The organism is Streptomyces sp. CNT372 (assembly GCF_000377145.1).
On the sequence record NZ_KB897782.1, the window covers coordinates 2,152 to 438,847 of the forward strand.

370 protein-coding genes, 3 tRNA genes, 7 pseudogenes, 1 CRISPR repeat array and 2 riboswitches are annotated in these 436,696 nt (G+C 73.3%); of the genes and pseudogenes, 157 read left to right on the forward strand and 223 right to left on the reverse strand.

From position 1 onward, the window contains the following. From C593_RS29765 to C593_RS29770, 5 genes are all read left to right on the forward strand, one after another. Nucleotides 1–1,883, forward strand: a 1,883-nt coding sequence (locus tag C593_RS29765; RefSeq protein WP_486591136.1) for a condensation domain-containing protein, incomplete at its 5' end; no start/stop codon positions are given. 20 nt (nt 1,884–1,903) lie between these two features. Beyond that, entirely contained in the window at nt 1,904–9,088 is a 7,185-nt protein-coding gene (locus C593_RS0115150; RefSeq protein WP_020610318.1) for a non-ribosomal peptide synthetase, read from the forward strand. Between the two features lie 190 nt (nt 9,089–9,278). Continuing rightward, nucleotides 9,279–10,484: an isochorismate synthase gene (locus tag C593_RS0115155; protein WP_018848148.1), complete on the forward strand. Its 1,206-nt coding sequence runs from the start codon at nt 9,279–9,281 to the stop codon at nt 10,482–10,484. Between the two features lie 74 nt (nt 10,485–10,558). Further along, nucleotides 10,559–11,182, forward strand: coding sequence for an isochorismatase family protein (locus tag C593_RS0115160; protein WP_018848149.1), 624 nt, complete (start codon nt 10,559–10,561; stop codon nt 11,180–11,182). Next, the gene (locus tag C593_RS29770; RefSeq protein ID WP_018848150.1) at nt 11,182–11,958 is read left to right on the forward strand and encodes a 4'-phosphopantetheinyl transferase superfamily protein; all 777 of its coding nucleotides are present in this window, start codon (nt 11,182–11,184) and stop codon (nt 11,956–11,958) included. The genes C593_RS0115160 and C593_RS29770 overlap by 1 nt, the downstream gene beginning before the upstream one ends. On the opposite strand, the gene cobF is transcribed toward C593_RS29770, so the two are convergent. The 6 genes from cobF to C593_RS0115195 form a co-directional block, all read right to left on the reverse strand. Then, nucleotides 11,907–12,734 (reverse strand): precorrin-6A synthase (deacetylating), encoded by an 828-nt coding sequence (gene cobF / locus C593_RS0115170; protein ID WP_018848151.1) that lies wholly within the window; start codon nt 12,732–12,734, stop codon nt 11,907–11,909. The genes C593_RS29770 and cobF overlap by 52 nt on opposite strands. Before the next feature lie 113 nt (nt 12,735–12,847). Beyond that, nucleotides 12,848–13,669 carry an enoyl-CoA hydratase gene (locus C593_RS0115175; RefSeq protein WP_018848152.1) on the reverse strand — a complete coding sequence of 274 codons (822 nt, stop codon included), beginning with the start codon at nt 13,667–13,669 and terminating at the stop codon, nt 12,848–12,850. After that, on the reverse strand, nt 13,666–14,598 hold the full coding sequence (gene mmsB / locus C593_RS0115180) for a 3-hydroxyisobutyrate dehydrogenase (RefSeq protein WP_026277712.1): 933 nt from the start codon (nt 14,596–14,598) through the stop codon (nt 13,666–13,668). Before mmsB ends, C593_RS0115175 begins: the two co-directional genes overlap by 4 nt. After that, the gene (locus C593_RS0115185; protein WP_018848154.1) at nt 14,592–15,746 is read right to left on the reverse strand and encodes an enoyl-CoA hydratase/isomerase family protein; all 1,155 of its coding nucleotides are present in this window, start codon (nt 15,744–15,746) and stop codon (nt 14,592–14,594) included. Before C593_RS0115185 ends, mmsB begins: the two co-directional genes overlap by 7 nt. After that, nucleotides 15,743–16,891, reverse strand: a complete 1,149-nt coding sequence (locus tag C593_RS0115190) for an acyl-CoA dehydrogenase family protein (protein WP_018848155.1) — start codon at nt 16,889–16,891, stop codon at nt 15,743–15,745. The genes C593_RS0115185 and C593_RS0115190 overlap by 4 nt, the downstream gene beginning before the upstream one ends. A gap of 7 nt (nt 16,892–16,898) precedes the next feature. Continuing rightward, nucleotides 16,899–18,398 (reverse strand): CoA-acylating methylmalonate-semialdehyde dehydrogenase, encoded by a 1,500-nt coding sequence (locus C593_RS0115195; protein WP_018848156.1) that lies wholly within the window; start codon nt 18,396–18,398, stop codon nt 16,899–16,901. Between the two features lie 213 nt (nt 18,399–18,611). Next, nucleotides 18,612–18,789, reverse strand: a riboswitch (cobalamin riboswitch). A 205-nt stretch (nt 18,790–18,994) separates the two neighbouring features. On the opposite strand from C593_RS0115195, the gene C593_RS33780 reads away from it, so the two are divergent. The 4 genes from C593_RS33780 (at nt 18,995) to C593_RS0115215 (ending at nt 22,811) form a co-directional block, all read left to right on the forward strand. Continuing rightward, nucleotides 18,995–19,135, forward strand: coding sequence for a DUF4430 domain-containing protein (locus C593_RS33780; RefSeq protein WP_018848157.1), 141 nt, complete (start codon nt 18,995–18,997; stop codon nt 19,133–19,135). Between the two features lie 270 nt (nt 19,136–19,405). Then, nucleotides 19,406–20,632, forward strand: a complete 1,227-nt coding sequence (locus tag C593_RS0115205; protein WP_018848158.1) for a SpoIIE family protein phosphatase — start codon at nt 19,406–19,408, stop codon at nt 20,630–20,632. Beyond that, complete coding sequence (locus C593_RS29780) at nt 20,629–22,371, forward strand: sensor histidine kinase (protein ID WP_018848159.1); 1,743 nt, start codon at nt 20,629–20,631, stop codon at nt 22,369–22,371. The genes C593_RS0115205 and C593_RS29780 overlap by 4 nt, the downstream gene beginning before the upstream one ends. Then, complete coding sequence (locus C593_RS0115215) at nt 22,368–22,811, forward strand: response regulator (RefSeq protein ID WP_018848160.1); 444 nt, start codon at nt 22,368–22,370, stop codon at nt 22,809–22,811. The genes C593_RS29780 and C593_RS0115215 overlap by 4 nt, the downstream gene beginning before the upstream one ends. 41 nt (nt 22,812–22,852) lie before the next feature. Here the strand turns inward: C593_RS0115215 and C593_RS0115220 are convergent, their stop codons facing one another. The 6 genes and pseudogenes from C593_RS0115220 to C593_RS0115230 form a co-directional block, all read right to left on the reverse strand. Continuing rightward, a complete protein-coding gene (locus C593_RS0115220) occupies nt 22,853–23,302 on the reverse strand; it encodes an ATP-binding protein (RefSeq protein WP_078521611.1) in 450 nt (149 codons plus the stop codon). Between the two features lie 204 nt (nt 23,303–23,506). Further along, nucleotides 23,507–23,761: pseudogene (locus tag C593_RS33785) on the reverse strand (DUF2071 domain-containing protein); the annotation flags it as partial. 673 nt (nt 23,762–24,434) lie between these two features. Beyond that, nucleotides 24,435–25,025: pseudogene (locus tag C593_RS33790) on the reverse strand (methyltransferase domain-containing protein); the annotation flags it as partial. Nucleotides 25,026–25,028: 3 nt separating this feature from the next. Next, nucleotides 25,029–25,163 carry a hypothetical protein gene (locus C593_RS33795; protein ID WP_018848162.1) on the reverse strand — a complete coding sequence of 45 codons (135 nt, stop codon included), beginning with the start codon at nt 25,161–25,163 and terminating at the stop codon, nt 25,029–25,031. A 106-nt stretch (nt 25,164–25,269) separates the two neighbouring features. Beyond that, nucleotides 25,270–25,743, reverse strand: coding sequence for a DUF7848 domain-containing protein (locus C593_RS33800; RefSeq protein WP_486591137.1), 474 nt, complete (start codon nt 25,741–25,743; stop codon nt 25,270–25,272). Then, nucleotides 25,704–25,973, reverse strand: a complete 270-nt coding sequence (locus tag C593_RS0115230; protein ID WP_018848163.1) for a hypothetical protein — start codon at nt 25,971–25,973, stop codon at nt 25,704–25,706. Before C593_RS0115230 ends, C593_RS33800 begins: the two co-directional genes overlap by 40 nt. A 153-nt stretch (nt 25,974–26,126) precedes the next feature. On the opposite strand from C593_RS0115230, the gene C593_RS31765 reads away from it, so the two are divergent. Beyond that, the gene (locus C593_RS31765) at nt 26,127–27,320 is read left to right on the forward strand and encodes a helix-turn-helix transcriptional regulator (RefSeq protein ID WP_486591138.1); all 1,194 of its coding nucleotides are present in this window, start codon (nt 26,127–26,129) and stop codon (nt 27,318–27,320) included. A gap of 334 nt (nt 27,321–27,654) precedes the next feature. Here the strand turns inward: C593_RS31765 and C593_RS0115235 are convergent, their stop codons facing one another. Then, nucleotides 27,655–28,284, reverse strand: a complete 630-nt coding sequence (locus tag C593_RS0115235) for a TMEM175 family protein (RefSeq protein WP_037745954.1) — start codon at nt 28,282–28,284, stop codon at nt 27,655–27,657. A 73-nt stretch (nt 28,285–28,357) separates the two neighbouring features. Beyond that, nucleotides 28,358–29,248 carry a GntR family transcriptional regulator gene (locus C593_RS0115240; RefSeq protein ID WP_018848165.1) on the reverse strand — a complete coding sequence of 297 codons (891 nt, stop codon included), beginning with the start codon at nt 29,246–29,248 and terminating at the stop codon, nt 28,358–28,360. A 236-nt stretch (nt 29,249–29,484) separates the two neighbouring features. Between C593_RS0115240 and C593_RS0115245 the strand changes: the two genes are divergently transcribed. Further along, nucleotides 29,485–30,984 carry a cellulose binding domain-containing protein gene (locus C593_RS0115245; protein WP_018848166.1) on the forward strand — a complete coding sequence of 500 codons (1,500 nt, stop codon included), beginning with the start codon at nt 29,485–29,487 and terminating at the stop codon, nt 30,982–30,984. 80 nt (nt 30,985–31,064) lie between these two features. Here the strand turns inward: C593_RS0115245 and C593_RS0115250 are convergent, their stop codons facing one another. Then, nucleotides 31,065–32,030 (reverse strand): hypothetical protein, encoded by a 966-nt coding sequence (locus tag C593_RS0115250; RefSeq protein WP_158686850.1) that lies wholly within the window; start codon nt 32,028–32,030, stop codon nt 31,065–31,067. A 216-nt stretch (nt 32,031–32,246) separates the two neighbouring features. Here C593_RS0115250 and C593_RS29785 point away from each other — a divergent pair, with 216 nt between their 5' ends. Continuing rightward, on the forward strand, nt 32,247–32,675 hold the full coding sequence (locus C593_RS29785; RefSeq protein ID WP_018848168.1) for a hypothetical protein: 429 nt from the start codon (nt 32,247–32,249) through the stop codon (nt 32,673–32,675). A gap of 105 nt (nt 32,676–32,780) precedes the next feature. Here the strand turns inward: C593_RS29785 and C593_RS0115260 are convergent, their stop codons facing one another. The 3 genes from C593_RS0115260 to C593_RS33345 are packed head-to-tail and all read right to left on the reverse strand — an operon-like array spanning nt 32,781 to nt 34,053. After that, nucleotides 32,781–33,437 carry an HAD family hydrolase gene (locus C593_RS0115260; RefSeq protein WP_018848169.1) on the reverse strand — a complete coding sequence of 219 codons (657 nt, stop codon included), beginning with the start codon at nt 33,435–33,437 and terminating at the stop codon, nt 32,781–32,783. Beyond that, nucleotides 33,434–33,850, reverse strand: coding sequence for a hypothetical protein (locus C593_RS33035; RefSeq protein WP_026277715.1), 417 nt, complete (start codon nt 33,848–33,850; stop codon nt 33,434–33,436). The genes C593_RS0115260 and C593_RS33035 overlap by 4 nt, the downstream gene beginning before the upstream one ends. 29 nt (nt 33,851–33,879) lie before the next feature. After that, the gene (locus tag C593_RS33345; RefSeq protein ID WP_018848170.1) at nt 33,880–34,053 is read right to left on the reverse strand and encodes a hypothetical protein; all 174 of its coding nucleotides are present in this window, start codon (nt 34,051–34,053) and stop codon (nt 33,880–33,882) included. Nucleotides 34,054–34,221: 168 nt separating this feature from the next. Between C593_RS33345 and C593_RS0115275 the strand changes: the two genes are divergently transcribed. The 5 genes from C593_RS0115275 (at nt 34,222) to C593_RS0115295 (ending at nt 38,959) form a co-directional block, all read left to right on the forward strand. Next, nucleotides 34,222–35,106: an alpha/beta fold hydrolase gene (locus tag C593_RS0115275; RefSeq protein ID WP_018848171.1), complete on the forward strand. Its 885-nt coding sequence runs from the start codon at nt 34,222–34,224 to the stop codon at nt 35,104–35,106. 260 nt (nt 35,107–35,366) lie between these two features. After that, nucleotides 35,367–35,882, forward strand: coding sequence for a hypothetical protein (locus C593_RS0115280; RefSeq protein ID WP_018848172.1), 516 nt, complete (start codon nt 35,367–35,369; stop codon nt 35,880–35,882). Between the two features lie 469 nt (nt 35,883–36,351). Then, a complete protein-coding gene (locus C593_RS0115285) occupies nt 36,352–36,939 on the forward strand; it encodes a DinB family protein (RefSeq protein WP_018848173.1) in 588 nt (195 codons plus the stop codon). A 183-nt stretch (nt 36,940–37,122) separates the two neighbouring features. Continuing rightward, a complete protein-coding gene (locus tag C593_RS0115290; protein WP_018848174.1) occupies nt 37,123–38,217 on the forward strand; it encodes a winged helix DNA-binding domain-containing protein in 1,095 nt (364 codons plus the stop codon). 169 nt (nt 38,218–38,386) lie between these two features. Further along, complete coding sequence (locus C593_RS0115295) at nt 38,387–38,959, forward strand: GNAT family N-acetyltransferase (protein WP_018848175.1); 573 nt, start codon at nt 38,387–38,389, stop codon at nt 38,957–38,959. Here C593_RS0115295 and C593_RS31770 read toward each other — a convergent pair. Then, nucleotides 38,937–39,106: pseudogene (locus C593_RS31770) on the reverse strand (transposase); the annotation flags it as partial. The gene C593_RS0115295 and the pseudogene C593_RS31770 overlap by 23 nt on opposite strands. A 350-nt stretch (nt 39,107–39,456) precedes the next feature. Next, nucleotides 39,457–39,852: a CRISPR direct-repeat array (repeat unit 29 nt; unit sequence GTGGTCCCCGCGCAGGCGGGGGTGTTCCG). An 864-nt stretch (nt 39,853–40,716) separates the two neighbouring features. On the opposite strand from C593_RS31770, the gene C593_RS33805 reads away from it, so the two are divergent. Continuing rightward, on the forward strand, nt 40,717–40,920 hold the full coding sequence (locus C593_RS33805) for a hypothetical protein (RefSeq protein ID WP_158686851.1): 204 nt from the start codon (nt 40,717–40,719) through the stop codon (nt 40,918–40,920). A 317-nt stretch (nt 40,921–41,237) separates the two neighbouring features. On the opposite strand, the gene tgmC is transcribed toward C593_RS33805, so the two are convergent. The 3 genes from tgmC to tgmA are packed head-to-tail and all read right to left on the reverse strand — an operon-like array spanning nt 41,238 to nt 43,611. Beyond that, complete coding sequence (tgmC, locus tag C593_RS0115320) at nt 41,238–42,380, reverse strand: ATP-grasp peptide maturase system methyltransferase (protein WP_018848180.1); 1,143 nt, start codon at nt 42,378–42,380, stop codon at nt 41,238–41,240. Then, nucleotides 42,377–43,339 (reverse strand): ATP-grasp ribosomal peptide maturase, encoded by a 963-nt coding sequence (gene tgmB / locus C593_RS0115325; protein ID WP_018848181.1) that lies wholly within the window; start codon nt 43,337–43,339, stop codon nt 42,377–42,379. The genes tgmC and tgmB overlap by 4 nt, the downstream gene beginning before the upstream one ends. After that, the gene (gene tgmA / locus C593_RS0115330; protein ID WP_018848182.1) at nt 43,339–43,611 is read right to left on the reverse strand and encodes a putative ATP-grasp-modified RiPP; all 273 of its coding nucleotides are present in this window, start codon (nt 43,609–43,611) and stop codon (nt 43,339–43,341) included. The genes tgmB and tgmA overlap by 1 nt, the downstream gene beginning before the upstream one ends. Before the next feature lie 689 nt (nt 43,612–44,300). Here tgmA and C593_RS31775 point away from each other — a divergent pair. Further along, nucleotides 44,301–45,524, forward strand: coding sequence for a helix-turn-helix domain-containing protein (locus C593_RS31775; RefSeq protein ID WP_078521564.1), 1,224 nt, complete (start codon nt 44,301–44,303; stop codon nt 45,522–45,524). Nucleotides 45,525–45,629: 105 nt separating this feature from the next. Here C593_RS31775 and C593_RS31035 read toward each other — a convergent pair whose 3' ends face one another. Beyond that, nucleotides 45,630–45,875 carry a hypothetical protein gene (locus C593_RS31035; RefSeq protein ID WP_018848184.1) on the reverse strand — a complete coding sequence of 82 codons (246 nt, stop codon included), beginning with the start codon at nt 45,873–45,875 and terminating at the stop codon, nt 45,630–45,632. 280 nt (nt 45,876–46,155) lie between these two features. Then, nucleotides 46,156–47,601 (reverse strand): DUF2254 family protein, encoded by a 1,446-nt coding sequence (locus tag C593_RS31040; protein ID WP_158686852.1) that lies wholly within the window; start codon nt 47,599–47,601, stop codon nt 46,156–46,158. A gap of 233 nt (nt 47,602–47,834) precedes the next feature. On the opposite strand from C593_RS31040, the gene C593_RS0115350 reads away from it, so the two are divergent. The 3 genes and pseudogenes from C593_RS0115350 to C593_RS0115365 all read left to right on the forward strand — a co-directional run bounded on the left by C593_RS0115350 (nt 47,835) and on the right by C593_RS0115365 (nt 51,122). Continuing rightward, nucleotides 47,835–49,055, forward strand: a complete 1,221-nt coding sequence (locus tag C593_RS0115350) for a cation:proton antiporter (RefSeq protein WP_018848186.1) — start codon at nt 47,835–47,837, stop codon at nt 49,053–49,055. A gap of 47 nt (nt 49,056–49,102) precedes the next feature. Beyond that, a pseudogene (locus C593_RS31780) lies at nt 49,103–49,821 on the forward strand (AMP-binding protein); the annotation flags it as partial. A 413-nt stretch (nt 49,822–50,234) separates the two neighbouring features. Next, complete coding sequence (locus C593_RS0115365) at nt 50,235–51,122, forward strand: bile acid:sodium symporter family protein (RefSeq protein WP_018848187.1); 888 nt, start codon at nt 50,235–50,237, stop codon at nt 51,120–51,122. 105 nt (nt 51,123–51,227) lie between these two features. On the opposite strand, the gene C593_RS0115370 is transcribed toward C593_RS0115365, so the two are convergent. Then, nucleotides 51,228–52,301 (reverse strand): membrane protein, encoded by a 1,074-nt coding sequence (locus C593_RS0115370; protein WP_018848188.1) that lies wholly within the window; start codon nt 52,299–52,301, stop codon nt 51,228–51,230. Nucleotides 52,302–52,445: 144 nt separating this feature from the next. Next, on the reverse strand, nt 52,446–52,871 hold the full coding sequence (locus C593_RS0115375) for an arsenate reductase ArsC (RefSeq protein WP_018848189.1): 426 nt from the start codon (nt 52,869–52,871) through the stop codon (nt 52,446–52,448). Nucleotides 52,872–52,976: 105 nt separating this feature from the next. On the opposite strand from C593_RS0115375, the gene C593_RS0115380 reads away from it, so the two are divergent. Together C593_RS0115380 and arsB are read left to right on the forward strand one after the other, a co-directional pair. Continuing rightward, entirely contained in the window at nt 52,977–53,282 is a 306-nt protein-coding gene (locus tag C593_RS0115380) for a metalloregulator ArsR/SmtB family transcription factor (RefSeq protein WP_026277719.1), read from the forward strand. Beyond that, nucleotides 53,279–54,364, forward strand: a complete 1,086-nt coding sequence (gene arsB / locus C593_RS0115385) for an ACR3 family arsenite efflux transporter (protein WP_018848191.1) — start codon at nt 53,279–53,281, stop codon at nt 54,362–54,364. The genes C593_RS0115380 and arsB overlap by 4 nt, the downstream gene beginning before the upstream one ends. Nucleotides 54,365–54,396: 32 nt before the next feature. Here arsB and C593_RS0115390 read toward each other — a convergent pair whose 3' ends face one another. Together C593_RS0115390 and C593_RS0115395 are read right to left on the reverse strand one after the other, a co-directional pair. Continuing rightward, nucleotides 54,397–54,900 carry a GNAT family N-acetyltransferase gene (locus tag C593_RS0115390; protein WP_018848192.1) on the reverse strand — a complete coding sequence of 168 codons (504 nt, stop codon included), beginning with the start codon at nt 54,898–54,900 and terminating at the stop codon, nt 54,397–54,399. After that, nucleotides 54,897–55,259 carry a metalloregulator ArsR/SmtB family transcription factor gene (locus C593_RS0115395; RefSeq protein WP_018848193.1) on the reverse strand — a complete coding sequence of 121 codons (363 nt, stop codon included), beginning with the start codon at nt 55,257–55,259 and terminating at the stop codon, nt 54,897–54,899. The genes C593_RS0115390 and C593_RS0115395 overlap by 4 nt, the downstream gene beginning before the upstream one ends. A 120-nt stretch (nt 55,260–55,379) precedes the next feature. Between C593_RS0115395 and C593_RS0115400 the strand changes: the two genes are divergently transcribed. The 3 genes from C593_RS0115400 to C593_RS29805 all read left to right on the forward strand — a co-directional run bounded on the left by C593_RS0115400 (nt 55,380) and on the right by C593_RS29805 (nt 58,000). Next, on the forward strand, nt 55,380–56,798 hold the full coding sequence (locus tag C593_RS0115400) for an NAD(P)-binding domain-containing protein (protein WP_018848194.1): 1,419 nt from the start codon (nt 55,380–55,382) through the stop codon (nt 56,796–56,798). 78 nt (nt 56,799–56,876) lie between these two features. Then, complete coding sequence (locus tag C593_RS0115405) at nt 56,877–57,230, forward strand: metalloregulator ArsR/SmtB family transcription factor (RefSeq protein ID WP_018848195.1); 354 nt, start codon at nt 56,877–56,879, stop codon at nt 57,228–57,230. After that, a complete protein-coding gene (locus C593_RS29805) occupies nt 57,230–58,000 on the forward strand; it encodes a cation efflux transmembrane domain-containing protein (protein ID WP_018848196.1) in 771 nt (256 codons plus the stop codon). The genes C593_RS0115405 and C593_RS29805 overlap by 1 nt, the downstream gene beginning before the upstream one ends. A gap of 8 nt (nt 58,001–58,008) precedes the next feature. Here the strand turns inward: C593_RS29805 and C593_RS0115415 are convergent, their stop codons facing one another. Continuing rightward, entirely contained in the window at nt 58,009–58,584 is a 576-nt protein-coding gene (locus C593_RS0115415) for a DUF6328 family protein (protein WP_018848197.1), read from the reverse strand. Between the two features lie 174 nt (nt 58,585–58,758). On the opposite strand from C593_RS0115415, the gene C593_RS0115420 reads away from it, so the two are divergent. From C593_RS0115420 to C593_RS0115435, 4 genes are all read left to right on the forward strand, one after another. Beyond that, a complete protein-coding gene (locus tag C593_RS0115420) occupies nt 58,759–59,304 on the forward strand; it encodes a cysteine hydrolase family protein (RefSeq protein WP_018848198.1) in 546 nt (181 codons plus the stop codon). 206 nt (nt 59,305–59,510) lie between these two features. Next, the gene (locus tag C593_RS29810; RefSeq protein ID WP_018848199.1) at nt 59,511–59,705 is read left to right on the forward strand and encodes a hypothetical protein; all 195 of its coding nucleotides are present in this window, start codon (nt 59,511–59,513) and stop codon (nt 59,703–59,705) included. Between the two features lie 123 nt (nt 59,706–59,828). Then, nucleotides 59,829–60,002, forward strand: a complete 174-nt coding sequence (locus C593_RS33355; protein ID WP_018848200.1) for a hypothetical protein — start codon at nt 59,829–59,831, stop codon at nt 60,000–60,002. A 324-nt stretch (nt 60,003–60,326) separates the two neighbouring features. Further along, entirely contained in the window at nt 60,327–61,451 is a 1,125-nt protein-coding gene (locus C593_RS0115435; RefSeq protein WP_018848201.1) for a glutamate--cysteine ligase 2, read from the forward strand. 37 nt (nt 61,452–61,488) lie between these two features. On the opposite strand, the gene C593_RS0115440 is transcribed toward C593_RS0115435, so the two are convergent. Beyond that, complete coding sequence (locus tag C593_RS0115440) at nt 61,489–62,454, reverse strand: pirin family protein (RefSeq protein WP_018848202.1); 966 nt, start codon at nt 62,452–62,454, stop codon at nt 61,489–61,491. Nucleotides 62,455–62,689: 235 nt separating this feature from the next. Here C593_RS0115440 and C593_RS0115445 point away from each other — a divergent pair, with 235 nt between their 5' ends. Then, nucleotides 62,690–63,037 (forward strand): tetratricopeptide repeat protein, encoded by a 348-nt coding sequence (locus tag C593_RS0115445; protein ID WP_018848203.1) that lies wholly within the window; start codon nt 62,690–62,692, stop codon nt 63,035–63,037. A 62-nt stretch (nt 63,038–63,099) separates the two neighbouring features. Here the strand turns inward: C593_RS0115445 and C593_RS0115450 are convergent, their stop codons facing one another. Next, complete coding sequence (locus tag C593_RS0115450) at nt 63,100–64,533, reverse strand: dihydrolipoyl dehydrogenase family protein (RefSeq protein WP_199790038.1); 1,434 nt, start codon at nt 64,531–64,533, stop codon at nt 63,100–63,102. A gap of 129 nt (nt 64,534–64,662) precedes the next feature. Between C593_RS0115450 and trxA the strand changes: the two genes are divergently transcribed. Continuing rightward, a complete protein-coding gene (trxA, locus tag C593_RS0115455; protein ID WP_018848205.1) occupies nt 64,663–65,070 on the forward strand; it encodes a thioredoxin in 408 nt (135 codons plus the stop codon). Between the two features lie 286 nt (nt 65,071–65,356). On the opposite strand, the gene C593_RS0115460 is transcribed toward trxA, so the two are convergent. From C593_RS0115460 to C593_RS0115475, 4 genes are all read right to left on the reverse strand, one after another. Then, nucleotides 65,357–66,541: a thiolase family protein gene (locus tag C593_RS0115460; protein ID WP_018848206.1), complete on the reverse strand. Its 1,185-nt coding sequence runs from the start codon at nt 66,539–66,541 to the stop codon at nt 65,357–65,359. A gap of 238 nt (nt 66,542–66,779) precedes the next feature. After that, entirely contained in the window at nt 66,780–67,049 is a 270-nt protein-coding gene (locus C593_RS0115465) for a hypothetical protein (protein WP_018848207.1), read from the reverse strand. Nucleotides 67,050–67,120: 71 nt separating this feature from the next. Then, on the reverse strand, nt 67,121–68,197 hold the full coding sequence (locus tag C593_RS0115470) for a LacI family DNA-binding transcriptional regulator (protein WP_026277721.1): 1,077 nt from the start codon (nt 68,195–68,197) through the stop codon (nt 67,121–67,123). A gap of 406 nt (nt 68,198–68,603) precedes the next feature. Continuing rightward, nucleotides 68,604–69,455, reverse strand: a complete 852-nt coding sequence (locus tag C593_RS0115475; protein ID WP_018848209.1) for a TIGR02452 family protein — start codon at nt 69,453–69,455, stop codon at nt 68,604–68,606. A gap of 196 nt (nt 69,456–69,651) precedes the next feature. Between C593_RS0115475 and egtA the strand changes: the two genes are divergently transcribed. From egtA to egtD, 4 genes are read left to right on the forward strand one after another with little or no spacing between them, the layout of a single operon-like run. Next, nucleotides 69,652–70,926: an ergothioneine biosynthesis glutamate--cysteine ligase EgtA gene (egtA, locus tag C593_RS0115480; protein ID WP_026277722.1), complete on the forward strand. Its 1,275-nt coding sequence runs from the start codon at nt 69,652–69,654 to the stop codon at nt 70,924–70,926. Next, nucleotides 70,923–72,281, forward strand: a complete 1,359-nt coding sequence (egtB, locus tag C593_RS0115485; protein WP_018848211.1) for an ergothioneine biosynthesis protein EgtB — start codon at nt 70,923–70,925, stop codon at nt 72,279–72,281. The genes egtA and egtB overlap by 4 nt, the downstream gene beginning before the upstream one ends. Beyond that, nucleotides 72,281–73,036 carry an ergothioneine biosynthesis protein EgtC gene (gene egtC / locus C593_RS0115490; RefSeq protein WP_018848212.1) on the forward strand — a complete coding sequence of 252 codons (756 nt, stop codon included), beginning with the start codon at nt 72,281–72,283 and terminating at the stop codon, nt 73,034–73,036. The genes egtB and egtC overlap by 1 nt, the downstream gene beginning before the upstream one ends. Next, nucleotides 73,033–73,995: an L-histidine N(alpha)-methyltransferase gene (egtD, locus tag C593_RS0115495; RefSeq protein WP_018848213.1), complete on the forward strand. Its 963-nt coding sequence runs from the start codon at nt 73,033–73,035 to the stop codon at nt 73,993–73,995. The genes egtC and egtD overlap by 4 nt, the downstream gene beginning before the upstream one ends. Here the strand turns inward: egtD and C593_RS29815 are convergent. The 3 genes from C593_RS29815 to C593_RS0115510 form a co-directional block, all read right to left on the reverse strand. Then, on the reverse strand, nt 73,890–74,756 hold the full coding sequence (locus C593_RS29815; RefSeq protein ID WP_018848214.1) for a lysophospholipid acyltransferase family protein: 867 nt from the start codon (nt 74,754–74,756) through the stop codon (nt 73,890–73,892). The two genes, egtD and C593_RS29815, sit on opposite strands and share 106 nt — an antisense overlap. Nucleotides 74,757–74,827: 71 nt before the next feature. Next, nucleotides 74,828–75,667 carry a GNAT family N-acyltransferase gene (locus C593_RS0115505; RefSeq protein WP_018848215.1) on the reverse strand — a complete coding sequence of 280 codons (840 nt, stop codon included), beginning with the start codon at nt 75,665–75,667 and terminating at the stop codon, nt 74,828–74,830. 172 nt (nt 75,668–75,839) lie between these two features. Further along, the gene (locus C593_RS0115510; RefSeq protein WP_018848216.1) at nt 75,840–77,087 is read right to left on the reverse strand and encodes an extracellular solute-binding protein; all 1,248 of its coding nucleotides are present in this window, start codon (nt 77,085–77,087) and stop codon (nt 75,840–75,842) included. Nucleotides 77,088–77,396: 309 nt separating this feature from the next. On the opposite strand from C593_RS0115510, the gene C593_RS0115515 reads away from it, so the two are divergent. Further along, nucleotides 77,397–77,612, forward strand: a complete 216-nt coding sequence (locus C593_RS0115515; protein WP_018848217.1) for a dodecin — start codon at nt 77,397–77,399, stop codon at nt 77,610–77,612. A gap of 76 nt (nt 77,613–77,688) precedes the next feature. Here the strand turns inward: C593_RS0115515 and C593_RS0115520 are convergent, their stop codons facing one another. Continuing rightward, complete coding sequence (locus C593_RS0115520) at nt 77,689–78,183, reverse strand: phosphatase domain-containing protein (protein WP_018848218.1); 495 nt, start codon at nt 78,181–78,183, stop codon at nt 77,689–77,691. A gap of 339 nt (nt 78,184–78,522) precedes the next feature. On the opposite strand from C593_RS0115520, the gene C593_RS0115525 reads away from it, so the two are divergent. Together C593_RS0115525 and C593_RS0115530 are read left to right on the forward strand one after the other, a co-directional pair. Further along, nucleotides 78,523–79,566 carry an MsnO8 family LLM class oxidoreductase gene (locus tag C593_RS0115525; protein ID WP_018848219.1) on the forward strand — a complete coding sequence of 348 codons (1,044 nt, stop codon included), beginning with the start codon at nt 78,523–78,525 and terminating at the stop codon, nt 79,564–79,566. An 11-nt stretch (nt 79,567–79,577) separates the two neighbouring features. Beyond that, nucleotides 79,578–81,989 (forward strand): excinuclease ABC subunit UvrA, encoded by a 2,412-nt coding sequence (locus C593_RS0115530; RefSeq protein WP_018848220.1) that lies wholly within the window; start codon nt 79,578–79,580, stop codon nt 81,987–81,989. On the opposite strand, the gene melC2 is transcribed toward C593_RS0115530, so the two are convergent. The 5 genes from melC2 to C593_RS0115555 form a co-directional block, all read right to left on the reverse strand. Continuing rightward, on the reverse strand, nt 81,971–82,798 hold the full coding sequence (gene melC2, locus C593_RS0115535) for a tyrosinase MelC2 (protein WP_018848221.1): 828 nt from the start codon (nt 82,796–82,798) through the stop codon (nt 81,971–81,973). The genes C593_RS0115530 and melC2 overlap by 19 nt on opposite strands. 19 nt (nt 82,799–82,817) lie before the next feature. Further along, on the reverse strand, nt 82,818–83,243 hold the full coding sequence (gene melC1, locus C593_RS0115540; RefSeq protein WP_018848222.1) for an apotyrosinase chaperone MelC1: 426 nt from the start codon (nt 83,241–83,243) through the stop codon (nt 82,818–82,820). 324 nt (nt 83,244–83,567) lie between these two features. Further along, complete coding sequence (locus C593_RS0115545; RefSeq protein ID WP_018848223.1) at nt 83,568–84,314, reverse strand: succinate dehydrogenase/fumarate reductase iron-sulfur subunit; 747 nt, start codon at nt 84,312–84,314, stop codon at nt 83,568–83,570. Continuing rightward, a complete protein-coding gene (locus C593_RS0115550) occupies nt 84,311–86,254 on the reverse strand; it encodes a fumarate reductase/succinate dehydrogenase flavoprotein subunit (protein ID WP_018848224.1) in 1,944 nt (647 codons plus the stop codon). The genes C593_RS0115545 and C593_RS0115550 overlap by 4 nt, the downstream gene beginning before the upstream one ends. 1 nt (nt 86,255) lies before the next feature. Next, nucleotides 86,256–87,017 (reverse strand): succinate dehydrogenase, encoded by a 762-nt coding sequence (locus tag C593_RS0115555; RefSeq protein ID WP_078521568.1) that lies wholly within the window; start codon nt 87,015–87,017, stop codon nt 86,256–86,258. 86 nt (nt 87,018–87,103) lie between these two features. Here C593_RS0115555 and C593_RS29820 point away from each other — a divergent pair, with 86 nt between their 5' ends. Next, nucleotides 87,104–88,015 carry a LysR substrate-binding domain-containing protein gene (locus C593_RS29820; protein ID WP_051093711.1) on the forward strand — a complete coding sequence of 304 codons (912 nt, stop codon included), beginning with the start codon at nt 87,104–87,106 and terminating at the stop codon, nt 88,013–88,015. Between the two features lie 38 nt (nt 88,016–88,053). Here C593_RS29820 and C593_RS0115565 read toward each other — a convergent pair whose 3' ends face one another. From C593_RS0115565 to pip, 4 genes are all read right to left on the reverse strand, one after another. Further along, entirely contained in the window at nt 88,054–90,219 is a 2,166-nt protein-coding gene (locus C593_RS0115565; RefSeq protein ID WP_026277723.1) for an EAL domain-containing protein, read from the reverse strand. Beyond that, the gene (locus C593_RS0115570) at nt 90,216–91,028 is read right to left on the reverse strand and encodes an SAM-dependent methyltransferase (protein ID WP_018848228.1); all 813 of its coding nucleotides are present in this window, start codon (nt 91,026–91,028) and stop codon (nt 90,216–90,218) included. Before C593_RS0115570 ends, C593_RS0115565 begins: the two co-directional genes overlap by 4 nt. A 299-nt stretch (nt 91,029–91,327) precedes the next feature. Continuing rightward, nucleotides 91,328–92,293: an SCO0930 family lipoprotein gene (locus C593_RS0115575; protein WP_018848229.1), complete on the reverse strand. Its 966-nt coding sequence runs from the start codon at nt 92,291–92,293 to the stop codon at nt 91,328–91,330. Nucleotides 92,294–92,573: 280 nt separating this feature from the next. Then, on the reverse strand, nt 92,574–93,533 hold the full coding sequence (pip, locus tag C593_RS0115580; RefSeq protein ID WP_018848230.1) for a prolyl aminopeptidase: 960 nt from the start codon (nt 93,531–93,533) through the stop codon (nt 92,574–92,576). Nucleotides 93,534–93,824: 291 nt separating this feature from the next. Between pip and C593_RS0115585 the strand changes: the two genes are divergently transcribed. Next, nucleotides 93,825–94,346, forward strand: coding sequence for a hypothetical protein (locus C593_RS0115585; protein ID WP_018848231.1), 522 nt, complete (start codon nt 93,825–93,827; stop codon nt 94,344–94,346). A gap of 129 nt (nt 94,347–94,475) precedes the next feature. Here C593_RS0115585 and C593_RS0115590 read toward each other — a convergent pair whose 3' ends face one another. After that, the gene (locus tag C593_RS0115590; protein ID WP_026277724.1) at nt 94,476–94,967 is read right to left on the reverse strand and encodes a hypothetical protein; all 492 of its coding nucleotides are present in this window, start codon (nt 94,965–94,967) and stop codon (nt 94,476–94,478) included. Between the two features lie 285 nt (nt 94,968–95,252). Here C593_RS0115590 and C593_RS0115595 point away from each other — a divergent pair, with 285 nt between their 5' ends. Continuing rightward, the gene (locus tag C593_RS0115595) at nt 95,253–95,921 is read left to right on the forward strand and encodes a class F sortase (protein ID WP_051093705.1); all 669 of its coding nucleotides are present in this window, start codon (nt 95,253–95,255) and stop codon (nt 95,919–95,921) included. Between the two features lie 52 nt (nt 95,922–95,973). Here the strand turns inward: C593_RS0115595 and C593_RS0115600 are convergent, their stop codons facing one another. Next, nucleotides 95,974–96,834 carry a polysaccharide deacetylase family protein gene (locus tag C593_RS0115600; protein WP_037746044.1) on the reverse strand — a complete coding sequence of 287 codons (861 nt, stop codon included), beginning with the start codon at nt 96,832–96,834 and terminating at the stop codon, nt 95,974–95,976. A gap of 167 nt (nt 96,835–97,001) precedes the next feature. Between C593_RS0115600 and C593_RS0115605 the strand changes: the two genes are divergently transcribed. Further along, the gene (locus tag C593_RS0115605; RefSeq protein WP_018848235.1) at nt 97,002–97,463 is read left to right on the forward strand and encodes a universal stress protein; all 462 of its coding nucleotides are present in this window, start codon (nt 97,002–97,004) and stop codon (nt 97,461–97,463) included. A gap of 72 nt (nt 97,464–97,535) precedes the next feature. Here C593_RS0115605 and C593_RS0115610 read toward each other — a convergent pair whose 3' ends face one another. After that, on the reverse strand, nt 97,536–98,750 hold the full coding sequence (locus C593_RS0115610; RefSeq protein WP_018848236.1) for a CapA family protein: 1,215 nt from the start codon (nt 98,748–98,750) through the stop codon (nt 97,536–97,538). 288 nt (nt 98,751–99,038) lie between these two features. On the opposite strand from C593_RS0115610, the gene C593_RS0115615 reads away from it, so the two are divergent. Beyond that, the gene (locus C593_RS0115615) at nt 99,039–99,656 is read left to right on the forward strand and encodes a sigma-70 family RNA polymerase sigma factor (protein WP_018848237.1); all 618 of its coding nucleotides are present in this window, start codon (nt 99,039–99,041) and stop codon (nt 99,654–99,656) included. 139 nt (nt 99,657–99,795) lie between these two features. After that, a complete protein-coding gene (locus C593_RS0115620) occupies nt 99,796–100,326 on the forward strand; it encodes a hypothetical protein (protein WP_018848238.1) in 531 nt (176 codons plus the stop codon). A 118-nt stretch (nt 100,327–100,444) separates the two neighbouring features. Here C593_RS0115620 and C593_RS0115625 read toward each other — a convergent pair whose 3' ends face one another. The 4 genes from C593_RS0115625 to C593_RS0115640 all read right to left on the reverse strand — a co-directional run bounded on the left by C593_RS0115625 (nt 100,445) and on the right by C593_RS0115640 (nt 105,032). Further along, nucleotides 100,445–101,665, reverse strand: coding sequence for a histidine kinase (locus C593_RS0115625; protein ID WP_026277725.1), 1,221 nt, complete (start codon nt 101,663–101,665; stop codon nt 100,445–100,447). Next, complete coding sequence (locus tag C593_RS0115630) at nt 101,662–103,461, reverse strand: sodium/solute symporter (RefSeq protein ID WP_018848240.1); 1,800 nt, start codon at nt 103,459–103,461, stop codon at nt 101,662–101,664. Before C593_RS0115630 ends, C593_RS0115625 begins: the two co-directional genes overlap by 4 nt. Nucleotides 103,462–103,463: 2 nt before the next feature. Continuing rightward, nucleotides 103,464–103,844 carry a DUF485 domain-containing protein gene (locus C593_RS0115635; RefSeq protein ID WP_020610319.1) on the reverse strand — a complete coding sequence of 127 codons (381 nt, stop codon included), beginning with the start codon at nt 103,842–103,844 and terminating at the stop codon, nt 103,464–103,466. A gap of 336 nt (nt 103,845–104,180) precedes the next feature. Continuing rightward, the gene (locus C593_RS0115640) at nt 104,181–105,032 is read right to left on the reverse strand and encodes a LytR/AlgR family response regulator transcription factor (protein WP_018848242.1); all 852 of its coding nucleotides are present in this window, start codon (nt 105,030–105,032) and stop codon (nt 104,181–104,183) included. A 147-nt stretch (nt 105,033–105,179) separates the two neighbouring features. On the opposite strand from C593_RS0115640, the gene C593_RS0115645 reads away from it, so the two are divergent. Continuing rightward, nucleotides 105,180–105,851 (forward strand): hypothetical protein, encoded by a 672-nt coding sequence (locus C593_RS0115645; protein WP_018848243.1) that lies wholly within the window; start codon nt 105,180–105,182, stop codon nt 105,849–105,851. A gap of 27 nt (nt 105,852–105,878) precedes the next feature. Here C593_RS0115645 and C593_RS0115650 read toward each other — a convergent pair whose 3' ends face one another. The 4 genes from C593_RS0115650 to C593_RS33045 form a co-directional block, all read right to left on the reverse strand. Continuing rightward, nucleotides 105,879–106,739, reverse strand: coding sequence for a DNA-formamidopyrimidine glycosylase family protein (locus tag C593_RS0115650; RefSeq protein WP_018848244.1), 861 nt, complete (start codon nt 106,737–106,739; stop codon nt 105,879–105,881). A 214-nt stretch (nt 106,740–106,953) separates the two neighbouring features. Continuing rightward, nucleotides 106,954–108,378 carry a wax ester/triacylglycerol synthase family O-acyltransferase gene (locus tag C593_RS0115655; RefSeq protein WP_018848245.1) on the reverse strand — a complete coding sequence of 475 codons (1,425 nt, stop codon included), beginning with the start codon at nt 108,376–108,378 and terminating at the stop codon, nt 106,954–106,956. Nucleotides 108,379–108,595: 217 nt separating this feature from the next. Beyond that, entirely contained in the window at nt 108,596–110,668 is a 2,073-nt protein-coding gene (locus tag C593_RS0115660) for a SpoIIE family protein phosphatase (protein ID WP_026277726.1), read from the reverse strand. Between the two features lie 46 nt (nt 110,669–110,714). Next, nucleotides 110,715–111,839 (reverse strand): DUF6777 domain-containing protein, encoded by a 1,125-nt coding sequence (locus tag C593_RS33045; protein ID WP_018848247.1) that lies wholly within the window; start codon nt 111,837–111,839, stop codon nt 110,715–110,717. Nucleotides 111,840–112,150: 311 nt separating this feature from the next. Between C593_RS33045 and C593_RS0115670 the strand changes: the two genes are divergently transcribed. The 3 genes from C593_RS0115670 to C593_RS0115680 all read left to right on the forward strand — a co-directional run bounded on the left by C593_RS0115670 (nt 112,151) and on the right by C593_RS0115680 (nt 115,069). Beyond that, the gene (locus C593_RS0115670; RefSeq protein WP_018848248.1) at nt 112,151–112,972 is read left to right on the forward strand and encodes a YndJ family protein; all 822 of its coding nucleotides are present in this window, start codon (nt 112,151–112,153) and stop codon (nt 112,970–112,972) included. Then, on the forward strand, nt 112,969–113,565 hold the full coding sequence (locus C593_RS0115675) for a DUF1990 domain-containing protein (protein ID WP_018848249.1): 597 nt from the start codon (nt 112,969–112,971) through the stop codon (nt 113,563–113,565). The genes C593_RS0115670 and C593_RS0115675 overlap by 4 nt, the downstream gene beginning before the upstream one ends. A 97-nt stretch (nt 113,566–113,662) precedes the next feature. Continuing rightward, entirely contained in the window at nt 113,663–115,069 is a 1,407-nt protein-coding gene (locus C593_RS0115680; RefSeq protein ID WP_018848250.1) for a lipase maturation factor family protein, read from the forward strand. Nucleotides 115,070–115,192: 123 nt separating this feature from the next. Here C593_RS0115680 and C593_RS33360 read toward each other — a convergent pair whose 3' ends face one another. The 3 genes from C593_RS33360 to C593_RS0115695 form a co-directional block, all read right to left on the reverse strand. Next, the gene (locus tag C593_RS33360) at nt 115,193–115,363 is read right to left on the reverse strand and encodes a hypothetical protein (RefSeq protein WP_018848251.1); all 171 of its coding nucleotides are present in this window, start codon (nt 115,361–115,363) and stop codon (nt 115,193–115,195) included. 337 nt (nt 115,364–115,700) lie between these two features. Continuing rightward, the gene (locus C593_RS0115690) at nt 115,701–117,167 is read right to left on the reverse strand and encodes an SDR family oxidoreductase (protein ID WP_018848252.1); all 1,467 of its coding nucleotides are present in this window, start codon (nt 117,165–117,167) and stop codon (nt 115,701–115,703) included. A 720-nt stretch (nt 117,168–117,887) separates the two neighbouring features. After that, complete coding sequence (locus C593_RS0115695; RefSeq protein WP_018848253.1) at nt 117,888–118,649, reverse strand: (2Fe-2S)-binding protein; 762 nt, start codon at nt 118,647–118,649, stop codon at nt 117,888–117,890. 390 nt (nt 118,650–119,039) lie between these two features. Between C593_RS0115695 and C593_RS33050 the strand changes: the two genes are divergently transcribed. Beyond that, nucleotides 119,040–120,464 (forward strand): DMT family transporter, encoded by a 1,425-nt coding sequence (locus C593_RS33050; RefSeq protein ID WP_158686853.1) that lies wholly within the window; start codon nt 119,040–119,042, stop codon nt 120,462–120,464. Here the strand turns inward: C593_RS33050 and C593_RS0115705 are convergent. After that, on the reverse strand, nt 120,345–121,646 hold the full coding sequence (locus tag C593_RS0115705; protein ID WP_026277728.1) for a transglycosylase family protein: 1,302 nt from the start codon (nt 121,644–121,646) through the stop codon (nt 120,345–120,347). The genes C593_RS33050 and C593_RS0115705 overlap by 120 nt on opposite strands. A gap of 384 nt (nt 121,647–122,030) precedes the next feature. On the opposite strand from C593_RS0115705, the gene gndA reads away from it, so the two are divergent. Next, a complete protein-coding gene (gene gndA, locus C593_RS0115710; RefSeq protein ID WP_018848256.1) occupies nt 122,031–123,473 on the forward strand; it encodes an NADP-dependent phosphogluconate dehydrogenase in 1,443 nt (480 codons plus the stop codon). A gap of 446 nt (nt 123,474–123,919) precedes the next feature. Here the strand turns inward: gndA and C593_RS0115715 are convergent, their stop codons facing one another. The 15 genes and pseudogenes from C593_RS0115715 to C593_RS0115780 all read right to left on the reverse strand — a co-directional run bounded on the left by C593_RS0115715 (nt 123,920) and on the right by C593_RS0115780 (nt 146,287). Beyond that, complete coding sequence (locus C593_RS0115715; protein WP_018848257.1) at nt 123,920–124,561, reverse strand: aspartate/glutamate racemase family protein; 642 nt, start codon at nt 124,559–124,561, stop codon at nt 123,920–123,922. A gap of 70 nt (nt 124,562–124,631) precedes the next feature. Further along, nucleotides 124,632–125,048, reverse strand: a complete 417-nt coding sequence (panD, locus tag C593_RS0115720; RefSeq protein ID WP_018848258.1) for an aspartate 1-decarboxylase — start codon at nt 125,046–125,048, stop codon at nt 124,632–124,634. A gap of 175 nt (nt 125,049–125,223) precedes the next feature. Further along, nucleotides 125,224–125,579: pseudogene (locus tag C593_RS29830) on the reverse strand (hypothetical protein); the annotation flags it as partial. Nucleotides 125,580–126,454: 875 nt separating this feature from the next. Then, nucleotides 126,455–127,004, reverse strand: a pseudogene (locus tag C593_RS33810) (hypothetical protein); the annotation flags it as partial. A gap of 319 nt (nt 127,005–127,323) precedes the next feature. Next, entirely contained in the window at nt 127,324–128,517 is a 1,194-nt protein-coding gene (locus C593_RS0115730) for a hydroxymethylglutaryl-CoA synthase (protein ID WP_026277729.1), read from the reverse strand. Next, nucleotides 128,507–129,625, reverse strand: coding sequence for a hydroxymethylglutaryl-CoA reductase (locus C593_RS0115735; RefSeq protein WP_158686854.1), 1,119 nt, complete (start codon nt 129,623–129,625; stop codon nt 128,507–128,509). The genes C593_RS0115730 and C593_RS0115735 overlap by 11 nt, the downstream gene beginning before the upstream one ends. Continuing rightward, entirely contained in the window at nt 129,625–130,713 is a 1,089-nt protein-coding gene (fni, locus tag C593_RS0115740; protein WP_026277731.1) for a type 2 isopentenyl-diphosphate Delta-isomerase, read from the reverse strand. Before fni ends, C593_RS0115735 begins: the two co-directional genes overlap by 1 nt. A gap of 2 nt (nt 130,714–130,715) precedes the next feature. Continuing rightward, complete coding sequence (locus tag C593_RS29835; RefSeq protein WP_018848262.1) at nt 130,716–131,912, reverse strand: phosphomevalonate kinase; 1,197 nt, start codon at nt 131,910–131,912, stop codon at nt 130,716–130,718. Continuing rightward, nucleotides 131,909–132,694, reverse strand: a complete 786-nt coding sequence (gene mvaD / locus C593_RS29840; RefSeq protein WP_018848263.1) for a diphosphomevalonate decarboxylase — start codon at nt 132,692–132,694, stop codon at nt 131,909–131,911. The genes C593_RS29835 and mvaD overlap by 4 nt, the downstream gene beginning before the upstream one ends. Nucleotides 132,695–132,707: 13 nt before the next feature. Next, the gene (locus C593_RS33815) at nt 132,708–132,920 is read right to left on the reverse strand and encodes a hypothetical protein (RefSeq protein ID WP_486591139.1); all 213 of its coding nucleotides are present in this window, start codon (nt 132,918–132,920) and stop codon (nt 132,708–132,710) included. Next, a complete protein-coding gene (mvk, locus tag C593_RS0115755) occupies nt 132,917–133,855 on the reverse strand; it encodes a mevalonate kinase (protein WP_037746058.1) in 939 nt (312 codons plus the stop codon). Before mvk ends, C593_RS33815 begins: the two co-directional genes overlap by 4 nt. 397 nt (nt 133,856–134,252) lie before the next feature. After that, a complete protein-coding gene (locus C593_RS29845; protein ID WP_078521575.1) occupies nt 134,253–135,545 on the reverse strand; it encodes a beta-ketoacyl-ACP synthase 3 in 1,293 nt (430 codons plus the stop codon). Nucleotides 135,546–135,940: 395 nt separating this feature from the next. Continuing rightward, complete coding sequence (locus C593_RS29850) at nt 135,941–143,485, reverse strand: type I polyketide synthase (RefSeq protein ID WP_078521577.1); 7,545 nt, start codon at nt 143,483–143,485, stop codon at nt 135,941–135,943. Between the two features lie 4 nt (nt 143,486–143,489). After that, nucleotides 143,490–144,521, reverse strand: coding sequence for an acyltransferase domain-containing protein (locus C593_RS0115775; RefSeq protein ID WP_158686856.1), 1,032 nt, complete (start codon nt 144,519–144,521; stop codon nt 143,490–143,492). A gap of 428 nt (nt 144,522–144,949) precedes the next feature. Beyond that, the gene (locus C593_RS0115780; RefSeq protein WP_037746063.1) at nt 144,950–146,287 is read right to left on the reverse strand and encodes an NsdA family TPR-like regulatory protein; all 1,338 of its coding nucleotides are present in this window, start codon (nt 146,285–146,287) and stop codon (nt 144,950–144,952) included. 810 nt (nt 146,288–147,097) lie between these two features. On the opposite strand from C593_RS0115780, the gene uppS reads away from it, so the two are divergent. Together uppS and C593_RS0115790 are read left to right on the forward strand one after the other, a co-directional pair. Continuing rightward, complete coding sequence (gene uppS, locus C593_RS0115785; protein ID WP_026277735.1) at nt 147,098–147,829, forward strand: polyprenyl diphosphate synthase; 732 nt, start codon at nt 147,098–147,100, stop codon at nt 147,827–147,829. 135 nt (nt 147,830–147,964) lie between these two features. Further along, nucleotides 147,965–148,984, forward strand: a complete 1,020-nt coding sequence (locus C593_RS0115790; RefSeq protein ID WP_018848270.1) for a terpene synthase family protein — start codon at nt 147,965–147,967, stop codon at nt 148,982–148,984. Nucleotides 148,985–149,355: 371 nt separating this feature from the next. Here C593_RS0115790 and C593_RS0115795 read toward each other — a convergent pair whose 3' ends face one another. The 7 genes from C593_RS0115795 to C593_RS0115825 form a co-directional block, all read right to left on the reverse strand. Continuing rightward, nucleotides 149,356–151,350, reverse strand: coding sequence for an ABC transporter permease (locus C593_RS0115795; RefSeq protein ID WP_026277736.1), 1,995 nt, complete (start codon nt 151,348–151,350; stop codon nt 149,356–149,358). Between the two features lie 94 nt (nt 151,351–151,444). After that, complete coding sequence (gene modA / locus C593_RS0115800) at nt 151,445–152,269, reverse strand: molybdate ABC transporter substrate-binding protein (protein WP_018848272.1); 825 nt, start codon at nt 152,267–152,269, stop codon at nt 151,445–151,447. 158 nt (nt 152,270–152,427) lie between these two features. Beyond that, the gene (locus C593_RS0115805) at nt 152,428–152,820 is read right to left on the reverse strand and encodes a helix-turn-helix transcriptional regulator (RefSeq protein WP_018848273.1); all 393 of its coding nucleotides are present in this window, start codon (nt 152,818–152,820) and stop codon (nt 152,428–152,430) included. Between the two features lie 275 nt (nt 152,821–153,095). After that, nucleotides 153,096–154,151 carry a helix-turn-helix domain-containing protein gene (locus tag C593_RS0115810; protein WP_051093713.1) on the reverse strand — a complete coding sequence of 352 codons (1,056 nt, stop codon included), beginning with the start codon at nt 154,149–154,151 and terminating at the stop codon, nt 153,096–153,098. Between the two features lie 284 nt (nt 154,152–154,435). After that, a complete protein-coding gene (locus tag C593_RS0115815) occupies nt 154,436–154,825 on the reverse strand; it encodes a VOC family protein (RefSeq protein ID WP_018848275.1) in 390 nt (129 codons plus the stop codon). After that, nucleotides 154,822–155,115, reverse strand: coding sequence for a metalloregulator ArsR/SmtB family transcription factor (locus tag C593_RS0115820; protein WP_018848276.1), 294 nt, complete (start codon nt 155,113–155,115; stop codon nt 154,822–154,824). Before C593_RS0115820 ends, C593_RS0115815 begins: the two co-directional genes overlap by 4 nt. A gap of 128 nt (nt 155,116–155,243) precedes the next feature. Beyond that, nucleotides 155,244–155,852, reverse strand: a complete 609-nt coding sequence (locus tag C593_RS0115825; RefSeq protein WP_018848277.1) for a WHG domain-containing protein — start codon at nt 155,850–155,852, stop codon at nt 155,244–155,246. An 87-nt stretch (nt 155,853–155,939) separates the two neighbouring features. On the opposite strand from C593_RS0115825, the gene C593_RS0115830 reads away from it, so the two are divergent. Beyond that, nucleotides 155,940–156,728: an SDR family NAD(P)-dependent oxidoreductase gene (locus C593_RS0115830; RefSeq protein ID WP_018848278.1), complete on the forward strand. Its 789-nt coding sequence runs from the start codon at nt 155,940–155,942 to the stop codon at nt 156,726–156,728. 256 nt (nt 156,729–156,984) lie between these two features. Here the strand turns inward: C593_RS0115830 and C593_RS0115835 are convergent, their stop codons facing one another. Beyond that, nucleotides 156,985–158,457, reverse strand: a complete 1,473-nt coding sequence (locus C593_RS0115835) for a SulP family inorganic anion transporter (protein ID WP_018848279.1) — start codon at nt 158,455–158,457, stop codon at nt 156,985–156,987. Nucleotides 158,458–158,465: 8 nt separating this feature from the next. Then, a complete protein-coding gene (locus C593_RS0115840; protein WP_018848280.1) occupies nt 158,466–159,044 on the reverse strand; it encodes a carbonic anhydrase in 579 nt (192 codons plus the stop codon). Nucleotides 159,045–159,626: 582 nt separating this feature from the next. Here C593_RS0115840 and C593_RS0115845 point away from each other — a divergent pair. The 3 genes from C593_RS0115845 to C593_RS0115855 all read left to right on the forward strand — a co-directional run bounded on the left by C593_RS0115845 (nt 159,627) and on the right by C593_RS0115855 (nt 162,971). Beyond that, the gene (locus C593_RS0115845) at nt 159,627–160,544 is read left to right on the forward strand and encodes an AurF N-oxygenase family protein (protein WP_018848281.1); all 918 of its coding nucleotides are present in this window, start codon (nt 159,627–159,629) and stop codon (nt 160,542–160,544) included. Between the two features lie 12 nt (nt 160,545–160,556). Then, nucleotides 160,557–162,308 carry an FAD-dependent oxidoreductase gene (locus tag C593_RS0115850; protein WP_018848282.1) on the forward strand — a complete coding sequence of 584 codons (1,752 nt, stop codon included), beginning with the start codon at nt 160,557–160,559 and terminating at the stop codon, nt 162,306–162,308. 231 nt (nt 162,309–162,539) lie between these two features. Beyond that, nucleotides 162,540–162,971, forward strand: a complete 432-nt coding sequence (locus C593_RS0115855) for a pyridoxamine 5'-phosphate oxidase family protein (protein WP_018848283.1) — start codon at nt 162,540–162,542, stop codon at nt 162,969–162,971. An 86-nt stretch (nt 162,972–163,057) separates the two neighbouring features. Here C593_RS0115855 and C593_RS0115860 read toward each other — a convergent pair whose 3' ends face one another. Beyond that, nucleotides 163,058–163,759, reverse strand: coding sequence for an alpha/beta hydrolase (locus C593_RS0115860; protein WP_018848284.1), 702 nt, complete (start codon nt 163,757–163,759; stop codon nt 163,058–163,060). 566 nt (nt 163,760–164,325) lie between these two features. Between C593_RS0115860 and C593_RS0115870 the strand changes: the two genes are divergently transcribed. After that, nucleotides 164,326–166,026: a S8 family peptidase gene (locus tag C593_RS0115870; RefSeq protein ID WP_026277737.1), complete on the forward strand. Its 1,701-nt coding sequence runs from the start codon at nt 164,326–164,328 to the stop codon at nt 166,024–166,026. 188 nt (nt 166,027–166,214) lie between these two features. Next, a complete protein-coding gene (locus C593_RS0115875; protein WP_018848287.1) occupies nt 166,215–169,160 on the forward strand; it encodes a LuxR family transcriptional regulator in 2,946 nt (981 codons plus the stop codon). Between the two features lie 134 nt (nt 169,161–169,294). Here C593_RS0115875 and C593_RS0115880 read toward each other — a convergent pair. After that, nucleotides 169,295–169,368: transfer RNA gene (locus C593_RS0115880), tRNA-Pro, on the reverse strand. A gap of 133 nt (nt 169,369–169,501) precedes the next feature. Here C593_RS0115880 and C593_RS0115885 point away from each other — a divergent pair. Continuing rightward, nucleotides 169,502–170,023 carry a DUF309 domain-containing protein gene (locus C593_RS0115885; RefSeq protein ID WP_158686857.1) on the forward strand — a complete coding sequence of 174 codons (522 nt, stop codon included), beginning with the start codon at nt 169,502–169,504 and terminating at the stop codon, nt 170,021–170,023. Between the two features lie 65 nt (nt 170,024–170,088). Here the strand turns inward: C593_RS0115885 and C593_RS0115890 are convergent, their stop codons facing one another. Together C593_RS0115890 and C593_RS0115895 are read right to left on the reverse strand one after the other, a co-directional pair. Next, on the reverse strand, nt 170,089–170,472 hold the full coding sequence (locus C593_RS0115890; RefSeq protein WP_018848289.1) for a DUF488 family protein, N3 subclade: 384 nt from the start codon (nt 170,470–170,472) through the stop codon (nt 170,089–170,091). A gap of 10 nt (nt 170,473–170,482) precedes the next feature. Further along, nucleotides 170,483–171,118, reverse strand: a complete 636-nt coding sequence (locus tag C593_RS0115895) for a TetR/AcrR family transcriptional regulator (RefSeq protein ID WP_018848290.1) — start codon at nt 171,116–171,118, stop codon at nt 170,483–170,485. 317 nt (nt 171,119–171,435) lie between these two features. Between C593_RS0115895 and C593_RS29860 the strand changes: the two genes are divergently transcribed. Together C593_RS29860 and C593_RS29865 are read left to right on the forward strand one after the other, a co-directional pair. After that, nucleotides 171,436–172,305, forward strand: a complete 870-nt coding sequence (locus C593_RS29860; protein ID WP_051093706.1) for a phosphatase PAP2 family protein — start codon at nt 171,436–171,438, stop codon at nt 172,303–172,305. Next, a complete protein-coding gene (locus C593_RS29865; RefSeq protein ID WP_018848292.1) occupies nt 172,302–173,306 on the forward strand; it encodes a DMT family transporter in 1,005 nt (334 codons plus the stop codon). Before C593_RS29860 ends, C593_RS29865 begins: the two co-directional genes overlap by 4 nt. Before the next feature lie 56 nt (nt 173,307–173,362). Here C593_RS29865 and C593_RS0115910 read toward each other — a convergent pair whose 3' ends face one another. Continuing rightward, nucleotides 173,363–174,160: a DeoR/GlpR family DNA-binding transcription regulator gene (locus tag C593_RS0115910; RefSeq protein WP_018848293.1), complete on the reverse strand. Its 798-nt coding sequence runs from the start codon at nt 174,158–174,160 to the stop codon at nt 173,363–173,365. Nucleotides 174,161–174,338: 178 nt separating this feature from the next. Between C593_RS0115910 and C593_RS0115915 the strand changes: the two genes are divergently transcribed. The 3 genes from C593_RS0115915 to C593_RS0115925 all read left to right on the forward strand — a co-directional run bounded on the left by C593_RS0115915 (nt 174,339) and on the right by C593_RS0115925 (nt 178,993). Beyond that, nucleotides 174,339–175,331, forward strand: coding sequence for an SIS domain-containing protein (locus tag C593_RS0115915; RefSeq protein WP_018848294.1), 993 nt, complete (start codon nt 174,339–174,341; stop codon nt 175,329–175,331). Nucleotides 175,332–175,384: 53 nt separating this feature from the next. Further along, nucleotides 175,385–176,239 (forward strand): class II fructose-bisphosphate aldolase, encoded by an 855-nt coding sequence (locus C593_RS0115920; RefSeq protein WP_018848295.1) that lies wholly within the window; start codon nt 175,385–175,387, stop codon nt 176,237–176,239. 330 nt (nt 176,240–176,569) lie between these two features. Then, nucleotides 176,570–178,993 carry a SpoIIE family protein phosphatase gene (locus C593_RS0115925; protein WP_018848296.1) on the forward strand — a complete coding sequence of 808 codons (2,424 nt, stop codon included), beginning with the start codon at nt 176,570–176,572 and terminating at the stop codon, nt 178,991–178,993. Between the two features lie 105 nt (nt 178,994–179,098). Here the strand turns inward: C593_RS0115925 and C593_RS0115930 are convergent, their stop codons facing one another. The 3 genes from C593_RS0115930 to C593_RS0115940 all read right to left on the reverse strand — a co-directional run bounded on the left by C593_RS0115930 (nt 179,099) and on the right by C593_RS0115940 (nt 183,001). After that, nucleotides 179,099–179,938 carry a class I SAM-dependent methyltransferase gene (locus C593_RS0115930; protein WP_018848297.1) on the reverse strand — a complete coding sequence of 280 codons (840 nt, stop codon included), beginning with the start codon at nt 179,936–179,938 and terminating at the stop codon, nt 179,099–179,101. A 116-nt stretch (nt 179,939–180,054) separates the two neighbouring features. Then, complete coding sequence (pntB, locus tag C593_RS0115935) at nt 180,055–181,473, reverse strand: Re/Si-specific NAD(P)(+) transhydrogenase subunit beta (protein WP_018848298.1); 1,419 nt, start codon at nt 181,471–181,473, stop codon at nt 180,055–180,057. Nucleotide 181,474: 1 nt separating this feature from the next. Further along, nucleotides 181,475–183,001, reverse strand: a complete 1,527-nt coding sequence (locus tag C593_RS0115940) for a Re/Si-specific NAD(P)(+) transhydrogenase subunit alpha (protein ID WP_018848299.1) — start codon at nt 182,999–183,001, stop codon at nt 181,475–181,477. A 343-nt stretch (nt 183,002–183,344) separates the two neighbouring features. On the opposite strand from C593_RS0115940, the gene C593_RS29870 reads away from it, so the two are divergent. Continuing rightward, entirely contained in the window at nt 183,345–185,960 is a 2,616-nt protein-coding gene (locus C593_RS29870) for a SpoIIE family protein phosphatase/ATP-binding protein (protein WP_018848300.1), read from the forward strand. Between the two features lie 64 nt (nt 185,961–186,024). Here the strand turns inward: C593_RS29870 and C593_RS0115950 are convergent. Next, nucleotides 186,025–186,098 (reverse strand) — tRNA-Pro (locus C593_RS0115950). A gap of 155 nt (nt 186,099–186,253) precedes the next feature. On the opposite strand from C593_RS0115950, the gene C593_RS0115955 reads away from it, so the two are divergent. The 3 genes from C593_RS0115955 to C593_RS0115965 all read left to right on the forward strand — a co-directional run bounded on the left by C593_RS0115955 (nt 186,254) and on the right by C593_RS0115965 (nt 188,344). After that, on the forward strand, nt 186,254–186,967 hold the full coding sequence (locus tag C593_RS0115955; protein WP_026277739.1) for a transketolase: 714 nt from the start codon (nt 186,254–186,256) through the stop codon (nt 186,965–186,967). A 61-nt stretch (nt 186,968–187,028) separates the two neighbouring features. Then, nucleotides 187,029–187,955: a transketolase C-terminal domain-containing protein gene (locus C593_RS0115960; protein WP_018848302.1), complete on the forward strand. Its 927-nt coding sequence runs from the start codon at nt 187,029–187,031 to the stop codon at nt 187,953–187,955. Nucleotides 187,956–188,050: 95 nt separating this feature from the next. Next, a complete protein-coding gene (locus C593_RS0115965; protein ID WP_018848303.1) occupies nt 188,051–188,344 on the forward strand; it encodes a hypothetical protein in 294 nt (97 codons plus the stop codon). Between the two features lie 39 nt (nt 188,345–188,383). Here C593_RS0115965 and C593_RS0115970 read toward each other — a convergent pair whose 3' ends face one another. Further along, nucleotides 188,384–188,752, reverse strand: a complete 369-nt coding sequence (locus C593_RS0115970; protein ID WP_018848304.1) for an MmcQ/YjbR family DNA-binding protein — start codon at nt 188,750–188,752, stop codon at nt 188,384–188,386. Between the two features lie 250 nt (nt 188,753–189,002). Further along, entirely contained in the window at nt 189,003–189,269 is a 267-nt protein-coding gene (locus tag C593_RS0115975; RefSeq protein WP_018848305.1) for a hypothetical protein, read from the reverse strand. A gap of 570 nt (nt 189,270–189,839) precedes the next feature. Between C593_RS0115975 and C593_RS0115980 the strand changes: the two genes are divergently transcribed. After that, nucleotides 189,840–191,036 (forward strand): acyl-CoA dehydrogenase family protein, encoded by a 1,197-nt coding sequence (locus tag C593_RS0115980; protein ID WP_018848306.1) that lies wholly within the window; start codon nt 189,840–189,842, stop codon nt 191,034–191,036. Nucleotides 191,037–191,097: 61 nt separating this feature from the next. On the opposite strand, the gene C593_RS0115985 is transcribed toward C593_RS0115980, so the two are convergent. From C593_RS0115985 to C593_RS0116005, 5 genes are read right to left on the reverse strand one after another with little or no spacing between them, the layout of a single operon-like run. Then, nucleotides 191,098–191,661 (reverse strand): GAF domain-containing protein, encoded by a 564-nt coding sequence (locus C593_RS0115985; RefSeq protein WP_018848307.1) that lies wholly within the window; start codon nt 191,659–191,661, stop codon nt 191,098–191,100. Next, nucleotides 191,658–192,302: an ATP/GTP-binding protein gene (locus C593_RS0115990; RefSeq protein ID WP_018848308.1), complete on the reverse strand. Its 645-nt coding sequence runs from the start codon at nt 192,300–192,302 to the stop codon at nt 191,658–191,660. The genes C593_RS0115985 and C593_RS0115990 overlap by 4 nt, the downstream gene beginning before the upstream one ends. Beyond that, on the reverse strand, nt 192,280–192,651 hold the full coding sequence (locus C593_RS0115995; protein ID WP_026277740.1) for a DUF742 domain-containing protein: 372 nt from the start codon (nt 192,649–192,651) through the stop codon (nt 192,280–192,282). The genes C593_RS0115990 and C593_RS0115995 overlap by 23 nt, the downstream gene beginning before the upstream one ends. Before the next feature lie 2 nt (nt 192,652–192,653). Next, the gene (locus tag C593_RS0116000; protein WP_018848310.1) at nt 192,654–193,088 is read right to left on the reverse strand and encodes a roadblock/LC7 domain-containing protein; all 435 of its coding nucleotides are present in this window, start codon (nt 193,086–193,088) and stop codon (nt 192,654–192,656) included. Nucleotides 193,089–193,095: 7 nt separating this feature from the next. Next, nucleotides 193,096–195,141: an ATP-binding protein gene (locus tag C593_RS0116005; protein WP_078521581.1), complete on the reverse strand. Its 2,046-nt coding sequence runs from the start codon at nt 195,139–195,141 to the stop codon at nt 193,096–193,098. 308 nt (nt 195,142–195,449) lie between these two features. On the opposite strand from C593_RS0116005, the gene C593_RS33820 reads away from it, so the two are divergent. Together C593_RS33820 and C593_RS0116015 are read left to right on the forward strand one after the other, a co-directional pair. Beyond that, nucleotides 195,450–196,862 carry a hypothetical protein gene (locus C593_RS33820; RefSeq protein WP_018848312.1) on the forward strand — a complete coding sequence of 471 codons (1,413 nt, stop codon included), beginning with the start codon at nt 195,450–195,452 and terminating at the stop codon, nt 196,860–196,862. A 260-nt stretch (nt 196,863–197,122) separates the two neighbouring features. Further along, nucleotides 197,123–197,797 carry a hypothetical protein gene (locus C593_RS0116015; protein ID WP_158686858.1) on the forward strand — a complete coding sequence of 225 codons (675 nt, stop codon included), beginning with the start codon at nt 197,123–197,125 and terminating at the stop codon, nt 197,795–197,797. Nucleotides 197,798–198,100: 303 nt separating this feature from the next. Here the strand turns inward: C593_RS0116015 and C593_RS0116020 are convergent, their stop codons facing one another. The 4 genes from C593_RS0116020 to C593_RS0116035 all read right to left on the reverse strand — a co-directional run bounded on the left by C593_RS0116020 (nt 198,101) and on the right by C593_RS0116035 (nt 202,359). Beyond that, a complete protein-coding gene (locus C593_RS0116020) occupies nt 198,101–198,694 on the reverse strand; it encodes a TetR/AcrR family transcriptional regulator (RefSeq protein WP_018848314.1) in 594 nt (197 codons plus the stop codon). Beyond that, nucleotides 198,691–199,797 carry a saccharopine dehydrogenase gene (locus tag C593_RS0116025; protein ID WP_026277741.1) on the reverse strand — a complete coding sequence of 369 codons (1,107 nt, stop codon included), beginning with the start codon at nt 199,795–199,797 and terminating at the stop codon, nt 198,691–198,693. The genes C593_RS0116020 and C593_RS0116025 overlap by 4 nt, the downstream gene beginning before the upstream one ends. A gap of 208 nt (nt 199,798–200,005) precedes the next feature. Further along, nucleotides 200,006–200,797: a methyltransferase domain-containing protein gene (locus C593_RS0116030; RefSeq protein WP_018848316.1), complete on the reverse strand. Its 792-nt coding sequence runs from the start codon at nt 200,795–200,797 to the stop codon at nt 200,006–200,008. After that, entirely contained in the window at nt 200,794–202,359 is a 1,566-nt protein-coding gene (locus C593_RS0116035; RefSeq protein WP_018848317.1) for a radical SAM protein, read from the reverse strand. The genes C593_RS0116030 and C593_RS0116035 overlap by 4 nt, the downstream gene beginning before the upstream one ends. A gap of 573 nt (nt 202,360–202,932) precedes the next feature. On the opposite strand from C593_RS0116035, the gene C593_RS0116045 reads away from it, so the two are divergent. Next, on the forward strand, nt 202,933–204,117 hold the full coding sequence (locus C593_RS0116045; protein ID WP_018848319.1) for a VanZ family protein: 1,185 nt from the start codon (nt 202,933–202,935) through the stop codon (nt 204,115–204,117). 77 nt (nt 204,118–204,194) lie between these two features. Here the strand turns inward: C593_RS0116045 and C593_RS0116050 are convergent, their stop codons facing one another. Together C593_RS0116050 and C593_RS0116055 are read right to left on the reverse strand one after the other, a co-directional pair. Further along, nucleotides 204,195–204,764, reverse strand: a complete 570-nt coding sequence (locus tag C593_RS0116050) for an SRPBCC family protein (RefSeq protein WP_018848320.1) — start codon at nt 204,762–204,764, stop codon at nt 204,195–204,197. A 178-nt stretch (nt 204,765–204,942) separates the two neighbouring features. Beyond that, the gene (locus C593_RS0116055; protein WP_018848321.1) at nt 204,943–206,145 is read right to left on the reverse strand and encodes an MBL fold metallo-hydrolase; all 1,203 of its coding nucleotides are present in this window, start codon (nt 206,143–206,145) and stop codon (nt 204,943–204,945) included. Nucleotides 206,146–206,455: 310 nt separating this feature from the next. Here C593_RS0116055 and C593_RS0116060 point away from each other — a divergent pair, with 310 nt between their 5' ends. Further along, nucleotides 206,456–207,076, forward strand: coding sequence for a TetR/AcrR family transcriptional regulator (locus tag C593_RS0116060; RefSeq protein ID WP_018848322.1), 621 nt, complete (start codon nt 206,456–206,458; stop codon nt 207,074–207,076). A gap of 475 nt (nt 207,077–207,551) precedes the next feature. Here C593_RS0116060 and C593_RS0116065 read toward each other — a convergent pair whose 3' ends face one another. Together C593_RS0116065 and C593_RS0116070 are read right to left on the reverse strand one after the other, a co-directional pair. After that, entirely contained in the window at nt 207,552–208,349 is a 798-nt protein-coding gene (locus C593_RS0116065) for an SGNH/GDSL hydrolase family protein (protein WP_026277742.1), read from the reverse strand. A gap of 200 nt (nt 208,350–208,549) precedes the next feature. After that, nucleotides 208,550–209,518, reverse strand: a complete 969-nt coding sequence (locus C593_RS0116070) for a M23 family metallopeptidase (RefSeq protein ID WP_018848324.1) — start codon at nt 209,516–209,518, stop codon at nt 208,550–208,552. Nucleotides 209,519–209,520: 2 nt separating this feature from the next. Continuing rightward, nucleotides 209,521–209,680, reverse strand: a riboswitch (cyclic di-AMP (ydaO/yuaA leader). Nucleotides 209,681–210,170: 490 nt separating this feature from the next. Between C593_RS0116070 and C593_RS0116075 the strand changes: the two genes are divergently transcribed. Beyond that, nucleotides 210,171–210,995, forward strand: coding sequence for a tyrosine-protein phosphatase (locus C593_RS0116075; protein WP_018848325.1), 825 nt, complete (start codon nt 210,171–210,173; stop codon nt 210,993–210,995). A 25-nt stretch (nt 210,996–211,020) separates the two neighbouring features. On the opposite strand, the gene C593_RS33370 is transcribed toward C593_RS0116075, so the two are convergent. The 17 genes from C593_RS33370 to C593_RS0116160 form a co-directional block, all read right to left on the reverse strand. After that, nucleotides 211,021–211,182 carry a DUF6126 family protein gene (locus tag C593_RS33370; RefSeq protein ID WP_018848326.1) on the reverse strand — a complete coding sequence of 54 codons (162 nt, stop codon included), beginning with the start codon at nt 211,180–211,182 and terminating at the stop codon, nt 211,021–211,023. 7 nt (nt 211,183–211,189) lie between these two features. Next, nucleotides 211,190–211,798, reverse strand: coding sequence for a helix-turn-helix domain-containing protein (locus C593_RS0116085; RefSeq protein WP_018848327.1), 609 nt, complete (start codon nt 211,796–211,798; stop codon nt 211,190–211,192). A gap of 79 nt (nt 211,799–211,877) precedes the next feature. Continuing rightward, nucleotides 211,878–213,272, reverse strand: coding sequence for a class-III pyridoxal-phosphate-dependent aminotransferase (locus C593_RS0116090; protein WP_018848328.1), 1,395 nt, complete (start codon nt 213,270–213,272; stop codon nt 211,878–211,880). A gap of 97 nt (nt 213,273–213,369) precedes the next feature. Further along, entirely contained in the window at nt 213,370–214,386 is a 1,017-nt protein-coding gene (gene hpnH, locus C593_RS0116095) for an adenosyl-hopene transferase HpnH (protein ID WP_018848329.1), read from the reverse strand. Nucleotides 214,387–214,391: 5 nt separating this feature from the next. Continuing rightward, a complete protein-coding gene (locus C593_RS0116100) occupies nt 214,392–215,144 on the reverse strand; it encodes a phosphorylase family protein (RefSeq protein ID WP_018848330.1) in 753 nt (250 codons plus the stop codon). Then, nucleotides 215,144–217,189: a squalene--hopene cyclase gene (shc, locus tag C593_RS0116105; RefSeq protein ID WP_018848331.1), complete on the reverse strand. Its 2,046-nt coding sequence runs from the start codon at nt 217,187–217,189 to the stop codon at nt 215,144–215,146. Before shc ends, C593_RS0116100 begins: the two co-directional genes overlap by 1 nt. 157 nt (nt 217,190–217,346) lie before the next feature. Then, on the reverse strand, nt 217,347–218,441 hold the full coding sequence (locus C593_RS0116110; RefSeq protein WP_018848332.1) for a polyprenyl synthetase family protein: 1,095 nt from the start codon (nt 218,439–218,441) through the stop codon (nt 217,347–217,349). Between the two features lie 38 nt (nt 218,442–218,479). Then, nucleotides 218,480–219,874 carry a hydroxysqualene dehydroxylase HpnE gene (gene hpnE, locus C593_RS0116115; RefSeq protein ID WP_018848333.1) on the reverse strand — a complete coding sequence of 465 codons (1,395 nt, stop codon included), beginning with the start codon at nt 219,872–219,874 and terminating at the stop codon, nt 218,480–218,482. Beyond that, nucleotides 219,871–220,809, reverse strand: coding sequence for a presqualene diphosphate synthase HpnD (gene hpnD / locus C593_RS0116120; RefSeq protein WP_018848334.1), 939 nt, complete (start codon nt 220,807–220,809; stop codon nt 219,871–219,873). The genes hpnE and hpnD overlap by 4 nt, the downstream gene beginning before the upstream one ends. An 8-nt stretch (nt 220,810–220,817) precedes the next feature. Beyond that, a complete protein-coding gene (gene hpnC, locus C593_RS0116125; protein WP_018848335.1) occupies nt 220,818–221,732 on the reverse strand; it encodes a squalene synthase HpnC in 915 nt (304 codons plus the stop codon). A 337-nt stretch (nt 221,733–222,069) separates the two neighbouring features. After that, nucleotides 222,070–222,894 carry an ATP-binding cassette domain-containing protein gene (locus C593_RS0116130; protein ID WP_018848336.1) on the reverse strand — a complete coding sequence of 275 codons (825 nt, stop codon included), beginning with the start codon at nt 222,892–222,894 and terminating at the stop codon, nt 222,070–222,072. Then, a complete protein-coding gene (locus C593_RS0116135; RefSeq protein WP_018848337.1) occupies nt 222,887–223,816 on the reverse strand; it encodes an ABC transporter permease in 930 nt (309 codons plus the stop codon). Before C593_RS0116135 ends, C593_RS0116130 begins: the two co-directional genes overlap by 8 nt. A 114-nt stretch (nt 223,817–223,930) precedes the next feature. Beyond that, a complete protein-coding gene (locus C593_RS0116140) occupies nt 223,931–224,776 on the reverse strand; it encodes a glycosyltransferase (RefSeq protein WP_051093715.1) in 846 nt (281 codons plus the stop codon). 62 nt (nt 224,777–224,838) lie between these two features. Then, nucleotides 224,839–225,618 carry a CDP-alcohol phosphatidyltransferase family protein gene (locus C593_RS0116145; RefSeq protein ID WP_078521583.1) on the reverse strand — a complete coding sequence of 260 codons (780 nt, stop codon included), beginning with the start codon at nt 225,616–225,618 and terminating at the stop codon, nt 224,839–224,841. Continuing rightward, nucleotides 225,596–226,657, reverse strand: coding sequence for an iron-containing alcohol dehydrogenase family protein (locus tag C593_RS0116150; RefSeq protein ID WP_018848340.1), 1,062 nt, complete (start codon nt 226,655–226,657; stop codon nt 225,596–225,598). The genes C593_RS0116145 and C593_RS0116150 overlap by 23 nt, the downstream gene beginning before the upstream one ends. After that, the gene (locus C593_RS0116155) at nt 226,645–227,394 is read right to left on the reverse strand and encodes a phosphocholine cytidylyltransferase family protein (protein WP_018848341.1); all 750 of its coding nucleotides are present in this window, start codon (nt 227,392–227,394) and stop codon (nt 226,645–226,647) included. The genes C593_RS0116150 and C593_RS0116155 overlap by 13 nt, the downstream gene beginning before the upstream one ends. Beyond that, complete coding sequence (locus C593_RS0116160; RefSeq protein WP_026277746.1) at nt 227,391–229,211, reverse strand: CDP-alcohol phosphatidyltransferase family protein; 1,821 nt, start codon at nt 229,209–229,211, stop codon at nt 227,391–227,393. The genes C593_RS0116155 and C593_RS0116160 overlap by 4 nt, the downstream gene beginning before the upstream one ends. A 328-nt stretch (nt 229,212–229,539) precedes the next feature. Here C593_RS0116160 and galE point away from each other — a divergent pair, with 328 nt between their 5' ends. From galE to idi, 4 genes are all read left to right on the forward strand, one after another. Next, a complete protein-coding gene (gene galE, locus C593_RS0116165) occupies nt 229,540–230,523 on the forward strand; it encodes a UDP-glucose 4-epimerase GalE (protein ID WP_018848343.1) in 984 nt (327 codons plus the stop codon). Between the two features lie 189 nt (nt 230,524–230,712). After that, on the forward strand, nt 230,713–231,648 hold the full coding sequence (locus C593_RS0116170; RefSeq protein ID WP_018848344.1) for a cation diffusion facilitator family transporter: 936 nt from the start codon (nt 230,713–230,715) through the stop codon (nt 231,646–231,648). Between the two features lie 261 nt (nt 231,649–231,909). Beyond that, nucleotides 231,910–233,202 (forward strand): GNAT family N-acetyltransferase, encoded by a 1,293-nt coding sequence (locus C593_RS0116175; RefSeq protein WP_018848345.1) that lies wholly within the window; start codon nt 231,910–231,912, stop codon nt 233,200–233,202. Nucleotides 233,203–233,335: 133 nt separating this feature from the next. Further along, complete coding sequence (gene idi, locus C593_RS0116180) at nt 233,336–233,929, forward strand: isopentenyl-diphosphate Delta-isomerase (protein WP_018848346.1); 594 nt, start codon at nt 233,336–233,338, stop codon at nt 233,927–233,929. A 49-nt stretch (nt 233,930–233,978) separates the two neighbouring features. Here the strand turns inward: idi and C593_RS0116185 are convergent, their stop codons facing one another. Then, on the reverse strand, nt 233,979–234,455 hold the full coding sequence (locus C593_RS0116185; protein WP_018848347.1) for an ATP-binding protein: 477 nt from the start codon (nt 234,453–234,455) through the stop codon (nt 233,979–233,981). Nucleotides 234,456–234,773: 318 nt separating this feature from the next. On the opposite strand from C593_RS0116185, the gene C593_RS0116190 reads away from it, so the two are divergent. The 4 genes from C593_RS0116190 to C593_RS0116205 all read left to right on the forward strand — a co-directional run bounded on the left by C593_RS0116190 (nt 234,774) and on the right by C593_RS0116205 (nt 239,483). Continuing rightward, nucleotides 234,774–235,538 carry an enoyl-CoA hydratase/isomerase family protein gene (locus C593_RS0116190; RefSeq protein WP_018848348.1) on the forward strand — a complete coding sequence of 255 codons (765 nt, stop codon included), beginning with the start codon at nt 234,774–234,776 and terminating at the stop codon, nt 235,536–235,538. Nucleotides 235,539–235,698: 160 nt separating this feature from the next. After that, on the forward strand, nt 235,699–236,562 hold the full coding sequence (locus C593_RS0116195; protein ID WP_018848349.1) for an SCO6745 family protein: 864 nt from the start codon (nt 235,699–235,701) through the stop codon (nt 236,560–236,562). 248 nt (nt 236,563–236,810) lie between these two features. Further along, the gene (locus C593_RS33825; RefSeq protein WP_018848350.1) at nt 236,811–236,945 is read left to right on the forward strand and encodes an LPFR motif small protein; all 135 of its coding nucleotides are present in this window, start codon (nt 236,811–236,813) and stop codon (nt 236,943–236,945) included. 129 nt (nt 236,946–237,074) lie between these two features. After that, entirely contained in the window at nt 237,075–239,483 is a 2,409-nt protein-coding gene (locus C593_RS0116205; RefSeq protein ID WP_018848351.1) for a Tex family protein, read from the forward strand. A gap of 67 nt (nt 239,484–239,550) precedes the next feature. Here C593_RS0116205 and C593_RS0116210 read toward each other — a convergent pair whose 3' ends face one another. The 7 genes from C593_RS0116210 to C593_RS0116240 form a co-directional block, all read right to left on the reverse strand. Further along, nucleotides 239,551–239,844 carry a hypothetical protein gene (locus tag C593_RS0116210; protein ID WP_018848352.1) on the reverse strand — a complete coding sequence of 98 codons (294 nt, stop codon included), beginning with the start codon at nt 239,842–239,844 and terminating at the stop codon, nt 239,551–239,553. A 59-nt stretch (nt 239,845–239,903) separates the two neighbouring features. After that, nucleotides 239,904–241,052: a helix-turn-helix domain-containing protein gene (locus C593_RS0116215; protein WP_018848353.1), complete on the reverse strand. Its 1,149-nt coding sequence runs from the start codon at nt 241,050–241,052 to the stop codon at nt 239,904–239,906. A 250-nt stretch (nt 241,053–241,302) separates the two neighbouring features. Continuing rightward, entirely contained in the window at nt 241,303–242,943 is a 1,641-nt protein-coding gene (locus tag C593_RS0116220) for an ABC-F family ATP-binding cassette domain-containing protein (protein ID WP_018848354.1), read from the reverse strand. 213 nt (nt 242,944–243,156) lie between these two features. Then, nucleotides 243,157–244,872 (reverse strand): BCCT family transporter, encoded by a 1,716-nt coding sequence (locus tag C593_RS0116225; RefSeq protein ID WP_051093708.1) that lies wholly within the window; start codon nt 244,870–244,872, stop codon nt 243,157–243,159. Between the two features lie 125 nt (nt 244,873–244,997). Further along, nucleotides 244,998–246,332: a M14 family metallopeptidase gene (locus C593_RS0116230; protein ID WP_018848356.1), complete on the reverse strand. Its 1,335-nt coding sequence runs from the start codon at nt 246,330–246,332 to the stop codon at nt 244,998–245,000. Further along, nucleotides 246,329–248,410 (reverse strand): Xaa-Pro dipeptidyl-peptidase, encoded by a 2,082-nt coding sequence (locus tag C593_RS0116235; protein ID WP_026277747.1) that lies wholly within the window; start codon nt 248,408–248,410, stop codon nt 246,329–246,331. Before C593_RS0116235 ends, C593_RS0116230 begins: the two co-directional genes overlap by 4 nt. Nucleotides 248,411–248,583: 173 nt before the next feature. Beyond that, the gene (locus C593_RS0116240) at nt 248,584–249,045 is read right to left on the reverse strand and encodes a WapI family immunity protein (protein ID WP_026277748.1); all 462 of its coding nucleotides are present in this window, start codon (nt 249,043–249,045) and stop codon (nt 248,584–248,586) included. Between the two features lie 122 nt (nt 249,046–249,167). Here C593_RS0116240 and C593_RS0116245 point away from each other — a divergent pair, with 122 nt between their 5' ends. From C593_RS0116245 to C593_RS0116255, 3 genes are all read left to right on the forward strand, one after another. Continuing rightward, complete coding sequence (locus C593_RS0116245) at nt 249,168–249,755, forward strand: sugar O-acetyltransferase (RefSeq protein WP_018848359.1); 588 nt, start codon at nt 249,168–249,170, stop codon at nt 249,753–249,755. Continuing rightward, a complete protein-coding gene (locus tag C593_RS0116250) occupies nt 249,755–250,300 on the forward strand; it encodes a TetR family transcriptional regulator (RefSeq protein WP_018848360.1) in 546 nt (181 codons plus the stop codon). Before C593_RS0116245 ends, C593_RS0116250 begins: the two co-directional genes overlap by 1 nt. A 258-nt stretch (nt 250,301–250,558) precedes the next feature. After that, entirely contained in the window at nt 250,559–251,584 is a 1,026-nt protein-coding gene (locus tag C593_RS0116255; RefSeq protein WP_018848361.1) for a LacI family DNA-binding transcriptional regulator, read from the forward strand. Nucleotides 251,585–251,711: 127 nt separating this feature from the next. Here C593_RS0116255 and C593_RS0116260 read toward each other — a convergent pair whose 3' ends face one another. Next, entirely contained in the window at nt 251,712–254,525 is a 2,814-nt protein-coding gene (locus C593_RS0116260; protein WP_018848362.1) for a glycosyl hydrolase, read from the reverse strand. A gap of 293 nt (nt 254,526–254,818) precedes the next feature. On the opposite strand from C593_RS0116260, the gene C593_RS0116265 reads away from it, so the two are divergent. The 4 genes from C593_RS0116265 to C593_RS0116280 all read left to right on the forward strand — a co-directional run bounded on the left by C593_RS0116265 (nt 254,819) and on the right by C593_RS0116280 (nt 259,863). After that, the gene (locus tag C593_RS0116265; RefSeq protein ID WP_018848363.1) at nt 254,819–256,120 is read left to right on the forward strand and encodes an extracellular solute-binding protein; all 1,302 of its coding nucleotides are present in this window, start codon (nt 254,819–254,821) and stop codon (nt 256,118–256,120) included. A gap of 344 nt (nt 256,121–256,464) precedes the next feature. After that, nucleotides 256,465–257,427 carry a carbohydrate ABC transporter permease gene (locus C593_RS0116270; RefSeq protein WP_018848364.1) on the forward strand — a complete coding sequence of 321 codons (963 nt, stop codon included), beginning with the start codon at nt 256,465–256,467 and terminating at the stop codon, nt 257,425–257,427. Further along, entirely contained in the window at nt 257,424–258,329 is a 906-nt protein-coding gene (locus C593_RS0116275) for a carbohydrate ABC transporter permease (protein WP_018848365.1), read from the forward strand. The genes C593_RS0116270 and C593_RS0116275 overlap by 4 nt, the downstream gene beginning before the upstream one ends. 130 nt (nt 258,330–258,459) lie before the next feature. Beyond that, complete coding sequence (locus tag C593_RS0116280) at nt 258,460–259,863, forward strand: GH1 family beta-glucosidase (protein ID WP_018848366.1); 1,404 nt, start codon at nt 258,460–258,462, stop codon at nt 259,861–259,863. A gap of 91 nt (nt 259,864–259,954) precedes the next feature. Here C593_RS0116280 and C593_RS0116285 read toward each other — a convergent pair whose 3' ends face one another. Further along, nucleotides 259,955–260,842, reverse strand: coding sequence for an oxygenase MpaB family protein (locus C593_RS0116285; protein WP_037745975.1), 888 nt, complete (start codon nt 260,840–260,842; stop codon nt 259,955–259,957). Between the two features lie 275 nt (nt 260,843–261,117). Here C593_RS0116285 and sph point away from each other — a divergent pair, with 275 nt between their 5' ends. The 5 genes from sph (at nt 261,118) to C593_RS29875 (ending at nt 267,063) form a co-directional block, all read left to right on the forward strand. Then, nucleotides 261,118–262,110, forward strand: a complete 993-nt coding sequence (gene sph, locus C593_RS0116290; protein ID WP_018848368.1) for a sphingomyelin phosphodiesterase — start codon at nt 261,118–261,120, stop codon at nt 262,108–262,110. 195 nt (nt 262,111–262,305) lie between these two features. Next, nucleotides 262,306–263,385, forward strand: a complete 1,080-nt coding sequence (locus C593_RS0116295) for an alpha-lytic protease prodomain-containing protein (RefSeq protein WP_018848369.1) — start codon at nt 262,306–262,308, stop codon at nt 263,383–263,385. 212 nt (nt 263,386–263,597) lie between these two features. Next, a complete protein-coding gene (locus C593_RS0116300) occupies nt 263,598–264,905 on the forward strand; it encodes a serine hydrolase domain-containing protein (protein WP_018848370.1) in 1,308 nt (435 codons plus the stop codon). Nucleotides 264,906–265,155: 250 nt separating this feature from the next. Continuing rightward, entirely contained in the window at nt 265,156–265,980 is an 825-nt protein-coding gene (locus C593_RS0116305) for a helix-turn-helix domain-containing protein (protein WP_018848371.1), read from the forward strand. 258 nt (nt 265,981–266,238) lie between these two features. Continuing rightward, on the forward strand, nt 266,239–267,063 hold the full coding sequence (locus C593_RS29875) for a hypothetical protein (RefSeq protein ID WP_037745977.1): 825 nt from the start codon (nt 266,239–266,241) through the stop codon (nt 267,061–267,063). Here C593_RS29875 and C593_RS0116315 read toward each other — a convergent pair. From C593_RS0116315 to C593_RS0116330, 4 genes are all read right to left on the reverse strand, one after another. Then, nucleotides 267,047–269,224: a 3-hydroxyacyl-CoA dehydrogenase NAD-binding domain-containing protein gene (locus tag C593_RS0116315; protein ID WP_018848372.1), complete on the reverse strand. Its 2,178-nt coding sequence runs from the start codon at nt 269,222–269,224 to the stop codon at nt 267,047–267,049. The two genes, C593_RS29875 and C593_RS0116315, sit on opposite strands and share 17 nt — an antisense overlap. Before the next feature lie 43 nt (nt 269,225–269,267). Next, complete coding sequence (locus tag C593_RS0116320; protein ID WP_020610323.1) at nt 269,268–270,482, reverse strand: acetyl-CoA C-acetyltransferase; 1,215 nt, start codon at nt 270,480–270,482, stop codon at nt 269,268–269,270. Between the two features lie 104 nt (nt 270,483–270,586). Beyond that, nucleotides 270,587–271,729, reverse strand: coding sequence for an acyl-CoA dehydrogenase family protein (locus C593_RS0116325; protein WP_018848374.1), 1,143 nt, complete (start codon nt 271,727–271,729; stop codon nt 270,587–270,589). Beyond that, nucleotides 271,726–272,949 carry a CaiB/BaiF CoA transferase family protein gene (locus C593_RS0116330; RefSeq protein WP_078521589.1) on the reverse strand — a complete coding sequence of 408 codons (1,224 nt, stop codon included), beginning with the start codon at nt 272,947–272,949 and terminating at the stop codon, nt 271,726–271,728. Before C593_RS0116330 ends, C593_RS0116325 begins: the two co-directional genes overlap by 4 nt. A gap of 260 nt (nt 272,950–273,209) precedes the next feature. Between C593_RS0116330 and C593_RS0116335 the strand changes: the two genes are divergently transcribed. Next, complete coding sequence (locus tag C593_RS0116335; RefSeq protein WP_018848376.1) at nt 273,210–274,409, forward strand: saccharopine dehydrogenase NADP-binding domain-containing protein; 1,200 nt, start codon at nt 273,210–273,212, stop codon at nt 274,407–274,409. Between the two features lie 55 nt (nt 274,410–274,464). Here C593_RS0116335 and C593_RS0116340 read toward each other — a convergent pair whose 3' ends face one another. Then, the gene (locus C593_RS0116340) at nt 274,465–274,941 is read right to left on the reverse strand and encodes a DUF6194 family protein (protein WP_018848377.1); all 477 of its coding nucleotides are present in this window, start codon (nt 274,939–274,941) and stop codon (nt 274,465–274,467) included. A 50-nt stretch (nt 274,942–274,991) separates the two neighbouring features. On the opposite strand from C593_RS0116340, the gene C593_RS0116345 reads away from it, so the two are divergent. Next, nucleotides 274,992–275,777: a MerR family transcriptional regulator gene (locus C593_RS0116345; RefSeq protein WP_018848378.1), complete on the forward strand. Its 786-nt coding sequence runs from the start codon at nt 274,992–274,994 to the stop codon at nt 275,775–275,777. A gap of 40 nt (nt 275,778–275,817) precedes the next feature. On the opposite strand, the gene C593_RS0116350 is transcribed toward C593_RS0116345, so the two are convergent. Further along, nucleotides 275,818–276,525, reverse strand: coding sequence for an endonuclease V (locus tag C593_RS0116350; RefSeq protein WP_026277751.1), 708 nt, complete (start codon nt 276,523–276,525; stop codon nt 275,818–275,820). Between the two features lie 58 nt (nt 276,526–276,583). Between C593_RS0116350 and C593_RS0116355 the strand changes: the two genes are divergently transcribed. Further along, nucleotides 276,584–276,883 (forward strand): YciI family protein, encoded by a 300-nt coding sequence (locus tag C593_RS0116355; RefSeq protein ID WP_018848380.1) that lies wholly within the window; start codon nt 276,584–276,586, stop codon nt 276,881–276,883. A 56-nt stretch (nt 276,884–276,939) separates the two neighbouring features. Here the strand turns inward: C593_RS0116355 and C593_RS0116360 are convergent, their stop codons facing one another. Further along, nucleotides 276,940–278,106, reverse strand: a complete 1,167-nt coding sequence (locus C593_RS0116360; RefSeq protein ID WP_199790041.1) for an oxidoreductase — start codon at nt 278,104–278,106, stop codon at nt 276,940–276,942. A 186-nt stretch (nt 278,107–278,292) separates the two neighbouring features. Here C593_RS0116360 and ssgD point away from each other — a divergent pair, with 186 nt between their 5' ends. Then, nucleotides 278,293–278,706: a spore wall synthesis regulator SsgD gene (gene ssgD / locus C593_RS0116365; RefSeq protein ID WP_026277752.1), complete on the forward strand. Its 414-nt coding sequence runs from the start codon at nt 278,293–278,295 to the stop codon at nt 278,704–278,706. Nucleotides 278,707–278,973: 267 nt separating this feature from the next. Here the strand turns inward: ssgD and C593_RS29880 are convergent, their stop codons facing one another. Continuing rightward, a complete protein-coding gene (locus C593_RS29880) occupies nt 278,974–279,723 on the reverse strand; it encodes a TetR/AcrR family transcriptional regulator (protein WP_018848383.1) in 750 nt (249 codons plus the stop codon). A 92-nt stretch (nt 279,724–279,815) separates the two neighbouring features. On the opposite strand from C593_RS29880, the gene C593_RS0116375 reads away from it, so the two are divergent. Then, nucleotides 279,816–281,459 carry an FAD-binding oxidoreductase gene (locus C593_RS0116375; protein ID WP_018848384.1) on the forward strand — a complete coding sequence of 548 codons (1,644 nt, stop codon included), beginning with the start codon at nt 279,816–279,818 and terminating at the stop codon, nt 281,457–281,459. Between the two features lie 22 nt (nt 281,460–281,481). Here the strand turns inward: C593_RS0116375 and C593_RS0116380 are convergent, their stop codons facing one another. Continuing rightward, the gene (locus C593_RS0116380) at nt 281,482–283,758 is read right to left on the reverse strand and encodes an FUSC family protein (protein WP_018848385.1); all 2,277 of its coding nucleotides are present in this window, start codon (nt 283,756–283,758) and stop codon (nt 281,482–281,484) included. Between the two features lie 479 nt (nt 283,759–284,237). On the opposite strand from C593_RS0116380, the gene C593_RS0116385 reads away from it, so the two are divergent. Further along, entirely contained in the window at nt 284,238–285,887 is a 1,650-nt protein-coding gene (locus C593_RS0116385; RefSeq protein ID WP_018848386.1) for an ATP-binding cassette domain-containing protein, read from the forward strand. A gap of 237 nt (nt 285,888–286,124) precedes the next feature. Further along, a complete protein-coding gene (locus tag C593_RS0116390; protein ID WP_018848387.1) occupies nt 286,125–287,099 on the forward strand; it encodes an acyl-ACP desaturase in 975 nt (324 codons plus the stop codon). A 46-nt stretch (nt 287,100–287,145) separates the two neighbouring features. Here C593_RS0116390 and C593_RS0116395 read toward each other — a convergent pair whose 3' ends face one another. The 9 genes from C593_RS0116395 to C593_RS0116435 form a co-directional block, all read right to left on the reverse strand. Then, nucleotides 287,146–287,394 carry a WhiB family transcriptional regulator gene (locus C593_RS0116395; RefSeq protein WP_018848388.1) on the reverse strand — a complete coding sequence of 83 codons (249 nt, stop codon included), beginning with the start codon at nt 287,392–287,394 and terminating at the stop codon, nt 287,146–287,148. 183 nt (nt 287,395–287,577) lie between these two features. Further along, on the reverse strand, nt 287,578–288,414 hold the full coding sequence (locus C593_RS0116400) for a hypothetical protein (RefSeq protein WP_018848389.1): 837 nt from the start codon (nt 288,412–288,414) through the stop codon (nt 287,578–287,580). A gap of 79 nt (nt 288,415–288,493) precedes the next feature. Beyond that, nucleotides 288,494–289,801, reverse strand: a complete 1,308-nt coding sequence (locus tag C593_RS29885; RefSeq protein ID WP_026277753.1) for a DUF6596 domain-containing protein — start codon at nt 289,799–289,801, stop codon at nt 288,494–288,496. Nucleotides 289,802–289,856: 55 nt separating this feature from the next. Continuing rightward, a complete protein-coding gene (locus tag C593_RS0116410) occupies nt 289,857–290,264 on the reverse strand; it encodes a YciI family protein (protein WP_018848391.1) in 408 nt (135 codons plus the stop codon). A 448-nt stretch (nt 290,265–290,712) separates the two neighbouring features. After that, the gene (locus tag C593_RS0116415) at nt 290,713–291,234 is read right to left on the reverse strand and encodes a hypothetical protein (RefSeq protein ID WP_018848392.1); all 522 of its coding nucleotides are present in this window, start codon (nt 291,232–291,234) and stop codon (nt 290,713–290,715) included. 42 nt (nt 291,235–291,276) lie between these two features. Then, nucleotides 291,277–291,501 carry a hypothetical protein gene (locus C593_RS0116420; RefSeq protein WP_018848393.1) on the reverse strand — a complete coding sequence of 75 codons (225 nt, stop codon included), beginning with the start codon at nt 291,499–291,501 and terminating at the stop codon, nt 291,277–291,279. 242 nt (nt 291,502–291,743) lie between these two features. Beyond that, entirely contained in the window at nt 291,744–292,730 is a 987-nt protein-coding gene (locus C593_RS31045) for a winged helix-turn-helix domain-containing protein (protein ID WP_018848394.1), read from the reverse strand. Between the two features lie 327 nt (nt 292,731–293,057). Continuing rightward, nucleotides 293,058–293,651 (reverse strand): hypothetical protein, encoded by a 594-nt coding sequence (locus C593_RS0116430; protein ID WP_018848395.1) that lies wholly within the window; start codon nt 293,649–293,651, stop codon nt 293,058–293,060. Nucleotides 293,652–293,931: 280 nt separating this feature from the next. Continuing rightward, nucleotides 293,932–294,978, reverse strand: coding sequence for a multicopper oxidase domain-containing protein (locus C593_RS0116435; protein ID WP_037745982.1), 1,047 nt, complete (start codon nt 294,976–294,978; stop codon nt 293,932–293,934). A gap of 236 nt (nt 294,979–295,214) precedes the next feature. On the opposite strand from C593_RS0116435, the gene C593_RS0116440 reads away from it, so the two are divergent. Together C593_RS0116440 and C593_RS0116445 are read left to right on the forward strand one after the other, a co-directional pair. Next, a complete protein-coding gene (locus tag C593_RS0116440; RefSeq protein WP_078521615.1) occupies nt 295,215–297,722 on the forward strand; it encodes a ThuA domain-containing protein in 2,508 nt (835 codons plus the stop codon). Between the two features lie 110 nt (nt 297,723–297,832). Further along, on the forward strand, nt 297,833–299,989 hold the full coding sequence (locus C593_RS0116445; RefSeq protein ID WP_018848398.1) for an OmpL47-type beta-barrel domain-containing protein: 2,157 nt from the start codon (nt 297,833–297,835) through the stop codon (nt 299,987–299,989). Between the two features lie 111 nt (nt 299,990–300,100). Here the strand turns inward: C593_RS0116445 and ligD are convergent, their stop codons facing one another. Then, nucleotides 300,101–301,129 carry a non-homologous end-joining DNA ligase gene (gene ligD / locus C593_RS0116450; protein ID WP_018848399.1) on the reverse strand — a complete coding sequence of 343 codons (1,029 nt, stop codon included), beginning with the start codon at nt 301,127–301,129 and terminating at the stop codon, nt 300,101–300,103. 51 nt (nt 301,130–301,180) lie between these two features. Here ligD and C593_RS0116455 point away from each other — a divergent pair, with 51 nt between their 5' ends. Together C593_RS0116455 and C593_RS0116465 are read left to right on the forward strand one after the other, a co-directional pair. Further along, on the forward strand, nt 301,181–302,251 hold the full coding sequence (locus C593_RS0116455; protein ID WP_018848400.1) for an ATP-dependent DNA ligase: 1,071 nt from the start codon (nt 301,181–301,183) through the stop codon (nt 302,249–302,251). 284 nt (nt 302,252–302,535) lie between these two features. Then, nucleotides 302,536–302,793, forward strand: coding sequence for a hypothetical protein (locus C593_RS0116465; protein ID WP_018848401.1), 258 nt, complete (start codon nt 302,536–302,538; stop codon nt 302,791–302,793). Nucleotides 302,794–302,924: 131 nt separating this feature from the next. Here C593_RS0116465 and C593_RS0116470 read toward each other — a convergent pair whose 3' ends face one another. Further along, complete coding sequence (locus tag C593_RS0116470; RefSeq protein WP_018848402.1) at nt 302,925–303,359, reverse strand: YchJ family protein; 435 nt, start codon at nt 303,357–303,359, stop codon at nt 302,925–302,927. Nucleotides 303,360–303,411: 52 nt separating this feature from the next. Between C593_RS0116470 and C593_RS0116475 the strand changes: the two genes are divergently transcribed. Continuing rightward, a complete protein-coding gene (locus C593_RS0116475; protein WP_018848403.1) occupies nt 303,412–304,758 on the forward strand; it encodes a 6-phospho-beta-glucosidase in 1,347 nt (448 codons plus the stop codon). A gap of 274 nt (nt 304,759–305,032) precedes the next feature. On the opposite strand, the gene C593_RS0116480 is transcribed toward C593_RS0116475, so the two are convergent. Both C593_RS0116480 and C593_RS0116485 read right to left on the reverse strand, forming a co-directional pair. Further along, entirely contained in the window at nt 305,033–305,269 is a 237-nt protein-coding gene (locus tag C593_RS0116480; RefSeq protein WP_026277755.1) for a DUF397 domain-containing protein, read from the reverse strand. Beyond that, nucleotides 305,270–306,130 (reverse strand): Scr1 family TA system antitoxin-like transcriptional regulator, encoded by an 861-nt coding sequence (locus C593_RS0116485; RefSeq protein WP_018848405.1) that lies wholly within the window; start codon nt 306,128–306,130, stop codon nt 305,270–305,272. A gap of 127 nt (nt 306,131–306,257) precedes the next feature. Here C593_RS0116485 and C593_RS29895 point away from each other — a divergent pair, with 127 nt between their 5' ends. The 3 genes from C593_RS29895 to C593_RS0116500 all read left to right on the forward strand — a co-directional run bounded on the left by C593_RS29895 (nt 306,258) and on the right by C593_RS0116500 (nt 307,717). Next, nucleotides 306,258–306,752 (forward strand): ATP-binding protein, encoded by a 495-nt coding sequence (locus tag C593_RS29895; RefSeq protein ID WP_018848406.1) that lies wholly within the window; start codon nt 306,258–306,260, stop codon nt 306,750–306,752. 95 nt (nt 306,753–306,847) lie between these two features. Continuing rightward, nucleotides 306,848–307,234 (forward strand): hypothetical protein, encoded by a 387-nt coding sequence (locus C593_RS29900; RefSeq protein WP_037746118.1) that lies wholly within the window; start codon nt 306,848–306,850, stop codon nt 307,232–307,234. Between the two features lie 189 nt (nt 307,235–307,423). Beyond that, nucleotides 307,424–307,717: a hypothetical protein gene (locus C593_RS0116500; RefSeq protein WP_026277756.1), complete on the forward strand. Its 294-nt coding sequence runs from the start codon at nt 307,424–307,426 to the stop codon at nt 307,715–307,717. 481 nt (nt 307,718–308,198) lie between these two features. Here C593_RS0116500 and C593_RS0116510 read toward each other — a convergent pair whose 3' ends face one another. Continuing rightward, a complete protein-coding gene (locus C593_RS0116510) occupies nt 308,199–309,116 on the reverse strand; it encodes an MmyB family transcriptional regulator (RefSeq protein ID WP_018848410.1) in 918 nt (305 codons plus the stop codon). A 255-nt stretch (nt 309,117–309,371) separates the two neighbouring features. Between C593_RS0116510 and C593_RS0116515 the strand changes: the two genes are divergently transcribed. From C593_RS0116515 to C593_RS0116535, 5 genes are all read left to right on the forward strand, one after another. After that, nucleotides 309,372–310,004, forward strand: a complete 633-nt coding sequence (locus C593_RS0116515) for a helix-turn-helix domain-containing protein (RefSeq protein WP_018848411.1) — start codon at nt 309,372–309,374, stop codon at nt 310,002–310,004. Nucleotides 310,005–310,081: 77 nt separating this feature from the next. Further along, entirely contained in the window at nt 310,082–310,612 is a 531-nt protein-coding gene (locus tag C593_RS0116520; RefSeq protein WP_026277757.1) for a hypothetical protein, read from the forward strand. Between the two features lie 3 nt (nt 310,613–310,615). Next, nucleotides 310,616–311,803 carry an MAB_1171c family putative transporter gene (locus C593_RS0116525; protein WP_018848413.1) on the forward strand — a complete coding sequence of 396 codons (1,188 nt, stop codon included), beginning with the start codon at nt 310,616–310,618 and terminating at the stop codon, nt 311,801–311,803. After that, a complete protein-coding gene (locus tag C593_RS29905; RefSeq protein ID WP_486591140.1) occupies nt 311,800–313,368 on the forward strand; it encodes an FAD-dependent oxidoreductase in 1,569 nt (522 codons plus the stop codon). Before C593_RS0116525 ends, C593_RS29905 begins: the two co-directional genes overlap by 4 nt. A 32-nt stretch (nt 313,369–313,400) precedes the next feature. Next, a complete protein-coding gene (locus C593_RS0116535) occupies nt 313,401–314,678 on the forward strand; it encodes an ROK family protein (protein WP_018848415.1) in 1,278 nt (425 codons plus the stop codon). Nucleotides 314,679–315,112: 434 nt separating this feature from the next. Here the strand turns inward: C593_RS0116535 and xylA are convergent, their stop codons facing one another. Beyond that, nucleotides 315,113–316,285: a xylose isomerase gene (xylA, locus tag C593_RS0116540; RefSeq protein WP_018848416.1), complete on the reverse strand. Its 1,173-nt coding sequence runs from the start codon at nt 316,283–316,285 to the stop codon at nt 315,113–315,115. Nucleotides 316,286–316,465: 180 nt separating this feature from the next. Here xylA and xylB point away from each other — a divergent pair, with 180 nt between their 5' ends. Next, complete coding sequence (gene xylB / locus C593_RS0116545; RefSeq protein WP_018848417.1) at nt 316,466–317,968, forward strand: xylulokinase; 1,503 nt, start codon at nt 316,466–316,468, stop codon at nt 317,966–317,968. A gap of 402 nt (nt 317,969–318,370) precedes the next feature. Here the strand turns inward: xylB and C593_RS33830 are convergent, their stop codons facing one another. After that, on the reverse strand, nt 318,371–319,105 hold the full coding sequence (locus C593_RS33830; protein ID WP_486591141.1) for an ATP-binding protein: 735 nt from the start codon (nt 319,103–319,105) through the stop codon (nt 318,371–318,373). A 269-nt stretch (nt 319,106–319,374) separates the two neighbouring features. On the opposite strand from C593_RS33830, the gene C593_RS29915 reads away from it, so the two are divergent. Next, nucleotides 319,375–322,608 carry a LuxR C-terminal-related transcriptional regulator gene (locus C593_RS29915; protein ID WP_051093709.1) on the forward strand — a complete coding sequence of 1,078 codons (3,234 nt, stop codon included), beginning with the start codon at nt 319,375–319,377 and terminating at the stop codon, nt 322,606–322,608. A 472-nt stretch (nt 322,609–323,080) separates the two neighbouring features. Here C593_RS29915 and C593_RS33055 read toward each other — a convergent pair whose 3' ends face one another. The 5 genes from C593_RS33055 to C593_RS0116580 all read right to left on the reverse strand — a co-directional run bounded on the left by C593_RS33055 (nt 323,081) and on the right by C593_RS0116580 (nt 327,068). Continuing rightward, nucleotides 323,081–323,275, reverse strand: a complete 195-nt coding sequence (locus C593_RS33055) for a hypothetical protein (protein ID WP_158686860.1) — start codon at nt 323,273–323,275, stop codon at nt 323,081–323,083. A gap of 119 nt (nt 323,276–323,394) precedes the next feature. Next, entirely contained in the window at nt 323,395–324,465 is a 1,071-nt protein-coding gene (locus tag C593_RS0116565) for a putative sulfate exporter family transporter (protein WP_018848419.1), read from the reverse strand. Further along, nucleotides 324,465–325,037, reverse strand: coding sequence for a cysteine dioxygenase (locus tag C593_RS0116570; protein WP_018848420.1), 573 nt, complete (start codon nt 325,035–325,037; stop codon nt 324,465–324,467). Before C593_RS0116570 ends, C593_RS0116565 begins: the two co-directional genes overlap by 1 nt. A 166-nt stretch (nt 325,038–325,203) precedes the next feature. Then, entirely contained in the window at nt 325,204–326,109 is a 906-nt protein-coding gene (locus C593_RS0116575) for a LysR family transcriptional regulator (RefSeq protein WP_026277759.1), read from the reverse strand. Between the two features lie 143 nt (nt 326,110–326,252). Next, a complete protein-coding gene (locus tag C593_RS0116580; protein WP_018848422.1) occupies nt 326,253–327,068 on the reverse strand; it encodes an SAM-dependent methyltransferase in 816 nt (271 codons plus the stop codon). A 161-nt stretch (nt 327,069–327,229) separates the two neighbouring features. Between C593_RS0116580 and C593_RS0116585 the strand changes: the two genes are divergently transcribed. Continuing rightward, nucleotides 327,230–328,489, forward strand: coding sequence for an SGNH/GDSL hydrolase family protein (locus C593_RS0116585; protein WP_018848423.1), 1,260 nt, complete (start codon nt 327,230–327,232; stop codon nt 328,487–328,489). A 14-nt stretch (nt 328,490–328,503) separates the two neighbouring features. After that, on the forward strand, nt 328,504–328,890 hold the full coding sequence (locus C593_RS0116590) for a hypothetical protein (protein WP_486591142.1): 387 nt from the start codon (nt 328,504–328,506) through the stop codon (nt 328,888–328,890). 102 nt (nt 328,891–328,992) lie between these two features. On the opposite strand, the gene C593_RS31805 is transcribed toward C593_RS0116590, so the two are convergent. Next, the gene (locus C593_RS31805; protein ID WP_018848425.1) at nt 328,993–329,472 is read right to left on the reverse strand and encodes an ATP-binding protein; all 480 of its coding nucleotides are present in this window, start codon (nt 329,470–329,472) and stop codon (nt 328,993–328,995) included. A 241-nt stretch (nt 329,473–329,713) separates the two neighbouring features. Here C593_RS31805 and C593_RS0116600 point away from each other — a divergent pair, with 241 nt between their 5' ends. Continuing rightward, nucleotides 329,714–330,571, forward strand: coding sequence for a Scr1 family TA system antitoxin-like transcriptional regulator (locus C593_RS0116600; protein WP_018848426.1), 858 nt, complete (start codon nt 329,714–329,716; stop codon nt 330,569–330,571). Then, entirely contained in the window at nt 330,568–330,771 is a 204-nt protein-coding gene (locus tag C593_RS0116605) for a DUF397 domain-containing protein (protein WP_018848427.1), read from the forward strand. Before C593_RS0116600 ends, C593_RS0116605 begins: the two co-directional genes overlap by 4 nt. Here C593_RS0116605 and C593_RS0116610 read toward each other — a convergent pair whose 3' ends face one another. The 5 genes from C593_RS0116610 to C593_RS0116630 form a co-directional block, all read right to left on the reverse strand. Further along, on the reverse strand, nt 330,772–332,403 hold the full coding sequence (locus tag C593_RS0116610) for an alpha-amylase family glycosyl hydrolase (RefSeq protein ID WP_018848428.1): 1,632 nt from the start codon (nt 332,401–332,403) through the stop codon (nt 330,772–330,774). It abuts the gene before it with no gap. Between the two features lie 290 nt (nt 332,404–332,693). Then, nucleotides 332,694–332,882 carry a hypothetical protein gene (locus C593_RS0116615; RefSeq protein ID WP_018848429.1) on the reverse strand — a complete coding sequence of 63 codons (189 nt, stop codon included), beginning with the start codon at nt 332,880–332,882 and terminating at the stop codon, nt 332,694–332,696. A gap of 173 nt (nt 332,883–333,055) precedes the next feature. Further along, the gene (locus tag C593_RS0116620) at nt 333,056–334,660 is read right to left on the reverse strand and encodes an ABC-F family ATP-binding cassette domain-containing protein (RefSeq protein WP_026277761.1); all 1,605 of its coding nucleotides are present in this window, start codon (nt 334,658–334,660) and stop codon (nt 333,056–333,058) included. A gap of 221 nt (nt 334,661–334,881) precedes the next feature. Beyond that, the gene (locus C593_RS0116625) at nt 334,882–335,574 is read right to left on the reverse strand and encodes a DUF4352 domain-containing protein (protein ID WP_486591143.1); all 693 of its coding nucleotides are present in this window, start codon (nt 335,572–335,574) and stop codon (nt 334,882–334,884) included. A gap of 65 nt (nt 335,575–335,639) precedes the next feature. Beyond that, nucleotides 335,640–336,314: a cysteine hydrolase family protein gene (locus C593_RS0116630; protein ID WP_018848432.1), complete on the reverse strand. Its 675-nt coding sequence runs from the start codon at nt 336,312–336,314 to the stop codon at nt 335,640–335,642. 115 nt (nt 336,315–336,429) lie between these two features. On the opposite strand from C593_RS0116630, the gene C593_RS0116635 reads away from it, so the two are divergent. The 3 genes from C593_RS0116635 to C593_RS0116645 all read left to right on the forward strand — a co-directional run bounded on the left by C593_RS0116635 (nt 336,430) and on the right by C593_RS0116645 (nt 339,995). Next, nucleotides 336,430–337,236: an N-formylglutamate amidohydrolase gene (locus tag C593_RS0116635; RefSeq protein WP_018848433.1), complete on the forward strand. Its 807-nt coding sequence runs from the start codon at nt 336,430–336,432 to the stop codon at nt 337,234–337,236. Nucleotides 337,237–337,418: 182 nt separating this feature from the next. Beyond that, nucleotides 337,419–339,266 carry a S8 family serine peptidase gene (locus tag C593_RS0116640; RefSeq protein ID WP_018848434.1) on the forward strand — a complete coding sequence of 616 codons (1,848 nt, stop codon included), beginning with the start codon at nt 337,419–337,421 and terminating at the stop codon, nt 339,264–339,266. 204 nt (nt 339,267–339,470) lie between these two features. Then, a complete protein-coding gene (locus C593_RS0116645) occupies nt 339,471–339,995 on the forward strand; it encodes an NUDIX domain-containing protein (RefSeq protein ID WP_018848435.1) in 525 nt (174 codons plus the stop codon). A 36-nt stretch (nt 339,996–340,031) separates the two neighbouring features. On the opposite strand, the gene C593_RS0116650 is transcribed toward C593_RS0116645, so the two are convergent. The 3 genes from C593_RS0116650 to C593_RS0116660 are packed head-to-tail and all read right to left on the reverse strand — an operon-like array spanning nt 340,032 to nt 343,943. Beyond that, nucleotides 340,032–342,098 carry an iron ABC transporter permease gene (locus C593_RS0116650; RefSeq protein ID WP_018848436.1) on the reverse strand — a complete coding sequence of 689 codons (2,067 nt, stop codon included), beginning with the start codon at nt 342,096–342,098 and terminating at the stop codon, nt 340,032–340,034. Nucleotides 342,099–342,102: 4 nt separating this feature from the next. Next, nucleotides 342,103–343,083 carry an iron-siderophore ABC transporter substrate-binding protein gene (locus C593_RS0116655; RefSeq protein ID WP_020610327.1) on the reverse strand — a complete coding sequence of 327 codons (981 nt, stop codon included), beginning with the start codon at nt 343,081–343,083 and terminating at the stop codon, nt 342,103–342,105. Then, nucleotides 343,080–343,943, reverse strand: a complete 864-nt coding sequence (locus C593_RS0116660) for an ABC transporter ATP-binding protein (RefSeq protein WP_026277764.1) — start codon at nt 343,941–343,943, stop codon at nt 343,080–343,082. The genes C593_RS0116655 and C593_RS0116660 overlap by 4 nt, the downstream gene beginning before the upstream one ends. 587 nt (nt 343,944–344,530) lie before the next feature. On the opposite strand from C593_RS0116660, the pseudogene C593_RS33835 reads away from it, so the two are divergent. The 5 genes and pseudogenes from C593_RS33835 to C593_RS0116690 all read left to right on the forward strand — a co-directional run. Next, nucleotides 344,531–344,743, forward strand: a pseudogene (locus tag C593_RS33835) (DUF6879 family protein); the annotation flags it as partial. A 26-nt stretch (nt 344,744–344,769) separates the two neighbouring features. Next, a complete protein-coding gene (locus C593_RS0116670; protein WP_026277765.1) occupies nt 344,770–345,618 on the forward strand; it encodes a Scr1 family TA system antitoxin-like transcriptional regulator in 849 nt (282 codons plus the stop codon). A gap of 292 nt (nt 345,619–345,910) precedes the next feature. After that, complete coding sequence (locus tag C593_RS0116680; protein WP_018848442.1) at nt 345,911–346,135, forward strand: hypothetical protein; 225 nt, start codon at nt 345,911–345,913, stop codon at nt 346,133–346,135. Between the two features lie 58 nt (nt 346,136–346,193). Further along, on the forward strand, nt 346,194–346,418 hold the full coding sequence (locus C593_RS0116685; RefSeq protein WP_018848443.1) for a DUF397 domain-containing protein: 225 nt from the start codon (nt 346,194–346,196) through the stop codon (nt 346,416–346,418). A 79-nt stretch (nt 346,419–346,497) separates the two neighbouring features. Beyond that, nucleotides 346,498–346,980 carry a hypothetical protein gene (locus C593_RS0116690; protein ID WP_026277767.1) on the forward strand — a complete coding sequence of 161 codons (483 nt, stop codon included), beginning with the start codon at nt 346,498–346,500 and terminating at the stop codon, nt 346,978–346,980. Between the two features lie 394 nt (nt 346,981–347,374). Here the strand turns inward: C593_RS0116690 and C593_RS0116695 are convergent. Then, nucleotides 347,375–347,462: transfer RNA gene (locus C593_RS0116695), tRNA-Leu, on the reverse strand. A 165-nt stretch (nt 347,463–347,627) separates the two neighbouring features. Here C593_RS0116695 and C593_RS0116705 point away from each other — a divergent pair. Then, a complete protein-coding gene (locus C593_RS0116705) occupies nt 347,628–348,938 on the forward strand; it encodes a DUF2254 domain-containing protein (protein ID WP_018848445.1) in 1,311 nt (436 codons plus the stop codon). Between the two features lie 96 nt (nt 348,939–349,034). On the opposite strand, the gene C593_RS0116710 is transcribed toward C593_RS0116705, so the two are convergent. The 16 genes from C593_RS0116710 to C593_RS0116785 form a co-directional block, all read right to left on the reverse strand. Continuing rightward, nucleotides 349,035–349,676 carry an HAD family acid phosphatase gene (locus C593_RS0116710; RefSeq protein ID WP_026277768.1) on the reverse strand — a complete coding sequence of 214 codons (642 nt, stop codon included), beginning with the start codon at nt 349,674–349,676 and terminating at the stop codon, nt 349,035–349,037. Nucleotides 349,677–350,015: 339 nt separating this feature from the next. Next, complete coding sequence (locus C593_RS0116715) at nt 350,016–351,053, reverse strand: sugar phosphate isomerase/epimerase family protein (protein ID WP_018848447.1); 1,038 nt, start codon at nt 351,051–351,053, stop codon at nt 350,016–350,018. Nucleotides 351,054–351,087: 34 nt separating this feature from the next. After that, a complete protein-coding gene (locus tag C593_RS0116720; RefSeq protein ID WP_018848448.1) occupies nt 351,088–352,476 on the reverse strand; it encodes an alkaline phosphatase family protein in 1,389 nt (462 codons plus the stop codon). Further along, nucleotides 352,473–353,675: a metabolite traffic protein EboE gene (eboE, locus tag C593_RS0116725; protein WP_018848449.1), complete on the reverse strand. Its 1,203-nt coding sequence runs from the start codon at nt 353,673–353,675 to the stop codon at nt 352,473–352,475. Before eboE ends, C593_RS0116720 begins: the two co-directional genes overlap by 4 nt. A 12-nt stretch (nt 353,676–353,687) precedes the next feature. Continuing rightward, the gene (locus tag C593_RS0116730) at nt 353,688–354,536 is read right to left on the reverse strand and encodes a TatD family hydrolase (protein WP_018848450.1); all 849 of its coding nucleotides are present in this window, start codon (nt 354,534–354,536) and stop codon (nt 353,688–353,690) included. After that, on the reverse strand, nt 354,537–355,193 hold the full coding sequence (locus C593_RS0116735; RefSeq protein WP_018848451.1) for an EboA domain-containing protein: 657 nt from the start codon (nt 355,191–355,193) through the stop codon (nt 354,537–354,539). It abuts the gene before it with no gap. Continuing rightward, nucleotides 355,190–356,071, reverse strand: coding sequence for a sugar phosphate isomerase/epimerase family protein (locus C593_RS0116740; protein ID WP_018848452.1), 882 nt, complete (start codon nt 356,069–356,071; stop codon nt 355,190–355,192). The genes C593_RS0116735 and C593_RS0116740 overlap by 4 nt, the downstream gene beginning before the upstream one ends. Continuing rightward, complete coding sequence (locus C593_RS0116745; RefSeq protein WP_018848453.1) at nt 356,068–357,600, reverse strand: UbiA family prenyltransferase; 1,533 nt, start codon at nt 357,598–357,600, stop codon at nt 356,068–356,070. Before C593_RS0116745 ends, C593_RS0116740 begins: the two co-directional genes overlap by 4 nt. Before the next feature lie 110 nt (nt 357,601–357,710). Further along, the gene (locus C593_RS0116750; RefSeq protein WP_018848454.1) at nt 357,711–358,850 is read right to left on the reverse strand and encodes an inositol-3-phosphate synthase; all 1,140 of its coding nucleotides are present in this window, start codon (nt 358,848–358,850) and stop codon (nt 357,711–357,713) included. A 278-nt stretch (nt 358,851–359,128) separates the two neighbouring features. Further along, complete coding sequence (locus C593_RS0116755; RefSeq protein WP_018848455.1) at nt 359,129–362,824, reverse strand: ThuA domain-containing protein; 3,696 nt, start codon at nt 362,822–362,824, stop codon at nt 359,129–359,131. A gap of 329 nt (nt 362,825–363,153) precedes the next feature. Further along, on the reverse strand, nt 363,154–364,161 hold the full coding sequence (locus tag C593_RS0116760) for a sugar phosphate isomerase/epimerase family protein (RefSeq protein ID WP_018848456.1): 1,008 nt from the start codon (nt 364,159–364,161) through the stop codon (nt 363,154–363,156). Nucleotides 364,162–364,173: 12 nt separating this feature from the next. Then, nucleotides 364,174–365,418, reverse strand: a complete 1,245-nt coding sequence (locus C593_RS0116765) for a Gfo/Idh/MocA family protein (RefSeq protein WP_018848457.1) — start codon at nt 365,416–365,418, stop codon at nt 364,174–364,176. A 101-nt stretch (nt 365,419–365,519) separates the two neighbouring features. Next, entirely contained in the window at nt 365,520–366,566 is a 1,047-nt protein-coding gene (locus tag C593_RS0116770; RefSeq protein WP_018848458.1) for a substrate-binding domain-containing protein, read from the reverse strand. A gap of 91 nt (nt 366,567–366,657) precedes the next feature. Next, nucleotides 366,658–367,692 (reverse strand): ABC transporter permease, encoded by a 1,035-nt coding sequence (locus C593_RS0116775; RefSeq protein WP_018848459.1) that lies wholly within the window; start codon nt 367,690–367,692, stop codon nt 366,658–366,660. Next, entirely contained in the window at nt 367,689–369,215 is a 1,527-nt protein-coding gene (locus C593_RS0116780; RefSeq protein ID WP_026277771.1) for a sugar ABC transporter ATP-binding protein, read from the reverse strand. The genes C593_RS0116775 and C593_RS0116780 overlap by 4 nt, the downstream gene beginning before the upstream one ends. Before the next feature lie 368 nt (nt 369,216–369,583). Then, a complete protein-coding gene (locus C593_RS0116785; RefSeq protein ID WP_018848461.1) occupies nt 369,584–370,765 on the reverse strand; it encodes an ROK family transcriptional regulator in 1,182 nt (393 codons plus the stop codon). A 349-nt stretch (nt 370,766–371,114) separates the two neighbouring features. Here C593_RS0116785 and C593_RS0116790 point away from each other — a divergent pair, with 349 nt between their 5' ends. Beyond that, entirely contained in the window at nt 371,115–371,999 is an 885-nt protein-coding gene (locus tag C593_RS0116790; RefSeq protein ID WP_018848462.1) for an AraC family transcriptional regulator, read from the forward strand. 21 nt (nt 372,000–372,020) lie between these two features. Here the strand turns inward: C593_RS0116790 and C593_RS0116795 are convergent, their stop codons facing one another. Beyond that, on the reverse strand, nt 372,021–372,491 hold the full coding sequence (locus C593_RS0116795) for an NUDIX domain-containing protein (RefSeq protein WP_020610328.1): 471 nt from the start codon (nt 372,489–372,491) through the stop codon (nt 372,021–372,023). 121 nt (nt 372,492–372,612) lie between these two features. Continuing rightward, nucleotides 372,613–373,560, reverse strand: coding sequence for a beta-ketoacyl-ACP synthase III (locus C593_RS0116800; protein WP_018848464.1), 948 nt, complete (start codon nt 373,558–373,560; stop codon nt 372,613–372,615). 254 nt (nt 373,561–373,814) lie between these two features. Between C593_RS0116800 and fdhD the strand changes: the two genes are divergently transcribed. Further along, nucleotides 373,815–374,654, forward strand: a complete 840-nt coding sequence (gene fdhD, locus C593_RS0116805; RefSeq protein WP_026277772.1) for a formate dehydrogenase accessory sulfurtransferase FdhD — start codon at nt 373,815–373,817, stop codon at nt 374,652–374,654. Between the two features lie 90 nt (nt 374,655–374,744). Here fdhD and C593_RS0116810 read toward each other — a convergent pair whose 3' ends face one another. Beyond that, nucleotides 374,745–375,149, reverse strand: coding sequence for a (2Fe-2S) ferredoxin domain-containing protein (locus C593_RS0116810; protein ID WP_018848466.1), 405 nt, complete (start codon nt 375,147–375,149; stop codon nt 374,745–374,747). 12 nt (nt 375,150–375,161) lie between these two features. Further along, nucleotides 375,162–376,337, reverse strand: coding sequence for a bile acid:sodium symporter family protein (locus C593_RS0116815; protein WP_018848467.1), 1,176 nt, complete (start codon nt 376,335–376,337; stop codon nt 375,162–375,164). Between the two features lie 107 nt (nt 376,338–376,444). On the opposite strand from C593_RS0116815, the gene C593_RS0116820 reads away from it, so the two are divergent. From C593_RS0116820 to C593_RS0116830, 3 genes are all read left to right on the forward strand, one after another. Further along, on the forward strand, nt 376,445–377,302 hold the full coding sequence (locus C593_RS0116820) for a LysR substrate-binding domain-containing protein (protein WP_018848468.1): 858 nt from the start codon (nt 376,445–376,447) through the stop codon (nt 377,300–377,302). 310 nt (nt 377,303–377,612) lie between these two features. Next, on the forward strand, nt 377,613–379,412 hold the full coding sequence (locus C593_RS0116825; protein ID WP_018848469.1) for a long-chain fatty acid--CoA ligase: 1,800 nt from the start codon (nt 377,613–377,615) through the stop codon (nt 379,410–379,412). 132 nt (nt 379,413–379,544) lie between these two features. After that, entirely contained in the window at nt 379,545–380,378 is an 834-nt protein-coding gene (locus C593_RS0116830) for an aldo/keto reductase (protein ID WP_018848470.1), read from the forward strand. Nucleotides 380,379–380,485: 107 nt separating this feature from the next. On the opposite strand, the gene C593_RS0116835 is transcribed toward C593_RS0116830, so the two are convergent. Next, nucleotides 380,486–380,788, reverse strand: coding sequence for a 4a-hydroxytetrahydrobiopterin dehydratase (locus tag C593_RS0116835; RefSeq protein WP_018848471.1), 303 nt, complete (start codon nt 380,786–380,788; stop codon nt 380,486–380,488). A 158-nt stretch (nt 380,789–380,946) separates the two neighbouring features. Then, nucleotides 380,947–382,488: an ATP-dependent DNA ligase gene (locus C593_RS0116840; protein ID WP_018848472.1), complete on the reverse strand. Its 1,542-nt coding sequence runs from the start codon at nt 382,486–382,488 to the stop codon at nt 380,947–380,949. Nucleotides 382,489–382,683: 195 nt separating this feature from the next. Here C593_RS0116840 and C593_RS0116845 point away from each other — a divergent pair, with 195 nt between their 5' ends. The 3 genes from C593_RS0116845 (at nt 382,684) to C593_RS0116855 (ending at nt 385,529) form a co-directional block, all read left to right on the forward strand. Next, nucleotides 382,684–383,745, forward strand: coding sequence for a phosphatidylinositol-specific phospholipase C domain-containing protein (locus C593_RS0116845; protein WP_018848473.1), 1,062 nt, complete (start codon nt 382,684–382,686; stop codon nt 383,743–383,745). 462 nt (nt 383,746–384,207) lie between these two features. Beyond that, entirely contained in the window at nt 384,208–384,639 is a 432-nt protein-coding gene (locus tag C593_RS0116850; RefSeq protein WP_018848474.1) for an SsgA family sporulation/cell division regulator, read from the forward strand. 65 nt (nt 384,640–384,704) lie between these two features. Beyond that, nucleotides 384,705–385,529 (forward strand): helix-turn-helix transcriptional regulator, encoded by an 825-nt coding sequence (locus tag C593_RS0116855; protein WP_026277773.1) that lies wholly within the window; start codon nt 384,705–384,707, stop codon nt 385,527–385,529. Here C593_RS0116855 and C593_RS0116860 read toward each other — a convergent pair. Both C593_RS0116860 and C593_RS0116865 read right to left on the reverse strand, forming a co-directional pair. Next, complete coding sequence (locus C593_RS0116860) at nt 385,519–385,944, reverse strand: hypothetical protein (RefSeq protein WP_018848476.1); 426 nt, start codon at nt 385,942–385,944, stop codon at nt 385,519–385,521. The two genes, C593_RS0116855 and C593_RS0116860, sit on opposite strands and share 11 nt — an antisense overlap. Nucleotides 385,945–386,152: 208 nt before the next feature. Beyond that, a complete protein-coding gene (locus tag C593_RS0116865; protein ID WP_018848477.1) occupies nt 386,153–388,276 on the reverse strand; it encodes a phage holin family protein in 2,124 nt (707 codons plus the stop codon). A gap of 260 nt (nt 388,277–388,536) precedes the next feature. Here C593_RS0116865 and C593_RS0116870 point away from each other — a divergent pair, with 260 nt between their 5' ends. Continuing rightward, a complete protein-coding gene (locus tag C593_RS0116870; RefSeq protein WP_018848478.1) occupies nt 388,537–389,319 on the forward strand; it encodes an MBL fold metallo-hydrolase in 783 nt (260 codons plus the stop codon). Continuing rightward, nucleotides 389,316–389,972 carry a VTT domain-containing protein gene (locus C593_RS0116875; protein WP_018848479.1) on the forward strand — a complete coding sequence of 219 codons (657 nt, stop codon included), beginning with the start codon at nt 389,316–389,318 and terminating at the stop codon, nt 389,970–389,972. The genes C593_RS0116870 and C593_RS0116875 overlap by 4 nt, the downstream gene beginning before the upstream one ends. Nucleotides 389,973–390,110: 138 nt before the next feature. Here the strand turns inward: C593_RS0116875 and C593_RS0116880 are convergent, their stop codons facing one another. Beyond that, nucleotides 390,111–391,379, reverse strand: coding sequence for an aminotransferase class I/II-fold pyridoxal phosphate-dependent enzyme (locus C593_RS0116880; RefSeq protein ID WP_018848480.1), 1,269 nt, complete (start codon nt 391,377–391,379; stop codon nt 390,111–390,113). Between the two features lie 499 nt (nt 391,380–391,878). On the opposite strand from C593_RS0116880, the gene C593_RS0116885 reads away from it, so the two are divergent. Further along, entirely contained in the window at nt 391,879–393,387 is a 1,509-nt protein-coding gene (locus C593_RS0116885; RefSeq protein WP_051093710.1) for a bifunctional phosphatase PAP2/diacylglycerol kinase family protein, read from the forward strand. A gap of 224 nt (nt 393,388–393,611) precedes the next feature. On the opposite strand, the gene C593_RS0116890 is transcribed toward C593_RS0116885, so the two are convergent. Further along, on the reverse strand, nt 393,612–394,079 hold the full coding sequence (locus C593_RS0116890) for a phosphatase domain-containing protein (protein ID WP_018848482.1): 468 nt from the start codon (nt 394,077–394,079) through the stop codon (nt 393,612–393,614). Between the two features lie 122 nt (nt 394,080–394,201). On the opposite strand from C593_RS0116890, the gene C593_RS0116895 reads away from it, so the two are divergent. The 4 genes from C593_RS0116895 (at nt 394,202) to C593_RS29925 (ending at nt 397,149) form a co-directional block, all read left to right on the forward strand. Beyond that, nucleotides 394,202–395,035 carry a methyltransferase domain-containing protein gene (locus tag C593_RS0116895; RefSeq protein WP_037745993.1) on the forward strand — a complete coding sequence of 278 codons (834 nt, stop codon included), beginning with the start codon at nt 394,202–394,204 and terminating at the stop codon, nt 395,033–395,035. 124 nt (nt 395,036–395,159) lie between these two features. Next, on the forward strand, nt 395,160–395,615 hold the full coding sequence (locus tag C593_RS33060) for a hypothetical protein (RefSeq protein ID WP_158686861.1): 456 nt from the start codon (nt 395,160–395,162) through the stop codon (nt 395,613–395,615). Nucleotides 395,616–395,742: 127 nt separating this feature from the next. After that, on the forward strand, nt 395,743–396,093 hold the full coding sequence (locus C593_RS0116905) for a VOC family protein (protein ID WP_018848484.1): 351 nt from the start codon (nt 395,743–395,745) through the stop codon (nt 396,091–396,093). 465 nt (nt 396,094–396,558) lie between these two features. Continuing rightward, entirely contained in the window at nt 396,559–397,149 is a 591-nt protein-coding gene (locus tag C593_RS29925; RefSeq protein ID WP_486591144.1) for a hypothetical protein, read from the forward strand. Between the two features lie 143 nt (nt 397,150–397,292). Here C593_RS29925 and C593_RS0116915 read toward each other — a convergent pair whose 3' ends face one another. The 14 genes from C593_RS0116915 to C593_RS0116980 form a co-directional block, all read right to left on the reverse strand. Next, the gene (locus C593_RS0116915; RefSeq protein WP_486591145.1) at nt 397,293–398,444 is read right to left on the reverse strand and encodes an ISAs1 family transposase; all 1,152 of its coding nucleotides are present in this window, start codon (nt 398,442–398,444) and stop codon (nt 397,293–397,295) included. Nucleotides 398,445–399,046: 602 nt separating this feature from the next. Continuing rightward, nucleotides 399,047–405,505, reverse strand: a complete 6,459-nt coding sequence (locus C593_RS0116920) for an RHS repeat-associated core domain-containing protein (protein ID WP_020610331.1) — start codon at nt 405,503–405,505, stop codon at nt 399,047–399,049. A 200-nt stretch (nt 405,506–405,705) separates the two neighbouring features. Beyond that, the gene (locus C593_RS0116925; RefSeq protein WP_018848487.1) at nt 405,706–409,287 is read right to left on the reverse strand and encodes a LamG domain-containing protein; all 3,582 of its coding nucleotides are present in this window, start codon (nt 409,285–409,287) and stop codon (nt 405,706–405,708) included. A gap of 452 nt (nt 409,288–409,739) precedes the next feature. After that, entirely contained in the window at nt 409,740–410,285 is a 546-nt protein-coding gene (locus C593_RS0116930; protein WP_018848488.1) for a GNAT family N-acetyltransferase, read from the reverse strand. After that, nucleotides 410,282–410,494, reverse strand: a complete 213-nt coding sequence (locus C593_RS0116935) for a DUF397 domain-containing protein (RefSeq protein ID WP_018848489.1) — start codon at nt 410,492–410,494, stop codon at nt 410,282–410,284. Before C593_RS0116935 ends, C593_RS0116930 begins: the two co-directional genes overlap by 4 nt. Further along, the gene (locus C593_RS0116940; protein ID WP_018848490.1) at nt 410,491–411,333 is read right to left on the reverse strand and encodes a Scr1 family TA system antitoxin-like transcriptional regulator; all 843 of its coding nucleotides are present in this window, start codon (nt 411,331–411,333) and stop codon (nt 410,491–410,493) included. The genes C593_RS0116935 and C593_RS0116940 overlap by 4 nt, the downstream gene beginning before the upstream one ends. 157 nt (nt 411,334–411,490) lie before the next feature. Continuing rightward, nucleotides 411,491–412,474, reverse strand: a complete 984-nt coding sequence (locus C593_RS0116945; RefSeq protein ID WP_018848491.1) for an LD-carboxypeptidase — start codon at nt 412,472–412,474, stop codon at nt 411,491–411,493. Continuing rightward, complete coding sequence (locus tag C593_RS0116950) at nt 412,471–414,468, reverse strand: prolyl oligopeptidase family serine peptidase (RefSeq protein WP_018848492.1); 1,998 nt, start codon at nt 414,466–414,468, stop codon at nt 412,471–412,473. Before C593_RS0116950 ends, C593_RS0116945 begins: the two co-directional genes overlap by 4 nt. A gap of 8 nt (nt 414,469–414,476) precedes the next feature. Next, nucleotides 414,477–415,829, reverse strand: coding sequence for a M20/M25/M40 family metallo-hydrolase (locus tag C593_RS0116955; protein WP_018848493.1), 1,353 nt, complete (start codon nt 415,827–415,829; stop codon nt 414,477–414,479). Then, complete coding sequence (locus C593_RS0116960; RefSeq protein ID WP_018848494.1) at nt 415,822–416,658, reverse strand: M55 family metallopeptidase; 837 nt, start codon at nt 416,656–416,658, stop codon at nt 415,822–415,824. Before C593_RS0116960 ends, C593_RS0116955 begins: the two co-directional genes overlap by 8 nt. 143 nt (nt 416,659–416,801) lie before the next feature. Continuing rightward, the gene (gene rocD, locus C593_RS0116965; RefSeq protein WP_018848495.1) at nt 416,802–418,025 is read right to left on the reverse strand and encodes an ornithine--oxo-acid transaminase; all 1,224 of its coding nucleotides are present in this window, start codon (nt 418,023–418,025) and stop codon (nt 416,802–416,804) included. After that, nucleotides 418,022–418,852, reverse strand: a complete 831-nt coding sequence (gene ddaH / locus C593_RS0116970; RefSeq protein ID WP_026277778.1) for a dimethylargininase — start codon at nt 418,850–418,852, stop codon at nt 418,022–418,024. Before ddaH ends, rocD begins: the two co-directional genes overlap by 4 nt. Nucleotides 418,853–419,015: 163 nt before the next feature. Continuing rightward, a complete protein-coding gene (locus tag C593_RS0116975; protein ID WP_018848497.1) occupies nt 419,016–419,537 on the reverse strand; it encodes an Lrp/AsnC family transcriptional regulator in 522 nt (173 codons plus the stop codon). A 301-nt stretch (nt 419,538–419,838) separates the two neighbouring features. Next, complete coding sequence (locus C593_RS0116980) at nt 419,839–420,285, reverse strand: SRPBCC family protein (protein WP_018848498.1); 447 nt, start codon at nt 420,283–420,285, stop codon at nt 419,839–419,841. Between the two features lie 342 nt (nt 420,286–420,627). On the opposite strand from C593_RS0116980, the gene C593_RS0116985 reads away from it, so the two are divergent. Beyond that, complete coding sequence (locus C593_RS0116985; protein ID WP_018848499.1) at nt 420,628–421,665, forward strand: hypothetical protein; 1,038 nt, start codon at nt 420,628–420,630, stop codon at nt 421,663–421,665. A gap of 52 nt (nt 421,666–421,717) precedes the next feature. Here C593_RS0116985 and C593_RS0116990 read toward each other — a convergent pair whose 3' ends face one another. From C593_RS0116990 to C593_RS33375, 4 genes are all read right to left on the reverse strand, one after another. Further along, the gene (locus C593_RS0116990) at nt 421,718–422,137 is read right to left on the reverse strand and encodes a PRC-barrel domain-containing protein (protein ID WP_018848500.1); all 420 of its coding nucleotides are present in this window, start codon (nt 422,135–422,137) and stop codon (nt 421,718–421,720) included. Nucleotides 422,138–422,289: 152 nt separating this feature from the next. Continuing rightward, nucleotides 422,290–422,730, reverse strand: a complete 441-nt coding sequence (locus C593_RS0116995) for a PRC-barrel domain containing protein (RefSeq protein WP_018848501.1) — start codon at nt 422,728–422,730, stop codon at nt 422,290–422,292. 3 nt (nt 422,731–422,733) lie between these two features. Next, a complete protein-coding gene (locus C593_RS0117000; protein ID WP_018848502.1) occupies nt 422,734–423,303 on the reverse strand; it encodes a PRC-barrel domain-containing protein in 570 nt (189 codons plus the stop codon). After that, on the reverse strand, nt 423,300–423,446 hold the full coding sequence (locus tag C593_RS33375; protein WP_018848503.1) for a hypothetical protein: 147 nt from the start codon (nt 423,444–423,446) through the stop codon (nt 423,300–423,302). Before C593_RS33375 ends, C593_RS0117000 begins: the two co-directional genes overlap by 4 nt. A 340-nt stretch (nt 423,447–423,786) precedes the next feature. Between C593_RS33375 and C593_RS0117010 the strand changes: the two genes are divergently transcribed. After that, a complete protein-coding gene (locus tag C593_RS0117010) occupies nt 423,787–424,302 on the forward strand; it encodes a GNAT family N-acetyltransferase (protein ID WP_018848504.1) in 516 nt (171 codons plus the stop codon). A gap of 59 nt (nt 424,303–424,361) precedes the next feature. Here C593_RS0117010 and C593_RS0117015 read toward each other — a convergent pair whose 3' ends face one another. Continuing rightward, nucleotides 424,362–424,943: an adenylosuccinate lyase gene (locus C593_RS0117015; protein ID WP_026277779.1), complete on the reverse strand. Its 582-nt coding sequence runs from the start codon at nt 424,941–424,943 to the stop codon at nt 424,362–424,364. A gap of 337 nt (nt 424,944–425,280) precedes the next feature. On the opposite strand from C593_RS0117015, the gene C593_RS0117020 reads away from it, so the two are divergent. From C593_RS0117020 to pssA, 9 genes are all read left to right on the forward strand, one after another. Beyond that, nucleotides 425,281–427,065, forward strand: coding sequence for a 3-hydroxyacyl-CoA dehydrogenase family protein (locus C593_RS0117020; RefSeq protein ID WP_018848506.1), 1,785 nt, complete (start codon nt 425,281–425,283; stop codon nt 427,063–427,065). 97 nt (nt 427,066–427,162) lie between these two features. After that, nucleotides 427,163–428,029: a TetR family transcriptional regulator gene (locus tag C593_RS0117025; protein WP_199790043.1), complete on the forward strand. Its 867-nt coding sequence runs from the start codon at nt 427,163–427,165 to the stop codon at nt 428,027–428,029. A 452-nt stretch (nt 428,030–428,481) separates the two neighbouring features. Next, nucleotides 428,482–429,819 carry a crotonyl-CoA carboxylase/reductase gene (ccrA, locus tag C593_RS0117030; RefSeq protein ID WP_018848508.1) on the forward strand — a complete coding sequence of 446 codons (1,338 nt, stop codon included), beginning with the start codon at nt 428,482–428,484 and terminating at the stop codon, nt 429,817–429,819. 9 nt (nt 429,820–429,828) lie between these two features. After that, nucleotides 429,829–431,850, forward strand: coding sequence for a protein meaA (locus C593_RS0117035; protein WP_018848509.1), 2,022 nt, complete (start codon nt 429,829–429,831; stop codon nt 431,848–431,850). Further along, a complete protein-coding gene (locus C593_RS0117040; RefSeq protein WP_018848510.1) occupies nt 431,847–432,821 on the forward strand; it encodes an HpcH/HpaI aldolase/citrate lyase family protein in 975 nt (324 codons plus the stop codon). Before C593_RS0117035 ends, C593_RS0117040 begins: the two co-directional genes overlap by 4 nt. A gap of 3 nt (nt 432,822–432,824) precedes the next feature. After that, nucleotides 432,825–433,349, forward strand: a complete 525-nt coding sequence (locus C593_RS0117045) for a MaoC family dehydratase (protein WP_018848511.1) — start codon at nt 432,825–432,827, stop codon at nt 433,347–433,349. 2 nt (nt 433,350–433,351) lie between these two features. Further along, nucleotides 433,352–434,557, forward strand: coding sequence for an acyl-CoA dehydrogenase family protein (locus C593_RS0117050; protein WP_018848512.1), 1,206 nt, complete (start codon nt 433,352–433,354; stop codon nt 434,555–434,557). Between the two features lie 170 nt (nt 434,558–434,727). Continuing rightward, entirely contained in the window at nt 434,728–435,384 is a 657-nt protein-coding gene (locus C593_RS0117055; RefSeq protein ID WP_026277780.1) for a phosphatidylserine decarboxylase, read from the forward strand. Next, a complete protein-coding gene (gene pssA / locus C593_RS0117060; protein WP_020610332.1) occupies nt 435,377–436,225 on the forward strand; it encodes a CDP-diacylglycerol--serine O-phosphatidyltransferase in 849 nt (282 codons plus the stop codon). Before C593_RS0117055 ends, pssA begins: the two co-directional genes overlap by 8 nt. Nucleotides 436,226–436,696 lie beyond the last annotated feature (471 nt).

The window sequence follows — 436,696 nt, forward strand, 5'->3', positions numbered from 1 at the left end:
CCCGCCTGCCCGAGTACATGATCCCCGCCACCTTCGTCGCCCTGGACACCGTCCCCCTCTCCCCCAACGGCAAGCTCGACCGCCGCGCCCTCCCCGCACCGCCCGCTCCGGCGAGCCGTGCGGGCGGCGGCCGGCGCGAGCCGGTGGCGGGGGCGAGCCCGGCCGAGGTGCTGGCCGGGCTGATGGCCGAGGTGCTGGGTCTGCCCGAGGTGGACACCGAGGACAACTTCTTCGAGCTGGGCGGCGACAGCATCGTGTCGATCCGGCTGGTGAGCCAGGCGCGGAAGGCCGGGCTCACCATCACGGCCCGTCAGGTGTTCACCCACCCGACGCCCGCCGGGCTGGCCTCGGTCGCCGCCCCGGAGGCGAAGACGGCAGCGCCCCGCACGGCGGAGGTCCCGACCGGGCCGCTCGTACTGCCGCCCGTCGCGCACTGGTTCGCCGCGCGCGGTGGCCCGTTCCGCCGGTTCTGCCAGGCGCGCCTGGTGCTGCTGCCCGCCGGGGCGCGCCGGGAGGAGCTGGTCGCCGCCCTCCAGGCGGTGCTGGACCGGCACGACGGCCTCCGCCAGGTGCTGACCGTGGCCCGGCCGGGGGTGTGGAGCGCGCAGGTGCGGCCCGCCGGGTCGCTCACCGCCGCGTCGGTGCTGCGCACGGTGGACGCCGCAGGTCTGGCGGACGGAGCGCTGCGCGAGCTGGTGGCCGCCGAGTCGGACCGGGCGGCGGGCGGACTGGACCCGGAGTCCGGGGCGACCGTGCGGGCGGTGCACTTCGACGCGGGTCCCGGCGCGCCGGGCCGGCTGCTGCTGGCGGCCCACCATCTGGTCGTCGACGAGGTGTCCTGGCAGATCCTGCTGCCCGATCTGCGGGCCGCCTGGGAGGCGGCCGCCGCGGGCCGGACGCCGGGGCTGGACCCGGTGCCGACCTCGCTGCGGACGTGGACGGCCGGGCTGCTTGCGGAGGCGCAGAGCGAGCGCCGGCTGGCCGAGCTGGACCGCTGGCTGGATGCGGCCCCCGGGGCGCGGCTGCTGACGGACCGTCCGCTGGACGCGGCGCGGGACACGGCGGCCACCGCCCGCCGGCTGACCGTGCGGCTCTCCGCCGAGCGGACCGGGCCCCTGCTGTCGGCCGTCCCGCAGGCGTTCCACGGCACCGTCAACGACACCCTGCTCACCGCGCTGGCCCTCTCCGTCGGCGACTGGGCCGCGCGGACGGGCCGTCCGGCGGCGGAGCTGACGGTGGACCTGGAGGGCCACGGGCGGGAGCAGGACCTCGTCCCGGGCGCGGACCTGACCCGTACGGTCGGCTGGCTGACCAGCGTGTACCCGCTGAAGCTGGGGGCGCGGTCCTACGACCCGGCGGCGGTGGCGGCCGGTTCCGAGGACGCGGGCGCCGCGCTGAAGGAGGTCAAGGAACTGCTGCGGGGCGTCCCGGACGGCGGTGTCGGCGCGGGGCTGCTGCGGTACGCGAACGCGGCCACGGCCGGTCTGTTCGACCGGTCGGCACGGCCGGAGATCCTGTGGAACTACCTGGGCCGGCAGACGGCGCCGGCCGCGTCCGCGTGGGGTCCGGCGGCGGAGTCCGAGGCGCTGGCGGTGCGGCCCGACCCGGGGATGCCGCTGTCGCACGCCCTGGAGATCAACGCGGAGGTCGGGAACGGCCCGGAGGGGCCCGAGTTGACCGCGGCCTTCATCTGGGCGGGCGAGGCCCTGTCCCAGGACACGGTGAGCGCCATCGCGGACGGCTGGCTGGCCGCCCTGGGCGCGCTGACCGCGTGGGCGGACTGCGGGACGACCGCCGGGCACACGCCCTCCGACCTCGACCTGCTCGACCTCGACCAGGACCAGATCACCATGCTCGAAGAAATGTGGAGGGCCCAGCAGTGACGCAGGCTCGTATCGAGGACATGCTCCCGCTGTCCCCCTTGCAGCAGGGCATGCTGTTCCATTCGGTCTACGACCGCGAGGCAGCCGACGTCTACACCGTGCAGGTGACGGTGGCACTGGCCGGCGCGGTGGACGCGGACCGCCTGGAGCTGGCGGCGGGCGCGCTGCTGCGCCGCCACCCGAACCTGCGGGCCGGGTTCTGGCACGAGGGAGTCCCGCAGCCGGTGCAGTTCGTGCCGGCGGAGGTGCGGATCGCCGTCGAGCGGGTGGACCTGTCCGCTGCCCCGGCGGGTGAGGTGGCGCTGCGCGAGCTGCGGCGGGCGGAGCTGGCGCGCCGGTTCGAGCTGCACAGGCCGCCGCTGCTGCGGCTGGTGCTGGCCCGCGTGGGCGAGGACGACCACCGGCTGGTGATCACCGTGCACCACATCCTGGTGGACGGCTGGTCGATGCCGCTGCTGGTCGGTGATCTGCTCGCGCTGTACGGGAGCGACGGGGACGCGTCCGGGCTGCCGGCCGTCCGCCCGTACCGCGACTATCTGAAGTGGCTGAAGCAGCAGGACACCCCGGCGGCGGAGGCCGCCTGGCGGACCGCGCTCGCCGGGCTGGACGAGGCGTCGTTCGTCGCCGCCCCGGACCCCTCGCGGCCCTCGGTGCGGCCCGGGGTGCACGCCCTGGACCTGTCGGAGGCGGCGACCGCGCGGCTGACGGCGGCGGCGCGCAGGCTGGGGACCACGCCGAGCACCCTGATCCAGTGCGCCTGGGGCCTGACCGTCGGCGCGCTGACGGGTCGCCAGGACGTGGTGTTCGGGCTGACGGTGTCCGGCCGGCCGGACGAGATACCGGGCGTGGAGTCGATGCTCGGCCTGTTCATCACCACGGTCCCCGTCCGGCTCACCGTCCGCCCGGCGGAGACCGTGGAGGGGCTGCTGCGGCGGTTCCGGGACGAGCAGAACGCGCTGCTGGCCCACCACCACCTGGGGCTGCGGCTGATCCAGAAGCAGGCGGGCGGCGGGGAGCTGTTCGACACGCTGGTGGTCGTCGAGAACTACCCGGTGGACGAGGACGCCCGCCCGGCGCTCGGCGACGGCCCCCGGGTCGCGGGCATCGAGGCGGAGGACGCCACGCACTACCCGCTGACCCTGGCGGTGGCGCTGGACGAACGCGCCCGGCTCCAGGTCGAGTACCGGCCGGACGTGTTCGACGCGCGGCGGGCGGCCCTGGTCGCGGACCGGCTGGCGCATGTGCTGGACCGGATCGCCGAGGCGCCGGGCACGGCGGTAGGCGCGCTGGACGTGCTGCCGGCGGCCGAGCTGGCGCGGGTGCGGGAGAGCTGGGCGGGCGCGGTGCGGGACGTGCCGGCGGGGACGGTCGCGGACCGCTTCGCCGAGCAGGCGGCCCGCACCCCGGAGGCGACCGCGGTCGTGGCCGGGGAGGTGTCGCTGAGCTTCGCCGAGCTGGACGAGCGGGCGGCGCGGCTGGCGGGTCTGCTGGCGGCGCGCGGGGTCGGGCCGGAGTCGGTGGTGGCGCTGGCGGTGCCGCGTTCCGCGGATTCGGTGGTCGCGATCCTGGCGGTCCTCAAGACGGGTGGCGCGTATCTGCCGCTGGACCTGGACTATCCGGCGGACCGGCTAAGGCTGATGATCGAGGACGCCGCGCCGGTGTGCGTGGTGACCACGGAGCAGGCCGCCGCGCTGCTGCCCGACGCCGGGACGGGCGCGCCGCGCCTGGTGCTGGACGCCGCGTGGACGGCCGCCGAACTCGCCGCCGCCCCGGCCGCGTTCACCTCTCCGGCGACCGTGGACGGGCACCCGTCGTACGTCATCTACACCTCCGGTTCCACCGGCCGCCCGAAGGGTGTGGTGCTCACCCACGGCGGTCTGTCCAACCTGTATGCCAACCACATCGCCGAGGTGTTCGGGCCGGTCGTGGACGCGTCCGGCGGGCGGACCCTGCGCGCCCTGCACACCGCCTCATTCAGCTTCGACACCTCCTGGGAGCAGCTGTTCTGGCTGATCGCGGGCCATGAGCTGCACGTCCTGGACGAAGTGGGCCGCCGGGACGCCGAGTTCGTCGTCGGCTATGTGCGCCGGCACCGGATCGACGCGATGGACGTCACCCCCACCTATGCGAGCCGGCTCCTGGAGTGGGGCCTGCTGGACGCGGCGGAGCACCGTCCGGCGCTGCTGCTGCTGGGCGGCGAGGCGGTGCCGGAGGCCCTGTGGTCCGAGGTGCGGGCCGCGAGCGGGGTCAGGTCGGTGAACCTGTACGGGCCGACCGAGTACACGGTGGACGCGCTGGGTGCGGACCTCGCGGACAGCGCCACGCCGGTGGTGGGCCGCCCGATCGGGAACACCCGCGCCTATGTCCTGGACGCGGCGCTGCGCCCGGTGCCGGCCGGCACCCCCGGTGAGCTGTATCTCGCGGGCCACGGCACCGCGCGCGGCTATCTGGGCCGCCCGGCGCTGACGGCGGAGCGTTTCGTCGCCGACCCGTACGGGCCCGCGGGCTCCCGGATGTACCGGACCGGCGACCTGGCGCGGCTGCGCGCGGACGGGGAGCTGGAGTACCTGGGCCGCGCCGACGACCAGGTGAAGATCCGGGGCTTCCGGATCGAGCCGGGCGAGGTGGAGTCCGCTCTGGCGTCCGTCGCCGGAGTCGTCTCGGCGGCCGTGGTGGTGCGCGAGGACGTGCCCGGGGTGAAGCGGCTGGTCGGCTATGTGACGGGCACGGCCGATCCGGTGGCGGTCCGCGAGGAGCTGGCCCGGTCGCTGCCGGACTACCTGGTCCCGGCCGCCGTGGTGGTGCTGGACGCGCTGCCCTTCAACGTCAACGGCAAGCTGGACCGGGCCGCCCTGCCCGCGCCGGTGCTCGGCGCGGCGGAGTCCTCGCGGGCGCCGAGCGGCGCCCGCGAGGAGGCGCTGGCCCGGGTGTTCACCGAGGTGCTGGGCCTGTCCTCGGCGGGCGCGGACGACGACTTCTTCGCCCTCGGCGGCGACAGCATCGTCTCCATCCAGCTGGTGACCCGGGCCCGCAAGGAGGGCCTGGTCCTCACCCCGCGCGATGTGTTCGAGCAGCGCACGGTCGCCGGTCTGGCGGCGGTGGCCCGCACCCCCGAGGACGAGGCGCGGGGCTCCGTCCCGGCGTCGGACGCGCCGCTGGTCGAGCTGGACGAGGCCGGACGGGCCGTGCTGGAGCGGGTGTTCCCGGGTGCCGAGGAGGTCCTGCCGCTGGCGCCGCTCCAGGAAGGCCTGTACTTCCACGCGGTGTACGACGACCGCGCGCTCGACGTGTATCTGATGCAGAACTTCGTGGAGCTGCGGCACGCCGTGGACACGGCCGCGCTCCGGGCCGCGTTCGACGGGATGCTGCGCCGGCATCCGAACCTGCGCTCGGCGTTCTGGCACGAGGGCCTGGCCGGTCCGGTGCAGGTGGTGCCCAAGGCGTGGGAGCTGCCGTTCGAGGTGCGCGATCTGACGGGGCTGGACCGGGCGGCTCAGGACGAGGCGCAGCGCGAGTTCTCCCTGCGGGACGCGGAGACCCGGTTCGACCTGTCCGCGCCGCCGCTGATGCGGGTGACCCTGCTGAAGTTCGCCGAGGACCGGTGGATGCTGTGCGTGACGCAGCACCACATCCTGACCGACGGCTGGTCGGAGTCGCTGTTCTTCGAGGAGCTGTTCGCGCTGTACGGGCGCGGCGGCCGGACCGAGGGCCTGCCGCCGGTCACGCCGTACCGCGAGTACCTGCGCTGGCTCGCGGGCACGGACGCGGACGCGGCCCTGGACGCCTGGCGCAGGCATCTGTCGGGTCTGGACCAGGCGACCCTGGTCGCCCCGGCCGACCCGGCGCGGCAGCCGGTGACCGCCGAGGTGGTGGACATCGCGCTGGGCGCGGAGACCAGCGACCGGCTGCGGGCCTTCGCCCGGGGCTGCGGCGTCACCCTGAACACGGTCCTGTCGGCCGCGTGGGCGCTGTCCCTGTCCGGGATGACCGGGCGGGACGACGTGGTGTTCGGCGCGACGGTCTCGGGCCGCCCGGCGGACATCGCGGGCGTGGACCAGATGATCGGCATGTTCATGAACACGCTGCCGTTCCGGGTCACGCTGCGCCCCGGGGAGCCGCTGCGGGACCTGCTGGTGCGGATGCAGCGCGAGCACGCGGAGCTGCTGCCCCACCACTACCTGGGTCTGGGCCGGATCCAGCAGACCACGGGCATCGGCCGGCTCTTCGACACCCTGTACGTGTTCCGTAACACGCCGCTGGACGACGCGGCCCGTGAGGAGGCCGTCGAGCGGCACCAGATCGGCTGGACGCACAGCGTCGACGGCACCCACTACCCGCTGACCCTGGCGGTCACCCCGGAACGCTCCCTGGAGCTGAGCCTCGCCTACCGGCCGGACCTGTACGAGCGGGAGACGGCGGAGCTGCTGGCGGGCCGGCTGCGGCTGCTGGTGGAGCAGTTCGCCGACGGGGGCGCCACCCCGGTCGGCCGGCTGCACACCCTGCACCCCGCCGACCGCGCCGAACTCCTCGCCGTGGGCGACGACATGGGCCACGGCATCCCGGACACCCCGCTGGTGGACCTGTTCGCCCGGCAGGCGGCTGCCACCCCGGAAGCCACCGCGCTGGTCTTCGAGGACGAGCGGCTGACCTACGCCGAGCTGGACGAGCGGGCCAACCGGCTCGCCCGGGCCCTCATCGCGCGCGGCGCGGGCCCGGAGCGCACGGTCGCCCTCGGGCTGCCCCGGTCGGCGGACTTCGTGGTCTCGCTCTTCGCGGTGCTGAAGACCGGCGCCGCCTATCTGCCGCTGGACCTGGACCACCCGGTGGACCGGCTGGCCGCGATGGTCGAGGACGCGGGCCCGCTCTGCCTGGTCACCTCCTCGGCGGTGGCCGGGCGGGTACCGGAGGTCGCGGGCGTGCCGCCGCTGGTGCTGGACGCGGCGGCGACCGCCGCCGAACTGGCCGCGCTGCCCGGCGGAGCCGTCGGGGAGGCGGAGCTGACGGCTCCGCGCGACGGGCGGCACCCGGCGTACCTGATCTACACCTCCGGTTCCACCGGACGCCCCAAGGGTGTGGTGGTGCCCGGGTCCGGTCTGGTGAACATGCTGCTCAACCACCGGGAGCGGATCTTCGAACCGGCGGTGAAGCTGGGCGGCGGGCGCCGGATGAAGGTGGCGCACACGGTGTCCTTCGCCTTCGACATGTCCTGGGAGGAGTTCTTCTGGCTGGTCGACGGGCACGAGGTGCACGTCATCGGCGAGGAACTGCGCCTGGACCCGGCGGCGCTGACCGCGCACTACGACCGGGTGGGCATCGACGTCGTCAACGTCACGCCCTCCTACGGGCAGCAGCTGGTGGACGCGGGCCTGCTGGACGCGGACCGGCACCGGCCGGCGCTGGTGCTGCTCGGCGGCGAGGCGGTGCCCGACTCCCTGTGGTCCCTGCTGGAGGAGACCGAGGGGACCATGGGCTACAACCTGTACGGGCCCACCGAGTACACGATCAACGCGCTGGGCGCGGACGTGGCCGACAGCGCCTCCTCCTGCGTCGGCCGCCCGATCCACAACACCCGCGCCTATGTCCTGGACAGCGCGCTGCGGCCGGTGCCGCAGGGGGTGCCGGGCGAGCTGTACCTCGCGGGGGCGGGCCTGGCCCGCGGCTACTTCGCGCAGCCGGCGCTGACGGCGGAGCGTTTCGTCGCCGACCCGTTCGGGGAGCCGGGCACGCTGATGTACCGGACCGGCGACCTGGTGCGATGGCGCACGGACGACCAGATCGACTATCTGGGCCGGGCCGACCACCAGGTGAAGATCCGCGGTTTCCGCATCGAGCTGGGCGAGATCGAGTCGGCGCTCGCCGCCGCACCCGGGGTGGCCGCGGCCGCGGTCGTCGTGCACACCGGCCCGAACGGCGTGAAGCGGCTGGTCGCGTACACCGTGCCGGCCTCGGACGCGGTCCGGGTCGACGGCGACGCCCGGGCGGCGGCGCTGCGGGCGCGGCTGTCCGGGACCCTGCCCGAGTTCATGGTCCCCTCGGCCTTCGTCGAACTGCCCGCGCTGCCGCTGACGGTGAACGGCAAGGTCGACCGGACCGCGCTGCCCGCGCCGGTGTTCGCGGACGCGGGCGGCGGGCGGGCCCCGAAGGACGCCCACGAGGAGCTGCTGTGCGGTGTCTTCGCGGAGGTGCTGGGCCTGGAACGGGTCGGGGTGGAGGACAACTTCTTCGAGCTGGGCGGGCATTCGCTGCTCGCGATGCGGCTCGTGGGCCGTATCCGCGACGAGCTGGGCGTGCCCGTCCAGGTGGGCACGGTCATGTCGGCGCCCACGGTGGCGGACGTGGCGGCCCGCATCGGGACGGACTCCCGCCGGGACGCGCTGCGGGTGCTGCTGCCGCTGCGGGAACGGGGCGGCCGGGAGCCGCTGTTCTGCTTCCATCCGGCCTCCGGCTTCAGCTGGCAGTACACCGGCCTGCTGCGTCATCTCGACCCGGACCGGCCGGTGTACGGCGTCCAGTCGCCGGGCCTCGCGGGCGAACTGCCCGACGCGGCCGACGTGGCGGAGCTGTGCGAGCGCTACCTCGCGGAGATCCGCGCGGTCCAGCCCGAGGGGCCGTACCACTTCGCCGGGTACTCCTTCGGCGGGACCGTGGCGCACACCCTGGCCGCCCTCCTCCAGGAGCGGGGCGAGGAGGTCGCCTTCCTGGCCCTGCTGGACGCCTACCCGCCGGAGCGGGACGACTGGTCGTACATCGACGCGCCGGACTGGCGGGAGCGGCTGGAACGCGAGGAGAGCGGCTTCCTGCTCTCCGTGGCCGGACTGGGCGGCATGCCCGGTGCGGACGGAACGGACGGCGGGCAGGCGGGCGCCGAGGTCTCCCGGGAGGAGGCCGTCGCGGCGATCCGGGACAGCCACGGCCTGCTGGCCGGGTTCGACGACGGGCTGCTGCACTCCGTCGTCGACACCAACGTTCACTGCGTCCGGCTGCTGTCCCGCAGCACCACCCGCCACTACCGGGGCGACGTGCTGTTCTTCACCGCCGCGAAGAGCACCCCGGCCGAGGACGCGCCGCTCGCGGTGTGGCCCGCGTATGTGGACGGCGCCGTCACCGAGCACGTCCTGGACTGTTCGCACGACGAACTGATGGCGCCCGAGCACCTGGACCGGATCGGCCCGGTCCTGGACGCGGCGCTGCGCGGGGCGTCCTGAGGCGCCCGACCCGGGCGGGCCGGGGCCGCAAGCCCCGGCCGACCGGCCGACCGGCGGCCGCACCGGCGCCGACACCGGCCACCGCACAACACCGCACCGCACCGCACTCACGCGGCACCAGCACCAGCACCCCGCGCCAACACCCGCACCCGCACCCCCACCCGTACGGACAACACCCCGAGGAGTCATCGTGTCGACGGTCCACCAGGTCGCCGAGCACAGACAGGACACCGCCCCCGCCCACCCCGCGGTCGGCGCGGCCACGAGCATGCTGGACGCCTACCGCGCCGGCGACCGCTTCCTCGCCACGCCCAGCCGCACCCTCCTGGCCCACGGTGTGCACCGCGAGGTGCCGCACGGGTCCGGCCCGCTCGCCGAGAGGGTCGCCGGGACACTGCGCGCCGCGGCGGCCGAACGCCACCCCTCGCCCGTGGCCGTCGGCGCCGTTCCCTTCGACCAGTCGGTGCCGGCCGCCCTCGTCGTCCCCGAGGTCCTGCGCGCGGGACCGGCCCTCGCCTCCGACCCGCTGGTCGGCCTGCCGCCGGCCCCGACCCCCGGCACCGCCTGGTCCGTCCGGCCGGAGCCCGACCCGGAGGTGTACGGCAAGGGCGTGGCCGCCGCCGTCGCCCGGATGTGGAAGGGCGAGTTCAGCAAGGTGGTGCTCGCCCGGACCCTGGAACTGACCGGCCCCGACGCCCTCGACATCCCCGCCATGGTCCAGCGCCTCGCCCGCCGGGACCCCTCGGGCCACACCTTCGCCCTGCCCACCGGCCCCGGCCGCACCCTCCTCGGCGCAAGCCCCGAACTGCTGGTCTCCCGCCGCGGAAACCGGCTGGTCTCCAACCCGCTCGCCGGGTCCACCCCGCGCAGCCCGGACCTCGCCGAGGACGTGCGGCGCGCGGCGGCCCTGCTGGAGTCGGCGAAGGACCTGCACGAGCACGCGGTCGTGGTCGACGCGGTGCACCAGCACATGGCCCGGTTCTGCTCGCGGACGGTGGTCCCGCCGCGGCCCACCCTCATCCGCACGGCGACCATGTGGCACCTGTCCACCACGGTTACCGGCGAACTCGCCGACCCGGCCGTCTCCGCACTGGAGGTCGCCTCCGCGCTCCACCCGACCCCGGCCGTCTGCGGCACGCCGACCGCGCTCGCCCGTACCGTCATCCGCGAGACCGAGTCCTTCGACCGGGGCTTCTTCACGGGCATGGTCGGCTGGGGGAACGCGGACGGCGACGGCGAATGGGTCGTCACCATCCGCTGCGCCGAGGCCGAGGGGCGCACGCTGCGCCTGTACGCGGGGGCGGGGGTCGTCGCCGGTTCGGAGCCGGAGGCCGAGACCGCCGAGACCGCGGCCAAGTTCCGCACCTTCCTCGACGCCGTCGGCGCCGAACTCTGACCCGTCCCGCCCCGCTCCGTCCTCTCTGCCCCTCTGTTCCCACCTCTGTTCCACCCAGCACCCCGGAGACCCTCATGGCCCTGCCCGCCGTGGCGCCCTACCCCATGCCCCGCGCCGCCGACCTGCCCGCCAACCGGGTGGACTGGCGCGTCGACCCGGACCGCGCCGTGCTGCTCGTGCACGACCTCCAGAACTACTTCCTGTCCGCCTTCGACGCCGAGGCCGAGCCGGTCACCGCGCTCCTCGGCAATGTCGCCCGGCTCCGCAAGGAGGCCGCGCGCCTGGGCGTCCCCGTCATCTACACGGCGCAGCCCGGCGGGCAGACGCCCGAGGAACGCGGTCTCCAGCAGGACTTCTGGGGGCCGGGCGTCCCGGCCGAGGAGCACGCGACCGCGATCGCCGCGGCCGTCGCCCCGGAGGCCGGGGACACCGTGCTGACGAAGTGGAAGTACAGCGCCTTCGTCCGCACGGACCTGCTGGAGCGGCTGCGCGAGCAGGGCCGGGACCAGATCGTGGTCACCGGTGTGTACGCGCACATCGGAGTGCTGATGACCGCGTGCGACGCGTGGATGCAGGACATCCAGGCCTTCGTGGTCGCCGACGCGGTGGCCGACTTCTCCGAGCGCGAGCACCGTTTCGCGCTGGAGTGGGCCGCCGGGCGCTGCGCCCATGTCACCACCGCCGACCGCGTGTTCTGATGCCCGACGTGCACCACGACGAGGCCCCGCTCCGGCCGGTCCCGGCCCCCGCGGCCCGGGCGGGTCCGATGCTGGACCACTGTGTCCTGCCCGGGCACCCCGGTGTGTTCGCGGCCCGGGTGGCGCCGAACACGGCGGCGGCCCGGGCCGGGCTGGGGCTGCTCGACGCGCGGGAGCGGGAGCGGGCCGCGGGGTTCCGCTTCCAGCGGGACGCCGACCGCTATCTCGTGGCGCACGTCCTGCTGCGGCAGACCCTCGCGGGGCTGGTCGGCGAGCGGCCCGAGCGGCTGGTGTTCGCCCGGCTGCCCTGCGCGGGCTGCGGCGGACCGCACGGCAAGCCCCGGCTCGCCCACCACGCCCTGCACTTCTCGCTCGCGCACGCCGGTGACCACGTCCTGGTGGCGACGGCCCCGGTGCCCGTCGGGGTGGACGTGGAGGCCGTGCCGGCCACCCGGATCGTCGAGGACGTGGTCCCCGCGCTGCACCGGGTGGAACGCGCGGAACTGGCCGCGCTGGCACCGCCGGAGCGGACGGCCGCGTTCACCCAGTGCTGGGTGCGCAAGGAGGCCGTGCTGAAGGCGACCGGGGTGGCCCTCACCCATGGCCCGGCCGACCCCCTGGCCGGGACCGGGCCGGTGCCCGCCGAGGTGCACGGTGTGCGGATCACCGACCTGCCGGCGGCCGCCGGGCACGCGGCGGCCCTGGCCGTGGTCCCGGACGGCCGTCAGGGTCCCGGGTCCTCCCCGTCGTCCCCCTCGACGATGCGCAGCAGATAGGTGTCCATGATCCAGCCATGGCGCTCCCGGGCCTCGGCGCGGAGTTCGCTGATGCGGTCGGCGACCTGCGGCAGGGGTCCGGAGAGGAGGAGTTCGTCCGGGGTGCCGATGTAGGCGCCCCAGTAGATCCACACGTCGTCGCCGGTGACCCGCCGGTACGCCTCCTGGGCGTCGAGCATCACCACCACGTCGCCGTCGCCCGCGAGGCAGGCGTCCGCGAGCCGCCGGCCCGGGGTGATGTGAACGGGCCGGCCGACCTGGTTCAGGGTGATCCGGTGGCGGGCCGCGAGGGCGGAGACGCTGCTGATGCCGGGCACGACTTCCACGTCGAAGGCGACGGTGCCGCCCGCGGCGATCCCGTTCAGAATGCCGAGGGTGCTGTCGTAGAGGGCGGGGTCGCCCCAGACGAGGAACGCGCCGGTCTGCCCGGGGGCCAGTTCGTCGCGGACCAGGCGTTCGTAGACCTCGGCGCGGCGGCGGCGCCAGTCGTGGACCGCGGTGGTGTAGCCGGCGCCGTCCTCCCGGGTCCGGTCCCGCCAGGGGTCGTCGACCTCGACGACGCGGTGGGGCCCGGTGGCGTGCTCCGCCAGGACGCGGCGCCGCAGATCGGTCAGGGCGGCCTTCCCGGGGCCCTTGCCGATGAGGAAGAAGACGTCCGTACGGCGGACGGCCTTGACCGCGGCGAGCGTCAGATGGTCGATGTCGCCGGCTCCGATGCCGATGGCGAGGAGGTGGCGCCGGTCCGTTGGCTGGTCCGTGGGCTGGTCCGTGCTCATGGTGGGCCTCGGGGGAACGGGGTCTCGGTGGAAGAAGACGGAGCGGCTCCGGGTGCGGTGGGGGCCCGGAGCCGGACCCCCGTCGCGCCCGGAGCCGGGCGGCGGCGCGGCCGTCAGCCGTGGGTGAACCGCGGCGGCCGCTTGTCGGTGAACGCCGCCATGCCCTCCTTCTGGTCGGCGGTGGCGAACACCGCGTGGAACAGGCGCCGTTCGAAGCGAACGCCCTCCGCGAGGGTGGTCTCGAAGGCCCGGTTGACGGACTCCTTGGCCATCATCGCGACCGGCGCGGACATCCCGGCGACCGTCTCCGCGACGGCGAGCGCCTCGCCGACCAGGTCGTCCGCCGGGACGATCCGGGAGACCAGGCCGGCGCGTTCCGCCTCGGCCGCGTCCATGGTGCGCCCGGTGAGGCAGAGTTCCATCGCCTTGGCCTTCCCCACCGCGCGGGTCAGCCGCTGGGAGCCGCCGATGCCGGGGATGACGCCGAGGCGGATCTCCGGCTGCCCGAAGACCGCGGTGTCGGCGGCGAGCAGGATGTCGCACATCATGGCCAGCTCGCAGCCGCCGCCGAGGGCGTACCCGGCGACCGCCGCGACGGTCGGCGTGCGCACCTGGGCGAAGCGGTCCCAGGCGGCGAACCAGTCGTCGACGTACATGTCCGGGTAGCCGCGCGGCTGCATCTCCTTGATGTCGGCCCCGGCGGCGAACGCCTTCGCGGAGCCGGTCAGGACGATGCAGCCGATCTCCGGGTCCCGGTCGAGGCGCGCGGTCGCGGTGACGACCTCGTCCATCAGGCGCAGGGAGAGGGCGTTGAGCGCCCTGGGCCGGTCGAGGGTGACCAGGGCGGTGCGGCCCCTGCGCTCGACGCGGATGGTCTCGAACGCGTCCGGGCCGGTGCCGCCGTCGGCGGCCGTGCCCGTGTCCGTGCCGGTCATGCGGTCCTCTCCTCGGTGGTGCCGGTGTGGTGCGCGCGCAGGGCGCCGTCCCGGATGGCGCGGACGATTCCTGAGAAGTCCTGGTCCGCTCCCGGTCCTTCGGCGAAGGCCGCGTACGCCTCGGCCGCGCGCAGCCCGAGGGCCGCGTCCACGCCTCCCGCGCGGATCGCGTTCGCCGCGAGGCCGAGGTCCTTGGCCATCAGCGGTGCGGCGAACCCGGGCCGGTAGTCCCGGTTGGCGGGGCTGCCCGGGACGGGCCCGGGGACCGGGCAGTTGACGGTGAGCGCCCAGCACTGACCGGACGCTGCGGAGGCCACGTCGAACAGCGCCTCGTGGGAGAGCCCGAGGCTCTCGCCGAGGACGAACGCCTCGCTCACGGCGATCATCGAGATGCCCAGGATCATGTTGTTGCAGATCTTCGCCGCCTGCCCGGCGCCCGCCGCGCCGCAGTGCACGGCCTTGCGGCCCATGGCAGCGAGCACCGGTTCCGCCTCGGCGAAGTCGGCCTCCCCGCCGCCCGCCATGAAGGTGAGGGTGGCCGCCTCGGCGCCCACCACTCCCCCGGACACGGGTGCGTCCAGGGCCCGGTGGCCCGCGGCGGCGGCCGCCTCGTGGAGGGTGCGGGCGTCGGCGACGTCGATGGTCGAGCAGTCGACGAACAGGGTGCCGGGCCGGGCGACGGCGAGCAGCCCCTCCTCCCGGTGGAGGGCGAGGACATGGCGGCCGGCGGGCAGCATGGTGATCACCAGGTCCGCGGCCCCGGCGGCGGCCGGGGCCGAGGCGGCGGGTTCCACGCCGTGCGCGACGGCGGCGGCGAGCGCGTCCGCGTCGAGGTCGTGGCCGAGGACGCGGTGGCCGGCCTTGACGAGATTGGCGGCCATCGGGCCGCCCATCCTGCCGAGGCCGATGAAGGCGATGACGCTCACCAGGGCACCTCCTGGGGCGATCCGGGCCCGGCGAGGCGCAGTTCGCGCTCGCCGAGCGGGGCGAAGAAGCGGTCCACGTCGGCGGCGGTGACCTCGGCGAGGCTCCCGGGCGACCAGCGCGGGTCGCGGTCCTTGTCGATGATCTGGGCGCGGATGCCCTCCACCAGGTCGGGGTGGGCGAGGGCGGCGCAGGAGACGCGGTACTCCTGTTCCAGGACCCGCTCCAGCGGCCCGAGTCCACGGGCCCGGCGCAGGGACGCCAGGGTGACCTTGAGCGCGGTCGGGGACTTGGCCGCCAGGGTCTCGGCCGCCTCCTTGGCCGCCGGGTCGCCGTGGGCGCGCAGCCGGTCCGCGATCTCCTCGACGCTGTCGGCGGAGTAGCAGGCGTCGATCCACTCCCGGGCGGCGGCGAGCCGTCCGGGCGGGGCGGGCCGGACGTGCTCGGTGAGGACCTCGTGCACGGGTGCGCGGGCGAGGTCCGCGAGGAGGGCCCGTAGGGCGGCGGAGGGGACGTGGTGGTCGGCGAGCCCGCACAGCAGGGCGTCGGCCGCGCCGACGGGGGTCCCGGTCAGGGCCAGATGGGTGCCGAGTTCACCGGGCGCGAGGCCCAGCAGATAGGTGCCTCCGACATCGGGGACGAAGCCGATCCCGGTCTCGGGCATGGCAACCCGGGAGCGTTCCGTGACGAGGCGTACGCTGCCGTGGGCGGAGACGCCGACGCCGCCGCCCATCACGATGCCGTCCATCACGGCGACGTACGGGGTGCGCAGCCGGGCGATCCGGGCGTTCAGCCGGTACTCGTCCCGCCAGAACGCCGCGGCGGCCCCGGGCCCGGCCTCGTCCGGGACGCCGGCCCCTGCCCCGGTCCCGTCCGGAACGTGCCCCGGACCGGGGTGTGTGCCACCCGCGCCCGCCCGCGCCGAGTCGTGGATCGCGCGGATGTCGCCGCCCGCGCACAGTCCCCGCTCCCCCGCGCCGGTGAGGACGACGACCTCCACCGAGGGGTCGTCCTCCCAGGCGTCCAGGGCCTCGGCGATCGTCCGCACCATCGTGTGGGTGAGGGCGTTGATCGCCCGCGGCCGGTTCAGGGTGAGGTACGCCGCCCGCCCCTCGGTGCGCAGCAGCACCGGCGCCTCTGCGGACGCCGTCACCGGGTCGCCTCCGTCAGCGCGCGGGCGACGATGACCTGCATGATCTCGTTGGTTCCTTCCAGGATCCGGTGGACCCGCAGGTCCCGGACGATCTTCTCGATACCGTAGTCGCCCAGATAGCCGTAGCCGCCGTGGAGTTGGAGGGCCCGGTCGGCGACCGAGTAGCCGGTGTCGGTGGCGAAGCGCTTGGCCATCGCACACAGGTGGGGTGCGCCGGGGTCGCCCCGGTCGAGGGCGTCGGCGGCCTGGCGGACCAGGGCGCGGGCGGCGGCGAGTTCGGTGGCCATGTCGGCCAGCGCGAACTGGAGTCCCTGCGCCCGGATGAGGGGTGCCCCGAAGGCCTCCCGGTCGGCGAGGTGGGTGAGGCTGCGGTCGAGGGCGCTCTGCGCGCCGCCGAGGGAGCAGGCCGCGATGCCGAGGCGGCCGCCGTTGAGGCCGTGCATGGCGATGCGGAAGCCGTCGCCCTCCGCGCCGAGGCGCCGGTCGGCGGGGACGCGGACGCCGTCGAGAACCACCTGCCGGGTGGGCTGGGCGTTCCAGCCCATCTTGACCTCGTTGGCGCCGAAGGAGAGGCCGGGGTCGTCGCGTTCGACGACGAAGGCGCTGATGCCGCCGGGGCCGTCGCCGCCGGTGCGGGCCATGACGACGTAGACCCCGGAGGCGCCCGCTCCGGAGACGAACTGCTTGACGCCGGTGAGGACGTAGTGGTCGCCGTCCCGTTCCGCGTGGGTGCGCAGGGCGGCGGCGTCCGAGCCGGCGCCGGGTTCGGTGAGGCAGTAGCTGCCGAGGGTGGTGGCCGCGCAGAGGCCGGGCAGCCAGCGGGCGCGCTGGGTCTCGTCGCCGTAGGCGTCGATCATCCAGGCGACCATGTTGTGGATGGAGAGGTAGCCGGCGATGGACGGGCAGCCGGTGGCGAGGACCTCGAAGACGAGGACGCCGTCGGCGCGGCCGAGCCCCGAACCGCCGTGCTCCTCGCGGACGTAGACGCCGCCGAGGCCGAGTCCGGCGGCCGCGCGCAGCACGTCGACGGGGAAGTGCTTGTCCCGGTCCCAGGCGACGGCGGAGGGGGCCAGGCGCTCCTGCGCGAAGTCGAGGGTCACCTCGGCGAGGGCGAGCTGGTCCTTGGTGAGGGTGGTGGTGGTCATGGCCTGCTCACCCCATCGTCGGGATGGTGAAGCTCGCGCCTTCCTTGACCCCGGAGGGCCAGCGCGAGGTGACGGTCTTGGTGCGGGTGAAGAAGCGGATCGAGTCGGTGCCGTGCTGGCCCAGGTCGCCGAAGGCGGACCGCTTCCAGCCGCCGAAGGAGTGGTAGGCGACGGGCACCGGGATGGGCACGTTGACGCCGACCATGCCGGTGTTCACCCGGCGGGTGAAGTCGCGGGCGGTGTCGCCGTCGCGGGTGAACAGGGCGACGCCGTTGCCGAAGGGGTGCTCGCTGGGCAGCCGCAGGGCCTCCTCGTAGTCGGCGGCGCGGACCACCGAGAGCACCGGGCCGAAGATCTCCTCGCGGTAGATCCGCATCGAGGGGGTGACCCGGTCGAAGAGGGAGGCGCCGGCGAAGAAGCCGTTCTCGTGGCCGGGGAGGACGAAGTCCCGTCCGTCGACGACGAGTTCGGCGCCCTCGGTGACGCCGATGTCGACGTAGCGGCGGACCCGGTCCAGGGCGTCGCGGCCGACCAGCGGCCCGAAGTCGGCCCCGGGGTCGTCGGAGCGGCCGATGCGCAGGGTGCCGACGCGTTCCCGCAGGGCGGCCACCAGGGCGTCGGCGGTCTCCTCGCCCACCGGGACGGCGACGGAGACGGCCATGCAGCGTTCACCGGCGGAGCCGTAGCCGGCGCCGACGAGGGCGTCCACGGCCTGGTCCAGGTCGGCGTCCGGCATGACGATCATGTGGTTCTTGGCGCCGCCGAAGCACTGGGCGCGCTTGCCGTGCCGGGCGGCGGTCTCGTAGACGTGCTGGGCGACGGGGGTGGAGCCGACGAAGCCGACGGCGTCCACGCGGGGGTCCTCCAGCAGCGTGTCCACGGCCTCCTTCGCGCCGTTGACGACGTTCAGCACACCGGGCGGAAGGCCCGCCTCCACGAAGAGTTCGGCGAGCCGCAGCGGCACGGAGGGGTCGCGTTCGGAGGGCTTGAGGACGAAGGCGTTCCCGCAGGCGAGCGCGGGGGCGGCCTTCCAGAGCGGGATCATCGCCGGGAAGTTGAACGGGGTGATGCCGGCGACCACGCCGAGGGGGCTGCGCAGGGAGTGCACGTCGATGCCGGTGCCGGCGTTGTCGGTGAACTCGCCCTTGAGCAGGTGCGGGATGCCCGCGGCGAACTCGACGACCTCCAGGCCGCGCTGGAGGTCGCCGTGCGCGTCGGGGACGGTCTTGCCGTGCTCGGCGGAGAGCAGGCGGGCGAGTTCGTCCCGTTCGTCCTCGACGAGCTGGAGGAAGCGCATCAGAACGCGGGCGCGGCGCTGCGGGTTCCACGCGGCCCATTCGGGCTGCTCGGCCGCCGCGTCGGCGATCGCGGCGCGGGTCTCCTCGGCCCCGGCGAGCGGGACGTGCGCCTGGACGGCACCGGTGTTGGGGTCGTGGACGTCGGCGAAGAGCCCGGAGGTGCCGGGCGTGCGCTTTCCGCCGACGAAATGTGTCAGTTCACGGACCATGGAAGCCTGCTCTCGTCAGGTGAGATCCGGGGATGGCACGGCGGGCCGGCGCGGCGCACCGGTCGGGTGCGGGCGCGCGGAACCACCGTGGGACGCGGAGGCCGGAGGGCCGCCGAGGGCTACACGTGCGCGGGAACGCGGGTGTGCCTCGCCGGATCACCAGGGTCACGGGTACGGACCGGTGCCATGCGTGTCTGCTCCATCCTCGTGGACAACACGGAACATCCCGCGGCCGGTATCCTGACTCCCGGATCAGCGCACGCCCTCCGGCCTTCCCGGCGGATCTCTCCGCCGGTGGCCTTCCTCGCTGGAGGACGCACTCCCCGGTCACAGTGGCGGGACCGCGCCGGATTCACACCGGCTTCCCTGCACCGCGGGCCTTCGGTCGCGAAGATATAGTTGGACGTCCTACTAAGTCCACCCCTGCCGCGCCCTGGTCACCGCCACGGCGCTGGGTCTCGCCCTGACCACCGCGCCCGCCGCCGCCCAGGCCGTGCCGGCCCCGCACCCGCGCCCGCCGCCGCCCACCCGGCGGCGCACACGAACACGGCTTCACCTGGGACGGGACCTGGTACGCCTCCTTCGACGACTTCTCGGTGGACACCGTGAAGGGGGTCTCCGGCGGCGGCTCCGCGTACTGGAACATCTCGGTCAACGGGACGCCCACACCGGTCGGCGGCTGCCAGTTCCGGCTGAACGCGGGCGACCGGGTGGCGTTCACCCGGACCTCGTTCTGACGCACCCGGCCCGCGTGACGGGGCACCGGGGGCGGGCGCGTCCCCGGTGACGGGGCGCCGGGCGCGCGGAGGAGACACTTCGCACACCCGGTGCCCCGGGCACAGGCGCGACACCCCTGGCAAGCCGCAGAACGAAATCCCTCCGCGCGGCGACTGCGGCCATCGGACGGCGAGGCCCACCGGGCGCGATCACTCGGCGCGGGCACGACCCCGCCACCAGTATTGTTCTCGCGACGCATCGGGGGCCGATGGCGTGACGAGGAGGCTGGGGTGGAGCTGCCCGCGCTGGGAAGGGCGCTGGTGCCGTCGCAGGGAGGTGATCTCCCCGCGACGGATCAGGAGGTGTCCCTTCTCCTGATCGAGGACGACGCGGGGGACGCGCTGCTGTTCGAGGAGGTACTGGCCGACGCGGAGCTGCCCGCCCGGCTGACCTGGTGCAAGAGCCTGGCCGAGGCCGAGGCCGTCACCGAGGAGCGGGGCACCGGCCTGTGTGTGCTCCTCGATCTGCACCTGCCGGACGCCCAGGGCCTCGCGGCCGTGCGCCGGACGCTGACCTTCGCGCCGGAGGCGGCGGTGGTCGTGCTCACCGGCCTCGCCGACGGGCCCACCGGTCTCGCGGCCGTGGCCGAGGGCGCCGAGGACTACCTGTCCAAGGCCCAGCTGACCTCGGAGGGGCTGAGCCGCGCCGTGCGCTACGCCCTCCAGCGCAAGCAGGTCCAGCGCGCCACCGCCGCCCTCCAGGCGGTCCGGCTGCGCGCCCAGGAGAACACCCGGCTGGAGCGCGGTCTGCTTCCCGTCCCGCTGCTGCGCGGGGACGACTTCTCGGTCGTGGCCCGGTACGAGGCCGGCCGCGCCCACGGCGTCCTCGGCGGCGACTTCTACGACGTCGTCCAGACCGAGGACGGCTCGGTGCACGCAGTGGTCGGCGACGTCTCCGGGCACGGCCCGGCCGAGGCGGCCCTCGGCGTCTGCCTGCGGGTCGCCTGGCGCGCGGCCGTGATGAGCGGGCGCACCGGCCCCGACCAGCTGCGTCTCCTGGAGGAGATCCTCGCCGCCGAACGGGGCGAGGACCAGCTCTTCGCCACCCTCGTCTCCTGCGTCTTCCCCCCGGACCGGTCCTGCGTCCGGGTGGTGCGCGCCGGGCACCCCGGCATGATGCTGCGTTCCGGCGGCCGCGTCTCCTGGTACGAGCCGCCGGGCGGGATGGCGCTCGGTTTCCTGCCGGGCCAGGCCCGCTGGAGCGAGCACACCCTGCCCATCACCCCGGACACCAGCCTGGTCGCCTTCACCGACGGCCTTTTCGAGGGCAGGACCGGGCCGGGCGGTCAGCGGCTCGGCGAGGACGGACTCCTCGCCGCCGCCCAGCGGCACGCCCACCTGCCCCCGCAGGAGTTCGTGGACACCGTGGTGGACGAGGTCTCGGCCGCCGCCGCACCGTACGGGGGGCTGTCGGACGACATCGCCGTCCTGCACATGAATTGGGAGCACAGCGCATGAGCAGCACCACCAACGGGGCCGAAGGCCCCGCCGAAGGCCCCCGGCCCCGCAGGAGCGGGAGTTTCACCGTCCAGGGGTGGTTCCTCCTGGTCCTCGGGCTGATGGCGCTCGTGGTGGTCGCCTCGGCGGTCGTCGGCGGAGCGATGGTGAACCGCGCGGAGGAGCGGCAGGACGAACTGGTGGACGTGATCCAGCCGGGCCGTTCCGTCTCACTGCAGCTCCAGAAGTCGCTGCTCGACCAGGAGACCAGCGTGCGCGGCTACGCCCTCAGCGGGCGGGACGAGTTCCTCGAGCCCTACCGGCAGGGGCAGCGGGACCAGCGGGAATACACGGACCACCTGCGAAAGCTGGTGTCCGCGTACCCGAAGCTGGCGGCCGATCTTCGCCAGGTGGAGCGCGCCGCCGCGACCTGGCGGACCGAGCAGGCCGAGCCGCTGATCGCGAACGTGCGCGACGGCGACGGCGCGGCCGTCACCCCGGAGCGGGTCGAGCGCAGCAAGCAGGGCTTCGACGCACTGCGCACGGTCTTCGCCCTCCAGGAGACCCACTTCACCGAGGAGCGCACCCGGGCCCGGGACGAGGCCGCCGACGCCCGGACCCAGCGCAACCTCGCCTTCGGCGTGCTGCTTGCCTCCATCGTGGCGGCCTGCGCCCTGCTGACGGTGATCGTGCACCGGATCGTCGGCCGGCCGCTGCGGCGGCTGGAGGCGGCCTCCCGGCGGGTGCGCGACGAGTCCTTCGAGCAGGAGATCCGGATCGAGGGCCCGGCCGACCTGCGGGCGGTGGGCACGGCGGTCGAGGAGATGCGCCGCCGGCTGGTGGACGCCCTGGGGGAGGCCAAGGGCCGCGAACGGCTGCTGGAGGAGCAGACCGAGGAGCTGCGGCGGTCCAACGCCGAGCTGGAGCAGTTCGCCTACGTCGCCTCGCACGACCTCCAGGAGCCGCTGCGGAAGGTCGCGTCCTTCTGCCAGCTGCTGGAGAAGCGCTACGGCACCGAGCTCGACGACCGGGGCCGCCAGTACATCGACTTCGCGGTGGACGGCGCCAAGCGGATGCAGGTCCTGATCAACGACCTGCTGACGTTCTCCCGGGTGGGGCGGCTGGACGAGGAGCGCTCCAGCGTCGCGCTGGACGCCCCGCTGGAGCGGGCACTGAACAGCCTCTCGGTGGCCGTCGGGGAGTCCGGCGCCGAGATCGTGCGCCCGGACCGGCTGCCGACCCTCACCTGCGACCCGACCCTGATGACCATGCTCTGGCAGAACCTCGTCGGCAACGCGCTCAAGTTCCGCCACCCCGACCGGACGTGCCGGGTGGAGATCGCCTGCGAACGGACCGGCGACGACTGGACGTTCATGGTCCGGGACAACGGCATCGGCATCCCGGCCGAGTTCGCCGAGAAGGTCTTCGTGGTCTTCCAGCGGCTGCACGGCCGCGACGAGTACGGGGGCACGGGCATCGGCCTGGCCCTGTGCCGCAAGATCGTGGAGCACCATCGCGGCGCCATCGCCGTGCACGAGCCCGGACAGCGGGAGGGGACGGAGATCCGCTTCACCCTTCCCGCGGACCCCGCGGACCCCGCGGACCCGGCGGATACCTCGGACGCGGCGGCCGGTGTGCCGGACGCGTCCGGCGCGGCCCCCGAGGACCGGGCCACCGAGGAGACCCCGGCGGCCACCGTCCCGGCACCCGCCGGCGAGACCGCCCCGAACGCCCCGACCACCACCAGGAGCACCGCATGAAGGCCCCCGTCGAACCGATCGAGGTCCTGCTCGTCGAGGACGATCCCGGCGACGAGCTGATGACCCGGGAGGCGTTCGAGGACAACAAGATCCAGAACACCCTGCACGTGGTCCGGGACGGCCAGGAGGCGCTGGACTTCCTGTTCCGGCGGGGCGCGTACCCCGACGCGCCGCGTCCGGACCTGATCCTGCTCGACCTCAACCTGCCCCGCTACGACGGCCGTCAGGTGCTGGAACGCATCAAGTCGGACGACGACCTGGCGCTGATCCCGGTGGTCGTGCTGACCACCTCCTCGGCCGAGGAGGACATCCTGCGCAGCTACAAGCTGCACGCCAACGCCTATGTCACCAAGCCGGTCGATCTGGACCAGTTCATCGCGGCGGTCCGGCAGATCGACGACTTCTTCGTGAGTGTGGTGCGCCTGCCGCGGCGGCGCTGACCGGGCGCCGGTCCGGCGCGCGGCCGGGCCGGCACGGGGGCTCAGGCCGCCCGCGCGGGCAGCCGGACGGTGATCCGCTTGCCCACCGGCTCCCGCCGCACGGCGAAGCCCTCGCACAGGGCCAGCACGATCTCCAGTCCGTGCTGCCCGATCCGCCCGGGGTCGGCGGGGTGCACGGTCGGAAGGGCGGTGCCGCTGTCCCACACGGCGACGGTGACACCCGAGTCGTCGAGCCCGACGTCGACCAGGCAGGGGCCGGGCGCGTACTTCACCGCGTTGGTGACCAGTTCGCTCACCACGAGCTGGACGTCGCCGACGAGGGTGTCGGGCAGCGGTGCGCGCCGGGCCATGGCCATCACGGCGAGCGCCCCGGTCACCGCGTCACGGGCCGAGGCCACACAGTCCTGCTGGCCGTCGAAGGCGGCGCTCGCGCGCTGCGCCGCCGAGTCCACCGCGAGGGCGATGTCCGTGCCCAGTGTCGTCTCCGTCATTGCCCACCCCGTGTCCCGACCGTGCTGCGCCCGGTCATGTGCGATCGGCCTCCGTCTACCCAGGAAACGGCCGCGCTCACCTCCCCCGGGGAACCTTTTCCGCCACACCCCGGCCCGCCCGCCCGGGGCCGGGCGGGCGCGCCGGAAGTGCTCCAGCCCGCTGGGCTCGGCCACGGTCTCCCCCTTGCGGACGACGAGCGGGCAGCGCGCACCGCGCGGCCCGGGCCAGCGGCGGACGCTGGTGTAGGTGACGACGGGCCCCTCCTCGCGGACCGACATACGGGACCAGGCGTACGGCAGCCGGAACCCGGCGCGCCCGGCGAGGACGGGCACCGGCCGCGCCGCGTCGAGCGACCGGAAGACCACTGCGCGCCGGCCCCGCCCGTCGTCGGAGTCCGTGCTGTGCCTCCCCTGTGTTCCGGCGCCACGGTGGGAGCCGGCCCCGACACTTCTCACCACCGGTTCTGAGCCCAGCGGGCACAACAGAAACCCGCCCGCACGCCAGTTGAGCAGCGTACGGACGGGGCGGGGTTGGTCGGCGGTCAGGTGGTGCGGACCACGGGGTGTTCCGGGGTGTCGAGCCAGACCGTGTGTGTGTGGCGTCGGCCGACACGGTGAGCCCGAAGCGTTCGAAGCCGGGGCGGCCCTGGTGATCCCACCACCGCCAGGCGGTTTCGAGTTCGTCCCACAGGTCGCGGGGACCGTACTGCCTCACGGGATAGGCATCGCTGCCCTTGCCATAATCCGTTGCGGCCCAGCTCGTCACGCCGGTGTCGTGCAGCCAGAGCCGGTAGTCACCGGCGCCAAGCGGTTCTACCCGGCAGAAGAGATCCGGCACTTGGACGCCGATGGCGAACATGTGAATCCAGTCGCCCACCTCATCCGGCGAGAGCGTGGTCGTGCTCGGCGCGCCGTCTGCGGGCCATTGCCGGTCACCGGTGTAGGCGCTGCGGGGCGGCAGGCTCTTGCGCTGTTCCCGCAGCCGCATGAAGGCGGACGATCCGACGAACGGGCCGGACGCCGTTCCGTCCGCGCCGACCGTGAGCCGTGCGACGCCTTCCCCGCCGTAGACCGGTCCCCACGGGGCCACGATGATTCCGCCGGGCCTGGTCTGGGCGATCCACGATTCCGGGACACGGCCGATCGAGCACGTGGCGATCAAGCGATCGTAGGGCGCCCCTTCCGGGTACCCCTTGGCCCCGTCCGCCACCACGGTTTCCGGGGCATACCCCGCGGCGTGCAGACGTTCCCCCGCGTCGCGGGAAAGCTGTTCGTCCACCTCGACCGTCACGACGTGTTCCGAGCCGAGCCGTTCGCAGAGTAGCGCGGCGTTCCAGCCCGTCCCGGTCCCGATCTCCAGAACTCGCTGGCCGTCGGCCACGTTCAGCGCGTCCAGCATCGAGAACACCATGGTGGGCATGGAGTTCGAGCACGAGGGCGTCCGGCCTCTACCCGGTCCGGTGTACGTTCCGTCGTCCCATTGGGTCGTGAGCGGCGCGTCGCGGTATACCGCTTCCCACCACACGGCAGGTTCCTCCGCGCGGATCACCCGGTCATCCTGCCGGTTCATCCCGGCGCGCCCGGGCCAGATCACATCCGGCACGAACAGATGCCGGGGAACCGCCTGGTAGGAGGGAAGCCACGCGCGGGTGAGGGCGCCCTTGTCGATGAGCGCGGAGGCCAACCGCTGACGAGCGGCCTCCGCTTCGTGCTGCTCGCTCATCCGTCAGCGACCGTCCGCCGGACCCTGGCCGTCGTTGGTGTTGCCGCCTTCGTCGGACCCGCCGCCCCCGTGCTTGTTCCCGCTGTCGCTGTCATCCTGCGGGTTACCAGTCGCGTTCATGACCCACCACTGAATCATGCTGAACCTCCTTGGTTGATGGTGCCGGATGGACACCGCGCCGAGCCAGGCCACGCAAGCCCAACCGGTGCGGAGCTGGATACAGTTGTGCGCCCGGGTGGCGCTCTCACCGCACGGGTGTGCGGCACCCCGGTGAAAGGGCGAACCGCCCGTGTCGGTCGCCTTGGGTGGTACTGGTGCCTGCCTCCCGCCGGAGTGCCGCGAGGCTGTGACTACCTCCGGCAGGAAGCGGGAGTTCATGCCGTCGCCCAGCAACGGCGAGCGTGAAGCCCATGCCGAAGCCGACGGCGAGGATGAACAGCGGACCGGCACACGCGTATACGCGGTGCTGTGAGCGGCGGATCAGGCGTCGGGCCGCCAAGCCCGTAGCGGATGAACGGCAATCGCCCGGTACGTATGGTGGCTGGGGTTGTCCCCCGGCGTGCCGGAACACCCAGTCGCGCGCGTCCTCCGGAACGTCTTCCCTGGGCGAACGCGCCAGGCACACGACACACTCCGCCGCGTAGGCGTCCGGTTCACGGTCCGGCTCGGTGTCGGGGCCTACCGTCCACCGCTCATGCCGGATGATCGCCCGGCGCACAGCCTCGCCCCCGTGCTCCGCTCGTTGGCCGCCCGTACCTTCGGCGACAGTGCCTCGCGGGTCGTGGCGGGCCGCAGGTCTTCCGGGTGCGCGTCCCACTCCTTGCCCCCGCCTTCCGGACGAAGCTGCACGTAGGGGCCGGTCTTCCCCATCACAACCCCCACCCGGTCCCGCTTGGTGTCCACCGCCAGCGTTCCCGTATCGAGGATGCGGGGCGTAGTCTCTGCCATGGCTGCCTGCTTCCTTCAGGTGGTCCATGCCCCCGGGCCGCTACGACGGTCGCGGGGGTTCTTCCTGGCATCCTGACCCTGCCGTCTCGGAACGCAGTCGCATAGCGGCCCGCTGTAGGCCAACTGTCGGCCACAACGGAGGGCATGAGTGGGATGGGGGCGAGCATCAAGCGCCTACGCGAAGATCGCGGATGGAGTCAGGGGCGCCTTGCGCGCGAGGTGTGTCGCCTGGCTGGGGTCAGCGGAGAGCCGATCGGACGGCAGGAGATCAGCCGCTACGAAACGGGGAAGCGGACACCCCGTGAGTGGCTGCCGTTCCTGGCCCAGGCTCTTGGTGTGGAGGTGGAAGACCTAAAGACGCCCCAGGAAGCTCCCGAACCACCGATGCCAACACTCGCCGACTTCTTGCCGACCGGTAACCCGCTGGCGCCGCTCCGCGCCCGCACAGGTCGCCGGATCGGTGCTGACACAGTGGCAGACCTCGGCCGGCGCGTACACGGCTTGAGGCTCGCAGACGACGTAATCGCCGGACGTGATCTGATCCGGCCCGCACTGCGGGAACTCCGTGTCGCGGTCAAGCTGTACCGGGAAGCGAGCTACAGCCAAGAGGTTGGCCGCGAACTGCTCATTCAGATTGGCGAGTTGGCGCAGATCGCTGGATGGATCGCCTCCGACGCGGGACAACACGAAGAGGCAGAAAAGATCTACAAAATAGGGATTAGCGCGGCAAGGCAAGCAGAGGACTACACGCTTGCTGGAAACCTTGCTGGATCACTTGCATATCAGTACAGCAACACCGGCCGGGAAGATGAGGGTATCGTGCTGGCTCAAGCTGCTGTTCACGATGCCGGGAGCAAGGCACCTGCGAAAGCACGTGCTCTCTATCACGATCGTGTGGCATGGGCACACACGAAGCGCGGTGAAGCACAATTGGCCATGCGAGCACTTGGCGAGGCTGCCGAAGCTCTGGAGGAAGACAGCGCCGGCAATGCATCACCAAGCTATCTCTACTGGGTGGACGTTGGAGAACTTCGCGTAATGGAATCTCGTGTCTACACGGAGCTGCACCGGCCATTACGAGCTGTCCCATTGCTCCGTGATGTCCTTAGCCGCTACGAAGCAACATACACACGAGAGCTAGCACTCTACCTGTCCTGGCTCGCTGTTGCTCTCGCCGACGCAAACGAACCGGAGGAAGCAGCACACACCGCCGAGCGCGTTATTGACCACTCCTCAGCGGTGGCGTCCGAACGGACAGCGGAACGCGTGCGGGTAGTGCTCAACCGATTGGAGGAGTTCTCGGACACGCCCGAAGTCAGCTCAGTGCTGACTCGGCATAAGGCGTGAGCACGAACAGCACGCCACCCACGGTGCCGCTCGATGTCCTCGAACGAGCGGAAGGCGACTCCGCTGAAACGGCCTGATGGGCCATCGGAGCTTTTTCCCTCCCTGCCGCAGCCGCAGCACCGCGGGTAGGGGGTCCCCGCCCGGCCCCTATGTCCAGCTGCGGCTCGAATCCGAATGCGAAGCGTTCTCCGCCACCCAACCGGATCTTCGACCCCCGCTGTTTCAGCGCACGGGGGGCTGCGGCCAACGGTCAGCGACACGGGCGGTACCGCCCCACAGCACACACCAGGGAACGGCCGGGCGTCCGCCGCCCCGGATACCCGCCCCCTGCGCGTCAGTCCTCCGCCTCGTTCGCCCGCCGCCGTTCCCGGTTGCCCAGCACGATCTTCGCGGGGAACAGCGCCAGCCAGATCCACATGGCCGCCTGCGGGAAGAAGAAGGCGATGGGCACCGAGGCGCCGAAGACGAGGACGGTCGCGCCCAGGTCCGCGGCGGTGTCCCGCCATTCGCCGATCTCACGGACGCCGTGCCGGCCCCGCAGGGTGGCGAACATGGCCAGTTGGAGCAGGTCGATGAGGCAGATCGTGGCCGCGTAGGAGGCGACGGCGAGGGGTTCGCGGGCGCCGTACTCGGCGAGGAGGGAGGTGGGGAACGGCACGATGGCGATGACGCCGAGGACGGCGAGGGCCAAGTGCTGCGGGATGCCGCCGACTCTGGCGGACATCACCAGGATCTGGCGTTGGTCGCGCCAGAAGACGGCGAGGATGAGGAAGCTGAGCGCGTAGGCGGCGAGATCGGGCACGGACTCGCGCAGCGCCTCGTGGAAGCGTTCGGAGTCCAGTCCCGGCGGCACGCGGACGTCCAGGGCGAGAAGCGTCATGGCGATCGCGAAAATGCCGTCGGACAGGGCGATCAGCCGGTCGGGGCTCGCCGCTGAGGGGTTTCCGGTGCTCACCCGGACCACCCTGGGCGGCCGGCCGCGCGGCGGCCCCGGATTGCTCCGACAGCGGGCATGCCGCCGGGGCGGGCGGGACGTGTCAGGGCCGGTCCTGCACCACTCCGCGGGTGGAGTACGGCACCGGGTCGCCGAGGGTGAAATCCCCCGGCGGGATGCCCGGATGGTGACCGGGGGGACGGCTCGACGTCGCGCCCGCGGGGCGTCCGCGGCGGTGGTGGCCGGCGGCGCCGGGCGGCTGCCCGGGAGGTGGACCGAGAAAGAGCCGGGAGACGATCCGGTAGCGGTCGCCGCGGTAGAGGGAGTGCACGTACTCCACCGGGCGGCCCGCCGTGTCGGAGGTGAGGCGTTCGAAGAGCAGGGCGGGCGACAGTTCCGGCACGTCGAGCAGTCCGGCCTCGGCGCGGGTCGTCACGGTGGGTTCGATGGACTGGACGGCCTCGCTGACCTCGACGCCGTGGTGTTCGCGCAGGTGCTGGTAGAGGTCGCCGGTCTCCAGTTCGGCCCGGGTCAGTCCGAGGTCGGCGCGGATGTGCAGGTACTCGATGGCGACGGGTGCGCCGTCGACCAGGCGCAGCCGGGCGACGTAGCGGATCTCCGCGGCCGGTGAGATCCGCAGCCGGCGCCCGACCCGCGCGCCGGCGGGCAGGGTGCTGAACTCCAGCAGCCGGCTCGTCCAGACACCCGCGGCCTGCGGCAGGACGAATCCCTGCGGGTCGGAGACGAGTTCCTGGGTGATCTTCTCGGCGGCGACGAACATGCCCCGGCCGTGCTCGCGCACCAGCAGCCCGGCGACCACGAGTTCGTCGACCGCGGCTCGCAGGGTCGGCCGGGACACCCCGAGCCGGGCGCAGAGGACGCGCTCGGAGGGGATGGCGTCCCCGGGGCGGCGTTCCTCGATGAGTTCGAGGACCGCGTCGCGGACGCGTTCGCGTTTGAGCACCGCGCCGGACGCGGCGGCGTCGATCTCCATGCGGGCTCCCTGCGGGGCTTCGTCCACTGGTCAGGTCGATGGTAGCCCCGAGGTCTCCGCAAGATCCACCCGTACGGGCGTTATGGGCACACAACTTCCCTTGCCGCGCGCGGGGTTGACGGCCTCATTGGTCTATGCCACCTTCATGCGGCATCGACTGGTCAAGCACTGGTAAGCCGAACTGGTCAGATCCTCACCGTTCGCCCCCTCACCGGATCCCCTCCGAAAGGAACGAGATGAGCGCTCCTCCCCCCGGCACCCGTCTCCCCGGCACGCGTGCCCACGGCACCGCGGGAACCGGCCGCCGCCGCACCCGTGCCGCGCTCGCCGTCGCCGCCCTGCTCGGCAGCACCGTCCTCGCCACCCTCCCCGCCTCCCCGGCCGCCGCGGCCGCCGACGGCGTGGCCGTCCAGTACCGCACCGGTGCGGGCGGGGCCACCGCCGACCAGAGCGAACCGTGGCTCAAGGTCCGCAACACCGGCTCCTCACCCGTGCAGCTCAGCCAGGTGAAGATCCGTTACTACTTCACGGCCGACTCCCCCGCCGCCGCCTACCGCTTCGCCTGTTCCTGGGCGGTGAAGGGCTGCTCCGTGGTCACCGGTACCTTCGGGACCCTGGCCCACCCGACCCCGACGGCCGACCGCTACCTGGAGATCGGCTTCACTCCGGCCGCCGGGACACTGGCGCCCGGCGCCGACACCGGGGACATGCAACTGCGCTTCCACCGCGCCGACTGGGGGACCCTGCGCCAGAGCGACGACTTCTCCTTCGGCGCGGCGCAGACCTCCTACGCCGACTGGAACAAGGTCACCGCGCAGCTCTCGGGGACGACGGTCTGGGGCACGGCCCCCGAGGGCAACGACCCCACCGACCCGACCGATCCCCCGGACCCGACCGATCCCCCGGACCCGACCGACCCGCCGGGCGGCGGCCAGGCACTGTTCGACGACTTCGCCTACACCTCGCACACGGACCCGGCCCTGTCCGCCCACGGCTGGAACGTACGCGCCAACGCGGGCGGACCGGGGGTGCCCGGCGCCACCTGGGCCCCGGAGAACGTCACCTTCGCGAACGAGGGCGGCACCAGCATCATGAACCTGGCCACCTCCTCGGCCGGCACACCGGAGTCGACGCGCCAGACCGAGATTCTCACCAAGGACATGAAGTTCAGGAACGGCACCTACGCGGCCCGGGTCCGCTTCTCCGACGCGCCGAACAGCGGCCCGGACGGGGACCGCATCGTGCAGACCTTCTTCACCATCAACGACCTGACGGCACCGATGGCGGACGACTACGCCGAGTACGACTTCGAGTACCTGCCCAACGGCGGCTGGGGCGAGCCCGCGAACATCCTCTACACGACCTCCTGGGAGACCTACAATCCCGACCCGTGGCAGGCGGTCAACCAGCACTCCGAAGTCCGGGCGAGCTACGCCGGCTGGCACGATCTGGTCGTCACCATCGACGACAGCGCCATCACGTACTACGTGGACGGGCAGCACTTCGGCACCCATGACGCCCGGTACCTGCCGGAGCGGCCCATGTCGATCAACTTCAACCAGTGGCTGATCGACCTCCAGGGCCAGACGTCCACCACCCCGCGCACCTACGACCAGAAGGTGGACTACGTCCTGCATGTGAAGGACCAGGTGCTGACCCCGGCTCAGGTCGCGGCCAGGGTCGCCGCGTACCGCGCCGCCGGCACCTCGTTCACGGACGAGGTGCCGGCCTCCTGAGCCGCGCCCCCGACCGGTCACCGAATGGCCCTGCCGCCGTCGGCCGACGGCGGCGGGGCCCTCGGCGCGGACCGCCCGGCTCAGCCGATGGGTTCGCGCAGTTCCGTGCGGACCCGGACGGTGACCTCGGCGACCGCCGCGAGGTCGATCTCCGACGCCTCCTTGGTCGCCGAGTCCGCGGTCACCAGGGCGACGGAGGCATTGGTGTTGTCGTCGGCCCACGCGCACATGGGCAGCGGCGTGCTGGTTCCGTCGGTCTGCTCGGCGGTGATCACCTGGCAGGCGACCGTCACCTCGCTGCCGGCGGGGGTGAAGTCCCTGGCCGGGACGGACAGCACGGCGCCGTCGGCCTCGGCCGCCCCGTTCAGGATGCTTTCCCGTGCCTGATCGGGGTTCTTGATCCGGCCGGAGAGTCCCGAGACGACGAGCACCCCGGCCTCCGAGGCCGAGGTGTACTGGGCGACGGTGGCGCGCGGGTCGCGGATGTTGGACTCGCTGACGTTGCCGGTGAGTTCGGCCTGCCGCTTCCGCGACTGGTCGTCCGCCAGGCGGTAGTCGCCGTCGAGAAGGGTGGGCGCCGCCCGCAGGCGGTACTCGGCGGCGGGGAACGCGGCGGAGCCCCCGGCCGGGCCGCCCTTGAGCGAGCTGTCGCTCGGGGGGTTGCCGTACCAGACGAGCCCCGCGAGCAGCCCGGCCCCGGCGGCGACACAGCCGAGGACCGGCCAGACCCCGACGCTCCGCGGGGGCTTGGGCGGCCCGCCCGGACCGGTCGGGTACGGGACGTACCCGTGGGCGGGCGGCTGCTGCCCGGGCCCGGGCGCGCCGGGGTAGGGCCCCGTCGCGGTGGGGTGGGGGGCGCCCGCGTAGGGGCCTCCCGCATACGGCCCGCCCCCGTGGGGCCCGCCCGCGTACGGGGGTCGGCCGGGCGCCGGTTGGCCGTACGGGCCCTGGCCGTACGGGGGTTGGGGCGCCTGCTGCCCCGGCTGCCCGGTCGGGGGCTGCTGGGGCGGCCCGGCGTACGGGGACTGCGGAGGCGGCATGGTCATGATCGCCACGCTACACGGAGGGGCCCCGCCGCCCGCTGCCCGGTCCGTGCGGTCAGCGGGCGGTGCAACCGCCGTTGACGAACAGCGTCCGGCCGTCGGCCCACCAGCCGTCGGTGAGCAGCATCCGCACCCGTGGGCCCGGGGGCGTGCACGGCGCGTGACGGCGCGCAGCCCCGGACGCCCGGGTTTCGGCCGGTGACCTGATAGGTGTGGGCCATGGCCGATTCACTCATCACCGCCTCACCGACCCCGACGCCGTCCCCTTCCGACGCCGGGCAGCCGGTCCTCAACCGGCGTCTGCGCAACGGCGCATGGGTCGTCACGGTCGGCGGACCGCTCGGCTGCCCGCAGTTGCCGCCGCTGCGTCACGCCCTCCAGGAGTGCCTGGCGGAAAACCGTCGCTCCCTCGTCCTCGACCTCTCCGCCACCCACTCCGCGGACCACCCCGAACTCCTGGCCCTGCTCGGGGAGTTCGAGTCCCAGACGGCGGTGTACGCGGCCGGCGCGCCGACCGCCCTGCGGTCCCTGCTGGAGGGCGCGGCGGCCGGGACCGGGGTGCGGGTGACGGGGTCGCTCGGCGAGGCACTGGACGCGGCGGGACCGGCGGGGCCGGGGGCACCGGCGGCACCGGGGGCGTGCCCCTGACGGGCGGTCCCGGCCGCGGGTCCCGCAAGGTCGCCGGGCTCGGCAGGGTCGCGGGCTCGGCAGGGTCGCGGGCTCGGCAGGGTCGCGGACTCGGCGCCGCCGGATTCAGCCGAGCGGGCTGGTGTCGAGGCCGCTGAGCAGGTGGTCCGGGTCGGCGTAGACCGCGCGGGCGCCCGCCCGCTCCAGGTCGGCGCGCGGGATGCCCCCGCACAGCAGCCCCACGGCGGGCACGCCCGCCCGGGCGGCGGCCCGCATGTCCCAGACGGTGTCGCCGACGAACACGGCCGAGCGCGGTTCGGCCCCGGCCAGTTCCAGGCCCTGGAGCACGGGTTCCGGCGCGGGCTTCCCGGCGGAGACGTCGTCGGAGCTGGTCGTCCCGTGCACGGCGTCGTCCGCGTCGAGGGCCCGGCGCAGCGCGTCCAGCTCGGGCCCGCTCGCCGAGGTCACCAGGACCACCCGCCAGTCCCGGGCGGCGAGGGTGCGCAGGAGCTGTCCGGCGGAGGCGAGGGCGGGCAGCCGGTCGAGCCACTGCCCGTAGACGGTCTTGTGGGCGGCGGCGATCACCGCGTCCTGGTCCGTGTCCCGGTCCTCGCCCAGCAGATGGGCGACGAGATCCGTGGAGCCGAGGCCGACCGCCCGGTGCACGGCGTGCATGGGGATCCGGTGCCCGGCCTGGCGGAACGCCTCCCACCAGGCGACGACATGCAGATGGTTGGTGTCGGCGAGGGTGCCGTCCACGTCGAACAGCGCCGCACGGGTCATGGACCGCCTCCTGGTTCATCGGCCCGGGGCGCGGGGCCGCCCCGGGATCCGGGCCCACCTTCCAGGGTGCGGCACGGGCGGCTCCCGCGCGCCCGGTCCCGGCCGCGGTCACCCGCCCGGTCCCGCTCACGGCCGCGGTCACGTTCGCGGCCGCGGTCACCCGTTCGGTCCCGCTCACGGCCGTGCTCACCCTCGCGGGACCTGCGGAAGGCCCGGAGGGCGAGCAGCGGGAAGCAGACCAGGCCGACCAGGGTCGGCAGCAGGGCCGAGCGGCCGACGTCCGCGCCCCACGGCCCGGCCAGCAGCTGCGCCGCCGCGAGGAGCGCCAGTCCGGCGTAGACCCAGGCCGTCCACGCCTCGGCCCCGGCGTCTCGGTGGGCGCCGGGGGCCGGGGAGACACGGGTTCGTCCCATGCGGACGCGTCTACCCCCTCACGCGGGCTTCAGCGGCGGCGGCCGGCGCGCAGGGAGTTGCCGACCCCGGCGACGTGCAGGGCGAGGAGCATCAGACCGAGGAGCATCACATTGGTCGAGGAGAAGACGTCGTTGGTGCCGATGTCGGCGGCGTTGATCAGGAAGGCGATGAAGAAGAGTACGGCGGCGGCTATGCCCAGCATGGAACAACTCCCTGTTTCCGGAAGGGGGACGGTCTCGGTGCAACCGCTCGTGTGCCCCCGGATCCCGTGCGCAGACACGTGCGAGCGCCTTCGGGGCCGCGGACCGATGAGTTTCGGGGCCCGCGGCGGTCAGTACGCGTAGTGGTTCACCCCTGTGAGGAGACGGACATGCCCGAGACCGGCACCGACACGCGCGCCCTGGAGGCACCGGGTGCGACGCTGCACTACGACCTACGGCGGCCCGGGGGCGGTGACAGCGGCGGGCGGCCGCTGATGCTGGTCGGCTCCCCGATGGACGCGGCCGGGTTCGTCACCCTCGCCTCGCACTTCCCGGACCGGACGGTCGTCACCTACGACCCCCGGGGCTCGGGGCGGAGTGAGCGCACCGACGGCGCCACGCAGACCACCCCGGAGGAGCACGCCGACGATCTGCGCCGGGTGATCGAAGCGGTCGGCGCCGGGCCGGTCGACCTGTTCGCGAGCAGCGGCGGCGCGGTGAACGCGCTGGCCCTGGTCGCACGGCACGGGGAGCTGGTGGCCACCCTCGTCGCGCACGAGCCGCCGACGGCCCAGGTGCTGCCCGACCGCGAGGCGGTGCTCGGGGTGTGCGAGGACATCCACACGACCTATCTGCGGCAGGGGACGGGTCCTGCGATGGCGAAGTTCATCGCGGCGGCCGGCCGGCAGGGCCCCTTCCCGGACGACTGGCGGAACGAGCCGGCGCCCGACCCGGCCGCGTTCGGCCTGCCGGCCGAGGACGACGGCTCCCGCGACGATCCCCTGCTGGGCCAGAACATGCTCGGCTGCACGGGCTTCCGGCCCGACACGGAGGCGCTGCGATCGGCCCCGACCCGGATCGTCGTCGCGGCCGGCGAGGAGTCGGAGGGCGAGTTCCCGGCCCGGGCGGCGGCGGAGGTCGCCCGGCTGCTGGGCACGCCGCTGACGGTGTTCCCGAGCCACCACGCGGGCTTCCTCGGCGGCGAGTACGGCCGGCAGGGCGCGCCGGCGCAGTTCGCGGAGACCCTGCGGGAGGTCCTCACGGGGACGGCCTAGACCCCGGGCGGGGGCCGGCTGCGGGGGTGGCGGCCCCGCAGGGCGTCCGACCGGCCGCCGCCTCCCCGGCGGGCGGGGTTTCACCCGCGCGGAGCAGCATGAGGCCCCGGGGCGGGGGCATGCGCCCGGTGCCGGAACGTCCCTGCCAGGGGCGTCCGGGCTCCGTGGCGGTGGCTGCCGGTCCCGAGCCGGCGGCCACCAGAAGCCTCCACGGGGGGCGGGCGCGGGGCGGGGAGTCGCACTCGGCATACTGACCGGCCATGGACACCCGTGCCGTGACCCGCGTGTACGCGCTGATCGCCGCCGTGCTGTCGCTCACCGCCGCCCTCGTCGCCGCGGGCGGCGCGTTCGCACTCGGCGGCCCGGTACCCGCGCTCCTCTCGGGCCCGTTCACCGGCGCGGCCGCCTGGTGCGGGACGCTCGTCATCCGCCGCCGCGTCTTCACCGGTCTGGAGAGCGCGGCGGCACAGGCGTCCGAGCACGGCTACGGCGAGGGCCTGTCGGCGGCGGCCCTGCGCGGCGTCACCGCGTACGAGTCCGCCGCCTTCCCCCTCACCGGCCCGGACGGCGTCACCCCTGCGGAGCGCACGGCCCGCCGGATGATCGCCTACCGCATCTGCGCCGACGAGGGCCTCCCGCACCCCGTCCGCACGGCCGCGGCGGCGGCCCTGGAAGCAATCGACGACGGCCGCGACCCCGACCGCGCCCGCGCGGCGGTCCGCACGCTCGCCCTGGCGGTCGGCGGCACGCCGACCGGGTCGCGGCGCCCCGGCTGACGGGGCGGGCGTGGCCGGGCCCCGGGGCGGACCGCGCCGGGGCGGACCGGGACCGTGGGCCGCCGGGCGGAAGCGGCCGTACCTGCGCGACGATTCGCGGCGCGCGGGCGGGTGGCCGGGGCCCACAAAGGACCGGCCGGGTCCGTCGCGGGTCCGAGCCGCGCCAGGGGGTACGCCCGGCGTGAGCGCTCACGCGCGACTGACGGCCGGGCCCGCGGTCCCTGACCGGAGCAAGCCCGGCCGGGCACGTGCCGGACCGGTGCCGTGCCGGACCGGTGCCGTGCCGGACCGGTGCCGTGGCTCCGCCGAGGCGGAGCGGCGCCGGTCGCGCCGGGGCGTGGCGCACGGGCCCTGGGGCGGCTTCCGAGACACGCCGGACAGCGGACAGTACCTGTCCTCGATGGCTGTCACGGTGGGTCCAGTGCCGCACCAGGGCACGACGAGGACGCCCCGGAAGGATCCGATCACCATGTCCGCATCCACGCCCACTTCCCCGGCCACCACCGCCCTGGACGGGGAGCGCGCCGACCTGCTCGGCGCGCTCGCCACCGCGCGGGCGGCCCTGCTCACCACCGTGCGCGGGCTGGACGACGAGCAGGCCCGCCGGTCCCCCACGGCCGGCACCCTCTGTCTCGGCGGCCTGGTCAAGCACGTCACGGCGATGGAGGAGCGCTGGACGCGCTTCGCCGTGGAGGGCTCCGAGGTGCTGCGCTTCGACCTCCCGGAGGGCGTCACCTGGGAGAACCTCGCGGCCGGCACCGCGCGGGAGGTCCCCCAGTGGGCGATCGAGCACGAGGCCGGCTTCCGCATGGAGCCCGGCGAGACGCTGGCGGGGCTGCTGGAACGCTACGAGGAGGTCGCGGCCCGGACGGCGGAGCTGGTGGCCTCGGCACCGGACCTGTCGGCAACCCATCCGCTGCCGGAGGCGCCCTGGCAGAAGCCCGGTGAGGTGCGCAGCGTCCGGGGCGTGCTGCTGCACATCATCACGGAGACCGCCCAGCACGCCGGGCACGCGGACATCGTGCGCGAGACGCTCGACGGGCAGACGTCCACCTGAGCGCGCCCGTGCCGCGACACCCGCAGGACCACTGCCGCACCGCCCGCCCCGCCGCCCGAAGCACTGATGACGACCGCGACACCGCGGACCACCGTGACCCACGGTGAACCACCGCCCGACGGAAGGAACGCCCACCGCCATGCACCCGCACCACCGGCCGCCCGGCCACCGGGACGTGGGCCCGTGACCGTCGCCGTCCTCGACCGGCGGGCGCTCAACCGCGCCGCGCTCGCCCGGCAGTTGCTGCTCGACCGCGCCGGACTCCCCGTGCTGGACGCCGTCCGCCACCTGTGCGGACTCCAGGCACAGGAACCGCAGGAGCCGTTCACCGGGCTGTGGTCCCGGCTGCGCGACTTCGACCCGGCGTCCCTGTCGGAGCTGCTGACCGGGCGGCGCGTGGTGCGCACCCATCTGATGCGCCGCACCGTCCACCTCCTCACCGCCGAGGACACCCTCGCCTGGCGGACCCGGCACGACGCGATGCTCCTCCAGCGCGTCGTCGGGGTCTACCGCGACCGGCTCGCCGGCGTCGATCCCGCCGAACTCGCCGCGGCGGGGCGGGAACTGACGGCGGACGGCGAGCCGCGCCCGGTCGGCGAACTGGGCAGGGCCCTCGCCGGGCGCTGGCCGGACGCGGGCCCCCGGCCGCTGGGCGAGATGCTGCTCGCCGTCCTCCCGATGGTGCAGTGCCCGCCGCGCGGGGTGTGGCGCGCCAGGGCGGCCGGGGCGCGGCACACCGCCCTGTCCTCCTGGCTGGGCCGCGACGCGGCCCCGGCCCCGGACGATCCGTCCGATCCCGTGGGCCAGGACCTGGTCCGGCGCTATCTGGCCGCGTACGGTCCCGCCGCCTCGGCGGACCTGCGCGCCTGGTGCGGGCTCTCGGGGCTGCCCGCCGCGGTGGCGGCGGTCCGCGAGGAGCTGGTCACCTTCCGGGACGAGCGCGGCCGGGAGCTGCTCGACCTCCCGGACGCGCCCCGCCCGGACCCCGGCACCCCGGCCCCGGTGCGCTTCCTGCCCGCCTTCGACAACGCGATCCTCGGCTACCACGACCGCGGCCGGATCATCGACGACGAGCACCGGGGCCTCTCCGTCGCCGGGGAACGCGTCGTCCTGGTCGACGGCCGCGTCGCCGCGACCTGGACCGTCCGCGAGGACACGGTCACGGTCACCCCGCTCCACCGCCTCACCCCCACCGCCCGCGACGCGGTCGCCGAGGAGGGACGCGCGCTGGCGTCCTTCCTCTCGGAGGGGGAGAGCGAGCAGGTGCGGGTGGAGTGAGGCGGCCCGGGCCGGGGGAGTCAGTGCCGGTATGCGGATACCGCGTCGCGGAGGACGTCCGTGGCCTCCCTGATCCGGTTGGCGTCCCCCAGGCCCGGTCCCGGGGGCTGCGGGAGCGGGATCGGATATTCGGTGTTCTGCCCGCCCCTTGGGCCACAGGATGGTGCGCATGACTCTGGCCACCCCCGTGCTGCACACCGCCCGCCTGCGACTGCGGCCCTTCACCGACGCCGATGCGCACCACCTCTTCGCGCTGCACAGCCGCACCCGTGTGATGCGTTACTGGGACTCCCCGCCGTGGACCGAACAGGCCCGCGCCGACCGGTTCATCGCGGTGTGCCGGAAGATCGCGGACGAAGGCACCGGGGCACGGGTGGCCATCGACCGTGCTTCTGACGGGGCCTTCGTCGGCTGGTGCGGGCTCACCGGCTGGAACCCGGACTACCGCAGTGCGTCGCTGGGCTACTGCCTCGACGACGCGATGTGGGGCCAGGGCTACGCGACCGAAGCCACGCACGCCTTGCTGCGATGGGCATTCGACACACTGGCCCTGAACCGGGTCCAGGCCGAGGCGGATACACGTAACGAGGCTTCCGCCCGGGTACTGGAAAAGGTCGGATTCATGCGCGAAGGGACGCTGCGGGAAGACTGCGTCGTGAACGGCGAGGTCTCCGACTCGTGGGTGTTCGGTCTGCTCAGGCGGGAATGGCGACCGTCGGCCGTGCCGACTCCGGCCCGCTGAGCGCCGGGCCACTCGTCCGGCGTTCGGGGGCGCGGGCCGGCGTAGGAGGCGAAGTTGGCGGCGGTGGGGGAAGCTGGTGCCGTCTCCAACGGCAACCAGGAGAACTGCGGCGGTCCTGACGCCGACGCCGGGCAGCGACGTCAGGACCTGGAAACCTAACGGGGGCCGGAGGTGGAGGGGCACGGGGCATCCAACCGCGGGCGTCCCGGCCGGGGGCGCATGGAGCACCGGGCGGACTCCGCGGCAGTGGCGGGGTGCATGCGTCCCTGCCGAGCGGACGAGCACTTCAGACGGGGCATCGGGCACACGAGGCCCACGGCAGCTCGGCCCCCGGTGCCCAACGAACGCGCCGACGGCGAACCATCCGGCATCAGCCCGGCGTCTTCGACGGACCAGCCGCCGCGCCGCGGCCGCTCTGCGAGGATGAACCTCATGGAGCAGCGCCCAAGCAAGGCAAAGAAAGCGCAAAGTCCTCCTGAAGAAGCAGCTCAGCAAGTGTGGTCCCCGCGCAGGCGGGGGTGTTCCGTCCGCGATCGGCCCCGATGTCATCAACTACTCGTGGTCCCCGCGCAGGCGGGGGTGTTCCGCCGTACGGAACAGGGCATAGTGCGCCGGATCGGTGGTCCCCGCGCAGGCGGGGGTGTTCCGCGGCCGGGCCCGGTCGCCGATCCGCTGCCCGGGTGGTCCCCGCGCAGGCGGGGGTGTTCCGCGGCAGAAGGCCGCCCAGACCTGACCTAGGAGGTGGTCCCCGCGCAGGCGGGGGTGTTCCGATGGAGCGTCGCGGAATGCGCGTCGACCATGAGTGGTCCCCGCGCAGGCGGGGGGTGTTCCGCGTGGAGCTCCTCCGTGGTGGCGTCCTCGACGGCGGTCCCCGTGCAGGCGGGGGTGTTCCGGGGACCATCACCGCCGCACCCTCCCCCGCTTCCTACCGACTGGTAACCTCAGGCAGCAGCGCCTGGCCGACCTCGTGCTCAGTCCCGAACGCGCGGCTGCGCCCGCTGCGGTCGACCCCGATCACCAAGGACGGCCTGGCCACCAGGCGACTCCGGCGACTGCGATCCCGCCAACACCGAGGCCCCGGCCTGACCCGCCTACGACCAGGAGCTGACGATGCAGTGGGAGAAGCACGCAACGACCCTCGCCGAGCAGGCGACGGACCCCGGGTCGCGGTAGCGGCCTCTCGTCGCCGCCGTGCCCCGCCACCGGTTCATGCCCCGCTGGTGGCATCGCCGCGCCGACGCCTGGGCGCTGCGCGACGGCCCGTCGGACGAGAACGCCTGGGCGCAGCACGCCTCGCGGACCGGTCCGTGATCACCCGTGTCAGGCCCCACCACGCGGACCTGGCCGAGTACGGAGGCGCCCCGGCCGAGCTGCCCACCTCGATCCGCGACCCTCCCGAGCCTGGTCGTCCGCATGTTCCAGCACGCCCGCATCGCCGGCGGCGCTGCGGCTGGGGGAGCACCGGGTCACCAGTATCGACGTCGACGAGTACTTGGTGAACGCCGCCCGGCACCGCCTGGACCGGATCGGACTGCGCCCGCGACTTGAGGTGCTGGACGGCACCGGCGTACTGCCGGGAGAGTACGACCGGATCGTGGCCACCGTCGCCGTGCGCCAGGCCGCCCTCGTGGCCCGCCGCGCTGCGCCCGGGCGGACGCCTGGTCACGACGATCAGCGACACCACGCTGATCGTCACCGCGGAAAAGCGGGAGGACGGCACAGCCGTCGGCCAAGTGGATTGGGACAGGGCCGGCTTCATGCAGGCCCGCGCAGGGGCCGACTACCAGGACACTCCGTCCGCCGCCCTGCGGGACGCCGCCCGGAACCGGGACGGGGACTCCGTCACCAGGAGCGACTTTCCGGCCCTCGACATCCAGGAGGCCTGGGACGTGGCCGCCATGCTCTCGATCGAGGCGCCGGGGACCTGTACGGCTTCGACGAGACCGAGGGCCACCGGGTGACGTGGCTCGCGCACCCGGACGGCTCGTGGGCACGGGCGTCGTCGAACGGCACCGGGCCGACCATCGTGCACCAGAGCGGTCCGCGCCGCCTCTGGGAGGACCTGGACGGCACTCGCGGCTACTGGCTCACCCACGGCGAACTCCCGGTCCGCGGAGCCCGTGCCCTCATCACGCCGGACGGCCGGACCCGGCTGGCACGCGCCGGCTGGCGGGCCACGTTGGGAACGCGGGTCCCCCGCACGGCCCTTGGCCGCACGGGCCGCTTGCTGTCTGTGCGCCCGCCAGGGGGGTGATGTTGACCGCCGGGCCCGCGTCTTTCAGATCGGCAGATCCCACCCGGGGCCGTCCTCGGTGCCGAGCCACACACGCTGACCGGCGGCCGAGAGCGTGAACCCGAACTTCTCCTGGTGAGGCTCGTTGGCGGCCTGCCAGCGCTCCACGGCCCGTTCCACCCGATCCCACAGGCGAACGGGACCGCGCTGAACAACGGTCCACGCGCCGTCAGGGTGTCGCGCCGTCCGGGCCTGCGAACCGGTGGACACGTCCCAGAGGATCTGTTCCGCCCCCGCCCCCATGCGTTCGGCCGAGGGGGCCGCGAGTTGCGCGACCCAACCGCCGGTCCAGTTGTCGAGCTTCGCGGGGTCGATCCGGCTCGGACGCTCATCCCCGGGCAGCAGGGCCAGCGTCGGGCGGGGTGGCCGGTCGTGCGGCCGGGCGATCATGAAACTGGTGTAGCCGGGGAGGAACCGGCCCGTGGCCTCCCCGGGGCCGGTCACGTCGAGCAGCGCCAGGGCGTTGGCGTAGCTCCACCCGGAGAGGGTGGCCAGAATCTTCCCGCCGGGTTTCACCTGGTGCAGCCAGGGCAGAGGGATGTACCGGACCGAACAGGTGGCGATGAGCCGGTCGTACTGCCCGCCCTGCGGGTCGCCGCGCAGCCCGTCACCGATGATCAGCCGGGGCGCGAACCCGGCCGCCTTGAGCGCCGTGGCAGCAGCGCTGCCGACCACCGGGTCGTACTCGATGCTGGTCAGGTTGGCGTCCCCGAGGCGGTGCGCGCCGAGGGCGGTCGAGTACCCGGTTCCGGTACCGATCTCCAGCACCCGCTGACCGGACTCCGTGCCAAGCTGCTGCCACATCCATAGCACCAGGGACGGCAGGGTGGACGACGACGAGGGGGAGCCGGTAACGGCGTCCTCGGCCACGTCGTCGGGCCTGATCAGGCCGTCCAGTTGGGTGATCAGCGTCTCGTCGGAGTAGACGCCCTCCAGCCACCCGGGGTCGCCCTCGCGCACGGGCCGGTAGCTGGTGGGGACGCTGCCCGCCACCGGCAGGAAGTAGGACCCCGTGAACAGCTCGCGCGGAACCGTGGTGGCCGCGCTGCGCCACTCGGGTTGGGTCAGGGTGCCGTCCTCGGCAAGTCTGTCCGCCAGGGCGCTGCGAAGCTGAGCCGATGTGCTCACGTGCCGGGGCCTTTCTCCAGTTGGTCGGTAAGGGCTTGGGCGATAGCGGCGGTGGTCTGCGCCGGCTGCCACGCCCACTGGCCGTTCGGGTTGCACTCAAGGAAGTACCAGTCGCCTGCGGTCGTCACGGCGAAGTCGAACGCGCCGTAATGCAACCGGAGTTCGGCTAGATAAGCCGTGACCGGACGGGCGACCGACGCGGGTACCTCGATCGGTGTGCACGTCATCAGGTCCTGACGGCAGCGCCAGTCGAGGTCGGGGCTGTCGATCCGGACCCCGAACAGTCGGCCGCCCACGGCTGTTACCCGCACGTCGAACACCTTGTCCACCTTGGCTTGGAACATGTGGGGGCAGACGGACACGGCGTCCGTGATCTCGGCCGCGTACACCTCCCGGACCCACACGCTGTGCGGCTGATCGTCCACGCGGTAGGGGGTGTTCCACACGGGTTTGTAGACCACTCCGCCGGGCTGCTGGGCTGCGAACGTCCGCGCCTGTTGAGGGTCGTCGGTGATCACCGTGCTGGGCACCAGGAACCCGCAGCGCTGCGCGGTCGAGAGCTGCGCGGGCTTGAACTCGGCGGCCCGGTTGTTCCAGGGGTGATTCACGTAGTGTGCGCCGGGCAGTGACGCGAGGATGCCGCCTGCGCCCCACAGGGCCTGTTCTGCGGCGAACCGGCGGTCTTGGTCGCTCAACTCCGGCGGTCCCGCGTAGAGCGAGGGCCTGCGTACCCACACGGACCGAATCCGCGTGGTGTCGATCTCCCGGCTTGCCGTGCGCAGGGTGCCCCGCTGGTCGCCCGCGCGGTACGTGGCGGTCAGCGAGGCACCCGTGTGCAGGTCGGTGCCGGGGTCGAGACGGACCGAGGGAACCCGACGCTCGGCAAGGAGCCTGAGCACCACATCCGCTGTCACGTCGTAGGGGTTGGTCAGCACCAGTACCGGCCTGCTGTCACGCATCAGCCGGAACTCTGGTCCTGGTCGTACGACTCGGTGCTGTCCGCGTCGGTCGCACCACCAGGGCCGGACCCGTCGCCCGGGGTGGTCGTGGTAGGAGTCAGGCCGCTCGTGCTGGTGCCATGGTTGCCCAGTTCGACCGTCCGGCCGTGCTCGTCCACGATGACGGCGATCTGGGTTTCGGGGTCGATCACAGGCGTGTACTGCGGAACCGTTGTGGTGACCGCGTACGGCCCCATTCGCTGCGTGCCCCACGGGGCGGGCGTCTGCGTCATCTGTTCTGCGCCGCCGTTTCCTGGTGGTGCTGACACTTCATTAGCTCGGGCCAGATGGCCCAAGCTGTCAATCCCGCCCCGCCCGCTCGACCTGTCCACAGTTCTCCCTACCGGGGCGGGGGTCTCGACCCACCCGCGATGACTCGACCGTCCAATGAGGAATCACCGTGGGCGGGAGTTGAGACCGCCCCACTCAGGGACCTGGGCGACCAGCAAGGGGAGAGCTGTGCGGCCCGTGAGGATCGTCCACGAGGCTGACCAGCTTCGCGGGAGCCGGAGAGGCTGAACCAGAGGCCTCTGCGGGCGCTCTGCGGGCTCAGTCACCCGTGAGCGTCCGCGAGGTGGCGACTCATCCTGACGTTGCAGTCACTCTGCTTGCTTCCGTCGCCGTTCGCCCGTGCCCGGTCGCGCTCCAAGGCGACGTTGTCGCAGTGCGCGCATCCCGGTACCGGCTGCAGGTCACCCTCCAACCTCACCGGGAGGTCTACGGGGTTCTCCTGAGTAGTCTGCGTCCTGGGCGCCATGGTCACCGTCCCGCTTGTTCCGTCACGTCCGCTACTGCGTGTTGGCCAAGACAAGCGTGGTGAGGGTGCGCACACCACAGCAGAAAAGCCGCAACCCTGCCGCACCATGGCCGCACTGGCTACGCTGACCAGGGAAGACGCTTTCCCGAGAGGAGACCGGCCACGATGACCAGCAGGCGGCGGAGGTTGGCGGAGCGCCGGAAAGCGTGCGGGTTCAATCAGGAGGAATTCGCGGAAGCGGTCGGCGCTGATCGCTCAACGGTCCAACGCTGGGAGAACGGCAAGAACGACCCCCAACCCTGGCAGCGTCCGAAGATCGCAAAGGCGTTGTCGATCACATCGAGGGAACTGGACGCGCTCCTGATTCCCGACGCCTATGCCCCGCCGCAGTCACGTTCCGGTTGGCTCACTGCCGCACCCACCGATAGTTACGACGAGGTCGACGCGCTCGAATTGGCCCGGCGGGTTTCCGCTAGCGACGTGGGGAAGGAGACATTGAATCGCCTCGAAGTTGCGTTCGATGAACTGGCCATGAAATACCCCGTGTGTCCACCGCAAGACTTGCTCGAAAGAGTACGCAAGCATTCCGCTTATGTAACTCACCTCTTGGATGCCCGCATGACACTTGCGGAACAGCGCCGCCTTTATGTGGTCGGAGGCTGGTTCCAACTTTTCGGGGCCACGTTGCATATCGACCTGAACCAAGAGCACGCCGCGACGGCCCGGTTGCAGACGGCGGCCACTCTCGCTCAGCACGCAGAGCATCGCGAAATTGAGGCGTGGTGTTACGAGACGGACGCTTGGCGAGTGCTCACGGATGGCGACTACGCCCGCGCGCTGGAACTCTCGCTGATCGCACAGGAATTGGCACCGGCCGGAAGCTCGGCTGCAATCCAGGCGGCAGCGCAAGAGGGACGGGCGAGAGCGCGACTCGGAGAGGGGCCCGAAACGTACGCGGCCATAGACCGAGTTCAGCGAATGTCGTCTGCGATGTCCCCGCGCAAGGGCACTGAACATCACTACCAATACGACCCCGGTAAAGCATTGGCCTATACGGCAACGACCCTCGCGTGGATTGGAGATTCCGCGGCGGAGGACTACGCCCGCCAGGTAATCGCCAGACTGGCACCCGTAGACGACGTCGAGAAATGGCCACGTCGTTTGGCTTCTGCGAATATTGACTTGGCGCTGGCTTTGCTTGGCGGTGACCGACTGGACGAGGCGTGCAATGCAGCACAGCGAGCCATACTTTCCGGCCGTATCGTTCCGTCGAATCACTGGCGCGCACTTGAAGTCGTTAGGGTCGTGGAGCGGCGACAGCTTCCGGAAGCGTCCGATCTGCGGGAGGCATATCAGGGGTTAAAGGCCCTTCCGCGGGCGACGGAGTGAACCGCGTACACCCGAGAACGCGGGCACCCCGTTATCCCGTCACCTGGCACGGGTGACGGGTACAGGGGGCCAACTCCCGAATCCAACGTGATAGTTGAGTGCGTACTACCCCGCGATCGTCGCAGCCCCACTCTTCACGGTGCCTCGCTCGACGGTCACGATCAGTCCGCGCTCGGAGGTCCCGCTCTGCCAGGTCGATCCGGTATCGGTCAGTTCCTGGTCGAACTCGGCACCGAGTTCGACAGCCTTTCGGTCAGCATGCGACACCATGCCTTCCCACAGCTTCGCGTCATACCAGCACTGTTCGGGAATGGTCTGCACCTCACCCAAAGCCGTCTGCGCGCGCTGCACCCCGGTCAGTACGTGCCCACGCCTGAGGCGGGCTGCCCGGTATTCGGCGTATGCCGCGACCGGACCGAGGGATTCTTGCGTTCTCGATTCCCCATGCCCCCGGTAGGGACCAGAGGGGTCCCGGAACCACTCTTGACCAGCACCGACGTTCTCATGGCAACACTCCAGAACCACTGGTTCCGTGTGGGGGGAGGTCCGGGGAACAACGAACGTTGCATCCTGGGTTGATCCGGCCCGCCGCCCGTACCGTTCCGGGCCACGTCACCGTTCCCGCGGCGCGTTACCGCACCGGGCCGCCCAGTCCCTGCGGGTCCGCCAGCGAGGCCACGTCCGTCAGGAGGGGGTCGCACAGGGCGGCGGCCGCGAGGCGTTCCAGTGCCCGGCGGCGCACCGTGAGCGCGGGCACCCGGTCGGCCGGCGCGCTCGCGGTCAGGCGGTCGAACAGGGACCGGAGCCTGCGCACGGTCTGCACATTGCCCGAGCCGTAGTCGAGGGTCTCGTCCAGGGCGACGGCGACCAGGTCCTCCCACCTCGGGGCCGGGCGCGTCAGGCGCACCACGCCGTCGCCGTCGGTGACCCGGACCGTGCCGAGGGGCTGGTCGGCGAGGCTCGTGAGCACGTCCTCGATCTGGTCGAGCGCCTGTACCGCGGTGGTGGGGTCGTTGATGGCCGGGGACAGGGCCCGGATCGCGATGTCGGCGAGGAGCCGCAGGCCGTACGCGGGGTCGTCCTCGATGGTACGGCCCGCCCCGAGGCGTACACCGGCGGCGATGCGGGCGGCCGTACGCGCGGGGAGCCCGCGCGGCGGGGAGCACCCGGTGCGGACCCGGGCGATCACCGCGCCGGACCGCACGAAGTCGCCCACCGCGCAGGCCATGTCGATCCGCAGGTCATGGCGCCGGGCCAGCCGGACGAGGCGCTTCTCGTGGAACGCGGCGACGGTGGCGGGCGGACCCTCGTGCCGTACCTCCGCCGGCCCGGGTACGGGCCGGGTGCGCTCCCGGCGACCGGTGAGATCCCGTGTCGTGGCGCGGAGCCGGTCGCCCACGGCCCGGGCGAGCCCGCCGGCGGTCACCGCGTGGCGCAGGGAGGCGAACATCCTGAGCACGGCGACGGTGTCGAGGAGGACGAGGCCGATCGCGAAGGTCACGCTGAACCGGGGCACGGCCTCACCCTGCACCTGGCTCAGCCCCACCAGGGCGTAGACGGCCGTGCCGACCAGGAGCCCGAAGACGACCAGGTAGCGGGGGAAGTGGCCGAGCGCGCCGACGAGGCGGGGCGACATCCCGAGCACGGTCTGGACGACCAGGGTGATCGCGGTGACCACGAAGCCCGCCAGTGTGATCATGCTGCCGGCGATCGCGGCGAGAGTCGCCTGGGCGGTCGCGGCGTCGAAGCTGAGCCCCTGGGCGGGCAGATGCCGTTCCCAGAGCGGGAGGACCCACCCCAGCAGGGCGCCGGCCGCGACCAGGAGCAGGGCGGCCGCCTGGCTGCGGGCGCCGTGGGCGTGCGCGCTGCTCCTGACGGGGCGCGGCGGGCGCGCCGGCGCGTTGTCGTCTGTCCCGGCAGGTCCGCGAGCGTGCGCGAGGTCGTCGTCCCCGACCCGTGCGGCGGACGGATCGCGGTGGGGTTCGGCGGACGGCTCGCGCGCCGGTTCGGATTCCGGTCCGCGGCCTGGTCCTCGGTCCGGTTCGGGGGACGGTTCGCGCGCCGGTTCGCGGGTCACGGCGGCCAGCCTCCCCCGGACGGTGCCGGGGCGCCATCGGGTGCGGGCCGTCGGGGTGAGGGAAGGGGTGCGCCCCGACCGGGCGGCAGCCGCCGCGTCGAGGCGGGCGCGCCCGTCGGCGGCACCCGCCCGGTCGCAGCGGGCACGGGCGATGGCGGCAGCCGCCGGGGCGGGGCGCACGCGGGGCGGCGCGTCGCGGCCGGGACGCCGGCGCGACCAGGTATGAGACCTGCATGTCCCAACCCGGCACCCTCGTCCTGATCATGGCCGCCGCCGTGCTCGCGCCCCTGCTCGCCGACCTGGCGGGCCGTCGGATGCGCGTGCCGATGGTGGTCTTCGAGATCGCGCTCGGCGTCCTCCTCGGCCCGCAGGTCCTCGGCTGGGCGCACGGCGGCCAGGTCACCGACACCCTGGCCGACCTCGGACTCTGCATGCTGATCTTCCTCGCGGGATACGAGATCGACTTCGCGGCCGTCCGGGGCCGGACCCTCAACCGGGCGCTGATGGCCTGGCCGGTCTCCCTCGCGGCGGCCATCGGGATCGCCTTCCTCTTCGCCGACGAGCACGGCCTGTCCGGCGTGTTCGTGATCGGCACCGCGCTGACCAGCACCGCGCTGGGCACCGTGCTGCCGATTCTGCGGGACGGCGGCGACCTCGACACGCCCTTCGGCCGGACGGTCTCGGCCTTCGGAGCCGTGGGCGAGTTCGGGCCGGTGGTCGCCGTCGCCCTGCTGCTCAGCGGCCGGAAGCCCGGCGAGTCCGCCGTGCTGCTGGTCCTGTTCGCGGTCATCACGGCGGCGGCCGTCTTCTGGGCACTGCGGCCGAGGCCGCCCTGGTTCTCCCGACTGGTCGACGAAACCCTGCACAGCAGCGCCCAGTTCGCCGTCCGCTTCGTGATGCTGCTGCTCGCCTCGATGCTCGGCCTCGCCACGGTGTTCGGCCTGGACATGCTGCTGGGCGCGTTCGCCGCGGGCGTGGTGACCCGGCTGGTCCTCCAGAGCGCGGCCCCGGAGAGCGGCCGGGAGGTCATGAGCAAGGTGGAGGCCATGGGGTTCGGCTTCCTCGTCCCCCTCTTCTATGTGGTGACCGGCATCGAGTTCGACCTCGACGCCCTGCTCGCCGACGTCGGCGCGCTGCTGCTGGTCCCGGTGTTCCTGCTGCTGTTCGTCCTGGTCCGGGGCGGTGCCGTGTACGCCTTCGCGCCATCGGAGTCCGGCCGCGCCGGCCGGACGGCCCTGGCGCTGTTCTGCTCGACCTGTCTGCCCCTGGTGGTGGCGATCACGACCATCGGCACGGACCAGAAAATCCTCGGCACGGACACGGCGGCGGCCCTGGTCGGCGCGGCGATGATCTCCGTCCTGGTGCTGCCCCTCGTCGCCGCGAGGATCAGGCACGGCGGCGCGACGGGCCGCCGGGACGGGGCGTGTCCGGCGGAGGGGACGGAGGCGTGGTGAGGTCGCGACGGAGGCGTGGCGAGGTGTGGTGCGGCGCGCCCGGCGCGGCCGGGCTGGACCCGTCGGCCGTACGCCTGCTGCTGGTGGGGGCCGAGCCCATCGCACCGGCCGGTGTGGCGGGACTTCGCCCGCAGGACGCGTCCGGCGGGGGTGGACCCGGCGGCGGCCCAGCCGGCCTGTCGGAGGCGACCCTCGCGGTGACGTTCCCGCCACCAGGGGTGGTCGCCCGGCCGCTGGCCCCGGACCGTGCGGCGCTGAGCCTGGGTGAGGCCGTGGACGCGGCGCCGGGCGACGCGGCGGCCGTCGAGCTGATGGACGTCGGCTCCCCGGTCGCGGGCTGCGCGATGCGGATCACGGACGACGCGGGGGCGGATCTCGGGACCGGCGGGTCGGTCACATCCTGGTGCGCGGGCCCCAGTTGGCACGCGGCTACCACGGACTGCCGAAGGTGAGCGCCGAGTTCTTCGCCGACGGGTGGCTGCGCACCGGCGATCTGGGCTTCCTGCGGGACGGACGGCTCTGTGTGACCGGGCGGCACAAGGACGTGCTGTTCCTCAACGGGCGTACGCTCCACGCCCCGGACATGGAGGAGGTCGCCGCGGCGACCCCTGGGCTGCCGCACGGGACCTGCGCGGTGGTCGGGTCCACCGACCCGTCGACGGGAGCCGAGCGCGTCGTGGTGTTCGTTGCCTGGGCCCGGCCGCCGCGCGAGGCGGCCGAGGTCCTCGGACGGGTCGCCGCCAGGGTCCGCGAGGCGCTGCTCCACGCCTCGGGTGCGGGCGTACCGCTGGTGCGCGGCACGGTCGACGCTCCTACCGGACTGGCCTACTGGGCGGCGGCGGAGGCGGCCGGCACCCGGGCCGCGCCCCTGCGTCTGGGGACCCGTGCCGTCGACCCGGCGGCGCTCGGCTCGTTCCCCGGGACCGGGGGCGCCCGGCGGTGCCGGGGCGTTCAGCAGTGACCGGGGCCGGTGACGGGTGGCGGCGACGGGGTGGACCGGCACTACCGGCGCCTGCGCCGCCCGTGACCAGTGTTGACCGTGCTCACTCACGCGCTTAGTGTGCGCGGACGATCGGCGCCCGGGCGGGCCGGACGCCCGGCTCGCCGCCGGTCCCTCCTCTCCTCGCCCGCCCCGCACCGTGCTCCGCGCCACCCTCGCCCCTGGAGACGAAGCCGCGCATGGACACTCCCCTCGCCACCGTGTTCCTCCCGCTCGCCCTCGCCGTCATCATGTTCGGCCTCGGCCTGTCCCTCACCGTCGACGACTTCCGCCGGGTGCGACGCCATCCGCGGGCCGTCCTCGTGGCGATGGCCTGCCAGCTCCTGCTCCTGCCCGCCGTCTGCTTCGGCCTGGTCGTCGCCTTCGGCCTCCCGCCCCTGCTCGCGGTCGGCATGATGCTGCTGGCCGCCTCACCTGGCGGGACGACGGCGAACCTCTTCAGCCATCTCTTCGGCGGCGACGTGGCGCTCAACGTCACTCTCACGGCGGTGAACGCGGTACTGGCCGTCGTGACCCTGCCGGTCGTCACCAATCTCGCCCTGGGGTACTTCGAGCCGGACATAGGACAGGACGGCCTGGGGCTGCAGTTCGGCAAGGTCCTCCAGGTGTTCGCCCTGGTCCTCGTCCCGGTGGCGATCGGGCTGGTCGTGCGCCGCCGCTCGGCGGCGTTCGCGCTGCGCATGGACCGCCCGGTGCGGCTGCTGTCGGTCGTCGTCCTCGTCGCCGTCATCGTCGGCGCGCTCGTCGCCGAGCGGGGCAACATCGCCGGCTACCTGGTGGACGCGGGACCGGCGGCGCTGGTCTTCTGCGTGCTCAGCCTCACCACGGGGTACGCCGTGCCGCGGCTGGTGCGGCTCGGCAAGCGGCAGTCGGTCGCTTGCTCCATGGAGATCGGCGTGCACAACAGCGCCGTGGCCATGACTCTGGCGATCAGCGTCCTCGGCAGCGTCGGCCTGGCTGTTCCGGCCGCCGTCTACGGGGTGCTCATGTACCCCGTGGCGGCTCTCGCGGGGCTGCTGATGACCCGGGGTTCCCGGCCCGCGGAGGATCCGGCGCCGGCCGTCTGAGCACCACGGGCCGGGGCCCCGGCCGGGGGCCCCGCGGGCGGCGGCCCGGCCCCCGGCGTACATGCGCGGGGGCCTCGACGCTTCCTCGGCCGCGCCGCGCGACGATCACGGGCCACCGCTCACCACCGGCCCCTGCCCCGGCCCCGGCTCCGTCTGCGCCCCCCGCCCCGCTTCCGGGGACCGGCGCTGCCGCAGCACCGCGGCGGCCATCGTGACCAGGACGCCGGCGACCGCCCACGCCGAGAGCACCAGCAGGGCCGAGGTCATGTTGTTGCCGTCGAAGTAGGAGATCGAACGGGCCGCCCAGGTGCCCGCGCCCGGTGGCAGGGCGGGGCCGATCGCCTCCCAGAAGGGCGGCAGCATCGGCGCCGGGAAGGCACCGCCCGCGCTCGGGTTGCCCGCGATCACGATGATCAGGATCGCCAGGCCGATACCCACGATGCCGAAGAGCCCCTGGAGGGCGAGCGTTGCGGCACCGACCGCGAAGATGATCAGCGCGCCCAGGCCCCACAGCGCCCACACCCCGCCCGGCAGGGCGCCCAGGACCGGCCCGACGATGACCGCGCCGCCGAGTCCGCCGACGAGCGAGACCAGGGCCATCGTGCCCAGCCGGGTCGCCGCGCGGACCGGGTTGGCCGGGCGGGCCCCCGCGCTGACCGCCAGGATCGACGCGCACAGATAGGCGCCGACACACCAGCCGATGACCAGGTAGAACGAGGACAGGCTGTTGAAGTCGCCGCTGGATACGGGGGTCACATCGACCGTGCGGGCGGTACGGCCCTGGGCCTTCTCCACGTCCGCGACGAGTGTGCCGAGCGCCAGGGAGAGGGCCCGGCCGCCGCCGGACGCGACGAGCAGGGTGTCCCTGGTGCCGGCCGGGTCCACCACGAGCGCGCCGTCGATGTCCCGGTTCATGAGCTGTTCCCGGGCCGTCCGCTCGTCGGGGAGGGCGCGGGCGTCCAGCGGCGTGCCGGGCAGCTCGTTCAGCCGGGTCACCGTCTGCCCGGCGGCGGCTCCCGGTGCCACGACACCGAAGGGCACGTCCTTGAGCCGGGGTTCGTGCAGGGCGCCGACATAGGAGGCGACGAACAGCAGTTGCAGGACGATCACTCCGATGACCAGCAGGGTGGCCCGGGGGGTGACCGCGTCCTTCACCTCGGACAGGGTGCTCTGTTTCATGGTGTCCACGGTCGTGGAGGCCGGGTGCGCGCGCTGGCCCGGGGCACCCGAACGGCTGGCGCGGGAGGCGCTCCTCGCCGCCGCGCCCGCGATGTCGGGCCGGAACGCCGAGCCGTCCCTGGCCGGTCCCGGCCGGGCGGCCGGTCAGGAGGTTCGCGTGCCCCGCCCGGCGTCGATCTCGGCGACGAGTGCCTCGACCAGGCCCCTGATCTCGTCGCGGATGGGGCGGACGGCCTCGACGCCCTGCCCGGCCGGGTCGTCGAGGCTCCAGTCGAGGTAGGTCCTGCCGGGGAAGTACGGGCAGGCGTCCCCGCAGCCCATGGTGATGATGTAGTCCGACGCCCGGGCCGCCTCGGGGGTGAGGACCTTGGGCTGCTGACCGGAGATGTCGATGCCCACCTCGGCCATGGCGGCGACGGCGGAGGGGTTGATCCGGTCGCCCGGGAGGGAGCCGGCGGAGCGGACCTCGACGCGGTCACCGGCCAGGTGCCGGAGGAAGCCCGCGGCCATCTGGGAGCGGCCGGCGTTGTGGACGCAGACGAAGAGCACGGAGGCGAGCGGAGCGGTCATCTGTTCTTCCTCAGGGGGCAGGGTCGCGGGGGTTCGGGAGGTTCGGGAGGTTCGGGAGTCCCGCCTCGGTAGCATCAGCGGAAGCTGATGTGACAGTATCAGCCCATGATGACGTCAGTCGACACTGATCTGATGCGGGTGCTGAGCGATCCCCTCCGGCTCCGGATCGTGACCCTGCTCGCCCGCGAGACGCTGTGCACCACCCACCTGGTGGAGGAGACCGGCGCCCGGCAGACCAATCTCTCCAACCACCTGAGAGTCCTGCGCGAGGCCGGGGTCGTGGACACCGAACCCTGCGGCCGGTTCACCTACTACCGGCTCGCCCCCGAGGTCATCGAGACGCTCGCCGGCCAGTTCACCGCCCTCGCCGCCACCGCCCGTGCCAACGCCGGCTCCAGGAGGCCCTGTTGACACCCACCGAAGCGCCCGCACCGGCCGGGGACGCCCCGGTCGCCGCGCGGCTGTCGACGCTGGACCGCTTCCTCGCCGTCTGGATCCTGATCGCCATGGCCCTGGGCCTCGGGGTGGGTCGCCTGGTCCCCGGACTGGACGACGCCCTGGCGGAGGTCGAGATCGGAGGGATCTCCCTGCCGATCGCCGCGGGTCTGCTGATCATGATGTATCCGGTCCTGGCGAAGGTCCGTTACGACCGGCTCGACGCCGTCACCGGTGACCGGAAGCTGCTGGTCGCCTCACTGGTCGTCAACTGGGTCCTCGGCCCGGCGGTGATGTTCGCGCTGGCGTGGGTCTTCCTGCCGGACCTGCCCGAGTACCGCACGGGCCTGATCGTCGTCGGCCTCGCCCGCTGCATCGCCATGGTCATCATCTGGAACGACCTGGCCTGCGGCGACCGCGAGGCCGCCGCCGTCCTGGTCGCCCTCAACAGCGTCTTCCAGGTGCTCGCGTTCGGTCTGCTGGGCTGGTTCTACCTCGACCTCCTGCCCGGTCTGCTCGGCCTGGGCGAGGGCGAGGGCCTGGACATCTCCGCGTGGGAGATCGCACTGAACGTCGTCGTCTTCCTCGGCGTCCCGCTGCTGGCCGGGTTCCTCACCCGCCGCGTCGGCGTGCGGAGACTCGGCCGCGAGACCTACGAGTCCGCGTTCCTGCCGCGGATCGGCCCCTGGGCCCTGTACGGACTGCTGTTCACGATCGTCGTCCTCTTCGCCCTCCAGGGCCGGACCATCACCTCGCAGCCACTGGACGTCGCCCGGATCGCGCTGCCGCTGCTGGTGTACTTCGCGGTGATGTGGTTCGGCACCTTCGTGCTCGGCAAGGCCATCGGCCTGAACTACGGGCGCACCACGACCCTCGCGTTCACGGCCGCGGGCAACAACTTCGAACTCGCCATCGCCGTCGCCATCGCCACCTTCGGCGTCACCTCGGGCCAGGCCCTCGCCGGCGTCGTGGGCCCGCTGATCGAGGTCCCGGTGCTGGTCGCGCTGGTGTACGTCTCGCTGGCCTGGCGCAGAAAGTTCGCCCCGGACCGCCGGTAGACCCCGCGACCACCCGGGGCGGCGGGGGACGGTCACACCACGGTGCTGCTGCGGCGCTCGACGAGGGTCACGTCCCGCCACACACCGTGGTGCCGGCCGATCCGCTCGCGGGTTCCGATCACCCGGAACCCTGCCCGCGCGTGGACGGCGAGGCTGGCGGTGTTCTCGGGGAAGATCCCGGCCTGGATCGTCCAGATCCCCGCCGCTTCCGTCGAGCCGACCAGCGCCTTCAGGAGCAAGGCGGCGACACCCCGGCCGCGGGCGCCGGGGTGGACGTAGACGGAGTGCTCGACGACGCCCGTGTACGCACACCGGTCGGACACCTTCGACGCGGCGACCCAGCCCAGCACGCGGCCGGTCCCGTCCAGTGCGACGAACCGGTGACCGGGCAGCCTCGACGCGTCGAACTGCTCCCAGGCCGGCGCCGCGGTCTCGAAGGTGGCGTTCCCCTCGTCGATCCCGGCCCGGTAGATCGCGATGACCTCGTCGGCGTGCGCGGCCGTGAGCGGCACCACCCCGACCTCGGGAGCCTTCATGCGACGGCGGCCCTGGTCAGCAGCGCCCCCATGGCGGCCAGCACGGCGGGCTCGACGCGGTAGTACACCCACGTTCCACGCCGCTCGGAGGACAGCAGGCCCGCCTCCTTCAGCTTCTTCAGGTGGTGGGAGACGGTCGGCTGGGAGACACCGACGTCGGAGATGTCGCAGACGCACGCCTCTCCGCCCTCGTGCGAGGCCACGGCCGAGAACAGCCGCAGGCGCACCGGGTCGCCGAGCGCCTTGAACATCACGGCGGTCCGCTCGGCCTCCTCCGCGGTCAGCGGCCGCTCGGTGAGCGGCGGGCAGCACGGCTCGACGGCGGGCTGGAGGAGCGGCAGCGCCTTGGTATTCGACATATGTCTATGTTGACACACGCCGAAGCAGTATTTCGATTTCCGTCTATGTTGACACTCATCTAAGCAGATGCCAGGCTGAGAGCAAGGGATCGACGAACATCGAAACAGCAAAGGATCGTCATGAACGCGAGCGCCACCCGTACCCCCCACGCCGCAGCCACTCCCACCGAGCGCCTGCCCGTCGTAGTCGTCGGAGCCGGCCCGGTCGGCCTGGCCGCCGCCGCCCATCTGGTCGACCGCGGCATCGAGCCGCTGGTCCTGGAGGCCGGCGCACGGGCGGGTGCGGCGGTGCGCGAGTGGGCGCACGTACGGCTCTTCTCCACCTGGGGCGAGGTCACCGACCCGGCCGCCGAGAAGCTCCTCGCCCCCACGGGCTGGGTCAGGCCCGACGCGCGCACCTACCCGACCGGCGGCGACTGGGCCGAGCGCTACCTCCAGCCGCTCGCCGACGCCCTGGGGGACGCGGTCCGCCTCAACACCCGGGTCACCGGCGTCTCCCGCACCGGGCGGGACCGGCTCGTCGACGCCGACCGCGACGCCCAGCCGTTCACCGTCCACGTCACCCACGGCGACGGAAGCGAGGAGCGGATCCTGGCCCGCGCCGTCATCGACGCCTCCGGCACGTGGGCCGTCCCGGGCCCGGCCGGGGGCGACGGCCTCCCCGCTCCCGGCGAGCGCGCGGCGGCGGAGCGGATCTCCTACCGGGTCCCCGACCTCGACGACCCCGCCGTGCGGGCCCGATACGCCGGCAGGCGCATCGCCGTGATCGGCTCCGGCGCCTCCGCCTTCACCGCCCTCGCCGGACTCGCGCGCCTGGCCGAGTCCGCGAACGGCACCGGCACGCACGCCACCTGGATCCTGCGCCGGGGCATCTCCAGCTCCACCTTCGGCGGCGGCACCGCCGACCGGCTCCCCGCCCGCGGCGCGCTCGGCCTCGCCGCCAAGGCCGCCGTCGACCAGGGCCACGCGGATGCCGTCACCGGCTTCCGCACCGGCGCCGTCGAACGCGGGATGGACGGCCGCCTCGTCCTGGTCGCGGAGGACGGCCGGCGTCTCGACGCGGTCGACGAGGTCATCGTCCTCACCGGCTTCCGCCCGGACCTGACCTTCCTCGGCGAGCTCCGCCTCGGCACCGACGAGCGCCTCCAGGCGCCGGTGGCGCTCGCCCCGCTGATCGACCCGAACCAGCACTCCTGCGGGACCGTCCGCCCGCACGGCGCCAAGGAGCTGTCCCACCCGGAACGGGGCCTCTACCTGGTCGGGATGAAGTCCTACGGCCGCGCCCCGACCTTCCTCGCGCTGACCGGCTACGAGCAGGTGCGCTCCGTCGCCGCCGCCATCGCCGGCGACCACGAGTCCGCCGGGCGCGTCGAACTCGCTCTCCCGGAGACCGGGGTGTGCGGCGGCACCGGTCTCTTCGACGAACCCGCCGCCACCGACGATGCCGCGACGGACGACGGCGGGTGCTGCGCGCCCGCCCCCGCCCCCGGAGTGATCCAGCTCGGCACCGGCACCCCGGCGCCGGCCTGCGGCGCATGACCGGGCCACTCCGAACCGGGACCTCCATCCCGTGATTCACTATTTCCTGAATTCAGGATGACGTGTACTGTCGCGGATATGCCCTCTCCCGCCACCGGCATCGATATCGACATCGACATCGACGCACTGTCGCGGTTCGGCCGCGCACTGGCCGACCCGATCCGCTGCCGGATTCTCCTGACCCTCCGTCAGGCACCGTCCCACCCGGCCGATCTGGCCGACCGTCTGGACATCTCCCGTACCCGGCTCTCGAACCACCTCGCCTGTCTGCGCGACTGCGGCCTGGTCGTCGCCGTCCCCGAGGGCCGCCGGGTGCGGTACGAACTGGCGGACGCCAGGCTGGGGCGCGCCCTGAACGATCTGCGCGGCACGGTCCTCGCCGTCGCCGACGACCGCACCTGCCCCGACGCGGACGCCAAGGACTGCTGCTGATGACCACACCACCCACCCTCGGCCCCGCGTACGACCGGCGGGCGCGGCTCACCCGGCGGATACGGCTCCTGGTCACGGCGACCCTCGTCTACAACGTGATCGAGGCGGTCGTCGCGATCACCGCCGGGACACTGGCCTCCTCCACCGCCCTGATCGGCTTCGGCCTCGACTCCGTCATCGAGGTCTCCTCCGCCACCGCCGTCGCCTGGCAGTTCTCGGCCCCCGACCACGCCGTACGCCAGGCGCGGGAGAAGACGGCGCTGCGCGTCATCGCCGTCTCCTTCTTCGCCCTCGCCGCCTATGTCACCGTCGACTCCGTGCGTGCGCTGACCGGCGCGGGCGAGGCACAGCACTCCACCCCGGGCATCGTGCTCGCCGCGCTCTCCCTCGCGGTGATGCCGTTCCTGTCGGCGGCCCAGCGGCGGGCCGGCCGGGAACTGGGCTCCGCCTCCGCGGTCGCGGACTCCCGGCAGACCCTGCTCTGCACCTACCTGTCCGCCGTCCTCCTTGTCGGCCTGCTCCTCAACTCCCTGCTCGGCTGGTCCTGGGCCGACCCGTTCGCCGCCCTGGTGATCGCCGCGATCGCGGTCAAGGAGGGCCGGGACGCCTGGCGCGGGAAGAACTGCTGCGCGATCCCCGTCCCGGAGGCCGGGGCCGGGGAGGTCAGCGAGGTCGCGGAGGGCGCCACCGGGGGCTGCGGCTGCGGACCCGGCAGTACCTGCTGCGCCCCGGCGGGGGCGGGTCAGGGGCGGTGGACGGGACCGGCGTGACGCTTCGGTCAGCGCGGGCGGCGGCGTGCCTTGCGGCGGATACGGACGGGGATGAGGATCCAGCAGACGCAGAACCAGAACATGACCGTCCCGACGATCACCCCGGCGATCGCACCGTGCAGGACCACGTCGAGGATGAGGAGCAGGGTGCAGCCGATGGTGAGCGCGAGCATGACCATCCCGCAGGCCATGAAGCGCCCCGCCGCCCGCACCACCTCGTGCTTCATCCGCAGCCCGGAGAGGAAACGGTGGATGGCCACGGGGGCTATCAGGGCCGCGGTCGACGACGCGCCGAGGGCGACCGTCAGTACGTAGAGACCGCGGTTCCAGTCGCTCAACTCCCGGAAGAGCGGGGTGAAGGCGACGCTGAGGAGAAAGCCGAAGAGGATCTGCACGCCGGTCTGCGCGACCCGGGTCTCCTGCAGGATCTCGTTCCAGCGGCGGTTCACCCGCTCCCGCGGGCACTCCTCGCTGCTTCCTGGGCGACTGGTGTCCCGGTCGCTGTTCGAGCGCGCGGTGTCCCGACCGCCGTCGTTTCTCTCCTCGGCGGGCGTCTCGTCTGCGGGCACTGCGGTCACGGTCATGTTCGGCCTCCTTGGTGAACCCCGCTTACCCGCTGCGCCGGAACCGATGCCCCGGGCGCACCCTGTCCGAGCGGCGCCGTCCTTCCCCGTCTGCGAGGCCCATCCGCCAGAAGTTGTGCGCCCGACCGGGCCGGCGGAGCCGCCGCCCGGCGGAACCCGCGGAGGAATGCCAGCATGGTGGACGTGGAGTCCCGCGCAGTCGTCGTGATCGACATGATCAACACCTATGACCATCCGGACGCCGACCTCCTGCGCCCGTCCGCGGCCGAGGCCGTGCCCGCGATCGCCAGGCTGATCCGCCGGGCGCGCGAGCGGGACGTGCCGGTCGTGTACGTCAACGACAACTTCGGCGAATGGCGCTCGCACCACGGGGAGCTGGTGGACACCGCGCTGGCAGGCCCGCACGCCGGCCTCGTCGAGCCGGTGCGCCCCGACGACCGCTCGCTCTTCGTCCTCAAGGCCCGTCATTCGATCTTCTACGAGACACCTCTCGGCTATCTGCTGAGCCGGCTGGGCATCGGGCACATCGTGCTGTGCGGCCAGGTGACCGAGCAGTGCGTGCTGTACTCGGCGCTGGACGCACACATCCGCCACCTGGACGTGACGGTCCCGCACGACGCCGTCGCCCACATCCACAAGGACCTGGCGGACGCCGCGCTGCAGATGATGGAACGGAACATGGGGGCGACGGTCTGCTCGACGGACACCATCCGCTTCTGAGACCGGGCCCGGGCGGGCCCGCCGCCCGGAAGGGTCTCCCCAGCGGGCGGTTCGCCGACCGCGCTGTTGGAACGACCGGCTCCACGAACGAGCCCCAGTGTCCGTTTCATCACGCTTCTTCTGGTAAGTCGTGGAGGTGGAGCCCTTCGCCGAGAGGCGAGATGCCACCGAGCCCCGCGCGAAGCGGACGGAGAGAAGGGGTTGTCATGGCGGTCTGCGAGGTGTGCGGCAACGACTACGCGCTGTCGTTCGAGGTCCGGATGACCAACGGGGCCGTGCACCTCTTCGACAGCATCGAGTGCGCGGCACACCGGCTCGCCCCGGTCTGCGATCACTGCGGATGCCGGATCCTGGGCCATGGACTCCAGGCCGACGGCCTGTTCTTCTGCTGCGCCCACTGATCCCGGCAGCACGGCCATCCAGAACTCAGCGACAGCGCCTGAGTGTCGTGCGCGGTCACGCGGTTTCCCTGTCGCAGGCACGGGCAGGCGAGCCGGTGCAAACGCACGAGCGAAAGGAACGACATGAGTGCCGGAGAGAAGGCCAAGGCCAAGGCGGAGCAGGTCGTCGGGAAGACCGTGCGGAAGGCGGCCCACGCAGTGGGCCAGGACACCACCGCGGCCAAGGGCGCTGCCCTGGAGACCCGCGGAATGGCGCGTGAGACCAAGGAGAAGGGCAAGGGACGCCTCGGCGGCTGAACCCGGCGTCCCGCCTTCCCGGGCCGCCCACCGTCCGGTGCCGGACGGTGGGCGGCCCCATGTCGTGACGTCGTCCCGGAGACCCCGGGCCCGAGCCGGGGTCCTCACCGCCGCCTGCGCCGCACGCCCGAGAGGGGTGCCGCGCTGGGCGGCGGGCGGGGGCAGGTCGTCCACGATCCGCGCACGTTCGGCGGACGAGCCGGTGCACGGGGACGGCACCGCGCGGGTGGAGATGCGCCGACGGGCAGGTGTGCCGTCACGCGGACGGGGCACGGGGGGTACACCTTCATGTGGTCGGGGAATGCGGAGCAGAGGGACGGTGGCATGCGAAGCGTGGGCGTGGAAGAGGAACTTCTGCTGGTGAACCCGGGCAGCGGGGTGCCGACGGCCGTGTCCGGTTCGGTTCTCGCCGCCGCCGACCGGCACGCCGGGCACACCGGCGCGGGCGACGCGGGCGGCGGCTCGGACCACCCGTTCGAGACGGAACTGCACAAGGAGCAGCTGGAGTTCGCCACGGAGCCGGTCACCGAGATGGGCCGGTTGCGGGAGGAGATCGTCCGCTGCCGCGCCGAGGCGGCCCGTCATGCCGAGTCCGCAGGAGCCGTGGTGGCGGCGCTCGCCACCTCACCGCTGACGGTCGAGCCGTCCCTGAACACCGGTACCCGGTACCAGTGGATGGGCGATCAGTTCGGCCTGACCGCTCAGGAGCAGCTGACCTGCGGCTGCCACGTCCATGTGTCGGTGGACAGCGACGAGGAGGGGGTGGCCGTCCTGGACCGCGTCCGCCCCTGGCTGCCGGTCCTCACCGCCATGAGCGCCAACTCCCCCTTCTGGCAGGGCCGGGACACGGAGTACGGCAGCTACCGCAGCAGGGTGTGGAACCGGTGGCCGTCCGCCGGGCCGGTCGATGTCTTCGGCTCCGCCGACCGCTACCACGAACAGGTCGCCGCCATGGTGGAGACCGGTGTGCTGCGCGACAAGGGCATGATCTACTTCGACGCCCGGCTCTCCGCCGCCTTCCCCACCGTCGAGATCCGCGTCGCCGACGTCTGCCTCGATCCCGCCACCCCGGTCCTGCTGGCCGCCCTCGCGCGCGGCCTCGTCGACACCGCGGCCCGCGACTGGCGGGACGGCATGCCGCCGGCCCGCGTCGGCACCGGCCTGCTCCGCCTGGCCTCATGGCGCGCGGGCCGCTCGGGCCTGGACGGCCCCCTGCTGCACCCCGGCACCCTGCGCGAGACCTCCCCGGCCGACGCCGTCGACGCCCTGTACCGGCATGTGCGCGAGTCCCTGGCGGACCACGGCGACGAGGACCTGGTCCGCGAGGGCATCGCCCGCCTCCTCGCCGAGGGGAACGGGGCTCGTACGCAGCGGCGGCTGCTGGACGAGACCGGGGACCTCGCCCGGGTCGTGACCCGCTGCGCCGAGCTCACCGCCGGCGGAGCCTGAGGGCCCCCGGCCGCGGCGGACGCGACACCGTCACGGGTCAGCGCACCCGCCCGCGCGGCTTCAGCGCCACAGGCGGCAGTTCCGGGGCGGGGAGGCGGTCGCCGTCGTAGCCGTGGACCTCGCCGAAGCGGGAGCCCCGGGTCCAGTCCTCGCGGGCGCGTTCGACCTCCTCGTGGCTGCGGCCGATGAAGTTCCACCACATGACGACCTCCTCCTCGAACGGCTCGCCGCCCAGCAGCATCAGGCCCGCGTCCGAGGCGGCGCGCAGGGGGAGTTCGGAGCGGCCGCAGCCCAGGTAGAGCATGGAGCCCGGCAGGACGGGGACCCCGTCGACACGAGCCTCGCCGGACATCGCGAGGACCGCGTACTCGAAGTCGGGGTCCAGCGGCAGGCGGGCCTCCGTACCCGCCGACAGTGCGAGGTCCGCGCCGACGATGGGCGTGTACGCGGTGCCCGGCGAGGTGGTGCCGTCGAGCGAGCCGAGGATCACGGTGGCGAGCAGGCCGGGCGCGGTGACGCGGGGCAGATCGGTGTGGTGCTGGAAGTGGGGTTCGACCTCCCGGTGGGCGTCGGGCAGGGCGACCCACAGCTGGGCGCCGTGCAGGTAGCGGGCGTGCGGGCGGGGGCTCTCCTCGGAGTGGCTGATCGCCCGCCCGGAGGTCATCAGGCCCAGCTCCCGGGGGCGGATCGTCGCCAGGGACCCGGTGCTGTCGCGGTGCAGGACCTCCCCCTCGTGCAGCCAGCTCACCGTCTGGAGTCCCATGTGCGGGTGGGGCGGGACCTGCATACCGGGCTCGTCGGCGATGTCGTCGGGCCCGTAGTGGTCGACGAACGCCCACGCGCCCACCATGCGCCGGCCCAGGTTGGGCAGGAGCCGGCGGACCTCGGTGGACTCGCCGAGCCGGACCCGCCGGGGGCTCAGCAGCTCGCGCACGGGCTCGGCGACGACGAAACCGCGGCCGCCGCAGACGGAGGGGGTGGCCTGGCGATCGAGATTGCTCATGCCGCACAACCTAAGGCCTGTCTGACCCGTCCCGTCCGGGCTGCGGGCGAACGACGCCATGTGTCAGGCAGGCCTTGGTTCCCGTGCGGGCCCGGTGGGGGTGACGCGGCGGTGCCGGCCCGGGGACGGCGGGCCCGAGGGGTGGTGGAATGCGCGGCGCGCCGCCGGTGTTGGCAGGTCCGTACGACCACCGGATCCACCGGATCCACCGGGGAAGACTCGGGAAGGAGCAGCGGTGAGCGAGACCTACTTCGAGTTCGGGACGCCGGCCGAGCGCTGGGACCGGGCGGGGATGTTCTTCGACGCCAAGGAGTACGTCACGGCCGCCCGCATCCTGACCGGTCTCGTCGCCGAGTCCCCCGAGCAGGTCGCCCCGCGCCTGCTGCTGGCCCGGGCGTACTACCACTCCGCGCGGCTGGGCAGGGCCGAGGCCGAACTGCGGGCGGTGCTGGAGCGCGACCCGGTCGAGCAGTACGCGCGGCTGATGCTGGGCCGCACCCTGGAGCGCCGGGGCCGCCCGGAGGAGGCCGCCCCGCACCTGCGGCTCGCGGCGGCCATGTCCGGTGATCTGCCCGTGGACTGACGGTGCGTCAGGGGAGGCGGCCGGGGCGGCCGGGAGTCTCCCGGCCGCCCCGGCGTCCGCCGTCACCCCCGGTAGGTCTCCAGCAGCCGCAGCCACACCTCGCTGATCGTCGGGAACGAGGGCACCGCGTGCCACAGCCGGTCGATCGGGACCTCGCCCGCGACCGCGATCGTCGCCGAGTGCAGCAGTTCGCTGACGGCGGGCCCCACGAAGGTCACGCCGAGCAGGACCTCGCGGTCCAGGTCGACGACCATCCGGGCGTGGCCCCGGTAGCCCTCGGCGTAGAGGTCCGCGCCGGCGACCGCGCCGAGGTCGTAGTCCACGGCCCGTACGCGGTACCCGGCGCGCTCCGCCTCCGCGAGGCTCAGACCGACCGCCGCCGCCTCCGGGTCGGTGAAGACCACCTGCGGCACGGCCGCGTGGTCGGCGGTGGCGCTGTGCGCGCCCCAGCGGTCGGTCTCCAGCAGTGGCACGCCCTGGGCGCGGGCCGCGATGGCCGCACCGGCGATGCGCGCCTGGTACTTGCCCTGGTGGGTGAGGAGGGCGCGGTGGTTGACGTCCCCGACGGCGTAGAGCCAGTCGGTGCCCTTGACCAGGCAGCTGTCGTCCACGTCGAGCCAGCCGCCGTCCTTCTGGCCGACGCTCTCCAGTCCGATGTCCTCGGTGCGCGGGGCGCGGCCGGTCGCGAAGAGGACCTCGTCCGCCTGCACGCTGCTGCCGTCACCGAGGACGAGGGTGACGGGGCCGGTCGCACCGCCCGGGCGGTCCACGGCCTCGACGGTGGCGCCGAGCCGGACGTCGGCGCCCGCCTCCTTCAGCGCCGCCACGACGTGCTCGCCGACGAAGGGCTCCATACGCGGCAGCACACCCCGGTCGCGGACGAGCAGGGTGACCCGGGAGCCGAGGTTCTGCCAGGCGGTCGCCATCTCGACGCCGACGACACCGCCGCCGACGATCGCGAGTCGTCCGGGGACCTCGCGGGCGCTGGTGGCCTCGCGGCTGGTCCAGGCGCGGGCGCCGGCCAGGCCGGGCAGGTCCGGCAGAACGGCGCGGCTGCCGGTGGCGACGACGACGGCGTGGCGCGCGGTGAGGAGGTGGTGCTCGCCCTCGGGGCCGTCGACCACGACGGACTTCGGGCCGTGGAGGCGGCCCCGGCCGCGGTAGACGCGGGCGCCGACGGAGTCGAGCCAGGCCGCCTGGCCGTCGTCCGTCCAGTTGCCGACCTCCTCGTCCCGGCGGGCGAGCACGGCGGCCGCGTCGAGCGGCCCCCGCACGGCGGCGCTCAGGCCGGGGACCCGGCGGGCGTCGGCGCGGGCGATGGCCGGGCGCAGCAGCGCCTTGCTGGGGACGCAGGCCCAGTACGAACACTCGCCGCCGATCAGCTCGCTCTCCACGACGGCGGTGCTGAGCCCGGCCGCCCGGGTGCGGTCCGCCACGTTCTCGCCGACGGGACCCGCGCCGAGCACCACCACGTCGCACTCCACAGCTTCAGTCATACGGTCAGTCTGCTGTGGGGTGTGCGACCTGGCCACATGGGCAGGGGCTGGAATAGCCAGGCCCCGGGCGCCGTTGTGCGGGGCGAGTCCACCGGACGTCCAGGACGCCGAGGAAGAGGTACGCAGGTCATGAGCACCCTTGAGCTGACCAAGGAAAACTTCGATCAGGTCGTCAACGAGAACGACTTCATCCTCATCGACTTCTGGGCGTCCTGGTGCGGCCCCTGCCGCCAGTTCGCCCCCGTGTTCGAGGGTGCGTCGGAGCGGCACCCGGACCTGGTCTTCGCCAAGGTCGACACGGAGGCTCAGCAGGAACTGGCCGCGGCCTTCGAGATCCAGTCCATCCCGACGCTGATGATCGTGCGGGACAACGTGGCGGTGTTCGCCCAGCCCGGCGCGCTGCCCGAGTCCGCGCTGGAGGACGTGATCGGCCAGGCGCGGGAGCTGGACATGGACCAGGTCCGCAAGTCGATCGAGGACGCGCAGAAGAAGGCGGCGGCCGAGGGCCAGGGAGGCGACGGCCAGGCTTCGGCCTGACACCGCGCGCGAGCGCGCGCCCCGGGCGGGCCCGGCCCCCCACCTGGGGGCCCCCGCGCAGGGCCCGCGGCCCGGCGCAGGGCTCCTGCTCCCGTCGGCCGGGCTCCCCAGGCGCAGGGCCTCGCTCCCGTCGGCCGGGCCCCCCACCTGGGGGCCCGGCCGACGACGCGTACGCGCCCCGGCGCACGCCCCCGCGCGCGGGAGGCCGCGCCTGCCACGGCGCCCCGGCGTACGCCCCTCGCGTGCGGACGCTCAACGTGCCGGACCGGCCCGGGCGTAGCCCCCGTCAGCGCTCCAGGACGAGCGCCAGTCCCTGCCCCACCCCGATGCACAGGGCCGCCAGCCCCGTGCCGGACCCGGCCGCGGCGAGCTGGTGGGCGACCGCGCCCGCGAGACGGGCGCCCGACGCGCCCAGCGGGTGGCCGATCGCGATGGCCCCGCCCCGGGGGTTGACCACGGCCGGATCCAGGTCCGGCCACTCCGCGAGACAGCCCAGCGCCTGCGCCGCGAAGGCCTCGTTCAGCTCGAACACGCTCAGGTCGGCGAAGGACCGGTCCGCCCTCCCCAGCGCCCGCCGCACCGCCTCGACCGGGCCGAGCCCGAAGAGCTGCGGCTCGATCCCGGTCACGGCGGAGGCCCGGACCCGGGCCAGCGGCTCGCGTCCGGTCGCCCGCAGCCCCTCCTCGTCGACGAGGAGCAGGGCGGCGGCCCCGTCGTTGAGCGGGGAGGCGTTCCCGGCGGTGACCGTCCCCGTGGGGCGGAAGGCCGGCTTGAGCTTCGCCAGCGCCTCCATCGAGGTGGTGTCGCGGATGCACTCGTCCCGCGCCAGGTCGACGCCCTCGTAGCCGACCACCTCGGTGTCGTAGAGGCCCTTCGCCCATGCCTCGGCCGCCCTGCGGTGGCTCTCCAGGGCGAAGGCGTCCTGCTGCTCGCGGCCGATGCCGTGCTTGTCGGCCACCTGCTCGGCGCCCTCGCCGAGCTGCACGGTCCACTCGGCTGGCATCTCGGGGTTGGTCATGCGCCAGCCGAGGGTGGTGGAGTGGAGCTGCTGGTGCCCGGCGGGGAAGGCGCGCTCGGGCTTCTGGAGCACCCAGGGCGCGCGGGACATGGACTCGACACCGCCCGCGATCGCCACGGACGCGTCGCCGAGGGCGATGGCGCGGGCCGCCTGGACGACGGCCTCCAGGCCGGAGCCGCAGAGCCGGTTCACGGTGACCCCGGGCACGGATACGGGCAGGCCGGCGAGGAGTACCGCCATCCGGGCGACATCGCGGTTGTCCTCGCCCGCACCGTTGGCGTCGCCGAAGACGACGTCGTCGATCCGGGCCGGGTCGAGGGCCGGGGTGCGGTCCACCAGTGCCCGGACCACATGGGCGGCGAGGTCGTCGGGGCGGACGCCCGAGAGCGCACCCCCGAAGCGGCCGATCGGCGTGCGGACGGCGTCGACGATGTAGACGTCGCGGATGCTCATCGAGTTCTCTCCCGGGCCAGGACCCGGTCCCCCTGACGGACCGCGGTCCACTATCGAGTCGCCCGAGTCTGTGACGGGTGGTGCGCGGTGTCAACGTCCACCGGGGTCGCGACCGTTCCCCCGGGGGCGTGCAGACCGCCACGCCCGGCCCGGGGACGCGTGCTTCAGGCGGTGTCCGCGTCCTCGGAAGACGTCCGCGCACTCGGAAGGCGGCGGCGTCCCGGAAGGCGTCCGCGTCTCACAAGGCGTCCGCGTCGACCACCCGTACGGTCAGCCCGTAGTCCAGTTCCGCCCCGTCCACGAGCAGGGCCTCCACCGTGCGCGTCTCGGGGTCGATGTCGGCCTCGACCCCGTCGCCGACGAAACGCGGATAGCCCGAGGCGCCCTGCTCCCCGGTGGCGTCGACCACGGCCGACCGGATCGCGCTCTCGGCCGCGGTGACGGGGTCGTCGCTCTCGACGTGCTCCGGCAGGACGAGGATCCCGAAACGCTGCGGTTCGTTGCTCATGCAGGCGACGCTAGACACCCGGCCCCTCCCCCGCATGTCGTCGGGCCACCCGCTCCCGGGGCCCGTCCGGGTCAGGCGGACTCGCGCGGGACGGGCCGGGCGGTCATCAGCTCGTAGCGGGCCGGCGGGAGGCCCGGCTCGCGCACGGCCCGGTCGACGAGGGCGGCGAGTGTGCCGCCGCTCATGGTGTCCATACGGACGGTGCTGAGCCGGGGCCGCAGCAGCCGGCCGAGGAGGAGGTCCCCGGCACCGATCACGGCCGTCTCGCGGGGTACGTCGACGCCGGCGTCCTGGAGAGCGCGCATCAGGAGCATCGCGTAGGCGTCGTCGTAGGCGTACACGGCGTCGAGGCCCAGGGAGCGCCAGCGTCCGGCGAGGGCGGCGGCCGAGTGCTCCTCGTACTCCATCGGGAGCGGCACGGTCCGCGCGCCGGTCCCGGCGGCGGCGTCGCGGGCGCCGGCCAGCCGGGGCCGGGCGAGGCTCCCGGGGCCCGGCTCCTCGGGCAGGACGACGCCGATCGCGCGGCGGCCCCGGTGCAGCAGATGCCCGACGGCGCAGGCCCCGATACGCCGCTGGTCCATCACCAGGGTGTGCGCGCCCTCCACCCCCTCGATGCCCGCGTCGCCTTCAGGGGTTCCCGGCGGGCCGTCCGCTCCGCCCGTGCCCAGGGTGACGACGGCGCGGGCGCCGGAGCGCCGCAGGAGCAGCACGCCGTGCGGGGTGGGCTGCGCCTCGCCGAGGCAGACGACGGCGACGGGGCGCAGCTCCGCCCAGGCCCGCGCGGCCTCGTCCCCGTCGAGGCCGAGGCTGCCGTACGGGACGACGGTGTAGTCCAGGAGCCGCAGCTCGGCGTGGAGTTCGTCGAGGAAGGCGGAGGGCAGCGCCCCGGCGGACTGGCGCGGTGCGGGCACGACGACGGTCCGGGTGCGGCCGGCGCGCAGGCTGCGGGCGGCGGCGTGCGGGACGTAGCCGAGTTCCTCGGCCGCCGACCGGACCCGGTGCCGGGTCCGGTCGCTGATGCGGACGGAGGCGCTGTTGTTGAGGACGTACGAGACGGTGGCCCGGGAGACTCCGGCCAGCCGGGCGACGTCGGCACTGGTCGGGGCGGAGCGATTCACGGGCGGTTGGGGTGGTGGCTGCTGGCTCATCGCCCGGGCCATCCTTCCAGACCCGCGACACGCCGGATCACCCACCTGGCCGGAATCAGGCGCCACCGCCCTTCCCAACTCCCCTACAGAGCACGGGAGTTGCGCATCCGTGGTGGACGGGGGCCGGTGACCTCCGCGCACGTGCGGCGGCCGGTGCCGCGGCGGATGGCCGGATCCGGCGGGAGAGACCCGGAACGTGTCCGGAAGGAACAGGCGGGCGTCCGGAAATCGAACGGTCGTGCAGGGCTCCGGGCCAGGCGAGCACCGTAGTGCCGTCGCCCGCGAACCGCATCCCCGGGCCGGCCCGGCAAGCCCCGGACCGGTCAGTCCCGTCCGGGAGGCCAAACCGGTCAGTCCCGTCCGGGCAGTTTCGGCCGGTCGGTCCCAGCGGAGCAGCCCCAGCCGGTCAGTCCCGTCCGGCCGGCCCCGGCCCCGGCAGCTCCGCGAACGCCGTGCGGAACGCGCCCAGCGTCGTGCCCCCGCCCGTGCGGTCGAGCACCGCGAAGACGATCTCGTCGAAGTGGCCGCCGAAACGCGCACCCGGCGCCAGCAGCCCCCGGAAGGCGCCGGCCACCCGCGCCGGGTCGTTGCGGAAGACGCCGCAGCCCCACGCACCGAGGACGAGCCGCCGGTAGCCGCCCGCGACGGCGACCTCCAGCACGCGCTCGGCCCGGCGGGCCAGGACGGCGGGAATCCGGTGCGCCTCGTCCGGCGAGCGGCGGGCGATCACCCCCGCGTTCGGCGCGGGAGAGGTGAGGAAGCCGACCGCGAACGGCTCCCGCAGCAGCCCGCCCCGGTCGTCCCGGAAGACGGGCACCGCCGGGGAGTGGATGACCCGGTCGGAGTAGAAGGGGCTCCGGTCCTCGCGGTGGTGGGCGTAGTGGCCGGGGACCCGGAGCAAGGTCGTGTAGAGGGCGGAGGCCCGGCACAGGGCCTCCTCCTGGGCCTGGGCGCCGTTGAGGTAGCCGCCGCCGGGGTTGCGCGCGGAGGCGAAGTTGAGCACAGCGACCGGGCCGGGCGCGGCCGAGGTCAGCCGGCGGGCCGCCTCGGTGCTCGACTCGCCGGTCACCTCGAAGGAGGTCCTCCGGTCGGTGCCGGGCACCACGTCCAGCGGGTCAGGGCCGTGCCCCCGGGTGGCGTCCGCCGAGGCGGCGACGGCCTCGGCGATGCGGACCTCGTGGCCGTCCGGCAGGCGGTAGCCGCCCGCCGCCACGATCGCCTCGTTCTCCCGGGCTGTGCCCCGCAGCCGCGCGCTCACGCTGTTCCCCCGGTGTTCACGATCTCGTTCACCACTGCTCCGTCCCCCGTGTTCGTACCCGGCATCCTGATTGGTCCGCCGCGACGGGGGCAAGCGCATTTCGGCTGGCCGGAGGGCACTCTTGTGCGAACCGAAGGCCGTGGCCTTAGGTTGGCAGAGTCCCGCGCGGGATCCTTCGACCCCCGAGGAGTCGATCATGCGTCCGCCAGATACCGGGTGTAACGGGGAGCGGCTGTCCGAGGAATCGGCCGAAGAGCTGCTGCGATGCATCTGCTTCAAGACGGGCCCGCCCCGGCGGGTCGGGGTGGAGGTCGAATGGCTGGTCCATGATCCCGACCGCCCCTCCGTGCCCGTTCCGCCGGAACGCCTGGCGGCGGCGTTCGACGGGATACGGACCCTGCCGCTGGCCTCGGCCCTGACCTTCGAACCGGGCGGGCAGCTGGAGCTCAGCTCGCCGCCCGCCGCGTCGCTCGCCGAGTGCGTCGACCTCACCGCCACCGATCTCCGCGCCGTCCGCGCCTCCCTGCGCACCGCGGGACTGGCCCTCGCGGGCTACGGTCTCGACCCCTGGCAGCCCCCGCGCCGGCTGCTGCGGCAGCCGCGCTACGACGCGATGGAGCACTTCCTCGACCGCTCCGGCCCCGCCGGGCGCACCATGATGTGCACCTCCGCCTCGGTCCAGGTCTGCCTGGACGCGGGCGAGGAGGAGCCGGGCCCGCTCGGCTTCGTCCGCCGCTGGCAGCTCGCCCACGTCCTGGGCGCCGTGCTGCTGGCCGCGTTCGCCAACTCCCCCGTCAGACAGGGCCGCCCCACCGGATGGAAGTCGACCCGGCAGGCCGTGTGGAGCGCGCTCGCCCCGGTACGGACGACGGCTCCGCCGCTGACGGCCGACCCCCGGGCGGACTGGGCGGCGTACGTGCTGGACGCGCCGGTGATGTGCGTGCGCCGGGCCGAGGGCCCCTGGGAGGTGCCCACCGGGCTCACCTTCCGCCAGTGGCTGCGCTCGGGCGCCCCGCGCCCGCCGGTCCGGGCGGACCTCGACTACCACCTCACCACCCTGTTCCCGCCGGTCCGGCCGCGCGGCCATCTGGAGTTCCGGATGCTCGACGCGCAGCCGGGCGAGGACGGCTGGATGGTGCCGCTCGCCGTGACCACGGCACTCTTCGACGATCCGGAGGCGGCCGAGACCGTGTACCGGGCGGTCAAACCGCTGGCGGAGGCGGCCGGCTCACTGCCCGCGCCGCTGAACCCGCTGTGGGTCACCGCGGCCCGCCGGGGCCTGGCCGACCCGGATCTGCGGGCCGCCGCCGCCCTGTCCTTCGGCGTCGCGCTGGAGTCCCTGGAGCGCACGGGGGCGCCGGACGCCCTGGTGTCCCGCGTGGCCGACTTCGCCGAGCGGTATGTGCGGCGGGGCCGCTGCCCCGGCGACGACCTGAGTCCTTCCCCCGTGGCCTGGGAGGCTGCCTCATGACCGACGAGCTGCGCCTGCGGGCGCTCAACGCGCTGACCGCCGCCCGGGCCCGGACCGCCGTGCTGACCTCCTGCGTGGACGACGGCGACCTGACCGCCCAGCACTCCCCGCTGATGTCGCCCCTGGTGTGGGACCTCGCGCACATCGGCAACCAGGAGGAGCAGTGGCTGCTGCGCGCGGTGGGCGGGGCCGAGGCCCTGCGGCCGGAGATCGACTCCCTCTACGACGCCTTCGAACACCCGCGGGCGAGCCGGCCCGCCCTGCCGCTGCTGGCCCCGGCCGAGGCCCGGACCTACGCCTCGGACGTCCGCGGACGGGTGCTCGACATCCTGGAGAAGACGGAGCTGGCGGGCTCCCGGCTGGTGGACGCGGGCTTCGCCTTCGGCATGATCGCGCAGCACGAGCAGCAGCACGACGAGACCATGCTCATCACCCACCAGCTGCGCAGGGGCCCGGCCGCCCTCACCGCGCCCGAGCCCCCCGAGCACCCGCACGAGCCGCTGCCGGCGGAGGTCCTGGTGCCCGGCGGGCCGTTCACCATGGGCACCTCCACCGAACCCTGGGCGCTGGACAACGAACGGCCCGCGCACCGGCGGGAGGTGGCCGCGTTCTGGATCGACACCGTGCCGGTGACCTGCGGGGCGTACCAGGAGTTCATCGCGGACGGCGGATACGAGGACCCGCGCTGGTGGGCCCCGGCGGGGTGGGCGCAGATCCGCGAACACGGCATCGGCGCACCGCTGTTCTGGCGCCGGGAGGGCTCCGGGTGGGTGCGCCGCCGCTTCGGTGTCACGGAGGAGGTGCCGGCCGGGGAGCCGGTGCTGCATGTCAGCTGGTACGAGGCGGACGCCTACGCCCGCTGGGCGGGGCGCCGGCTGCCGACGGAGGCCGAGTGGGAGAAGGCGGCCCGGCACGACCCGGAGTCGGACCGTTCGCGCCGCTACCCGTGGGGCGACGCCGACCCCGGCCCCGCGCACGCCAACCTGGGGCAGCGGCATCTGCGCCCGGCGCGGGCGGGGGCGTACCCGGAGGGGGCGTCGCCGCTGGGGGTGCGGCAGCTGATCGGGGACGTCTGGGAGTGGACGGCGAGCGACTTCCTGCCGTACCCGGGCTTCGCCGCGTTCCCGTACCGCGAGTACTCGGAGGTGTTCTTCGGCCCGGAGCACAAGGTCCTGCGCGGCGGGGCGTTCGGGGTGGACGCGGTGGCCTGCCGGGGCACCTTCCGCAACTGGGACCTGCCGGTGCGGCGCCAGATCTTCTCCGGCTTCCGCACGGCCCGCGACGCGGAGGTCCGCGGCGGCGCGCAGGGACCGCGCGGCTCGGCGGCGGCGTACGGCGCGGGAGGTCGGGTCTGATGTGCCGCCATCTCGCCTATCTGGGGCCGTCCGTGCCGCTGGGTGCGCTGCTGGCGGAACCGGAACACGGACTCGTCCGCCAGTCCTGGGCCCCGCGCCGGCAGCGGTACGGGACGGTCAACGCGGACGGCTTCGGCGTCGGCTGGTACGCGGACGGGGACCCGGTCCCCGCCCGGTACCGGCGGGCCGGGCCGGTGTGGGCCGACCGGTCCTTCGCCGACCTGGCCCGGGTGGTGCGCTCCGGGGCGGTGCTCGCCGCGGTCCGGGACGCGACCCTGGCCGGGGCGGACGCGGAGGCAGCGGCGGCCCCGTTCGCCGCCGGGCCCTGGCTGTTCAGCCACAACGGCGCGGTGCCCGGCTGGCCGGACCCGATGGCGGGCGTCGCCGCGTCGCTCCCGCCGGCCGCCCTGCTGTCGATGGAGTCGCGCACGGACTCCGCCCTGGTGTGGGCGCTGGCGCTGCACCGGCTGAACGCGGGCGACGGCCCGGACCGTGCCCTGGCCGAGACCGTCCGGGAGACGGCCGCCGCGGCCCCCGGCTCGCGGCTCAATCTGCTGCTCACCGACGGACGCACCATCGCGGCGACCGCGTGGGGCGACACCCTCTGGTATCTCACCGGCCCCGCCGGCCGCACGGTGGTGGCCTCCGAGCCGTACGACGACGACCCCCGCTGGCAGGAGGTGCCGGACCGCACGCTGCTCACCGCGACGCGGACCGACCTCCGGCTGACCGAGCTCAAGGAGCCGACCCAGTGAGCCCGTTCCTGCTGACCCGTACCCTGCCCGAGGACGCCACGGACGCGGACCTGCGCGCCGATGTGCTCAACGGGCTGACCCGGACCCCCAAGGTGCTGCCGCCCAAGTGGTTCTACGACGCGCGCGGCAGCGAACTGTTCGAGGAGATCACCCGGCTCCCCGAGTACTACCCGACCCGCGCGGAGCGGGAGATCCTGGCCGACCGGGCCGGCGAGATCGCGGCGGCGACGGGCGCACGGACGCTGGTGGAACTGGGCTCGGGCTCGTCCGAGAAGACCCGTTACCTCCTCGACGCGCTGACGGACCTGCACACCTATGTGCCGGTTGACGTGAGCGAGAGCGCCCTGACGGGTGCGGCCGAGGCGCTGCTGGCGGAGCGCCCGGAGCTGTCGGTGCACGCGATCGTCGCCGACTTCACCCGGGGCCTGGTCCTGCCGGGCACGCCCGGACCCCGGCTGGTCGCCTTCCTCGGCGGCACGATCGGGAACCTGCTGCCCGAGGAGCGGGCCCTGTTCCTGCGCTCGGTGCGCGGCCTGCTCTCCCCCGGTGACGCGCTGCTGCTCGGCACGGACCTCGTGAAGGACGAGGACGTGCTGGTGCGGGCCTACGACGACGCGGCGGGGGTGACGGCGGAGTTCAACAAGAACGTGCTGGCCGTGCTGGCGCGGGAGCTGGACGCGGACGTGGACCCGGCGGACTTCGAGCACGTGGCCCGGTGGGACCGCGAGCAGGAGTGGATCGAGATGCGGCTGCGGGCGCGCTCGGCGCTGTCGGTGAAGATTCCGGAACTGGACCTGGTGGTGCCGTTCGAGGCGGGCGAGGAGCTGCGCACGGAGGTCTCGGCGAAGTTCCGTCAGGAGCGGGTGCGGGAGGAACTTGCCTCTGCCGAGCTGGAGTTGGCGCACTGGTGGACGGACCGGGAGGGCCGGTTCGCGCTCTCGCTGGCGACGGCGAGCTGAGCGGTCCGGGCGAGTGAGCGCCGGTCGGCGCGGCCGGCCGCGGGGATGGGCGGCAGCAGCCGTATCTCCGCGGTGAGCCGCCCGGCCCGCGCGACCCGCCACAGCGAGACCGCCAGCGGGTCGTCGCCGACGAAGGCGGCCGCGCCGGTGGGCGTGTAGGCGAGGCGGACGGGCTGGACGGGGACGCCCGCGTCCAGGGCCGCCTGGAACGCGGCGGGCCGGAACCGCCCCTGCGCCCGGCCGCACCAGGTGGATCCCTCGGGAAACACCACCACCCGGGCGCCCCGGCGCAGTGCGGCGGCGAGCTGGGCGACGGTGCCGGGCAGCGCGCGCAGCCGGTCCCGCTCGACGAACAAGGTCCCGCCGCGCGCGGCGACCACCCCGAGCACGGGCCAGCGCCGCACCTCCGCCTTGGCGAGCATCCGTCCGGGCAGCACGGCCGCGATGAGGGGGATGTCCAGCCAGGACACATGGTTGGCGACGACGAGACATCCGGCGGGCCGGGCCACGCCCGCAGCCCCGCCCGGCCCGGGGTCCGTCCAGGCCTGTGCACCGGCGCCGCCCCCACCCCCGGCGACGATCCGGACGCGGACGCCGAACGCGCGCAGCACCGCGCGAGCCCACGCGCGGGTGAGGCGGTGGCGGGCGGCGCGGCCCAGCAGGGCGGTGGCCGGGGCGAGGGCGACCCCCGCGGCGGTCACGGCGCCGCCGGCCGCGACCCGTCCGGCGGCGCGCAGGGCACCCGCCGGGCGCCTGTCCATGACCGCGCAACCGCCGGGCGTACAGGGCGCGGTGGGCAGCCAGGCCCCGGCCCCGGCATCGGAAGGCCCGCTCACGCGGGGGCCAGGGAGAGGAAGTGGCGCAGATAGCGGGGGTCGGTGCGGCGCAGGGAGAGCAGGACGTACAGGTCGGCGACCCCGAACTCCGGGTCGTGGGCGGGCGCCCCGCACACCCATGCGCCCAGGCGGAGGTAGCCGCGCAGCAGGGGCGGCAGTTCGGTGCGCCCGCCGGGCAGCGGGACACCGGCCGCATTCCACAGCCGGTGCGGCGTGACCTGGTACTCCTCAGGGGCGAGATGGCGGCTGCGGACGGCCTCCCAGGTCGCGGCGGCGAGGGCGCCGCCGTCGGCGAGGGGCAGCGAACAGCAGCCGGCCAGCCACTCGTGCCCGGCGCGGGTCATATAGCGGGCGAGTCCGGCCCAGATGAGGGCGATCACCGCGCCGTTGCGGTGCCGGGGATGGACGCAGGAGCGGCCGACCTCGACCAGGTCGTGGCGGATCGGGCCGAGCCGGGTGAGGTCGAACTCGCCCTCCGCGTAGAGCCGTCCGGCGACCCGGGCGCGGTCGGGGGGCAGGATCCGGTAGGTGCCGACGATCTCGCCGGTGGCCGCCTCGCGCACGAGGAGGTGGTCGCACCAGGCGTCGAAGGCGTCGCTGTCGAGGCCGGGTTCGGGGCCGTCGAGCCGGGCGCCCAGCTCTCCCGCGAAGACCTGGTGGCGCAGCCGCTGCGCGGCGCGCACCTCGTCCTGGTCGCGGGCGAGGGAGACGACGTAGCGGGACCGGCCGTCCCGGCCCGGGGCGACGGACGCGGCGGAAACGGGCGCGGGACCCGGCACAGCGGGCACGGGCGCGGGACCCGGCACAGCGGGCGCGGGGGCGGGGGTGGCAGGCATGGCGGCCTCCTGGGCGGACGAGGGGACCGGGCCGCGGGTACGACGGCCCGGCCCCTCGTTTCTTCCGCCCCCGGGAGGAATCGGCGTGACCACCCGGCGGAGACCGGATGTGCGAACGCTGAACCCCGGGCGAGCCCCGCCGCGCCCCGGCGTGCGCCCCGCCGCCCGCCCGTCAGGGCCGCAGCGCGGAGGTGATCCGGTCGGAGGCGCTGCGCGCGGCTGTCGCCGGGTCGGCGCCCTGGAGGACGGCGGTCATATAGGGCTTGATCGGGTTGTCCGCCTCGACCTCGACCCACTGCGGCGAACTCGGCGTGGCCCGCCCGCGGACCGCGCCCGCCGCCATCGCCGAGGTGCCCTCCGCCCCCTCCAGCTGCCCGGCCAGGGTCGTCTTGTTGGGCACGTAGTTCATCGTGCGGGCCAGTTCGAGCTGCCACTCCTCGCCCGCGAGCGCGGAGACGACCTCCACCGCCGCCGCCCGCTCCTTCGACTTCTCGGGGACGATCAGGTCCGAGCCGCCGATGAAGACGGACCCGGGGGCCTCGGCCGACTTCCCGGGGACCGGGAAGAAGCCGAGCTTGCCCTTGAGTTCGGGGTTCGCCTTCTCGATGACGGTGGCCGCGCTCGGCACCGCGATCATCTGCGCGGTCCGGCCCTTGGCGAAGACCTCGGCCTGCGGCGGGGTCTCCTCGTCCGCGTCCTTGGGCCCGTCGCCGTGGGACTGGAGCTCCCGGTAGAAGTCCATGCCCCGCAGGGCCGCCTTGGAGTGCAGCGCGCCCTCCCACTCCCCGCCCTTCTCGACGGCGAGTTCGCCTCCCTCGTCCCAGACGAAGCCCGCGAGGGTGTACCAGTCCTGGCCCGCCAGGTAGATGCCGTCCTGGCTCGCGGTGTCCAGCTTCTGCGATATCTCCAGCCATTCGGCGCGCGTCTTCGGGGGCTCCTTGATGCCGGCCTCGGCGAACAGCTCCTTGTTGTAGATCACGACGCGGTTGGCGGCGTACCAGGGGATGCCGTACTGGGAGCCGTTGACGCTGCCGGGTTCGGCGAGGCCGGGCAGCCACTCGTCGCCGCCCAGGTCCCGCACGGACTCCAGGGTGAGGTCCCGCAGCCCGCCGCTCTCCGCGTAACCGGCGACCTGGGTGTTGCCGACCTCGATGACCTCGGGGGTGTCCTTGCCCGCCAGGGCCTCGGTCACCTTCTTCCCGATGCCGGTCCACTCCTGGAAGGTGACTTCCAGTTCGATGTCGGGATGCTCGTCCTCGAATGCCTCCGTGAAGCGGTTGAGGAAGTCCTCGGAGACGCTGTTCTGCATCAGCCAGACGCGGACCGTGCGCTGGTCGGAACCGCCGGGAACCATTCCGCACCCGCCCAGTGCGAGAGTGCACGCGAGCGCGGTGGACAGGACGAGGGCACGGTTCTTCACGAGGTCACCTTCTGCGTCGGGGCAACGAAGCGGAACCCGACCTGGGGGGAGGAGCTGACGCTCGCACGGGTGTGTGGCTGGATTTTGGTATGGACCAAAGGTCCGGTCAAGTCCGGAAAACCTGGCACCCCACGGCCGGGGGCCGGACGCGGTGATCACAGACGGCCACCGTGGGTGATCCACCCACTGGCTGAAACGTTTCGCCTCGGGGTCGATACGGAGCCGCCAGGCACGGACGGGAGGCCGTCTCGCGGGACGGGACGGGCTGGGGCACCGTGGAGGGAACGCACCGAGAGGAGCACGGCACCCATGTCGAACCACACCTACCGCGTCACCGAGATCGTGGGCACGTCGACCGACGGCGTGGACCAGGCCATCCGCAACGGCATCGACCGCGCCTCGCAGACTCTGCGGGGCCTCGACTGGTTCGAGGTGACGCAGGTCCGAGGTCATATCGTCGACGGGCGGATCGAGCACTACCAGGTGGGCCTGAAGGTCGGATTCCGCCTGGAGGACGGCGCGTAGCCGACGCGGCCGGGGCCGCACGAGGGCGGGGCGGCCCCGGCCCCTCGTGCCGCCCGGACCCCTGGCCGGCCCCGGCTCAGGTGCGGCCCTCGCGCTCCTGCGCGTCCCGCATCGCGCGGCCCGTCGCCGCCGCGCCCCACTCCGCCCGCACCGTACGGAAACCGGCCCGCGCCGCGTCCTCGCACACCAGCGCGTCGTCGTCCACGAGCATCCGCACCTCCCTGGTCCGGGCGAGGCGGCGCAGGATCTCCAGCTTGGTCCTGCGGGCGGGCCTGCGGTCGGCGTTGCCCCGCATGAACACGCGCCCCTCGGGGAGTTCGCACGCGGCCAGCCAGTCCAGGGTGTCCTGGCGGCAGCGCTCCGGCCGCCCGGTCAGGTACACCACCTCGCAGCCGGCGGCGGCCTCCCGGCACAGCCGGACGCCCTCCGCGAGCGGCGGGTCCTCGGGGGCCGCGGCGAAGAAGCCGGACCAGTCGCGCGGGCTGCGCTCCAGGAAGTGCTGGCAGTGCGCGGTGTCGGCGAGGGTCCCGTCGAGGTCGAATACGGCCAGTGGCCTGCTGTCCCGTGTCACGGCCCCAGCCTAGAGCCGCCCCACCGCCCGGGCACGGCCGCGCGCCCCCGGCCCGGGCCGACCCGCGCCCGTACCGGCACCGGCAGCCGGGCCCGCACCGGCACCCGCCTCCGCACCCACCCCAAGCCGCACCGGCACCCGCCTCCGCACCCACCCCAAGCCGCACCGGCGCCCACCCCAAGCCGCCCGGGCACCGGCCCGTCCGGACCCGGCCCCAAGCCGCCCGGGCACGGGCCGGACCGGACCCGGCCCGAAGCTCCCGGGCCGGGTCCGGCACCGCTCCCGCCCGGCGGAGCCGCCCCGAGGGAATCCCCGCGCCCCCGCCGCGTTGTACGAAGGGTGAGCGCCGCAGCCGAGTTCCCCCCGCTGTCCTTCCTCGACCGGTCCCGCACCCGGGAGGGCGAGGACCCCGCACGCGCCCTGCGGGAGACCGTACGTCTCGCGCGGCAGGCCGAGGCGCTGGGCTACCGTCGCTTCTGGGTCTCCGAGCACCACGGCGTGCCGGGCGTGGCGGGTTCCGCGCCCACCGTGCTGGCGGCGGCGGTCGCCGCGGCCACCGGCACCATCCGGGTGGGCACGGGCGGGGTGATGCTGCCGAACCACCGGCCGCTGGTGGTGGCCGAGCAGTTCGGGGTGCTGGAGTCCCTGTTCCCCGGCCGGATCGACATGGGTCTCGGGCGGTCCGTCGGCTTCACGGACGGCGTCCGCCGGGCGCTCGGCCGGGAGAAGGAGGACGCGGAGGACTTCGCGGGCCAACTCGACGAGCTGCTGGGCTGGTTCACCGGGACGCAGACCGCCCACCCCGGCGTGCGCGCCCGCCCTGCGGAGGGGCTGCGGGTGCCGCCGTTCGTGCTGGCCACCGGCGCGGGCGCACGGACCGCCGCCGAGGCCGGGCTGCCCCTGGTCGTCGGCGACCTGCGCGGCCGGGACCGGCTGCTGGCGGCGGTGGACGCCTACCGCACCGGTTTCAGGCCGTCGGCGTGGGCGGAGCGGCCGTATGTGGTGGTGTCCGGGACGGTAGCGGTCGCGGAGAGCGAGGAGGCGGCGCGCCGGCTGCTGGCGCCGGAGGCGTGGTCGATGGCGTACTCCCGCACCCGGGGCACGTTTCCGCCCCTGCTGCCGCCCGAGCGGATCGAGGCGCTGGAGATGACCGCGAAGGAGCGGGACCTGTACGCGTCCGGGCTGGCGGGGCACATCGCCGGGACGGCGGACCGGGTGGCCGGGGAACTGGCGGAGGCCGTGGCCCAAGCCGGTGCGGACGAGGTGCTGGTGACCACGAGCACCCACGACCGGGCCGCGCTGCTGGACTCGCTGACCCGGCTGGCCGCCCTCGCGGGCCTCTCCCCCGCGCTGACCAGGCGGGATGCCCAGGAAGCCGCCTAGACTGGGCCGTCATGCACACCCCCCACGACCCGTACGTCCGGGTCCGCGGCGCGCGGGAGCACAATCTGCGCGGTGTGGACGTCGACATCCCCCGGGACGCGCTGGTCGCGTTCACCGGGGTGTCCGGCTCCGGGAAGTCGTCGCTGGCCTTCGGCACGGTCTACGCGGAGGCCCAGCGGCGCTACTTCGAGTCGGTCGCCCCGTACGCCCGGCGGCTGATCCACCAGGTCGGCGCGCCGAAGGTCGATGAGATCACCGGTCTGCCGCCCGCGGTCTCGCTGGAGCAGCGGCGCTCGGCCCCCACCTCCCGCTCCTCCGTCGGGACGGTCACCACCCTCTCCAACTCGCTGCGGATGCTGTACTCGCGGGCCGGTGACTACCCGCCGGGGGCCGCCCGGCTGGACTCGGACTCCTTCTCGCCGAACACGGCGGTGGGCGCCTGTCCCGGGTGCCACGGGCTCGGCCGGGTGCACCGCACCACCGAAGAACTGCTGGTGCCCGACCCCTCGCTGTCGATCCGGGAGGGCGCGATCGCCGCCTGGCCGGGGGCCTGGCAGGGCAAGAACCTGCGGGACGTGCTGGACGCGCTGGGGTACGACGTGGACCGGCCGTGGCGGGAGCTGGCGCCCGCGGACCGGGAGTGGATCCTGTTCACCGAGGAGCAGCCGGTGGTCACCGTGCACCCGGTGCGGGACGCGGACCGTATCCAGCGCCCCTACCAGGGCACCTACACCAGTGCGCGCCGTCATGTGCTGCACACCTTCGCGGACTCCCGGAGCGCGGCGCTGCGGGCGCGGGCGGAGCGTTTCCTCGTCAGTGAGCCGTGCCCGGCGTGCGGGGGCAGCCGGCTGCGGCCGGAGGCTCTGGCGGTGACCTTCGCGGGCCGTACGGTCGCCGAGGCGGCGGCGCTGCCGCTGACCGCGCTGGCGGAGCTGCTGAAGTCCGGCCCGGACGGCGAGCCGGCGCGGGTGCTGACCGAGGATCTCCTCGCCCGGGTGGCGACCGTCACCGAACTGGGCCTCGGGCACCTCAGCCTGGACCGGACCACGCCCACCCTGTCCAGCGGGGAGCTCCAGCGGCTGCGGCTGGCGACGCAGTTGCGCTCCGGGCTGTTCGGGGTGGTGTACGTGCTGGACGAGCCGTCCGCCGGTCTGCATCCGGCGGACACCGAGGCGCTGCTGGTGGTGCTGGACCGGCTGAAGGCGGGCGGGAACTCGGTCTTCGTCGTGGAGCACCACATGGACGTGGTGCGGCGGGCGGACTGGCTGGTCGACGTGGGCCCGGGCGCGGGCGGGCACGGCGGGGAGGTGGTGCACAGCGGGCCGCTCGCGGATCTGGCGGGGGTGGACGCGTCGGTGACGCGGCGGTTCCTGTTCGGCGGCCGGGCTCCGGTGCGGCGGGAGCGGCGGACGCCGTCCGGGTGGCTGACCCTGGGGCCGGTGACCCGGCACAATCTGCGCGAGCTGTCGGTGGAGCTGCCGCTCGGCGCGCTGACGGCGGTGACCGGGGTGTCGGGGTCGGGGAAGTCCACGCTGGTCGGTGCGATCACGCCGGAACTGCCGGGTGTGGGGCGGCTGGTGACGGTGGACCAGAAGCCGATCGGGCGGACGCCGCGCTCCAACCTGGCCACCTACACCGGGCTGTTCGACACCGTCCGCAGGCTGTTCGCGGCCACCCCGGGGGCCAGGGAGCGCGGGTACCGGGCGGGCCGGTTCTCGTTCAATGTGACGGGCGGGCGCTGTGAGACCTGCCAGGGCGAGGGCTTCGTCACGGTGGAGCTGCTGTTCCTGCCGACGACGTACGCGCCCTGCCCCGACTGCGGCGGCGCGCGCTACAACCCCGAGACCCTCCAGGTGCGTTACCGGGAGCGGAGCATCGCCGAGGTGCTGGATCTGACGGTGGACGAGGCGGCCGGCTTCCTCGCGGACGTGCCGGCGGCCGCGCGGAGTCTGCGGACCCTGGTGGAGGTGGGGCTCGGCTATCTGCGCCTCGGGCAGCCGGCGACCGAGCTGTCGGGCGGCGAGGCGCAGCGGATCAAGCTGGCGAACGAGCTCCAGCGGGAGCGCCGGGGCCACACCCTCTACGTGCTGGACGAGCCGACGACCGGGCTGCACCCGGCGGATGCGGAGGTGCTGATGCGCCAGTTGCACGGGCTGGTGGACGCCGGGCACACGGTGGTGGTCGTGGAGCACGACATGGACGTGGTGGCCGGGGCGGACCGGGTGGTGGACATGGGGCCGGGCGGCGCGGACGAGGGCGGCCGGGTGGTCGCGGCCGGGCCGCCGGAGACGGTGGCGGCAGCGGCGGGCAGCCGCACGGCGCCGTATCTGGCCGCGGCCCTGCGCGGCGGGGGCCCGGCCGGCGGTACGCGGCCGGCCGGGCCCCCTCCTCCCGGAGCCGGGGGTCAGGCGGCCGTGTCGTAGGTGTAGTGGCGGGTGTGGTCGAGCATGTCGGCGGGGGTCACGTCGTTCCACGGCCGCATGGTGTCGTTGAGGGAGACCACGTTCGGGGTGCGCGTCGCGGGCAGATAGCGCGAGGCGGGGTGACGGGCCTGCCAGTCGGCCCAGAGCTTGTCGATGAAGGCGTGGTGCATCCAGAAGACCGGGTCGTTGGGCGAGACGCCGGTGCCCATCTGGCCGCCGACCCAGACATGGACCCGGTTGTGCAGGTTGACGCCGCGCCAGCCTTCGAGGTGGTTGCGGAAGCCGTCGGAGGCGCTGTTCCAGGGGGCGGCGTCGTAGACGGGCATGGCGAGGACGGAGTCGACCTCGGCGCGGGTGGGGAGCTGGGCGCCCCCGGCGCCGAGGGTGCGGCGCAGGAAGTCGCGGCCGTCGACGCGCACGGTGATGGGCCAGCGGCCGGAGGCCGCGCCGAAGGACCCCTCCGTGACCCGTCCGTCGCGGGCGCGGCCGGTGCCGCCGAGGAAGTCCGGTGCCCAGAGCGAGGACGCGGCGGTGCGGTCGGCGGTCCAGTCCCAGTAGGGCAGGGTCACGGAGGAGTCCACGGACTGGAGGGCCTGCTCGAACTCGATCAGGAACCTCCGGTGCCAGGGCAGGAAGGACGGCGAGCGGTGGCCCACCCGGGGCCCCTGGTCGGTGTCGCTCATGATGAAGTCGTTGTGCGTGGTGACGAAGGCGTCGTAGCGGCCGGTGCGCTTGAGCTCCAGCAGGGCGGCCACGAAGCGGCGCTTCTCGTCGGCGGTCAGCAGGGCCTGGTTCTTGCGTACGGTCATGGTGCGGGTCGCTCCGGTGTCAGGAGGGGAGGTCGAGGGGGACGAGGTCGGAGCCCTGGAGCTCCCGTACGGCCGCGCGGGCCACGGCACGGGGCGTGGTGAAGGTCTCGTAGTGGTTGACGACGCTGATCCAGGTGCCGTCCGCGTTCCGCATCACGTGCAGTTCCTCGCCGTCGATGTGGACGCGGTATCCGCCCCCGTGGCCGGTCGGGTGGTGGCCCGCCCCGTGCGCGGCGTGGTGGTCGTGGTGGCCGCCGCCGGTGGGCGCGGGGGCGCCCTGGATGCGGCGTCCCAGGTAGACCTCGTCGAAGACGGGCGGCCCGGCGGGGGTGCGCGGGCGCGGGGCGGACGAGGAGCGCGCGGTGCCGGCCGCGGCGCCGACGACGGCGAGGCCCGCTGCGGCGCCGGCGGCGCCCAGGGCCCGTCGGCGGGTGATTCGGGACATGGAGGAACCCCCTGTGGGACATGCGTGCGGTGAGGCAGGCGTGGTCGGACGGCGGTGTGGTCGGTACCGCCGCGGCATGCCTATCCGCTCAGGGGCGGAGGGGGTGAATCCGCCGGTGGGAGTTGGCCCGGATGCGGACAACTCGTCCCGGACCGTGCGGAGTTCAACGAAGTCGATCTTGCTCCCCGGCGCACGGTGCCGCCCCCGCTCAGAGGAATATCTTCAGCGAACGCTGATCCTTCCCGTAGATTCTTCCGCCGAAGTCCAAATCAAGTGGCCCTCTTCACTTCCCGAACATGTCCGGAACATATGCCGTTCCAGGGCTCACCGCCGGGCCCTGCGGGTGGCCCGCAGCCACTCCCGGTTCATCGCCGCGATCGAGGGCAGCGGGATGCCCTTCGGGCAGGCGGTGGCGCACTCGCCGGTCAGGGTGCAGCCGCCGAAGCCCTCCTCGTCCATCGCGGCCACCATGTCCAGCACCCGGGTCTCCCGCTCGGGCGCGCCCTGCGGCAGGACGTTCAGGTGGTTGACCTTGGCCGAGGTGAAGAGCATCGCCGAGCCATTGGGGCAGGCCGCCACACAGGCCCCGCAGCCGATGCACTCGGCGTGCTCGAAGGCGAGGTCCGCGTCCGGCTTGGGGACCGGAGTCGCGTGTGCCTCGGGAGCCGCGCCCGTGGGGGCGCTGATGTATCCGCCGGCCTGGATGACGCGGTCGAAGGCGGACCGGTCGACGACGAGGTCCTTGACCACCGGGAAGGCAGCGGCCCGCCAGGGCTCGACCACGATGGTGTCGCCGTCCGCGAAGGAGCGCATATGGAGCTGGCAGGTGGTGGTCCGCTCGGGGCCGTGGGCATCGCCGTTGATGACCAGCGAGCAGGCGCCGCAGATGCCCTCGCGGCAGTCGTGGTCGAAGGCGACCGGGTCCTCACCGCGCAGGATCAGGTCCTCGTTGAGGGTGTCCAGCATCTCCAGGAACGACATGTCCGGGGAGACGCCGTCGACCTCGTACTCGGCCATGGCGCCCTCGGCGCCCGCGTTCTTCTGGCGCCAGACGCGCAGGACGATCCTCATGCGTAGCTCCGCTGGGTGGGGTGGACGTACTCGAAGACGAGGTCCTCCTTGTGGAGGGCGGGCGCCTCGCCGGTGCCGCGGAACTCCCAGGCCGCCGCGTAAGCGAAGCCCTCGTCGTCGCGGGCGGCCTCGCCGTCGGGGGTCTGGGACTCCTCGCGGAAGTGGCCGCCGCAGGACTCCGTGCGGTGGAGCGCGTCGAGGCACATCAGCTCGGCGAGTTCCAGGTAGTCGACGATCCGGTTGGCCTTCTCCAGCGACTGGTTGAACTCCTCGCCGGTGCCGGGGACGGTGACCCGGCGCCAGAACTCCTCGCGGATCCGCGGGATCCGGGCGAGGGCCTTGCGCAGCCCCTCATCGGTGCGGGCCATGCCGCAGTACTCCCACATCAGCTCGCCGATCTCGCGGTGGAAGGAGTCGGGGGTGCGGTCCCCTCGGACGGCGAGGAGCCGGGCGAGCCGGTCGCGGGTCTCGCCGACCGCCTCGGCGACGGCGGGGTGGTCACCGGTGACCGGGGTGAAACCGCCGCGCGCCAGATAGTCGTTGATGGTGGACGGCAGGACGAAGTAGCCGTCCGCGAGCCCCTGCATCAGCGCGGAGGCACCGAGCCGGTTGGCCCCGTGGTCCGAGAAGTTGGCCTCGCCGATCGCGAACAGACCCGGCACGGTGGTCTGGAGGTCGTAGTCGACCCAGAGCCCGCCCATCGTGTAGTGGACCGCCGGATAGATCCGCATCGGCACCTCGTACGGATCCTCGTCGGTGATCCGCTGGTACATGTCGAAGAGGTTGCCGTACTTCGCCTCGACCGCCCCCCGGCCCATCCGGGCGATGGCGTCGGCGAAGTCCAGGTAGACGCCCTGGCCGCCGGGGCCCACTCCCCGGCCCTCGTCGCAGACGTTCTTCGCGGCCCGTGAGGCGATGTCGCGCGGGACCAGGTTGCCGAAGGAGGGGTAGATGCGCTCCAGGTAGTAGTCGCGCTCCTCCTCGGGGATCTCGTGCGGCGGCCGGGTGTCGCCGTGCGCCTTCGGGACCCAGATACGGCCGTCGTTGCGCAGCGACTCGCTCATCAGGGTCAGCTTGGACTGGTGGTCGCCGGTGCGCGGGATGCAGGTGGGGTGGATCTGGGTGAAGCAGGGGTTGGCGAAGTAGGCTCCGCACCGGTGCGCGCGCCAGATCGCGGTGGCGTTGGAGTTCATGGCGTTCGTCGACAGGTAGAAGACGTTGCCGTACCCTCCGGACGCCAGGACGACCGCGTCCGCGAGGTGGGTGGAGATCTCACCGGTGACGAGGTCGCGGGCGACGATCCCCCGGGCCCGTCCGTCCACCACGACCAGGTCGAGCATCTCGGTACGGGCGTGCAGGGTGACGGTGCCGGCCGCGATCTGCCGGGAGAGGGCCTGGTACGCGCCCAGCAAAAGCTGCTGCCCGGTCTGGCCGCGGGCGTAGAAGGTGCGGGAGACCTGGACGCCGCCGAAGGAGCGGGTGTCCAGGAGTCCGCCGTACTCGCGGGCGAAGGGGACGCCCTGGGCGACGCACTGGTCGATGATCTCCACGGAGATCTGCGCGAGGCGGTGGACGTTGGACTCCCGGGCCCGGAAGTCGCCGCCCTTGACGGTGTCGTAGAAGAGGCGGTGGATCGAGTCGCCGTCGTTGCGGTAGTTCTTGGCCGCGTTGATACCGCCCTGGGCGGCGATCGAGTGGGCCCGGCGCGGGGAGTCCTGGTAGCAGAACTGCTCGACGTGGTAGCCCTGTTCGGCGAGGGTGGCGCCCGCGGCCCCGCCGGCCAGGCCGGTGCCGACCACGATCACGGTGTGCTTGCGCCGGTTGGCCGGGTTGACCAGCTTCGCCCGGAAGCGGCGGGTGTCCCAGCGTTCGGCGACGGGGCCCCCGGGGGCCCGGGTGTCGGCGATCGGCTCGGCGGCGGTGTAGTCGAGGTAGGACATCTCAGCTCACGACTCCGGTCATGACGGCGACGGGTACGGCGACGAAGCCGGCGGTCAGGCCCAGCGCCAGCAGGTTGGCGGTGGCCTTCAGGGCGCGGTCCCGGCGGGCGTTGCCCGCGCCCAGGGTCTGGGCGGCGCTCCAGAAGCCGTGCCGGACGTGGAGGCCGACGGCGAGCATCGCGGTGAGGTAGATGACGTTGCCGTACCAGGTGGAGAAGGTGTCGACGACGTTCTCGTAGGGCCGCCCCTCCTGGAAGCCGCCGCTGTGGACGTGCCCGGTGGTCAGGTCGAGGACGTGCCAGACGACGAAGAGGGCCACGATGACCCCGCCCCAGCGCATGGTGCGGGTCGCGTAGCTCGCCCGGCGCCGCTTGCGCACATAGCCGGTGGGCCGTGCCCGCAGGTCCCGCCGGGTGAGCTGGTACGCGCTGACCGCGTGCGCGACGACGGCCGCGAGCAGCACGACCCGCACGATCCACAGCGCCCAGGAGTAGTGCAGGACCGGGGCGCCCATGGTGCGCAGCCAGTGCCCGTAGGCGTTGAACTCCCCGGGGCCGAAGAAGACCTTGAGGTTGCCCACCACATGGGCGACGAGATAGCCGAGCATCAGCAGCCCGCTGACGGCCATGACCGTCTTCTTGCCGATGGTCGACCGCCAGAAGGCGCGTACCGCGGAGGGTCGCCGGCCCGCGCCGTCCGCCCATCCGGGTCCGCCGCCGCCCGTGCCCGCCTGCGTCCTGCGTGTCCGCGTTGCCAGAGCCATGACGACGACGCTAGGGCCGGGGCCGGGCAGTGGTCCAAGACATGATCCGGCTGATCCTGATAGGCAGGGCCTATAGGGTGGCGTTCATGCAGCTCCAGCAGCTCCGCTACTTCACCGCCGTCGCCGAGACCCTGCACTTCACCCGGGCCGCCGAGCGGGTGCACGTCTCCCAGCCCTCGCTCTCCCAGCAGATCCGGGCGCTGGAGCAGGAGCTGGGAGCGGATCTGTTCCGGCGGGCCCGGGGGAACATCGCCCTGACCGACGCCGGGGAGGCTCTGCTGCCGCTGGCCCGGCGGATCCTCGCGGACACCGAGACCGCGCGGCGCGAGGTGCAGGAGGTGGCGCAGCTGCGCCGGGGCCGGGTGCGGCTGGGGGCCACGCCGAGTCTGTGCACCGGGCTGCTGCCGCAGGTGCTGCGCACCTTCCACGACCGGCATCCGGGGATCGAGCTCCTGATCGAGGAGTCCGGCTCGCACGACCTGGTACGGGAGCTGGCGCGCGGGGCGCTGGACCTGGCCCTGGTGGTGCTGCCGCTGCCGTCCTCCTCGCCGTCGCTGACCGCGGTGGAGCTGCTGCGGGAGGACCTGGTGGTGGTCTCCTCCCCGGCGGCACCGGCTCCGGCGTCACCGCTGCGGATCGCCGATCTCGCGGGCGAGCCGCTGGTGATGTTCCGGCGCGGCTACGGCCTGCGGGACCTCACGGTGGCGGCCTGCCGGTCCGCCGGCTTCGAGCCCTCCTTCACGGTGGAGGGCGGCGAGATGGACGCGGTGCTGGGCTTCGTCCGCGCCGGACTGGGGGTGGCCGTGGTCCCGGCGATGGTGGCCGAGGGGGCGGGCGGCGATCTGCGGGTGACCCGGCTGTCCGGCGCGGGGCTGCACCGGACGATCGCCCTGGCGCACCGCAGCGACGTGGAACCGCCGCGCGCGGCCCGGGAGCTGCAGCGGATGCTGCTGGCGTCCCGGGTGCACCGGCCCGTCCGGCCGGGCCGCGCCGGCTGACGCCCCGGCGGCGGTCCGCCGCCCCGCCCCGCCCGTACTCAGACCGCGTCGGCCAGCAGCAGGGAGTGGATCCGGTCCGGCGCCCCGGGCCGGGCGTAGTACCAGCCCTGGGCCGTGTCGCAGCCCAGTTCCCGCAGCTGCTCGGCCTGCGCCCCCGTCTCCACGCCCTCCACGGTGACGGCCAGCTCCAGGCTGTGGGCGAGCGAGACGATCCCCTCGACGATCTTCAGATCGACCGGGTCGCACGGGTGCTGCTGCATCCCCTGCGTGAAGGAACGATCCAGCTTCAGCACGCTCACCGGGAGCCGGCGCAGGTTGGCCAGGTTGGAGTACCCGGTGCCGAAGTCGTCGAGCGCGATGTCCACGCCCAGTTCGGCGAGTTGGCGCAGGGGCTTCAGCAGGTCCTCGTCCGCACCTATCAGGGCCGACTCGGTGACCTCCAGGCACAGGGCGCCCGGGTCGAGACCGGACCGCTCCAGCACGTCGACCGTGTCCGTGACCAGCCCCGGGTGGGTGAGCTGAGCCGGGGAGAGGTTGACGTTGATCCGCAGCGGGCCGCCGTCGCTGTGCCGGCTGCTCCAGAAGCGGGCCTGGCGGACCGACTCCTCCAGCACCCAGCGGCCCAGCGGGACGATCAGTCCGGTGCGTTCGGCGAGCGGGATGAAGCGGTCCGGGCCGAGCACCCCGTGCTGCGGATGGCACCAGCGGACCAGGGCCTCGGCGCCGTGCACGGTGCCGTCCCCGAGGTGCACCAGCGGCTGGTACTCGATGAAGAACTCGCCCCGCTCCAGGGCGGCCGGCAGGGCGGTGGTCAGCCCGTGGCGGGTGATGGCCCGCGCGTCCGCCTCCGGGTCGGCCAGCTCGTAGCGGTTGCCGCCCGCCGACTTGGCCCGGTACATGGTGATGTCCGCGCTGCGCAGCACCTCCGCGCTGGTCCGCTCCCCCGCCGGGCCCTCGACGATGCCGATGCTGCCGCGCACGGTGAACTCGCGGCCGTCCACGTTGACCGGCGCGGAGAGCGCGCCCAGAATCCGGGCGGCCAGTTCGTCGACCTCGCGCTCGGTGTCGGGGCCGGTGGTCAGGGCCACGAACTCGTCGCCGCCGAGCCGGGCGACCATCTCGCCGGGGGCGGTGGCGCAGCTCTGGAGCCGGTCGGCGACCTCGACGAGCAGCCGGTCGCCGGTCGCGTGGCCCAGGCTGTCGTTGATGGCCTTGAAGCCGTCGAGGTCCAGGTAGCAGAGACCGAAGCGGTTGCCGTCGCCCGCCGTGACGGCCTTCTCCAGGCGTTCGAAGAACAGGGTGCGGTTGGGCAGCCCGGTGAGCGCGTCGTGGGTGGCCTCGTAGCGCAGCCGCAGGTTGAGGAGCCGCCGTTCGGTGGTGTCCTCCATCAGCGCGAGCTGGTACTGCGGCACGCCCTCGGCGTCGCGCAGCAGGGAGACGGTGAGGTTGGTCCACAGGACCGTGCCGTCGCCCCGGTAGAAGGGCTTCTCGGTGCGGTAGTCGTCGCGTTCGCCGCGCACCAGCTCCCGGTACAGCTCCCAGACGTGGGGGCGGTCCTCGGGGTGGGCCCACTCGGTGAACCGGCGGCCGCGCACATGGTGCTCCAGGCCGCCGAACATCCGGGTCAGGGTGTCGTTGACCTCCAGCACGTTGCCGTCGAGGTCCGCGATGGCGATGCCGATGGCGGCGCCCTCGAAGACGGCCCGGAAGCGGACCTCGGTGTCGTGCATCGCCTGGAGGGCGTCGTTGCGGGCGAGCAGGGTGGAGCGGGCGATGGCCTCCTGCTCGGCGAGGGTCCGCTCGCGCAGCGCGTGGGCGAACCCGGCGGCGACCGCGTGCTGGAGCCGGGCGCACCGTGCGCGGCTCTCCTCGGCGCTGAGGCCGGGGTCGCCGCAGTAGAGGACGAGGTACGCGTCGATCACGCCGAGGGTGCGGCTGAGCGCGTCGGGGTCGGTGCAGTGGGCCTCCACCAGGGCCCGCCCGATCCGCTGCCCGGACTGCGGTGCGAACGGCCTCGCGTGCAGGGCCTCGCGCAGTTCCCGGGCCAGGGGCAGCAGATGGCACTCGAACTCGGGGCGGGTGAGCGAGGTGGCGGTGGCCGGGAAGATGGCCCGGCTCCAGATGGTCGCGAAGCGCCGGAGGCGGTCCTCGGGGGCGTCCGGTTCCACGGCTGGGCCCCCGGCCTGGGACGACGGCTGGTTCACGCCCGGCGCCCCACCCCTGAGAAGCCGGAGAAGGCGTACGGGTCCTCCTGGCCGGCGTCGTCGCCGGGCCTCCAGCGCGCCAGGGGGACCAGCCCGGGTTCGACCATCTCGAATCCCTCGAAGAAGGCCGCGATCTCCTCGCGGCTGCGCATGACCAGCGGGTTGCGGATGTCGCGGTAGACCCCCACCGCGCCGCCCGCCTGCTCCTGGGGGACCGGGATGCCCTCGTAGGAGGCGTGGGTGAGGATCAGCAGACTGCCGGGCGCGAGCGCGTCGCGCAGGGCGGCGACGGCGGCGCGCGGGTCGTCGGCGTCCTCGACGAAGTGCAGTACGGCGACGAGGAGGAGGGCCACCGGCCGGTCCAGGTCGAGGAGTTCCTTGACCTCGGTGCTGTCCAGGATCTGGCCGGGCGAGCGCAGATCGGCGGCGAGGACGGCCGTGTGCTCGTCGTCCTCCAGCAGGCTGCGGCTGTGGGCCACGGCGACCGGGTCGTGGTCGACGTAGACGACGCGCGCCCGCGGGTCGGACCGCCGGGCGACCTCGTGGACGTTGCCGAAGGTGGGGATGCCGGAGCCGATGTCGAGGAACTGGCCGATGCCCTCGGCGACGGCGAAGTCCACGGCGCGGCGCATGAAGGCCCGGTTCGCCTGCATGATCTTGGGCAGGCCCGGCAGGAACTCCATCGCCCTGCGCGCGGCCTCCCGGTCGGCCTCGAAGTTGTGCGAACCGCCCAGATAGAAATCGTAGATCCGGGACACGCTCGGCACCGATATGTCGATGCTCTGCGGTGCCCAGGCGGGTCGCTCCATCGATGTCTCCAACAAGTCGCCACGGCAGGGAGGCCATGTCCATGGCCGGTGTTCGAGCCGAGGCTACTGATCGCCCGCCAAGAGGGCGAGCCCAACCGGAAATTCGCGGTCCGTTCTTGGTCACACGTGCCGGTCACGGTCTTCCGTCATACGTGGACGTCATGCGCACGCGTCATGACGGGCCGTCACCGCCGCGCCGTCACCGCCGTCCCGGAACGGCCGCGCGCACGCGGACGGCCCGCCGACGCGCCGAGGGACGCGAGGGCGGGCCGGCCACGGCCGGAGGCGCGACGTGGGGACTACTTGGGCGCTCCGACCGGCTTGCCCTCCGGGGAGATGGCGTACCAGGTGCCGCCGACGCCCTGGCCGTTGGTGTCGCCGGGCTTCTTGTCCCCGGCGAAGGTGTACAGCGGCCAGCAGTCGATGGTCTGCTGCTTGATGCCGTCGGGCCGGTCGAAGGTGACATAGCCCTTCTTCAGGATGCCCTTGGTGTCGTTCTTGTCGACGGGCGCGACGACGGGCCACTTCTCCAGGCACTCGCCCGTGCAGGCCGTCTTCATGGGCCAGGCGGAGTCCTTCATGAAGCGGTAGACGGTCATGCCGTTCTTGTCGACGACGACCTCGCCCAGCTTGGGGTCGTTGCGCACGGACAGCCCCGCCAGGTCGGCGGCCTCGCCGCCCGCATCCTCGCCGCCGGCGTCCCCGCCGCCCGCGCCCGGGGCGGCCTTCTTGCCGTCGGGGGCGGAGGCGTACCAGGTGCCGCCGACACCCTGGCCGTTGACGTCACCGGCCTTGGTGTCCTTGGCGTAGCGGTACATCGGCCATCCGTCGATGGTGAGCTGCTTGCTGCCGTCCGCCCTGGTCACCTCGCCGATGAGGGAGGGGTCGACGCCCGGGGCGGCGGTCGCGCCGCCGGCCGCGACGACGGGCCAGACCTTCGCGCAGTCGCCTTCGCAATTGGACTTCGGCGGCTTGGCCGTGTCCTTGTCGAAGCGGTAGAGGGTGAGGCCGGCGCTGTCGGTGACGACCTCGCCGATGTCGGGGCTGTCGAAGACGGCGAGCTGGCCGGCGGGCTTGGCCGCCGCCGCCTCGCCTCCGCTGTCGGAGCCGTAGCCGCCGTAGCCGTCGCCGGGGGCCGCGGGGTTGGCCGCGCCGACCGCCTGGCCGTTGGGCGTCTGGTCGCCCTGGTCCTGACCGCACGCCGTCGTCAGCGCGAGTACAGCCGCCGCAGTCACCGCGAGCGAGGCGTTCCGCCAGGTGTTCATGTCCACTCCCGTTGTTCTTCAGGCTTCTCGAGCCGGTGGGGCGCCGCCGCGGCGCCCTTTCATGGCCCTAGGTACGGACACGGGGGCGAGGCGTGTTCAACCCGTTGGGGAATTTTTTCCGGGTCGCGGGAGCGAATGGTCGGAATCCCCTCGGCACCATGCGAATTCCCCCACGCGGCAGAGCGCGGAAATGGCTTGAACTGAACTCAACCGAAGGCTCCCGGCCCCCCTCGGGCTCTTCGGGGCGGGTTCCCGGGGCTCAGCGGAGACCGTCGACGGCTCAGCGGAGACCGTCGACGGCGGCCCGTACCCGCCCGCGCAGCGCCGGACTTCCCTTGTGCCCGGCGTCGTCCACGACGACGAGTTCGGCCCCGTCCCAGCCGCGGGCCAGCTCCCAGGCGGTGTCCAGGGGCGAGCTGAGGTCGAGACGGCCGTGGAAGAGCACGCCCGGAATGCCGTTGAGCCGCCCCGCGTTCGCGAGGAGTTCGCCCTCCGGCAGCCAGGCCCCGTGGGCGAAGTAGTGCGCGGTGATGCGTACGAAGGCGAGCCGGGCGGCGTCCGGGCGGCCCGCGTAGAGGTCGGGTGCGCCGTGCGGTTCCAGGGAGAGGACGGCGTCCTCCCAGCGGCACCACTCGGCCGCCGCGTGCTCCCGGACCGCCGGGTCGGGGCTCTCCATACGCCGGGCGTAGGCGGCGACCAGGGCGCCGGGCCCCTCGGCCTCGGGCACGGCGGCCCGGAAGCGGGCCCACTGCTCGGGGAAGAAGCGGCCGGCCCCGTGGTACAGCCAGTCGGTCTCGGACCGCCGGGTGGTGGTCACCCCGTTGACGACGATGCCCGTGACCCGCCCGGGATGGCGCTGGGCGTAGGCGAGGAGCAGGGTCGACCCCCAGGAACCGCCGAACAGCACCCAGGAGTCGATGCCGAGCGCGGTCCGCAGCCTCTCCATGTCGGCGAGCAGATGGTGCGTGGTGTTGACGTCCATGCCGGCGGCCGGGTCCGAGGCGTGCGGGGTGCTCCGCCCGCAGCCGCGCTGGTCGAACAGGACGATCCGGTACGCCTCCGGGTCGAAGTAGCGGCGCATCCCCGGTGTGCACCCGGAGCCGGGGCCGCCGTGGACCACGAGCGCGGGCCTGCCCCGGGGGTTCCCGCACACCTCCCAGTGGACGAGGTTCCCGTCGCCGACGTCGAGCATCCCCTCCTCGTAGGGCTCGACGGGCGGATACAGCGCGTCGTCGTCCATGTCCCCGGCTCCTCGCCCTCGGTGTCCTCGCCTCTGCTCCAGCCGGCCACCCTATGTCCCGCCGCGCCGTCGCCGCGGACCGCACGGCCGCGCGCCCCTACCCCGCCGGGGCCGGTCCCCCGCACCGACGCGCCGCACCCGTCCCCCTGTCGCACCAGCGGTATGACCCGATTGCCCTACAGCGATCGCGGCGCACCGTGGCCGCTCGTAGCGTTTCGGTGATCGAGGAGCACCCCCGACCTGCGCGGAAACGGTTCCCGCGGCTGCTCCTCGGGACCCGGAGGTCCGACCATGCGTGCGATACGTGCCGCATCCGCCGCTCTCGGAGCGGCCGCACTCGCCCTGTCCGCCCCCACCGCCGCCCACGCCGTGAACAACACGCCGTACGACTTCTCGGTGACCCCCTCCTCGGTGGCCGCCGGCGGCCGGGTGACGCTGACCGCGGGCGGCTGCCCCAGCACCACCACGGTGACCTCGGGTGTCTTCGACACCGTCACCATCCCCCGCAACGGCGCCGCGACGGCGGTCGTCGACTGGGACGCCCGGCCCGGCGCCGTCTACTCCGTGCAGTTCAACTGCACCGGGCAGGTCGGCACCCTCGATCTGCGGATAGCCGGCGGCTCGTCCAGCCCCACCGCCAGCTCCACCCGTCCCGCCCAGACCATCGCCCCCTCGGGCGTGCGCGGCGGTGTGGGCGGCAGCGTCGACGGCATGAACACGGCGGAGATCGCGGCGGGCGGCGCCCTGGTCGCGGCCGCCGCCACGGCGACCGTCCTCGTGGTGCGCCGCCGCACCGCCGGCCGCCGCCACTGACGCGCCCGGTGTGCCCGGCGGAACCCGGCACCACAGGCACCCACCCGTGGTGCGCACCGAACGCCCGACGCCCCGAGTCCCGTGCGGACTCGGGGCGACGGGCGGTGGCCGACCGGGAGGTTCGGCCGATCAGACCTGGCCGCCGACGGTGCGGCGACGGCGGGCGATGAAGAGGCTGCCGCCCACGGCCGCCGTGGCGACCAGACCGGCGCCGATCGCCATCTCGGTGCTGCTGGGCCCGATGGACCCGCCGAGACCGCCCTGCGCACCGCCGCCACGGCGGACGGTGAACGAGGCGCTGGCGGTCTGCGAGCTGTTGTTGCAGCGGACCGTCAGGTGGTAGTCGCCGGGCGAGGCGTTGTTGCGGACCCGGGCCGTGGCGGTCTGCTGACCGCGGTCGCCCCGGGAGAGGGTGGCGTCGGGGAAGGCGTTCGAGCTGACGGTGCCACCGCGGTGGCAGCCGTCGACCGTGATCGTCAGGGTGCCTCCGGGGAACACCGTGGACGGGCTGACTTGGACGTTCCTCGGGCCGTCCCCACCGCCGGCGGCGGCCAGTGGAGCGCCGAGCCCGACGGCCGCGAAGGCGGTCGCGGTCACCGCGAGAGTGCGTACAGCACGCATCGTTGAACCTCCAGGAAGACGCTCCGAAGCGGCGCTCCGGCAAAGTCGACGAGGACGCCTTCCATGACGAACCCTCACCGAGCACCGTCGACCACGCATTTCGGGCTTGGCCCGTCCCGGTGAGCCGACACGCCGTTGGACGGCCGGGGATCTGACGGAGCCGCAGGTCACAGACCGTCAGTAGCGCATTGTCCGATTACCCGGATGGGTCACCCCGGGTGGCCCCGGCCACCCGTTCGCCCTTCCCTGATCGCCGCCCGGGGGAGGCGCACTTAGCGTGCCTGCATGCGCAATAAGGGGAGAACGGAACGGGACACCTTCGGCCGGCGGGTGCCGCGCCCGTCGCCGTGGGGCGTCCTGGCACTCGTCATGCTCAGCGGAATCGCCCTGATGAAGAACGGCGCGGACGTCGGCATGGGCCCGCCGCAGCCCGCCGCGGCGGCCTCCCAGAGCAACGGCACCGGAGAAACCTTCCTGCCGGTGCCGCTGGAGCCGCTGCCGTACGCACCGCCCGCCACGGTGCGCATCCCGTCCATCAAGGTCGACGCGCCGATCATGGATGTGGGCCTGGACGACAGGGGGTGGATCGCGGCGCCGCCCCCGCAGGACCCCAATCTGGCCGGCTGGTTCCAGAACGGCGTCGCCCCGGGTCAGCGCGGCACCTCCGTGATCGTCGGCCATGTCGACAACCAGTCCGGGCCCGCCGTCTTCTACGGGCTGGGCTCGGTCGAGAAGGGCCAGCTGGTGGAGGTGCCGCGGCTCGACGGGCGGACCGCGGTCTTCGAGGTGTACGGCGTGGAGGTCTTCTCGAAGAACGACTTCCCCGGGGTCCGCGTCTACGGCGACACCGGGCAGCCGGAACTGCGGGTGATCACCTGCGGCGGGGGCTACTCGAAGGCCGACGGCTACGACGGCAACGTGGTCGTGTTCGCCCGGATGGTCAAGACCCGCTGACCGCCCCCGCGGCTCCCCCCGCCGTCACCGTCCCGCACCGCGGGCCCCCGGGTCAGCGGTGCGGGACGGTGATGTCGTAGCCCTCGTCGATCAGCCGGGGCAGATAGCGGCGCAGGGCGGCGACGCTCTGGGAACGATCGCCGCCCGCGTCGTGGGAGAGGACGACGACGCCGGGGGCCGCGCCGTCCATGACCCGGCGGACGATCGTGGTGGTGCCGGGCTCGGTCCAGTCCAGGGTGTCCACGGTCCAGGCGAGCGGTTCCATCCCCAGTTCGGCGCCGATCTCGAAGGAGTGCCGGTTCCACGCTCCGTAGGGCGCGCGGTACCAGAGCGGGGGCGCGCCGACCGCCTTCTCCACGACGTCGCTGGTGCGGCCCAGCTCCCGGCGGATCGCGGACGGGGCCAGACCGGGCACCAGCGGGTGCGACCAGGTGTGGTTGCCGATCACGTGACCGTCGTCGGACATCTCGCGCAGCAGGTCGGGGTGGTAGTCCGCCATCTCGCCGCAGACGAAGAACATCGCGCGCACCTCGTGCTCGCGCAGGGTCTTCAGAATGCCCGGGGTGTAGCGGGGGTCGGGGCCGTCGTCGAAGCTGAGCACCATCGTCCGCCCCTCGGCGGGCACTTCGAGGAACGGACGGGTGCGCACGGGGGGTGCCGCACGGCGGGCGACGGGGGCCTGCGCGGTCATCGGCTGCAAGCGGTACGAGGAGCCCCGCGGGGGCGGGGCCGCGGCGGCCCCAGGGCCCTGGGCCGGGGGCACCGGGGACGGCGGCTCGGACGGTCTCAGCGCCCGCTCGGGACCGCCCCCGCTCTCGGCGGCGAAGAGCCCGCCGACGATCGCGGCCCCGCCGAGCGCGGCGGCAAGCCGGAGCGCCGAGCGGCGCGGGACGTGCAGCTCATCCTTTTTCATGGCCCACTGCTCGCACGCGCGGGGGCCGCCGCGGCCGACCGACACGGGCGGGCGGCGGATTCGACCCGATGGGAGCAACGGCGCGCCGCCGGCCACGCCGCCGGCGGGGCGCGGCCGCGTACCGCGCCGGGGCCCGGCCCGGAAACCTCAGCGGTAGCCTCGCCGGTGTGACGCAGCAACCGGCCCAGCGCTTCGAACGCGGCACCGACGGCCCCAAGGTGATCGTCGTCGGCCTGGACGGGTCCGACTCCTCGATGCGGGCCGCCGCCTACGCGAGCGGCCTCGCGCGCCGGCAGGGGGCGCTCCTCGCCATCGTCTACGTGCAGCCGGTGATGCCGGCGGGGACGGCGCTGGGCGCGCCGGTGGCAGGCACCACCGGGGAGATCGCCGAGGAGCTGGCGGCGGAGATCCGTACGACGGCGGAGCGGGTGCAGGGCATCTGGGACGTGCGCTGGGAGTTCCACACCTTCCGCGGGGACCCGTTCACGGGGCTGGTCTCGGCGGCCGACGAACTGAAGGCGGACGCCGTGGTGGTGGGCGCCTCCGAGTCCGCGGGGCACCGGATCATCGGCTCGGTCGCGGTCCGGCTGGTCAAGGCGGGGCGCTGGCCGGTGACCGTCGTCCCGTGACCGGGCGGGATACCGACCAGGGCCCTTCTGCCGGATCCGGGCGATCCCGGCCCGATCCCACGGAAGGGCGTCCTACCGTCCCCGCACGAGGCCGTCGCGCTGGGCGCCGCGGCCGAGGGCGGCGGCGTCGATCTGGGCGAGGGCGGTGCGGTAGTCGGCCCGGCCGGGGTTGGCGTCGAGGGCGGCGGGCAGGGTGACGACCCGGCCGGCGACGGTGTCCATCCACTGCGGCACGTACTCAGCGCGGGTGACCTCCCAGCGTCCGCCGCGTGCGGTCGGGGGCGAGAAGGTGAAGCGGGCAAGGGTGCCCTGGTTGCCGCGCGGGTCGTGGACGCCGTCGTAGTTGATCATCGCGCCGGCGATCTGGTCACCCATGCCGTAGGCGATCCAGGTGCCGTTGACCTTCTCGTACGCCTGCGGGACATGGGCGTGGGTGCCGAGGATCAGGTCGATGTCGGGGCGGCCGCCGGTGGTGGAGGCCGTCAGGGAGCGGCCGAGGGAGAGCTGGTGCTCGTCGGGTTCCGTCTGCCATTCGGTGCCCCAGTGGAGGCTGACCACGACGATGTCGGCGCCCTCCCGCCGGGCGCGGCGGGCGTCGTCCAGAATGCGCTGCTCGTCGATGAGGGCGACGCTCCAGGGCCGGTCGGCGGGGACGGGGATGTCGTTGGTGCCGTAGGTGTAGGCGAGTTGGGCGACCGTGGCACCGCCTGCGCTGAGCAGGGCGGGGCGGCGGGACTCGGTCTCGCTGCGGGCCGAGCCGGCGTGCCGGACGCCCGCCGCGTCGAGGGCGTCGAGGGTGCGGGTGATACCGGCGGCGCCGTCGTCCAGAGTGTGGTTGGAGGCCGTGGAGCAGGAGTCGTAGCCCGTGTCGGCGAGGGCCCGGGCGACCTCGGGCGGGGACTTGAAGGAGGGGTAGCCGCTGTAGTCGCCGTTCGCGCCGTAGACCGTCTCCATATGGCAGATGGCCACATCGGCACGGGAGACCACGGGGGCGACCCCGGCCAGCATGGGGCGGAAGTCGTAGCCCTTGCCGCCCGCGTCGGCGGCGGCCTGGGCGATCACCGATTCATGGGGCAGCACGTCACCGCTGGCGACCAGGGTGAAGGGCCGCTGAGCGGGGGTGGAGCCGGCCGCCGGGGTCGCGCCGGCGGTGGCGGTGCCGGTGGCCCGGGGCGGGTGCCCGGGGCCGGCGCACGCCGCCGCACCGGTGAGGAGCAGGAGGGCGCAGACGAGGGCGGTGCGGCCGGGTCGCCGGGTGGGCCGGGGGACCGGCGTCGTCCATGGCATCACAAGCATCCTCCGAATTGTGTGATTTAAGGCTTTTAGGACCTTTTGACGACACAGGGGAGGACGGGGTGAGTCAAGCGACGTAGCGGTGAGTCGCCGGAACGGACCCGCCATGGCGGCACCGCGGACCCGGGCGGGCACCGCCGGGTCCGGCCGACCGCTCACCGCACCACTCGCCGCTCGGAGCGACCGTTCGCCGACGCCCGCCGTCCGGCGGCTGTCGCGGGGTGCGCGGATGCGTTCGTATACGCCACGGGACAGCGGCGACGGGTGAAAGGGTGTTGGCGAATGACGACGGCGACCGCGACGACCGACGAACGGGCCATGGCGGAACTCCAGCGCGAACACGGCCCCGCCCTGCTGAGCTTCCTGCTCGGACTCACCTACGGCGACCAGCAGCGCGCCGAGGACCTGCTCCAGGAGACCCTGGTGCGGGCGTGGCAGCACCCGGAGGCGTTCGACGCGCCCTACGAGTCGATGCGGCCCTGGCTGTTCACGGTCGGACGGCGGCTGGCCATCGACGCCCGCCGCTCACGACTGGCCCGGCCGGCCGAGATCGGCGACGGCGTCCTCGCCACCACCCCGGACCCGCTCGACCTCACCGAGTCCGCGGTCGCCGCGCTCGACGTGCGCGCCGCCGTGGGGTCGCTCAGCCCCGAGCACCGGGCGGTGCTGGTGCAGATCTACTTCCACGGACTGAGCGTCAACGAGGCCGCCGAGGTGCTGGGCATCCCGCCCGGAACCGTCAAGTCGCGCTCGCACTACGCGCTCCGCGCGCTCGCCCGCTGCCTGCCCGGGTACAGCCGGCGTCCGGTCACCACCGCCCCGAAGGCCACAGGGGCGGCCCGGCGCCACTTCGGCCACGGCCCGGGCCGCCCGGCATGCCGAACGTCACGCCGGAGTTGAGCCGAACGGGACACCTCGCCCTACCGGAAGGGGCAGGCTCGTGCTCGGGCCCCGGCCCCCGGGGGCACGGCCCGCCGGCTCCGGTCCGTGCCGGAACCGGGTCCCGCGGCACAGGCGCGAACGGAGGACGGTGAGGACCATGCGGCTGGGAAGACCGGGCGGTACGGGCGGGCCGGGCCTCGCCGTCCCGATGGCGTGGCTCTGCGCGGAGTACACGGCCGGGGAGATCCTGCGCGCGGCCGGGCTCGTGGGGCCCGGCACCATCGAGTTCCGGGCGGGCCACCGCTGCCTGGCGCTGACGATCCATCTGAGCGGCCCGGCCGGTCTCCCCTCCCCCGCCGCGGCCGGGCCATGGCCGGACGAGCGGATCGACGCGGGGATCGACGGCTGGATCGAGCACACCGCGCACGGCGGCCCGTGGCCCCTCCGGGTGGCCGGGGAACTCGCCGACCGGTCCGGAAGCGAACGGGACGGCGCCCCGGACCCGGACCTGGCGCTCGCCGTCGCCGCCTGGGAGTGGCTGCGCACCACCGAGGTGCACGCGGCCGACCTGGACGGTCTGGCGCCCCTCACGCCCGGCGTCCGGCCGGTGGACGAGGGCCGGCGGGTGTGGACACCGGTCCACCGCCTGGGGCTCCCGCTCGCGCATCTCGCGCTGCACCTGTGGTGACGCCGGACCCCTGAACCGCCCGCCCGGCGCAGCCCGAACCGCCCGGCGCAGCCCGGACGGCCCGACGCACCGTGGGCCGGCCCGGCGCGGGCCCGTGCCCGCGCAGCCGCGCCGCCGCTCAGCGCACGCCGCGTCCGCCCGCCGAGGAGTGCACGCCCGCCCGGTACTTGGGCACCCGGACGGTGATCTTCATTCCGGCGCCGACGGCCGTCTCGATGACCAGCCCGTGGTCGTCGCCGTACACCTGCCGCAGCCGTTCGTCGACGTTGAGCAGGCCGATGCCCGAGGAGGCGCCCGCCTCCCCCGCGAGGATGGCCCGCAGGGCGTCCGGGTCCATGCCCACCCCGTCGTCCTCGATGGTCACCATGGCCTCGGCGCCCGCGTCCTGGGCGGCGATGGTGACCCGGCACTCGGAGCGGGAGTCCTCCAGACCGTGCTTGACGGCGTTCTCGACGAGCGGCTGGAGGCAGAGGAAGGGCAGGGTCACGGGCAGGACCTCGGGAGCCACCTGGAGGGTGACCTTCAGCCGGTCGCCGAACCGGGCGCCGGCCAGGGCGAGGTACTGCTCGATGCAGCGCAGTTCGTCCGCGAGCTGGGTGAACTCACCGTGCCGGCGGAACGAGTAGCGGGTGAAGTCGGCGAACTCCAGCAGCAGTTCGCGTGCGCGTTCCGGGTCGGTGCGCACGAAGGAGGCGATGGCGGCCAGCGAGTTGAAGATGAAGTGCGGGGAGATCTGGGCCCGCAGCGCGCGGATCTCCGCCTCGATCAGCCGGGTCCGCGAGCGGTCCAGCTCCGCCAGTTCCAGCTGGACGGAGACCCAGCGCGCCACCTCCGTCGCCGCCCGCACCAGGACCGCGGACTCCCGGGAGCCGTAGGCCACCAGGGTGCCGAGCACCCCCTCCTCGCCGGTCAGCGGTGCGATCACCACCCAGCGCAGCGGGCACTCCACGTCGGCGCACTCGGAGTGCACGCTGCGGCCCCGGCCCGACTCCAGGACCTCGGCGACCTTCGCCATCACCTGCTCGCGGTGGTGGTCGTCGCCCGGCCCGTCCCAGGCGAGCACGCCGTCCCGGCCGGTGAGGCAGAGCGCCTCGGTGCCCAGCAGGGACCGCAGCCGGCGGGCGGCCTTGCGGGCGGTGTCCTCGGTGAGCCCGGCCCGCAGCGGCGGGGCGGCGAGGGAGGCGGTGTGCAGGGTGTGGAAGGTGGCCAGTTCCACCGGGGTACCGAGGTCGAGGTCGGGTCGCGCGGCCCGCCGCCCCGCGAACCTGCCGAGGGCGAAGCCGGCGCCCAGCAGCAGGCCCGCCACGAGGACCCCCACCACGGCCTGAGCTCCGTTCACCGTCGCGCCCCTCTCGTCGCCCGGTCCGCCGCTGACCCGCCCCGCGCCGGCCCGCCCCGCGTGTCCTCCGCGCGCCCGTCGGCGCGGCCGCCGCCGGCCAGGTCCTCCGGGAGGTGCAGCCGCGCCAGGGTGGCGGCGGCGCCGGGCGGGATCCGGCGGGCGGTCGCCAGGGAGACGGCCACCATGGTCACGAAGCCCAGCGGGACCGACCACACCGCCGGCCAGGCCATCAGGGTGTGCCCCCAGCCCTCCGGGGCCAGCCCGGCGCGCGTCGCCATGACCGCCGTCAGGGCCGCGCCGCCGCCCGTGATCAGGCCCGCCGCCGCGCCCGGCGGGGTCAGCCCCCGCCACCAGATCCCGAGCACCAGCAGGGGGCAGAACGAGGAGGCGGAGACGGCGAAGGCGAGCCCCACCGCGTCCGCCACCGGCACGTCCCCCGTGACCACGGCCAGGGCCAGCGGGACCGCCATCGCGACCACGGTGGCCAGCCGGAAGTGGCGCACCCCGCGCGAGGGCAGCACGTCCTGGGTGAGGGTGCCCGCGACGGACATGGTCAGCCCGGACGCGGTCGACAGGAACGCGGCGAAGGCCCCGCCCGCCAGCAGCGCACCGAGCAGATCGCCCGTGAGCCCGCCGATCACCCGGTCGGGCAGCACCAGGACCGCCGCGTCCGCCGCGCCGGTGAGGGCCAGCTCGGGGGCGTAGATCCGGCCGAGGGCGCCGAAGACCGGGGGCAGGAGGTAGAAGACGCCGATCAGGCCGAGGACGACCAGCGTGGTGCGCCGGGCCGCGCGCCCGTTGGGGCTGGTGTAGAAGCGGACGGCGACATGCGGGAGGCCCATGGTGCCGAGGAAGGTCGCCAGGATGAGCCCGTAGGTGGCGTACAGCTGGGAGCCGTCCCGCCCGCCGGACAGCGGCTGCGACCAGCTCACCGGGTCCGCGCCGGAGGCCGCCCGTTCCGGGACCTGCGCGCCCTCGGGCAGGCCCAGGAGCGCGCCCGCCTCGATCCGGTGCGGCCCCTCTGCCAGGGTCACCCGCTCCCCCTGGTGGCGGACGCCGTCGACGGTGCCGGAGACGGTGAGGGTGAGCGGCCGGTCCAGTTCGACGCGGACGGTGTCGCCGACCCGGACGTCGGTGTGCTCGCGCAGCACGGCCGGCGCGTCGAACCGGGCGCGCGGGGCGTCGTCGCCCACCCAGGCGGCGACCAGGAAGAGGGCGGGCACCAGCAGGGCGGTGAGCTTCAGCCAGTACTGGAACGCCTGGACGAAGGTGATGCTGCGCATCCCGCCGGCCGCCACCGCACCGGTGACGACGACCGCGACGACCAGCGACCCCAGCCAGTCGGGCGCCCCGGTCAGGATCTCCAGGGTGAGGCCCGCGCCCTGGAGCTGCGGCAGCAGATAGAGCCAGGCGATCCCGACGACGAAGAGGCTCGCGAGCCGGCGCACGGCGGCGGACTCCAGCCGGGCCTCGGCGAAGTCGGAGAGGGTGTACGCGCCCGACCGGCGCAGCGGGGCGGCGACCAGGACCAGGAGGACGAGGTAGCCGGCGGTGTAGCCGACCGGGTACCAGAGCATGTCCGGCCCCTGGAGGAGGACCAGTCCGGCGATACCGAGGAAGGAGGCGGCGGAGAGGTACTCGCCGCTGATGGCGGCCGCGTTGAGACCGGGCTTGACGGTGCGGGAGGCGACGTAGAAGTCGGAGGTGGTCCGGGATATCCGCAGGCCCAGGGCGCCGATGAGGACCGTGGCGAGCACCACGGCGGTGACGGCGGCCACCGCGTAGGTCTGGTTCACGGTCAGCGGCCCTCGACCAGCCGGGTGAAGTCCCGTTCGTTGCGTTCCGCGCGGCGCACGTACCAGCGGGCGAGGAGCCACATCACGGGGTAGACGCCGAAGCCGAGGGCTCCCCACACGAGGGGCGCCGGGGAGTCGAGCCGGCCGCCGAGGGCGGCGGGCAGCGCGAAGAGCAGCGGCAGGGTCCCGACCAGCAGGGCCAGCATCCCGAGGGTCCAGAGCGCGGCACGCAGCTGGCTGCGCATGAGGGACCGCACGTAGGTGGTGCCGAGGGTGGTCTGCTCGCTGATCTCGTGGCGTGCCGGGGCGTGGCCGGGCGGGCGCCGGGTGCCGCGGGGCACACCGGTGACCACCTCGCGGCGCGGCGGGTGCTCTGCAGACATCGGCGTCCGCTCCAGCGTCTCTTCGTCGGTCGGCTCGGGCCCGGCACACCGGGCTCCCGGGGAACAGGCCCCAGGAGAAGGGGAGTCTACGCAGCGGCGATTACCGACGGTAGAGACCGTCGGTGACGGGCCCGTACCGCCGGGCGTCCTGCTCCGGGGCCGGGCGTTGCGTGCCCGTACCGCCGGACGTCCTGCTCCGGGGGGCGGGCGTTCCGCTCCGGGGCCGGGCTTCCGGCACGCGGCGTGGCGGCCGGGCGGTGGGGTGGGGGCGCGGTTGTGGGCTGCGCGCGGTGGGCCTCGGGCACGGAACGCCCGGCTGTGCGCGCCGGTGGCAGGTCAGGAGCGGTCCCGGCCGCCGCCCGCCGGCCCCGCCGGCCTGCCGCCGCGCGGTGCCATCAGCAGATCGCGGAGCTGGCGGGCGTGCCGGCGGCTCACCGCCAGCTCCGCCGAGCCGACCCGTACGCTCGTCGCCCCGGCGTCCAGCCGGAGTTCGTCGATCCGGGCGAGTGCCACCAGATGGCTGCGGTGGATGCGCACGAAACCGCGCGAGGCCCAGCGTTCCTCCAGCGTGGACAGCGGGATGCGCACCAGATGACTGCCCTCGTCCGTGTGCAGGCGCGCGTAGTCGCCCTGCGCCTCGACATAGGCGATGTCGTCCACCGGGACGAACCGGGTCACCCCGCCCAGCTCGACGGGTATCTGGTCGCTGCCCGGTCCGGGGACCACCGGCGGCCCGGCGGTCCTGGCACCGGGGACCGGGTCCGGCTGCCGCGCCCCGTCCCGGGTCTCCCGCTGGGCGAGGACCAGTTCCCTGACCCGGCGCACCGCCTCGGCGAGGCGTTCCCGGCGGACCGGCTTGAGTACGTAGTCCACCGCCTTGAGGTCGAACGCCTGCAGGGCGAAGCCCTCGTGCGCGGTGACGAACACGATCTGGGGCGGGCGGGCGAACCCGGCGAGGAGGCGGGCCACGTCCAGTCCGGTGAGCCCGGCCATGTGGATGTCGAGGAAGACGACGTCGACCGCCTCCTCCCCGTCCGGCCCCGCGTCGAGGGCGCGCCCGATCCTGCGGAGCGCCTCCGTGGCGTCGGTGGCGCCCTCGGCGCTGCGGATCCGGGGGTCCGCGCGCAGAAGGTAGAGCAGCTCCTCGAGCGCCGGTTTCTCGTCGTCGACGGCCAGTACGCGCAGCATGCAGCGGAGTCTAGACACCCCGGCGGGCGTCCGGGCGGGGGCCCGTTTGCGATCGCGTCCTTACCGTGACCAAGCGGTTGAGCAGAGTCCCCGTGCGCTGCGTATTCCAGGGTGACCGCCCGTAACACCAGCGCCCGAGGAGTGCCGATGACCCCCCAGCAGCCGCACGGCGATGTGGCAGCGTATGCGCTGGGCGTCCTGGAACCTGGTGACGCGTTCCGCTTCGAGGACCACCTCGCCCAGTGCGTGATGTGCGCGGTCCGGCTGACCGAGTTCACGGCCGTGGCGAGGGCCGTGGCGGATCTCGCGGGCCCCACGCGCGAGCTGGTGACGCCCGCGCCGCAGCTCCTGGAGCGCCTCACCGACCACGTCCGGGTCCGGCGTCGCCGTGAGAGCAGGCGGCGGCTGCGGCTGGTCGCGGTGGCGGCGGCGCTGGTCGTGGGACTGCCGGTCGGGGTCGCCGTGACGCAGGACTCCGGGCAGGTGGCCGTCCAGCGGGTGGTGGCGACCGATCCGGTCTCCGGGGTGCGGGCCTCCGTCGCCCTCCAGGACCACGGCTGGGGGACGTCCGTCGCGATGCGGCTCAGCGCGCTGCCGGGGCCGCGGACCTGCCGGCTCGTTGCGATCGGCAAGGACGGGACGGAACATCCGGTGATGAGCTGGCGGGTTCCGGCGGAGGGCTACGGAGTCGGGGAGGCGACGGGCGAGGAGGCCGGTCCGCTCGACCTCCAGGGCGGAACGGTCCTGCACCCGGGCGAGATCGGGCGCTGGGAGGTCCGGGGGCAGAACGGCGAGCGGCTGCTGTCCATCGGCGGCTGACCGGGTGCAGGCGCGTCGCTCCGGGGCTCACTTCAGCAGGCGGGAGAGCCTGCGGTCCGCGAGCGGCTTGCCCCCGGTCTGGCAGGTCGGGCAGTACTGGAGGGACGAGTCGCTGAACGACACCTCCCGCACGGTGTCCCCGCACACGGGACAGGGCTGCCCGGTGCGGCCGTGGACCCGTAGTCCGCTCTTCTTCTCGGACTTGAGGCTGCCCGCCGCGACCCCGCGCGAGCGCTCGACGGCGTCTTGGAGGGTGGTCCGCATGGCCTCGTAGAGGGCGGCGGTCTCGGCCTCGTCCAGGTTCCTGACCGGCTTGAACGGGGACATCCGGGCCGCGTGCAGGATCTCGTCGCTGTAGGCGTTGCCGATCCCGGCGATCAGGCTCTGGTCCCGCAGCGCGCCCTTGAGCTGCCGCTTCTCCCCCGCGAGGACCTGAGCGAAGGCGTCGGGGCCGAAGTCGTCCGCGAGCGGGTCCGGTCCGAGGGAGGCGATCTGCGGCACATCGGTCACATCCCTGACCAGGTGGACGGCGAGCCGCTTGGTGGTGCCCGCCTCGGTGAGGTCGAAGCCGCCGCCGTCGTCGAGCACGGTTCGCAGGGCCAGCGGGCCCTTGCCGGGGCGCGGGGGCGTCGCGGGGAACTCGTCCTTCCAGCGCAGCCAGCCGGCCCGGGCGAGATGGATCACCAGGTGCAGCCCGCCGACCCCGAGGTCCAGCCACTTCCCGTGCCGTTCGACGCCGGTGACCTCGGCGCCCTCGATCGCGTTGAGGGGCGGGTCGTAGGTCTTGAGCACGCTGATGGCCAGGGGCACGACACGGGCGACGAAGCGTCCGTCCAGACGGTCGGCGAGGAAGCCCCGGAGGGCCTCGACCTCGGGCAGCTCGGGCATGCCTCCACCCTGCCGCACGGCGCGGCGCGCCGCGCGGTGTGCGGTGTGCGGCGCTGTGTGCGGTGTGCGGCGCGGCGCGGTGTGCGGCGCGGTGTGCGGCGCGGCGCGGTGTGCGGCGCGGTGTGCGGCGCGGCGCGGTGTGCGGCGCGTCCTTCCGTGCCGGGCCGCCGGGGTCCGGGGCGCGGTCGACGGCGGGCCGGCCCTGTGCGCCGGGCTACCGCTGGGGCGCCGGCACGGGGCGGCGGCCGGGGGCGGGCCCGGTCTGCGCGGTGGGGGGCGCGCCCTCGTGGACCGCCGCGCGGAGTGCGCCGAGTTCGGTCGTCAGAGCGGCCGCCAGGCGGTCCACATCCGGGACCGCCTCGCCGTCGGCGACCAGGCCCGCGTGGACGCGGCCGGCGTGGGTGGTGAGGGCGATCGCGAGGGACTGGCCCCGGGCGAGCGGGGCCATCGGATACAGCGCGCGCAGCGGGCAGCCGCCGAAGGAGAGGGCCGCGCGCGGGAGCGGGACGCTGGTGACGAGGACGTCGAACAGCATCCGGGCCGCCCCGCCCGCCAGCGAGGCGCCGAGGCGGTGGGCCAGGGGCGGGAGCTGGTCGGCGAGGAGGGCCACCGCCCCGGCGCCCCGGGCGGGCCCGGCCGCCTTGTTGCGGTCCATCGCCTCGCGCACCGCGCGCAGCCGCAGCAGCGGATCGGGTTCGGCGACCGGCAGGTCGAGGAGGTAGGCGGAGAGCTTGTTGCCCGAGCCGGGCGGGCCCCCGGGTCGGCGGCGGGAGACGGGTACCAGGGCGCGCGGGCCGACGCCCGGGAGCGCGTCGCCGCGTTCGCGCAGCCAGCGCCCGAGGCCGCCGGCGACCACCGCGAGCAGCACGTCGTTGGCCGTGCCGCCCGCCGCGCGCCGCACACTGTGCACCGCGTCCAGGGGCAGCACGGCGGTGCCGAGCCGACGGGTGCCGCTGGGACCGGCGCTCAGCGCCCGGGGCCCGCGCGGGTCGAGCCGGCTGGCCCGGACGACGGAGGCACCGACGCCCACCGCGCGGCCCAGCTCCTCCATCCGCGACAGCGCGAAGCCGGCGAGCCGCCCCGGTCCGGCCGACCAGGAGCGCGGGGGCACCGGGCGGGGCCGGCGGGTGCCGGTGGTGCGGGCGTCGGCGATCTCGTCGAAGATCCCGGCGCCGATGGCCACCGCGCGCATGCCGTCCGCGAGGGCGTGGTGCAGCTTGACGAGGACGGCGAAGCGCCGCCCGTCCGCGGACCGGAGGAGGTACATCTCCCAGGGCGGACGCCCGCGTTCGAGGGGGCGGCCCATCAGCCCGCCCGCCGCGGCGGTCGCGGCGGCCTCGAAGTCCTCGCCGTCCAGGCGCACCTCGTGGACGTGCCGCCGGACGTCGAAGTCGCCGTCGGTGCTCCACGCGGAGCCGCCGACGGGCAGCAGGACGTCGCGCACCCGCATCCGCAGCCGGGGGACGGCGGACGCGCGGGCGGCCAGCAGGGCGAGGAGGTCGCGCTCGGGGGAGGCGGGGCGGCGGGGGCCGTCCGGGCCCGCGTCGAAGACCGCCAGGGCACCGAGGTGCATGGGATGGCCGTCCGATTCCAGGTGCCAGAACGCCAGGTCGAGCGGGGCGAGAAGCTCAGTGCTCACGGTGGTCCTCACTGTCACGGAGGCCGGGGATGTCCGGAGGCCCGGCGAACACGAGTCAATCGCCTACGGTCGGTTACGGTCAAGTACGATCCATTCACGTACGGTTAACAACCATCCCGGTTGACACCGCCCACGGCCGCCCGCCACGGCCGGTCGGGGCGGCTCACGGTCGGGGCGGCCGGCGGTCGGGGCGGCTCGCGGTCGGGGCGCTGCGCGGTCAGGGCGCCTCGCGGTCCGGGATGGCGAACTCGCACCACACGCACTTGCCGCCGCCGCGCGACTCCACGCCCCAGGCGTCGGAGATCCGGTCCACCAGCATCAGGCCCCGCCCGGAGACCCCGGACTCCCCCGCGTCCCGGCGGCGCGGCAGGGCGCTGGAGCGGTCTTCGACCTCCACGCGCAGGCGGCGGCGCGGGCCGGACAGCACCCGCGCGGTGACGACCGCGCCGCCGTCGGTGTGCATCAGGGCGTTGGTGATCAGTTCGTCGGCGGCGAGTTCGATCTCGTCGGCCCGGTCCCCGGCCCCCCAGGCGCGGACCGCGGCCCGGACCATGTGCCGGGCGGAGCGCAGCGCCTCGGGGTCGTTCTGGGCGACGTGCTGCTGGAGGCGGCCGCCGGCCTGCGGGGCGACGGCGCCCCGGCGGCGCAGGAGGAGCAGGGCCACGTCGTCGTCCCCGCCGCGTTCGTCCACGACCTCGCAGAGCCGGTCGGCGAGGAGCTGGAGGTCGCGGGGGCCGCTGTCGACCAGGGCGGTGAGGAGCCGCATGCCGTCGTCGAGGTCGGCGCCGGGCTGCTCGACCAGGCCGTCGGTGTAGAGGAGGAGGGTCTGGCCCGGGTCGAGTTCGACGGTGCTGACGGGGTACTCCAGCCGTCCGAACTCGGCGGACAGCCCGAGCGGCAGCCCGCCGTGCACCGGGAGCCTGCGGCAGCTGCCGTCCTTGTCGCGCAGCAGCGGGTCGACATGGCCGGCGCGGACGATCTGGACCACCCCGGTGGACAGGTCCGCCTCCGCGTAGGTGCAGGTGGCGAAGCGGTCGGTGTCGAGTTCGTGCAGGAAGACCGAGGCGCGGGCCATCACGGTGGCCGGGGTGTGGCCCTCGGCCGCGTAGGCCCGCAGCACGATGCGGAGCTGGCCCATCACGGCGGCGGCGTGGGTGTCGTGGCCCTGGACGTCGCCGATGACCGCGCCGACCCGGCCGCCGGGCAGGGCGATGATGTCGTACCAGTCGCCGCCGATGTCGCGGCCGAGGCGGGCGGAGCGGTAGCGCACGGCGATCTGGGCGCCGGGCACGTCGGGGATGCGCCGGGGCAGCATGGCCTGCTGGAGCCCTTCGGCGAGGTCGTGCTCCTGCTCGTAGAGCACGGCGCGCGCCAGGCTCTGGGCGATGCTGCTGCCGAGGGCGACCAGCAGATTGCGCTCGTCGGGGGTGAATCCCTGTTTGTCCCGGTAGAGCAGGCCGAGCGCCCCGATCGGCCGGGCCTGGGCGATCAGCGGCAGATACGCGGCGGCCGAGATGCCCAGCCCGCTGAGGTGCGGCCAGAGGACCGGGTAGGAGGCGGCGAAGTCCTCCTCGGACTCGATGAAGCGGGGGGCGAGGGTGCGCACCACCTCGCTCATCGGGTACTGCTCGTCGACGCGGGTCCAGCGGGTGCCCGGCACGAAGGAGCTCTCCGGGCCCTCGGCGACCAGGTGGATGCGGCCCGCTTCGAGCAGGCCCATCACGAGACTGGTGGCTCCCAGCAGCTCCAGGCCGTCGGAGTCCTTGAGGAGCTCGATGACGTCGTCGACGGTGCGCGCGTGGGCGAGGGCGGCGGTGGTCGACTCGACGACGCTGGTCTGCATGCGGCGGGATTCGTCGAGGTCGAGCCGGGCCGCCGAGTCGGCGATCTCCTGGGTGGCGTCGCGGACGATCCCGATGATCCGGACCGGGCGCCCGGTCTCGTCCCGGCGGACGCAGGCCTGGGTGTGGGTCCAGCGCAGGGTGCCGTCCCGGCGGCGGACGCGGAAGTAGGCGCCGTAGTGCTCGGCGCCGCGCTTGAGGGCCTGGGTGACGAGGGTGTCCAGGCGGATGGCCTCGTCCGCGGGGACCCGGGCGGAGAGCGACTCGGGGCGGCCGCTGTACTCGTCGGGACGCAGGTCGAAGACGTCGAGACCGATCGGGTCGAGGTGCATCAGACCGGTCCCGAGGTCCCAGTCGAAGCAGCCCATGCGATTGAGACCCAGACTCACATCCGCGTGTGCCGGCCAGTCGTCGGGGAGCGACAGGGCACCCGCTGCCCGATCAGCCATGCAGCCACTCTGCCATCATTTGCCCCGTCCCACGACCGGATCGCCGTCACCCCGTGAGGGCGCCGGTCCCGGCGTCGGGGCCGGTGCCGGAGCCCGCGTCCGGTCCCGCGTCGGGACCGGCGTCCGGCCCTGCGCCCGTCCCCGTGACGGTGTCCGGTCCCGCGTCCGGCAGCGGAACGTCCGGGACGGGGACGGTCTCCTCCTGGGGGGCGGGGGGCTCGGGGGCGGGTTCTGCGGGCAGGCGGGGCGCGGAGCCGTAGGGGTCGGTCCCGGCGGCCGGTGCGGTGCCCTGCGTGCCGCCGCCCGGCACCCCGGAGCCGGTGCCGGTGGTGCCCGAGGGCACGGAACCGGCGTCGGCGACCGTCTCGGAGCCGTCGGTGCGCCGGAGGCCGGAGAAGACCTCCTCGGCCGCCACGGGCGGCAGCACCTCGGGGCGGGCGTCCTCCTCGCCCCGGGTGCCGGAGGGGCGCTCGATCCAGCTGCTGTCGGTGACGCTGACGATCACCAGGTTGTTGATCACCTGCGCGGCGGGTTTGACGACGACGGCCCGGTCCGCGCGGTACCCGGTCCAGGGGGTGCCCTGGGCCTCGGGCGCGCTCTTGGCGGCGACCGGGGGGCTCAGCGGGTTGCCGCCGACGCAGCGCACCCGGGGCGCGCCGTAGTGGTCCACCAGGACCGCGGTGCCGGCCTGGAGGACGCCCTGACGGGCCGCGGCCCTTCCGTCGGTGAAGCCGTGGGCGGTCACCCGGGTGTCGGCGCGCAGGACGACGGGGGTCAGGCCGCGCAGGAAGGCCGGGACGTCGCCCTTGCCGACCCCGGCCGCCTCGGCGAAGGCGCGGGTGCGGTCCTTGTCCCGGGTGAGGTGCTTGATCTGGGCCGGGACGTCGCAGCTGGCGGTCTCGGGGATGCCGCCGTAGAGACCGGGGGTGGCACCGGAGAGGGTGCGCAGGGTCGTCCCGCCGCCGGAGGGGCTGCGGGGGGCGGCGGTGACGGGCGGGGGCGCGAAGGCGGCGGTGGAGACGGCGGTCGAGGGCGTGTACGGGTCGGGGCCGGGTGCGGCGAGGGGGTGGAGGAGCAGTGTCTCCGGACCCGCCGCGCCGTCCGCCCCGCCGCAGCCGGCGGCCAGGAGGCCCGCGCACACCGCGGCGGCGGCCGCGGACAGGCGGCGCACCGGCGCCCTGTGCGGCTGCGGTGACCTGAGCGGCTGCGGAGACCGGTGCAGCTGCGGAGACCGGTGCGGCTTCGGCGGCTCGGCCGGCGTCGGTGGCGTCGGTGGCATCGGCGGCGTCGGCGGCATCGGTGAACGCACCAGGCTCTCCCACTCTGCTGTGTCGCGCTCCGCTCGGGCGGCGCTTGCTGTCTCGCGGTGACCTCTCATTTCTGACGGATCGCCAGACGAGGCGCGACTTGAACGCGTTCAATAGAGTGCGTAGGCTCACCGCCAAGGAGTTGAACACGTTCAACCCAGGGGGGTGGGGGCCGGTGTCCGTACTGGTCAACCTGATCGTCGCGCTCGGCATGCTCTGTGTCGTACCGGCCGGGCTGCGGCTGATCGAGCCCGCGCCGGGGGCCGCCATTCGGCGGGCATGGCCCCTGTTCGCGGTGGCGGGTTCGTTCTGTCTGTGGCTCCCGCGCGGAACGGCGGCGGTCGCCCTCGCCGGGGTGTACGCGGCGGGCACGGTCCTGCTCGCCTGCGAGGCGCCGCGCCGGCTGCTGCGGCGGGGTGCGCGGCCGGGGCCGGCCGAGGCGGCGGTGCTGACCGCGCTCGTGGCGCCGTCGGTCGCCGCCGTGGCCCTGGTCGCGGAGCGGTCCGGAACCGAACTCCTCGGCTTCGACCTGGAGATCCTGGCGCTGACCGTGCCGCACTTCCACTACGCGGGGTTCGCGGCCGCGCTGGTCGCCGGGCTGGTGTGCCGGGCGTCCGGGGGGCGACTCGCCCGGTTCGGCGCCCTGAGCGTCCCGGCGGGCACCCTGCTCGTCCTCGTCGGCTACTTCGTGGACGACTGGGCCGAGTTGGCGGGCGCCGTCGTGCTGACCGCCGGGATGTGGGCCGTCGCCCTGGTGACCTGGCGCGACGTGCGCGGCGGCGGGCGGGACCGGCTGACCCGGCGGCTGCTGGGCGTCTCGGCGGCCGTCCTGGTCGCGACCATGCTCCTGGCACTGAGCTGGGCGGCCGGCCAGGCGACCGGACTGCCCCACCCGAACCTGGCCTGGATGGCCGCCACCCATGGCCTCGGCAACGCACTGGGCTTCGCGCTCTGCTCCGTGCTCGCCTGGCGACGACTGAAGGAGAGCCCCGCGTGAACGCCCGATCGCACCCCCGCCCGCATCCCCGTCCCCGTACGACCGGTGGCGCGCCCGGGTCCGACCTCGTGCTGACCTATCCGGAACGGGGCGCCACCCGCCGGGAGCCGCTGCCGGAGGGCTACCATCATCTGCGGCGAACGGAGTGGGTCGGCCACGGCCGGGCCGCCTTCGAGACGGCGGGCACGAGGGTCATGACCTGGGCCGCCCACCGCGCCACCCGGGCCCGGGTGGCGGCCACGGCCGGGCGGGCCGGAGCGGGAGTCCGGGTCCGGGTCTCGCTGGGTGCCGGGCCGCTGCGGATGGCCGCGCCGTGCGAGGTGCTGTGGACGGTGGAGGAGGCGGACCGCACGGGCTTCGCGTACGGGACGCTCACCGGGCATCCCGAGTGCGGCGAGGAGTCCTTCCTCGTCGAACTGCGGGGCGACGGGTCGGTGTGGTTCACGGTGACGGCCTTCAGCCGGCCCGCCGCCTGGTACACCCGCCTCGCGGGGCCGGTCATTCCGGTGGCGCAGCGGTGCTACGCGGGGCTGCTGGCGCGGGCGCTGCGGCGGGCGTGCGCGGACACCGGCACCGGCGCCGGCGCCGGTTGAACCCGGACCCGGGCCGCATCCGGCCGGGGCGCATCCGGCCCGGCGGGCGGCGGTCCGGAGCGCACCGGACCGCCGCCCGCCCTGATACTGAAGGGATATGGAGTGGTTCGGTGACGACGCCTACTGGCTGAGCCGGCTGGTGTTCCAGCGGGCGCTGGCCGCCGTGTACCTGGTCGCCTTCCTCGCCGCCGCGCTCCAGTTCCGGGCCCTGATCGGGGAGCGCGGGATGCTCCCGGTGCCCGCCCATCTGCGCCGCACACCGGCCCGCGCGGCACCGACGCTGTTCCGGCTGCACTACTCCGACCGCTTCTTCGCCCTCGTCGCCTGGGCCGGCGTACTGCTGTCCGCGGCCCTGGTTGCGGGCGCGGCGGACCGCCTGCCGCTGGGCGTCGCGATGGCCTGGTGGGCGCTGCTGTGGGTGCTGTACCTGTCGATCGTCCATGTCGGCCAGACCTGGTACGGCTTCGGCTGGGAGTCCCTGCTCCTGGAGGCCGGGTTCCTGGCGGTCTGGCTGGGGAACGAACGCGTCGCCCCTCCGGTGATCGTGCTGTGGCTGCTGCGCTGGGTGCTGTTCCGCGTCGAGTTCGGTGCCGGGCTGATCAAACTGCGCGGGGACCGCTGCTGGCGCAACCTGACCTGCCTCTACCACCACCACGAGACCCAGCCGATGCCCGGCCCGCTCAGCCGCCTCTTCCATCTGCTGCCCCGGCCGGTGCACCGGGCCGAGGCGGCGGCCAACCATGTGGTCCAGCTCGGCGTCCCGTTCCTGCTGTTCACCCCGCAGCCGGTGGCGAGCGTGGCCGCCGGGCTGATCGTGGTGACGCAGCTGTGGCTGGTGCTCTCGGGGAACTTCGCCTGGCTGAACTGGCTGACGATGATCCTGGCCCTGTCCGCAGTGGACTTCTCGCCCCTGGTCACCTCCCCCGCGCTGCCCGAGGCCCCGCTCTGGTACGCGGTCGCCGTGTGCGCGGTGGCCGCCGTGCTGCTCGTCCTGAGTGTGCGCCCGGCGCGCAATCTGCTCTCCCGCCGGCAGGCGATGAACCGGTCCTGGGACCCGCTCCACCTGGTCAACTCCTACGGGGCCTTCGGCACGGTGAGCCGGGTGCGCCAGGAGATCGTCGTTGAGGGGACGGCGGACGCGGTGGCCGGGGAGGGGACGGTGTGGCGGGAGTACGCGTTCAAGGGGAAGCCGGGTGCCCCGGGCCGGGTGCCGCGCCAGTTCGCTCCGTACCATCTGCGGCTGGACTGGATGATGTGGTTCGCCGCCCTCTCCCCCGCCTACGCCCGCTCCTGGTTCCCCGGCTTCGTCGAGCGCCTGCTCGCGGGCGACCGGGACACCCTGCGCCTCCTTGCCGGCAACCCCTTCCCCGGCACCCCGCCCGCCCTGGTCCGCGCCCGCCTCTACCGCTACCGCTTCACCACCCGCGAGGAACACCGCGCCACGGGCGCCCACTGGCACCGGACGTACGTCCGGGAGTTCCTGGGGCCGACGCGGCTGCGCTGACCCGTGAAGGGCGGCCCGGGGGCGCAGCTCACCGCAGGAGCCGGGCCCCGTCGGGCCCGGCTCCTGCGGTGTCGCGGTTGCTGCGTGTCGCGGTTGCTGATGTGTCGCGGTTGCTGCGCGGGGCTAGTCGATGCCCGGCAGGATGTGCGGCTCGGCGAGGTCTTCCTCGTAGCCGGCCAGCCTGATCGGGGCCGAGCGGGCCCACACTTCGAGGTTACGGATCTCATCGGCCTTGCCGGCCCGCTCGCCGCCGGAATCGGACGGCCGGGTCTCGTGCTTCAGATCTGGTGTCACCGCGCACTCCTCATGTGTCGCGTAACGGGAACAGGTTCGGTTGGGTCGCGGTGGCGCAGTCAACTCGTGCGGGACCGCGGCCGGGTTGAGGACCTGTCCCAGGAGGGCCGAGGGGGACCGAGTGAGTCCCTTGGAGGCCGTCCAGCTCCACACAGACTAACCAAATGAGCGGCCCCGTGCTCGATGGGGCCACTAGTTCCGCCCAATTCAGGCCAACGACCCCCTCCAAATGGACAACGGCCGGTACGCCTGCTGGCGTACCGGCCGAAAAAGGCCACAAAAGGGGTGAGTTACGCGGAGTGCCTGATTCCGGTCAATGTGCCGGTCCGGCTCCGGGTCACCACTTGCCGGGGGCGTAGTCCTTGAGGAAGCAGCCGAACAGATCCTCGCCGCTCTCGCCGCGCACGATGGGGTCGTAGACCCGCGCCGCGCCGTCCACGAGGTCGAGCGGGGCGTGGAAACCCTCCTCGGCCAGGCGCATCTTGTCCGGGTGCGGGCGCTCGTCGGTGATCCAGCCGGTGTCGACGGCCGTCATCAGGATGCCGTCGGACTCGAACATCTCCTGGGCGCTGGTGCGGGTGAGCATGTTCAGCGCGGCCTTGGCCATGTTGGTGTGCGGGTGGCCCGCACCCTTGTAGCCGCGGCTGAAGACGCCCTCCATGGCGGAGACGTTCACCACGTACTTGCGCCGGCCCGCGGCGGCGGACATCGCCGGGCGCAGCCTGCTGATCAGGATGAACGGCGCCGTCGAGTTGCAGAGCTGGACTTCGAGGAGTTCGACGGGGTCGACCTCGGAGACCGTCTGGATCCAGCTGTTGGTGTCGTGGAGGTCGGGTACGAGGCCGCCGGCGTCGATCGCGGTGCCCGCGGCGATGCGCGCGGGGGTGGCCGAGCCGCTGACCAGGGCGAGGTCAGTGACGTCCTGCGCGCTCAGGCCCTCGCCGCCGGAGGAGGGCAGGGCGGCGACGGAGTCCACGGCGCCACTGCCGAAGGTGCCGATCACCTGCGCCGGGGGCAGCTCGCCGGCCGGAAGCGGGGCGGACTCGGCGAGGACCAGCTCACGGTAGGCACCGGGCGAGCGGCGGACGGTCTGCGCGGCGTTGTTGATCAGGATGTCGAGCGGACCCTCGGCGGCGACGGAGTCCGCGAGCGCGACGACCTGGGCCGGGTCGCGCAGGTCGATTCCGACGATCTTGAGGCGGTGGATCCACTCGTCGCTGTCCGGCATCGCCTTGAAGCGGCGGATCGCGTCGTTGGGGAAGCGGGTGGTGATGGTGGTGTGGGCGCCGTCGCGGAGCAGGCGAAGGGCGATGTACATGCCGATCTTGGCGCGGCCGCCGGTGAGCAGGGCCCGCTTGCCGGTCAGATCGGTGCGGGCGTCGCGGCGGGCGCGGTTCTCCGCGGCGCACTCGCGGCAGAGCTGGTGGTAGAAGGCGTCGACCTCGGTGTAGCGGGTCTTGCAGATGTAGCAGGACCGGGGGCGCTGGAGGACGCCCGCGATCTCGCCGAGGACGGACGAGGAGGGGAGCAGGCCCTGGGTCTCGTCGTCGATCCGCTCGGCCGAGCCGGTGGCGGTGGACTCGGTGACGGCTCGGTCGTGGGCGGTCTTGGCGGCCCGGCGCTCCTGGCGGCGGCGCTGTTTGACCGTGCGGTAGATGCCCGCGGTCGCCCGGCGGACGGCGATCGCGTCGGGGTGGTCGACGTCGATCTTGTCGAGCTCGTCGAGCACGCTCAGGCAGACAGCCAGACGCTCGGGGTCGATGCCCGGGCCGTACGCCACGGGGCTGTCCTCTGTCAGGGTCATCGCCTTCGCTGTTCCTCGGTCACTCGAATGCCGTAGTTCCAAAAGCGCGATTTTACTGACGGGAGGGGGTGCCGCCAAATGATCTCCGTCACGCCGAGGGTGGAGGGCCGGAGAGGGGCCGGTCCCGAGGCGGCCCGTCCCGAGGGACCGGTACGGAGGGGGCGGCCCGGAGAGGCCCGTCCCGAGGGCGGCCGATGGTGTGCGCCGGGGGCGCGCCCCGTGTGCGCCGCGTACGCGCCGGAGTGCGCCTGGCCAGGGCCGTCGGCGGCCCGCCGGAAAGTGGCCGGATCCCGACCGCCTCGGTGGTCCAGACCTCTGGCGGTGCGCAACCGCTTGCACACCGTGACCGCACGGGTGCTCCCCCGGCCCGGGCGGACGCAACGCCTTCTCGCCGGTGAGTCCCGGACGCCTTTTCACGCCAGCTTTCACCGAGTCCACACACTTTTCGCGCTCCCCGCCCCACCATTGATCGCGCACAGGCCATGGCGAGGGGGCGGGGCATGCGCGGACCGGGGGGTCCGGCATGCCCCGCGGGGGCGGATCGCGGGCCGGCCGCCGTGCGGACGGTGCACGGCGGCCGGCCCGCTCCGGACGTCGCGGGACCCGAGGGCCCGCGCCCGCCGGACGGGCCGGGGGCCATGGGCCGTCAGGAGCCCGCGCACGCCGTCGCCCGGGTCGGACGCGTCCCGGAGAACGCCGGCGGTCGGACGTGTCCGGCGGTCAGGCAGTGGCGGTGGTGCGGGGCGGGTGGTCGAAGGCGCAGTCCCCGCAGAGGCCGCCGGCCGGGCAGCGGTAGTACAGACAGCAGGAGCGGCGGCGCGGGCCCCTGCCCGCCCAGAATCCGGGGCCGGAGCCCCGCTCCCCGTCGCCCGTGTCCCGGGCGCGCAGGGTCGTGGCCAGCTCGGGACCGGTGAGCAGGCCGGAGGCCAACTCGCGTGCCCGGGCCCCTACGTGCGGCCTGCCCTCGCGTTCCGCCCATGCCGTCAGCTCGCGCACCGCACCGGCCAGCGCCGACCCGGCGTTGCCCCACAGCAGCCGCTCGGAGATGCGGGTGTCCCGGCGGAACGCGGCGTGCAGCGGCACCAGATGGCGTTGCTGCACGGTCTCACGCAGGACCCCCACCCCGGCGGGCAGGAAGTCGGCGCGGGTCAGCAGCAGATCGTCCGGCGTCGTCCGGCGCGGGTCCCAGTACAGCCGCTCGGGACCGAGGTCCGGCACCCTGCCGTGCAGGGCGGCCGCGCCGAGGGCGATGGACCACAGGCGCGCGGCGAGTCCGAGGTGGGCGATGGAGACGGCGATCCGGCGCTCGGGGGCGGCCAGCCGCGCGGCGACCGCGTCCACGCGGGCGGTGAGGGGCGAGTCCGGGCCGCTCTCCGCCGCGTACACGGCGGAGAGCGGGGTGCCCCCCTCGTCCGGCTCGCCCGCGCGCAGGGCGAAGAACCCGCCCACCGCGGTGGTCTCCGCCAGGTACGCCAGGTCCATCCGCGCTCCTCCTCGCCCGTGCGGGCCGCCCCGCACGGCGGGCCCGGTCACGGGCAAGCATGGCGTGCCCGGCGGCCCGGCCGGTACCCGGCCTCCCCGGCGCCCCGTGCGGTGCATGCCCCTGGGGCCCCTAGGGGTGACAGGGGCGGCACGGAGCGCGCGCGGGGCGCGCACCCGAGGCGAATGCGCCGGGGCGGGCGCGCGCGGCGGGGCGTCGAAACGGATACTGAGGGAGGAAGAGAGCATGTCCGGCGGGCCGTTCGAGGGCCCGCGCGACCGGCCCCGCCCCGAGAGGTACGTCGCGTGTACTCCCGTAGTACCGCCGCAGTAGGACCAAGTGCCTGCTCAAGGACGACGACGTGAACGCCGAGGGGCGACAGGGTGGTGACCATGAGTTCCCTCTCGCTGTCCGTGCTCCTGTCCCTGGTCTCGGCGGTCGCCTACGCGGCCGGGGCGATCCTCCAGGAGCGGGTGGCGACGACGACGCCCTCCCGTCCCTACGCGCCGCTGCACCACCCCCTGTGGTGGGTGGCCGTCGCGCTGAACGGCCTCGGCGCCGTCCTGCACGTGGTCGCGCTCGCCTACGGGCCGCTGAGCGTGGTCCAGCCGCTAGGGGCGTTGACGATCGTGTTCGCGCTCCCGATGGCGGCCGTGTTCGTCCGCCGCCGGGCGGGGGCGGCGGCGTGGCGGGGGGCCGTTCTGGCGACCGCGGGCCTCGCGGGGTTGCTGGCACTCACCGGCGGCGACGGCGGGAGCACCCCGGGCTCCGGGGAGCGGGCCGTGCTGGCGGCGGCGACGCTGGGCGCGGTGGCGCTGCTCTTCCTCGCGGCGCAGGGAGTGCACCGGCCGGTTCTGCGCAGCGTGCTGCTGGCGACGGCCGCGGGTGTCGCGTTCGGCATCGCGTCCGTCTTCACCAAGACGGTCGCGGTCGGCTGGGCGTGGGATGCGCCGCTGCGGGAATGGCCGGGCATCTCCGTGATCGCGGTCCTCGCGGTGGGCGGGCTGCTGCTGTCCCAGGCGTCCTACCGGGGGGCGGGTCTGGCGACACCGCTGGCGACCGTCACCGTGGTCAACCCGGTGGTGGCCGCGGTCGTGGGCCTCACCCTCTTCGGCGAGGACTTCCGCCACGGCCTGGTCGGGACCGTGCTGGCGCTGCTGTCCGGTGTCGTCGCGGCGGCGGGGCTGGCGCTGCTCACGGCGGAACGCCTGCGCGGCGGCGGCAACGGGGACGGGGGCGACCCGGCGGTGACGGCCGCCGCACCGGACGCACGCTCAGCGGCCCGGGAGGCGGCGCCGGACACCCGGGCGGGCGTCCCGGCGACGCACCACGTCGGGGCGCGCGTACGGGACGGAGGCGGAGGGGCGCGCGTGCCTGGCGGAGGGGCACGCGTACGGGACGGAGGGGCGCGCGTGCCTGGCGGCGGAACGGCCGCACCGGGCGGCGGCGAGGGCCCGTCGGACGCCGGCACCGGCCCGGCGGGCGGCCGTACGGGCCGGCCGGACGCGGGTACGGTCCGGCCGGAGGGCGCGGTCACGCCGAGTGGGCTGCTGTCGCGGCAGCGCGCGCGGCGCGGGGCGGACTCCCGCGCGGGGCACCGGGCGGGACGTGAAGCGGCTGCCGCTCCGGGCACGGGGGGCCGGCGCGCGGACGGGGCCGTCAGGAGTGGGTCAGGGGGGTCAGGTGGGCCAGGTGGGTCAGATGGAGACGCCCCGGGCCCGGAGGTAGGCCAGCGGATCGACGTCGGACCCGTAGCCGGGGCCGGTCCGGACCTCGAAGTGGAGATGCGGTCCGGTGCTGTTGCCGGTGGATCCTGAGCGTGCGATGCGCTGCCCGGCCGCGACCTGCTGCCCGGCGCGGACGTTGAGCGCCGAGAGGTGCGCGTACTGGCTGTAACGCCCGTCGTGGTGACGGATCACGACCTCGTAGCCGTACGCGCCGGCCCAGCCGGCGGAGACCACCTTGCCGCCGGCGACGGACTTCACCGAGGTGCCCGTGGGCACCGGGAAGTCGACGCCGGTGTGGTAGCCGCTCGACCAGGACGAGCCCGACGTCCGGTACGCCGTGGAGGGGCCGGCCGCGACCGGGGCGCTGAACGAGGCGGACCGCCGCTCGGTCCGCACCTGCCGCTCGGGGGCACGCTCGGTGGCCTGCTCGGGCTTGGGTCTCGGCTTCGGCGCGGCCTCGGGAGCCTTGGTGGCGGGCGCCTTGGCCTTCGGGGACTCGGCGGCAGGGGCCTTGGTCCCGGGTGCCTTCGTCTCGCCGGTGCCGGGCTTCGAGCCCTTGGGGGCGGCGGGGACGGGGCCGCGCCGGTCCGGGGCCTTCGTCGAGGGCGACGTGCCCGAGGGCGCCTTGCCGGCGGCCGGGGCCCGGAGCACCAGGCGCTGGCCGGGGAAGATCAGGTCGGGGTCGTCGCCGACGACCGAGCGGTTCTGCTGGTAAAGCCGCTGCCAGCCGCCCCGGACCCGCTTGCTGTCGGCGATGCTGGAGAGCGAGTCCCCGCGGGCCACGGTGTAGCCCTCGCGCTGGGTGGGGACGGTGGTCGGGGACGCGGCCTGCGGGCGCGGTGCCGCCTTCCGCTGTGCGGGGGCCGCCGCGGGGACGGCGCCCGGCGACTCGCCGCCACGGGTGAGCCCCGCGCGCTCGGAACAGGTGGGCCAGGCCCGGGGCCCCTGCCCCTCGAGGACCTTCTCGGCGACGGCGATCTGCTGCTCGCGGGTCGCCAGGTCGGCCCGGGCCGCGTACCGGGTACCGCCGTACGCCTCCCAGGTCGACTGGCTGAACTGGAGCCCGCCGTAGTAGCCGTTGCCGGTGTTGACGCCCCAGCGGCCGGAGGACTCGCAGGCCGCCACCTTCTCCCAGGTGTCGGCGGAGGCGGCGTCGGCCGGGGCCGCGCCGATGAGGGGGAGCGCCATTCCGGCCCCGCCGGCGGTGACCGTGAGCGACGCCCGGTTGATGCGACTCGGCTGATATCGGCGGTGCCGACCGGTTCCGGCCATGGTGATCCCCCACTACCCGTCGTGGTGCGGTACCCGTGCATGTCTCCGGGCGGTGCGGCAGGTGCTGCCGCAAGCCGCAAGGTAGGGGGCGCGCACGGAGCGTGACAAGCGTTTCGGCCCAGAGTGACCGAATACCGACGTACCGGCCTGCGGGCCCGGCGCGGGCGGCTGGAAAGGACCTGCCCGCCGGGTTCCGCACGGAAGGCCGCCGGGGTGCCGGTCCGGGTGTCCGCTCGAAGGACCACCGGGGTGCCCGACCGGAAGACCGGGGTGCCCGACCGGAAGATCGGTGAATGGGCGCGGCCGCCGTAACGTATGAGCCCGGAGAACCCGCAGCACCCCGGAACTGACCCTCGAACACCCGGATTTCCAGGAGCACACCTCATGAGCGGAACCGCCCAGATCGGCGTCACAGGGCTTGCGGTGATGGGCCGCAACCTCGCCCGCAACTTCGCCCGCAACGGCCTCGCCGTCGCCGTGCACAACCGGACCGCGTCCCGGACGCGCGCCCTGGTGGAGGAGTTCGGCGAGGAGGGGACCTTCGTCCCCGCCGAGAGCGCCGAGGAGTTCGTCGCCGCGCTGGAGCGCCCCCGCCGGCTGGTGATCATGGTCAAGGCGGGTGAGGCGACGGACGCGGTCATCGAGGAGTTCGCGCCGCTGCTGGAGGAGGGCGACGTCATCATCGACGGCGGCAACGCCCACTTCGAGGACACCCGGCGCCGGGAGCGGGAGCTCCGGGAGCGCGGCATCCACTTCGTCGGCGTCGGCATCTCCGGCGGCGAGGAGGGCGCGCTGCACGGGCCGAGCATCATGCCGGGCGGCTCGGAGGAGTCCTACCGGTCGCTGGGCCCTCTGCTGGAGCGGATCGCGGCGAAGGCCCCCGACGGCACGCCCTGTGTCTCGCACATCGGCCCGGACGGCGCCGGGCACTTCGTCAAGATGGTCCACAACGGCATCGAGTACGCGGACATGCAGCTCATCGCCGAGGCGTACCACCTGCTGCGGTCGGTCGCCGGGTACTCCCCCGAGCGGATCGCGGAGACCTTCCGCACCTGGAACACCGGGCGGCTGGACTCGTATCTGATCGAGATCACGGCGGAGGTGCTGGCGCACACCGACGCGGCCACCGGGAAGCCGTTCGTGGACGTCGTCCTCGACCAGGCCGAGCAGAAGGGCACCGGGCGCTGGACGGTGCAGATCGCCCTCGACCTGGGCGTCCCGGTCTCGGGCATCGCGGAGGCGGTGTTCGCCCGGTCGCTGTCCGGGCACGCGGCGCTGCGCGAGTCCTCGCAGTCACTGCCGGGGCCGACGGTGGAGCCGCTGGGCGAGGCCGAGGCGGACGCCTTCGCCGCGCGGGTGGAGCAGGCGCTCTACGCGTCCAAGATCGTGTCGTACACGCAGGGCTTCCACCAGGTCCTGGCAGGCAGCGAGGCGTACGACTGGGACGTCGACCCGGGCGCGGTCGCCGCGCTGTGGCGGGCCGGGTGCATCATCCGGGCCGCCTTCCTGGACCGGATCCGCGCGGCGTACGAGGCGCAGCCGGACCTGCCGAGCCTGCTGTCGGACAAGCAGTTCGCCCAGGAGATCGGCGCGGCACAGGACGACTGGCGCGAGGTGGTGGCCACGGCCGCCCGCCAGGGCGTCCCGACGCCGGGCTTCTCGGCGGCGCTCGCGTACTACGACGCGCTGCGGGCCGAGCGGCTGCCGGCGGCGCTGACGCAGGGGCAGCGCGACTTCTTCGGCGCGCACACCTACCGGCGGACGGACCGGGAGGGGTCGTTCCACACGCTGTGGGGCGGTGACCGCGACGAGGTCGCGGCGGACTGAGCGGACGGACGGCGGACGGACGACGGACGGACGGCGGACGGACGGCGGAACGGGCCGGTCCCGCGCGCACTCGGCGCGCGGGACCGGCCCGTTCCCTGCCGTGTGGCGGCTGAGCGGGTCAGGCGGGGCCGGGCTGGGGCTCCGGCGGCGGCACCGGGTCCGGCGCGGGTCCCGGCGGCTGCGGAATCGGGTCGGGATTCGGACCGGGCACGGGCGAGGGGGCCGGGACGGGACCGGGCAGCGGGCCCGGATCGGGCGGCGTCCCGGGGTCCGGCGTGGGCACCGGCGGTGCGGGGTCGGGGTACGGGTGGGTCATGCCGAGCCTCCATGGTGCGACGTCGTGCGTTCCCAATGTCCTCCGGTGCGCGTTCCCACGCTCGCCGGATGCAGTCACGGGGTGCGGGGACGGCCCGTGACTGGATCCGGCGAGGGCGAAGTGGGGGCTGTCATGCCCGCGCCACGACCTCCGCCGCCGCGCGCAGCCCCAGGGCGGGGCTGCTGAGGACCGGGAGCGGAGTGGTCGCGCGGGCGGCCGCGTCGGCCATGGACGCCTGGGCGAGGACCACGGCGTCGGCGTCGGCCTCGTTCAGGGCGGTGACGGCCCGGGCGACGGCGTCCAGATAGCCGTCCCGGTCCCCGGCCTCGAAGCGCTCCCACGCGCCCTCGACCAGCACCGTCCGGACGCGGGGCGCCCCGCTCCCGGCGGCGCGGGCCTCGTCCCGGATCAGGTCGGCCGTGGGCGCGAGGGTGCTCGCGACGGCGGCGACGACCACGACCCGCCCGTACCGGGCGGCGGCCGCCGCCATCGGGCGGTCGACCCGGAGGACGGGGACCCCGGCCCGGGCGCCGGCCGCCTCGGCGGCCCCGCCGATCGTCGAACAGGTGCACAGCACGGCCCGGGCCCCCGCCGCGGCCTCCCCCACGGCCCCGGCGACCTCCGCCACGACGGCGTCCGCCCCCTCGCGCCGGGCCCGTTCGAGCAGCTCCGGACGGACGAGGTGACGCAGCTCCAGCCCGGGGTGGTCACGATCGCGGAGGGCGTCGAAGACGGGGCCATGGACGGGCGAGGTGTGGAGGAGAGCCAGCATGCGGGGATGATAGGCGGGCCCGGACCGGCCGGTAGGCGGGCCCGGACCCCGCCCGGACCCCGGGTCCGTCTCAGACCACGGCGTGCGGGCTGCGCGCCGTGTCCGAACCGGGCACGGGCGCGGAGGCGTCGTCCCCCAGGGCGACGATCCGGTTCTCCGCGTCGACATGGACCACCCGCGGCACCAGGCTGCGCGCCTCCACGTCCTCGACCTGCGCGTAACTGATGAGAATCACCAGGTCCCCGGGCTCCACCAGGTGGGCTGCGGCCCCGTTGATCCCGATGACCCCGCTGCCGCGCTCGCCCTCGATGACATAGGTCTCCAGGCGCGCGCCATTGGTGATGTCGACGATGTGGACGAGCTCCCCGGGCAGCAGATCGGCCGCGTCCATGAGGTCGCGGTCGACGGTCACCGATCCCACGTAGTGCAGGTCGGCCTGGGTGACGGTGGCGCGGTGGATCTTGGACTTGAACATGGTGCGCAGCATGTTGAACTCCTGGAAGACGGCTCCCTGCCTGCTTTGTGCAGGTCAAGGGCGGCCTTCACCCTACACGGGCATGCCTTCGGCTCGAAGACCTCCAGGAAGATCGTGCGTTGCCGTGACCAGGCTGCCTGCTTGCGCGTTTCTGCGCCGATGAGCCGGTCCCGGAGGTCTTCGAGGCCGAACTCGTCGTGGGCGCGACGGCGGCCAGCTCGGGGAAGGCGTCCTCCCCGACCTCGCGGATGCAGGGACTGATCAAGCGCCTCAGCACGGGCCACTGCTCGGCGAGCAGCCGGTGGTGCAGGAGGGGGTCATCAGGTCCTCGCGCAGTCCTTCGGCGAGGACGGTCCGGTAGAGCGTCATGCGGGACTTCGGACGGTCCAGGCTGTAGCTCGTGCGCCCGGACCAGACGATGTGGAGCGGCAGGTCCACGCCGCCCTCGACGGGGCCGGCCGGCTCCCGCAGGCGCTCGGGCAGTCGGCTGCGGTAGCGGTCCCGCAGCACTTCGGCGCGGGGCGCGGTGATCGTCGCGTCCATGCATCCAGCATCGCTGCTGAGAGGCGTCGGCCTGGCGGATACGGGGCCCCTGTCGTACGTACGGATGGGGCGGCCGCCCGCCTTTCACTCGGACATCTGGCCCAGTGGGCGCTTGGCACAACATCGCCTACCCGCGCCGGCCCCAGGTGGCGCGGCAACCGGCAGCCCTGCAGACCCGGAACCAGCCCCGATGATGGGCGGGGGCGATCATGACGCAGCAGGTCACGCGGAAGCCCGCCGCGGTGGGTCCGGCTGCGGCCTGGTGGGAAGGGCGGTCTCCGCTCTACAACTGGCATTCGCCCGACTCGAAGAGTGTGAGGAACGTCGCTTCCCTCCGGTAAGCGGGCCCCTCCGCCTGCGCTTCCGCGCGAACCGGGCCGCTCTCCCGTCGCCGACCAAGCACCTGTGCGAACATCGGTTCCCGAATGCACAGGGAGCGAAGCCGACCGATACCGAGTCATCTGACGATACGCCAGGCAGACATTCGTCCAGCACGTCACTCCACGTGGAAGGCGGTCGGAGAGAGTCCCCACTCACCACTTCGAGTGATCCTGCATGTCGAGCAGCGAGGCTGCACGACACGCCGATTTTACTTCGATTTGATGCAGATGTGAATGATCCTTTCTCCCACAGTCCCATCGTGGGCTCAGCCGCGGCCGTTTCAGAGAGGCCGTGCGACGACTTGACATTCGGTCATGCGCCCCGGGGAGCGCCTGGCCCCGATTCTTCTCGAGGGTGCGCCGACGGAGCCGGAGCTCCGATTTCGTGCCGTCGGCTGAGCCCGTGGAGGCCGAAACCCGGGTGTCGCCTCCGGATGACGCCGGACTCCACTGCCACAGGTGTTGACGTGTGCCTGAGGACGGGGGATCCGCTGGTCAGCCAGGGGCGGGCAGGAAGGTAAGACGGTCGGGGGCTGCGGTGACGTGACCGGTCCGGAACCGGTGCCGGGCCAGGCGGAGGATTCGCCGACGACTGTGTGCACAGGCCCGCCGGTCACGATTACCAGGCGAAGCCGTAGCCGGCGGGACTCGCAGAGCCTTGCCTGGCGAAAGCCAGCCGTATGCCCGCAGCCGGCCGTCCGGAACATCGCGGGTAGGTCGGCCCAGCCGGCGACACGACTCTCGCCGTCGGCCTCGACGGCTGCCGTCCAGGCCGATGCCGAAAGCTTCGGCACCGCTGGTGGACCGTTTCGGTGATCACCATGTTGACCGGGTAGGACAGCCACCATCCCCGCTGAGCGAGCCGGGCAAGGAGTCGTGGGTACCGCCCGGCGGGTCGGCCCGGATCAGAGTCCGCCACCCACGCCGGTACGTCATCCGCCGCTGAACCGAAGCCAGTTGCACGGCGACCATGTGGTGGCGGGCTCGATCCCGCGCGGTCCGGTCGGAGCAGGGCCACGACCGGTTCCCCGGTGCCCACCCGTCCGCCTCGACGCCGGCCACCGCCTCGGTTTCCGTCCTTCCCAGACGCGGAAGGTCGCCCGGAATCGGCTGCGTTTCGATCTGCCAGCTCCTCCTCGGAGAACCAGCAGGAGGCCAGGGCGCTCGACCTCGGAGCGCAGCAGAGTCGTGGCCGTACCCCAGGACCGTGACCAGCACCTGCTCCTCGATGCGCGTTGAACCAGGGCTGGTGGCGGCCGTGCGCCCGTCGTACGGGACCAGGGGCGCGGGGTGGTACGGAGAGAGCCGACCGCACCACCCGGGCGCGCCGCCGGAGAAGAGGCCGGAAGCTCGGTGCGAGCTTGTCAGGATGTCAGGGTGAGCCCGCCGGCCTGGTAGATGCGCTGGTGCCGGCGTACACCCGCCAGCCGGTAGGGCCGGGGGGCGGGCCGGGGGGCCTCCCCGTCGCCTCCGTCCGTGGAAGGCGACTGGCTGCGAAGCCGACGGTACTCCGCATACCCGATGCCGCGGCGACGGGCAATGGCGTGCTGGTGTTCAGTCGTGCGCAGAGCGTCGCGGTAGCCCGGACGGACACGCAGGGAAAGAAACTCGGCCACACTCCCCGAGCCGTAGCTGAAGAGCCCCAGGCACGCGTCGTCAAGGGCGGGGGCGCTGTCCAGGAGGCAGGCCAGGGCAAAGTAGACCGACGCGGTGTAACTGTTGCCGACGGCTTCGTTGTACCCGGTTGTCAGCGCCACGGCGGCGCCGACGTCCTCCTCCGTCGCGGCCGTACCCGCCGCACTGAACAGGCGTCGATGCGCTTTGAACGCCATCTTGGGGAAGGGCTGGTGATAGCAGACGGTGTGGAGATCCCGGAGCGAGAGGCCGCCCTGGTTCTGGTAGTCACTCCAGGCACCCTCGAGGGCGAGAAGGTAGGCCTCCAGCGACGTTCTTCCGTCCACAAGGGCGGTATCCAGGTAGTTGGGCCGCCAGAAGTCCATGACGTCCCGTGTGTAGACGCCCGAAACCCGGTCCACGGTGGCCAGGGCGGGATCGGCCCGGACGAGGATCGCGGCGGCGGCCGCTCCCTGGGTGGCCTCACCGGGACTGTCGAGCTCGTAACGCGCCACATCGCTGGCGATGATGAGGACTTGCTGCTCCGGATCCTGGCGCACCAGTGCCGTGGCCATCTGCAGGGCGGCGGTGGCGCCGTAGCAGGCCTGTTGGAGTTCGAATACACGCAGGTGGGGCGGCAATACCAACAGCGAGTGGACGTACACGCCGGCAGCCTTTGCCTGGTCTATCCCGGTTTCCGTGGCGAACATGAGGGTGCGCAGACCCCGTGTGCCGTGTCGCTCGACGACGGAAGCCGCGGCCTCGGCGGCCATCGTGACGATATCCTCGTCGGCCGCGGGGATGCTCATGGCCCGCAGTCCGATGCCGTGGTGGTACTTGGCGGGGTTGGCACCCGTGTGCCGGGCCAGTTCGGTGTGGGGCAGCGCCAGACCGGTGGTACGGAAGGTGAGGTCGTGGATGCCGACCGGGATGTCAGTGGGCATTGCGGTCTCCAACGGCACGCTCGAGCCCGGTATGAGCCTTCATCAGTTCACCGGGATTGGTCTGGGCCGCGAGCAGCGAGAGTTCGCCGCACAGGACGGTCACAGCGGCCAGGACGGCCAGACGGCGGGCGTTGTCCCCAGTGGGCCGGTCTTCGCGGCAGCCCAGACGACGGAGCGTCTCCTCGACTCCGGGCAGATGCTTGCCGTTGCCGATGGTGCCGACGATGATGTTCGGCAGACTGCAGGAGAAATAGAGGTCTCCGTAGGAGATATAGAGGTCTCCGTCGCGGTCCTGTGCGTAGGTGATCTCCTGGGAGCCCTCGACGATATTGGCACCGTCCTGGCCGGTGGCCAGGTAGAAGGCGAGCAGCATATTGGCGTAGTGCGCGTTCGCGGTACGGAATCCCCCGGCCAGCGTGCTGCCTACCAGGTTCTTGCTGACGTTGAGGTGCTCCACCCGGCCGGCGGTCGTGTGCAGCCTTTCCTGCACGAGCTGTCGGGGTATCAGTATGTCGGCCGTGACGCTCTTGCCGCGGCCCAGTATTCCGTTCACTGCCGATGGCTTCTTGTCCGTGCAGTAGTTCGCGGAGATCGAGCCGTACCGGATGCCGGGAATGACCTCCAGTAGATGGGCCAGCAGCCTGTCCGCGGCCAGTGTGGCCATGTTGTGACCCGCTGCGTCGCCCGTGGTGAACTCGAAGCGGAGGAACAGCAGCGGGCCGCAGATCTCATGGCGCACAGCGAGCAGTCGGGCGTATCCGCTGGTGGAACGGGTGAGATCCCTCAACTCGCCGAAGCGGTCGTCGACGGCGCGGGCCGCAGCCGAGGCGCCCGCGGCGTCCACCGCCTCGATGAGGACCGAGCGGGTCATGCGCTCGTCCAGCAGAGTCGCCGTGATGCCGCCGTCCACGAGCCGGGAGATCCGAGCGCCACGCGCCACCGACGGCCACAGCGGACTCTCGTACGTGGCAAGCGGTACCTCGCATTCACCAGCAACGACGTTACCTGACACCCGTACGGGACCAACCCACCTCAGCGGAACGTACGCCGCCTCTCCCGCAGTGGACCGGGTCGGCGTCTGCCGCTCGGGTACCGACGGTGCGCTCATCACAATGCCTTTCGGGTAGTGGAGTCAGGCGCGGCAAGGCGCGCCACCTGGAAATCACGCAGTTCACCGGTGAGAACCACGTCCGCGGACGTCAGCTCGGCAGGGCACCTGGCGCCGAGCAGAGTCATCAAGTCGGTTATGTGTGACAGCCATTGCCTGATCTGGTCGATCAGCGCGTCGAGGCCCTGGTGCTGCAGCGTGCTCAGGAACAGGCCGGACACGCCTGCCGCACGAGCCCCCAGTGTCAGTGCCCGGACGACGTCCAGCGGGGTGCGGACGCCCCCCGACGCCAGCAGGGGAAGTCCCGCTCCTTGAGCGTCCAGGAGTGCTGCCGGGGTGCTCAGTCCCCAATTCCGGAGAAAGGTGTAGTCGGATCGGGGCCGACGCGAGTTCTCGATGACGGCGAAGTTCGTACCGCCACTCCCGGCGACGTCCGCGACGGCCACACCGAGGTCGGCGAGCAGGCTGACGGTTCGGCCGCTCAGGCCGAATCCGACCTCCTTGACCACCACGGGAACTTCGACCGCCTCCGTGATCCCCTGGATGTTCGCCGGCCAGCAGGCGAAGGAGCGGTCCCCCTCCGGCATGACCAGTTCCTGCACCGTGTTCAGATGTATCTGCAATGCGTCGGCGTTCAGCAGGCCCACTGCCCGCCGGGCTTGTTCGGGGCTGGCGAGGGCGTTGACGTTCGCCATGACGAAGCCGTCCGGATGATGGCGTCGCACCGTGGCGAACGTCTCGGCTGTGGAGGGGTCCTTCAGGTACGGGCTCATGGAGCCGGTTGCCATGGGCAGACCTGTCTCGCGGGCGGCTATGGCCAGAAGCCGGTTGATCTCGCCCGTCTTCTCACTACCGCCTGTCATGGCATTGATGTACAGGGGAGCGGGCCAGACCACCCCGGCGAACTCCGTCGTCAACCGCACCTCTTCCTGGTCGGTGGCCGCGAGAGCGTGGTGCACGAAGTGCACGTGGTCGAAGGCATTCGTTCGGGTGGAGGAACCCCCGAGCTCCGGACCACGAGGAGCGGGCTGCTCCCGGTACTGCTCCAGCGCCAGGCGGACGTGATCGTCTTTACGTGATGCGCTCACCTTTAGGTCCTTACGCTCGGGGGCCTCGACGGGTCGTACGGCTCAGCGGCTAGGGGGCCGATCTCCCTGGGAGGCTTCGCCCTACCGGTCGGCACGGGGGCCACGGGCAGCCTGAGGGGGGTGATACCCGCGAGAGACCAGCTGTGACGAAGGAGGTGCACACGCTCTGTCGGGGGAAGCAGGGCGATACCGCAGTCACCGCCCCCGGCACCGGAGGGCTTGGCGGCAGCCCCGTACTGACCGGCGATACGGCAGAGGGATGACAGGGAGTCCGTGAAGATGCCCAGAGCACATTCCTGGTCCAGTGTCTCCAGCAGCACCCGGGCCCGGCGTACGGTCCCCAGCATCGCTTCCGGATCGTCCTGCTCCAGTGCAGCGCACATGTCGGCGATCATTTCGTCACTGTCCGCCAGGAACCTGTGACGGGCCGGTGACTGCCACCAGTCGCGCCCGTGCAGCAGACCCACCTTGTGGGCGGTGGAGACGGGAGAACCGGTCCAGCCGACCAGCAGCGCCAGCGCGGACGGAGGGGGCACGGCGCGCACCGACAGCCCCGGCCACCGAGCACGCAGAGTGGGCAGGACGCCGTGCCGGGCCAAGGAGTCGCACAACGCGTGCCGGTCGGGCGGGCTGTACCGGATCCAGCCGTGCCACACCCCGGCGGCGATGTCGGCGCCGGACGCCTCCGGGTCGGCCTCGGCTCCTGCGAGCAAAGAGAGTCTGAACCTGCTCTCGGTGCTCATCTCCATCCCCCAGCAGGACGTGAGAGCGTCCACAGCCGCCACCGTGACGGCGCCGCTGGACCCGAGGCCCATTTTCGTACCCCCCTCGTGGAGGGCACTGTGTGTTTCCAGGCGTATCGGCATGGGCGGCACGCCGAGTTCGGCTCGCAACCGGTCGACAAGATCGACGGCCGCGGCCAGGTGGGCCAGCGGGCCACGCAGGTTCTCCTGGTCCCGGTCGTGGACCGGTCGCACCCCCGTCCGCGTCCGGCGCAGCGGAACACTGTGGGGCAGCAGGTCGGTGACGAGCTGTACCTCGCCCTCCCCCTCTCCAGCAGGGACAGAGGCAGTGACAGTGACATACCTGCCTGCCGACGCGACGACAGCCGGGTGACCCGGTGTCAGCACCGCATACACACCGGCGATCACGAGTTTGCCCGGGGCCCGGGCCGTACAGGCCCCACCGGCCAGCCTCATCGCTGGGCCTCCGAGGGCAGGAGCCTCGCGCCCGGGCCCGGCCGGGCGACGAGCACAGGGCGGCCGACGTCCTTCCGTAAACGGTCGGCAAGTCGTTCCGCCTCCGGGCGCGGGCACAGCACTTTCACATTGGGTCCCGCGTCCATCGTCACCCAGACGTTCTCGCCGCCCTCCCGCAAGCGCTGCACGAGCCGCAGGATCCGGTGGGACTCGGGCGTGCGATACACGACCGGCGGAACGGCACACTCCATCGTGCGGTGCATGCCCAGGGCGTTCTGCTCCACTGTCCGGCCCGCGGATTCCCAGTCCCCGCTTGCCAGGGCCCGACGAAGGAGAAGGGCGTCTCCCCGGGTCGCGGCAAGCCAGTCGGTGTACAAGGGAGAAGTGGCCTGTGTACGGCGCATGGCATCCCGGCTGGACACGGCCTTCGGACCGCAGTCCACCAGAACCACGAGCAGCGCCGCGTCCAGGCGGGCGTCGGCGACGGGCTCCGCGTACGAGGCAGCATCCGGGTCGGAGGCGTCCTCCTCCCCCGCGTGCCAACGGACGGACCCGCCGAACACCGAGCGGGACGCCGATCCAGAACCACGACGCGCGAGACAGGAGAGCTGTCGGTCGTCCAGGCCGAGCTGGTACACGGTGGCCGCGGCGAGGGCCAGCGCGGCGAACCCGGCTGCGGACGAGGCCAAACCGGCACCCGTCGGTATGGTGTTGGAGGTGTGCACTGTGGCGGGGCTGCCCAGGGACGCGCCGCTGCGCACCAGGGCGAGGAACCGGGTCACCCGCAGGTGCGCCTCACCCCCCCGCCCGCACGCCGTCGATGAACACGACGTCGCCGTCGGCATCTGGACACAGCTGAACCGTCGTGGTGGTCGGACAGATGTCCAGCGTCATGGAGAGGCTGTCCGCACAGGGAAGTACCAGTTCCTCATCCCGCTTCCCCCAGTACTTGACCAGGGCGATGTTGGGGTGGGCAACCGCGGTTGCCGACCGTGATGCCGCCTTCATGACGTGCTGGTGGGGAGAAGAGGGGCGATCCAGGTGCGTACCGCACCGTGAGACACCAGATGGGCGGCGAGAGCATCCGCCCGCCCGGCGGTGTCCGTCAGGGCGATGGCGCAGCCTCCCAGACCTCCGCCGGTCATCTTGGCGCCCAGTGCGCCGGCCGAGAGGGCCGCACTCACCAGGCTGTTGACCGTGTCGGTGACCAGACCGAGGGATGCCAGAAGGGCGTGGGCCTCCGTCATACGCTCCCCCAGCTGCGGGAGCGCGGCGCGGGCCAGCGCGTCGAGGGCAGCCTCTGTCAGGTGCTCCGACCTTTCCAGAAAGTCACGACGCCTTTCCGGGGCCGGAAGGAAGGTGTCGTCGAGCATCTCCACGGCTTGCCGGGTCCTGCTCGAGGTACCGCTGTCCGCGACGATCACCCAGGCGGGCACGGCGATCACCAGACCGTGCGGGCGCCTGTCACGCAGGACGAGCGGAGCACGGCTGCCCGTCGCGTAGGTGTCGACCCCGCTGGCGCGTCCGTGGGCCGTCATCTCCGCCAGTTGCACCAGCTCGTACACGCCCGCCGAACTGAGGTGCAGCTGCAGCAGTTGGTCGAGAGCCCCGGTCACCGCACGGGCCTCGGCGGCGCTCGAGCCCAGGCCACGACCTTGGGGTATGCCGCTCTCGAGATACACGTCCACGCCCCGCACCCGCCCCCGGTGCGCGCCGAGGGCGGCGTTCACCAAGGTGCGGCAACCCCCGGGCGGGGTGACGCGTACCGCGTCCGCGAGGCCGACGGACCCCGGCCCCGGCCGCGCCGCAGAAGGCCGGGACACGTAGAAGTTCACCAGTCCGTATCCGTCACCCGGACTGGGGACGGCCCAGGCCCTGCACTGTAATTCGAGCAGAGGGAGAGCGATCGAGGGAGCACCGTGGACGACGGCGTGCTCCCCCATGAGAATCACCTTTCCATGGGCACCGCACTGTGCCGTCGCGCCGTCTCCCCGCGGGAAGCCGGCCCGCAGGCCGGAGCCGGCCATGTGACTGCTCGGATCATTCGTCATGAAAACGCCCTCTTGCTCGAGGTGGGGCTCAGGAAGGGTGAATCGGGTCGGCGCAGCGTCCGTGCCTGCCGCGACGGCCACCGCCGCGGCCGGACGTACCGCCTTGTAGATGTCATGGATGATCTCGCCGCATGAAGCAAGAGCGGGCCTGTGACGGAAGCGGAGATCAATGACCACGAGCGCAACCTTTCTGCTTCGTGTCCGCGCAAGGCAGCCCCCAGGGAGCGGGCCCGTAAGGGAGATGACATCTGACCGCCTGGCGAAAGGACACGTGTCTGCCCGGTCCGTGTCAGCGACGGGTCGCCTGATCAGTGACCTCGGCGCACCGCTCCACCGTCGTCCCATCGACGACGAGAAGATCTTCGTCGATGAACTTCCCGGTCTCGCTCTCGATCTTCTGGGCGAGTTCGGTGATCTGAAGCGAATCGAGACTCAGGTCCTCGAAGAGCCGGTGGCCCGGCTGAATTTCCACAGCCGGGCGTTCGGCGATCAGCGCTATGAGTTGCCGTACCAGCTCCAGCGTGGTCACTTCGGTGCTCATCATGTTCTCCTGGGTGGATGGACGGGGCGAGAGCCGGCGGGAAAAGCCGCGAGCCGTTCCTATGGGCATTCGACGACCTGTGCCGCGTATTGTGAGGCCGGCTCCGAAGCCGAAGAGGAGGATGGCATCACCTTGTGCGACGCGACCGCTCTGCTTCAGGGCGTGCAGGGCCAGAGGGACGGAGGCCGCGCACGTGTTGCCTGCCTGAACCACGTCGTCGGCGACCAGCAACTGCTCTGCCCCGATCACCTGTCGGAGGGACTCGATGATGCGCAGGTTCGCCTGGTGCGGGACAAGGGCCTTGAGCTGCGAGGGGGCCAGGCCCGCACGTTCACATGCCGTATGAATCACTGCCGCGAGGGCGGTGGTGGTCCACCGGAACACCTTGCGGCCGGCCATCTCCATGTACCCGGATTCGGAATCTATTCGGATGAGCCCCGCACCGGAACCGTCGCTGCCCCATGCGACGGGGAAGATCCGTGGCACCGAGGAAGGCTGGACCAGAGCCGCTGCGGCCCCATCGGCGAAGATGGGACCCGTATTCCGATCAGTCGGCCTGACCCAGTCGCTCATCCGCTCGGCGCCGGACACCAGCACCGTCCGGGCGGTCCCGGCGCGCACCAACGCGTCCGCCACCGCGAGGCCGTGGACGAACCCGGAGCAAGCGGCATTGAGATCGAAAGCGGCCGCCGTACAGCCGAGGACGGAAGTCACTTGCGCCGCACCGTTGGGCATGGGGGACGGCATGGAACACGTGGCGAGAAGCACCACGTCGACATCGGCAGGCGAGGCCCCGGCGTAGCCCAGCGCTTCCTTGCCGGCCTCGACCGCCATGTGAACGACCGTCTCGGCCTCTGAGGCAAATCGCCGTTCCTGTACTCCTACCCGCTGCGCGATCCATTCCGGGCTGACGCCGGCCGGCTTGGCCACTTCCTCGTTGGAAACGACCATGGCGGGGCGATAGGCACCGAGGCCGGTCACCCGGGAGCCCGAATGCGGTGTTCCCACCGATGCCACGGCCGCCTGCCCGGGTGCGTGCATGATTCCTCCAGGATCTTGATGACAGCAATACGGAAAGTGCCGGACCCCGTGAACTCGCTAGAGGGGGGCGGAAAATGTGCCGGCCCTTCGAGGGGATGACGCCCAGGACCGTCCTGAGAGAACGGAAACGTATCCTCAGCGCCCGGCGGTACCGTGTCGCCGCTTGGCCGCGAATGAAGCGGCCCTGGAAGAAGTACAGCACAGAGCAATCGGAGATTGTGCCGGCGCGGAGTCGTGAAGCACAGGCAAACGGTGCACGCTCGCGCACTTGTGAGAATGCCTTCGCAGCACGCCTCCGTGGCCGCACGACGACCGGGACGGCGGGACCTGGCGTCATGCGGGTCCGCCCGTCTCACCGGACGGACCCGCATGACGGCGGCCGTGACTGGACAGCCTCAGTCCACGGAAACGCGGAGGCGCCGCAGGACGTGGGTGGTGAGGTGGGTGATGCTCGCTGACAGAGCCGTCGCTGGGGGAACCCCCGTCCCGACCCGCCGCCCGAGGTGGGCGGTCAGCTCCGTGGCCATCAGGGAGTCCACTCCCAGTTCGTTCAGCGGCCGGTTCGTGGGGACGCGCTCCGGCGACGTGTGCATGATCTTCGCGAGCTTCTGGACGATGAGCCCCTCCAGCAGCGCATGAGCCGCGTCGACGTCACCGGCATTGCGGACAGCGGTGAGCCAGTCCTCCTCACCCGTACTGTCGTTCAAGGTGTTGGAGAGCAGAGGGGCGGTACGCGGAGCGCGTAGTCCGGGCAGCGCCTCGGTCAGCCCGCCGACGGGGGTGGGGCCGACGACGGGGTCCGCCAGTGTCCGTGTCACGTCCAGGAGCCCCAACGAGGCAGCGGTGGTCATGGCCTCCGTCCCCATGAGCGTCTCGATCTGGTCGCGGATGCCGGTGCGGTGTACGTAGCCGGCATCCGCGATGACGCTCCACTGCATGGCGAGCGCGCACAGGCCCTCCTGCCGCCGTCGCCTGGCGAGGTCTTCCAGGCTCGCATTGGCAGCGCAGTAGTTTGCCTGCTGCGCGTTGCCGATCAGGGAGGCGAAGGAAGAGGAAAGGACGAAGAGGTCCGGGTCATGGGCACGGCTGTGCTGGTCCAGCAGCAGGGCCCCGGTCAGCTTCGGCCCCAGGGCTTTCAGGTACCGCTCCCGCGTGAGTTCGGTGATGGGGGCGTCATCCAGCACCATGGCGTGGTGGATGACGCCCGCGAGTCGCGCCCCGGTGCCGCGAATGTGGCCGAACAGTCCGGCGATCGCCTGCGGTTGGGCGATGTCGCAGGCGAACCCGTCCACGCGGGCACCCTGTGCGGTCAGGTCCGCGATCAGACCGTCGGCGCCGGGTGTTGCCTGAGGACCACGGCGACTGACGAGCACCAGGTGACGGGCCCCGCGGGCGACCAAGTGGCGCGCCGTCGCAGCACCGAACCCTTCGAACCCTCCGGTGATGAGATAGCACCCCTCGTGGTCGATCCCCAGGAGCGGCTCCTCGAGATCGACGGGTGCGCCGTCGGACATGTCCACCACGAGTTTGCCGACGTGACGTGCGTGCTGCAGCTGCACCATCGCTTCATGGATGCCGGCGGCATCGTGGAGCGTGTAGGGGAGCGCCTGGTACTCCTCGCGCGCGACGGCTGCCTCGATGTACCGCAGGTGACGCTCAACGAGCGGGGAGACGGCTGTGAAGTCCCTGAACCAGCGGGACACATCGATGCTGTGGAAGGACACGTTGCCGTTCAGCACGGACATGGGAAGCGGCCGGTCGTCGTGAAAGTCGGCCTTGCCCAGCTCGATGAAGACACCGTCGCCCGCGACACACTCGAGGCTCCGCTGCAGGAGGTCACCGGCCAGGGAGTTGAGGACGACGTCGACCCCCCTGCCGTCGGTGAGACTCCGGATCTGTTCGGCGAATCGTGGGGTACGGGAGTCGAGTACGTGGTCGGCACCCAGGACGTGCAGCAGGTCGCGCTTGGCCGGGGTCCCGGCGGTCACGAACGTACGGGCACCCACCCGGCGGGCGTAGGCCAGGGCGGCCAGCCCGAGACCCCCGGTTCCCGCGTGGATCAGGATGGCCTGGTCCTTCTGCAGTTCGGCCAGGTGATGCAGGGCGTGGTGCACGGTCGTATGGACCAGAGGCAGGGTGGCCGCCTCAGCGAACGGCATGTGCTCGGGAACCCTGAAAACGTGATCGGCCCGGATCACGAGGTGAGAGGCCAACCAGCTTCCCGCCACGGTGATCCCCGCCACCCGGTCTCCGGGCACGAAGCGCGTGACCTTCGAGCCGGCCGACACGACCGTCCCCGCGCCGTCGAACCCGAGCGGAGAGGCGTGGGGACGCAGAGTGGCCGGCGGTGAGAGCTGTCCGTTCGCCAGCAGCGCGTCCCGGTAGTTGAGGCCGGCCGCCTCCACCTTGACCACGATCTCCTCGTCACCGGGCCGGGGTATCGGCGCGTGGGTCCAGTCCAGGCCGTACTGCTGACCCGCCGTGCGCGAGAGGCGCAGGGCGAACGAGGCATTCGTGCGGGTGGTGGTGCGCTGAGGAGTGCTCGCGGACTGGGAACCGAGCTGCCGGGCACGCGGCACGAAGCGCCCGTGCGGTGTGAGGACGAGTTCGTCCTCGTCGTCCGGGTGGCGGATCGCGTGCCGCAGATGCGCGGCGACGGCGTCCATGGCTGCCTTCCCTGATCCCAGCCCGGTGACGTGAACTCTCCGTACCGCCAGATCGGGGTGTTCGTTGGTCAGGGTGCGGGCAGCACCCCACAGCGCGGCGCCGACGGGCCCGAGGGCGCTGTCCGGACGGGACTCGAGGGAGCACACCACGAGCCAGACAGTGAACCGTGATGCCACCTCCCCGGCGGCGCAGGCTCGGGCGAATCCGCTCAGCCGGCCGCACGCCTCCGCGGCTTGCCGGGTCGCCGCTTCGGCGTTGGGCGGGTCCATCGCGTCACAGAGGAGGACGACATGGCAGCTGCCCTCCGGGGGCATCAACCGCTCCCAGCCACGGCCGTCCTCGGGGGGCTCATGAACGGTGGGGGTCGCTGTGCTCGGAGCCAGTACGTCGCTCAGCAGCCCTGTGAAGTCAGTGACGGGGCCTTTCGGCCGCTCGGGCTTCGTGGCCCAGGCCAGGATGCACTCCGGCTCCGTGACGTCGGCTGCCTGGTCCTCATCCGTCCGTGCGGTTCGCGCGGGGAGCGAGGGCCGGGCTGCCACGATGACGGAGGCGACCTCTTCCAGCCCTGCTCCGCCGAGCGTGTGGACAGCGGTGAGGCCCGCTCCCTCCATGACCGCGGTCCACTGGCTCCTCGACACCTGCAGCCCCGCGGGCCGCAACTCGGTGTCGGTGTTCCTCCAGTAGGTGTCGAGCATGCCGAACAGGCAGGCGGTGTGCTCGTTGCTGTGCATCTCCAATGCGATGAGCTGGCCCTTTTCCGCGAGGAGTGCCTGCACGGACCGCATGGCCGCCGGCAGGTCGGCCGCGGTGTGCAGCGCGTTGCTGGCGAGAACGATGTCATAGCCTCCGAGCGGCAGCCCTTGCCCCGCGGGGTCGGCATCGAGGTCGTAGGTCCGGTAGTCGATGAAGTCGTAGTCGGCGAAGCGTGTACGCGCGTCGTCGAAGAAGCTTTGCGACACATCCGTGAAGGTGTAGTGGGTGCATTCCCGCGGAAGCAGGGGAAGGGCGAGCGAGGAGAGGCTGCCGGTGCCTGCGCCCACCTCCAGGACGCGCAGTGGCCGGTCCTGCGGCCAGTCGGCCAGGAGGGCACTCAGGTAGGTGGTGAAGGCCGAGTTGGCGTGCGCCTGCTGGGGGAAACTCCGGTAGAACCTGTCCGCGAGCCGGTCGGGCGCGTCGAAGAGCATCCTCAGTGGATCTTCAGCACCGGTGAGCAGCTGTGGGAGCCGGCGGCCGCACGCAGCGAGAGTATGGAGATAGGCGAGGTGACCACGCGCGGTCTCCAGGAGCGCCGTGAAGAGCGCTTCGGGCTGCGGAGGGCTCCCCAGGCGGTAGCGCCCGTCGGGCAGTGCCGTGAGGGGGCCGTTCCGGACCGCCATGTCCATCAGGAATCGCGCGCGGCGCCCGAATGCCTCGTCCATACCGGCGGCCAGCAGGTCCTCCAGGTCGAAGCCCCCGTCCTTCGCCGGGTCCGTCGCGCCCCTGTCCGAGCCGGTTTCGAGTATCACCCGCATGGCTTCGGCGGCGAAGTGGGACTGTAGCTCGATGGCGCGGTCCTGGAGTTCACGGACCGCCCCCAGGTCGGACGCCGAGGTGATGCGGTCCAGATCTTCGGCGAGCCTCTCGACGATCCGTTCGGGGTGCGGCAGCGGGGAGGCCTCGCTCGCCGGTCCGGGCCAGGGAAGTGCCCGCATCCGCTCCACGGTCAATGCCATGCCCTGTCCGGCCGGAGCCGCCCTGCGCCGCGTCCGGAAGCCTACGAGTTCGCACACCACCGCACCGTCCGGCCCGGCGACGGTGATGTCCAGCACTGCCTCGGTGGGCGTGGCTGTACGCAGCCGGGAGTGGGCCCAGACCTGAGAGGGCAGCGGCCTGAAGAGGCGCACCGCCTCGAAGCCGGTCGGCAGGTACGCCTCGGTGGTGCCGGTCGCGGCGACGATCATCGGCACCGAGGACTGGAGCACCCCGTCGAGGACGGGGGGACAGGCTGTGTAAGGCGCGATGTCCCCCGCACCGGGGACGGCCCTGACGGCCGCAAGCGTTTCCCGCTCGCCGGTGCGGACCGAGGCGACAGTCCGGAAGGCCGGGCCGTAGTGCAGTTCCAGCTCCGCGCACTGGCGATAGAACTCCTCCACGGTGGTGCCCGCCGGAATACGGCCCTCGATCTCGGCCAGTTTCAGCGGGGACGGCTGTTCCATGGCCAGCCTGCGCCAGCGCCCCCGCGCGTGCCGCACGACGTCGTCGGTATCGGCCCTCTCGCTGGCAAGTGAGAACGTCCCTTCCTCGCGCAGCGTGCTGGTGGTGTGAACCGGTTCGTCCTGTGGGTCCTGGGGCAGGGCGAGCGCGGCGTCGAGGCTGACGTTCACGAGTTCGTACGGCTCGTCGTCCATCTCCCGCGCAGCTGAAAGGATCATGTCGAGGTAGGCCGCGGCCGGCATGAGAACACTGCTCGCCACGCGGTGGTCGACCAGCCAGCCCGCGGTCTGCTCCTGGCGCCAGGTCGGGGCCGTCGCGGGCACGCGGTGGCCCAGCAACGGGTGGGAGCTCCGACCGCCGCCGGCAGCGGCCCGGCCGGTGTCCAGCCACCAGTCGGGCTCGCCGATCCAGTGCCGCTCCCGTTGCCACGGATAGGCGGGAAGGTCGACCACGCGTCCGCCCTCGGGGAACCAGTGTTCCGCGCCCAGCTCCGCACCTGTTGCCACCAGCCCTGCCGTCACCGCGTCGAGGGCCGCGGGGTCCGCGCTGATCCGGGTCAGCGTCGGGAACACCCGTACCGGCTCCTCGCAGCCCGCGGCGATGCTCCTCAGGTAGCCACGCAAGGCGGGATGGGGGCCGACCTCCAGCAGGACGTCGCAGTCGTGCTCCGTGATCAGACAGTCGACTGCCTGGGCGAACAGGACAGGCTCCCGGATATTGCGCCACCAGTACTCGTCGCCCATGGCTGCGGCCGGAACCGTAGCGCCCGTCACGGAGGAGACCACGGGCACCACCTGCTCCTGGCAGGTCTTCATTCCCCGCAGGCCCGCCAGGAGTGACTCGCGTGTGCCGTCCATCGCCGGACTGTGGAACGCGAAGTCCAGTCCCACGTCCCGGAAGAAGACGTCCTGACCCGCGCACTCCTCCCCCACTGCCTCCAGCGCCCGGGCCTCACCCGACAGAGTGGTGTCCTTGCCCGTATTGACGGCGGCCACGACGACGCGCTCCGCCAGCCCCAGTTCCTGCAGCAACCGCGCGGCCCGGTCCGGCCCGAGTGCCACCGCAGCCATGCGACCCGTCCCGGACGTCGTCTGCTGCGCCTTGCTGCGCTGCGCGATGACCAGGCACGCGGTACGCCGGTCGAGCACACCCGCGCACCACGCTGCCGCAACCTCACCCACGCTGTGCCCGGTCACGGCGTGGGGACGTACACCCCGTCGCCGCAACGAGGCGACGAGGGCGCACTGCAGAACGAACAGCATCGGCTGTGCGACGTCCGTGCGTGACCAGCGCCCCGGCTCGGGGGACCGCATCTCCTGCGTCACCGACCAGCCGAGCAAGGGCTCCAGCTCGCGGTTCATGGACTCCACCTCGTGGGCGAACACGGGATCCGCGGCGAGCAGTTGTTGTCCCATGCCCGCCCACTGAGCCCCGTTGCCGGTGAAGACGAAGCCGATCCGGCCGCGCTGGACCGATTCGGACGACACCGCTTCCCCGAGCGTGCCCTCCGCAGCCGCGCGCAGGGCACGCGCGGCCCCTGCGGCGTCCCGTGCCATCACCGCTGTCCGGAACGACCGGTGGCCCCGACGCCGCACGGTGGTGAACCCGACGTCCCGCAGCGGGACCTGCGACTCGTCAAGACCGGTCAGATAGCCCGCCATCGCCGCTTCAGCGGACCGCAGCGCCTCCTGGGTGTGACCGCTGACCATGATCGGAACCGCGTGCTCGTGGCCGGACGACGCGCGTGGCACAGCGGCGCCGGGCGTGTCCGGCAGGGTGAGTACCGCGTGCCCGTTGGCTCCGCCCACGCCGAAGGAGTTGACTCCTGCCACCGGCCGCCCCGCCGGCCGCAACGGCTGAGCGGCCACGACCGGCTGGAGTCCCAGGCCTTCGAAGTCGATGCCGGGATTCAGCGGCGACGCATGCAGCGTGGCGGGGATGTGGCCGTTCTGAAGCACAAGGATGGCCTTGAAGAGCCCGGCCATGCCGGCAGCGGCTTCCAGATGCCCCAGGTTCGACTTCACCGAACCGATCGGGAGCGCGGTTCCGTTGCGTGGTTGACCCAGAACCCTGCCCAGCGCCTCGCACTCCACCGGGTCACCGGCAAGCGTGCCCGTCCCGTGCGCCTCGACATAGGCCACATCGGAGGGACACACCCCAGCCTGGGCATAGGCGAGCTCCAGCATCTCCGACTGGGCGATCACACCGGGCATCGTGAAACCCGGAGTGCGGCCGTCGTCGTTCAGCACCGACGAGAGCACCACCGCGTGAATCCGGTCGCCGTCCGCAACAGCATCCGACAGGAGCTTCAGCAGCACGACCCCGGCGCCTTCACCGCGCACGTAGCCGTCGGCGGCGGCCGAGAAGGGGTGGCAGCGCCCTGTGGGGGACAACATCCGTGCCTGTGATGCGCCCACGTGCACCTGGGGCCCGATGATCAGGTTCGCTGCCCCCGCCAGGGCCGTCCTGCTCCGCCCCGTGCGCAGTTCCTCGGCCGCCAGGTGCAGGGCAGTCAGGGAGGACGAGCATGCAGTGTCCACAGCGTGCGAGGGCCCTCGCAGATCGAAGAAGTACGAGAGACGGTTGGCTGCTCCGAAGGCGGACGTCGCTCCGACAATCGCTCCGCCCCTGCTCCGCGGCGCCCGGTCCAGGAGACTCTCGTAGTCGTGGGTGTTCAGTCCCATCACCACGGCAGCGTTCGTCCCCATGAGCGACGCGGGGTCGATCGCCGCGTCGTCGAAGGCCTCGACCGCGCACTCCAGGAGAAGCCGGTGCTGGGGATCCATACGCGCGGCCTCGCGCGGCGAGATGCCGAAGTAGTCCGCGTCGAAGCCCGCGACATCCCCGACCAGGGCGGCGGCCGCTGTGTACGACTTACCTGGCCTCGGTTCACCGGGGACCACGAAATGCTCCACGGGGAAACGGTCCGGGGTGACCGCGGACACGGTGTCCGTCCCTGCCACCAGTGCCGCCCACAGACCGCTCAGTGAGTTGATCCCACCGGGAAGTCGCATTCCCACGCCCACCACGGCGACCGGCGGCGACGAGGTTCCGCGAACCTCGGAATCGGGGTGTTTCATCGAACTACCTCCACGTGTTGACACCGGGCCGGCTGACCGCGACCTTCGTGGCAGTCAGGTCTCCGAGTAGGCTGACTCCGGCATCCGCGGCGTCCCTGACGCCCGGAGACGGACCATTCACACCTGTCCCCGGAAGCGCCAGTGCGTGAAGCAGAGGCGTCAGGAGCGGGGATGCGTTGATCTCGACGAAATGGTTCACGTCGAAGTTCTGCTGAAGGTCTTCCATGGCGGACACCAGATCGGCCGGCGCAGCCCAGGCCAGGGTGTATCCGTGGACCGGGTCGGCAACGTCCGACGCGTTGCCGATGGTCCGGCCGAATGCCGTCGAGTAGACGGGAATACGGGGGGAACCGTGGTCGATACGACGTAGTGCCCCACTGGCACGCGACACGGCCGCTTCCAGCATCCGGTGGTGCAGCGGCGCCGGAGATGGAAGCCGCACGGTGCCCAGACCCTGGTCACGGGCGGCCCCTTCCAGCGCTTCGATATCGTCGGTGGCGCCCGAGACCACCGTCTGCGACGGGGAGTTGACCATGGCCACGGACAGAGTTCCCTCCCCCACGACCCGGCACAGGCGGGCGGCTGTGGAACGGTTCGCACCGAGCACGGTCATCCCCCCGGACAGCTGCAGCTCGGCGAGCTGGTCCACCACGGCACAGCTCCCCCGGACGAGCCCCCCGATCGTCACGGCTCCCGCCGCGAGCATCCCCGTGTTCACTCCGGCGCCATGTCCCAGGAAGACAGCGGGATCCGGAATCCTGTCCCGCAGCGAGGTGTACACGCAGAGGGGAACAGCGCTCACACAGACGACGTCCAGAAGAAACTTCTCCCACTCGCCGGTGGCCCCGGGAGTGGAATGCCGGGAGGAGCTCAGGAGCCGGGTGGAGACCGGGGGTCTGCGTTCCTCTGTGAGCGCCTGATCGAACTCCTCCAGAACGTTCCGCACCTTGGGGCATCGGTCGGCGAGAGTGCGCAGTACGTCTGGTGTGTGACTCATGCTGAACGGCGGAAATGAGTAGGCGGAAACAGTGGCCATGAAGTTCCCCTGGTGATACTCGTCGTCCTGCCGCTCTCGACGGCAGACCCCACGTCTGCGTCCGCCAGAACGATCCGTTCACCCGCCTCACCCCGCTCATGGGTGGCATCGAGCCGCCCCGTTCCGGCAGGGAATCCTCAGCCGGCCGGCATGCCGCCCTGGGGAGGTGACGCACGAAAGCGAGGGCCCGGCCTCCCCGAGTCCACGTGCCGCAGCAGAGTGGGACAGGTGAACTCGGCGGAAGCCTGGGCAGGAACCACGGACACAGACCGAGATGCGGCCGGCAAGGGGCCGACCGGTTGGACCAGTGCACCACATCCACGCATCGCCCAGGACCCGAGAACACGGCCAGAGTGATGCGCCCGGGACCAGATTGAGCGTTCGTGAATCACCGCGGAGCGAGGACTCCAGGCCGAGCACGTCTGTGCTCAGACCAGGTCCTTGGCACGCTCGAGCAGTGTGGCCGTGGGCGGGTACTTCCTGTGGACCTGCAGCCGACTGCGCATCACACGAAGCCGGCGCGTCGCCCGGGCGGAGCACAGGGCGGGATAGACCGAAACGAACTCGCCCCAGTGCCCAAGGGCGGCGTCCAGGTGTCCGGCGCCCAGGAGCGTTTCCGCCAGGCTCGCGCGGGTGAGGCAGCTCGCCCGCCGCTCCACAGGTGTGCGTAGCCGCAAGGACGTGTTGAGGGCCGACACGGCTGCAGGCGTGTCTCCGAGGGCCATGAAGACCTGTGCACGCTGATAGTGCAACGCCCCGGGCGGATAGGTCGTGAAAGCCCCCGGGCTCGAGTCGGCCTGATCGTACAGCCGCTCCGTCCTCGCGAGTTCGGCCAGTGCCGCGCGTCGATCGTGATGCGCCTTTATGACACTCAGCTGCGCCCGTGCGTAGACCTCCGTGATCGGCTGGGCCCGGCCGGCGGCCGCCACCGATCGCTCCATGAGGTGAAGAACGGCGCCACCGTGATGTCCCAACTCATAGGCGTGAGTGGCCATCAGCCGCAACGCGATGGCGAGCATGCCGTGGTCCGCCGCCTCCGCGGCCAGCTCGGCCGCAATGCGTTGATAGTGCTGCGCGAGCGCGTGGTCGCCATCGTCCATGCTCATCGCACCAAGCAGAAGCACGAGCTGAGCGGCGGTGGAATGCAGTCGCCGTGACGTCTCGTCCCCCGCCTGAACACGCAGCCAGCGTGAGACGTCGTGAGCCAGATAGGCAGCGAGGGCGGACCGGACGCTGCCTCCACCGTGGCACTCCGCGGCTTCGGCGAACATCGTCACCATGGCCCCCATCTGCACCACCTGGGCGTCCGCCCGCACAGCGGGACTCGACAGGGTCTTCTTGCGCTGCCCCGCCGATTCAGCGACGGGAATGGACAACGCGGAGAGGCTGTAGGACCTTTCCCTGGGGAGCGCGCTGCTGCCCGGATCGAGTTCGGCCCGGGTGAGGAGGGCCAGCCTCGACACCGGGTCCATCCCTGAACTGTGATTGAGTGCGGGAAGCACGGATGGTGCCCGCGTCAGCCCGGCTTCCTGTGCGGTGACCGGCCTGTTCAGCCGTCGCGTCAGCGCTTCCAGCAGAAAGGTCGGCGTCGGAGGGCGCGGCTGGTGGCCCGCCAGCCACCGGGATACGGTGGAGCGGTCACATGTGAGGTTCTGTTCGTGCTCGGCCGCTACGGCGACTATCAATCGAGCGAATTGGGAGTTGCTCAGGCCCGCAGCTCGCAGAAGCAGGCGTAATTGCTCATTCGGCGCTCTAGTCACGGTCATCCACTCCACTACCCGAGACGTTCATGAAAGAGCACGCCACCAAACTGCCGGGCCCTTTGGTCTCGCCTCTCCCTGACACCGCGGAAATTGGACTCCAGCACCAACCTGGCTGAGGTGCGACGGCAGGCGAGCCGGTAAGGGGTGCGCGTACTCTTCAGTAGTCAACTGCCCGCCGAATGAGGTTCCATGCGCCGGGAAGGTGGCGTGAGTTCGCCCTCCCGGTTCCGATCGGGTGGACGGCTGCCGGATCGCGGAATCGCGCCAGTGACTGACCCCTCAGTCAGCGCCCGGATGCGCCGGACGTGACGGATGCAATGGATGTGGCGAAGGGTGTCGGTCAGCAGCTCATGGCGTTCTCCTCCGGGACGGAGCGGACGTGCGGGCCGTCACCGACGTAGCCTCGGACCACGTACGGCCGACAGCCGGCGCAGCGGAAGAAGCCCCGGGTCCCAGCGGTGAGTTGCTGCGCTTCTCGCCCAGGTGCGACCGGTGACCTGGTCCGAGCGGATGCCGACCTGATCGGTGCAGGGAGTTCACAAAGGCGCAATCTTCACCGCATGTGCTGGACTGCCCACGACACTTACCGGGCCTCCGGTCGGCGGCGTCCTACTGTGATAGCCCGTAGGGACGGACAGCCCGGTTTTCGGGCAGTCGTCTGCTTTCCTTCCCCGTTCGATCGACTTCTTCGCCGGCCGGCAGCCGTAGCTTGCCGGGCCGCCGTCGAGAGAGCGCAGCGAGCGAGAGGCTCTCTTCTCGAGGTCTTCTCACTGCCGTGGCCGATCCTCAGTCATATGTGGAGAGTGATGTCGCATGTCCGATGAAAGTGCTGTCCGCGGATCGACTGACGTTGAGCGCGCACGCACGCCCTGGCATCTGGGGGTCGCTCTGGACGGAAACCGAAGGTGGGCCCGCATGCGCGGTTCTGCTTCGGCTGCGCTCGGGCATCGAGAGGCATTCTTCAAGATTCCTGACGTGCTCGACTGGTGCGGCAGCCGGGGAGTCGGAATAGTGAGTTTGTGGATGCTCTCCGACGACAACATAAAAAGGCGTTCACTGAATGAATTGAATGACATATTCGAAATCCAGGAAGAGGTGCTGGAACTCCTGGTGAGGGACGGTGAATGGAAAATACGTCACATAGGGCAGCGGGGTATCCTGCCCAGCCGTCTGGCTTCGCTCTTGAAAGAGGCGGAACGTGTGACGCGCGACCGTCCCGGCCTGTGCGTCAACCTCGCGATCGGCTACGGGGGCCGGGCTGAAATCATTGAGGCTGTACGGCTGATGCTGGCCGATGTGAAGGCGGGCACAGATCCCGACGTCGCGGCCAATCGGCTGCCGGAATACCTGTACACGGCTGGCCAGGCGGATGCCGACCTGATCATACGGCCGTCCGGAGAGATCCGCACCTCCGGGTTCCTGCTGTGGCAGTCCGCCCTGGCAGAGCTCTATTTCTGCGACAAGTACTGGCCCGACTTCTCGAAGGAAGACCTCGACCGGGCTCTGGATTCTTACGCCGCGAGGCATCGCCGCTACGGCGGATGAGGTTCCGCACACGTGTCGGTGCACTGACCCCGGATTCCCTCGCGGGCCGGATCCTGTTCGACGGCGAGAGCCATGTCAGCTCCTCGGCAAGTATTCACAACTCTCGTACAGACCCGGCAGAGAAAGGGAAGCAGTGTGACCGACTTGGACAGCCTCATTGAACGCTGGCAGGACGAGGAATCCGCCTCGATTGATTCCGTGATGCCCGGCGTTCTGAGCCGATTGGATTTGATCTTCCCGAATTCTTTGCGCGTACACCGGCATGAAGAATTCGACGACGAGGTGATCGACTGGGCGCTGCGTACCGGGATCTACGACGCCTCGACGGCTGCCGAACTGCGGGCGTTGCAGTGCGGCTGGGTCGTCCGGATGTGCACGCCCGGACTCAGCCGTCAGCAGAGGCTGCCTGTGGCGATGTACTTCGCGTGGATCACTGCCGTGGATGACGGGATGGCCGATCACGGGAAGAGCCTCCAGAACCTCAAGGAGAGCGCGACGCGGACGCTCCTCGGGCATGGGGGAGGTGAGCAAACTCCCACGGTGGCTGCCATGACAGACCTGCGGTCTTCCCTGCAGAGTCTGGGAAGGGAGGGGTTCATACCGGAGTTCGCCGCTCTGGTGAGCGAGAATATCGAGGCGTACCAGCGCAAGCAGCAACACATTCGAGAGGGTGTGCTGCCCGAGCCGGCCGGGTATCTTTCGATGAGGTCCGTCGACGGATCGACACACCCGATGATCGCACTCTCGCAGTGTTTTCGTTCCTCGGGCCCCACGTCTCCCGAAACGTCTGCGCTGCTGCGTGATATTGCGGCGCAGAGCGCCCAACTGGCCGCGATCGAGAACGATGTCGCGGGCTTCCCGGCAGATCTTGCGCGCCCGGAACCCGGAAATCTCGTGTTCTCGATCGCTCAGCACTGTCCGATCTCGCTCACGACGGCACTCCACGTCGCCCTCGGCATGATCGAGGGCCTGAAGAACAACCTGGACCGATTGATCTCAACGCTCGAGAAGACGCCGGATGTCGCAGACTCAGTGATATCTCAGGCGCAAGCTGCAGTCAGCTGGGTCGACGGAATGCACGTGTGGACCACCAGCGCGCCACGGTATGTGGAACCTGTGGCCGCCAAGAAGCACACCGTCCGCAGCATCGAGTAGAGGTCGATGTTCGTGGAGAGGTCCGGCCAACGAGCGGTGCAGCCGCAGGGCCGGGGTTGGCTGACGGACCGATCCGGACGATCGCCGGATACATCCGGCCCCAGGTCTCCCCGAACTCCGCGCACCCCGGCAGGCACCGCCCTCGACGCGGCCGGCGATGACGGCACGGTGTTCCCACACGTGGCAGGCGTTGTACCCGACGCCGTGGCGGTAGGCCCGAGCGGTCCGGTATGACGCTCGCTTGCACTGCGGCCGTCGTCGCCAATTCCGGTCACGCTCTCGAGAACGCCGGGAGACGGTGAAGGATGCCCCCTCTGGACGGGAATCCCCCGCCGGTGCTGCCGCCCCACGCCTGAGGCGGGGCGGCGAGGTCAGAGCGGGACGACCGTGGTCTCGGTCGCCTTGATGCCGGCCCAGACGGACACCCCGTCGGCGAGGCCGAGTTCGGCGGCGGCCTGCGGGGTGATCTCGGCGACGAGGTCGGGTGCGTCGTGGGAGGTCACGAGGACGCGGAGGCGGCTGCCGCTGGCGGTGATCTCGCGTACGGTGCCCGGCCAGACGTTGCGGGGGCTGCCGGTGGGCCGCTCCCGGTGGAGTGACACCGCTTCCGGCGCGACGATCGCGAGCGCCGGGGTGCCGGGCGGCGGGGGCTCGGCGGCGACGAGGACGCCGCCCCCGTCCAGGGCGACGCCGTCAGGGGTGGCGGTACCGGGCCAGGCGTTGCGGCCCAGCATCCGGGCCACCCACGGGGACCGGGGGTGGCGGGTGACCTCGGCGGGGGCGGCGTCCTGGAGGGCACGGCCGTCCTGGAGGACGAGGACGCGGTCGGCCAGCGAGACGGCCTCGACGGGGTCGTGGGTGACGATCAGGCAGACGCCGCCGAAGCCGGCCAGGTGCGTGCGCAGGGTGTGGCGGACATGGGCGCGGGTGGTCTGGTCGAGAGCGGCGAGCGGTTCGTCCAGGACCAGGAGACGGGGGCGGGCGGCGAGGGCGCGGGCGAGGGCGACCCGCTGGGCCTGGCCGCCGGAGAGCTGCGCGGGCTTGCGGTGCCCCAGGTGGCCGACGCCGAGGCGGTCGAGCCATGCCTGCGCCTCGCGGCGGGCCCCGGCGCGGTGGACGCCCTGGGCGCGGAGGCCGTAGGCCGTGTTGGCGAGGGCGGTCAGATGCGGGAACAGGGCGCCGTCCTGCGGGACCCAGGCGACACGGCGGCGGTGCGGGGGCAGTGCGGTGACGTCCGCGCCGCCGAGCCGGAGCTTCGCGTGGGCGCGGGGGGTGAGGCCGAGGAGGGCACGCAGCAGGGTGGTCTTCCCGGCGCCGTTCGGTCCCACGACGGCGATGGTGGTGCCGGGTTCGGCCGTCAGGACGAGACGGGTGAACCCGGTGACCTCGGCCTGGAGGGACCAGCGTTCGCCGGACGGGGCGGCAGGAGCGGCAGGAGCAGACCGGTCCAGGGGTTCGGCGACGGCCGGCTTCCTGACGGCCGGGTCCCTGACGTCCGGGTCTCCGACGTCCGGGACGGAGTCGGCGGTGGTACCGGTGACGGCGGCGCGTGCGCGTTCGCCCGGGGTGCCCGTCCAGCGCCCTCGCAGCGCCACGAGGACACCCATGGCGATGGCGAGGAGCAGCAGGGAGACGGAGGTCGCCGCCTCCGGTTCGTCCTGGAGGAGCAGATAGACCTGGAGCGGCAGGGTCTGGGTGGAGCCGGGCAGGTTGCCCGCGAAGGTGATGGTGGCGCCGAACTCGCCCAGCGCACGGGCCCAGGTGAGCGCCGCCCCGGCAAGGACACCGGGCGCCACCATGGGCAGGGTGACGGTGAAGAACACCCGGACCGGTGAGGCCCCGAGGGAGGCCGCCGTCTCCTCGTACCGGGGGCGGAGGCCGCCGAGCGCGCCCTCCAGGCTGATGACGAGGAAGGGCATGGCGACGAAGGTCGCCGCGATCACCGCGCCCGAGGTGTGGAACGGCAGGGTGATGCCGAAGGTGCCCTCCAGCCAGGGGCCGAGGAGTCCGCGACGGCCGAAGGCGAGGAGCAGCGCCACGCCCCCGACGGTCGGTGGCAGCACCATGGGCAGCAGCACCAGCGAGCGGACGAACGCCTTGCCGGGGAACGGCACCCGGGCGAGCAGCCAGGCCAGGGGGACGCCGAGGAGCAGGGAGAGTCCGAGCGCCCAGAAGGAGACGAGGAGCGAGAGCTTCAGCGCCTGGACGGTTCCGGGTGAGCGGAGGTGTCCGGCGAGTTCGCTCCACTCGGTGCGCACAAGGATGCCGATCAGCGGGAGGGCCAGGAAGGCCACCGCCAGGAGTGCGGGCAGAGCCAGGGCGATGGGCGGGCGAACGCCCGGGCTTCGTACGCCTGCTCGTTTCATCGAAGATCCTGGAGAGGTGTGGACGAGGAGCGGAGGGCCTGCCCGGTCCCCCGGTGCGGCGGGCAGTTCCTCCCGTCTGGGAGATTGCGGAACGCTACGGCTTCTGGAAGCCCGCGTCCTGAAGGATCTTCTGCCCCTCGGACGAGGAGAGCCAGGCGACGAACGCGGCCGCGGCCTCGGCGTTCTCGGAGTCCTTCAGGGAGGCGGCCGGGTACTCGGCGATGGCGTTCTGGTCGTCGGGGATGGCGACGGCGTGGACCTTGTCGCGGGCGCTCTCCGCGTCCGTCGTGTAGACGAGGCCGGCGTCGGCCTCGCCCAGCTCGACCTTGCTGAGCACGGCGCGCACACTGGGCTCCTGGGAGACCGGCTTCACCGTGACCTTCTGGGCGTCCAGGATCTGCTCGCTGTACTTGCCGGCGGGCACCTCGGGGGCCGCGAGGACGACCTTGCGCTTCGGGTCGGCGAGGTCCTGGAGGTCGTCGACCTTGTGCGGGTTGCCCTCGCCGGTGGCGATGACGAGGCGGTTCTTCGCGATGATCGCCGGGGTGTCGACCTCGGCCTTCACCTTGTCCATGCTCTTGGTGTCGGCGGTGACCAGGACGTCGGCGGGCGCCCCCTGGGAGACCTGGGCGACGAGTTCCTGCGAGCCGGCGAAGGAGAACGTCAGCCTGGTGCCGGGATGCGCCTTCTCGTAGACGGGGGCCGCCGTCTTGAACACGTCGGTGAGCGAGGCGGCCGCGAGGACGGTCAGGTTCGCGGGGGGCGCGGTGCCGGCGGAGCCGGTCGCGGTGGAACCGCCGGAGTCCTTCGTGGTGCCGTCGCTCGAAGTGCCGCCGCTCGAACAGGCGGCGAGGGGCACGAGCAGGGCGGCGGTGAGTACGGCGGAGGCGGTACGGCGTCCGGCGGGGGTGAAGGACATGACGTCTGGACTCCTGGACGAGGGACGGTGGTCGAGGGCAGAGGCCGGCCGCGCCGACGCCGGGGCGCGCGGGAGGCGGGGCGCACCGCGTGATGCGTACCGCGTGGTGCGTGATGCGTCCTGGGTGGCGTGTGGTGCATACCGCGTGGGGGGGGTGGTCAGGTGCGGTCGATGTGCACGCTGGTGGACTTCACGCGGGCGGTGGCCTGCATGCCGACTTCCAGTCCGAGTTCCTCCACGGCCTCCCGGGTGAGGAGGGAGACCAGCCGGTGCGGGCCGGCCTGGATGGTGACCTGGGCCGCGACGTCACCGAGCTTGATGGCCGTGACGATCCCGGGAAAAGCGTTGCGGGCCGAGGTGTACGGGGCGTCGCCTTCGTCGTCGCTCTGCGCGATCTCCACGGAGAACGCGGCGAGGGACTTGCCGTCGATGACGCGCCGCCCGCTCTCGTCGCGGTGGGTCGCGACCCGGCCCGCGTCCGCCCAGCGCCGCGCCGTGTCCGGGCTGACGCCCAGCAGCCGCGCGGCCTGCCCGATGGTGTAGGACTGCATATGCGACACCGTAGGCCGATTTCTCTCTCACTTGCAACAACACTGTGGGAGCCTCCATCGCGAATGAGAGGCCCTAGGAGGAAGCGACGAGGCGGGCGACCCCGCGGTCCCGTCAGCGGGCCTCGCCTGCCGGGTTCGCCACCGGGGGCCGTCGCCGGTGTACCCGCTTCCGTCCGCGCACCCCCAGGGCGAGTTGGCGTGGCGTCCACGATGTGTTGGCCCCGCGTCGCAGGGTGGCGCGGAACGGGGCGAAGGCCCGTGCGCCGCGCGTAGGTTCAGGGGGCCGGACTGCGGCGCGGGCCGGTGGCCGGGGTGGGCTCCACGGGGGTGGGCCCACGGCCCTCGGGCAGCGCCCGCGTCCGGTACGCCGTCCGGTACTCCGTCGGGGAGCACCCGTACGCGGTGCGGAAGGCGCGGGTGAACTCGGGCGCGCGCGGGAAGCCCCAGCGGGCGGCGACGACATGGACGGGCTCGGTGCCCGTCCGGGGGTTCGCCAGGTCGCGCCCGGCGCCGTCGAGTCGCCGGGCGCGGATGTAGGCGGCGACCGTCTCGCCGTTCCCCTCCTGCTGGAAGATCCGGTGCAGCTGGCTGAGGGAGATGTGGTGGGCGGCCGCGACGGTGGGCGGGCCGAGCCCCGGGTCGTGCAGGTTGCGGCGGATGAAGGCGGTGACGCGCCGGAACGTCACCTGCCGGCGGGTCTCCGGCGGCAGGGCCGCCTCGGACTCCAGGGTGTGGGCCACGAGGGCGGCGACGAGGTCGAGCACGACCGTGCCCAGGCGCGGCGCGTCGGCCGGTCGGAGGTGGTCGGCCTGCCGGTCCAGGCCCGTCAGGCAGTCCCGCAGCAGGGCGCCGATACCGTCCGCTCCGGGCAGGGCGCGGCCCAGCAGGGCGTTCATCCGGTGCGCGGGGAGCGGCAGCAGCGCCTTGGGGAAGTCCACGCCGACGCCCCGGACCAGGGCGCTGTCCTCGTCGCGGGCGGGGCCGAGGTCGTACGGGTGGGAGCTGTCGACCAGATGCAGGTCTCCCGGGCCGAAGGTGTCCGCCCGGCCGCCGTGGTCGAGGCCCAGCCCGCCGTCGAGGAGCAGGGAGAGGTGGTACAGCTCGGGGTCGGAGCGGCGCACCATCGCGGGGCCGCGCCGGTAGCGGGCCGGGAGGGAGGCCATCGGCCACACGGTCACCGGGCCGAGTTCCATCACCCGGCACTCCGCCCAGAAGGCGTCGGCGTGGGCGCTGCCCATGTCACTGGCGCGTGTCCGGCCCAGCAGTTCCCGCCAGTGCTCGAACCGGTCGCCCACCGGCACGTCCTCGCTGCGGAACACAGTCCCGATCATCGCGTCCTCGCTTCCGCCGTATCGCTTCCGGTCGCCGCCGAGGCGACCGGCCCGCCACGGCGACGCGGCATCCTCGCACACGAAGATCACGAAGATTACGGAGACCACGGAGATCACGGCGAGCCGTCCGGCGGGACAGGTACCGGGCCGGGTTCGGCCGGGGGCGCGGGGCGGGACGGGTACCGGGCCGGGTTCGGCCGGGGGCGCGGGGCGGGCCGGGCCGGGCCGGCTGGCGGCGGCCACGGGCGCTCGGCCCGGAGCGCTCGGCCGGTGCGGCTCGCGACTTACCCGCTCTGCGCGATCTGGATCAGGTTGCCGCAGGTGTCGTCCAGGACGGCGGTGGTGACCGGGCCCATGACCACGGGCTCCTGGGTGAAGTGGACCCCGAGGGCGCGCAGTCGTTCGAACTCGGCCGGGACGTCGTCGACGGCGAAGGAGGCGGCCGGGATGCCGTCCGCGACGAGGGCCGTGCGGTACGGACCGACGGCCGGGTGGTGGGCGGGCTCCAGCAGGAGTTCGGTGCCGTCGGGGGCGTCCGGCGAGACGACGGTGAGCCAGCGGTCGGTGCCTCCCACCGGCACGTCCTGCTTCTTCACGAAGCCCAGCACCTCGGTGTAGAAGCGCAGGGCCTTCGCCTGGTCGTCGACGAAGACGCTGGTCAGATGGATTTTCATGGGGTGCTCTCCGAGAGGTGGGGCCTGAGCCACCGGGTCGCGATGTGCTCCAGGGGGGTGGTGTCCAAGTCGTGGTACTTGTAGCGGCCCTCGCGCCGCGTACGCACCAGGCCCGCGGACTCGAGGACGGCGAGATGCTGGCTGACGGCCTGGCGGGACAGGCCCAGGCCGTGCTTCATCGCCAGCCGCCCGCATATCTCGAACAGGGTCTGGCCGTCCCGTTCCACGAGTTCGTCGAGGATCCGCCGACGCGTCGGGTCGGCGAGCGCCTTGAAGACGTCCTCCGCCATGGGCTCACCATAGGCAAGTGTTCGCTTGCCTATCAAGTCAGCCGCGACGGGACACGCCGCACCCCGGGTCGACCCGGGCGAAGAGGGAGCCCACCCGCCGGGCAGCCCCAAGGTGCGGCGGGTGCGCGCTAAGGAGCGGCGGGTGCGCGCAGCCCGTGCAGCAGGACGTCGACGGCGAGGTCGAGCGCCTCGTCGAGCGGGGTGTCGTCGAGCAGGGACCCCAGGGCGAGGGTCGCGAGGCCGTGCACGGCCGAGAAGGCGACCTGGGCGAGGCGGTGCGGGTCGCCCGGGCGGAACAGGCCCTCGCGCTGGCCCTGTTCGACCAGCGCGGCGGCGAGGCGCAGGCTCTCATGGCCGAGTTCACGCAGGCAGGACGCCGGGTCCTGTTCGGTCTTGGCGGCGAACATCAGCCCCAGCAGGGCGGGGCGCTCGACGGCGAAGCCGACGTAGGCGCGGGCCGCCGCGGTCATCCGTGCCTCGGTGCCGCCGGGGGCGCCCGCCGCCTCGGACAGGCGCCGGTTGAGTTCGGTGAAGCCGTCGACGGCCAGGGCGTCCAGTAGCGCCCGCCGGTCCCGGAAGTGGCGGGACGGCGCCGCGTGGCTCACCCCGAGGTCGCGGGCGAGGGCGCGCAGGGAGAGTCCGTCGGGGCCCGACTCGCCGAGGACGGCCGCCGCCCGTTCCAGCAGCGCGGCACGGAGATTGCCGTGATGGTAGGTGGTGTCGGCGGTGTCGGCCACGGCCGGTCCTCTCATGTTGTCATTGACTACAATGATGTCATTGCCTACATTCATGATGACGCACACCCGAGAACGGAGTGGTTCACCATGCCCATGATCTACCGGGGAACGGTCGCCCTGATCACCGGAGCCAGTTCCGGCCTGGGCGCCGAGTTCGCCCGCCAGTGGGCCCGCCGCGGCGCCGACGTCGTGCTCGTGGCACGGCGCGCGGACCGACTGGAGTCCCTGCGCGCGGAGCTGGAGGCACAGCACGGTGTCACGGCGCACACGGTGGCGGCGGATCTCGCCGAGCCGGGCGCCGCGGCCGGACTGAAGGCGGAGCTGGACCGCAGGGGCATCGCCGTGCAGACGCTGGTGAACAACGCCGGTTTCGGGAGCTACGGGCCCTTCGCCGAGGAGGACCCGGACGAGGTCGGCCGGATGGTCGCGCTGAACTGCGGGGCGGTCGTCGAGCTGACCCGGGCCTTCCTGCCCGCGATGGCCGCCGACGGCCGCGGGGCACTGGTCACGGTCGCCAGCACCGCCGCGTACCAGCCCACGCCGGGCATGGCCCTCTACGGGGCGACCAAGGCGTTCGTCCTGAGCTTCACCGAGGCGGTCGCCTACGAGACCCGCCGCTCCCCGCTGCGGGTGCTGGCACTCTCGCCCGGGCCGGTGGGCACCGAGTTCTTCGAGGTCGTCGGCAGCGAGCAGGCGAAGGTCGGCCGGCTCGCGACGCCCGAGGAGGTGGTGACGACCGCCCGGCGCGCGCTGGAGCGGCGGAGCGCCCCGCCGAGCACGGTCGCGGGGCTGGGCAATCGCCTCTCCGCCCTCGGAGCACGGCTCGCCCCGCGCCGGATGACACTCGCCGTGGCGGGGCGGGCGCTCAAGGCGTGACATGACAGGACGGGGGTACTGAGGCGGCCGCGAGCGGGCGTACGCGCCGGCCAGGGAGCGGGGGAGGTACGCCGAGAGCCGGCGGGCGCCGACGCCGCCGGTGACCAGCAGGAGCGCGATGCCGCGTTCGCCGGCGAGCGGGAGGCCGGGGCTCACGGGCGCGGACGGACGGAGCCCGGACGGCCGGACACCCGGTGGGTGGTGGACCCGGGTCCACCACCCACCGGGTGCGGAAGCGCGCCACGGCGCCCCGGCGCTACCCCGGCCGGACCGTCACCGGCTCGGTGCCGGTGCGGCTGTGCCGTTCCGCCCAGGTCTCCAGCGCGGTGCGGCAGGCGTGGTCGAGGTGGTGGACATGGGCGAGGTCCAGTTCCACCGGCCGGTCCCGGGGCAGGGCCTCCAGGCTGTCCAGGATCTTCGGGAGCCGCAGGAAGGTCGCGTTCCCCGAGAGGTGGACCTGGACGGGCCCGGCGCCCTTGTCGACGACCTCCAGGCGGACGTGGGACGCCTCCCAGGCGGTCTTGCACACGGCGAGCGCGAGCCCGATGAGGACGCCCTCGAACATGCTGACGGCCACGATGGACACGGCGGTGGCCACCAGGATCAGGGCCTCGCCGCGCTGGTCGCGCCAGAGGGCGCGCAGGGAGCCGACGGGGACCAGCTTGGCGCCCGAGTAGACCAGGATGCCCGCGAGGGCGGGGATCGGGATCCAGGCGAGCGCCGCGGGGAACAGGGCCGCGAAGAGGAGCAGCCAGACGCCGTGCAGCACCCGGGACGCCTTGGTGCGCGCCCCGGCCTGGACGTTGGCGGCGCTGCGGACGATCACCGCGGTCAGGGGCAGCGCACCGAGGACGCCGCAGACCGCGTTGCCCGTGCCCTGGGCGACGAGTTCCCTGTCGTACTGGGTGCGGGGCCCGTCGTGCAGGCGGTCCACCGCGGCGGCGCTGAACAGGGACTCGGCGGACGCGATCAGGGTGAAGGCGACGATCGTGCCGAGGAGTCCGATCCCGGCGAGTTCCCCGAAGGCGCTGAGCGGCGGCGGCTGCAGGGAGCCGAGGAGGCCCTGCACCTCGACGGTGGCCACCGGCAGCCCGGCGGCGAGGGCGACGGCGGTGGCCAGGCCGACCGCCGCGAGCGGGCCGGGCACGGTGCGCAGCACCCGGGGTGCCCGCTTCCACAGGACGAGGACGGCGATGGTGCCGGCGCCGACCGCGAGGGAGGCGAGGGCCTCGGCGCTGCCGGCCGCGCCGAGGAGCGCTCCGGGCAGGCCGGCGAGTTTGCCGATACCGGAGGCGGGGGCGTCGGCGGCGGTCATCGCGTACAACTGGCCGGCGATCAGGACGAGTCCGATGCCGGCGAGCATGCCCTCGACGACGGAGACGGAGATCGCCCGGAAGTACCGCCCGAGCCGGAGGGTGCCCATCAGGATCTGGAGCAGCCCGGTGGCGAGGACGATCACACCGAGGAGGGGGAGGCCGAACTCGCGGACGGCCTCGAAGACGAGGACGGTCATCCCGGCCGCCGGTCCGGAGACCTGGAGGCTGCTGCCGCGCATCAGGCCGGTGACGATGCCGCCGACGATGCCGGTGACCAGGCCGAGTTCGGCGGGGACGCCGGAGGCGACGGCCACGCCGACGCAGAGCGGCAGGGCGACGAGGAAGACGACGAGGGAGGCGGCGAAGTCCTGCCGCCAGGTGGACCGGTCGGTGGGGGTGGCGGGGGTCGTCATCGCGGTCCTCACAGCGCCTCGAAGGTGTCGGTCGTGCCGTCGTGGGCGAGGACGGCGCCGGTGTGGACCTCGTAGTACCAGCCGTGCAGGGTGAGCCGGCCCGCGTTCAGGCCGCTCGCGACGCAGGGGTAGGAGCGCAGCCGGAGAAGCTGGGCGAGGACGTGGTTCTGCACGCCCTCGGCGACGGCCGGGTCCGCTTCGCCGCCGGTGGGGCGGGGGTCGGCACCGGCGAGCCAGCTCCGGACGGCGGGGACGGCGGTGAGGTCGTCGCCGCGCACCAGGGCGCCGACGGCCCCGCAGTGGGAGTGGCCGCAGACGACGATGTCGCGGACGCCGAGGACCTCGACGGCGTACTCGACGGTGGCCGCCTCGCTGGACGGCCGTTCGGGAGCGTACGGGGGGACGATGTTGCCCGCGGTGCGCAGCTCGAAGAGCTGGCCGGGGCGGGCCCCGGTGATCAGAGCGGGCACCACTCGCGAGTCGGAGCAGGTGATGAACAGGACCTGGGGGGACTGGCCTGCGGCGAGCTCCGCGAACTCCTCAGGGCGCGGTCCGAAACGACGGGCGTTGTCGATGAGGGGCTGCATGGCGTGTGTGTTCCTCCTGGCGCGCCGGCGGGGCGCGTCGGGCCGTCATGGCGGTGTGCGGGGGGACTGACCGATCTTTGGCCGATGCCTTACCGGGGGTGTGCGCGGATGCGAAGGCCGGAGCGGCCCGGGGAGGCCGGCCGGCGGCGGAGGCGACACCACGAAGCCCAGCCAGGGCATCGCACCTCCCACTTCCCCACCTCCTCGCACACGAAGGGGACCCTTTACGGGCACCAAGGATTGGTCAACAGATGGTCAAGGCGACTTTAACTGTGCAAAGACGTCGACGCGGCTAACGGAGCGTCACGAGCGGGAGAGCGCCCGAAAAGGATGGAAGGTTGGCGCGAATCGACGGGCGCGCGGGGGCGCGCACACCCCACTCGACCGGCGCGCATCACGGAGCGTCAGGCCTGGGCCAGAACCCGGTGGACGACGATCACACGATCACACGACGACCGGACACCCTGCTGACAAATTCTCTACCGAGGGGTAGGCCCCTGGACGCTCTTACTATACGGTCCGTCTAACAAGGCGCGGCATGCCCAGGAGAACGCCACGGAACGCACCACGGAAGGAGCCGACATGGCAGGCAGCACGGTCCGCCCGGAGGTCCACGGCGACCGGCCCGAGGAACCGGAGGTCGCCCGGCGGCTGCTCGACTCGTCCGCCACCCTGTCGTACGACCCCGCCGTGGAGGTCGACTGGGACACCCCGCTCGACAAGGAGTTCCACGGCACCAGCCCCGAGTGGAGCACCCTCTACGGGACCGCCTACTGGGCGGAGCTGACGGAGGCCCAGCGCAAGGAGCTGACGCGGCAGGAGGCCGCGTCCGTGGCGAGCACGGGGATCTGGTTCGAGATGATCCTCCAGCAGATGGTGCTGCGGGACATCTACGCCAAGGACCCGACGGGCGCCGAGTTCCAGTGGGCCCTGACCGAGATCGCCGAGGAGTGCCGGCACTCCATCATGTTCGCCCGCGGCGCGCAGAAGCTCGGCGCCCCGGCGTACCGCCCGCCCCGCCCGGTGCTCGAACTGGGCCGCGTCTTCAAGACCCTGGCCTTCGGCGAGGCCGCCTACGCGGCGATCCTGGTCGCCGAGGAGGTCCTCGACGTGATGCAGCGCGACTGGATGCGCGACGAGCGGGTGGTCCCGTTCGTGCGCACCATCAACAACATCCACGTCGTCGAGGAGTCCCGGCACATGAAGTTCGCCCGGGACGAGACGCGCAAGCGGCTGCGGGGCGCGGGCGCGCTGCGCCGCCGGATCAACGCCTTCGTGGTGGCCGTGGCCTCGTACTTCATCGTCACCAGCATGTGGAACAGGAACGTCTACGCCAACGCCGGGCTCGACCCCGAGCGGGCGCTCGCCGAGGCGCGGGCGAACGAGCACCACAAGTCCATGCTGCGGTCGAGCTGTTCGGGCCTGATGGACTTCCTCGCCTCGGCCGGCCTGCTGACCAAGCCCGCGCTGGTGTTCTACAAGCGCGCCCATCTGATCTGAACCGGGCAGGACATGACCTACGCGATCACCCAGACCTGCTGCAACGACGCCACCTGTGTGGCCGTCTGCCCGGTCAACTGCATCCACCCCACGCCGGACGAACGCGCCTTCGGCAGCACCGAGCTGCTCCACATCGACCCGAAGTCCTGCATCGACTGCGGCGCCTGCGCCGACGCCTGCCCGGTCGACGCGATCTTCCCCGTGGACAGCCTCCGCCCCGAACTGCGGGAGTACGCGCAGATCAACGCGGCCTGGTACGAGGACCGGCCCGCCGCCGACCCGGAGCCCGGGGGCCCCAACTTCCACGCCTGGGGCGAGCCCTCCTTCCCGCGCAGCCTGCCGTCCGACTTCGGCCCGATCCGGGTCGCGGTCGTCGGCACCGGCCCGGCCGGGATGTACGCGGCGGAGGACCTGCTGCTGCACACCGGCGCCGAGGTCACCCTGATCGACCGGCTGCCGGTGGCCGGCGGGCTGGTGCGGTACGGCGTGGCGCCCGACCACCCGGCGACCAGAAGGGTCGGGGAGACCTTCGCCCGCTTCCACCGCCACCCCCGGGTGCGCATGTACCTGGGGCTCGCGGTCGGCCGGGACGTCTCGGCCGAGGAGATCGCGGCCCACCACGACGCCGTGGTGTACGCGGTCGGCGCCGGTGCCGACCGCCGCCTGGGGATCCCCGGCGAGGACCGCCCCGGCGTCCTCTCCGCGACCGCCTTCGTCGCCTGGTACAACGCCCACCCGGAGGTCGCCCCGGACACGGTCGGCCTCGACACGGAACGGGTGGTGGTGGTCGGCAACGGCAACGTCGCCCTGGACGTCGCCCGCATCCTCGTCGCCGGTCCGCAGGCGCTGGCCGGCACGGACATCGCGGAACACGCCCTGGCGGCGCTGCGGGACTCGGCGGTACGGGAGGTGGTGGTGCTCGGACGGCGCGGCCCCGAGGACGCGGCCTGCACCCGGTCCGAACTGCTGGCACTGCGTCATCTGCCGGACGTGGAGCTGGTCGTGGACGACCACGATCCGCGGATCGGGGCGGCGATCGACTCCGCCGCCCCGGGCAGCAAGGCGGCGGTGCTGCGGGACGTGCCCCGGGAGCGGGTCGACTGGTCCGGCTCGCCGGGCCCGCGGCGGCGCATCGTGCTCCGCTTCCACTCGGCGCCGGTGGCCGCCCTCGGCGGCGACAACGACGAGCGCGGGCCGGCTGCCGGCACGGGCGGGGCCGCTCCCGCGCCCGATGACGCGGGCGGGGCCGCCCCGGCGGCCGGTTCCGGGGCAGCGCTGCGGGCCGTGGCCGTCGGGGACGGCGCCCACGGCGAGCGGGAGATCCCGGCGGGCCTGCTGCTGCGGGCGGTCGGCTACCGGGGCGAGCCGGTCCCCGGGCTGCCGTTCGACGAGGACCGGGGCACCGTCCCGCATGACGGCGGCCGGGTGGCCGGGATGCCGGGCACGTATGTCGCCGGCTGGATCAAGCGCGGGCCCTCGGGCGGGATCGGCGCCAACCGGACCTGCGCGGCCGAGACCGTCGGCACCCTGCTGGCGGACGCGGTGGCCGGGGCACTGCCGGAACCGACGGGCTCGGCCGGCAAGTTCCGCCGCCTCGCCCGCCGGCGCAACCGTGACCTGGTCGACGCCCGCGGGCTCGCCGTGATCGAGCGGACCGAGGTGGACCGGGGCCGCCGGGAGGGCCGGCCGCGGGTGAAGCTGGCGACGGTGGAGGAGCTGGTGGCTGCGGCCCGGGCGAAGGGGCCGTGGCGGCTGACCCGTTGAGCGGACCGGTCCCCGGGGCGGGCGGGAGGGGCCCCGGGCCCGGGGCCCCTCCCGCCGTCGCACCCCGCCCCGCTGCTGCGCCCGATCGGGTGAAGCGGTCCGCGCCCGGCCAGGGGGCGGCCGGGTCGGTGTCAGGCTTGGCCGGATCCGTTCGCACACCCGGTCCCCGTGGAATCCCGCACGGGCCACCGGCGTTGAGGGTGCAGTACGTCTCAGAGAAGGAGTGTCACCGTGGCCCTGTCCCGTGAAGAGCGTGAGCAGTTCCTCGCCGAGCCCCATGTGGCCGCACTGGCGGTGGACGCGGGAGAGAAGGGCGACCGTGCCCCGCTGACCGTGCCGATCTGGTACCAGTACGCGCCGGGCGGCGATGTGTGGATCATGACGGGCCGGGACTCCCGCAAGGGCCGGCTCATCGCGGAGGCGGGCCGCTTCACGCTGATGACCGACCGGCTGGAGCCGACGATCCGCTATGTGTCGGTGGAGGGCCCGGTCATCGCCACCGAGGAGGCCACCCGGGAGCAGCTCACCGAGATCTCCGCCCGCTATCTGCCGCCGGAGAAGGTGGCGGGCTATGTGGAGTTCGCCTGGGCGAACCACGGGGAGCAGGTCGTGATCCGCATGCGCCCCGAACGGTGGGTCAGCTCGGACCTCGGCTCCGTCTGACGTCACGGGGGCGTGGCCCCGCCCCACCGCGCGACCGGGCGCGGCGAGCCCTGGTCCCGCCGCGCCGGCGCCCGGCCCGTGTGACGTCAGCCCGCCGCGTCCAGCAGGACGCCGGCCAGTTCCTCCGGCCGGGAGAACATCGGCCAGTGCCCCGTTTCCATCTCGACCAGCCGCCAGCGCTCGCCCGTCAGCAGCTCCGCCACGTCGGGCGTGGGCTCCGGGCCGTCGAGGAGGCATTTGACGTAGGTCGCGGGCAGCTCGCCCAACGGCCGTGCCAGCACGGCCGTTTCGGTCAGACTGGCGCCGGGGTGCGCAGTGGCCCGCTCCAGGAAGCGGGCGATCTGCTCCGCCGTCAGGTCCTGTCCCTCGAACTCCTCCGGCCCCGGCGGCGCCCAGTCGCCGCCGTCGGCGGCGAGCCGTGCCTCGAAGGCCGTCCGCCCCTCCCACCACGCGGAGGCGAAGGACTCCCCCTCGGCGGGCACCCCGGCGTCCACGAAGACGACGCGGGCGAGCCGGTCCCCGATCAGGGCGGCGGCCTGGCCCACGGGGATGCCCGAGCAGCTGTGGCCGACCAGGACCACGTCCCGCAGATCGCCGCCCTCGATCTCGCCGGTGATGTCCCGCACATGGGTCCGCTGACCCGCCGGGCCGCCGGCCCCGTGCTTCTCCGCGACGCCCGAGAGCGTCAGCGGGTGCGCCCCGTGGCCGGCCGCGCGCAGTGCGGGCACGACCGCGTCCCACGCCCAGGACCCCAGCCAGGCGCCCGGTACCAGTACGAATTCCGTCATGGCACGGCACGCTAGCCGAGGGCACCGACAACGGCCCCGCACGGCACGGGCATACGGCGCGACCTGCGGGTCCGCCCCTCGGCGGGGAGCGGATCCGGCCGTCCGGGAGCGGAGACCCTTGCGCCACCCTCGTGCCGGGGAGGGGTGACAAGGGTTTTCCCCGTATCGCGTTCACCTCGGGTTTTCCTACTGTCTGGCCACCGGCGGTTCCCGTTCCTCCCTGACCCGCGAGTCCACTGGACTTGCCTGTCAGGTTCATGAAGATCGGGTTTCGGCCGGTGTCGGTCCCACCCAGGGCCGACGTGCCGAGCGGCGGCGCGAGGGCTCACCCGGCCCGGGGAACCGTGGGTTGTCGCAACCCCCCACGCTGCGCCACGGTTCCCGCGCCGCCCGCCCGGACTCTCGAAACCGTCATTGAGAGGAACACCTTGAACGGTTCCAGGCGGAGACTCATAGCCATCGCGGCAGCGAGCGCCACGCTCGCCGGCGTAGCCGCGACGGCTCCCGTGGCGTTCGCCGCAGCGCCCATGGCTCCCGCACCCCAGCCCGCACCGGTCTCGCAGTCGATGACCACCCCGCCGTCGGCGCCGGTGGAGAAGGTCATCGTCACCTACAAGTCCGGTGCGGCCGAGGCCGCGTCCAACGCCGCGGCCGCCACCGACGCGAAGGCCAAGGCCGCCGAGACCGGTGAGCGCCTGTCCTTCGAGCGCCGGCTCGCCGGCGGGCCGGCCCTCGTCGACCTCGGCGGGGAGAAGTCCACCAAGGACGTCGCCGACGTGATGGCGGCCTTCCGGGCCGACCCGTCCGTCGCCTCGGTGGAGCCCGACATCCGCGCCTACGCGATGGCGGCCGCTCCCGACGACACCGAATACCCCCGGCAGTGGGACCTGTTCGAGGCGACGGGCGGCATGAACGTCCCGTCCGCCTGGGACAAGACCACGGGCAGCGGTGTCACCGTCGCCGTCATCGACACCGGCTACGCGGCCCACTCGGACCTCGCCGCCAACGTCGTGAACGGCTACGACTTCATCTCCAGCTCGGCCGACGCCCGCGACGGCAACGGCCGCGACAGCAACGCCAAGGACGAGGGCGACTGGAACGCCACCGACGGCGAGTGCGGCCTCGGTTCCAAGGCGAGCAACTCCTCCTGGCACGGCACGCATGTCGCGGGCACCATCGCGGCGGCGACCGGCAACGGCAAGGGTGTCGCGGGCATCGCGTACGACGCGAAGATCCAGCCCATCCGGGTGCTCGGCAAGTGCGGCGGCTCCTCCGCCGACATCGCCGACGCCATCACCTGGGCCTCCGGCGGGTCCGTGCCGGGCGTCCCGGCCAACCCGACCCCGTCGAAGGTGATCAACCTCAGCCTGGGCGGCGCCAGCAGCACCTGCCCGAGCGTCTACCAGAACGCCATCAACGGTGCCGTCCAGCGCGGCAGCACGGTGGTCGTCGCGGCGGGCAACAGCAACGCGAACGCCTCCGGATTCACTCCCGCGAACTGCGCCAACATCATCAACGTGGCGTCGACCAGCCGCGAGGGGAATCGTTCCTTCTACTCCAACTTCGGCACCTCGATCGACGTCTCGGCCCCCGGTGGCGAGACCCGTCGCGGCACCGACACCCCGGGCACCGTGACCACCCCCGAGAACGGGATCTGGTCCACGCTGAACGCGGGCACGACCACACAGGGCGCCGAGAACTACAAGCCCTACCAGGGCACTTCGATGGCGGCCCCGCACATCGCCGGTCTCGCCGCACTGCTGAAGTCGGCCAAGCCCGCGCTCACCCCGGCCGAGATCGAGTCCGCGATCAAGGCCAACGCCCGTCCGCTGCCCGGCACCTGCTCCGGCGGCTGCGGCGCCGGTATCGCCGACGCCGCCAAGACCGTGAACGCGGTCACCGGCGGCGGCACCACGCCGGGCGGCAATGTGTTCACGAACGCGACCGACGTCACGATCCGCGACCACTCGACGGCCACCTCGTCGATCTCCGTCACGGGCCGTACGGGCAACGCCCCGGCCGCGCTCAGGGTCGACGTGGACATCAAGCACACCTGGCGCGGTGACCTGGTCATCGACCTGGTCGCCCCGGACGGCAGTGTGCGCAACCTGAAGACCTCGTCCGGCTCGGACAGCGCCGACGACGTCCTCGCCACCTACACGGTCAACGCCTCCACGGTGCCCGCCAACGGCACCTGGCAGCTCCGGGTCCGCGATGTGGCCTCGGGTGACACCGGCTGGATCGACTCCTGGAGCCTGACCTTCTGACCTGGCACGAACCAGTATCACCGCAGGTCATCAGCGCGCCCCCGGCTTCGGCCGGGGGCGCGCGCCCGTGCCCGCAAGTCCGTACCTGTCCGTATGCCGGACATCGGGCCTCGACGACGGGGGCAGGCTTCGTATCCTCGGGTCGAACGGGCAGGGGGCCCGCGCACCGGAAGGTGGTGGTCGGGCCGATGGAACCGGCGAAGTACCGCGCCGCGCCGGTCGGGCGCACGGACCTGCTCGCCCGGCTGGACCGGGTCCTCGCCAGCAGCGGGCGCGCCCTGCTCACCGGACCGCCCGGGGTGGGCAAGACCGAGGTGGCGCTCTCCGTGGCCGCCCGCGCCGAGGCACGCGGCGAAGCGGTCCTCTGGCTGACCGCGCTCCCCGCCGACCGGGACATCCCGGGCGCGGCGGCCGCCGGCCTGATAGCGACGGCGACTCTCACCCGCGAGGGCGCGGGCCCCGGTTCCCCGGACACGTCGGACGCGCGCTCCGGCACGGGCGGCACCGACCCCGGCACGGGCGGCGTCGGCTCCGGTCCCGGCGTCGGCTCCGGCTCCGGCTCCGGCTCCGGCTCCGGCTCCGGCTCCGGCTCCGGGGACGACATACTCGACGGCCTGCCGGGACCCCAGCGGGACGCCGTCGCCGTGCTGTGCCGCGAGGCCCCCATGCCGGACGACGGCTGGGACCCGGTCGCCCTGCGCCTCGCCCTCGCCCACGTCCTGCGCCGCCTGGCGGCCCGGGGACCGGCCCTGCTGGTGCTGGACGGCAACCAGTTCATCGACCCGGCCAGCGCCGACCTGCTGCGCTTCGCCCTGCACCTCGCCCCGCCCGCGCTGCGCGCCCTCGCCGTGGACTCGCCGGGCGCTTACGCGGCCCCGCCCGCCGGCCGGGCACCGCACACCGGGAAGCCGCTGTGGGAGCCGTCGGAGGCGGACGTGGTGAACGTCCCGCCGCTGCACGCCGACGAGATCGCCGAGCTGCTGATCCACCACCGGCTGCCGTCCCGGATGGCCGGCCGCATCCACAAGGCGAGCGGCGGAAACCCCCGCCTCGCCCTCGCCGTCGGGCGCTCGCTCGCCGACGCCCGCACGCCCGTGCACCACGCCGAGTCGCTCTCCCTCTCGGGGCGCGCCCGCGACCTGGCCCGCGCGCTGCTCGGCGCGGTCCCCGAGGAGGTCCGGGGCACCCTGCTGCTCGCCGCGCTGGCGCTGCGCCCCTCGGCGACGCTGATCCGCCGGGCGGGCCGGCCGACCGCCGAGGCGGATCTCGCCGCCGCCGAGCGGGCCTCCCTGATCCGGCTGACCGAGGACGGCCGGGTCGCGTTCTGTGCCGGCCTGTTCCCGTCCACCCTGGTCCACGACGCCTGCTGGACCGAGCGCAGCAGCGGGCACGCGGCCCTCGCGGCGGTCGTGGACGACCCGGTGGAGGCGGTACGGCACCGGGCGCTGGCCACGGACGTGCCCGACGAACGGCTGGCGGCCGAGGTGTCGGCGGCCGTGGCGACCGCCCGGCGGCGCGGCAACAGCACCCTCGCCGCCGAACTCGCCCTGCTCGCCGCCGAGTCGACACCCGGACTGCACGGGGACCGGCGCATCGCCCGGCTGGTGGACGCGGCCGGGGAGGGGGCCCGCGCCGCCCGCGCGGACCTCGCGATGCGCGCGGCGACCGACCTCCTCGCGCGGGACGCCTCCCCGGGCGACCGGGTGCGCGCCCGCCTGGCCGTCCTGGACACGGCGGGCCAGGGCCTGAGCGGACTGGACGAGATCTACGCGCACGCGATGGAGGACTCGGAGGGCGACACGGCCCTGCGCGCGGGGGTGCTGCTGCGCCTCGCCATGAAGTACGTGCTCGCGGACGGCGACCCGGTGCGCTCCCGGGCGGCGGCCGTCGAGTCGGCGGCGCTGGCCGCGTCCGCCGGCGACGACGACACGGCGGCGAAGGCGCTCACCGTGCAGGCCCGGATGGACCGTTTCCTCGGCTCCCAGGACGCCGAGGCGGTGCTCGCCCGGGCCCGCGCCCTGGAGGAAGGCAAGGACCCTCTCGGCGTGCGCAACGCGGCCCGGATCCTGACGATCCGTCACGCTCTCTTCGACGACCGGCTGGCCGAGGCGCGCGAGCAACTGGGCACCCTTCTTCCGCTGGTGGAGCGGCGCGGTTCGGTCGAGGACGCCATCGAGCTGTTCCGGACCCTGGCCGAGGTCGAGGCCCGACAGGGCCGCTGCGCCGACTCCCTGGCGCACGCGGGCCGTTCACTGGCGCTGACCCTGGAGGCGGGCCTCTCCCCCGGGCCCGCCTGGTACGCGCTGGCCCTGGCGGAGACCGCGGGCGGCAGCTTCGCCCGCGCCGCCAGTTACGCCCGCCGGAGCGTGCGCGCCTCGGAGGAGGAGGGCGACCATGTCTTCCTCTCCCGCAGCCTCTACGCCCTCGGCCGGGTGCAGTTGCTCACCGGCGACGTCACCAGCGCCCTGGAGACCCTGCGCCGGGTCCAGTCGGGCGAGCGGGAGCAGGGGGCGGTGGACCCGTCGATGCTGCGCTGGCACGAGGAGCTGGCCGAGGCCCTGGTGGCGGGCGACTCCCTGGACGAGGCGGCCGCACTGCTGCACGAGGTCCGCCCGGTGGCGCGCCGCCTCGGCCGCGCGACCGTGCTGCTCGGCTGCGACCGCGCCGAGGCGCTGCGCCTCGCGGCCGGCGGCCGGGTGGACGAGGCGGCCGACCTGCTGACCTCGGTCGCCGCGGCGTACGAGGCGGCGTCGCTGCCGCTGGAGCAGGGCCGGGCCCTGATCGCCCTGGCGCGCGTGGAACGCCGGCGTCGCCGCCGCTCCCCCGCGGCCGGCGCCCTGGCCGCCGCGTCGGCCGTCTTCGAACGGGCCGGGGCCGCGCCCTGGTTGGCCCTCGCCTCCGAGCACCCGACGACGGCCACGGAACCGGTCGCCGCGGGCGCGGCGGGCGCGCTCTCCGCCCTGACCGACGCGGAACTGCGCCTGGCCCAGCTGGTGGGCCAGGGCGCGAGCAACCAGGAGGCGGCGGCCAAGCTGTTCCTGAGCGTCAAGACGGTCGAGGCCCGCCTCACCCGCATCTACCAGAAACTGGACGTCCGCTCCCGGGCCCAGCTCGCGACGGCGCTCAACGGCTGAGCCGGGGCGGGGCGTTGCGTTGCGAGCGTCACGTGCTGCGACCGGACCCGGATACGGATACGGATACGGATACGGATACAAGCGAAGGCCGTGCGGGTGATCTCCGCACGGCCTTCGCCGGTGACTCCTACGAGTCGGGACGACAGGATTTGAACCTGCGACCCCTTGACCCCCAGTCAAGTGCGCTACCAAGCTGCGCCACGTCCCGGTGTCCTGTTGACCTGGGGTTTCCCCCGGCCGAACACGCAAGAGAAACCATACAACACTCTGTCCGGGCCCCGATGCGAGGTGGTTCGGGGCCGGGCGGGGGCCGGGGGGACCGGCGCGGGACAATGGAGGCCATGGACGGCATGGACGGCATGAAGGACAGGGACCGCGACACCGAGGGCAGGGCGCGCAACGCCCGCCCCCGGGACGGGCTCGGGCGGCCGCTGCCGTACGGGGCCGCCGGGGTGGCACGGCAGCCGGAGGGGGTGGAGCGCCCGCCGGCCGAGACACTGGCGGAGGCGCAGCGGCTGCTGGACGCGGGGATGCCCTTCCACGCCCACGAGGTGTTCGAGGACGCGTGGAAGTCCGGGCCCGAGGAGGAGCGGGACCTGTGGCAGGGGCTGGCGCAGCTCGCCGTCGGCCTCACGCACGCCGCACGCGGCAACACCGGGGGCGGCGCGCGGCTGCTGCGCCGGGGCGCGGACCGGATCGCCGGCCGGCCGGACCCGTACGGCATCGACATCCGGGGCCTGCGGCGGTGGGCGGAGGAGCTGGCGGGGCGGGTGGCGGCGGATACGGGACGGCCCGCGCCGCCGGTGGACCCGGTGGCCGAGGCGCCCCGGCTGACGGGCGGCGGAGCCCCGGTCACGAGCTGACGGGCTGCGGGGGGCCGGTCACGGACTGACGGGCGGTGGCTGAATCCAAGGGGCCGGGCGGCGGTCTAGCCGCTCGGCGTGCCCCGGTCCGTCAGGAGCTCCCGCAGGACCTCCGCATGGCTGGTGTCCAGGTCCTTGGACGCCGTCAGCAGGGTCACCGGACGGTCCGCCACCACCGCACGCAGCGTGCGCAGCGCGTCCGCCGCCGGCGGCTCGGCCAGCTCCTGCTCGTAGCGGCGCCGGAACTCGCCGAACTCCCCGTCCGGGCCGTGGTACCAGCGCCGCAGTTCCGTGGACGGGGTGAGCGCCTTGGGCCATTCGTCCAGCCGGGCGCGGGTCTTAGCGAGGCCGCGGGGCCAGAGGCGGTCGACGAGGACGCGTACGCCGTCGTCGTCGGAGGGGTCCTCGTAGACCCTGCGGATTCTGACCGTGCCGGGCTGTCGCGTCATGCCTCCAGGGTCACCGGCCGGGCTCGGGGCTGCTAGCGGGGCAGGCGGCGGGCAGGCCGAGGGCCGGGAAGAGGACGGCCTCGACGAATCCGGGGAGGGAGCCGGTCCGCCCGAGGCGGTCCTCGAAGAGGCGCTCGACGCGCAGGAGGCCGAGGAAGCAGGGGGCGACATGGCCGATGGCCGGGTTGTCGGCGGCGATCTCCCCGCGTGCGACGGCCCGGTCCAGGATCGCGTCCAGGGCCGCGACCTCCGGGTCGATGACCGTCGCCCGCAGGGCCGCGCGCAGGTCCGGGTGCTGGAGGTATGCCTGGCCGACGGCCTCCATCAGTTCGGCGTCCCGCCCCCGGTGGTCCGACGCGACCCTGGCCGCCTCGCGCAGATCACCGGCGAGCGACCCGGTGTCGATGCCGCCGAAGAAGACGCAGCGGCTGCGGTCGAGAGCCGCGGTGACGAGCTGCGGCTTGGTCTTCCACTGCCGGTAGAGGGTGGCCTTCCCGCACTTGGTGCGGGCCGCGACGCCCTCCATGGTGACGGCGTCGTACCCGCCCTCGCGCAGCAGGTCGAGAACGGCCGCGTACAGCTCCTGCTCCCGCTCGGGCGTGATCCTGCTGCGGCGGGCGGCGGCGGTGGCGGCCTGCGTGGACATCGGTTCCCTTCCCTTTCGGACGGCCCCCGGACGGGCTCGTCCGACGGGCCCGTCGGACGGGCTCCTTCGGACGGATCCTTCCGACCACTCCTCCGACCACTCCTCCGGGCGGTCCGCGGGCGGTCCGGGCGTGATCCGGGGCGACTCGGACAGGACCGGCCGCCGCACATCCGAGAGTAGGGTCCGCACATTCGAGACGCAAACGTATCGAGACGTTTGCGTCTCGATAATTTCGGATCTACGCTTCTTCCGTTTGCTGTCGCTTCTCCGGGTGTTCCCGGAAGATTCCGGTCGATCCGGGTGATGGAGGAGCCGCCATGGCTGCCGGGACAGGTCCCGCGATACCGGGGACGGACACTGCCCGCCGGCCACCACTGCTGCGCGAACTCGCCCTGGTGACCGTGCTGTTCCTCCTCTACAAGCTGGGCCGTCTGCTGGCGAACGGCCACCGGGAGCGGGCCATGGCCAACGCCGACGGCGTCTGGCGCGTGGAACGGCTGCTGGGTCTGCCCGACGAGGGGCTGGTGCAGCAACTCCTGCTGCACGGCGAACCCCTGGTGCGCGCGGCGAACGTCTACTACGCGACCGTGCACTTCCCGGCCACCGCCGCCTTCCTGGTCTGGCTGTATCTGCGGCGTCCCGCGCACTACCGGTGGGCCCGCCGGGCGCTCGCGGGTCTGACGGCGGCCGCCCTGGTGCTCCACCTGGTGGTGCCGCTCGCCCCGCCGCGGATGCTGGCGGCGGCCGGCCTGATGGACACCGCGCAGGTCTACGGCCCCTCCGTCTACAGCGCCGGGCCCGAGACGGACACCTTGGCCAACCAGTTCGCGGCGATGCCGTCCCTGCACGTCGGATGGGCGCTGATGGTCGCGGTCGGCCTGGTCCGCGCGACCCGGGGGCGGTGGCGTGTGCTGTGGCTCGCGCACCCCCTGCTCACCCTCTTCGTGGTCGTCGGCACGGCGAACCACTACTGGCTGGACGCGCTGGTCGCGGCGGCCCTCCTCGGGGCGGTGCTGCTCCTGCTGCCCGCACCCGTGCACGCCGGGGCCCCGGTTCCGCCGCGGCGCGCCGGGGTGCCGCCCCCGCGCGGACCGGACACGGCACCGGACACGGCACCGGAGGCCGTTTCGGCGGCCGGGTCGGCGGCCGTGCCCGGGCGCGCCCCGGCGGGGAGCGTGCCCCGGTGAACGGCGTCCTCGCCGCGGTCCTGCTGTCGCTGCTCTCCGCCGCCGGGTACGCGTACGCCGCCGTCACCCAGTCCCGGCTGGCCGCCGAGGCCGCCCCCGGGCGCGGGGGGCTGCGCGGCCTGTTCGTGCGCCCGCTGTGGTGGCGGGCGGTGGGGTTGAACGCGGCCGGCGCGCTCGCCCATGTCGGGGCGCTGCACTGCGGACCGCTGGTCCTGGTCCAGCCGCTGGGGGCGCTGACCCTGGTCGCCGCGCTGCCGCTGGCGGCGCGGCGGGCCCACCGCCGGGTGAACCGCACCGAGTGGCGCGGGGCGCTGGCCACCCTGGCGGGGCTCGGCGCGCTGGTCGCCGTGACCGGACCGGCGACGCCGGGCGACGCGCTCACCGTGACGGAGGCGTTGGTGGTGACGAGCGCCGCCGTGCTCCTGATCGCCGTCCTCGCGCACGGCCGGGGTCTCGGCCACGCCACGGCCTCGGGGATCGCGGCCGGGGTGGCGTCGGCGCTCACCCAGACCGTGACGGCGGCCCTGACGCGCGCGCTGCCCGGCGGTGCGCCGGCCTGGTGGCAGGCCGCCCTGGTCGCGGTGCTCGTCGCCGCGTTCGCGGTGGGCGGGCTGCTGCTGTCCCAGGCCGCGTACCGGGGCGGGCTGGCCGCGCCGCTGGCCCTGGTGAACCTGTCGAATCCGGCGGCCGCGGCGGTGATCGGCGTGGCGCTGCTCGGCGAGTCGTTCCGGGGCGGGGCCTGGGGCTGGTCGGCGGCGGTCGCCTCGGCGGCCCTGGCGGCGCGCGGGGTGGTGCTGCTGACCCGGGGCGGCGCTCAGCGGGCTCCGTCCGGCACGGCCCGTCCCTCCGCCGCAGCCGAGGTGCCCCGCCCGTCCGTCGTGGCGGCCGCCGGGGATTCCCGGGCACTCCCGGCGGTGGGGCGTGAGCCGGAGTGCGAACGCGTGCCGCCGGCCCGGCCGGGTGTGCGGCCGCCGGTGCCGGTACCCACCCGGCCGGCCTGAGCCCGGCGGCCGGGCCCGGGGCCCGTCAGACCCGTGACGACCCCGGCCCGGGCCCGTCAGACCGTGACGACCTTGATGCCCGCGTCCTTCAGCCGCGCGGCGACCTCCGCCGGGACCGCCGTGTCCGTGACGAGCACGTCGATGCTCTCCAGGCCGCAGATCCGGGCGAAGGCGCGGCGGCCCATCTTGGACGAGTCGGTCACGACGACGACCCGTCGCGCCCGCTCGGCGAACAGGCGGCTGATGCTCGCCTCGTCCTCCTGATGCGTCATCACGCCCAGCGCGGGGTCGATGCCGTCGACGCCGAGGACGGCGACGTCGAGGACGACCTCGTTCAGCACCCCGCCGGTCAGCGGACCGACGAGCTCATAGGTCTGGGGGCGCGCCACCCCGCCGGTGACCACGATCTTGATCTGGGGGCGGACGGCGAGTTCCCCGGCGATGTTGAGGGCGTTGGTGACGACGGTGAAAGCCGGCCCGGCCGCGTCCGGTGACTCGCGGCGGGCGCTGCCGACGCGCAGGGCGAGGGCGCGGGCGACCTCGGTGGTGGTGGTGCCGCCGTTCAGCCCCACCACCTCGCCCTCGGCGACGAGTTCGCTCACCGCGGCGGCGATGCGCTGCTTCTCGGAGGCGTGCCGGGAGGACTTGTAGCGCAGCGGGAGTTCATAGGAGACGCCGTGCGCGACGGCCCCGCCCCGGGTGCGCACCAGCATCTGCTGCTCGGCGAGTTCGTCCAGGTCACGGCGGATGGTGGCGGGCGAGACCGCGAGGGTGGCGGCGGCCTCCTCGACCTCGAGCCGGCCCGCGGCGGCCAGCAGCTCCAGAAGGGCGTTCCACCGCTCGTGCTTGGACATGTACCGGACTCCTTCAGGACCTGGGACTGCGCACCGACACGCTATCCGCCGCCCTCCGCCCCTCGGGCCCTGGACCCCGGGACGGGTTCTGCTGAATACTGCACCCATCGCATCATGCGCATACCTGCTTGAACTTGCCGCTTTTCTCGCAGCTTCACGCACAAGGAGTCTCCTGAAGATGACAGCCACGCCGTCGCCCGCCTCCTCGTCCCCCGGTACGGCCAGGCCCTCAGCCGGGCCCTCTGCCGGGCCCTCGTTCACGGAGGCGGAGATCGCGTCGCAGCCCGCGTGCTGGCGGCGCGCCGCCGCCCTGCTGCCCGAGGTCGCCGGGGTGCTGCCGAAGCCGGGTGAGCGGGTCGCGGTCGTCGGCTGCGGCACCTCGTGGTTCATCGCCCAGTCCTACGCGGCGCTCCGCGAGGCCGGGGGCGCGGGCCACACCGACGCCTTCGCCGCCTCCGAGTACCCCTTCGGCCGTCGCTACGACCGGGTCCTGGCCCTCACCCGGTCCGGCACCACCACCGAGGTGCTGGACCTCCTCGCCCGCGTCCGGGAGCACACCCCCACGACCGCGATCACCGCCGACCCCGCCACCCCGGTCGCGGGCGCCGCCCACGAGACCCTGCCGCTGGCCTTCGCCGACGAACGCTCCGTCGTACAGACCCGGTTCGCCACCACCGCGCTCGCCCTGCTCCGCGCCCACCTGGAGGCGGACGGCACCGCCCCGGCCGGCCTCGTCCCGCTCGCCACCGCCGCCGGCCACGCCGAGGACGCCCTCGCCGAACCCCTGGTCGCAGCGCTCACCGAGGCCGAGCAGGTCACCTTCCTGGGCACCGGGTGGACGTACGGGCTCGCCCTCGAAGCGGCCCTCAAGATGCGCGAGGCGGCCGGCGCCTGGACCGAGGCGTACCCGGCGATGGAGTACCGGCACGGCCCGGTCGCCGTCACCGCCCCCGGCCGCGCCGTCTGGACGCTGGGCCCCGTCCCGCCCGGGCTGGACGCCGACATCCGCGCGGCCGGCGGCCACCACAGCCACCATCCGGGCCGCGACCCGCTCGCCGACCTGGTCCGCGCCCAGCGGCTCGCCGTGCACCGGGCCCGTGCCCACGGCCACGACCCGGACACGCCGCGCAACCTCACCCGGTCCGTGGTCCTGGACGCGGACCGTGCCTGACAGCCGGGCCGCCGTCCGCGCTCCCGTACGACCACCCCTGCCGGAGGACCTCGATGCCCCTCACCCCCACTGACGCCGTGCTGCGCGCCGCCGCCGAGGCCGGGACGGGCGTCGGCGCGTTCAATGTGGTGCAGCTCGAACACGCCGAGGCGATCGTCGCGGGCGCCGAGGCCGCCGGGCTGCCGGTGATCGCGCAGATCAGCGAGAACACCGTCCGCTACCACGGCTCCCTCGCCCCGATCGCGCTGGCGGTGCTGGCGCTGGCCCGCGCGGCGGCGGTCCCCGTCGCCGTGCACCTGGACCACGCGGAGTCCGAGTCGCTGGTCGACGAGGCGCTCGCGCTCGGCTTCACCTCGGTCATGTTCGACGCCTCGAAGCTGCCCTACGAGGAGAACGTCGCCCGGACCCGGGCGACGGCCGCCCGCTGCCACGCCCACGGCGTGCACATCGAGGCCGAACTCGGCGAGATCGGCGGCAAGGACGGCGCGCACGCCCCCGGGGTCCGCACCGACCCCGCCGAGGCGCGGGCGTTCACCGCCGCGACCGGGGTCGACGCGCTGGCCGTGGCGGTCGGCAGTTCGCACGCGATGCAGACCCGGGACGCGGTCCTGGACCTCGACCTGGTGGCCCGGCTGGCGGCGGCCGTCCCCGTCCCGCTGGTGCTGCACGGCTCCTCGGGAGTGGACGACGAGGGGCTGGTGCGCGCGGTGGCCGCCGGTATGCGGAAGATCAACATAGCGACGCATCTCAACCGCACCTTCACCGGCGCCGCGCGCGCCGCCCTCGCGGCGGACGACCGCCTCTCGGATCCGCGCCGCTACCTCGGCCCGGCCCGGGAGGCGATGGCCGGGGAGGTGAGCCGCCTGCTCCGCGTCCTGCACGGCGACCGGGCCCCACTGCCCGCCTGACGCCACACGCCCTCGACCAGACCCCGGCCCTGCCCCGAACCACCCCGTACGACCCCGCCGCCCACCGGACCACCGGCCGCCGCCCCTCCGGCGGCCGGGACCCGCCCGGGACACGCCGTGGCATGTGCCGCCGTCCCGGTCCGACCCCGCCGACATTCGGTGACACTCCCGGCGTTCGCGGTACGGAGCGCCGCTTTCGCGGTGAAGGGGGCTGACGGGGGCCGCTTCCCGGGGCATCATCACCTTCTGCTCCCACTGGCTGCCGCCCGGAGCCGGGCGGCAGCATGGGTGTGTGGCGACGCGCGTCCGCGCACGGAGGCGGTACAGCTTGTGACCAGGCACGACTTTGCGTTCTGCGGGGCCGAGCTCGCCGCCGTCTATGTGCGGGCAGAGGGAGACGACGAGCTGCGGCTCGCGGAGGTGGCCGGGGACCGGGGCGGGACGTACGGGCTGCCGTCCGCCGTCGCCCTGTCCGGCCGCTCCCCCGCCACCGACGCCTTCCGCGGCGGACGCGCGGTCTGGCTCTCCCCGGCGGAGCGGGCCGCCTACGACACGGCCGTGCCGGACTCCGCGCCGCGCTACCTTTCCGGGTCCTGGCCGGCGTCGTTCTCCGTCGGCGCGATCCCGCTGGGCCAGGGGGCCCGGCCGCTGGGCTGCCTGCTGGTCGCGGGCGATGTCGGGAACGGTTTCGACGCCGACCGGCGCGGGCTGCTGGAGCTGTACGCGGACCAGGTGGCGGCCGGGCTGGAGGCGGCCACCGCGCGGACCGCCGGACGGGCGGAGACCCCGGGCGCGGTCGGGCACCCGCTCGTCCCGCTGCACGGCGGGGCGTTCACCCTCACCCCGGCCACCGGCACCCTGGACGCCGACGAGCGGATGCTGCGGCTCCTCGGCGTCGCCCCCGGCGAGTTCGACGGCCGGGCGGAGACCCTGCTGGCCCGGGCGGTGCCGGACGACGTGCCGGCGCTCATGGAGCTGGTGGAGCCGGGGAAGCTGCCGGCGGCCGGCACCCAACTCGCGTTCCGGGTCCGGCGGCCCGGAGGCGAGCTGCGCTGGCTCGGCGTGCGGTGCCGGCCGTGGACCGGGACGGGCGGGGCGCCGGACCGGATTCTCGGGGTGGTCGCGGACGCGGCGTATCTGCGTCCCACCAGCGACGACGTCGCCCTGGTGCAGGAGCTGTCCGCGCGGCTGGCGGGCGCCACCACGGTCCGGGAGGTGAGCCGGCTGGTGGTGGCCGCGCTGCGCGGGCCGCTGGGGGCGGACCGGATCGCGCTCGCGGAGCTGAAGGCGGACCGGCTGTTCGTCACCGTGCTCGACCCGCCCGACCACCACGCCTGGCCCCGCTCCTGGCAGTCCGAGTGGCGCTCGGAGTGGCCGGACGCCTCGTTCCACGCGCTGCCGACCCTCCAGAGCGCCCTGCGTGAGGGGCATATGAGCCTGTGGTCCTCGGCGGGCGGGCTGGAGGAGGGGCTGCGGGGCATCGGGCCGGGCGGTCTGGCGGTCCTGCCGCTGCCCGCGGAGGGCCGGATGGCCGGGGTGTGCCTGGTGGGGTGGGACGAGCCGCACACCTTCGTCCCCGAGGAGCGCTCGCTGCTGACGGCGGTCGCCGGGCTGGTCGGCCAGGCGCTGACCCGGGCGCACGCGCTGAACGCCGGGCACGAGCTGGCGACGATGCTCCAGCGCAGCCTGCTGCCGCGCAAACTGCCCCCGCTGCCGGGCGGGGTGGCGGTCGCCCGCTACCTCCCGGCGACCCGGGGGCTGGAGGTGGGCGGCGACTGGTACGACGTGATCCCGCTCGCCGACGGGCATGTGGCGCTGGTGATCGGCGACGTCCAGGGCCACAGCGCGGGCGCGGCGACCATCATGGGCCAGATGCGCACGGCGGTCCGCGCGTACGCGGTGGAGGGCCACCCGCCGGACGTGGTCATGGCGCGGGCGAACCGGCTGCTGGTCGGCATGGAGACGGACCTGTTCGCGACCTGTCTCTATGTCGACCTGGACATGGAGGAGGGTGAGGCGCGCTTCGTGCGGGCCGGGCATCTGCCGCCGGTGCTGCGGGACCCGGACGGCACGACCCGGGAGCCGGTGGTGGAGGGCGGCCCGCCGCTGGGGGTGGTCGCGGACGCGGAGTTCCCCATGACCGAGGCGGGGCTCGTCCCGGGCACCCTGCTGACCCTGCTGACCGACGGTCTGGTCGAGTCGGCGCAGCTGTCGCTGGAGGACGGGATGGCCCGGGTCCGGGAGTCCCTGGCCGCCGCGGACCCCGCCGACCCCGGCCGCGTCGCGGACGGACTGCTCGGCGACGGGAACGGGCGGGACGACGACGTGGCCGTGCTGCTGTTGCGCTACGACGGCACCCCGGCGCGCGCCCGGCGCACCCACTGGACGGTGTGGCGTCTGCCGGACGCGGTCCAGCACGCCCGCCGCTTCACGGCCCGCACCCTGCGGGCGTGGGGGGTGCGCGAGGAGGTGGACGTGGCGCTGCTGGTCGTGTCCGAGCTGGTGACGAACGCGATCGCGCACACCAAGGGCGAGGTCCGGCTCAATCTGGCCCTCTCCGGGGACCGCCTGCGCGTCTCCGTGAACGACGCCTCCCCGCGCAGCCCGGTCAAGCCGCAGGTCGAGTGGGACGCGACGGGCGGCCGGGGCCTGCTGATCGTGGAGGCGACGACGACGGCGTGGGGCGCCGTGCCGCTGAGCGGGGGCAAGCAGGTGTGGGCGGAGATCCCGGTGACACCGCCGGACGGGGCCTGACCGCCGGCGGGGCGGCGGCCGGTGGGTCAGCGGCCGGTGGGTCGGCGCGGTGCGCCGTCCCGGGGCCGGCGGGTCGGCGCGGTACGCCGTCCCGCGGCCGGTGGGTCAGCGCGGCGCGCCGTCCCCGGGCCGGTGGCCCCAGGCGGTGAGCATGCCGGCCGACAGCGCGGCGCACTCCTCGGCGCCGAGATACCGGATCGCCTCGTCGAGACCCGCGTCGTCGATCGCCCCACTGGCGAGCATCGCCGCCCGGCTCCGCTCCCAGGTGTCCGCCCAGAAGCGGCTCAGCGGGCTGCCGGGCAGCAGGGGCGGCACATGGATCTCGGCGGCGACGGACTCCAGCCCGGCCGCGCGCAGCGCCTGCGGATAGGCGAGCACCGGCGAGACATCGGTGCCGATGGTGTCCCGCAGCGCCCGCCACATCGCCCGCATCGCGGAGGTGTAGGGCGTGGCGGGCGCGCGGTCGCTCGTCAGGTCGACCGCGTCACTGAGCACCAGCACCCCACCCGGCTCGACGAGTCGCGCGAGCCGGGCGATCAGGCGCTCCCGCTCGGGCAGGTGCATCAGCACGAAGCGCGCGTGGACGAGCCGGAAGCGGGCGGTGCCCAGGGCGTCGAGGCCATCGCGGCCGTCGGCGGTGATGTCGGCCTCCAGCACGTCCAGACCGGGCACGGCCCCCGCCCTCAGGAAGCGGGCGTCCCGGTCCACGGCGAGGACGCCCGCCACACCGGCCTCCGTCAGCAGCCGCCGTGACACCGTCCCCGTCCCGGCCCCCACGTCCAGACACCGCCAGCCCGGCCCCGCGCCGAGGGCACGCAGCCGCGCCATGGTGAACCCGTCGTAGGCGAGGGCGCCGAGGTCGGTCCGCTGCCCCTCCCCGGCCTGCCCGGGCGGGAAGACGTCCTCGCCGTAGCGGCCGCCGGTGTGTGCGTCGTTCGCGTCCATGGCCGCATCCCTCCCCCCGGGAGCGGCGGGGGAAGCGGCACGCACCGCCGGTTCACCTGGACACGGCGCCGGCGCACCGGTCGACCCGGTGCGCCGGCGGGTCGCCGCCGGGCGTCTCAGAGCGCGCCGACGATGTCCTCCACCCGGGCCTTCGCGTCGCCGAAGAGCATCGAGGTGTTCTCCCGGAAGAAGAGCGGGTTCTGCACGCCCGCGTACCCGGAGGCCATCGAGCGCTTGAACACGATCACCTTGCCGGCCTCCCACACGGTGAGCACCGGCATACCGGCGATCGGGCTGGCCGCATCCTCGGCGCCGGCCGGGTTCACCGTGTCGTTGGCGCCGATGACGAGGACGACGTCGGTCTCGGCGAAGTCGCCGTTGACCTCGTCCATTTCGAGGACGAGGTCGTAGGGGACCTTGGCCTCGGCGAGGAGCACGTTCATGTGTCCGGGCAGGCGGCCGGCCACGGGGTGGATGCCGAACCGGACGTCGACACCCCGGGCGCGCAGCTTGGAGGTGAGCTCGGCGACCGGGTACTGCGCCTGGGCGACGGCCATGCCGTATCCGGGGGTGATGACCACCGACCGGGCCGCGCCCAGCAGTTCGGCGGCGGACGCGGCCGTGATCTCCGTGTGCTCGCCGTAGTCGGGGCCCGAGCCCGTGGGCGCCTCGATCCCGAAGCCGCCGGCGATGACGGAGACGAAGGGGCGGTTCATCGCCTTGCACATGATGTAGCTCAGATAGGCACCCGAGGAGCCGACCAGAGCGCCGGTGACGATCAGCAGGTCGTTGCTGAGCAGGAAGCCCGAGGCGGCCGCGGCCCAGCCCGAGTAGCTGTTGAGCATGGAGACCACGACCGGCATGTCCCCGCCGCCGATCGAGGCCACCAGGTGCCAGCCCAGCGCGAGCGCCAGGACCGTCACCGTGATCATCAGCCCCGGGCCCGGGGTGATCACGAACCAGACCGTCAGGGCGGCGAAGAGAACCAGGGCGCCGAGGTTGAGGGCGTTCTTGCCCGGCAGCACCAGCGGCTTGGAGTCGATCTTCGCCGACAGCTTCAGGTAGGCCACGACCGAACCGGTGAAGGTCACGCCACCGATGAACAGGCCGATGACCACCTCCGCGTGGTGGATGCCCAGGGTGCCGAGCGCGTCCAGGGCGGCGGCCTCCGGGCCGTCGGGATCGTGCTCGACGCCGAGGAATCCGTTCCAGCTCACCAGCACGGCCGCCAGGCCCACGAAGGAGTGCAGCAGGGCGATCAGCTCGGGCATGCCGGTCATCTCGACGCCGCGTGCCCGCTGGATGCCGATGAGCGCGCCGGTCAGCATCGCGGCGGCCATCAGGCCGAGAGCGGCGCCGCCGATGTCGCCGTCCACCGCGAGGACGACCGAGGCGAGCAGGGCGACGCCCATGCCGAGCATGCCGAACGCGTTGCCCAGCCGGGCCGATTCGTGCCGGGAGAGTCCCGCCAGCGCGAGGATGAACAGCAGCGCGGCGACAAGGTAGGCCGCCTGGGCGGCGATAGTCGTAGACATGTCAGCTCCGGTTGAACATGGCGAGCATGCGACGCGTCACCGCGAAGCCGCCGAAGACGTTGATACTGGCCAGGAGGATCGCGACCGTCGAGAGCGCCGTGACCGCGGCGCCGCCGTGCCCGGTCTGCAGGATCGCGCCGACCACGACGATCCCCGAGATGGCGTTCGTGACGGACATCAGGGGCGTGTGCAGGGCGTGGTGCACATGCCCGATCACGTAGTAGCCGATCACGATCGCGAGCACGAAGACCGTCACATGGGGCAGGATCGCCGCCGGCGCGAACGCGGCGACCAGGAAGAGCGCCAGGGCGCCGAGGGCCACGCCGCCGAACTTCCGCCCGGGGGTCGTCTGCGGCTTCTGGGGCGCGGGCGGCGCCTGCTTCGCCGCCGGCCCGGGAGCCGGCGCCGCCGACACCTCGACGGGCGGCGGCGGCCAGGCCGGCTCACCCCGGCGCACGACGGTGATCGAGCGCTGCACCGGATCGTCCCAGTCGAGGACGAGGCTGCCGTCCTTCCCGGGTGTCATCAGCGTCAGCAGGTTCACCAGGTTGGTGCCGTACAGCTGGGAGGCCTGCGCCGGGAGCCGGCCCGCGAGGTCGGTGTACCCGATGATCGTCACACCGCCCGCGGTGCGGATCTTCTCGCCCCGCACGGTTCCCTCGACGTTGCCTCCGTTGGCGGCGGCCATGTCGACGATCACCGAACCCGGCTTCATGCTCGCCACCATCGCGGCGGTGATCAGCGTCGGCGCGGGCCGTCCGGGGATCAGCGCGGTGGTGATGACGATGTCGGCCTCGCGGCACTGCGCGGCGTAGAGCTCGGCCTCGCGCGCCCGGTAGTCGTCGCCCATCTCCTTGGCGTAGCCGGTCTTCGAGACCTCCGCCTCGGGCGACTCGATGGGGAGGTACTCGCCTCCCAGCGACCGGACCTGGTCGGCCACCTCCGGCCGGGGGTCCGTCGCCCGCACGACCGCCCCGAGCGAGCCCGCCGCGCCGATCGCCGCGAGACCCGCGACGCCGGCGCCCGCCACCAGCACCCGGGCCGGCGGCACCTTGCCCGCCGCGGTCACCTGGCCGGTGAAGAAGCGCCCGAACTCGTGCGCGGCCTCGATGACGGCCCGGTAGCCCGCGATGTTCGCCATCGAGGAGAGCACGTCCATCGACTGGGCCCGGCTGATACGGGGTACGGCGTCGACCGACAGGGCCGTGAACGGCCGGCGGGTCAGATCGTCCACCATCGCCTGGTCGAAGACGGGTGCGAACAGGGCGATCACCGTCGCCGCCGGCCGGACCCGGTCCAGCTGCGAGGGAGCGGGAGCGTTGACTCCGAGCACCACGTCCGCCGTCACGGCGTCACCCGTGGTCGCTCCGGCGGCCTCGTACGCCTCGTCGGTGAATCCGGACGCGACGCCCGCGCCGGGGTCGACGACCACCTCGTAGCCCAGCTGGAGGATCTGCCGGACGGTGGCCGGTGTGGCCGCGACACGGCTCTCACCTGGCCGTTCTTCTTTGAGGACTCCGACAAGCACGAGTGTTCTCCGTTCGCTGCGTCAACCGTCAACGTCGTGTTCCGACCCGGATCGGAAAGGGCGCCCGGTGATCCCGGGCGCGCCGATCAGCTTGGCGGTCCGGGCCACCGCCTGAACAGCTTCCGCAGGTGAGGTGTACGCAACATTTAGCCGGGGCCCGGAGCGGGGAGGGCGACTCGGCGCGGTGCCCGGGGCACACAGCGTGCGCGCCCGTGGTCGGCACAGGCGAAGGTGCTACAACTGGGGAGATGAGCTCCTCCCGCCTCTCCCGCCCGGCCCACCGGTGCGGTCGGACCTAGGCAGACGCTTCACGAGCGTCGCCGGGCAGGTCTTCGTCCTTCAGGTGGCGATCGTGGTGCTGCTCGCCTCCGGGGCGCTGCTGGCCCTGGTGCTGCAGTCGCGTTACGACCTCGACCAGGAGGCGCGCAACCGGTCGGTCGCCGTGGCGGAGACCTTCGCGAGTGCCCCGGGCCTGCAGGAGACGCTCAGGTCGCCGGACCCCTCCGCGGTCCTCCAGCCCCTCGCCGAGCGGACACGCAGGGCGGCGGGGGTGGACTTCCTGGTGGTGATGGACACCAACGGCATCCGGTACAGCCACCCCCAGCCGGACCGCATCGGCAAGCGGTTCGTCGGCACGATCGAGCCCTCGCTCGCCGGCCGTGTGCACACCGAGAGCGTGGACGGACCGCTCGGCAAGGAGATCCAGGCGATCGTGCCGGTCACCTCACCGGCGGGCGAGGTCGTCGGGCTGGTCTCCGCGGGTCTGACGGTGGAGAGCGTGGCGGGCGTGGCCGACCGTCAGCTCCCGGTCATCCTGCTGGCGACCGGCACCGGCCTGGCCCTGGCCACCGTCGGCTCCGCGCTCATCAGCAGACGGCTGCGCCGCCAGACGCACGGGCTCGGCACGCAGGAGATGACCCGCATGTACGAGCACCACGACGCGGTCCTGCACGCCGTGCGGGAGGGCGTGCTGATCACGGACGACAGCGGGCGGCTGCTCCTGGCGAACGACGAGGCGAGGCGGCTGCTCGGCCTGCCGGGCGATGCCGAGGGCCGTCCCGTCGAACAGGTGGACATGGACCACCGCATGACGGAGCTGCTGCTCTCCGGCCGGGAGGCGACCGACGAGGTGGTGGACGCCGGGGACCGGCTGCTCGTCGTGAACCAGCGGCCCACCCGGCCCCGGGGCCGCCCCCAGGGGGCCGCGGTCACCATCCGCGACTCCACCGAGATGCAGCTCCTGAGCAGCCGGGCGGAGACGGCCCGCAGACGGCTCAGGCTGCTCTACGACGCCGGGGGCGAGATCGGCACCACCCTGGACGTGGTGCGCACCGCGGAGGAACTGGCCGAGGTCGCCGTCCCCCGGTTCGCGGACTTCGTCACCGTCGACCTGGCCGGCCCGGTGCTCGACGGGGAGGAGCCCGGGCCCGACCCCGACATGCGGCGCACGGCGGTGAGCGGCATCCGCCCGGACCATCCCCTGTATCCGCTGGGCACCCTGATCGACTTCCTGCCGTCCACGCCGCAGGCCCGCGGCTACGGCACGGGCACGGCCGAACTCGTACCGGCCCTCGCGGAGGCGCCCGGCTGGCACGCCCAGGACCCGCCGCGCGCCTCGGCGATCGTCGGCTACGGCATCCACTCGCTCATCGCGGCTCCGCTGAAGGCCCGCGGGGTCGTCCTCGGGGTGGTGAACTTCTGGCGTTCACAGAAGCCGGAACCGTTCGACGAGGACGACCTTTCCCTGGCCGAGGAACTCGTCGGACGCGCCGCGGTCACCATGGACAACGCCCGCCGCTACACCCGGGAACACCATCTCGCCGTCACCCTGCAGCGCAGCCTCCTGCCGCACGACCTGCCGGAGCAGAGCGCCGTGGACGTCGCGCACTACTACCAGCCGGCCCAGTCCGGGGTGGGCGGGGACTGGTTCGACGTGATCCCGCTGCCGGGCAGCCGCGTCGGACTGGTCGTCGGGGACGTCGTCGGACACGGTCTGCACGCCGCCGCCACGATGGGCCGGCTGCGCACGGCGGTGCACAACTTCTCCTCCCTGGACCTGCCGCCCGACGAACTCCTCGCCCGTCTCGACAACCTCGTCCAGCGCATGGACCAGGAGGGCAGCGCCCCGGACGGCGGCGTCATGGGCGCGACCTGCCTCTACGCCGTCTACGACCCGGTCTCCCGTAGCTGCGTCATGGCCCGGGCGGGGCACATGCCGCCCCTCGTCGTCGCACCGGACGGCACGACCACGATCTGCGAGCTGCCGGCCGGTCCCCCTCTGGGACTGGGCGGCATGCCCTTCGAGACCATGGAGCTGCGCCTCGCCGAGGGCAGCCTGCTGGCCCTGTACACCGACGGGCTGGTGGAGGAGCGGAACCGGGACATCGGCGTCGGCCTGGAGCGGCTGCGGACGGCACTCGGCCGGCCCGGCCGGGACCCGCGGGCGAGCTGCCGTGCCGTGCTGGACGCGCTGCTCCCCGGCCGGCCCGCCGACGACGTCGCCCTGCTCGTCGCCCGTACCCGGATCCTGGACCCGGACAGCGTCGTCCAGTGGGACGTGCCGTCCGACCCGAGCGAGGTGGCGGTCGTGCGCGGCCTCGCGGCGGAGCAGCTCACCCGCTGGGGCCTGGCGGAGCTCGTCTTCACCACGGAGCTGGTCCTCAGCGAGCTCGTCACCAACGCGCTGCGGTACGGCACCGCGCCGGTACGGGTCCGTCTGCTCCGCGACCGCAAGCTGACCTGCGAGGTGTGGGACGCCAGCAGCACCGCCCCGCACCTGCGGTACGCCGCCTCCACGGACGAGGGCGGGCGCGGACTGTTCCTGGTCGCGCATCTGAGCGAGCGCTGGGGTACCCGGTACACCCCGGAGGGCAAGGTCATCTGGGCCGAGCAGTCGCTGTCCGCCGACGGCGCCGGCCTGTCCTGGGACACGCTCCCGCTGTCGGGACCCGACTTCTGACGGGCATACGTGAGGGCCGGGTCGGATGATCTCCGACCCGGCCCTCAACCACGACTCAAACGAGTCGGGACGACAGGATTTGAACCTGCGACCCCTTGACCCCCAGTCAAGTGCGCTACCAAGCTGCGCCACGTCCCGGTGCCCGTGACCTGGGGTTTCCCCCGGCCGAACGCGCACGAGAACCATACCGCACTCGGGCCGGTGGTCACGAACCCGTTTCACCGGGCGCGCGGCACACGTCCGCGCGGGAGACCGCTTGACCTCAAGTTTGGTCGAGGTTGCACGGTGGAGCCATGAATACGACAGAGCTCACCCCACCTGCGGACTTCGGCGAGCTGGGCCGGCTGATGGCCCTGATGGCCCTGATGACCGGGGACGAGAAGCACGGCCCCGCCGCCACCTCCACCCTGGACGCCCTCTGGGTCCTCTACGACCGGGTGCTGCGCGTCTCACCCGGGAATGCCGACGACCCCGGCCGGGACCGCTTCCTGCTCTCCAAGGGGCACGGGCCGATGGCGTACTACGCGGTGCTCGCGGCGAAGGGCTTCGTGCCCGAGGAGTGGCTGCCGGGCTTCGGCTCCTACGACTCCCCGCTCGGGCACCACCCCGACCGGGTCCTGGTGCCCGGCGCGGAGATCGGCAGCGGCTCCCTCGGGCACGGTCTGCCGCTCGCGGTGGGCACGGCGCTCGGGCTGCGGGCGCAGGGGCTGCGCGACCCGCGCGTCTGGGTCCTCATCGGGGACGCGGAGCTGGACGAGGGCAGCAACCACGAGGCCATCGCCTACGCGGGACCCGCCGGGCTGGAGTCCCTGCACACGCTGGTGATCGACAACGCCTCGGCGACGTACGCCCGGCCGGGCGGCATCGCGTCCCGGTTCGCCGCGGCGGGCTGGTCCACCGAGACCGTCGACGGCCGGGACCACGAGGCGCTGTACCGGGCCTTCACCGCCCCGCACCCCGGGCGGCCGCACGCCGTCGTCGCCCGCGTCGAGCCCAAGGCCGCCTGAGACCGGCTGAGACCGCCTGAGACCGCCGCAGACCACCCGAAGACAGACCACCGGAGACCCCATGGACACGATGCGCGACCGTTTCATCGCCACCACGAGCCGGCTGCTGGACGAGGACCCCCGCCTCGCCCTGGTCCTCGCCGAGATCAGCCGCGACGGCTTCGACGCCGCCGCCCGACGGCACCCCGACCGGGTGGTCAACGTCGGCATCCGCGAGCAGTTGCTGATCGGCGTGGGCGGCGGAATGGCCCTGACCGGGATGCGGCCGGTGATGCACACCTTCGCCAGCTTCCTGGTGGAGCGCCCGTTCGAGCAGGTCAAGCTGGACCTCGGCCACCAGGACGTCGGCGGGGTGCTGGTGAGCGCGGGCGGCTCCTACGACTGGCCCGCGGGCGGTTTCACGCATATGGCCCCGGGCGATGTGGCACTTCTCGACACCCTGGACGGCTGGACGGTCCATGTCCCCGGCCACCCCGACGAGGCGGAGGCCCTGCTCCGGGCGGCCGTCACGGGCGACGACCGCGTGTACGTACGGCTGTCGACGCAGTCCAACGAGGCGCCCCGGCCGGTCGACGGCGCACGCTTCCTGACCGTGCGGGAGGGCGGCGGCGGCCGGGAGGGCGGCGGCCCGGTCGTGGTGGCCGTCGGCCCGATGCTGGACCACGCCCTCGCGGCGACGGAGGGCCTGGACGCGACCGTCCTGTACGCGACGACCGTGCGCCCCTTCGACGCCGCCGGGCTCCGCGCGGCCGTCGGCGACCGGACCGCGGCGGACGTCGTCCTCGTAGAGCCCTACCTCGCGGGCACCTCCACGGCAGCCGCCAACGAAGCCCTGGCCGAGGTGCCGCACCGGGTCCTGGGCCTGGGCGTCGGCCGCGCGGAGCTGCGCCGCTACGGCAGCGTCCCGGAGCACCTGGCGGCCCACGGCCTGGACCCGCGCGGCCTGCGGGAGCGGATCACGGCGTTCGCGGGGCGCGGGGTGAGCTGAGCGGCGGGCGGGCCGAGTGGCGGCGACCCGGCCGGAGCCGCCCGGGCCGGGCTCCGGCGGGCGCGGCCCGGGCGGCTCCGGCGGGGAACGGCCCGGTGACAGGGGCAGAGCGGGTTCGGCGCCCGCCGGGCCGGGCGCGGCTCGCCAGGGAGAAGGCGGCGACGGAGTTCACGGCCGCCGCGCTCTCCGGGGCGGCCGTCCTCGTCACCGGCGCCGGGAAGGAGCTCCCCGGCGCAAGGGATACGCCCGAGCGCACCCAACACCACGCGGGCGCATCTGCCATGGGCCACCGCGCCCACCAGGACAGCGCCACGCGCGGCGCGGCCGGGCAGGGGGCGGCGGGGGCCGGCGCCTGGGGGCGGGCCCGGGCACGCCCCGGCGCAAGCTGACGGACCCGGGCACGCGCCCCGGCACGCGCTCCCGGCCCCTCAGGGGGCGCCGGGGCCGGACAGGTCCGGGTGGGCCGTCAGCAGCCGCTTCGGCGCGGCCTGCCGCCACGAGTCCGTCAGGATCGCGCGCAGTTCGTCCTCGCCCTCCAGCGCCGCCAACCGCACCCGCAGCCACGCGTAGTTGTCGTCGTGGCCGGCCTTGAGGAAGAACTTCTCCGGCTCCGCCGCGATCAGCTCTTCGCGTTCCTCCTTGGGGCACTTGACGCCCATCACCCGGTCGTCGTCGGAGAGGGAGGCGAAGACCCGGCCGGCCTCGGCCAGCCGGAAGGTCGGCATGCCCCAAGCCGTCTTCTCCAGCGCGCCGGGCAGCGAGAGCGCGATCCTGCGGACGTCGTCGGCGGTCACCATGCGACGACCGTAGACCCCTTCCCGCCGTGAACGCCGGACCTACGCCGTGCCACCGGCACGGAGAGCGCCTTCCCCCCGTCGTCTGCCGCCACGGTGCGGGACCGGGAGATACGAGACGCCGCCGGGCGCAGGCCAGGGCCCGGGGCCCGTGGCCCGGCGCGGGTCGCGCGGTCGCGCCCTCGTCGAGGGCGTGAGGAGGCGCACCGGGCCGAGTCGAACGGGGAGTGGGCGGGGTCGGGACGCGCGGGCCTCAGACCGAGCGGGTGAGCCGGCGTGCCGTGGCGCAGTGCGGGGTCCTGGCGTGCCGCCACAACTGGACGACCGTCAGGGCCAGCAACACCACGAAGACGGCGAGCAGGCCGCCGGCGAACAGGGTCCCCCGGTCGGGCGCGGCCGGGCTGCCGCCCTGTACCAGGGCCAGCAGGGAGAGGGCGATGCCCACGAGGTAGTACGACCGGATCCGCCGCAACTGCCGTACAGCGCGGGGAGGGAGAGCGACGCGCTTGATGAGAGCCATGCGGCCCGTGTACCCGGTGACCGCCGGACCACGCGGCCTCCGTTCGGGCGACCGTCCGACCGCGATCCGCGACCGGCCGTCCGACCACGACCCTGTCCGGGAGGGGCACGCGCACGTCTCGGAGAGGGGGAGCGCGTGCAGGGCTCGCACGCCCCGCGCCACCCCCGTACGCCGGTGCACGCCGCCACCCCGGCCCGCCACCGGCGCTTTTCGGTCGCTTCCTGCGCAGTATCGATCCTTCAGTAGGCCACTGGAGACACTTCCGTGCCCTTTCGCGACGTCCCCGACGGTGCTCGCACGCCGTTCCGGGGAACGGGTGCCGTTGGCATGTGGCTACGACACGTCCGGTGGGAAGGGTTCCGGCGGGGCTCGGGGGGTCGCCCACCACCCGGCCCATGGACTCAATCAAACGTCAATACTTCACGTTTCGGCCAATTCTGGCTGTGACCTTGTCCCGCCGCGCGCGCCTCAACAGGCTGAAGTGTCGGCCTGTTCGGGACGGGGCCACTGCCGATGCACCACCTGCTCGCACAAGTGCGCGAGCAGGCGTTTCGCGGAGGGGAGCTCGCGATGGACGGTTACTTCACCGGCCGGCCGCATCACCGGCTGCGCGCCCGGGTCAGGGAGTTCGCCGAGAGGGAGGTCCGCCCGCGGGTTCCGGCCATGGAGGCCGCCCGGGTGGTCGACCACGACCTCTCTGCGCTGATCGCCCGGCAGGGCTGGCTCGGGGCCACCATCGGCGAGGACTACGGCGGAATGGGCCTCGGGCACCTCGCGAAGACCGTCGTCATCGAGGAACTGTCCCGGGTCAGCGGGGCGATGGGAGCCATGGTCCAGGCGTCCCAGCTCGGTGTCGCCAAGATTGTCCATTTCGGTAGCGACGAGCAGAAGAAGACCTGGCTCCCGGCGATAGCCGCCGGCGACTGCCTCCCGACCATCGCGGTCACCGAACCCGAGTCCGGCGGCCATGTCCTCGGCATGAGCGCCCGCGCGGTCAGGGACGGGGACGACTATGTCCTCCATGGCCGGAAAGTGTTCGTCGGCAACAGCCATGTCGGCGATCTGCACGGCGTCGTGGTCCGCACCGGCCCGGGCTCGCGCGGGCTGACGGCCTTCCTGGTGGAGTCCGACCGGCCGGGCTTCCGCGTCGGGGAGCAGAAGCCGACGATGGGGCTGCACGGCTTCAGCTTCGGCGAGCTGATCTTCGACAACTGCCGGGTCCCCGCGTCGAGCCGGCTGGGGGACGAGGGCGACGGGCTCGCCGTGGCCTACTCGTCCAGCGTGCTCTACGGGCGGGCCAACCTCACGGCCGTGTCCCTCGGCATCCACCAGGCGATCCTGGAGGAGACCACCCGCTTCTGCCAGGAGCGCCACCGCTATGGGAAGCCGCTGCACGAGCTCCCCTCGGTGAAGCTCAAGCTGGGCACCATGCAGTCGCGGCTGATGACCTCCCGGCTCGCCGCGTACCACGCCGTGCACCTGCTGGACCAGGGCCTGCCGTGCGACGCGGAGCTGATGAACGCCAAGCTGGTGAACGTGGAGTCGGCGATCGACTCCGCGCGCAACGCCATGGAGATCCACGCGGCGGCCGGCCTCTTCACGGACCGGCCCATCGAGCGCTATATGCGGGACGCGCTGCACATGTTCGCCCCGGCCGGCACCTCGGACATCCAGTTGCTGCGGCTCGCGGAGGTCGCGCTGGGCACGGCGAAGGGCCAGTGGTCGGAGCGCCTCTCGGACGAGGTGCGCCTGGCCCCGGCCGGGTGAGGCGGGCGGCCCGGGGCGGGGCCGGTGTGCGACCTGTGCGCGCCGCCCGCTCCGTTCCGCCTCAGAACCGGGAGTCCTCCCGGTGGTGGATCTGCTCGATCAGCTCCGCGGCCAGGGACTTGATGGTCTCCAGCCCGGCCCTCCCCCACGGCCGCGGCTCCGTGTCCACCACGCAGATGGTGCCCAGCGCGATCCCGGTGCGGTCGATCAGCGGAGCACCGAGGTAGGAGCGGATGCCGATCTCGTCGACGACCGGGTTGCCCGCGAAACGGGGGTAGTCGCAGACGTCCTCCAGCACCAGCGCCTTGCGCCGGACCACCACATGGGGGCAGTAGCCGTGGTCGCGGGCCATGAACCGGCTCACCCCGCCGGCCGCCGCCCCGGCGTCGGTGCCGCTGTGCGTGCCGCCCGGAGTGTGCAGTCCGGCGAAGAACTGCCGGTTCTCGTCGATGAAGTTGACCATCGAGTAGGGGGCGCCGGTCACCTCGGCGAGCCGGTGCGCGAACTCGTCGAACGCGGGGTCCGGCCGGTCCCCGAAACCCAGCTGCCGCAGCCGCTCGACCCGGGCGGGCGCCTCGCGGTCGACCGGGGTGAGCAGCAGGTGGCCGGTGGGGTCGTAGGTCATGTCGGTGCTCCATAGCTCGGTGCCGGGCCCGGCACGACGGGGGAGGTGGTGGACAGCAGGTGCTGGACGAGGGTGACCAGGGTGCCGATGCCGGAGCCGGCGATCCGCGCGTCGCACATCACCACCGGCACCTCGGGTTTGAGGTCGATCGCCGCGCGGACCTCCTCGGGGTCGTAGCGGAAGGCGCCGTCGAACTCGTTGACGGCGACGACGAATCCGATGCCGCGCCGCTCGAAGAAGTCCACCGCGGAGAAGGACTCCTCCAGGCGGCGGGTGTCCGCGAGGACGACGGCGCCGAGGGCACCCTCGGAGAGTTCGTCCCACATGAACCAGAAGCGCTCCTGGCCCGGGGTGCCGAAGAGGTAGAGGACATGGCGGGCGTCGAGGGTGATCCGCCCGAAGTCCATGGCGACCGTGGTGGTGGTCTTGGACTCGATGCCGTCCAGACGGTCGGTGCCCACGCTGACCTGGGTGAGCAGTTCCTCGGTACTGAGCGGGTCGATCTCGCTCACAGCGCCGACGAAGGTGGTCTTGCCGACGCCGAAGCCTCCGGCGACCAGGATCTTGAGCGCGGTCGGGAAGAGATCTCCGGTGCCGGTGCCGGTGCCGGCCCCGGTCTCAGAGCCGTCGTCGTAGGCCATCGAGCACCGCCTCCAGCAGTGAACGGTCCGTGTGGGTGTCATGGGTGCGCGGGGCGCGCGCGGTGACCGCGCCGCAGTCCACGAGGTCGGACACGAGCACCTTGGTCACCACGGCGGGGAGCCGCAGATGCGCGGAGATCTCGGCGACCGAGGTGGGTCCGTGGCACAGGCCCAGCGCGAGGGAGTGCTCGGGTCCGAGGTGCGCCTGGGGCGTGTTCCCGGTCGCCATCACCAGGGACAGCAGGTCCAGTGCCGCCGTCGGACGCGTCCGGCCGCCGCTCACCGTGTACGGCCTGATCAGCCGTCCGGCCGCGTCGTCGAGCAACGGCCCGTCCTTGGGCGAGGGCACGGTCACTGTCCCACTGCGCTCGACGCCCCGGCGGCCGTTCTCGCGGGTGTGGTGAGGTACGGGCGGACGCTCTTGACGAGCATGGCCATCTCGTAGCCGAGGACGGCGGCGTCGGCCTCCCGGCCGGCCAGCACGGCGAGACAGGTCCCGGAGCCGGCGGTGGAGACGAACAGCAGGGTGGAGTCCAGCTCCACGACCACCTGCCGCACCTCGCCGCCGTCCCCGAACCGCGCCCCGGCGCTGCGGCCGAGCGAGTAGAGGCCGGAGGCGAGGGCGGCCATGTGGTCGGCACTGTCGTTGTCCAGACCGTGCACCGACTTCACGAGCCCGTCGGAGGAGAGCAGTACCGCATTGCGGGTGTACGGCACCCGCTGGACCAGACCGCTGAGCAGCCAGTCGAGGTCCGACACATGACCGGTCGGCACGTCGCTCGCCATGGTGCATCTACTCCTTGATGGTGGTGTCGTGACGGAGGTCGGGCTGTGCGTGCGCGGGCGCGGTCTCGTGCGCCGGCGCGGGCGCGGAGGTGATCTCGTGTGCCGACTCGGCGAGTCCGATGCCCCGCTGGAAGGCGGCCATCAGGCCCGGGTCGTGCAACGTCTGCTCCTGGTCCCGGCGCGGGGCGGGGGCGTCGCGGAGCTGGGGGACGAGGTGCTCCTGGCTGCGGCGCCGGGGCAGCTGGGGCCGGTCCTCGGTGCCGTGCACGGGGCGGGCGTCGGTCGGGGGCGGCAGGTGCGGGGGCTCCTGCGCGGCGCCCCCCGGGGTGCTGTGGCCCGGGCGGGCGGAGGCGGGGTTGGGGCGGTCGGTGTGCTCGCCGCGTACGGGCAGGGGGTCGAGACCGGCCTGGGTCCGGACGGGTTCGCGCTGGGCGGGCAGGGGCTGAGCGGCGGGACCGTGGTCCCGGTGGGGTTCCGGTGCGGGGTGGCCGACGGCGGGGCCGCCGCCGCTGTGCGGGGGCTCGGCGTACCGGGGTTCGGCGTGACGGGCTGCCGTGTGACGGGCTTCCGTGTGCGGGGGCACCGGGTGGGGAGGCGCCTCGGCCCGGTGCGCCGTGTGCGGGGGGTCCGTCGCCGACGGTTCGGCACGCAGCCGGGCGGCCGGGGGTTCGGGACGCAGCTCCGGCAGGGGCTGGGCGGCGGCGGGCGCGGTGTGCGAGGGCGGCAGCGGAGGCGGTGCCGCGGCGGCGACCCGGGGGGCGCCGGCCCCGGCCCGTTCCGCCGTAGCCTGGTTGGTGCCCTCCTGGGCGGGGGCGCCGGGGGCGGAGCCGAGCAGTCCCTGCGGCAGGACCAGGACGGCCTGGATGCCGCCGTAGATGTTGGACTGGAGCCGGACCGCGATGCCGTGCCGCCGGGCCAGCGCGGAGACCACGAAGAGGCCGATGCGCCCGTCCTGGAGGAGATGGGCGACATTGACCTGGTCGGGGTCGGTGAGCAGGGCGTTCATCTTCTCCTGCTCGGCAAGCGGCATACCGAGGCCCCGGTCCTCCACCTCGACCGCGAGGCCCGCCGTGACGTGCTGCGCGCGCAGCAGGACCTGCGTGTGGGGCGCGGAGAACAGGGTGGCGTTCTCGACGAGCTCCGCGAGCAGGTGGATGACGTCGGCGACGGCGTGGCCGCGCAGGGTGCCGTCGATCGGCGGGACCAGCTTGACCCGGGGGTACTGCTCGACCTCGGCGATCGCCGAGCGCAGCACCTCGGTCATGGTGACCGGGTTGGACCACTGACGGCGGGAGATCGCGCCGCCGAGGACGGCGAGGTTCTCCGCGTGGCGGCGGATGCGCGTGGCGAGGTGGTCGACATGGAAGAGGCCCTTGAGCAGCTCGGGGTCCTCGACCTCGTTCTCCAGCTCGTCCAGGAGCTGGATCTCCCGGTGGACGAGCGACTGGAGCCTGCGGGCGAGGTTGACGAAGACCTCGACCTTCTGTTCGTTGCCGACGCTGCTGGAGAGCCGGGACGCCTGCACGACCGCCGCCACGGCGGCCTCGTGGGACCGGCTCAGCTCCTGGGTCAGGAGGTCGAACTCGTCGCCGCCGCGCGGGGCCTCGGCGGGCCGCCGCCGGGGCGGCGGACCCTCGCCGCGCCGCAGCCCCTCCACCACGGTGCGCAGTTCGGCCTGGCCGCGGGCGGTGCTGCGGCGCAGGGCGTTGGTGCGGGCGTGGACGGAGCGTGCCAGCCGCTCGGCGCCCAGGAAGGCCGCGGCGAGGGCGGCGGCGGCGAGGGCCGCGGTGGCCAGGAGCACCGCCCACAGTCCGAAGGTGGGTTCGGGTGCGGCGGTCCGCAGCAGGTAGATCACGGCGGCCAGCCCGGCGAGGACCGCGGCGACGGCGGGGAGGACCGCGGTGCGCAGGAGCTGGGGGCGTATCCGCGACTCCGGTGGCACCGCGGCGGGCTGGGACCGTCCCGGGGAGGCGAGGGAACGGGTGCCGGGACGGCCGTGCCGCCCGCCCTCCCGGCGGTCGGACCGCGCGGCTGGTGCGCGTAGTTGAGACATCAGCGTCCTTGGTACGTGGGGTCCGAGGGGTCGGCGTACTTCTGGGAGACCTTCTGGGGGACGGTGTACGCGGGTGGACCGAGGGCACGCGGAAGTGAGCCCACCGTTGATCACCGGCAACACACGGTAGTCGTCGATCGGTCTTCTGCGAGAGGCAGTTGGAAAAGTTCCCCATGGAGGGTCCCGCTCTGGTATGAGGACTCGCACGGGAGCGCTATTCCACGCCGCGCGCCTGCCACACGGTGACGGGCGCACGCCGTGCGCCCCCCTCGGCCGGTGCGCCGGTACTCTCTGGCACCCTGATCACCATGAGCACGGACACCAGCACCTCGACGCTGAGACAGTGGACCACCTGGGTACCGGTGGTGGCGCTGGTCGCCCTGGCCTTCGGCTGGGGGCGCGATCTGCCCGCGCTCGGCGTGACCGCCGTGGCGCTCTGCCTCTTCGGTGCCGTGCTGGCGGCCGTCCACCACGCGGAGGTGGTCGCCCACCGGGTGGGCGAGCCGCTCGGTTCGCTCGTGCTCGCGGTCTCGGTGACGATCATCGAGGTCGGACTGATCGTCATGCTGATGTCCGGCGGCGGCGACAAGGCGTCGACCTACGCGCGGGACACCGTCTTCGCCGCCGTCATGATCACCTGCAACGGCATCGTCGGCATCTGCCTGCTGTCGGGAGCGCTCCGCAACCGCACCGTGGTCTTCAACGCCGAGGGATCGGGCGGCGCGTTGGCGACGGTCATCACCCTGGCCTCCATGACGCTGGTCCTGCCGACGTTCACGACGAGCGCGGCGGACCGCGAGTTCACCACCGGCCAGCTCGCCTTCGCCGCGGTGGCCTCTCTCGCGCTGTACGCGCTGTTCGTGACCGTCCAGACCGTGCGCCACCGCGACTACTTCCTGCCGGTCTCCCGCGAGGAGGAGCCCCCGGTGCCCACCCCCGCGGACCCGCCCCTCGCCACGGGAGCCTCCTCCGAGGACGCCGTCGGGGACGCCTCCGGGGGTCATTCCAGGGGCGACTCCGGGAAGGTCTCCGCGGTTGATTCCGAGGGCGCCTCCGCGGTTGATTCCGAGGGCGCCTCCGGGGGAGGTTCCGAGGGCGCCTCCGGCACCGGCGAGGCCGCGCGCGAGGCGGAGGCCACGGGTGCCGTCAGCCTGCGGAAGAAGCCGCGCCGGATCGCCTCCCCCGACGGCTCCGAGGTCGAGGCCGACCCCGACTCCGACGTGGCGGTCGACGAGAACGGCGAGGAGCACGCCCCGCGCCCCTCCAGCCGCGCGGCCGGCATCAGCCTGCTGCTGCTGGTCGTCTCGCTGATCGCCGTGGTCGGCAACGCCAAGGTCGTCTCACCGACCATCGAGCAGGGCGTGGAGAACGCCGGGCTGCCCTACACCGTCGTCGGTGTGGTCATCGCCCTGATGGTCCTGCTCCCGGAGACCCTCTCGGCGGTCCGCTCGGCCCGCCGGGACCGGATGCAGACCAGTCTGAACCTGGCCTACGGCTCGGCGATCGCGAGCATCGGCCTCACCGTCCCGGCGATCGCCCTCGCCTCGGTCTGGCTCTCGGGGAACCTGGAACTGGGCCTCACCCCGGTCCACCTGGTGCTGCTCGCCCTCACCGCCGTCGTCAGCGCCCTGACCGTCGTCCCGGGCCGGGCCACCCTCCTCCAGGGCGGCGTCCACCTCGCGCTCTTCTCCGCGTTCCTCTTCCTGTCGGTCAGCCCCTGACCGGGAGGCGGACCGCCGGGGCCCGGAACCGGCGGGCGACCTGTACTGACGCCCCTCGGCGAGGGCGCTCTGTGCCCGAGGCGCTCGCGAACGGCGAAGGCCCCGCGGGGCGAGGCGTTCTGGTGCCCGCGGTCGTTGCTTCCTAAGCTGAGCGAGCGGGATCCGAGGTCTGACCGCAGACCTTCGGTGGGGGAGGGATACCGATGGCGGACACGGGGGCACGGCTTCCGGACGATTCCTCGCAACGCGGCGCAGACGGCATGGAAGATGTCGCCTTCTGGGAGGACTGGCGCGACGCGCCGTGGATCGCTCTGGCGACGACGACCACCGTCCTGGGGGCTCTGCTGGTGCTGGTGGGCGTGAACAACGTCGACGCTGCGGCCGCAGCGGACGCGGCGATATACGAGCGTACTCTCATGCTGTGCGTCGCCTACGTGGGCCTCCTCCTGTGGGTGATCTCGCTGATGCTCACGGCCATGTTCACTTATGATCTCGCCAGGACGCAGGTGCGCTGTTCCCCCGACGGCATCACGGTCAACGGCGTCACCGTCCCGTGGAGTGCGGTACGGCGCCTCACCGTCGCACACGGCGAGACCCGGCCAGGTCCGGGCTCGGCCCGCTCCCGGCTCGCGGCACGGAAGCCGTACCGGCTCGACGTGGTCACCGACACGGATACGTACGAGGTCACTTCGGCCTGCCTGCGCAGCAGGGCCCATGAACTGGTCGCGGTGGCGGAACGGTTCGCTCCCGGGCTCACGGTGACGTGGCACGGGGAGTCCGGCTTTCGTCCGAAGGGCCCGTCACGCCGCCGGCAGCCGTCGAGGAGGCGGGTGCGGGCCGAGGAAGCCGGGCTGCTCGCCCTCATGGCCGGCCTCTCGGTTCTCGCCTGTGTCGCCGTCACGCGACTGGTACCGGGGTGGGTCACGTTCTACTGACGTGCCGGCACTCGGGCGGAGACGGGACCGCCGGGCCTCGGCGGCAGCGGTGCACCCGTACCGAGGGGACACCCGGGGTCTCGCCCGACCGTTGGAGGCCGGGCCCCCTCAGACCCCGGCGGGCGGGCGCGGCCTACCGCGGCTCGCCCCCCGCCGAAATGGCGGGGGCACGGCCGGGGCCGGACCCGACGAGGGGAGCCGTGCCCACGGCCCAGAAACGGCCGACGAACTGACCGACGCACGCACCACGGCCGATCCCGGTGCCGCCCGACGTGGCGTCGGTCCGGCCCGCGCACGGCGGGGTCAGTCCCGGCTTCCGTCCGCGAGCATCGTGCGCACGACGTGGCGCAGGTACGCGTCGGCCCCGGCGCTGCGCCGACCGACGATGCCGGAGCGGAACAGTGAGGCCCCTTCCATGAGCATCACGAAGACCTCGGCCCGGTCGCGGGCAGTGGCCGTGGGCAGCTCGGGGGCGTTCTCCTGGAGGAAGCCGGCCACGTGGGCGGCGTACTGGTCGTAGAAGGACCTGACGGCGGTGGCGGCCTCCGGGTCGTGTGCGGCCATGGACCAGACCTCGGTGAACAGCTGTACGAGTGCGGCATCGTCGTGGTCGGCCAGGACGCCGTCGAGGAGGGCGTCGCCGCCTCTTCCGGCAGGGCGGGCGGTGAGCAGGGCGACACGGTCCAGTGAGGCGGCGAGGACCCGGTCGAGCAGAGCGGACAGAAGGGCCGAGCGCGACGGGAAGTAGTACTGGAGGTGGCCCAGCCGTACGCCCGCCTCGTCGGCGACCGCCCGCAGGGTGAGCTGGGAGCCGCCCGACGACGTGAGGACGTGCTGGGCCGCGTCCAGCAGGACTGTGCGCCGCTTGCTGCCCTTGGGGGTTGGATCGGTGGTCACGCGGCGGCCCCGTCCCGCTCCCCCTCGGCGCCCCGGTCCGCGGTGAGTTCGACACCGAGGGCGGCGAGGCTTTCGACCGCCCGGCCGGGATCCGGATGCTGCTCGGGGAACACCGGACCGCGGGGGGCGGGGAAGCCGTCGGTGCCGAGGACGCGACGCAGGCCGAGCACCGCTCCGACGGCGGTCAGATGGTGCTGCCCGCTCGGGTCGGTGACGGTCGCGGTGCGGGTGCGCCCCTGATGCGCGACGTCGACGCGCATCACGGCGGTGCCGCCCTCACCGGGTGAGTGAAGGACGGCCCGGCGCAGTGGGGTCCAGCGTTCACCCGCGGCCCAGCGGAAGAACCCGGTTCCGCGCAGCGCGAGCAGGGCCCGGGTCGTGGCCGGGGAGCTGAACCCGATCCGGGTGGCCGCCGTGGTGGTACCGAGGGTCAGGGGAAGGGTGAACTGCTCCGGGGTGTCGATGCGCGCGACCCGCACCGGCGTGCCGCCGACGCCCACGGTCCGTACGTCCGTCAGCGGCGTGACAAGTCGGCGGGTCGCGTTGTCGACCACCTCGAAGTCCACGCCCAGACGGTCCATGAACTCCACCGAATCCGCGCCGGCCCGGTCGGCCGTGTCCCATCGGACGGCGATCTCGACCCGTTCGGCGCCGCCCAGGTCCGCCGCCAGCGATGCTGTCACCAGGCTGCTGACCCCGCCCATCCATGCCGAGGAGAACAGCACCGGGGAGTCGGGACGGAGCAGAGCGGTCAGGGCGGCGGCTCGCTGCAGCCGGCTCGTCCACCTCGTGATGTCGACGTAGGGGATTCCCGCGGCCACCGCGGCGCGCAGGACACGGTCGTCGGGGTCGTTGACCGAGCCGACGACGGCCCGTACGTCCGCGCGGAACGGCGCCGGATCCGCCAGGTCCCAGGCGCGTGCCTCACCTCCGAGACCGGCCGCCAGAGCCTGCCCTCGGCCGGGAGAGCGCCCGGTGAGCAGGACCGGAGCGTCCTCGGCGATCATCCGGGCGATCTCGGCTCCCACGGTGCCGTATCCGCCGGTGATCAGTACAGGGCCGGACGGGGCGAGCCGAAGGTCATCCGTCGATTGAGTGTTCATGAAACCCGATCATAGGTCATCCGACCTAGAAATGACACATCGGTAGTACCTGAACAGGCGCAGCCCGCCTGGCAGGTGCCTGAGGGTGCGGTCGGGTGATCGCCCTCCCCTGTGGGCTGGTCTTCGCCGTTCTCGCCGCTGACGCCACGACCTGGGGCCGGACAGCAGGTGAGGGCGCTCGCCTGCCGGCGGGAGAACGGCGGGGCCGTCAGGGTGACGACTTCACCGCGGTCAGCAGGGCGTAGCCGAGGACACCGTCGGTGACGGCGGCGCGGGCGGCGTCCAGGACGGCCGGGGCCGCGGTCAGGTCGACGCCGGCGCCGGCGAGGCGGTCCGGGGCGGTGATGCGCAGCAGGTCCAGGCGGGCCTGGACCTGGTCGATCATGCGGATCATCGCCTCGTCGTGCCGTTCCGTGGCGAGGACGCGCAGCCCGGCGGCGGCGAGGAGCTCGGCGTAGTCGTCGAGCGGGCGGGCGTCGGCGACGCAGGCGATGCGGGCGGTCAGTCCGCGCAGCTCGGGCGGGAGGCGGTCGGTGTCGGCGGTGACGTCGGTGATGCCGAGGCGTCCGCCGGGTTTCAGGACGCGTGCGGCTTCGCCCGCGGCCCTGGTCTTGTCGGGGAACGTGCACAGCGCGCACTCGGACACCACCGCGTCGAAGATGCCGTCGCCGTACGGGAGATGCTCGGCGTCGCCGGTGGTGAAGGCGGCACGGTCGGTGAGCCCCGCGGCTTCGGCGGCTCCCCGGGCGAGGGCGGTGTTGGCCGGGGCGTAGTCGACGCCGTCCGCCCGCACCCCGTAGGCGTCGGCGAGCAGCAGCGCGGTGGTGCCACGGCCCGAGGCGACGTCGAGGACCCGCGCGCCGGGTGCGAGCACGAGACGGTCGGCGAGGCGCCGGGTCAGGGCGGTGCCGCCGGGGTGGTAGGAGTCCCCGAGCAGCAGCGCGACGATGTCCTTCGAGTAGGCGTCCGCGCAGCAGGACTTGATCTCCTCGTGGTTCACGGCCTGCGCTCCTCGCTCCCGGTGGGGGTCTTCGAGCCGTACGGGGTCGTCGTCAGCCGGTCGGCGAGCGGCAGCGCGTTCGGGGCGACCGGTGCGACGGGGACGCCGGACATCTCGGCGCGGACCTGTTCGCGGTAGCCGACGGAGTTGTAGGCGCAGAAGGGGATGAGCCTTCCGTCGGGGGTGATCTCCTCGACGCAGCACTTCATCAGCTGCTTGACGTTGAGGGTGTAGGGGTCCTGGAAGTCCTGCACGACGATCATGAACGCCTTGTCGTTCAGCTGCTTCACGGCCTGGGGCAGGTCGATGCCGCACGTGTCCGCGCAGTCCAGGGCCTCGGTGGTGGCCCGCAGCTTCTCCTCGGTCGTCCCGGTCCCCATGAAGGCCGAGGCCGACCACAGCTTCTCCAGCGCCTCGCGGATCCCGGCGTCGGGCATGACCCGGTTGGTGACGTAGTCGAGGTGGTCCTCGACGTTCAGCAGGCGCGGAATGGGCACGACGGTGCGGTTCCCCGGTTCGCCGTCCACCAGGAGGTAGGTGATGGAACGGCAGGTGGGGAAGCAGCACGGCACGGGGAAGAAGTCGCCCTTGGCGAACCAGCCCGGCCGCTGGGCGTTGATGAGCCGGATGACGTCGGGGTTGGTGAGCCGCTGCAGCGGGTCGAAGGCGACGTGCCGGCCCGAGTGGGTGACCGGCTGGAAGGCGACGGAGCGGACGGCGGGGTGGTCGATTCCGTACTCGATGATCGCCCCGAGCTCGTGCTCGTTCAGGCCGCGCTCGACGGCGGCGACGAGGGTGACGGTCAGCCCGGCCTCCGCGCAGTTGTCCAGCGCCCGCTGCTTGAAGGTGCGCAGGTCCCGGCCCCGGATCTCCAGATGGGTGCGCTCGTCGAAGCCGTCGAACTGGAGGTAGATGTTCACCGAGCGGCCCGGTACCTGGTTGCGTGTGCCGAGCGCGGCGACGAAGTTCTTGTCGGTGGCCAGGCGGATGCCGTTGGTGTTCAGATTGACGTTCTTGATCGGGCGGGCCTGGGCGAGGTCGATGAAGTCGAGGATGTGCTGGTGGATGGTGGGCTCGCCGCCGGAGAACATCACCACCTCCGCCTCGCCCTCGGAAGCGACGAAGGCGTCGAGCATCCGCTCGCACTGCTCATGGGTGATCGAGTAGCCGTCGCTCTGGTGGCCGGAGTCGGCGAAGCAGATCGGGCAGTCCAGGTTGCAGCCGGTGTTGACCTCGATGATTCCGAGGCAGGCGTGCTGCTTGTGCTCCGGGCACAGCCCGCAGTCCGACGGGCAGCCGTCCTTCACCTCGGTCTGGAACGTCAGGGGGATCGTGCCGGGCTTGTTGAAGCGGGCCGAGGACAGGTACTCCTCGGCGTCCCCGTACACCAGCGCCTCGAACTCCCCGTGCTCTCGGCAGCGTTTACGCAGATACACCTTGTCCGCGCGGATGTTGACCTGCGCGTCGACGGGTGTCTTGCACAGCGGGCAGACGGACTTGGTGAACTCGACGAACACCTCGTCACGGTCCTGCTTGCGCCTCGGCACGGGTGCCTGGGTCATCGAAGAACTCCTCTTCCAGGGGGTTGCGTTCAGCTCTTCCAGGGGGCTTGCGTTCAGCGGACTTGGCGGGCCCTCGCGCGGGGGCGGGTCAGGAAGAGGACCCCGCCCTCCAGGTCCCCCGCGATCAGCGCCGCGGCCGGCGCGGTCGGGGCGCCGGCGGCCGACCGCCCGTACACGGTCCAGAATCCGGGGCATGTGCTCGAAGGAGGCGAGCCGGCCGACGGCCATCGCCCTGTACGGCGTGCCGAGCACGATCCTGAGCACCATGCCCCGACGGTAGGTGCCCGGGGGCGGGGAGGACGGTAAGCGCGCTCACCGGCCTGACTCCTGCCGGGCACGGTCACCGGTCCGTAGCGGTGAGCCCCCTCGCGGGCCGGTCACCCGGACCGCTCGGTCGACGGCGCAGCGCGTGGGCGGACACACCCTCTGTTCGGCTTCGCTCGCCATCGCCTAGCCTGCGACGTGCGGGGAAGGTGCCTCACGTCGCGGGGCGCCCGCCGGAACCGCTCAGTCCCACCCGAAACCCCTGCTCCCCGTAACCGCGGCCCGCCCGGCCGCAGAAGGCGCCTGACAGTGTTCCGGACCTACCTGCTGCCCGTCGAGGCAGCGCTCACCCTGTTCCCCCTCGTCGCCGCCGCGATCGTGGTTCCCGCCGCGGTCCACGGATACCGCAGCCGGGGCCGCGCCGGCGGCTGGCCCGTGCTGGTGTTCTACAGCTTCGTCTTCTACGTCCTGGCCGCGCTCCTGCAGACCGTGATGCCGCTGCCGGCCGACACCGATGCGCACTGCGTCGCCACCCGTTACGCCGCGAGCCCGCAACTGCACCCCTTCGCCTTCCAGGCCCGCATCACCTCCGCCGCCGGCGGCGACTGGTCCACGGGCACCCTGCTCGCACTGCCGTCCACCTGGACCACGCTCCTCAACGCCGTCCTCCTGCTCCCCCTGGGCGTCTACCTGCGCTACTACTTCCGGCAGGGGCTGTTCCCCGCGACGGTCATGGCCTTCGCCACCTCGCTGTTCTTCGAGACCACCCAGTACACCGGCCTCTGGTTCGTCTACGCCTGCCCCTACCGGCAGTTCAACGTCGACGACCTGACCCTGAACACCGCCGGCGCCATCGCGGGCTGGCTTCTCGCAGGTCCCCTCGCGCGTCTGCTGCCCGCCAACGACCCCGACGACGAGCGCACCCGCTACGGCCACCGCGTCACCCTCACCCGCCGCGCACTGGCCTTTCTCACCGACCTCGCCGGCTGGCTCGTCACCTGGACCCTGTCCACCGGCCTCCTCGCCCTGGCCACCGACTGGCCCACCGGCCGCCGCTACGCCCTCCCAGCCGGCGCCGCCCTCGGCCTGGTGTGGTTCTGGCTCCTGCCCCTCCTGTTCGCCACCACCCCAGGCAAACGAGCCGTACTCCTGCGCCTGGCCAGGCCCGACGGAAGCAGGCCGGGCTTCCTGCGGATCACCGCACGCTCCTGGATCCGCTGCTCACCCCTCGCCCTCACCTGGCTGGCCATCGCCCACCACACCGCCACCCTCACCCTCCCCGACCCCATCGGGCCGCTCCTGCCCTACACGGCCCTGCTCGCCGCGGTGGTCATCTGGGGATCCCCGCCCCTGGCCGTCCTGCTCCACCCCGACCACCGTGCCTCGTACGAACGCTGGTCCGGTGTGGTCAACCACCCGGCCCCCGGCCCGCGCCCTCCGGAGCGCGCCTCCCGCCCCGCGGAAAGACCGGAGGACCTGGGCCCAGCAGCATGATCGACCGCCGCGTCACCGCCCAGAGCGCGCCGGGCGCAGAGCGCACAGGGCTTTCCTGCCCAGTGACATCACACGTCTCAGGCCGCCGGCGCTCGGCGTTCGGCCTCCTGGCGAACCGCGGTCAGGGAGGAGGCGACCGCTGCTTCCCACCGCGGCGCGACCAGGTCGCCCCACCACTGCCCCGCCCGCCACAGGTCCGTAGCCAGCTCACCCTCGTAGACCAGCCGCGTACCGGAGTTCCGCTCGGTGAGGGTGAACGACTCGGTCACCGCGGGCACCGGTCCGCGTACCAGGCGGAAGCCGACCTGCCCCGGGCGGGTGAAGCTGACCGTCTCCACGGTGACCGCCGTCAGCCGCCCGCCGACGACGGGCGTGCGGTGCGCGGCGAGCACCATGTCCGAGCCCCGTTCGAGGACCTCCACCTTCTCCCGCATCGCCCGGGTGGCCCGCCCCAGGTACGGCTGGGCGATCACGTCGAACACCACCTCGCGCGGCGCCGCGATGTCGACGGTCTGGGGCCCCAGTGGCCGGGTGCGCCGTCCCACCCCCAGGTCCAGGGGCAGCGCCCCGGTCACCAGGCCCAGGTACCCGGCCGCCGCACCCGCCGCGGCGAGCGTCACAGCTCCTACGACGCCGATCCGCACCATCGCCGCGATCCTCTCCGCACGTGTCCGCTCATGTCCTGCCAGGGCTGGGGCCGCGTTCCGGCAGTCGGTGAGCGCTCACCTTCCGCGCGGCGCGTCGGCCCGTACCGCGAGCACCCCACCACCTGGCCCTCGCCTGCTGTCCCCGATCGGCGTCACCGCTCTCCCGCCCCGATCGGCGTCACCGCTCTCCCGCAAGGTCCAGATCATCGCTGCGCGACTCCGGAACGACCTCAGCAAGCCGGGGACGACGCCACGGATGAGCGATGGGCTCGGACAGCTCACTCCACCACGGATCCGCAGGCAGTTTCCCCCCGGGCTCGAACGGCTCGCCGGGACGGGGGAACGCCGCCGTCTGCCCGGCCTCCTCAGCCTCGTACTTCGTCCACTCGGCCGGTTCGGCCCACGGATGGGGGGCGAGGTTGAAGGTGCCCCAGTGGATCGGGAGGAGCACCCCGGCGGGGGCGCCGCCCTGGAGGTCGAGGTGGGCCCGGAGGCCCTCCGCGGGGGTCATGTGAATGTCGGGCCAGTACTCCGAGTAGGCACCGATCTGGATCATGGTGGCGTCGAAGGGGCCGTGCTCGGCGCCGATGTCCCTGAAGCCGGGGAAGTAGCCGGTGTCGCCGCTGTGGTAGATCCGGTGGTCCGGGCCCTCCACGGCCCAGGACGCCCAGAGCGCGTGCTGCTGGTTCCGCAGGCCGCGCCCGCAGAAGTGGCGGGCCGGGGTCGCCGTCAGCTTGAGCCCGGCCACCTCGGCCGTCTCGTTCCAGTCGAGCTCGCGCAGGCGGGAGGGGGCGACGCCCCAGCGTTCCAGGTGGGCGCCCACGCCCAGGGGGACGGCGAAGACGGTGTCCGTGCCGGCCAGGGCCTTGATGGTGGGGAGGTCCAGGTGGTCGTAGTGGTCGTGGGAGATCACGACCACGTCCGCCGTGCCGAGGGCCGCGAGCGGGGCGGGCACGGGGTGCAGCCGGCGGGGTCCGACGAAGCCGAACGGAGAGCACCGCTCTCCCCAGACGGGGTCGAAGAGCACCCGGCCGCCGTCGATCTCGGCGAGGACGCTGGAGTGGCCCATCCAGGTCAGGCGCAGCCCCGTGGCCGGCGGCCGGGAGAGGTCGGCGACGGTCGTCGGGTGGACGGGCACCGGGCCGTCCGGGGTGCGGCGGGCGCGCGCCTCCTTCTCGAAGTAGATCTTCGCGAACTCCGTCATCGAGGCGCCGGAGGGCCTGGTCCGCGCGCCCACCGGGTTCTGGAAGGTGCCGTCGGCGAAGTTGGGCGAACGGAGGATGCGCTCCCGGCGCTCACCCGCCGGGTCGGCGCCGAAGGCCGCGGTCCGCAGCGAACGCAGCCGGGTACGCAGCGAGGGGGGAGAGCCAGTGCCGGTCACGGCACCTCCTGGAGTTCGGTCGACACATCCATGGTTCGAGGGTATGCCGCGGTCCGCCGGTGCGGCAGCGGGCGCGGACGGCCCACGACGGTGCAACGCGCACCCGTCCGCCGGTGTTCCACGGTTCACGGGAACGTGGCGTTCCGCCACCGCGGGTGACCCTGCCGGGCCGCCGGGCCGGCCGCGCGGCCGGCCCGGCGGCCCCGCGACTCCCCGGTCGGGAGTGCTTCGGGAGAGTTTCCCGGCGCCCCGGAATTTCCCCCTCCGAGGGCTGGACCGGGGCCAAGATCGGCTGTGTAGGGTGACCGCCGTGGGGAGAGTCCGACTGAGTGTCCCTGAGCGGCGCGAGGAGCTGCTGAACGCCGCCGTCGAGCAGATCGAGCAGCGCGGCGCCTCCGCCGTGCGGATCGCCGACGTGGCCGCCGCGCTCGGGGTGAGCAGCGCGCTCGTCCTCTACCACTTCTCGTCGAAGGAACAGCTGGTCGCCGCCGCGTTCACACACGCGGCGGACGCCGATCTGGCGCATCTGCGCCGGATCCTCGGCCGGCGCACCTCCGCGCTGCGCCGGCTGCGCACGGCGGTGCGCTGGTACGCGCCCACCGGCCAGGCCAAGGGCTGGCGGCTGTGGATCGAGGCGTGGTCGGTCTCGCTGCGCGACCCGGCGCTGCGTGATCTGTCCCGGGGGCTCGACCAGCAGTGGAAGTCGGCGCTGACCGAGGTGATCGCGGAGGGTGCGGCGGCCGGCGAGTTCTGCTGCGACGACCCGGCGGCGGCCGCCTGGCGCCTGACGGCCTTCCTGGACGGGCTCGCCGTCCAGATGACCTCCTACGCGGGCACGCTCTCCCGCGCCGCGATGCTCCAGTGGACGGACGACGCGCTGGCCCGGGAGCTGTGCCTCGACCGCGAGGCCCTCACGGCCACGGCCCGCTGACGCGGTCCTGACCGGGGGCCCGGGCAGGCAGGGGGCAGGCGCCCGGGCCGGGCCGCGCCACCGACGAGGCACAGCCGGACCGGGCCGCGCCACCGAAGGACGGCCAGAGCCTGGCGGGCAGGAGGAGCGGCCCGCCCGCAGGGGTCATGGCCCCTGTTCCAGCCTGCCCGGCAGGGGAGGTCGGCCGGTCACCGGAATGGGCCGCATCGCTCCCGGCCCGAACCGGGGCCCGTCAGGCGTACCACCGGCCACGTCGCCACGTCGCCACGCCGCCGAGCGGGAGTGCGGACCGGGCTCCGGCGGGCCACCGCCCTGACCGTCGTGGCCGTCATCGGCCCCCGGGCCGGGCGGACGCAGCCGACGAGCACACGGCCCCGGGCCTCGGCGGGCCGGGCGGACACCACCACCGCGCCGCAGCGGCGAGCCGCCCGGCACGCACCACGCCCCGCCCGTACCCCCGCGGGCGCGCGGCCCCTCAGAGCGGCATGAGGTCCGGCCGCTTCGCCTCCACGTGGTCGCCGGAGCTCTCGCCGCGCAGGCGGCGGCCGATCCACGGGACCAGGTAGTCGCGTGCCCAGTGGATGTCGTCCCGGCGCACCTCCAGCGGCCCGCGCGGCGGCCGCGGCGGCCAGGGCTGGTCGGGGTCCGCGTCGCCGGGGACGTCGATGCCGAGGACCTGGGCGGCGCGCAGGGCCACCCGGGTGTGGCCCTCGGGCGACAGATGGAGCCGGTCCAGGTCCCACGCGCGCCGGTCCTGGACGGACTTGAGCGACCACAGGTCCAGCACCGGGCAGTCGTAGCGGTCCGCGATGGCCCGCACATGCGCCGTGTACGTGGCGATCTTGCCGCGCAGATGCCGCAGGACCGGCACGTCACGGGTGTCGAAGCCGGTGGTCACCATGACCGTGCCGACGGAGGAGGTCAGGTCGGCCACGGCGCGTTCGAAGCGCTCGGCCACGTCGTCCGGGTCGCTGCCCGGCCGGATGATGTCGTTGCCGCCGGCGCAGAACGAGACCAGGTCCGGGGCGAGTTCCTTGGCCCGGGGGACCTGGTCAGCCACGATCTGGTCGAGCAGCTTGCCGCGCACGGCGAGGTTGGCGTAGCGGAAGGTGTGCTCCGGGGTGAGGTCGTCGAGGATGACCGCGAACCGGTCCGCCCAGCCGACGAAGGTCCCGTCGGGTCCGGGGTCGCCCACGCCCTCGGTGAAACTGTCACCGATCGCTGCGTACGACCCGAATGCGCCACTGGTCTCTGTTCTCGAATCGTCTGCCACGGGAGCACATCCTTCCTGTCCGGATGTGACCTACGCGACCGTAAGGAGGGGTTGACGGGAGGTGATCTTTACCACCGGTCAAGTTTCCACCAAGCCGGAATACGCGGAATCCCCCGCTCCGCCGCCGGACGGAACGGGGGACCACCACCGGGGCCGGAGAACGCGGCGCGGGCCGCGTCAGGCCGGGGGCAGGGGGCGCGTCAGATGTTGACGCCGTTCTGGCGCAGGTACGCCAGCGGGTCGATGTCCGAGCCGTAGGACGGCCCGGTGCGGATCTCGAAGTGCAGGTGCGGGCCGGTGGAGTTGCCCGTGGAGCCGGAGAGGCCGATCTGCTGCCCGCCGGAGACCGACTGGCCGCCGGAGACGGAGAGCGAGGACAGGTGGGCGTACTGCGAGTAGGTGCCGTCCGTGTGGCGGATGACGACCTCGTTGCCGTAACTGCCGCTCCAGCCCGCCGACTCGACGGTGCCGGAGGCGACCGCCTTCACGGTGCTGCCGGAGGCCGCGGCGAAGTCCACACCGGTGTGGTAGCCGCTGGACCACATGCCGCCGGCCTGGCGGTACGGGGTGGTGACCCCGGCGTCGACGGGCGCGCTGAAGCCGGAGGCGGAGGTCTTGGCCGCCGAGGCGGCGGAGGACTTGGCGGGAGCCTCGGCGGGCTTCTCGGCGGGGGCGGCCGGGGCCTTTTCCTGCCGGGAGTCGTCGCGGGAGGCGCGCGGCTTGGACTCGGTCCGCGCCTCGGGGTCGTTCTTCAGCTTCGACTTGCCGCCGATGGTGAGTTCGAGGCCCGGGTGGATCAGGGACGGGTCGGCGCCGATGGCACGCCGGTTGTCGTCGAAGAGCTCCTGCCAGCCGCCGCGGACGTCGTGGTCGTCGGCGATCTTGGACAGGTAGTCGCCCGGGACCACGGTGTAGGTCTTCGGGGCCTTCTTGGCCGCGGCCTGAGCGGCTGCGGCGGCCTTGGCCGGGGCCGCCTGCTGCGCGGCGGCGGGCGCCTGCGCCGCGACGGCGGACGTGCCGGGGACGGCCGCGGGGGCGGCGGTCGCCGCTCCGGCGCCCGCGGCGCCGAACAGCGGGAGCGCGATGGCGGCGCCACCGGTGCCGGCGACGACGAAGCCACGGCTCACGGGATTGGACTTGGGACGGCGGTGCTTACCCTTTCCGGGCATGACGCATTCCTCTCCGGCGCCTGCGAGGTGAGCTGTCGGGTTCGGGCTGGAGATGCCCGTTCACGCTGGTCGCGCGAATTCACCCCAAGCCGTCCGAATTGCTCCGGAATCGGCGTACTACCTGGGTCCCCCGCTCCTGCCACGCGGTGGTGGGTGCGAACTCCGGTCGGCGGCAGGATTAGGCGGTCCGTCCGGATTGAGCGTGACCGTAGGCGAGCCACCCCGGGGGAACAAGCCATGAATTCCCGGACGCAATCACCGCACCCGCACCGGGACCGGGCGGCCATCACCCTCCGTGGGCGACGGGCCGTCAACTCCCGTGCCCGGCACGGAACTGACCCGGCGGAAGCCAGTACACACCGTCACCAATATGATCCTGCTCACCAGCCGCTTCCCATTTACGGCGCTTGCGGGGCACACTCCAATCAATCTCCTAATTCGGACACAAGGCGCGAATGCAATTCCACTACCGCACTTGCCGCTCAAGATCGACCGGCTCGTCCGGCTTCGTCCCTCACCCCGGTGTCCTCGCCGTCCCGGCCCCGCCGCGCGGGAAGGGCGGGTGAACCGGTGTCGTATCGTCGGGAGCGCGCCCGCGCCGGCGACCGCGCCGGTGGAGGGACGGGCACCGACGCCATTGATTGGAGTCCATGTGACGCAGCAGTTGCCGCAGGCATCCCCGGCCGGGCAGGACCCCGAGCCCGCACTCGCCGGAGTCCGCAACTTCCGCGACGTGGGCGGGCTGCCGACCACCGACGGCGGGCGGGTGCGGCACGGCAGGCTGTACCGCAGCGGCCACCTCGCCCACGCCACCGCGAGCGACGCCGCGTTCCTCTCCTCCCTCGGGCTGCACACGGTCTTCGACTTCCGCAACGCGGCCGACCAGCGGCTGGAGGGCCCGGACGTCGAGCTGCCGGGCGTGCGCAACCTCAACCTGCCGCTGAGCGACCCGGCCGACGGCGCGGAGTTCTGGCGGATGGTCCGGGACGGCAATCTGGACCAGCTCAAGTCGATCCTCGACGGCGGCAAGGGCGCGGACCGGATGATCGCCGCCTACCGCGCGATCATCACCCAGCGGACCGCCGAGCACAGCCGGGTCCTGCACGCCCTGGCCGAGGACAGCGTCCCGGCCCTGATGCACTGCGCCGCCGGCAAGGACCGGGCCGGCCTGTCGGTGGCCGTCACCCTGCTCGCGGTCGGCGTGGAGCGGGACGCGATCGAGGCGGACTACCTCAAGTCGAACGACCCGCACCGCCGCTACAAGGTCACCCGCGGCTCCGACTCCCCGGACGCGATGTCCGCCGAGGTGATGGAGCTGCTGAGTCCGCTCTTCGACGCGCGCCCCGCCTATCTCGCGGCGGCCTTCGAGACGATCGAGGAGACCTGGGGCGGCACCGAGCAGTACCTCTCCGAGGGGCTCGGCCTCTCCCCCGCCACCCGGGAGCGGCTGCGGAGCCGGCTGGTCGAGAACGCCTGAGGCGCCCCCCTCCGGCCCCGCCGGGTCACTGGTTCTGCGCGCCCACCAGGAAGAGCAGGTAGAGGAAGGCGGCCACGATGTGGCCCGCGATCAGATAGGCGAAGAGCCGGATGACGAGTCCGCGCGGGAACCGGTCCTCGCGCCGGCCGCCGCCGGCTCCGCGCTTGTCCAAGGGGTCGTGCGACATTCCCTGGTCACCTGGCTTCCGGTCGGACGTGCGGATGGGGGTGCGGGTCGGGGCTCTGCAGCAGGGTGTGTACGAACAGCAGCTCGGCGCCCTCGGGCGTGGCGGCGGCGATCCGGTGCGGGGTGAGCGAGTCGAAGTGGGCGCTGTCACCCGGTGCCAGGTCGTGCACGGTGTCCCCGAGGCCCAGGCGCAGCCGGCCCGTCAGCACGTACAGCCACTCCTCCCCCGGGTGCACACGCACCAGGTCGCCCTGGGTGCCGTGGGGGACGGCGACCCGCAGGGCCTGCATGGCGCGGCCGGGGGCGCCGGCGGGGTGGTAGGTCCAGCCGTCGGCCCGGACGGGTTCGCGCTCACCGCCCCGGACGACCGGCTCGCGTTCGGCCGGCTGCTCGCCGAGGACCTCCCCGACCGTCGTACCGTAGACGCGGGCGAGGGCGAGCAGCATGGGCAGCGAGGGCTGCCGGTTGCCCGTCTCCAGCCGGGACAGATGGGCGGGCGAGAGGCCGGCGCGACGGGCGGCGCTCTCCAGGGTCAGGCCCCGGCGGCGGCGCAGGTCCCGCAGGCGGGGGGCGACACCGGTGAGACCGTCACCGTCCGGTGCGGCGGGAGTGTCCATGTCCCTATTGGGCCAGCAGTATTGCCTCCGAGGCAAATGACTTGCCTCGGAGGCAAAATCCGCCGCGGGGACACTGGGATCAGCGGTTGGCGACCGCCTGGCGGACCAGGGTCCGGCCGAAGTCCCACATCAGCCCGCCCCCGCCGTGCGCGTCGTCCATCACCGCGGTGAACGCGGCGACGAAGCGGTCCACCTCGCGCTCGCCGATGATCAGTGGCGGGATCAGCTTGATGACCTCCAGGTGGTCCCCGGAGACCTGGGTGAGGATCCGGTGCCGCTGGAGCAGCGGATGGACCACCATCTGCGCGAAGAGCCCCTTGCGCGCGGCCTGGAGCATCGTCCAGCGGCCGCGCAGCCGCAGGGACTCGGGCCGGCCGAACTCGATGCCGATCATCAGCCCCCGGCCGCGGACCTCGTGCAGCAGCTCGTAGCGGGGCACCAGCGCCGCGAGCCGGGAGCGCAGCAGTTCCCCGGTGACCCGGGCGTTGGCGACGACCTGCTCGTCCTCCAGCACGCTCAGCACGGCGAGCCCGGCGGCCATGGCCTGGGCGTTGGAGCCGAAGCTCGCGGAGTGGACCAGGACCCGGTCCATGGAGGAGTAGACCTTCTTGAAGATCCAGTCCTTTCCGAGGGTCGCGCCGACCGGCACATAGCCGCCGGAGAGCGCCTTGGCGACGCAGACCAGGTCGGGTTCGACCCCGGCCTCGTACTGGAAGGCGTAGAAGTCGCCGGTGCGCCCGAGACCGGTCTGCACCTCGTCGGCGACCAGCAGGGCCCCGTGGCGGTGCAGCAGGTCCTGGGCGGCCCGCAGGAAGCCCGGCGGGGCGGGGTTGACGCCCTTGCCCTGGACGGGCTCGACGACCAGGGCGGCGACGTCCCCGCGCGCGACTTCCCGCTCCAGCGCGTCCAGGTCGCCCAGTTCGATCGCGGTGTCCGGCAGCAGGGGCGCGAAGCCCTCGCGGAAGCCCCGCTCCCCGTTGACGGACAGCGATCCGGCGGTGAGGCCGTGGAAGGCGTGCGCGCAGTAGAGGACCCTGGGGCGGCCGGTGGCGTAGCGGGCGAACTTCAGCGCCGTCTCGACGGCCTCGGTGCCGCTGTTGCCGAAGAAGACCCGGTCCAGGTGGGGGGCGTGGGCGAGCAGCTTCTCGGCGAGGAGACCGGGCAGGGGCTGGCAGTCGAAGCGGGTGAGATCGGCGAGCTGGGCGTCGAGGACGTCGTGGAGGGCGCGGCGGACGACGGGGTGGTGCCGGCCGAGGCCCATCACGCCGAAGCCGGCCAGCATGTCGAGGTAGTCGTTGCCCTCGTCGTCCCAGAAGTAGGCGCCCTCGGCCCGCTGGTAGACCTTGTCGAAGCCGATGGTGCGCAGCATGCGCGGCAGTTGGTGGTTGAGGTGCCGGCTGTGCAGCTCGTAGCGTTCGCCGCCGCGCCGGGCCAGCAGCTCCGCCAGGTCGAAGCCCCGGGGTGCCTCGGTCATCGCTCAGCTCTCCTCACGGTTCTCCGCAGGGGGTCGGGTCACGGGGACGGGCGGGCGGGGTGGACGGCGGCGCCGCCGTCCACCCCGCCCGGGTCTCTCACCTGCCGCCGACCGACTCCCGGGCGGCGCGGAGGGACTCCTTGAGGGAGCCCATGGTCGCGAGGACGGCGGTGGGCTCGTAGCCGCAGTGCGCCATGCAGTTGGCGCAGCGGGCGTCCTTGCCCCGGCCGTAGGCGTCCCAGTCGGTCTCCTCGATCAGCTCCCGGTACGTCGGGACGTAGCCGTCGCTCATCAGGTAGCAGGGGCGCTGCCAGCCGAAGAGGGAGTAGTTGGGGATCGCCCAGGCGGTGCACGGGAAGTCGGCCCTGCCCTCCAGGAAGTCCAGGAAGAGCGGGGAGTGGTTGAGCCGCCAGCGGCGGCGGTTGCCGCCCGCGAACGCCTTCCGGAAGAGCTCCCGGGTCTGCTCGACGCCGAGGAAGTGCTCCTGGTCGGGGGCCTTCTCGTACGCGTAGGCGGGCGAGATCATCATCTCGTCCACCTGGAGGTCGTCGTTGAGGTAGTCGAGCACCTCGACGACGGTCTGCGGGGTGTCCGTGTTGAAGAAGGTGGAGTTGGTGGTGACGCGGAAGCCCCGGCGCTTGGCCTCCTTGATGGCCTCCACCGCCTCGTCGAACACGCCCTCCTTGGCCACCGACTCGTCGTGGCGTTCGCGCAGGCCGTCGATGTGCACGGCGAAGGCGAAGTACGGGGAGGGGGTGAAGTCCTCGATCTTCTTCCGGAGCAGCATGGCGTTGGTGCAGAGGAAGACGTACTTCTTCTTCGCCACCAGCTGCCGCACGATCTCGTCGATCTGAGGGTGCATCAGTGGTTCGCCGCCGGCGATGGAGACCATGGGGGCGCCCGACTCCAGCACCGCGCCGACCGCCTGGGCCACGGGCATCCGCTGCTTGAGCACCCCGGCGGGGTGCTGGATCTTTCCGCATCCCTCGCACTTGAGGTTGCAGGCGAAGAGCGGCTCCAGCTCGACGATCAGCGGGAACTTCTCACGCCTGCGGAGCTTCTGTTCGAAGAGATACGTCCCGACCCTGATGGTCTGGCGGAGCGGCATGGCCATCTGGCTCACCTCCTGGGGAGCAGCAAAGAACGGTGCCATTCGTAAAACGCGGGCATGAGGGCACGAAGTACGCGGAACGCTGATATTCCACCGCGAAGTGTGCTGATTCTGACCAGTTCGTGCTCCGGTGCGTCCACGACCACCCGGACGGCGGCAACCGCCCGGGGCCCCGCGCTCAGGGCGGTCGCCAGCGTGCTCGCGGACTCCATGTCGACGGCGATGGCCCCGGTGGCCTCCAGCCGTGCGCGCTCGGGGCCGCGGACCACGTGGTCGGCCCCGAGGAGGACCCCGCCGTGCACGGTGCGCCCGGGCAGCGCGGCGGCCACGGCGGCGCGCAGCAGTCCGGCGTTGGCGCACGGCACGGCCGTGCCGTGCGCGAGGGTCTCGTCGGCGACCACCACATCGCCGGGATGCATCCCGGGCACCAGTCCCGCGCAGAAGCCCGAGGCGATGACGGCGGCCTCCCGCAGCTGGGGGGTGGAGCAGGCGGCGAGAACGGCACGCGCGGCGCTCTCCGGTCCCATGCCGGTGCGCAGCACGGTCGCCCGGGGTGTGTCCGGGCCCCCGCGGCCCCGGTGGCCGGGGGCGGCCCGCAGAGCGAAGCGCTCGATGCCGAGGGCGCAGGCGACCAGCAGCGGCACGGCCGCCCCGGCGCTCCCGGCGCCGTCGGCCCCGCGGGCGGTCCCGGCCGCGCGGTCCCCGGCCCCGCCGGGGCCCTCGGGGGCTTCGGCGGGGCCGGGAAGCGGCGCACAGTCCATCAGGTCGCCCTGCGCGCGCCGGCGGGTCCGGCGACCGGTTCGCCGTGCACGAAACGGCCGAGGGCGGTCAGCGGGAACACCTGCCGGTACAGGTGGTAGTTGATGGAGAAGTCCCAGGGGAAGCCCGTGCCGGTGAAGTAGGGCTCGTCCCAGGAGCCGTCCGGGCGCTGCGCGGCGGTGAGCCAGGCGACACCCCGGGCGACGGCCTCGCCGTCCACCTCCCCCGCCGCGAGGAGCGCGAGGAGGGCCCAGGCGGTCTGGGAGGCGGTGGACGCGCCGCGTCCGGCCCAGCCCCGGTCCCGGTAGGAGCGCAGGTCCTCGCCCCAGCCGCCGTCCTCGTTCTGCACCGACTCCAGCCAGGTGACGGCGCGCCGGACGGCGGGGTCGGAGGCGGGCAGACCGGCGGCGACCAGCGCGGGGACCACCGACCCGGTCCCGTAGACGTAGTTGACGCCCCAGCGGCCGAACCAGGCGCCGCACGGCTCCTGGTGGGCGAGCAGCCACTCGATGCCGCGCCGGGCCCGGGGATGCGCGGCCTGCCCCTCGTAGGCGAGCATCTCGACCACATGGGCCGTGACGTCGGCGGAGGGCGGGTCGATCACCTCGCCGAAGTCGCAGAACGGCAGCCGGTTGGGGAAGGGGCTGGTGTTGTCGGCGTCGAAGGCGCCCCAGGCGCCGTCGCGGGACTGCATGCCCAGAGTCCAGCGCACCCCGCGCTCCACCGCGGTCTCCAGCCGCCCCGGGTCGGGGTGGCGCACCCGCCGCAGGGCGAGGACCACCTCGGCGGTGTCGTCGATGTCGGGGTAGTTGTCGTTGTGGAACTCGAACGCCCAGCCCCCGGGCCCGAGTTCGGGGCGGCGGACGGACCAGTCGCCGGGGCGGACGATCTGCTCGCTGAGCATCCAGTCGGCGGCCCGCACCAGCGCGGGGTGGTCGGCGGGGACGCCCGCGTCGGCGAGGGCGATGGTCGCGAGGCAGGTGTCCCAGACCGGGGACTGGCACGCCTCGATCATCCGCACCGGGCGGCCGTCCTGCTCGGACCAGACGGCGAAGCGGTCCAGGGACTCCAGGCCGGCCCGCAGCACCGGGTGGTCCAGGTCGTAGCCGAGCAGGTGGAGGGCGATGACGGAGTAGACGGCGGGCGGCTGGATGCCGCCCCAGCAGCCGTCGTTCTCCTGGCGTTCGACGATCCAGCGGGCGGCGCTGTTCATGGCCGCCCGGCGCAGCCGCTCGGGCGCGAGGCGGTGGTACAGGTGCAGGGCCTTGTCGGCACGCTGGAAGAAGCCGTCCCAGCTGGTGGCGGGCGCGAGCCGGCGCGGCGGGGCGGGGCGGTCCGGGTCGCTGTGCAGTTCGTCCAGCGGGAAGGGCGCGGGGCGGACGGGGCGCTTCGCGGAGACGATGGACAGGGGCACGATCGTCTGGCGGGCCCAGCAGCCGAAGTCGTAGATGTTCAGCGGGACCCAGGAGGGCAGGAACATCACCTCGGGCGGGACCTCGGGCAGGTCCTCCCACTTCCACCAGCCGAACAGGGCGAGCCAGATGCGGGTGAAGACCCGGGTGGCGGCGATGCCGCCCTGGCTGCGGATCCAGCTCGCGGCGCGCAGCATGTGCGGGTCGTCGGGCCGGTCCCCGGCGAGCCGCAGGGCGACGTAGGCCTCCACGGTGGTGGAGAGTTCACCCGGGCCGCCGTAGAAGGAGGCCCAGGTGCCGTCCTCGCGCTGCTGCCCGCGGACGAAGCGGGCCGAGGCCGTGGTGGTCTTCTCGTCGCGGATGCCGAGGAACTGGCGGAGCAGCAGGTCCTCGGCGTCCATCGTCACATTGGTCTCGAGGTCGCCCTTCCACCAGCCCTGGGGGTCCTGGCGGTCGAGCAGATGCTGTGCGGCGCGGTCCGCGGCCAGGGCCGCGGCGGCTCTGAGATCCCGGGGGGCGTCCTGGCCCGCGCCCGGCGCGCGGACGGCGCCCGCGCCCGTGTCGCGGGCGGTCCCGGCGGCGGGAGCGGCCTCGGCCCGTACGGGTCCGCCGCTTCCGTCGGTCGTCGCTGTCATGGCTTCCCCTTCGTTGCAGTGGTCTCTGCTGAGCTGGGGTCTCCGTCGGCCGGCGGCTGTTCATCCTTCCGGTGGCCGCCGGCCGGCGACGCGATTCATATGCCGCGGGTGGTGCTCCTGGTGGTCAGGCTCCGCGTGGTGCTCGGTGCGATGGTGATCATCTCTTCCGTACGACGACGAAGTCCGCGAGCGCGACGAGCTGAGCGCGGACCGCTTCCGGCATGGCGATGCGGTCGAGGGCCCCGACGGCCACCGCGTGCTGGCGCCGGGCCTCCTGGGCGGTCCACTCGCGGCCGCCCGCCTCCTCGATGAGGGCCGCCCGCACGGCGAACTCCTCCTCGGAGAAGCTGTCGAAGTCGTTGCTCTTGGCGTCGGCGGCGAGGAGTTCGCCGAGCCGTTCGGAGGCGGGGCCGCCGGCCGCGAGGGCGGCGACGACCGGCAGGGACTTCTTGCGCTGGCGCAGGTCGCTCCAGGTCTGCTTGCCGGTGGCCTGCGGGTCGCCCCAGATGCCGAGGAGGTCGTCGACGGCCTGGAAGGCGAGGCCGAGGTGGTAGCCGTACGCCTCCAGGGTGTCCGCGGTGCGGTCGTCGGCGCCGCCGAGGACGGCACCGACGGACACCGCGCAGGCCAGCAGGGCGCCGGTCTTGTTGCCCTCCATCTCCAGGCACTCCTCGACGGTGACCCGCTCGCGGTGCTCGTAGGAGATGTCCTGGGCCTGCCCGTCGATGAGCTTGCGGGTGGCGGTGGTGAGGCGGCGCGCGGCGCGGCCGGCCTCCACCGTACCGAGTTCCAGGAGGAGTTCGTTCGCGAGGGCGAAGAGGGCGTCGCCGACCAGGATCGCCTGGGCCGGGCCGTGCACCTTCCACACGGTGTCGCGGTGCCGGCGCTGCTCGTCGCCGTCCATCAGGTCGTCGTGCAGCAGGGAGAAGTTGTGCACGAGTTCCACGGCGACGGCGCCGGGGACGCCGACCTCGGGGGCAGCGCCCGCGGCCTCGGCGGACAGCAGGGCCAGCGCCGGGCGGACGGCCTTGCCGCCGTCGCCGTCAGAGGGGTTGCCCTCGGCGTCGATCCAGCCGAAGTGGTAGGCGGCCACGGTGTCCATGGGCGCGGCGAGGCGGTCCACGGCCGCGCGGAGCACCGGCGTGGACAGGGTCCGCCCGCGCTCGAGCAGCGCCGCGATGTCCGTGTCGGGGACGGGCTGTGCCGTCTGTGCGGTCTGTGCGGTGTCTTCAGCCGGATGAGCCGAGGGCACTGTCGGCACGCTTACTCCTCTGGTTCCAGAAATGGTGCTCACGCCGCCTCCTCGATGGGGTGTTCCTGGCGGCGGCCGAACGCGGAGAGCGCCGCCTCCGCGGCACTGAAGCCGCTGCGCACGGCGCCCTCCATGGTCGCGGGCCAGCCGGTGGCCGTCCACGCGCCAGCAAGGTACAGGCCCGGGGCACATGTGTGCGCACCCGGCCGGAGCCTGCCGACGCCCGGCTCCGGTGCGAAGGTAGCCGTGCGTTCCCGGGTGACGAAGAAGTCGCGGACCCGCGCGCCGCGGGCGGCGGGCAGCAGCTTCTCCAGCTCGGGCAGATAGCGCTCGCGCAGGACGGCGACCGGGTCGTCGATCTCGTCGCGCACCGCGGACTGGGAGAGCGCCAGGTACTGGCCCTCGGTGACGCCGGCGGCCCCGGTGCGGTCGAAGACCCACTGCACGGGGGTGCCGAGGGCGGCGAAGAAGGGGCGGCGCAGCACCTTGCGGTCGTACAGGACGTGGACGTTGAGGATCGGCGCGGTGCCGATGCCGAGGAGCCGGTCGGGGTGCTCCAGGGCGCCCTCGGGAAGCAGGTCGTGGGTCTCGCGCTGGGGGACGGCGAGGACCACGGCGTCGGCGTCCAGCCGGGCGGCGCCGGCCGACACGTGCCAGCGGCCGTCCGTTCCCCGGGTGATCTCCCGTACGCGGGTGGACAGTTCGGTGCGGACGCCGGCCTCGTCGAGGGTCTTGCGGGCGAGGGTGTCGTGGAGGTCGCCGAGCGGGACGCGGGCCCAGCCGATGTCCGCGGCGCCCGGGTCGGAGAGCAGCCCGGTCCTGAACACCATCGTGGCGAGGCCCATGGACGCCTGCGGGGCGCGGGCGTTGAGGGTGGCGACGCCGACGAGGTCCCAGAGGGCGGCGACGGCCCGAGGGCTCTGTCCGTGGCGGCCGAGCCAGGTGGCGAAGTCGATGCCGTCGAGGGCGGGGTCTGCCGGGTCGAGGCGGGAGAGGGCGAGGGCGGCGCGGGCGACGGAGGCGCGCTCGGCGAGGGAGAGGTGGGGGTAGCGGGCGAGGCCGCCCGCGAGGTGGAGGGGGACGGGCAGCGCGCTGCGGCGCAGCCGGCCGAGGCGGGGGCCGCCGGGCGCGGCGGCGTCCAGGACGGGGACGTCAAGGCGGTCCTGGAGGGGGGCGAGGTCCGCGCCGCCGATCCGGTCGAGGAACCACCGGTAGGCGGTGCAGCAGCGCAGGTAGACGTGCTGGCCGTTGTCGACGGTGAGGTCGCCGCGGCGGAAGGAGAAGGCGAGGCCGCCGAGCCGGGGGCGGCCTTCGAGAAGGGTGACGCGCAGTCCGGCGTCGGCGAGACGGAGGGCGGTGGTGACGCCGGCGATGCCGCCGCCGACGACGACCGCGTGCCGGGCCCCGGTGGCGTCCGCGCCGGCGGTGCTCATGCGCGCCCCCGGTGGGTGCGGCGGACGACGCCGCGGGCGTCGAGTCCGGACAGTCCGCGGACGGCGACGTACGCCTTCTCGTGGCCGGGGAGGGAGACGCGGCCGCGCAGCACGGCCGCGGGGTCGTCCTCGATGCGGTCGAGGAGGCGGCGGTAGATGCCGGCCATCGCGGCGACGCAGGCGCCGCTGCGGCGGTCGAGCATGGGCAGCAGCCGGTAGCCCTCGGTGAACAGGGCGCGTGCGCGGCGCACCTCGTAGTGGACCAGGCCCTCGAAGTCCGCGCCGGGGGGCGGGGCCGCGGCCCGGAAGCCGTCGGAGCAGCCGAACTTGGCGAGGTCGTCGGCGGGCAGGTAGGTGCGCCCGGCGGCGGCGTCCTCGCGGACGTCGCGGAGGATGTTGGTGAGCTGGAGGGCGAGGCCGAGGGTGTCGGCGTACTCGGGGGCCCGTTCGGCGCCGGGTGCGCCGGGCTGGGTGCCGAAGACGCCGAGCGAGAGGCGTCCGACGGCCCCGGCGACGCAGCGGCAGTAGACCTTGAGGTCGTCCCAGGTCTCGTAGGTCGCGCCGCGCACGTCCATGAGGACGCCGTCGATGAGTTCGTCGAGGGCGTCGAGCGGGATCGGGTAGCGCTGGGCCGCGTCGGCGAGGGCGACGGCCACGGGATCGGTGTCGTCGTCCTCGACGGCGCCCTTGCGGATGCGGTCGAGGAGGCGGCGGGTGTCGTCCAGCCTGGCCTGCTTGGCCTCGGGGGCGAGCTGTCCGTCGCCGATGTCGTCGACGCGCCGGGAGAAGGCGTAGAGCGCCGACATGGCCTGGCGTCTGCCGGGCGGCAGCAGCCTGATCCCGTAGGCGAAGTTCCGGGCCTGCGCTCCGGTCACGGCCTCGCAGTAGCTGTACGCGGCCCGCACCGGGGCCGGTGTGCGATCGGTTCCCTCCATCGTCCGGCTCATCCCTCTCTGCGTGCGTTTCGCAAGACCAGTCCCGTTTCGCGCAGCACGCGGGCCTTCGCGGCTTTCGGCGGTCCGGGCAGCACATCATGTCCGGCGGACGCGATCGCGGCGAGGGCGGCGCGCCCACCGCCGACGAATCCGGCGAGCAGCAGCCGGAGTCTGCCGTGGACGCTGCCGACCAGGGCGGTGCCCTCGTCGAGCAGGCGGGCGGCGCGGTCGGCCTCGAAGGCGATCAGCGCGCGCACGGAGGCGTTCGCCGTGGGGGCGGCGAGGTCGTCCTCGGTGACGCGGAAGGTCTTGAGGTCGTCGGCGGGGAGGTAGATCCGGTCCCGGGCCAGGTCCTCGGCGACGTCCTGGAGGTGCTCGACGATCTGGAGGGCGGTGCACACGGCGTCCGAGCGGCGGACGCGCTCGGGGCTCGTGGTGCCGGTGATCCCGAGCACGAGGCGGCCGACCGGGTCGGCGGAGAGCCGGCAGTAGTCGCGGAGGTCGTCCCAGGTGCCGTAGCGCCGCACGACCTGGTCCTGCCGGTTGGCCGCGATCAGGCGGCGGAACGGTTCGGCATCGAGGTCGCAGCGCCGCACGGTGGGGCGCAGCGCGCGCAGCAGGGGGTGCCGGGGCGTCTCGGCCGCATCGAAGACGCGGTCCAGGTCGGCCTCGAAGGCGTCCAGGAGGGCGAGGGGGTCGCCTGCCCGGGCGGGGTCGGCGCCGAGGGCGTGGGCGTCGCCGCCGCCGGGGGCGAGGTCGCCGTCGCCGATGTCGTCGACGAGGCGGGCGTAGCCGTAGACGGCCATGAGGTCCCCGCGCCAGGCGCGGGGCAGGAAGAAGGGGGCGACGGGGAAGTTCTCACCGGCGGCCTTGTCGAGGGTGGCGCGGGCGGGGGCCGGGCGCGTCTGCCGGGTGGCCGTCACCGTGTGCAACTCCCTGCCGCCGGGACGGCGGAGGGCTCGCGGAGCGCATGGATTCCCGTCATGACCGTCACATCTCCCAGTTCTACACCGTCGACGCAATACGCCCCATTTCGGACACGCCGCAACCGGGACGCCCCCATGCGGCCGTCGGCACCAGGGGTTGGCGGTGATTTGTCACCGGCTGCCACGAATGGGCACCGCTCCAGCTTACGTTGTACGACGCACACCGCAGCCCCGGGGGCCCGGACACGGCGCGACCCCCGCCCCGGTGAAGGCGGCGGGGGTCCGTTGCGCGGACGCGCGGCGGGGCCCGTCGGCGGACGCGGCCGGCGGGGCGCTACTTGCCGGTCTCCTTCTCGTACGCCTTGATGACCTCGTCGGTCGGGCCGTCCATCAGGAGTTCGCCCTTCTCCAGCCAGAGCACCCGGTCGCAGGTGTCCCGGATCGACTTGTTGCTGTGGCTGACCAGGAAGACCGTGCCGGCCTCCTTGCGCAGCTCGCGGATCCGCTCCTCGGAGCGGATCTGGAACTTCCGGTCTCCGGTGGCCAGCGCCTCGTCGATCATCAGGACGTCGTGGTTCTTCGCGGCGGCGATGGAGAAGCGGAGCCGGGCCGCCATGCCGGAGGAGTAGGTCCGCATGGGAAGGGTGATGAAGTCGCCCTTCTCGTTGATCCCGGAGAAGTCCACGATCCCCTGGTAGCGCTCGCGGATCTCCTCGCGGGTCATGCCCATGGCCAGACCGCCGAGTATCACGTTCCGCTCGCCCGTGAGGTCGTTCATCAGGGCCGCGTTGACGCCCAGCAGGGAGGGCTGGCCGTCCGTGTAGACCTTGCCGCTCTCGGTGGGGAGCAGGCCCGCGATGGCCCGCAGCAGGGTGGACTTGCCGGAGCCGTTGGTACCGATGAGGCCGATCGCCTCGCCCCGGTACGCGGTGAAGGTGACCCCGCGCACGGCGTGCACCTTGCGCACCCCGCGGGGCTCCCCCTTGCCCCGGCGCAGGATCCGGCTCAGGGCGGCCGTCGCGCTGCCCTTGCCGCCGCCGCCCGCGTTGACCCGGTAGACGATGTGCACGTCGTCGGCGATGACCGTGGGGACGCGCCCGTCCGCCGCGCCGCCGAACCCCGCGGTCGCCCCGCCCTTGTCGCCCTTGTCGTCAGCCACGGCCGTACCGCTCCTCCGCCTTCCAGAAGTACACGAAGCCCGCCACGCCGATCAGCACCGACCAGCCCGCGGCCGCCGCCCAGACGTGGTCGGGGAGGTTGGCCGAGGTGTAGCCGTCGATCAGGGCGAAGCGGACCAGGTCCATGTAGAGCGCCGCCGGGTTGTACATCAGGATGTCCGCGATCCACGCCGGCCGGTCCTGGAGCATGATCGGGATCGAGAACATCACGCCCGAGGCGTACATCCAGGTCCGCATCACGAACGGCATCAGCTGCGCCAGGTCGGGCGTCTTGGAGCCGAGGCGGGCCATGATCAGGGCCAGTCCGGTGTTGAACACGAACTGGAGCGCCAGGGCCGGCAGGACCAGCAGCCACGACCAGGTGGGGAAGCTGCCGAAGGCGACCACGATCGTGATCAGCACGACCATCGAGAACAGCAGCTGCTGGAGCTGCTGGAGGGAGAACGAGACCGGGAGCGAGGCACGCGGGAAGTGCAGCGCCCGCACCAGGCCCAGGTTCGAGGAGATCGCGCGGACGCCGGCCATCACCGAGCTCTGGGTGAAGGTGAAGACGAACACGCCCGTCACCAGGAACGGCACGTAGACCTTCGTCTCCATGCCCCGGTTGGCCTCCAGGATGAGGCCGAAGATCAGGAAGTACACCAGGGCGTTGAGCAGCGGTGTGGCCACCTGCCAGAGCTGGCCCAGCTTCGCCTGGCTGTACTGGGCCGTCAGCTTGGCCTGCGAGAACGCCAGGATGAAGTGGCGCCTCCCCCACAGTTGCCGCACGTACTCGGCCAGGCCGGGACGGGCACCGCTGACCGCGAGGCCGTACTTGGCGGCGAGCTGCGCCGGCGGCAGGCCGTCGTCGGGGGACGGCGGGGAGCTGGTCGCGAGGGCGCCGTCGTGGGTCGTGTCACTCACAGGTGAAAACTTTCGTGGTCAAGATGAGCGGCGGTGGGACTTTCCGGGGGTGGGGCCGTCCGGGTGGAGGGGCCCGCCACGGGGACGCCCCAGATGCTCTCAGAACCGAGCTTGTCAGACGACAGGTGGTCGGCCCAGCCTTGTGAGCCGCCACACAGTGCGCCAGCTCATGGGACGGCGGGGCCCGCACGGGGTGCGCCAGCCCTCGGCGAAGCCGCGGAACCAGGCCCGCAGCGCGGCCCGCGTGGGCCGGCGCAGCAGGGTCAGCAGCACCCACACGCCCAGGTAGACGGGGACCAGGGGCGCGGGCAGGTTCCGCCGGGCCAGCCAGACCCGGTTGCGGGCCACCATGCGGTGGTAGACCGCGTGCCGGGAGGGCGGGGTCGTGGGGTGGAACAGGACCATGTCGGCGCGGTAGTCGATGCGCCAGCCCGCGTCCAGGGCGCGCCAGGCGAGGTCGGTCTCCTCGTGGGCGTAGAAGAACTCGCCGGGCAGCGGGCCGACCTGGGCGACGACCTCGCTGCGGACGGCGCTCGCGCCGCCGAGGAACGTGGTCACGGCCGATGAGCGCAGCGGGTCGGCGGCGCGCAGCCGGGGGACGTGGCGGCGCTGGGTGCGCCCGGTGTCCGGGTCGGCGATCCGGAAGCTGACGATGCCGAGGCGGGGGTCGGCGGTGAACGCCTCGCGCAGCAGACGGGCGGTGTCGGTGCGGGCGAGGCGGCCGTCGTCGTCGAGGAAGAGCAGCACGTCCACGTCCCGGCCGCCCGGGCCGAAGGCCTCGATGCCCGCGTTGCGCCCGGCGGGGATGCCCACGTTCTCGGGCAGCTCGACGGTACGCACGCCCTCGGGGACGTCGCCGACGGGGACGCCCTGGCCGACCACGACCACCTCGACCCGGTCGCCCTCCTGGGCGGCGACCGAGTCGAGCAGGGCGCGCAGTTCGGCGGGCCGGTCGCCCATGGTGATGACGACCGCGCCCAGAGTGAGCGGGCGCTCAGGGCCGGCCGCCCCGGCGGGTGAGGTCACTTCAGCCTGCTCGACGCGAGGATCGAGACCAGGTGGAGCACGGTCTGGAGCAGGGCGATCCCGGCCAGCACGGCGACGCCGAGGCGGGAGAAGAACAGGTCGTCGCGGACCGCGTCGGCGATCGCGAGGACGAGGATCAGCAGGGACGCCTCGATGCCGAGGATCAGCCGGTGGAACTTGAGCGCACCGGCGGCCCGGCGGGCCAGCGCCATCCCGGAGGAGCGCGGCTCCGAGGCGGACTCCTTGACCGGCGGCAGCCCGCCCTGGTGCCGGGCGACGCCGACGAGGTCGGTCTCCGCCTTGATCAGGATGGCGCCGAGGGCGGCCAGGGTGCCGAGGAAGGCCCACAGCCAGTCGATGCGCCCGGGGCCCCACAGGTCGGCCGCCCGCAGACCGAAGCCGGTGAGGACCGCCGCGTCGCACAGGTACGCGCCGACCCGGTCCAGGTAGACACCGCCGAGGGAGAACTGCTTCTTCCAGCGGGCGACCTCGCCGTCCACGCAGTCCAGGAGCAGGTAGAGCTGCACCATGACGACGCCGAGCACCGCGCCCCAGATCCCCGGGATCAGCAGGGCCGGGGCGGCGAGGGCGCCGCACAGGGTCATCACGTAGGTGAGCTGGTTGGGCGTGACCTTGGTGGTGACCAGGAGCCGGGTGATCCGGAGGGAGACCTCCCGCATGTACAGGCGGCCGCCCCAGTGTTCTCCGCTACGCCGGTCCTTCACACCCGCCGGGTGCACGACCGGGCGGAGTTCAGCTACTGATGGTCTTGGCATAGTCGGCGTACGCGTCCCTGATCTGGTCGGTGGTGAGGTCGAGGTGCTCCAGGACGGTGAACCGTCCGGGGCGGGTCTGCGGTGCGTACTCCACGGCGCGCACGAACTCCTCCGCGGTGAAGCCCAGTTCCCGCGGCAGCACGGGCAGGCCGTGGCGGCGCAGCACCCCCGCGAAGAGGGCGGCCTGCTCGGGGGCGCCGCGCAGGTGCATGGCGAAGGCTGCGCCGAGGCCGACCTGCTCGCCGTGGCTGGCGGCCCGCGTGGGGTGGAGCAGGTCGAAGGCGTGGCTGATCTCGTGGCAGGCGCCGGAGGAGGGCCGGGAGTCGCCGCTGATGGACATGGCGATCCCGGACAGGACCAGGGCCTCGGCGAGCACGGTCAGGAACTCGTCGTCGCCGACCCCGCCGGGGTGGCGGAGCACCGACTCGCCGGCGCTGCGGCCCATGGCCGCGGCCAGGCCGTCGACGGGCTCGCCGGTGACGCGGTGGGACAGCTCCCAGTCGGCGATGGCGGAGATGTTGGAGATCGCGTCGCCGATGCCGGAGCGGACGAAGCGGACCGGGGCCTCGCGGATCACGTCGAGGTCGATGACGATCGCGATCGGCGTGGGGACACCGTAGGAGCCGCGGCCGTTGTCGTTGTCCAGGGTGGAGATCGGCGAGCAGAGGCCGTCGTGGGAGAGGTTGGTCGCGACGGCGACCAGGGGCAGCCCCACCCGGGCCGCGGAGTACTTCGCCACGTCGATGATCTTGCCGCCGCCGAGGGCGACGACCGCGTCGTAGCGGCTGCCGCGGATCTCGTCGGCGAGGCGGACGGCCGCGTCGATGGTGCCGCCGTTCACCTCGTACCAGTCGGCGCCGGGCAGCAGGGGGGCCAGGCGCTCGCGCAGGGCGGCGCCGGAGCCGTTGCTGACCGCGCAGGCGATCCGGCCGGAGGGCGAGATCCGCTGGTCGGCGAGGAGGGGGCCGAGGTCGTCGAGGGCGCCCGCCCGGATGTCGACGACGACCGGGGAGGGGATGAGCCGGGTCAGTACTGGCACGCGATCTCACGGCCCTTCGCGAGGTCGTCGTGGTTGTCGATCTCCACCCACGCGACCTCGCCGATGGGGGCCACGTCGACGGTGAAGCCGCGGTCGACCAGCTCCTGGTAGCCGTCCTCGTAGTAGAGGTCGGGGTCGCGCTCGAAGGTGGTCCTCAGCGCGTCGGCCAGGTCGGCGGCGGCTTCGGGCTCGATGAGGGTGACGCCGATGTACTCGCCGGTGGCGGTGGCCGGGTCCATGAGCTTGGTGATCCGGGTGACGCCCTTGCCGGGCTCGGTGACGACCTTCATCTCCTCGTCGGCGAGGGACTTCACCGTGTCGAGGGCGAGGATGATCCGCTTCCCGTCACCGCGCGCGGCGAGCAGGGACTTCTCGACGGAGACCGGGTGGACCGTGTCGCCGTTGGCGAGGATCACGCCCCGGGCGAGGACGTCACGGGCGCACCACAGGGAGTAGGCGTTGTTCCACTCCTCGGCCTTGTCGTTGTCGATGAGGGTCAGCTCGATGCCGTACTTGGCCTCCAGGGCGGCCTTGCGCTCGTAGACGGCCTCCTTGCGGTAGCCGACGACGACGGCGGCCTCGGTGAGGCCGATCTCGGCGAAGTTGCCGAGGGTGAGGTCGAGGACGGTCAGCGAGCCGTCGCCCTCGGGGTCCACGGGCACGAGGGCCTTGGGGAGGGTGTCGGTGTAGGGGCGCAGACGCCGTCCGGCACCGGCTGCGAGTACGAGGCCGATCATGCGGGTTCTCCTTCGTCGTGTACGGCGGGTGCACCCCGCTTGTGGGCCGACACCCAGAAGCGGATGCTCTCGGCGAGCACCACGAGCGCGACGAGCACGGCGAGGGCCGTCAGCGCGAGGGTGAAGTCGTCCGGGCCGAGCAGGAACGCCAGGAGCGCCACGGCCAGAGCCCGCCCCTCGTGCCCGCCGACCGCGCGCACCAGCCACCGCGGCGGCGCGCCCGTGCCGCCGCGGATGCGGTACACGGTGTCGTAGTGATGGTAGGCGACGGCCGCGACCAGCCCGAACGCCGCCGGGAGGGCTCCGGGCACGTCCGCGCGGGCGGCCAGCACCAGCACCGTGCCGTACTCGGCGGCCCGGAAGACCGGGGGCACCAGCCAGTCCAGGGCGCCGGTCAGCGGGCGGGCGACGGCGAGGCCGGAGGTGACGCAGTACACCAGTGCGGCGACCACGGTCCAGGGCGAGCCGTACCCGGCGAGGGCGGCCGTGAGGACGAGGGCGGCGGCTCCGGCGACGGCCGCGGCGAGCGGGGCGGGGCCCGGCAGGCGGCGGGCGAACGTACCGGTGGCGCGGGCGAGGGCGCCGGCGGCCGGACCGGAGTCGGCGAGGTCCGCGAGGGCCTGCGCGGCCCGCTCGGTGCGGGTGGCCCGCCGGGTCAGGGAGCGCAGCACCCGTCCGGCGGTGGTGTAGCAGGCGGCGAAGGCGCATCCGACCAGCAGGGCGAGGAAGACGATCCGGGGGGTGGTGAACGCGGTGAGCACGGCGATCATGGCCCAGCGTTCGCCGATGGGCAGCACGATCATGCGGCGCACCCAGACCGTCCAGCCGACGTCGTCCAGGCGGCTGGAGAGGGCGGCGGTGGGGCTGGTGTTGGCGGTGGCGTCGTGGTTCGCCTCGTTGAAGGAGAAGTCGACCACGTGCCGGCAGGTCTGGAGGACCATCGCGCCCAGCGCGAGGGCCCAGACGTCGTCCCCGCCACGGGCGGCGCCGAGGGCGAGGCCCGCGTAGTAGGCGTACTCCTTGGCGCGGTCGAAGGTGGCGTCGAGCCAGGCGCCGAGGGTCGAGTACTGGAGCGAGTAGCGGGCGAGCTGCCCGTCGGCGCAGTCCAGGACGAAGGAGAGGATCAGCAGCAGGCCGGCCGCGACGAACCCGCCGCGGGTGCCGGTGGCCGCGCAGCCCGCCGCGATCAGGGCGGTGAGCAGCGAGGCGGTGGTGACCTGGTTGGGGGTCAGGCCCCGGCGCGCGCACCAGCGGGCGAGGTAGCGCGAGTAGGGGCTGATGCAGAAGGTGGTGAAGAAGCCGTCGCGGGCCTTCACGGCGGAGCGCAGGCGCACGGCCTCGTCGTCGACCGCGTCGACCTCGGCCCGGACCCGGTGCCGGTCCTGGGCGTCGAGGGGGGTCCCGGCGACGAGGGTGCCCAGCTCGGGGCGGTGCACGGCGGTGCCGGAGGCCTCCAGGGCGCCGGCGACCTCGTCCACGGGCAGTCCGGCCCCGGTGGCCGCCCCGGCGGGGACCGTCGCGGAGACCGAGCGCACGGCGCCGGCGAGCGCGGCGCGGGCGGCGGGCTGCGCGCTCAGCGCGCCCGTCACGGCGGCGGCCGGGAAGCGGGGGTCGGTCAGGGCGAGGCGCAGCGCGTGGACGTGCCCGACGAACCGGGAGTCGACCAGGGCCACTCGCTGCGGTGCGGGGACGGCCGCCAGCAGGGCGGCGGCCTCCTCGGGCCCGGCGGCCAACTGGACGTCAAAGCCCAGGGACCGCAGATCGCCTTCGAGCGACGATCCGGGTACCGGGGGGCCGGTGAGGATGGCGGTCGACAGACGAACCCACTCCTTGGAACGGACAGTGCGTGGCCGCGCACGGCCTGTCCCGGGGCCCGGGCGGCGCGCGTCGGCAGAGGCTATCGGACGAGCGGAAGCGGGAATTCATCGGCCGTTCAGGCCGGGGGGCCCGCGGGGGTCATCATTGTCGATGATCACCCCGGGCTCCAAACCTGGGTCCGGACCGGGGTCAGGACCCGGGCCCATGGCGGGCCGGGACGTGGGCGGGGCCGGGGCGGGCCGGGATGTGGGGGCCGGGCCGGAGGCGGGCCCGGACCGGGCGGAAGGCGGGCCCGGTCGCCGGGACCCGGGCCTTAGGGTGGCCGTCATGACGTGGCTGATCACAGGCGGAGCGGGATACATCGGCGCCCATGTGGCGCATGCCATGACGGCGGCCGGGGAGCGGGTGGTCGTCCTGGACGACCTGTCCTCGGGCCTGCCGGGGCGGCTGCCCGCCGGGGTGCCCCTGGTGCGCGGCTCGGTCCTGGACAAGGAGCTGGTGGCGGGCGTCCTCGCGGGCGACGACATCACGGGTGTGGTGCATCTCGCGGCCCGGAAGCAGGTCGGGGAGTCCGTCGAGCACCCGCTGCAGTACTACCGGGAGAACGTGCACGGGCTGACCGTACTGCTGGAGGCGGTCGTGGAGGCCGGGGTGCCGCGCTTCCTCTTCTCCTCCTCCGCCGCCGTGTACGGGGTGCCGGACACCGCCCTGGTGCCGGAGAGCGCGCCGTGCCGGCCGATCAACCCCTACGGCGAGACCAAGCTCACCGGCGAGTGGCTGGTCCGGGCCACCGGCCGGGCGCACGGGCTGACCACGGCCTGTCTGCGCTACTTCAACGTCGCGGGCTCGGCCTCCCCCGAGCTGTCCGACACTGGGGTGTTCAACATCATCCCGATGTTCTTCGACCGGCTGACCCGGGGCGAGGCCCCGAGGATCTTCGGCGCGGACTACCCGACCCCGGACGGCACCTGTGTCCGCGACTACATCCATGTCGCGGACCTGGCCGACGCGCATCTGGCGGTGGCCCGGCGGCTGGCCGCACCCGGCGCCTCCGGCGATCTGACGGTGAACATCGGGCGCGGGGTCGGCGTCTCGGTGCGCGAGCTGGCGGACCTGGTGGGCGAGGTCACGGGCCGTGCGACCGAACCGGTGGTCGAGGCGCGCCGCCCGGGGGACGCGGCCCAGGCGGTGGCGGCGGTGGACCGGATCGCCCGGGAACTCGGCTGGACGGCCGGCCGGGGGGTGCGGGAGATGGTGTCCTCGGCTTGGGAGGGCTGGCTGCTGCGGCACCCGGAGGCGGCGGTGCGCTGACGGCCGGCCGGGGCGCCCGCCGGGTGGACCGCACAGCCGTCCGATGATCGTGCACCCGCTCTGACCTGCAAGCATTTCCGCAGGTCAGAGCATATGACAACGGTGTTCAGTACCGTGTTGACCATACCCCCCACCCGTAGTTCACTGAGGTCGTCGGCAGGTCCGGAACGATCACACGGGAGGCACCTCATGGGGGCTGGGCACGATCACGGGCACACGCACGGGCCCCCGTCCGGCACCGCCTCGGCGGCCCATGCCGGACGTCTGCGCGTCGCCTTCGCGATCACGCTCGGTGTGATGGTGCTGGAGATCGTCGGCGGTGTGCTCTCGGGGTCGCTGGCCCTGATCGCGGACGCGGCGCACATGGCGACCGACGCCCTCGGTCTGGGCATGGCCCTGCTGGCGATCCACTTCGCCAACCGCCCGCCCAGCGGCAACCGCACCTTCGGCCTCGCCCGGGCGGAGATCCTGGCCGCGCTCGCCAACTGCCTGCTGCTGCTGGGCGTGGGCGGCTTCCTGCTCTTCGAGGCGGTCGAGCGGTTCATCAGCCCGACCCAGCCCAAGAGCGGTCTGGCCATCGCCTTCGCCCTCGTCGGCCTGGCCGCCAACATGGTCTCCCTCTCGCTGCTGGTGCGCGGCCAGAAGGAGAGCCTGAACGTCCGGGGCGCCTATCTGGAGGTCCTGGCGGACACATTGGGCTCGGTCACCGTGCTGGTCTCCGCGACGATCGTGCTGACCACCGGCTGGTCCTACGCGGACCCGATCGCCTCCCTGGTCATCGGCCTGATGATCGTCCCCCGGACCCTGCGGCTGCTGCGCGAGACCCTGAACGTACTGCTGGAGGCGGCCCCCGAGGGCGTGGACATGGCCGAGGTGCGCGAGCACATGCTGGACCTGCCCGGGGTGGAGGACGTGCACGACCTGCACGCGTGGACGATCACCTCCGGGATGCCGGTCCTCTCCGCGCACGTGGTGGTCAGCCAGGAGGTCCTGGACGCGGTGGGGCACGAGAAGCTGCTGCACGAGCTCCAGTGCTGCCTCGGGGACCACTTCGACGTCGAGCACTGCACCTTCCAGCTGGAGCCGGCCGGTCACGCGGCGCACGAGGCGGGACTCTGTCACTGAGACCGGGGACGGATTGCTAGGGTTGACGGCCGGGGCGCGGATCGCGCCCCGGCCGAGCCGTGCGGGCCGTACCGGTGGTACGACCCCTCCCCGAGGAGCTGAGTCGATGACTGTCGCCGTCATCGCTGCCGAGCGCAGCGCCCGGTCCGTCACCGACTTCCGGGCTTCCGGCCGATCCTGATTCCGGCCGGCCCCCTCGGACGCGCTCCGAAGCGGCCGCCCGTGTCGGCGGGAGCCCGACCTCGATCAAGGGTCTCCACGTTGTCCGACAACACCACGCACGACTCGCACGACTTCTCCGACGACGCCTCCGGCGAGGCGTTCCGCGACGCCTTCTTCGCCCTGCACCACGGTCTGCCGCGGCAGGGCCCCGGCAGCGACGCCACCACCCGGCTCCTGCTGGCCGCCGCCCGCCCGCTGCCCGAGCGGCCGCGGGTGCTCGACCTGGGCTGCGGTCCGGGCCGTTCCGCCCTGCTGCTGGCCGCCGAGGCCGGGGCCCGGGTCACCGCGGTCGATCTGCACCGGCCGTTCCTCAACGAGCTGCGGCGGGCCGCCGGCGCCCGGGGCCTGGGCGACGCCGTCACCACCCTCGAAGCCGACATGGGCGCGCCGCCCTTCCCGGACGGCGCCTTCGACGCCGTCTGGGCGGAGAGCTCGGCGTACGCGATCGGCTTCGACAGGGCCCTGGCGAGCTGGCGGCGCCTGCTCGCGCCGGGCGGCTCCCTCGTCCTCACCGAGTGCGAATGGACCGTCCCGGAGCCCTCGGCACCGGCCCGGGCCTTCTGGGACGCGCACTACCCGCTGCGTACCACGGCGGCGAACTGCGCGGCGGTCTCGGCCGCCGGGTACACGATCCGGGCGGTGCACCGGCAGCCTGAGAGCGACTGGGACGCCTACTACGGGCCGCTCGCCGCACGCGCGGACGCGGCCGACCCCGGCGCTCCCGGTATGGCCGGGGCGCTGGCCGCGACGCGGGCGGAACTCGCCATGCGCCGCGACCACGGCACCGAGTACGGCTACACCGGCTATGTGTGCGCGCCGGCCGATCCGCGCTGGCGCACCCGCCCCGGGACGGCGGCCGACCTCGCGGCGATCCGCGCGGTCACCGCGGCCGCCTTCGGCACGACGGCCGAGGCCGATCTCGTGGACGCCCTCCGCGAGGACCCGGACGCCTGGCTGCCGGAGCTGTCGTACGTCGCGGAGGCGCCGGACGGCTCCGTGGCGGCGTACGCCCTGCTGACCCGCTGCCGGGTGGGCGACGCGCCCGCGCTGGCGCTGGCCCCGGTGGCGACCGCGCCCCGTCTCCAGCGGCAGGGTGCCGGGCAGGCGGTGGTCCGGGCGGTGCTGGACGCGGCGCGGGCGCGCGGCGAACGCCTGGTCGTGGTCCTGGGCCATCCGGAGTACTACCCCCGGTTCGGTTTCGAACGGGCGTCCGCGTACGGAATCCGGCCGTCTTTCGCGGTGCCGGACGAGGCGCTGATGGCCCTGGTCCTGGACGGATCGGCCGAGGTCCCGGGCGGCACGATCCGCTATCCCGCGGCCTTCGGCGTCTGACGGTGCGTCCGCCCCGCGGCCCCGGGCGGGGCCGCGGGGCGGACATACCCGTGGCCGAAGTGCGGAGAAGGCCCTTCTTTGCGGCAGACTGGGCCGGGCTCCCCAGGGCCGAGGAACGATGCGAAGGATGGTTATGCCGATCACACCAGCCACCGAGGCGAACAGCTCGTCGAACGGCACCGCGCCCGCGATCCTGCTCGAACTCGTCGACGAGCAGGGCAACACCATCGGCACCGCGGAGAAGCTGGACGCCCACCGCGCCCCGGGCAAGCTGCACCGCGCGTTCTCCGTCTTCCTCTTCGACGAGCACGGGCGGCTGCTGATCCAGCGGCGGGCGGCGGGCAAGTACCACTCCCCCGGCGTCTGGTCGAACACCTGCTGCGGCCACCCGTACCCGGGCGAGGCGCCGTTCGCGGCGGCGGCCCGCCGGACGTACGAGGAGCTGGGCGTGTCCCCGTCGCTGCTCGCCGAGGCGGGCACGGTGCGCTACAACCACCCGGACCCCGCGTCGGGCCTGGTGGAGCAGGAGTTCAACCACCTCTTCGTGGGCATGGTGCAGTCCGCGCCCCGGCCGGACGCGGAGGAGGTCGGCGAGACCGCGTTCGTGACGCCCGGGGAGCTGGCCGAGCGCCACGAGGCGGTGCCGTTCTCGGCCTGGTTCATGACGGTGCTGGACGCGGCGCGGCCGGCGATCCGTGAGCTGACGGGGCCGGCCGGGGGCTGGTGACCGTCCGCGGGCCGTGTCCGCCCCGGGCGCAGGCCCGGGGCGTCCTCCCTCAGAGGGGGGCGACGTCGGCGTGGAGGACGGGGGCGAGGGGCAGCTCGGCCCAGATGATCTTGCCGCCGCTCGCCGTGTTCTCCACGTCGCAGCGCCCGCCCGCCTCACGGGTGACCTCGCGCACCAGCAGCAGACCCCGGCCGCCGGTCTGGGCGGAGTCGGTCTCCAGCGCCCGGGGCCGGTAGGGGTGGTTGTCCTCGACGGACACCCGGACCCACTGCGCCCCGATCGCGACCTCGACGGCGACCTCCGGCGAGAGCAGGGCCGCGTGCCGCACGGCGTTGGTGACCAGCTCGGAGACGATCAGCAGCAGTCCCTGCACGATGTCGTCGGCGACCGGGACCCCCTGGCGGGCGAGCAGGTCCCGTACCGCACGCCGTGCCTGCGGTACGGAGACGTCGACCGCCGGGGCGGTGAAACGCCAGACCCCCTCGTACGACAGCGGCCGGGCCGGCACGCTCCCGCGGCTCTCCATAGTCACACCCTCGGCTCGTTCCCACTGACCGTCGAGCAACAAGTGTTGGGAGTCCCTTGGTCCGTACCGTGCACCTGAACAGAACTGATCGCCTTTGAGCGACATGTAACGCAATACGTATGACAGCGTCGGTTGAACGACTGGTCGAGGGGGTCTTGCGACCGTTACGCCGGGCCGATCGTTTCAGCACTCTATTTCCCGACTCCGCTGCGGATTTCCGTACTCCGTTTCCGTACCCCGCTTCCGGACACCGCTTCCGTACCCGGCTTGCGGACACTCTCTCCGGGGGCCGGACGGCGTGCCGATAGCATCCGGCGCATGGAGCACCCCGGCACCCCGCAGCCCCGGATCGTCCGCACCGTCGAGGACGGCGTCGCCACGCTGGTGATCAGCAATCCGGCGAAGCGGAACGCGATGACCACCGGGATGTGGCGCGCGGTGCCCGAACTCCTGGCGGAGTCGGCCGGCGACCCGCGGGTTCGCTCGCTGGTGCTGACCGGTGAGGGGCCGACCTTCTGCGCGGGCGCGGACATCTCCTCCCTGCGCGAGCCCGGCGAGGACCCGCAGGCCCTGGCGGTGCGGGCCGAGGAGGCCCTGGCCGCGTTCCCCAAGCCCACCCTCGCCGTGGTGCGGGGCTACTGCGTCGGCGGCGGCTGCCAGCTCGCCTCGGCCTGCGATCTGCGGTTCGCCGCCGAGGACGCGCTGTTCGGGATCACCCCGGCGAAGCTCGGGATCGTCTACCCGGCCGGCTCCACCCGCCGGCTCGCCGGGCTGGTCGGTCCGGCGGCTGCCAAGTACCTGCTCTTCTCGGGTGAGTTGATCGACAGTGTGCGCGCCCTGCGCACCGGACTGGTGGACGAGGTCCTGCCGGCGGACGAACTGGGCAAGCGGGCTGCCGAGTTCACCCGCATCCTCGGCACCCGGTCGCTGCTGACCCAGTGCGCGGCGAAGGAGTTCACGGGCGGCCGGACCGACCGCGAGGAGCACTGGTACAGGGAGGCTCGGCACAGCGGGGACACCGCCGAGGGCGTCGCGGCCTTCCTGGAGCGCCGGGCGCCGCGCTTCGGGTGGACGCCGGACTGACGAACCGGGGCGACGGGCAGGGAGCGTCGGGCCGGGCGACCGGCGGGGGCGTCGGGCCGGGACGACCGCCCGGGTGACGGGCGGGGGCGTCGGGAGGCGCCCGGGGCGGGGACCAGGGTAGGCCTGTACCCACGTACCAACCAGTCGGTAACGTGTCGCCATGACGTCTCTCCCCCCGCGTGCCGGACGCCGGTGCCACAACGCCCTGAACCCGCTGCACTCGACGGTCTACTTCTCCCCCGACCTGGGGCGCGAGCTGGCCGCCGTCGGTATCGAGGACGACAGCGCCGCCTACTTCGCCGCCCGCTCGGCCGCCATGGGCGCGGTCGGGGCCGGGGCGGTCGCCGCCACCTTCTACAACTTCAACCCCGAGCTGGTCGCACGGCACCTGCCGGCCGTGTGGGAGACGGCCTCCCCCGAGGAGGTACTCGCGGCGCGCCGGCGGGCCGCCGACACCACCCTGCGGCGGCTCCTCGGCGAGGAGACCATCGCCTCCAAGGAGCTGGCCGAGGCGGCGGCCCTGGCCCTGCACGCCACCGAGGCGTGCACCCGGCACGCCCGGCCGCTCTACGCCGCCCACGCGGACCTGCCGGCCCCGTCCGAGCCGCACCTGGCGTACTGGCACGCGGCCACGCTGCTGCGCGAGCACCGCGGTGACGCCCACCTCGCCGCGCTGCTGCTCGCGGGGCTCGACCCGCTGGAGGCCCTGGTGAGCCACACGGCGACGGGCAAGGGCATGGCACCCCGCTGGATCCTCGCCACCCGCGGCTGGCGCCGCGCCGACTGGGACGCGGCACAGAACCGCCTCCGCGACCGGGGTCTCCTGGACGCGGAGGGCGAGCTGACCGAGTCCGGCACCGCGCTGCGCGCCGAGGTGGAGGACCACACGGACCGGATGGACCTCGCCCCGTACGAGCACCTGGGCGCGGAGGGCGTCGAGCGCCTGACGGAACTGGGCCGGGGCTTCCTGCTCACCGCCTTCGCGGCGGGCGCGTTCCCCTCGGACGCGACGGGTCGGGGCTGAGGCGCGCCGCTCACGGCGCGCGGGGCGTGGGGCGCGAGGCTCCGGCCGTCCGGTCGCGGCCGGCGGGCGGGAGCACGGGGCGCCTGCGGAAGATCGGCGCGCGGGTTTCGGCCGCACGGGGCGGCCGGGCGCGGGCGGCCGGGCGCGGGCGCGCGGGGCACGTGCGGAAGATCGGGGCGCGGGGCGGTTTCGGGAGGCCGGGGGCGGCAAGCCGGAAGGCACGGATCCCTACACAGGAGGTGGCACCCATGTTCCGCGCCATCGCAGACGCACTACGCACCGTCGGCTCGGCGATCGCCACCGTGGTGACCCTGCCCTTCCGGCTGCTCGCCAAGCTCTTCGGCGGGGCCTCGCGCGGCGGTGGCCGCGCCCGCCGGGTCTGATCCCGCCCCGCGCGGGTCCGCACGGCACACCGTGCGGACCCGCGGGCACCGGGGCGCGACATCGCCCGCGGTCACCCGGCAGAATGCAGGCTCAAGCACAGCCAGCACGAGAAGGCGAGTCGGGAAACCGTGACCACGTCCATCGAAGGCAGGATCGCCGAGGAACTCGGCGTACGCGAGCGGCAGGTGAAGGCGGCCGTCGAGCTGCTCGACGGCGGGTCGACCGTGCCGTTCATCGCGCGCTACCGCAAGGAAGCGACCGAGATGCTCGACGACGCGCAGCTCCGCACCCTGGAGGAGCGGCTGCGCTATCTGCGTGAGCTGGAGGAGCGGCGGTCCTCGGTCCTGGACTCGGTCCGGGAGCAGGGCACGCTGACCGAGGAGCTGGAGGCGCGGATCAGGGCCGCCGAGACCAAGGCGCGCCTGGAGGACATCTATCTGCCGTTCAAGCCCAAGCGGCGCACCAAGGCACAGATCGCCCGGGAGGCCGGGCTCGAACCGCTGGCCGAGGGGCTGCTCGGCGACCCGTCCGTCGAACCCCTGGCCGCTGCGGCCGCGTTCGTCGACGCGGAGAAGGGCGTCGCGGACCCGGCGGCCGCCCTGGAGGGCGCCCGCGCCATCCTGACGGAACGCTTCTCCGAGGACGCCGACCTCATCGGCGAGCTGCGCGAGCGCATGTGGACCCGTGGCCGGCTGGCCGCGAAGGTGCGTGAGGGCAAGGAGGAGGCGGGCGCCAAGTTCGCCGACTACTTCGACTTCGCGGAGGGCTTCACCGACCTCCCCTCGCACCGGGTGCTGGCCATGTTCCGGGGTGAGAAGGAGGAGGTCCTCGACCTCGTCCTGGAGCCCGGGGAGCCGGTGGAGGGCCCGTCCTCCTACGAGGGGATCGTCGCCTCCCGCTTCGGCATCGCCCAGCGGGGGCGGCCGGGCGACAAGTGGCTCGGCGACACCGTCCGCTGGGCGTGGCGCACCCGGATCCTCGTCCACCTCGGGATCGACCTGCGGCTGCGGCTGCGCACGGCGGCCGAGGACGAGGCGGTGCGCGTCTTCGCGGCGAACCTGCGCGATCTGCTGCTCGCCGCTCCGGCCGGTACCCGCGCCACCCTCGGCCTGGACCCCGGTTTCCGGACCGGGGTGAAGGTGGCGGTCGTGGACGCGACGGGCAAGGTGGTGGCCACCGACGTGATCCACCCGCACGTCCCGGCGAACCGCTGGGACGAGGCGCTGGCGAAGCTGGCGCGGCTGGCGAAGGAGCACGCGGTCGAGCTGGTCGCCATCGGCAACGGGACGGCATCCCGCGAGACGGACAAGCTCGCGGGCGACCTGATCGCCCGGCACCCGGAGCTGAACCTGACCAAGGTGATGGTCTCGGAGGCGGGCGCCTCGGTGTACTCGGCGTCCGCGTTCGCCTCGCAGGAACTGCCCTCGCTGGACGTGTCGTTGCGCGGCGCGGTGTCGATCGCCCGCCGTCTCCAGGACCCGCTGGCGGAGCTGGTGAAGATCGACCCGAAGTCGATCGGCGTCGGCCAGTACCAGCACGACCTGTCCGAGGTGAAGCTGTCCCGCTCGCTGGACGCGGTCGTCGAGGACTGTGTGAACGGCGTCGGCGTGGACGTCAACACCGCCTCCGCCCCGCTGCTGGCCCGGGTCTCCGGCATCGGCGCGGGCCTCGCCGAGAACATCGTGGCGCACCGGGACAGCAACGGCCCGTTCCGTTCGCGCAGGGCCCTCAAGGACGTGGCCCGGCTCGGCCCGAAGGCGTACGAGCAGTGCGCGGGCTTCCTGCGCATCCGGGGCGGCGACGACCCGCTGGACGCGTCCAGCGTGCACCCCGAGGCCTACCCCGTGGTGCGGCGGATGGTGAAGGAGAGCGGCGGGGAGGTCGCGGCGCTGATCGGCAACACCGCGGTGCTGCGGTCGCTGCGCCCTGACGCCTTCGTGGACGAGACCTTCGGTCTGCCGACGGTGACGGACATCCTGCGCGAGCTGGAGAAGCCGGGCCGGGACCCGCGGCCGGCGTTCCGGACCGCGACCTTCAAGGACGGCGTGGAGAAGATCGGCGACCTGGCCTCCGGGATGGTGCTGGAGGGCGTGGTGACGAACGTGGCCGCGTTCGGCGCGTTCGTGGACGTGGGCGTCCACCAGGACGGTCTGGTGCATGTGTCGGCGATGTCGAAGACCTTCGTCAAGGACCCGCGCGATGTGGTGAAGCCGGGTGACGTGGTGAAGGTGAAGGTCCTGGACGTGGACATCCCGCGCAAGCGGATCTCTCTGACGCTGCGGCTGGACGACGACGCCTCGGCGCCGGCGCAGTCCCAGGGCGGTGGCGCCCCGCGCCGTGAGCGTGGCGGGCGTCCGCCGCAGCAGCGGCAGGGCGGCGGCGCGGGCGGCCGTGGTGGTGGCGGGCGCGGCGGCGCCGGTGGCTCCGGTGGCGGCAACGGCCGTCCGGCCGCGGCCCCGGCCAACAGCGCCATGGCGGACGCCCTCCGCAAGGCGGGCCTCCTCGGCGGCGAGCAGGGCGGCGGCCGCCGGCGCTGAGCGGAACCCCGGGGCGCCGGCCCCCACGCGCTGCGCGTGGGGGCCGGCGTCTGTGTGTGAGGGACCGTCAGTGGTAGCGCTGGAGGTAGTAGGTGAAGGTGCCGGCCTTCTGGCAGCGCAGCACCCAGGGCGTGGACAGCTCCAGCCGCGCCTTCTCCCCGGCGCAGGTGAAGGACGTCCGGTAGGTGCCGATGGTCCGCCAGGAGGCGGCTGCCCCCACCTCTGCGGCGGCCACCCGCTCCACCGCGGTGCCCGGGGCCGTGCTGGTGGCGGCGTAGGCGCCGGCGGGGGCGGCCAGTCCGACCAGGGCGGCCGCGGCGACGGCGCCACCGGCCAGGCGGAGGCCGAGCCTGCTCTTCATCACGGGGGTCCTTCCGTTCGGTGCCGAGGTCCGTGTGACCGTTGTCGGCGTGACGGTCGTCAGCCTGCCGGAACCGGGGAGCCGCGTCCTTGACCGGCGGCGACGGGCCGTTGACTCTCCGCGCCGCGCTCGGAGCCGCGCCCGGCGCCGCGCTCGGAGCCACGTTCCGCGCCGCGCCCGGAGCCGTGATCCGCGCCGGGATCCCCGCCGGCCCGGCGCGTCGTGGACGCCCGCAGGGACGACCGCCGGAAGTCGCTCGGGGTGGTGCCGTACGCGGCCTGGAAGGCCCGGCTGAAGTGGGCGGCGGCGGTGAAGCCCCAGCGGGCGGCGACCGCGTGGACCGGGGTGCCCAGCAGTGCCGGGTCGGCGAGGTCGCGGCGGGCGCGCGCCAGCCGCTGGCGCCGGATCAGGCCCGCCACCGTCTCCTGCTCGCCCTCGAAGAGGCGGTGCAGCTGGCGGGTGGACAGGTGGTGGGCGGCGGCGACCGTGCCGGGGGTCAGCGCGGGGTCGTGCAGATGACGCTGGATATGGGCCCGGATCGCACGGACCTGGTTCCGGTTCCTGGTGCGCTCGGGAAGTCCGGCCTCCGCGTCCGTCTCCTGGGCGACCATTCCCGCTACGAGATCGACGAGCACGGTGCCGAGGCGGGAGGCGTCCTCCTGCCGGTACGAGCCGTCGTCCTCGGTGAGCCGCACCAGGAACTGGGTGACCATCGCGCCGAAGCCCCGGGTGCCGGACAGCCGGCGTCCGACGAGCCGGTCCACTCCCGATCGCCGGGGGCTCGGCAGCAGCACCTTCGGGATCTCCACCCCGACCCCGACGACCGGCGCGCGTTCGTCACCGGAGTCGACGTAGAAGGGGCGCGAGGTGTCGAGGAAGTAGAGGTCGTGGGCCCCGTGGGTGCTGCGTTCCTCGGCGTGGTCGACCCGCAGGGAGCCGCTGCCGGGCAGCACCAGCGTCAGGTGGTAGCGCTCCGGGTCCGAGCGGCGGATATGCCGCGAAGTGCGCCGGTAGCCGCAGGAGTTGGCGGTCAGAGGCCATACGGACACCGCGTCCAGCCACATCATCTGCTGGTGGGCGTGGAAGTCGCCGGCATGGACGCTGAGCGTGTCCAGCGGGGCCAGGGTCCGCCCCATGCACTCGCGCCACGCGTCGAACCGGTCCCCTCGCGCCATGTCCTCGGTCTGGAACACGGTCTCCAGTAACACGTCCGCTCCCCCGTTTCCCGCTACCCGGCGCCGCCGGTGACGGCGGCGGCCACGGGTGGAGCCCCTGGTGCCCGGCGGCCCCTCCCGCCTGTCGTGTCCCTTCCACGGTGGCGGTCGACCGCCCCCTCGTCCACAACGCATTGCGGGGCGGCGGCGGTTCCCCGGTGTGAGATGCGGCACCCCCCGGAGGCGGATTCACTCCGGGGCGCGGAGTGACCCGGGCCCGCGGAGTCACCCCGGGAGCCCCGGTTCAGCGCTCCTCGGTGACCTTGCCGTCCGCGACGGAGAGGCGGCGCGTGGTGTGCACGGCGTCCAGCATCCGGCGGTCATGGGTGACGAGCAGCAGCGTGCCGGTGTAGGAGGCGAGCGCGGCCTCCAGCTGCTCGATGGCCGGCAGGTCGAGGTGGTTGGTGGGCTCGTCCAGGACCAGCAGGTTGACGCCCCGGCCCTGGAGGAGGGCGAGGGCCGCGCGGGTGCGCTCGCCCGGGGAGAGGGTGGTCGCGGGGCGCAGCACATGGGCCGCCTTGAGCCCGAACTTGGCCAGCAGGGTGCGGACTTCGGCCGGTTCGGTGTCGGGTACGGCAGCGCAGAAGGCGTCCAGGAGGGACTCGGTGCCGAAGAACAGCTTCCGTGCCTGGTCGACCTCGCCGACGACGACGCCGGAACCGAGCGCCGCGTGGCCCGCGTCGGGGGTGATCCGGCCGAGCAGGGCGGCCAGCAGAGTGGACTTGCCGGCCCCGTTGGCGCCGGTCACGGCGACCCGGTCCGCCCAGTCGATCTGGAGGGAGACCGGGCCGAGCCGGAAGTCGCCGCGGGACACCTCGACGTCGCGCAGGGTGGAGACGACGGCCCCGGAGCGGGGCGCGGCCGCGATCTCCATGCGCAGCTCCCACTCCTTGCGCGGCTCCTCGACGGTGTCCAGGCGTTCGATCATGCGCTGGGTCTGCCGGGCCTTGGCGGCCTGCTTCTCGCTGGCCTCGCTGCGGAACTTGCGGCCGAGCTTGTCGCTGTCGGTGGCCTTGCGGCGGGCGTTGCGCACGCCCTTGTCCATCCAGGAGCGCTGCATCTGGGCGCGCCCTTCGAGGGCCGCCTTCTTGTCCGCGTACTCCTCGTACTCCTCGCGGGCGTGGCGGCGGGCGGTCTCGCGCTCCTCCAGATAGGCCGCGTAGCCGCCGCCGTAGAGGGTGATCCGCTGCTGGGCGAGGTCGAGTTCGAGGACCTTGGTGACGGTCCGGGTAAGGAATTCGCGGTCGTGGCTGACGAGGACGGTCCCGGCGCGCAGTCCGCGGACGAAGGTCTCCAGGCGCTCCAGGCCGTCCAGGTCGAGGTCGTTGGTCGGCTCGTCGAGAAGGAAGACGTCGTAGCGGGAGAGGAGGAGCGAGGCGAGGCCGGCACGCGCGGCCTGGCCGCCGGAGAGGGCGGTCATGGGCTGGTCCAGGCCGACGGTGAGGCCGAGGGAGCCGGCCACCTCCTCGGCCCGCTCGTCCAGGTCCGCGCCGCCGAGGGCGAGCCAGCGCTCCAGACTCACCGCGTAGGCGTCGTCGGCGCCGGGGGTGCCTTCGGCGAGGCCCTGGGCCGCGGCGTCCATGGCCTCCTGGGCGGCGGCGACGCCGGTGCGCCGGGCGAGGAAGGCCCGCACGGTCTCGCCCTCACGCCGTTCGGGCTCCTGCGGGAGGTGGCCGACGGCGGCGGTGGGCGGCGAGAGCCGCAGCTCGCCCTCCTCGGCCCGGTCGACCCCGGCGAGCAGCCGCAGCAGCGTCGACTTGCCGGCGCCGTTCACGCCGACGAGCCCGATCACGTCACCGGGGGCGACGACGAGGTCGAGCCCGGCGAAGAGGGAGCGGTCGCCGTGCCCGGCGGCGAGGTTCTTGGCGACGAGGGTGGCAGTCATCAGGCCCGCACTCTAGTACGCGGGGGTGCGGGCGGGTGCGCCCCCGGCCCCACGACGGGGCCCCGGGCCGGCGCGGGGCCGTGCCGGACCCGGGCCCGGCACGGCCCGGCGGCGCGGGACGGGTCCGGGGCGCGCGGACCGGGCACGGCTCGGCGGCGCGGGGTGGGGTGGGCCCGGCCGCGGCCCGGACCCGGTCCGGCAGCCCGGGACGGTTCAGCGCGAGCCGACCGGCGGCTTGTCCGTCGGGCCGGGCTTCTCCGGCGTGGTGTCCGGCGTCCCGTCCTCGCCCGTGCCCGGGCCGATCTGGAACTCGAAGTCGCCGTCGTAGTGCTCGTGTCCGGCGATCACGGCCGATTCGACGGCCTCGATGCCCAGTTCACCGCGCACGATCAGCGGGTCGTGGCGCAGGTCCCGCATCAGCGCCACGCACATCCCGATCATGACCAGCACGAAGGGCGCGGCCACCAGGATGGTGAGGTTCTGCAGACCGGTGAGGGCGTCGCCCTCACCGCCGCCGATCAGGAGCATGATCGCGGCGACAGCGCCGGTCACCACGCCCCAGAACACGACCACCAGCCTGGACGGTTCGAAGGTACCGCGCTGGGAGAGGGTGCCCATGACGATCGAGGCCGCGTCCGCGCCGGACACGAAGAAGATGCCGACGAGGATCATCACCAGAATGCTCATCGCGGTGGCGATCGGGTACTCCTGCAGGACGCCGAAGAGCTGCCCCTCCGGCGTCGACTCGGCGGGCAGCAGGCCCTCGTCCTGGAGGGTCATCGCGGCCCCGCCGAAGACGGCGAACCAGATCAGGCTGACCGTGCTCGGGACCAGGATCACGCCGCCGACGAACTGGCGGATGGTGCGGCCCCGGCTGATACGGGCGATGAACATGCCGACGAAGGGCGTCCAGGAGATCCACCAGGCCCAGTAGAAGACCGTCCAGCTGCCGAGCCAGTCGGCGACGCCCTCGCCGCTGCTGGCCTCGGTGCGGCCGGCGAGTTCGGGCAGGTCGCCGAGGTAGGCCATGATCGAGGTCGGCAGCAGGTCCAGGATGATGATGGTCGGGCCGGCGATGAACACGAACACCGCGAGGACGAGCGCCAGCACCATGTTGGTGTTGGACAGCCACTGGATGCCCCTCTCGACACCGGAGACCGCCGAGGCGACGAACGCGGCCGTCAGCACGGCGATGATGCCGATCAGCAGCGCGATGCTGACCTTGTCCATCCAGCCGAGCTCGGTCATACCGCTGCCGATCTGGAGGGTGCCGAGTCCGAGGGAGGCGGCGGAGCCGAAGAGCGTGGCCAGGATCGCGAGGATGTCGATGACCTTGCCGAAGACGCCGTTGACGTTCTTCTCGCCGATCAGCGGCTCGAAGACGGCGCTGATGGTCTGCCGCCGGCGCCGCCGGTAGGACGTGTACGCGATGGCCAGGCCGACGACCGCGTAGATCGCCCACGGGTGGAGCGTCCAGTGGAACAGGGTGGTGGCCATGGCCGTCTCCATGGCCTCGGCCGCGTCCTGCGGGTCGGTGCCCGGCGGCGGGTTGGTGAAGTGCGACAGCGGTTCGCTCACACCGAAGAACATCAGACCGATGCCCATGCCCGCGCTGAACATCATCGCGATCCAGGAAACGGTCCGGAACTCGGGTTCCTCGTTCTCCTGGCCCAGCTTGATCCTGCCGTAGCGGCTGATGGCGAGCCAGAGCGCGAAGACGACGAACCCCGACGCCGCCAGCACGAAGGCCCAGCCGCCGTTGTGGATCAGCCCGCTGAGCATGCTCGCGGACACGTCCTCCAGCACGTCCGTCGCCGTGGCACCCCACACGATGAAGGCGAGGGTGAGCACGGCGGCGACGCCGAAGACCACGCGGTCCGTTCTCTGAGGTGCCGTCTCATGGGGAGGCTCGGGGAGATCTGCCGTCACCGACAGCTCTCCTCGGCCTGCCCTTCCTTCGTCATCCGACACAAGCGGCACCTTTCAACAGGGTTCTCGGGAACCGGTTCTGGCCCTCCGCTACCCCCTACCACACGAATTGCACGTCAGCCCGGTCAACAGGCGGCGACAGGCCGGGCCACTGTGAGGTGATGGGCCGCGCGTCCGTCCAGGAACAGCGGGACCAGCGCGCGCAGGGGCTGGCGCAGCGGCACGAGGGCGCCGTCCCGGACCACCAGGGAGCGCACACCGTGCAGGGCCAGTTCGTCGCGGACCTCCGCGTACTGGGACGCGTCCAGCCGGTAGGCGCAGGGCGGGTCGGCGATCGTCTCCTCCCCGGTCGCCGGGTCGTTGTCGGCGCCGCCGAGGTAGACCGGGCCGCGGTCGGCGAGGCCGCTGAGGCGGGCGGTGGTGGTGGCCGCCTCGATCGCGGCGCGCCGCTCGGTACTGAACGCGAACAGGCCGCCGAGGGCGGCGAGCTGGCTGTCGTGCCGGCGGCGGTGGTTGACGGCCGGGTCCTCCTTCTCCTGCTCGGTGAGGGCGTCGACGCGGCTCTCGATGAGCAGGCCGAGGGCGTTCTTGACACCGGCCGCGTTGCGCAGGATGCGTTCCTGGCCGTCGCCGGCGGTCTGCCGGACGGGTTCACCGGTGTCCGGGTCGGTCCAGATGCCGTAGGTGCCGGTGGTGTGTCCGGCGCGGGCGGCGGCGGGGCGGACGTGGTCCTCGGAGAGCCGCCGGGACTCGCGGTGCACGAGGCGGTGGGTGTTGAGGTTGCGGGGCCAGAGGTCGAAGAGGTCCTTGTCGTAGTAGGGCGGGGTGGCGCCGTACTCGTGGAGGTCGTAGACGAGGTCGGGGCGGTTGTCGCGGACGACGGCTGCCAGGGCGCGGGCCTCGGCGGTGCGCAGGGCGATGTGGTCGCGGTTGACGTCGGTGCCGTCGGAGTTGCCCCGGGTGCCGGCGGCGCGGCCGTCGGGGTTGGCGTTCGGCACGACGAGCAGCCGGGTGCGGGCGAGGAGGGCGCGCTCGCGGGCGTCGGGCGCGAAGGCAAGGTCGCGGACGGTGGTGAGGCAGGCTTCGCGGCCCGACGGCTCGTCACCGTGCTGGGAACAGACCAGCAGCACGGTGTGGGCGGCGTGGCGGGGGCCGAGGCGGACGAGCTGGAGGGGGCGGCCCTCGGCGGTGGCGCCGATCCGTTCGACGGAGGCGCGCGGGGTGCGGTCGACGGCGGCGAGGAGGTCCTGCTCCTCGTCGTGCGCGGTCCACCGGGCACCGGCGCTGCGTTCGAAGCCGGTACGGGGGACGGGGTCGGCGGCGGCCCGGGCGGGGGCGTTGACCAGCGGCACGGCGAGTGCGGCGGCAGCGGCGGTGAGGGCGAGGGTGCGGTGGCGGGTGCCGGTTCGGGTGCGGTTCCGTCCGCGGCCGGGGGCACGGGGACTCGGGGACGTACTCATCGGTCGCCTCCGGGGACGGGGTTGGCGGGGCGCGGGCCCTGGACGGTGGCGGCGCCGTCACCGGTCGCGGTTCCGTCACCCGTGGCGATGCCGTCACCGGTGGCGGTTCCGGTTGCGTCGCGGGGGCCGGCGGCGGGCGGGGTGGTGCGTGGGGCGTGGGCCGATCCTGCGACGGCGCGGGCGAAGGCGGGCGCACCCCCGACGACCGGGAGTGTCGCGCGGGTGCGGGTCAGGTCGAGGCCGACGCGCCCGGGGGCGGCCGGCGGTTCGATCAGGTTCCGGTCGGTGCCGGCGACGATCAGCGCGAGCCGGTGCCCCTTGGGGACGACGTGGTCGGTGGCGTGCAGGTCGAGGGTGAGGGTGTACGGGCGGCCGGGTACGAGGTCCCGGGCCCCGGCGGCGCCGGTGTGGGTGTTCAGGTCTGCCCAGCCGCGGGCGAAGACGGTCGCGCCGACCCGGGTGGTGTCGGCGGCGGTCTCCTTGTAGCAGGAGCTGTCCCCGGTGGTGCTCGGTCCCCAGCAGGTGCGCCGCTCCAGGGTGGTGATGCCTTCTCCGGAGGCCGCGTAGTCACGGATTTCGGCCGGGCCGAGGTCCACCAGGACAGCGGTCAGATGGGCGCTGGTGGTGGACGGGGTGGCCCGGACGGTGACCTTGCCGGACCCGGCGAGGCGCAGGTCCCGGGAGAGCGGCCGGGTCGTGAAGACGGTCTTGGCGGCGGTCGGGGTGCCGGCGGAGGCGGCCCAGTCGGTCTCGTCGAGCGCGGGGTCGTCGGCGAAGCTCTCGGTGGCGCCGGGGCGGGCGGGCCTCAGGGAGAGGGTGCCGACGCCGGGGCTCGGCCCGCTGCCGGGGCGCAGCACGGTGGGGGCGGTGCTCCGGGGCGGCCAGTGGCGGTCGGCGGTCCACTGCCCGGGGGCGCGCTCCACCTGGGACATGGGTTCGCGGTCGACGCCGTTGTCGTAGCCGAGGAGGTAGTGGTCGAACCAGCGGTGCAGGGTGCGCACCCAGTCGGCGCGGCGGAAGTCGAAGGGGTCGACATGGCCCGTCTGCGAGAGCCAGATCCGCCGTTCGACGCCGTGCGCGGCGAGCGCGTCCCACCAGCGGCCGAGCTGTCCGGCGCGCACATTGAGGTCCTGCATGCCGTGTATGGCGAGCACACTGGCGCGGACCCTGTGTGCGTCGGGCACATAGTCGCGTTCGGCCCACAGCGGGGTGCGGTCGCCGGAGCGGGGCGCGCCGTCGACGAGCTTCTGCTTGACGGCGCCGCAACGGGCGCGGGCCTCGGGGCTCTCCACGTATCCGGCGAGCCATTCGGGGCCGGAGTCGTAGAGCGGGGCGCCCTGGGAGAAGTAGTAGTCGTACCAGGAGGAGATCGCGCCGATGGGCACGATGGTGCGCAGGCCGCGCACGCCGGTGGCGGCGACGCCGTTGGCCACGGTGCCGTCGTAGCTCTTGCCGATCATGCCGGTGGCGCCGTTGCTCCAGCTCGCGCGGGCCAGTTCGGCGCCGGTGCGGGTGGTGTAGGCGCGGGCGCGGCCGTTCAGCCAGTCGACGACGGCCTTGGCCGACCGCACGTCGGAGCGTCCGCCGACGTCCGTGCAGCCGTCGGAGCGGCTGGTCCCGGCGAGGTCGACGGCGAGGTAGGCGTAGCCGCGCGGCACGAAGTAGTTGTCGTAGTACAGGGGGAAGCCGACGGGCCGGCCCTGGGCGTCGTAGGTCTTGCGCTGGCTCTCGTTGCCCCGGCCGCAGCAGGCGTAGTAGGGGCTGGCGTCCATCACGACGGGGATCCGCCTGCCCTGCTGCGCGGGTTCGCGCGGCCGGACGATGTCGACGGCGACGCGGTCGCGCCGCCCGTCCGCGTCCTCGTCCAGCCCGGTGTCCACCCACACGGACTCGCGGATCGCGTCCTCGTAGGAGTGAACGGGCCTGCTCTCCCGGGGCCGTTGGTGCCCCTCCCCCGCCGCCTGGACCGCCGCCCGGGCGGCTCCGCCCGGCACGAGGCAGAGCGCGGCGAGGGCGGCGGCGGTGGTCACGGCGAGGCTTCTGTACGTCACACGGGTTCTCCGCACACGTATCGGCATGGCGGGGACGGTACTGCGGTCAACTCCCGTGCGACAGGGGGCGGGTGGGCGGACGGTTGCGGGCCCGGGTCCGTCCCGGCGGACGAGGAGGAGGCCGCGGACGGGTCCGGGGCAGCGGGCGGGGAAGACGGTCGGGTCCGGTTCAACGGGCGGGGAAGGCGGTCGGGTCCGGGTCAGCGGGCGGGGAAGGCGGCCAGTTCCCGTTCCCACTCGTCCGCCGCCCGCACCAGCCCGCACGGGTCGACGGCCACGGGCACCGCGTGGGTGCGGCTGCCGCGGGGCGCCGCCTCCAGCGACAGATACACCCGCACCACGGCGAGCCCGCCCCGCCACCCGCCCAGCCCGAACCCGAGCACGGGCTCCGTGAACGCCACCTCGGGCACGAGCAGTCCGCCCCCACTACCCCCGGCCGGCTCGACCGCCCCGTCCGCCACGGCCCGCAGCCACCCACCGACCCGCCGGGCCTCGTCCGTCAGCAGACACGCGTCCCGGAACGTCCACCGCCGCCCGTCCCCGGTGGCCACCGCCCCTTCGACCACCAGCCAGTTGTCGTCGTACGCGTCCCCGCGCACGGCTGGGAACTGATACCCCACGGGCCGCAGCGCGACGCTGTTCACCTGATCACTCAAGAACACCGCCCGAGGATGCCACGGGGTTGCGGGCGGGGGCGTGGGATTTCGGGGCCGGGTGTTCTGGGCGCGGGTTGTCCGGGGACGGTGAGCGTACGACCGTACATGTGGGGTGTACGGTCGTACGCATGACGGACCACTTCGCCTGTGACCCCCGGACCCAGCGCGAGCGCATGCTCGCCGGTGATCTCTACCTCGCCGACGACCCCGAGCTGGAACGCGACGCCCGCCGCGCGGTGCGGCTCGCCGCCGACTACGCCGACGCCTACCCCCGGGACCCGGACGCCGCCCGCGCGATCCTGGCCGAACTGCTCGGCGGGCTCGGCGAGGGCGCGCACATCCGGGCGCCGCTCACCGTCGACTACGGCAGCCACCTCACCGTGGGCGCGGGCACCTTCGTCAACGCCGGGCTGACCGCGCTGGACGTCGCGCCCATCACCATCGGGCGGGACTGCCAGATCGGGCCGAACGTCCAGCTCCTCACCCCGACCCACCCCCTGGAGCCCGGCCCCCGGCGGGACAAGCTGGAGGCGGCGCGGCCGATCGTGCTGGAGGACAACGTATGGCTCGGCGGCGGCGTGATCGTGCTGCCGGGGGTGGGGATCGGGGAGAACAGCGTGGTCGGCGCCGGGTCCGTCGTCACCCGGGACGTCCCGCCGAACGTGGTCGCGGTCGGCAACCCGGCGCGTGTGGTGCGCCCGTTGCCGGGGACCTGATGGCGACCGGGCAGGCCGACCCCGAGCGCCGCGAGCGGATCATCGCCGCCGCGCTGGACGTGGTCGCGGACGAGGGCGTCGCGGGCGTCTCGCACCGCAAGGTGGCGGCGCGGGCCGGGGTGCCGCTCGGGTCGATGACGTACCACTTCACGGGGATGGACGAGCTGCTGCGCGAGGCGTTCACCCGCTTCTCGAACGGGGTGGTGGCGCTGTTCGAGGAGCGGCTGTCGGCGGCGCGGACGCCGGGCGAGGCGCGGGAGGCGGTCACGGGGCTGATCCACGAGCTGTCGGAGGGGCGGCAGCGCGATCTGGTGCTCACGCACGAGCTGTACACGCTGGCCGCCCGGCGCCCGGCCTTCCGTGAGCTGACCCGCGCCTGGATGCGGCGCAGCCGGGACGCGCTGGAGCGGCACTTCGACCCGGAGACGGCCCGGCAGCTCGACGCCCTGATCGAGGGGCTGTCGCTGCACCGGGCCCTGGAGACCGCGCCGCACGGGCGGGAGCTGACCGCGAAGGCGGTCGCCCGCGTCACCCGGACCGGGTGACGCGGGCGACCGACCCGGCGACGGCCCCGCGCCGGCTCGCGGCGGATCGGGCCGCGCCTCGGTGGACCGCTCCACGCCCGGTGAACCGCTTCCCGGCGGACCGGCTCCTGGGAGCGCTCTCAGCGCGTCTTCGGCTGCCGATATCCTGGTCGGCGTCGGCCGCCCGGCCGGCCCGGCCCGCCGCGGACCGGGCCCGCAGACCAGCAGTGCCGGGCCCGCACCACAGACCAGCAGCGCCGCAGACGAGGAGCGCCCGCCTTGCCCGAGCAGACCACGGGGTCCCGCCCCACGCTGGAAGCCGTCGCCGCGCGTGCCGGTGTGTCCCGTGCCACGGCCTCCCGGGTCGTCAACGGCGGCGCGGGGGTGCGCGCCCCGCTGGTGGACAAGGTGCGCAGGGCGGTCGAGGAGCTCGGCTACGTACCCAACCACGCGGCCCGCAGTCTGGTCACCCGGCGGAACGGGGCGGTCGCCGTGATCATCGCGGAGCCCGAGTTCCGGGTCTTCTCGGACCCGTTCTTCGAGCAGCAGGTGCGCGGCATCAGCCGGGAGCTGACCGCGCACGACGCCCAGCTGGTGCTGCTGTGGGTGGAGGGCCCGGGTGACCACGACCGGATAGCGCGCTACCTCGGCGGCGGGCACGTGGACGGCGCCCTGGCGTTCTCCCTCCACAACGACGACGAGCTGCCCGCCCTCATCGGCCGCACCCGGATCCCCATGGTGTTCGGCGGCCGGCCCGCGGCGGGCGCCGACTCCTCGGTGCCGTACGTGGACTGCGACAACCGGGGCGGGGCGCGCGAGGCCGTGCGCCACCTGGTCTCCCTCGGGCGGCGCAACATCGCGCTCATCGCGGGCCCGCGGGACCAGACCTCCGCCCTCGACCGGATCGACGGCTACCACGACGTCCTCCTCGACGCCGACCCCGGACTGCTCCGCCAGGGCGACTTCACCGAGGAGAGCGGCGCCCGCGCGATGGCCGAGCTGCTGGAGCGGCGGCCGGACGTGGACGGGGTGTTCGTCTCCAACGACCTGATGGCGTCGGGCGCGCTGCGCACCCTGCGCGAACGCGGGGTGAAGGTGCCCGAGGACGTGGCGGTGGTCGGCTTCGACGACATGGCCTCCGTCGTGCGCACGACCGATCCCGCCCTGACGACGGTCCGGCAGGACATCGAGGGGATGGGCCGGCTGATGGTCAAGCTGCTGATGCGTCAGCTCGACGACACGGGCGCGGAGGCGCCGGCGTCGGTGATCACCCCGACGACCCTGGTACGCCGCGCCTCCGCCTGACCGCCCCGCTCCACGGCAGCGAACGGCGGGCGCCGGAGGAGACTCCGGTGCCCGCCGCTCTGCCGTGGGGCCGACGCGGTGTGGGATCAGCCGCAGGGGATCACATGCAGGGCCCAGTTGCAGGGGATCAGTTGTAGGGGATCACCAGCACGGACTGCGCCGTCCCGGTCTGGAGCCTCGACGTGGCGTTGCCGATCGCGCTCCACACCTCCAGCCGGACCGTTCCGCCGCGCAGGTTCCCCAGGCTGCCGGTGGCCGACTTGAGGCCCCGGGACTGCGCGTACTCCTCCCAGCCCGTGACCGGGTCGGTGGCGAAGTAGTGGTAGGTCTCGGTGCGGTCGAAGCTGCCGTCGCCGGTCAGGTCGTAGCTGACCCGGGCCTGCTGGCCGAGGCCGACCGCGGTGCCCGCGTCGACCTGGAGGCGGAAGGCGGTGGTGCCGCCGGAGCGCAGGGTGCCGTTGACGTTGCGGACCTCGTACACCAGGGGCTGGTGCGGGGTGCCGTCGCGGTTGACGCCGCCGGCCGAGGCGATGGTGTCGCTGCCGGCCGTGCCGCCGGTGGCCGTGGTGAGCGCGCCGCCGGTGCGGAGCTGGAAGGTGTTGCCGGTCGGCGGGTCGGGGTCGGGGTCCGGGCTGCCGGTTCCGGTGCCGGTCGCGGTCGAACGGGCGGGCACCGAGAGGGTCTTGCCGTCCGAGAAGGTGACCGTGCGGGCGGTGGAGCCGTGGTTGTGCGCCGCGTAGGTGCGGGTGGTGCCCTTGACGAAGACGGCCGAGGTGGGGATGGAGCCGGTCACCGTCGCGTCGGGCGCGCCGAGGGTGTCCAGGGTGGTGAGCCAGTGGTAGGTGTGCGCCTTGGACTCGCCCGCCTCCGGGGTGTAGCCCGCGTGCTGGGCGTCCCACTTGGACTTGGCGGCGGCCGGGTCGGCGAGGGACTGGAACTCCCAGAGGATGTCGCGCCACTCGACGGCCGGGCCGCCGTTCTCGCGTTCCATCTCCGCGATGTTCCGCCGGATCGCGGTCTTCTCGCCGCCGAGGTGGAGCGAGCCGCCGGTCACCGGGAGGACGTTGATGCCGTGGATCTCCTCCGGGTTGGCGGTCCACCAGGTGGCGTACGCGCCGCCGCTGCCCCAGACCATGCCGACCGTGTCGTGGCGGAACCCCGAGGGGAAGACCTGCTCGTCCGCGTCGAACCAGTACTGGGCGATCGACTCCGACTCGGTCGCGAGGAGGTACGAGCCGAGGTCGCGCAGGGACGCGTCACCGGTGGCCGAGCCCCAGAGCACCAGGGCAGCGCTGAGGTTGGTGGACTCGGAGGAGGACTCCTGGTTGTTGCCGGCCGCGAAGCCCTGGTGGCCGGAGGCCCAGCTGTGGCCGGCGTAGACGTCGAAGCCGCGCAGGAAGGGGAAGGCGCTGTCGGTGCGGCTGGGGTTGGCGGTGTCGCGGATCAGGGTCTTGACCATGCCGCCCCAGGCGGAGTCGGCGGCCCACGCCTGGTCGTACTGGGCGACGATCGCGGCGGCGTAGACGTAGTAACCGTAGTGGAAGTGGTGGTCGTTGAGCTCGGTGTCGCTGCCGTAGGAGGCGGGGTAGCCGGTGAGGGTCTTCCAGGCGCCGTCGTAGGAGAACTCGCCCGGTCCGCCGACGGTGAACCAGTCCTGGAGGCGGCCCTTGATCAGGCCGAGGAGCTTGTCCCGGATGCCCATCTCGCCGATCTGCTCGGCGACCGGCACGAGCTGGGCGAGCTTGCCGAGCGCCTTGCCGGTCCAGTAGGTGTCCACGGCCCCGGAGAACGGGTCGGAGGAGTTGGCTACCTCGTTCAGATAGCCGCGCAGCCGGGCCGCGTCGATCCCGCCGGCCTTGGGCAGGGCCGGGAGGACGGCCCGGGCCCGCTGGGTGGTGGTGAAGGTGGCGGACTCGCGGACCTTCATCGTGCCGCGGGGGGAGACGTAGGTGTACGGGGTCAGCGCGTCGGTGGTGTTGAGCCACTGGTGCCGGTACAGGGCCTGGAGGGTGCCGCGCTCGGTGCCCTCCTTGGCCTCGGTCGTGAGGGTGTAGGTGGCCCGGACGTCGCCGCCGCCGGAGCTCCAGTTCACGGTGGAGCCGGTGACGAAGCTGAAGGCGTACTTCCGGTAGGTGGCGAGGGCGTCCGTGGAGGGCAGGACGGCGACGGAGAAGTAGTCCTTGCCCGCGAGCCCGGCGCTGATGGTGGAGCCGGAGACGTTCCAGTCGGCGCCGCTGGGCGCGAAGAGGGCGTAGTGGTGGCCGCCGACGGTGATGCCGAGGACGTTGCCCTGGTCGGCGAAGACCGACGGGCTGCCGGCCGTGGTGATCTGGGCGTTGCCGCCGGTGCCCCGGGCGTACACGAAGGGCATGCCGTGGCCGATGGTGGTGCGCAGGGTGCGGGCGCCGTCGGACCAGTAGGGGGTGACGGTCCAGTCGGACCAGGCGTCGGCCTTGGTGTCGGGCGAGTTGAGTCCGCTGAGGCCGATGGTGAGGTCGCGCTTGTGGGCGTACTCGTACTGGCGGCCGTCGCCGACGATCGCCGGACTGGTCGGGTAGCCGACCTCCAGGCCGCCGGAGACCGCCTGGTAGGTGAGGGGGTGGCCGTACATCGGGGTGGAGTACGGGTTGTCGCCGTAGCGCTGGAAGGCCAGTGAGGACCACCAGTCGTTGGTGGGCACCGGTTTGCCCTGGGCGGCGGGGGTGACCTTGGGGGTGACCGGTGCGCCCGTGTTGGTGGTGGGGCCGGAGGTCCCGGCGGGGCGGGTGTCGGAGTAGCTGCCGGCACCGACGGGGACGGGGGCCGCGGTCGCGGGGGTGGCGCCCGGGCCGAGGCCGACGACCGCCAGGGCGGAGGCCAGGACGAGGACGGCGGCGGGGCGGGCGCGGTGGGTGGGCGGTCGGCTGCGGGGGCTGGACGGTCCGGTGCGGGGGGCTGGCATGGCGGCACCTCATGTCATCACGACGGACAGGGGGACGGCTCGGGTGGCTCAGTGCACTGGAAGACCGGGGAACAGTGTCCGAGAGCGCTCTCAGATGGCCGGAAACGTAAAACTCCCGAAACATGGGTGTCAATACATGGAACACAGAAGGGACTTGGACCCGAGTCCAACCCGTTATGTCTTCGAGTCTTGACGGGACACACGCGGGACGGGCACGCTCCGAGCGCAGGTTTGAGAGCGCTCTCAGGTCAGGGGAGGCTCTCGCTCGACCCCGGAGCCAAGGGAGGCTTCCCATGCCCAATGCCCGAGCCGCCAGAAGAGCCGCCGTCCGTCTCGGGGCGGTCGCTCTCACCGGGGCGCTGCTCGCCGCCTGCGGAGGGTCGTCGGACGACGCCTCCGACAGCGCGGGCGGCAAGGTGACGATCACCGTCGACCTGTTCGGGTCCTTCGGCTACAAGGAGGCCGGGCTCTACGCCGAGTACGAGAAGGCCAACCCGGGCGTCACCATCAAGCAGACCGACACCGAGGACGAGGCCGACTACTGGAAGTCCCTCCAGACCCGGCTCGCCGGCGGCGGCGGCCTCGCCGACGTCCAGGGCATCGAGGTGGGCCGGATCGCCTCGGTCACCCAGCAGCAGGCCGACAAGTTCGAGGACCTGAAGAAGTACGGCGCGGACAAGCTGAAGAGCCAGTTCGCGGACGCCAAGTGGGCGGCGGCCACCGGCAGGAACGGCGAGGTCCTCGGGCTCGGCACGGACGTGGGCCCGGAGGCGATGTGCTACCGCACGGACCTCTTCGAGAAGGCCGGCCTGCCCACCGACCGCGAGGAGCTGGCGCAGAAGTGGTCGACGTGGGACGGCTACCTGGAGCTGGGCAAGCAGTACCAGGCGAAGGCCCCCGCCAAGAGCGCCTGGCTGGACAGCGTCGGCAGCCTCTACTCGATCATGATCGGCCAGGAGGAGGAGCGGTACTACAACGCCTCCGGTGACCTGATCTGGGAGAGCAACCCCGCGCTGAAGACGGCCTGGAACACTGCGGTCGAGGCCGCCGAGGGCGGTCTGAGCGCCAAGCTGGACCAGTGGTCGCCGCAGTGGAACCAGGCGTTCGCGGCCGGCTCCTTCGCCACGATCCCCTGCCCCGCGTGGATGCTCGGCTACATCAAGGGCCAGGCCGGTGAGACGGGCCAGGGCAAGTGGGACATCGCCAGGCTGCCCGGCGGCGCGGGCAACTGGGGCGGCTCCTACCTCGCGGTGCCGAAGGCGGCGAAGAACAAGGAGGAGGCGTACAAGCTGATCGAGTGGCTGACCGCCCCCGAGCAGCAGGCCGAGCTCTTCCGGAAGCAGGGCAACTTCCCCTCCTCCACGGGCGCGATCGAGAAGGTCGCCGACGCCACGGACCCGTACTTCTCCGACGCGCCGATCGGCAGGATCTTCGGTGACGCGGCCAAGGAGGCCCCGGTCCAGGTCCTCGGCGTCCACGACCAGAACGTGGCGCAGCAGATCACCAACGCGCTGAGCGAGGTCGAGCGCAAGGGCACCTCGCCCAAGAAGGCGTGGGCGAACGCGAAGAAGGGCGTCGAGAACACCATCGGCTGACCCCGGGGCCGGGCGCCGCGTCCACAGGCGCCCGGCCACGAGCCGGACGCCTGAGGTGCCCCGCCGCCCGGCCACGAGCCGACGCCTGAGGTGCCCGCCGCCCGGCCGCGAGCCGGGCCCCGCACCCCTCCGGGCCGGTCCGCAGTCCGAGAACCCCGCCTCGGGCCGGCCCGGAGGCCCAGCCACCGCCCGCCCCCGGCCCGTGACCCGTGGCCGGACCAACCCGCCTCGCGGGCGGCGCCCATTCCCCGGACCCCGCCCGCGCCCCCCACGCCCCCACGCCCCCACCGGGCGCGCCGGGGAGACGCCCCGCCCGCCCGTACCGACCCACGAAGGGCCGCACCGTGACCCTGACCGCATCCGCGAAGCCGGCCGCGCCGAAGCCGGCGCCGCCGCCCCGGCCGCAGGCCGCGCGGCGGGCGTGGCAGAAGTTCTCGCCGTACGCCTATGTCGCCCCGTTCTTCACCCTGTTCGCCGCCTTCGGTCTCTTCCCGCTGGTCTACACGGCGTTCGTGTCCCTGTACCGGATCGAGCTCCAGACCCCCGGGGACATGGAGTGGCGCGGCCTCGGCAACTACACCGCGCTGCTGAGCGACGAGTTCTTCTGGACGGCGCTGCGCAACACGTTCACCATCGGTGTGCTCTCCACGGTGCCCCAGCTCGTTATCGCCCTCGGACTCGCGCACCTGCTCAACTACAAGCTCCGTGGGCGCACCTTCCTGCGCACCGCGATGCTGCTGCCGTACGCGACCTCCGTGGCCGCCGCCACCCTGGTCTTCGCGCAGCTGTTCGGCCGGGACTTCGGCCTGATCAACTATGTGATGGGCCTGGTCGGCATCGGCCCCGTCGACTGGCAGAACAGCACCGTCGCCTCGCAGATCGCCGTCTCCACCATCGTCATCTGGCGGTGGACCGGCTACAACGCGCTGATCTACCTCGCGGGCATGCAGTCGATCCCCCACGAGCTGTACGAGGCGGCCGAGATGGACGGTGCCTCCAAGTGGCGCCAGTTCTTCCACGTCACCCTGCCCGGTCTGCGGCCGACCATCGTGTTCACGGTCATCGTCTCCACGATCGGCGCGACCCAGCTCTTCGGTGAGCCGCTGCTGTTCGAGGGCTCGATCTCCGGCGGGATCTCGCACCAGTACCAGACCCTCGGCCTCTACATGTACGAGCAGGGCTGGGGCTTCTTCCACCTGGGCCGGGCCGCCGCCATCGCCTGGGTCATGTTCCTGCTCATCGTGGTGCTCGTCGGGGTCAACGCCCTGCTCGCGCGCCGCCGTTCCCGCAAGGAGGCCGGCCGATGACCGCACTCGCCGACCCGCCGGTCGCACCCTCCGTCCCCGGGAAGCAGCCGCCGGACCGCCGGGGGCGGCGCTCCCGCGCCGGGCGGACCAACCAGGGCGGGAGGCTGGCCTACGCGATCCTGATCGTGGCCGTGCTGATCTCCGCGTTCCCGTTCTACTGGACGATCGTCGCGGCGAGCCGCTCCAACGCCGACCTCGCCCAGGTGCCGCCGTCGCTGATCCCCGGCCCCAACCTGATCCGCAACTTCGAGGCGGTGATGGAGGAGGCGGACATCGGCAAGGCGCTGCTGAACTCCCTGATCGTCTCCGGTTCGATCACGGTGGGCACGGTGCTGTGCTGCACGCTGGCCGGGTTCGCCTTCGCCAAGCTGCGCTTCCGGGGCCGGGGCGCGCTGCTCGCGATCACCATCGGCACCATGATGATCCCGCCGCAGCTCGGCGTCATCCCGCTGTTCATGCTGATCGCCGAACTCGGCTGGGTGAACCAGCTCCAGGCGGTCATCCTGCCCGGACTGGTATCCGCCTTCGGTGTGTTCTTCATGCGCCAGTACCTGGTGCAGTCGCTGCCGGACGAGCTGATCGAGGCTGCCCGGGTGGACGGCGCGTCCACCGCGCGGATCTTCTGGTCGATCGTGGTGCCGATCGCCCGGCCGGGCATGGCCGTTCTGGGCCTGCTCACCTTCATGGCCGCGTGGAACGACTTCTTCTGGCCGATCGTCGCGCTGACCTCCTCCGAGCCGACCGTGCAGGTGGCCCTGCGGCAGCTCGGCGGCGGCTACGTCCACGACCAGTCCGTGATCATGGCGGGCACCCTGCTCGGCACCCTGCCGGTGCTGCTGGTCTTCGGCCTGCTGGGCCGCCAGATCGTCGGCGGCATCATGCAGGGCGCGGTCAAGGGCTGATGGGACGCCCACCGGGTGCGCGGGCCGGTCCGGACGGCGGGGCCGGCCTCGTTCCCGCCCGTTCGGGCCCGGCCCGCCCCCCGGCTCCGCCTCCCCCGCCCACCGCCTCACTCCCGGGAGTTCCCTCCTCATGACCGCGCTCGACGCACGTCCCGACACGACGACGACCCATCGCTTCCCGGAGCACTTCCGCTGGGGCACCGCCACCGCCGCCTACCAGATCGAGGGCGCCGCGGCCGAGGACGGCCGGACCCCGTCGATCTGGGACACCTTCAGCCGCACCCCCGGCAAGGTCCGCAACGGCGACACCGGCGACATCGCGGCGGACCACTACCACCGGGTGACCGAGGACATCGCCCTGATGCGGCGGCTCGGCGTCACCGACTACCGCTTCTCGGTCGCCTGGCCCCGGGTGCAGCCCACCGGCCGCGGCCCGGCCGTGCGCAAGGGCCTGGACTTCTACCGGCGGCTCGCGGACGAGCTGCTGGAGGCGGGCATCCGGCCGGTCGCCACCCTCTACCACTGGGACCTCCCGCAGGAACTGGAGGACGCGGGCGGCTGGCCGCAGCGCGAGACCGCGTTCCGCTTCGCCGAGTACGCGGGCATCATGGCCGAGGCGCTCGGCGACCGGGTGGCGACCTGGACCACCCTGAACGAGCCGTGGTGCGCCGCCTTCCTCGGCTACGGCAACGGGGTGCACGCCCCGGGACGGACCAGCGCACTCGCCTCGCTGCGCGCGGCCCACCACTTCAACCTGGCGCACGGGCTCGCCGCGCGGGTGCTGCGGGGCGCGCTCGCGCCCTCGGCCGAGGTGTCGCTGACGCTGAACCTGCACGCGGTGCGCGCCCACACCGACGCGCCCGAGGACCTGGACGCGGCCCGCCGGATCGACGCGGTCGGCAACCGGATCTTCCTGGACCCGGTCTTCCGGGGCCGGCTCCCCGAGGACCTGATCCGCGACACGGCGCCGGTCACCGACTGGTCCTTCGTGGCCGACGGCGACCTGGAGGCGGCGTCCGCGCCGATCGACTCGCTGGGGATCAACTACTACTCCCCCACGGTGGTCGCGGCGGGCTCCTGCGAGTCGCCCTCGCCCTGGGCGGGCGCCGAGCAGCACGTCCGCTTCCTGCCCGCACCGGGCCCGCGGACCGCGATGGACTGGCCGGTGGACGCGGACGGTCTGCACGAGCTGCTGATCCGGCTGCGGGACGACCTGCCGGGCGTGCCGCTGGTGATCACCGAGAACGGTGCGGCGTACGAGGACTACGCGGACCCCTCGGGGGAGGTGAAGGACCCGGAGCGGGTGGAGTACCTGCACGCGCACCTGGCCGCCGTGCACCGGGCCATCGAGGACGGCGCGGACGTGCGGGGCTACTTCCTGTGGTCGCTGCTGGACAACTTCGAGTGGGCGTACGGCTACAGCAAGCGGTTCGGCATCGTGCACGTCGACTTCGCCTCGCAGCGGCGGACGTTCAAGGACAGCGCCCGCTGGTACGCGTCCGTGATCGCCCGGGGCGGTCTGGCCTCGGGCTGAGCCCAGCCGACGAGCCACGCGCCCGGGGCAGTGTCCCTGCCTCCGGGCGCGCGGGCCCGGAGGCGGTCCTGTGCCCGACGGCTCGGGGGGATCAGGGCCGGGCGGCCCGGGAGGCCCGCCGCCGTTCGGCGCGGCGGGCCTCCCGGGCCAGGGGGAGATAGCGCAGCCGCTCGGGGAGGGCGGGGACCACGGTCCGCACGACGCGGGAGAAGCGGCGCAGCCGTCGCTCCTGCGCGTTCGTCCACTCCAGGCCGAGGGCGTCCCGGGCCTCGGGCGGCATCAGTCCGATGGTCATGAAGCGCCGGAACCGGGCCAGCCGGGGCAGCAGCACGGGCCACAGGGCGCGCAGCAGCACTCGCAGCGGCAGGGGGCCCCGGTCGGGCGGCGGGACGGGCGCGCAGGCGTCGACGAGTTCGCGGACCACCGCGGTGGCCTCCACCTCGCCGTCGAGCATCCGGCGCCAGTACGGCCAGAACTCCTCGACGGTCCCCGGCATGTCCCGGTCGTGGATACCGAGGACCCGGCCGACCTGGAGCCACTCCGCGTAGAGCAGCCGCTCCTCGGCCGGGGTGAGCGTGCGCACCAGGTAGCGGGCGGCGTGGCGGTAGACGGGGAAGCCGGTGGCGTGCACCCAGGCGTAGTTGGCGGGGGTGAGCGCGTGGTAGCGGCGGCCGCGGGTGTCGGTGCCCTGGATGGTTCGGTGCAGTTCGCGCAGCCGGCGGCCCTCGGCGGCGGCCTGCTCGCCGCCGTAGACCCAGAGCTGGAGGGAGCGCAGGGAGCGCTCGCCGCGGCCCCAGGGGTCGGTGCGGAAGACGGAGTGCTGGTCGACGCCCGCGCCGACGGCCGGGTGGGCGACCTGGAGGGTGAGCGCGGACGGGAGCATCAGCAGGGACCGGATGTCGCCCGTGAGGGCCCACAGCACCCCGCCGGGCGGAGGGGGCGGGGGCGGCGGTACGGGGCGGGGGGCCCGGCTGGTCACGTGGTCACTTGCTCCGGGGCTTGGTCGTGCGGTCACCTCCCAGTATGCGGGGCGCGGGGGCGGCGGGTGCGCCTCCGGGGGGAGGGCGGGGCCCGGGGTGCGGATGGCGATCGCGGCGGGGCTCGATCGTCGCGACGGCGATCGTTGCGGTGGGGGCAAGAATTCCGGCACCGGAGTATTACCTGAAGGTAACTTCGGCTGGTTTGATGTGCGTCGCCGGTACGCAGTCCGGAGCACCCCCCTTCCCCACCCCCCACTCCACGACAGGAGTTCCTGTGTCGACCTCCACGCTGAGCCGCGCCCTGTGCGCGGCCGTCTCCGCCGCGCTCGCCGCCACCGCCCTGGCCGCCGCCGCGCCCTCGGCCTCCGCCGCCGGCCCGGCCGCGGCGACCCCCTCGCTCAAGGTCCTCAGCTACAACGCCTTCCTGTTCAGCAAGACCCTCTACCCCAACTGGGGCCAGGACCACCGGGCCGCGGCGATCCCGCAGACGGACTTCTTCCGGGGCAACGACGTGGTCGTGCTCCAGGAGGCGTTCGACAACTCCTCCTCGGACGCCCTCCAGCGCCGGGCCGCCGCCGAGTACCCGCACCAGACGCCGGTGATGGGGCGGAGCAAGAGCGGCTGGGACGCCACGAGCGGGGCGTACTCGGCGACGACCCCGGAGGACGGAGGCGTCACCGTGCTGAGCAAGTGGCCCGTGGTGCGCAAGGAGCAGTACGTCTACAAGGACGCCTGTGGCGCGGACTGGTGGTCCAACAAGGGCTTCGTCTACGCGGTGCTGGACGTGAACGGCTCCCGGGTGCACGTCGTGGGCACCCACGCACAGTCCACCGACCCGGGCTGCAAGGCGGGCGAGGCGGCCGCCGTGCGCAGCCGACAGTTCCGCGCGATGGACGCCTTCCTCGACGCCAAGAACATCCCGGCCTCCGAACAGGTCGTGGTCGCGGGCGACTTCAACGTGGACCGGCACTCCGCGGAGTACGCCTCGCTGCTGGCCGACGCGGGGCTCGCGGCCGAGGACGCCCGGACCGGGCACCGGTACTCCTTCGACACCGAGGAGAACTCGATCGCGGCGGACCGCTACCCGGACGACCCGCGCGAGGACCTGGACCACGTGCTGCACCGCGCGGGTCACGCCCGGCCGGCGGGCTGGACGAACGACGTGGTCAAGGAGGAGAGCGCGCCGTGGTCGGTGCGGAGCTGGGGCACCACGTACACCTACACGAACCTCAGTGACCACTACCCGGTGATCGGCAGCGGCCGCTGACCGGGGGCGCCCGGGCCCGGGGCGGGCCCGGGCGCCCGACCGGCGGCACGCGCGGCGCGCGAGCGGAGCGGCAGCACCCTTGTGCGACTGTCAGGGGCATGTCACATTGAGTCCGCAACTCCGGACTGGTCCAGTCCACATCGCCGTCCACCCAGCGGCGATCCCCCCACGGACTCGTACGAAGGAGAAGCTCCCATGAGACGCACTCTCCGTGCGCGCATCTGCCTGCCCGCGCTCCTCGCCCTCACCGCCCTGGGCCTGGGCGCACACACCTCCACCGCGGCGCCGGGCCCCGACGGCGCCCCGTCCCCCGGCCCCGGAGCGACGGCCACGGCCGCGCAGTACAGTCTCAACTCCTCCCTCACCCAACGCCTCGGCGACCGTTCCGCCGGCTCCTACCTGGACTCCGCCACCGGGGAGCTGGTCGTGACCGTGACCGACGCCGAGGCCGCCACGGCGGCCCGCGAGGCCGGCGCCCGCGCCGAACTCGTCCGCCACAGCACGGCGGAGCTGCGGTCCGCCATGGACACCCTCCGGGCGCGGGCCGCGATCACCGGCACCTCCTGGGGGATCGACCCCTCGTCCAACGCGGTCGCCGTGGAGGCGGACTCCTCGGTGTCTGCCCGCGACCTGGCCCGCCTGAAGAAGGTCGCCGCCTCCCTCGGCGACCGCGTGAGCATCAAGCGGGTGCCCGGCGTCTTCACCAAGGAGGTCGCCGGCGGCGACGCGATCTACGGTGGCGGCTCCCGCTGCTCGGCGGCGTTCAACGTCTCCAAGGGCACGGCCCGGTACTTCGTGACCGCCGGCCACTGCACCAACCTGTCGGCCTCCTGGTCCGCGACCTCGGGCGGTGCCGCGGTCGGCACCCGTGAGGGCACCAGCTTCCCGACGAACGACTACGGACTCGTCCGCTACACCAACGGCTCCCAGCCCGCGGGGAACGTCAACCTCTACAACGGCGGCTACCAGGACATCACCTCCGCGGCCGACGCGGTGGTCGGCCAGTCGATCTCCAAGTCGGGCTCCACGACCAGGGTGACCTCCGGCACGGTCACCGCCGTGAACGTCACCGTGAACTACAGCGACGGCCCGGTCTACAACATGGTCCGCACCACCGCCTGTTCAGCGGGTGGCGACAGCGGCGGCGCCCACTACTCGGGCACCACGGCACTCGGCATCCACTCCGGCAGCTCCGGCTGCTCGGGGACGGCCGGCTCGGCCATCCACCAGCCGGTCAAGGAGGCCCTGAGCGCCTACGGCGTGGCCGTCTACTGAACCCCGGCCGGCTGAGAGGGCGTGCCCGCGGCGGCGGGCACGCCCTCGCCCACGCCCGGCCCGCCCGGACGCGCGACCCGGTGGGACTCGCGACCCGCCGGGACTCGCGACGCGCCGGGATCTGGGCCGTATGGGGCAGGCGCACGGCCGGGGGGCTGCGCACGCCCGATGCTGAGGGGGCATCAGCTCCCCTCGCCCCCGCAGAGGTCCTCATGAACGTCCCCCCACTCCGTGCCCCCTCCCCCTCCCCCTCCCGGACCCGGCACCGTGCCGGACTGCTGCGCCTCGGCGCCTGTCTCGCCCTGGCGGCCGCCGCCCTCGGCGCGGCCCCCGCATCCCCGCTCGCCGCCCCGGCGACCGCCACCGCGACGGCGACGGCGACGGCGACGGCTTCAACGACCGGCGACCCGGCCGCGCACGCCGGAGGACCTGCCGGCCCGGCCGGACCCGGCTCCGGATCCGGCTCCGTCGAGGCCCTGCAGAAGCGGCTCGACGCCCTCGTCCGCCGTGCGGACGGTCCGCCCGGGGCGATCGTCGTCCTCCAGGACGGCGATCGGCGGCGGGTGGTGCGCTCCGGCACGGCGGACCTGTCGACCGGCCGCCCCCCGCGCACCGGCGACCACATGCGGATCGCCAGCACCTCGAAGGCCTTCAGCGGGGCCGCGGCCCTGCACCTCGTGGCGGAGAGACGGCTCGGTCTCGACGACACCATCGGGCAGCGGCTGCCCCTCCTCCCGCGCGCCTGGCACGCGGTGACCCTCCGCCAGCTGCTCCAGCACACCAGCGGACTGCCCGACTACACCACCTCCCCCGAGTTCCAGCGCCTGATCAACGAGAACCCCCGGCGCCACTTCGACTCCCGGCGGCTGCTCCGGTTCGTCGCCGGCGAACCGCTGAACTTCCGGCCCGGCTCCCGCTACCTGTACTCCAACTCCGACAACATCGCGGTGGCCCTGATGGCCGAGGCCGCGACCGGCCGCCGCTACGAATCCCTCCTCCGCGACATCGTCTACCGGCCCCTGGGCCTGCGGAACACCAGCCTGCCGCAGGGCTACGAACTCCCCGAGCCCTATATGCACGGCTACGACGTCGACCCGCCGGCCGCACCGGAGGACGTCAGCGAAGTCCTCAGCGCCTCCGGCGTCTGGGCGTCCGGCGGCATCGTCTCCACCCCGCGCGACATGACCCGCTTCATCCGCGGCTACGCCCCGGGCACCCTGACCTCCCCCGCCGTGCTGCGCGAGCAGCGCCGCTGGGTGAAGGGCGCCTCCGAGCCCGCCGGGCCGGGCGCCAACCGGGCCGGACTGGGCATCTTCCGCTACACCACGCGCTGCGGCGTCGTCCTCGGCCACACCGGCAACTTCCCCGGCTACACCCAGCTCATCGCCGCGACCCCGGACGGCAGGCTCTCCCTCACCTTCTCCCTGACCCGGCAGATCAACAAGGAGATCGCCCCCGCGCTGCTGGAAACCGTCCGCGACATCCAGGAGGACGCCGTCTGCACCCTGATCCGCGGTTAGGAGGTGCCCGGCGGAGTCCTGCCCCGCCGGGCCGGCCCCCGGGCGCGGCCCGGGGGACAGCCCAGGGGCGGATCCGGGCACGGCCCCGGGGGGACAGCCCAGGGGCGGGTCGGGGCACGGCCCCGGAGGCATGCGCGATCTCGGTCATGGCTCCACCGTACGGACGGCCTCCGGCATCGGTGCCGGGTTTTCCACAGCACCGATGAGACAGCATTACTGTTGTACCGGTGACAGGAGCGGAGGGAGAGCCATGAAGGACGGCACCGGCGGGCAGGCGATCGCCGCAGCGGCGGAAGACGGCACGGAGCCGGCGTTCACCGTCGACGAGTTGGCGGCGCGCGCCGGGATGACCGTGCGGACGATCCGGTTCTACAGCAGCCGCGGGCTGCTGCCCCCGCCCGTGATCGGCCCGCGCCGGGTCGGCCACTACGGCCCCGGGCATCTGTCCCGGCTGGCGCTCATCGAGGAGTTGCAGCACCAGGGGATGACCCTCGCCGCGATCGAACGCTACCTGGAGCAGCTGCCGGCGGATCTGAGCGAGCAGGATCTCGCCATCCACCGGGCCCTGGTGGCCTCCTGGGCACCGGATTCGGCGGAGGAGGTCACCCCCCGGGAGCTGACGCGGCGGGCCGGACGGGAGTTGTCGGAGCAGGATGTGGACCGGCTGGCCGCGATGGGCGTGCTGGACCGCCGCCCGGACGGCCTGCTGCGGCTGGACGGCTCCCTGCTGCGCCTGGGCCTGGAGCTGCTGGACGTGCCGATCGCGCACGAGACCATCCTCGCCTCCCGCACCGTCCTGCTGGAGCACGCCCGCGCGGCGGCCCAGGAGCTGTCGAGGCTGTTCCGCGACGAGGTCTGGGGGCCCTACCGGGAGAGCCGTGAGGACCCGGACCACGTGGCGGTCATGAAGTCGCTGTCCGCGCACATGCAGCCGATGGTGGTGCAGGCCCTGGTCACCGCGTTCCAGCGGTCGTTGCGAGAGGAACTGCGGGCCGCGTTCGGCAGCGACCGCCGAGCAGCCGCCGGACACCCCCGGCGCACGGTTCGTGACCATGGCAATTCGGGCCGTGAGTAGCGTGGTTGACGCATTCTCAATTCAACCCCACGTATAGATCACGATTGCGCCACGGCATCCTTAAAAGGGACTGGACCATGTGCGCTTGCGTGCGCAACTCTCCTGCGCATCAAGCGAATTGACTGTTCATCAATTCAGCAGCGGCGATTACACCACCACACCCCGGACCACCGCCCCAATTGCCCGAGTTATTCGCAAATTCGTTCTGGCAAGCTTCCGCGCACCGTTCCCTGGCCAAGGAAGAGGAGGTGCACACCCATGCCCGGACACCAAAGACGCCGGAAGCAGCGGCGGGGCACTCCCCGCCGGCTCATACTCGCCACGGCCGCCGTCGCCGTGATGGCGGTCGTCGGAGGGGTGGCCCACGAGGCGCCCCGCGGGGCCGACGGGGGCAGCCCGCAGCCGCTCGCCCAGGGGGATCCCGCCGCGGCGGGCCCGCCCGCCGTCCGGACGGCGGCGCCCGCCGAGGCCCCGGCCGCGTCCGGGAACGGCGAGCCCGCCGAGGGGGCCGGGGAATCCGGGGGACCCGGCGCCCTCCCCCGTACGGCCGCGCCCGCGCTCGCCGCCGCGCCCGGGACCGCCGCCAAGGCGCCGGGTGCCGAGGGACGTTCGGGCCTGGTCCGCGACCTCGGGTCCGCGACGGGCTGGAAGGCCGACGGGACGCTGCCGCCCGGGCGCTGGACGGTCACCGTGGAGGCGGGCCAGCCGGCTCTGGGCCGGGACGAGGAGGAGATCACGGTCTCCCGGGGCACTCCGGCCTCCCCCACCCCGGCGACCGGCCCCGGGGCTGCCACCCCCGGCCGAGCGGCCGGCCCCGGGACCACGGCGGCCACCGCGACCGCACCGGGCGCGGCACCGACGACCGGGCCTGCCACACCCGCCATACCCGCCACACCCGGCACGCCCGCCGCTCCGGACACCCCGGACACGGCGGCCGCCGACCCGCCGGGGCCCGGCGGCCGGACCGGGATCGCCGTCGGGGGCACGGTGGTCGCCGCCCTCGTCGGCGGAGCTTTCGCGGTCCTCGCCCACCGCGTCCGCCGCCGGCGCGACCCGGGGCGCCCGCTCAGCCCGCGTCGGTGAACCGCTCCCCCCGCTCGGCCTTCGCCAGCAGCAGCGCGGGGGGCTGGAACCGGTCGCCGTAGCGGTCGGCCAGCTCCCGCGCGCGGGCCACGAAGCCGGGCAGGCCGCCCTCGTACCCGTTGATGTACTGGAGGACGCCGCCCGTCCAGGCGGGAAAGCCGATGCCCATGATGGAGCCGATGTTGGCGTCGGCGACCGTGGTGAGGACGTTCTCCTCCAGGCAGCGCACCGTGTCCAGCGCCTCCGCGAAGAGCATCCGCTCCTTCATGTCCTCGAAGGGGATCTCGGCACCGGGCACGGCGAAGTGCTCCCGCAGCCCCGGCCACAGGCCGGTGCGCTTCCCGTCCGGGTCGTAGTCGTAGAAGCCCGCGCCGCCGCTGCGGCCGGGGCGCTCGAACTCGTCGACCATGCGGTCGATGACCGCCTCGCCCGGGTGCGGCGTCCAGGTGCCGCCGGCCTCCTCGACCGCGCGCCGGGCCTCGTTGCGGATCTTGCGGGGCAGGGTGAGGGTCAGCTCGTCCATCAGGGAGAGGACCTTGGCCGGATAGCCGGCCTGTGCCGCCGCCTGCTCGACGGAGGCCGGGTCCGCCCCCTCGCCGACCATGGCGACGCCCTCGTTGATGAACTGGCCGATGACACGTGAGGTGAAGAAGCCGCGCGAGTCGTTGACCACGATCGGCGTCTTGTCGATCTGCCGGACCAGGTCGAAGGCGCGGGCCAGCGCCTCGTCACCGGTGCGATCGCCCCTGATGATCTCCACCAGCGGCATCTTGTCGACGGGCGAGAAGAAGTGCAGGCCGACGAAGTCGTCCGGGCGGGAGACCCCCTCGGCGAGGGCGGTGATCGGCAGGGTGGAGGTGTTGGAGCAGAGCAGCGCGTCCGGCTCGACGACGTCCTGGATCTCCTGGAACACCTTGTGCTTGAGGGAGGCGTCCTCGAACACCGCCTCGATGACGGCGTCGCAGCCGGCGAGGTCGGCGGCCTCGGCCGTGGGCGTGATCCGGGCGAGGACGGCGTCCGCCTTCTCCCGGGTGGTGCGGCCCCGGGCGACGGCCTTGGCGCACAGCTTCTCCGAGTACGCCTTGCCCCTGGCGGCGGCCTCGGCGGTCACGTCCTTGAGGACGACCTCGATCCCGGCGCGGGCGCAGGAGTACGCGATGCCCGCGCCCATCATCCCGGCGCCGAGGACGGCCACCCTGGTGACCTTGCGGGGCTCGATGCCGGACGGGCGGCTGGCGCCGGAGTTGACGGCCTGGAGGTCGAAGAAGAACGCCTGGATCATGTTCTTCGCGGTCTGCCCGGTGACCAGCTCGGTGAAGTAGCGGGCCTCGATGACCTGGGCGGTCTCGAAGTCCACCTGGGAGCCCTCGACCGCGGCGGCGAGGATGTTGCGCGGCGCCGGGTAGGGGGCGCCGGCGGTCTGCTTGCGCAGGTTGGCCGGGAAGGCGGGGAGGTTGGCGGCGAACTTGGGGTTCGACGGGGTGCCGCCCGGGATGCGGTAGCCGGGGGTGTCCCAGGGCTGGCGGGACTCGGGGTTGGCGTCGATGAAGGCGCGGGCCTGCGCCAGCATCTCCTCGCGGGTGGCGGCGACCTCGTGGATCAGGCCGTTCTCCAGGGCGCGCTTCGGCGTGTACTGGGTGCCCTGGAGGAGGACCTTGAGGAGGGCGTCGGCGATGCCCATGAGGCGCACGGTACGGGTGACGCCGCCGCCCGCGGGCAGCAGGCCGAGGGTGACCTCGGGCAGACCGATCCTGGAGCCCGGCGCGTCGAGGGCGATGCGGTGGTGGCAGGCGAGGGCGATCTCGTAACCGCCGCCGAGGGCGGCGCCGTTGATGGCGGCGACGACGGGCTTGCCGAGGGTCTCGATACGGCGCAGGGCGCGCTTGATGCCGAGGCCGGCCTCGAAGACGAACTGCGCGTCGTCCGGTCCGGCCTGGATCATCTCCTTGAGGTCGCCGCCCGCGAAGAAGGTCTTCTTCGCGGAGGTGACGATGATGCCGCGGATGGAGTCCTTCTCGGCCTCGATCCGGTCGGCGATCGCGGTGACGGACGCCTTGAACGCCTGGTTCATGGTGTTGGCGGACTGGTCGGGGTCGTCGAGGACGAGGGTGACGACGCCGGTCTCGTCCTGTTCCCAGCGGATGGTGGTGGACTCGCTCATGGTGGGGCTGCTCCGTAAGAGGGGGCCGGTGGGGACAGGACGGTCAGAGGCGTTCGACGACGGTGGCGATGCCCATCCCGCCGCCGACGCACAGCGTGGCGAGGCCGTAGCGCTTGTCCTGGCGCTCCAGTTCGTCGACGAGGGTGCCGAGGATCATCGCGCCGGTGGCACCGAGGGGGTGGCCGAGGGCGATGGCGCCGCCGTTGACGTTGACCTTGTCCAGGGAGAGGCCCATGTCGTCGGCGAAGCGCAGGACGACGCCGGCGAAGGCCTCGTTGATCTCCACCAGGTCGATGTCGTCGATGGTCAGGCCGGCCTTGGCGAGGGCCTTGCGGGTCGCGGGCGCGGGGCCGGTGAGCATGATGGTCGGCTCGGAGCCGGAGACGGCGGCGGAGACGATCCGGGCGCGCGGGGTGAGGCCGTAGCGCTCGCCGACGGCCTTGCTGCCGACGGCGACGAGGGCGGCGCCGTCCACGATGCCCGAGGAGTTGCCCGCGTGGTGGACGTGGTCGATCTTCTCGACCCAGTGGTACTTCTGGAGGGCGACCGCGTCGAAGCCGCCGAGTTCGCCGATGTCGGCGAAGGAGGGCTTGAGGGAGGCGAGGGAGTCGGCGGTGGTGCCGGGGCGCAGGTGCTCGTCGCGGTCGAGGACGACGAGGCCGTTGCGGTCCTTCACGGGGACGACCGAGCGCTCGAAGCGGCCGTCCTTCCACGCGGCGGCGGCCCGCTCCTGGGAGAGGGCGGCGTACTCGTCGACGTCGCGGCGGGACCAGCCGCCGAGGGTGGCGATGAGGTCGGCGCCGATGCCCTGGGGGACGAAGTTGGTGTCCAGGTTGGTCATCGGGTCGGCGAACCAGGCGCCGCCGTCGGAGGCCATCGGGACCCGGGACATCGACTCGACGCCGCCGGCGAGGACCAGTTCCTCCCAGCCTGAACGGACCTTCATGGCGGCCAGGTTGACCGCCTCCAGCCCCGAGGCGCAGAAGCGGTTCTCCTGCACACCGGCCACCGTGTCGGGGAGCCCGGCGGCGATGGCGGCGATCCGGGCGATGTCGGAGCCCTGGTCGCCGACGGGGCCGACGACACCGAGCACGATGTCGTCGATCGCGGCCGGGTCCAGGCCGGGGAAGCGGGCCCGGATCTCGTGGATCAGGCCGACGACCAGGTCGATCGGCTTGGTGCCGTGCAGGGCGCCGTTCGCCTTCCCGCGTCCGCGCGGGGTGCGGATCGCGTCGTACACGTACGCTTCGGTGCTCACCTTGTCAGCCTTTCGAAGGGTTCGGGAGGGTCGGGAGGGTGGTGCGGGGAGGGCGGGGAGCCCGGGCCGCGGCCCGGCGCGGTCGGGGTCGGCCGAGGTCCGGGTCAGCCGAGCAGGGAGCGGCCGATGATCTCCTTCATGATCTCGGTCGTACCGCCGTAGATGGTCTGGATCCGCCCGTCGGTGAAGGCCCGGGCGACCGGGTACTCGTTCATGTAGCCGTACCCGCCGTGGAGTTGGAGGCACCGGTCGGCGGCGCGCTTCTGGAGTTCGGTGGCCCACCACTTGGCCATCGAGGCGTGCACTGCGTCCAGTTCGCCCTTGGCGTGGTCCTCGATGCAGCGGTCCAGGAAGGCCCGGGTGACGGCGCACTCGGTGGCCAGTTCGGCGATCTCGAAGCGGATGTGCTGGAGCCGGGCCAGCGGACGGCCGAACGCCTCGCGCTCCTTGACGTACGCGGTGGTGATCTCCAGCAGGTGCTCGGCGGCGGCGATCCCGGCGACGGCGATGGCCATGCGCTCCTGGGCGAGGTTGGTCATCAGGTGGATGAACGCGCCGTTGACTTCGCCGAGCAGGTTCTCCTTCGGCACCCGTACGTCGTTGAAGAACAACTCGGCGGTGTCCTGGGACTTCTGGCCGATCTTGTCGAGGTTGCGGCCGCGCTCGAAGCCCTCGGCGCCGCGTTCCACGACGAGCAGGGAGAGTCCGTGCGCCCCGCCCTCGGGGGTGGTGCGGGCGACCACGATCACCAGGTCGGCGAGGATGCCGTTGGAGATGAAGGTCTTGGAGCCGTTGAGGAGCCAGTGGTCGCCGCGGTCCTCGGCGGTGGTGCGGATGCCCTGGAGGTCGGAGCCGGCGCCGGGTTCGGTCATGGCGATGGCGGTGATGGTCTCGCCGGTGCAGAAGCCGGGCAGCCAGCGGCGCTTCTGCTCCTCGGTGGCCAGGGAGGTGAGGTAGGGGCCGATGATGTCGTTGTGCAGACCGATGGCGAGGCCGGGGGTGCCGGCGCGGGTGAACTCCTCGTGGAGCACGGCCGCGTAGCGGAAGTCGCCGTTGCCGCCGCCTCCGTACTCCTCGGGGACGGCGAGGCCGAGGAGGCCCTGCCGGCCGGCCGCGAGCCAGGCCTCGCGGCTGACGATGCCGTCCTTCTCCCACTGCGCGTAGTGCGGGAGGACCTCCTTGGTGAGGAAGGTGCGCACGGTCTCCCGGAACGCCTCGTGCTCCTCGGTGAAGATCTGGCGCTTCAACGGTCCTCCTCGGTGCGGGCGCTGCCGGTTCTGCCGGTGCCTCCGGCGGGGGCGGCCGGGTCGGCGTGCGTGGCGGGGCCGGCCGGGTCGGCGTGCCCGGCGGGGCCGGTGAGCGGTACGCCCCAGTCCCGGGCGACCTCGGCGGTGTCCGCGCCGGGCAGCGCGGGCGGCCGGGTGACGGCGCCGGGGGTGGCGGAGAAGCGGGGCGCGGGCGCGGGTTGCGGGACGCCGCCGTGGTGCGTGAAGGTCCCGCGGGCGGCGAGATGGGGGTGGTGCGGGGCCTCGCGGAGGGACAGGACGGGGGCGACGCAGGCGTCGGAGCCCTCGAACACGGCCGTCCACTCGGCGCGGGTGCGGGTCCGGAAGCGGGCGGCGACGGCGGCCCGCAGTTCGTCCCAGCGGCCGAACTCCTTGCGGGCGGGCACCTGGTCGGCGATGCCGAGCAGGGTGATGAACTCGTCGTAGAAGCGCTGCTCCAGGGCGCCGACCGCCATGTACTCGCCGTCGGCGGTCTCGTAGGAGCCGTAGAAGGGGCAGCCGCCGTCGAGGAGGTTGGCGCCCCGGCGGTCCTGCCAGCCGCCGGCCGCCATCATGCCGTGGATCATCGTGGCGAGGTGGGCGGCGCCGTCGACGATCGCGGCGTCCACCACCTGGCCGGTGCCTCCCTCGGAGCGGGCGTGCTGGAGGGCGGCGAGCACACCCACGACCAGGTAGAGGGAGCCGCCCGCGTAGTCGCCGACCAGGTTGGCGGGGACGACGGGCGGCTGGTCCGCCTGGCCGATCATGGAGAGGGTGCCGGTGACGGCGATGTAGGAGATGTCGTGGCCGGCCCGCTCGGCGAGGGGGCCGTCCTGGCCCCAGCCGGTCATCCGCCCGTAGACCAGCCGCGGGTTGCGCGCCAGGCAGACGTCGGGGCCGACGCCCAGGCGTTCGGCGACTTTGGGCCGGTAGCCCTCGATCAGGATGTCCGCCTTCGCCACCAGGTCGAGCACCCGGGTGGGCCCGTCCTCCGCCTTGAGGTCGACGAGGACGGAGCGCTTGTTGCGGTTGGTGAGGTCGCGTGCGGGGTCGATCCCGAGCCCGGGGCCGCCGGGGCGGTCGACGCGGACGACGTCGGCCCCCAGGTCGGCCAGGAGCATCGCGGCGAACGGTCCGGGCCCGATGCCCGCCAGTTCGACGACGCGCACCCCGGCCAGCGGCCCGTTCCCTGTGGCTGTCATCCGGCCCCCAGCAGTGTGACACTAGTGATGTAACACCAGCGATGGTAAGAACACGTTCCACTCCGCACAAGGCCTTCCGGGGCATTGCACCGAGCAAGCGCTTAGAGCGGGCAGGTCTGTCAGGTTACCGATGGGGAACCCGTCTTCTGCGGGGCCGCGCGGCACGCTAGGGTCTGCCGACCGGATCCGGCCCGATCTTCTCGGCGCCCCCTGACCCCGGCCCGCCCCATCGGCACCGGACCACTACGGCGGAGGAGCCCTTGAACAGCCAGAACGAAAGCGGTCGCGGTGAGCGTCCGTACGATGTCGTCCTCTTCGGCGCGACCGGTTTCGCGGGGGAGCTGACCGCCGCGTATCTGGCGCGGCACGCGCCCACCGGCTGCCGGTGGGCCGTCGCGGGGCGCAGCCGAGCGAAGCTGGAGGCGCTGCGGGAACGGCTCGCGAAGCTCTCCCCCGCCTGCGCGGACCTCCCGCTCGTGGTGGTGGACGCCTCCGACCGGGACGCGGTGCGCGCCCTCGCCCGCTCCACCCGGGTCCTGGCCACCACCGTGGGGCCCTACGTCTGGCACGGGGAGCCGCTGGTCGCCGCGTGCGCGGCGGCAGGGACGGATTATCTGGACCTGTGCGGCGAACCGGAGTTCGTGGACGACATGTACGTCCGCCACGACGCCCTCGCGCGCGAGACGGGCGCCCGGATGGTGCACTGCTGCGGCTTCGACTCCGTACCGCACGACCTGGGCGTGCTCTTCACCGTGCAGCAGTTCCCCGAGGGCGTCCCGCTGCGGGTGGACGGCTTCGTGAGGTCCAACGCCATGTTCTCCGGCGGTACCTTCGCCTCCGCGCTGAACGCGATGGGGCGCGGCCGGCAGACACTGCGGGCGGCACGCGAGCGGCGGCTGCACGAGCCGCGCCTCGCCGGTCGCCGCGCGGGCTCCCCGGCCGGCGGGCCCCGCTTCAGCCGCGAGACGGGCGCCTGGGCGCTGCCCCTGCCGACCATCGACGGCCAGGTGGTGGCGCGTTCGGCCCGCGCGCTGGAACGGTACGGCCCCGACTTCCGCTACCGCCACTACGCCGCGGTGAAGACCCTCCCGGTGGCGCTGGGCGGCCCCGTCGCGGTGGGCACGGGCTTCCTCCTCGCCCAGATCCCGGCGGCCCGGCGCGCCCTGATGCGCGTCGTCGAACCGGGCACCGGTCCGAGCGCGCAACGCCGGGCGCGGAGCTGGTTCTCGGTGCGCTTCGTCGGCGAGGGCGGCGGCCGCCGCGTCTTCACGGAGGTGCGCGGCGGGGACCCGGGCTACGACGAGACGGCGAAGATCCTCGCGGAGGCGGCGCTCAGCCTGGCCTTCGACACGCTGCCGCCCACGGCGGGCCAGGTCACCCCGGCCGCCGCGATGGGTGACGCGCTGGTCTCCCGCCTGCGGGAGGCGGGCATCACCTTCCGGGTGGCGCACGCGCGCTGAACGGGCGGCGGCGAGGGCGGGGACGGCGGCCGGGCCCCGCTCTCCCGCCACTCCGTCAGCCGGCGGGCCGTGGCGCGCCGGTCGCACGCCGCCGCCGGCCCCGGGCCGCGGCGGCGTCGTGGGCCGCGCGCAGCAGCCGCAGCACCTCCGCCGCGGTCCGCTCCCCCGGGGTGACGACGCAGACCCAGCCCTGCGCGCCGTAGACGGGATGCGGCAGCAGGACGTCGGCGGCGCTGTGGTCCGGGGCGGGTTCCTCCCGCGGGAGGTGGCTGGAGGCCGTCCGCCCGACGTGGATGTTCACCCGCCACCGGCCGGGCGGATCGAGGTCGGAGGCGGTGTCGCCGGGCAGGTCCCGGGTGGTGATCGTCCCGTAGGGCTGGGTGTTCGCGGGCATCGTGCCGTCGGGGGCGTGGAAGAAGAACGCGTCCCCCCACGCCTCCCGGGGAAAGTCTCCGCCGGGGCCCGGGAGGACCACGAGCGCGCCGTCGAATGACCGCACGGTGTCGATGATCTGCTGCATGCTGCTGTCCATGGTTCGAGTGTCGGCTTCAAGTCCTCGTGTGGGGTTCGCGCAGGTGTCGGGTGCGGCGGACGGCTGAGCGGGCGGAGAAGGCGGGCGGGCGGGGCAGGCCGCTGCGGACCGCGGACGTGGCGCGGGAGTCCGGCTACTCCCTCCAGCAGGTCCGGGACCTGGAACGGCTCGGGGTCACACCGCCCGCGCCCCGTGCGGAAAACGGCTACCGGGCCTGGACCGCGCTGCACGTGCGGGCGCTGCGTGCCTACCGGGGCCTCGCCGTCGCCGTCGGGCCGGTCGCCGCGCGACGGCTGCTCGCGGAACTGCGGACGGCGACGCTCGTGGACGCGGCCGCCGCGGTCGACACGCTCCACGCCGGCCTGGCCCGGGAACGCTCGGAGACGCTGCGCGCCCGGGAGGCGCTGCGGAGCGTGCGGGCGGAGACGGGTGACGGCTCGGGGCCCGCACCGGAGCGGGGCGACGACACCATGACGATCACCGAACTCGCGGGGGCTCTGGGGGTGCGCCCCTCGACCCTGCGGTTCTGGGAACAGGAAGGTCTGGTCGCGCCGGAGCGGGTGACCTCGCTGCGGGCCCGCCGTTACGGCCCGCGGGCGGTGGCGGCGGCCCGGGTGGTCGCGGCCCTGCGGGCGGGCGGGCACGGCATCCCCGCCGTACGCGAGGTCATGGCCTCCCTGGACCGGCTCGACGGTCTGGCCGGTGCCGACACGATTCTGCGCCGCCGTCTGGACGACCTGGCGGCCCGGAGCGTGGCACTGCTGCGGGCGGGCGCGGACCTGGCGGACCTGGTGACGGCGACGCCCGGGGGCGCCTCCCCGGCGGCCGGGCCGTAGCCCCGGGGCCCCGGGCCTTGGACCCGAGGCCGGGCGCGGGTCAGCCCGCTCCCGTCGCCCCTGTCGCCTCCTTGAGCGCGCGGCGGCAGAGCGCGTCGGCCCGCCGGGTGGTCTCCGGAACGCGGAACTCCCGCGCCAGCCACAGTGTTTGCGCGCAGGCTGATTCCAGGGTCACCCGGTGGCCGGCCGACACGAAGACCGGTTTCACCCCGGCCCGGGTCCGCAGGGCACGGCCGACCTCCTCGCCGTCCTCGGCGAGCAGGGGCGCCGACGCGCCGCGCGCCGGGCCGGGTTCGGCGTGGCTGAACACGAACGGGTTCTTCGCGACGCCGAACGCCGGCAGCCCCGTCACCACCCCGAGGTGGCTCGCGAGTCCGAAACGGCGCGGGTGGGCACGCCCGTATCCGTCGCAGACCACGACCCCCGGGTCCGCGTCCAGCGACTCCAGGGCGGCGAGCACGGTGGGCAGTTCACGGAAGGCCAGCAGGCCCGGCACGTACGGGAAGGAGACCCGGCCGACGGCGGTGGCCTCCTCGACGACCGCCAGGGTCGCCGCGTCCAGGACGACGGCCGCGGCGGCGACCAGGTCCCGCGCGTCGTCGTACGCGACGTCCACGCCGGTGAGGTGCCCGGTGCCGGGCGGCGGGCCGGGCTCGTCGAGGACGGCACGGGCGCGGAGTTCGTCCTGGACCGCGCGGGCGGCCTCCTCGGTGGCGGGCCAGCCCGCGGGTACGTCGACGATGGTCATGGTGCGGCCAGCGTACGGCGGAGCGAGGGTGCCGGAGCCGGCGGGTAGCCTGGCGATCATGTTCGTACTGGAATTGACGTACACCGAACCGGTGGAGCGCGCCGACGCCCTGCTCGACGCGCATGTCGCCTGGCTGGACGCGTACTACGCGGAGGGGGTGTTCATCGCCTCGGGCCGCAAGAACCCGCGGGACGGCGGGGTCATCCTGGCCGCCGGGATCGACCGGGCGCGCGCCGAGGAGATCACCGCGGCGGACCCGTTCGTGACGGGCGGGGTGTGCGCGTACCGGATCACCGAGTTCACCGCGACGAAGACCGCGCCCGGACTGGCCGCGTACCGGGAGCAGTTGCCCGCCTGAGGCGCGGGGCGAGCGCGGGCGGGGCCCCGGCGTCAGGCGCGCCGGGGCCCCGGCCGTCAGCGGCCCGTGCCCGCCACGGGTTCCAGCCGGGCGACCCGGCCCTTCTCGCCCGAGGCCCAGCAGCCCAGGTCCGCCGTGCAGTCGACCGTGTCGAAGGAGCCGGTGTCGACGGTCCGCCAGGTGCGGCCGCCGTCCAGGGTCAGATCGGTGCCGGTCGGACCGACCGCCAGCGCCGCCGTGCGGGTGTGCGGCAGCCAGGCGACCCCGGACCGGTAGGCGGGGGGCGGCGTACCGGCCTGCCGCCAGTCGCGGCCCCCGTCGCGGGTGACGGCGGCGGCGCGGGGTGAGGGCTCGCCGGTGCGGTAGTCGCCGCCGACCGCGAGGCCGTGCGCGCGGTCGCGGAAGGCCAGGGCGAACACGCCCCGCGCGGCGTCCCCGGCGGGGATCGTGGAGTCCGCGACCGTCCAGTTGAGGCCCCGGTCGCCGGAGTGCAGCACCCGGCCGGCGGCCCCTCCCCCGGTGGCGAGCCAGACGTCCGAGCGACCCGCCGTCACCAGGCACTGGCCGCTCGCGGCGAACCCGGCCTCGCCCGGCAGGGCGGCGGGCATGCCCGCGTCCGGCAGCACCCGCCAGCTGCGGCCGCCGTCCCGGGTGGACAGGATGCGGAACCTGCCGTCGACCGGGTCGCTCATCGCGAGGCCGTTGCGGCTGTCGAAGAAGGCGACGCAGTCGTAGAACGCCCGGGGGTCGGTGTTGCGGAAGGACTCGGTCCAGCTGCGGCCGCCGTCCTCGGTGCGCAGCAGCCGGGACGCCTCGCCCTCGCCGATCGCCAGGACCACGGCGCGGCGGGCGTCGAAGGCCTCGACGTCCCGGAACTCCAGCTCCGCCGCGTCCTCCGGGGACACATCGGCCCAGGTGCGGCCACCGTCGGTGGTGCGCAGCACGGTGCCCGCCGAGCCGGCCGCCCAGGCGGTGGTGCGGCTGACCGCCGCGAGGCCGCGGAAGCGGACCTGGGTGCCCGTCTCCTTCAGCCGCCAGCCGAACGGCACGCTCACGGCGGCGCGTTCGCCGGCGGCGGTGGTCGCGCTTGCGCCCGCGCCGGTGCCCGTGGCGGTGGCCGCTCCCGTCCCCGTCGCGCGCGCGGGAGCGGCCAGTACCGCCGCCACCGCGAGGGCGCTCAGCCCCACGGACACCGCTCGTCTCGTCTTCCCCTTGAATGCCATGGCGCCGGAAGCTAGCCCACGGACGACGGAGCGTCCAGAGTGCGAGACGGCCATCGGGGGCGTCGCGTGACGGTGACGGAGGTCACCCCGTTCCGGGGTGCACGGATCCGGCCACCGAGTCGTCTTCCTCGGCGCCAGGAGACGTGTGCCGGTGATCGGGCGATCGGCACAGTGAAGGAGCGGGTCGTGTCCACCGTCATCGAGCAGGCCGTGCAGGCCCGGCTCGTCGCTTCCGCGCCCCGGATGGAGTCGGTCCCCGCGACGCTGCACTACGACCCCCGCGAACCGTTCTCGGTGCGCATCGGCTTCCCCGCCCCGGCGACCCTCGAAGGCACCGACGTCTCCTGGGAGTTCGCCCGCCGCCTGCTCACCGAGGGCGTGCAGGAGCCCGCCGGGTCGGGCGACGTGCGGGTACGGCCGTACGGCTACGACCGCACGGTGCTGGAGTTCCACGCGCCGGAGGGCATCGCGATGGTGCACATCCGCACGGGTGAGCTGCGGCGCTTCCTGGAGCGCTCCGAGAGCCTGGTACCGACGGGCACCGAGCATCTGCACCTGGACCTCGACGGGGAGTTGGCGGACCTGCTCGGCGGACACTGACGCGGCGGGAGCCCGTGGGGCGGCGCGGCGGCCTCGGGCGGGGCGGCCGGCGTCCGATGGCGGCGGCCCGGGGTGGGGCGGCCAGGGTCCGGGGGCGCCGCCCCGAGCCCGGAGGCGGTGACCCCGGGGCCTCGGCCGGGGTCCGCTGCGGGGAGGACGCCCCGCTCCCGGGGTGCGCGCGGGACGGGTCCGCGACGAGGAGCACGAGCCGACCCCGGGGCGGGCGCCGCCCGGGGTCTCGCCGGGTCCGCCCGGCGAGACCCCCGCCTACGTCTCGTCGTCCGCCGCGAACGCGGCCCCCGCCGCCGCGAAGAGCCGCGCGCAACGCCGGGCCATCGCGTCCGGCGACTCGCCGGGGTGGCTGATCCACCACCGGACCAGGGCGGTGACCAGCCCCCGCCAGGCGTACTTCAGCGCGTCCGCGTCCAGGCGCAGGGTCTCGTCGTCGACCGGCCCGCCGACGGCGCCGCGCGGCGCCGGTGCCATGGCCGGGGGCGGTGTCATGGCCGGGGCCGGGGCCGGGGCCCGTGCCGTCGCGCGCAGCAACTCGTCGCTGCCCGTCGCCGCGAGCGCGTCGATCGCGTCCCGGTAGTACGCGGCGCGGCGCGCCGCCTCCCCGTCGGGGGGCAGGGAGGGGTCGTAGAGCACGAACCACGCCTCCCGCCGCCCCTCCAGCGCGGTGAACACGGCCCGCAGGACACGCAGCGGGGTGCGCGGGTCCGCACCCCCCTCGGCCATCGCCTCGCGCACGGCAGCCAGCAGCCGGTCCCCCGCCGGGGTGAGGCAGGCGAGCCAGAGGTCCTGCTTGGTGCCGAAGTACTGGTGCAGCAGGGTCTTGGTCACGCCGACCCGGGCCGCGACGGCCGGCAGGGAAGCGCCTGCGTAGCCGCGCCGGCCGAACTCCTCGGTCGCCGCGTCGAGGATCTGCCGCTCGCGCTCGGCGCGCGGTACGCCCTTGGTGCCGGACCGGGGGCCCGTCGGACTGCCGGACCCCGGCCCGGTCGGATTGCTTGCCACACCCCTGATATTACCCTACGGTAAATTACCTCAAGGTAAGTTCGGCCGGGCGTCGGGGGATGCCCGTCGGCGGATCACGGAGCGGCAGACCCATGACCGAAGCCACTGAAGCCACCGAAGCCACCCCCTCGGCCCCACCCGCGCCCGGCACCGGCACTGCGCGCGCCCGGTCCTGGTGGGGCTGGGGCTGGGCCGACGCCCACCCCGGCGACGCCGAGTGCGCGGAGCTGGGCGCGCTCGTCCCCGGCACCCTCGCCCGCCCGCTGCCCGTCCCCCGCGTCGGGGACCTGGGCATCGGCGCCCCCGCCGTCGAGCCGCCGGGCGCCCTCGCGCACCTGGTGAGCGCCGACCCGGCGGCCCGGGCCTCGCGGGCGGCGGGCAAGGCGTACCGGGACGTGATCCGGGCGCTGCGCGGCCGGCCGGGCCGCGTCCCCGACCTGGTCGCCCGCCCGGCCCGGGAGCAGGACGTGGCCGACCTGCTGGAGTGGGCCGCCGCGCAGGGCGTCGCGATCGTCCCGTACGGCGGCGGCTCCTCCGTCACGGGCGGCGTGGAGTACCGGGGCGACGCCCACCGCGCCGTCCTCTCCCTCGACCTGACCGCCCTGGACCGGGTCCTGGAGGTGGACGCGACCGGCCGGGCGGCCCGGATCCAGGCCGGGATGTACGGCCCGGCGCTGGAGGACGCGCTGCGGCCGCACGGGCTGACGCTGCGGCACTTCCCGCAGAGTTTCGAGTTCTCCACGCTGGGCGGCTGGCTCGCCACCCGCGCGGGCGGCCACTACGCGACCGGGCGGACCCGGATCGACGAGTTCACGCAGTCCCTGCGCGTGGTGACGCCCGCCGGGACCTCCGAGTCGTGGCGGCTGCCGTCCTCCGGGGCGGGCCCCTCTCCCGACCGCCTCCTCCTCGGCTCCGAGGGCGCCCTCGGGATCATCACGGAGGCGTGGATGCGGCTCCAGGAACGGCCGCGGCACAAGGCGTCGGCGGCCGTCTCCTTCACTGGCTTCGGTGCCGCGCTGGAGGCGGTGCGGGCGCTCGCGCAGTCGGACCTCGGCCCGGCGAACTGCCGTCTCCTGGACGCGGGCGAGGCGGCGCTCGCCGGAGCCTCCCGGGACGGTTCGGCGGTGCTGGTACTCGGCTTCGAGTCCGCCACCGCCCCCGTCGAGGACCGCCTCGCCCTCGCCGTCGGCCTGGCCCGCTCCCACGGCGGACGGGCCGAGACCCCCACCGGCGGGGGCGGGGCACCGGACACGGCCGTGGACGCGTGGCGCTCCGCCTTCCTGCGGATGCCGTATCTGCGCGACGGACTGGCCCGGATGGGCGCGGTCGTCGAGACCTTCGAGACGGCCGCGACCTGGGACCGGGTGCCCGCCCTGATCGAGGACGTCCGCACGGAGGTGGCGGCTGCGGCGCTCAGGGCGACGGGGCACCCGCCGATGGTCAACTGCCGCCTCACGCACGTCTATCCGGACGGCGCCGCGCCCTACTTCACGGTCGTGGCGGCGGGGCGGCCGGGCGACGAGGTGGCCGTCTGGGACGAGCTGAAGTCCGTCGCGGGCGAGGTCCTGCACCGCCACCGCGCGACGATCACCCACCACCACGCGGTGGGCCGCGACCACCGCCCGTCCTACGACCGCCAGCGCCCGGAGCCCTTCGCCCTGGCACTCCGCGCGGCGAAGCGGGCACTGGACCCGGCGGGGGTCCTCAACCCGGGCGTCCTGATCGACACGGCGTAGGCCCCGGTCCCCCGGCCCGCGCCTACCTCGCGCCGGGAGCGGCCCCGGAAGCGGCCGGGGCCGCTCCCGGCGCACCCCGCGCGGCGGGGGCCGGTACGGGCCCGCCCCCCGCGTCGTCCACCGCCGCCCCGCCGACGGCCGCGAGGTCGTCCGTGAGCGTCGCGAGCCAGTTCTCCACGTCGACGAGGACCGGCAGCACGCCGGGTGGGGCCGTGCGCAGGGTCTTCCCGGGGACGCGGGGGCGGTCGGGGCGGATGCCGTCCGGGGGGAAGCCTGCCGCCCGGTCCGCCGCCTCGGCCAGGGCCCCGGCCGCCTCGCGGGCCCAGCGGGCCGCGTCCGGTGGCACGGCGTGGCCGGGGTCGTGGCGGGGCAGCCAGTGCGCCCCGACCAGCGCGTGGATGCCGAAGTTGAGCGCGGCCACCCAGTCGTGGCCCGTGCCGGTACGGTCGCCGCCGGGCTCGCTCCGGTACTGCGCGTGGGCCGCCTCGGCGAGACGCAGCACGTGCAGGGTCTCCCAGCGGGCCGCCTCTCCCGTGTCCTGCGCGCCCCCGCCCACCGGGAGGTGTCCGGTGGATCCTGGCCGGACACCTCCCGGCGCCCTCTCCGGCCCGTCACCCCCCGGCAACGCCGCCCCCACCGTCAGCGGCACCAGCCGCCCCGCCGAGCGCAGCAGCGCCGCCATCCCGCGCCGCACCTCCGCCCCCGCGCCGGCCGGCCAGGCCAGCACCGCACAGACCAGTCCGATCCCGCAACCGGTCAGCACGTCGACCAGCCGCGCCTCGGCGACCTGCCAGGTCACCGGCGCGAGCTGGGCGAACGCCGAGGACACGACCAGCGTGAACAGCCCCTGTGCCCAGGCGACCCCCGCCACCGGCCCGACCGTGAACGCGATCAGCGTCACCGGCACGAAGACCGCCGCGTACACCACCGTCGCCCCGCCCGCCTCGGTGAGCAGCACCCCCGCGGCCAGCGCTCCCGCCAGGGTGCCGACGGCCGCCGCGCGGACGGCGGACCAGGTCGCGCCGGCGGTCGTGCGCACCAGCGTCAGGACGGCGAGCAGCACCCAGAACCCGTGGGTGAGGTCGAGCGACCCGGCGACCAGACGGGCCGCCGCCAGCGCCAGCGCCGTGCGCACCGCGTTCTGGAAGACCACCGAGCGCTGGGTGATGTTCCCGGTGAGGCGGATCCACCAGAGCCGGGCGGTGCCGGGCCTCGCGTACCAGAGCTGTTCGCGCGGCAGTCCCCGCGCGGCGCGCACACCACCGAACGCGATTCCCACGGCGGCCCGCGCGGTGACGGCCGAGGCGCCCATGGTGAGGACGGCGGACTGCCGGCGGAGCACGTCGGGCGAGGGCCGCTCCCGGGACTCGTCGGCCTCGCGTCCGCGTGAGGCGAGGAACTGGGTGATCATCTCCTCCAGCGCCTCGGGTCCCCGGGCCGGCCGCCGCCCGCACAGGGCGTCCGAGGTGGCCGCGCACTCGGCGGCGATCTGCTGGAGGAGCGTCACGGAGGCGAGGTCCCGGCCGGGCGGTGGCGCGGGGTTCTCGGTGGCCCGGGCGAGCTGGTCGAGGAGCCGCCGGGCCGCGGCGCCCGTGTGCGCGAGCGCCCGGTCCGTGCGGCCCGCGCCGGTCGGGCGGACGCCGGGTGGCAGCCGGGACATGCGCAGGGCGCGCCCGCCTTCGCGCAGCTCGGCCGCCCGTTCGGGGTCGCCGCCCCGGCCGCGGGCGCAGTCCGCCGCGGCGCGGGCGGCGAGCGCCAGCGCGTCGGCGACCCGCTCCCGGTAGGGCGTCTCCCTCGGCGCGGGAAGGACGAGCAGTTCGCAGAGCGCCAGCAGCAGCCCGCCCGCGATCACCCCCGCCAGCCGCTGGGGCAGTGTGTCGGGGGCGTACGGCGGGAAGCAGGCCAGGATGTAGAAGAGCAGGAGCCCCGGCGCCACGCCCGCGGGCCCCAGGCCGCAGGCCGTGCCGAAGGTGAGGACGAATCCCACCGCGAGCATGCCCGCGACGGCCGGAGCCGTCCCCACGGCGAGAGCGGTGCCGAGGACGGTGAGCACCACGGCGACGGGCAGCGCCCTGAGCACCAGGCCCGCCCGGTCCCGTCCCGCTCCGGGCAGCGGCGAGAGCACGCCGAGCGCGATGGGCGTGAAGAGGGCGTAGAGCGCGGCGACGGGCCGGTCCAGCAGGTAGAGCGCGGGGTAGAACCCGACAGAGGCGGCGACGGTGACCCGAACCGCCCGGCGCGCCGACAGGACACGCTCCGGGGTGAGGCGGAACGCACCGCGCACGGACCGATCCGGCATGGACGCTCCTCTCCACGGCGACCCCGGCGACCCCGGCGGGCCCAGCCGCCCCGGTGGCGCGGACGCCCGTCCCGGGGTGCGCGCCCCGCCGGTACCGCCGTACCGCCGTACCTCCATTGTCGGCACCGACGGCCGGCTGTCAGCCGCAGCACCCCGCCGCCCGCCCCCACCGGCGTCCCCCACGCCCCCTGGCTCCGTTCAATTCCGTTGACGCCCCGCCCGCCCCTCCGTACCGTCGACGACGGTTCTGTTGTCGTCGATCGGAGTAGGACGTTGCTCGTCTGAGGTCTTGAGACACCCGTGCCGCACGGCCCTTTCCGCCTGCCGCACCGCGTGTGACCTCGACGCACAGCCGTCCGCCGCCCGGCCGGGACCTTTCTCCACCCGTGCCACCCCCTCCCGGCCCGGCGACCGCCGCCACGCGCGCCCCGGTGTCTCCACCCGTTGCCCCCACCCCTTTCCTCGCAACCGGGAGACCCATGTCATCCACCACCACCCACCATGTCGTCTGCTCCGCCCTCTCCTTCTCGTGGCCGGACGGCACCGAGGTCTTCGACGGGCTCGACGTCGCCATCGGCCCCGGCAGGACCGGCCTGACCGGGCTCAACGGCTCCGGGAAGTCCACCCTGCTGCGGCTGGTCGCGGGCGAGCTGACCCCGTCCGACGGCACCGTCCGCACCGTCGGCGAGGTCGGCCGGCTGCCGCAGAACGTGGTCCTCGACACCGCCCTGCGCGTGGACGAGGTCCTCGGCATCGCGGCCGCCCGCGCCGCGCTGCTCGCCATCGAGGGCGGCGATCCGAGCGAGGAGCACTTCACGGCCGTCGGCGACGACTGGGACGTGGAGGAGCGCGCCCTCGCCACCCTCGACCAGCTCGGACTGGGCCACATCGGCCTGGACCGCACCATCGGCGAGGTGTCCGGCGGCGAGGGCGTCCTCCTGCGGCTGGCGGCGCAGCTGCTGGCCCGGCCCGACGTGCTGCTGCTCGACGAGCCGACGAACAACCTCGACCTGTACGCCCGGCGGCGCGTCCACGAGGCCGTGGCCGCCTGGTCCGGGGTGCTGATCGTGGTCAGCCACGACCGGGAGCTGCTGGAGCTGGTCGACCGGATCGCCGACCTCCACGACGGTGACGTACGCCTCTACGGGGGCAACTTCAGCGAGTTCGAACGGGCGCTGTCGGTCGAGCAGGAGGCGGCCGAGCGGATGGTGCGCGTCGCCGAGGCCGATGTGCAGCGGCAGAAGCGCGAACTCGCCGACGCCCAGGTGAAACTGGCCCGCCGCAAGCGCTACGGACAGAAGATGTGGGACGCCAAGCGCGAACCCAAGATCGTGATGGGGGCCCGCAAGCGGGCGGCGCAGGAGTCGGCCGGCAAGCACCGCATCATGCACACGGAGAAACTCGCCGAGGCACGGGAGCGGCTCGGCGAGGCGGTGGACGCCGTACGCGACGACGACGAGATCCGCATCGATCTGCCGCACACCAAGGTCCACCCGGGCCGCGGGGTGCTGCGGCTGCGCGACCTGACCCTCCGTTACGGAGTGTCCCTGCACGGGGACTTCGAGGTGCGCGGTCCGGAGCGGATCGCCCTGGTGGGGCGCAACGGCGCGGGCAAGACCACGCTGCTGCGCACCCTCGCGGGCGAGCTGGCCCCGGAGGCGGGCGAGGCGGTGGCCGAGGTGCCGCTGCGTTTCCTGCCCCAGCGGCTCGATCTGCTGGACGACTCGCTGAGCGTGGCCGCGAACGTGGCCCGCTTCGCGCCCGGGGCCACCAACAACCGGATCCGGGCGCAGCTCGCCCGGTTCCTGTTCCGGGGCGCGGCGGCCGACCAGGCTGCGGGCACGCTCTCGGGCGGCGAGCGGTTCCGGGCCGCCCTGGCGGCGCTGCTGCTGGCCGAGCCGTCCCCGCAACTCCTGATGCTGGACGAGCCGACGAACAACCTCGACATGGCGAGCGTCCGCAGCCTCACCGGAGCGCTCGCCGCGTACGAGGGGGCGCTGATCGTGGCCAGCCACGACCCGGCGTTCCTTGCGTCGGCGGGGATCACGCGCTGGCTGCTGCTGGACGGCGAGGGCCTGCGTGACACGTCACCGGAGGAGGTGTTCGGGGACGGAACCCCCGCCCCCTGACCGCGGGTCCGGGGCATGCGCGCACCGTCCGGACCGGGGCGTTTCCCGGCCCGGACGGCCTCCCGCCGGGGAGAGAGGGCGTGACGTACGTCTCCCCGCCCGGCCGCCACCAGGGGACATAACGGTCGGCAAGGGGGCATCACCCATCCGGGCTTGGCCCCTCCGCTTATCCCTGCTTAACCTACGGTCTCGTAACCTACGAAGCCGTAAGTACTACTCCCGTCCCCAGGAGCCCCCGTGACGATCACCTCTCCCCACCTCGGCAGTTCGGACGCCTGGACGGACGCCCGGCTGCTGTACGCCCTCGAGGAGGTGGTGGAGAAGGAGCTCAACCGCCATCTGAAGGTCGCCAAGGACTGGATGCCGCACGAGTACGTCCCGTTCGGCGACGGCAGGAACTTCCCCGGCTTCTTCGAGGACGGGGAGGCGTGGGAGCCCGCCCAGTCCAAGGTCACGGACATCGGCCGGATCGCCCTCGTCGTGAACCTGCTGACCGAGGACAACCTCCCCAGCTACCACCACGAGATCGCCACCCTCTTCGGCCGCGACGGCGCCTGGGGCACCTGGGTGCACCGCTGGACGGCGGAGGAGGGCCGGCACGGCATCGTGATGCGCGACTACCTGCTCACCTCGCGCGCCGTCGACCCGGACAAGCTGGAGCAGTTCCGCATGGCCCACATGGCGGAGGGCTTCGAGTCGGACAACCGGCACTCGATGCTGCACTCGGTGGCCTATGTCGCCTTCCAGGAGCTGGCGACGCGGGTGTCCCACCGCAACACCGGCCACCAGTCGGGCGACCCGGTCTGCGACCGGATGCTGGCGCGCATCGCGACCGACGAGAACCTGCACATGGTCTTCTACCGCAACCTGCTGCGGGCGGCCTTCGAGATCGCGCCGGACCCGACGATGGAGGCGGTCCGCGACGTGGTGGTCAACTTCCGTATGCCCGGCCACGGGATGCCGGGCTTCGAGCGGGCCGCGGCGCAGATGGCGATCGGCGAGATCTACAACATTCGCATCCACCACGACGACGTGCTCCAGCCCGTGCTGCGCTTCCTGAAGATCATGGAGATCGACGGGCTGGGCCCGGAGGGCCGCAAGGCGCAGGAGGAACTCGGCCTGTACATGGGCGGACTGGACGACGAGGCGAAGAAGTTCGACGAGAGGCTCGCGGCCCGCAAGGCCCGCATGGCGGCCCGCGCCGGCGCCTGACCCCGCCGCTGCGGGGCCGGCTCCGGCCCCGCAGCGCCCCTGCCCCCTACCTGCCCTGATCCCGGCGCAGCCGCAGGCGTTCCTTCTCCGACAGGCCGCCCCACACGCCGAATCTCTCGTCGTTGGCGAGCGCGTACTCCAGGCAGGCCGCGCGCCCCTCGCACGCCCCGCACAACTGCTTGGCCTCACGCGTGGAGGACCCGGGCGCCGGAAAGAAGAACTCCGGACCGGCCTGCGCGCACAGCGCGTTCTCCTGCCAGGCCAGGTCCGCTTCGAAGATGGTGTCGATGGGCATGCACCCGAGCCTGCCGCGACCCGATAAACAGCCGATCAACGCGACGTCAACACGCCGCCCCCGGCTCACCCCACCGACACCGAGTGTGCCGCCCGGGGCCCTGGGGCGCACACCGTTGCGCCCCTCCCGGCGTGTCGCGGGAGGTGAGACGGCGGGCGCCGTCGGGACCCTGCCCTGCGGGCCTCAGCGGCGAGGGCCCGCGTCCAGGAACCGGTGGAGGGAAGCCGTCATGGCGGCGACGAAGGAGTTGCGGGCGGGCTCCGGGGTCCGGTCCAGGGAGAGATAGGGGTTGAGGTCCTCCAGTTCGACGAGGAGCAGGTCGCCTGCCTCCGTGCGGCAGGCGTCGACGCGCTGGATGCCGTGGTCGAGGGTGTTCCAGTCGATGAAGCGGGCGGCGAAGGCCAGGTCGGCCGGGGTGGGGTCGTACGGTTCGAGGACCCAGCGGCGCTCGGGGTCGGGGGCGTGGAGGGCGTACTGGAAGGCGTCGTCGACGTAGTAGAAGGACACCTCGTAGCGGAAGTCGATCCGGGGCTGGACCAGGATGTCGCCGTAGGTGAGGCCGGTCAGCCCCTCCGGGGGGACGAAGGTCAGGCCGATGGAGTCCGCGCCCGCTCGCGGCTTGACCGCGTACTGGGCGGCGGTGGGCAGCAGTTCCAGGTCCTCGGGCCGGTCGGCGGTGGGGATGACGGGGTAGCCGGCCGCCGTCAGGTCCAGCAGGTACCGCTTGCCTGCCATGTCGCCCCGGCCGGTCAGCGGGTTGTAGACCCGGGTGCCCCGCGCCGCCGCCCGCTCCCGGAAGGCGTCGTACTCCCGCCGGTAGTGCAGGACCGGTCCGCTGTTGCGGACGACGACGCCGTCGAACGCGTCCATCAGCGCGGCGGCGTCCAGCGGGTGGCAGAGGGCCAGGTCGAAGTCCGCGCGCAGCCGGGAGGTCAGGAAGACGTCCTCGTCGCCGTAGCGCCGGCCCCGGGCCGGGTAGGCCAGGTCGGTCACGTACAGGATGCTGCGGCGGTCGGCCATCGGGGTCTCCTCAGCTCGGGCGACGCCCAACCTATCCGCCGCGCGGAAGGCGGCGGGAGGCGGGCGTCCCGCGCCGCCGTCACGGAGACCGGCGGGCGTTGAGGCGGGCCGCCCGGCGGGTCAGGTGGTCGCGTTCCGCGAGGTTGGACGCCTTGCGGGCCGCCTCCGCGTACAGCCGGGCCGCCGTCGCCAGGTCGCCGTCGCGCTCGTGGAGATGAGCGGCGACCGCGTCGTGGCGGGGCAGGGCGGGGTCGAGTTCCGCGAGGGCCGCCAGACCGGCGCGCGGCCCGTCGGCCTCGCCGACGGCGACCGCCCGGTTGAGGCGGACGACCGGGCTGTCCGTCAGCCCCGCCAGCTCGTCGTACCACTCGACGATCTGCACCCAGTCGGTCTCCTCGGCGGTGGGCGCGTCCGCGTGGAGTGCCGCGATGGCGGCCTGCGCCTGGAACTCGCCGAGCCGGTCGCGGGCGAGAGCCCCTTGCAGGATGCCGATGCCCTCGGCGATCGCGCCGGTGTCCCACCGGCTCCGGTCCTGCTCGGCGAGCGGCACCAGGCCGCCGTCCGGCGCGGTCCGCGCCGGGCGCCGGGCGTGGTGGAGCAGCATCAGCGCCAGCAGCCCCGCGGCCTCGGGATGGTCGACGGAGTCCGCGAGCTGCCGGGTGAGCCGGATGGCCTCGGCGGCGAGGTCGACATCGCCGGAGTAGCCCTCGTTGAAGACCAGGTAGAGGACGCGCAGCACGGTGGAGACGTCACCGGGCCGGTCGAACCGCACTCCGGACACGGTCCGCTTGGCCCGGCTGATGCGCTGCGCCATGGTCGGCTCGGGCACCAGATACCCCTCGGCGATCTGGCGGGTGGTGAGCCCGCCGACGGCACGCAGGGTGAGCGCCACCGCCGAGGCCGGGGTCAACGACGGGTGGGCGCACAGGAAGTAGAGCTGGAGCGTGTCGTCCACGGCGGGCGCGGGCCCGGGCCGCGGTTCCTCCTCGACACGGTCCTCGCGCCGGCGGCGGGCGGTGTCCGCACGGGCCGCGTCGAGGAACTTGCGCCAGGCCACGGTGATCAGCCACCCCTTGGCGTCCCGGAGGGGCTCTCCCCCGGGCGGGCCGGACCGGGAACCCGGCGACGGGCCGGCCGAGCCAGGAGGCGAGCCGGCCGTCTCCGGGTCCGGGCCCGGGCTGGGCGACGGATCGACCGGGGACGGGGACGGGTCGGCCGAACCCGGGGACGGGTCGGGCGAGCCCGGCGACGAGTCGGCCGGCCGGACGCGGAGCGCCTCGACGAGCGCCTCCTGCACGGCGTCCTCGGCCGCCGCGAAGTCGGCTCCGCGGCGGACGAGGACGGTGATCACGCTCGGTGTGAGGAGCCTGAGCAGGGCTTCGTCCAGCGTCGGGGGCATGCGCGAGGTCACTCCGTGTCGGTCGTCGGCGTCATGCGCGGGGTCACTCCGTGACGGTGGGGTGCGCGGCCAGGAACGGGCGCACCTCCAGCCACTCGTGGATCGGCTTCCCGCCCGCCCCGGGGGCGGCCGACAGTTCCGCGGCGAGTTCGAGGGCGCGCTCGTAGCTGTCGACGTCGATCACCATCCAGCCCGCGACGAGGTCCTTGGTCTCGGCGAACGGGCCGTCGGTGACCGGCGGGCGCCCCTCGCCGTCGTAGCGGACCCACGCCCCCTCGGGGGCGAGCGCCTGGCCGTCGACGTACTCGCCGGTCGTCTCCAGCCGGGCGGCGAAGTCGTTCATGTACTGCACATGGGCCGAGATCTCCTCCGGGCTCCACTGGTCCATCGGCACGTCGTTGACGGGGGCCGGGGCGCCGCGGTAGTGCTTCAGCAGCAGGTACTTGGCCATGGCGGTTCTCCTCGGTGAGCGTGCGGCCCATTGTGGTCGCGTTCACCCCGGGGACGGAGCCGGACCCGGCATCTCGACATCCCCGCTCAAGATTTTTCCGGCCGGGTACGCCGGCGGGTAGCTCCCCACTCAACGGGGCCCCAGCCGACGGTGTCGAACCTCTTCCCCTGCCTCGGCGGGAAAGCGATCGTACGAGCCGCATCTGCACGGTTCCGCTGCCGGGCCCGCCGGGGCTGAAGAAGAGCGTGCCCGGCGCCCGTCCGCCGTCGGCGGACGGGCGCCGGACGAGGGCCCGCTCGATGGTCCGGCCTCCGGGCCGCGTGTGGTCGAGCGGAACGGCACCCGCGCGCGGTCGTACGCCGCGTCCCGTGGGCAGGCCCGCCGGTCGACGGCCGTCGCCGCCGGGGCGGGAAACCGAGTAGCGGGCGGCCGCACCGGTGCGGCCGCGTCAGCCCGGTCCGGCCGTCGCGTGGGAGGCGGCCGGCGCGTGGGGGGCGGCCGGCTCGGTCCGGGCTATCCATGCGTCCAGTTGCTCCCGGGTGGTCGCGGGGTCGGCGACCAGGGCGCCCAGGTCGTCGCCCTCGACGACGGTGGTGGCCACGGCCGGGCACCGGCGGCAGCCGTCGACTCCGGTCTGCGCCCACCACTTGCAGTGGGCGCGCAGATGGCACCGCGGCACGTTCCGCTTCTCGTCGGCCGGCGTGAGCGCCACCCGCTCCACCAGGGTGCAGTCAGGGCCCCTGCGGTGCAGACAGTTGCTGACGCAGTGCGACGCGAAGCGCAGCACCCGGGTCGGCTCGACGTCCTCCGGGACGACCGGGAGGACGTCCCGGGCCGGCACGGGGTCGGCGAGGTACACGACCTCCCCGTCCTGCCCGGAGCGGACACCCAGCACCACCGACTCCGGGGCGTCGGGCCTGCCGCTCGGGCACCAGGTGCTGCTCGTCTCGGAACGGTCCGCGGTGCTCATCGCTACCTCCTGATCCTGGTCCTGGTCAGTCCGCTGCGGTCGCTACACGATCTGGCCGGCACAGGCCGGAAGGCAGGCGGCGGCCAGGCGCTCCTGCGCGACGGCCTGGTTGAGGTGCGCCTGCAACTGCGCCGAGCTGATCTGCTGCGGCTTGGACGAGGCCGGCTGCGCGGACGCGGACGCGGTGCCCGCTCCACCGAGAAGCAGCACGGCAGCGGCGGCGGCCGCCGCGGCACCGCCGGCAGCGGGTCGACCCGAGTACGTCATGACGAAACCTCCTGGATTGGCCTGCGGAAATGGGGCGTACGGCGACCATAGGACGGCCCCGCGCCCGCGACCGGCAGTTCGAGCGGCTGTTCACGCGGCCGTTCAGGGCTGCCGGACGGTTGCAGGAGGGTTCCGGGAGTTCCGGGCGGTGCTGCCGCAGGGGCCTTCCCACGGACTGCGGCCCGCATGCTCGCAGGGCTGCGGCCCGCAGGCCCGCCGGGGTTGCGGCCGTCGTCCCCGGGTCAGCTCCGGATCAGAGTGTCGATCAACTCGTCGCCCCGCTCGGTCCGGTGCACGACCACCCGCTTGCCCTGGCGCTCGCGGATCACCAGGCCCGCGGTCTCCAGCCGGCCGCAGTGATGCGTCGCCGCGCTGGGACTGCAGCCGAGTGCGACGGCCACCCGCCCCATGCTGGGGCTTCGGCCGGCCAGCACGAGCAGCTGTGCCCGCAGCGGACCGAGGAGTGCGGCCAGGGGCTCGGCCGGCACCGGAGCCGCGTCCGACGACCACAGTTGCCCGACGCCGGGAACCGGATAGCCGATCCAGATGCAGTCCGGCTGGTCGAGATTGAGCACGGAGGCGACCCTGCCGGAGGTCAGCGGGACGAGCACCAGGCGCCGGTCACCCAGCTCGATCGTGGTGGCACACGGATCGGGGATGCGCAGAGCGTCGTCGACCAGCACGGTGCGCGGGCCCAGACCCGCGAGGGCCGTGGACAGCATCCCGGTGACGCTGGCGGTGCCGATGCGGCTGGTCTCCCGGTGCAGCAGGTCGCCCGCGCGCCGCCACACCGGCGCGTAGGTGAGCCAGAGGGCACGCAGGGTCGACGTGTAGGTCCTGACGAAGCCCTCCGGGTCGTCGACGACCCGTTGCCAGCGGACCGGCAGGCCGCCGGGGAAGTCGGCGCAGAGGTCACGGTGGAGTTCGGCGGCGTCCACCGCGCGCATCCGCTCGAACTGCGCCTCCATGTCCTCGTCCTCCTGCCACGGCCGTGGCGACAGGCAGTCCGGCACCCACAGGGCGCCGGGAGCGAAGGCCGCGGAGAGGTCGCGCTGCGCGTGGGGCGGGCAGGCGCGGCGGAGCGCGGTCCGCCAGGAAGGGGGGAGCCCCTGCGGAATCGCCCCCAGAACGTCGGCGGCGAGGGACAGCACCGTGGGCATCGGCTGGCGGGCGACTGTCAGCCGGACGTCGCCCAGGCCGCCCAGGCGCGCGATCGAGATCTCCTGCACCGCTGCTCCCCCCACAGGCACGGTCTCCGGTACCGAAGACGGCACGGGGCCGCCGGCCGGTTCCCGGGCCGCACCGGGGCGGAACTGCCCACGGCGCCGACCGCCGCGCGGCATCGAAACTCCGAGTCCTGCGAGACGTACAACGTCAACCGGACCATCACCGGCCCGGACTCGATCTTCGCCTTCGGCAGCCGCGTCACCCGGGCAGCGTGCGGCAAACGCGGGCGCGAGTGTGTGGGTGGTCCGCCCGCAGGGAGGACCACCCGCGCCCCGGGGCGCGGGGCCCCGGTGAGGGATGCGGGCCAAAACGCCCGGAGCGCGCGCGACTCAGAGGCCGAGGGCGTAGCGGCGGAGGCGGGAGCGGGCCTGGGAGGGGCTGGTGCCGAGGTCCCGGGCCAGGTCCTCGGCCCAGTCGGCGTCCGCGTCGGGGTCGACGTCGATACCGAAGGCGGCGGCGCGGCCGGTGTCGGCGGCCAGGCGCTCGATCGCGGCGGCCGCGCGCAGGGCGGCGGCCGGGTGGTCGTCGGCCAGGGTGTCCAGGCGGGAGCGGAGCCGGTCGATCAGGTCGCTCACGTCGTCGGGCAGCGGGACCGTCTGCCGCTCGACCGCCTCGATGTGGCCGTCCCAGTCGTCGGACGCGGCGGCCGTGTCGGCGTCCATCAGGTCCACGCCGGCGGCGTTCAGGGCGGGCCAGTCGATCGGGTGGGCCGGGCCGCGCCAGCCGCAGGAGCACGCCCCGCGGAAGCCCACCGCGGTCGGCCGCCCGTACTGGCCGCTGTACGCCCACCATTCCAGCGTCGACGGCATCGACGCCCCGCTCCCGATGTCGAAGTACACCGGCTTCGGCTCACTGCCGTCCGCCAGCACCGCGCCCGCGTATCCGGAATGCGCGTCCCCGAACTCCTCCACCGTCCACCCCATGCCGGCCACTCCTCGTCGCGTCGCCCGTGTGCACCGCCATGCTGGCACCGCACCTGGCGCGGGCGGGAGGTTTCGGGCCCAACTGACCGGATAGTTGGGTGGACCGGGCCCGGCCTCCGGGCCGGGCGGCAGCAGGTGGGACTCGTAGGACAGGGAACGGCCGTCGTAGGCCCACGTGGGACGCGGGTGCTGACCGGCTCCCGCCTGCCCGCTCCCACATGACCGGTGGACATCACGGTGCCGCCGCGCGCGAGCCCGCCCTCCCGGCCCCGCCCCGACGTCAGTGCCCCGCGTGCTCCCCGCCCCCGGACGACGACTTCGAGGCGGACTCGGACGGCCGCTCCCACGACGGCTTCGCCGCCCCGTGGTGCCCCCCTCCGTCGTGCCCCGGCACCGTGCCGTCCGGTTTGGCGACGAGGAAGAGCCCCGCCATCCCCATGTCGGAGTGGCTCTGGACGTGGCAGTGGTACATCCACGCGCCCGCCCCCACGTGCTCGCCCGCGATGATCTGGAAGCCGAAGGAGTCGGCCGGGCCGGTGATCTTGTTGTCGATGACGCGGGAGACGTCGTCCGGTCCGGAGAGCAGACCGGTCCGGTTGTCGGCCCAGCGGTGACCGTGCATGTGGAAGGTGTGGTAGTACTCGCCGTGCGTGATCATGATGATCTCGACGCGATCGCCCACCGTGGCCTCGAAGTCGGGCGGGTCGGCGGCCGGGCGGTTGTTGATCAGCATGTCGTTGAAGACGATGGTGAACTGCTTGTCCGGCAGGATGTCACCCTTCCTCCTGACCACCATGGGACCGTACAGCCCCTTGCGGATGCCGCCGGTGCCGTGGTCGGTGCCCACCACATGGTCGTGGTAGTGCCAGTAGCCCGCGCTGCCGGGCCGCCAGGTCCCGTCGGCGCGGCGGCCCGGCGCGTGGGTGCGCCAGGTGTACGTGCGGGTGGCGCCCGGTTCGACATGGCTGCGGCTCATCCTGGTGCCGTCGTTGTCGATGTCGTAGTCCACCCCGTGCGGGTGGAGGCTGACGGGCACGTCCATCAGGTTCTCGAACTCGATGTGGATCGTGTCGCCCTCGTTGAGTTCGATCAGCGGACCGGGGATGGCCGGTTTCCCCTTTTCCAGGCCGTATCCCATCTGACCGTCCGGCATCTTCTCCGCGTACATTCTCAGATGCCGCACCTGGCCCCCCGCCGGGGCGGTCCTCGGTGCCGCCGCCGCTGCGGCCGGGGCCGCGCCGGAGGCTGACAGAGACAACGATGTCACGCCGGTCGCGGCCACCGCTCCGCCCGCGAGCAGCCGTCGGTTGAAGCTGCGCCTGTCCATGTCGAACTCTCCAGTCCATTGCGGAGACTGACGGGGCGTCAAGCCCCCGGGACGGCCCACACGGTAGCCGCCACCCAGCCGTTTATCCACACTCAGGACAAAGTTGGTTCTCTTTCGGTCGAAACTCTTGGCGAAGCGGGAAAAGAGGTCTAGCTTCAACGGCTGTCGTTGTGACCAGAGAGCTCAGTGGTGACCACGGAGCTGACAGGTGTGACCACAGAGGGGTGGGTGACCACATGCAGCGCGCACCGCATCACCGGTCGAGATCGAGAACGGGCTTCGCCGCCGCACTGCTCGGCGTCGGGGCCCTGACCGTGTCCCTGCTGGGCGGCGACCCCGCCTCGGCGCGTCCTTTCCCTGATCCGCCACCGGACCGGCCGACGGCACGGGAGATGGCGACAACGTTGTCTCTCCCGTCGCCGCCGGGCGGTTCCAACGTCCGGGTGCTGGTCTTCCACGGTTCGGCGACGGCCGAGTCCCCGACCGTGAACGCGGGGATCGCGGCCATCGAGAGCATCGGCCTGAGCGGCCCGCAGGCCGAACGGTTCCGGACCGAGGCGACCGACGACCCGGCCGTCTTCACCAACGGCAGGAAGCTCGGCCGCTACAACGCGGTCGTCTTCCTGACCGGCGGCGGGGATGTCCTCGACCCGGATCAGGAAGCCGGCCTGGAGGCGTACATGGAGGCCGGCGGCGGCTTCCTCGGAATCCACGACGCCGCCCGGACCGAGCCGTACTCGGACTGGTTCACGGGGCTGGTCGGCGCCCGTCCGACCGGCGCGCCGAGTTCCGTGCAGCGCGCGGTGGTCGAGGTCGGCGACCGGGTGCATCCGGCCACCAAGTCCCTGCCGCTGGAGTGGAAGCGGCCCGACAAGTGGTTCAACTGGGAGAAGAACCCGTCCGGTTCCGTGCACACCGTCGCCCGGGTCCGCGAGGCTTCCTACCAGCCCGCCGGCAGGCCCAACGGCTGGGACCACCCGGTCTCCTGGTGCCGGGACTACGACGGCGGCCGGTCCTTCTACACGGCGATGGGCGGCACGGCCGACAGCTTCGACGAGGCCGACTTCCGCGACCATCTGCGCGGTGCCCTCGCCTGGACCTCCCGGATCTCCCGGGCCGACTGCAAGGCGACCATCGACGCCAACTACACGGCGGAGCGGGTCACCAAGGCCAACCAGCCCGGCCAGAGCGACCAGATCGGCGAGCCGCACGGCCTGGTCGCGGCGCCCGACGGCCGCATCCTCTACATCGGGCGCGGGGGCGCCGCCGCCGGGGTCCCCGTGGTCACCGACTGGAACGACCCGGCGGTCGGCAAGGGGAACGGCGAGATCCACGTCTACGACCCGGAGACCAAGCAGGTCACCAAGGCCGGCGCGCTGACCGTCTTCGGCAACAAGGGCGGCGGCGACGAACTCGTCAAGAACGAGGAGGGTCTGCTCGGCATCGAGCTGGACCCGGACTTCATGACCAACGGCTGGGTGTATCTGCACTACACCCCGCACTCCCGGATCGACCGCGACGCGCACATGGGCGAACGCCGGGTCTCCCGCTTCACCCTCGATCCCGCCACCAACAGGCTGGACCTGGCGAGCGAGAAGGTGCTGCTCGCATGGCCGGTGCAGATCCACAGCTGCTGCCACGCGGGCGGCGGGATGTCCTGGGACTCGCAGGGCAACCTCTACATCGCCACCGGTGACACCAACTCCTCCGGATTCAGCAGCGGTTACTCGGGCAACAACCCGGAGCCGAACTTCAGGGGCGTCTCCTTCGCGGACGCGCGCCGCACCTCCGGCAACACCAACAACCTCAACGGCAAGATCCTGCGCATCCACCCCGAGGACGACGGGACCTACACGCTGCCCGAGGGCAACCTCTTCACCGGGGACGAGACCGCGGAGGGCGGCGGCAGGACACGCGGAGAGATCTATGTGATGGGCGTGCGCAACCCGGCGCGCATCTTCGTCGACAAGAAGACCGACATCCTCTACGCGGGCTGGGTCGGCCCGGACGCCGGCGCGCCGTCCACCACCTGGGGCCCGGCGAAGTACGACACCCTCGCCGCCATCACCAGGGCGGGCAACCACGGCTGGCCGTACTGCATGGGCAACAAGCAGCCCTACCGGGACCGGAATCTGCCGGACCCGGGCAAGCCGCTGGGCTGGTACGACTGCGACGCGCCCAGGAACGAGTCGCCGAACAACGACGGCCTGGTCAACCTGCCGCCGGTGACCGGCAACACCATCTGGTACTCGCCCCAGGGCGGCGGCGTGGACTACCCGCGTGACGCGAACGGTCTCCCCAGCTACAAGCAGGAGGAGCAGAAGCTGCTGCTGCCGTGGCTCAGGGGCGGCGGCCAGGCGACCATGAACGGCCCGGTCTACCGCTACGACGCGAACAGCGCGTCGGCGGTCAAGTGGCCGGCGTACTGGGACGGCAAGTGGTTCGTCGGCGACTTCTACGACGGCGACCAGCCGCGCCACGCGGTGCTGACCGACCCCCGGACGGTGGGCGAGGGCGGGCTGCCCGTGCACGCCGAGTCCCTGAAGAAGATCGTCCCGGTCGGGCAGGGCGGTATCCGCAACCTCATGGACTGGAAGTTCGCGCCCGACGGCTCGCTCTACGTCCTGGACTACGGGCGCGGCTTCTTCACCTCCGACAAGGACTCCGCGCTCTGGCGGGTGACCTACCAGGGCGGCGGGGGGACCCCGGCCGCCGACCGGCTCGCGAGGAAGGCGGCACAGTGACCCCATGTCACACGACGGGCACCCGGCCCGCGGCGGGCCCGAGACGCACGGCGGCGCGGGCACCGGGCAGGGCGGCGCGACTGTGGACGGCCCTGCTCGCCGCGGTGGCGATGGTGGTCGGCCTGACCTCGGCCACCGCGTACGGGAAGACGGACGACGACCGGCCGGCGGCGGCCGCCCAGGTGCTGACCTGGACGGCCGGCGACCCGATCGACCGGTACCTCACCTTCCCGACCACCGCGACGGCCGGCACGGCCACCATCGTCTTCGAGAACAGCACGGCCACCGGCAACACCACCGGCATGCCGCACACGCTGACCTTCGACACCTCCGACCCGGAGTACAACAACGACGTCCGGCTCAACATCCTGGCCAACCCGGGCGACGCCGAGGGCGGCAGGCACACCGCCGAGGTCACGCTCACCCCGGGCCGCTACCTCTTCAAGTGCACGATCCCCGGCCACGGCGCGATGCAGGGCATCCTGACGGTCACGGAGGGCGGCGGCGGTGACGACACCACTGCGCCCGAGACGACCGCGAGGGTCGACGGCGACCAGAACGCCGACGGCGCCTACGTCGGCCAGGCGACCGTGACCGTGGACGCCACCGACGAGGGCGGCTCGGGCGTCGGGAAGATCGAGTACGCCCTCGGCCCGGACGGGGACTGGCAGCCCTACACCGCCCCGGTCGTCGTCGACCGGGTCGGCACGCACAGCCTCCGCCACCGGGCGACCGACAAGGCGGGCAACACCTCCGCCGAGAAGAAGACCGACTTCGTGGTCGCCCCGCCGCCGACGGACGACACCACCCCGCCGGAGACCTCGGCGACCGTGACCGGCGAACAGGACGAGCAGGGCCGCTACCTGGGCATGGCCACCGTCACGGTGACCGCCTCGGACACCGGCTCGGGCGTCAACACCATCCAGTACGCGACCGGGGACGGCGCCTGGCGGGACTACACCGCGCCCGTGATGGTGCACGAGACCGGCGCGCACTCCGTCCGCTACAGGGCCACCGACAAGGCGGGCAACGCGGCGGCCGTGAAGGAGGCCGCGTTCGAGATCGTGGAGCCGCCGGCCGAGGACAAGGCGGCCCCGGTCACCGGGGTCTCGGTCACCGGAGCCAGGAACTCCGACGGCGCCTACGTCACCGGCGCCACCGTGACCGTCTCGGCCACCGACGCCGAGTCGGGCGTGGAGCGGATCGAGTACTCCCTCGACAGCGGCCCCTACCTCACGTACACCGCCCCGGTGATCGTGGACCGGGTCGGCTACCACACGGTGCTGTACCGGGCCACGGACAAGGCGGGCAACACCTCCGAGGCGAAGAAGGCCTCGTTCACCGTGGCCGAGGGCGGCGGGGTGCCCGCGCCCGGCTGCCCGGAGTTCGACGAGCGGACGACGGTGATCGTCGGCGAGGTCGACACCGGCGTCCCCAACCGGATGACCAACCGCCGCTGCACGGTCAACGAGCTGATCGAGGACGAGAAGGCGTGGTCGTCGCACGCGCTCTTCCTCAAGCACGTCGACTCGGTCCTCGACGGGCTGCTCACGGACGGTGTGATCGACGAGCGGGAGCACCGGAAGATCTACCGCGCGGCCAAGCAGTCGGGCATCGGCAAGCCGGGCCGGACCGAGGGTTACCGCGATCTGTTCGACGGCACCGCGAAGACGTTCGCCCAGTGGCAGCACGTGGGCGGCGGGCAGTTCGGGCTGAGCGCCGACGGCGCGATGACCAGCAGCACCACCGTCCCGGGCATGGGCATGCTGTGGTTCCCCCGGCAGCGCTACGGGAACTTCTCGCTGAAGCTCCAGTGGCGGGACGACGCCCCGGGCGGCGGCAACGCCAACGGCGGTGTCTTCGTGCGCTTCCCGTACGTCCACGACAACCCGGAGGAGTCCCGTCCGGAGTGGGTCGCCATCAAGTACGGCCATGAGGTGCAGATCCTCGACCGGCCGGACGGCGACATGTACAAGACGGGCTCGGTCTACGGCTTCGACCGGGTCGGTCTCGCGGGCGCCGGGGTGACCCCCAAGGGCACCTGGAACGACTACGAGATCCGGGTGGAGGGCCAGCACTACTCGGTCTTCCGCAACGGCAGGCTGATCAACGAGTTCGACAACACGGGCGGCCAGGTCTTCCAGCCGCCCCGGTCGGGCGACCCGGGCTCCGACGGCCGGCGCTACGCCGCCGGCTACATCGGCCTCCAGGTCCACGGGACCACCGATGTGATCTCGTACCGGAACATCCGGGTGAAGGAGCTCTGAGCCCCGCTCCCCCGGCACGGCGCGCGGCGGCCCGTCCCCCCTCCTGGCAGGGGGACGGGCCGTCGTTCGTTCGTTCGAGCGGGCGGGCGGGCGGCGCCGGCGCCATGAGCGCTATGGCTTCCCGTCGTCCGTCTTCCGCGCCCGGCTGGGCTGGACCCGCTTCGGCTCCCCGGGCATCTTCGGGTACTCGGGCGGATAGGGCAGGTCGCCCAGCCCATGGTCCGCCTCGTCCTTGCGGGCCAGTTCCAGCAGGGACTCCAGGCTGAAGCGATGGTCGTCCATGTCCGCGTGGACGTCGCCCGCCTCGGCGTAGCGCCCGGGCATGGTCCGGATGTCGAAGTCCTGCGGCCGGGCGTCGTCGACCTCCTCCCAGCGCAGCGGGGCCGAGACGGGCGCGTTCGCGCGGGGGCGGACGGAGTAGGCGGAGGCGATGGTGCGGTCGCGGGCGGTCTGGTTGTAGTCGAGGAAGATCCGCTCGCCGCGCTCCTCCTTCCACCACTTGATGGTGACCCGGTCCGGCATCCGGCGCTCCAGCTGCCGGCCGCAGGCGATGGCGGCGCGGCGGACCTGGGTGAAGGTCCACTTCGGCTCGATCGGGACGAAGACGTGCAGTCCGCGTCCGCCGGAGGTCTTGGGCCAGCCGCGCAGGCCCGACTCGTCGAGGACCTCGCGCAGGACATGGGCGGCGCGCACCGCGTCGGTGTAGTCGGTGCCGGGCTGCGGGTCGAGGTCGAGCCGCAGTTCGTCGGGGTGGTCGGTGTCCTCGCGGCGGACCGGCCAGGGGTGGAAGGTGACCGCGCCGAGGTTGGCGGCCCAGATCACGGCGGCCGGCTCGACCGGGCACATCTCGTCGGCGGAGCGGCCGGAGGGGAAGGTGATGTGCGCGGTGGGGATCCAGTCGGGGAGGTACTTCGGGACCCGCTTCTGGAAGAAGGACTCGCCGGTCACTCCGTCGGGGTAGCGCTCCAGGGTCGTCGGCCGGTCGCGCAGGGCCCGGGTGATGCCGTCGCCGACGGCGAGGTAGTAGCGGACCATGTCCAGCTTGGTGTAGCCCGGCCCGGGAAAGTAGACCTTGTCAGGGTTGGACACCCGGACGGTCCGCTCCCCCACTTCGAGTTCCACGGCGTCGGCTTTGGCCATGCCCGCAGCGTAGGCCGCGCCGAGCCGGGTCGCATACCGGACAATCGGCGCATGGATCTGCCCGTGATGCCCCCGGTGAAGCCGATGCTGGCGAAGTCCGTGAAGAAGATCCCGCCCGGGATGCAGTACGAGGCCAAGTGGGACGGCTTCCGTGCGATCGTGCACCGCGACGGGGACGAGGTCGTCCTTGGCTCGCGTACCGGCAAGCCGCTGACCAGGTACTTTCCCGAGCTGGTGGAGCTGGCGCGGGAGCAGCTGCCCGAGCGCTGCGTGCTGGACGGGGAGATCGTGATCGCGCACGAGGGGCGGCTGGACTTCGACCGGCTGACCGAGCGCATCCACCCCGCCGACTCCCGGGTCCGGATGCTGGCCGAGCGCACCCCGGCGTCCTTCGTCGCCTTCGACGTGCTGGCCCTCGGTGACGAGTCCCTGCTCGACGTCCCGCAGCGGGCGCGGCGGGAGCGTCTGACCGAGGTCCTGGCGAACGCCCGGCCGCCCCTCCACCTGGCGCCGGCCACCGAGGACGCGGCGCTGGCCGGGGAGTGGTTCGACCGTTACGAGGGGGCGGGGCTGGACGGGATCGTGGCGAAGCCGCTGGATCTGCCGTACCGTCCGGACGCCCGGCTGATGTACAAGATCAAGCACGAGCGGACGGCGGACGTGGTGGTCGCCGGGTACCGCTTCCACAAGAGCGGCCCGGTCCTGGGCTCGCTGCTGCTGGGGCTGTACGACGGCTCGGGGGTCCTTCAGCACGTCGGGGTGTGCGCCGCGTTCCCGATGCGGCGGCGCGAGGAGCTGATCGGGGAGCTGGAGCCGCTGCGGCTCGACGACGTGTCCGCGCACCCGTGGGGGCGCTGGGCGGAGGAGGCGGCTCACGAGTCCTCCCGGATGCCGGGGGCGCCGAGCCGGTGGTCGGGCAAGAAGGACCTGTCGTGGGTGCCGCTGCGGCCGGAGCGGGTGCTGGAGGTGGCGTACGACCACATGGAGGGGGACCGGTTCCGGCACACCGCGCAGTTCCGCCGCTGGCGTCCGGACCGCGAGCCGGCGAGCTGCACCTACGCGCAGCTGGAGGAGCCGGTCCGGTACGACCTGGCCGAGGTGCTGGCGCCGCCGGAGCGGTGAGCGCTGCCGAGGCGGCAACTCGCCTGCAGAAAAGGGGCGTTGACGGGCGGGAGCGGCGGCGGCGCGGGCGCGGTGCGCCGTGACCGGGGTCACTCCGCGCGGACCACGATCGATTGGGGTGCGTCGGCGGCGTTCGCATAAAGTGTGTCGGCGGTGCCGCCGGTGACGGGGGCCGCGCAGAACACACTCCCGCCACGGAACCCGGCAGGTCGTCCGGTGGTCCTGGAGGGAGGGGGCCGACCGACCGACGGTCCCCGCCGCAGAAAGCAGAGAAGGACTACAGAGTGACCGCCTCCGATCTCGTCCCGGTCCCCATTCCCGACCGGGTCGCCGTGCTCATCGGCTCCTGCATGCCTCCGCACGTCCTGAACGCCGAGATCGAGGCCGAGTGCGCCGCGCGCGAGGTCGGCCGGTTCCGGGGGCCGCTGTGCACCGAGGACCGGGCCGACCGCGAGTACGCGCTCTCCGCGCTGGCCCGTGCGAACAAGGTCCTCGCCGCCTGGAACCCCGGGCTGACCGTGCGCCCGGGCCGGGGCTGGTGAAGCGCGGGCAGCCCGGGCGGCAGCGGTAACGGAGGCCGTCCCCCGCATCGGGGGCGGCCTCTTCGCATGCCTTCACATGCCCTACGTGCCTTCGCCCGCCTGCCCGCCTTCGCCCGCCCGGTGGGCCCTGCTCAGTCGACGAAGGTGCCGTCGACGTACACCCACGCACCGTTCTCCCGGCCGAACTCGCTGCGTTCGTGGAGTTCACCGCGCTTTCCGTGGTGCCGGTAGCGGGCCCGGAAGGTGACCGTGCCATGGGTGTGGAAGGCGCTGCCGTCGGCCGTGTCGGTGATCTCCAGGCCCAGCCAGCGCATGCCCTCGTCCAGGTCGAGATGGCGGGGCCGGGTCGAGGAGTGCCAGGTCCGCAGCAGGTAGCCGGCGTCCTGGGCCACGAAGGCGCTGTAGCGGGAGCGCATCAGCAGCTCGGCGGTGGGCGCGGACAGCCCGCCCGCGTGGAAGCGCCCGCAGCACTCTCCATAGGGGGCGGAGAGACCGCACGGGCAGGGCGACTCGGCGGTGAGGGCGGGGGCGTCGGTGCGCCCGGGGCGTCTGATGCGTGGTGCCATGGGTCCATCTTCCCGCGCCGCAGGCGCGCCATCACCCCGTACGGTGGCGGACATGAAGCTCACGATTCTCGGCGGCGGCGGTTTCCGGGTCCCCCTGGTGTACGGGGCGCTGCTGGCGGACCGGGCGGAGGGCCGGATCACCGAGGTGGCCCTGCACGACGTGGACGCGGACCGGCTGACCGCGGTGACCCGGGTGCTGGCGGAGCAGGCGGCCGGGCATCCGGACGCCCCGCGGGTGACGGCCGGCCGGGACCTGGCGGGGGCGGTGCGCGGCGCGGACTTCGTGTTCTCCGCGATCCGGGTCGGTGGCCTGGCGGGGCGGGCGGCGGACGAGCGGATCGCGCTGGCGGAGGGCGTCCTCGGGCAGGAGACGGTCGGCGCGGGCGGGATCGCGTACGGGCTGCGGACGGTGCCGGTCGCCATGGAGATCGCCCGGCGGGTCGCGGAACTGGCCCCGGACGCCTGGGTCATCAACTTCACCAACCCGGCCGGGCTGGTGACCGAGGCGATGAGCCGGGTGCTGGGCGACCGGGTGATCGGCATCTGCGACTCCCCCGTCGGGCTGGCGCGGCGGGTGGCGCGGGCGGCGGGCGCCGACCCGGCCACGGCCCGGGTCGACTACGCGGGGCTCAACCACCTCGGCTGGGTGCGCGCGGTCCACGCGGACGGGCGGGACCTGCTGCCCGGGCTGCTCGCGGACCCGGCCGCGCTGGAGTCCTTCGAGGAGGGCCGGCTCTTCGGCGCGCAGTGGCTCCGCGTCCTGGGCGCGATCCCCAACGAGTATCTGCACTACTACTACTTCAACCGGGAGACGGTGGCCGCATACCGGGCGGCGGACCAGACCCGCGGCGGCTTCCTCCTCGACCAGCAGGCCGGCTTCTACCGCCGCGCACTGCGCCCCGGCCCCGGCGCGCTGGACGCCTGGCGGGGCACCCTGGCCGAACGCGAGGCCACCTATATGGCCGCCAACCGGGAGGCCGCCGGCGCCGGTGAGCGGACCGGGGATGACCTGGAGTCCGGCGGCTACGAGAAGGTCGCCCTCGCCCTGATGCGCGCGGTCGCCCGCGACGAGCGCGCCACGCTGATCCTGGACGTCCGCAACCGGGGCGCCCTCCCCGGACTGGACGCCGACGCGGTGGTCGAGCTGCCGTGCCTGGTCGACGCGAACGGTGCCCGTCCGCTCGCCGCGGACCCGCTGCCGGACCACGCGGCGGGCCTGGTGACGGCGGTGAAGGCGGTGGAACGCGCGGTCCTGGATGCGGCGGACGGCGCTTCGCTCTCCGCGGCGGTGAAGGCGTTCGCGCTGCACCCGCTGGTGGACTCGGTCACCGTCGCCCGGCGGCTGGTGGACGCCTACCGGGCGGCGCATCCGGGGCTGGCGTATCTGACGGGCAACTGAGCGCCCGCCCGGACCGGATGTGCGCGGGGGCGGTGGTCCGTTCCGGGGAACGGACCACCGCCCGGTGGGCGGAGTGCGTCAACGCCCTCCGCTTTACTATGCGTTGATCGTGCGCGTACACTGAGCACCGGTCACAGGGGTTCCTGTGACCACACCTGTCACCTGCGTGACGCGACCGCGCCGAGCCGCCCCAAGGGCATGACGGACGCGTGTGCGTCAGCTCGTGAGCCGGCGGTGACGTGCTCCCTGATCCTGCTTCCCCCGCGGCAGCAGCTCAGCTCACCAGGAAGTCCGCCTTGCCGGACTTCGCCCCCTGGATGAACGCGGCGATCTCGTGGTGGGTGTAGATGAGCGCGGGCCCGTCCGGGTCGGCGGACTGCCTGACGGCCACGCGCCCGTCGGCGAGCTTCATGGTCTCGACGCAGTTGCCCCCGTTTCCGCCGCTCCAGGGTTTGTGCCAGCCGTCCTCGCCCAGCTCCGCGGCGGGCATTCCGTTGTATATATGGGTCATTCACCCCTCCTTGCGGAGATCGTTGAGGATCTCCTTCGTCCGTTGGGCCGTGGCGGCCTGCGCGGCCATGCGGTCCATCACCTCCAGGTGCGTGGCGACCTCGGGGCGCGCGTCCAGGTAGACGGCACCGGTCAGGTACTCGCTGTAGACCATGTCCGGGAGTTCGGGGACCGAGAACCGGAACAGCACGAACGGGCCGTACGTGCCGGGGTGGTGTCCGCTGGCGAACTCCGCGATCTGGAGGGTGACATGGGGCAGCCGCATGCTGTCGAGCAGCCGCTCGGCCTGGGCCCGCATCACCCCGGGACCGCCCACCGGTCGGCGGAGGACGGTCTCGTCCATGATCACCCAGAGCCTGGGGGCGTCGGGGCGGGTGAGGAGGGCCTGGCGCTCCATCCGCAGGGCGACATGCCGCTCCACGTCGTCCGGGTCGGTGTGCCCGATGGCCCCGCCGTACATGATCGCCCGCGCGTAGTCCTCGGTCTGGAGCAGACCGGGGACGAACTGGGGTTCATACGCACGGATGAGGCTCGCGGCCCCCTCCAGACTGACGTACATGCTGAACCAGCCCGGCAGCACGTCGTGGAAGCGCTGCCACCAGCCGGGCTTGTTGGCCTCCTCGGCCAGCTCCACGAAGCCGCGGGCCTCGTCCTCCGCGATGCCGTAGGCGCCGAGGAGCAGTTGGACGTAGGGGATCTTGAGCGCGACCTCGGCCGTCTCCATCCTGCGGATGGTGCCGGGTGCGACCCGCAGGACCTTCGCCGCCTCCTCGCGCTTCATCCCCGCGCGTTCGCGCAGGTCCTGAAGGCGACGCCCGAGGACCACCTGACCCACCGTGGGGGCGGACCGGGGTTCGCTCACTGGATTCCTCCCCACACGCGCTCTGCTGCGAGCAGTGTGCCATGGCCGCGCAACGATGAATATCTCCACTCTGGATTTTTCAGAGTGGGCCTTGTCAAGGTGACTGGTGCAGCGGGAGACTAGTCGTGTGAACCGTGACGCGCTCACCACCCCCCTCCTGGACGCGAGTCCTGACCCCGACGCCTCCCGGTACGGCTTCGAGGTGCCCGCGCGCGTCGAATCCGTGTCCCGGGCCAGACGGCTGGTGAGCGACCGGCTCGACCTGTGGTGCCTCGGCGGTGACACCCGAGACACGGCCCTCCTCGTCGTCTCCGAGCTGGTGACCAACGCGGTGGTGCACACCGGCGGCCGCCTTGTCTCCGTCCAACTCCACCTGGTCGCAGCCCACTTGCGCGTGACCGTCCAGGACCAGGGCGCCGGTGCGAGCGGGCCACGGGTCTGCCACGGCATCGAGGAGGAACGCGGGCGCGGGCTGCTGCTCGTCGAGGCGGTCAGCAGCGCCTGGGGCACCTGCGACCGGGAGCACGGTGCGGGGCGGGCGGTGTGGGCCGAACTGCCCCTGGGCCCAACGGTTTCCGACCCCCTGGGCACGGGTGTGCTCGAAGCGGAATGGCCGTGCTGAGGCACCTCGCCGCACTGTTCGCCCCCGGCCGCGACGGCCACCGCTCCGGCCGCCCGCCCCACCCCTCGGTACGGCCCTGGGCGCAGCCCGCGCCCGTGCGCCGTTACGAGCGGACAGAGCCCCGCCTCACCCGGCTCGACCTCCCGAACACCCTGGTCGCCAACCTCGGTTGCGACGCCGTCGGCGTCCCCGCGCGCTACGGCATGCGGCTGCTCGGGCGACTCCCGCCCGGCGGCTGCGTCTTCGCGGACAGCGACTGGTGGTGGTGGATCGTCCCCGCCGAGTCCGACCTCGGCCTGCTGTGGCCGCTGCCCGCCCACTACGCGCCGGGCGCCCGGGTGCCGGCGGTCGCCCCCCGGCTGATCCGCTCCCCCGAGGGCGACAGCCCCTACACCCCGCCGATCCCGCTCTACCTGATGGCCTGCCAGCTGACCGGAACACTGCCCCGCTGGCCGGTCGGCGCCTCCGGCCCGGCGCACTGATCCGCGCACCCGGTCCGGTCCGGCGGCGATCCGCCCGGGCCCGTTTCCGGGCGGTGGTCGTTTCTCGATGATGATCGTTTCGGGGCGGTGATCGCTTCCGCCCGAGGCCCGTTCCCGGGCGGTGATCGTTTCTGGACGGTGATCCCTTCGGGCGGGACGCGCCGGGCACCGGCCGGATAGGCTTTCGGCATGTCAGAAGCGAATGCGGGTCCCGGACGCGAGGGGCTTACGCCGCGCCAGGCGCGCCACGTCCGGACAGCCCTCTCGGCGGCCATCATGATCGCCGTCGGCGCGGTCCTGGTCCTCCGGCTCGGGAGCACCCACTCGGTGCTCACCCTCGGCTTCTACGGAATGGCCCTGATCCTCTCGGGCACCGCGCTGGTCCTCAGCCGGGCCGGACGCACCCGCTGGGCGACCCTGGTCCTCGGCATCGGCGTGGCCGTGGCGGTGGTCGCGGAGTGGGCCGTCGCCGCGATGCGCTGACACCACGACGCGCGGAGGCGTCAACGCGCCTGCCGGCGCCGGGCGACGCCCGCCGCTGCCCCGAACGCGTTGCTGTACCGGGTCACGACCGTGCAGGACCTCACGACCGCCGGCACGTACATCGAGATGACCTCACGCCTCCTCGAACCCGCGCTCCTCGCCCTCGCCGTCCTCGCGGTCCGAGGGCGCATCAAACGCTGACCGCACAGGGGCCCGTGGGAGACGACGAAAGCCCCGCTCCCCGGGGCGGACTCCGGGGAGCGGGGCTTCATGTACGGCTCGCGGAGATCACAGGACGGTCCCGGCTGCGGTGAGGACGAGGAGTGCGAGGTCGGTGAGGGGGCAGTCGGCGGCGCGCCGCAGGAGCAGGTACGTGCGGACGGAGATGCGGGACGAGGCGCGGATGCTTACGACGCCGTGCCGCCCCGGGTCCGGTCCGACCTGAAAGGGCCTTGGCGGCGGCCCCGGACCGGACCCGGGGTCAGCCGCCGGAGACGGCCCTGAGATGTGCCTTTCCGTGGCGCACACCCGGAGCGGCGCTCCGGTTCTCGCGGAGGACGAAGGTGATGCGGGTGCAGCCGCTCTCCTGGAGGCGGGCCGGGGTCTCGTCCACGATCCGGCAGTCCGTGCGGCCCCAGCGGGGGTCCGGGTGGAACACCGGGCGCACGGCGCCGTCGTGGTGGATGCCGTCCGCGCCCACCGCGCTCACCCAGAGCGGGAGTCCGCAGCGGTAGGCGGCGTCCATGATCGGGTCGAGGGCGATGTCGTCGCGGACGGCCATCAGCCGCTCGTCGCCCTCCTCCTGGCCCTCGGCCTCCAGCGCGGCCGCGAGCTGGGCCATCAGCGGCAGGCACCAGCTCGTCTCGTGCTCGGCGAGCACCACCGGGGCGTCGGGGTGGAAGAGCACGAAGCGGAGGAAGTTCTGCTGGGGCATGGCCGAGGGGTGGGGGCCGACCCCGCGGAAGAGGTGGTCGTAGGCCGGGTTCGTGTGCAGGACGTCCCAGCGGCGGTCGAACAGCACCGAGGGCAGCGGCACGGCGTCCATCAGGGCGGCGTAATCCCGCAGGTAGGCGCGCGTAGCAGGGTCCGCGTGAGTGGCCGGTCCGGCGGGCGCCTGGGGCAGCGCCGGCCCCTCGGGAGCGGCCGAAGGGGTGGGTCGTGCCGGGTGTGCGGGAGTGCGCGGGGGGACCGGGCCGGAAGGGCGGACGGGCACGGGCCGGCGGGCCGGGGCGGACGGCGGGATCGGGCCGGAGGGCCGCAGCGGAGCGTTCCACGAGGCGGTGGAGCGCTCGGCGGAGAGCCGGCGCAGCCGCTTGCCACGGGCGACGGCACGCGCGGCACCGACCAGGCCCAGGGGCCCCTGAGCCCCTGTGACATCGACGCCGGCCTCGTTCGCCATCGAGAACGCCACCTTTCCGAGCTTCTCGAAGTCCTGCCAAGTCCCGCTCTGGCAGCCCCCTTTGGATCATCCTTGTTCCACCGTGATCCTGCTACCGCTCGTACGGTGGTGTCAACTATCGTGGCATTCGGCCGCGATGAGCGTCACGTTCACGCCACAACTGTGGCAGGGCCTGGCTGCAATCGCTCGAAACGGTTAATCTCCCGGCAGCCCGTTGAGTGCGGGGCAGCCCCGCATGATCTAGGAGACCCACTGGTGACGGACGGCTTCTCGGTTCCGGCTCCGACATCGGGCGGCCAGCTCGCCGCCACCGTCGCCCGGATCGCCGACCTCGCGGACAAGCTCGGAATCAGCCACGTCGAGGTCTTCGACGTGGACCTGCTCTCCGAGGCCTCGGGCGTACCCGCGGACGTGGTCCGCGAGTTGCTCGACGGCAGGCAGGCCGGCGAGCCCGACCTCCAGGCGCGCTTCCTCCAGCGGTTCGACCTGCTGCGCAGGACCCGGCTCAAGCCCAACGGCCGGCGCTACACCCAGCAGGAGATAGCCGACGGAGCGGGCATGTCGCGCCAGCAGGCGGGTGCGCTGATCAACGGTGACCGCCGCCCCACCATGGAGCACTGCGCGGCGATCCAGCGCTTCTTCCAGGTCCACGCGGGCTTCCTCACGGCCGACGACACGGACGCCCTCGACGGCGCCCTTCGCCGCACCGAGCAGGGGCTGCTTCAGGACTTCGCCGGGGAAAGCGACCCACTGGAGCGCCTGTTGCAGGACCATGGGGTACGTGGCATCGCCTGGCGGGCAGCCCAACTGCCCACGGACAAGCACCGGGACAAGGTCACCGAGTGGCTGGACCTGCTCCTGGAGAGCACCAAGCCGACCGACGGCTGACATCCGGACAGGCGGGATTCCGACGCGTCCCGGCAGGCACGCGCGGGGAGAGGAGTGCGGTGAGCATCGGCAAGGACATGCGCCGGCTGTGCGGCGAACTGGTCGCCGGGATCGACCTCCCCGCGCCCGCCGAGCCCGCCGACCTGTACCAGGCGCTGTGCGACGGCATGAGCCGCCGCCGCGGCCGCCCGGTGCGCTACCGGATGGCGTCCTTCCCCCCGGGCACGGCCAGCGGGCTGTGGCTGGACATGGCCGAACAGGACCTCGTCGTCATCGAGGAACGCACCGCCCCCTACCACCAGCTGGTCATTCTCGGCCACGAGCTGTGGCACATGAAGGCGGGCCACTGCGGCCACCACGTCGAGGGAGCCGCGGTCGCCGCCCGAATGCTGTCGGACGAGGCCGACCTCCGGGCCACCGTGCTCAAGGTCGCGGCCCGCTCGCGTTCGGACGCGGCCGAGGAGCGCGAGGCGGAGAGCTTCGGTCTGCTTTTGGGCAGCAAGTGCCGTGCCTGGCTGGCCGGTTCGACCGGGCGCGGTCCCGTCCGGCGCGACGGCCTGGCCGGCCGTATCGGCGCGTCGCTGGGATACCGCGGGCCACAGGGCTGATGCGTGGACGGTTCCGACTACTACATTCCGGCCGCCGCCCTCGCCGTCGCACTGGCGTTCAAGCTGCCGGGTATGGTGCGCGACTGGCGTGACCCGCTGCTGCGCTCGGTCTGCGCCCTGCTGGTCCTCGGCGCCTGCACCTTCTTCTTCGCCGCGCCGCCGACCATCGGCGAGGTCAACCGGATCACCGGCGTCCCCAACATCTCGGCCCCGCTGGTCTACTGCATCCTCTCGGCGTTCAGCGCATCCTGTCTGATCCTGCTGGTCAACTGGCGCGGCGGGCCGCCCGAGGAGACCCGCCGGGAGTCCCTGCGCTGGATCGCCGGCTACAGCGCGGTCGTGGTCGCCCTGATCGCGCTGTTCCTGCTCGGTGACGCCCCGGTGGAGCGGCTGCGGGACCTGGACACCTACTACGCGAACACGCCGTACATGCGCGAGATGATCGTGCTGTACCTGATCGCGCACAGCGTGGCCGCGGTCGCCATGACCGTGCTCTGCTGGAGCTGGTCGACCCGGGTGCACGGCTGGCTGCGCGGCGGGCTGACCGTCATCGTCTGCGGCTCCCTCTTCAACCTCGCCTACGGCGTGACCAAGTTCGCCGCCGTGTTCGCCCGCTGGGCCGGGGTCGACTGGGACGGGCTCAGCAGCGTCCTCGCCCCGCCCCTGGCCTCGGTCGGGGCGCTGCTCAGCGCCATCGGCTTCATCCTGCCGCTGGTGGGCCAGCGCCTGTCCGACCACTGGCACGCCTGGCGGACGTACCGGCGGCTGGGTCCGCTCTGGCGGGAACTGCGCGCCGCCGCGCCCCCCGGCACCCCCACGGTCCGCATCTCCTTCTTCTCCCCCGCCGAACTTCGCGTCACCCAGCGCGAGTCGGACATCCACGACCGGCTGCTGCAACTGGACCCGTACTTCGACCGGGAGCTGCGCGCCACCGTGTACGAGGAGTCCCTCGCCGCGGGCGCAGACGGCCACCAGGCCCGTGCGGCCGGCGACGCGGCGATGGTCGCGGGCGCCCTACGGGCCCGCGCGGCCGATCCCGACGGGGAGATCATCAGCTCGGCGCAGACATACACGACCGAGGCAGCCGAGGGGCCGCGCGACCTGGTGCGCATCTCCCTCGCGCTGCGACAGTCCCCCGTCGTCGCGGCGGCGCGCACGCGTGCCGTCAGGTCGGAGAGCGGCACCCCATGAACGATCCCGTGAGCGGCCCTGTGAGTGATCCTGTGAGAACCGGTCGGAGCGCCCCGCGCTCCGCCGTGGTCGTCGGCGGCGGCCTGGCCGGCATGCTGGCCGCCGCCGTCCTCGCCCGGTACGCCGGCGAGGTGACCGTCGTCGACCGCGACGTCCTGCCCGACGGGCCGCGCGCCCGCCGCAGTCTTCCCCAGGCGCACCACGCCCATCTGCTGTGGAGCGGCGGCGCGCGGGCGATCGAGTCCCTGCTGCCTGGCACCACGGACCGCTGGCTCGCCGCGGGGGCGCGGCGCATCCCGCTGCCGACCGGCCTGGTCTCGATGTCGGCCCTCGGCTGGTTCCGGCGCTGGCCGGAGATGCAGTTCCTGATCGCGTGCAGCCGGGACCTGCTGGACTGGGTGGTCCGCGAGCAGGTTCTCGCCCTGCCGAACGTCCGTCTCCTCGAGCGCACCGAACTCCTCGGCCTCGACGGCGACGCGCACCGGGTGCACGGCGTGCGGGTGCGCTGCGACGAGCACGGTGAACGCCCGCTGGCGGCGGACCTGGTGGTGGACGCGAGCGGGCGCGGCTCCCGGGCGCCGGAGTGGCTGAGCGCTCTCGGCCTCGGCAGGGTGGACGAGGAGGAGGTCGACTCGGGCCTCGCCTACGCCAGCCGGATCTTCCTCGCGCCGAAGGGCGCGGAGGACTTCCCCGTGGTGAACGTGCAGGCCGACGCGCGCGAGCCGCGGCCGGGCCGGACGGCGACCATCGTGCCCCTGGAGGGCGGGCGCTGGCTGGTGACCCTCTCCGGCACCCGCGGCGGCCGGCCGACCGGTGCGGCCGAGGAGTTCGAGGACTTCGCCCGCTCGGTGCGGCACCCGGTCGTCGGTGAGCTGATCTCCCTGCGGGAGCCGCTGACCGAGGTCGTGGTCAACCGGAGCACGATCAACCGGCGGCGCTTCTTCGAGAAGGCGGACCGCTGGCCGGAGGGCTTCGTCGCGATCGGCGACGCGGTCGCCACCTACAACCCCGTGTACGGGCACGGCATGTCGGTGGCCGCGCAGGGGGTCGTCGCACTGCGCACCGAGCTGGAACGCCACGGGATCGGCGCCCCGGGGCTCGCCCGGCGGGTGCAGCGGGCCGTCGCCCGCCCGGTCTCCATGGCCTGGGACCTGGCCACCGGGCAGGACATCCTCTACCCGGGGGCCAAGGGGAAGGCGCCCGGGCGGGGTTCGGAGCTGCTGCGCCGCTATGTGGACCGGCTGATGCTGACGGCGACCGGCCGGCCGATCGTGATGAAGGCGCTCTTCGACGTGATGACCCTGTCCGCCCCGCTCGCCTCCCTGGCCCGGCCGGAGATCGCGCTGGCCGTCCTGCGCGGCCCCCGGCAGGCGCAGCTGCCCGGCCCGCCGCTCACCGACGGGGAGCGTCGGATCGCCAGGGAACCGGCGTCCTGGGAACCGCCGGCGGACACCGTTCCCGACCGGACGGACGACGCGGCGGCCCCCGGGGACGCGGCGGACCTCGGGGACGCGGCGCACCACGGGGACGCCGCCGCCCGGGAGACGGATCGGGCGGGCGCGTAGCACGGCGCGGCGCGGCATAGGCTCGGAACACGATGAACGGGAACGACGCAGGCGGCGGGCGCGGGGCACTGCCGCCGCTGGAACCGAAGGCGGACCGCGAGACGGTGCGGCGGCACAACCTGAGCCTGGTACTGCGCACGGTCCGCGACGCGGGCGAGGTGACCCGGGCCGGGGTCTCGGCCCGGGTGGGGCTCACCCGGGCCGCCGTCTCCTCCCTGGTCGAACAGCTGCTGGAGAGCGGCTTCCTGACCGAGTCCGGCAAGACCTTCAGCGGCCAGGCCGGCCGCCCGGGCACGGTGCTGAAGGTCGCCCGCACCGGGGTCGCCGGGCTGGGCGTGGAGATCAACGTCGACTATGTCTCGGTGTGCGTGGTGGACCTCGCGGGCACCGACCGGGTCCGGCTGGTCGAGCATCTCGACAACCGCGGGACCGACCCGGCGCTGGTCTTCGCCCACGCCGCCCGGACGGCCGCGCGGGCCCTCGCCTCGGCCGCCGAGCAGGAGCTGACCCCGGTCGGGGCGGCGCTTGCGCTGCCCGGCCTGGTCGCCTCCGGCACGGTGCGCCAGGCGCCCAACCTGGGCTGGACGGCGGTCGAGGCGGAGGCCACGTTCGCCGACGCCCTTGCCGCGCTGCGCCCCGGCCGGGCGCCGCTGCGGGTCCGCTCGGAGAACGAGGCGAACCTCGCGGCCCTGGCCGAACTGTGGTTCGGCGGCCTGGGCGCGGCCCGCACCTTCCTGTACCTCACGGGCGAGATCGGGGTGGGCGGCGCGCTGGTCCTCGGCGGTGAACTGCTCCGCGGCGCGAACGGGTTCGCGGGCGAGATCGGCCATGTGACCGTCTCCGACGACGGGCCCCTGTGCCGCTGCGGCTCGCGCGGCTGCCTGGAGCAGTACGCGGGGCAGACCGCGCTGCTGCGCGCGGCCGGGGTCGACGAGCGGTCCGGCGCGAGCGGTGTCACGGAGTTGGAGCACCGGGCCGCGGCGGGCGACCCGGGGGCGCGGGCGGCCCTCACGGACGCGGGGCGGGCGCTCGGCCGGGTGCTGGCGGGCGCGGTGAACCTCTTCGACCCGGACGCGGTCGTCCTCGGCGGCATCTACCGGCCCCTGCTGCCCTGGCTGGCGCCCCCGGTGGGCGAGGAGCTGACGAGACGGGTGGTGTCGGGGCTGTGGTCCGCGGACGGGGAGCGCCTGCGCCCGTCCTCCCCGGCGGCGGACGCAGTCCGGGGCGCGGCGGCCCTGGTCCTCCGCGACGTACTGGCGGACCCGGTCGCCTACGCCCGGCCCTCGGCCGCCGGAGCGGCCGGGGTCTGACACGGGGCCCGGACCGGGGCCCCGACCGGGCCGGATCGTGTGCGGGACGGCGCGGGGCCGGCGGGCTCGGGTGCGTACCCGGACCGGGCGGGCTCGGGTGCATGCCCGGGCCGGGCGGGCTCGGGTGCATGCCCGGGCCGGGCGGGCTCGGGTGGGTGCCCCCACCGGGCGGGATCCCCGCAGGGCGGGCGAGCACGCGGCACGCGGCCCGGTCCGGCGCGAGGCCGGGCCCGGAGCATGGCCCGGTCGGGCGCGCGGCCCGGTCCGGCGCACGGCCGGTTTTCCGGGGCAAGCGGCGCCCGGTCCGGGGCCGGGTCAGGCGCGCGGCCGCACACGCACACGATGCGCGGCCTGCTCCGGCACGCGGCCCGGTCCGGCACGTGGCCCGGTCCAGAGCAAGCGGCGCCCGCTCCGGCGCAAGCGGCGGGGTCGGGTCAGGCGCGGGCGCCGAGGAGGTGGTCCAGCGCGAGCTGGTCCAGCCGTTCGAAGGCCATCCCGCGCGCCGCCGCCGCGTCCGCGTCGAAGTCCTCGAACGCCCCCCGGTCCGCGAGGAGTCCGGGGAGTCCGTCCTCGGCGGTGGGCCGCGCCAGCTCGTCGAGGCGGGCCGCGCGCAGCGCCTCGGTGACTTCCGGGTCGGCCCGGAAGGCGGCCGCGCGCTCCCTGAGGATCAGGTAGTTGCGCATACAGCCCGCCGCGGACTCCCAGACCCCCGCCGCGTCCTCGGTGCGCGGCGGCTTGAAGTCGAAGTGGCGCGGGCCCTCGTACCCCGCCGTCTCCAGCAGGTCGACCAGCCAGAACGCGGACCGCAGATCACCGGCGCCGAAGCGCAGGTCCTGGTCGTACTTGATGCCGCTCTGGCCGTTGAGGTCGATGTGGAAGAGCTTGCCGGCCCACAGCGCCTGGGCGATGGAATGCGGGAAGTTGAGGCCCGCCATCTGCTCGTGGCCGACCTCCGGGTTCACCCCGTACAGCTCGGGCCGCTCCAGGCGTTCGATGAAGGCGAGGGCGTGGCCCACGGTGGGCAGCAGGATGTCGCCGCGCGGCTCGTTGGGCTTGGGCTCGATGGCGAAGCGGAGCGCGTAGCCCTGCTCGGTGACGTACTCGCCGAGCAGGTCGAACGCCTCCTTCATCCGGTCCAGGGCCAGGCGCACGTCCTTGGCGGCCCCCGACTCGGCCCCTTCCCGGCCGCCCCAGGCGACATAGGTCCGCGCGCCCAGTTCGGCGGCGAGGTCGATGGCGCGGAGGGTCTTGCGGAGCGCGTACCGGCGGACGTCGCGGTCGTTCGCGGTGAAGCCGCCGTCCTTGAAGACGGGGTGGGTGAAGAGGTTGGTGGTCGCCATCGGCACCACGAGCCCGGTCTCGTCGAGGGCCCGCCGGAAGCGCTTGATGTGCGCGTCGCGTGCGGCCTCGTCCGCGCCGAAGGGGATCAGGTCGTCGTCGTGGAAGGTGACGCCGTACGCGCCCAGCCCGGCGAGGTGACGGACCGATTCGGCCGGGTCCAGCGGAGGCCGGGTGGCGTCGCCGAAGGGGTCGCGACCCTGCCAGCCGACGGTCCACAGACCGAAGCTGAACCTGTCGTCGGGGGTGGGACTGAAGCGTTCCGTCATGACCGTGTCCGCCCTAGACCTCGATTTTGTTTTCTTGCATTACTAATGATGCACACCGAGGACCAGTGACAGAAGAGGCCCGACGTCTGTTCGCCCCGGTGACCGTGGCGTAATTTGTTCTCGACCCTGCCGAATATCGGCCCGCTCGGTGGGCCGTGCCCCGGAGCGAAAGGCGGAGCCATGCCGACGAACCCGGTCGTCATCGGGGTGGACAGTTCGACGCAGTCCACGAAGGCGGCGTTCACGGACGCCGTCACCGGCCGTCTGCTCGCCGTGGGCCGCGCCCCGCACCGGGTCCGTGGCGAGGGCGGGGCGCGCGAGAGCGACCCGGAGACCTGGTGGGCGGCCCTGCGGGAGGCCGTCGCCGGGGGCCTGCGGGAGCTGGCCGCGGCGGGCGCGGGCGCGGCGGACGTCGTCGGGATCGCGGTCGCCGGACAGCAGCACGGCCTGGTGGTCCTCGACGGCAGGGGCGCCCCGTTGCGGCCCGCGCTGCTGTGGAACGACACGCGCTCCGCGCCGCAGGCCGCCGCCCTCACCGAGGCACTGGGCGGCCCGGCCGCGTGGACGGCGCGGACGGGGTCGGTACCGGTCGCCTCCATGACCGCGGCCAAGTGGCAGTGGCTGCGGGAGAACGACCCGGCCGCGGCCGAGGCGGCGGCCGCCGTACGCCTCCCGCACGACTTCCTGACCGAACGCCTCGCGGGGGTGGCCGCCACGGACCCCGGGGACGCGTCCGGGACCTGCTGGTACTCGACGGCCGAGGGCGCCTGGGACGCCGGCTTGCTCGATCTCACCGGTCTGGACGCGCGGCTGCTGCCGGCCGTGGCGGAGACCGGCGGCACCCGGGTCGGCTCCCTCACCCCGGCCGCGGCGGCGGAGCTGGGGCTGCCGGACACGGTGGCCGTGGCGGCGGGCACCGGGGACAACATGGCCGCGGCGGTGGGGCTCGGGCTCGGCGGGGCGGGCCTGCTGGACCACCCGGCGCTCAGCCTCGGCACCTCGGGCACGGTCTTCGCGGCGACCCGCACCCGGCCCGCCTCGCCCGCGCTGGCGGGGTTCGCGGCGGCCGACGGCACATACCTCCCGCTGGCCTGCACGCTCAACTGCACGCAGGCCGTGGACAAGGTCGCCGCCCTGCTGGGCCTGGGCCGGGAGGCGGCCGAGGCGGGCGGTGAGCTGGTGGTCCTGCCGTACCTCGACGGCGAACGCACCCCGGATCTGCCGGGGGCCGCGGGCCTGCTCACGGGCCTGCGGCACACGACGACCCGCCAGCAGATCCTGGGCGCGGCGTACGAGGGCGCGGTGGTGACGGTGCTGCGCGCGCTCGACGAGGTCCTGCACGCCTGCGGCGAGGACCCGGGCGGGGCGGAGGCGGCCGGACGGCCGCTGCGGCTGGTCGGCGGGGGCGCTCGGGGCCGTCACTGGGTGGAGACGGTCCGCCGCCTCTCGGGCCGCCCGCTGATCCTCCCGTCGACCACGGAACTCGTGGCCCTGGGCGCGGCGGCGCTGGCGGCCTCGGCCGCGACCGGCGAGGACGCGGTGGGGCTGGCGGCAGGCTGGGGCGACAGCGGCCACGGGGGTCCGGGCGGGGCTACGGAACTGCCCGCCGTCCCGAGGGACACGGCGGCGTGGGACCGGATCTCCTCGGTCCTGGAACGGGCGACGGGGACGCTGCTGGGGTGAGGGCACGCGCGCGGGGCCCGGCGGGGGTTCCACCGCCGCCGGCCGGGCCCATGCCCTCGTGGTCGAACGGGTGCGCCACCCGGTCGGTCACGAGGGTGCGCGGTCGGCCCTCCACCCCGCACCGGCGCGGTCACGCGCGGTGCCGCACGGCTCACCCCGTGCGGCGCGCCGCACGCACCGGCACCGGTCGGGGCGAAGGCTCTCGGTCGCGCCGACCCCGGGGCAGGGCACGGACGCGGGGGCCCGACGGCCCCGGGCGGGGCGTCCGCCCGCGCCGGGTGCCGGGATCCGGCACGGGGCGCGGCCGAAGCCGCGTCACTCCGTGCCGAAGGTGCCGGGCGGGCTGTCACGGGACAGGGCCGCACGCGGGCCCCGGCGGGACCGGGGCCTTCGGGGCCGCCGTCACGGGCGCATTCCCAGGTCCAGATCCATGTCCATGTCCATGTCCCGGTCGAGCTCCTCCAGCTCCAGTTCCGCCTCCACGTCGACGTCCGCCAGGCCCTCGAACTCGTCGAGGGAGAGGTCGTCGTCCGTCTCCAGCGTCTCCGCCATCTCCAGGTCCAGGTCGGGATCGAGGGCGGGGTCGAGCCCCAGGTCCGGATCGACCGGGCCGTCGTCCTCGGGATCGTCCGCAACCGCCGTCGCGGAGGAGTACCCCGAGCGGAACGCGCCCGCGGACCGGCCGGGGCGGAGGGGGATCTCGGCGAGGACCACGCTGCCCGTGTCGGTGCGGTGCGCGACTGTGCGGTACGCGTACGCGTCGACCAGGCGGAGGCCCCTGCCGCAGGGCACATTGGCGTCCAGGGGCTCCTGGCGCCGGTCCGGACGGTCCTTCCAGCATCCGCCGTCCATGACCTCGACCGTCACGGAGTCCTCCCGGACGGTGATCACGGTGGAGACCCAGGAGCTGCCGCTGTGCATGACCACGTTCGTCACCAGTTCGGTGACGATCACCGACAACGCCTCGTCCAGGTGGTCGGACAGTCGCCACCGGCGTGCGACCGCCCGGGCGAGGCGCCGTAGTCTCCGCGCGGCCTCCGGCGAGGCGGGCATCGCGCAGTGGGCCAGGCCCCTGAGACCCGAGGCTGGACCCGCCCGTTCCCGGGCCGGGTCCGAGGCACGTTCTATGGCAATCACTTGGGCTCCTGTTCGATCGGGCGTGGTCGCCTCGACCAAGGTCCAGCGGCCGGGAGGCGGGGTACGTCCCGCCGAGGGCCTGTTCTGTGGATCCTGCCCGGCTCACTGATCCGGCCCGACCCACAGCACAGGCCGGCCGTCGACAGCCATGCAGATCTTCTGCGGCAGCTCAACATTGCTGTCCGCGCCGTATCGCTTCAATCAGGGACACTGAAACCCGTATACGTAAAGAATCGAAATGCCCCGGAACCTCCCAGGAGAGTGATTCGGTGGACACGGTGAGTGATGCCGAAGGAGACCGCTGGCTGTCCCAGGTCCTCACGTGGGACACCCCCGGCGCCGTCGGCGCGGACGAGGCGTACCCCGCCGACGAGGCCGCGCTGCTGCTCGTCGAGGGCGCGGCGGGCACGGGACGGTCGCGGCTGGCGCGGCGGCTGCTGGCGGCGGCCGAGGCGGCGGGCGCGCGGACGGTGACCGTGATGTGCACGCCGTTCGGCGCGTCGGTCACCGCCGGACCCGCGCCCGGCCCGCGGGCCGCCCTGCCGACCGGGCGCGGGCCGCAGGGCGGCGGGGCGGCGGCCGGGGGCCGCCCCCCGGCGCCCGGGGGCGGTGCCTCCGCCCGGACCGGCTCCCCCGCCCGCTCCGTACCGGCCGCGGCCGGTACGGGCGACGGTCAGGGCGTCCGCGCCACGGTGCCGGACCGGGGTGCCGGCGGGGCGGGAGCCCGGCCCGTGTCCGCCGCCACCGGCACGGGCCCGGCGCCCTCGCCTCCGGCCCCGCCCGGGTCCACCGACCCCGGCACGCCCGCGCCCCCCGGTCGAGGCGACGCCGCCCCGGCCACCGGGACCACAACCCCCTCCCCGGGCGCCCGGCCCGCCCCCTCCGAGGGCTGGGACGAAGCCCCCGCCGGGACCCGCGAGCCGCACCCCTCGTCCTCCCCTCTCGCCGCGGACGTCCCGCCGCCGCTCACCGGTGCCGCCCTGCGCGACGCCCTCGCCGCGCGGCTCGCCGACGCCCGGGAGAGCCGGGCGGGCGGCGGCGGGACGGACACCGCGCTCCTCGTCGTCGAGGACGTGCACCTCGCCGACCGTCCCGCGCTGGATCTGCTGCGCCGGCTGCTCGCCGGCCCGCCCGCCCGGCTCGCCGTGGTCCTGACCTACCGCCCCGAGGAACTCCGCGAGCCCGGGCTCGTCCTGGGCCGGGGGGCCGCCCTGCCCGCCGGGCTCTCGGTCCGGCGGCTGCGGCTCGCGCCGTTCGACGCCGGGCAGGTGCGCGCTCTCGTCGAGGAGGGACTGGGTCCCGACTGCGGCCCGGCCGACCTCTTCACCCGCATCGCCCACGGCTCCGGCGGCGTCCCGCAGATCGTCGTCGATCTGGCGCGGCTGCTGCGCGAGACCGGCGAGCACCGGGAGCGGTACACGGCCCGGGACCTGGAAGCGGTCGGCGTCCCGCCGCGGCTGGCGCAGCTGGCCCTCGCCCGTACGGCCGGCCTGTCCGAGCGGGTCCGCCCGGTCGCGTGGGCGGCGGCGGTGCTGGGCGAGCCCGTGGAGGCCGAGGAGCTGACGGCGGTCGCCGGGCTGAGCGGCGAGTGGGGCACCCGGGCCCTGGTGTCGGCGCTGCGCACGGGCGTGCTGACGGAGGACGCGTCCGGCCGGTACGGGTTCTTCGTGCCGCTGGCCGCGACGGCGGTGTACGACGAGGTGCCCGGACCGGTGCGGCGGCAGCTGCACCGCAGTGCCGCGCACGTCCTCGGCCACCGGCGTCCGGTGCCGTGGCCGGCCCTCGCCCGGCACCGGCGGCACGGTGGCGAGGTGCGCGGCTGGCTCCACGCGGTGGAGCAGGCCGCCCGGGAGAGCGCCGCGGCCGGGGATCACCAGGCGGCGGTCGACCTGCTGGAACAGACCCTGTCCCGGCCGACCGTCCCGCTGAGCGCCCGGGCCCGGCTCGCGCCGCTGCTGGCGCACAGTGCGGTGCTCGGGCTGCGTTCGGAGCAGACGGTGACCGTGCTGCGGCAGATCCTCGACGAGCAGTCCCTGCCCGCCGCCGTGCGCGGCCAGATCCGGCTGGACCTCGGGCTGCTGCTGTGCAACCAGGCCGTGGCCGGGGTGCAGGGTTGGCTGGAGCTCCAGCGGGCCGTGGAGGAGCTCCAGGAGAGGCCGGTGATGGCCGCGCGGGCCATGGCGGCGCTCGCCATGCCGCTGCTGTCGACCGTGCCGCTGGAGCGCAACCTCCACTGGCTGGAGCGCGCGGAGAAGGCGGGCGCGGACAGCGGCGACGAGGAGGCGCGCACGGCCGTGGCCGCCAACCGGGTCGGCACGCTGATGTACGTGGGCGATCCGGCGGCCTGGCAGGCGCTGGAGGCCCTGCCGCGACACACCACCGACCCGACGTACCAGCAGCATGTGGCGCGTGGGCTGTGCAACGCGGCGGACGGCGCGCTGTGGCTGGGCGAGCTGGGACCGGCCCGCGAACTCCTCGCCGAAGGGCTTGAGTTGGCGACCCGCAGCGGTGCCGCCTATGTGGAGGAGGGTGCGCGCGGCACGCGTCTGCTGCTGGACTGGGCCGAGGGCGCCTGGGCCGATCTGCCGTCCCGGGCGCGGGCGTTCACCTCCGAGGCGGAGACCATGCCGGGCATGGCGGTGGACGGCCGGATCGTCCTCGGCATGCTCGCCCTCTCCAAGGGCGAGTGGGAGCAGGCGACGGCCTGGCTCACGGGCGAGGGCCCGCGCGACGCGAACGGCTCCGCCGTCCCCCACCTGGCCGCCGCCTCCGGCGCGCTGATCCGGATGGCCCTGGTCCGCGACGACATCGAGTCCGCCGTCAGCGAGGCGTCCGGTGCCTGGGACCGGGTGCGGGACAAGGGCGTATGGGTGTGGGCGGCGGAACTCGCGCCGTGGGCCGTGGAGGCGGCCCTGCGCGCGGGCCGGCACGCCACGGCGCGGAACATGACCGGCGAGTACGCGGCCGGGCTGGAGGGCCGCCAGGCCCCGGCCTCCGACGCGGCGCTGCTGTGGTGCCGGGCCCTGCTCGCCGAGGCGGAGGGCGAGCACACGCGGGCCGCCGGGCTGTTCCGTGAGTCGGCCCTCGTCTACGCGGGGCTGCCCCGCCCGTACGCGGTCGTCCTGGCCACGGAGGGAGCGGCCCGGTGCCTGCTCGCCGCGGGCGGGGACACCGGGACGGCGGTGGCCCAACTGACCTCCTGCGTCGAGGGGTTGACCGAGCTGGGCGCGGTCTGGGACGCGGCCCGCGTGCGTGCCCTGCTCCGCGCCCACCAGCCGGCCGCCGAGAGCCACCGCCCGCGCGGGCGCCCCGGCTACGGGGACCGGCTGTCGCCGCGCGAGCAGGAGGTGGCGGACCTGGCGGCGACCGGCCTCACCAACAAGGAGATCGCCGCCACGCTGCATCTCTCGCCGCGCACGGTGGAGCAGCATGTCGCCCGGGCGCGGCGGAAGATGGAGTCGCAGTCGGGGCAGACGCTGCCGCGCGGTCGGGGCCGCCGGTAGTCCCCCAACTGGGCAGAGCCGCAGTCGCGTTGGACCAGCCGGTGCCCGGATTTGTTTGCGTATCCGTAAACGCGGAGCACGGATAGGCAGGTGCGGCCCGGGGCCCCTACCGTCCTGCCGGTGCCCGGAGCTCCGGCCCCGGCGGCCACCGTGCCGGACCCCCCACACCGACGGCGGCACGGCCGCCCTCCGCCACTCCGGCGGCGCGGCGGTACGGCCGCGCGGGGGCCGGTCTCCGGGCACGTGCCGGCACCCGGCGGGCGCTCCCCCGCCCGCCGGGGCGCGGACCTCGCTCTGCGGCGCAGGGCGGCCCCGTCGGCCGTGCGGCCGGTGCGCTGACAGGTTCATCGGCCATGCGAGCACGCGGGTACGACCCGGGCTTCCGCGACCGGGCTTCACGCACACGTGCCCCGGGGCGCCGGTCTGCTCGCCCTTGCGGGCCTGCTGTGGACGTGGTGCGCGGTCCTGCTGCTCACGCCGTACCGGGCCGAGGAGCCGGGGACGACGATCCGGTGTCCTGCGAGTCGCGGCTGCTGACCGACGCCGGCACGGCCGACGAGGGCGTGCGGTACGGCACCCACTGCGCGGCCGAACGCGACTGGTCGGAGGCGTTGTTCGTGCTCGGGCCGTCGTTCCCGGTGGCGCTCGCGGGCACGGTCCTGTTCACGGCCGGGACGGTGGCCCGCCGGATGAGCGCCCACGCCGAGGCGATGCGCGAACCGGACACCCTGGCCGACCGTTCCTGTGCCCCTGCCGCAGGCACCGGACCCCGCTCACGTCCTCGCGTCAGCCGCCCAGCAGCACCACGCCCCCGTACGACAGCCCGGCCACGACCACCCACGCGCACAGGCCGAGCAGGGCGACCCGGCCGCCGGTGCGGGCCAGGACGGGCAGGCGCACGGCGCTGCCGAGGGCGAACAGGGCCGCCGCCAGGAGCAGTTCCCGGGCCACGTCGGCGACGCCGAGGGCCGCGGTGGGGAGCAGTCCGGTGCTGCGGACGGCCACCGCGCACAGGAACCCGGCGACGAACAGCGGCACCAGGGGTACCCGCCGCCGGCCGGCCCGGGTTCCGCCGCCGGCGGCGCGGGTGCCCGCGCGGCGGCGTACCGAGAGGGCGACGGCCGCGACCACGGGCGCCAGCAGCGCGACCCGCATCAGCTTCACCATCACGGCCTCGTCGAGCGCGTCCGCACCGGCGGTACGGGCCGTGGCGACGACCTGGCCGACGTCGTGCACGCTCGCGCCGACCCAGCGGCCGAAGGCCGCGTCCCCGAGCCCCAACGGCCTTTGGAGCAGCGGGAGTACGGCGATGGCGAGGGTGCCGCACAGGGTCACCAGGGCGACTGCGGTCGCGGCGTCGCGTTCGTCGCTGTCGCGGGACTCGGCGACGGCGCCGATGGCGGAGGCGCCGCAGATCGCGTACCCGACGCCGATCAGCAGCGGCTGGTCGCCGGGCAGCCCGAGCCGGCGGCCCAGCCACCAGGTCCCGAGCAGGGTGGCGCCGACGACGACGGGCACGACCACGGCGGTCTCCCAGCCCAGCCCGAGGATGTCGTCCAGGCCGAGACCGAGCCCGAGCAGCACGATCCCGATGCGCATCAGGCGCCGGGCGGCGAACGACAGACCCGGGCGGCCCGGCCCGGCCACGGCCCGGCGCAGCCGCGGCAGCTGGGCGGCCGTGATGCCCAGGACGACGGCGGCGGTGAGCAGGGGCACGGCGGGCAGGGCCCGGTGCACCAGCCAGGCGGCCGCCACTCCGCAGACGGCGAGGCCCAGCCCGGGCAGGAGGCCGCCGCGTGGTGCGCGGGGGCGGGTGGACGGTGGGGTTCCGGTGGCGGGTGCCGTCAGGAAGCCCATCAGCAGTCGGTCGGCAGATTGTAGACGCGCCGGACGCTGGTGCCGCTGCGGGATATGTCCGCGCCGTACACATGCAGGGATATCGCCGTGCCCGGCCCGGCGTTGCGCACCGCGTGGATGTCGCCGGGCGGGGCGAAGCCGCAGACCTCGCCCTGGGCGTTGACGACATCGGCGGTGGCGACGAGACGGGCCGGGGAGTCGGGCCCGCCCGCGGGCACCAGCCGGTAGCGGCGTTCGTGCTCGGCCCCCTGGTGGATGCCGGTGGTACACCAGGCGATGTGGTCGTGCACGGAGGTGGCCTGGCCGGGCAGCCACACCAGGGCGGCCACCGAGAAGCTGCCGTCGTGCTCGGCGTGCAGCAGGTGCTGGCGGTAGCGCTCGGGGTCGCCCTGGCACTGCTCGTCGGTGAGCAGGTCGGCGGCGCCGAGGTGCGGGGCGAGGGCCTCGCCGACGAGTCGGGCGGTCGGGTCCGGGGGCAGTCCCCGGCTCACGGCCCGGCGGACGCCGTCGAGCAGTGCGGCGAGCCGGTCCGTGACGCGGGGTGCGGTGAAGGCGGTGGGCGCGATGGTCATAGGGGCAGCGTCGGGGTGGCCGTCCATCACGTCCAACGACGGTTTCTTGCCCGTTCCCAAGCCGCGCTTATAGTGCCGCCGGGCCGCGGGGCCGCGCTCTCAGGGCCCCGGGCCGCCGGGCCGGTCCGGGCATCGGTCCTCGGCCGGCCCTCGTCCCGGAGACCTCCTAGCAGCCGGTCTTGTTGGCCGCCACCGTGCGCAGTTCATCCAGCAGGAGCGCGGTGGCGGGGATGCGCAGATGCTCGCGCAGGACATAGGCGACGATCCGGCGGCGGGTGACCGGCTGGATGGGCCGCCCGACGACGTCCGGGTGGCGGAGGAAGTTCAGCACCAGCGAGGGGATCATCGACACGCCGAGCCCCTCGGCGACGAGGCTCTGCACGGCCAGGTTGTCGTCGGTCGTGAAGGCGATGTCGGGGACGAAGCCGGACTCGGCGCACTCATGGAGCAGATTGGCGCGGCAGCGCGGGCACCCGGCGATCCAGCGCTCGTCCGCCAGATCCGTGAGCCGCACGGCCCGCCGCCGGGCGAGCGGGTGCCGTGCGGGCAGCAGGACGACGAGCTGGTCCTCCAGGAGCGGTGTGCCGACCAGTTCCTCGGGCACCTCCTCGCGCAGCCCCGGGTAGCTGAACGCCAGGGAGAGGTCGCACTCGCCGCGCGCCAGCCGGCGCAGCGAGGCGGGCGGCTCGTCCTCCAGCAGGTCGACGCGTATGCCGGGGTGGGAGGCGGCGAGCCGGGCGAGGGCCTCGGGGACCAGGGTGGACACCGCGCTCGGGAACGCGCACAGGCGTACCCGGCCGGACCGCAGCCGGGTGATCGCGCTGAGCTGCTCGCGGGCGGCGGACATGGAGTCGAGGATGCTGCCCGCATGCCGGGACAGCGCCTCGCCCGCCTCGGTGAGGCGCATCCCCCGTCCGACCCGTACGAAGAGCGCCGAGCCGACGTCGCGTTCGAGGGCCTTCATCTGCTGGGTGACGGCGGGCTGGGTGTACCCGAGGGCGCGGGCGGCGGCCGAGTAGGACCCGGTCCTGACCACCTCGTGGAACGTCCTGATGTGCCGTGAATCGAACACCGGCGCATCATAGGCGCGTGCGGACCATAAGCGGACTTTGGGGGACGGGGGCGGACGGCGTATACCCCCGTTCCGGCCCCTGCCCCGGGACCGGCCACGGGAGGGGCCACGGGAGTGGTCACGGGACCGGCCACGGGTGCGGGCTACGGCTTGCGGCCGACCGCCCCGTACAGCGAGATGACCGCGTTCGGGTCGACGGCCTCGTCCACCGCCAGCTCGGGGTGCCACCGCGTCAGCTGGACGACGCCGGGGTCGACCACGTCCAGCCCGTCGAAGAACCGGGTGACCTCGGCGTGGGTGCGCGGGGCGAGGGTGACTCCGCCGGCGGCGTACATCTGAACCCCCCGCATCACGGCCGCCGGGTCCAGGTCGGCGGTGAGCTGCGACAGGACGAGGTAGCTGCCGGACGGCAGGGCGGAGACGAGTTCGGCGACCAGGTCGTAGGGCCGGTCGTCGTCACCGAGGAAGTGCGTGAGGGCGACGAGGGAGAGCGAGACCGGCGCGCCGAAGTCCAGTGTCTTGCGGGCCTGTTCGAGAATGCGGCCCGGCTCGCGCACATCGGCCTGGACGTAGTCCGTGATCCCTTCGGGGGTGCTGCGGAGCAGGGCCTCGGCGTGGGTGAGGACGATGGGGTCGTTGTCGGTGTAGACGATCCGCGCCTCGGGGGCGACGGCCTGGGCGATCTGGTGGAGGTTCGGCTCGGTGGGGATGCCGGTGCCGACGTCGAGGTACTGGCGGATGCCGGCCTCGCGGGCGAGCCAGCGGGTGACCCGCTGCATGAACCAGCGGTTGGTCCGGGCGACGTGCCGGGCGGTCCCGTCCACGCCCATGATCCTGCGGCCGAGTGCCTCGTCGACGGGGTAGTTGTCCTTCCCGCCGAGATACCAGTCGTACACGCGCGCCGGATGCGGCCTGCTGGTGTCGATCCGCGCGGAGGCGGCCGGCTCGGTCCCGGTCATGGTCCCACTCCCTCACTGCCGCACGCCCTGCTGGACGCACTGCTGAACACCGGCGTGGTGACGCCGCTCCCGCCGTTCGCACGGTGATCCTTTCAGTCCGGGCCACGCCCGGCAACCAACTCCCGCTCCAGCAGCCTCACTTAGCCGAAAGTTGGCCGACCATGCCCGGACCCTGCTTCCGCCGTCCGTTCCCTCCCCTGTCCGGCGCGCTGGCCGCCGTCCTCGTCCTGGCGGGCGCGGGCACCTCGGCCGGGGCCGGCGCCCCGGCCGGGGCGGCCGGGACCGTGCTCCCGGCGGCCCAGGTGGTGACCTGGGCGGCGAGCCCGGACCGCCTCGCCGCCTCGTCCGTGCCGGACCTGACCCACCGGCTGATCGTCCGGGTCAGCGCGGGCGGCACCGCGCTGCGGGTGCGCGTCACCAACGCGTTCGGGGAGGAGGCCCTGACACTGGGCAGCGCGTACGCCGGTGAACGGGCCGACGGCGCCGCACTCGTCCCCGGCACCAACCGCCCGCTCACCTTCGCGGGCCTGCGCTCGGTGAGCGTGCCGCCGGGCCGGTGGGTGTACAGCGACCCGGTGCCGATGACCGTCCGGCCCGGCTCGGACCTCGCCGTCAGCCTCCATGTCCGGGACGCGCCGGGCACGGTGACGGGCCACCGGCGGGCGCTCCAGACCTCGTACACCGCACCCGTGGGCGACCACACCTCCGACGAGTCGGCGACGCCGTTCACCCGCACCCTCGGCACCTGGCCGCACCTGGACGCGGTCGTGGTGGACGCCCCCGCCGGCACAGGCGCGGTCGCGGCCCTGGGCGACTCCATCACCGACGGTCTCTCCTCCACCCCGGACACCAACCGCCGCTGGCCCGACCTCCTCGCCGCCCGCCTCCGCGAGGGCGCCATCCGGGTCAAGGGCGTGGCGAACGCGGGGATCTCCGGCAACCGGGTCCTGGCCGACGGCACGGGCGAGAGCGCGGTCAAGCGACTGGACCGGGACGTCCTCGGCCACCGCGGCCTGCGGTCGGTGATCCTCTTCGAGGGCGTCAACGACATCAAGTCCGCCGCCCCGCCCACGGCGGACCAACTGATGGCGGGCTACCGGGACATCGTGACCCGCGCCCACGCGGCCGGTGTGTGCGTCGTCGGCGCGACGATCCTGCCGTACGAGGGCTGGCCCGCCTGGACCCCGGCGGGCGAGGCCCTGCGCCAGGAGGTCAACACCCGCATCCGCGAGAACTCCCTCTTCGACGCGGTCGCCGACTTCGACGCCTCCCTCCGCGACCCCGCCCACCCCACCCGCCTGCACCCGTCCTTCGACGCGGGCGACCACCTCCACCCCAACGACACGGGCATGCGGGCGACGGCGGACACGGTGGATGTGGGGGCGCTGGAGTGCGCACGGGGGCCGGGGACGCGTCGCTGATAAGTTCGATCTTCGTGCAATGGAACGAACTCAAGAGCGAACTCGACGTCGACTTCCGCATGCGGGCCCTGAAGATCCGCTCCTGGGGCATCGCCCTGCTGCTCGCCACCGGAGCCCTCCTGACCTGGTGCGCCCTGATCCTGCTCACGCCGTACAGCCCGGGGCCCGGCTCGAACCGCGACTGCGAGGCCCGGCTCTTCACCGACGAGGGCTCCACCCGCGACGGCCTGGACGGCGACCGCTGCGCGGACCTGCGCGACTGGCCGGAGGCGGTGGCCCTGCTGGGCCTCTCCGTCCCGGCCGTGGCGGCCGGGACGGCGATGTTCGCGACGGGCACGGCGAACTTCCGTATGAGCCTGCACCTTCAGGCGCTGCGCGAACGGGACGCGGCGCCCCGCTGACGTCGTCCGCTCGTCCTCCCCCGCGGACGTGGGTGCCCCCGGTACGGGCCCGCACCGGGGAGGACGCGGAACCGGCCCGCACGGTGGGCCGGACGTACGCTCCTACAACAGGCGCACCGGCCGGATCACCGCCCACACGGTCTTGCGGGCGGGCGGCCGGGAGTCGGCGTCCACACCCCAGTCGTCCGCGAGAGCTTCCACGATCATCAGCCCGCGCCCGCCTTCCTTCGTCCCCGCGTCCTCCGGGTCGGGCGCGCACGCCGGGAGCCGTCCGGCGCGGGCGTCGGTGACCGCGATGCGCAGGACGCCGTCCGCACGCAGCGTCAGCGTGAGCCGGAAGTCCCGCCCCGGGACGCGCCCGTGCTGCACCGCGTTCGCCGCCAGCTCGGCCACGATGTGCTCGGCCGCGCCGGACGGGACCGCCCAGTCGGCGAGTTGCCGCTCCGTCAGCCGTCGTGCGAGCCGGGCACCACGCCGGGTGGGCGAGAGCAGGACGGTGAAACGCTCTTCCGCCGGGTTCGGTTCGGAAGCCGCCGCCCGGTCCGGGGCGAGGCGGGTCTGGGAAAGGTTGGGTACGTTCACGCCACTCAGCGTCGTGGCGCTCCCGGCACGTCGGCCAGAGCTTCGGTCGGTACGCGGGCGGCGCGTACGGGGGCGGCTGAGGTCCGGTACCGCCGCCGCTGCCGGTGGGCACGGGGCACCCGTTGGGGTGCCGTTCCGGCGGATCGGCGCGGCGGCTGACGGGCCGTCGTACGCTGCTCGGGCCCGGTACGCGACCGTACGCGTACCGGCGGGCGTCGGGAACAGGACGGGGCGACAGGGCATGGAACTCACGGGTCCGGTCGAAGGCGAGGACGAGGCCGAGGACGCGGCGGACCTGTTCCGCGCGATCGGCCGCCAACTCCGCCTGCTGCGGGAGCGGGCGGGTCTGACCCAGCGCGAGCTGGGTGAGCGGCTCGGGTACAGCGAGGAACTGATCCGCTCGCTGGAGTGCGGACGCAGGACGCCCCAGGACGACTTCCTGGACGCGGTCGACCCGCTGCTGGACGCGCGCGGACTGCTGACCGCGACGAAGGAGGACATCGCGAGGGCCAAGGCCCGGGCGAAGGTCAAGCATCCGTCGTGGTTCCGGGGCTACGCGAAGCTGGAGGCGGAGGCGGTCGAGGTCCACGACTACAGCTGCCTGGCCCTGCCCGGACTCCTCCAGACGGAGGCACACGCGCGGGCCGTCTTCACCGGCCGCCAGCCACTGCTGCCCGAGCACATCGTGGAACAGCGGGTGGTCGCACGGCTGGAGCGGCAGGAGATCTTCCGCCGCTGGCCGCCCCCGGTGACCACCTTCACCATCGAGGAGTCCGTTCTCCACCGGCCCATCGGCGGGAGGGACGTACACCGCGAACAGTTGGAACAACTGCTCGGGATCGCGGCCCTGCGAAGCGTGGAGCTGCACATCATGCCGACCACCCAGCAGGAACACCCCAGCCTCGGCGGCCCGTTCATTCTGCTCACGCCCAAAGGGCGCGCGCAGGTCGGATACCTGGAGATCCAGAACACCAGCAAGCTGGTCACCGACCCGGAGGAGGTACGTATCATGGCCGCACGGTACGGAAGCATCCGTGGTCAGGCGCTCAATCCACGAGAGTCTCTGACGCTGATCGAGAAGATCCTGGGAGAACTGTGAACGCTCCTCAGCGCGCCGAGTCCGACGGCCTCGCCTGGTCGAAGAGCAGCCACAGCAGCGGCGAGGGCGGCGCCTGCGTCGAGGTCGCCCGGGCCGACGCCACCGTGCGCGTGCGTGACTCGAAGGACGTCACCCGCCCCCACCTCCGCGTCGGCGAAGACGGCTGGGCCGCCTTCGTGCGGTACGCCGCTCGCGGCTGATCAGGCTTCGAGCGCGAAGACGCCCCAGCCGTGCCCCGCGGCCCGCACGCGGCCGTCCGGTTCGACGTGGACGCCGGAGGACTCGACCGGGTGGGCCGTGGTCGCGCCCGGCAGGGTCGTTTCGGCCGCGTCGCGGCGGGGGTTGACGACCACGAGGTAGCGCTCGCCGCGGACGTAGGCCAGCGGGTAGCCGTCGTGGAGGACGCGGACCGAGCCGCCCGGGCCCAGTTCGGGGGTGGACCTGCGCAGCGCGATCAGGCGGCGGACCAGGTGGAGCAGGGAGTCCGGGTCGCGGCGCTGCGCGGCGACGGTCGGGGGGTCCGGGGACGGGTCGACGGGGAGGTAGAGGTCGGCGGCCGGGGCGGTGGAGAAGCCCGCGTTGGGTCCCTCGTCCCACTGCATCGGCGTGCGGGAGCCGGCCCGGTTGTAGCGGGGGCCGAGGACGCTGCCCTCGTGGTCCGGCAGGCCGGGGACGTAGCGCATGCCGATCTCGTCGCCGTAGTAGATCGCCGGGAGGGTCGGCCAGGTGAGCTGGAAGGCGAAGGCGGCCGGGAGCTGTTCGGCCGTGCGGGGGCCGGAGGCGAGGCGGGTGAAGTCGTGGTTGGCGGTCGGGAGGGAGATGTGGCCAGTGCGGCCGGAGGCGGCAATGGCGTCGGTGGCCGCCCGCCAGCCGGCGAGGAAGGTGCGCGCGTCGCCCGCCCCCTCGGCGCCGAAGTAGGGCTCCAGCGGGGACCACTGCTCGTTGACGGTGCCGGAGTTGTTGTTCCAGAGGGAGCGCAGCGCGAGGCCGTCGTCGTCGCTGCCGAACTGGAGGAGGAAGTCGGCGTGGAAGCCGGCCGGGACGGACACCGCCGGGTCGCCCCACTCGGAGAGCAGCGCGGCGCGTGGGTGCGCGCCGTCCAGCCAGGCGCGCAGCTCGCGCCAGAGCCGGGCGGTCTCCGTGTGGCCCGGGTCGTCCTTGACGAGGGAGGCGGCCATGTCGACGCGGAAGCCGCTCAGGCCGAGGCCCAGCCAGTGGTCCATGATCGCGCGCAGCGCCCGGCGGTTGGCGCGCGGACCCTCGGCGTCGACGGGCTGCCGCCAGGGTTCGGCCGGATCGGTGCGCGCGTAGCCGAAGTTGAGGGCGGGCTGGCTGGGGAAGAAGTTGGGCCGGTACCAGCCGGGCCGGGTGCCTGGGGACGGTTCGAAACCGTGGGGGCGGGTCCCGGTGTCGGCCCAGATGTAGCGGTGGTCGCCGGGGTCCCCGGCGGACCGGAGGAACCAGGGGTGCCGGTCGGAGGTGTGGCCCGCGACCAGGTCGAGCAGGACGCGGATGCCCCGGCGGCGGGCGCTGTCCACGAGCCGGGCGAGGTCCTCGTCGGTGCCGTAGCGCGGGGCGACGGAGTAGTAGTCGCTGACGTCGTAGCCGGCGTCCCGGAAGGGTGAGGCGAAGCACGGGTTGAGCCAGACGGTGTTGACACCGAGCCAGACGAGGTGGTCGAGGCGGGCCTCGATCCCGGCGAAGTCGCCGATGCCGTCGCCGTTCCCGTCGGCGAAGGACTGCGGGTAGATCTGGTACAGGACGGCGTCCGCGAGCCAGGCGGTGGCCGGCCGGTCGTCGACGTCGGGGGCGGGGCGGGGCGCCTGGGTCATGGGAGCCGTTCCTTCGAGCGGGACAGGTGCCGGGGCGGGCGGTTCCGGACGGGTGCCGAACGATGCCTTCCCACCGCACCGCCGGTCCACCCCGGTCCACTGAAGGCGATGCTGACGCACATGGTGGTGGCGAAGGCTGATCCGACGTCGTGGGGCTGCTGTGCGGTCGGTCTGGAGGCGGAAGCAGAGGGTTCCGAAGGGAGTGACGCCGAGGGATGCGGCGAGTTGGACGACCGTGTGGAACAGGCCGGATCCGCTGCCTGCGTGCTGGGCGGGGACGCTTTGGACGGTCAGCTGGGCGGGCGGGTCTGCGCCGGTGAAGCGCCCAGGTCGGTGTGGATGGCGGGCAGGGCGATGTTGGCGATGGTCGCGCCCAGGAGGTCCATGAACGCGGCCGGCAGAACGACGGCGAGGATGACGGTGCGCCGGCGGCCGGTGTAAACGGTCCGGGCGGGATCGGTGCGGGTGGTGGACGACACGCGTGACCTTCGGTACGTGCGGAGAGGATCAGTTGCACGCGCGGCAGGTCCCACGGTGCGCGAGGACAGCCCGAATGCGGTGGAGCAGCCCGGACGAGGGGCTGCTCCACCACCCGACCGCCGAACCGGCAGCGGTCGGGCCGGGCACACGGTCGGGTGTCACATCCTCACGGTCAGGCGAGGGCGACCAGGGAGCGGTAGTCCTCGTTCCACAGGTCCTCGTCCGCGTCCGGCAGGACCAGGACGCGGTCGGGGCGCAGGGCGTCGACGGCGCCCTCGTCGTGGGTGACCATGACGATCGCTCCGGGATAGGAGTCGACGGCCGCCAGGGCCTCAGTGCGGGAAACGGGGTCGAGGTTGTTGGTCGGCTCGTCCAGCAGCAGCACGTTCGCACCGGAGTGGACCAGGCCGGCCAGGGCCAGGCGGGTCTTCTCCCCGCCGGAGAGCACCCCGGCGCTCTTGTCCGCGTCGTCCCCGCTGAACAGGAACGAGCCGAGCACCCGGCGTGCCTCGCCCTCGGTCAGGTGCGGCGCGGCATCCAGCAGGTTCTCCCGGACAGTGCGGCCGGGGGCGAGGGTGTCGTGCTCCTGGGCGAAGTAGCCCAGGAGCAGCCCGTGCCCGTGCACCACCCGCCCGGCATCGGGCTGCTCCGCGCCGGCGAGCAGCCGCAGCAAAGTGGTCTTGCCGGCGCCGTTGAGGCCCAGGACGACCAGCCGGCTGCCCCGGTCCACCGCCAAGTCCACACCGTCAAGCACGCGGTGACCGCCGTAGGACTTCGACAGGCTGACCGCGCCCAGCGGCATCCGGCCGCACGGCAGCGGCTCGGGCAACCGGATCCGGGCCGTCTTCTCCGTGCGGCGGGCCGGCTCCACACCCGCGAGCATGCGCTCCGCGCGACGGGCCATACTGCGGGCGGTGACCGCGGTGGCCGAGCGGGCCTTGATCTTTTCCGCCTGGGCGTGCAGGGCGGCGGCTTTGCGCTCCGCGTTGGCCCGCTCCCGCTCCCGCCGGCGCCGGTCCGCTCCCCGCTGGGCCAGGTAGGCCGCCCAGCCGGTGTTGTGGACGTCGATCGTCGCCCGAGTGGCATCCAGGTGGAAGACCCGGTTCACGACCTCGGCGAGCAGACCCGTGTCATGGCTGATCACCACCAGGCCGCCCCGGTACTCCCGCAGGAATCCACGCAGCCACGTGATGGAGTCGGCGTCGAGGTGGTTGGTCGGCTCGTCCAGCAGCAGCACACCGTCGTGCCCGGCGAACAGGACCCGCGCGAGTTCCACCCGGCGCTTCTGCCCGCCCGAGAGGTTGCCGACCGGCTCGGCCAGGACCCGTTCGGGCAGTCCCAGCCCGGCCGCCACGCGGGCGGCCTCGGCCTCGGCCGCGTACCCGCCGCCGGCCTGAAAGGCCGCCTCCGCCCGGGCATACGCACCCATCGCCCGTTCCAGGGCGCCCGGGGCGTCGGCCTCGGCCATCGCGGCCTCAGCCGCCCGCAGACGACGCAGCGCCGCGTCCAGGGCGCGAGCGGACAGGATCCGGTCGGTCACCGTGACCGCGGGATCGACGGCGCGGGAGTCCTGCGCGAGAAACCCGACCGAGCCGGTACGGACGATGGTTCCGGCGGCGGGCTTGGACTGCCCGGCCAAGGTGGTCATCAAGGTGGTTTTCCCCGCTCCGTTGCGGCCGACCAGGCCGACACGGTCGCCGGAGGAAACGGAGAAGGAAAGGTCCGAGAGCAGCAGGCGGGCGCCTGCGCGCAACTCGACATCACGTACGGTAATCACGGGGTGACGCTCCGAGAGAGCTAAGGGACACACTTCTGGCGCGGAAGCGGGTCCTCAGCTAGGAGACTCGGGGCGTGGACATGGCTCCACCCTAACGGACACGCCGGGGCAGGCCACATCCGCGCGGGAATGCGAGCACCCGGGCCGCCCCCCCGCGAGCAGCCGACGAGCACCGGCTCCCCCGGCCGAATGTCCTGCCGTCTCCGCCGGTCCGGCACGCGTCAGCGCGGGGCCGCATCGACCGCCGCCGTCGTCTCGACGGTGAACAGCGGCCGTTCCAGCCCGTCGGCGAACCCCAGGAGGCCGTCCTGCTCGTCGGGCACCGCGAAGAGGACCGTGCCCTCGACGAACTCCCCCGGGCGCGGACGGGGTTCACTGATCAGGTCCTCCTCCGCGAAGCCGAGGTCCACGCAGTTGCCGCCGATCTCCAGGTCGACCTGCTTGGTCTCGCCGTCCTGCCCTGTCCAGCGCGCCCGGCTCAGCGGGCCGGTGTCGAACTCGGCGTCTCCCGTGTTCCGCACGCGGAACTCCAGGCAGACGAAGGTCGTGCCGGGGTCGGCGACGATCGGTTCCAGGTACTCGCCCTGGGCGATGCGGTCCGCCTGGCGCAGGCGGTTGAGTGTGATCTCGGCCGAGGTGGCGCCTTCGTCGAGGACGTCGTCGGCCGGGACCGAGAGGGGCAGGGTCTCCGTCTCCCTCAGCTCCGGGACCTCCCCGGCCGGGGTGGTCGCCACCGTCGCCGGAGCCGCGCGCTCCCGCTCGACCGCCGCGCTCACAGTCCGTGACGACGGGCCGTCGCCGTCGGCGCCCGCGCCGCAGCCCGCGAGAAGCACCGCCGACGCGACGGCCACGGACGCGGCCCCCGCACGCCCCCTGGGATACGAGGCTGCGCTCCCGCTGACACGACCGCTCATGGCGCGACTCCTTCGGGAGGGTCTGTTCACCAGCTTCCGCCGGGGAGCCGCGGCCCGCAGGTCGGTCACCCTCCGTGCAGGGGGCGCGCGGTCGGTCGGCCGGCCCCGGGCCGTGCGCCGCGAAAGCGGACCCCGGCGGCCCGGGCCACGATCTCCACGTCGCTGCCGAGGGCCCACTCCGCGACCCGGGAGACGGTGGCCGCCGGGACCGCCTCGGCGATGCCGGGGGCGGCCGGGATGTCCCGGGTGGCGTGTGCGTCGTGCGGGAGGACGACCCGGTAGTCGAGGGCGAGCGCGGTGCGGGCGGTGGCCTGGACGCACATCTCCGACATCAGGCCGCAGACCGCGAGCGCCTCGACGCCGTGCTCGTCGAGCAGTCCCTCCAGCGAGGTGCGGGCGAACGCGTCGTCCTCCGGCTTGCGCACCACCGTCTCGCGCGGGCCCTCGCGGACCGGGTGGTGGAGTTCCCAGCCGGGCGTGCCGGGCGCGTCCTCGGCGCCGTCCGGCCCGTCGTTCTGCACGTGGACGACGAGGGCGCCCGCAGCCCGGGCCCGCGCGATCAGGTCCGCCGTGCGGTCGAGGAGGCGGGCGGCGTCGGGCACCGCGCCGGGGCCGGTGACGAACGCGGACTGGACGTCGACGACGAGCAGGGCGTCGACGGAGTCGTCGGGCTGTGGGTCGGCGGGGCCGGCCGGCTGTGCGTCGGCGGGGCCGGCCGGCTCGGGATGGTGGTCGCTCATGCGGGCATCATGGAACGCGGGAGGGGCAGCGATCCACTTGATTGACCGTCACCGCCGTGTGCCGCGCGGCTACCGTTGCACGTCCCGCGAACGCGTCACCGGGAGGACACCGCGCATGGCCGACGAGACCCCCGCCTTCCGGCTCCTCCCCGGAGCCGCCCGCTCCCCCGTGATCCTTCATGTGCCGCACGCCTCACGGGAGATACCGCCACAGGTGCGGCGCGGCATCGTGCTGGACGATGCGGCGCTGGAGCGGGAGCTGGACCACATCACGGACGCGTACACGGACCGGATCGCCGCCGGGGCCGCGGCGCACGCGATCGTCACGCCCTGGCGGTTCGTCAACGGGCGCTCGCGGCTGGTCGTGGACCCGGAGCGCTTCCCCGACGAGCGGGAGGAGATGCTCGCCGCCGGCATGGGCGCGGTGTACACGCGCACCACGCACAAGGAGCGGCTGCGGGCCGAGGGCTTCGACCCGAAGGAGCTTCTCGCGGACTGCTTCGAGCCGTACGCGCAGGCGGTGACGGAGGCGGTCGACGCGCGGCTGGAGGCGGTCGGGCGGTGCGTGGTGATCGACGTCCACTCGTATCCGACCGGGCCGCTGCCGTACGAGCTGCACGGCGACGGGCCCCGGCCGCCGGTCTGCCTGGGCACGGACCCGTTCCACACCCCGCCGGAGCTGGCGGAGGCGGCCCGGCGGGCGTTCGCGGGCTTCGGCGGGACGGGGCTGGACAGTCCGTTCGCGGGAACGTACGTGCCGCTGCGGCACTACGGGCGTGACCGGCGGGTCTCCGCGCTGATGGTGGAGATCCGGCGGGACGTCTACATGTCCGAGCCGGGCGGTCCGGCGGGGCCGGGGCTGGAGGCCCTGGCGGAGGCGCTGGGGGGACTCGTGGACGCGGCGGGGCGGGCGGCCGGCTGACCGGTCCGGCGGGCCCCGGCGCCGCCCCGCGATCCGGAGGGCCGTCACCCACTTGACCCCGCAGGGCGATTCGGGCGTTTTCGGCTCTTCCCTTGTCATGACCTCTTCTGAGATCTTGCGTCGACCCATTCGACCCATGGCCCGGTCGGCGCCACCGGCGCCCCGGGCTCTCGGAGGATGCAGTGACAACCCCCCGCATATCCGGGCGTCGGCTCAGACGCTCGTTCCTCGCCGTCGCCGCCCTCGGCACGGCCGTGGCTCTGGCCACTCCCGCCGGCGCCGCCGGCACCGCCCGTACCGCTCCAGCGGCGCAGGACGGCACCGAGCCCCGGTCCGCCGTCGCGGCCCAAACCGCCGAGGCCCCCGCGGCCGCTCCGGCGGCCACGGCCGCCTGGGTCGCCGGGACCCGCTCGTACCTGGTGATCGGCGCCCCCGGCGACACCTCGGCGCTGCGCGCGGCGGTGACCGCCAACGGCGGTTCCGTGTACGCCCATTACGACGCGATCGGCGTGGTCGTCGCGCACTCCGCGTCGGCCGGTTTCGCGGCCGCGGTGCGCGGGGTGAGCGGTGTCCAGCAGGTGGGCGCCACCCGTACCTCGGACGTCCCGGCCGACGCTTACGCCCCCACCATCCCGGCCGCCCCGGCGCAGACCCCGACGACCCTCACCGAGACCGCCCGCTGGGACATGACCCGGATCAACGCGGACAAGGCGTGGGCCGTGAACCCGGGTTCGGCGTCCGTCACGGTGGGTGTGCTCGACACCGGAGTGGACGACCGGCACCAGGACATCGCGCCCAACTTCGACGCGGCGAACTCGGCCTCCTGCGCCTACGGCAAGGCGGACGCCCGTACCGGGGCCTGGCGCGACATCGGCACGCACGGCACGCATGTGGCGGGCACCGTGGCCGCCGCGAGGAACGGCAAGGGCGTGGTCGGCGTCGCGCCCGGCGTGAAGATCGCCTCGGTGCGCATCGCGGAGCCGGGCAGCAGCCTGTTCTTCGCCGAGAACACCATCTGCGGCTTCATGTGGGCCGGTGACCGGGGCTTCGAGGTCACCAACAACAGCTACTACACCGATCCGTGGATGTTCAACTGCCCGGACGACCCGGACCAGGCGGCCATCATCGAGGGCGTCCGGCGGGCCCAGGCGTACGCGGAGGGCAAGGGCTCGCTCCAGGTCGCGGCGGCGGGCAACTCCAACTACGACCTGGCGAACAAGCGGACGGACAGCTCCAGTCCGAACGACTCGACGCCCGTCTCCCGCACCATCACCAACGCCTGCGTCGACATCCCCACCGAGCTGCCGGGTGTGGTGACGGTGGCCGCGATGGGCAACGGGAACATCAAGGCCTCGTACTCCAACTTCGGCCGGGACGTCATCGACGTCGCGGCCCCGGGCGGCGACGGCGCCTCGGGGGTCTACTCGACCCTGCCCGGCGGCAGGTACGGGAACATGAACGGCACGTCGATGGCCTCCCCGCATGTGGCGGGCGTCGCCGCGCTGCTCGCGAGCGCCAACCCCGGCGCCACCCCGGCCCAGCTGCGGACCGCCCTGGCCACCCAGTCCACGGACATCGCCTGCCCCTCGGACAGCCGCTGCACGGGCACCACGGCGAAGAACGCGTTCTTCGGCGAGGGCCAGGTCGACGCGCTCAAGGCGGTCGACGGGGGCACCCCGCCGCCCGGCAGGTTCTTCGAGAACACGGCGGACGTGACCATCGTCGACAACGCGACGGTGGAGTCCTCCCTCACGGTCAGCGGGGTGCCGGGCAACGCCCCGGCCGCGCTGAAGGTCGGCGTGGACATCAAGCACACCTACCGCGGTGACCTGGTGATCTCCCTGGTCGCCCCGGACGGCTCGGTGTATCTGCTGGAGGACTTCCCCAACGGGGACAGCGCCGACGACGTGGTGAAGACGTACACGGTGAACGCCTCTTCGGAGACCGCGGCCGGCGTCTGGAAGCTGCGGGTGCGGGACACCGCGACCCGCGACACGGGCCGCATCGACGCCTGGAACCTCACGTTCTAGCTGTCGGGTCCCCCGGTGGGGGCGGGCGGTCCCGCCCCCACCGGTCACGGCTCGGCCGGGCAGGCCCGTAACGGGGCTGCCCGGCTTCCGTGTTGCCGGCGAGCGTCCCTGCCGTCGGGCATGATCGGCGGCGGTGCACCGCGCGTCCCGGGTGCGCCTCGTCGTCCGAGTCGGACGACTCGTCCGAGCGGTGGAGGTACGCGTATGACCGGCCGGGAACCCTTGTCGCCCCAGCGGCCCCAGCGGTCAGGGCGCGCCTCCCCCGCACCCAACGGGCTGATCGGCGTCGGGGTGGTGGTGCGGGACGCGGCCGGACGGGTGCTGCTCGGGCTGGGCCACGACGGGCGCTGGGAGCTGCCCGGCGGCAAGGTCGACGCCGGTGAGCGCTTCGAGGAGGCCGCGGCACGGGAGTTGGCGGAGGAGACGGGCCTGGTCGCGGACCCGGTGGACATCAGGATCGGCGCGGTACTCCTGGACGGCGAGCACGGGATGGCCCGGGTGACGGGCGCGGCCCTGGTCGAACGCGTCAGCGGCAAGGCGTCCGTGCGCGAGCCGGACAAGATCGTGCGCTGGGAGTGGTTTCCGGCCTCCGGCCCCGGGGCGCTCGCCCCGGGGCCGGTGTTCCCGCCGTCGGCGGCCGTGCTGCGCAGCTGGGGCAGCCCGGTCGCGGCGGAACCGGACGGCGCCCCGGTCTTCCACCGGCTGGTGGTGGACCCGGCGGAGGCGTAGGAGGCGTCCGGCGGATCAGGACGGCACACCTCCTGGTCAGCGCCGGGTGCGCACCAGCAGGTACAGGAAGTACGGCGTGCCGATCAGCGCCGTCATCAGGCCCGCGCCGAGCTGGGCGGGCGCGATGACGGTGCGGCCCAGCAGGTCCGCCGTGCCGACCAGCGCGGCGCCCAGCAGCATCGCGACCGGCACCACCCGCACGTGCCGCCTGCCCACCAGGGCCCGGGCCGCGTGCGGTGCGACGAGGCCGACGAACACGATGGTCCCGGCGGCGGCCACGGCGGTGGCGCTGAGCAGGACGCCCGCCGCGAGGAAGAGGAACCGGGTGCGGCCGAGGCCGATCCCGAGGAGCCTCGGGGTGTGCTCGTCCAGGGACACCAGGTCCAGTTCGGTGCGCAGGGCGGCCGCCACGGCCACGCTCACCACGAGGACCCCCAGCAGCGGCAGCGCGTCGGGGAAGGTGCGCCCGTAGGTGGACCCGGAGAGCCAGGTCAGGGCCTTGGTCGCGTTGAACGGGTCGGTGAGCACGATGAGCAGGCTGATGATCGCCGTCGAGCCGGTGGCCACGCCGATACCGACGAGGACGACCCGGTTCTGCTGGAACCCGCCGCGCGCGGAGAGCCCGAAGACGAGGACGGCGGCGAGCGCGGCGCCCGCGAAGGCGGCGCCGGTGATGCCCCAGGAGCCGGCCAGCGGCACGGTGGTGACGAAGGCGACCGCGCCGAGCGCGGCACCGCCGGAGACGCCCATGACGCCGGGTTCCGCCAGCGGATTGCGGGTGGCGGCCTGGATCAGGGTGCCCGCGAGGGCGAGGGCCGCGCCCGCGAGGAGGGCGGCGGTGACCCGGGGCACCCGGGTGTCCAGGACGAAGGAGACCGAGCGGACGGCCCTGCCCTGGAGCCAGTTGAGGACATCGCCGAGGAGCAGCTTGCTGTCGCCGAGGAGCACGCCCGCGACGGCCACCCCGGCGACCACGCCGGCCAGCACTACCAGGGTCGCGACGAACACCCGGCGGCTGCGGATGCGCAGCTTGTCCGCCTCGGCCGACGCTCCGGCGTCCCGGGAGCGGACCGCCGTCACCACGAGGAACACGGCGCCGACGATGCTGGTGACGACACCGGTCGGGACGGCGACTGACCGGTCCGGGCTGACCAGGGCGCGCAGCAGTACGTCGGCGCCGAGGACCAGGCCCGCACCGGCCAGCCCGGCGACGGGGATCGCGGTGCGGGCGCGGGTGAAGCCGCGGAACCGGCGGGCGAGGGGGCGGATCAGGGCGGGGGCGACCAGGCCGACGAAGCCGATCGGCCCGGCGAGGGTGACGGAGGCCGCGGAGAGCAGCGCGGCGAGGGTGACCACGATGACGCGGGTGGCGCGCACGGGGACACCGAGGCCGCGGGCCGCGTCGTCGCCGAGGGCCAGTGCGTCGATCCGGCGGGCCGTCAGCAGCAGGCCCACCAGGCCCACCAGGGCGAGCGGGAGCATCTGGAGCACCCCGCCGAAGCCGTTCTGGCCGATGCTGCCCTGGTTCCACTGGTAGAGGCCCTCGGTCTGCTCGGGGAACAGCAGGAGGAGCCCTTCGGTGGCGGAGGCGAGTCCGAGCATCAGGGCGGTGCCGGCGAGGACCAGCCGGACGGTGCCGGCGCCCAGGCCGGAGAGGCCGAGGACGACGGCGGCGGCCACGAGCCCGCCGATGAGGGCGACACCGGAGGAGGCGAGGAAGGGCAGCGAGACGCCGGTGACGGCGACGAGGGCGAGCGCCAGATAGGAACCGGCGTTCACGGCCAGGGTGTCGGGCGAGGCGAGCACGTTGCGGCTGATGCTCTGGAGGGCCGCGCCGGCCATGCCGAGGGCGAGGCCGACGAGGATTCCGGCGGTCATCCGGGGCAGCCGGGAGGCGATGACGACGGAGGCGTCGCCGGGGTCGGCGCGGCCGGTGACGGCCTTGAGGATCTCGGGCGCGCCGACCGCGGCGGTGCCCTGGGTGATGTCCACCAGGGCGAGCGCCGTGACCAGGAGCACGAGCACGGCCGTCACCGCGGCCGCGCCCGCCCGGGCGGTGGTCTTCTCGGGACGGGTGGCGGGAGTGGTTGCGGTGACGGCCATGGGGTTACTTCGTGAGCGCCTTGACGACGGCGTCGACGTACGCCTCCATCGACTGCGGGCCGCCGAACATCCAGATGCCGTCGGGGAGCCGGTGGACGTCGCCCTTCTTCACGAAGGAGAGGGACTTCCAGACGGCGTTGTCGGCGAGCTCCTTGCCGAACGGGTCGCTGGAGGCGTCCTTGCCGTTGCCGATGTAGGCGAAGTGGGTGCCGTCCTCCAGGGCGGTGAGGCCCTCGACGTCGGTGGCGCCGAGGCCGTAGGCCGGGTCGCCCTCGACCTTCCAGGCGTTCTTCAGGCCGATCCTCTCGTTGACCGCGCCGAGCAGGGAGGTGCTGGTGTACGGGCGGACGGAGACCTGGTTGGACTGGACGTAGCCGTCGGCGAAGGCGAAGGACGCGCCGTCCAGTCCGGCGTCAGCGAGGGCCTTCCTGCCGTCCGCGAGCTTGGTCTCGAAGGACTTCTTCGCCTTCTCGGCCTCGTCGGTGGTGCCGGTGGCCTTGGCGATGAGGTCCAGGTTCTCCAGCATCCGGCCGATCTGGTCCTTGCCGTCCGCGGAGGTGACGGTGAGGACGGGGGCGACCTTGCGGAGCTGCTTGACCGCGGGGGCGGGCAGGTCGCTGGTGGCCACGATCAGGTCGGGGCTCAGGGAGGCGACGGTGTCCATGCTGGGCTCGCCGCGGGTGCCGATGTCCTTGGGCTGGTTCTTCAGCGGGACGGTGGTGTCCCAGGCGGAGTAGCCCTTGACGTCGGCGACGCCGACCGGGTCGACGCCGAGGGTGACGAGGGTCTCGACGACGTTCCACTCGGTGCCGACGACCTTCTTGGCGGGGCCGTCGAGTTCGACCTCGGCGCCGGTCGAGTCGGTGAGCGTGATCTTCTCGGCGCCCTTGTCGGCGGACTCCTTGGCGGGCTCGGTGGTCCCGCAGGCGGACAGGGCGAGGGCAGCGGCGGCGGTGGCCGCCACGGTGGCGAGGAGGCGTCTCATGACGGGGTGCTGAGCCTTTCGGTTCGGGTGTGGTGGCGGCCTATCGCGCGGGTGCGCAGGCGGCCCGTGAGGGGGTCGGTGGCGACCTCGATCCTGATGCCGTAGGTGGCGGTCAGGCGCTCGGACGTCAGTACCTCCTCGGGTTCGCCGTCGGCGACGACGCGCCCCTCTTCGAGGAGCACGATCCGGTCGGCGACGGCGGCCGCCTGGTCGAGGTCGTGCAGGACGACGCCCACGGCGATCCCGTGGTCGTCGGCCAGGTCGCGGACGAGGTCGAGGAGTTCGACCTGGTAGCGCAGGTCGAGGTAGGTGGTGGGCTCGTCGAGGAGGAGGACTCCGGTCTCCTGCGCGAGGCAGCCGGCGAGCCAGACGCGCTGAAGCTGACCGCCGGAGAGGTGCTCGGCGCCGCGTTCCGCGAGGTCCTGGACACCGGTCAGGCGCAGGGCCCGGTCCACGGCGGCCCGGCCGCCCGGGTCGGTGCGGCCCCAGCGCCCGCGGTAGGGGTAGCGGCCGAACTCGACCACGTCCCGCACGGTCAGTCCGCTGGGGGTGGGGCGCGCCTGGGTGAGCAGGGCGACGCGGCGGGCGAACTCGCGCGGGGTGAGGGCGAGACCGTCGGTGTCCTCGTCGATGGTGAGGGTGGCGGTCCGGGGGCGCTGGAGGCGGGCGAGGGTGCGCAGCAGCGTCGACTTGCCGCTGCCGTTGGGTCCCACGAGGGCGGTCACCCGGCCGGGGCGCAGGGTCATGTCCGCGTCGTGCACCACGTCGGTGCCGTCGTAGGCCACGGTGACGCCGGTGGCCGACATGATGTGGCCGTGCAGGCGGGGCGCGTCCGTCGTCGCTTCTTCTCCAGAACTCACGGAGAGGAGGTTAGCCTAACCTTATCGAGGCTGTTCGCCGGGGGCGGGCGCGTGGGCGGCCACCAACAGGGCACCACTCCCCGGCGCCGGCGTCCGGGGCACCCGACGGACCCGCCGTGGCCGAAAATCGCCCGCGGGGCGGGGTTCGGGGCGGGCCGGCTGAGTGCGCAGCGGGGAGGGTCGGCGGGGGCGGACACCAGAACGCGAAACACGCGCATGAAGTGGGCTGTCAGCTGGTGTCCGAGGGGGACTTGAACTCTCCTCTCGGGCACCAGCCGATTCACCTTCCCGACCTGCGGAATGCACTCCGGAAAGCCCTTCGTTGGCAGCGCGGCCGGTCACCTGGCGTTTCCGTCCGTTCCCGCCCGCTGTCGGTCATGCGTCGGCCACGTGGCCAACCCGGCCCGAGCCTCACAGGTGGCCGAAAACCGCCCTGCAAGGGCCCTGCGAACGACCGTCAGCCTTGACGCTCAGACGCCACCGCAACGAAGCTTGTGCAAGTTGGCGTAAGCCAGTCACTCGACACCGGAGGCAGTCATGGCACTACGGTTCATCGGGATTGATCCAGACACGGGGCAGCAGGGTTCCCCCACCGTCAGGCTTCCGACATCGCACTTCCTGGGAACGACTGCTGGGTGTTCGACGGGGAGATCGTGCTCTTCAACCACTTCACCGGGGAGGGGAGCTGGTCCGAGCCCGGTTGGGAGGTACGGTCCGAACCGGCCGTTGCCGCACTGGCCTCCGCAGCCTTCGAGACAGTGTGGGAGCGCGGTATCCCACACGAGAAGTACTCGGTCTGACCTGACGAATCGCGAAGAGCCAACTCATGTCTGCATCCCCCTCGTCCAGTGCCCAGGCTGCCCGAGAAGCCATCGCCACCCGTCTCGGGGGCCTGCGCAGAGAAGCGGAGCTGACCGGGCATGCGCTGGCTCTTCGTTGTGGCTGGAGTCCGGCCAAGTCGTCACGTATCGAGCGGGCCAAGACACCCGCGTCTGACGCCGACATCCGCGCGTGGTGCAAGGCGTGCGGAGCCGAGGGCCAAGCAGAGGACCTGATCGCGGCGAATCGGCAGGCCGATCAGATGTACGTGCACTGGCAGAAGCTCCACCGGCACGGCATGCGCCGGGCACAGGAGGAAGTTGCTCCCCTGTATGAGCAAACGCGCCACTTCCGTGTGTACTGCTCGAACGTGGTCCCTGGGATGCTGCAAACCGAGGCCTACGCTGCCGCCCTACTTTCGACCATCGCGGCCTTCCAAGGAACCCCAGACGATTCAGAGACGGCCGCCGCCTCCCGAATCGAGCGCTCGCGCGTTCTCCACGAGGGTGACCACCGGTTCGCTCTCCTCCTGGAAGAAACGGTGCTCCGCTACCGGATCGGCGACGAGGCCACCATGGCCGGCCAGCTCGGGTATCTCCTGGCAGTCATGGCCTTGCCGAACGTAAGCCTTGGAGTCATCCCTTTCACGGCTCAGCGCCGCGTCTGGCCACTGGAAGCCTTCTACCTGTTCGACAGCCGCCAAGCGAGCATCGAGCTGCTCACGGCCGCCGTGAACGTGACGGCCCCCAGCGAGGTTGCCACCTACGCGAAGGCGTTCTCGGAGCTGTCCAAGATCGCGGTACACGGTGCTGCCGCCCGGGCTCTGATCTCAGAGGCGATTACGTCTCTCGGCTAGTTCGCGTGCAAGCTTGTGCAAGAACGTAGCTGCGCGGATTCGCCACTTCCTAGGGTCGTTCCATCGGCTTCGGAAGCGACCGGGAGGGCGCCATGGCGGGCACCGTGCAGACGGCGGAACAGTTGTGGGAGTACGTGACCCATGCGCCGCCGGGAAGTCAGTGCACCGCGTGTCTGCGAGCCGTCGAGACCCTGGAGCTTGTCCGGCGGGGTTGCATCGGAAGGGCCTCGGCGTCCCCGGTGGTGATCTACCGGCACGCGAACGAGTGCCCGAGCGTGGGCGTGGCCGCGTAATGGACATGCAGACCTGGCGGGACGGCTGGGCGCGGGCCACGGACGCCGCCGAGTCGATACGAGCGGCTCTGGCCGCACTCGGCCTTCCCGAGTCCTCTTGGAGCAGCGTCCGGCCCGTGGTCACGAAGACCGGCAGACCGTACGTGGACCTGGGAACGGTCCGCGCGGACGTCGTGGAACAGGTGGCCGAGGCTCTTCGGGGCGCGAGGACTTCCGTCCGCTGAGGGGCGGGGGACGGCCGACTCTCGGTCGGCCGTCAGGCAGATCAGGAAGGGCACAACGATGACCGACCTGTACGGGCTCCCCACCGAGGGAGCCGAGTTCCACAAGGCGTGCGGCGGCAACACGCACCCGGACGGCGAGGCGTGCGTGACGCTCGCCAAGATCGGCCCGGACGCGTGGGCCATGGGTGACAGCAAGCGGCCGAGTGCTGAGCCGCTGCGGTTCACCACGGCGGAGCTGAACGCGGCGGGCATCGACCCCACGCGCTTCGACCTCTCCGCCTGACTCCTGAGAACCACCCGACTGACGGCCCCGCCCACACGCCGACGGGCGGGGCCGTCGCCATTCCCGGAACGGAGCGGCAGTGCACCACCACGGTTACGCATGGGTCGGAGAGAAGAAGGCGTTCGACAACGAAGCGTTGCGGCGGCCCCCGCATCCCAATCCGCCCCCGCCTGCGGCCAAGGAGGACGTGGCGGCTCAGCGGCTGTTGGAACGGTATCGGGAAGTGGTTGCGGAGTTCGGCGTGACGGGGCTGCCGCCCATACAGACGGCTCACTGGCTCATGAAGCCGCCGGGGGCGGTCAAGGGCACGTGGGAGGAACCGAAAGAGGCGGGGGAATGGCTCGGCCTCCAGTTGGCGGAGGCCGCTCCCCGGTTCGCCTCGGAAGCGGACCGGGAAGCGATCCGGCTGGTACTCATGGTCAAGGCGGCAGTGGAGCGGCTGACCTGGGGCGGGGATGTGTCGCTGGGGCACTACCTGAACGGCACCCAGTTCCATTCGGTCGCGCTGGTGAGCTGCTCCCCGAACCGTTCCAGTCCCGAACTGCCCTGTCCGCTGGAGTAGTCGAAGCAACGAATGCGTCCCCGCCCTGGATAGGCCGGGGACGCATTCGTTTGGTCGGTGTCGGCGCGGTGGCGGACCCTCCGGAGCCGGCTATACCTGCCGGAGGACTTCCGGATTCATGACTGGAGGCACAGCAAGGTCACGAACGATGTGGAGGCCGGGGAGAACCCCGTAGAGGTCTCCACGAACGTCCGGCACCACTCGCCGGGCTACACGATGGCCCGGTACGGGCACTCACGTAAGCACGGAGCGCGCCGACTGGCCGCCTCCGGTGCGGGCCGACTCGGCGTGTCATCCCTGGTCTGACCTGGGGAATCTCTGGGCCGTTGGTCACGTGGTTGGTCACGCCACTGCTCAGAAAAGCAGAAAACCCCACATGGAGTGGGGTCTCAGCTGGTGTCCGAGGGGGGACTTGAACCCCCACGCCCGATAAAGGGCACTAGCACCTCAAGCTAGCGCGTCTGCCATTCCGCCACCCGGACCAGGTGATCGGCCGCGGTCTCCCGCGGCGACATGGACAACAATACCAGGGGTTCGAGGTGCCTCTCACCCACATATTGCGTGGTCAGCGGCTTTCCCGACACCCGCGGCAGCGTCACCGCGCTGCGTGCCCGTGCGTAAGCCCAGCGTGAGGCTAGCGTCGGGACGTGAGCTCTCGCACCTACCTCCGGCCCCGCCCGCTCTCGCCGCTGCGCGAGCATCTGCGGGACACCTTCTGGTTCGCCCCGACCTTCTCCCTCTTCCTCGTCGTGGTGGTCTGGCTGGCCGCGGACTCCGTGGACACCCTGCTCCTGAACGCCCTCCGCGACGACGGGGACTTCGACTCGGTGCGGGTCCTGCGCACCTGGGCCGAGGACGCCAAGGTGATCGTGACGACCATCGCCTCCGCGATGATGACCTTCATCGGCGTCGTCTTCAGCATCTCGCTGGTCGCCGTCCAGATGGCCGCCGGGAACTTCAGCCCCCGGGTCGTGCGCATCTTCATCCGCAGCAGGACCAGCAAGCTCACCTTCTCGGTGTTCCTCTCCACCTTCGTGCTGGCCCTGCTCGTCCTCGGCAGCTACGACAGCGAGACCGATCCCCGCCGGGTCGCCTCGGTGCCGTTCGTGCAGAGCGGTGTGACGCTCCTGATGATGGTGCTCAGCCTGCTGCTGTTCATCGCCTATGTGACGCAGACGCTCCAGCTCATGAAGGTGGGCCCGGTGGTGGACCGGATCACCCGGGAGGCGATGGGTGTGCTGAACCGGGTGCCGGCACAGGAACTGGACCCGGCCGTACTCCCCCCGGAGGTCGCCCGGCTCGGGCACCGGGGGCGGTCGGGGACGCTGCGGGACGTGCACGTGGCCCGGCTGGTGCGGGCGGCGCGGCGCAGGGGGGTGGTGCTGCGGCTGATCCCGCGCGTCGGGGACTTCGTGGTGCCGGGGACACCGGTCCTGGCGGTGCACGGGGACCGGAGGGGGATCCCCTCGGCGACCGTCCTGGCATCGGCGGTCTCCGTGGGCGTGGAGCGCACCTTCCATCAGGACCTGGGCTTCGGGCTGAGACAGTTGTCGGACATCGCGCTGCGGGCGCTGTCCCCGGCGGTCAACGATCCCACCACTGCCGTGCAGTGCGCGGACCGGATCGTGCGCTTCCTGGCGGCCGCGGCAGACCGCCCTCTCGGCGTGCTGCACCACCGCGACCGGAGCGGCGCGGTCCGGCTGGTGCAGGACGGCCCCGTCTGGGACGACCTGGTCGATCTGGGGTTCACCGAGCTCCGTCAGCTCGCGGCGGGGTCCCCGCAGGTGTCCCGGCGGCTGATGGCCGGGTTCGACGATCTGCTGCGGCTGGTGCCGCCGGAGCGGCGGGAGCCGGTGGAACGCCACCGGACACTGCTGGTAAGGGCCGTGGAACGGACCGTGCCGGAGGCCGTGGACCGGACGTTCTCCCTGGAGCCGGACCGGCAGGGCATCGGGTGACCGGGTGCCCCGGACGGACGGGACGGACGGGACGGACGGGACGGACGAGACGGGCGGATGCCACGGGCGCGGGGTGGCCGCGCCCGTAGCGGTGCGTCAGGACAGCTGGCCGTTGTAGTCGGGCAGCTTGAAGGTGCGCTCGGCGTGGCCGCCGACGATGTCCGTGGTGTTGTTGCCGATGTTCGCGATGATCTTGTAGCCCTTGGCCTCGATCTCGGCGCGCTTCTCCGTCTTGTAGGCGCTGACCTCGGCGAACAGGTCGGGCAGGTTCCGTACGTACAGCCCGTCGACGGGGTAGCCGGCCTTCTTCAGGTTCCATTCGGTGAGGTGGTGGATGATGCCCGGCCGGGCGGTCACGAAGAACACCGTCACACCGCGGGAGTCGGCGAAGCGGGCGAGGTCGCGGACGCCGGTGACGGCCGGGGTGGGCAGCTCCCAGAAGGGGTGGAAGTGCGTCTCCAGGGAGGTGTTGTCGATGTCGAGGACGATCGCCTGCCGCTCCTTCCCGGCGTTCGCGGTGCGCGCCTCCAGGTAGGGCCGGGCCTCGGCGACGACGGCGGCCACGTCCCGCTTCCAGGTCGCGTAGTCGACGCCGGCCGTGGCCGCGGGGGTGGCGGCGGGGGTCCGCCGGTCGGGCGCCGTCTCCGCGGCGGCCGCGGCGGTGACCGGGCCCGCGACAAGGACGGCGGACGCGGCGAGCGCCGCGGCGGTGCGCATGGTCGTTGCGCGTGCATGCATGGGGGGTCTCCTGGTGTGGAACCTGCTCATGGCCCGCTCGCCTGGTCGAACGAACGGGTTGTCATGCTCGCGCTTAATGATGGACGGAAGGCGTCGCGAGGACTACTGGCCGGTAGCGAGATTTTCGGCGGACTGTTCACCGCGGGTGAGTGAACGCCCCGGCGGGCCCGGGCCGCCGGGGCGCGTCGGCGAGGGCGCCGGGACGGGGGCGGCGCAGGCCGGACGGAGCGGGGGCGGGCGCCGCGCCCCCGCCCCACTCGCCGCCCGCCCCCTCCCCCACCACGTCGCACACGCCGCGTCGCACACGCCGCGAACGGCCGCACCCGGCCGCGCGCCGCGTCAGCAGTCGCGCTCGCGCAGGGCGTGCAGATGGGCGCTGGACTTGCGGGCGAACGCGAAGGACTCCACCGGGTTGTCGTGCTCGGCCTGCCAGTGGTGGTCGCTGCGCCCGCCGCGGGTCTTCGTCACGGCGGAGATGAAGCGCTTGTAGTCGATGTCGCCGTCCCCGACGTCGACCATCCGGTAGCCGTCCCGGGTGGAGGCGTCGTGCTCGCCGTCCTTGACGTGGAAGAGCGGATAGCGGTCGGGCTGCTCGAGCACGTACGCCAGCGGGTCCAGCGGCGCGGGGGTTCCGTCCACGCGCCTGCTGAAACGGAACTGCGCCGCGTAGGCCCAGTAGATGTCCATCTCCAGGAACACCAGGTCCGGGTCCGTCTCCTTCAGGAGCACGTCGTAGAGCCGCACCTCGGGGCGGTCGGTCGCGAAGGAGAACTCCTCGGCGTGGTTGTGCTGGTAGAACCTCATCCCGCGCTTGCGCGCCTCGGCGCCGTAGTGGTTGAAGTCCTCGGCGCAGCGCTTCCAGCCGTCGACCGTGGCGCCGTAGCGCCAGGGGCCGGAGGCGGTGCCGATGTGCTTGAGGCCGAGGGCCTGGGCGTCGTCGAGCACCTTCTCCAGGTTCTGCGCGAAGCTGTACGCGTTCGGGTTGCCGTCGTCGTAGTAGTTGACGTGGCTGCCGATGGGCCTGAGGCCGTGGTCGCGGGCGAGCCTTCGCAGCTGCTCCAGGGTGATCGGTCCCCCGGAGCCCTGGGTGTAGCCGGCGAACTCGACCTCGTCGTAGCCGTAGAGCTCCAGCTCGGCGAAGACCTTGGCGAAGCCGAGGGTGGAGACCTTGTCGCGCAGCGAGTACAGCTGGATGCCGAGCCGGCCCGGGGGCAGGACCGGGCGGCCCCGGTCCCTGCCGCGGGCGGCGGCCGGGGAGGCGGCCGCGCCGAGGCCGAGGAGGGCGGCGGCGCCCGCGCCCGCGGTGACGCCGAGCATGTTCCGTCTGCTGAGGCGTTGCGAGAGTTCGGGGTCGTTCGCCTTGCTGTTGCGGCTCACTGTGGATAACTCCTCGTTGTCGGTGGGGTGTGGTTCAGTGGAGACCAGCCAGTTGAAGGAGCAGGGACTTCACATCGGTGGCCGCGACGCGGCCTGCGATCGCACGGGGGGTGGAGCACAGGATGAGCGGACCTTCTTCGTCGCCCGCCGGGAGGCGGCCGTGGCTGCCCCGAATAGGCGAGGGATCCAGGGGCACCACCGCGAGCCGGTAGCGCATGCCGAGCTTCTTGCGGGCCACGGCCGCGGCGGCCTTGAGCCGCACATAGGGGTCCTCGGGGTCCATGAGGAGTTCGACGGGGTCGTAGCCGGGTTTGCGGTGGATCTCGACGAGCTGCGCGAAGTCGGGGGCGCGTGCGTCGTCCAGCCAGTAGTAGTAGGTGAACCAGGCGTCGGGGTCGGCCACGGCGACGAGTTCGCCCGAGCGGGGGTGGTCCAGGCCGGCGGCCTTCTTCCCCTCGTCGTCGAGAAGCTGGTCGACGCCGGGCAGGCCGGTGAGCGCTTCGCGGGTGGCGTCCAGGTCCTCGGGGCGGCGTACGTAGACATGGGCGAGCTGGTGGTCCGCCACGGCGAAGGCGCGTGAGGCCATCGGGTCGAGGTACTCCATGCCGTCCTGGGTGTGCACCTCCAGGAGTCCGGCGCGCCGCAGGGCCCGGTTGATGTCGACCGGGCGGCTGACGGAGGTGATGCCGTACTCGGACAGGGCGACGACGGTGCGCCCCTGTGCCCGGGCGTCGTCGAGGAGCGGTCCGACGACGGCGTCCAGGTCGGCGGCGGCCCGGCACGAGCGCGTGTCGTCGGGGCCGTAGCGCTGCAGGTCGTAGTCGAGGTGGGGCAGGTAACAGAGGGTCAGGTCGGGGTCGCGGGTGCGCATGATGTGGCGGGTGGCGTCGGCGATCCAGCGGCTGGAGGCGATGCCGGCCCCGGGGCCCCAGAAGCGGAAGAGGGGGAAGGTGCCGAACTTCTCGGTGAGTTCGTCGTGGAGGGCCGGGGGCCGGGTGTAGCAGTCGGGCTCCTTGCGGCCGTCGGCGTAGTAGACGGGGCGGGGGGTCACGGTGATGTCGGTGTCGGCGCCCATCGCGTACCACCAGCAGATGTTGGCGACGGTGTAACCGGGGTGGGCGCGGCGGGCGGCGTCCCAGATCTTGTCACCGGAGACGAGGCCGTTGTGCTGGCGCCACAGGAGGACGTCGCCCAGCTCGCGGAAGTACCAGCCGTTGGCGACGATGCCGTGCTCGGAGGGGGGTGCGCCGGTGAGGAAGGTGGACTGGGCGGCGCAGGTGACGGCGGGGAGCACGGTGGTCAGGGGCGCCCGGGAGCCTTCGTCGGCGAGGGCGGCCAGGCGGGGCATGTGCTCCAGGAGCCGGGGGGTGAGGCCGACGACGTCCAGGACGAGCAGGGGGGTGGGGCGGGCGGGGTCGGTCATGGGAGTTCCTTGAGGCCGAGATCGGTCAGCAGGTCGCGGGCCAGCGTGAGTTCGGCGGCGATGCCGTCGGCGAGCTGGGTGCGGTTGCGGGGCCGCAGCTCGGGCGGGAGGGCCTGCCAGGTGTAGGTCTCGACCTCCAGGTGGCGGGTGAGGGGTGCGGGCCCGCCCACCAGGTGGGCCAGGGTGTCCCGGAGCACGGAGAGGGTGGAGGTCAGGGGCGGGGCGGGCGGGGCGTGCAGGGGGACGTGGAAGTGAGCGCGCCAGGGGGCGGTGTCGGGGAGGGCGCCCGCGGTGAGGGCCTCGTCGAGGTCGTCGGTGCCGAGCAGTCCGGCGGCCGAGGGGGGCTGCCCCGCCCGGAGGGGGCCGGCGAGGGTGCGGGTCTGGTGGAGGAAACGGGGTTCGGCGAAGGCGGCGAGGGCCGCGCGGACCTCGGGCAGGTGCGGGTGTTCGGCGTGCAGGGCCGCGGAGAGCTGGCTCTTGGGGATGGTGATGCCGGCCGCGGCGAGTGCGGCCAGGGCGGTTCCGGGTTCTTCGAAGGAGGTGGCGAGATGGCAGGTGTCGAGGCAGAGGCCGATACGGTGCGGGGCGCCGACGGCGGTGAGCGGGGCGATCGCGTCGGCGGTCCTCTCCACGGTGCAGCCCGGTTCGGGTTCCAGCGCGATCCGGACGGACCTCCCGGTCAGTTCCTCCAGGGCGTCCAGCCGCCGGGCGAGGGTGGTCAGGGCGGTGCGCGCGCTCTCGGCCTGCTCGGGTCCGAAGCCGGTCCGCCAGGCGAGCGGCAGGGTGGAGACGCTGCCCTCGGTGACGTCGTCGGGCAGCAGGGCGGCGAGCAGCCGGGCGAGGTCGGTGGTGTGGGCGAGGCGTTCGGGGTCGGTCCAGTCCGGTTTGTAGACGCGGTACTTGACCTCCTCGGCGCCGAAGCCCTCGTAGGGGAAGCCGTTGAGGGTGACGACCTCCAGTCCTCGGCGGTCGAGTCCGGCGCGCAGGCCGCGCAGGGCGGCGGGGTCGGCGACCAGGGCGCGGGCGGCGTCCCTGGCGAGCCAGAGGCCGATGCCGAGGCGGTCCCGGCCGAGGCGGCGGCGCACGGGTTCGCAGTGGTCGCGGAGCTGGGCGAGAACGCCGTCGAGGGTCTCGGCGGGGTGCACGTTGGTGCAGTAGGAGAGGTGGACGAGGGACCCGCCCGGGTGGCGGAAGCGCATCCGGGGCTCCTCTCATTCCCCGCCGCGGAGGATGGAGTTGCCCTCGTGGAGGCCGTCCGGGGCGGGCGCATCGAGCTGGAGCCGGCCGCTGAGCCCGTAGAAGGCGACGGGGTTGCGCCACAGGACCTGGTCCACGTCGTCCTCGTCGAAGCCCGCGGCGAGCATCGCGTCGGCGACCTTGCGGGTCTTCAGGGGGTCGCTGCGGCCCCAGTCGGCAGCCGAGTTGACGAGCACCTTCTCCGTGCCGTGGGTCCGCAGCACGCCGACCATGCGGTCCTCGTCCATCTTGGTGTCGGGATAGACGGAGAAGCCGAGCCAGCAGCCGCTGTCGCGGGCGGGGCCGACGGTGGTCTCGTTGAGGTGGTCCAGCAGCACCCGCTCCGGGGGCAGGCTGGACTCGCGGATCACGTCCAGGGTCCGGTGCAGACCGGCGAGTTTGTCCCGGTGCGGGGTGTGCACCAGGGCGGGCAGAGCGTGGTCGGCGGCGAGCTGGAGCTGGGTGGCGAGGGCGGTGTCCTCGGCGGGGGTCATGGAGTCGTAGCCGATCTCGCCGACGGCCACCACGGAGTCCTTGACGAGATAGCGGGGCAGTGCGTCCAGGACGGGTGTGCAGCGAGGGTCGTTGGCCTCCTTGGGGTTGAGGGCGAGCGTGCAGTGGTGGGCGATGCCGTACTGGGCGGCGCGGAAGGGCTCCCAGCCGAGGAGGGCGTCGAAGTAGTCGAAGAAGCTTGCCGGGGAGGTGCGGGGCTGGCCGAGCCAGAAGGCGGGCTCCACCAGGGCCCGCACGCCCGCCGCGTACATCGCCTCGTAGTCGTCGGTGGTGCGGGAGGTCATGTGGATGTGGGGGTCGAAGATACGCATTCAGGACTCCTCGGACGGGCCCTCGGGCCGCGTGGTCGTCGTCTCGCGGGTCAGGGCCAGGGCGCGTCTCAGGTCGTGGGGGACGTCCCGGCCGGCGGCGGTGCGTTCGGCGGCGTAGTCGGTGAGCATGCGGCCGAGTCCGGTGTCCCCGGCGGCGCGCCGGGCGAGGTCGGCGACGGCGTCCAGGGGCACCCCGGTGAACAGGCACTTCAGGACGGCGTGCCGCCAGGTGTGCCGGTCGAGGTGGGCCGCCGCGTAGGGGCCGACGGCGGCGGCGACGAGCCGGGTGTCGTTGGTGCGCAGCGCGTCTTCGACGAGCGGGAGGGCGCCCGGTCCGGGGACGAGGGAGGGCAGGGCGAGCAGCACGGCGCGGCGTTCGGCGGCGCTGCCGTGCTGGTAGAGCCGGGTCAGGGTCTCCAGGCCGGCGCGCGCCTCGCGGAGCAGCAGGGCGCGGGCGGTGTCGGCGTGCTCCCGGCCGCAGTACCGCCCGGCCGCGGCGAAAAGCAGCTCCCAGGTGTGCGCGATGTACGCGGAGGGCGCGGCGGGGGCCGCCGCGGCGGCCGCGGCCTCGGTGAGGGCTTCGCCGAGCCAGGTGCGGGCGGCCGGTGTGAGGCGGGCATCGAGGGCGGTGCGTTCGGGCCCGGGGGTGCTGGTCACGATCCGGCGCCTCCCCGTCCCTCGGCGGCGGCGGTCCGCAGGAAGTCGAGAGAGCGCGCCGCCTGTTCGGGTCCGGCGTGCGAGTGGCGCGGCAGTTCGACGACGGTGAGCCCCCGGTATCCGGTGTCCGCGAGGGCGTCCAGGACGGGCGGGAAGTCGATCTCGCCGTCCCCGAACGGCAGATGCTCGTGCACGCCCCGGCGCATGTCCTCGATCTGGACGTGCCGCAGCCAGGGTCCTGCCGCGCGGACGCAGTCGGCCGGGGAGGCGGGCTCCAGGCACTGGCAGTGGCCGATGTCGAGGGTCAGGCCGAGGGGGGTGGGGTTGCCGAGGGCGGTGCGGAGGTGGTGGAAGTCGTCGATGGTGGCCAGCAGATGGCCGGGTTCGGGCTCCACCGCGAGGGGCACTCCGGCGGCCGCGGCGGCGTCGATGACGGGCCAGAGGGCTTCTTCGAGGCGCTTCCAGGCGGTGCCCGGGTCGGTACCGGCCGGGGTGGTGCCGCTGAAGCAGTGCACGGCGCCCGCGCCGAGGTCGGCGGCAGTGCGCACGGCGGTGAGCAGCAGTCCGGTGCGTGCGGCCCGGGCGGCCGGGTCGTGGTCGAGAAGGGAGGGGCCGTGCTTGCGGCGGGGGTCGAGGACGTAGCGCCCGCCGGTCTCCACGGTGACGCCGAGGCCGAGTTCGCCGAGCCGGCGGGCCACCCGGGCGGTACGGGCGGCGAGGTCGGGGGCGAGGGGGTCGAGGTGCATGTGGTCGAGGGTCAGACCGACCCCGTCGTAGCCGAGGTCGGCGAGCAGACCGAGGGCGTCGTCCAGCCGGAGGTCGGTGAGCCCGTTGGTGCCGTAGCCGAGGCGGAGCGGGGTGGTGGGTGGGGTGCTCACGTGAGGCTCACCTTCCGTGCGAGACGGCGCGCGGCCGGTGCGAGCCCGGCCACGACGAGCGCGGAGCCCGTCGCACCGGCACGCGCGGCCAGCGCCGCCTGGAGCGGGATCATCGCCCGTATCCCCCCGCCGACGGCGCGCTGGGTGAGCTCCGGGGAGGGGTTGAGGGCGGCGTGCAGCAGGGGACGTCCGGCGGTCCGCAGATACGCGGCGGCGAACAGCACGGGGGCGGGGGCGGCCGACAGGGCCGCGGTGACCGGGACCGGGGCACCCGGGCGACGGGCCCCGGTGTGCCGGGCCGGGCCGCCGCGCTGTCGGGGCGCCGCGCCCGTGCGGCTGCTGACGGCGGCGGCCAGAGCGGTGGCCGTGGCGAGGGCGGCGAGCGGCGCGACCGTGGAGCCGCCCCGGGTCTCGTGGCGCGACACGGAGGTGACGGCGAAGGTGTGCGCGGCGAGCGCCCCGGCCGCGGGGGCCGCGCTGCGCACGGCCCGCAGCGCGGAGTGCGCCGTGCCTGATCCGAGGCGGACGGTGGCTGCTGCCCCGGCCCCGCGGGCCCGGGGCCGGGGCCCCAAGGACTCTCGGCCCACCCGAGCGCCCGGAACGGTGGCTACGGTGGCGCCGGGCCCGGTACCGAAGGCGACGCCGCACGGACCGGCCGCGCCGGGCGAGGTACGAGCGCGGGCCGCGCCGGGCGAGGTACGAGCGCGGGCCGCGCCGGGCGAGGTACGAGCGCGGGCAGGGCCGGGCGAGGTACGAGCGCGGGCCGCGCCGGGCGAGGTACGAGCGCGGGCCGCGCCGGTGGCTTCCGTGGGCGGGCGTCCCGGCGCCCGACTCCGGGACGGGCCGCCCGGCGGGGCCGAGGTGGCCGCGAGGGTGGCCGTGGCGCCGAGGAGAAGGTCGAGCGCGCGGGCCGCGCCCATGGCGGCCGGGCCGGCGGGGGTGTGCTTCAGGCGCAGGTCGTACGCCCAGACCGTCGCCGACAACGCTGTCGCGACGGCCAGGGCCGGGCGTCCGGCCCGCGCGGCGAGAGCCAGCCCGGCGGCGGTGAGCGCCCCGGCCGCGGCGAGTGCCGCGGCCGGGCGGACGCGGCCCGAGGGGATGGGCCGGTGGGGGCGCTCGACGGCGTCCTCGTCCCGGTCGGCCCAGTCGTTGAGGGCCATGCCCGCCTCGTAGAGACACAGGGACGCGCCGACCGCGTACGCGGTCCCCCGGTTGGGGCGTGCCCCGGCGGCGGCCGCACCGGCGAGGGCGTCCCCGGGCACGGAGAACAGCGCGGACACGCGCAGCAGTTCGCCCCACGCCCGCAGCCGGGTCCGCCCACGGGGCCGGGACGCGGCGGGGTCGACGGCCCCGGCGGGAACGGCCCCGAAGCCCTCCGCACCCGAACCGCTGCCTGCGGCAGGCCCGTCGGCCCGGCGGTGGCTCTCTCCGGGCGACGCCGGTCCCTCCCCGGCCGCGGCCTGTCCCCGAGCGGTTGCGCCCACGACCGCCGAGCGGCCCGGAACGGCCCCCGGGCCGGAGGCGGGCATGCCCGCAGGCGTGGGCCCGGGCTCCGCTCTGCCGGGGCGTGGCCCGCCCGCAACCCTGGCGGGGCCGGGGCGCGCGGGAGGCGGGGCGAGACGGGTGATCAGCGTGCGGATCATCGGGGGGTCTCCTCGCGGAGGCGGGCCGCGAAGGCGAGGAGGGCGGTGAACTGGTCGGCCAGGCCCGCCGGGCCGCCGCCGTCCGGGTCCTTGAAGTAGAAGCCGAGTTCGGGGAGTGGCCCGGAGATGCCCACCGCGTGGGCCCGCGCGACCAGGCGGGCCAGGTCGAGGACGAGGGGCGCCGCGAGGGCGGAGTCGCAGCCCTGCCAGATGGTCTGGAGGACCATCCGGGAGCCGAGGAAGCCGTCGAAGGCGATGTGGTCCCACGCCGTCTTCCAGTCCCCCAGCGCCGGGACGTCGTCGATGTGCACCTCGCCCTCGGGGGTGTGCCCGAGGGTGTCGGTGAGGACGCGCTCCTTGCCGGCGTTCTTCGCCGCGGCGGCCGCCGGGTCCGCCAGGGCCGCGCCGTCCCCGCCGCCCAGCAGGTTGCTGCCGGACCAGGCCCGCACGTCCAGCGCGCGCTGGACGAACATCGGCGCGAGGACGGAGCGCAGCAGGGTCTGCCCGGTCTTTCCGTCTCGGCCGGCGTGGGGAAGCCCGCCGGCCGAGACGGCGTCGGTGAGGGCCGCGGTACGCAGCCCGGTGGAGGGGGTGAAGTTGACGTAGGGGCAGCCGGTGCGCACGGCCGCGGCCGCGTAGAGGGAGCTGGGCGGCAGGCGCTCGTCGTCCGGGCCCGGGACGGGTTCGGTGGAGGAGACGTTGACGACTACGACGCGGACCAGGTGGTGGCGCGCGCGGAAGGAGGTGAGGTCGGTGGCGAAGGCGGCGATCAGCTCCTCGTCGGTGCGGGTGTCGCCGGGGAGCGGTCCTCCGGTCCGTATCTCCGCGTCCGCGCGGGTGAGTTCGGCGGCGACGGCGGTGGCGAGGCCGTGCGGGAGGACGCCCGCTCCGGTGAGGTGCTCGGCGCGCTTGGGCAGCGGGCAGTCGGTGACGTCGTGCCCGCCGAAGACGAGGGAGGCGAGGGCGGGCAGTCCGGTGCCGGTGAACGGCGGTGTCTCGGTGACCATGCCGGTCGGTGGGTGGAGTCCCGCGGTGACGGCCGCGCAGCCGGCGACGGCGGTGGTGGCCACGGAGCCGCGCGCCCCGACGAACCAGACCCCGGTCCGCTCGGGGAGGCCCGGCCCGGCCCCGTGCACCCCGGAGAACCCATGCGTCCGCGATGCCCCGCGCACCCCGGAGGACCCACGCACCTCCGACGACCCACGCGCCCCCGAGGCCCCCGCGTCCACACCCGCGGCCCCGTCTGCCACAGTCCCGGACTCGTGCGCCGGCGCACGCCCGCCGGTCTCCCTCGCGTTCCCGTCGTTCACGGGCTGCCTCCCTGCCGATCGGTTGTTCAGGTGGGGTGGAGGACGGCGGGCGGGGGTACGGCGCCTCCCCGCCCGCCGCCGGCTCGTGCGCGGCCCCGGGGGACCTACGAGGGCAGCTCCCTCAACCGGATGTCCCGGAAGGACACCTGGTCGTCGGCCCCGTGGTTCTGGAGGCCGACGTAGCCGTCCTTGAGGCTGCGGACCGGGTCGGTGTTGGTGAAGTCGTTGATCTTCACACCGTTGAGGAAGACCCGCAGGCGCTCGCCGTCGACGCGGATCTCGTAGCTGTTCCACTGCCCCGGCGGTCGCAGGACCTGGTCACGGGCCTTGATGTCGGCCGACTTGAAGCCGTAGACGGCCCCGGTGGTGCGGTCGGCCGCGTCGGTCGCGTCGATCTGGACCTCGTAGCCGTTGTTCACGGCCGACCAGGGGTCGTCCGAGGCGGGGAAGCCGACGAAGATCCCGGAGTTGTCGTCGCCCTCCGTCTTCCAGTCGAGGGTGAGGGAGTACGAGCCGAGTTCCTTGGCCTGGTACCACAGCATGCCCATGCCGCCCTCGGTTCGCAGTTCGCCGTCGACGACGTTGAACTTCCCCGGTCCGGCCTGCTTCCAGCCGTCCAGCGTCTCTCCGTTGAAGATCGGCCGGTATCCGCTCCTCGGCTTGCAGTCGGCCTTGACCTGGCCGGTGGCGTAGCGCAGGCCGCCCAGCAGGTGCCGGCGGAAGGCCGGTTCGGCGTAGGACTCCTTGGTGTGGCCGCCGCCTGTGTAGAAGGAGCGGCCGCCCTCGTAGGCCTGGCACCAGGCGATCGGATGGTCGCCCTTCATGGTGCCGCCCTCGTAGGTGGTCTCGTCCAGGGTGGCGAGAACGCGTGCCTGCTCACGGGGGTTGGTGCGGTAGTTGTACCACTCGTCGGTGCGCTCCCAGGGGCCGTCGACGTGAGCGGTGGCCGGGTGGTCGTGGTCCTCGACGCGGACGGTGGCCTGCTGGATGTGCGGGTGTGATGCGAAGCGGGCGCCGACCAGGCCGCCGTAGAACTCCCAGTCGTACTCGGTGTCGGCCGCCGCGTGGACGCCCATGTACCCGCCGCCGCCGGCCACGTAGTTCTCGAACGCCTTCTGCTGCTCGGCGTCGAGGACGTCGCCGGTGGTGGAGAGGAAGACGACGGCGTCGTAGCGGGCGAGGTTGCCGGCGGTGAACTGGCCCGCGGCCTCGGTCGCGTCGACGGTGATGCCGCTCTCGGCGCCCAGTTCCCTCAGGGCGGCGACACCGCTCGGGATGGAGTCGTGGCGGAAGCCGGCCGTCTTGGAGAAGACCAGGACGCGCTTGGCGGTGCGGTCCACGGGCGTGGCCGAGAAGGTGAAGTCGTCGAGGTCGAACAGGGCCCCGGCACCGCCCTTGAAGACCAGGAACAGTTCGGTGGTCTTCCTGTTGACGTTCCGCAGCGGGATCTCGACGTCCTGGAAGGTCTCCCAGCCGCCGGTCACGGGTACATGCGCCGAGCCGAGGAGGGTGCCGTTCGCGGATCCGGTGCGGACCTCCAGGAAGCCGCCCGAGCCGCCGGAGGAGATGCGGGCGGTCAGCTTCTTGCTGCCGGCCAGGTTGTACGGCGAGAAGGAGATCCAGTCGCCGTTGTCGATGTCGCCGACGGTCCTGCCGCCGTGGGCCGGGGCCTTGTCGTAGATCCGGACGCCGGCGGAGTCGTCGAAGTGCTCGGCCTGGCGGTGGCGGGGCTGGAGCTGGGCCTGGTCGTGCGTGGTGAGCGGGGCCTGGCCGCCGCCTCCGCCGTCGGTGTACTCGGCGTCGAAGACGCCGAAGATGTTGGCGTTGGGGTCGTGGCCGCCGTCGGAGGAGGTCTTGATGGTGCCCTCGCAGCCGTTGGCCGAGGTGATCGGGTGGCCGTGGCTGTCGTGGCCGAGGATGTAGCTGACCTTGACCTCGGCACAGTCGATCTGCCCGTCCTCGGGGTCGGTGACCCTCACCTTGAACGGGACCTCGTCACCGAAGCTGAACAGGGCCCCCTCGGCCGGCAGTTCCAGGGTCACCCTGGGGGCCGTGTTGCCGACGACGACGCGGACACTGGCGGAGCCGGTGCGGCCGGTCGGGTCCTCGGCGGTGACGGTGGCGGTGTAGGTGCCGTTGACGCGGTAGATGTGGGTGGGGTGGGCGGCGGTGGAGGTGCTGCCGTCGCCGAAGTCCCAGCGGTAGGCCAGCTCGTCGCCGTCCGCGTCGGTGGTGCCCGCGGAGGAGAAGGCGACCTTCAGGGGCGCCGTGCCGGAGGTCCTGTTCACGCTCGCCTCGGCGACCGGGGAGCGTCCGCCGGTGGCGTTCTCGATGCGGTAGAGGCCGGAGTTCTCGTCGCCGCCGAACCAGGCGGTGCCGTAGTCCAGGACGTAGAGGGCTCCGTCGGGTCCGAAGGCCATGTCCATGATCTGGGTGCCGGTCCAGGGGACCGGGTTGATGGACTGGACGGAGCCGTCCTCGCCCTGCTCGACGCGCTTGATCCAGCGGCGGCCGAACTCACCGGCGAAGAAGTCGCCGTCGTACTCGGCGGGGAAGGCCACCGGGGAGTCGGAGTCGGGGTCGTGGCGGTAGACCGGCCCGCCCATCGGGGACTCGGAGCCGCTGCCGAACTCGGGCACGGAGCCGCCGTCGTAGGGGATCCACGCGGGCTGCGACGGGGGAAGTTCGGTCAGCCCGGTGTTGAGCGGGGAGTCGTTGACCGGCTTGGCGCAGTCGAAGGTCCCGCCGGAGGTCTTGGTGGCGAAGTCGTAGTCGACGTACGGGTCGTTGTCGCCGGTGCAGAACGGCCAGCCGTAGTTGCCCGGTCCGGTGACCCGGGCGAACTCGACCTGGCCGGCGGGGCCGCGCTCGGGATCGGCGGTGCCGGCGTCCGGTCCGTAGTCGCCGACGTAGGCGATGCCGGTCTTCTTGTCGACGCTGAAGCGGAACGGGTTGCGGAAGCCCATGGCGTAGATCTCGGGCCGGGTCTTCTCGGTGCCCGGGGCGAAGAGGTTCCCCTCCGGGACGGTGTACGAGCCGTCCTCGGCCACCTTGATGCGCAGGATCTTGCCGCGCAGGTCGTTGGTGTTGCCGGAGGTGCGCCGGGCGTCGTACGCGGGGTTGCGGCCCTGGCGGTCGTCGATGGGCGTGAAGCCGTCGGATGCGAAGGGGTTGGAGTCGTCGCCGGTGGAGAGGTAGAGGTTCCCCTCGGCGTCGAAGTCGATGTCACCGCCGACGTGGCAGCAGATGCCCCGGGTGGCGGGGATGTCCAGGACCTTCTTCTCGCTGGCGTTGTCCAGGGTGCCGTCCTCGTCGAGGACGAAGCGGGACAGCCGGTTGACGCCCTCGAACGCCGCGAAGTCCTCGGCACTGCCCTGGTCGGGCGCGTCGCCGGAGGGGGTGTCCAGCGGGGGCGCGTAGTAGAGGTAGATGGCGCGGTTCTCCTCGAAGGCGGGGTCGAGGGCGACGCCCTGGAGTCCCTCCTCGTCGTGCGAGTAGACCGGCACGGTGCCGACGACGCGGGTCTCGCCGCCGGCGTCCGTCATGCGCAACTCGCCGTTGCGGGAGGTGTGCAGGACGCTGCGGTCGGGGAGGACCGCGAGGGACATCGGCTCGCCGGTCTCCTCCGCGCCCTTGGCGAGGGTGACCTGCTGGAACTCGGGTTCCGCCGCGGCGGCCGCCGCTTCGGGGTCAGCGGCCTGGGCCGCGGTCGGCGCGGTGAGGGCGAGGGAGGTCGCCGCGAGGAGACTTCCGGTGAGGAGCGCGAGAGCCTTGCGGGCTCGTGGCCGTCTTCTGTGCACGAATGTCCTCCGGTAGTGGCCGGTCGAACGGGCGGGTTGCCGTGGAGCGCTGGGGGTGTCCCCGTGTACCGCGCTCGCCTCTCGCGGTGCGGGCCGGGGCGGACGCGGCCGGGCCGCCGTGGGCTCGGTGCCGTGGAACCGGAGTGCGCCGTCACTCCCGCACCACCTGTGTCATGTACGCGTGAAGGGACGGTATCCGGGTTCGTCCGGCACGGAAAGCCCTTACGCAGAGGGGAGTTGAACTTCTTCCGGATGCAGGACAAAGTCGTGCCGGGGCATGCCGGACCGGCCCGGCGGCTGCTGTCCCGCCGGGCCCGGACCTGCGTGTTCTACTGTTCGCCGCCCGAGAAGGCGGCGTCGAAGGAGGCGCTGGGCGGGTCGAAGTCGTACTTCTTCAGGTCGGCAAGCGCTTGTGGCGCACCGGTGAGCCGGTCCATCCCGGCGTCCTCCCACTCCACGGAGACGGGCCCCGCGTAGCCGATGGAGCGCAGCATCCGGAAGACGTCCTCCCAGGGCACGTCGCCGTGTCCGGCGGAGACGAAGTCCCAGCCCCGCCGCGGGTCGCCCCAGGGGAGGTGGGAGCCGAGGCGCCCGTTGCGTCCGTCGAGGCGCTTGCGGGCCTCCTTGCAGTCGACGTGGTAGATCCGGTCCCGGAAGTCGTAGAGGAAGCCGACCGGGTCGAGGTCCTGCCAGACGAAGTGGCTGGGGTCGAAGTTGAGCCCGAAGGCCGGCCGGTGGTCCACCGCGGCCAGCGCCCGCTGGGTGGTCCAGTAGTCGTAGGCGATCTCACTGGGGTGGACCTCGTGGGCGAAGCGGACCCCCTCGGTGTCGAAGACGTCCAGAATCGGGTTCCAGCGTTCCGCGAAGTCCTCGTAGCCGCGCTCGATCATCCGCTCCGGGACGGGCGGGAACATGGCGACGAGGTGCCAGATGGAGGAGCCGGTGAAGCCGACGACGGTATCGACGCCGAAGGCGGCGGCCGCCCGTGCGGTGTCCTTCAGCTCGGCCGCGGCCCGCTGCCGGACCCCTTCCGCCTCCCCGTCCCCCCAGATCCGGGCGGGCAGGATGCCCTGGTGGCGCTCGTCGATCGGATGGTCGCAGACGGCTTGGCCGACGAGGTGGTTGGAGATCGCCCAGCACCTCAGGCCGTACTTCTCCAGCAGGGCGTGCCGGCCGTCCAGATAGGACGGGTCGGCGAGGGCCCTGTCGACCTCGAAGTGGTCGCCCCAGCAGGCGAGTTCCAGGCCGTCGTAGCCGAACTCGCGAGCCAGGCGGCACACCTCCTCCAGCGGCAGATCGGCCCACTGGCCGGTGAACAGCGTGAACGGACGTGGCATCGGACCTCCTCCTCAGACCTGTGCCCGTGCGTGGGCCTGACCGTGTGCCGGTACCGCTTCGAGGACCGGTACGGGCGTGTAGACGGCGTTCTTCCCGGCGCTCTCCTCCACCGCGGCGAGCACCCGCTGCACCTGGAGCCCGTCGGCGAACGAGGGCACCGGCTGGGTGCCGGCGGCGATGGCCACCACCAGGTCGCGTGCCTGGTGCGCGAAGGTGTGCTCGTAGCCGAGCGCGTGGCCGGGCGGCCACCACGCCTCCAGATAGGGGTGCTCGGCCTCGGTGACCAGGATGCGGCGGAACCCGGCGGTGGCCGCGGGCTCGGCGTGGTCGTGGAACAGGAGCTCGTTGAGGCGTTCCAGATCGAAGGCGAGGGAGCCCAGTTCGCCGTTGATCTCCAGCCGGAGGGCGTTCTTGCGGCCGGGCGCCATCCGGCTGGCCTCGAAGACGGCGAGGGCGCCGGAGGCGAGCCGGCCGGTGAAGACGGCGGCGTCGTCCACGGTGACGGGCCCCCGGCCGGTGCCGCCGGACGCGCTCAGCCCCGCCGACGCACCCGCGAGCAGCGGCCGCTCCCGGACGAAGGTCTCCAGTTGCGCCGAGACCCCGACCAGCGGCTCCCCCGCCAGGAACTGCGCGAGGTCCACGATGTGCGCGCCGAGGTCGCCCAGCGCCCCGGACCCGGCGTGCTCCCGCTCCAGCCGCCAGGTCAGCGGGAAGTCGGGGTCGACCAGCCAGTCCTGGAGGTAGGTCACCCGCACATGGCGCAGTGCGCCGATCCGGCCGTCGGCGATCAGCCGCCGGGCGTACGAGACGGCGGGGACGCGGCGGTAGTTGAAGCCGACCATCGCCAGTTGGCCGCGCTCCCGGGCCCGTTCGGCGGCGGCCGCCATCGCCTCGGCCTCCGCGACCGAGTTGGCGAGCGGCTTCTCGCACAGGACGTGCTTGCCCGCCTCCAGGGCGGCGACGGCGATCTCCGCATGGCTGTCGCCCGGGGTGCACACGTCCACGAGCCGCACGTCGTCCCGGGCGATCAGGGCGCGCCAGTCGGTCTCGGCCGCCGCCCAGCCGTGCCGGGCGGCCGCGGCGCGGACCGCGTCCCGGTCCCGCCCGGCGATCGCGGCGAGGACCGGCCGCAGCGGCAGGTCGAAGACGCGGCCTGCGGTGCGCCACCCCTGCGAGTGGGCGGCGCCCATGAACGCGTACCCGATCATGCCCACGCCGAGTGCCGGCGGGGCGACGCCACTGTCCCTCTGTTCCATACGGATCCTCCTCGTCGGTGTGCACGGTGGGGCCGGGCCCGGCCCGGACGCCGGTGCGCCGCCGGGGCGCGGCGGCGCCCGGACGGGCCGCGCGGCGCCCGTCAGTTGAAGCCGGTGGGCAGGTACTCGTCGACGTTGTCCTTGGTGACGACGGCCGAGTAGAGGGTCAGCGAGGCGGGGATCTCCAGCTCGGCGAGCCCGCCCACCCCCTTGCCCTGGCCCAGCGCGCGGGCGAGGTCGACAGCGGAGGCGGCCATGGTCGGCGGGTAGAGGACGGTCGCCTTGAGCACGCTGTCGTCGGCCTTGATGGCGTCCATCGCGGACTTGGCGCCCGCGCCGCCAACCATCAGGAAGTCGTCCCGTCCGGCCTGCGCGATGGCGCGCAGCGCGCCGACGCCCTGGTCGTCGTCGTGGTTCCAGAGCGCGTCGAACGAGGACTGGGCCTGGAGGAGCTGCGCCATCTTGGCCTGGCCGGACTCCACGGTGAAGTCGGCGGCCTGGCGGGCGACCTTGCGGATGTTGGGGTAGTTCTTGAGCGCGTCGTCGAAGCCCTTGGTGCGCTGCTTGGTGAGTTCGAGGTTGTCCAGCCCGGCGAGTTCGACGACGGTGGCGCCGGGCTTGTCCTTGAGCCGCTCGCCGATGAAGTTGCCCGCGTTGAGGCCCATGCCGTAGTTGTCGCCGCCGATCCAGCAGCGGTAGGCCTGCGGCGAGGCGAAGATCCGGTCGAGGTTGACCACGGGGATGCCGGCGCGCATGGCCTGGAGCCCCACCTGGGTGAGCGCCTTGCCGTCGGCGGGCAGGATGACGAGGACGTCGACCTTCTTGTTGATCAGGGTCTGGACCTGGCCGATCTGGGCCGCGGTGTCGTTGGACCCTTCGGTGATCTCCAGGGTCACGTCCTGGTACTTCCCGGCCCGGGCCTTGGCGTTCTGGTTGATGGCGTTGAGCCAGCCGTGGTCCGCCTGCGGGCCGGCGAAGCCGATGGTGACGGCCTTGCCGGGCTTGTCGGCGACGGGCGCGTTGCCCGGCGCCTTCTCCTCGCTCTTGGCGGGCTCGTTGCTGGTGCAGGCCGTGAGCAGGGCGCCGGCGGAGACGGCCGCGGTCCCGAAGAGCAGTCCTCTGCGGCTGGGTGCGGGGATGTGTGGCATGGCGGGTCAACCCTTCGACAGGTGCGGGCGGGCAGTGCGGACGGGACTGGAGGGGGACGGGCGGGGGCGGACGTGGGGACGGCGCGGCGGGTCAGCCCTCGCCGCCGCGCAGGGTGCGGCGCTGGACGAGGACGGCGGCGACGATGATCGCGCCCTTGGCGATCTGCTGCACCGCGGTCTCCAGGTTGTTGAGGGCGAAGATGTTGGTGACCGTCGTGAAGACGAGGACGCCCAGGACGGAGCCGATGATGGTGCCCCGGCCGCCGCTGAGCAGGGTGCCGCCGATGATGGCCGCGGCGATGGCGTCCAGCTCGTAGAGGTTGCCGTTGGTGTTCTGGCCCGACCCGGCGAGGACGATGAGCATGAACGCGGCAATGCCGCAGCAGAGTCCGGAGAGCAGGTAGAGACAGAGGCGCTGGCGGCGGACGTCGATACCGGCCAGGCGCGCGGCCTCGGCGTTGCCGCCGACGGCGACGGTGCGGCGGCCGAAGGTGGTGCGGTTGAGCACCAGCCAGCCGACGCCGGTGACGGCGGCGAAGACCAGGACCAGCGGCGGGATGCCGAGGATGTAGGCGTCCCTGACCCCGAGGTCGAGGACCGGCTCCACGGTGACGATCTGGGTGTTGCCGTCGGTGATCTGGAGCGCGAGCCCGCGCGCCGAGGCGAGCATGGCGAGGGTGGCGATGAACGGCACCATCCCGCCGTAGGCGATGAGCAGGCCGTTGACCAGGCCGCAGCCGATGCCGACGATCACCGCGGTGAAGAGGATGCCCGCGAAGCCGTACTCCTGGGTGGCCACGGTGGTCGCCCACACCGAGGCGAGGGCGACGATGGCGCCGACGGAGAGGTCGATGCCGCCACTGGTGATCACGAAGGTCATGCCGACGGTGACCACGCCGATGACGGACGCCTGGGTGAGGACGAGCTGGAGGTTGCTGGTCGCCAGGAACTCGTCGGGCTTGGTGACGCCACCGACGGCGATCAGCACGGCGAGGACGCCCAGCAGGGAGAGGTTGCGCACGTCCGAGCGGAAGCCGAGCGCGGGTCGGGGGCTGCTCTTGCCCGGCGCGGCCGGGGCGGGTGCGGCCGGCGGGTCCTTCTGCGCCGGGGTGGCGGGCTGCGTCATGCCGTCGGGCTTCCTTCCATCACGAGGTCGAGTACGCGGTGTTCGTCGAGCTCCCGGGCGTCGTCCGCGGTGTGCACCACGCTGCCTTCGCGCAGCACCAACACCCGGTCGGCCAGGCCGAGGACTTCGGGCACCTCGCTGGAGACGAGGAGGACGGCGAGCCCTTCGTCGGCCAGCCCGCGGATCACGGCGTACAGCTCGGCGCGGGCGCCGACGTCCACCCCTCGGGTGGGCTCGTCGAGGAGCAGCACCTTGCAGCCGCGCAGCAGCCAGCGGGCGAGGACCGCCTTCTGCTGGTTGCCGCCGGAGAGGGTGCGGACGGGGGCGTCGGGGTTGTCGGGGCGCAGGGACAGCTCGCGGACCGCCTGGTGGGCCGCGGCACGTTCGCGCCGCTGGTCGAGCCAGCCGCCGCGGGCGAAGCGGGCCAGGGTGGAGACGGTGACGTTGCGGGTCACGGACTCCAGCATCAGCAGGCCCTGGGCCTTGCGTTCCTCGGGGGCGAGCCCGATCCCGGCGCGCACGGCGGCGCGGACACTGCCGGGCCGCAGGGGGCTGCCGTCCACGAGGACGCGCCCGGCGTCGGCCCTGCGGGCGCCGTACACGGTCTCCAGGATCTCGCTCCGCCCGGAGCCGACGAGTCCGGCGAGCCCGACGATCTCGCCGGGGCGCAGTTCCAGGTCGACGGGCGCGAACTCGCCCTCCCGGGTGAGCCCCTCGACCCGCAGCACGGGCTCCCGGCCGCCTGCCGCACCGGCCGGGGGCCGGTCAGGGAAGACGTACTCGACGTTGCGGCCGGTCATCAGGGCGACGACCTCGCGGGTCGGGGTGGATTCGGCGGGCAGTCCCCCGGCGACCGCGCGGCCGTCCTTGAGGACGGTGACCCGGTCGCCGATCCGGCGAATCTCCTCCAGGCGGTGGGAGATGTAGACGACGGCGACGCCGTCGTCGGTCAGGTCGCCCACGATCCGGAAGAGGTTGTCGACCTCGTCTGGGTCGAGGGCGGCGGAGGGCTCGTCCATGACGATCAGGCGGACCTCGTGGGAGAGGGCGCGGGCCATGGAGACGATCTGCTGCTGGGCGGCGGAGAGGTCGACGACCAGCCGGGCGGGGTCGATCTCGCTGTGGCCGAGACGTTTCAGCAGCGCGGCGGCCGACTCCCGGGCCGCCCGGCCGCGGACGACGAAGCCGGCGGCGACGGGTTCATGGCCGAGGAAGACGTTCTCGGCGACGGACAGGCCCTCCACCAGGTCGAGTTCCTGGTAGATGGTCGCGATGCCGAGCCGCATGGCGGCGATCGGGGAACCGAGGGAGACCGTCTCGCCGCGCCAGGTGATCTCACCGCCGTCGGGCTGGTGCGCCCCGGCGAGGACCTTGATCAGGGTGGACTTGCCGGCGCCGTTCTGGCCGAGGAGGCAGTGGACTTCACCGGCCCGGACCTCCAGGTCCACGCCGTCCAGGGCACGGACGCCCGGGAACGACTTGGTGATGCCGGACATGGTGAGCAGGGGTGGTTCTGGTGCCATGACGAATCCCCTCGGCGGGTGCGGGGTGTACGAGGGTGTGCCCGGGGCGCCTCCGGCGGTGCGCCGGAGGCGTGCGGGACGGTGGTGCCGTGGTGCGCGGGACGGTGGTGCGCGGGACGGTGGTGCGGTGGTGCGCCCGGCGTGCGCGGTGCACTCGGCGTGCGGGTGGCGTGCGGGCGCGCGTCGGTTACGGGCCGTGCCGGCGCGCGATGCGGGTACGGGTGCGGTGATGCGTGTGCGGGGCCGTACGGACCGTGCGGGTGGTGCGCGTGGTGCCGGTACCGGTGGTGCGGGTGGTGCTCTCCCGGCCCGGGCCCGGGCCGGTGGATCAGAGGGATCGGGGGGATCAGGGGCAGCTCGCCTGATGCTCAGGCAGGCGAGAACAGGTGGTCGCTGATCAGGCGGGACGCGCCGATGACTCCGGCCGTCGGGCCCAACTCCCCCAGGACGATGGGGAGATTGCCCGTGGCCAGCGGCAGCGAGCGCCGGTAGACCTGGGTGCGGACGCTCGCCAGCAGGGTGTGCCCGAGCCCGGTGACCCCGCCGCCGATCACGACCAGTCCCGGGTTGAAGAAGCTCACCAGCCCGGCGATCACCTGGCCGACACGGTTGCCTCCCTCCCGGATCAGGTCGAGCGAGGCGGCGTCCCCGGCGGCCGCGGCCGCGGACACGTCCGCCGCCGTCAGCACCCCGGCCGCCTCCAGCCGGGCCGCCAGTTCGGCCGACCGGCCCCCGCGCGCCGCGTCCTCCGCATCACGGGCCAGCGCGGCCCCGCTGAAGTGGGCCTCCAGGCAGCCCCGGTTGCCGCAGGCGCAGCGCCGGCCGTCCGGGTCGACCTGGATGTGCCCGATGTCCCCGGCGCTGCCCGTCGTCCCCCGGTGGACCTCTCCGGAGACGACGATGCCGCAGCCGATGCCCGTGCCGATCTTGACGCAGAGGAAGTCGCCCACCGAGCGTGCGACGCCCGCGTGCTGCTCCCCCAGCGCCATCAGGTTCACGTCGTTGTCGACCATCACGGGGCAGCCCAGTTCCTGGCTGAGCGCCTCGCGTACCGGGAAGCCGTCCCAGCCCGGCATGATCGGCGGCGCGACCGGCACGCCTTCGGGGAACCGGACCGGGCCCGGCACTCCGATGCCCGCGCCGTCGAACCCCTCGGCGAGCCCGGAGTCCTTGAGTTTCGCGGCCATCGCGAGGACCTGCTCGAAGACCGCGACCGGGCCCTCACGCACGTCCATCGGCTGGTTGAGGTGCCCCAGGACCTCCAGTTCGGCGTTGGTCACGGCCACGTCCACGGAGGTCGCGCCGATGTCCACGCCGAGGAAGCGCAGGGCAGGGGCGAGCCGGATGTTGTGGGAGCGGCGGCCGCCGCGCGAGGCGGCGAGCCCGTCGGCGACCACGAGCCCGGTCTCCAGCAGCCGGTCCACCTCGACCGCGAGCTTGGAACGGGACAGATCCACCAGGTCCCCGAGCTGCGCCCGGGAGTTGGGGCCGCCGTCGCGCAGCAGCCGGAGCAGCCGCGCCTGGTGCGCGTTCGCGGGTCGAGCTGTCATGCGTCTCACGTACCCCTCCCCTCCCCTGCGGTCCGTTCCGCGGCCCCGGGGTCCCGGTGCCGTGTCGGCCGGGGTCGGTCCGGTGGAACAGGCCCTCGCCCGCCGGCCTGCGGCCTTCGGCGTGGGGAACCCCGGCCTCGTCCGTCGCTTTCGCAGGGGAACCTAGCAGCGCTTTGCCGGGCGGGGAAGAACTTGCGCAGAGTTCCGGCGCTACTTTTTCCACACTCGGGACAAAGGATGGTGGGGCGACCCGGCGGGCGCGGCGGAGCCGACCGGAGCGGGCAGGGACGGTCGGGTCCTCAGGGCCCGCCCCTCCCTAGCGTGGCGGACACAAGGAAAGGAGACCGGAGTGCTGGACCGGCTGAACGACGCCATGGAGATCGTCGAGCGGGACCTCGCGGAACCCGGGGGCACCGTCGACGTGGCCGGACTGGCGCGGGTCACGCTCACGTCGGAGTACCACTTCCGGCGGCTGTTCTCGGCACTGGCGGGCATGCCCCTCTCCGCGTACGTGCGGCGCCGCCGGCTCACGCTGGCGGCTGCCGAGGTGCTGGAGGGCCGGCGGGGCCTGCTGGAGATCGCCGTGCGGTACGGCTACGGCTCCCACGAGGCGTTCGCCCGGGCGTTCCGCGCGATGCACGGCGTCGGACCGGCCGAGGCGCGCCGGGTGGGCGCGTCGCTGACCACCCAGTCCCGGTTGTCCTTCCGTCTCGTCGTCGAAGGGAGCAGCAGTATGCGGTACCGCGTCGTGGAGAAGGACGCGTTCTCGGTGGTGGGCAAGGTGGCCCGGGTGCCCCTGGTGCACGAGGGGATGAACCCGGCGATCGTCTCGTTCGTCCGGGGCCTGCCGAAGGAGACCGTCCGGCGGATCGAGGCACTGTCGGACCAGGAGCCGCGCGGGACGGTGAACATCAGCGTGAACCTGGACGAGAGCCGCGCCGAGGGAACGGAGCTCGACTACTGGCTCGGGGCGGTGACGGGCACCGAGGCCCCGGCGGACCTGGACCGGCTGCCGGTGCGGGCGGGCACCTGGGCGGTCTTCTCGGGCTCGGGCCCGTTCCCGGAGACCGTGCAGCACCTGTGGCGGGACGTGTTCACGCAGTGGTTCCCGTCCAACCCGTACCGCAGCCGGCCGGGGCCGGAGATGCTCGCGGCCCGCCTCTCGGACGACGGAACGGAGGCGGAGGCCGAGCTGTGGATCCCGGTGGAACGGGACCCCGCCCGGACCGGCTGACCCGCGGGGCCCGGCCCCGGCTCACTCGCCCAGCAGCCGGGCCAGCCGGTCCAGGAACTCCCGCTGCCCGGCGACCAGCCGGGGCCGGGCCGCCGCCGGGGTCAGCCACTCGGCCCGGTCGATCTCCGGGAACTCCCGCCGGACGCCGGAGCCGGGCGGCCACTCCATGGTGAAGGTCCCGGGCACCACCAGCGAGGTGTCCAGGTCGCCCTCCACCGCCCAGACCACGACGCGCTTGCCGTTCGCCTGCCGGATCTCGCCCAGCGGGGACCAGTCCCCGGCGGGCGGCTGCAGCCCGAGTTCCTCCTCGAACTCCCGCCGCGCGGCCGCCGCGGGCTCCTCGTCCTCGGCGTACTCGCCCTTGGGGATCGACCAGGCCGCCTCGTCCCGGGAGGCCCAGAGCGGACCGCCCATGTGCCCGATCAGCACCTCCCGGGCGCCGTCGCCCCGGCGGCGGTGGAGCAGGAGCCCGGCGCTTCGCTTCGTCGTCATGGCCACCAGTGTGGCCGCGTCCGCCGGCCCCGTCAGGACGGCACGGCGGGGCGCGCGGGGGCGGGCGGGGGCGCCGGAAGGGGACGCGGCGGGGGGCGTCAGGGGACGCGGCGGGGGCGTGTCAGGGGCAGCGGATGACCTGTCCCGCGTACGAGAGGTTCCCGCCGAAGCCGAAGAGGAGCACCGGGTCGCCCGAGGAGATCTCGCCGCGTTCGACCAGCTTGGAGAGGGCCATCGGGATGGACGCGGCGGAGGTGTTGCCGGACTCCACGACGTCCCGGGCGACGACCGCGTTCACCGCGCCGATCCGCCGGGCCACCGGCTCGATGATCCGCAGGTTGGCCTGGTGGAGCACGACGGCCGCCAGGTCCTCGGGGGTGAGCCCGGCCCGCGCACACACCTCCCGGGCGATCGGCGGGAGCTGCGTGGTGGCCCACCGGTAGACGGACTGGCCCTCCTGGGCGAAGCGCGGCGGGGTGCCCTCGATGCGCACGGCGTTCCCCATCTCGGGCACCGAACCCCACAGCACGGGCCCGATCCCGGCCTCCTGGCCCTCCTCGACGGCCTCGACCACAGCCGCCCCGGCGCCGTCGCCGACCAGGACGCAGGTGGTGCGGTCGCTCCAGTCGGCGATGTCGCCCATCTTGTCCGCCCCGATGACCAGCGCACGGCGCGCGGCCCCGGCGCGCAGGGTGTGGTCGGCGGTGGCCAGGGCGTGGGTGAACCCGGCGCAGACGACGTTGAGGTCCAGCACGGCCGGGGAGCCCATGCCGAGCCGGGCGGCGACCCGGGCCGCCATGTTGGGCGAGCGGTGCTCGGCGGTGGAGGTGGCGACGAGGACCAGGTCGATGTCGGCCGGGGTGAGGCCCGCGGAGGCGAGGGCCTTGGCCGCCGCGTGCGCGGCCAGCTCGTCCACCGGCTCGTCGGGACCGCCGAGATGGCGGGTCACGATGCCCACGCGGCTGCGGATCCACTCGTCGCTGGTGTCGACCAGGCCCGCCAGGTCGTCGTTGGTGAGCACCTTGGACGGCTGGTAGTGGCCGACGGCGACGACGCGGGAGCCGGTCATGGTGGTTCTCCTCGGTACTGCGGGTGACATGCCAGGAACCAAACAGTCTTGGCTGCTACCACCGGGTACGGGGACAGGTGATCCCACAGCTTCGCGGCGCGCCTTTTGGAGGCTTCCCCTCCGCCCCCTGTGCCGCACCGGTCCCGGACGCGCCGGTCCCGGACGCGCCGGAGCCGCACTCGCCGGCCCCTCGCGTGCCGGACAATGGCGGAACCGCCTGCACCGCCCCCGTTTCAGAATCGGATGTGATCACCATGGGCCGGGTCACCGAGCGCCGCCGTACCGTCCGGATCCGGGGCGGAGCCGTGAACACCCGGCCGGACACCCTGGTCGCGGAGGAACCGCTGGAGATCCGCCTCAACGGAAAGCCGCTGGCCATCACCATGCGGACGCCGGGCGACGACTTCGCGCTGGCGGCCGGGTTCCTGGTGAGCGAGGGCGTGCTCGGCTCGGCCGCCGACCTGACGTCGATCGTGTACTGCGCGGGGGCGCGGGCGGACGGCTCGAACACGTACAACGTGGTCGACGTGTCCCTCGCCCCGGGCGTCCCCGTCCCGGACATCACCCTGGAACGGAACGTCTACACGACGTCCTCCTGCGGGCTGTGCGGCAAGGCGAGCCTGGACGCGGTACGCACCACGGCCCGTTTCCCGATCGCCGACGAGCCGCCGCTGCGGGTGACGCCCGGGCTGCTGTCCGTGCTGCCCGACCGGCTGCGCGCGGCCCAGGAGGTCTTCGACCGCACGGGCGGTCTGCACGCCGCCGCCCTGTTCTCCCCGGACGGCGAACTGCTGGACGTCCGGGAGGACGTGGGCCGGCACAACGCGGTCGACAAGCTGGTCGGCCGGGCCCTCCAGGACGACCGGCTGCCCCTGTCGCGGTCGATCCTGCTGGTCTCCGGCCGGGCCTCGTTCGAGCTGGCCCAGAAGGCGGTGATGGCGGGCATCCCGGTGCTCGCGGCGGTCTCGGCACCGTCCTCCCTGGCGGTCGACCTCGCGGCGGAGACGGGGCTGACCCTGGTGGGCTTCCTGCGCGGGGCGGACATGAACGTGTACGCGGGGGCGGAGCGGATCGCGCTGGACGCGGCGGTCTGAGGCGCGCCCGCGAACGCGGCCGGGCACGGGAACGACCCGGCACGGCCCGGCGCGGGAGCGGCCCGGCACGGCCCGGCGTAGGAGCAGCACTCAGCGCATACGGCGGCGGGCGTCCGAGGGCGGCGCGATCATCTGGAGGGTGAGCGTGGCGGGTGGTTCGGCGAGTCCCGGGCCGCCGGCCTCGGCCCAGTCGATCACGTCGCCGGTGGCGTCGTCGTCGAGGGCCCAGCCGATCCACGCGGCCCGGGCGCCGCGCCGGCGCCCTTCGGCGGACGGCTGCACGACGATGACATTGGCCTGGCCGCAGGGCCCGAGGCAGTCGGTGGTGCGGACGGCGAACCGCCCGTCCGACCCCTCGGCCGCCCGCCGCAGCCGGGCGAGCTGACCCGCGTGGTCGGTACCGGGGTGCTTGCGGGCGTCACCGCAGCAGCAGCCCCGGCAGACGACCAGGGTGCAGGGGCGGGGGCCGAAGGGGCGTATCGCGAGCGTCGTCACCCGGTGATCCTTTCAGCCGGACGGCCCCCGCGGGAGGAGGCGTTCGTCACGGGGCCGCCCACGGGGCGGCGGGGGCAGGGTCGAGCGCGCGGGCGGCTCAGGCCCCACACCCTCGGCGGCGACCGCGGAGACCCGAACCGCCAGGTCCGGGGGCGCGGCCCGGCCCACCGGCGCGGGCCCGGCCGGAGAAGCCGGCTCCCCCGGCTCCGCCGCCCGGCGGCGGGCGATGACCGCGCAGACCATCAGCTGCATCTGGTGGAACAGCATCAGCGGCAGCACCGCCAGGCTCGCCTCCGCCCCGAACAACACCGCCGCCATCGGCAGCCCCGCCGCGAGGCTCTTCTTCGACCCGGCGAACTGGATGACGATCCGGTCGGCCCGCCCGAAGCCCAGCCGCTTCGCGCCGTACCAGGTCAGGGCCAGCATCAGCGCCAGCAGCAGAGCCTCGGCACCCAGCAGCCCGGCCAGCCGCGACGGGGTGACCTGCCCCCAGACCCCGGCCGTGACGCCCTCGCCGAAGGCCGTGTAGACGACCAGCAGGATCGACGCCCGGTCGACGAGGCCGAGCGCCCGGCGGTGCCGGGTGAGGAAGCCCGTCACCAGCGGGCGCAGCAACTGGCCCGCGAGGAACGGCACCAGGAGCTGGAGGACGATCCGCAGCAGCCCGTCCGCCGCGAGTCCGCCCACCGCGCCGCCCAGCAGCAGAGCCGCGAGCAACGGCGTGAGGACGATGCCCGCGAGGCTGGAGAAGGAGCCGGCGCAGATCGCGGCGGGGACGTTGCCCCGGGCCATCGAGGTGAAGGCGATCGAGGACTGGATCGTGGACGGGACCAGGCACAGGAAGAGGAGCCCGTTCGCCAGCTCCGGGGTGAGGAGGGGCGAGCCGAGTCCCCGGGCAACGAGGCCCAGCAGCGGGAAGACCAGGAAGGTGGCGGCGAGCACGGTCAGATGGAGTCGCCAGTGGCGCAGCCCGTCCAGGGTCTCGCGGGTGGGGAGCCGTGCGCCGTAGAGGAAGAACAGCAGCGCGACGGCCCCGGTCGCGACCCCGCCCAGCGCCTCGGCCGCCCCGCCCGACGCGGGCAGCAGGGCGGCCAGGCCCACGGTGGCCAGCAGGGCCAGGACGTAGGGATCGACGGGGACACGGAGTCGGAGGCGGAGGGGCGGACGGCTGCGGGGGCGGCGGTTCATGGGCTCATGATCCGCCCCGGCCTGACGATCGGGAATCCCGCACGCCCGTCTCACTGTCATCACGTTTCGCGATGACCCCCGCCCCGTGCCGCCGTAGGCTCGGGACCGTGTACGACCCCACCCAGCTGCGGACCTTCCTCGCCGTGGCGCAGACGCTGAGCTTCACCCAGGCCGCGCGCCGGCTCGGGGTGCGCCAGTCGACGGTGAGCCAGCACGTCCGCCGGCTGGAGGAGGCGACCGGCCGCCCCCTGTTCACCCGGGACACCCACAGCGTCGAACTGACCGACGACGGCGAGGCGATGCTGGGTTTCGCCCGGACCATCCTCCAGGCCCACGAGCGCGCCTCGGCCTGGTTCGGCGGTACACGGCTGCGCGGCCGGCTGCGCTTCGGCGCCTCGGAGGACTTCGTGCTCACCCGGCTGCCGGAGATCCTGGAGGCCTTCCGCCGTGAGCACCCGGAAGTGGACCTGGAGCTGACGGTGGAGCTGTCGGGGACGCTGCACCGGAGGCTGGAGGCGGGGCGGCTGGACCTGGTGCTCGCCAAGCGGGGGCCGGGCGCGAGCCACGGGGAGCTGGTGTGGCGGGACCGGATGGTGTGGATCGCGGCGGAGGGTGTGCGCCTGCCGCCCGCCGACCGGCCGGTCCCCCTGATCCTCTTCCCGCCGCCCGCGGTCACCCGCGCCCGCGCGCTCGACGTCCTGGAGCGGGAGGGCCGCCCGTGGCGGATCGCCTGCACCAGCGGCAGCCTCAGCGGCCTGGTCGCCGCCGCCCGCGCCGGGCTGGGGGTGATGGCGCACACGCGCGGGCTGATCCCGCCGGGGCTCACCGAGCTGCCGGACCGGGCGGGGCTGCCGGAGCTGGGGACGGTGGACTTCGTCCTGCTGCACGGGCGGCGCCGGCCGGCCGCGCAGGAGGCCGCCGACGCCCTGGCCCGGGCGCTGCTGGCGGCGGGTGACCTGAAATGACCGCTCGGACGCGACTCGGCCACGGACCGGGCCCCCGCCTGGTCCGGACCGGCGCCCCTACCGGGTAGAGCGAAGGTGACCGCCCGGTACAGATTCGGTGCAGATTCGGGCCGACTGTACTTACCCTGGGGTCAGTTTTCCCCTCAACCGTGCTTCCCCGTCATGTGGTCACCTCCTTTGACCAGTGCCGATGCCGTTCGTCCACTCTTCGCACGTCCCCTCCCGCACAGGCGGGCGGTGGGGTACCGTCACCGGCGCTGTGCGGAGCGCCACAAGGAGCAGGCCATTGCGCGAGTTCACTGTCCCACCCATGGCCGCGGCGCCTCAGGTCGGCGGTCTGGCGGATTCGGTCTTCGATCATGCCCTCGACGACCCGGACCGGGTGGTGCTCGGCCGCAAGGACGCGTCCGGCGTCTGGCGGGACGTGACCTCCGCGCAGTTCCGCGACGAGGTGCTCGCCCTGGCCAAGGGGCTCCTGGCGCACGGCGTCCGGTTCGGCGACCGGGTCGCCCTGATGAGCCGGACCCGCTACGAGTGGACCCTGTTCGACTTCGCGCTCTGGACGGTCGGCGCCCAGCCGGTCCCGGTCTACCCGACCTCCTCGGCCGAGCAGGTCTACTGGATGCTCCACGACGCCGAGGTCACCGCCTGCATGGTGGAGCACGAGGACCACGCGATGACGATCGGCTCGGTGATCGACCGCCTCCCGAGGCTGAAGCGCCTCTGGCAGCTCGACGCGGACGCGGTCACCGAACTCGCCGCGGCGGGTGCCCAGATCGAGGACGAGGTGGTCCACCGGCACCGCCGGGCGGTCACCCCCGACTCCGTCGCCACGGTCATCTACACCTCGGGCACCACGGGCCGCCCCAAGGGATGTGTGCTCACCCACTCCAACTTCATGTTCGAGGCCGACACCATGTCCACCCGCTGGGAGCCGGTCTTCCGGTCCCGGCCGGGCGACGAGGCGTCGACCCTGCTCTTCCTGCCCCTCTCGCACGTCTTCGGGCGGATGGTCCAGGTCGCCGCGATCCGGAGCCGGGTCAAGCTGGGCCACCAGCCGGCCCTCCAGGCGTCCGCACTGCTGCCCGACCTCGCCGCGTTCCGGCCGACGTTCGTCCTCGCGGTCCCGTACATCTTCGAGAAGGTCTTCCACGTGGCCCGCCGCAAGGCCGAGTCCGAGGGGCGCGCGGGCCCGTTCGACAAGGCGGTCGAGGTGGCGGTGCGGTACGCGGAGGCGCTGGAGCAGCGCGCGTTCGGCGTCGGTCCGGGGCCGTCGGCGGGCCTGCGCGTCCAGCACCAGTTCTTCGAGAAGCTGGTGTACGCGAAGGTGCGGGAGGCGATGGGCGGCCGGGTGCGGCACGCGATGTCGGGCGGCTCGGCGATGTCCCGGCGGCTCGGCCTGTTCTTCGCGGGCGCGGGCGTCACCATCTTCGAGGGCTACGGACTGACCGAGTCCAGCGCGGCGGCCACCGCCAACCCGCCGGAACGCACCCGTTTCGGCACGGTCGGGCTACCGATCCCCGGCACCACGGTGCACATCGCGGAGGACGGCGAGGTGTGGCTGCACGGCGCGCACATCTTCTCCCACTACCTCAACGACCCGAAGTCCACCCAGGCCGTCCTGCACGACCAGTGGCTGGCCACCGGGGACCTCGGTTCCCTCGACGAGGACGGCTATCTGACGATCACCGGCCGCAAGAAGGAGATCCTGGTGACCTCCGGCGGCAAGAGCGTCTCGCCGGCCGGCCTGGAGGAGCGGGTGCGGGCGCACCCGCTGGTGGCCCAGTGCATCGTCGTCGGCAACGACCGCCCGTACATCGCGGCCCTGGTCACCGTCGACCAGGAGGCGGTGGACCACTGGCTGGGGCTCCAGGGCCGTGCCCCGCTCGCGCCGGCGGACCTGGTGCGCGACCCGGACCTGGAGACGGAGATCCGGCGGGCGGTCGTCGCGGCCAACACCCTGGTCTCGCAGGCGGAGTCGATCCGCACCTTCCGCATCCTCGCCCACCCGTTCAGCGAGGAGCACGGCCTGCTGACGCCCTCGCTGAAGCTGAAGCGCCGGGCGATCGAGAAGGCGTACGCGGTCGAGGTGGACGCGCTCTACAGCTGAGCGCCGGTCCGCGTGGTGCCCGGCATGAAGTGCTGACGTGCGGGAATGTGTGCCGCTGTGTGATCGTTGTGCCGTGGAGCAGCCCACCAGTCCGATGCGACCCATCGACGACGACGTAAGGATCGACCCCTCGTGAGCAAGGTCCCCTCCATCACCCTCAACAACGGTGTCGCCATGCCGCAGCTCGGCTTCGGCGTCTGGCAGGTCCCGGACGACGAGGCGACGCAGGCGGTGGCCACGGCCCTGGAGGCCGGGTACCGCAGCATCGACACCGCGGCCGTCTACGAGAACGAGAAGGGCACCGGCAGGGCCATCGCCGCCTCCGGCGTCCCCCGTGAGGAGCTGTTCGTCACCACCAAGCTGTGGAACAGCGACCAGGGGTACGACGCGACGCTGCGCGCCTTCGACGCCTCACTGGACAAGCTCGGCCTCGACCATGTCGACCTGTACCTGATCCACTGGCCGATGCCCGCCGCGGACACCTATGTGGACACCTACCGGGCGTTCGAGAAGATCCTTGCCGACGGGCGGGCCCGGGCGATCGGTGTCTCCAACTTCCTTCCGGAGCACCTGGAGCGCCTGATCGGCGAGACCTCGGTGGTGCCCGCGGTCAACCAGATCGAGCTGCACCCGCAGCTCCAGCAGGCCGAGTCCCGCGAGACGCACGTCAAGCACGGCATCGCCACCGAGGCGTGGTCGCCGCTGGGCCAGGGCAAGGGCCTGCTGGACGTGCCCACGGTGGTCGCGGTGGCCCGCAAGCACGGCCGCACCCCGGCGCAGGTCGTCCTGCGCTGGCACCTCCAGACGGGGAACGTGGTCATCCCCAAGTCCGTGACGCCGTCCCGGATCGCGGAGAACATCGACGTCTTCGGCTTCGAGCTGGACGCGGACGACCTCGCCGCCTTCGCGGCCCTGGACGAGGGCAAGCGCCTCGGCCCGGACCCGGCCCGGTTCGAGGTCGCCTGACCCTCCGCCCGCTCCGGCCCCGCCCGCCGGGGAGTCCCCCGGCGGGCGGGGCCGTCCGCGCGTTCCCGGCACCGGCGGTGGCCTGCGGTGAGGCTGGCCCGCGCGGCTCAGCTCGCGCCGTGCCCCGGGGCGATGTCCGCCACCCGCTTGGCGAGGGCGAAGTCCCGTTCGGTGAGGGCGTCGGCGTCGTGCGAGTGGACGGCGAAGCCGACCGAGTCGTAGCCCAGGGTCAGGTCGGAGTGGTGGTTCAGCTCCTCCTGGATCTGCGCGATGTGCACGACCAGGGCGGTCGCCGCGAAGTGCGACCCGAGACGGTAGGCGCGGGTCAGCCGCCCGTCCGTCACGGACCAGCCGGGAAGCTCCCTCAGCCGGTCCTCGATCTCCTTCTGCGACAGCGGTTCGGTGGGCATGACCGTGATCCTTCCGGACGGGCGGCAGCGGGCGACGGACGGGGACACCATAGGTCCGGTGCCCGCGGAACCGGGGGTTCCCACCGGGACACTCCGGGTGCGTTCCACCGGGTGGAACCGCCGGCCGGCGCCCCGCGTCCCGCCCGGCGCCCGGCCTCTCACCGCTCCGACGCGGCCAGCACCTGCCCGATCGTGTCGGCCTCGGCCGCGCTCTTGTCCGGGCGGTGACGGACCACCCGGGCGAAGCGCAGGGCGACGCCCGCCGGGTAGCGGGAGGAGCGCTGGAGGCCGTCGTAGGCGATCTCGACGACCAGCTCGGGCCGGACGGTGACGGTCCAGCCGTCGTCACCGACCGACAGCCCGCCCAGGTGGTCCGTCTGCCACCGCAGCATCTCGTCGGTGAGCCCCTTGAACGTCTTGCCCAGCATCACGAGGCCGCCGTCCTCGCCGCGCGCCGCGAGGTGGAGGTTCGACAGCAGCCCGGTACGCCGCCCGCTGCCCCGCTCGACCGCGATCACCACCAGGTCCAGGGTGTGCACGGGCTTCACCTTGAGCCAGGACCGGCCGCGCCGCCCCGCGCTGTAGGGGGCGTCGAGCGCCTTGACGACGACGCCCTCGTAGCCGGTGCTCAGGGCCCGGGTGAAGAACTCCTCGGCCTCGGCGACCTGTGCCGCCGCTCCCGGGTCGGTGACGGTCGTACGGCCCACCCGCATCGTCTCCGGCACCAGGCGGGCCAGCCGTTCGTGGCGTTCGCGGCCGGGCAGGTCGAGGAGTTCCTCGCCGCCGGCGGCGAGGACGTCGAAGTACACGGGCGCCACCGGCAGCGTCGCGCGGGCGGCGGCCACGTCGACACGCGAGCCGACCCGGGAGGCGATGTCCTGGAAGGGGACGGGCCGCCCCTCCGGGGAGAAGGCGATGACCTCGCCGTCCAGGATGAACCGGTCCCCCGCCAGTTCCCACGCGCCGTCGGCGACTTCGGGCAGCCGGTCGGTGATGTCGTCGAGGGAGCGGGTGTAGACGCGGACCGCGTCACCGTCGCGGTGGACCTGGACCCGGATGCCGTCGAGCTTCTGCTCCACCGCGCAGGGCTCCCCCAGCGTCTCGACGGCCTCGGTCACGGACCGGGCGGTGTGGGCCAGCATCGGCTGCACGGGGTTGCCGACCCGGAGCCGGAACAGGGCCAGGGCCTCGGGCCCGTCCGCGAGCAGGGCGCGGGCGACGCGCGGCAGGGAGCCGTCCAGCATCACGGCCCGCCGTACGTCGGCGGCGGGCGCGCCGGAGGCCCGGGCGGCGGCTTCGAGGGCGACGGCGTCCAGGGCACCCTGGCGCACCTCGCCGGTGAGCAGGCGGGCGAGGAAGCCCTGCTCCTCCTCGGTCGCGGCGGCCAGCAGGGCCCGGACGGCCTGCTTGCGGGCGGTCGCCGAGCCGGGTCCGGTGAGCGCGGCGAGGCTGGTGAGCGCGGCGTCGGTCTCGGTGACGGTGAGCCCGGGTTCGGCGGCGGGCGGCACGTCCTGGCGCAGCAGCTGCCGTCCGACGCCGATCCGGCCCTGGGGCACCCGGCCCGACAGGTAGGCGATGACGGTGGCCACGTCCTCGGGCCTGGCCTCGCGGAAGAGGTCCGCGAGGAGTTCGGTCTTGCGGGAGCGGGCGGAGGTGGCGGCGACCTCGCGGGACACGGCGGCGACGCGGGCGAGCAGCATGCGGCCATGGTGCCCCGGCCGTCCCGGTCGCGCAGCGCGGCACGCGGCGCCGCGGTGCGGGACAGGAGCAGGGCAGCCGTCCCCCGGCGGCCCCTCCCGGACACCGGACGGCCGGTCGCGCCCTCCCCAACGTTCACGCAACTCCCTTAATGTGCAGGCGACTTGACCACGTCGACCACTTCAGGGGACGCATCCATGGGGAAACTCGCCCGCGCCACGGCCGTGCTCGCCGCCTCCGCCGGACTGCTCGGCGCGGCCCTCGCACCGGCCGGGGCCGCGCCCGCCGCACCGGATCCGGGGGCCGCGCCGTACTCGGCGACCACCTCGGTCGGGGTGCACAACGCCTACGAGCGGGCCACCTTCCCCTACTTCGCGGACGCCCTGGACTCGGGCGCCGGGATGCTGGAGCTGGACGTCTGGACGAACGCCTTCGGCAGTTCGTGGCGCGTCTCGCACAGCAACCCGCTGGGCAACGCCAACAACTGCGTCGGGGCGGCGAACCCCGGGGAGCTGCGGACGAAGTCCCGCAACCGGGATCTGGCCGGCTGCCTCGCGGACATGCGCGTCTGGCACGACGCGAACCCGGGCCACCGGCCGGTCCTGGTGAAGATCGAGCTGAAGGACGGCTTCCTGGACACCTCCCGCCGGGGGCCGGACGAGCTGGACGCGCTGCTGCGGTCGCGGCTCGGCGACGCCCTGTTCCGGCCGGCCGATCTGCTGGGCGGCCACGGAGACCTGGACACGGCGGTACGGGCGGACGGCTGGCCGGCCCGCCCGGCGATGGCGGGCAAGTTCGTCGTCGAGCTGATCCCGGGCACTCTGGAGCAGGACAACCCCTTCGACACGCTGTGGACCGACCGGGAGTACGCGCAGCATCTGCGCGACCTGAAGGCGGCGGGCCGGATCGGCGAGGCGGGCGCGTTCCCGGCCGTGCTGAAGGCGGCGCCCGGTGATCCGCGCACCCGGTACGCGGACGCCTCGATCCGCCCCTGGTTCGTGGTCTTCGACGGGGACGCGGTCGCCTACACGGGCGGCACCGTGGACACCTCCTGGTACGCGCGGAACAACTACCTCGTCGTGATGACGGGCGCGCACTCCGTCGCCCCGGCGATCGACGCGCGGAACCCGACCGAGGCGCAGGCCGCCGACCGGGTGGCGCTGCTGGCGGACCGGCACGCGAGCGTGGTGTCCTCCGACTGGTCTCGGCTGCCCTCGGTGCTCTCCCTGGTCGTCCCGCGGGGCGCCGCCCAGCCGTAGCCGTACCCAAAGCCTCACCTTCTGTTAGGTGGGTCACATCCAGGGGGCCGCGTGTCCCACCATGCGGATCGATGATTTACCGTTCATATATCGCCCCGGCCGAAAACCCCCGTTCGGCCGGGGCTTCTCACTGCCCGGACCGGCCCCCGATGGCCGCGGAGCGGCCTCGAACGCGCGATCCCCCGGGAATCCCCGCCCGGCCCTTTCCGTATCCGAGCGGAATCCACACGAACAGGCGGCAGCACCCCACCCGGCGGACACGCACGGGCATCGGATCGCTACACGGTGAAATCCGTGGGCGCAAAGGTCTGGCCATTCGGCGCGGAGAGTTCGAAGGTGGGTGATGCAGGTCACACACGCCACTGGTGTAGCTCGCGTCCGGGTGAGCCCTGCCGTGACGTCGTCGTCGTGCAGAAGACGTGCAGAAGGAGCACCACCGCACCGCAGCAGGAGGAGCGAGCGATGTCACCCTCCATCGAGCGATCCGTCGAGCAGTCCGTCCTGGCCCGTCTCATCAGCGACGCGCCCCATCCCTCGGCGGTGCCGGTGGTCCTGCGCTACCACCGCGCCGACCCCCTCGCGGTCCGTCTGGTCTTCCCGCCCGAGGTCTGCCTCGACGACGCGGGCGTGACCTGGACCTTCGCCCGCAGCCTGCTCGACGCGGGGCTGCGCGCCCCGGCCGGCGACGGCGATGTGCACATCTGGCCCTGCGGACCGGCGCAGACGATGATCGAGCTGCGCTCACCGGAGGGGGTGGCGCTCCTCCAGTTCGGCACCGAGAGCCTGAGCCGCTTCCTCCTCCACTCCTACGCGGCCGTGCCCGCCGCCCAGGAGTGCACCGGCGTGGACGTCGAACGGGCGCTCGCGGCGCTGTTCGGCGAGGCGAAGGGCTGACCCGGCGAGCGCCGACCGGTCCCCGTCCGCGTCCACCGGCCCGGCGGCCGTACTACGGTCGCCCCATGACAACTGCCGTGCCCCGTACGGAGGTGGGCCCGCTGCTGCGCGGCTGGCGGGAGCGCCGCCGGGTCAGCCAGCTCGAACTGGCCCTGCGCGCCGACTCCTCCGCCCGCCACATCAGCTTCGTGGAGACCGGCCGCTCCCGCCCCAGCGAGGAGCTGCTCCTCAGACTCGCCGAACATCTCGACGTACCGGTGCGGGAGCGCAACGCCCTGCTGCTGGCGGCCGGTTACGCCCCGCGCTACGCCGAGACCCCGGTCGACGCGCCCGCCCTCGGCGCCCTGCGGGAGGGCATCGACCAGCTGCTGACGGGCTACGAGCCGTATCCGGCGCTGGTCGTGGACGGCACCTACACGGTCGTCGCCGCCAACCGGGGCATCACCATGATGCTCGACGAGGTACCCGCCCATCTCCTCGCGCCGCCCCTGAACGCGATGCGCCTCACCCTCCACCCCGAAGGGCTTGCCCCGCGCATCCGGAACCTGCGGGAGTGGCGGGGGCACCTGCTGGAGCAGATGGAACGCCAGATCGCCCTCTCCCGCTCGGCCGCGCTCCGCGCGCTCTACGAGGAGGTCGCCGCCTACCCGCTGCCCGCGACGGCGGAAGGGGCACATGAGCGCGGCGAGGAGGACTCCCCGGACGAGCGGCCGTACCCGTACTTCGCGCTGCCGCTGCGGATCGAGCACGACGGCCGGGTCCTGTCCTTCGTCTCGTCCATCTCCACGTTCAACACCCCGCTGGACGTGACCGTCGCCGAGCTGGCCATCGAGACCTTCCTCCCGGCCGACCCGGAGACGGTCGCGTATCTGCGGACCCTCAGCGCCTGACCGCCTCGGCCGCCCGGTGGGCGGCGAAGAACGCGGCGGCGAAGGCGGCGGAGACCAGCGCCTGGGCGGGGATCCACACCGCGCCCGCGGTCGTCGGCTCCAGCCACAGCACCACGGCCGCCACGCTCAGCACGCTCCAGAGCAGATTGGCCTCCCCGGCCAGGCGCACCGGCAGCGCGGGCGGTTCCGCGCGGGAGGCGAGCAGGCCCAGGGCGGCCCCGTAGACGGTGAGGAAGAGCCCGAGCCCGAACAGCAGCCCGGCGTCCACGCCGAGAAGCCGCCCGACCGGTCCGGGCAGCACGGCGCAGACGAGGCCGCCCGCGACGGTGACGACCGCGTCGAGGGCAAGGACGCGGCGCAGCGCGGTGAAGGGCTCGGTGGTGCGGGAGAGACCGGCGAGCAGGGCCTGGGACATGGCGGATCGACCTCCGGCGGGAGTGGCCGGACGGCGTCCGGCGGTGGTGTGGGCCCGGGGACCGGACGGAGTGCGCCGCCCGGTTCCCGGTGCCCCTCAGCCTGCCGGGCACGGCGGCGCGGGTCGATGACGTCCGGGGTAATGCCGCCGCCCGCCCCGGCACACGAGCGCGCCCGTTCCGCGCGTACCGCCGCCCGCCCCGGTCGGGTCAGGCGGGCGGGCCGGGGACGGGTCCGCCCGCGGGCCGGGCCCGGTCCGGCGCGCCGATCGGGACCTGCGGCCCCTGCCCCTCCCGCAGCCAGCGCCGCAGCACCCGGTGCACCTGCTCCGCGCCCACGAGGTCGCGACCCGGCTCGGTCGGCGGCGAGAGCTCGAACGGGGAGAGCAGGAAGGCCCGCCCCTGCTCCCCGCCGAGCCCGCCGTGGGACCCGATCTGCTCCTCGAAGGCGTGCACCACTCCCGTGCGCGGGTCGTGCATCGAGTTCACCATCACATCGGCGACGTGCTCGAAGCCGTCGGTGCGGCGCACCGCGTCCGCCGCACCGGGTCCGAAGGCGGCCAGCGGGCCGCCGTCGCCGTCCTTCAGATCGGCCAGCGGCACGCACGCGCCGTCCGCCGCGAGGACCACCGCGCCGTGCTCCTCGTCGCGGACCAGCAGGAAGCCGATGCCGGGGTGGCCGGCGAGGGTGGGCAGCAGGGCCGGGTGGCGGCGGTCGATCTCCTGCCGGCTCATCCGGTGCGGCACGTCCGGGAAGGAGATCAGGGCGAGGTTCCCGGAGGCCAGCACGATCGGCTCGGACCCGCTGTCCGGGACGACCTCCTCGCCGTCCTCCCCGACCTCCCGGTGCAGGGCGGTGCGCAGCGCGTCCCGGGCCGCGTCCCGGGCCTCCGCGCCGCTGCGGGAGCGCCGGGCGCTGCGCGGCACGGGCAGCCCGCAGCCGGCCCGGACCAGATCACGCAGGGTCAGCCCGTAGGCGGCGGCGAAGGTGGTCCCGGGGCTCTGCCCGTGGTCGGACAGGAGCACGATCCGGTACGGGCGGGGCGCGTGGTCGGCGACCTTGGCGAGCAGGGCCAGGGACCGGTCCAGGCGTGCCAGCACGGCCTGCGCGTCCCGGCTGTGCGGGCCGGAGTGGTGGGCCACCTCGTCGTAGGCGACCAGGTCGGCGTAGACGGCCGCCCGGCCGGCGAGCATGTCCCCGATGACGGCGGCGACCACCACGTCCCGCTCGACGACGGTCGCGAAGGCCCGGATGAACGGGTAGAGCCCGCCCCGGCCCACCCGGGGCCGGTCACCGCGCACCCGGGCGCGCACCGACTGGCCGATCTCGCGGCACACCTCGGCGGCGAACGACCCGGCGGTGCGCACCGCGTTGGCCGGGTCCGAGAAGTAGGCGAAGTAGCCGGCCCGGGAGCGGTGGCCCGGGCCGCGACGGGCGGCGACGGAGAGGACCAGGGCGAGCTGGTCGGCACCGCCGCTGAAGAGGTTGCCCCGGCTGGCGCCGTCGAGGGTCAGCAGTCCGCCGTCGGCGGTGCGCGCGACGGCCCTGCGCTGGAGTTCGGCCGCGCTCGCCGGGCGGTTGCTGACCACGATCCGGCGGGTGTCCTTCTCGTACCAGCGGAAGGCGGGCACGTCGTGGTTGGTGCCGTGCAGGATGCCGAGCTGGCTCGCGCCGGTCTGGCTGGACCAGTCCGTGCGCCACGGGGTGAGCCGGTGCGTGTCGCCCAGCCAGCTCGCGACGGTCGGCATCACCCCGCTCCCGGCCGCGTCGCGCAGCACCTCGTGGCCGACACCGTCGAGCTGGACGAAGACCGTGCCGGGCGTGGTGACGCGTGCCCCGTCGGGTCCCCGGCCCCGGCCGCGCCGGCGGCGCTCCGCGAGCCGGGACAGGCGCCGCCGGTAGGCGTCGTCGTCGCGCACGGCCAGTGCGGTGGAGGTGGCGGAGGCGACGGCGGACATCACGGCGGCGACCACGACGGCGGTCTCGGGGTTGGCCGTGCCGCGCCCGTCGGGGATCAGCCACAGGGCGATCAGCAGCAGCGAGCCGTTGAGGAAGAACACCAGCAGCCCGAGGACGAGGGCGGGCACGAGCAGCAGGGCGCGGACGATTACCGGCCAGACCAGGGCCCCCAGGAGGCCGAAGGCGCCCGCGCCCCAGGCCGCGGTGAGCGCGGTCCGGGTGATGGACTCGCCGTCGCCGGACTGGAGCCGGAAGTCGGGCAGCGCTCCGGCGAGGACCAGCATGGTCAGCGTGGACACCGCCCACACGACGACCACCCGCAGGACCGCGCTCCCCGCGGTGCGCCACCGCCACCGCCACGGCCGTTCGGCCACGCGCGTTCACCTCACCCATCCGGAACCCCTCCGACCAGGCACCCAGCCTGTCACAGCGGCCGGGCGGGGACCGGGGGCCCCGGGCCCGGTCCCCCGTGCGGGTGGCGCCGCGCCCGCACCTGCACTCGGCGGCCAACTACCCTCGGACGCGTACGGCGGGGCGGGGCGGGCAGTCTCCGGCCAAGAGGCGGGCGGGGCGGCCCCGGGCCGAGGGGCGGGCCCGGGGCCGCCCCGCCCGACGACGGCGAGGAGGTCGCACGGTGCCGGTGGAAGTCACCTGGTGGGGTCATGCCACCTGCACGGTCGAGGACTCGGGGGTGCGGGTGCTCACCGACCCGCTCCTGGTGCGGCGCCTCGCGCATCTGCGCCGCCGCCGGGGCGATCTGCCGCCGCCGGAGGCGACGGTCGCGGACGCGGTCCTCGTCTCGCATCTGCACTCGGACCATCTGCACCTGCCGTCCCTGGCCCGGCTCGCGCCCGGGACCCGGCTGGTCGTGCCGCACGGCGCGCTGCGCGCGGTCCGGGGGCTACGGAGGGTGGCCGCGGCCGGCGCTCTCGCGGTGACCGAGGTCGTGCCGGGGGACGAGGTGCGCGTGGACGGCCTGCGTGTACGGGCGGTGACCGCCGCCCACGACGGGCGCCGCGTCCCCGTCGGCCCGCACCGCTCGCCCGCGCTGGGCTATGTGATCAGCGGCGAGGCCGACACCTACTTCGCGGGCGACACCGGGCTGTTCGACCAGATGGCCGAGGAGGTCGGCCCGGTCGACGTGGCGCTGCTGCCGGTCGGCGGCTGGGGCCCGTACCTCGGCCACGGGCATCTGGACGCGGGCCGGGCGGCGCAGGCGCTCGCCGCGCTGTCGCCGCGGGCCGCGGTGCCGGTGCACTACGGCACGTACTGGCCCATCGGGATGGACGCGATCCGGCCGCACGAATTCCACGCGCCGGGCGACGAGTTCGTGCGCAAGGCCGCGCTGCTCGCGCCGAAGGTGACCGTGCACCGGCTCGGCCACGGCGAGCGCGTCAGACCGGAGGCGGACCGGTGATCGCGGAACTCTCCGATCTGGTCGGCCGGTGGGGCGAGGCGGCGGCCGCTCAACTGCCCCCGGAGTCGACTCAGCAGGCGGTCGGCTACCCGTCCCTGTTCCTTCTGGTGTCCCTGGGCGCGCTGGTGCCGGTGGTGCCCACGGGGGCGGTGGTCAGCTCGGCCGCGGTGGTGGCCTTCCACCAGACCGCGCCGCTGGCGCTTCTCTTCGTCTTCCTCGTCTCCTCGCTGGCCGCGTTCGCGGGCGATGTGGTGCTGTACTGGCTCGGCAGCCGGGGCGTGCGTTCGAAGAACGGTTCCCGCTGGCTGGAGACCCTGCGGTCCCGCGCCGCGCCGGACCACCTCGACCATGCGCAGCGGAAGCTGTCGGAGCACGGGGTGACCGTGCTGGTCCTCTCCCGCCTGGTCCCGGCCGGCCGCATCCCGGTCATGCTGGCGTGCCTGCTGGCCCGGATGCGCCTGCGCGACTTCGTCCGCGGCGACGCGCCCGCGTGCCTGGCCTGGGCGGCCGCCTACGCGCTCATCGGCATCCTGGGCGGCTCGCTGTTCCCCGAACCCTGGCAGGGCGTGGTCGCGGCGGTCGCTCTGACCATCCTGGTCAGCGCCGCCCCCACGGTCTGGCGCCGCGTCCGCCGCCCACGCCACACGGGGTGACGGGGCCGGGCCGCGCGGGGTGACGGGGCCGGTCCGCGGCCCCGGGACGGCGGGCACCTGGTCCGGCGCGGTGCGCCCCCGGGCGCGGAGCCGGTCGCCCGGACCGGGCGCGGCGGGCCCGGCCGCGCGGGCGGGCGGTCAGCGCTCCGGGAACGGCGGGTGACCCTCCGGCGGCCCGGACCCCGCCGCGTCGCCCAGCTCGCGGAGGACACCCGCCAGCCGCCCCAGCGCCGCGTCCACGTGCGGGAGGCGGAGGACGTCCGGAGCGGTCAGGGCCGCGTGCTGTTCGTCCGGGGTGCTGCCCAGCAGCGGGCCGGTCGACAACCGGACGCGCAGCGCGCCGAGTTCGTCGCCGAAGCGGTGGCCGCCGGGGGCTGAGGTGCCGAGGAGGCCGCCGAGGTGGTCCTCCAGTTCCATGGAGTCCCCCACGCCCCGCTCCGCGAGCTCGGCGCGCAGCGGGCCGAGGTCCGCGTACAGGTGCCGGCCGGCCTGGGGCGGGAGGGCGAGCGCCCCGGCGGCGAGGACGGCCCGGTGCACGGCGGCGGCCAGCCGGGCGTGCACCGCGACCGCCCGTACCGCCCGCTCGGCCACCGCCTCCGGCTCACCGAGGACGTATGCGGCGGCCGCGGCGAGCGGGGCCGGGACGACCGCGCCGAGCGCGGTGAGGAAGTCCAGCGTCCGGGCGCGCCGCGCGGCCGCGGCCGCCCCCTGCGGGAACCGGGCCACGGCGACGGGCCACGACTCGGGCGTCAGCGCGCCGACGAGATCGCTGATCACGGTCACGTCCCCGGGGCACATCTCGGCGGGGCTCAGCAGCACGGTCGCGGCCGGGGCGTGCAGGGTGTCCCGCCAGGTCTCGTCGCTGATGATGTGCAGTCCCTCGCCGACGGCCGCCTCGCAGGTCTCCCGCAGGGTCTCCGGCGGGGCGACGGTCGCGGTGGGGTCGTCGGCGACGGAGAGCAGCAGGATCCGCGGCCGCCCGCCCTCGGCCCGCACCCGGCGCACGGTCTCCAGCAGGGCGAACGGGTCCGGTACACCGCCGCACTCGGCCGGTGTGGGCACGTGGTACGCGGGCCCCCCCAGCAGCCGGGCCTGCGGCACCCACCACGCGGGGCACGGCCGGGGCACCAGCACATCGCCGTCGTACGCGCCCAGCAGCGCGAAGAGCAGCGGCTGTGCGCCGGAGGCGGCGACCACCTCGTCCGGGCTGCTGTGCAGTCCGCGTCGCGCCCAGTAGCCGCAGGCCGCCTCCCGCAGCGCCGCCCCGCCGCCCGGGGGCTCGCCCCGGACCACGCCCGCCGCCGAGGCGAGCACCGCCGCGCTCCCGTCGTCCACGGGCAGCCCGGTCGGCGGCACCGGCGGCCCGTACCGTACGGGCCCGCGCCCGGCGGGCTCCCTGCCCTGCATCCGCCACCTCCGTGACCCGCCCGACCGAGGCGCCGGGCGGGCTTCGGCGCCCGGCCCCCGAAGCCCTTTATACGGAGCTTCCCCGGTGATCGCCCGGGGGAGCGGGGCCGAGCCCGGCCCCCCGGGCCTCCCGAGCCGCGGGGCCGTCCGGCCCGCGCCGTCGCCGGACGGCCGGCGGGCGCGGGCGCGTGCGGCAGCGCCAGGGGCGGGCAAGCAGGACGGGCCGCGGCCACCCGGGGCCGGGGCAGCCTCGCCCGGCGACTCCCCGTCACCGACGGGGATCGTCCCGGACCCGCCAGGAACGTGCACGACGTGCCCCGGGCAGGCGGCGGCACCGGCCCACCCCGGGGGGCGGGCGCGACCGTGCCCGGGGCGGGTCCGGACGTTCCCAAGGCGGGGGCAACGCGCCCCGGGGCGGGCCCGGCGCCGTGTCGACACGGACGGCCCCACCCGCCGCCCCCTCCGCGTAGCCCCGGGCCTGCCGGGGTAGGCGGCTCGCATGGCAACCCTCCGTAGACAGCCCGCGCCGCCGCCGTCACTGCGTGCCCGGGCATCCGCGCTGTTCGGCGCATGGGACCGGGCCGTCTTCCACACCGTGGCGAGCCGGGAGTGGCCCGGTGCCGAGCCGGTGCTGCCGCGGCTGAGCCGGGGTGCGAACCACGGGCTGCTGTGGTTCGGAGCGGCGGCCGGTATCGCCGCGCTCGGGCGCGGTGCCCGGTCCCGGCGCGCGGCCGTACGCGGCGTGGCCTCGCTCGCCGTCGCCTCCGCCGTCATCAACACCGTCGGCAAGCACTCCGTGCGCCGGGCGCGCCCGATCCTCGACGGCGTGCCGGTGATACGGCAGCTCAAGCGGCAGCCGATCACCACCTCGTTCCCGTCCGGGCACTCCGCCTCCGCCGCCGCGTTCGCGACCGGCGTGGCCCTGGAGTCGAAGGGGTGGGGCGCGGTCGTCGCCCCGGTCGCCGCGTCCGTGGCCTTCTCCCGCGTCTACACCGGCGTGCACTATCCGGGCGATGTGCTGGCGGGCGCGGCGCTCGGGGTGGGGGCCGCGTTCGCGGTGCGCGGCCTGTTCCCGACCCGGTCCCAGCTTCCGCCGCCGGGCCGCCCCCGCGAGAGCGCGCCCGCGCTGCCGGAGGGCGAGGGCCTGGTGGTCGTCGTGAACCGCGAGTCCGGGACGGCGGGCTGCGCCTCGGCGGTCCGGTCGGCGCTGCCCCTGGCCGAGGTCGTCGAGTGCGCCCCGGACGAGCTGTCCGAGCGGCTGGCGAAGGCCGCGGAGGGAGCGAGGGCGCTGGGGGTCGTCGGGGGCGACGGGACGGTCAACCTGGCCGCCTCCGTGGCCGTGACCCGCGGTCTGCCGCTCGCCGTGTTCCCCGGCGGCACGCTCAACCACTTCGCCTACGACCTCGGCATAGAGGATGTCGTGGACACCTGCCGCGCCGTGTCGGCGGGCGAGGCGGTCGGGGTGGACCTGGGGCGCTTCCGGCCCGGCCCGGCCGGCCGCGGCGACGCGGGCTACTTCCTCAACACGTTCAGCCTGGGCGTCTACCCGGAGCTGGTGCGCATCCGGGAGCGCTGGTCTCCGCGGATCGGAGCCTGGCCGGCGGGGGTGCTGGCCGCGAGCCGGGTGCTGCGGGGCGAGCACCCGCTGACGGCCGACGTCCAGGGCGAGCGCCGCCCGATGTGGCTGATCTTCGCGGGCAACGGGGTCTACAAGGGCGTCGGGCCGACCCCGGGGCACCGTCTCGACCTCGCGGACGGGCTGCTCGACGTGCGGATCGTGCACGGCGGCCGGCTGCCGGGGCTGCGGCTGCTCGGCGCGGCGGTGGCGGGCAAGCTCCAGCGTTCGCCCGTGCACGCGGCCCGCCAGTTGCAGGAGCTGCGGATCGGCGGCCTCGAACCGGGCACCCTGCTCGCCTTCGACGGCGAGGTGGCCGAGGCCCCGCGCGAACTGGTCGTGGACAAGCTGGTGGACGGGCTGACCGTCTACCGCCCGCTGCGGCTGCTGTAGCCGTCGGCGCCGGTCCGGGCCCGGACCGGCGGAAAACGGATCGACGCGGGGGCGGCACCCCCTTCACCATGTCCGTACCGCCGGGAGCGGCCGGCCACGGGGGTGCCGGTCGCCCGGTGGTGTCCCGCGCGGCCGTGTGCCCGCGGGGCTCGGCCTGACCGGCCCCATCCTCGACGCCGGCCCACCGGCCCGCCCGTCACCGGCGCCTGGTGCGGCCAGGAGGTTCACGCCTCGCCTCGCCCGCTCGCCCCGAAGGCGCGGACGTACCGCCGCTGCCACGGCGTCTCCACCGCGTGCCGGTCGTAGTGCCGGCGGACGTACGCGACCGCCTCCGCGGCCGGGACGCCGTCGACAACCGCCAGGCAGGCGAGGGCCGTTCCGGTGCGTCCCCGGCCGCCGCCGCAGGCGAACTCGACGCGTTCCGCCGCCGACCGCCGCCATGCCTCCGTGAACAACTCCCGTGCCAGGGCGCGGTCCTTGGGCAGCCGGAAGTCGGGCCACGGCAGCCGGCGCGCCTCCCAGGGCACGGGCGGCGGCTCCTTGCCCAGCAGATGGACGGCGAACTGCGGTTCCGGCCCGTCCGGCAGCGGCCGCCGCAGCCCGCGCCCCCTCACCGTGCGGCCGGAGGGCAGCGCCAACACCCCGTCCCCCGCCGGGTCCCAGGTCTCAACCACCGCACGCTCCTCCGCCATGACCTCATCCTGTCAGTCCACCATGCGATACACAGGTCTCGTATCGCGATACGCGGGCGTACGGTGGAATCCGCCGCCCGGCGCGCCCGCCGGACACCTCCCCGGGAAGGGGTACCTCCGCCATGCCGGAAGAAGCCGTGGAAGGCGCACGGGAGACCGCCGTCTACACGCACGGGCACCACGAGTCCGTGCTGCGCTCGCACACCTGGCGCACCGCCCGGAACTCCGCCGCGTACCTCCTCGGCGAACTGCGCCCGGGGCTGGCCGTCCTGGACGTGGGCTGCGGCCCGGGGACGATCACCGCGGACCTGGCCGCGCTGGTGGCGCCGGGCGGGAGCGTCACGGGTGTCGACGCGGCGGAGGACGTGCTCCGCGTGGCCCGTGCCACCGCGGCCGAACGCGGCCTGGACGGGGTCCGGTTCGACGTCGCGGACGTCCACGCGCTGCCGTTCCCGGACGACTCCTTCGACGTGGTGCACGCGCACCAGGTCCTCCAGCACGTCGGCGACCCGGTGCGGGCGCTGAGCGAGCTGCGGCGGGTGTGCCGGCCGGGCGGGGTGGTGGCGGCCCGCGACAGCGACTACGGCGCGTTCACCTGGTACCCCCGGTCCCCCGTGCTCGACGGCTGGCTGGAGCTCTACCGGACGGTCGCCCGCGCCAACGGCGGAGAGCCGGACGCCGGACGCCGCCTGAAGTCCTGGGCGAGGGCGGCCGGTTTCACCGACATCACCGCCACCGCGACGAACTGGTGCTTCGCCACCCCGGAGGAACGCGCCTGGTGGAGCGGCCTGTGGGCGGACCGCACCACCGCCTCGGTCTACGCGCGCCTCGCGGTCGACGGCGGCCACACGGACCCGGCACGCCTGACCGCGATCGCGGACGCCTGGCGGGCGTGGGGCGCGGACGAGGACGGGTGGTTCATGGTCCCGCACGGCGAGATCCTCTGCCGGGTGTGACGGGACGCGTCCGCGCGCGGGTACGTTTCCGCACGGTCCACACCCCGCCCCGGTGTTCACCTGTGCCGGTGGTCCGGGCCCGATCCCGCCGCCTGTGGGGGCGTTCCTGCGCCAGGGTGGGCGGATGCGCCGCTCACCCTTACCGCCCGCGATCCCCGCCGCCGTGCTCACCGTGCTCGTCCTGGGCACGGCGGTCACCGGCTGCGTCTCCCTCCCGACGCCGGACCAGCGCGCGGGCAAGGCCTCGCAGCCCCCTTCGCCCTCGCCGTCCCCTTCGCCCTCCTGGCGGACGCCGACCCAGGCCACGGCCCGGGAGGCCCTGCTGTCCACGGCGCCCCGCGAGCCGAGGCCCACGCCCCCGCCCGCCCGGCGGGCCGCTCCCCCACCGGCCTGGACCCCGCCCCCACGGCCAGCCGCCCGTCCCGCTCCGCCACCGGCCCCCACCCCACCGCGCCGCACCCCACCGCGACAGCAGCCGCGCACCGGCCACGACTCCACCATGCGCGAACTGTGCCGGGCCTCCGACGGCATGACCGACCCCTCCGTCACGGCCCTCTGCCGGGCCGCCTTCGGCCGCTGAGCCCGGCCGGCCGGGTCGACGGGTCCCGGTGCGCCCACCCCGGCGCTGTGCAGCCGGGTCGCGCCCTGCCCGGGGTCTCCCCGACCGCCCGTGTCCCTCACGCGCCCGGCCAACTACCCTCGCCCGTATGGAGATCCTCGGAACCACGCTCCGCGTCTGCGTCGACGACCTGGACGCCTCGGCCGCCTTCTACGAACGCCTGACCGGTGCCCCGCCCCTGCGCTTCGAGCGCGGCGGGGTGTCCGTCGCCGCCGTCGGGTGCTTCCTGCTGATGAGCGGCCCGGCTGAGGAACTGGAGATCCTGCGCAAGGTGTCCGCGACCATCGCGGTGACGGACGTGGACGAGGCCCACCGGACCCTCACCGCCAACGGCGCCCACGTCCTCGCGGGCCCCGTCCCGACCCCCGTGGGCCGGAACCTGGTCGCCCTGCACCCGGACGGCTCGGTCTTCGAGTACGTGGACCGCAAGGGGGAGTGACGCGCCGGCGAGCCCGCGCTCAGCGCACGCGGGTCCGCGCCGCGGTCTTGGTCCCGCCGACTGACCGGGCGCAGGGGGGCTCGACAGCTTGGCTGCGGCCGCGTGCCGGGCCCAGGGCATCGCGAAGCCGAAGCCCTGGTTGTCCGGCCTCGCATGCTGCAACGCCTGGCCCTCAAGGCCTGAACCAGGTCGTGAAGGCCCACGTCGGAGCAGCTCCGAGCTGAGACGAATTCCTGTTGAGGCCTGCCTCGACCAAGAGCGGCTTCAGGCCTGACGCGCTGCCTCACGCGGTCGGTGATGCGCGGCCCTCAGCAGGTTCTCAGACCAGCCAGAACGAGCAACTCCCTCAGAAGCCGTATCTCAACCGAACGTGATCGCTTGATTTCCGCTGGTCAGGCATGGTCTGGCGCGGGATGAGGGAGGCGTGCGGCGTCTTGTTTCCGCTTCGTGATCGAGGGGTGCGCGATGGCGTCGGTGCTGGGGATGCTGGAGGAGCGGGAGAGGGCGGCCCGGGTGCGGGTGGAGGGATTGCGGGAGGAAGCCGCGCGGCTGGCTGGGGTGTTGGAGGCCGCGGAGATCGAGTTGGACCGGCGGGTGATCGCGCGGGAGGAACTGGTTGAGGCCCTGGCGGCCTCGGCTGCCGAGACCACCGCCGCGACCGAGGCGGTGGTGGAGGCGGGAACCGTGTCCGCGCCCGCGCCGGTGCCGGGCTCGGTCGTGCCGTCGTGGTGCGAGGGACTGCCGGTGACGGTGCTGGCGCTGGACTACCAGCGGATCCTGGGCGTGCTGGAGGAGCGGCGGTTCGCGGGCGGGCAGCCGTTGAAGGCCAGGGAGATCACGGCGCGGCTGGGCTTGGAGACATCGTCGGCGAAGGTCGAGGGGGTGCGCTCGAAGGCCCGGCGGCTGGCCGAGCGTGGGGTGGCTCCTGCTGGAGGCGTCGGGGGCGTTCAGTGCCGGCCGGCGGCCCGCGTCCGTGCCAGACGCCGGCTCATCCGCGTGACCATCGACCACCGGATCATCGCCTCGCTGCTGGCCGGCAGCGTCTCGACGTCCTGATCCGGCGGCGGTGGGCGCTGGCACGGCGCAGCCTGTGCCAGCCGGACGAGATCGCCTACTACCTCGGCTATGCGCCCGAAGGTCCCGCCGCACCCTCGACCCCAGGGGTGTTGCAAAGTCTCTTGATCTTGTGAGTCCGCTGGTCAGGCGATGCCCAGGAGGTCGAGCGGGCGTGTGAAGGGCTCGTAGGAGGCATGCCGGAGGCCGGCGGCGATGTTGTGGTGTCCGGCAGCGCGGAGCGTGTTGATCGCCAGGTTGCGCAGGGTTGCCATGTTCTCGGGGCCGTAGCCGGTGCGGATCTTCGAGGCGTCCTCGCCGAAGGCGGTGTCACGGACGAAGTGGAGCCGGTTCTCTATGGTCCACTGCGACCTGGCGAGGCGGCCGAGCCGCTCGGGCGAGGCTTCCTGCGAGGTCAGGTCCGTGATCACGTAGACGGTCTGGCGGCTGCATCTGCCGGTGGTGAGGTCGGTGCGGTGACGCAGGATGCGCGCGGCCTGGGCGGCGTGAGGGAGGTCCAGACCGAGGCCGGTGACGGTGAGGGCCCTGGTGGCGCGGGTCTCCCTGCGGCCGTGGCCCCTCTCGCGGTCGTATCTGCGCGCTGTGCAGTCCTTCCACGGCAGTGACCGCAGCCGGCGGTGTAGTTCGGGCTGGTTGGCCTTGACCACGAGCAGGTAGTGGGCCCTCTCCTCTTCCACCAGGAACCGTGCGTGGTCGCGCTGGGTGTGCAGGGCGTCGGCCGTGACGGTGATGCCGGTCAGGTCGTAAGGCGCCAGCAGGGCGGTGAAGCAGGTGATCTCGTTGGTCTTTCCGGGAATCCGCAGCTGGGTGACGTTCCGGCCGCCGCCGGTCGTCGCGGCCAGGAAGTGAGCGGCGGGCGAGGTTCCGTACCGGGAGCCGCGGGCGGTCTTGCCGTCCACGGCCAACGAGTCCGAGCCGACCGGATCGGTGCCGGTCAAGTCGGCCAGGCCACCGGGGCAGACCCGAAGGATGACCCGGCGGATCGTGGCGGCGCTCGGTGCGACGCGCACGCCCAGGGCACCCACGACCCGGGCGCCCAGGCGGGCGAGGGTGTGCTGCGGAGCGTTCGCGGACCACTGGCCGACGGCAGCGTACGAGCGTGCACCGGCGGCCACCGCCGAGGCGGCGACCAGCAGCACCGCCACGAACGGGTGACGAACCCCTCGGCGCCGAGGCGGATCGGGCAGCAGCCGCAGCCGTTCCACCAGCGACAATCCCGCCACGCTGTTCACAGCGGGCGACTTGATCAGGCAGACGGTGGCAGACTGGCGGCACATCGAAGCTCCGGTGGTTCAGGGCGACTTGGGAAAATCACCCCGTTCAACCGGAGCTTCGTTGCGTTCGTGACGGTCGGGCCTGCACCCCTCGCACCGCCGCGACCTGCGGACTCACGTACTCACCGGGACTTTGAAACGCCCCTGGCCCCGCCCCCTACCTAGTTACAGCCGCGTGCGTATAGATTTCCTCAGGCTTCGGGAATTCGACAGCCGGCGACAGACGCAGTTCACCAGATTCCTCGCGACGGTAGAAATAGAGCCCAAATTCCCCCGGCCCCGAGAATCCACACTGTCCGGTCGCGAAGGTGAGGGAGACCCACTCCTCACCCCCAGCAGGCACAGCTTCCACCCTCCAGGAGAAAGAACATTCCGACTTGATGTCGTCTTTTTTCATAATCTCACTGAGCTGGAGCTGAGCACCAGGAGAGATGACCCCCTGCCCACCTTCCTCGAAGAGGATCCAGTCACCCTCGGAATTACTCCAGGAGCCGACGATTTGACTCTCGGACGGAACAGGAAGGTCACGACCCTCTCCACAGGCGGAGACACCGGCCACGAAAACGAAGGAGACAAGGACGAAAAAATAAGGTACCCACATCCCCCTAGTACGGCACATAAATTTCCTCGGTCCAGTTGATCTTCACAGTGATATCTCTCTGACCATCAGGCCAGATTCGCTTGAGCAGATTAGATCCCGCCTCCATTACCGGATTAGTTTCCCCGTTCTTGTACCCATCGTCCGAAAGGCTGCGCGTGGCTGAGGCTACCGTCATGGTATTGGAGATCGACACGTTCACCTGTCCCACCAAAGCTCCCTTGTCCCATTCGGAGTCGGTGCCAGCCGGCTCGCAGGCCACGCCGACCAACTCGTAGTCAAGTTGATAGGAACCAAGCGCCATGCTCGCTGGGCTGGCACCGTAGATGCCATCGGTCAGGAATCCAAGACCATCGGTGAGACCTTCCCAGATCTTCTCACCGTCAGTGCGCCCTCCATGGGACTTGTCGAAGGATCCTCTCGCCGCGTACACGCCACCCTTGATCATGCCCTGCATCTTTCGAATGAAGGACCGGAAGTGGTCCTCTGTACGCAACTGCCGCACGAATTTTCCGTCTGGAGGGAGTGTTACTTCGGACGGCCCTCCCGCCGCCCACAACATGACCAACGAGTCGGCCGCAAGGTCAACGGCCTCGCCCTTCTTGCCCTCCTTACGCTCAGGCTCGGGGTTCGGCCCCTTCTTGAAGCTCGGCTTCTTGAAGACGGCGACGTCAACCGCAGTCGTATGGCCGACGCGGGTAATCACCGTCGCGCTGATGTACGAGCTGGACGTGCCGGGGATTTTCGTCGTGTAGGTCTTCGTGTGTGACCAGGTCCACCCGCTCTTGCTCTTGGTCCAGGTCTCGGTACCGCCATTGCAGGAACTTGAGGAGCCACCGCACGCGCCGTCAGGGCGCAGACCGGTGGGATCCGCCTTGGTAACAGGGGTGTTGTTGGCGTAGGCGTAGCCGTTGATTGACTCGTGGTCCTCAGGCACCAGAATTGGATCGGCCGAGAGAAATCTGCCTGTAGCCGCGTCGTACTCGCGGGCGCCCACGTGGATCAGACCGGTATCGGAGTCAACGGGCTTGCCTAGGAACCCCTTGTCGTCGGGCCACATCGAGGGGGTGGCGCCTCGAGTCTCACCGAACGGCTTGGAGTAGCGGCGGGTGACGGCCTGACTGGTGGCATCCACCGCCATGGATGCAGTGCCGTGATGGTCGTCGACCATCCAGGTCAGGCTGGTCTCCGTGCGCACGGCTGTCACATCACCGGCCGCATAGTAACGCTGCGCGGTGAACTTGCTGGCGGCTGTGTCGTAGTGCATTTCTTGACCAGCCAGGTAGAGAACCGTCTTGCCTGGGCCGCGGCGGATCAGGAGATCACCGTTCGCGTCGTAGAGGTAGTCGGTAGTCCTCGCGCCCTCCGTGAGGCGAACCAACTCCCCCTCAATGTCCCAGGTGAGGCTCTGTGCGACACCACCGGTACCGTACCGCTTGGTGGTGTTGCCCTGCTCATCGTACGTCAGCGACCTGACGGCGCCACCATTAACCGTGAGCGAAGTCAGGGTGTGTGGCTGGCCGCCGCCATTGGCGTTGACGGCTGGGTAGCCATATGCCGTCGTAGTATTACCAGTGGCCTTGTGCTCGATCTGGCTATTACGTAGGCCGCCGGGCTTGTAGGTCCAGCTCGTCCAGTACGGGGCCGGCCCTCCGAGGGTGGCGGCCGAGCGCACGGTGGCACAGTCGTTGGAAGACGGAGTCCAGGCCTCGATCAAGCGACGGTAGCCGTCATAGGCGAAGCACTGGGTGTCCTTGCTGTTGGCATTATCAGTGATCGATTTGACGTTGCCAGTGGCGTCGTAAACGTAGTCAACGTCGCTGGTGTAGCCGACGTTGGTCTGATCGACCGTACGCATCTTAGCCAGACGACGGCTGCCCTCCTCGTAGCGATTGAGAATCTGGAGCTGCTTGGCACCGGTGGAGGTACCCAGGCGGGTTTCCTCTATCTCCCCGTACGGGGAGTAGCCAATGTTCTGGACATAGTCGGTCATTCCATCAGTCCCGGTAAGCATGCCGAGACTGTTATAGCTGTTAGTCACGGTCTCGGCGGGCAGACCGGCCACCGCTGGCATCGAGGTGGACTGGACGGTGCCATCGATGTTATACGAGGTAGAGGTGGTGAAGGTTTGCGGCGCACCAGCAGCCACCAGGGGGTCGCCGGAAGCAACGACGGTTTTGGTGCCCTTGGCGCGGCCGAGCGCGTCATAGCCGGTGACGGCCTGGGAGTAGATTTTTCCGGTAGTGCCGCCGACATACCGGATGGCCGCGGTCACCTGTCCCTTGGCCAAGGAATCGTAAGTGAATTTGGTGAGCTGATGGGCGTTTTCCTTGACCCCGTCCCACGTTCCGATCTTGCGGCCCAGCTCGTCGTAATCGGTGATCAGCGTGCGGTTAATCTCTCCGAGTTTCGTCGTGGCGGTCACCGGCTGGTCGGCGTCGTTGTAGGTGCTGGTAACGGTCCCCTTGTCAGGGTCAGTCGAGGTAATCTTTCGGCCGCGCAAATCATAACCGTACGACCAGACAGCATTGTCCGGTCCTGTCATCTTCCTCAGTCGACCGGAAGCGTCGTGCTCAAATAGCGTACGGGTATAGTCCGTGCCGGTCGGGATCGGGCCGGCGTACTCCCGCCGCTCGACGATTCTCCCTCGAGCGTCGGTCATACTCAGCGTGCCGCTGCCGCCAGCGGCGGCGGTGACGGCGGTGCGGTCGCCCTGGTACTCGGTCTTGGTACGCCACTTCTCCTGACCATAGACCCGGAAGATCGACTCAGTGGCGCGGCCTACGGCGTCGAAGACCGTCTCGGTGGAGGCCGGGACGGAGCCGGGGAATGTGTTGGCCAGGGTGCCCGAGGGCTCGACGTTGTCGTGGACCTGCTCGTTGCTTACGTGCGCCAACCCGCGGTCGTCGTACAGCGTCTCAGAGATCACTCGGCCGCCACTTGGGGCGGGGACCTGCTTCTGGCGGGGCCTCAGGAGGCTGTCATAGATCTCGTACGAGCTGTTATACGTCTGTCCGTCGGCCTTTAGGGCGTCGGTGCGTACCCAGGTCTCCTTGTCATTGTTGATGCTGTACGCGTAGACGACTGACGCGGCGTCACCGAGCATGCGGGAGCGATCCGGCTTCCAGACAGAGCGAAGTCGGCCGAGTGCGTCCAGTGACCACTCGGTGACATTCCCGTTGGCGTCGACTGTCTTTGTGGCCGTGCCCCAGGCAGGGTCTACCCAGCTGGTGGAGCTGAATCCTTTGGGGTCAGTGCTGGTCTTGGACGTCAGCGGGCCGTATCCGGTGTCGTCCGGCACGTATGCAGTCTTGACCGTGCGGTTCAGAGCGTTGGTCTCAGTGAGCGGACGGCCCAGTTTGTCGTACGTGGTTCCGGAGACCTTCTGGTAGACGGGGGTCTTGTCCGCAGGGTTGTGACTTGCGACCCGATACGTGGCGGTGATGTCCCCCTTAATAGGCTCCGCCCCGATCTCCTGGTTGTCATAGGCTGTAGTCGTGTCGGAGACGACGTCGCGAGGTGCCGATGGAGTGGTCGCACAGGAGACGGAGTAGACCTCAACGCGGCTGACCTTGTTTACCAGCCAGTTCGTCGTGTTGCGAGTGTAGGTCGTCCGTGTGCACGTCTCGTCACCGGCCTTGGCGGCGTCTCCGCTGTCCTCGATGGTCATCGGCATGCCGTAGCTAGTGTCGTACGTGGTCTTCTGCTTGACCGTGCGGGTGCCGGCGAGGGTCTTGGTGCGAGTGGCAGTCTCGCCGGGCTGGACAATCCAGGATTCGGTGGTGCCCCAGTTGTAGATACGGCTTCCGGTCTTGTGGGCCCAGGGCGTGTTAATCGTAGCGCTGACCTCATCGGCGCCATTGAGCACAATGGTCTCGCGAACGAAGCCAGCGTACTGGCGATCGTCGTCAAGGACGGTACCTACGGAGTCAGTGACCTCCTCCTTCCGGGGGGTACCGTCGAGTTCCTTCTCCCCGTTCAGACCGCGCATGTAAAGGGTGGACTTTTTGGAGCGCGGCCCTTCGGAGTTACCCAAGATTTCGACGACCTTGCCGTAGCCGCGCCACTGCGACCAAGTGCGGCTGGATGCCTTAGTCAGACCTTCATCGTCGGAGAAGGCCCATCCGGCACCACCCTGGTAGTCGTAATACGTCTCGGTGGGGTCGCTGTGGCCGTAGGGGTCGTCCTGGAAGACGGAGGTGACTACGTACTTGTGGAACCAGTCGGTGGTCGGAGTCGCCCCCGATTGAGACCACTTGACTGGGAAGCAGCGGCGGATGTTCTTGTCGACCGCCGAGGGCATGCTGCTGCCCCAGATGCAGTCAGGGGCGGAGTAGTTGACGGTGAGGGTCGATCCGGTCTCGGACTTGATGGTGCGAACACGCCACTTGATGTAGCGCAGGTTGTCCGGGCCGCTGCCTTCAACGTGGTTCGGCTTCTGTATGCCGCCGAAGACGACAGGCGGTGTAGAAGCCGAGGTTGTGTTGGCCTTACCGGTGTTCTGGATGGACTTCAGCCATAGGCTTGGCGAGGAGGCGTCACCGGTATCGGGAAAGCTCTGCTCCAGACGCCAAGTGTCTACGTCTCGGCGGGTCGTACCGTTGCCGTTCCACACCGAGGTGGTGATGTCGGTGAGGCGTTTACGTGTGAAGAAGGCAGGGCCGATCTGAGTGGTGCACTTGGTCCCGGCTGCGCAGATCATGTCGAAGGGCACGTCCGGCCAGTTGGCCTTGGTGTCTTCCGTCAGGCTGCTGCAGCCGCCCGAAGCGACGCAACGCTCGGCGTAGGTGAAGCGGACCTGCTGGGCGGCGGGCCTACTGTAGATCAGGTCGCTGCGCAGACCGTAGTCGATGCGGTTCAGGTACCCGCCGCGGGTGTAGCTGGTGCCGTTGACAGTGGTATCGGCGTTCTTGGAGTAGTAGTTCGTCTCCCGGCCGTACCAGTAGGTAGAGGCGTTGCCGTGAGTGTCCACGACGTAGTCCAGGTTCCAGCGCCATGCCTGGGTGCAGAAGGAGTCGGTGAAACCGGTGGACTTGTAGCAAGGCTCGCTGGAGTCGTCACCGAAGACCGGGACGGTCCAAACCGAGTTGGTGACCGGGTCGTCCGCCGCGGTGCCGTTGTCGCTCCAGCCGGGCATCCGGTGCTTCCCGAAAAAGTACTGAGTGCCGGATGCGTCCGTGACCTTCCAGTACTCGGTGTTGTTGTCGCCGTTGCCGGTGGCGCCCGTCAGATGCTCGACGCGACTGCCGTCCTCATTCTTCACCTTCCACGTCCCGCCGGACGCCTCGCTCTTGGCTGCCGTGTCGCAGGCCGCTTTATCAGCACAGGTATTTACCAGCTCGACGGCCTTACCGTTGAGGACCAGCGTGGCATTGGCGTATTTCCAGCACTGGTCGCCCTTACCGGAATGGCCGTCGTCTTTACAGGACCCGTATTTGCGTTCAACGTAGGACTCGGTGATCGAAAACCCCTCACCGATCACGGAGGTCTGGTTGTTCTCACCTGCTGTGCGGCCGTCCACAGAGGCAGAGTTATAGGAGATGGACAGATTCGGTGATGGGCCGGCCGTGGCCGGAGGAACTCGCAGAGGATAGTTCCAGGTGAAGTCACCCGTGCTGCCGCCGGCCTCCCAGGTCGCTGTCGGGGACAGCGGGGTGGCGCCGAAGTCGCCCCCGCTGCCCGAGCTGTCAGCTGTGGCGGCCAGCAGCATCGGGGTGCCGGTCTTGAGGCTGCGGGCGGATAGAGTGCCGGTCAGGGTCTGGGTCTCGGCGTCGTTGTCCGCGCCCGCCACGGAAATCTGGGTGCGGCAGGCCTTGTTCTCCGGGGTGGTCAGCGCACACGCCGGAAGCGCTACGAGGCTCAGGCGGGGCCCGAAGTTTCCGCCGTACACGTCGGAGAAGGATGAGTAGTCCAGGGAGACCCGGAGACTGTCCGTGTCCCCGGCCGAGCCCTCGGACGTTGTGCGTGCCGGATCGACTGTGAGCAGGACGCCGTTGACGCCCGCCTTCTTAGCAGCATCCCTGGGGTGGACGCGGACCGCCACCCTCTCGGCGGGCCCCGTAGCCTTCCTGTTCGACCGCGTCTTTGTCTTGCTCGTCTTCAGGGACTTCGATGATGACGCAACTGGCTCCTGAGCCAGCTCCACCCCTATCCCGCCGACGGTGACCGCAACCTCGGTTGTTGCCTTGACCTCCGCGGTGACCTTCCCGGGCTTCGGCCAGGCGGCTTCCTTCAGTCGCTCACGAGTCTTGCGGAACGCTGAGGGGGACTCGTCCTTCGGAGCCTTGGACGTGCCGGGCTTGAGCACACCCACCTTGTCGATCTTCGCCTCAGGCCGGTCTTCGAGCTTATTGCGTGCAGCCGCGGACTGGGCCTGCGCCGCGAAGTCGTATCCCGAGGGAACCACGACCTGTGGCAGCAGAGAGAGCGAGGCGACGACCGCGCCGCGGCCAAGCCAGCGGCGCACGACCGCCCCTGGCAACCGCTTGTGGAGGGGTCTTGAGGACACAATGACTTCCCGGTTCTAGGAAAGGAATAGGAATAGGCACCCCCGGGCCTCGGTGCCCGGGTGCTGGATCTCGACGCGTCGGCGGTGGCATGCCGCACCCGTTCGAGCACCGAAGCTGAGTGGAGGGCGGGACAGGCAGGCCTGCCCGCCCTCTCCCCCTACTGCTGCTCGGTGTTGCGCCGGTTGGCAATCACGTCAGTCGAGGTGGCTCCGGCCCAGACCCGCACGCTGTCGATCGTCCCGGGGAAGTAGCGCGCGGCGACACCGTTGATCTTCGCCCGGCCGATCTCGAACGCTCCGCTGCCCTGCCACGGCGCGGAGTAGGGAACGCCGTCCTCGTCCCCCATCTGCGCGCTGTCGACGTAGAGTCTGAGCGCGCCGAGCCGAGAGCTGTCATCGGGGTCCGCGGCCGCCTGGGCGTCGTACACGACCGTCAGCATGACCGGTACGCCCAACTGTGACGTCGTGAACGCCACGGACTCGCTCTCGGTCCAAGCCGCCCCGGTGCCGTCCTTGCCGGGGCGGCCGAACGTCCAACGCCCCTGTGTGCTGCCGGCGGGCTGCTTGTACCAGACGCCCCAGGAGGACTGGCTTGTCCCGGACTGGCCGAAGACCTGCACCGCATAGGACTTGCTGGTGTCAGCCAGCTTGGCGGGGTTCAGCGTTACCCAGGCAGTCGCAGTGAACGAGCCGGAGTCGTCAACGATCGGGCCGGTGGCCGTGGCGTACGCGCTGGTGCCGTTCAGGGTCATCGTCTGCGTGGTCGTGACCTCTTCGCCGATCTCCGGATCACCAGTGTTCACGTGGGTGAGCGTTGCTCCGTTGAGGGTGAGGTTCCGGCCGAAGCCGCTCGTGTCCTTGACCGTGGTGCCGGATGCGTTGGCCATGTCGGTGGCGTCCCACTTGGCGACGAGCGCTGGGACCGGATCGCCGGCCGTGCCATCGCTGAGGTCCTCGTCCTCCAGCCAAGCCTCATGGGTGACCTCGGCGTCGGCGAGCGCGCGAGACCAGACCTGCACTTCGTCGATGCTTCCGGCGAAATTCTCCTTGCCTGCCGAGTCGTGCCAAAGCCGCCCGACCTGCAGTCCGCCGGACGCCTTCCACGGGGTTGCCGTGAACGGTACGGGCTTGCCCTGCGGCACACCGTTGACGTAGAGCTGCAGGCTCTGCGCCGCACTGTCGTAGACGCCCGCCAGATGTGTCCATGCCTTCAGGACCGGCGGATTGGCGCCGACGGAGCGGACGATCGTGGGATTGCTGACATCCGTCTGGTGGCGGTTGAAGATCCAAGCGTTGTAAGCAGTCGAGTAGTACAGCTGGAAGCCGGAGGCGTTCGTTCCCGCCTGTGACAGGACGGTGTAGTTGACATCCTTCTTCTCCAGGCGTGCCCAGGCCGAGACGGTGAAGGACTTGGTGGTGTCAAGCACAGCACCGGAAGTGGAGAGGTAGGCGTTGGTGCCGTTGAACTTCGCCGCGGCGGATCCGCTGCGAGCCAGTGAGTCCCAGGTGGCACCAGATGAGGTCAGCGGGTGCTGGGCGGCCGTAGTGGCGTCGGTGAGGGACCTGTCCAGGTGCCAGATGCCCGAGGGCTTGTCGGCGCCCTTTACCAGGAAGCTGTAGTAGCCGGTAAGTGAGCTGTGACCGGCCGCGTCGTAGCCCCAGACCTGGATGGTGTTTTCACCGGCCTGGTTCGGCGTGATCGTCTGAGTGGTGGCCGCACCCTTCGAAACGGGGATCGCCGGGGAGACAACACCGCTGTTCAACTTGAACCTGTACGTGACCACGTCCGACTGGATGCCGGCCGCGTTGGGGTTGGCGTCTCCTGGGGTGAAGGTGAACTTGCCGGGCGTACCCACACCACCGGAGGCCGGATCGCTCTCAGCGGGCATGTAGATGCCGTCCGCGCTGCTCACTGTCGGAGGAGGAGGCCAGTCGGTGTCGATCCGAAAGTAGCACCATGACGACCAAGCCGAGTCCAGGACACCGGTGGCGCCCCGGTCCGTCTTGTAGTAGGCCTGCGTCTTGACCCGCATCCGGTAGTCCGTCTGCGCCGGGAGCGTGCCGGACGTCGCGGTGCGAGGGGCATTATCGGCCACCCAGGTACTGCCCGGTGAGGCGGCGGACCAGGCACGACTGGAGCCGTCGGCCTTCCACACCTCGAAGGCAGCGCGCAGCTGGGAGTTGGAGCCGTCCGCCGACTGCACGGTGGCGAGCATCTTCGGGGTGGTGTCACTGGTGGCGAACGGCTGCGCCGAGGCGTTGCAGGACCGCCCGGTGGTGCCCTGCTGAACGCCGTACGAGGTCGGCTTCGACGGGTACGAAATATACGTAACCGACAGCTTGGCATCATTGCGGAACCGCGCCCAGGCCGCAGCGTTGGACTCGTCGTGTGCGGTCAGGGAGAAGGTGATCTGCGGTGCCTTGTTCGCGGCGTGGGAGGCAAGAGTGGTGGTGAGGTTCTCGTTGGTCTCCTCTCCCACGTTGTCGCTGAAGCGCACCCAGTTCGCCGGTTGCGGAGGAGTGCACAGGCCGCCCCGCCCGTAGGCGACGTTCCGGTCACCCATCAGGTCCACCGCGTTGGGGCGTGATGACCAAGCGGTACTGGAGGAGATGCTCTTATCCACCCGACTCAGGTCGTACCAGCGCGGCTCACAGGTGAACGTCCACTCCTGGTACACCTCCATCGTCGCGTCCAGGACCTTCTTGCCATGGATCGATGACAACGGATACTCGAAGTACATGCGCTGGGTGTAGGGGCTGTTGGAGCAGAGGTACCCGCCGTAGTTGGAGCAGCGCCCCACGCCTTTGTCTCCGTCGAACTCCCAGTACTTGGTGCCGTTGGACGCCAGCGCGGTCCAGTCACCCAGTGCGATGCCCTTGGTCGGCGGGTCAATGTAGAGCGGGAAAACGGTGCCCTCGCCGCGAAGCATCGCCAAGTCGGGTGTGATCTCCAGGGCAGTGTCCGTGACCTTGAGCGGGAGTTCAGCCGTCGCATCACCGCTGCCAGGGCCGTCTGAAGGCGACGGCTCGCCCTCAGCCTCCGGTAGCGGAGTCGAGTCCGTCGCCTCCGGCTCCCCGTTCCCCCCTTCGGACGCTCTTGAGCTCGTGCCGGCGAATTGCGCGGTCACGGTGGGGGCTGGGGCAGCGGCTGAGGTCGGCGTGTCTCCGGCCGAGTCCCACATCCGCCCGGCCGGGCTCTCGAACACCGGGCTGCCCTCGCCGTCGCGTGCGACGAAGCCTCCGTCAGCCGTGGGGGCGATGTTCACGCCCTCCCCGGAGACGGTCATCCTGATCTTTTCGAGTGCTGGGTTACGTGCGGCCTCCGCGGTCTTGACCACGAGCACCGAGGTGTAGCCCGAACTCAGGGCGGTCAGCTTGAGATCGACGTCTGGAAGGACTCCGGCGTACGTTGCGGTGGCTCCGTCGAGCCGAGGCTCGGGAAGTGCGGTTGGCCAGCCGAGTTGCAGCTCGTGTCCCTCGTCCTCCAACGTGACCAGCTCATCACCGTTGCCGCCGCCTGAGAGCGTCAGGCCAGTCGTTGTGTTCTTCGCCCGCACGAACCCGCCGGCCTCGCGCACAAGAGTGGTGTCGATAGGGGACCATGTGCCGCTGTCCGTCCGGGCGCGGACCGGCGCCGCGTTCATCTCCTGTGTGAACGTTCCGTCTGGGTTGGCAAAGACCTGCGAAGACTCGTTGGTCTTCGTCTCCACGGCCACCCGTTCACCGGTCTCGGCCGCCAAGGCACTCGCCTGAGACTCCGCAGTTTTACCAGTCGCCGAAGCAGCCCCGTTTTCGGCGACGGCCGACGGAGCGCCGATCGCAACAGCCGGGATCACACTCCCCAAGAGCGCGATGGCTATCGCTCCACTCCGCAGCGCCTGGCTCCAGCCGTGCCGCCGTCTTCGCGTGAACACGCGCCCCCCTTAAGTTTTCCATCACACCGTGTTGATCATGTGTTGATCGAACTCGCTCGTCAATTGTGTGAGATGTCATATTGACGCATGAGATCCCGTGTGATTTGAGCTCCCGCGCTTGTCTGTGGATCAATACACCGGGCCTGGCGAAGTGCTGCTCGCGGGCAGTCGGCCGACGTCAGCTCCCCTGCGAAGCTGATCACCGAACCGACGGCGGCTCAGAGGCCGTTCGGGCGCACCGGTTCGCGGATCGATCCGATCGGCTGAGCGGCCCGCGCTCAGCGCACGCAGGTGCGCATCTTCCCGGTGATCGCCCAGCGTTCGTGGTCCCGCCAGGCGCCGTCGATGAACAGGAAGTCGGGCGAGAAGCCCTCCAGCCGGAACCCGGCCGAGCGGACGAGGGCGAGGGAGGCGGTGTTGCCCGGCTGGATGTTGGCCTCCAGCCGGTGCAGGCCCATGGGCCCGAAGGCGTGGTCCAGCACCAGCCCCAGCGCCTCCCCCATCAGCCCCCGGCCCGCCGCGTGCGCGAACGCGCCGTAGCCCAGCGCCCCGCACTGGAACGCGCCCTCGACGATGTTGTTGATGTTGACGAAGCCCGCGATGCGGCCGGTGGCGCGCTCGACCACCAGGAACCCGGCCCGCGACGGGTCCTCGGTCAGCCGGGACGCGTACCCCGCGTACGCCTCGTCCGTCTGGGGCGGGAACAGCCACGGCCGGTGCAACTCGGTGCTGCGGCGCGCGTGCGCGGTGAACTCGGGCCCGTCGGCGAGGGTGAACGGCCGCAGCCCCACCCGCTCGCCGATGACCGTGAGGCGTGCGCTCAACGCGGCGGGCGGACGGCGCCGTCCAGGAAGCACGCCCAGCTGTCCCGCGACACGGCCAGGCCCCGCCGCGCGGTGTCCTTGGAGTCCCTGACGTGCACGGTGCCGGGAGTGACGGCGACCTCGACGCAGTCGCCGCCACCCGATCCGCTGTAGCTGGCCTTGTGCCAGACGAGAGACTTCCGCGGCCGTGCGGACTCCTCGGTGCTCATGCCACTCCTGCCAGGTGCTCGATACGACGTGCGGACTCCTCCGCGTTCAGAGCCTGCGACCGCAGCTTGCCATACCGCAGGGAAAGCGCGCTGGCCATTGCCGGGTCGCTGACAACGATCCCGGTCTCCTGCGACTCGACGTACCCCACATGCTGGTGCTCCACCGACTCCACGAGGACGAACCCGCCGTTCAGCCCGGGGTGGAAGCCCCGGCCGGACGGCATCACCTGGATCTCGACGTTGCGCGTGGCGCCCACCTCCAGCAGATGCCGCATCTGCCTGCGCATCAGCTCCGGCTCGCCGACCGGGTTCGTGAGCGCCGCGTCCTCGATGACGAAGGACACCTCGACCAGCGGCGTCCGCGTCAGGATCTTCTGCCTGCTCAGCCGCGCCTCGGTGTGCTGCTCCACGATCTCCTCGTGCAGCGGCGGGCAGTGGCCCGCGAAGAGGGCCCGGATGTACTCCTCGGTCTGGAGCAGGCCCGGTACGAGCAGCGGGTCGTAGGCGAAGCGGCTCACCGCCTCGGTCTCGATCAGGGCGAAGTCCTGGAAGAACGCGGGCAGTTTGGCCCGGTCCACGTCGTCCTGGAGGACGGCGAGCGCGCCGCCCGCGTCCAGGAAGCGTTCCGCCGCGTCGGTGAACGCGGACTTCGCCGGGCGGCGGCCCTGTTCCACGGAGGCGGTCTGTTCCAGCGAGTAGCCGATGGCCACGGCCAGCGCCTGCTGGGTGACGTTCGCCCGTTCGCGGAAGAGTTTGAGCAGCTTTCCGTAACCCACCCAGATGACCGGGCGGTCGTCTTCCTTGTCCTTGCCCCGCTTGTTCCTGCGGCTGTTCGCCATGTGTCACGTCCCCACCGTGTCCACGCTCCGACGCCTGTGTTGTCTCCGGTCAGGGAACGCCGGGCGCGGGGCGTCCGTCACGGGGCGGGACCCGTACAACGAACGGGCCGACCCGTACAGCGAACGGCTCGCCCGCACAACGGCCGCCGCCGCGCCGTCAGCTCAGGGCCGGCTGGTCCAGCGTCAGCGTCCCCGCGTCCGCGTCCAGGACCGCCCGGACGCCCAGGGGGACGGTGAGGGACCGGTCGCCGTGGCCGAAGCCGAACTCCTCGACGACGGGGACGCCCAGCGGGCCGAGGCGGTCGGCGAGGACGGCCCGGAACTCCTCGTAGGGGCCGCAGTCGGCCCAGGAGCCGAGGAGGACGCCCGCGACGCCCTCCAGCCAGCCGGCGCGCAGGAGTTGGGTGAGCATGCGGTCCACGCGGTAGTCCTCCTCGCCGACGTCCTCCAGGAGGAGCAGCCCGCCGCGGGCCGAGGCGCGGCCGTGCGGGGTCGCGAGGTCGGCGGCGAGGAGGGCGAGGCAGCCGCCGAGGGTGACGCCGGTGGCGCGGCCGGGGGTCAGGGTGCGGGCGCCGGGCAGGGCCTCGATCGTGCGGACGGTCTCGGGGGAGAAGAGGGTGGCCCGCAGGGCCTCCTGGGTGGGGGCGTCCTTGAGGAAGACGGCGGTGCCGCACATCGGCCCGTGCAGGGTGGCGACGCCCGCGCGGACGGCGAACGCCTCGTGCAGGGCGGTGATGTCGCTGTAGCCGACGAGGGGCTTGGGCGGGGCCGCGCGGACCGCGTCCCAGTCGACGAGGTCGACCATGCGCTGGACGCCGTAGCCGCCGCGTGCGCAGAGCACGGCCGCGTACGCGGGGTCGCACCAGGCGTCGGTCAGGTCGCGGGCGCGGGCCGCGTCGTCGCCCGCGAGGTAGCCCAGGCGGGGGTGGGTGTCGCGGGCGTGCGGCAGGACGACCGGGTCGAGGTCCCAGCCGCGCAGGATGTCCAGGCCCGCGTCGAGCCGGTCCGCGGGGACGGGCCCGCTGGGCGCCACGACGGCGACCCGGTCGCCGGGGACGAGCCGGGGCGGCCGGAGCAGCGCGGGCACGGGACCGGGGCCGGGACCGGCGGAGGAGGCACCCGGGGCGGGCGGTCGGGTCATGTGCGCAGCTCCAGGTCCGGCACGTCCCCACGCGCCAGCCCGAACACCCGGCTGTAGAGGCCGAGTTCCGCCTCCAGGGCACGCACCATGGTCTCCGCCCGGCGGAACCCGTGGCCCTCGCCCTCGAAGGCGAGGTAGGCGTGCGGGACGCCCCGCCCGGCGGTCTCCGCGAGGAAGCGCTCGCACTGCTCGGGCGGGCAGATCACGTCGTCCAGGCCCTGGAGGATCAGGAACGGCGCGGTGATCCGGTCGACGTGGCTGATGGGCGAGCGCTCCCGGTAGCGCCCGGGGACCTCGGCGAGCGGGCCGACCAGGGATTCGAGGTAGTGGGACTCGAAGTCGTGCGTCTCCCCCGTGGCCCAGGCGTACAGGTCCAGGATCGGGTAGACGATCACGCCGCAGGCGTACACGTCGGTGCCGGTCAGGGAGGCCGCCGCCGTCCAGCCGCCCGCGCTGCCGCCGCGGATCGCGAGGCGGGCCGGGTCGGCGGTGCCCTCGTCGGCGAGGGCGCGGGCGACCGCGGCGCAGTCCTCCACGTCGACGACGCCCCACTGCTCGCGCAGCCGCTCCCGGTAGGCACGCCCGTAGCCGGTGGAGCCGCCGTAGTTGACCTCGGCGACGCCGATGCCGCGCGAGGTGAAGTAGGCGATCGCCAGGTCGAGGACGAGCGGGGCCCGGCCGGTGGGCCCGCCGTGGGCCCACACCACATAGGGCGGAAGCTCCTCGCCGGGCGCCACCCGGTCGGGGCTGTGCGGCGGGTAGACATGGGCGTGGATCTCCCGGCCGCCGGGGCCGGTGAAGGCGCGGATCTGCGGCTCGGGGTAGTACGCGGGGTCGACGGGGTCCGCGTGCGGGCTGCCGGCGACGCGGGCCCGCCCGGTGCGGGTGTCGAGTTCGACGACCTCGGGGGCGCTGCGCGGGCTGGCGGCGACGCCGAAGACCCGGTCGCCGCAGACGGCGAGGGTGGCGGCCCACTCGGTCCAGGAGCCCGGCGCGTCGACGAGTTCGCCGCTCTCCGGGTCCAGTATGCCGAGGGCGGTGGCGCCCCGGCCGTGGACGACGGCGAGCAGTCCGCCGGGCAGGACGGCGAACCAGCGCGAGCCCGGCTGCCACAGCGGCCCGCCGAACTCCTCCTGCCGCCCGGGGCAGAGGGCCTCGGCGGGGGCGAAGCCGTCGCCCGAGGGGCGGGCGCGGCGGACCTCCCACCAGCCGCCCGCGTCGGAGACGTACAGCAGGGAGCCGTCGGGCGCCCAGTCGGCCTGGCAGACGGACTCCGTCGCGCCCCCGGCCACCGCGCGCACGGCGGTGAGGGTTCCCCCGGGGGCGAGGTCGCCGGTCATCACCTCGGTGCCGTCCCACGGCATCCGGGGGTGGTCCCAGGCGAGCCAGACGGCACGCCGGCCGTCCGGGGAGAGCCGGGGCCCGGTGAGGAACCGGTGCCGCTCGTCGGTGAGTTCGCGGATAGCGGACCGGTCGGCGGCGGCCGAGCCGTCGAGCGGGACGGCGGCGAGGACCCGGCGTACGTCGGTGGGCCCCTCGCCCGTGAACTCCTCCAGGACGCACCACGCCTCGCCCCGCTCCGGCAGCACCAGCGGCTCCATCCAGCGCAGCCCGCCCCCGGTGCCGGAGACGGGGGTGAGCGGGCGGGGCACCGCGCCGGGGGTTTCGGGCTCGTACGCGTAGAGGCGCTGGTCGGGGAAGTGGACGAAGACCACCAGCGGGCCGGACCCGGCGCGGGGCACACCCGCCCAGGGCAGGCCGCCGTACTCGTGGACCCGGCTGCGCACGTTCCACGGCGCGGGCAGCACGGTCTCCTCGCGTCCGTCCGCGCGCAGCCGCACCAGGGTGCGCCGGCCGCCCTCGTCGGGGCGGGGCGCGGTCCACCACACCTCCTCGCCGACCGTGCCGAGGTGGTCGGGCCGGCCGTCGTGCGCGGCGGCGAGTTCCGCGCCGATCGGGGAGGGCCAGGTTCCGTAGGGTCCGGTGGGTACCAAGGGGGCTCCTAAGCGGACCGGAGGAAGTGGTCGAGGACGCGCACGCCGAAGTGGAGGGCGTCGACGGGGACGCGCTCGTCGACGCCGTGGAAGAGGGCGTTGTAGTCGAAGCCGGGCGGCAGCTTGAGCGGGGTGTAGCCGTAGCCGGTGATCCCGATCCGGGAGAAGGCCTTGGCGTCGGTGCCGCCGCCCATGCAGAAGGGGACGGTGCGCGCGTCCGGGTCGAAGCGTTCGACGGCGGCCCGGAGCCTGGCGAAGGTGGGGGTGTCCACCGGCGACTGGAGGGGGATCTCGCGGTGGTAGTAGTCCCAGTCGACGTCCGGGCCGGTGAGTTCGTCCATGGTGGCGGCGAACTCCTCCTCGCCGCCGGGGACCATGCGCCCGTCGACATGGGCGCGGGCGTGGCCGGGGATGACGTTCACCTTGTATCCGGCGTCCAGCATGGTCGGGTTGGCGCTGTTGCGGACGGTGTTCTCGACGATCCGGGCGGCGGGGCCGAGGCGTTCCAGGAGGGCGTCCACGTCGAAGGCGGGGTCGTCCGGGTCGGCGTCGAGGCCGTACAGGGCGGCGAGTTCGGTGAGGGCGGCGCGCACGGTCGGGCTGAGGCGGACCGGCCAGCGGTGCTCGCCGATGCGGTGGACGGCGGCGGCGATCCGGGTGACCGCGTTGGCGCGGTTGACCTTGGAGCCGTGCCCGGCCCGGCCGTCGGCGGTGAGCCGGAGCCAGGCGGTGCCGCGCTCCCCCGCGCCGATCGGGTAGAGGGACATGCCGCCCGCGTGCAGGGTGTAGGCGCCGGACTCGCTGATGCCCTCGGTGCAGCCCTCGAAGAGGTGCGCGTGCTCGCCCGCCAGGTAGCGGGAGCCGTCGATCGCGCTGTCCTCCTCGTCGGCGGTGTACGCGAGGACGATGTCCCGTCGGGGCCGGACCCCGTGGCGGGCCCAGGCCCGGACGACGGCCAGGACCATGGCGTCCATGTTCTTCATGTCGACCGCGCCCCGGCCCCAGACGATGCCGTCGCGGACCTCGCCGGAGAACGGGTGGACGCTCCAGTCGCCGGGTTCGGCGGGGACGACGTCGAGGTGGCCGTGGACGAGGAGGGCGTCGGCGGAGGGGTCGGTGCCGGGGACGCGGACGACGAGGTTGGCGCGGCCGGGGGTGCGTTCCAGGAGCACCGGGTCGAGTCCGGCGTCGGTGAGCCGCTGCGCGCAGTACTCGGCGGCCGGGCGCTCCTTGCAGTCGCCGCCGCCGCGGTTGGTGGTGTCGATGCGGATCAGCTCGGAGGTGAAGGCGACCGCCTCGTCCAGCGCCCTCGCGTCCACGGGGTCCGCGGACGGGGTCGGGGATGTCGTCGGCTCAGCCATACTGCTCCTCCACGGCTGCGGAGACGATCGTGGTGACCGCCTTGAACGTGCGGATGCCTTCGTACATGGTCGGGCTGGTGTAGGCGACCCGCCGCTCGCCGGGCGCGGGCGCGACCCCGGGGACGACGGTCGCGGCGGCGGCGAGGTGGGCCGCGTCGAACTCGATCTCCACGGTGAACGGGCCCTCGCTGACGGGCTCGTGACGGACCGCCAGGGCGGCGGCCTCCCGGGCGGCGGCGCGGATCTCGGCGGCGGTCCGGGTGGGGGTGCGGCAGACGGCCGCGTACCGGGAGACATGGTCCTTGACGGCGACCTTCAGCGCGCCGGGCGCGTAGCCGAGGGCGTCCTCGCAGGTCAGGTCGTCCCCGGTGACCAGGACCACGGGGACGCCGTACTCGGCGACCACACGGGAGTTCAGCAGGCCCTCACTGGCGCGGACGCCGTCCAGCCAGACGCCCGTGACGGAGTTGGCGAGATAGGTGTGGGCGAGGACTCCCTCGTCGCCGGCGCCGGTGTGGTAGCCGACGAAGGCGATGCCGTCGACGTCGCCGTGCTGCACGCCCTCGACCATGGAGAGGGCCTTGTGCCGGCCGGTGAGCATCCGGACGCGCTCGTCGAGCTGTTCGAGGAGGAGGTTGCGCATGGTCCAGTGCGCCTCGTTGACGAGGACCTCGTCGGCGCCGCCGTCGAAGAACCCGAGGGCGGCGGCGTTGACGTCGGAGGTGAACAGCGCGCGGCAGCGTTCCCACTGGGGGGTGCCCGGCAGCACGTCGGCCGGCCAGGTCACACCGGTGGCGCCCTCCATGTCGGCGCTGATGAGGATCCTCACGGCTCGCTCTCCGTTCGACGGTGCTCCGAACGGCGAGTCTAGGGCCTGATCCACAAGCCGGGCCCGGAACACGGGTGAGGTGAGTGAGGCGCGGGTGGCGGGTGGTGCGGTCCGGCCCGGGTGGCCGGACCGCACCGGGCGGGTCAGTGCAGCGCCTTCTCCAGGGCGGCGAGCGCCGAGGCGAGTTCCTCCGCCGTGATGGTCAGCGGCGGGGCGATGCGGATGGTGGAGCCGTGCGTGTCCTTGACGAGGACGCCCTCGGCCATCAGGCGTTCGCTGACCTCGCGGCCGGTGCCGATGGCCGGGTCGATGTCGACGCCCGCCCACAGCCCCCGGGAGCGGAAGCCGACGACACCCCGGCCGAGGAGCGCGGTGAGCCCCTCGCGCAGGCCGGTGCCGAGTCCGGCGGCGCGGGCCTGGAACTCGCCGGTGGCCAGCAGGTCGACGACGGCGGATCCGACGGCCGCCGAGAGCGGGTTGCCTCCGAAGGTGGAGCCGTGCTCGCCGGGCCGCAGCACGGACATGACGTCCCGTCGGCCGACGACCGCGGAGACGGGCACGATGCCGCCGCCGAGGGCCTTGCCCAGCAGGAGCAGGTCGGGGCGGACGGACTCGTGGTCGACGGCGAGGGTGGTGCCCGTGCGGCCGAGGCCGGACTGGATCTCGTCGGCGATGAACAGGGTGCTGGTCCGGGCGGTGATCTCCCGTACGGCGGCGAGGTAGCCGTCGTCGGGGATGAGGACGCCCGCCTCGCCCTGGATGGGCTCGATGAGGACGGCCGCGGTCGTCTCGTCGATCGCGGCCTCCAGCGCGGCCGGGTCGTTGTAGGGGACGACCCGGAAGCCGGGGGTGAAGGGGCCGAAACCGGCGCGCGCGGTCTCGTCGGTGGAGAAGCTGACGATGGTGGTGGTGCGGCCGTGGAAGTTGCCGTCCGCGACCACGATCGTGGCCCGGTCGGGGGCGACGCCCTTCACCTCGTACGCCCACTTGCGGGCGATCTTGACGGCGCTCTCGACGGCCTCGGCGCCGGTGTTCATCGGCAGGGTCACGTCGAGGCCGGTGAGGGCGGCCAGGCCCTCGGCGAAGCCGGCGAGGCGGTCGTTGTGGAAGGCGCGGGAGGTGAGGGTCAGCTCGTCGAGCTGGCGGTGGGCGGCCGCGATCAGGCCGGGGTGGCGGTGGCCGAAGTTGAGGGCCGAGTACCCGGCGAGGAGGTCCAGGTAGCGCCGGCCCTCCACGTCCTCCACCCAGACGCCCTCGGCGCGGGCGACGACCACGGGCAGCGGGTGGTAGTTGTGCGCGAGGACGTCCTCCTCGGCGCGGATGAGCTCGGCGGAGGAGCGCCGGGTGCGGTCGGGGGTGAGGGTCATGCGCGGATCTCCTGAGTGCAGCACTTGATGCCGCCGCCGGCCTTGTGGAACTCGGACAGGTCGACGGGGACGGGGTCGTAGCCGTGCTCGGCGAGCCGGTCGGACAGGGCCGTCGCCTGGGGGGCGACGATGACGTGCCTGCCGTCCGAGACGGAGTTGAGCCCGAAGGCCATGGCGTCCTCGCGGGTCGCGGTGACGGCGTCGGGGAACATGCGCTTCAGCACCTCGCGGCTGCCCGGCGAGAAGGCGTCCGGGTAGTAGCAGACGTTCGCCTGCCCGTCGCCGTGGCCGTCGTCGAGGACGAACAGCGCGGTGTCGAGGTGGTAGAAGTACGGGTCGACCAGGGTCAGCCCGACGACGGGCGTGCCGAAGAACTCCTGCGCCTCGCGGTGGGCGTCGGGCGTGGTACGGAAGCCGTGGCCGGCGAGGACGAAGCCGCCGACGGGGACGAGGTCGCCCTCGCCCTCGCAGACGGACTCGGGCCGGTGGACGACGTAGCCGGCGTTCTTGAACCACGCTTCGAAGGCCGCCTCCTCTCCCCGGCGCTGCGGGGCGTGGAAGCGGGAGCCGAAGACGCGCCCGCCGAGGACGAGGGCGCAGTTGGCGGCGAACACCATGTCGGGCAGGCCGGGTTCGGGCCGGGCGTGCTCGACGGTGTGGCCGAGGTCGCGGTAGGTGTTGACGAGGGTCTCCCACTGGGTGCGGGCGAGGGCCCGGTCGACCGGGGAGTCCTCGCTCATCCAGGGGTTGATGGCGTACTGCACGTCGAAGTACCGGGGTTCGCAGACCAGGTAGCGCCTGGCACGGGGCACACGCATGGGAGACACCGAAGGGATCCTCCTGCTCGACTCGATATCCGGTGACGCATGTCCGGTGACAGCTCAACGGTAGGAATCGGAGCGGAGGGGCGACAAGAGCCGACGACTGCGCGTTCGCGCAGGAATGCTGCGTCCTCCGGGCGTGCCGCGAAGGATTCCGTCCCGGGTCGGGTCAGAGGGTCCCGGCGGCGGGCTCACCTGCCGCCGGGTCCGCGGGGGCGGCCTGGGCGGCGCCCGCCTCGGGGCTGGCCGTGAGCAGATGGGAGAGGACCATGTAGCTGATCGTCTTACGGATGAACGGCTCGGTCCGGATGCGCTCCAGGACCTCCTCGAAGTGCTCGACGTCGCGGGCCCGGACGTGCAGCAGGGCGTCGGCGCCGCCGGTCACCGTCATCGCGGCCATGATCTCCGGGTAGTCGCGCACGACCTCGGCGAGGCGCCGGGGCGGGGCGGCGCCCTCGCAGTAGACCTCGACGTACGCCTCGGTGCGCCAGCCGAGGGCCGAGGGGCGGACGGTGGTGGTGAAGCCGGTGATGACGCCGTCCTCGCGGAGCCGGTCCACACGGCGTTTGACGGCGGTGGCGGAGAGGCCGATGGCGGCGCCGATCTCGGTGAAGCTGGTGCGCGCGTTCTCCACCAGGGCGGCGACGATCCTGCGGTCGAGGTCGTCGAAGGACAGGGGCCTGTGGTTCATGGCGTGGGTCTCTCCGTTCGGGCCGGGCCGAGGGGCCGACCGCTCAACAGGGCCGCGCGGGGGCTCTCTTGAGGGCGCACATCAGGGCTCACCGGCCGGGGTGCACGCCCGGGACGGACGGCGGGGCGGCGGACGTCGGGGCGGCGGAGGGGCAGACGCCTGGGCCGCCGCGGAACCACCCGATCCGGCGAGGGCGCACACCCGGGGCCCGGCGACGCGCGCCGGGAGCGCGCCGGGCCCGGGTGTGCGGCGCGCACCCGGGCCCGGCACTCACTCGGGCCCGGCGCGCCCCGAGCTCCCGTCAGCCCCGGGCGACGTGCGCCGCGAGGTTGGCGAGCAGCGCGTCGTAGATCCGGGCGAGGCCCTTGGGCGCGAAGGTCTTCTCGAAGAAGCCGCCGATACCGCCCGCGCCGTTCCAGACGGTGGTGACGACGACGCGCGCCTTGCCCTCACCGGCGGGGGTGACCCGCCAGGTGGTGACCATCGAGGAGTTGCGGTCCTTCTCGACGAGTTCGCCGTCGGTGGGCTCGGTGACCTCCAGCAGGCAGTCGCGGATGCGCTTGCTGGTGGCCTGGAGCTTCCAGTGGACGAGGGTGCCCTCGCCGTCGCCGCCCTCACGGACCTCGTACTCGCTGAAGTGCTCGGGGAGGACCTTCGCGCGGGTGCCCGCGTAGTCGGCCAGTGCGTCGAACACCGTCTCCGCGTCCGCCGGGATGATCCGTTCCGTGGTCGCCTCGACCTGCGCCATTCCTGTTCCTCCAGCACTCGCTCCAGCGGGTCGCCCCCAACCCAACCACCTCGCCCACCCCCGCCCAAATCCGCCGTGCGTCGACCACGGGACAGGTGTTCTGTTCCGGGCGCGATGACTTCCCGGCGGGCCCAGCTCTCCTGCGCGCGGCCGGCGGCGCGGCAGGCGACCGCGGGCGGGCTGAGCGAGCACGGCGGCACGTTCCTTCAGCGGTGTTGTCGATGGTGGCGTGCGTATAGGCGGTGCGGCAGGCTGGCGGGCAGGGCGTCGGGCCGTCGCCCGCGTCGACGCCGTGGCGAGGAGAGTGCAGGTGTTGCGACAGCGCACGGAGGGAGTCCCCCGGTGCTCGATCAGGTGACCGGCCCGTGGTCGGTGGGCTGGAGTGTCGCGGCGCTCCTCCTCGCCGGAGCGGCCACGGTCGTCTGCGGGGTGCGGCTCACCGCCCTCGGGGACACGCTGGCTGACCGCACCGGCTGGGGCGAGGCCCTGTTCGGGGCGGTGTTCTTCGGACTGGCGACGTCGTTGTCGGGCATCGTCATGACCGCCGTCAGCGCGGCGGACGGACACCCCCAACTGGCCTACGGCAACGCCGTCGGGGGCATCGCGGCCCAGACCCTCGCCGTGGCCGTCGCCGACGCGGCCTACCGCGGAGCCAATCTCGAACACGCGGCGGCGTCGTCGCAGAACCTGCTTTTCGGCTGCCTGCTCGTGGCCCTGCTCGGCGTCGCACTCATGGCCTCCCTCGGACCCGGGGCAACGGTCCTGGGCGTGCACCCGGCCTCCGCGGTGCTGATCTCCTTCTATCTCGCGGCCGTGCGACTCATCCGGAGCACCAAGAGGCCACTGTGGCGCGCCGTGCACACCGAGGACACGGTGACGGACGTCCCCGACCGCTCCCCCTCGTTCCCCCGCCGGCGCGCCCCGGGACTGTGGGCCGAGTTCACGGTTGTGGCGGCCGTCGTGGTGGTGGGCGGCTGGGCGGTGGCGCACGCCGCGGAGAGTCTGGTGGCGGCCACCGGACTGCGGGCCGGGCTGGTGGGTGCGGCCTTCATGGGTCTGGTCAACGCCCTGCCCGAGACGGTGACCGCGGTCGCCGCGGTCAGGCGTGGCGCGCTGACTCTGGCGATCGCGGCCGTCGTCGGCGGCAACTGCCTCGACGTACTCAATCTCGCGGTCGGGGACGTGGCCTACCGGGGCGGCTCCCTGTACCACGCGGCGCAGCCCGATCTGCTGTTCCTGACGGCCGGTGCGCTGGTGATGACGGCCGTCCTGCTCGGCGGTCTGCTGGTACGGCAGCGGCGCGGCTGGTGGCGGCTCGGGTTCGAGGGGATCCTGCTCATCGTGATCTACGCGATCACGGTCGCGGTCCTGGCCGTCTGACGCGCACCCGCCCGGGCCAGGTGCGGGGCTCTCCCACGCAGCGGCCCGGTGCTCAGCGGAGATAGGGCCAGTGCGGGTACACGTAGCCGGGCATCCAGAACGGCGGGTAGTCGTAGTGGGTGTAGAGGCGGTCGTAGTACTCGTCCTGCTGCACGAGCTCCGGGTCGTACTCGGGTGCGTCGACGACCTGGTCGCGGGTGCGGTCGATGCGTACCCGGTCCTCGCTCACCTCTGCCACCGCGTCGACGGGTACGTAGCTCTTCTCCTTGCCGACGCCCAGGAACCCGCCGTGCTCCAGCAGCAGGAAGCGGACCTTGTGTTCCTCCTCGTCGATGACCAGATCGCCGACCTTGCCGAGTTCGTTGCCCGAGCGGTCGGTGACCTTCCGGCCCCGGATGTCCTCGTCGGCGGCGGGGATCGCGTGATCGGAGTCGGAGAGCCTGGTCAGGACGGGAATGTCGCCGGATTGCATGATGTCTCCCTCGCAGGGGCGTGAGACGTTTCTGGCAGCCGGGTACTCCCCGGCCCGGACTCTCCGCTTTCCCGCTCCCGGCCTTCCCATGCGGGTCCCCCGGGTCCGGAGCCGTCGGCCCGGTCGGAGACGGTGGTGCCTCGGCGGGGTTGTCAGTCCGGGGCGGAGACGACGACCGCGTAGCTGCCGACTGCCAGGAGAGTGTCGCCCGGGATCTGCTCCTCGCTGGTCAGCAGGTGGCCGATGTGTCCTGTCTGCTCGTCGAACTCGACGTCGACCACTGTGCCCTTCTCACGCCCCGTGTCGGTCAGTACGGCCTTCCCGACCGGGTCGTGCACGGCACTGGCGGGATCGCCGGGATCGATGTCCTTCTCGTCGCGGATCCGGTCGGCCCCTTCGACGGCGACCGCGTCCGGTCCGAACGACCGCACGTCCTCCCAGGCGAGGGTGTAGTTTCCGCGGCCCCGGGTCTTCAGGCGCAGACCGGCGATGCGCGCCGGTGAGGGGGCGACGGTACACGCGGCGACCGTTCCGACCGTCTCGGCCGTCACGAGGTCCATGACGGCCTCGCCCTGTGTCCTGCTGAGCAGCATCGGTCATCCTTCCTGCCGGTCGTCCCCGAGGTGGTCGCGGAGGCGTTCCACGGCGGTGCCGAACCCTGCCAGGTCGCCGGCGCTGTGCTCCGCGGTGGCATCGGGGACGAGTACGCGTTCGCCGGAGACGGTGACCGGCCCGGCGACCGGCAGCAGGACCCGTCGGTGCTCGGCGGTTTCCACCTCGTAGCCCGCCACGACCGGCTCCTTGCCGGTCGAGACGACGGCGTCGGTGACGGTGCCCAGCTGCGCGCCGCCGCGGGTCGTGACCGCGACACCGAGCACGTTGACCCCGGCACGTTCCTCCTCGCCCGGCCTGGCGGCGGCGTCGTCCTCCTCCAGCGCGTTCACGTCGCGCACCATGACCGCGTGCGGTCCCAGGGCGTGGACGTTCTCCCACAGAAGGGCGCGGTGGAGCGGACCCGACAGCAGGCCGCGGCCGGCCAGGGTGAAGCACCGGATGCCGCCTGTGGACGCGTCGAAGACGAGGTCCTTGATCTGTCCGAGATCCTCACCGGTCAGGGTCACCACGGGTCGCCCGGCGATCTCGCCGGCTCGCATGTAGACGGTCATGACGACCGGCCACCTCCTTCCGGGGGCCGCCGCCCCTGCGCGATCACGCCACCGGACCGGCGCCGGGCCTGAAGCACCGCGACGCCGACGGCGACAGCCGCGAGGATCGCGAGCGCGATGATGAGCCAGATCCACCATTCCATCTCACTGCTTCCCTTCGCCCGGACTCCCTTTCGTCACCTTTCTCAGTGTTTCTCCGTACATGCTCCGGTGCGACCGGACCGGGACCGTCGCGCCGGTACGGGCCGGCACCCCGCACCCGCCGACCGCGCCGGGTCACACCCGGTCACGCGATCGATCTCGTCCAGCGCCACCCGGCAGACGAGGACGCGGGCACCACTCACGCTGCTGTGACCGGTGTGCCACCAGGGGTCCGTGAAGCGTTCACGCCACACCGACGGCCGGTCCAGTAGCTTTTCTCAGTAGCGTGAACAAATCCGCGGGGCCAGGGTGGTGGCCACCGGTGCGGGGAGGGGCGCGGAGATGACGGTGAAGGTACGGGACATGGCCCCGGCGGACTGCGCGGCGGTCGCCGCGATCAGAGTGGGCGGCTGGCGGCACGCGTACGCCGGGCTCGTGCCCCAGCCGTACCTGGACGGGATGGACGCCGCGGCCGACGCGGCCCGCCACCGCGCCTATCTGGCCGACGGCTCGGGCTCGGTGAACGTGGTGGCCGAGCAGCACGGCGAGGTGATCGGCTGGGCCTGCTTCGGCCCGTCCCGCTCCCCTGGCGCCCGTCCGGGCACCTGCGAGCTGTACGCGATCTACGTGCTGCCGGAGCGCATCTCCTCGGGCGTGGGGCACGCACTGATGGCCGAGGTCACCGGCCGCGCCCGCGCCGCCGGCTTCGCGCGGATGGAGCTGTGGGTGCTGAAGGAGAACGCCCGGGCCCGGCGCTTCTACGAGCGCGCGGGCTTCCTGCCGGACGGCACGGAGGCACCTTTCGACGTGGACGGGACGCCCGTTCCGGAGGTCCGCTACGCACGTCACCTGGCCTGAGCGTCCGGGCGCCCCACCGGTGCTGCCCGGCCCGGTGCGGGGCCGGGGACCAGAGGCCCTCAGCCCTCCAGCCGGGCCAGCGCGGCCGACGCGGCCGCGGCCAGCCGGGGGTGGGGCAGCGCCGCGCGGACGGCCGGGGCCGCGTCCCGGGCGCCGAGGGCGCCCAGGCCCTCCACACAGGCGAGCGCCACCCGCCAGTGCGCGTCCCCGGGGGCGAGGCGGCGGCCGAGGACGGTGGCGAGGGCGGGGGCCGACTCCGGGGCGCGCAGCCGGGTCAGCAGCCGGATCGGGGTGAGGGCGTAGGCGACGCGGAGTTCGTTGGTCGCCAGGGCGGCCGCGGCCCGCGGGGTGCGCGGGTCGGCCAGGAGGTAGAGCGCGTGGGCGGCGGAGACGCAGCGCTCGGGGTCGCGGTGGTTGAGGAGGAGGACCAGGGACTCGAAGGCACGCCGGTCGCCCGCGCAGCCGAGACGGAAGGCGGCCAGTTCCCTTGCCCACAGGGGCTGTTGAGGCACGGTGAGGACGCCGGCCAGCTCCTCGTGGTCGGCGGTGGTCAACAGCCGCTCATAGCCGGGCCCGCCACCCGACTCCTCGCGTAACCGGTCCGCGAGCGACCGCAGTTCTTCGTCCCTGGCCCTGTCCATGGACCGAGGGTATCGGCGCGGAGGGCGACGCAGATCACATCGGACGGCTTCCGCACGGGGCTGGCGCGCTCAATACCCGCGAGTTAACCTCATGTGAGCGGGTCAACCCCGCGCCCCGCAGCGGCCTGGTGACGCAGCCGCACGCGGGGGCTGGTCGGTTCGGCAGTTCTGCCGTGCAGTACGACGTGACTGGGGACAGAGTCCGTCGGCTCTTGTGAACGCTCACGTGCCCCGCGCCGCCCGGTGTCCCTCGCACCGGGTCCACGGCGCCGGTGCCGGAGCCCGTCGCGCTCCCTCGCGCGCTCCCCTCAGCCGTCACTCACTCTGGAGTCCCGTGATGGACACCCCTCTCCACACCGTCGCCGTGGTCGGCCTCGGCACCATGGGCACCGGCATCGCCGAGGTCCTGGCCCGGGCCGGCCGCGAGGTCATCGGCATCGACGTCAGCGATGCCGCCGCCCGCCGGGCCGCCGCCGCCCTGGAGGCGTCCACCGCCCGCGCCGTGGACCGCGAGCGGCTCACCGAGAAGGAGCGCGGCGACATCCTGGCGCGTTTCCGCACCTTCACGGAGCTGCGGGCCGCGGCCGACGCCGACCTGGTCATCGAGGTCGTGCCCGAGTCCTACGAGATCAAGCAGCAGGTCTTCCGCGAGCTCGACGCGGTGGTCCGCCCCGACACCGTCCTCGCCACCGGCACCAACGCCCTGTCGGTGACCCGGCTGGCCGCCGAGTCGCAGCGCCCGGAGCGGGTGCTCGGCCTGCACTTCTTCAACCCGGCCCCGGCCATGAAGCTGGTCGAGGTGGTCTCCTCGGTGCTGACCTCGCCCGCCGCCGTGGAGTCGGTGACCGCCCTCGCCCGGGAGCTGGGCAAGGAGCCGGTCGCGGTCGGCGACCGTCCCGGCTTCGTCGCGGACGGCCTGCTGTTCGGCTACCTCAACCAGGCGGCGGCGATGTACGAGTCGCGGTACGCCTCCCGCGAGGACATCGACGCGGCGATGAAGCTGGGCTGCGGCCTCCCGATGGGCCCCCTCGCCCTGCTCGACCTCATCGGCATCGACACCGCCCGCACGGTCCTCGACGCGATGTACGCCTCCTCCCACGACCGCCTGCACGCCCCGGCCCCCATCCTCGGCCAGCTCGCCGAGGCCGGCCTGACCGGCCGCAAGGCGGGCCGCGGCTTCTACACGTACGCCGGGCCCGGCTCCGCCGAGGTGGTCCCGGACGCGCTGACGCCGCTGCCGGGCGCGGCGGGCACCGCCGCGCCCCGCGAGGTGGCCTCGGTCGGCGTGGCCGGCTCGGGCACCATGGCGAGCGGGATCGCCGAGGTCTTCGCCAAGGCGGGCTACGAGGTCGTGCTCGCCGCCCGCAGCGCGGAGAAGGCGGAGAACGCCAAGGCCCTGATCGCGAAGTCGCTGGCGCGTTCGGTCGCCAAGGGCCGTCTGACCGAGGAGGCCGGGGACGCGGTGCTCGCCCGGATCACCCCGGCCGGTTCGCTGGACGCCTTCGCCGGCGTCGACCTGGCCGTGGAGGCGGTGGCCGAGGACCTGGAGGTCAAGCAGCAGCTCTTCCAGACCCTGGACAAGGTCTGCAAGCCGGGCGCGGTGCTCGCCACCACGACCTCCTCGCTGCCGGTGATCGCCTGCGCCCGCGCGACCTCGCGCCCGCAGGACGTGATCGGGATGCACTTCTTCAACCCGGCCCCGGCGATGAAGCTGGTCGAGATCGTGCGCACGGTCCTGACCTCGGACGAGGTCCACGCCACGGTCCGCGGGGTCACGGAGAAGGTCCGCAAGCACCCGGTGGACTGCGGCGACCGGGCCGGGTTCATCGTCAACGCGCTGCTCTTCCCGTACCTCAACAACGCGATCAAGATGGTCGAGGAGCACTACGCCTCGCTGGACGACATCGACGCGGCGATGAAACTGGGCGGCGGCTACCCGATGGGCCCGTTCGAACTCCTCGACGTGGTCGGCCTGGACGTCTCGCTCGCCATCGAGAAGGTGCTGCACCGGGAGTTCCGCGACCCGGGCCTGGCTCCGGCGCCGCTGCTGGAGCACCTGGTGGCCGCGGGCTGCCTGGGCCGCAAGACGGGCCGGGGCTTCCGCGAGCATGCCCGTCGCTGATCACGGCGCGGGGTGGGGCGGGCTGCTCGGTCCGGGCGGCCCGCCCCGGGCACCGGCGTACGACGGGCCCGGCCCGCGAGAGCGTGAGGGGCCGGGGATGGAGTACGTTCAAGTCATGCCGCAGCCTGCTGATCCCGCCGTCCGCCGTCCCGTCCGCGCCGGTTCCGTCCCCGACGCCGGCGAGAGCGCGGCAGGGTCGAAAGCCGCCGCGCAGCGCCTGCGGATGCGCCGTGAACTGGCCGCGGCGGCCATGGAGTTGTTCGCGACCAAGGGCTACGAGGCCACCACGGTCGACGAGATCGCGGCGGCGGCCGGGGTCGCCCGCAGGACCTTCTTCCGCCACTTCCGGTCCAAGGAGGAGGCGATCTTCCCGGACCACGACGACACCCTGGTCCGCGCGGAGGCCGTGCTGAACGCGGCCCCGCCCCACGAGCACCCGCTGGACACGGTGTGCCGGGGCATCAAGGAAGTCATGAAGATGTACGCGGCGGCCCCCTCGGTCTCGGTGGAGCGCTACCGCCTCACCCGCGAGGTGCCCACCCTCCGCGAGCGCGAGATCGCCTCGGTGGCCCGCTACGAGCGCCTGTTCACCCGCTATCTGCTGGGCCACTTCGACGAGCGGGACCACCACGACGGCAATGACGACCCGCTGCTGGCCGAGGTGGCCGCCTCCGCGGTCGTCACGGCCCACAACCACGTTCTGCGCCGCTGGCTGCGCGCCGGGGGCCAGGGGGACGTGGAGGCGCAGCTCGACCACGCCTTCGCGATCGTCCGGGACACCTTCGGCACCGGGATCGGGGCGGGCCGCAAGGCGGGGCGGCAGCCCGCCGAGCCGGCGCCCGTGGCGGCCGCCGCGGTGCGCTCCGAGGGTTCGGAGGGCGAGGTCCTGGTGGCGGTGGCGCGCACGGACGCCCCGCTGACCGAGGTCATGCGCACGATCGAGCAGGCCCTCAAGGAAGCCTGACATCACGCCCGGCGCCGACCGGGGGGTCTCGTGGGCGGAACGGCTGATGGCCACCCGGTTCGGGTGGCCATCAGCCGTTCCGCACCCCTTTTCCCAGGGGCTCCCGGACAACCGCGATCGATCATCGCTCATATGTGTCCACCGGATTGCATCTGAGAGAAATTCTTGGCACGGAGTGTCTTGCGGGCTGGCACGGGGTGCCATACGTTGAAGGTGTCCGGGCGGCCGGCGTGCAGGGCACACTCGTACGCCGGCTGTCCCAGCAACCCTCCGCGGTTGCCCGCCCGGACGCCTGCGTCACAGGCATCCCGCGCACACCAGCGCCGCCAGAAGCACCACCGCCGAACCGACGGCACACCTCCACAGCAGCAACGCGTACGACCCACCCCTCGGCGTCCCCTGGGGCGCTCCCCTCCCCCGGTCCCTCCCGGGGGCATCCTGGAGGCAATACCGTGAAGGACATCCTGGACGCGATCCAGTCTCCGGAGGCCACCTCCGCGGACTTCGCCGCTCTGCCGCTCCCCGAGAGCTACCGCGCGATCACCGTGCACAAGGACGAGACGGAGATGTTCGCGGGCCTCGAGACCCGCGAGAAGGACCCCCGCAAGTCGATCCACCTGGACGACGTGCCGGTCCCGGAGCTCGGCCCCGGCGAGGCCCTCGTCGCCGTGATGGCCTCCTCCGTCAACTACAACTCCGTGTGGACCTCGATCTTCGAGCCGCTCTCCACCTTCGGGTTCCTGGAGCGCTACGGCCGGCTCTCCGAGCTGACCAAGCGCCACGACCTGCCGTACCACGTCATCGGCTCCGACCTGGCCGGCGTCGTCCTGCGCACCGGACCGGGCGTCAACGCCTGGAACCCCGGTGACGAGGTCGTCGCGCACTGCCTCTCGGTCGAGCTGGAGTCCTCCGACGGCCACAACGACACGATGCTCGACCCCGAGCAGCGCATCTGGGGCTTCGAGACCAACTTCGGCGGCCTGGCAGAGATCGCGCTCGTCAAGTCCAACCAGCTGATGCCGAAGCCCAAGCACCTGAGCTGGGAGGAGGCGGCGGCCCCCGGCCTGGTCAACTCCACCGCGTACCGCCAGCTCGTCTCCCGCAACGGCGCCGGGATGAAGCAGGGCGACAACGTCCTCATCTGGGGCGCCAGCGGCGGACTCGGCTCCTACGCCACGCAGTTCGCCCTCGCGGGCGGCGCCAACCCGATCTGTGTGGTCTCCTCTCCGCAGAAGGCGGAGATCTGCCGGTCCATGGGCGCCGAGGCGATCATCGACCGCAACGCCGAGGACTACCGCTTCTGGAAGGACGAGCGGACCCAGGACCCGAAGGAGTGGAAGCGCTTCGGCAAGCGCATCCGCGAGTTCACCGGCGGCGAGGACATCGACATCGTCTTCGAGCACCCCGGCCGCGAGACCTTCGGCGCCAGCGTCTACGTCACCCGCAAGGGCGGCACCATCACCACCTGCGCCTCCACCTCGGGCTACATGCACGAGTACGACAACCGCTACCTGTGGATGTCGCTCAAGCGCATCATCGGCTCCCACTTCGCCAACTACCGCGAGGCGTGGGAGGCCAACCGCCTCATCGCCAAGGGCAAGATCCACCCCACGCTCTCCAAGGTCTACTCCCTGGAGGAGACCGGGCAGGCCGCGTACGACGTCCACCGCAACCTCCACCAGGGCAAGGTCGGCGTCCTCGCGCTGGCCCCGGAGGAGGGCCTCGGCGTCAGCGACCCCGAGCTGCGGGCGAAGCACATCGACGCCATCAACCGCTTCAGGAATGTCTGAGGTCCACCGATGACCGAGCGCAAGAAGGACCGGCCCTGGCTCATGCGGACGTACGCCGGCCACTCCACGGCCGAGGCGTCCAACGAGCTGTACCGGCGCAACCTCGCCAAGGGCCAGACGGGTCTGTCGGTGGCCTTCGACCTGCCGACCCAGACCGGTTACGACCCCGACCACATCCTCGCCCGCGGCGAGGTCGGCCGGGTCGGCGTGCCGGTCTCCCATCTGGGCGACATGCGCCGGCTGTTCCAGGACATCCCCCTGGAGCAGATGAACACCTCGATGACCATCAACGCCACCGCCATGTGGCTGCTGGCGCTGTACCAGGTGGTCGCCGAGGAACAGGGTGCGGACATCACCAGGCTCCAGGGCACGACGCAGAACGACATCGTCAAGGAGTACCTGTCGCGCGGGACGCACGTCTTCCCGCCCGGTCCCTCGCTGCGCCTGACCACCGACATGATCACGTACACGGTGGCCAACATCCCCAAGTGGAACCCCATCAACATCTGCAGCTACCACCTGCAGGAGGCCGGGGCCACACCGGTCCAGGAGATCTCGTACGCGATGTCCACCGCGATCGCGGTGCTCGACGCGGTGCGCGACTCCGGCCAGGTCCCGGCCGAGCGGTTCGGTGACGTGGTCGCCCGCATCTCGTTCTTCGTGAACGCGGGCGTCCGCTTCATCGAGGAGATGTGCAAGATGCGCGCCTTCGGCCGCATCTGGGACCGGGTCACCCGCGAGCGGTACGGCATCGAGAACGACAAGCAGCGCCGCTTCCGCTACGGCGTCCAGGTCAACTCCCTGGGCCTGACCGAGGCCCAGCCGGAGAACAACGTCCAGCGGATCGTCCTGGAGATGCTGGCCGTCACCCTCTCCAAGGACGCCCGCGCCCGGGCCGTGCAGCTCCCCGCCTGGAACGAGGCGCTGGGCCTGCCCCGGCCCTGGGACCAGCAGTGGTCGCTGCGCATCCAGCAGGTCCTCGCGCACGAGAGCGACCTGCTGGAGTACGAGGACATCTTCGCCGGCTCGCACGTCGTCGAGGCCAAGGTGGACGCCCTGGTCGAGGAGTGCCTGGCCGAGATGGCCCGCATCGAGGAGATGGGCGGCGCGATGGCCGCCGTGGAGTCCGGCTACCTCAAGTCGCAGCTGGTCTCCTCGCACGCGGAGCGCCGGGCCCGGATCGAGGCGGGCGACGAGAAGATCGTCGGCGTCAACATCTTCGAGACGACCGAGGACAACCCGCTCACCGCGGACCTGGACACGGCGATCATGACCGTGGACCCGGCCAACGAGGCACGGGTCGTCGCCAAGCTGCACGAGTGGCGGGCGGGACGGGACGAGTCCCGTGCCGCCGAGTCCCTCGCGGCGCTGAAGAAGGCCGCGGCGGGCACCGGGAACCTGATGGCGGCCACCGTCGAGTGTGCGCGTGCGGGCGTCACCACCGGCGAGTGGGCCTGGGCGCTGCGTGACGTCTTCGGCGAGTTCCGCGCGCCGACGGGCGTCAGCAGCGCCCCGGTGGCCGTCACGGCGGAGGCCGGCACCCCGCTGGCCGTCGTCCGCGAGAAGGTCGCCCGGACGGCCGATGAACTCGGCACCGGGCGGCTGCGTCTCCTGGTGGGCAAGCCCGGCCTGGACGGGCACTCCAACGGCGCCGAGCAGATCGCGGTACGGGCCCGCGACGCCGGCTTCGAGGTGGTCTACCAGGGGATCCGGCTCACCCCGGAGCAGATCGTCTCCGCCGCCCTCGCGGAGGACGTGCACTGCGTGGGCCTGTCGATCCTCTCCGGCTCGCACGCCGAGCTGGTGCCCGATGTGCTGGACCGCCTCCGTGAGGCGGGTGCGGGAGACATCCCGGTGATCGTGGGTGGCATCATCCCCAACGCCGACGCCGTCTCCCTCAAGGCGGCCGGCGTGGCCGCCGTCTTCACGCCGAAGGACTTCGGCATCACGGAGATCATCGGCCGTATCGTCGACGAGATCCGCCAAGCGAACAAGCTCAGCCCCCTTGAAAGTACGGAGGTCCCCGCATGAGCACGCCCGTGCACCCGGTCAACCGCCTGCGCCCGCGGCGCTCCTGCCTGGCCGTTCCCGGCTCGAACCCGCGGTTCCTGGAGAAGGCCCAGGGCCTCCCCGCCGACCAGGTCTTCCTGGACCTGGAGGACGCCTGCGCGCCCCTCGCCAAGCCGGACGCCCGCCACACCATCGTGAAGTTCCTCAACGAGGGCGACTGGACCGGCAAGACGCGCGTGGTGCGGGTCAACGACTGGACCACGCACTGGACCTACCGGGACGTCGTGACCGTGGTCGAGGGCGCCGGCCAGAACCTCGACTGCATCATGCTGCCGAAGGTGCAGGACGCCCAGCAGGTCGTGGCGCTGGACCTGCTGCTCACCCAGATCGAGAAGACCATGGGCTTCGAGGTCGGGCGCATCGGCATCGAGGCGCAGATCGAGAACGCGCAGGGGCTCAACAACGTCAACGCGATCGCCCAGGCCTCGCCCCGGGTGGAGACCATCATCTTCGGCCCGGCCGACTTCATGGCCTCCATCAACATGAAGTCCCTGGTCGTCGGCGAGCAGCCGCCCGGCTACCCGGCCGACGCCTACCACTACATCCTGATGAAGATCCTGATGGCCGCCCGCGCCAACGACCTCCAGGCGATCGACGGCCCCTACCTCCAGATCCGCAACACCGACGGCTACCGCGAGGTCGCCCAGCGGGCCGCCGCCCTCGGCTTCGACGGCAAGTGGGTGCTGCACCCGGGCCAGGTCGAGGCGTCCAACGAGATCTTCTCGCCCTCCCAGGAGGACTACGACCACGCCGAGCTGATCCTGGACGCGTACGACTACTACACGTCCGAGGCGGGCGGGAAGAAGGGCTCGGCGATGCTCGGCGACGAGATGATCGACGAGGCCAGCCGCAAGATGGCGCTGGTGATCTCCGGCAAGGGCCGGGCCGCCGGGATGCGGCGCACCAGCACGTTCGAGATCCCGGAGGCCTGAGCCATGCAGTTCGGACGCACCTACGAGGAGTTCGAGGTCGGGGCCGTGTACAAGCACTGGCCCGGGAAGACGGTCACCGAGTACGACGACCACCTCTTCTGTCTCCTGACCATGAACCACCACCCCCTCCACATGGACACCAACTATGCGGAGAAGACGACGGACTTCGGGAAGAACGTCGTCGTGGGCAACTACGTCTACTCGCTGCTGCTCGGCATGTCGGTGCCGGACGTCTCCGGCAAGGCCATCGCCAACCTGGAGATCGAGTCGCTGCGGCACGTGGCGCCGACCTTCCACGGCGACACGATCTACGGCGAGACCACGGTCCTCGACAAGACCCCGTCGAGGTCGAAGAACGACCGCGGGATCGTCTACGTCGAGACCAGGGGGTACAAGCAGGACGGCACCCTGGTCTGCGTGTTCCGCCGCAAGGTGATGGTCCCGACCGAGACGTACATCAAGGAGCGGGGCGGGGAGCAGCCCGGCCGGCCGGAGCTCGTCGAGCCCACGAAGAAGGCGGAGAAGTAGTCATGGCGCGACTCGCCCAGACCCACGGTCTGACCGATGTGCAGCAGGAGATCCTCGCCACGGTCCGGGACTTCGTCGACAAGGAGATCATCCCGGTCGCGACCGAGCTGGAGCACAAGGACGAGTACCCGACCGAGATCGTCGAGGGCCTGAAGGAACTCGGCCTCTTCGGGCTGATGATCCCGGAGGAGTACGGCGGCCTGGGTGAGTCCCTGCTCACGTACGCGCTGTGCGTGGAGGAGATCGCCCGCGGCTGGATGTCGGTCTCCGGCATCATCAACACGCACTTCATCGTGGCGTACATGCTCAAGCAGCACGGCACCCAGGAGCAGAAGGACACCTTCCTCCCGCGGATGGCGCTGGGCGAGGTGCGGGGCGCCTTCTCGATGTCGGAGCCGGGGCTCGGCTCGGATGTGTCGGCCATCACGTCCAAGGGCGTGAAGGACGGTGACGAGTACGTCCTCAACGGCCAGAAGATGTGGCTGACGAACGGCGGCACGTCGACTCTGGTGGCGGTTCTGTGCCGGAGTGACGAAGGACACCCCGAGGGGAGTGCGCCCCACAAGTCGATGACGACCTTCCTGGTGGAGAAGGAGCCCGGTTTCGGCGAGGTCCGGCCCGGCCTCACCATCCCCGGGAAGATCGACAAGATGGGCTACAAGGGGGTCGACACCACCGAGCTCATCATGGACGGGCTGCGCATTCCGGCCAATCGAGTCCTCGGCGGGGTCACCGGCCGGGGCTTCTACCAGATGATGGACGGCGTCGAGGTCGGCCGGGTGAATGTCGCCGCCCGTGGCTGCGGTGTCGCACAGCGTGCCTTCGAACTGGGTGTGAGCTACGCCCAGCAGCGCCACACCTTCGGCAAACCGATCGCCGCCCACCAGGCGATTCAGTTCAAGTTGGCCGAAATGGCCACCAAGGTCGAGGCCGCACATGCCATGATGGTGAACGCGGCACGCAAAAAGGACTCCGGGGAGCGAAACGACCTGGAGGCAGGGATGGCGAAGTACCTCGCCTCCGAGTACTGCAAGGAAGTCGTCGAGGACGCCTTCCGTATCCACGGCGGCTACGGCTTCTCCAAGGAGTACGAGATCGAGCGCCTCTACCGCGAGGCGCCGATGCTGCTGATCGGCGAAGGTACCGCCGAGATCCAGAAAATGATCATTGGCCGCCGGCTGCTGGAAGAGTACCGAGCGCAGGGCTGAATGTCGGATTCGGGTCGGTAACGGCCGGAAGATGATCACACCCTGTCATCATCTTCCGGCCGTCGACTCGGCTTCTGGCTTTCCCAGTTGCGGGTCGTAACCGATAACATCGATCGGAAAGCCGCCGTCCCCCGTTGCCAGCGCGGCATCATCCGCTACGAAGGTCATCCATGCCCCACAGCCAAACCTCTGCATCTCGCGACAGCCTCCGTGGCGTACGTATCGCTCGCGGAGCATCGCCGTGGCTTCTGCCGACCGTCGCCACCGCTGCACTCAGCCTGGCCCGTTCGCGCCGCTCCCGGCGCGCCGCGGCCCTGGCCGTGCCCACCACCGCGCTCGCGGCGGGCATGCTCTGGTTCTTCCGCGACCCGGAGCGTGAGATCGCCCAGGGCCGGGTCATCTCGCCGGCCGACGGCGTGGTGCAGAGCATCATGCCGTGGAAGGACGGGCGCACCCGCGTCGCGATCTTCATGAGCCCGCTCAACGTCCACGTCAACCGCGCGCCGCTGGCCGGCACGGTGACGTCCGTGGAGCACGTGCCCGGTGGCTTCGTTCCCGCCTTCAACAAGGAGAGCGAGAACAACGAGCGCGTCGTCTGGCACTTCGACACCGAGCTCGGCGACATCGAGATGGTCCAGATCGCCGGCGCGGTCGCGCGGCGCATCGTCCCCTACATCCCGCAGGGCACCAAGGTCGAGCAGGGCGACCGCATCGGGCTGATCCGCTTCGGGTCGCGCGTCGACATCTACCTTCCGGAAGGTGTGGACGTCGCCGTCGAGGTCGGACAGACCACGACCGCGGGGGTGACTCGCATTGACCGTGATTGATCCCGACACACGGGCGTCGAACTGGACCGAGGACGGGGACGACGAAGCGGAGGAGATGCCGCTCAGTCTGCGTCTGTCGATAGCGGACACCCTCACCCTCGGCAACGCGACGTGCGGGTTCATGGCGGTGTACTTCACCACCACCGGCATCCTCATCCCGCACCTCCAGGGCAGCCAGGAGACCGGCATGGCGCGGCACAGCGCCGCCACCGCCGTGATCCTGATGCTGCTGGCGGCGATCTTCGACCTCTGCGACGGGCTCGTGGCGCGCAAGCTGCGGTCCTCGCCGATGGGCGCGGAGCTGGACAACCTCTCCGACCTGATCAGCTTCGGCCTCGCGCCGGCGTACTTCGTACTGGTCTACGGGATGGTCGCCGACGACGCCCACCAGCGGGTGTCGGCGGTCGCCGCGATCGTGGTGCTGCTGGCGGTGGTGCTGCGGCTTGCGAGATTCTCGTGCGTGTCCGTGAAGGACGGCATGTTCCAGGGCATGCCGAGCCCCTTCGGCGCGCTGACCGTGGTCTCGATCGTCCTGCTCGAACTGCCGTTCATCCCGACGCTGCTGGCGATCGTCGGCACGGCGTGGCTGATGGTGAGCCGGGTCGAGTACCCGAAGCCGCGGGGTGTCCTCGCGGTGGCGATGCTCGGCTGGATCGTCTCGGCGATGGGCATGCTCGCGGCCTGGGCCTTCGACGCGCCGGGCGGGCAGGTCCTCCTGCAGACGGGCTGCGCCCTCCAGATCGTGATGGCGGCGACGATTCCGCTGTTCGCGACGGCACGGCGGGTGAACACCTTCCGCGACAACCGCCGCGAGAACCGCGCGGCCCGCGCGGCACAGTAGGACCGGACAGGGGTGGGGCCCCGGAGGCATCGCCTCCGGGGCCCCACCCCTGTCCGGCGCCGACCCGCACCGGCGCGGCGGGCGGCTTGCGGGGCCCGCGACCGGGCCTGCCGGGCCTGCCGGGCCTGCCGGGCCTGCCGGGCCTGCCGACTCCGGTACCGCTCCGCGGACCGGAGTCGCGCCGTCTGGTTGGGCGACTGTTCCGCCGGGCCAGGGCGGAACAGGAGCCCGCCACGCTCGCGAGACCGCCCCCGGGTGGGCGTCGCGCGGACGCGGGGGTGGTGACGGCCACCCGGGCCCACGCCGCCCGCGAGGGCCGAGGCGCACGGGCACGGCCCCACTCCTCCCCGTCGGGCCCCGGAGACCGCCGCCCGCATGAGCCCGACCTGCCCCGGAGGCGTCGCGCGGTCGCGAGGGCCCGGGCACGGCCACGCCCCCCTTGTGGGCAACTGTTCCGCCAGGGCGGAACGG

What these genes read in the sequence shown, in the direction of transcription:
- C593_RS0115150 (WP_020610318.1), top strand. Translation starts at nt 1,904, where the DNA reads ATGCTCCCGCTGTCCCCCTTGCAGCAGGGCATGCTGTTCCATTCGGTC.
- C593_RS0115160 (WP_018848149.1), top strand. Translation starts at nt 10,559, where the DNA reads ATGGCCCTGCCCGCCGTGGCGCCCTACCCCATGCCCCGCGCCGCCGAC.
- C593_RS29770 (WP_018848150.1), top strand. Translation starts at nt 11,182, where the DNA reads ATGCCCGACGTGCACCACGACGAGGCCCCGCTCCGGCCGGTCCCGGCC.
- cobF (WP_018848151.1), bottom strand. Translation starts at nt 12,734, where the DNA reads ATGAGCACGGACCAGCCCACGGACCAGCCAACGGACCGGCGCCACCTC.
- C593_RS0115175 (WP_018848152.1), bottom strand. Translation starts at nt 13,669, where the DNA reads ATGACCGGCACGGACACGGGCACGGCCGCCGACGGCGGCACCGGCCCG.
- C593_RS0115190 (WP_018848155.1), bottom strand. Translation starts at nt 16,891, where the DNA reads ATGACCACCACCACCCTCACCAAGGACCAGCTCGCCCTCGCCGAGGTG.
- C593_RS0115195 (WP_018848156.1), bottom strand. Translation starts at nt 18,398, where the DNA reads ATGGTCCGTGAACTGACACATTTCGTCGGCGGAAAGCGCACGCCCGGC.
- C593_RS29780 (WP_018848159.1), top strand. Translation starts at nt 20,629, where the DNA reads ATGAGCAGCACCACCAACGGGGCCGAAGGCCCCGCCGAAGGCCCCCGG.
- C593_RS0115215 (WP_018848160.1), top strand. Translation starts at nt 22,368, where the DNA reads ATGAAGGCCCCCGTCGAACCGATCGAGGTCCTGCTCGTCGAGGACGAT.
- C593_RS0115220 (WP_078521611.1), bottom strand. Translation starts at nt 23,302, where the DNA reads ATGACGGAGACGACACTGGGCACGGACATCGCCCTCGCGGTGGACTCG.
- C593_RS33795 (WP_018848162.1), bottom strand. Translation starts at nt 25,163, where the DNA reads ATGATTCAGTGGTGGGTCATGAACGCGACTGGTAACCCGCAGGATGAC.
- C593_RS0115230 (WP_018848163.1), bottom strand. Translation starts at nt 25,973, where the DNA reads ATGGCAGAGACTACGCCCCGCATCCTCGATACGGGAACGCTGGCGGTG.
- C593_RS31765 (WP_486591138.1), top strand. Translation starts at nt 26,127, where the DNA reads ATGGGGGCGAGCATCAAGCGCCTACGCGAAGATCGCGGATGGAGTCAG.
- C593_RS0115240 (WP_018848165.1), bottom strand. Translation starts at nt 29,248, where the DNA reads ATGGAGATCGACGCCGCCGCGTCCGGCGCGGTGCTCAAACGCGAACGC.
- C593_RS0115245 (WP_018848166.1), top strand. Translation starts at nt 29,485, where the DNA reads ATGAGCGCTCCTCCCCCCGGCACCCGTCTCCCCGGCACGCGTGCCCAC.
- C593_RS0115250 (WP_158686850.1), bottom strand. Translation starts at nt 32,030, where the DNA reads ATGACCATGCCGCCTCCGCAGTCCCCGTACGCCGGGCCGCCCCAGCAG.
- C593_RS29785 (WP_018848168.1), top strand. Translation starts at nt 32,247, where the DNA reads ATGGCCGATTCACTCATCACCGCCTCACCGACCCCGACGCCGTCCCCT.
- C593_RS0115260 (WP_018848169.1), bottom strand. Translation starts at nt 33,437, where the DNA reads ATGACCCGTGCGGCGCTGTTCGACGTGGACGGCACCCTCGCCGACACC.
- C593_RS33035 (WP_026277715.1), bottom strand. Translation starts at nt 33,850, where the DNA reads ATGGGACGAACCCGTGTCTCCCCGGCCCCCGGCGCCCACCGAGACGCC.
- C593_RS33345 (WP_018848170.1), bottom strand. Translation starts at nt 34,053, where the DNA reads ATGCTGGGCATAGCCGCCGCCGTACTCTTCTTCATCGCCTTCCTGATC.
- C593_RS0115275 (WP_018848171.1), top strand. Translation starts at nt 34,222, where the DNA reads ATGCCCGAGACCGGCACCGACACGCGCGCCCTGGAGGCACCGGGTGCG.
- C593_RS0115280 (WP_018848172.1), top strand. Translation starts at nt 35,367, where the DNA reads ATGGACACCCGTGCCGTGACCCGCGTGTACGCGCTGATCGCCGCCGTG.
- C593_RS0115285 (WP_018848173.1), top strand. Translation starts at nt 36,352, where the DNA reads ATGTCCGCATCCACGCCCACTTCCCCGGCCACCACCGCCCTGGACGGG.
- C593_RS0115295 (WP_018848175.1), top strand. Translation starts at nt 38,387, where the DNA reads ATGACTCTGGCCACCCCCGTGCTGCACACCGCCCGCCTGCGACTGCGG.
- C593_RS33805 (WP_158686851.1), top strand. Translation starts at nt 40,717, where the DNA reads ATGCAGGCCCGCGCAGGGGCCGACTACCAGGACACTCCGTCCGCCGCC.
- tgmB (WP_018848181.1), bottom strand. Translation starts at nt 43,339, where the DNA reads ATGCGTGACAGCAGGCCGGTACTGGTGCTGACCAACCCCTACGACGTG.
- tgmA (WP_018848182.1), bottom strand. Translation starts at nt 43,611, where the DNA reads ATGACGCAGACGCCCGCCCCGTGGGGCACGCAGCGAATGGGGCCGTAC.
- C593_RS31775 (WP_078521564.1), top strand. Translation starts at nt 44,301, where the DNA reads ATGACCAGCAGGCGGCGGAGGTTGGCGGAGCGCCGGAAAGCGTGCGGG.
- C593_RS0115350 (WP_018848186.1), top strand. Translation starts at nt 47,835, where the DNA reads ATGTCCCAACCCGGCACCCTCGTCCTGATCATGGCCGCCGCCGTGCTC.
- C593_RS0115365 (WP_018848187.1), top strand. Translation starts at nt 50,235, where the DNA reads ATGGACACTCCCCTCGCCACCGTGTTCCTCCCGCTCGCCCTCGCCGTC.
- C593_RS0115370 (WP_018848188.1), bottom strand. Translation starts at nt 52,301, where the DNA reads ATGAAACAGAGCACCCTGTCCGAGGTGAAGGACGCGGTCACCCCCCGG.
- C593_RS0115375 (WP_018848189.1), bottom strand. Translation starts at nt 52,871, where the DNA reads ATGACCGCTCCGCTCGCCTCCGTGCTCTTCGTCTGCGTCCACAACGCC.
- C593_RS0115380 (WP_026277719.1), top strand. Translation starts at nt 52,977, where the DNA reads ATGATGACGTCAGTCGACACTGATCTGATGCGGGTGCTGAGCGATCCC.
- C593_RS0115390 (WP_018848192.1), bottom strand. Translation starts at nt 54,900, where the DNA reads ATGAAGGCTCCCGAGGTCGGGGTGGTGCCGCTCACGGCCGCGCACGCC.
- C593_RS0115395 (WP_018848193.1), bottom strand. Translation starts at nt 55,259, where the DNA reads ATGTCGAATACCAAGGCGCTGCCGCTCCTCCAGCCCGCCGTCGAGCCG.
- C593_RS0115400 (WP_018848194.1), top strand. Translation starts at nt 55,380, where the DNA reads ATGAACGCGAGCGCCACCCGTACCCCCCACGCCGCAGCCACTCCCACC.
- C593_RS0115405 (WP_018848195.1), top strand. Translation starts at nt 56,877, where the DNA reads ATGCCCTCTCCCGCCACCGGCATCGATATCGACATCGACATCGACGCA.
- C593_RS29805 (WP_018848196.1), top strand. Translation starts at nt 57,230, where the DNA reads ATGACCACACCACCCACCCTCGGCCCCGCGTACGACCGGCGGGCGCGG.
- C593_RS0115415 (WP_018848197.1), bottom strand. Translation starts at nt 58,584, where the DNA reads ATGACCGTGACCGCAGTGCCCGCAGACGAGACGCCCGCCGAGGAGAGA.
- C593_RS0115420 (WP_018848198.1), top strand. Translation starts at nt 58,759, where the DNA reads ATGGTGGACGTGGAGTCCCGCGCAGTCGTCGTGATCGACATGATCAAC.
- C593_RS29810 (WP_018848199.1), top strand. Translation starts at nt 59,511, where the DNA reads ATGGCGGTCTGCGAGGTGTGCGGCAACGACTACGCGCTGTCGTTCGAG.
- C593_RS33355 (WP_018848200.1), top strand. Translation starts at nt 59,829, where the DNA reads ATGAGTGCCGGAGAGAAGGCCAAGGCCAAGGCGGAGCAGGTCGTCGGG.
- C593_RS0115435 (WP_018848201.1), top strand. Translation starts at nt 60,327, where the DNA reads ATGCGAAGCGTGGGCGTGGAAGAGGAACTTCTGCTGGTGAACCCGGGC.
- C593_RS0115440 (WP_018848202.1), bottom strand. Translation starts at nt 62,454, where the DNA reads ATGAGCAATCTCGATCGCCAGGCCACCCCCTCCGTCTGCGGCGGCCGC.
- C593_RS0115450 (WP_199790038.1), bottom strand. Translation starts at nt 64,533, where the DNA reads ATGACTGAAGCTGTGGAGTGCGACGTGGTGGTGCTCGGCGCGGGTCCC.
- trxA (WP_018848205.1), top strand. Translation starts at nt 64,663, where the DNA reads ATGAGCACCCTTGAGCTGACCAAGGAAAACTTCGATCAGGTCGTCAAC.
- C593_RS0115460 (WP_018848206.1), bottom strand. Translation starts at nt 66,541, where the DNA reads ATGAGCATCCGCGACGTCTACATCGTCGACGCCGTCCGCACGCCGATC.
- C593_RS0115465 (WP_018848207.1), bottom strand. Translation starts at nt 67,049, where the DNA reads ATGAGCAACGAACCGCAGCGTTTCGGGATCCTCGTCCTGCCGGAGCAC.
- C593_RS0115470 (WP_026277721.1), bottom strand. Translation starts at nt 68,197, where the DNA reads ATGAGCCAGCAGCCACCACCCCAACCGCCCGTGAATCGCTCCGCCCCG.
- egtA (WP_026277722.1), top strand. Translation starts at nt 69,652, where the DNA reads ATGCGTCCGCCAGATACCGGGTGTAACGGGGAGCGGCTGTCCGAGGAA.
- egtB (WP_018848211.1), top strand. Translation starts at nt 70,923, where the DNA reads ATGACCGACGAGCTGCGCCTGCGGGCGCTCAACGCGCTGACCGCCGCC.
- egtC (WP_018848212.1), top strand. Translation starts at nt 72,281, where the DNA reads ATGTGCCGCCATCTCGCCTATCTGGGGCCGTCCGTGCCGCTGGGTGCG.
- C593_RS29815 (WP_018848214.1), bottom strand. Translation starts at nt 74,756, where the DNA reads ATGGACAGGCGCCCGGCGGGTGCCCTGCGCGCCGCCGGACGGGTCGCG.
- C593_RS0115505 (WP_018848215.1), bottom strand. Translation starts at nt 75,667, where the DNA reads ATGCCTGCCACCCCCGCCCCCGCGCCCGCTGTGCCGGGTCCCGCGCCC.
- C593_RS0115515 (WP_018848217.1), top strand. Translation starts at nt 77,397, where the DNA reads ATGTCGAACCACACCTACCGCGTCACCGAGATCGTGGGCACGTCGACC.
- C593_RS0115530 (WP_018848220.1), top strand. Translation starts at nt 79,578, where the DNA reads ATGCACACCCCCCACGACCCGTACGTCCGGGTCCGCGGCGCGCGGGAG.
- melC2 (WP_018848221.1), bottom strand. Translation starts at nt 82,798, where the DNA reads ATGACCGTACGCAAGAACCAGGCCCTGCTGACCGCCGACGAGAAGCGC.
- melC1 (WP_018848222.1), bottom strand. Translation starts at nt 83,243, where the DNA reads ATGTCCCGAATCACCCGCCGACGGGCCCTGGGCGCCGCCGGCGCCGCA.
- C593_RS0115545 (WP_018848223.1), bottom strand. Translation starts at nt 84,314, where the DNA reads ATGAGGATCGTCCTGCGCGTCTGGCGCCAGAAGAACGCGGGCGCCGAG.
- C593_RS0115550 (WP_018848224.1), bottom strand. Translation starts at nt 86,254, where the DNA reads ATGTCCTACCTCGACTACACCGCCGCCGAGCCGATCGCCGACACCCGG.
- C593_RS0115555 (WP_078521568.1), bottom strand. Translation starts at nt 87,017, where the DNA reads ATGGCTCTGGCAACGCGGACACGCAGGACGCAGGCGGGCACGGGCGGC.
- C593_RS29820 (WP_051093711.1), top strand. Translation starts at nt 87,104, where the DNA reads ATGCAGCTCCAGCAGCTCCGCTACTTCACCGCCGTCGCCGAGACCCTG.
- C593_RS0115570 (WP_018848228.1), bottom strand. Translation starts at nt 91,028, where the DNA reads ATGGAGCGACCCGCCTGGGCACCGCAGAGCATCGACATATCGGTGCCG.
- C593_RS0115575 (WP_018848229.1), bottom strand. Translation starts at nt 92,293, where the DNA reads ATGAACACCTGGCGGAACGCCTCGCTCGCGGTGACTGCGGCGGCTGTA.
- pip (WP_018848230.1), bottom strand. Translation starts at nt 93,533, where the DNA reads ATGGACGACGACGCGCTGTATCCGCCCGTCGAGCCCTACGAGGAGGGG.
- C593_RS0115585 (WP_018848231.1), top strand. Translation starts at nt 93,825, where the DNA reads ATGCGTGCGATACGTGCCGCATCCGCCGCTCTCGGAGCGGCCGCACTC.
- C593_RS0115590 (WP_026277724.1), bottom strand. Translation starts at nt 94,967, where the DNA reads ATGCGTGCTGTACGCACTCTCGCGGTGACCGCGACCGCCTTCGCGGCC.
- C593_RS0115595 (WP_051093705.1), top strand. Translation starts at nt 95,253, where the DNA reads ATGCGCAATAAGGGGAGAACGGAACGGGACACCTTCGGCCGGCGGGTG.
- C593_RS0115600 (WP_037746044.1), bottom strand. Translation starts at nt 96,834, where the DNA reads ATGAAAAAGGATGAGCTGCACGTCCCGCGCCGCTCGGCGCTCCGGCTT.
- C593_RS0115610 (WP_018848236.1), bottom strand. Translation starts at nt 98,750, where the DNA reads ATGCCATGGACGACGCCGGTCCCCCGGCCCACCCGGCGACCCGGCCGC.
- C593_RS0115615 (WP_018848237.1), top strand. Translation starts at nt 99,039, where the DNA reads ATGACGACGGCGACCGCGACGACCGACGAACGGGCCATGGCGGAACTC.
- C593_RS0115620 (WP_018848238.1), top strand. Translation starts at nt 99,796, where the DNA reads ATGCGGCTGGGAAGACCGGGCGGTACGGGCGGGCCGGGCCTCGCCGTC.
- C593_RS0115635 (WP_020610319.1), bottom strand. Translation starts at nt 103,844, where the DNA reads ATGTCTGCAGAGCACCCGCCGCGCCGCGAGGTGGTCACCGGTGTGCCC.
- C593_RS0115640 (WP_018848242.1), bottom strand. Translation starts at nt 105,032, where the DNA reads ATGCTGCGCGTACTGGCCGTCGACGACGAGAAACCGGCGCTCGAGGAG.
- C593_RS0115645 (WP_018848243.1), top strand. Translation starts at nt 105,180, where the DNA reads ATGACCCCCCAGCAGCCGCACGGCGATGTGGCAGCGTATGCGCTGGGC.
- C593_RS0115650 (WP_018848244.1), bottom strand. Translation starts at nt 106,739, where the DNA reads ATGCCCGAGCTGCCCGAGGTCGAGGCCCTCCGGGGCTTCCTCGCCGAC.
- C593_RS0115660 (WP_026277726.1), bottom strand. Translation starts at nt 110,668, where the DNA reads ATGGCTGATCGGGCAGCGGGTGCCCTGTCGCTCCCCGACGACTGGCCG.
- C593_RS0115680 (WP_018848250.1), top strand. Translation starts at nt 113,663, where the DNA reads ATGGAGTGGTTCGGTGACGACGCCTACTGGCTGAGCCGGCTGGTGTTC.
- C593_RS0115690 (WP_018848252.1), bottom strand. Translation starts at nt 117,167, where the DNA reads ATGACCCTGACAGAGGACAGCCCCGTGGCGTACGGCCCGGGCATCGAC.
- C593_RS0115695 (WP_018848253.1), bottom strand. Translation starts at nt 118,649, where the DNA reads ATGGACCTGGCGTACCTGGCGGAGACCACCGCGGTGGGCGGGTTCTTC.
- C593_RS33050 (WP_158686853.1), top strand. Translation starts at nt 119,040, where the DNA reads ATGAGTTCCCTCTCGCTGTCCGTGCTCCTGTCCCTGGTCTCGGCGGTC.
- C593_RS0115705 (WP_026277728.1), bottom strand. Translation starts at nt 121,646, where the DNA reads ATGGCCGGAACCGGTCGGCACCGCCGATATCAGCCGAGTCGCATCAAC.
- gndA (WP_018848256.1), top strand. Translation starts at nt 122,031, where the DNA reads ATGAGCGGAACCGCCCAGATCGGCGTCACAGGGCTTGCGGTGATGGGC.
- C593_RS0115715 (WP_018848257.1), bottom strand. Translation starts at nt 124,561, where the DNA reads ATGCTGGCTCTCCTCCACACCTCGCCCGTCCATGGCCCCGTCTTCGAC.
- panD (WP_018848258.1), bottom strand. Translation starts at nt 125,048, where the DNA reads ATGCTGCGCACCATGTTCAAGTCCAAGATCCACCGCGCCACCGTCACC.
- C593_RS0115730 (WP_026277729.1), bottom strand. Translation starts at nt 128,517, where the DNA reads ATGCCCACTGACATCCCGGTCGGCATCCACGACCTCACCTTCCGTACC.
- C593_RS0115735 (WP_158686854.1), bottom strand. Translation starts at nt 129,625, where the DNA reads ATGAGCGCACCGTCGGTACCCGAGCGGCAGACGCCGACCCGGTCCACT.
- C593_RS29835 (WP_018848262.1), bottom strand. Translation starts at nt 131,912, where the DNA reads ATGAGGCTGGCCGGTGGGGCCTGTACGGCCCGGGCCCCGGGCAAACTC.
- C593_RS33815 (WP_486591139.1), bottom strand. Translation starts at nt 132,920, where the DNA reads ATGAAGGCGGCATCACGGTCGGCAACCGCGGTTGCCCACCCCAACATC.
- mvk (WP_037746058.1), bottom strand. Translation starts at nt 133,855, where the DNA reads ATGGGGGAGCACGCCGTCGTCCACGGTGCTCCCTCGATCGCTCTCCCT.
- C593_RS29845 (WP_078521575.1), bottom strand. Translation starts at nt 135,545, where the DNA reads ATGCACGCACCCGGGCAGGCGGCCGTGGCATCGGTGGGAACACCGCAT.
- C593_RS29850 (WP_078521577.1), bottom strand. Translation starts at nt 143,485, where the DNA reads ATGAAACACCCCGATTCCGAGGTTCGCGGAACCTCGTCGCCGCCGGTC.
- C593_RS0115775 (WP_158686856.1), bottom strand. Translation starts at nt 144,521, where the DNA reads ATGGCCACTGTTTCCGCCTACTCATTTCCGCCGTTCAGCATGAGTCAC.
- C593_RS0115780 (WP_037746063.1), bottom strand. Translation starts at nt 146,287, where the DNA reads ATGACCGTGACTAGAGCGCCGAATGAGCAATTACGCCTGCTTCTGCGA.
- uppS (WP_026277735.1), top strand. Translation starts at nt 147,098, where the DNA reads ATGTCCGATGAAAGTGCTGTCCGCGGATCGACTGACGTTGAGCGCGCA.
- C593_RS0115795 (WP_026277736.1), bottom strand. Translation starts at nt 151,350, where the DNA reads ATGAAACGAGCAGGCGTACGAAGCCCGGGCGTTCGCCCGCCCATCGCC.
- modA (WP_018848272.1), bottom strand. Translation starts at nt 152,269, where the DNA reads ATGTCCTTCACCCCCGCCGGACGCCGTACCGCCTCCGCCGTACTCACC.
- C593_RS0115805 (WP_018848273.1), bottom strand. Translation starts at nt 152,820, where the DNA reads ATGCAGTCCTACACCATCGGGCAGGCCGCGCGGCTGCTGGGCGTCAGC.
- C593_RS0115810 (WP_051093713.1), bottom strand. Translation starts at nt 154,151, where the DNA reads ATGATCGGGACTGTGTTCCGCAGCGAGGACGTGCCGGTGGGCGACCGG.
- C593_RS0115815 (WP_018848275.1), bottom strand. Translation starts at nt 154,825, where the DNA reads ATGAAAATCCATCTGACCAGCGTCTTCGTCGACGACCAGGCGAAGGCC.
- C593_RS0115820 (WP_018848276.1), bottom strand. Translation starts at nt 155,115, where the DNA reads ATGGCGGAGGACGTCTTCAAGGCGCTCGCCGACCCGACGCGTCGGCGG.
- C593_RS0115830 (WP_018848278.1), top strand. Translation starts at nt 155,940, where the DNA reads ATGCCCATGATCTACCGGGGAACGGTCGCCCTGATCACCGGAGCCAGT.
- C593_RS0115835 (WP_018848279.1), bottom strand. Translation starts at nt 158,457, where the DNA reads ATGACGACCCCCGCCACCCCCACCGACCGGTCCACCTGGCGGCAGGAC.
- C593_RS0115840 (WP_018848280.1), bottom strand. Translation starts at nt 159,044, where the DNA reads ATGCAGCCCCTCATCGACAACGCCCGTCGTTTCGGACCGCGCCCTGAG.
- C593_RS0115845 (WP_018848281.1), top strand. Translation starts at nt 159,627, where the DNA reads ATGGCAGGCAGCACGGTCCGCCCGGAGGTCCACGGCGACCGGCCCGAG.
- C593_RS0115850 (WP_018848282.1), top strand. Translation starts at nt 160,557, where the DNA reads ATGACCTACGCGATCACCCAGACCTGCTGCAACGACGCCACCTGTGTG.
- C593_RS0115860 (WP_018848284.1), bottom strand. Translation starts at nt 163,759, where the DNA reads ATGACGGAATTCGTACTGGTACCGGGCGCCTGGCTGGGGTCCTGGGCG.
- C593_RS0115870 (WP_026277737.1), top strand. Translation starts at nt 164,326, where the DNA reads ATGACCACCCCGCCGTCGGCGCCGGTGGAGAAGGTCATCGTCACCTAC.
- C593_RS0115875 (WP_018848287.1), top strand. Translation starts at nt 166,215, where the DNA reads ATGGAACCGGCGAAGTACCGCGCCGCGCCGGTCGGGCGCACGGACCTG.
- C593_RS0115885 (WP_158686857.1), top strand. Translation starts at nt 169,502, where the DNA reads ATGGACGGCATGGACGGCATGAAGGACAGGGACCGCGACACCGAGGGC.
- C593_RS0115890 (WP_018848289.1), bottom strand. Translation starts at nt 170,472, where the DNA reads ATGACGCGACAGCCCGGCACGGTCAGAATCCGCAGGGTCTACGAGGAC.
- C593_RS0115895 (WP_018848290.1), bottom strand. Translation starts at nt 171,118, where the DNA reads ATGTCCACGCAGGCCGCCACCGCCGCCGCCCGCCGCAGCAGGATCACG.
- C593_RS29860 (WP_051093706.1), top strand. Translation starts at nt 171,436, where the DNA reads ATGGCTGCCGGGACAGGTCCCGCGATACCGGGGACGGACACTGCCCGC.
- C593_RS0115910 (WP_018848293.1), bottom strand. Translation starts at nt 174,160, where the DNA reads ATGTCCAAGCACGAGCGGTGGAACGCCCTTCTGGAGCTGCTGGCCGCC.
- C593_RS0115915 (WP_018848294.1), top strand. Translation starts at nt 174,339, where the DNA reads ATGACAGCCACGCCGTCGCCCGCCTCCTCGTCCCCCGGTACGGCCAGG.
- C593_RS0115920 (WP_018848295.1), top strand. Translation starts at nt 175,385, where the DNA reads ATGCCCCTCACCCCCACTGACGCCGTGCTGCGCGCCGCCGCCGAGGCC.
- C593_RS0115930 (WP_018848297.1), bottom strand. Translation starts at nt 179,938, where the DNA reads ATGGACGCGAACGACGCACACACCGGCGGCCGCTACGGCGAGGACGTC.
- pntB (WP_018848298.1), bottom strand. Translation starts at nt 181,473, where the DNA reads ATGTCTACGACTATCGCCGCCCAGGCGGCCTACCTTGTCGCCGCGCTG.
- C593_RS0115955 (WP_026277739.1), top strand. Translation starts at nt 186,254, where the DNA reads ATGAATACGACAGAGCTCACCCCACCTGCGGACTTCGGCGAGCTGGGC.
- C593_RS0115960 (WP_018848302.1), top strand. Translation starts at nt 187,029, where the DNA reads ATGGACACGATGCGCGACCGTTTCATCGCCACCACGAGCCGGCTGCTG.
- C593_RS0115970 (WP_018848304.1), bottom strand. Translation starts at nt 188,752, where the DNA reads ATGGTGACCGCCGACGACGTCCGCAGGATCGCGCTCTCGCTGCCCGGC.
- C593_RS0115975 (WP_018848305.1), bottom strand. Translation starts at nt 189,269, where the DNA reads ATGGCTCTCATCAAGCGCGTCGCTCTCCCTCCCCGCGCTGTACGGCAG.
- C593_RS0115980 (WP_018848306.1), top strand. Translation starts at nt 189,840, where the DNA reads ATGGACGGTTACTTCACCGGCCGGCCGCATCACCGGCTGCGCGCCCGG.
- C593_RS0115985 (WP_018848307.1), bottom strand. Translation starts at nt 191,661, where the DNA reads ATGACCTACGACCCCACCGGCCACCTGCTGCTCACCCCGGTCGACCGC.
- C593_RS0115990 (WP_018848308.1), bottom strand. Translation starts at nt 192,302, where the DNA reads ATGGCCTACGACGACGGCTCTGAGACCGGGGCCGGCACCGGCACCGGC.
- C593_RS0116000 (WP_018848310.1), bottom strand. Translation starts at nt 193,088, where the DNA reads ATGGCGAGCGACGTGCCGACCGGTCATGTGTCGGACCTCGACTGGCTG.
- C593_RS0116005 (WP_078521581.1), bottom strand. Translation starts at nt 195,141, where the DNA reads ATGTCTCAACTACGCGCACCAGCCGCGCGGTCCGACCGCCGGGAGGGC.
- C593_RS33820 (WP_018848312.1), top strand. Translation starts at nt 195,450, where the DNA reads ATGAGCACGGACACCAGCACCTCGACGCTGAGACAGTGGACCACCTGG.
- C593_RS0116015 (WP_158686858.1), top strand. Translation starts at nt 197,123, where the DNA reads ATGGAAGATGTCGCCTTCTGGGAGGACTGGCGCGACGCGCCGTGGATC.
- C593_RS0116025 (WP_026277741.1), bottom strand. Translation starts at nt 199,797, where the DNA reads ATGAACACTCAATCGACGGATGACCTTCGGCTCGCCCCGTCCGGCCCT.
- C593_RS0116035 (WP_018848317.1), bottom strand. Translation starts at nt 202,359, where the DNA reads ATGACCCAGGCACCCGTGCCGAGGCGCAAGCAGGACCGTGACGAGGTG.
- C593_RS0116050 (WP_018848320.1), bottom strand. Translation starts at nt 204,764, where the DNA reads ATGGTGCGGATCGGCGTCGTAGGAGCTGTGACGCTCGCCGCGGCGGGT.
- C593_RS0116070 (WP_018848324.1), bottom strand. Translation starts at nt 209,518, where the DNA reads ATGCCCGGAAAGGGTAAGCACCGCCGTCCCAAGTCCAATCCCGTGAGC.
- C593_RS33370 (WP_018848326.1), bottom strand. Translation starts at nt 211,182, where the DNA reads ATGTCGCACGACCCCTTGGACAAGCGCGGAGCCGGCGGCGGCCGGCGC.
- C593_RS0116085 (WP_018848327.1), bottom strand. Translation starts at nt 211,798, where the DNA reads ATGGACACTCCCGCCGCACCGGACGGTGACGGTCTCACCGGTGTCGCC.
- C593_RS0116090 (WP_018848328.1), bottom strand. Translation starts at nt 213,272, where the DNA reads ATGACCGAGGCACCCCGGGGCTTCGACCTGGCGGAGCTGCTGGCCCGG.
- hpnH (WP_018848329.1), bottom strand. Translation starts at nt 214,386, where the DNA reads ATGGCCATGCCGCTCCGCCAGACCATCAGGGTCGGGACGTATCTCTTC.
- C593_RS0116100 (WP_018848330.1), bottom strand. Translation starts at nt 215,144, where the DNA reads ATGGACTGTGCGCCGCTTCCCGGCCCCGCCGAAGCCCCCGAGGGCCCC.
- shc (WP_018848331.1), bottom strand. Translation starts at nt 217,189, where the DNA reads ATGACAGCGACGACCGACGGAAGCGGCGGACCCGTACGGGCCGAGGCC.
- hpnE (WP_018848333.1), bottom strand. Translation starts at nt 219,874, where the DNA reads ATGAGCACCGCCGGCGCGGACGCCACCGGGGCCCGGCACGCGGTCGTC.
- hpnD (WP_018848334.1), bottom strand. Translation starts at nt 220,809, where the DNA reads ATGGAGGGAACCGATCGCACACCGGCCCCGGTGCGGGCCGCGTACAGC.
- C593_RS0116140 (WP_051093715.1), bottom strand. Translation starts at nt 224,776, where the DNA reads ATGGGCGACCGGCCCGCCGAACTGCGCGCCCTGCTCGACTCGGTCGCC.
- C593_RS0116145 (WP_078521583.1), bottom strand. Translation starts at nt 225,618, where the DNA reads ATGCCAAGACCATCAGTAGCTGAACTCCGCCCGGTCGTGCACCCGGCG.
- C593_RS0116155 (WP_018848341.1), bottom strand. Translation starts at nt 227,394, where the DNA reads ATGATCGGCCTCGTACTCGCAGCCGGTGCCGGACGGCGTCTGCGCCCC.
- galE (WP_018848343.1), top strand. Translation starts at nt 229,540, where the DNA reads ATGACGTGGCTGATCACAGGCGGAGCGGGATACATCGGCGCCCATGTG.
- C593_RS0116170 (WP_018848344.1), top strand. Translation starts at nt 230,713, where the DNA reads ATGGGGGCTGGGCACGATCACGGGCACACGCACGGGCCCCCGTCCGGC.
- idi (WP_018848346.1), top strand. Translation starts at nt 233,336, where the DNA reads ATGCCGATCACACCAGCCACCGAGGCGAACAGCTCGTCGAACGGCACC.
- C593_RS0116185 (WP_018848347.1), bottom strand. Translation starts at nt 234,455, where the DNA reads ATGGAGAGCCGCGGGAGCGTGCCGGCCCGGCCGCTGTCGTACGAGGGG.
- C593_RS0116190 (WP_018848348.1), top strand. Translation starts at nt 234,774, where the DNA reads ATGGAGCACCCCGGCACCCCGCAGCCCCGGATCGTCCGCACCGTCGAG.
- C593_RS0116195 (WP_018848349.1), top strand. Translation starts at nt 235,699, where the DNA reads ATGACGTCTCTCCCCCCGCGTGCCGGACGCCGGTGCCACAACGCCCTG.
- C593_RS33825 (WP_018848350.1), top strand. Translation starts at nt 236,811, where the DNA reads ATGTTCCGCGCCATCGCAGACGCACTACGCACCGTCGGCTCGGCGATC.
- C593_RS0116210 (WP_018848352.1), bottom strand. Translation starts at nt 239,844, where the DNA reads ATGAAGAGCAGGCTCGGCCTCCGCCTGGCCGGTGGCGCCGTCGCCGCG.
- C593_RS0116220 (WP_018848354.1), bottom strand. Translation starts at nt 242,943, where the DNA reads ATGACTGCCACCCTCGTCGCCAAGAACCTCGCCGCCGGGCACGGCGAC.
- C593_RS0116230 (WP_018848356.1), bottom strand. Translation starts at nt 246,332, where the DNA reads ATGAGTACGTCCCCGAGTCCCCGTGCCCCCGGCCGCGGACGGAACCGC.
- C593_RS0116235 (WP_026277747.1), bottom strand. Translation starts at nt 248,410, where the DNA reads ATGCCGATACGTGTGCGGAGAACCCGTGTGACGTACAGAAGCCTCGCC.
- C593_RS0116245 (WP_018848359.1), top strand. Translation starts at nt 249,168, where the DNA reads ATGACGGACCACTTCGCCTGTGACCCCCGGACCCAGCGCGAGCGCATG.
- C593_RS0116250 (WP_018848360.1), top strand. Translation starts at nt 249,755, where the DNA reads ATGGCGACCGGGCAGGCCGACCCCGAGCGCCGCGAGCGGATCATCGCC.
- C593_RS0116260 (WP_018848362.1), bottom strand. Translation starts at nt 254,525, where the DNA reads ATGCCAGCCCCCCGCACCGGACCGTCCAGCCCCCGCAGCCGACCGCCC.
- C593_RS0116265 (WP_018848363.1), top strand. Translation starts at nt 254,819, where the DNA reads ATGCCCAATGCCCGAGCCGCCAGAAGAGCCGCCGTCCGTCTCGGGGCG.
- C593_RS0116275 (WP_018848365.1), top strand. Translation starts at nt 257,424, where the DNA reads ATGACCGCACTCGCCGACCCGCCGGTCGCACCCTCCGTCCCCGGGAAG.
- C593_RS0116280 (WP_018848366.1), top strand. Translation starts at nt 258,460, where the DNA reads ATGACCGCGCTCGACGCACGTCCCGACACGACGACGACCCATCGCTTC.
- C593_RS0116295 (WP_018848369.1), top strand. Translation starts at nt 262,306, where the DNA reads ATGAGACGCACTCTCCGTGCGCGCATCTGCCTGCCCGCGCTCCTCGCC.
- C593_RS0116300 (WP_018848370.1), top strand. Translation starts at nt 263,598, where the DNA reads ATGAACGTCCCCCCACTCCGTGCCCCCTCCCCCTCCCCCTCCCGGACC.
- C593_RS0116305 (WP_018848371.1), top strand. Translation starts at nt 265,156, where the DNA reads ATGAAGGACGGCACCGGCGGGCAGGCGATCGCCGCAGCGGCGGAAGAC.
- C593_RS29875 (WP_037745977.1), top strand. Translation starts at nt 266,239, where the DNA reads ATGCCCGGACACCAAAGACGCCGGAAGCAGCGGCGGGGCACTCCCCGC.
- C593_RS0116315 (WP_018848372.1), bottom strand. Translation starts at nt 269,224, where the DNA reads ATGAGCGAGTCCACCACCATCCGCTGGGAACAGGACGAGACCGGCGTC.
- C593_RS0116330 (WP_078521589.1), bottom strand. Translation starts at nt 272,949, where the DNA reads ATGACAGCCACAGGGAACGGGCCGCTGGCCGGGGTGCGCGTCGTCGAA.
- C593_RS0116340 (WP_018848377.1), bottom strand. Translation starts at nt 274,941, where the DNA reads ATGGACAGCAGCATGCAGCAGATCATCGACACCGTGCGGTCATTCGAC.
- C593_RS0116350 (WP_026277751.1), bottom strand. Translation starts at nt 276,525, where the DNA reads ATGACCATCGTCGACGTACCCGCGGGCTGGCCCGCCACCGAGGAGGCC.
- C593_RS0116355 (WP_018848380.1), top strand. Translation starts at nt 276,584, where the DNA reads ATGTTCGTACTGGAATTGACGTACACCGAACCGGTGGAGCGCGCCGAC.
- C593_RS0116360 (WP_199790041.1), bottom strand. Translation starts at nt 278,106, where the DNA reads ATGGCATTCAAGGGGAAGACGAGACGAGCGGTGTCCGTGGGGCTGAGC.
- C593_RS0116375 (WP_018848384.1), top strand. Translation starts at nt 279,816, where the DNA reads ATGACCGAAGCCACTGAAGCCACCGAAGCCACCCCCTCGGCCCCACCC.
- C593_RS0116380 (WP_018848385.1), bottom strand. Translation starts at nt 283,758, where the DNA reads ATGCCGGATCGGTCCGTGCGCGGTGCGTTCCGCCTCACCCCGGAGCGT.
- C593_RS0116385 (WP_018848386.1), top strand. Translation starts at nt 284,238, where the DNA reads ATGTCATCCACCACCACCCACCATGTCGTCTGCTCCGCCCTCTCCTTC.
- C593_RS0116395 (WP_018848388.1), bottom strand. Translation starts at nt 287,394, where the DNA reads ATGCCCATCGACACCATCTTCGAAGCGGACCTGGCCTGGCAGGAGAAC.
- C593_RS0116400 (WP_018848389.1), bottom strand. Translation starts at nt 288,414, where the DNA reads ATGGCCGACCGCCGCAGCATCCTGTACGTGACCGACCTGGCCTACCCG.
- C593_RS0116410 (WP_018848391.1), bottom strand. Translation starts at nt 290,264, where the DNA reads ATGGCCAAGTACCTGCTGCTGAAGCACTACCGCGGCGCCCCGGCCCCC.
- C593_RS0116415 (WP_018848392.1), bottom strand. Translation starts at nt 291,234, where the DNA reads ATGAGCACCGCGGACCGTTCCGAGACGAGCAGCACCTGGTGCCCGAGC.
- C593_RS0116420 (WP_018848393.1), bottom strand. Translation starts at nt 291,501, where the DNA reads ATGACGTACTCGGGTCGACCCGCTGCCGGCGGTGCCGCGGCGGCCGCC.
- C593_RS0116430 (WP_018848395.1), bottom strand. Translation starts at nt 293,651, where the DNA reads ATGGGGTGGACGGTGGAGGAGTTCGGGGACGCGCATTCCGGATACGCG.
- C593_RS0116435 (WP_037745982.1), bottom strand. Translation starts at nt 294,978, where the DNA reads ATGGACAGGCGCAGCTTCAACCGACGGCTGCTCGCGGGCGGAGCGGTG.
- C593_RS0116440 (WP_078521615.1), top strand. Translation starts at nt 295,215, where the DNA reads ATGCAGCGCGCACCGCATCACCGGTCGAGATCGAGAACGGGCTTCGCC.
- C593_RS0116445 (WP_018848398.1), top strand. Translation starts at nt 297,833, where the DNA reads ATGGTGGTCGGCCTGACCTCGGCCACCGCGTACGGGAAGACGGACGAC.
- ligD (WP_018848399.1), bottom strand. Translation starts at nt 301,129, where the DNA reads ATGGCCAAAGCCGACGCCGTGGAACTCGAAGTGGGGGAGCGGACCGTC.
- C593_RS0116455 (WP_018848400.1), top strand. Translation starts at nt 301,181, where the DNA reads ATGGATCTGCCCGTGATGCCCCCGGTGAAGCCGATGCTGGCGAAGTCC.
- C593_RS0116470 (WP_018848402.1), bottom strand. Translation starts at nt 303,359, where the DNA reads ATGGCACCACGCATCAGACGCCCCGGGCGCACCGACGCCCCCGCCCTC.
- C593_RS0116475 (WP_018848403.1), top strand. Translation starts at nt 303,412, where the DNA reads ATGAAGCTCACGATTCTCGGCGGCGGCGGTTTCCGGGTCCCCCTGGTG.
- C593_RS0116480 (WP_026277755.1), bottom strand. Translation starts at nt 305,269, where the DNA reads ATGACCCATATATACAACGGAATGCCCGCCGCGGAGCTGGGCGAGGAC.
- C593_RS0116500 (WP_026277756.1), top strand. Translation starts at nt 307,424, where the DNA reads ATGTCAGAAGCGAATGCGGGTCCCGGACGCGAGGGGCTTACGCCGCGC.
- C593_RS0116510 (WP_018848410.1), bottom strand. Translation starts at nt 309,116, where the DNA reads ATGGCGAACGAGGCCGGCGTCGATGTCACAGGGGCTCAGGGGCCCCTG.
- C593_RS0116520 (WP_026277757.1), top strand. Translation starts at nt 310,082, where the DNA reads ATGCGCCGGCTGTGCGGCGAACTGGTCGCCGGGATCGACCTCCCCGCG.
- C593_RS29905 (WP_486591140.1), top strand. Translation starts at nt 311,800, where the DNA reads ATGAACGATCCCGTGAGCGGCCCTGTGAGTGATCCTGTGAGAACCGGT.
- C593_RS0116535 (WP_018848415.1), top strand. Translation starts at nt 313,401, where the DNA reads ATGAACGGGAACGACGCAGGCGGCGGGCGCGGGGCACTGCCGCCGCTG.
- xylA (WP_018848416.1), bottom strand. Translation starts at nt 316,285, where the DNA reads ATGACGGAACGCTTCAGTCCCACCCCCGACGACAGGTTCAGCTTCGGT.
- xylB (WP_018848417.1), top strand. Translation starts at nt 316,466, where the DNA reads ATGCCGACGAACCCGGTCGTCATCGGGGTGGACAGTTCGACGCAGTCC.
- C593_RS0116565 (WP_018848419.1), bottom strand. Translation starts at nt 324,465, where the DNA reads ATGGGCTTCCTGACGGCACCCGCCACCGGAACCCCACCGTCCACCCGC.
- C593_RS0116570 (WP_018848420.1), bottom strand. Translation starts at nt 325,037, where the DNA reads ATGACCATCGCGCCCACCGCCTTCACCGCACCCCGCGTCACGGACCGG.
- C593_RS0116580 (WP_018848422.1), bottom strand. Translation starts at nt 327,068, where the DNA reads ATGACCGGGACCGAGCCGGCCGCCTCCGCGCGGATCGACACCAGCAGG.
- C593_RS0116585 (WP_018848423.1), top strand. Translation starts at nt 327,230, where the DNA reads ATGCCCGGACCCTGCTTCCGCCGTCCGTTCCCTCCCCTGTCCGGCGCG.
- C593_RS0116600 (WP_018848426.1), top strand. Translation starts at nt 329,714, where the DNA reads ATGGAACTCACGGGTCCGGTCGAAGGCGAGGACGAGGCCGAGGACGCG.
- C593_RS0116610 (WP_018848428.1), bottom strand. Translation starts at nt 332,403, where the DNA reads ATGACCCAGGCGCCCCGCCCCGCCCCCGACGTCGACGACCGGCCGGCC.
- C593_RS0116625 (WP_486591143.1), bottom strand. Translation starts at nt 335,574, where the DNA reads ATGAGCGGTCGTGTCAGCGGGAGCGCAGCCTCGTATCCCAGGGGGCGT.
- C593_RS0116630 (WP_018848432.1), bottom strand. Translation starts at nt 336,314, where the DNA reads ATGAGCGACCACCATCCCGAGCCGGCCGGCCCCGCCGACGCACAGCCG.
- C593_RS0116635 (WP_018848433.1), top strand. Translation starts at nt 336,430, where the DNA reads ATGGCCGACGAGACCCCCGCCTTCCGGCTCCTCCCCGGAGCCGCCCGC.
- C593_RS0116645 (WP_018848435.1), top strand. Translation starts at nt 339,471, where the DNA reads ATGACCGGCCGGGAACCCTTGTCGCCCCAGCGGCCCCAGCGGTCAGGG.
- C593_RS0116650 (WP_018848436.1), bottom strand. Translation starts at nt 342,098, where the DNA reads ATGGCCGTCACCGCAACCACTCCCGCCACCCGTCCCGAGAAGACCACC.
- C593_RS0116655 (WP_020610327.1), bottom strand. Translation starts at nt 343,083, where the DNA reads ATGAGACGCCTCCTCGCCACCGTGGCGGCCACCGCCGCCGCTGCCCTC.
- C593_RS0116670 (WP_026277765.1), top strand. Translation starts at nt 344,770, where the DNA reads ATGTCTGCATCCCCCTCGTCCAGTGCCCAGGCTGCCCGAGAAGCCATC.
- C593_RS0116680 (WP_018848442.1), top strand. Translation starts at nt 345,911, where the DNA reads ATGGACATGCAGACCTGGCGGGACGGCTGGGCGCGGGCCACGGACGCC.
- C593_RS0116685 (WP_018848443.1), top strand. Translation starts at nt 346,194, where the DNA reads ATGACCGACCTGTACGGGCTCCCCACCGAGGGAGCCGAGTTCCACAAG.
- C593_RS0116710 (WP_026277768.1), bottom strand. Translation starts at nt 349,676, where the DNA reads ATGCATGCACGCGCAACGACCATGCGCACCGCCGCGGCGCTCGCCGCG.
- C593_RS0116720 (WP_018848448.1), bottom strand. Translation starts at nt 352,476, where the DNA reads ATGACCGACCCCGCCCGCCCCACCCCCCTGCTCGTCCTGGACGTCGTC.
- eboE (WP_018848449.1), bottom strand. Translation starts at nt 353,675, where the DNA reads ATGCGCTTCCGCCACCCGGGCGGGTCCCTCGTCCACCTCTCCTACTGC.
- C593_RS0116730 (WP_018848450.1), bottom strand. Translation starts at nt 354,536, where the DNA reads ATGCGTATCTTCGACCCCCACATCCACATGACCTCCCGCACCACCGAC.
- C593_RS0116745 (WP_018848453.1), bottom strand. Translation starts at nt 357,600, where the DNA reads ATGCCCGCCTCCGGCCCGGGGGCCGTTCCGGGCCGCTCGGCGGTCGTG.
- C593_RS0116760 (WP_018848456.1), bottom strand. Translation starts at nt 364,161, where the DNA reads ATGCCACGTCCGTTCACGCTGTTCACCGGCCAGTGGGCCGATCTGCCG.
- C593_RS0116765 (WP_018848457.1), bottom strand. Translation starts at nt 365,418, where the DNA reads ATGGAACAGAGGGACAGTGGCGTCGCCCCGCCGGCACTCGGCGTGGGC.
- C593_RS0116770 (WP_018848458.1), bottom strand. Translation starts at nt 366,566, where the DNA reads ATGCCACACATCCCCGCACCCAGCCGCAGAGGACTGCTCTTCGGGACC.
- C593_RS0116775 (WP_018848459.1), bottom strand. Translation starts at nt 367,692, where the DNA reads ATGACGCAGCCCGCCACCCCGGCGCAGAAGGACCCGCCGGCCGCACCC.
- C593_RS0116780 (WP_026277771.1), bottom strand. Translation starts at nt 369,215, where the DNA reads ATGGCACCAGAACCACCCCTGCTCACCATGTCCGGCATCACCAAGTCG.
- C593_RS0116785 (WP_018848461.1), bottom strand. Translation starts at nt 370,765, where the DNA reads ATGACAGCTCGACCCGCGAACGCGCACCAGGCGCGGCTGCTCCGGCTG.
- C593_RS0116795 (WP_020610328.1), bottom strand. Translation starts at nt 372,491, where the DNA reads ATGACGACGAAGCGAAGCGCCGGGCTCCTGCTCCACCGCCGCCGGGGC.
- C593_RS0116800 (WP_018848464.1), bottom strand. Translation starts at nt 373,560, where the DNA reads ATGACCGGCTCCCGCGTCGTCGCCGTCGGCCACTACCAGCCGTCCAAG.
- fdhD (WP_026277772.1), top strand. Translation starts at nt 373,815, where the DNA reads ATGGGCCGGGTCACCGAGCGCCGCCGTACCGTCCGGATCCGGGGCGGA.
- C593_RS0116815 (WP_018848467.1), bottom strand. Translation starts at nt 376,337, where the DNA reads ATGAACCGCCGCCCCCGCAGCCGTCCGCCCCTCCGCCTCCGACTCCGT.
- C593_RS0116825 (WP_018848469.1), top strand. Translation starts at nt 377,613, where the DNA reads ATGGCCGCGGCGCCTCAGGTCGGCGGTCTGGCGGATTCGGTCTTCGAT.
- C593_RS0116835 (WP_018848471.1), bottom strand. Translation starts at nt 380,788, where the DNA reads ATGCCCACCGAACCGCTGTCGCAGAAGGAGATCGAGGACCGGCTGAGG.
- C593_RS0116840 (WP_018848472.1), bottom strand. Translation starts at nt 382,488, where the DNA reads ATGCTGCTCGCCCGCGTCGCCGCCGTGTCCCGCGAGGTCGCCGCCACC.
- C593_RS0116845 (WP_018848473.1), top strand. Translation starts at nt 382,684, where the DNA reads ATGGGGAAACTCGCCCGCGCCACGGCCGTGCTCGCCGCCTCCGCCGGA.
- C593_RS0116850 (WP_018848474.1), top strand. Translation starts at nt 384,208, where the DNA reads ATGTCACCCTCCATCGAGCGATCCGTCGAGCAGTCCGTCCTGGCCCGT.
- C593_RS0116855 (WP_026277773.1), top strand. Translation starts at nt 384,705, where the DNA reads ATGACAACTGCCGTGCCCCGTACGGAGGTGGGCCCGCTGCTGCGCGGC.
- C593_RS0116860 (WP_018848476.1), bottom strand. Translation starts at nt 385,944, where the DNA reads ATGTCCCAGGCCCTGCTCGCCGGTCTCTCCCGCACCACCGAGCCCTTC.
- C593_RS0116880 (WP_018848480.1), bottom strand. Translation starts at nt 391,379, where the DNA reads ATGCAGGGCAGGGAGCCCGCCGGGCGCGGGCCCGTACGGTACGGGCCG.
- C593_RS0116885 (WP_051093710.1), top strand. Translation starts at nt 391,879, where the DNA reads ATGGCAACCCTCCGTAGACAGCCCGCGCCGCCGCCGTCACTGCGTGCC.
- C593_RS0116890 (WP_018848482.1), bottom strand. Translation starts at nt 394,079, where the DNA reads ATGGCGGAGGAGCGTGCGGTGGTTGAGACCTGGGACCCGGCGGGGGAC.
- C593_RS0116895 (WP_037745993.1), top strand. Translation starts at nt 394,202, where the DNA reads ATGCCGGAAGAAGCCGTGGAAGGCGCACGGGAGACCGCCGTCTACACG.
- C593_RS33060 (WP_158686861.1), top strand. Translation starts at nt 395,160, where the DNA reads ATGCGCCGCTCACCCTTACCGCCCGCGATCCCCGCCGCCGTGCTCACC.
- C593_RS0116905 (WP_018848484.1), top strand. Translation starts at nt 395,743, where the DNA reads ATGGAGATCCTCGGAACCACGCTCCGCGTCTGCGTCGACGACCTGGAC.
- C593_RS29925 (WP_486591144.1), top strand. Translation starts at nt 396,559, where the DNA reads ATGGCGTCGGTGCTGGGGATGCTGGAGGAGCGGGAGAGGGCGGCCCGG.
- C593_RS0116915 (WP_486591145.1), bottom strand. Translation starts at nt 398,444, where the DNA reads ATGTGCCGCCAGTCTGCCACCGTCTGCCTGATCAAGTCGCCCGCTGTG.
- C593_RS0116935 (WP_018848489.1), bottom strand. Translation starts at nt 410,494, where the DNA reads ATGAGCACCGAGGAGTCCGCACGGCCGCGGAAGTCTCTCGTCTGGCAC.
- C593_RS0116940 (WP_018848490.1), bottom strand. Translation starts at nt 411,333, where the DNA reads ATGGCGAACAGCCGCAGGAACAAGCGGGGCAAGGACAAGGAAGACGAC.
- C593_RS0116945 (WP_018848491.1), bottom strand. Translation starts at nt 412,474, where the DNA reads ATGACCCGACCGCCCGCCCCGGGTGCCTCCTCCGCCGGTCCCGGCCCC.
- C593_RS0116955 (WP_018848493.1), bottom strand. Translation starts at nt 415,829, where the DNA reads ATGGCTGAGCCGACGACATCCCCGACCCCGTCCGCGGACCCCGTGGAC.
- rocD (WP_018848495.1), bottom strand. Translation starts at nt 418,025, where the DNA reads ATGACCCTCACCCCCGACCGCACCCGGCGCTCCTCCGCCGAGCTCATC.
- C593_RS0116975 (WP_018848497.1), bottom strand. Translation starts at nt 419,537, where the DNA reads ATGAACCACAGGCCCCTGTCCTTCGACGACCTCGACCGCAGGATCGTC.
- C593_RS0116980 (WP_018848498.1), bottom strand. Translation starts at nt 420,285, where the DNA reads ATGGCGCAGGTCGAGGCGACCACGGAACGGATCATCCCGGCGGACGCG.
- C593_RS0116990 (WP_018848500.1), bottom strand. Translation starts at nt 422,137, where the DNA reads ATGCAATCCGGCGACATTCCCGTCCTGACCAGGCTCTCCGACTCCGAT.
- C593_RS0116995 (WP_018848501.1), bottom strand. Translation starts at nt 422,730, where the DNA reads ATGCTGCTCAGCAGGACACAGGGCGAGGCCGTCATGGACCTCGTGACG.
- C593_RS0117000 (WP_018848502.1), bottom strand. Translation starts at nt 423,303, where the DNA reads ATGACCGTCTACATGCGAGCCGGCGAGATCGCCGGGCGACCCGTGGTG.
- C593_RS33375 (WP_018848503.1), bottom strand. Translation starts at nt 423,446, where the DNA reads ATGGAATGGTGGATCTGGCTCATCATCGCGCTCGCGATCCTCGCGGCT.
- C593_RS0117010 (WP_018848504.1), top strand. Translation starts at nt 423,787, where the DNA reads ATGACGGTGAAGGTACGGGACATGGCCCCGGCGGACTGCGCGGCGGTC.
- C593_RS0117015 (WP_026277779.1), bottom strand. Translation starts at nt 424,943, where the DNA reads ATGGACAGGGCCAGGGACGAAGAACTGCGGTCGCTCGCGGACCGGTTA.
- C593_RS0117020 (WP_018848506.1), top strand. Translation starts at nt 425,281, where the DNA reads ATGGACACCCCTCTCCACACCGTCGCCGTGGTCGGCCTCGGCACCATG.
- C593_RS0117025 (WP_199790043.1), top strand. Translation starts at nt 427,163, where the DNA reads ATGGAGTACGTTCAAGTCATGCCGCAGCCTGCTGATCCCGCCGTCCGC.
- C593_RS0117035 (WP_018848509.1), top strand. Translation starts at nt 429,829, where the DNA reads ATGACCGAGCGCAAGAAGGACCGGCCCTGGCTCATGCGGACGTACGCC.
- C593_RS0117040 (WP_018848510.1), top strand. Translation starts at nt 431,847, where the DNA reads ATGAGCACGCCCGTGCACCCGGTCAACCGCCTGCGCCCGCGGCGCTCC.
- C593_RS0117045 (WP_018848511.1), top strand. Translation starts at nt 432,825, where the DNA reads ATGCAGTTCGGACGCACCTACGAGGAGTTCGAGGTCGGGGCCGTGTAC.
- C593_RS0117050 (WP_018848512.1), top strand. Translation starts at nt 433,352, where the DNA reads ATGGCGCGACTCGCCCAGACCCACGGTCTGACCGATGTGCAGCAGGAG.
- C593_RS0117055 (WP_026277780.1), top strand. Translation starts at nt 434,728, where the DNA reads ATGCCCCACAGCCAAACCTCTGCATCTCGCGACAGCCTCCGTGGCGTA.